This is a genomic window from Erwinia sp. E_sp_B01_1, from assembly GCF_036865545.1.
Taxonomy (GTDB): domain Bacteria; phylum Pseudomonadota; class Gammaproteobacteria; order Enterobacterales; family Enterobacteriaceae; genus Erwinia.
This window is the reverse complement of sequence record NZ_CP142208.1, coordinates 746,180-1,207,552: the sequence shown is the minus strand read 5'-3', so window position 1 is coordinate 1,207,552 and position 461,373 is coordinate 746,180. Positions and strand designations below refer to the sequence as shown.

At 54.2% G+C, this 461,373-nt stretch carries 417 protein-coding genes, 5 tRNA genes, 4 rRNA genes, 1 other RNA gene, 11 pseudogenes, 1 riboswitch and 2 other annotated features (1 of these 441 running past the window's edge); of the genes and pseudogenes, 188 read left to right on the top strand and 250 right to left on the bottom strand.

Features of this window, described 5'->3' with window-relative positions; all coding sequences use genetic code 11:
- The 3 genes from purE to VRC33_RS05755 form a co-directional block, all read left to right on the top strand.
- A protein-coding gene (gene purE / locus VRC33_RS05765; RefSeq protein WP_338561771.1) for a 5-(carboxyamino)imidazole ribonucleotide mutase crosses the window boundary here: on the top strand, nt 1-12 show its 3' portion. Its footprint begins 498 nt before the window's first position; 12 of the gene's 510 nt are visible here — the last part of the coding sequence; its start codon lies beyond the left edge, outside the window; the stop codon is at nt 10-12.
- On the top strand, nt 9-1,079 hold the full coding sequence (purK, locus tag VRC33_RS05760; RefSeq protein WP_338561769.1) for a 5-(carboxyamino)imidazole ribonucleotide synthase: 1,071 nt from the start codon (nt 9-11) through the stop codon (nt 1,077-1,079). The genes purE and purK overlap by 4 nt, the downstream gene beginning before the upstream one ends.
- Nucleotides 1,080-1,509: 430 nt before the next feature.
- The gene (locus VRC33_RS05755; protein WP_338561767.1) at nt 1,510-2,253 is read left to right on the top strand and encodes a LuxR family transcriptional regulator; all 744 of its coding nucleotides are present in this window, start codon (nt 1,510-1,512) and stop codon (nt 2,251-2,253) included.
- Here the strand turns inward: VRC33_RS05755 and VRC33_RS05750 are convergent.
- The 3 genes and pseudogenes from VRC33_RS05750 to ybbA all read right to left on the bottom strand — a co-directional run bounded on the left by VRC33_RS05750 (nt 2,215) and on the right by ybbA (nt 6,137).
- Nucleotides 2,215-2,874 (bottom strand): acyl-homoserine-lactone synthase, encoded by a 660-nt coding sequence (locus VRC33_RS05750; RefSeq protein WP_338561765.1) that lies wholly within the window; start codon nt 2,872-2,874, stop codon nt 2,215-2,217. The two genes, VRC33_RS05755 and VRC33_RS05750, sit on opposite strands and share 39 nt — an antisense overlap.
- A gap of 164 nt (nt 2,875-3,038) precedes the next feature.
- Nucleotides 3,039-5,455: pseudogene (gene ybbP, locus VRC33_RS05745) on the bottom strand (putative ABC transporter permease subunit YbbP).
- Nucleotides 5,452-6,137: pseudogene (gene ybbA / locus VRC33_RS05740) on the bottom strand (putative ABC transporter ATP-binding protein YbbA). The pseudogenes ybbP and ybbA overlap by 4 nt, the downstream one beginning before the upstream one ends.
- Between ybbA and tesA the strand changes: the two are divergent.
- The 5 genes from tesA to VRC33_RS05715 all read left to right on the top strand — a co-directional run bounded on the left by tesA (nt 6,108) and on the right by VRC33_RS05715 (nt 9,947).
- Entirely contained in the window at nt 6,108-6,731 is a 624-nt protein-coding gene (gene tesA, locus VRC33_RS05735; protein WP_338561763.1) for a multifunctional acyl-CoA thioesterase I/protease I/lysophospholipase L1, read from the top strand. The pseudogene ybbA and the gene tesA sit on opposite strands and share 30 nt — an antisense overlap.
- Before the next feature lie 31 nt (nt 6,732-6,762).
- Nucleotides 6,763-7,536: an SDR family oxidoreductase gene (locus VRC33_RS05730; RefSeq protein ID WP_338561761.1), complete on the top strand. Its 774-nt coding sequence runs from the start codon at nt 6,763-6,765 to the stop codon at nt 7,534-7,536.
- Nucleotides 7,537-7,613: 77 nt separating this feature from the next.
- The gene (locus VRC33_RS05725; RefSeq protein ID WP_338561759.1) at nt 7,614-8,471 is read left to right on the top strand and encodes a co-chaperone YbbN; all 858 of its coding nucleotides are present in this window, start codon (nt 7,614-7,616) and stop codon (nt 8,469-8,471) included.
- 94 nt (nt 8,472-8,565) lie between these two features.
- The gene (locus tag VRC33_RS05720) at nt 8,566-9,480 is read left to right on the top strand and encodes an SPFH domain-containing protein (protein ID WP_338561756.1); all 915 of its coding nucleotides are present in this window, start codon (nt 8,566-8,568) and stop codon (nt 9,478-9,480) included.
- Nucleotides 9,480-9,947, top strand: coding sequence for an NfeD family protein (locus VRC33_RS05715; RefSeq protein ID WP_338561754.1), 468 nt, complete (start codon nt 9,480-9,482; stop codon nt 9,945-9,947). Before VRC33_RS05720 ends, VRC33_RS05715 begins: the two co-directional genes overlap by 1 nt.
- On the opposite strand, the gene VRC33_RS05710 is transcribed toward VRC33_RS05715, so the two are convergent.
- Entirely contained in the window at nt 9,916-11,109 is a 1,194-nt protein-coding gene (locus VRC33_RS05710; RefSeq protein WP_338564088.1) for a signal peptide prediction, read from the bottom strand. The genes VRC33_RS05715 and VRC33_RS05710 overlap by 32 nt on opposite strands.
- A 169-nt stretch (nt 11,110-11,278) precedes the next feature.
- On the opposite strand from VRC33_RS05710, the gene VRC33_RS05705 reads away from it, so the two are divergent.
- On the top strand, nt 11,279-12,280 hold the full coding sequence (locus VRC33_RS05705; RefSeq protein WP_338561752.1) for a GntR family transcriptional regulator: 1,002 nt from the start codon (nt 11,279-11,281) through the stop codon (nt 12,278-12,280).
- 87 nt (nt 12,281-12,367) lie between these two features.
- Here VRC33_RS05705 and cueR read toward each other — a convergent pair whose 3' ends face one another.
- Entirely contained in the window at nt 12,368-12,781 is a 414-nt protein-coding gene (gene cueR, locus VRC33_RS05700; protein WP_338561750.1) for a Cu(I)-responsive transcriptional regulator, read from the bottom strand.
- Between the two features lie 405 nt (nt 12,782-13,186).
- Here cueR and copA point away from each other — a divergent pair, with 405 nt between their 5' ends.
- From copA to ybaK, 3 genes are all read left to right on the top strand, one after another.
- Complete coding sequence (gene copA, locus VRC33_RS05695) at nt 13,187-15,697, top strand: copper-exporting P-type ATPase CopA (RefSeq protein ID WP_338561748.1); 2,511 nt, start codon at nt 13,187-13,189, stop codon at nt 15,695-15,697.
- A gap of 82 nt (nt 15,698-15,779) precedes the next feature.
- Nucleotides 15,780-16,616 (top strand): TraB/GumN family protein, encoded by an 837-nt coding sequence (locus tag VRC33_RS05690; protein WP_338561746.1) that lies wholly within the window; start codon nt 15,780-15,782, stop codon nt 16,614-16,616.
- Between the two features lie 134 nt (nt 16,617-16,750).
- A complete protein-coding gene (ybaK, locus tag VRC33_RS05685; RefSeq protein ID WP_338561744.1) occupies nt 16,751-17,230 on the top strand; it encodes a Cys-tRNA(Pro)/Cys-tRNA(Cys) deacylase YbaK in 480 nt (159 codons plus the stop codon).
- 78 nt (nt 17,231-17,308) lie between these two features.
- Here ybaK and VRC33_RS05680 read toward each other — a convergent pair whose 3' ends face one another.
- The gene (locus VRC33_RS05680; RefSeq protein WP_338561742.1) at nt 17,309-18,178 is read right to left on the bottom strand and encodes a LysR family transcriptional regulator; all 870 of its coding nucleotides are present in this window, start codon (nt 18,176-18,178) and stop codon (nt 17,309-17,311) included.
- Between the two features lie 85 nt (nt 18,179-18,263).
- On the opposite strand from VRC33_RS05680, the gene VRC33_RS05675 reads away from it, so the two are divergent.
- Nucleotides 18,264-18,695 carry a multidrug/biocide efflux PACE transporter gene (locus VRC33_RS05675; RefSeq protein ID WP_338561740.1) on the top strand — a complete coding sequence of 144 codons (432 nt, stop codon included), beginning with the start codon at nt 18,264-18,266 and terminating at the stop codon, nt 18,693-18,695.
- A 125-nt stretch (nt 18,696-18,820) separates the two neighbouring features.
- On the opposite strand, the gene ushA is transcribed toward VRC33_RS05675, so the two are convergent.
- Nucleotides 18,821-20,569: a bifunctional UDP-sugar hydrolase/5'-nucleotidase UshA gene (ushA, locus tag VRC33_RS05670; RefSeq protein WP_338561738.1), complete on the bottom strand. Its 1,749-nt coding sequence runs from the start codon at nt 20,567-20,569 to the stop codon at nt 18,821-18,823.
- 219 nt (nt 20,570-20,788) lie between these two features.
- Here ushA and VRC33_RS05665 point away from each other — a divergent pair, with 219 nt between their 5' ends.
- Together VRC33_RS05665 and ybaL are read left to right on the top strand one after the other, a co-directional pair.
- Nucleotides 20,789-21,991, top strand: a complete 1,203-nt coding sequence (locus tag VRC33_RS05665) for an MFS transporter (RefSeq protein ID WP_338561736.1) — start codon at nt 20,789-20,791, stop codon at nt 21,989-21,991.
- Nucleotides 21,992-22,209: 218 nt separating this feature from the next.
- A complete protein-coding gene (ybaL, locus tag VRC33_RS05660) occupies nt 22,210-23,892 on the top strand; it encodes a YbaL family putative K(+) efflux transporter (protein ID WP_338561734.1) in 1,683 nt (560 codons plus the stop codon).
- A gap of 62 nt (nt 23,893-23,954) precedes the next feature.
- Here ybaL and VRC33_RS05655 read toward each other — a convergent pair whose 3' ends face one another.
- The 7 genes from VRC33_RS05655 to VRC33_RS05625 all read right to left on the bottom strand — a co-directional run bounded on the left by VRC33_RS05655 (nt 23,955) and on the right by VRC33_RS05625 (nt 30,004).
- The gene (locus VRC33_RS05655) at nt 23,955-25,259 is read right to left on the bottom strand and encodes an inosine/guanosine kinase (RefSeq protein WP_338561732.1); all 1,305 of its coding nucleotides are present in this window, start codon (nt 25,257-25,259) and stop codon (nt 23,955-23,957) included.
- Nucleotides 25,260-25,263: 4 nt separating this feature from the next.
- Nucleotides 25,264-26,223: a ferrochelatase gene (hemH, locus tag VRC33_RS05650; protein ID WP_338561730.1), complete on the bottom strand. Its 960-nt coding sequence runs from the start codon at nt 26,221-26,223 to the stop codon at nt 25,264-25,266.
- 114 nt (nt 26,224-26,337) lie between these two features.
- The gene (gene adk, locus VRC33_RS05645) at nt 26,338-26,982 is read right to left on the bottom strand and encodes an adenylate kinase (RefSeq protein WP_338561728.1); all 645 of its coding nucleotides are present in this window, start codon (nt 26,980-26,982) and stop codon (nt 26,338-26,340) included.
- Nucleotides 26,983-27,074: 92 nt separating this feature from the next.
- The gene (locus VRC33_RS05640; protein WP_338567547.1) at nt 27,075-27,980 is read right to left on the bottom strand and encodes a DMT family transporter; all 906 of its coding nucleotides are present in this window, start codon (nt 27,978-27,980) and stop codon (nt 27,075-27,077) included.
- Nucleotides 27,965-28,840 carry a DUF6024 family protein gene (locus VRC33_RS05635; protein WP_338561726.1) on the bottom strand — a complete coding sequence of 292 codons (876 nt, stop codon included), beginning with the start codon at nt 28,838-28,840 and terminating at the stop codon, nt 27,965-27,967. Before VRC33_RS05635 ends, VRC33_RS05640 begins: the two co-directional genes overlap by 16 nt.
- On the bottom strand, nt 28,840-29,238 hold the full coding sequence (locus VRC33_RS05630; RefSeq protein WP_338561724.1) for an NUDIX domain-containing protein: 399 nt from the start codon (nt 29,236-29,238) through the stop codon (nt 28,840-28,842). The genes VRC33_RS05635 and VRC33_RS05630 overlap by 1 nt, the downstream gene beginning before the upstream one ends.
- Before the next feature lie 55 nt (nt 29,239-29,293).
- Complete coding sequence (locus VRC33_RS05625; RefSeq protein ID WP_338561722.1) at nt 29,294-30,004, bottom strand: hypothetical protein; 711 nt, start codon at nt 30,002-30,004, stop codon at nt 29,294-29,296.
- Nucleotides 30,005-30,207: 203 nt separating this feature from the next.
- Here VRC33_RS05625 and VRC33_RS05620 point away from each other — a divergent pair, with 203 nt between their 5' ends.
- Nucleotides 30,208-31,083 (top strand): LysR substrate-binding domain-containing protein, encoded by an 876-nt coding sequence (locus VRC33_RS05620; protein ID WP_338567545.1) that lies wholly within the window; start codon nt 30,208-30,210, stop codon nt 31,081-31,083.
- Nucleotides 31,084-31,171: 88 nt separating this feature from the next.
- On the opposite strand, the gene htpG is transcribed toward VRC33_RS05620, so the two are convergent.
- The 6 genes from htpG to VRC33_RS05590 form a co-directional block, all read right to left on the bottom strand.
- Nucleotides 31,172-33,046, bottom strand: a complete 1,875-nt coding sequence (htpG, locus tag VRC33_RS05615; protein ID WP_338561720.1) for a molecular chaperone HtpG — start codon at nt 33,044-33,046, stop codon at nt 31,172-31,174.
- Nucleotides 33,047-33,144: 98 nt separating this feature from the next.
- Nucleotides 33,145-33,750 (bottom strand): recombination mediator RecR, encoded by a 606-nt coding sequence (gene recR / locus VRC33_RS05610; protein ID WP_338561718.1) that lies wholly within the window; start codon nt 33,748-33,750, stop codon nt 33,145-33,147.
- Nucleotides 33,750-34,079 carry a YbaB/EbfC family nucleoid-associated protein gene (locus VRC33_RS05605; protein WP_338564085.1) on the bottom strand — a complete coding sequence of 110 codons (330 nt, stop codon included), beginning with the start codon at nt 34,077-34,079 and terminating at the stop codon, nt 33,750-33,752. The genes recR and VRC33_RS05605 overlap by 1 nt, the downstream gene beginning before the upstream one ends.
- Before the next feature lie 52 nt (nt 34,080-34,131).
- A complete protein-coding gene (gene dnaX / locus VRC33_RS05600; RefSeq protein ID WP_338564082.1) occupies nt 34,132-36,066 on the bottom strand; it encodes a DNA polymerase III subunit gamma/tau in 1,935 nt (644 codons plus the stop codon).
- Nucleotides 34,729-34,790 (bottom strand) — a sequence feature (DnaX frameshifting element). It overlaps the preceding gene by 62 nt.
- An 81-nt stretch (nt 36,067-36,147) precedes the next feature.
- Nucleotides 36,148-36,699, bottom strand: a complete 552-nt coding sequence (gene apt / locus VRC33_RS05595) for an adenine phosphoribosyltransferase (RefSeq protein ID WP_338561716.1) — start codon at nt 36,697-36,699, stop codon at nt 36,148-36,150.
- Between the two features lie 158 nt (nt 36,700-36,857).
- On the bottom strand, nt 36,858-37,235 hold the full coding sequence (locus VRC33_RS05590) for a DUF454 family protein (RefSeq protein WP_338561714.1): 378 nt from the start codon (nt 37,233-37,235) through the stop codon (nt 36,858-36,860).
- Between the two features lie 60 nt (nt 37,236-37,295).
- Between VRC33_RS05590 and VRC33_RS05585 the strand changes: the two genes are divergently transcribed.
- The 3 genes and pseudogenes from VRC33_RS05585 to rsmS all read left to right on the top strand — a co-directional run bounded on the left by VRC33_RS05585 (nt 37,296) and on the right by rsmS (nt 38,312).
- On the top strand, nt 37,296-37,826 hold the full coding sequence (locus VRC33_RS05585; protein WP_338561712.1) for a primosomal replication protein: 531 nt from the start codon (nt 37,296-37,298) through the stop codon (nt 37,824-37,826).
- Between the two features lie 63 nt (nt 37,827-37,889).
- Nucleotides 37,890-38,134: pseudogene (locus VRC33_RS05580) on the top strand (hypothetical protein).
- 28 nt (nt 38,135-38,162) lie between these two features.
- On the top strand, nt 38,163-38,312 hold the full coding sequence (rsmS, locus tag VRC33_RS05575) for a pleiotropic regulatory protein RsmS (protein WP_338561708.1): 150 nt from the start codon (nt 38,163-38,165) through the stop codon (nt 38,310-38,312).
- A gap of 157 nt (nt 38,313-38,469) precedes the next feature.
- Here rsmS and acrR read toward each other — a convergent pair whose 3' ends face one another.
- Nucleotides 38,470-39,111, bottom strand: coding sequence for a multidrug efflux transporter transcriptional repressor AcrR (gene acrR / locus VRC33_RS05570; protein WP_338564080.1), 642 nt, complete (start codon nt 39,109-39,111; stop codon nt 38,470-38,472).
- Between the two features lie 140 nt (nt 39,112-39,251).
- On the opposite strand from acrR, the gene VRC33_RS05565 reads away from it, so the two are divergent.
- The 4 genes and pseudogenes from VRC33_RS05565 (at nt 39,252) to ykgO (ending at nt 44,262) form a co-directional block, all read left to right on the top strand.
- Entirely contained in the window at nt 39,252-40,436 is a 1,185-nt protein-coding gene (locus VRC33_RS05565) for an efflux RND transporter periplasmic adaptor subunit (protein WP_338561706.1), read from the top strand.
- A 17-nt stretch (nt 40,437-40,453) separates the two neighbouring features.
- Nucleotides 40,454-43,605: pseudogene (gene acrB / locus VRC33_RS05560) on the top strand (multidrug efflux RND transporter permease subunit AcrB).
- A gap of 249 nt (nt 43,606-43,854) precedes the next feature.
- Nucleotides 43,855-44,112, top strand: a complete 258-nt coding sequence (locus tag VRC33_RS05555; RefSeq protein ID WP_338561704.1) for a type B 50S ribosomal protein L31 — start codon at nt 43,855-43,857, stop codon at nt 44,110-44,112.
- Between the two features lie 9 nt (nt 44,113-44,121).
- Nucleotides 44,122-44,262, top strand: a complete 141-nt coding sequence (gene ykgO, locus VRC33_RS05550; RefSeq protein ID WP_013201062.1) for a type B 50S ribosomal protein L36 — start codon at nt 44,122-44,124, stop codon at nt 44,260-44,262.
- Between the two features lie 152 nt (nt 44,263-44,414).
- Here ykgO and VRC33_RS05545 read toward each other — a convergent pair whose 3' ends face one another.
- From VRC33_RS05545 to VRC33_RS05530, 4 genes are read right to left on the bottom strand one after another with little or no spacing between them, the layout of a single operon-like run.
- Complete coding sequence (locus VRC33_RS05545) at nt 44,415-45,293, bottom strand: metal ABC transporter substrate-binding protein (RefSeq protein ID WP_338561701.1); 879 nt, start codon at nt 45,291-45,293, stop codon at nt 44,415-44,417.
- Nucleotides 45,290-46,156, bottom strand: coding sequence for a metal ABC transporter permease (locus tag VRC33_RS05540; protein ID WP_338564077.1), 867 nt, complete (start codon nt 46,154-46,156; stop codon nt 45,290-45,292). Before VRC33_RS05540 ends, VRC33_RS05545 begins: the two co-directional genes overlap by 4 nt.
- Nucleotides 46,157-46,158: 2 nt before the next feature.
- Nucleotides 46,159-46,800, bottom strand: coding sequence for an ATP-binding cassette domain-containing protein (locus tag VRC33_RS05535; RefSeq protein ID WP_338561698.1), 642 nt, complete (start codon nt 46,798-46,800; stop codon nt 46,159-46,161).
- Nucleotides 46,801-46,844: 44 nt separating this feature from the next.
- On the bottom strand, nt 46,845-46,970 hold the full coding sequence (locus VRC33_RS05530) for a hypothetical protein (RefSeq protein WP_338561695.1): 126 nt from the start codon (nt 46,968-46,970) through the stop codon (nt 46,845-46,847).
- A 291-nt stretch (nt 46,971-47,261) separates the two neighbouring features.
- Between VRC33_RS05530 and VRC33_RS05525 the strand changes: the two genes are divergently transcribed.
- The 3 genes from VRC33_RS05525 to VRC33_RS05515 all read left to right on the top strand — a co-directional run bounded on the left by VRC33_RS05525 (nt 47,262) and on the right by VRC33_RS05515 (nt 48,387).
- Nucleotides 47,262-47,615, top strand: a complete 354-nt coding sequence (locus tag VRC33_RS05525) for a hypothetical protein (RefSeq protein ID WP_338561693.1) — start codon at nt 47,262-47,264, stop codon at nt 47,613-47,615.
- 143 nt (nt 47,616-47,758) lie between these two features.
- Nucleotides 47,759-48,139 (top strand): Hha toxicity modulator TomB, encoded by a 381-nt coding sequence (gene tomB, locus VRC33_RS05520; protein WP_338561691.1) that lies wholly within the window; start codon nt 47,759-47,761, stop codon nt 48,137-48,139.
- Between the two features lie 29 nt (nt 48,140-48,168).
- Nucleotides 48,169-48,387 (top strand): HHA domain-containing protein, encoded by a 219-nt coding sequence (locus VRC33_RS05515; RefSeq protein WP_034889649.1) that lies wholly within the window; start codon nt 48,169-48,171, stop codon nt 48,385-48,387.
- A gap of 92 nt (nt 48,388-48,479) precedes the next feature.
- On the opposite strand, the gene ffs is transcribed toward VRC33_RS05515, so the two are convergent.
- Nucleotides 48,480-48,576, bottom strand: an RNA gene (gene ffs, locus VRC33_RS05510) — signal recognition particle sRNA small type.
- Between the two features lie 109 nt (nt 48,577-48,685).
- On the opposite strand from ffs, the gene VRC33_RS05505 reads away from it, so the two are divergent.
- Complete coding sequence (locus VRC33_RS05505; protein ID WP_338561686.1) at nt 48,686-48,994, top strand: MGMT family protein; 309 nt, start codon at nt 48,686-48,688, stop codon at nt 48,992-48,994.
- 24 nt (nt 48,995-49,018) lie between these two features.
- Here the strand turns inward: VRC33_RS05505 and VRC33_RS05500 are convergent, their stop codons facing one another.
- Nucleotides 49,019-49,576 carry a YbaY family lipoprotein gene (locus tag VRC33_RS05500; protein ID WP_338561683.1) on the bottom strand — a complete coding sequence of 186 codons (558 nt, stop codon included), beginning with the start codon at nt 49,574-49,576 and terminating at the stop codon, nt 49,019-49,021.
- Nucleotides 49,577-49,798: 222 nt separating this feature from the next.
- On the opposite strand from VRC33_RS05500, the gene tesB reads away from it, so the two are divergent.
- Nucleotides 49,799-50,665 carry an acyl-CoA thioesterase II gene (gene tesB / locus VRC33_RS05495; protein WP_338561680.1) on the top strand — a complete coding sequence of 289 codons (867 nt, stop codon included), beginning with the start codon at nt 49,799-49,801 and terminating at the stop codon, nt 50,663-50,665.
- A gap of 76 nt (nt 50,666-50,741) precedes the next feature.
- Here tesB and amtB read toward each other — a convergent pair whose 3' ends face one another.
- From amtB to VRC33_RS05470, 5 genes are all read right to left on the bottom strand, one after another.
- Nucleotides 50,742-52,046 (bottom strand): ammonium transporter AmtB, encoded by a 1,305-nt coding sequence (gene amtB / locus VRC33_RS05490; protein ID WP_338564074.1) that lies wholly within the window; start codon nt 52,044-52,046, stop codon nt 50,742-50,744.
- 20 nt (nt 52,047-52,066) lie between these two features.
- Complete coding sequence (glnK, locus tag VRC33_RS05485) at nt 52,067-52,405, bottom strand: P-II family nitrogen regulator (protein ID WP_007886947.1); 339 nt, start codon at nt 52,403-52,405, stop codon at nt 52,067-52,069.
- A gap of 271 nt (nt 52,406-52,676) precedes the next feature.
- Nucleotides 52,677-54,440: a SmdB family multidrug efflux ABC transporter permease/ATP-binding protein gene (locus VRC33_RS05480; protein ID WP_338561677.1), complete on the bottom strand. Its 1,764-nt coding sequence runs from the start codon at nt 54,438-54,440 to the stop codon at nt 52,677-52,679.
- On the bottom strand, nt 54,433-56,202 hold the full coding sequence (locus tag VRC33_RS05475; protein WP_338561675.1) for a SmdA family multidrug ABC transporter permease/ATP-binding protein: 1,770 nt from the start codon (nt 56,200-56,202) through the stop codon (nt 54,433-54,435). The genes VRC33_RS05480 and VRC33_RS05475 overlap by 8 nt, the downstream gene beginning before the upstream one ends.
- Nucleotides 56,203-56,251: 49 nt before the next feature.
- Nucleotides 56,252-56,710 carry an Lrp/AsnC family transcriptional regulator gene (locus VRC33_RS05470; RefSeq protein WP_338561673.1) on the bottom strand — a complete coding sequence of 153 codons (459 nt, stop codon included), beginning with the start codon at nt 56,708-56,710 and terminating at the stop codon, nt 56,252-56,254.
- Between the two features lie 112 nt (nt 56,711-56,822).
- On the opposite strand from VRC33_RS05470, the gene VRC33_RS05465 reads away from it, so the two are divergent.
- Nucleotides 56,823-57,857 (top strand): PLP-dependent cysteine synthase family protein, encoded by a 1,035-nt coding sequence (locus VRC33_RS05465; RefSeq protein WP_338561671.1) that lies wholly within the window; start codon nt 56,823-56,825, stop codon nt 57,855-57,857.
- Nucleotides 57,858-57,928: 71 nt separating this feature from the next.
- Here the strand turns inward: VRC33_RS05465 and cof are convergent, their stop codons facing one another.
- Nucleotides 57,929-58,750 (bottom strand): HMP-PP phosphatase, encoded by an 822-nt coding sequence (gene cof, locus VRC33_RS05460; RefSeq protein ID WP_338561668.1) that lies wholly within the window; start codon nt 58,748-58,750, stop codon nt 57,929-57,931.
- A gap of 196 nt (nt 58,751-58,946) precedes the next feature.
- On the opposite strand from cof, the gene queC reads away from it, so the two are divergent.
- Nucleotides 58,947-59,642 (top strand): 7-cyano-7-deazaguanine synthase QueC, encoded by a 696-nt coding sequence (gene queC / locus VRC33_RS05455; protein WP_338561666.1) that lies wholly within the window; start codon nt 58,947-58,949, stop codon nt 59,640-59,642.
- Here queC and VRC33_RS05450 read toward each other — a convergent pair.
- The 9 genes from VRC33_RS05450 to bolA all read right to left on the bottom strand — a co-directional run bounded on the left by VRC33_RS05450 (nt 59,634) and on the right by bolA (nt 70,039).
- Nucleotides 59,634-60,035 (bottom strand): YbgC/FadM family acyl-CoA thioesterase, encoded by a 402-nt coding sequence (locus VRC33_RS05450; RefSeq protein ID WP_338561664.1) that lies wholly within the window; start codon nt 60,033-60,035, stop codon nt 59,634-59,636. The two genes, queC and VRC33_RS05450, sit on opposite strands and share 9 nt — an antisense overlap.
- 109 nt (nt 60,036-60,144) lie before the next feature.
- Nucleotides 60,145-60,477, bottom strand: coding sequence for a helix-hairpin-helix domain-containing protein (locus VRC33_RS05445; RefSeq protein ID WP_338561662.1), 333 nt, complete (start codon nt 60,475-60,477; stop codon nt 60,145-60,147).
- A 139-nt stretch (nt 60,478-60,616) separates the two neighbouring features.
- Nucleotides 60,617-62,488 carry a peptidylprolyl isomerase gene (gene ppiD / locus VRC33_RS05440; RefSeq protein ID WP_338561660.1) on the bottom strand — a complete coding sequence of 624 codons (1,872 nt, stop codon included), beginning with the start codon at nt 62,486-62,488 and terminating at the stop codon, nt 60,617-60,619.
- A gap of 241 nt (nt 62,489-62,729) precedes the next feature.
- Complete coding sequence (hupB, locus tag VRC33_RS05435) at nt 62,730-63,002, bottom strand: nucleoid-associated protein HU-beta (protein ID WP_338561658.1); 273 nt, start codon at nt 63,000-63,002, stop codon at nt 62,730-62,732.
- A gap of 199 nt (nt 63,003-63,201) precedes the next feature.
- Entirely contained in the window at nt 63,202-65,556 is a 2,355-nt protein-coding gene (lon, locus tag VRC33_RS05430) for an endopeptidase La (protein ID WP_338561656.1), read from the bottom strand.
- Between the two features lie 191 nt (nt 65,557-65,747).
- Nucleotides 65,748-67,022: an ATP-dependent protease ATP-binding subunit ClpX gene (clpX, locus tag VRC33_RS05425; RefSeq protein WP_338561654.1), complete on the bottom strand. Its 1,275-nt coding sequence runs from the start codon at nt 67,020-67,022 to the stop codon at nt 65,748-65,750.
- 119 nt (nt 67,023-67,141) lie between these two features.
- The gene (gene clpP / locus VRC33_RS05420) at nt 67,142-67,765 is read right to left on the bottom strand and encodes an ATP-dependent Clp endopeptidase proteolytic subunit ClpP (protein WP_024967267.1); all 624 of its coding nucleotides are present in this window, start codon (nt 67,763-67,765) and stop codon (nt 67,142-67,144) included.
- Nucleotides 67,766-68,101: 336 nt separating this feature from the next.
- A complete protein-coding gene (gene tig, locus VRC33_RS05415; RefSeq protein WP_338561650.1) occupies nt 68,102-69,406 on the bottom strand; it encodes a trigger factor in 1,305 nt (434 codons plus the stop codon).
- A 318-nt stretch (nt 69,407-69,724) separates the two neighbouring features.
- Complete coding sequence (gene bolA, locus VRC33_RS05410; protein ID WP_338561649.1) at nt 69,725-70,039, bottom strand: transcriptional regulator BolA; 315 nt, start codon at nt 70,037-70,039, stop codon at nt 69,725-69,727.
- A gap of 300 nt (nt 70,040-70,339) precedes the next feature.
- Here bolA and VRC33_RS05405 point away from each other — a divergent pair, with 300 nt between their 5' ends.
- The 10 genes from VRC33_RS05405 (at nt 70,340) to VRC33_RS05360 (ending at nt 81,556) form a co-directional block, all read left to right on the top strand.
- Entirely contained in the window at nt 70,340-70,918 is a 579-nt protein-coding gene (locus tag VRC33_RS05405; protein ID WP_338561648.1) for a lipoprotein, read from the top strand.
- A 48-nt stretch (nt 70,919-70,966) separates the two neighbouring features.
- Nucleotides 70,967-72,445, top strand: coding sequence for a muropeptide MFS transporter AmpG (ampG, locus tag VRC33_RS05400; RefSeq protein WP_338561647.1), 1,479 nt, complete (start codon nt 70,967-70,969; stop codon nt 72,443-72,445).
- A 524-nt stretch (nt 72,446-72,969) separates the two neighbouring features.
- On the top strand, nt 72,970-73,896 hold the full coding sequence (gene cyoA / locus VRC33_RS05395; RefSeq protein WP_338561645.1) for a cytochrome o ubiquinol oxidase subunit II: 927 nt from the start codon (nt 72,970-72,972) through the stop codon (nt 73,894-73,896).
- A 4-nt stretch (nt 73,897-73,900) separates the two neighbouring features.
- Complete coding sequence (gene cyoB, locus VRC33_RS05390; protein ID WP_338561642.1) at nt 73,901-75,892, top strand: cytochrome o ubiquinol oxidase subunit I; 1,992 nt, start codon at nt 73,901-73,903, stop codon at nt 75,890-75,892.
- Nucleotides 75,882-76,496 (top strand): cytochrome o ubiquinol oxidase subunit III, encoded by a 615-nt coding sequence (locus VRC33_RS05385; protein WP_306207447.1) that lies wholly within the window; start codon nt 75,882-75,884, stop codon nt 76,494-76,496. Before cyoB ends, VRC33_RS05385 begins: the two co-directional genes overlap by 11 nt.
- Nucleotides 76,496-76,825, top strand: a complete 330-nt coding sequence (locus tag VRC33_RS05380) for a cytochrome o ubiquinol oxidase subunit IV (RefSeq protein WP_338561637.1) — start codon at nt 76,496-76,498, stop codon at nt 76,823-76,825. The genes VRC33_RS05385 and VRC33_RS05380 overlap by 1 nt, the downstream gene beginning before the upstream one ends.
- A 13-nt stretch (nt 76,826-76,838) precedes the next feature.
- On the top strand, nt 76,839-77,726 hold the full coding sequence (gene cyoE, locus VRC33_RS05375; protein ID WP_338564072.1) for a heme o synthase: 888 nt from the start codon (nt 76,839-76,841) through the stop codon (nt 77,724-77,726).
- Nucleotides 77,727-77,853: 127 nt separating this feature from the next.
- Nucleotides 77,854-79,218 (top strand): MFS transporter, encoded by a 1,365-nt coding sequence (locus VRC33_RS05370; RefSeq protein ID WP_338561635.1) that lies wholly within the window; start codon nt 77,854-77,856, stop codon nt 79,216-79,218.
- 389 nt (nt 79,219-79,607) lie between these two features.
- Nucleotides 79,608-80,933, top strand: coding sequence for a heme anaerobic degradation radical SAM methyltransferase ChuW/HutW (gene hutW, locus VRC33_RS05365; protein ID WP_338561632.1), 1,326 nt, complete (start codon nt 79,608-79,610; stop codon nt 80,931-80,933).
- On the top strand, nt 80,933-81,556 hold the full coding sequence (locus tag VRC33_RS05360) for an NAD(P)H-binding protein (protein WP_338561630.1): 624 nt from the start codon (nt 80,933-80,935) through the stop codon (nt 81,554-81,556). The genes hutW and VRC33_RS05360 overlap by 1 nt, the downstream gene beginning before the upstream one ends.
- A gap of 36 nt (nt 81,557-81,592) precedes the next feature.
- Here the strand turns inward: VRC33_RS05360 and VRC33_RS05355 are convergent, their stop codons facing one another.
- Nucleotides 81,593-82,084, bottom strand: a complete 492-nt coding sequence (locus VRC33_RS05355) for a YajQ family cyclic di-GMP-binding protein (RefSeq protein WP_338561628.1) — start codon at nt 82,082-82,084, stop codon at nt 81,593-81,595.
- Between the two features lie 162 nt (nt 82,085-82,246).
- Here VRC33_RS05355 and panE point away from each other — a divergent pair, with 162 nt between their 5' ends.
- Together panE and yajL are read left to right on the top strand one after the other, a co-directional pair.
- Nucleotides 82,247-83,167 (top strand): 2-dehydropantoate 2-reductase, encoded by a 921-nt coding sequence (panE, locus tag VRC33_RS05350; RefSeq protein ID WP_338561626.1) that lies wholly within the window; start codon nt 82,247-82,249, stop codon nt 83,165-83,167.
- Entirely contained in the window at nt 83,121-83,726 is a 606-nt protein-coding gene (yajL, locus tag VRC33_RS05345) for a protein deglycase YajL (protein WP_338561623.1), read from the top strand. Before panE ends, yajL begins: the two co-directional genes overlap by 47 nt.
- A gap of 84 nt (nt 83,727-83,810) precedes the next feature.
- Here yajL and thiI read toward each other — a convergent pair whose 3' ends face one another.
- Entirely contained in the window at nt 83,811-85,259 is a 1,449-nt protein-coding gene (gene thiI, locus VRC33_RS05340) for a tRNA uracil 4-sulfurtransferase ThiI (RefSeq protein WP_338561621.1), read from the bottom strand.
- A 218-nt stretch (nt 85,260-85,477) separates the two neighbouring features.
- Here thiI and xseB point away from each other — a divergent pair, with 218 nt between their 5' ends.
- The 4 genes from xseB to VRC33_RS05320 all read left to right on the top strand — a co-directional run bounded on the left by xseB (nt 85,478) and on the right by VRC33_RS05320 (nt 89,575).
- Complete coding sequence (gene xseB / locus VRC33_RS05335) at nt 85,478-85,720, top strand: exodeoxyribonuclease VII small subunit (protein ID WP_338564068.1); 243 nt, start codon at nt 85,478-85,480, stop codon at nt 85,718-85,720.
- Nucleotides 85,720-86,619 (top strand): (2E,6E)-farnesyl diphosphate synthase, encoded by a 900-nt coding sequence (gene ispA / locus VRC33_RS05330; RefSeq protein ID WP_338561618.1) that lies wholly within the window; start codon nt 85,720-85,722, stop codon nt 86,617-86,619. Before xseB ends, ispA begins: the two co-directional genes overlap by 1 nt.
- Nucleotides 86,620-86,638: 19 nt before the next feature.
- The gene (dxs, locus tag VRC33_RS05325; RefSeq protein WP_338561616.1) at nt 86,639-88,504 is read left to right on the top strand and encodes a 1-deoxy-D-xylulose-5-phosphate synthase; all 1,866 of its coding nucleotides are present in this window, start codon (nt 86,639-86,641) and stop codon (nt 88,502-88,504) included.
- A gap of 96 nt (nt 88,505-88,600) precedes the next feature.
- Entirely contained in the window at nt 88,601-89,575 is a 975-nt protein-coding gene (locus VRC33_RS05320) for an aldo/keto reductase (protein WP_338561613.1), read from the top strand.
- A gap of 91 nt (nt 89,576-89,666) precedes the next feature.
- Here the strand turns inward: VRC33_RS05320 and pgpA are convergent, their stop codons facing one another.
- The 6 genes from pgpA to nrdR all read right to left on the bottom strand — a co-directional run bounded on the left by pgpA (nt 89,667) and on the right by nrdR (nt 93,811).
- Nucleotides 89,667-90,173 (bottom strand): phosphatidylglycerophosphatase A, encoded by a 507-nt coding sequence (gene pgpA, locus VRC33_RS05315; protein WP_338561611.1) that lies wholly within the window; start codon nt 90,171-90,173, stop codon nt 89,667-89,669.
- Entirely contained in the window at nt 90,151-91,128 is a 978-nt protein-coding gene (thiL, locus tag VRC33_RS05310; protein WP_338561608.1) for a thiamine-phosphate kinase, read from the bottom strand. The genes pgpA and thiL overlap by 23 nt, the downstream gene beginning before the upstream one ends.
- A 54-nt stretch (nt 91,129-91,182) precedes the next feature.
- A complete protein-coding gene (gene nusB / locus VRC33_RS05305; protein ID WP_338561606.1) occupies nt 91,183-91,602 on the bottom strand; it encodes a transcription antitermination factor NusB in 420 nt (139 codons plus the stop codon).
- 16 nt (nt 91,603-91,618) lie between these two features.
- A complete protein-coding gene (ribE, locus tag VRC33_RS05300) occupies nt 91,619-92,089 on the bottom strand; it encodes a 6,7-dimethyl-8-ribityllumazine synthase (RefSeq protein ID WP_067705215.1) in 471 nt (156 codons plus the stop codon).
- 168 nt (nt 92,090-92,257) lie between these two features.
- The gene (gene ribD / locus VRC33_RS05295; RefSeq protein WP_338561602.1) at nt 92,258-93,358 is read right to left on the bottom strand and encodes a bifunctional diaminohydroxyphosphoribosylaminopyrimidine deaminase/5-amino-6-(5-phosphoribosylamino)uracil reductase RibD; all 1,101 of its coding nucleotides are present in this window, start codon (nt 93,356-93,358) and stop codon (nt 92,258-92,260) included.
- 3 nt (nt 93,359-93,361) lie between these two features.
- On the bottom strand, nt 93,362-93,811 hold the full coding sequence (gene nrdR, locus VRC33_RS05290) for a transcriptional regulator NrdR (protein ID WP_338561601.1): 450 nt from the start codon (nt 93,809-93,811) through the stop codon (nt 93,362-93,364).
- Nucleotides 93,812-94,012: 201 nt separating this feature from the next.
- Between nrdR and lysM the strand changes: the two genes are divergently transcribed.
- Nucleotides 94,013-94,453: a peptidoglycan-binding protein LysM gene (gene lysM / locus VRC33_RS05285; protein ID WP_338561599.1), complete on the top strand. Its 441-nt coding sequence runs from the start codon at nt 94,013-94,015 to the stop codon at nt 94,451-94,453.
- Between the two features lie 22 nt (nt 94,454-94,475).
- Nucleotides 94,476-95,039, top strand: a complete 564-nt coding sequence (locus VRC33_RS05280) for a DUF3251 domain-containing protein (protein ID WP_338561598.1) — start codon at nt 94,476-94,478, stop codon at nt 95,037-95,039.
- A 38-nt stretch (nt 95,040-95,077) separates the two neighbouring features.
- Here VRC33_RS05280 and secF read toward each other — a convergent pair whose 3' ends face one another.
- The 5 genes from secF to queA all read right to left on the bottom strand — a co-directional run bounded on the left by secF (nt 95,078) and on the right by queA (nt 100,574).
- Nucleotides 95,078-96,046, bottom strand: coding sequence for a protein translocase subunit SecF (gene secF / locus VRC33_RS05275; protein ID WP_338561596.1), 969 nt, complete (start codon nt 96,044-96,046; stop codon nt 95,078-95,080).
- Nucleotides 96,047-96,056: 10 nt separating this feature from the next.
- Entirely contained in the window at nt 96,057-97,904 is a 1,848-nt protein-coding gene (secD, locus tag VRC33_RS05270) for a protein translocase subunit SecD (protein WP_338561594.1), read from the bottom strand.
- A gap of 27 nt (nt 97,905-97,931) precedes the next feature.
- The gene (gene yajC / locus VRC33_RS05265) at nt 97,932-98,264 is read right to left on the bottom strand and encodes a preprotein translocase subunit YajC (protein ID WP_338561592.1); all 333 of its coding nucleotides are present in this window, start codon (nt 98,262-98,264) and stop codon (nt 97,932-97,934) included.
- A 24-nt stretch (nt 98,265-98,288) separates the two neighbouring features.
- Nucleotides 98,289-99,413, bottom strand: coding sequence for a tRNA guanosine(34) transglycosylase Tgt (tgt, locus tag VRC33_RS05260; RefSeq protein WP_338561590.1), 1,125 nt, complete (start codon nt 99,411-99,413; stop codon nt 98,289-98,291).
- Nucleotides 99,414-99,491: 78 nt separating this feature from the next.
- On the bottom strand, nt 99,492-100,574 hold the full coding sequence (gene queA / locus VRC33_RS05255; protein WP_338564063.1) for a tRNA preQ1(34) S-adenosylmethionine ribosyltransferase-isomerase QueA: 1,083 nt from the start codon (nt 100,572-100,574) through the stop codon (nt 99,492-99,494).
- A gap of 88 nt (nt 100,575-100,662) precedes the next feature.
- On the opposite strand from queA, the gene VRC33_RS05250 reads away from it, so the two are divergent.
- The 4 genes from VRC33_RS05250 (at nt 100,663) to VRC33_RS05235 (ending at nt 105,662) form a co-directional block, all read left to right on the top strand.
- The gene (locus VRC33_RS05250; protein WP_338561588.1) at nt 100,663-101,244 is read left to right on the top strand and encodes an ACP phosphodiesterase; all 582 of its coding nucleotides are present in this window, start codon (nt 100,663-100,665) and stop codon (nt 101,242-101,244) included.
- A 194-nt stretch (nt 101,245-101,438) separates the two neighbouring features.
- A complete protein-coding gene (locus VRC33_RS05245) occupies nt 101,439-102,041 on the top strand; it encodes a peroxiredoxin C (protein WP_318789891.1) in 603 nt (200 codons plus the stop codon).
- A 332-nt stretch (nt 102,042-102,373) separates the two neighbouring features.
- A complete protein-coding gene (locus VRC33_RS05240) occupies nt 102,374-104,320 on the top strand; it encodes an acyltransferase family protein (RefSeq protein WP_338561584.1) in 1,947 nt (648 codons plus the stop codon).
- A 91-nt stretch (nt 104,321-104,411) separates the two neighbouring features.
- Nucleotides 104,412-105,662 (top strand): histidine-type phosphatase, encoded by a 1,251-nt coding sequence (locus tag VRC33_RS05235; protein ID WP_338561581.1) that lies wholly within the window; start codon nt 104,412-104,414, stop codon nt 105,660-105,662.
- A 95-nt stretch (nt 105,663-105,757) separates the two neighbouring features.
- Here VRC33_RS05235 and proY read toward each other — a convergent pair whose 3' ends face one another.
- The 6 genes from proY to phoB all read right to left on the bottom strand — a co-directional run bounded on the left by proY (nt 105,758) and on the right by phoB (nt 113,729).
- Nucleotides 105,758-107,113: a proline-specific permease ProY gene (gene proY, locus VRC33_RS05230; RefSeq protein ID WP_338561579.1), complete on the bottom strand. Its 1,356-nt coding sequence runs from the start codon at nt 107,111-107,113 to the stop codon at nt 105,758-105,760.
- 67 nt (nt 107,114-107,180) lie between these two features.
- Nucleotides 107,181-108,503, bottom strand: coding sequence for a branched-chain amino acid transporter carrier protein BrnQ (gene brnQ, locus VRC33_RS05225; protein WP_338576925.1), 1,323 nt, complete (start codon nt 108,501-108,503; stop codon nt 107,181-107,183).
- 406 nt (nt 108,504-108,909) lie between these two features.
- The gene (locus VRC33_RS05220) at nt 108,910-110,013 is read right to left on the bottom strand and encodes a cobalamin-independent methionine synthase II family protein (protein ID WP_338561577.1); all 1,104 of its coding nucleotides are present in this window, start codon (nt 110,011-110,013) and stop codon (nt 108,910-108,912) included.
- A gap of 744 nt (nt 110,014-110,757) precedes the next feature.
- The gene (locus VRC33_RS05215; RefSeq protein ID WP_338561575.1) at nt 110,758-111,684 is read right to left on the bottom strand and encodes a PstS family phosphate ABC transporter substrate-binding protein; all 927 of its coding nucleotides are present in this window, start codon (nt 111,682-111,684) and stop codon (nt 110,758-110,760) included.
- Between the two features lie 18 nt (nt 111,685-111,702).
- Nucleotides 111,703-113,016, bottom strand: coding sequence for a phosphate regulon sensor histidine kinase PhoR (phoR, locus tag VRC33_RS05210; RefSeq protein ID WP_338561573.1), 1,314 nt, complete (start codon nt 113,014-113,016; stop codon nt 111,703-111,705).
- A 23-nt stretch (nt 113,017-113,039) separates the two neighbouring features.
- Nucleotides 113,040-113,729, bottom strand: a complete 690-nt coding sequence (gene phoB, locus VRC33_RS05205) for a phosphate response regulator transcription factor PhoB (RefSeq protein ID WP_338561570.1) — start codon at nt 113,727-113,729, stop codon at nt 113,040-113,042.
- 200 nt (nt 113,730-113,929) lie between these two features.
- Here phoB and sbcD point away from each other — a divergent pair, with 200 nt between their 5' ends.
- Together sbcD and VRC33_RS05195 are read left to right on the top strand one after the other, a co-directional pair.
- Nucleotides 113,930-115,153, top strand: a complete 1,224-nt coding sequence (gene sbcD, locus VRC33_RS05200) for an exonuclease subunit SbcD (RefSeq protein WP_338561568.1) — start codon at nt 113,930-113,932, stop codon at nt 115,151-115,153.
- Nucleotides 115,150-118,824, top strand: coding sequence for an AAA family ATPase (locus VRC33_RS05195; RefSeq protein WP_338561566.1), 3,675 nt, complete (start codon nt 115,150-115,152; stop codon nt 118,822-118,824). Before sbcD ends, VRC33_RS05195 begins: the two co-directional genes overlap by 4 nt.
- Before the next feature lie 94 nt (nt 118,825-118,918).
- Here the strand turns inward: VRC33_RS05195 and VRC33_RS05190 are convergent, their stop codons facing one another.
- The 3 genes from VRC33_RS05190 to VRC33_RS05180 are packed head-to-tail and all read right to left on the bottom strand — an operon-like array spanning nt 118,919 to nt 120,606.
- Nucleotides 118,919-119,560: a DUF799 domain-containing protein gene (locus VRC33_RS05190; RefSeq protein WP_338561563.1), complete on the bottom strand. Its 642-nt coding sequence runs from the start codon at nt 119,558-119,560 to the stop codon at nt 118,919-118,921.
- Entirely contained in the window at nt 119,560-119,913 is a 354-nt protein-coding gene (locus tag VRC33_RS05185) for a DUF4810 domain-containing protein (protein WP_338561560.1), read from the bottom strand. Before VRC33_RS05185 ends, VRC33_RS05190 begins: the two co-directional genes overlap by 1 nt.
- 15 nt (nt 119,914-119,928) lie before the next feature.
- On the bottom strand, nt 119,929-120,606 hold the full coding sequence (locus VRC33_RS05180; RefSeq protein ID WP_338561558.1) for a CsgG/HfaB family protein: 678 nt from the start codon (nt 120,604-120,606) through the stop codon (nt 119,929-119,931).
- A 360-nt stretch (nt 120,607-120,966) separates the two neighbouring features.
- Between VRC33_RS05180 and VRC33_RS05175 the strand changes: the two genes are divergently transcribed.
- Entirely contained in the window at nt 120,967-121,356 is a 390-nt protein-coding gene (locus VRC33_RS05175) for a cell envelope integrity TolA C-terminal domain-containing protein (RefSeq protein ID WP_338561556.1), read from the top strand.
- 4 nt (nt 121,357-121,360) lie between these two features.
- On the opposite strand, the gene VRC33_RS05170 is transcribed toward VRC33_RS05175, so the two are convergent.
- A complete protein-coding gene (locus VRC33_RS05170; RefSeq protein ID WP_338564060.1) occupies nt 121,361-122,398 on the bottom strand; it encodes an AraC family transcriptional regulator in 1,038 nt (345 codons plus the stop codon).
- A 169-nt stretch (nt 122,399-122,567) separates the two neighbouring features.
- Nucleotides 122,568-123,572, bottom strand: coding sequence for a phosphotransferase (locus VRC33_RS05165; protein ID WP_338561553.1), 1,005 nt, complete (start codon nt 123,570-123,572; stop codon nt 122,568-122,570).
- A gap of 239 nt (nt 123,573-123,811) precedes the next feature.
- Between VRC33_RS05165 and eat the strand changes: the two genes are divergently transcribed.
- Nucleotides 123,812-125,176: an ethanolamine permease gene (gene eat, locus VRC33_RS05160; protein ID WP_338561550.1), complete on the top strand. Its 1,365-nt coding sequence runs from the start codon at nt 123,812-123,814 to the stop codon at nt 125,174-125,176.
- A 47-nt stretch (nt 125,177-125,223) separates the two neighbouring features.
- Here eat and mak read toward each other — a convergent pair whose 3' ends face one another.
- Nucleotides 125,224-126,129 (bottom strand): fructokinase, encoded by a 906-nt coding sequence (mak, locus tag VRC33_RS05155; RefSeq protein WP_338561548.1) that lies wholly within the window; start codon nt 126,127-126,129, stop codon nt 125,224-125,226.
- 144 nt (nt 126,130-126,273) lie between these two features.
- Here mak and rdgC point away from each other — a divergent pair, with 144 nt between their 5' ends.
- On the top strand, nt 126,274-127,185 hold the full coding sequence (gene rdgC, locus VRC33_RS05150; protein ID WP_338561546.1) for a recombination-associated protein RdgC: 912 nt from the start codon (nt 126,274-126,276) through the stop codon (nt 127,183-127,185).
- A gap of 82 nt (nt 127,186-127,267) precedes the next feature.
- Here rdgC and ppnP read toward each other — a convergent pair whose 3' ends face one another.
- The 4 genes from ppnP to aroL form a co-directional block, all read right to left on the bottom strand.
- Nucleotides 127,268-127,558 (bottom strand): pyrimidine/purine nucleoside phosphorylase, encoded by a 291-nt coding sequence (ppnP, locus tag VRC33_RS05145; RefSeq protein WP_338561544.1) that lies wholly within the window; start codon nt 127,556-127,558, stop codon nt 127,268-127,270.
- A 60-nt stretch (nt 127,559-127,618) separates the two neighbouring features.
- The gene (locus VRC33_RS05140; RefSeq protein WP_338564057.1) at nt 127,619-128,296 is read right to left on the bottom strand and encodes an AroM family protein; all 678 of its coding nucleotides are present in this window, start codon (nt 128,294-128,296) and stop codon (nt 127,619-127,621) included.
- A gap of 304 nt (nt 128,297-128,600) precedes the next feature.
- The gene (locus VRC33_RS05135; RefSeq protein WP_338561542.1) at nt 128,601-128,792 is read right to left on the bottom strand and encodes a YaiA family protein; all 192 of its coding nucleotides are present in this window, start codon (nt 128,790-128,792) and stop codon (nt 128,601-128,603) included.
- A 212-nt stretch (nt 128,793-129,004) separates the two neighbouring features.
- A complete protein-coding gene (gene aroL / locus VRC33_RS05130; RefSeq protein ID WP_338561540.1) occupies nt 129,005-129,529 on the bottom strand; it encodes a shikimate kinase AroL in 525 nt (174 codons plus the stop codon).
- A gap of 305 nt (nt 129,530-129,834) precedes the next feature.
- Here aroL and VRC33_RS05125 point away from each other — a divergent pair, with 305 nt between their 5' ends.
- A complete protein-coding gene (locus VRC33_RS05125) occupies nt 129,835-130,521 on the top strand; it encodes a DUF2076 domain-containing protein (protein ID WP_338561538.1) in 687 nt (228 codons plus the stop codon).
- A gap of 166 nt (nt 130,522-130,687) precedes the next feature.
- Here VRC33_RS05125 and VRC33_RS05120 read toward each other — a convergent pair whose 3' ends face one another.
- The 3 genes from VRC33_RS05120 to VRC33_RS05110 are packed head-to-tail and all read right to left on the bottom strand — an operon-like array spanning nt 130,688 to nt 132,130.
- Entirely contained in the window at nt 130,688-131,140 is a 453-nt protein-coding gene (locus tag VRC33_RS05120; RefSeq protein ID WP_338561535.1) for a YaiI/YqxD family protein, read from the bottom strand.
- Between the two features lie 12 nt (nt 131,141-131,152).
- Nucleotides 131,153-131,599: a YetF domain-containing protein gene (locus tag VRC33_RS05115; protein WP_338561533.1), complete on the bottom strand. Its 447-nt coding sequence runs from the start codon at nt 131,597-131,599 to the stop codon at nt 131,153-131,155.
- 15 nt (nt 131,600-131,614) lie between these two features.
- Complete coding sequence (locus VRC33_RS05110; protein ID WP_338561531.1) at nt 131,615-132,130, bottom strand: hypothetical protein; 516 nt, start codon at nt 132,128-132,130, stop codon at nt 131,615-131,617.
- A gap of 115 nt (nt 132,131-132,245) precedes the next feature.
- On the opposite strand from VRC33_RS05110, the gene proC reads away from it, so the two are divergent.
- The gene (gene proC / locus VRC33_RS05105) at nt 132,246-133,055 is read left to right on the top strand and encodes a pyrroline-5-carboxylate reductase (protein ID WP_338561529.1); all 810 of its coding nucleotides are present in this window, start codon (nt 132,246-132,248) and stop codon (nt 133,053-133,055) included.
- A gap of 117 nt (nt 133,056-133,172) precedes the next feature.
- Here proC and VRC33_RS05100 read toward each other — a convergent pair whose 3' ends face one another.
- The 6 genes from VRC33_RS05100 to cspA form a co-directional block, all read right to left on the bottom strand.
- On the bottom strand, nt 133,173-134,702 hold the full coding sequence (locus VRC33_RS05100) for an FAD-dependent oxidoreductase (protein WP_338561527.1): 1,530 nt from the start codon (nt 134,700-134,702) through the stop codon (nt 133,173-133,175).
- 260 nt (nt 134,703-134,962) lie between these two features.
- On the bottom strand, nt 134,963-135,268 hold the full coding sequence (locus VRC33_RS05095; protein WP_338576922.1) for a PsiF family protein: 306 nt from the start codon (nt 135,266-135,268) through the stop codon (nt 134,963-134,965).
- A 144-nt stretch (nt 135,269-135,412) separates the two neighbouring features.
- On the bottom strand, nt 135,413-135,679 hold the full coding sequence (iraP, locus tag VRC33_RS05090) for an anti-adapter protein IraP (protein WP_338561523.1): 267 nt from the start codon (nt 135,677-135,679) through the stop codon (nt 135,413-135,415).
- Nucleotides 135,680-135,906: 227 nt separating this feature from the next.
- Complete coding sequence (locus VRC33_RS05085; protein WP_338561521.1) at nt 135,907-136,065, bottom strand: hypothetical protein; 159 nt, start codon at nt 136,063-136,065, stop codon at nt 135,907-135,909.
- A gap of 168 nt (nt 136,066-136,233) precedes the next feature.
- Entirely contained in the window at nt 136,234-137,442 is a 1,209-nt protein-coding gene (locus VRC33_RS05080; protein ID WP_338561519.1) for a multidrug efflux MFS transporter, read from the bottom strand.
- Nucleotides 137,443-137,739: 297 nt separating this feature from the next.
- Nucleotides 137,740-137,952, bottom strand: coding sequence for an RNA chaperone/antiterminator CspA (gene cspA / locus VRC33_RS05075; RefSeq protein ID WP_013200976.1), 213 nt, complete (start codon nt 137,950-137,952; stop codon nt 137,740-137,742).
- A gap of 755 nt (nt 137,953-138,707) precedes the next feature.
- Here cspA and VRC33_RS05070 point away from each other — a divergent pair.
- Nucleotides 138,708-138,956 (top strand): biofilm development regulator YmgB/AriR family protein, encoded by a 249-nt coding sequence (locus tag VRC33_RS05070; RefSeq protein ID WP_338561509.1) that lies wholly within the window; start codon nt 138,708-138,710, stop codon nt 138,954-138,956.
- A 252-nt stretch (nt 138,957-139,208) separates the two neighbouring features.
- Here VRC33_RS05070 and VRC33_RS05065 read toward each other — a convergent pair whose 3' ends face one another.
- Nucleotides 139,209-139,502, bottom strand: a complete 294-nt coding sequence (locus VRC33_RS05065; protein ID WP_338561507.1) for an I78 family peptidase inhibitor — start codon at nt 139,500-139,502, stop codon at nt 139,209-139,211.
- A gap of 298 nt (nt 139,503-139,800) precedes the next feature.
- Nucleotides 139,801-142,395, bottom strand: a complete 2,595-nt coding sequence (locus VRC33_RS05060; protein WP_338561505.1) for an EAL domain-containing protein — start codon at nt 142,393-142,395, stop codon at nt 139,801-139,803.
- Nucleotides 142,396-142,615: 220 nt separating this feature from the next.
- Here VRC33_RS05060 and VRC33_RS05055 point away from each other — a divergent pair, with 220 nt between their 5' ends.
- The 7 genes from VRC33_RS05055 (at nt 142,616) to VRC33_RS05025 (ending at nt 150,102) form a co-directional block, all read left to right on the top strand.
- A complete protein-coding gene (locus VRC33_RS05055) occupies nt 142,616-143,272 on the top strand; it encodes a CPBP family intramembrane glutamic endopeptidase (protein ID WP_338561502.1) in 657 nt (218 codons plus the stop codon).
- Nucleotides 143,273-143,405: 133 nt separating this feature from the next.
- Nucleotides 143,406-144,974 carry an ABC transporter substrate-binding protein gene (locus VRC33_RS05050; RefSeq protein ID WP_338561500.1) on the top strand — a complete coding sequence of 523 codons (1,569 nt, stop codon included), beginning with the start codon at nt 143,406-143,408 and terminating at the stop codon, nt 144,972-144,974.
- Nucleotides 144,974-146,026, top strand: coding sequence for an ABC transporter permease (locus VRC33_RS05045; RefSeq protein WP_338561498.1), 1,053 nt, complete (start codon nt 144,974-144,976; stop codon nt 146,024-146,026). Before VRC33_RS05050 ends, VRC33_RS05045 begins: the two co-directional genes overlap by 1 nt.
- Nucleotides 146,023-146,883, top strand: coding sequence for an ABC transporter permease (locus tag VRC33_RS05040; protein ID WP_338561495.1), 861 nt, complete (start codon nt 146,023-146,025; stop codon nt 146,881-146,883). The genes VRC33_RS05045 and VRC33_RS05040 overlap by 4 nt, the downstream gene beginning before the upstream one ends.
- Nucleotides 146,843-147,721: an ABC transporter ATP-binding protein gene (locus VRC33_RS05035; RefSeq protein ID WP_338576918.1), complete on the top strand. Its 879-nt coding sequence runs from the start codon at nt 146,843-146,845 to the stop codon at nt 147,719-147,721. The genes VRC33_RS05040 and VRC33_RS05035 overlap by 41 nt, the downstream gene beginning before the upstream one ends.
- Entirely contained in the window at nt 147,714-148,379 is a 666-nt protein-coding gene (locus VRC33_RS05030) for an ABC transporter ATP-binding protein (RefSeq protein ID WP_338561492.1), read from the top strand. Before VRC33_RS05035 ends, VRC33_RS05030 begins: the two co-directional genes overlap by 8 nt.
- Nucleotides 148,380-148,524: 145 nt before the next feature.
- Nucleotides 148,525-150,102: an ABC transporter substrate-binding protein gene (locus VRC33_RS05025; protein WP_338561489.1), complete on the top strand. Its 1,578-nt coding sequence runs from the start codon at nt 148,525-148,527 to the stop codon at nt 150,100-150,102.
- Between the two features lie 31 nt (nt 150,103-150,133).
- Here VRC33_RS05025 and VRC33_RS05020 read toward each other — a convergent pair whose 3' ends face one another.
- Nucleotides 150,134-150,328: a hypothetical protein gene (locus VRC33_RS05020; protein ID WP_338561486.1), complete on the bottom strand. Its 195-nt coding sequence runs from the start codon at nt 150,326-150,328 to the stop codon at nt 150,134-150,136.
- 367 nt (nt 150,329-150,695) lie between these two features.
- Between VRC33_RS05020 and VRC33_RS05015 the strand changes: the two genes are divergently transcribed.
- From VRC33_RS05015 to VRC33_RS05005, 3 genes are all read left to right on the top strand, one after another.
- On the top strand, nt 150,696-150,953 hold the full coding sequence (locus tag VRC33_RS05015; protein WP_338561484.1) for a biofilm/acid-resistance regulator YmgB/AriR: 258 nt from the start codon (nt 150,696-150,698) through the stop codon (nt 150,951-150,953).
- 256 nt (nt 150,954-151,209) lie between these two features.
- A complete protein-coding gene (locus VRC33_RS05010; protein WP_338561482.1) occupies nt 151,210-151,434 on the top strand; it encodes a hypothetical protein in 225 nt (74 codons plus the stop codon).
- 142 nt (nt 151,435-151,576) lie between these two features.
- Nucleotides 151,577-152,563: an acyltransferase family protein gene (locus VRC33_RS05005; RefSeq protein ID WP_338564052.1), complete on the top strand. Its 987-nt coding sequence runs from the start codon at nt 151,577-151,579 to the stop codon at nt 152,561-152,563.
- A 70-nt stretch (nt 152,564-152,633) separates the two neighbouring features.
- On the opposite strand, the gene VRC33_RS05000 is transcribed toward VRC33_RS05005, so the two are convergent.
- Both VRC33_RS05000 and VRC33_RS04995 read right to left on the bottom strand, forming a co-directional pair.
- Nucleotides 152,634-152,864, bottom strand: coding sequence for a hypothetical protein (locus VRC33_RS05000; RefSeq protein WP_338561480.1), 231 nt, complete (start codon nt 152,862-152,864; stop codon nt 152,634-152,636).
- 90 nt (nt 152,865-152,954) lie between these two features.
- A complete protein-coding gene (locus VRC33_RS04995; protein ID WP_338561477.1) occupies nt 152,955-153,542 on the bottom strand; it encodes a methyltransferase in 588 nt (195 codons plus the stop codon).
- 550 nt (nt 153,543-154,092) lie between these two features.
- On the opposite strand from VRC33_RS04995, the gene yjbE reads away from it, so the two are divergent.
- Both yjbE and VRC33_RS04985 read left to right on the top strand, forming a co-directional pair.
- Entirely contained in the window at nt 154,093-154,338 is a 246-nt protein-coding gene (gene yjbE, locus VRC33_RS04990) for an exopolysaccharide production protein YjbE (protein ID WP_338561474.1), read from the top strand.
- Nucleotides 154,339-154,574: 236 nt separating this feature from the next.
- On the top strand, nt 154,575-154,784 hold the full coding sequence (locus tag VRC33_RS04985) for a hypothetical protein (RefSeq protein WP_338561471.1): 210 nt from the start codon (nt 154,575-154,577) through the stop codon (nt 154,782-154,784).
- 34 nt (nt 154,785-154,818) lie between these two features.
- On the opposite strand, the gene iraP (VRC33_RS04980) is transcribed toward VRC33_RS04985, so the two are convergent.
- Entirely contained in the window at nt 154,819-155,115 is a 297-nt protein-coding gene (gene iraP, locus VRC33_RS04980) for an anti-adapter protein IraP (protein WP_338561469.1), read from the bottom strand.
- A gap of 344 nt (nt 155,116-155,459) precedes the next feature.
- Between iraP (VRC33_RS04980) and VRC33_RS04975 the strand changes: the two genes are divergently transcribed.
- The 4 genes from VRC33_RS04975 (at nt 155,460) to VRC33_RS04960 (ending at nt 158,633) form a co-directional block, all read left to right on the top strand.
- Nucleotides 155,460-155,837 (top strand): hypothetical protein, encoded by a 378-nt coding sequence (locus VRC33_RS04975; protein WP_338561467.1) that lies wholly within the window; start codon nt 155,460-155,462, stop codon nt 155,835-155,837.
- Between the two features lie 265 nt (nt 155,838-156,102).
- Complete coding sequence (locus tag VRC33_RS04970; RefSeq protein ID WP_338561465.1) at nt 156,103-157,554, top strand: sugar porter family MFS transporter; 1,452 nt, start codon at nt 156,103-156,105, stop codon at nt 157,552-157,554.
- Between the two features lie 100 nt (nt 157,555-157,654).
- On the top strand, nt 157,655-157,852 hold the full coding sequence (locus VRC33_RS04965) for a hypothetical protein (RefSeq protein ID WP_338561463.1): 198 nt from the start codon (nt 157,655-157,657) through the stop codon (nt 157,850-157,852).
- Between the two features lies 1 nt (nt 157,853).
- Complete coding sequence (locus tag VRC33_RS04960; protein ID WP_338561461.1) at nt 157,854-158,633, top strand: hypothetical protein; 780 nt, start codon at nt 157,854-157,856, stop codon at nt 158,631-158,633.
- A 56-nt stretch (nt 158,634-158,689) separates the two neighbouring features.
- Here the strand turns inward: VRC33_RS04960 and crcB are convergent, their stop codons facing one another.
- Nucleotides 158,690-159,067, bottom strand: a complete 378-nt coding sequence (gene crcB / locus VRC33_RS04955; protein WP_338561459.1) for a fluoride efflux transporter CrcB — start codon at nt 159,065-159,067, stop codon at nt 158,690-158,692.
- A gap of 217 nt (nt 159,068-159,284) precedes the next feature.
- Between crcB and VRC33_RS04950 the strand changes: the two genes are divergently transcribed.
- Nucleotides 159,285-160,295 carry an FUSC family protein gene (locus tag VRC33_RS04950; protein WP_338564708.1) on the top strand — a complete coding sequence of 337 codons (1,011 nt, stop codon included), beginning with the start codon at nt 159,285-159,287 and terminating at the stop codon, nt 160,293-160,295.
- Here VRC33_RS04950 and VRC33_RS04945 read toward each other — a convergent pair.
- The 5 genes from VRC33_RS04945 to proB form a co-directional block, all read right to left on the bottom strand.
- Nucleotides 160,287-160,475: a hypothetical protein gene (locus VRC33_RS04945; protein ID WP_338561455.1), complete on the bottom strand. Its 189-nt coding sequence runs from the start codon at nt 160,473-160,475 to the stop codon at nt 160,287-160,289. The two genes, VRC33_RS04950 and VRC33_RS04945, sit on opposite strands and share 9 nt — an antisense overlap.
- A gap of 186 nt (nt 160,476-160,661) precedes the next feature.
- Nucleotides 160,662-161,984, bottom strand: a complete 1,323-nt coding sequence (locus VRC33_RS04940; RefSeq protein ID WP_338561453.1) for an MFS transporter — start codon at nt 161,982-161,984, stop codon at nt 160,662-160,664.
- A 494-nt stretch (nt 161,985-162,478) separates the two neighbouring features.
- Nucleotides 162,479-163,108 (bottom strand): LysE family translocator, encoded by a 630-nt coding sequence (locus VRC33_RS04935; protein WP_338561450.1) that lies wholly within the window; start codon nt 163,106-163,108, stop codon nt 162,479-162,481.
- A gap of 223 nt (nt 163,109-163,331) precedes the next feature.
- Nucleotides 163,332-164,585 (bottom strand): glutamate-5-semialdehyde dehydrogenase, encoded by a 1,254-nt coding sequence (gene proA / locus VRC33_RS04930; protein WP_338561446.1) that lies wholly within the window; start codon nt 164,583-164,585, stop codon nt 163,332-163,334.
- Between the two features lie 10 nt (nt 164,586-164,595).
- A complete protein-coding gene (gene proB, locus VRC33_RS04925) occupies nt 164,596-165,699 on the bottom strand; it encodes a glutamate 5-kinase (protein WP_338561444.1) in 1,104 nt (367 codons plus the stop codon).
- Nucleotides 165,700-165,941: 242 nt separating this feature from the next.
- On the opposite strand from proB, the gene ompC reads away from it, so the two are divergent.
- Nucleotides 165,942-167,051 carry a porin OmpC gene (ompC, locus tag VRC33_RS04920; RefSeq protein WP_338561442.1) on the top strand — a complete coding sequence of 370 codons (1,110 nt, stop codon included), beginning with the start codon at nt 165,942-165,944 and terminating at the stop codon, nt 167,049-167,051.
- Between the two features lie 97 nt (nt 167,052-167,148).
- Here ompC and crl read toward each other — a convergent pair whose 3' ends face one another.
- The 3 genes from crl to gpt all read right to left on the bottom strand — a co-directional run bounded on the left by crl (nt 167,149) and on the right by gpt (nt 169,498).
- A complete protein-coding gene (crl, locus tag VRC33_RS04915; protein ID WP_338561440.1) occupies nt 167,149-167,550 on the bottom strand; it encodes a sigma factor-binding protein Crl in 402 nt (133 codons plus the stop codon).
- A 121-nt stretch (nt 167,551-167,671) separates the two neighbouring features.
- Nucleotides 167,672-168,922, bottom strand: coding sequence for an esterase FrsA (frsA, locus tag VRC33_RS04910; protein WP_338561438.1), 1,251 nt, complete (start codon nt 168,920-168,922; stop codon nt 167,672-167,674).
- Between the two features lie 117 nt (nt 168,923-169,039).
- Complete coding sequence (gpt, locus tag VRC33_RS04905) at nt 169,040-169,498, bottom strand: xanthine phosphoribosyltransferase (RefSeq protein WP_338561436.1); 459 nt, start codon at nt 169,496-169,498, stop codon at nt 169,040-169,042.
- A 250-nt stretch (nt 169,499-169,748) separates the two neighbouring features.
- On the opposite strand from gpt, the gene pepD reads away from it, so the two are divergent.
- Complete coding sequence (gene pepD, locus VRC33_RS04900) at nt 169,749-171,206, top strand: beta-Ala-His dipeptidase (protein ID WP_338561433.1); 1,458 nt, start codon at nt 169,749-169,751, stop codon at nt 171,204-171,206.
- Between the two features lie 100 nt (nt 171,207-171,306).
- Here the strand turns inward: pepD and dinB are convergent, their stop codons facing one another.
- Entirely contained in the window at nt 171,307-172,362 is a 1,056-nt protein-coding gene (gene dinB, locus VRC33_RS04895; protein ID WP_338561431.1) for a DNA polymerase IV, read from the bottom strand.
- Nucleotides 172,363-172,602: 240 nt separating this feature from the next.
- Between dinB and dpaA the strand changes: the two genes are divergently transcribed.
- Entirely contained in the window at nt 172,603-173,343 is a 741-nt protein-coding gene (gene dpaA / locus VRC33_RS04890; RefSeq protein ID WP_338561429.1) for a peptidoglycan meso-diaminopimelic acid protein amidase, read from the top strand.
- Here the strand turns inward: dpaA and VRC33_RS04885 are convergent.
- Both VRC33_RS04885 and lpcA read right to left on the bottom strand, forming a co-directional pair.
- Nucleotides 173,314-174,081: a class II glutamine amidotransferase gene (locus tag VRC33_RS04885; protein WP_338561428.1), complete on the bottom strand. Its 768-nt coding sequence runs from the start codon at nt 174,079-174,081 to the stop codon at nt 173,314-173,316. The two genes, dpaA and VRC33_RS04885, sit on opposite strands and share 30 nt — an antisense overlap.
- 43 nt (nt 174,082-174,124) lie before the next feature.
- Complete coding sequence (lpcA, locus tag VRC33_RS04880) at nt 174,125-174,703, bottom strand: D-sedoheptulose 7-phosphate isomerase (protein WP_338561427.1); 579 nt, start codon at nt 174,701-174,703, stop codon at nt 174,125-174,127.
- Nucleotides 174,704-174,918: 215 nt separating this feature from the next.
- On the opposite strand from lpcA, the gene fadE reads away from it, so the two are divergent.
- Nucleotides 174,919-177,387 (top strand): acyl-CoA dehydrogenase FadE, encoded by a 2,469-nt coding sequence (gene fadE / locus VRC33_RS04875; protein WP_338561425.1) that lies wholly within the window; start codon nt 174,919-174,921, stop codon nt 177,385-177,387.
- A gap of 156 nt (nt 177,388-177,543) precedes the next feature.
- Here the strand turns inward: fadE and mtnK are convergent, their stop codons facing one another.
- Nucleotides 177,544-178,743 carry an S-methyl-5-thioribose kinase gene (gene mtnK / locus VRC33_RS04870; protein WP_338561422.1) on the bottom strand — a complete coding sequence of 400 codons (1,200 nt, stop codon included), beginning with the start codon at nt 178,741-178,743 and terminating at the stop codon, nt 177,544-177,546.
- Between the two features lie 151 nt (nt 178,744-178,894).
- On the opposite strand from mtnK, the pseudogene mtnA reads away from it, so the two are divergent.
- Nucleotides 178,895-179,919: pseudogene (gene mtnA, locus VRC33_RS04865) on the top strand (S-methyl-5-thioribose-1-phosphate isomerase).
- Between the two features lie 124 nt (nt 179,920-180,043).
- On the opposite strand, the gene VRC33_RS04860 reads toward mtnA, so the two are convergent.
- Genes VRC33_RS04860 through VRC33_RS04850 form a run of 3 tightly spaced genes read right to left on the bottom strand, consistent with a single transcriptional unit; the run spans nt 180,044 to nt 181,883 of the window.
- On the bottom strand, nt 180,044-180,586 hold the full coding sequence (locus VRC33_RS04860) for an acireductone dioxygenase (RefSeq protein WP_338561418.1): 543 nt from the start codon (nt 180,584-180,586) through the stop codon (nt 180,044-180,046).
- Entirely contained in the window at nt 180,583-181,272 is a 690-nt protein-coding gene (gene mtnC / locus VRC33_RS04855) for an acireductone synthase (protein ID WP_338561415.1), read from the bottom strand. Before mtnC ends, VRC33_RS04860 begins: the two co-directional genes overlap by 4 nt.
- Nucleotides 181,269-181,883, bottom strand: coding sequence for a methylthioribulose 1-phosphate dehydratase (locus VRC33_RS04850; RefSeq protein ID WP_338561413.1), 615 nt, complete (start codon nt 181,881-181,883; stop codon nt 181,269-181,271). Before VRC33_RS04850 ends, mtnC begins: the two co-directional genes overlap by 4 nt.
- 148 nt (nt 181,884-182,031) lie before the next feature.
- Between VRC33_RS04850 and VRC33_RS04845 the strand changes: the two genes are divergently transcribed.
- Together VRC33_RS04845 and VRC33_RS04840 are read left to right on the top strand one after the other, a co-directional pair.
- Nucleotides 182,032-183,192: a pyridoxal phosphate-dependent aminotransferase gene (locus tag VRC33_RS04845; RefSeq protein ID WP_338561410.1), complete on the top strand. Its 1,161-nt coding sequence runs from the start codon at nt 182,032-182,034 to the stop codon at nt 183,190-183,192.
- A complete protein-coding gene (locus tag VRC33_RS04840) occupies nt 183,180-183,947 on the top strand; it encodes an amidohydrolase (RefSeq protein ID WP_338561408.1) in 768 nt (255 codons plus the stop codon). The genes VRC33_RS04845 and VRC33_RS04840 overlap by 13 nt, the downstream gene beginning before the upstream one ends.
- On the opposite strand, the gene VRC33_RS04835 is transcribed toward VRC33_RS04840, so the two are convergent.
- From VRC33_RS04835 to hpxU, 10 genes are all read right to left on the bottom strand, one after another.
- Entirely contained in the window at nt 183,937-185,262 is a 1,326-nt protein-coding gene (locus VRC33_RS04835; RefSeq protein ID WP_338564049.1) for a nucleobase:cation symporter-2 family protein, read from the bottom strand. The two genes, VRC33_RS04840 and VRC33_RS04835, sit on opposite strands and share 11 nt — an antisense overlap.
- A 107-nt stretch (nt 185,263-185,369) precedes the next feature.
- Nucleotides 185,370-185,705 carry a hydroxyisourate hydrolase gene (gene uraH, locus VRC33_RS04830; protein ID WP_338561407.1) on the bottom strand — a complete coding sequence of 112 codons (336 nt, stop codon included), beginning with the start codon at nt 185,703-185,705 and terminating at the stop codon, nt 185,370-185,372.
- Nucleotides 185,702-186,196 (bottom strand): 2-oxo-4-hydroxy-4-carboxy-5-ureidoimidazoline decarboxylase, encoded by a 495-nt coding sequence (gene uraD, locus VRC33_RS04825; RefSeq protein ID WP_338561405.1) that lies wholly within the window; start codon nt 186,194-186,196, stop codon nt 185,702-185,704. Before uraD ends, uraH begins: the two co-directional genes overlap by 4 nt.
- 60 nt (nt 186,197-186,256) lie before the next feature.
- A complete protein-coding gene (gene hpxK, locus VRC33_RS04820) occupies nt 186,257-187,549 on the bottom strand; it encodes an allantoate amidohydrolase (protein WP_338561403.1) in 1,293 nt (430 codons plus the stop codon).
- The gene (locus VRC33_RS04815) at nt 187,549-188,787 is read right to left on the bottom strand and encodes an alanine--glyoxylate aminotransferase family protein (RefSeq protein ID WP_338561402.1); all 1,239 of its coding nucleotides are present in this window, start codon (nt 188,785-188,787) and stop codon (nt 187,549-187,551) included. The genes hpxK and VRC33_RS04815 overlap by 1 nt, the downstream gene beginning before the upstream one ends.
- A 26-nt stretch (nt 188,788-188,813) precedes the next feature.
- Nucleotides 188,814-189,551 carry an amino acid ABC transporter ATP-binding protein gene (locus VRC33_RS04810; RefSeq protein WP_338567523.1) on the bottom strand — a complete coding sequence of 246 codons (738 nt, stop codon included), beginning with the start codon at nt 189,549-189,551 and terminating at the stop codon, nt 188,814-188,816.
- Entirely contained in the window at nt 189,532-190,188 is a 657-nt protein-coding gene (locus VRC33_RS04805) for an amino acid ABC transporter permease (RefSeq protein WP_338561400.1), read from the bottom strand. The genes VRC33_RS04810 and VRC33_RS04805 overlap by 20 nt, the downstream gene beginning before the upstream one ends.
- Nucleotides 190,185-190,853, bottom strand: a complete 669-nt coding sequence (locus tag VRC33_RS04800; RefSeq protein WP_338561398.1) for an amino acid ABC transporter permease — start codon at nt 190,851-190,853, stop codon at nt 190,185-190,187. The genes VRC33_RS04805 and VRC33_RS04800 overlap by 4 nt, the downstream gene beginning before the upstream one ends.
- 10 nt (nt 190,854-190,863) lie before the next feature.
- Nucleotides 190,864-191,649, bottom strand: a complete 786-nt coding sequence (locus VRC33_RS04795) for a transporter substrate-binding domain-containing protein (protein ID WP_338561394.1) — start codon at nt 191,647-191,649, stop codon at nt 190,864-190,866.
- A 306-nt stretch (nt 191,650-191,955) separates the two neighbouring features.
- Nucleotides 191,956-192,795, bottom strand: coding sequence for a MurR/RpiR family transcriptional regulator HpxU (gene hpxU / locus VRC33_RS04790; protein ID WP_338561391.1), 840 nt, complete (start codon nt 192,793-192,795; stop codon nt 191,956-191,958).
- Nucleotides 192,796-193,002: 207 nt separating this feature from the next.
- Here hpxU and VRC33_RS04785 point away from each other — a divergent pair.
- From VRC33_RS04785 to hpxZ, 4 genes and pseudogenes are all read left to right on the top strand, one after another.
- A pseudogene (locus tag VRC33_RS04785) lies at nt 193,003-194,588 on the top strand (gamma-glutamyltransferase).
- A 12-nt stretch (nt 194,589-194,600) separates the two neighbouring features.
- Nucleotides 194,601-194,786, top strand: coding sequence for an oxalurate catabolism protein HpxX (hpxX, locus tag VRC33_RS04780; RefSeq protein WP_338561389.1), 186 nt, complete (start codon nt 194,601-194,603; stop codon nt 194,784-194,786).
- The gene (locus tag VRC33_RS04775; protein WP_338561387.1) at nt 194,783-196,180 is read left to right on the top strand and encodes an AtzE family amidohydrolase; all 1,398 of its coding nucleotides are present in this window, start codon (nt 194,783-194,785) and stop codon (nt 196,178-196,180) included. The genes hpxX and VRC33_RS04775 overlap by 4 nt, the downstream gene beginning before the upstream one ends.
- Before the next feature lie 2 nt (nt 196,181-196,182).
- Nucleotides 196,183-196,566 carry an oxalurate catabolism protein HpxZ gene (hpxZ, locus tag VRC33_RS04770; RefSeq protein ID WP_338561385.1) on the top strand — a complete coding sequence of 128 codons (384 nt, stop codon included), beginning with the start codon at nt 196,183-196,185 and terminating at the stop codon, nt 196,564-196,566.
- 153 nt (nt 196,567-196,719) lie between these two features.
- Here the strand turns inward: hpxZ and VRC33_RS04765 are convergent, their stop codons facing one another.
- The 9 genes from VRC33_RS04765 to VRC33_RS04725 all read right to left on the bottom strand — a co-directional run bounded on the left by VRC33_RS04765 (nt 196,720) and on the right by VRC33_RS04725 (nt 204,804).
- Nucleotides 196,720-198,297: a PRD domain-containing protein gene (locus tag VRC33_RS04765; protein WP_338561383.1), complete on the bottom strand. Its 1,578-nt coding sequence runs from the start codon at nt 198,295-198,297 to the stop codon at nt 196,720-196,722.
- A 40-nt stretch (nt 198,298-198,337) separates the two neighbouring features.
- Entirely contained in the window at nt 198,338-199,405 is a 1,068-nt protein-coding gene (gene ulaG / locus VRC33_RS04760) for an L-ascorbate 6-phosphate lactonase (protein WP_338576915.1), read from the bottom strand.
- Nucleotides 199,406-199,421: 16 nt separating this feature from the next.
- Entirely contained in the window at nt 199,422-200,051 is a 630-nt protein-coding gene (locus VRC33_RS04755; RefSeq protein WP_338561381.1) for an orotidine 5'-phosphate decarboxylase / HUMPS family protein, read from the bottom strand.
- Between the two features lie 13 nt (nt 200,052-200,064).
- Nucleotides 200,065-201,366, bottom strand: a complete 1,302-nt coding sequence (locus tag VRC33_RS04750; RefSeq protein WP_338564704.1) for a PTS ascorbate transporter subunit IIC — start codon at nt 201,364-201,366, stop codon at nt 200,065-200,067.
- Between the two features lie 21 nt (nt 201,367-201,387).
- On the bottom strand, nt 201,388-201,669 hold the full coding sequence (locus VRC33_RS04745) for a PTS sugar transporter subunit IIB (RefSeq protein WP_338561379.1): 282 nt from the start codon (nt 201,667-201,669) through the stop codon (nt 201,388-201,390).
- A gap of 3 nt (nt 201,670-201,672) precedes the next feature.
- The gene (locus VRC33_RS04740; protein ID WP_338561377.1) at nt 201,673-202,128 is read right to left on the bottom strand and encodes a PTS sugar transporter subunit IIA; all 456 of its coding nucleotides are present in this window, start codon (nt 202,126-202,128) and stop codon (nt 201,673-201,675) included.
- Between the two features lie 234 nt (nt 202,129-202,362).
- Nucleotides 202,363-203,265, bottom strand: coding sequence for an allantoinase PuuE (gene puuE, locus VRC33_RS04735; RefSeq protein WP_338564048.1), 903 nt, complete (start codon nt 203,263-203,265; stop codon nt 202,363-202,365).
- A gap of 82 nt (nt 203,266-203,347) precedes the next feature.
- A complete protein-coding gene (gene hpxA, locus VRC33_RS04730; RefSeq protein WP_338561375.1) occupies nt 203,348-204,088 on the bottom strand; it encodes an allantoin racemase in 741 nt (246 codons plus the stop codon).
- On the bottom strand, nt 204,085-204,804 hold the full coding sequence (locus VRC33_RS04725; protein WP_338561372.1) for a GntR family transcriptional regulator: 720 nt from the start codon (nt 204,802-204,804) through the stop codon (nt 204,085-204,087). The genes hpxA and VRC33_RS04725 overlap by 4 nt, the downstream gene beginning before the upstream one ends.
- A gap of 145 nt (nt 204,805-204,949) precedes the next feature.
- Here VRC33_RS04725 and VRC33_RS04720 point away from each other — a divergent pair, with 145 nt between their 5' ends.
- Nucleotides 204,950-206,443 (top strand): NCS1 family nucleobase:cation symporter-1, encoded by a 1,494-nt coding sequence (locus tag VRC33_RS04720; protein WP_338561370.1) that lies wholly within the window; start codon nt 204,950-204,952, stop codon nt 206,441-206,443.
- A 139-nt stretch (nt 206,444-206,582) separates the two neighbouring features.
- Here the strand turns inward: VRC33_RS04720 and VRC33_RS04715 are convergent.
- Both VRC33_RS04715 and dnaQ read right to left on the bottom strand, forming a co-directional pair.
- Nucleotides 206,583-206,659 (bottom strand) — tRNA-Asp (locus VRC33_RS04715).
- A 134-nt stretch (nt 206,660-206,793) separates the two neighbouring features.
- On the bottom strand, nt 206,794-207,525 hold the full coding sequence (gene dnaQ / locus VRC33_RS04710; RefSeq protein WP_338561367.1) for a DNA polymerase III subunit epsilon: 732 nt from the start codon (nt 207,523-207,525) through the stop codon (nt 206,794-206,796).
- Between dnaQ and rnhA the strand changes: the two are divergent.
- Nucleotides 207,518-208,044 (top strand): annotated as a pseudogene (gene rnhA, locus VRC33_RS04705) (ribonuclease HI). The gene dnaQ and the pseudogene rnhA sit on opposite strands and share 8 nt — an antisense overlap.
- On the opposite strand, the gene VRC33_RS04700 reads toward rnhA, so the two are convergent.
- Nucleotides 208,026-208,766: a class I SAM-dependent methyltransferase gene (locus tag VRC33_RS04700; protein ID WP_338576912.1), complete on the bottom strand. Its 741-nt coding sequence runs from the start codon at nt 208,764-208,766 to the stop codon at nt 208,026-208,028. The pseudogene rnhA and the gene VRC33_RS04700 overlap by 19 nt on opposite strands.
- 44 nt (nt 208,767-208,810) lie before the next feature.
- On the opposite strand from VRC33_RS04700, the gene gloB reads away from it, so the two are divergent.
- Together gloB and mltD are read left to right on the top strand one after the other, a co-directional pair.
- Entirely contained in the window at nt 208,811-209,566 is a 756-nt protein-coding gene (gene gloB / locus VRC33_RS04695) for a hydroxyacylglutathione hydrolase (protein ID WP_338577000.1), read from the top strand.
- A 70-nt stretch (nt 209,567-209,636) separates the two neighbouring features.
- Nucleotides 209,637-211,019, top strand: a complete 1,383-nt coding sequence (mltD, locus tag VRC33_RS04690) for a murein transglycosylase D (protein ID WP_338561365.1) — start codon at nt 209,637-209,639, stop codon at nt 211,017-211,019.
- A 314-nt stretch (nt 211,020-211,333) separates the two neighbouring features.
- On the opposite strand, the gene VRC33_RS04685 is transcribed toward mltD, so the two are convergent.
- Together VRC33_RS04685 and VRC33_RS04680 are read right to left on the bottom strand one after the other, a co-directional pair.
- Nucleotides 211,334-212,098 carry a methyltransferase domain-containing protein gene (locus VRC33_RS04685; protein ID WP_338561364.1) on the bottom strand — a complete coding sequence of 255 codons (765 nt, stop codon included), beginning with the start codon at nt 212,096-212,098 and terminating at the stop codon, nt 211,334-211,336.
- A 79-nt stretch (nt 212,099-212,177) separates the two neighbouring features.
- Nucleotides 212,178-212,981, bottom strand: a complete 804-nt coding sequence (locus VRC33_RS04680; RefSeq protein WP_338561362.1) for an endonuclease/exonuclease/phosphatase family protein — start codon at nt 212,979-212,981, stop codon at nt 212,178-212,180.
- 214 nt (nt 212,982-213,195) lie between these two features.
- Here VRC33_RS04680 and yafC point away from each other — a divergent pair, with 214 nt between their 5' ends.
- Nucleotides 213,196-214,101, top strand: coding sequence for a DNA-binding transcriptional regulator YafC (gene yafC / locus VRC33_RS04675; protein WP_338561360.1), 906 nt, complete (start codon nt 213,196-213,198; stop codon nt 214,099-214,101).
- Nucleotides 214,102-214,119: 18 nt separating this feature from the next.
- On the opposite strand, the gene VRC33_RS04670 is transcribed toward yafC, so the two are convergent.
- On the bottom strand, nt 214,120-214,983 hold the full coding sequence (locus tag VRC33_RS04670; protein ID WP_338561358.1) for a helix-turn-helix domain-containing protein: 864 nt from the start codon (nt 214,981-214,983) through the stop codon (nt 214,120-214,122).
- Between the two features lie 163 nt (nt 214,984-215,146).
- On the opposite strand from VRC33_RS04670, the gene VRC33_RS04665 reads away from it, so the two are divergent.
- Genes VRC33_RS04665 through VRC33_RS04645 form a run of 5 tightly spaced genes read left to right on the top strand, consistent with a single transcriptional unit; the run spans nt 215,147 to nt 219,539 of the window.
- On the top strand, nt 215,147-216,427 hold the full coding sequence (locus tag VRC33_RS04665; RefSeq protein ID WP_338561356.1) for a PTS sugar transporter subunit IIC: 1,281 nt from the start codon (nt 215,147-215,149) through the stop codon (nt 216,425-216,427).
- A 34-nt stretch (nt 216,428-216,461) separates the two neighbouring features.
- Complete coding sequence (locus VRC33_RS04660) at nt 216,462-217,427, top strand: N(4)-(beta-N-acetylglucosaminyl)-L-asparaginase (RefSeq protein ID WP_338561354.1); 966 nt, start codon at nt 216,462-216,464, stop codon at nt 217,425-217,427.
- Complete coding sequence (locus VRC33_RS04655) at nt 217,420-218,904, top strand: leucyl aminopeptidase family protein (RefSeq protein WP_338564047.1); 1,485 nt, start codon at nt 217,420-217,422, stop codon at nt 218,902-218,904. Before VRC33_RS04660 ends, VRC33_RS04655 begins: the two co-directional genes overlap by 8 nt.
- A complete protein-coding gene (locus tag VRC33_RS04650) occupies nt 218,879-219,190 on the top strand; it encodes a PTS sugar transporter subunit IIB (protein WP_338561352.1) in 312 nt (103 codons plus the stop codon). Before VRC33_RS04655 ends, VRC33_RS04650 begins: the two co-directional genes overlap by 26 nt.
- Before the next feature lies 1 nt (nt 219,191).
- Nucleotides 219,192-219,539, top strand: coding sequence for a PTS lactose/cellobiose transporter subunit IIA (locus VRC33_RS04645; RefSeq protein WP_338561350.1), 348 nt, complete (start codon nt 219,192-219,194; stop codon nt 219,537-219,539).
- A 91-nt stretch (nt 219,540-219,630) separates the two neighbouring features.
- On the opposite strand, the gene VRC33_RS04640 is transcribed toward VRC33_RS04645, so the two are convergent.
- From VRC33_RS04640 to gmhB, 9 genes are all read right to left on the bottom strand, one after another.
- Nucleotides 219,631-219,707 (bottom strand) — tRNA-Asp (locus VRC33_RS04640).
- A gap of 121 nt (nt 219,708-219,828) precedes the next feature.
- Nucleotides 219,829-219,944: ribosomal RNA gene (gene rrf / locus VRC33_RS04635) — 5S ribosomal RNA — on the bottom strand.
- 31 nt (nt 219,945-219,975) lie between these two features.
- A tRNA-Thr gene (locus VRC33_RS04630) sits at nt 219,976-220,051 on the bottom strand.
- Between the two features lie 54 nt (nt 220,052-220,105).
- Nucleotides 220,106-220,221, bottom strand: a 5S ribosomal RNA gene (gene rrf / locus VRC33_RS04625).
- Between the two features lie 114 nt (nt 220,222-220,335).
- Nucleotides 220,336-223,242, bottom strand: a 23S ribosomal RNA gene (locus VRC33_RS04620).
- Nucleotides 223,243-223,444: 202 nt separating this feature from the next.
- Nucleotides 223,445-223,520: transfer RNA gene (locus VRC33_RS04615), tRNA-Ala, on the bottom strand.
- A 175-nt stretch (nt 223,521-223,695) separates the two neighbouring features.
- Nucleotides 223,696-223,772: transfer RNA gene (locus VRC33_RS04610), tRNA-Ile, on the bottom strand.
- A gap of 75 nt (nt 223,773-223,847) precedes the next feature.
- A 16S ribosomal RNA gene (locus tag VRC33_RS04605) occupies nt 223,848-225,390 on the bottom strand.
- The 16S, 23S and 5S rRNA genes sit together here with 4 tRNA genes alongside, the layout of an rRNA operon.
- 408 nt (nt 225,391-225,798) lie before the next feature.
- Nucleotides 225,799-226,359 carry a D-glycero-beta-D-manno-heptose 1,7-bisphosphate 7-phosphatase gene (gene gmhB / locus VRC33_RS04600; protein WP_338561347.1) on the bottom strand — a complete coding sequence of 187 codons (561 nt, stop codon included), beginning with the start codon at nt 226,357-226,359 and terminating at the stop codon, nt 225,799-225,801.
- A 179-nt stretch (nt 226,360-226,538) separates the two neighbouring features.
- Here gmhB and metN point away from each other — a divergent pair, with 179 nt between their 5' ends.
- The 6 genes from metN (at nt 226,539) to proS (ending at nt 232,144) form a co-directional block, all read left to right on the top strand.
- Nucleotides 226,539-227,570 (top strand): methionine ABC transporter ATP-binding protein MetN, encoded by a 1,032-nt coding sequence (metN, locus tag VRC33_RS04595; protein WP_338561344.1) that lies wholly within the window; start codon nt 226,539-226,541, stop codon nt 227,568-227,570.
- Nucleotides 227,563-228,216: a methionine ABC transporter permease MetI gene (locus VRC33_RS04590; protein WP_338561342.1), complete on the top strand. Its 654-nt coding sequence runs from the start codon at nt 227,563-227,565 to the stop codon at nt 228,214-228,216. Before metN ends, VRC33_RS04590 begins: the two co-directional genes overlap by 8 nt.
- A gap of 32 nt (nt 228,217-228,248) precedes the next feature.
- Entirely contained in the window at nt 228,249-229,064 is an 816-nt protein-coding gene (locus VRC33_RS04585) for a MetQ/NlpA family lipoprotein (RefSeq protein ID WP_338561340.1), read from the top strand.
- 142 nt (nt 229,065-229,206) lie between these two features.
- Nucleotides 229,207-229,611: an Rcs stress response system protein RcsF gene (gene rcsF, locus VRC33_RS04580; RefSeq protein WP_338561338.1), complete on the top strand. Its 405-nt coding sequence runs from the start codon at nt 229,207-229,209 to the stop codon at nt 229,609-229,611.
- Nucleotides 229,608-230,315: a tRNA (N6-threonylcarbamoyladenosine(37)-N6)-methyltransferase TrmO gene (tsaA, locus tag VRC33_RS04575; protein WP_338561336.1), complete on the top strand. Its 708-nt coding sequence runs from the start codon at nt 229,608-229,610 to the stop codon at nt 230,313-230,315. The genes rcsF and tsaA overlap by 4 nt, the downstream gene beginning before the upstream one ends.
- Nucleotides 230,316-230,425: 110 nt before the next feature.
- On the top strand, nt 230,426-232,144 hold the full coding sequence (gene proS, locus VRC33_RS04570; protein ID WP_338561333.1) for a proline--tRNA ligase: 1,719 nt from the start codon (nt 230,426-230,428) through the stop codon (nt 232,142-232,144).
- Nucleotides 232,145-232,191: 47 nt separating this feature from the next.
- Here the strand turns inward: proS and VRC33_RS04565 are convergent, their stop codons facing one another.
- Genes VRC33_RS04565 through VRC33_RS04555 form a run of 3 tightly spaced genes read right to left on the bottom strand, consistent with a single transcriptional unit; the run spans nt 232,192 to nt 233,590 of the window.
- A complete protein-coding gene (locus VRC33_RS04565) occupies nt 232,192-232,590 on the bottom strand; it encodes a copper resistance protein NlpE N-terminal domain-containing protein (RefSeq protein WP_338561330.1) in 399 nt (132 codons plus the stop codon).
- 29 nt (nt 232,591-232,619) lie between these two features.
- Nucleotides 232,620-233,039, bottom strand: a complete 420-nt coding sequence (gene arfB, locus VRC33_RS04560) for an alternative ribosome rescue aminoacyl-tRNA hydrolase ArfB (protein ID WP_338561328.1) — start codon at nt 233,037-233,039, stop codon at nt 232,620-232,622.
- Nucleotides 233,036-233,590, bottom strand: a complete 555-nt coding sequence (locus VRC33_RS04555) for a YaeQ family protein (protein ID WP_338561325.1) — start codon at nt 233,588-233,590, stop codon at nt 233,036-233,038. The genes arfB and VRC33_RS04555 overlap by 4 nt, the downstream gene beginning before the upstream one ends.
- Before the next feature lie 122 nt (nt 233,591-233,712).
- Between VRC33_RS04555 and VRC33_RS04550 the strand changes: the two genes are divergently transcribed.
- Both VRC33_RS04550 and rof read left to right on the top strand, forming a co-directional pair.
- Nucleotides 233,713-233,913: a YaeP family protein gene (locus VRC33_RS04550; RefSeq protein WP_034890070.1), complete on the top strand. Its 201-nt coding sequence runs from the start codon at nt 233,713-233,715 to the stop codon at nt 233,911-233,913.
- Nucleotides 233,900-234,163 (top strand): Rho-binding antiterminator, encoded by a 264-nt coding sequence (gene rof, locus VRC33_RS04545; RefSeq protein ID WP_338561317.1) that lies wholly within the window; start codon nt 233,900-233,902, stop codon nt 234,161-234,163. The genes VRC33_RS04550 and rof overlap by 14 nt, the downstream gene beginning before the upstream one ends.
- A gap of 37 nt (nt 234,164-234,200) precedes the next feature.
- On the opposite strand, the gene VRC33_RS04540 is transcribed toward rof, so the two are convergent.
- The 21 genes from VRC33_RS04540 to rpsB all read right to left on the bottom strand — a co-directional run bounded on the left by VRC33_RS04540 (nt 234,201) and on the right by rpsB (nt 258,281).
- Nucleotides 234,201-234,512: a cytochrome c gene (locus VRC33_RS04540; RefSeq protein ID WP_338561315.1), complete on the bottom strand. Its 312-nt coding sequence runs from the start codon at nt 234,510-234,512 to the stop codon at nt 234,201-234,203.
- Nucleotides 234,509-235,807: a tRNA lysidine(34) synthetase TilS gene (gene tilS, locus VRC33_RS04535; RefSeq protein WP_338561313.1), complete on the bottom strand. Its 1,299-nt coding sequence runs from the start codon at nt 235,805-235,807 to the stop codon at nt 234,509-234,511. Before tilS ends, VRC33_RS04540 begins: the two co-directional genes overlap by 4 nt.
- 61 nt (nt 235,808-235,868) lie before the next feature.
- Nucleotides 235,869-236,258 (bottom strand): VOC family protein, encoded by a 390-nt coding sequence (locus tag VRC33_RS04530; RefSeq protein ID WP_338561311.1) that lies wholly within the window; start codon nt 236,256-236,258, stop codon nt 235,869-235,871.
- Nucleotides 236,259-236,334: 76 nt separating this feature from the next.
- The gene (locus VRC33_RS04525) at nt 236,335-238,482 is read right to left on the bottom strand and encodes a lysine decarboxylase LdcC (RefSeq protein ID WP_338561309.1); all 2,148 of its coding nucleotides are present in this window, start codon (nt 238,480-238,482) and stop codon (nt 236,335-236,337) included.
- 169 nt (nt 238,483-238,651) lie between these two features.
- Nucleotides 238,652-239,611 carry an acetyl-CoA carboxylase carboxyl transferase subunit alpha gene (gene accA / locus VRC33_RS04520; protein ID WP_338561306.1) on the bottom strand — a complete coding sequence of 320 codons (960 nt, stop codon included), beginning with the start codon at nt 239,609-239,611 and terminating at the stop codon, nt 238,652-238,654.
- Between the two features lie 12 nt (nt 239,612-239,623).
- Entirely contained in the window at nt 239,624-243,106 is a 3,483-nt protein-coding gene (dnaE, locus tag VRC33_RS04515; protein WP_338561304.1) for a DNA polymerase III subunit alpha, read from the bottom strand.
- Nucleotides 243,107-243,138: 32 nt separating this feature from the next.
- On the bottom strand, nt 243,139-243,759 hold the full coding sequence (gene rnhB / locus VRC33_RS04510; RefSeq protein ID WP_338561302.1) for a ribonuclease HII: 621 nt from the start codon (nt 243,757-243,759) through the stop codon (nt 243,139-243,141).
- Nucleotides 243,756-244,901, bottom strand: a complete 1,146-nt coding sequence (gene lpxB / locus VRC33_RS04505) for a lipid-A-disaccharide synthase (RefSeq protein WP_338561300.1) — start codon at nt 244,899-244,901, stop codon at nt 243,756-243,758. The genes rnhB and lpxB overlap by 4 nt, the downstream gene beginning before the upstream one ends.
- 3 nt (nt 244,902-244,904) lie before the next feature.
- Nucleotides 244,905-245,693, bottom strand: a complete 789-nt coding sequence (gene lpxA / locus VRC33_RS04500; protein ID WP_338561298.1) for an acyl-ACP--UDP-N-acetylglucosamine O-acyltransferase — start codon at nt 245,691-245,693, stop codon at nt 244,905-244,907.
- 3 nt (nt 245,694-245,696) lie between these two features.
- Nucleotides 245,697-246,152 carry a 3-hydroxyacyl-ACP dehydratase FabZ gene (gene fabZ, locus VRC33_RS04495; RefSeq protein ID WP_338561296.1) on the bottom strand — a complete coding sequence of 152 codons (456 nt, stop codon included), beginning with the start codon at nt 246,150-246,152 and terminating at the stop codon, nt 245,697-245,699.
- A 167-nt stretch (nt 246,153-246,319) separates the two neighbouring features.
- A complete protein-coding gene (lpxD, locus tag VRC33_RS04490) occupies nt 246,320-247,342 on the bottom strand; it encodes a UDP-3-O-(3-hydroxymyristoyl)glucosamine N-acyltransferase (protein WP_338561294.1) in 1,023 nt (340 codons plus the stop codon).
- A gap of 3 nt (nt 247,343-247,345) precedes the next feature.
- Nucleotides 247,346-247,843 (bottom strand): molecular chaperone Skp, encoded by a 498-nt coding sequence (gene skp, locus VRC33_RS04485; RefSeq protein ID WP_338561292.1) that lies wholly within the window; start codon nt 247,841-247,843, stop codon nt 247,346-247,348.
- 118 nt (nt 247,844-247,961) lie between these two features.
- Nucleotides 247,962-250,364, bottom strand: a complete 2,403-nt coding sequence (gene bamA / locus VRC33_RS04480) for an outer membrane protein assembly factor BamA (protein ID WP_338561290.1) — start codon at nt 250,362-250,364, stop codon at nt 247,962-247,964.
- 55 nt (nt 250,365-250,419) lie between these two features.
- Complete coding sequence (rseP, locus tag VRC33_RS04475; RefSeq protein WP_338561288.1) at nt 250,420-251,769, bottom strand: sigma E protease regulator RseP; 1,350 nt, start codon at nt 251,767-251,769, stop codon at nt 250,420-250,422.
- A gap of 8 nt (nt 251,770-251,777) precedes the next feature.
- Complete coding sequence (cdsA, locus tag VRC33_RS04470; RefSeq protein ID WP_338561286.1) at nt 251,778-252,635, bottom strand: phosphatidate cytidylyltransferase; 858 nt, start codon at nt 252,633-252,635, stop codon at nt 251,778-251,780.
- Between the two features lie 18 nt (nt 252,636-252,653).
- The gene (gene ispU / locus VRC33_RS04465) at nt 252,654-253,406 is read right to left on the bottom strand and encodes a (2E,6E)-farnesyl-diphosphate-specific ditrans,polycis-undecaprenyl-diphosphate synthase (protein WP_338561284.1); all 753 of its coding nucleotides are present in this window, start codon (nt 253,404-253,406) and stop codon (nt 252,654-252,656) included.
- Between the two features lie 189 nt (nt 253,407-253,595).
- Nucleotides 253,596-254,798, bottom strand: a complete 1,203-nt coding sequence (gene ispC / locus VRC33_RS04460; protein ID WP_338561282.1) for a 1-deoxy-D-xylulose-5-phosphate reductoisomerase — start codon at nt 254,796-254,798, stop codon at nt 253,596-253,598.
- 137 nt (nt 254,799-254,935) lie between these two features.
- On the bottom strand, nt 254,936-255,493 hold the full coding sequence (gene frr, locus VRC33_RS04455) for a ribosome recycling factor (protein WP_338561280.1): 558 nt from the start codon (nt 255,491-255,493) through the stop codon (nt 254,936-254,938).
- A 134-nt stretch (nt 255,494-255,627) separates the two neighbouring features.
- The gene (gene pyrH / locus VRC33_RS04450) at nt 255,628-256,353 is read right to left on the bottom strand and encodes a UMP kinase (RefSeq protein ID WP_013200846.1); all 726 of its coding nucleotides are present in this window, start codon (nt 256,351-256,353) and stop codon (nt 255,628-255,630) included.
- A 154-nt stretch (nt 256,354-256,507) separates the two neighbouring features.
- Nucleotides 256,508-257,359, bottom strand: coding sequence for a translation elongation factor Ts (gene tsf / locus VRC33_RS04445; RefSeq protein ID WP_338561270.1), 852 nt, complete (start codon nt 257,357-257,359; stop codon nt 256,508-256,510).
- A gap of 196 nt (nt 257,360-257,555) precedes the next feature.
- Entirely contained in the window at nt 257,556-258,281 is a 726-nt protein-coding gene (gene rpsB, locus VRC33_RS04440) for a 30S ribosomal protein S2 (protein ID WP_157032673.1), read from the bottom strand.
- 331 nt (nt 258,282-258,612) lie between these two features.
- On the opposite strand from rpsB, the gene map reads away from it, so the two are divergent.
- The 4 genes from map to VRC33_RS04420 all read left to right on the top strand — a co-directional run bounded on the left by map (nt 258,613) and on the right by VRC33_RS04420 (nt 263,839).
- Nucleotides 258,613-259,407 carry a type I methionyl aminopeptidase gene (gene map, locus VRC33_RS04435; protein ID WP_338561264.1) on the top strand — a complete coding sequence of 265 codons (795 nt, stop codon included), beginning with the start codon at nt 258,613-258,615 and terminating at the stop codon, nt 259,405-259,407.
- 122 nt (nt 259,408-259,529) lie between these two features.
- Entirely contained in the window at nt 259,530-262,175 is a 2,646-nt protein-coding gene (gene glnD, locus VRC33_RS04430) for a bifunctional uridylyltransferase/uridylyl-removing protein GlnD (RefSeq protein ID WP_338561261.1), read from the top strand.
- A 109-nt stretch (nt 262,176-262,284) separates the two neighbouring features.
- A complete protein-coding gene (dapD, locus tag VRC33_RS04425) occupies nt 262,285-263,109 on the top strand; it encodes a 2,3,4,5-tetrahydropyridine-2,6-dicarboxylate N-succinyltransferase (protein WP_338561259.1) in 825 nt (274 codons plus the stop codon).
- 337 nt (nt 263,110-263,446) lie between these two features.
- The gene (locus VRC33_RS04420) at nt 263,447-263,839 is read left to right on the top strand and encodes a DUF3461 family protein (protein ID WP_338561256.1); all 393 of its coding nucleotides are present in this window, start codon (nt 263,447-263,449) and stop codon (nt 263,837-263,839) included.
- 109 nt (nt 263,840-263,948) lie between these two features.
- Here the strand turns inward: VRC33_RS04420 and VRC33_RS04415 are convergent, their stop codons facing one another.
- The 3 genes from VRC33_RS04415 to dgt all read right to left on the bottom strand — a co-directional run bounded on the left by VRC33_RS04415 (nt 263,949) and on the right by dgt (nt 268,389).
- Nucleotides 263,949-265,106 carry a CdaR family transcriptional regulator gene (locus tag VRC33_RS04415; RefSeq protein ID WP_338561254.1) on the bottom strand — a complete coding sequence of 386 codons (1,158 nt, stop codon included), beginning with the start codon at nt 265,104-265,106 and terminating at the stop codon, nt 263,949-263,951.
- A gap of 180 nt (nt 265,107-265,286) precedes the next feature.
- Nucleotides 265,287-266,738, bottom strand: a complete 1,452-nt coding sequence (degP, locus tag VRC33_RS04410) for a serine endoprotease DegP (protein ID WP_338561252.1) — start codon at nt 266,736-266,738, stop codon at nt 265,287-265,289.
- A 145-nt stretch (nt 266,739-266,883) separates the two neighbouring features.
- Complete coding sequence (gene dgt, locus VRC33_RS04405; protein WP_338561250.1) at nt 266,884-268,389, bottom strand: dGTPase; 1,506 nt, start codon at nt 268,387-268,389, stop codon at nt 266,884-266,886.
- 122 nt (nt 268,390-268,511) lie between these two features.
- Here dgt and mtnN point away from each other — a divergent pair, with 122 nt between their 5' ends.
- The 3 genes from mtnN to VRC33_RS04390 all read left to right on the top strand — a co-directional run bounded on the left by mtnN (nt 268,512) and on the right by VRC33_RS04390 (nt 270,394).
- On the top strand, nt 268,512-269,210 hold the full coding sequence (gene mtnN / locus VRC33_RS04400) for a 5'-methylthioadenosine/S-adenosylhomocysteine nucleosidase (RefSeq protein ID WP_338564044.1): 699 nt from the start codon (nt 268,512-268,514) through the stop codon (nt 269,208-269,210).
- On the top strand, nt 269,203-269,994 hold the full coding sequence (gene btuF, locus VRC33_RS04395) for a vitamin B12 ABC transporter substrate-binding protein BtuF (protein WP_338561248.1): 792 nt from the start codon (nt 269,203-269,205) through the stop codon (nt 269,992-269,994). The genes mtnN and btuF overlap by 8 nt, the downstream gene beginning before the upstream one ends.
- 145 nt (nt 269,995-270,139) lie before the next feature.
- Complete coding sequence (locus tag VRC33_RS04390) at nt 270,140-270,394, top strand: hypothetical protein (RefSeq protein WP_338561245.1); 255 nt, start codon at nt 270,140-270,142, stop codon at nt 270,392-270,394.
- A gap of 38 nt (nt 270,395-270,432) precedes the next feature.
- On the opposite strand, the gene erpA is transcribed toward VRC33_RS04390, so the two are convergent.
- Complete coding sequence (erpA, locus tag VRC33_RS04385) at nt 270,433-270,777, bottom strand: iron-sulfur cluster insertion protein ErpA (protein WP_318788876.1); 345 nt, start codon at nt 270,775-270,777, stop codon at nt 270,433-270,435.
- An 89-nt stretch (nt 270,778-270,866) separates the two neighbouring features.
- Nucleotides 270,867-272,306 carry a H(+)/Cl(-) exchange transporter ClcA gene (gene clcA / locus VRC33_RS04380; protein ID WP_338561239.1) on the bottom strand — a complete coding sequence of 480 codons (1,440 nt, stop codon included), beginning with the start codon at nt 272,304-272,306 and terminating at the stop codon, nt 270,867-270,869.
- 171 nt (nt 272,307-272,477) lie between these two features.
- Between clcA and hemL the strand changes: the two genes are divergently transcribed.
- Nucleotides 272,478-273,761 (top strand): glutamate-1-semialdehyde 2,1-aminomutase, encoded by a 1,284-nt coding sequence (gene hemL, locus VRC33_RS04375; RefSeq protein ID WP_338561236.1) that lies wholly within the window; start codon nt 272,478-272,480, stop codon nt 273,759-273,761.
- Between the two features lie 171 nt (nt 273,762-273,932).
- On the opposite strand, the gene fhuB is transcribed toward hemL, so the two are convergent.
- From fhuB to hrpB, 6 genes are all read right to left on the bottom strand, one after another.
- Nucleotides 273,933-275,912 carry a Fe(3+)-hydroxamate ABC transporter permease FhuB gene (gene fhuB / locus VRC33_RS04370; protein ID WP_338561234.1) on the bottom strand — a complete coding sequence of 660 codons (1,980 nt, stop codon included), beginning with the start codon at nt 275,910-275,912 and terminating at the stop codon, nt 273,933-273,935.
- Nucleotides 275,909-276,790: a Fe(3+)-hydroxamate ABC transporter substrate-binding protein FhuD gene (gene fhuD, locus VRC33_RS04365; RefSeq protein ID WP_338561232.1), complete on the bottom strand. Its 882-nt coding sequence runs from the start codon at nt 276,788-276,790 to the stop codon at nt 275,909-275,911. The genes fhuB and fhuD overlap by 4 nt, the downstream gene beginning before the upstream one ends.
- A 15-nt stretch (nt 276,791-276,805) precedes the next feature.
- Nucleotides 276,806-277,600: a Fe3+-hydroxamate ABC transporter ATP-binding protein FhuC gene (fhuC, locus tag VRC33_RS04360; RefSeq protein WP_338561230.1), complete on the bottom strand. Its 795-nt coding sequence runs from the start codon at nt 277,598-277,600 to the stop codon at nt 276,806-276,808.
- Between the two features lie 48 nt (nt 277,601-277,648).
- The gene (gene fhuA, locus VRC33_RS04355) at nt 277,649-279,877 is read right to left on the bottom strand and encodes a ferrichrome porin FhuA (protein ID WP_338561228.1); all 2,229 of its coding nucleotides are present in this window, start codon (nt 279,875-279,877) and stop codon (nt 277,649-277,651) included.
- Between the two features lie 325 nt (nt 279,878-280,202).
- Complete coding sequence (gene mrcB / locus VRC33_RS04350) at nt 280,203-282,740, bottom strand: bifunctional glycosyl transferase/transpeptidase (protein WP_338561225.1); 2,538 nt, start codon at nt 282,738-282,740, stop codon at nt 280,203-280,205.
- A 94-nt stretch (nt 282,741-282,834) separates the two neighbouring features.
- Nucleotides 282,835-285,297: an ATP-dependent helicase HrpB gene (hrpB, locus tag VRC33_RS04345; protein ID WP_338576907.1), complete on the bottom strand. Its 2,463-nt coding sequence runs from the start codon at nt 285,295-285,297 to the stop codon at nt 282,835-282,837.
- 56 nt (nt 285,298-285,353) lie between these two features.
- On the opposite strand from hrpB, the gene thpR reads away from it, so the two are divergent.
- The 9 genes from thpR to panD all read left to right on the top strand — a co-directional run bounded on the left by thpR (nt 285,354) and on the right by panD (nt 292,305).
- The gene (gene thpR / locus VRC33_RS04340) at nt 285,354-285,893 is read left to right on the top strand and encodes an RNA 2',3'-cyclic phosphodiesterase (RefSeq protein WP_338561223.1); all 540 of its coding nucleotides are present in this window, start codon (nt 285,354-285,356) and stop codon (nt 285,891-285,893) included.
- Nucleotides 285,890-286,594, top strand: a complete 705-nt coding sequence (gene sfsA / locus VRC33_RS04335; protein WP_338561221.1) for a DNA/RNA nuclease SfsA — start codon at nt 285,890-285,892, stop codon at nt 286,592-286,594. Before thpR ends, sfsA begins: the two co-directional genes overlap by 4 nt.
- A 180-nt stretch (nt 286,595-286,774) precedes the next feature.
- On the top strand, nt 286,775-287,230 hold the full coding sequence (gene dksA, locus VRC33_RS04330; protein WP_034937242.1) for an RNA polymerase-binding protein DksA: 456 nt from the start codon (nt 286,775-286,777) through the stop codon (nt 287,228-287,230).
- Nucleotides 287,231-287,292: 62 nt separating this feature from the next.
- Complete coding sequence (gene gluQRS / locus VRC33_RS04325; RefSeq protein ID WP_338567516.1) at nt 287,293-288,198, top strand: tRNA glutamyl-Q(34) synthetase GluQRS; 906 nt, start codon at nt 287,293-287,295, stop codon at nt 288,196-288,198.
- A gap of 51 nt (nt 288,199-288,249) precedes the next feature.
- On the top strand, nt 288,250-289,668 hold the full coding sequence (gene pcnB, locus VRC33_RS04320) for a polynucleotide adenylyltransferase PcnB (protein WP_338564041.1): 1,419 nt from the start codon (nt 288,250-288,252) through the stop codon (nt 289,666-289,668).
- On the top strand, nt 289,665-290,144 hold the full coding sequence (gene folK, locus VRC33_RS04315) for a 2-amino-4-hydroxy-6-hydroxymethyldihydropteridine diphosphokinase (protein ID WP_338561214.1): 480 nt from the start codon (nt 289,665-289,667) through the stop codon (nt 290,142-290,144). Before pcnB ends, folK begins: the two co-directional genes overlap by 4 nt.
- A gap of 60 nt (nt 290,145-290,204) precedes the next feature.
- Complete coding sequence (gene panB / locus VRC33_RS04310) at nt 290,205-290,999, top strand: 3-methyl-2-oxobutanoate hydroxymethyltransferase (protein ID WP_338561212.1); 795 nt, start codon at nt 290,205-290,207, stop codon at nt 290,997-290,999.
- A gap of 15 nt (nt 291,000-291,014) precedes the next feature.
- The gene (panC, locus tag VRC33_RS04305; RefSeq protein ID WP_338561210.1) at nt 291,015-291,869 is read left to right on the top strand and encodes a pantoate--beta-alanine ligase; all 855 of its coding nucleotides are present in this window, start codon (nt 291,015-291,017) and stop codon (nt 291,867-291,869) included.
- A 55-nt stretch (nt 291,870-291,924) separates the two neighbouring features.
- Nucleotides 291,925-292,305, top strand: a complete 381-nt coding sequence (gene panD / locus VRC33_RS04300; RefSeq protein ID WP_338561207.1) for an aspartate 1-decarboxylase — start codon at nt 291,925-291,927, stop codon at nt 292,303-292,305.
- A gap of 94 nt (nt 292,306-292,399) precedes the next feature.
- Here the strand turns inward: panD and VRC33_RS04295 are convergent, their stop codons facing one another.
- The 3 genes from VRC33_RS04295 to VRC33_RS04285 form a co-directional block, all read right to left on the bottom strand.
- A complete protein-coding gene (locus VRC33_RS04295; RefSeq protein WP_338561204.1) occupies nt 292,400-293,413 on the bottom strand; it encodes an acyltransferase in 1,014 nt (337 codons plus the stop codon).
- Nucleotides 293,414-293,833: 420 nt separating this feature from the next.
- The gene (locus VRC33_RS04290) at nt 293,834-294,604 is read right to left on the bottom strand and encodes an ABC transporter permease (RefSeq protein ID WP_338561202.1); all 771 of its coding nucleotides are present in this window, start codon (nt 294,602-294,604) and stop codon (nt 293,834-293,836) included.
- Nucleotides 294,601-295,527 (bottom strand): ABC transporter ATP-binding protein, encoded by a 927-nt coding sequence (locus tag VRC33_RS04285; protein WP_338561200.1) that lies wholly within the window; start codon nt 295,525-295,527, stop codon nt 294,601-294,603. Before VRC33_RS04285 ends, VRC33_RS04290 begins: the two co-directional genes overlap by 4 nt.
- Before the next feature lie 106 nt (nt 295,528-295,633).
- On the opposite strand from VRC33_RS04285, the gene can reads away from it, so the two are divergent.
- Nucleotides 295,634-296,296, top strand: a complete 663-nt coding sequence (gene can, locus VRC33_RS04280; RefSeq protein ID WP_338561198.1) for a carbonate dehydratase — start codon at nt 295,634-295,636, stop codon at nt 296,294-296,296.
- 66 nt (nt 296,297-296,362) lie between these two features.
- Here the strand turns inward: can and hpt are convergent, their stop codons facing one another.
- The gene (gene hpt, locus VRC33_RS04275) at nt 296,363-296,908 is read right to left on the bottom strand and encodes a hypoxanthine phosphoribosyltransferase (RefSeq protein ID WP_338561195.1); all 546 of its coding nucleotides are present in this window, start codon (nt 296,906-296,908) and stop codon (nt 296,363-296,365) included.
- Between the two features lie 256 nt (nt 296,909-297,164).
- Between hpt and VRC33_RS04270 the strand changes: the two genes are divergently transcribed.
- Nucleotides 297,165-298,448 carry a cystathionine gamma-synthase family protein gene (locus VRC33_RS04270; protein WP_338561193.1) on the top strand — a complete coding sequence of 428 codons (1,284 nt, stop codon included), beginning with the start codon at nt 297,165-297,167 and terminating at the stop codon, nt 298,446-298,448.
- On the opposite strand, the gene VRC33_RS04265 is transcribed toward VRC33_RS04270, so the two are convergent.
- The 3 genes from VRC33_RS04265 to cueO all read right to left on the bottom strand — a co-directional run bounded on the left by VRC33_RS04265 (nt 298,445) and on the right by cueO (nt 303,406).
- Entirely contained in the window at nt 298,445-299,413 is a 969-nt protein-coding gene (locus VRC33_RS04265; RefSeq protein ID WP_338561191.1) for a glycosyltransferase, read from the bottom strand. The genes VRC33_RS04270 and VRC33_RS04265 overlap by 4 nt on opposite strands.
- Nucleotides 299,414-299,895: 482 nt before the next feature.
- Complete coding sequence (locus tag VRC33_RS04260) at nt 299,896-301,284, bottom strand: cytosine permease (protein WP_338561189.1); 1,389 nt, start codon at nt 301,282-301,284, stop codon at nt 299,896-299,898.
- Nucleotides 301,285-301,714: 430 nt separating this feature from the next.
- Nucleotides 301,715-303,406 (bottom strand): multicopper oxidase CueO, encoded by a 1,692-nt coding sequence (gene cueO / locus VRC33_RS04255; RefSeq protein ID WP_338561187.1) that lies wholly within the window; start codon nt 303,404-303,406, stop codon nt 301,715-301,717.
- A 187-nt stretch (nt 303,407-303,593) separates the two neighbouring features.
- Here cueO and VRC33_RS04250 point away from each other — a divergent pair, with 187 nt between their 5' ends.
- From VRC33_RS04250 to speD, 3 genes are all read left to right on the top strand, one after another.
- On the top strand, nt 303,594-303,941 hold the full coding sequence (locus VRC33_RS04250) for a YacC family pilotin-like protein (RefSeq protein WP_338561185.1): 348 nt from the start codon (nt 303,594-303,596) through the stop codon (nt 303,939-303,941).
- Nucleotides 303,942-304,050: 109 nt separating this feature from the next.
- A complete protein-coding gene (speE, locus tag VRC33_RS04245) occupies nt 304,051-304,908 on the top strand; it encodes a polyamine aminopropyltransferase (protein ID WP_338561183.1) in 858 nt (285 codons plus the stop codon).
- 25 nt (nt 304,909-304,933) lie between these two features.
- On the top strand, nt 304,934-305,743 hold the full coding sequence (gene speD / locus VRC33_RS04240; protein WP_338561180.1) for an adenosylmethionine decarboxylase: 810 nt from the start codon (nt 304,934-304,936) through the stop codon (nt 305,741-305,743).
- Nucleotides 305,744-305,874: 131 nt separating this feature from the next.
- Here speD and VRC33_RS04235 read toward each other — a convergent pair whose 3' ends face one another.
- The 3 genes from VRC33_RS04235 to VRC33_RS04225 are packed head-to-tail and all read right to left on the bottom strand — an operon-like array spanning nt 305,875 to nt 308,992.
- On the bottom strand, nt 305,875-306,639 hold the full coding sequence (locus VRC33_RS04235) for a DeoR/GlpR family DNA-binding transcription regulator (protein WP_338561177.1): 765 nt from the start codon (nt 306,637-306,639) through the stop codon (nt 305,875-305,877).
- A gap of 6 nt (nt 306,640-306,645) precedes the next feature.
- A complete protein-coding gene (locus tag VRC33_RS04230; protein ID WP_338561174.1) occupies nt 306,646-307,626 on the bottom strand; it encodes a D-threonate 4-phosphate dehydrogenase in 981 nt (326 codons plus the stop codon).
- Nucleotides 307,619-308,992: a four-carbon acid sugar kinase family protein gene (locus VRC33_RS04225; RefSeq protein ID WP_338561172.1), complete on the bottom strand. Its 1,374-nt coding sequence runs from the start codon at nt 308,990-308,992 to the stop codon at nt 307,619-307,621. Before VRC33_RS04225 ends, VRC33_RS04230 begins: the two co-directional genes overlap by 8 nt.
- A gap of 197 nt (nt 308,993-309,189) precedes the next feature.
- On the opposite strand from VRC33_RS04225, the gene VRC33_RS04220 reads away from it, so the two are divergent.
- From VRC33_RS04220 to VRC33_RS04190, 7 genes are all read left to right on the top strand, one after another.
- Nucleotides 309,190-310,338 (top strand): iron-containing alcohol dehydrogenase, encoded by a 1,149-nt coding sequence (locus VRC33_RS04220; RefSeq protein WP_338561170.1) that lies wholly within the window; start codon nt 309,190-309,192, stop codon nt 310,336-310,338.
- Nucleotides 310,339-310,355: 17 nt separating this feature from the next.
- Nucleotides 310,356-311,240, top strand: coding sequence for a dihydrodipicolinate synthase family protein (locus VRC33_RS04215; protein ID WP_338561167.1), 885 nt, complete (start codon nt 310,356-310,358; stop codon nt 311,238-311,240).
- Between the two features lie 53 nt (nt 311,241-311,293).
- Nucleotides 311,294-312,244 carry a phosphoglycerate dehydrogenase gene (locus VRC33_RS04210; RefSeq protein WP_338561164.1) on the top strand — a complete coding sequence of 317 codons (951 nt, stop codon included), beginning with the start codon at nt 311,294-311,296 and terminating at the stop codon, nt 312,242-312,244.
- 83 nt (nt 312,245-312,327) lie between these two features.
- Nucleotides 312,328-313,647 carry an MFS transporter gene (locus VRC33_RS04205; protein ID WP_338561162.1) on the top strand — a complete coding sequence of 440 codons (1,320 nt, stop codon included), beginning with the start codon at nt 312,328-312,330 and terminating at the stop codon, nt 313,645-313,647.
- Between the two features lie 94 nt (nt 313,648-313,741).
- Nucleotides 313,742-315,052: an MFS transporter gene (locus VRC33_RS04200; protein ID WP_338561159.1), complete on the top strand. Its 1,311-nt coding sequence runs from the start codon at nt 313,742-313,744 to the stop codon at nt 315,050-315,052.
- Nucleotides 315,053-315,063: 11 nt separating this feature from the next.
- Nucleotides 315,064-316,113: a cyclase family protein gene (locus VRC33_RS04195; protein ID WP_338561157.1), complete on the top strand. Its 1,050-nt coding sequence runs from the start codon at nt 315,064-315,066 to the stop codon at nt 316,111-316,113.
- Between the two features lie 77 nt (nt 316,114-316,190).
- Nucleotides 316,191-317,540 carry an Nramp family divalent metal transporter gene (locus VRC33_RS04190; RefSeq protein ID WP_338561155.1) on the top strand — a complete coding sequence of 450 codons (1,350 nt, stop codon included), beginning with the start codon at nt 316,191-316,193 and terminating at the stop codon, nt 317,538-317,540.
- 43 nt (nt 317,541-317,583) lie between these two features.
- Here the strand turns inward: VRC33_RS04190 and yacL are convergent, their stop codons facing one another.
- Complete coding sequence (yacL, locus tag VRC33_RS04185; RefSeq protein ID WP_338561152.1) at nt 317,584-317,946, bottom strand: protein YacL; 363 nt, start codon at nt 317,944-317,946, stop codon at nt 317,584-317,586.
- Between the two features lie 214 nt (nt 317,947-318,160).
- Here yacL and VRC33_RS04180 point away from each other — a divergent pair, with 214 nt between their 5' ends.
- The 8 genes from VRC33_RS04180 to VRC33_RS04145 all read left to right on the top strand — a co-directional run bounded on the left by VRC33_RS04180 (nt 318,161) and on the right by VRC33_RS04145 (nt 327,214).
- Complete coding sequence (locus tag VRC33_RS04180; protein WP_338561150.1) at nt 318,161-319,078, top strand: LysR family transcriptional regulator; 918 nt, start codon at nt 318,161-318,163, stop codon at nt 319,076-319,078.
- Between the two features lie 137 nt (nt 319,079-319,215).
- Complete coding sequence (locus VRC33_RS04175) at nt 319,216-320,643, top strand: M20 family metallopeptidase (RefSeq protein ID WP_338561148.1); 1,428 nt, start codon at nt 319,216-319,218, stop codon at nt 320,641-320,643.
- Nucleotides 320,644-320,671: 28 nt separating this feature from the next.
- On the top strand, nt 320,672-322,267 hold the full coding sequence (locus tag VRC33_RS04170) for an ABC transporter substrate-binding protein (RefSeq protein WP_338561146.1): 1,596 nt from the start codon (nt 320,672-320,674) through the stop codon (nt 322,265-322,267).
- Between the two features lie 11 nt (nt 322,268-322,278).
- Nucleotides 322,279-323,343, top strand: a complete 1,065-nt coding sequence (locus VRC33_RS04165; RefSeq protein ID WP_338561144.1) for an ABC transporter permease — start codon at nt 322,279-322,281, stop codon at nt 323,341-323,343.
- 104 nt (nt 323,344-323,447) lie between these two features.
- Nucleotides 323,448-324,275 carry an ABC transporter permease gene (locus VRC33_RS04160; protein WP_338564038.1) on the top strand — a complete coding sequence of 276 codons (828 nt, stop codon included), beginning with the start codon at nt 323,448-323,450 and terminating at the stop codon, nt 324,273-324,275.
- Nucleotides 324,268-325,134 (top strand): ABC transporter ATP-binding protein, encoded by an 867-nt coding sequence (locus VRC33_RS04155; protein WP_338561142.1) that lies wholly within the window; start codon nt 324,268-324,270, stop codon nt 325,132-325,134. The genes VRC33_RS04160 and VRC33_RS04155 overlap by 8 nt, the downstream gene beginning before the upstream one ends.
- Entirely contained in the window at nt 325,131-325,889 is a 759-nt protein-coding gene (locus VRC33_RS04150) for an ABC transporter ATP-binding protein (protein WP_338561138.1), read from the top strand. Before VRC33_RS04155 ends, VRC33_RS04150 begins: the two co-directional genes overlap by 4 nt.
- A gap of 17 nt (nt 325,890-325,906) precedes the next feature.
- Complete coding sequence (locus VRC33_RS04145) at nt 325,907-327,214, top strand: MmgE/PrpD family protein (RefSeq protein WP_338561136.1); 1,308 nt, start codon at nt 325,907-325,909, stop codon at nt 327,212-327,214.
- 216 nt (nt 327,215-327,430) lie between these two features.
- Here VRC33_RS04145 and acnB read toward each other — a convergent pair whose 3' ends face one another.
- The 7 genes from acnB to pdhR form a co-directional block, all read right to left on the bottom strand.
- A complete protein-coding gene (gene acnB / locus VRC33_RS04140) occupies nt 327,431-330,028 on the bottom strand; it encodes a bifunctional aconitate hydratase 2/2-methylisocitrate dehydratase (RefSeq protein WP_338561133.1) in 2,598 nt (865 codons plus the stop codon).
- 390 nt (nt 330,029-330,418) lie between these two features.
- Nucleotides 330,419-330,769 (bottom strand): glycosyl transferase family 1, encoded by a 351-nt coding sequence (locus tag VRC33_RS04135; protein ID WP_338561130.1) that lies wholly within the window; start codon nt 330,767-330,769, stop codon nt 330,419-330,421.
- 4 nt (nt 330,770-330,773) lie between these two features.
- The gene (locus VRC33_RS04130) at nt 330,774-331,055 is read right to left on the bottom strand and encodes a DUF6516 family protein (protein ID WP_338561128.1); all 282 of its coding nucleotides are present in this window, start codon (nt 331,053-331,055) and stop codon (nt 330,774-330,776) included.
- A 152-nt stretch (nt 331,056-331,207) separates the two neighbouring features.
- Nucleotides 331,208-332,632 carry a dihydrolipoyl dehydrogenase gene (gene lpdA, locus VRC33_RS04125; protein WP_338564035.1) on the bottom strand — a complete coding sequence of 475 codons (1,425 nt, stop codon included), beginning with the start codon at nt 332,630-332,632 and terminating at the stop codon, nt 331,208-331,210.
- A gap of 182 nt (nt 332,633-332,814) precedes the next feature.
- Nucleotides 332,815-334,704 carry a pyruvate dehydrogenase complex dihydrolipoyllysine-residue acetyltransferase gene (aceF, locus tag VRC33_RS04120; RefSeq protein WP_338561126.1) on the bottom strand — a complete coding sequence of 630 codons (1,890 nt, stop codon included), beginning with the start codon at nt 334,702-334,704 and terminating at the stop codon, nt 332,815-332,817.
- A 12-nt stretch (nt 334,705-334,716) separates the two neighbouring features.
- Nucleotides 334,717-337,380 carry a pyruvate dehydrogenase (acetyl-transferring), homodimeric type gene (aceE, locus tag VRC33_RS04115; protein ID WP_338561123.1) on the bottom strand — a complete coding sequence of 888 codons (2,664 nt, stop codon included), beginning with the start codon at nt 337,378-337,380 and terminating at the stop codon, nt 334,717-334,719.
- Nucleotides 337,381-337,520: 140 nt separating this feature from the next.
- Entirely contained in the window at nt 337,521-338,285 is a 765-nt protein-coding gene (gene pdhR / locus VRC33_RS04110; RefSeq protein WP_338564032.1) for a pyruvate dehydrogenase complex transcriptional repressor PdhR, read from the bottom strand.
- 507 nt (nt 338,286-338,792) lie between these two features.
- Between pdhR and aroP the strand changes: the two genes are divergently transcribed.
- The 3 genes from aroP to VRC33_RS04095 all read left to right on the top strand — a co-directional run bounded on the left by aroP (nt 338,793) and on the right by VRC33_RS04095 (nt 342,783).
- Nucleotides 338,793-340,148: an aromatic amino acid transporter AroP gene (gene aroP / locus VRC33_RS04105; RefSeq protein WP_338561121.1), complete on the top strand. Its 1,356-nt coding sequence runs from the start codon at nt 338,793-338,795 to the stop codon at nt 340,146-340,148.
- A gap of 251 nt (nt 340,149-340,399) precedes the next feature.
- Nucleotides 340,400-341,806, top strand: coding sequence for an MFS transporter (locus VRC33_RS04100; RefSeq protein WP_338561119.1), 1,407 nt, complete (start codon nt 340,400-340,402; stop codon nt 341,804-341,806).
- Entirely contained in the window at nt 341,806-342,783 is a 978-nt protein-coding gene (locus VRC33_RS04095; protein ID WP_338561116.1) for a family 43 glycosylhydrolase, read from the top strand. The genes VRC33_RS04100 and VRC33_RS04095 overlap by 1 nt, the downstream gene beginning before the upstream one ends.
- Here the strand turns inward: VRC33_RS04095 and ampE are convergent.
- Both ampE and ampD read right to left on the bottom strand, forming a co-directional pair.
- Nucleotides 342,757-343,610, bottom strand: a pseudogene (ampE, locus tag VRC33_RS04090) (beta-lactamase regulator AmpE). The gene VRC33_RS04095 and the pseudogene ampE sit on opposite strands and share 27 nt — an antisense overlap.
- Nucleotides 343,611-343,615: 5 nt before the next feature.
- A complete protein-coding gene (ampD, locus tag VRC33_RS04085) occupies nt 343,616-344,179 on the bottom strand; it encodes a 1,6-anhydro-N-acetylmuramyl-L-alanine amidase AmpD (RefSeq protein WP_338561114.1) in 564 nt (187 codons plus the stop codon).
- Between the two features lie 229 nt (nt 344,180-344,408).
- Between ampD and nadC the strand changes: the two genes are divergently transcribed.
- The 4 genes from nadC to hofC all read left to right on the top strand — a co-directional run bounded on the left by nadC (nt 344,409) and on the right by hofC (nt 348,543).
- Entirely contained in the window at nt 344,409-345,299 is an 891-nt protein-coding gene (gene nadC, locus VRC33_RS04080) for a carboxylating nicotinate-nucleotide diphosphorylase (protein WP_338561111.1), read from the top strand.
- A gap of 199 nt (nt 345,300-345,498) precedes the next feature.
- Nucleotides 345,499-345,951, top strand: a complete 453-nt coding sequence (gene ppdD, locus VRC33_RS04075; RefSeq protein ID WP_338561108.1) for a prepilin peptidase-dependent pilin — start codon at nt 345,499-345,501, stop codon at nt 345,949-345,951.
- Nucleotides 345,951-347,351 (top strand): type II secretion system protein GspE, encoded by a 1,401-nt coding sequence (gspE, locus tag VRC33_RS04070; RefSeq protein ID WP_338564029.1) that lies wholly within the window; start codon nt 345,951-345,953, stop codon nt 347,349-347,351. The genes ppdD and gspE overlap by 1 nt, the downstream gene beginning before the upstream one ends.
- Nucleotides 347,344-348,543, top strand: coding sequence for a protein transport protein HofC (gene hofC / locus VRC33_RS04065; protein WP_338561104.1), 1,200 nt, complete (start codon nt 347,344-347,346; stop codon nt 348,541-348,543). Before gspE ends, hofC begins: the two co-directional genes overlap by 8 nt.
- A gap of 111 nt (nt 348,544-348,654) precedes the next feature.
- On the opposite strand, the gene VRC33_RS04060 is transcribed toward hofC, so the two are convergent.
- A complete protein-coding gene (locus tag VRC33_RS04060) occupies nt 348,655-349,695 on the bottom strand; it encodes a GMP reductase (RefSeq protein WP_338561101.1) in 1,041 nt (346 codons plus the stop codon).
- Between the two features lie 238 nt (nt 349,696-349,933).
- Here VRC33_RS04060 and coaE point away from each other — a divergent pair, with 238 nt between their 5' ends.
- Genes coaE through yacG form a run of 3 tightly spaced genes read left to right on the top strand, consistent with a single transcriptional unit; the run spans nt 349,934 to nt 351,514 of the window.
- Nucleotides 349,934-350,545: a dephospho-CoA kinase gene (gene coaE / locus VRC33_RS04055; RefSeq protein ID WP_338561097.1), complete on the top strand. Its 612-nt coding sequence runs from the start codon at nt 349,934-349,936 to the stop codon at nt 350,543-350,545.
- A 4-nt stretch (nt 350,546-350,549) separates the two neighbouring features.
- A complete protein-coding gene (zapD, locus tag VRC33_RS04050) occupies nt 350,550-351,293 on the top strand; it encodes a cell division protein ZapD (RefSeq protein WP_338561095.1) in 744 nt (247 codons plus the stop codon).
- Nucleotides 351,294-351,304: 11 nt separating this feature from the next.
- The gene (gene yacG / locus VRC33_RS04045; RefSeq protein ID WP_338561092.1) at nt 351,305-351,514 is read left to right on the top strand and encodes a DNA gyrase inhibitor YacG; all 210 of its coding nucleotides are present in this window, start codon (nt 351,305-351,307) and stop codon (nt 351,512-351,514) included.
- Between the two features lie 32 nt (nt 351,515-351,546).
- Here the strand turns inward: yacG and mutT are convergent, their stop codons facing one another.
- From mutT to secM, 3 genes are all read right to left on the bottom strand, one after another.
- Entirely contained in the window at nt 351,547-351,942 is a 396-nt protein-coding gene (gene mutT, locus VRC33_RS04040) for an 8-oxo-dGTP diphosphatase MutT (protein ID WP_338561090.1), read from the bottom strand.
- 120 nt (nt 351,943-352,062) lie between these two features.
- Nucleotides 352,063-354,768, bottom strand: coding sequence for a preprotein translocase subunit SecA (secA, locus tag VRC33_RS04035; protein ID WP_338576905.1), 2,706 nt, complete (start codon nt 354,766-354,768; stop codon nt 352,063-352,065).
- A 67-nt stretch (nt 354,769-354,835) separates the two neighbouring features.
- Complete coding sequence (secM, locus tag VRC33_RS04030) at nt 354,836-355,336, bottom strand: secA translation cis-regulator SecM (RefSeq protein ID WP_338561088.1); 501 nt, start codon at nt 355,334-355,336, stop codon at nt 354,836-354,838.
- A 20-nt stretch (nt 355,337-355,356) separates the two neighbouring features.
- On the opposite strand from secM, the gene VRC33_RS04025 reads away from it, so the two are divergent.
- A complete protein-coding gene (locus tag VRC33_RS04025) occupies nt 355,357-355,872 on the top strand; it encodes a DciA family protein (protein ID WP_338561086.1) in 516 nt (171 codons plus the stop codon).
- A 7-nt stretch (nt 355,873-355,879) separates the two neighbouring features.
- Here the strand turns inward: VRC33_RS04025 and lpxC are convergent, their stop codons facing one another.
- The 19 genes and pseudogenes from lpxC to ilvI all read right to left on the bottom strand — a co-directional run bounded on the left by lpxC (nt 355,880) and on the right by ilvI (nt 377,646).
- Nucleotides 355,880-356,797, bottom strand: a complete 918-nt coding sequence (gene lpxC, locus VRC33_RS04020) for a UDP-3-O-acyl-N-acetylglucosamine deacetylase (protein WP_338561084.1) — start codon at nt 356,795-356,797, stop codon at nt 355,880-355,882.
- A 101-nt stretch (nt 356,798-356,898) separates the two neighbouring features.
- The gene (gene ftsZ / locus VRC33_RS04015; RefSeq protein ID WP_338561082.1) at nt 356,899-358,056 is read right to left on the bottom strand and encodes a cell division protein FtsZ; all 1,158 of its coding nucleotides are present in this window, start codon (nt 358,054-358,056) and stop codon (nt 356,899-356,901) included.
- A 71-nt stretch (nt 358,057-358,127) separates the two neighbouring features.
- Nucleotides 358,128-359,384 carry a cell division protein FtsA gene (ftsA, locus tag VRC33_RS04010; RefSeq protein ID WP_338561080.1) on the bottom strand — a complete coding sequence of 419 codons (1,257 nt, stop codon included), beginning with the start codon at nt 359,382-359,384 and terminating at the stop codon, nt 358,128-358,130.
- Complete coding sequence (ftsQ, locus tag VRC33_RS04005; RefSeq protein WP_338561078.1) at nt 359,381-360,220, bottom strand: cell division protein FtsQ; 840 nt, start codon at nt 360,218-360,220, stop codon at nt 359,381-359,383. The genes ftsA and ftsQ overlap by 4 nt, the downstream gene beginning before the upstream one ends.
- A 1-nt stretch (nt 360,221) precedes the next feature.
- A complete protein-coding gene (locus VRC33_RS04000; protein ID WP_338561076.1) occupies nt 360,222-361,142 on the bottom strand; it encodes a D-alanine--D-alanine ligase in 921 nt (306 codons plus the stop codon).
- Complete coding sequence (murC, locus tag VRC33_RS03995; RefSeq protein WP_338561074.1) at nt 361,135-362,610, bottom strand: UDP-N-acetylmuramate--L-alanine ligase; 1,476 nt, start codon at nt 362,608-362,610, stop codon at nt 361,135-361,137. Before murC ends, VRC33_RS04000 begins: the two co-directional genes overlap by 8 nt.
- 68 nt (nt 362,611-362,678) lie before the next feature.
- Complete coding sequence (gene murG, locus VRC33_RS03990) at nt 362,679-363,737, bottom strand: undecaprenyldiphospho-muramoylpentapeptide beta-N-acetylglucosaminyltransferase (RefSeq protein ID WP_338561071.1); 1,059 nt, start codon at nt 363,735-363,737, stop codon at nt 362,679-362,681.
- On the bottom strand, nt 363,734-364,948 hold the full coding sequence (ftsW, locus tag VRC33_RS03985; protein WP_338561068.1) for a cell division protein FtsW: 1,215 nt from the start codon (nt 364,946-364,948) through the stop codon (nt 363,734-363,736). Before ftsW ends, murG begins: the two co-directional genes overlap by 4 nt.
- Nucleotides 364,948-366,264 carry a UDP-N-acetylmuramoyl-L-alanine--D-glutamate ligase gene (gene murD, locus VRC33_RS03980; protein WP_338561066.1) on the bottom strand — a complete coding sequence of 439 codons (1,317 nt, stop codon included), beginning with the start codon at nt 366,262-366,264 and terminating at the stop codon, nt 364,948-364,950. Before murD ends, ftsW begins: the two co-directional genes overlap by 1 nt.
- 2 nt (nt 366,265-366,266) lie before the next feature.
- On the bottom strand, nt 366,267-367,349 hold the full coding sequence (mraY, locus tag VRC33_RS03975) for a phospho-N-acetylmuramoyl-pentapeptide-transferase (RefSeq protein ID WP_338561064.1): 1,083 nt from the start codon (nt 367,347-367,349) through the stop codon (nt 366,267-366,269).
- Nucleotides 367,343-368,704 carry a UDP-N-acetylmuramoyl-tripeptide--D-alanyl-D-alanine ligase gene (murF, locus tag VRC33_RS03970; RefSeq protein WP_338561062.1) on the bottom strand — a complete coding sequence of 454 codons (1,362 nt, stop codon included), beginning with the start codon at nt 368,702-368,704 and terminating at the stop codon, nt 367,343-367,345. Before murF ends, mraY begins: the two co-directional genes overlap by 7 nt.
- A complete protein-coding gene (murE, locus tag VRC33_RS03965; protein WP_338561060.1) occupies nt 368,701-370,188 on the bottom strand; it encodes a UDP-N-acetylmuramoyl-L-alanyl-D-glutamate--2,6-diaminopimelate ligase in 1,488 nt (495 codons plus the stop codon). Before murE ends, murF begins: the two co-directional genes overlap by 4 nt.
- Nucleotides 370,175-371,947 (bottom strand): peptidoglycan glycosyltransferase FtsI, encoded by a 1,773-nt coding sequence (locus tag VRC33_RS03960; RefSeq protein WP_338561057.1) that lies wholly within the window; start codon nt 371,945-371,947, stop codon nt 370,175-370,177. Before VRC33_RS03960 ends, murE begins: the two co-directional genes overlap by 14 nt.
- An 8-nt stretch (nt 371,948-371,955) precedes the next feature.
- The gene (gene ftsL, locus VRC33_RS03955) at nt 371,956-372,276 is read right to left on the bottom strand and encodes a cell division protein FtsL (protein ID WP_338561054.1); all 321 of its coding nucleotides are present in this window, start codon (nt 372,274-372,276) and stop codon (nt 371,956-371,958) included.
- Nucleotides 372,273-373,213, bottom strand: a pseudogene (rsmH, locus tag VRC33_RS03950) (16S rRNA (cytosine(1402)-N(4))-methyltransferase RsmH). The gene ftsL and the pseudogene rsmH overlap by 4 nt, the downstream one beginning before the upstream one ends.
- A gap of 2 nt (nt 373,214-373,215) precedes the next feature.
- Complete coding sequence (gene mraZ, locus VRC33_RS03945) at nt 373,216-373,674, bottom strand: division/cell wall cluster transcriptional repressor MraZ (protein WP_338561052.1); 459 nt, start codon at nt 373,672-373,674, stop codon at nt 373,216-373,218.
- Nucleotides 373,675-374,220: 546 nt separating this feature from the next.
- Nucleotides 374,221-375,231 carry a catabolite repressor/activator gene (gene cra / locus VRC33_RS03940; protein WP_338561050.1) on the bottom strand — a complete coding sequence of 337 codons (1,011 nt, stop codon included), beginning with the start codon at nt 375,229-375,231 and terminating at the stop codon, nt 374,221-374,223.
- Between the two features lie 196 nt (nt 375,232-375,427).
- The gene (ilvN, locus tag VRC33_RS03935) at nt 375,428-375,919 is read right to left on the bottom strand and encodes an acetolactate synthase small subunit (RefSeq protein ID WP_338561048.1); all 492 of its coding nucleotides are present in this window, start codon (nt 375,917-375,919) and stop codon (nt 375,428-375,430) included.
- Between the two features lie 2 nt (nt 375,920-375,921).
- Nucleotides 375,922-377,646, bottom strand: coding sequence for an acetolactate synthase 3 large subunit (gene ilvI / locus VRC33_RS03930; protein WP_338561046.1), 1,725 nt, complete (start codon nt 377,644-377,646; stop codon nt 375,922-375,924).
- 913 nt (nt 377,647-378,559) lie between these two features.
- On the opposite strand from ilvI, the gene leuA reads away from it, so the two are divergent.
- The 4 genes from leuA to leuD are packed head-to-tail and all read left to right on the top strand — an operon-like array spanning nt 378,560 to nt 383,234.
- The gene (gene leuA, locus VRC33_RS03925; RefSeq protein WP_338576902.1) at nt 378,560-380,128 is read left to right on the top strand and encodes a 2-isopropylmalate synthase; all 1,569 of its coding nucleotides are present in this window, start codon (nt 378,560-378,562) and stop codon (nt 380,126-380,128) included.
- Between the two features lie 2 nt (nt 380,129-380,130).
- Nucleotides 380,131-381,219 carry a 3-isopropylmalate dehydrogenase gene (gene leuB, locus VRC33_RS03920; protein ID WP_338564027.1) on the top strand — a complete coding sequence of 363 codons (1,089 nt, stop codon included), beginning with the start codon at nt 380,131-380,133 and terminating at the stop codon, nt 381,217-381,219.
- A 2-nt stretch (nt 381,220-381,221) separates the two neighbouring features.
- Nucleotides 381,222-382,619: a 3-isopropylmalate dehydratase large subunit gene (gene leuC / locus VRC33_RS03915; RefSeq protein ID WP_338561044.1), complete on the top strand. Its 1,398-nt coding sequence runs from the start codon at nt 381,222-381,224 to the stop codon at nt 382,617-382,619.
- A gap of 9 nt (nt 382,620-382,628) precedes the next feature.
- The gene (gene leuD, locus VRC33_RS03910; protein ID WP_338561042.1) at nt 382,629-383,234 is read left to right on the top strand and encodes a 3-isopropylmalate dehydratase small subunit; all 606 of its coding nucleotides are present in this window, start codon (nt 382,629-382,631) and stop codon (nt 383,232-383,234) included.
- Between the two features lie 64 nt (nt 383,235-383,298).
- On the opposite strand, the gene VRC33_RS03905 is transcribed toward leuD, so the two are convergent.
- Complete coding sequence (locus tag VRC33_RS03905) at nt 383,299-384,477, bottom strand: sugar efflux transporter (RefSeq protein WP_338561040.1); 1,179 nt, start codon at nt 384,475-384,477, stop codon at nt 383,299-383,301.
- Here VRC33_RS03905 and VRC33_RS03900 point away from each other — a divergent pair.
- The 5 genes from VRC33_RS03900 (at nt 384,476) to thiQ (ending at nt 389,830) form a co-directional block, all read left to right on the top strand.
- Nucleotides 384,476-384,715: a hypothetical protein gene (locus VRC33_RS03900; protein WP_338561038.1), complete on the top strand. Its 240-nt coding sequence runs from the start codon at nt 384,476-384,478 to the stop codon at nt 384,713-384,715. The two genes, VRC33_RS03905 and VRC33_RS03900, sit on opposite strands and share 2 nt — an antisense overlap.
- Before the next feature lie 13 nt (nt 384,716-384,728).
- Nucleotides 384,729-386,390, top strand: a complete 1,662-nt coding sequence (gene sgrR / locus VRC33_RS03895; RefSeq protein ID WP_338561033.1) for an HTH-type transcriptional regulator SgrR — start codon at nt 384,729-384,731, stop codon at nt 386,388-386,390.
- Nucleotides 386,391-386,425: 35 nt separating this feature from the next.
- Nucleotides 386,426-386,532, top strand: a riboswitch (TPP riboswitch).
- A gap of 40 nt (nt 386,533-386,572) precedes the next feature.
- Nucleotides 386,573-387,559, top strand: coding sequence for a thiamine ABC transporter substrate binding subunit (gene thiB, locus VRC33_RS03890; protein ID WP_338561031.1), 987 nt, complete (start codon nt 386,573-386,575; stop codon nt 387,557-387,559).
- Complete coding sequence (gene thiP, locus VRC33_RS03885) at nt 387,535-389,145, top strand: thiamine/thiamine pyrophosphate ABC transporter permease ThiP (protein ID WP_338561029.1); 1,611 nt, start codon at nt 387,535-387,537, stop codon at nt 389,143-389,145. The genes thiB and thiP overlap by 25 nt, the downstream gene beginning before the upstream one ends.
- Nucleotides 389,129-389,830, top strand: a complete 702-nt coding sequence (thiQ, locus tag VRC33_RS03880) for a thiamine ABC transporter ATP-binding protein ThiQ (RefSeq protein WP_338561027.1) — start codon at nt 389,129-389,131, stop codon at nt 389,828-389,830. Before thiP ends, thiQ begins: the two co-directional genes overlap by 17 nt.
- Here the strand turns inward: thiQ and VRC33_RS03875 are convergent.
- Nucleotides 389,817-390,584, bottom strand: coding sequence for a DedA family protein (locus tag VRC33_RS03875; protein WP_338561025.1), 768 nt, complete (start codon nt 390,582-390,584; stop codon nt 389,817-389,819). The two genes, thiQ and VRC33_RS03875, sit on opposite strands and share 14 nt — an antisense overlap.
- Nucleotides 390,585-390,746: 162 nt before the next feature.
- Between VRC33_RS03875 and polB the strand changes: the two genes are divergently transcribed.
- The 3 genes from polB (at nt 390,747) to rluA (ending at nt 396,841) form a co-directional block, all read left to right on the top strand.
- Nucleotides 390,747-393,107, top strand: a complete 2,361-nt coding sequence (gene polB, locus VRC33_RS03870; RefSeq protein WP_338561023.1) for a DNA polymerase II — start codon at nt 390,747-390,749, stop codon at nt 393,105-393,107.
- Nucleotides 393,108-393,238: 131 nt separating this feature from the next.
- On the top strand, nt 393,239-396,145 hold the full coding sequence (gene rapA / locus VRC33_RS03865) for an RNA polymerase-associated protein RapA (RefSeq protein ID WP_338561021.1): 2,907 nt from the start codon (nt 393,239-393,241) through the stop codon (nt 396,143-396,145).
- A gap of 42 nt (nt 396,146-396,187) precedes the next feature.
- The gene (rluA, locus tag VRC33_RS03860; RefSeq protein WP_338561019.1) at nt 396,188-396,841 is read left to right on the top strand and encodes a bifunctional tRNA pseudouridine(32) synthase/23S rRNA pseudouridine(746) synthase RluA; all 654 of its coding nucleotides are present in this window, start codon (nt 396,188-396,190) and stop codon (nt 396,839-396,841) included.
- 239 nt (nt 396,842-397,080) lie between these two features.
- Here the strand turns inward: rluA and djlA are convergent, their stop codons facing one another.
- Nucleotides 397,081-397,905 carry a co-chaperone DjlA gene (djlA, locus tag VRC33_RS03855; protein ID WP_338567511.1) on the bottom strand — a complete coding sequence of 275 codons (825 nt, stop codon included), beginning with the start codon at nt 397,903-397,905 and terminating at the stop codon, nt 397,081-397,083.
- Nucleotides 397,906-398,097: 192 nt separating this feature from the next.
- On the opposite strand from djlA, the gene lptD reads away from it, so the two are divergent.
- From lptD to apaH, 6 genes and pseudogenes are all read left to right on the top strand, one after another.
- Entirely contained in the window at nt 398,098-400,476 is a 2,379-nt protein-coding gene (gene lptD, locus VRC33_RS03850; RefSeq protein WP_338564025.1) for an LPS assembly protein LptD, read from the top strand.
- A 54-nt stretch (nt 400,477-400,530) separates the two neighbouring features.
- Nucleotides 400,531-401,826, top strand: coding sequence for a peptidylprolyl isomerase SurA (gene surA, locus VRC33_RS03845; RefSeq protein ID WP_338561017.1), 1,296 nt, complete (start codon nt 400,531-400,533; stop codon nt 401,824-401,826).
- The gene (gene pdxA / locus VRC33_RS03840) at nt 401,816-402,808 is read left to right on the top strand and encodes a 4-hydroxythreonine-4-phosphate dehydrogenase PdxA (protein ID WP_338561015.1); all 993 of its coding nucleotides are present in this window, start codon (nt 401,816-401,818) and stop codon (nt 402,806-402,808) included. The genes surA and pdxA overlap by 11 nt, the downstream gene beginning before the upstream one ends.
- Nucleotides 402,801-403,628, top strand: a complete 828-nt coding sequence (gene rsmA, locus VRC33_RS03835; protein WP_338561013.1) for a 16S rRNA (adenine(1518)-N(6)/adenine(1519)-N(6))-dimethyltransferase RsmA — start codon at nt 402,801-402,803, stop codon at nt 403,626-403,628. The genes pdxA and rsmA overlap by 8 nt, the downstream gene beginning before the upstream one ends.
- The gene (gene apaG, locus VRC33_RS03830) at nt 403,628-404,005 is read left to right on the top strand and encodes a Co2+/Mg2+ efflux protein ApaG (RefSeq protein ID WP_338561011.1); all 378 of its coding nucleotides are present in this window, start codon (nt 403,628-403,630) and stop codon (nt 404,003-404,005) included. The genes rsmA and apaG overlap by 1 nt, the downstream gene beginning before the upstream one ends.
- Before the next feature lie 84 nt (nt 404,006-404,089).
- Nucleotides 404,090-404,919: pseudogene (gene apaH / locus VRC33_RS03825) on the top strand (bis(5'-nucleosyl)-tetraphosphatase (symmetrical) ApaH).
- Nucleotides 404,920-404,952: 33 nt separating this feature from the next.
- Here the strand turns inward: apaH and folA are convergent.
- Complete coding sequence (gene folA, locus VRC33_RS03820; RefSeq protein ID WP_338561009.1) at nt 404,953-405,432, bottom strand: type 3 dihydrofolate reductase; 480 nt, start codon at nt 405,430-405,432, stop codon at nt 404,953-404,955.
- A 190-nt stretch (nt 405,433-405,622) separates the two neighbouring features.
- On the opposite strand from folA, the gene VRC33_RS03815 reads away from it, so the two are divergent.
- Nucleotides 405,623-406,237, top strand: a complete 615-nt coding sequence (locus VRC33_RS03815) for a LysE family translocator (protein ID WP_338561007.1) — start codon at nt 405,623-405,625, stop codon at nt 406,235-406,237.
- A gap of 115 nt (nt 406,238-406,352) precedes the next feature.
- On the opposite strand, the gene VRC33_RS03810 is transcribed toward VRC33_RS03815, so the two are convergent.
- From VRC33_RS03810 to ribF, 10 genes and pseudogenes are all read right to left on the bottom strand, one after another.
- On the bottom strand, nt 406,353-407,093 hold the full coding sequence (locus VRC33_RS03810; RefSeq protein WP_338561005.1) for a phosphatase PAP2 family protein: 741 nt from the start codon (nt 407,091-407,093) through the stop codon (nt 406,353-406,355).
- Nucleotides 407,094-407,302: 209 nt separating this feature from the next.
- Nucleotides 407,303-410,527: a carbamoyl-phosphate synthase large subunit gene (gene carB, locus VRC33_RS03805; protein ID WP_338561003.1), complete on the bottom strand. Its 3,225-nt coding sequence runs from the start codon at nt 410,525-410,527 to the stop codon at nt 407,303-407,305.
- Nucleotides 410,528-410,541: 14 nt separating this feature from the next.
- The gene (gene carA / locus VRC33_RS03800) at nt 410,542-411,687 is read right to left on the bottom strand and encodes a glutamine-hydrolyzing carbamoyl-phosphate synthase small subunit (RefSeq protein ID WP_338561001.1); all 1,146 of its coding nucleotides are present in this window, start codon (nt 411,685-411,687) and stop codon (nt 410,542-410,544) included.
- Nucleotides 411,688-412,155: 468 nt separating this feature from the next.
- On the bottom strand, nt 412,156-412,977 hold the full coding sequence (dapB, locus tag VRC33_RS03795) for a 4-hydroxy-tetrahydrodipicolinate reductase (RefSeq protein ID WP_338560999.1): 822 nt from the start codon (nt 412,975-412,977) through the stop codon (nt 412,156-412,158).
- A gap of 703 nt (nt 412,978-413,680) precedes the next feature.
- Entirely contained in the window at nt 413,681-413,830 is a 150-nt protein-coding gene (locus VRC33_RS03790) for a hypothetical protein (protein ID WP_338560997.1), read from the bottom strand.
- Nucleotides 413,831-413,834: 4 nt separating this feature from the next.
- Entirely contained in the window at nt 413,835-414,788 is a 954-nt protein-coding gene (gene ispH / locus VRC33_RS03785) for a 4-hydroxy-3-methylbut-2-enyl diphosphate reductase (protein WP_338560995.1), read from the bottom strand.
- Nucleotides 414,769-415,239, bottom strand: a complete 471-nt coding sequence (fkpB, locus tag VRC33_RS03780; RefSeq protein WP_338560993.1) for an FKBP-type peptidyl-prolyl cis-trans isomerase — start codon at nt 415,237-415,239, stop codon at nt 414,769-414,771. Before fkpB ends, ispH begins: the two co-directional genes overlap by 20 nt.
- A 9-nt stretch (nt 415,240-415,248) precedes the next feature.
- Nucleotides 415,249-415,749 (bottom strand): signal peptidase II, encoded by a 501-nt coding sequence (lspA, locus tag VRC33_RS03775; RefSeq protein WP_338560990.1) that lies wholly within the window; start codon nt 415,747-415,749, stop codon nt 415,249-415,251.
- Nucleotides 415,749-418,564: pseudogene (ileS, locus tag VRC33_RS03770) on the bottom strand (isoleucine--tRNA ligase). Before ileS ends, lspA begins: the two are co-directional and overlap by 1 nt.
- 30 nt (nt 418,565-418,594) lie before the next feature.
- A complete protein-coding gene (gene ribF / locus VRC33_RS03765; RefSeq protein WP_338567509.1) occupies nt 418,595-419,533 on the bottom strand; it encodes a bifunctional riboflavin kinase/FAD synthetase in 939 nt (312 codons plus the stop codon).
- 316 nt (nt 419,534-419,849) lie between these two features.
- Here ribF and rpsT point away from each other — a divergent pair, with 316 nt between their 5' ends.
- Nucleotides 419,850-420,113, top strand: a complete 264-nt coding sequence (rpsT, locus tag VRC33_RS03760) for a 30S ribosomal protein S20 (RefSeq protein WP_338560983.1) — start codon at nt 419,850-419,852, stop codon at nt 420,111-420,113.
- Between the two features lie 64 nt (nt 420,114-420,177).
- Here the strand turns inward: rpsT and nhaR are convergent, their stop codons facing one another.
- From nhaR to VRC33_RS03735, 5 genes are all read right to left on the bottom strand, one after another.
- A complete protein-coding gene (gene nhaR, locus VRC33_RS03755; protein WP_338560981.1) occupies nt 420,178-421,065 on the bottom strand; it encodes a transcriptional activator NhaR in 888 nt (295 codons plus the stop codon).
- A gap of 57 nt (nt 421,066-421,122) precedes the next feature.
- Nucleotides 421,123-422,283 carry a Na+/H+ antiporter NhaA gene (gene nhaA / locus VRC33_RS03750; protein ID WP_338560978.1) on the bottom strand — a complete coding sequence of 387 codons (1,161 nt, stop codon included), beginning with the start codon at nt 422,281-422,283 and terminating at the stop codon, nt 421,123-421,125.
- A 467-nt stretch (nt 422,284-422,750) separates the two neighbouring features.
- On the bottom strand, nt 422,751-423,890 hold the full coding sequence (gene dnaJ / locus VRC33_RS03745; protein WP_338560976.1) for a molecular chaperone DnaJ: 1,140 nt from the start codon (nt 423,888-423,890) through the stop codon (nt 422,751-422,753).
- Between the two features lie 109 nt (nt 423,891-423,999).
- The gene (gene dnaK, locus VRC33_RS03740; protein WP_338560974.1) at nt 424,000-425,916 is read right to left on the bottom strand and encodes a molecular chaperone DnaK; all 1,917 of its coding nucleotides are present in this window, start codon (nt 425,914-425,916) and stop codon (nt 424,000-424,002) included.
- Between the two features lie 62 nt (nt 425,917-425,978).
- Entirely contained in the window at nt 425,979-426,134 is a 156-nt protein-coding gene (locus VRC33_RS03735) for a hypothetical protein (protein ID WP_338576898.1), read from the bottom strand.
- A gap of 107 nt (nt 426,135-426,241) precedes the next feature.
- On the opposite strand from VRC33_RS03735, the gene satP reads away from it, so the two are divergent.
- Complete coding sequence (gene satP / locus VRC33_RS03730) at nt 426,242-426,814, top strand: acetate uptake transporter (protein WP_338560972.1); 573 nt, start codon at nt 426,242-426,244, stop codon at nt 426,812-426,814.
- 52 nt (nt 426,815-426,866) lie between these two features.
- Here satP and VRC33_RS03725 read toward each other — a convergent pair whose 3' ends face one another.
- From VRC33_RS03725 to tal, 3 genes are all read right to left on the bottom strand, one after another.
- Nucleotides 426,867-428,174 carry an MFS transporter gene (locus VRC33_RS03725; protein WP_338560969.1) on the bottom strand — a complete coding sequence of 436 codons (1,308 nt, stop codon included), beginning with the start codon at nt 428,172-428,174 and terminating at the stop codon, nt 426,867-426,869.
- Nucleotides 428,175-428,300: 126 nt separating this feature from the next.
- Nucleotides 428,301-428,888 carry a molybdopterin adenylyltransferase gene (gene mog / locus VRC33_RS03720; protein WP_338560967.1) on the bottom strand — a complete coding sequence of 196 codons (588 nt, stop codon included), beginning with the start codon at nt 428,886-428,888 and terminating at the stop codon, nt 428,301-428,303.
- A gap of 136 nt (nt 428,889-429,024) precedes the next feature.
- Nucleotides 429,025-429,978: a transaldolase gene (gene tal / locus VRC33_RS03715; protein ID WP_338560964.1), complete on the bottom strand. Its 954-nt coding sequence runs from the start codon at nt 429,976-429,978 to the stop codon at nt 429,025-429,027.
- A gap of 255 nt (nt 429,979-430,233) precedes the next feature.
- Here tal and yaaA point away from each other — a divergent pair, with 255 nt between their 5' ends.
- The 4 genes from yaaA to VRC33_RS03695 all read left to right on the top strand — a co-directional run bounded on the left by yaaA (nt 430,234) and on the right by VRC33_RS03695 (nt 433,793).
- Complete coding sequence (gene yaaA / locus VRC33_RS03710) at nt 430,234-431,010, top strand: peroxide stress protein YaaA (RefSeq protein ID WP_338560962.1); 777 nt, start codon at nt 430,234-430,236, stop codon at nt 431,008-431,010.
- A 156-nt stretch (nt 431,011-431,166) separates the two neighbouring features.
- Nucleotides 431,167-432,177 (top strand): type III secretion system chaperone, encoded by a 1,011-nt coding sequence (locus VRC33_RS03705; RefSeq protein WP_338560959.1) that lies wholly within the window; start codon nt 431,167-431,169, stop codon nt 432,175-432,177.
- A 15-nt stretch (nt 432,178-432,192) separates the two neighbouring features.
- Nucleotides 432,193-432,465, top strand: coding sequence for a hypothetical protein (locus VRC33_RS03700; RefSeq protein ID WP_338560957.1), 273 nt, complete (start codon nt 432,193-432,195; stop codon nt 432,463-432,465).
- A gap of 14 nt (nt 432,466-432,479) precedes the next feature.
- Nucleotides 432,480-433,793, top strand: a complete 1,314-nt coding sequence (locus tag VRC33_RS03695) for a hypothetical protein (protein ID WP_338560955.1) — start codon at nt 432,480-432,482, stop codon at nt 433,791-433,793.
- A 61-nt stretch (nt 433,794-433,854) separates the two neighbouring features.
- Here the strand turns inward: VRC33_RS03695 and thrC are convergent, their stop codons facing one another.
- The 4 genes from thrC to VRC33_RS03675 form a co-directional block, all read right to left on the bottom strand.
- Nucleotides 433,855-435,141 (bottom strand): threonine synthase, encoded by a 1,287-nt coding sequence (gene thrC, locus VRC33_RS03690; protein ID WP_338560953.1) that lies wholly within the window; start codon nt 435,139-435,141, stop codon nt 433,855-433,857.
- 3 nt (nt 435,142-435,144) lie between these two features.
- Nucleotides 435,145-436,074: a homoserine kinase gene (gene thrB, locus VRC33_RS03685; RefSeq protein ID WP_338560951.1), complete on the bottom strand. Its 930-nt coding sequence runs from the start codon at nt 436,072-436,074 to the stop codon at nt 435,145-435,147.
- 2 nt (nt 436,075-436,076) lie between these two features.
- Nucleotides 436,077-438,539 carry a bifunctional aspartate kinase/homoserine dehydrogenase I gene (thrA, locus tag VRC33_RS03680; protein WP_338560949.1) on the bottom strand — a complete coding sequence of 821 codons (2,463 nt, stop codon included), beginning with the start codon at nt 438,537-438,539 and terminating at the stop codon, nt 436,077-436,079.
- 25 nt (nt 438,540-438,564) lie between these two features.
- Nucleotides 438,565-438,687 (bottom strand) — a sequence feature (Thr leader region).
- Between the two features lie 217 nt (nt 438,688-438,904).
- Nucleotides 438,905-439,585 carry a tRNA/rRNA methyltransferase gene (locus VRC33_RS03675; RefSeq protein WP_338576895.1) on the bottom strand — a complete coding sequence of 227 codons (681 nt, stop codon included), beginning with the start codon at nt 439,583-439,585 and terminating at the stop codon, nt 438,905-438,907.
- Nucleotides 439,586-440,182: 597 nt separating this feature from the next.
- Between VRC33_RS03675 and arcA the strand changes: the two genes are divergently transcribed.
- Nucleotides 440,183-440,899: a two-component system response regulator ArcA gene (gene arcA, locus VRC33_RS03670; RefSeq protein WP_338560945.1), complete on the top strand. Its 717-nt coding sequence runs from the start codon at nt 440,183-440,185 to the stop codon at nt 440,897-440,899.
- 57 nt (nt 440,900-440,956) lie between these two features.
- Here the strand turns inward: arcA and creA are convergent, their stop codons facing one another.
- Complete coding sequence (creA, locus tag VRC33_RS03665; protein ID WP_338560942.1) at nt 440,957-441,427, bottom strand: protein CreA; 471 nt, start codon at nt 441,425-441,427, stop codon at nt 440,957-440,959.
- 191 nt (nt 441,428-441,618) lie between these two features.
- Between creA and robA the strand changes: the two genes are divergently transcribed.
- Nucleotides 441,619-442,503 carry an MDR efflux pump AcrAB transcriptional activator RobA gene (gene robA, locus VRC33_RS03660; protein ID WP_338560940.1) on the top strand — a complete coding sequence of 295 codons (885 nt, stop codon included), beginning with the start codon at nt 441,619-441,621 and terminating at the stop codon, nt 442,501-442,503.
- Nucleotides 442,504-442,640: 137 nt separating this feature from the next.
- Here the strand turns inward: robA and gpmB are convergent, their stop codons facing one another.
- The gene (gene gpmB / locus VRC33_RS03655) at nt 442,641-443,288 is read right to left on the bottom strand and encodes a 2,3-diphosphoglycerate-dependent phosphoglycerate mutase GpmB (RefSeq protein ID WP_338560938.1); all 648 of its coding nucleotides are present in this window, start codon (nt 443,286-443,288) and stop codon (nt 442,641-442,643) included.
- A gap of 50 nt (nt 443,289-443,338) precedes the next feature.
- Here gpmB and yjjX point away from each other — a divergent pair, with 50 nt between their 5' ends.
- The gene (gene yjjX / locus VRC33_RS03650) at nt 443,339-443,896 is read left to right on the top strand and encodes an inosine/xanthosine triphosphatase (RefSeq protein WP_338560936.1); all 558 of its coding nucleotides are present in this window, start codon (nt 443,339-443,341) and stop codon (nt 443,894-443,896) included.
- Here yjjX and trpR read toward each other — a convergent pair.
- Nucleotides 443,870-444,199, bottom strand: coding sequence for a trp operon repressor (trpR, locus tag VRC33_RS03645; RefSeq protein WP_338560934.1), 330 nt, complete (start codon nt 444,197-444,199; stop codon nt 443,870-443,872). The genes yjjX and trpR overlap by 27 nt on opposite strands.
- A gap of 53 nt (nt 444,200-444,252) precedes the next feature.
- A complete protein-coding gene (gene sltY, locus VRC33_RS03640; RefSeq protein ID WP_338560932.1) occupies nt 444,253-446,175 on the bottom strand; it encodes a murein transglycosylase in 1,923 nt (640 codons plus the stop codon).
- Nucleotides 446,176-446,456: 281 nt separating this feature from the next.
- On the opposite strand from sltY, the gene VRC33_RS03635 reads away from it, so the two are divergent.
- Complete coding sequence (locus VRC33_RS03635) at nt 446,457-447,089, top strand: response regulator (protein ID WP_338560930.1); 633 nt, start codon at nt 446,457-446,459, stop codon at nt 447,087-447,089.
- Between the two features lie 16 nt (nt 447,090-447,105).
- On the opposite strand, the gene VRC33_RS03630 is transcribed toward VRC33_RS03635, so the two are convergent.
- The 5 genes from VRC33_RS03630 to VRC33_RS03610 are packed head-to-tail and all read right to left on the bottom strand — an operon-like array spanning nt 447,106 to nt 454,341.
- A complete protein-coding gene (locus tag VRC33_RS03630; protein ID WP_338576893.1) occupies nt 447,106-452,682 on the bottom strand; it encodes an AAA family ATPase in 5,577 nt (1,858 codons plus the stop codon).
- Complete coding sequence (locus VRC33_RS03625) at nt 452,679-453,044, bottom strand: response regulator (RefSeq protein ID WP_338560928.1); 366 nt, start codon at nt 453,042-453,044, stop codon at nt 452,679-452,681. The genes VRC33_RS03630 and VRC33_RS03625 overlap by 4 nt, the downstream gene beginning before the upstream one ends.
- 46 nt (nt 453,045-453,090) lie before the next feature.
- Complete coding sequence (locus VRC33_RS03620) at nt 453,091-453,345, bottom strand: XapX domain-containing protein (RefSeq protein WP_338564023.1); 255 nt, start codon at nt 453,343-453,345, stop codon at nt 453,091-453,093.
- A 2-nt stretch (nt 453,346-453,347) separates the two neighbouring features.
- Nucleotides 453,348-453,593 carry a DUF1427 family protein gene (locus tag VRC33_RS03615; RefSeq protein ID WP_338560926.1) on the bottom strand — a complete coding sequence of 82 codons (246 nt, stop codon included), beginning with the start codon at nt 453,591-453,593 and terminating at the stop codon, nt 453,348-453,350.
- A gap of 55 nt (nt 453,594-453,648) precedes the next feature.
- Nucleotides 453,649-454,341, bottom strand: coding sequence for a hydrolase (locus tag VRC33_RS03610; RefSeq protein ID WP_338560924.1), 693 nt, complete (start codon nt 454,339-454,341; stop codon nt 453,649-453,651).
- Nucleotides 454,342-454,589: 248 nt separating this feature from the next.
- Here VRC33_RS03610 and VRC33_RS03605 point away from each other — a divergent pair, with 248 nt between their 5' ends.
- From VRC33_RS03605 to VRC33_RS03590, 4 genes are read left to right on the top strand one after another with little or no spacing between them, the layout of a single operon-like run.
- The gene (locus VRC33_RS03605; protein ID WP_338560922.1) at nt 454,590-456,461 is read left to right on the top strand and encodes an amidohydrolase; all 1,872 of its coding nucleotides are present in this window, start codon (nt 454,590-454,592) and stop codon (nt 456,459-456,461) included.
- 2 nt (nt 456,462-456,463) lie between these two features.
- Nucleotides 456,464-456,895: a DoxX family protein gene (locus VRC33_RS03600; RefSeq protein WP_338560920.1), complete on the top strand. Its 432-nt coding sequence runs from the start codon at nt 456,464-456,466 to the stop codon at nt 456,893-456,895.
- Entirely contained in the window at nt 456,879-458,507 is a 1,629-nt protein-coding gene (locus tag VRC33_RS03595) for an MFS transporter (protein ID WP_338560918.1), read from the top strand. The genes VRC33_RS03600 and VRC33_RS03595 overlap by 17 nt, the downstream gene beginning before the upstream one ends.
- 43 nt (nt 458,508-458,550) lie before the next feature.
- Nucleotides 458,551-459,372, top strand: coding sequence for an alpha/beta hydrolase (locus VRC33_RS03590; protein WP_338560916.1), 822 nt, complete (start codon nt 458,551-458,553; stop codon nt 459,370-459,372).
- A 75-nt stretch (nt 459,373-459,447) separates the two neighbouring features.
- On the opposite strand, the gene VRC33_RS03585 is transcribed toward VRC33_RS03590, so the two are convergent.
- Nucleotides 459,448-460,173, bottom strand: coding sequence for a pirin family protein (locus VRC33_RS03585; protein ID WP_338560914.1), 726 nt, complete (start codon nt 460,171-460,173; stop codon nt 459,448-459,450).
- A gap of 128 nt (nt 460,174-460,301) precedes the next feature.
- On the opposite strand from VRC33_RS03585, the gene VRC33_RS03580 reads away from it, so the two are divergent.
- Nucleotides 460,302-461,189: a LysR family transcriptional regulator gene (locus tag VRC33_RS03580; RefSeq protein ID WP_338560912.1), complete on the top strand. Its 888-nt coding sequence runs from the start codon at nt 460,302-460,304 to the stop codon at nt 461,187-461,189.
- The last annotated feature ends 184 nt before the right edge of the window (nt 461,190-461,373 follow it).

Sequence of the window (461,373 nt, the reverse complement as noted above, 5' to 3'; positions counted from 1 at the left end):
GAGGAAGCATGAAGCCGGTTTGCGTATTAGGAAATGGTCAGCTTGGCCGCATGCTGCGCCAGGCCGGTGAGCCGCTGGGCATTGCCGTCTACCCTGTCGGACTGGATGCCGACCCCGAAGCACTGCCTGTTCAGCAAAGCGTGATCACCGCTGAAATTGAGCGCTGGCCGGAAACGGCTCTGACGCGCGAGCTGGCAACCCACAGCGCCTTTGTGAACCGCGATATCTTTCCCCGCCTGGCCGATCGTTTGACACAAAAGCAGCTGCTGGACCAGCTTGGTCTTGCTACCGCGCCGTGGCAGCTGCTGGCGGATGCCGCAGAGTGGCCTCAGGTGTTCTCAGATCTGGGCGAACTGGCTATCGTCAAGCGCCGCACGGGCGGTTACGACGGCCGTGGTCAGTGGCGCCTGCGGGCGAATGAAACAGATGCTCTGCCTGCCGACTGCTACGGTGAGTGCATTGTTGAGCAGGGCATTAACTTTTCTGGAGAAGTTTCTCTGGTTGGCGCCCGTGCCCATGACGGCAGCACTGTATTTTATCCCCTGACGCACAACCTCCATCAGGATGGCATTTTACGCACCAGCGTGGTGTTGCCTGAGCCAGACGCCGCTCTGCAAAAGCAGGCCGAATCGATGCTCTCAGCCATTATGCATGAGCTGAAGTATGTCGGTGTTATGGCGATGGAGTGCTTTGTGGTACCGGAAGGCCTGCTGATTAATGAACTGGCTCCCCGGGTGCACAACAGCGGCCACTGGACGCAGAACGGGGCTTCGATCAGCCAGTTCGAGCTGCATCTGCGCGCTATTCTGGATTTGCCACTGCCCCGGCCTGTGGTCAGCACCCCTTCAGTAATGGTTAACCTGATTGGGACGGCGGTAAACCTGGACTGGCTTAATGAGCCGCTGGTGCATCTGCACTGGTATGAGAAAGAAGTGCGGCCAGGGCGCAAAGTTGGCCACCTTAACCTCTCTGATGTCAGTAAAACGTCATTGCAGGCGGCCCTTAAGGCGCTGGTCCCGCAATTGCCTGCGGACTATGCCAGCGGCATTGCCTGGGCAGTGGAAAAACTGGACGTTTAAGGCAGGCAACCCGCGATAAACAGTTACTGCTGCCACTCGCGGGTGAAAAAGAACAGTGCTTAACTGTACTTAAGTATGGCTACCATTAATGATTCAAACATCGTATTGTATTGGCGAACCAAAAAAATAAATATAGTTAATTATTAGTACTTTAGATTTTATTTTGCCAACACCAAGGGAACCAGTACCAAACCGAAGAGTTTAAAATGGTAAATTAAATTCACCTTTAAAACTGTTCAGGCGCGATCTGGTTCACCCTTACCCCCTGCCTTTCCAGCCTGCGATCCTTGTTTTCTTCCCTGTTACCTTTCCTTTCTCTTTTGATGCTTTTCACACCGTTGCTCTGCCCTGTAGGGTTAGCCGGTAGATTAAATTTATGTTAAAGTCTCTGATTCACGATGGAAGCACTATTTCCCAGGGAGATAATGACATGGCTAAGTTATTTTTTGATAATCAAGCTATTAACACGTCAATCAAGGATTATCTGGAACGTAAACTGGTCCAGTTCAACAACATCAAATACGCCTACGCCATCATGAGCAAAAGGAATCCGGCGGATTTCTCGATTATCTCAAACCGTCCGGAGTGGTTTAAAGTCTATATCGATAACAATTTCCAGTTCATCGATCCGGTATTAATTACCGCGCTTTACCGACTGACCCCCTTTTCCTGGGATGAAAACCTGATGCTGAATCAGGGCGTGAAAGTGCCAAAATTATTTGATATGGCACGTAATCACGACATCATTAACGGCTACACCTTTGTATTGCATGACCATAATAATAATCTGGTGGTGCTCTCTCTGATGTTAGATAAACACTGCGACGATAATATCGAAGAGTTAATTCATAATAACAGAAGCAAGCTTCAGATGTTATTGATTACGGCTCATGAAAAACTGTCACAGCTTTATCAGGAGCTGGCAAGAAAAGCCGACTTCAATGAGATGAATACCCGCGAGATATTTTCCAACCGCGAAAATGAAATTATTTACTGGGCCAGCGTAGGTAAATCTTACCAGGAAATTGCGTTGATTCTGGGCATTAAATTGACCACTGTGAAATATCACATGGGCAATGCGGTGAAGAAATTAGGCGTGTCCAACGCTAAACACGCCATCCGACTGGGTATTGAGCTAAACCTTATCCGTCCGGTGCAGCCTGACGGGGAATGAGAGCGGCCAGCTGTTCAGCCGGCACGTTAAGGCGGGAACCTTTGCTTTTACCAGCGCCATCAGCGTTTGCTGGTTCCCTTTATCAACGGGCATAAATATCAGATAAATATTTTCGTCTTTTTCAGACAGACTCTGTTCCACTACCGAAATTCCCCAGCCGGATTTTTTGAAAATCAGATACATCGGATGGCTGACGATGGCATAGATTCCCTCATATCCATAATGTCTGGCATAGTTAATCATGGAAAGAAACAGCAAAGCGCTGACAGGCTGCTGACGAAGCTCCAGCGCCTGAACACGATCCTTGTCAATAAAAAGGCGGCTGGCTTCCACATAATTCCCCTGAGGCAGCTCCACATTTTTAAACCAGGATTTGAAGGTGCCGGTAATCATATTCGGATATTTGATATTTATGAATCGCAGGCTGCAGATACAGACTTCCTGATAAATGCCAAAAATATAGGTCGTTCTGGGATTATCATATTCATCCGACTCCATATTGTTCTCAGCATTTACCAGCCAGTTGAGCCGGTCTTTAAAAACTTTCTTTCTTAGAGTAAAGAGTTCTCTGGATTTCAGTTCAGACAGGAAACTGTAATTCACATCAAGCAGGTGCAACATACTTACTCCATCCTTAGCCAGAAATTACGTTAATAGTACCTCTAACGTTGACCGCCCACAAAGCACTATCCGGTGCGGCAGTGCACCCGACTGCACGGAGGTTATGCTGTAGTAGTGTCATTAATCATGATGAAAATAGCAGGCCGGCAGCTACCGGCCTCTGTTTATGCGGCGTTGTAGCCCCGGAAAAGGGCTTTACCTTTTAATAAACGAACCCCAAGCCAGCCGCCACACAGGGAAAGCAAAACGGCACCGGTTAAGGGCAGAATAATCCATAGCAGGTAGTCCGGCTCCCAGGGGAAGTCGAAGACTTTACGTTGCAGGCCCCATAACGCGGCTTCTGCCCCGATGGCCGCGGCAATACCTGAAACGGCGCCCAGTAATGCAAACTCACACCACAGGGTTCCACGCAGCAGTTTTTTACTCGCTCCCAGCGTGCGGTAAACCACCAGCTCCTGCCTGCGCTGACGCATGCCAACCTGGATTTGCGCCAGCAGCAGCAGCACACCACAGGCGGTCACCAGGATCACCATGATTTCCAGCGCCTGGCTCACCTGCGCCAGCACCTGCCCAATCTGACGCAGAATGCTGCCGATATCCAGCAGGCTCAACGTCGGGAACTGTCGGTTAAGCTGTGCCAGCAGCGGATTGTTGCCCTCCAGCCTGAAGCTGGTAAGCCAGGTTTGTGGCTGATCTACCAGCGCGCCACGCGGGAAGATAAAGAAGAAATTCGGCTTCAGGCTCTCCCAGTCGACTTTACGCAGGCTGGTAATTTTGGCGGTGAAATCCTGGGTATCCCCGGTGAACGTCAGGGTGTCGCCCAGTTTCACCTTAAGCCGGCCTGCCAGCTCCTCTTCCATCGACACTTCCCCCTGCTTCGGCGGCCAGCTTCCAGCCGTCAGAGGGTTGTGATCCGGCAACTGCTCCTGCCAGGTCAGATTCAGTTCGCGGTTCAGGGAACCATCCAGCGCCGGATCGGCAGGTTGATGATTGATGCCGGTGAGCCTGACTCTGGCGATCGGATAGAAGGTCTGTGGCACCACCTTATGCTGCTCAAGAAAGGTTTTTACCTGTGGAACCTGCTCCTGGGTCATATTGAGCAGGAAATAGTTTGGGCTGCCAGGGGGAGCTGCTGCTGCCAGCGATCCAGCAGATCGCCGCGCATCACCAGAAGCAATGCCAGCAGCATAAATGACAGAGAGAAGGCCGCCAGCTGGCTGAGCGTGGTCCAGGGCTGCCTTAACAGGCGATTAATGGCCAGCCGGAACGCCAGATTGCGCACGCTAAACCGGCGAAGCAGTATCAGACCGCCCCAGCCAATTGCACCTAACAGCGCCGACAACAGGACAATACCGCCCACCAGTGCCCAGAGCAGTTTGCTGCCACCGACCAGCGCGGCCAGCAGCGCAATGACCACCAGAGCCATCGCCGGAAGGTAGAATTTCAGCGGCCAGACGTTGGCGACAGCATCCCGCCGCAATACACGCAAAGGCTGAGTAGCCAGCAGTAAGCGATAGGGACGCATGCCCACCAGCAGCGAGATGATAAAGAGTGAGCCAATCGCCCACAGCCACGGCCAGCCGCTGGCCGGAGGCAATTCGCCGGGCAGAACCGGCTTGAGCATCTGAAGTAAAATTACTTCAAAGCCCATGCCAATTGCTCCGCCGCACACCGCCGCCAGTAGCAGCACAGCCAGCCACTGCCCGACAATCAGTTTTCTCAGCGCTGCCCGGTTAGCCCCCAGGGTTTTCAACACCGCGACCAGATCATAACGACTGCGGCAGTAGTGATTCATCGCTACGGCAACCGCCGCTATGGCCAGCATCAGCGTCAGCAGAGCCGAAAGCAGCAGGAACTGTTGCGCCCGCTGCATGGATTTCCCCAGCGCATCTTCTGAATTTTCCACGCTTATCCAGCGCTGCTCGGGTTTGATATTGGCCTCGATAAAACGGTCATACTGACTTAATTGCTGCGGCGTACCGGCGAATTTATAGCGCCAGGTCACGCGACTTCCTGGCTGGATGGCCCCGGTTTTACCAAGGTCGGCCAGATTCATTAACAGTCTGGGAGCCGTCTGGAAAGGATTGAAGCCCGCGTCCGGCTCTTGTACCACCTCGCCTGCAATGCGCAGCGTGGTATCACCCACATCCAGATTTCCGCCTGCTTTCAGGTTAAGCAGGGCCAGCAAACGCGGCGCAGCCAGTACGGTACCGGCAGCCGGTTTCAATCCCGCAGGCTCCGTAGCCAGCTTGCCAAACATCGGATAGAGATCGTCCACCGCTTTGACGGAGGCGAGCTGCGGCGTATCAGAAGCAAAAGTCATGGTCATAAAAGTGAGCTGACGCCCAACCTGTAATCCCTGTTTTCTTGCCTCATCCAGCCACGCCTGCGGCACTTCGCGCGAGCTTTGCAGCGTGCGGTCGCCCGCCATAAAATCGCGGCTTTGCTGGGTTAATCCCTTTTCCATCCTGTCGCTGAGCGAGCCCAGTGCCAGAACGCAGGCCACGGCCAGCGTCAAAGCCAGCCAGACAATCAGCAGCGAAGGCGATTTCCACTCACGCCAGAACCAGCGCCAGATCATGCTTCCTCCCACAGCTTGCCGTCACGCACGCGCAGCCGCCGGTCACAGCGTGCGGCCAGTTGCTCATCGTGGGTCACAAGGATCAGCGTGGTGGCAAAATCACGGTTGAGGGAGAACAGCAGATCGGCAATGCGGTCGCCCGTTTTGCGGTCAAGGTTGCCCGTGGGTTCATCAGCAAACAGCAGTGCCGGACGGCCATTGAAGGCTCTCGCCAGCGCCACACGCTGCTGCTCGCCGCCCGAAAGCTGAGAAGGCAGATGCGTCAGACGTTCGGCCAGGCCAAGCTGCGCCAGCAGGGCCTGAGCCTGTTCCCGACTGTGGCGATCGCTCTCCCCCTCAGCAACGCTGGCAGTTGCACGTTCTCAAGCGCATTCAGCGTTGGCACCAGCATAAATGACTGGAAAACGAAGCCAACGCTCTTTGCTCTTAGTCCGGCTCGTTGCTCTTCATCCATCGAGTGCAGCGGCGAGCCCAACAGAAAGACCTCGCCTTCAGAACCATCATCCAGCCCGGCCAGAATACCCAGCAGAGTGGATTTGCCGGAACCGGACTCACCAATCAGCGCAATGGTTTCAGCCGGTTTGACAACCAGCTCAACTCCGGTAAGGATGGAAAGCTGATGCTCACCCTGACCGACGGACTTACTAAGACGATGAACTTCAAGAATGTTTTCCGCTGGCATTACCCGTTCCTGTTATTATTGGCCCTGATGACGCTCCGCGCGACGGCGGCCGACACCCTGCTGGTGCTCGGCGACAGCTTAAGTGCCGGTTACCAGATGTCTGCAACCACCGCGTGGCCTGCGTTACTCAATGATAAGTGGCAGAAAACGCCTGCCATTGTTAACGGTAGCATAAGCGGCGACACTGCCACGCAGGGGCTGGCGCGCCTGCCCTCGTTGCTGAAACAGCATCAGCCTCGCTGGGTACTGATCGAGCTGGGAGGCAATGACGGTTTACGGGGCTTCCCGCCGAAGAATATCGAGCAGGATCTCAGTAAAATTATTGCTCAGGTTAAAGCTGCCGATGCGCAGCCGTTACTGATGCAAATCCGTCTGCCGGCCAACTATGGCCGCCGCTATACCGAATCTTTTAGTGAAATTTACCCGAAGCTGGCAAAAGAATTTTCCATCCCGCTGGTGCCCTTTTTCATGGAGCAGGTCTATCTGAAGCCTGAATGGATGCAGCAGGATGGCATCCATCCTAATCCTGATGCCCAGCCGTTTATTGCCGGGTTGATGGCCAAAGAGCTGGCTCCACTAGTTAAGCATGAGTAACAGGGTTTGCAGACGGTTAACAGGTAAAGTTATGCAAAAAATCATAGTAATAACCGGCTGTTCCAGCGGTATTGGTCTGGTGGCCGCCAACGATTTATTGCGCCGTGGCTACCGGATTTTTGCCGCCTGTCGTAAGCCGGAAGATGTGCAGCGGATGAACGATCTTGGGTTTACGGGGATTGAACTGGATCTCAACGACAGCCAGAGCGTGGAGCGTGCCGCCGCTGAAATACTTATCCTGAGCGACAACCGTATCTTTGGTCTGTTTAACAATGGTGGCTATGGCGTTTATGGCCCGCTGGAGTCGATTACGCGCCAGCAGATGGAGCAGCAGTTCGCCACCAATCTCTTTGGCACTCACCAGCTCACCACCCTTCTGCTTCCGGCACTGCGCGCCAGTGGATCGGCGCGAATTGTGAATACCAGCTCCGTAATGGGGCTGATTTCCACCCCTGGCCGGGGTGCCTACGCGGCCAGTAAGTATGCACTTGAAGCCTGGTCAGATGCGCTGCGAATGGAGTTACACGGCAGCGGCATCCGGGTCAGCCTGATTGAACCTGGCCCGATAAAAACCCGCTTCACCGATAATGTCCGTCAGGCGCAAGAGGATAAGCCGGTAAAAAATCCCGGGATTGCGGCCCGCTTCACGCTCCCTCCCGAGGCAATTTTGCCCAAACTGCGCCATGCTTTTGAGAGCAATCATCCACGCCTGCGATATCCGGTGACGCTGGTCGCCCATGCGATGACGCTGTTACGGCGTTTACTGCCGGGCTGGATGCTGGATCGCATTTTGCGCGGGAAATAAGCGGAAAGCGCGGATAAGCCTTGAAGCCCCGCCCTGCGCCCCAATAAAGTAATAAACCCTGGATAAGAGACGAATTCATGTCACCACAAGCTGCAATTGTTACGATCAACGAAACCAACCTGCAACAGACGCTTGAGCAGTCAATGCAGGTGCCGGTGCTGTTCTACTTCTGGTCTGCCCGCAGCCAGCACTGCCAGGAGCTGACGCCGGTTCTGGAGCGTCTGGCTCAGGAATATGCCGGACAGTTTATTCTGGCTGAGTTAGATTGCGATGCCGAGCCTGCGGTTGCCCAGCAGTTTGGGCTGCGCTCAATTCCTACCGTTTACCTGTTCCAGAACGGTCAACCGGTAGATGGCTTCCAGGGCCCCCAGCCGGAAGAGGCGATCCGCACCCTGCTTGAAAAAGTGCTGCCGAAGCAGGAAGAGCTGAAAGCGCAGGAAGGTATGCAGTTGATGGAAGAAGGCAAAGTGCTGGAGGCCCTTCCCCTGCTGAAAGAGGCGTGGCAGTTAAGCAATCAGAACAGCGAAATGGGCTTCCTGCTGGCTGAAGCACTGATTGCGCTGAATCGCAGCGACGAGGCAGAAGCCGTGCTGGATGTGGTGCCGTTGCAGGACAAAGATACCCGTTACCAGGGCCTGAGGGCGCAGATCGATCTGCTTAAGCAGGCTGCAGACACCCCGGAGATCCAGCATCTGCAGCAGCAGATTGAAGCCGATCCGGAAAATGCAGAACTGGCGACCAAGCTGGCGCTTCAACTGCATCAGGTAGGCCGTAATGAGGAAGCGCTAGAACTGCTTTTTGGTCATTTGAAGAAAGATTTAGCTGCCGCCGACGGCCAGGCGCGTAAAATGCTGCAGGAGATCCTGGCCGCGCTGGGAACAGGTGATGCGCTGGCGGCAAAATACCGTCGTCAGCTTTATTCCCTGCTTTACTGATTTTCCCCTGATTGCCGGCCCGCTGTGAGGGCGGCTGAGCGATAACGGGAGTGGGCCGAATGAGTCGGCCCTGTAACAACAATCCGGAGGTTATATGCTTACTGTTATTCCCGTTATTATTGTTCTGGCCCTGATCGTTGTCTGGGCAGGCATTAAAATCGTTCCTCAGGGCTATCAGTGGACGGTGGAGCGGTTTGGCCGCTATACCAAAACGCTGCAACCCGGCCTCAATCTTCTGGTGCCTTTTATGGATCGTGTTGGTCGTAAGATCAACATGATGGAACAGGTGCTGGATATTCCCTCGCAGGAAATCATCTCTAAAGACAATGCCAGCGTCACCATTGATGCCGTCTGTTTTACGCAGGTGGTGGACGCCCCGCGTGCCGCCTATGAGGTCAGCAACCTTCATCTGGCCATCATCAACCTGACGATGACCAACATGCGTACCGTACTGGGTTCAATGGAGCTGGATGAGATGCTTTCCCAGCGCGATAACATCAACACCCGCCTGCTGCGGATTGTGGATGAAGCCACCAACCCCTGGGGCGTCAAAATTACCCGTATTGAAATCCGCGACGTGCGCCCGCCAGCGGAACTGATCGCTTCAATGAATGCACAGATGAAAGCCGAGCGCACCAAGCGCGCCGATATTCTTGAAGCTGAAGGGGTTCGCCAGGCTGCTATTCTGCGTGCTGAGGGGGACAAACAGTCGCAGATCCTCAAGGCAGAGGGAGAACGTCAGTCAGCCTTTTTGCAGGCCGAAGCGCGCGAACGTAGCGCGGAAGCTGAAGCCCGTGCCACCCGGATGGTATCTGAAGCGATCGCCGCTGGCGACATTCAGGCCATTAACTACTTTGTTGCCCAAAAATACACCGACGCCCTGCAGAAAATTGGTACCTCAAACAGCAGCAAAATCGTGATGGTTCCGCTGGAAGCCAGCAGTCTGATGGGGTCTGTTGCCGGGATAGCCGAGCTGCTTGGGGAGTCCAAAAAAGGCCGGGGTGCATAATGTTAGCCGAACTGATCTTCAAACCCTGGTGGCTCTGGCTCTCGCTGGGCGGTATTCTGCTGGCTGCCGAAATGCTTGGCGCCAGCGGCTATCTGCTGTGGAGCGGCATCGCAGCTTTGCTGGTCAGTCTGCTGGTGTGGCTGGTGCCGTTACCCTGGGAGTGGCAGGGGATCAGCTTTGCGCTGCTGACCGTGCTTTCCGCCCTGGGATGGTATCGCTGGCTGAAAGCACGGGAGCGTACGCAACCCACCTCTTCGCTCAATCAGCGAGGTATCCAGCTGATTGGACGGGAACTGACGCTGGATGAACCCCTGGTCGATGGTTTCGGCCATGTGCGAATTGGTGACAGCGGCTGGCGCGTACAGGCCGCCGAAGATTTTCCGGCAGGCACCCCGGTCACGGTGGTAGCCGTGGAAGGGGTAACGCTGAAAGTCATCAGGCGCGCAGGGCGTCCTGCCAGCGTCTGACCAGGTAGTTATGCTCATCCATCACCGAGTTCCAGACACCAATATGACTCATCCGTTGTTCGTAACTGCCGCCATCGCGGACCTCACCTTTGGCGATCAACGGATTTCCTGCCGCATCAGGCAAAATTTCACTGGCGGCTTTACCGCCGTACCAGAAATCCCACTCTGCCGGGTAAAGATGCGCACGCGTACGCTCAGGATTGGAGATGTAATAACCCTGACGGGCCATAATTGCACCAGCCCAGCCCGACTGCCACCAGTTGAGATAGGCATAAGCAGCATCTTTGATTTTTCCGGTGGCGCATCGGGAGAGTGACAGGCCGCCGTACCAGGCGCGGTAGCCTTCCAGCGGGGTTGCCATCTTATAACCTCTCTGGCGGAAATGATGACGGAAATAGGCAGGCGCCCACAAACTCTGCACCCCGACCTGTTGATTTTCAATCAGCTCGCAGGCTTCATCCTGCGTCGACCAGAAAGCCGCAAAGTGCCCCTGACGGCGTAAGCGTGCCAGCACTGTCGTTAAATTGTCGATCTCTTCAAGGGTTAAATTGCCCGGATTGGCAAACTCGCCCAGACCTGCTCCCTGCACAGCCAGCACCGCATCCAGCGCGCCTATTGCCGCATCATCCTGCAGAGCGGCCTGCCCCGAAAACGCCGGATGCAGCAACCAGCCCCAGCTTTCAGCTTGCCCTTTTAATGCCGCTGGTAACCGGTCTGGATGGTAAGCAAAGCTGTCCGCATTGTGCGTCAGCGGCAGCATGCTGATCTGACCGGTAGGCTGGCCCCCAAGACTGCCATCATGCTGCACATAGAGACGGTTGACCGGCACGCTACCGTCACCCAGTTTCCCTCCGGGGATCAGCGTACCCTGTTTTGGCAGGGCGTTGATCTCATCCCAGTAGCGCAGTCTGACAATGTCCAGCGGCTGGATAGCCCTTGCAGGCCAGACAAAATCAATATTGTGGAACCACTGGTCGTAGAGATCGTAGCTTTCAGGCTGCATCACCGCAATGCGCTGAGCGTCTCCCACACTGCGTAACAGATACTCTATTTTTATCCCCAGATCCTGCTCTGCCCGCAGGCGAAGCTGCTCCAGCAGGGTCACGGAGGTGCCCAGCACCCGCAGGGTAATCTGGTTTGTCGCCACGGCTGCGGAGTTCATCAGAAGATTCATTTTTAATCCCTATAAACGGCTTTCTGTTCGCAGTATCGAGCGGATACGGCAGTGTAATAGCATCAACAGGTGGACGGCAAAGCCAGCCTGGTTAATTTTATCATCCGGGCAATGTGACATAATAGACACTTCTTCGGCGGGAAAGTGGGATAGAAGGATGGTCACTGACAGCACAAAGGTTGAGGCAAAAGCCCCGGCACGCTACGAAACGATCCGCGAGGTGCTGGAAGATGCCATCATTGCCCGCAAAGTACCGCATGGGCTGGTATTGCTGGAAGGCCCACTGGCACAGCTTTTTGGCACCAGTCGCGTGCCGGTTCGTAAAGCGTTAAGCCTGCTGCACGATCGGGGGCTGATCACCCGTTTTGAAGGGCGCGGTTTTATTGTGGCCGGGCCAAATGAAGAGGTTGAGCCCCATCGGATTGCCCTGAGCCGCAGCCTGCTGGGGTTGGATCAGGAGCGTGAGCTGGTGGATACCCGTAGCACCGGCGAAAAGGTGCTGCACAGTCTGCAACAGGCCCTCTCAACCTGCATGGTATTTGGTCATTATCAGCTGAATGAAGCCCAGGCCGCGGAGTTCTGTAACGTCAGTCGTAACAGCATCCGCGAAAGTCTGATGCGCCTGCGGGACAAAGGTCTGGTCGAAAAAGAGCCCTATTCCCACTGGCTGGCTGGCCCGCTGACGGCCAGAGAGATCGGCGATCGCTATGAAATCCGGGCCAGCCTGGAGGCCACGGCCTTACGTAAAGCCGCACCTCATCTGCCGCGGCAACAGATTCTGGCGAATCTTCAGCGTCTGGATCAGGCGAGTGGCAAACGGATCGGTCCGGCTGAACTGGAGCAGATTGAAGACGATCTTCACCTCTACTGTCTGGAGCCTGCAGGCAACCGGACGATGATGGAGATCCTGCGACAGAACCAGTCACCCTTTATCGTCATGCGCATTTTTTATGAGATGCTGGCGATCCCAATAGACGACGCGATCGTCAGTGAGCACCGGCTGGTCTACGAGAGATTGCTGGAAGGAAACTGGGATCTGGCTGCAATGGCGCTGCGGGAACATCTGGAGCGTTCGCGGATCCGCACGCTGCAAAAACTCAAGGTGCTTTCAGTGTTACCGGTGCCCGAACTGCCGCCTTATCTGCTGCGGCTGAGTTAAATCCGCCATTATTTTCCCGCATTATTGGGCGCTGTTTCCCGGCATGATACGTGCCTCCTGCCAGAACACCGGAAAAGGATTGCTCTCCTACTCAGAGGATTTAGTCGTGTGACAACAGCCAGCCAGATCGTTGATGATCGGGCAGTCAGCGCCGTTATCGCCAGGGCAACTTGCCGCCAGTGCCAGAAGACGATCGCGCATCTGATTCAGTTCCCTGATGTGCGACTCTATTTCCGCCACCTTATCCAGCGTCCTGGCTTTAACATCGGCGCTGTGGCGCTGCGGATTGTTAAACAGCATCACCATTTCGCGGCACTCTTCCAGCGTAAACCCCACCTGCCGGGATTGGCGCAGCAGCGTCAGCTCTTCGATATGCCGGGCTGTGTAACTGCGGTAGCCGTTCTCACTGCGTAACGGCGCAGTGACCAGCCCTTTCTCTTCATAAAACCGGATGGCTTTACTGGTCAGCCCGGTTTTTTTAGCCACATCGCTGATATTCATCTCTGCTTCCTGACCTTCCCCGTGATGGAGAGTTGATGTATGTATAATCAGTTTATTTTAACGGTAAAATCAGAATCAGCACTTAAGCAGGCATACGATCATAAATTAAAGAATATCGAATCTTTTGACTACAGCCTTCTCAACATGAACCAACGCCGGATCGAAGAAATCAATCTTATAAATGCCAGCCTGGCCGCTTAAATCCACAGGGGCAGGTCGATATCCGGCTCCTTCTCCAGACAAAGGTAGAATTTAAGGTGACGGGCACTCAGTCACAGCAGGCGATAAAAGGTTACGGAACAGGCATGAGAATCATTCCTTGACCTTCCCCTTGATGGAAGGTTTAACCTTTACTACTACTGTTAAACCCCTTCCGGGTGAAACGGGTAATAAGGAGTGAAAAGCATGACCCAGACAACAAGATTAACGCTGGACGGCCTGTCCTGCGGACACTGCGTAAAAAGAGTCAGAGAGACGCTGGAACAGCGTGCCGATGTCGAACAGGCAGAAGTCTCCCTTACTGAAGCCACCGTCAGCGGAAGCGCTGAAGCCAGTGAACTGATTGCCGCCGTGGAACAGGCTGGTTATCACGCCACGCTGGCAGAGGATAACGCACACCCAAAGGCTGAACCGCTGACAGAATCAGAATCCCAGCCGGAAGCGCTGACAGCGGAAACTCATCAGCTTCCGGCGCAGCAGGCGGAAAGCTTCCACCTGCTGATTGACGGCATGAGCTGCGCAAGCTGCGTCAGCCGCGTGCAGACGGCATTGCAGAAAGTGGGTGGTGTCAGCCAGGCTCGCGTCAATCTGGCAGAGCGTAGCGCTTTGGTGATGGGCGATGCCGCTCCCGATGCCCTGATCGCCGCCGTGAAACAAGCTGGATATGGTGCGGAAATTATTGAAGATGAAGGCGAACGCCGCGAAAAGCAGCAGCAAACGGCTCGTGAGGCCGTGCGGCGTTTTCGCTGGCAGGCAATTCTTGCCCTGACGCTCGGGATCCCGCTGATGCTGTGGGGCATGGTTGGCGACAATATGATGCTGACCGACAACAACCGGCCGGGCTGGCTGATCGTCGGCCTGGTGACTTTGCTGGTCATGATTGTTGCTGGCGGCCACTTCTACCGCAGTGCCGGACGCAGCCTGATGAAAGGCACGGCTACCATGGATACGCTGGTGGCGCTGGGAACGGCTGCCGCCTGGCTCTATTCGATGGCGGTCACTCTCTGGCCGGAGGCTTTCCCTCATGAGGCCCGTCATCTTTATTACGAAGCCAGTGCGATGATTATCGGCCTGATCAACCTGGGCCATATGCTGGAGCAGCGTGCCCGTCAGCGCTCCTCGAAAGCGCTGGAAAAACTGCTGGATCTCACTCCTCCCTCCGCCAGGGTAGTGACAGACGGGGGCGAGAAAGTCCTGCCGCTGAGTGAGGTTCATCCCGGTATGACCCTGCGTCTGACCACCGGCGATCGGGTGCCGGTGGATGGCAGACTCACTCAGGGTGAAGCCTGGCTGGATGAAGCAATGCTGACCGGTGAAGCCATGCCACAACAGAAAACGGTGGGTGACGAGATCCACGCCGGTACGGTACTTCAGGATGGTAGCGTGCTATTTACTGCCGGCGCCGTGGGGAAAAACACCACCCTTTCCCGCATTATTTCCAGCGTTCGTCAGGCGCAGAGCAGCAAGCCGGAAATCGGCAAGCTGGCCGACAGAATTTCAGCCGTCTTTGTGCCCGCCGTGGTCGCTGTAGCCCTGCTGAGTGCCGCTGTCTGGTACTTCTTCGGCCCTGCTCCGCACGGAGTGTATATGCTGGTCATTGCCACTACGGTGCTGATTATCGCCTGTCCCTGTGCACTGGGTCTGGCTACGCCGATGTCGATCATCTCAGGCGTGGGCCGTGCAGCAGAAGCTGGCGTGCTGGTGCGGGATGCGGACGCACTGCAGCGTGCCAGCACCCTCACCACCCTGGTGTTTGATAAAACCGGTACCCTGACCGAAGGTACCCCGCGCGTGGTGGATATCACTCTCTGCAATGGGGCAGATGAGCATCAGGTTCTGACCTGGGCGGCGGCGCTGGAGCAGGGTTCTTCACATCCGCTGGCCCGCGCCTTACTCGAAAAAGCCGGTGAGCAGCAGCTGCCTGACTGTGAGCAATTCCGTACCCTGTCGGGGCTGGGGGTGAGCGGTAAAGTCGGGGGTAGCGAACTGTGGCTGGGTAACAGCGCCCTGATGGCACAGCAGAATATCGCTACGGAAAACCTCAGCGAACAGATAACCCGGCAGGCTGCAAAAGGCATCACGCCCGTGTTACTGGCGGCAGAAGGGAAAATTGTCGCCCTGTTTTCTCTTCGCGATCCATTAAGAGCCGAAAGTGTCTCAGCGCTGAAACGCCTGCGTAACCAGGGCTACCAGCTGGTGATGCTGACCGGAGATAATGAGATCACCGCCAGGGCCATCGCTCAGGAAGCGGGTCTGGATCAGGTTATTGCTGGCGTGCTGCCGGAAGGAAAAGCCACTGCCATCCGTGAACTGCAACAGCAGGGGAACATCGTGGCGATGGTGGGTGACGGAATCAACGATGCGCCTGCGCTGGCCCAGGCGGATGTGGGCATTGCGATGGGCTCCGGCAGCGATGTGGCGATTGAAACCGCCGGCATTACGCTGATGCGCCACGACCTGAATGCCGTGGTGGATGCCCTGGCAATCGCCAAAGCCACGCTGCGCAATATGAAGCAGAACCTGCTGGGAGCCTTTGTTTACAACGTTATTGGGATCCCCATCGCGGCGGGTGTTCTTTATCCACTGACGGGGACGCTACTCAGTCCGGTTGTGGCCGGGGCTGCCATGGCATTATCCTCAATCACCGTAGTCAGTAATGCCAATCGTCTGATCCGCTACCAGCCACCTGCGGAGTGATGCAAGGCAGAATGCGCCTTTTCACCCTGTTACTCAGGCAGTTAAACCGTTAGCATGGTTTCAAACTGATAAGGCGGAAAGTATGGGAAAACTAATGCAGGGGGTGGCAGCACTTTGGCGGAAAGTGATGCCAGTACGCTACGCCTATCCGGCACAGGATGTGACGGCGGGACAAAGTCAGCTGCACCTGGTAGGCAGTATTCATATGGGTACGCCGACGATGATGCCGCTGCCCGCCCCCCTTCAGGCCCAGCTTGAGAAGGCTGATGCGCTGATTGTTGAGGCGGATATCACCGTCAACACCTCACCGTTCAGCGAAAGTGAACTCTGTCTGCCATTGGCCGAACGTCTGACGCCAGAGGAGATGACTCAGCTTACTCGTCTCTGCGAGGAAGTGGCCATCAGCCCGGAAGCCATAGATACGCTCCCCGCCTGGCAGGTTGCGCTGATGCTTCAGGCTCAGCAGGCTCAGCGTCTGGGGCTGCGGGCAGACTATGGCATCGACTTTCAGTTGCTTAAGGCGGCCAGGGCGCTGCAGAAACCCGTGATAGAGCTGGAAGGCCCGGAAACCCAGCTGGCCCTGTTAAAAGCGCTGCCGGATAACGGCCTGACGCTGTTACAGGACACGCTGATCCACTGGCACACCAATGCCAGACTGTTGCAGACTATGATTGGCTGGTGGCTGGAAAGCCCGCCCGGAGAGAAGCAAACCGCTCTGCCCAGCACTTTTAACAGCGCTTTAAATGATGTGCTGATGCTTCAGAGAAATCAGCGCTGGTCACACACATTGCAGGCGCTGCCAAAAGGCCGTTACGTGGTGGCCGTTGGAGCATTGCATCTGTATGGCGAAGGCAACCTGCCCGACTTGCTGAAAAAAGATAAAAAAAAGGCCAATATCTCTATCGGCCCGTCAAAGTAGTATTTTTTATGATTTTAGTTATCCGGCAGCAATCAGGTTGCTTGCGGGGAGCAGATTGTCGCCTAAAGCCTGGAATTTAGCCACTATTTTCGAACATAAAACGGTCCACCGGATTGTAGTCTCTGGAGAGAATAATGACCCCAGCCGTAAAACTACTGGAAAAACAGAAGGTCAGCTTTCAACTGCACGCCTATGAGCATGACAGCAATGATACCCATTTTGGTGACGAGGCCGTACGTAAGCTAAATCAGGATGCGGAGAAGGTTTATAAAACCTTGCTGGTGGCGCTAAACGGTGACGAAAAGTCGCTGGCTGTTGCCGTCACGCCCGTGGCAAGCCAGCTGGATCTCAAGAACGTGGCGAAGGCGCTGGGTGCCAAAAAAGTGGAGATGGCCGATCCGCAGATTGCTCAGCGTACCACCGGTTATCTGCTTGGCGGGATCAGTCCACTGGGGCAAAAGAAGCGTCTGCCTACCGTGGTGGACAGTCTGGCACAGCAGTTTCCGACCATTTTTGTCTCGGGCGGTAAGCGTGGGCTGGAAATAGAGCTTTCTCCTCAGGATTTGGCCCAGTTGCTAAACGCCCGGTTTGCGGATATCGCCCGGCGGGAGTAACAGCACTCCGGTGACTTCACGATCAAGACTCAGAACTGCGATCGTGGCCTGAATGCATCGCGGGTCTTCAGGCAGCTCTTAACCGGCTGTCTGCGCCAGCAGCTGGTCGATCATCCAGCGGCCTGCCGGCCCGGGTGGCGAGCGGCGGGACCAGGCCACATCCACAGAGATTTTTTGCGGCCAGCCGCTCACCGGCAGCTGACGTAATACCTGATGACCAAATTGCTCCACCAGCCAGTGTGGCAAAATTGTCCAGCCAAATCCCTGCTCCGCCATCTCAAGTAACAGCAGATAAGAGGGCGCTGACCAGATCCCTTTTCCCGCCTGATAGCGATCGTTATCGGTCCAGGTATTCAGGCAAAGCTGACGGACGTGTTTCAGTTCCGCTTCACTTACCGTCGATTGCTGCGCCAGCGGATGATCCTGATGAATGTAGATCGCCATCTGCGCTTCAACCTGCAGGCGTGCGGTGGCGATCTCCTCCGGATAGTCTCTTTGTACGCGGATCACCCCGATATGTGCCCTTCCCGCCTGCAAAAGGTCGATGACGTCGGCATCTTCGGCAATCATGCACTCAAATTCAATTTCCGGGTAACGCGCATCCAGACGTTTAAGCAGCGACTCATGATAGTCCGCCTGCCAGAAATCGGAAATCGCCAGGCTCAGGCAGGGTTCCGTCGCGCCAGCCAGCCGCACGGCCAGTTCATCCAGTTGTGAACTGGCCTGCAAAATTTCCCGCACCTGAGCCAGCGCCCGACGCCCATTTTCCGTAAGTACCGGTGTGCGGGCATCCCGGCTGAACAGCTGAAAACCCAGATCGGTTTCAAGATTGGCCACGGCGGTACTGATGGTGGACTGACTTTTACGCAAAGCCCGCGCTGCCGCTGAGAAAGAACCACTCTCTACGGTCTGCACAAATGCCTGCAAGGATTCTGGCGAGTAGCGCAATGAAGTATCGCTTTTATAGATGGATAATCATTTTATCTTAGCAAAGAAAGCGGAGAAAATAGTGCGCAATCATTAAGGAGCCTGTATGCGTACCAGAACACTGAAAGAACGTTTTTTACATGCCGCAGGATTTGAGGTGCTGGCAATCCTGCTGGTTTCCCCTCTCGCCGCCTGGATTATGGAGAAGCCACTGTTTCAGATGGGTGCATTAGCCGTGATGCTCTCCACCGTGGCGATGGGCTGGAATATCCTTTATAACGCCGGTTTTGATCGACTGGTCCCGCCCACTGTGAAACGCGGGTTACCGCTGCGCATCCTTCATGCGCTGGGTTTTGAGGGCGGATTTATCCTGATAGGCCTGCCGATTGCGGCCTGGATGCTGGGCACCGGCCTCTGGCAGGCATTTTTACTGGAAGTCGCTTTCTTCCTGTTCTTCCTGCCCTATACGGTGGCCTATAACTGGATATACGATACTCTCCGCGAGAAGGTGATCCAGCGCAGGCAGTGTCAGGCTTAACCGGCTTCAGGCGTAAAAAAAACGGCACCCTGAATGGCGTGCCGTTTTTTATTGCCGCTTCGCGGGCTCAGGATAGTCTCCGCCAGAGCCAGCGCATCGCCCTCTCCGGTTGGTATCCGCCAGAGTCAGCGCATTGCCGTCTCTATTTTAGGCATTCGCCAGATTTTTGGTCTGGCGGGTTTCCCCTCTGCGGGAACAGCTTTTGCCTCTTCAGGCGTTTTTTTCTGATAAACCACTTCCCCTTTCGGAGCGAACGCCGCGGCATCCAGCGGTGAATGACTCTGGATATACTGCTTCAACACCTCCGCATCGACAAAACCGGTATTCACGTAGCTGGGCAGTTGATTGACCGGCGGATAACCATCGCCGCCTGTGGCGTTGAAGCTAAGCGTGGCCATACGGTAGATTTTATCCGCCTGCAGAGGTTCGCCCTTTATTTTGACCTCACTGACACCGGTGCCGTCTGCGATCAGGCTGACATTGGCAAATTGCGCATAGGCTCCTGAATCCACCTGCTTATTGGCTACCACCGCCAGGTATTTTTCAACCTCGCTGCCTTTCATCTCCACATAGGTCAGCGTGTTGCCAAACGGCTGAACCTTAAGCACGTCTTTATAAGTAATGGTGCCCGACTCAATCGAATCCCTCACGCCGCCGCCGCTCATCACTGCAAAATCCGCTTTGGTGCGTTCCATCTGCGAGGCGAGGATTACCCGGGAGAGGTTAGTCTGCACAAAGCGAACTTTACTGCGGTCGCCTTCAAGATCGCCCTTCACGCTGCCGATTTTCACTCCCAGCTGCGCTTCTCCTTTTTTCTGGAAAGGCGTCAGTAACTTCATCATCGCCGGATTTTTGGCGATCTCCTGGGTGTAGTTCACCCAGCTGGTGCTGCCGTCAGCATTTTTGATTTTCTTGCGCAGGTTGATCGGCACCAGTTCGTAATGTTCCAGGGTGAGTTTGCCGTTCAGGAAAGAGAAATCAGCGCGGCCAATGTATTTGCCCCACTCATGCGCCTGCACAATCCAGGTACCATTTTGCCTGTCGGGCTGGCACGGCGTGCCGGGCACATAGTCCGCCTGTTTGACGTTCTCTTTTGCCATGCAAACCGGATCCTGCGAATGGCCGCCAACAATCATATCCAGATAGCCTGCGGGCAGCTCCCGTGCCATCTCCACATCGCCAGGCGCGTTGGAGCCATGATTGCCGTTGTCATAGTGCCCCATATGCGTGGCGGCAATGATCACATCCGGTTTTTCATTTTTACGCAGCTCTTCCACCACCGCTTTAGCTTCGGTAGCGGGTTTGCGGAATTCCATGTCGGTGAAATATTCCGGATTGCCAATTTTTGCCGTGTCGTCCGTTGTCAGGCCAATCACCGCAATTTTGAGCCCGACACGGTTAAACAGCGCATAAGGTTGGAACAGGCGCTTGCCGGTGCTTTTCTGATAAATATTGGCGGAGAGCAGCGGGAATTTGGCCCACTTTTGCTGCTGACGCAGGACGGAAAGCGGGTTATCAAACTCATGATTTCCGATAGCCATTGCATCATAACCCACCAGATTCATGCCCCTGAAGTCGGGTTCGGCGTCCTGCAGATCGGATTCGGGCACGCCGGTATTAATGTCGCCCCCGGAAAGGATCAGCACCTGGCCACCATGCGCCTGCACGTCAAAGCGGATTTGGTCCATCATCGTTTTCTGCGCAGCCAGGCCGTATTCGTCATGCTCGTTGGGCCAGAAGTGGCCGTGATGGTCGTTAGTGTGCAGTACAGTGAATTTATATACCCGGTCTTTTTCATAGGCCTGCGCTAATAACGGCGCAGTCAGTAATACCAGGGCCAGAACGGGCAACAACTTTTTCTTAAATAAAAGCACAACGAATCTCCTTGTTATAAACCGGTACCGCCGCTTAGCGTAAAGTCATTGTCATAACTATCAGTGGTTATGTCATTTTTTTGTGACTATTTGTCGATTATGCCGCAGGATAATCAGGGGCGGTAATCATGATCGCTTATCACGACCCTTTATTACCAGCCAGAACTCGCAAAAACGACTCTCTGCTTTTTAATCATGTCTGAACATACAGGTTTTATAATGGCAAGCGAACGTACTCTCTCTTCCCCCTCTGTTCCCGCCAGGCGGACGGCATTTGGTATTCTTGGCGCCATCAGCGTGGCTCATCTGTTAAACGATATGATCCAGTCGCTGATTCTGGCCATCTATCCCCTGTTGCAGAGCGAGTTCACCCTGAGTTTTGTGCAGGTAGGCCTGATTACCCTGACGTTTCAGGTGACCGCTTCCCTGCTTCAGCCGGTGATTGGCTACTATACCGATAAACATCCGCAGCCCTGGTCACTGCCGATCGGCATGGGCTTTACGCTTGGCGGGCTGATCCTGCTGGCCGTTGCCACCAACTTCCCCACTATTCTGGTGGCGGCAGCCTTAGTGGGCACCGGCTCTTCGGTGTTCCATCCGGAATCTTCCCGCGTGGCGCGAATGGCCTCCGGCGGGCGTCATGGTCTGGCCCAGTCGCTGTTCCAGGTGGGCGGCAATTTTGGCAGCTCGCTTGGGCCGTTGCTGGCCGCGCTGATTATTGCGCCTTATGGACGGGGCAATGTCGCCTGGTTTACGCTGGCCGCACTGCTGGCCATTGTGGTGCTTTTGCAAATCAGCCGCTGGTATCAGAACCAGCATCGGGTGGCGAAAAACAGCGCCGCGCCAAAAGAGGTGACCCTACTTCCCCGCCGTAAAGTGGCGTTTGCCATCTCCATTTTGCTGGTGCTGATTTTCTCAAAATATTTTTACCTCACCAGCCTCAGCAGTTACTACACCTTCTATCTGATGCAGAAATTTGGCCTCTCGGTGCAGAATGCGCAGTTCCATCTCTTTGCCTTCCTGTTTGCCGTGGCGGCAGGCACGGTGATTGGCGGGCCGGTTGGCGATAAAGTTGGCCGCAAACGGGTCATCTGGGTGTCGATTCTGGGTGTGGCACCTTTTACCCTGCTGCTTCCCCACGCCTCGCTGTGGTGGACCGGCGTCCTTTCGGTGATTATTGGCTTCGTCCTGGCCTCGGCTTTCTCTGCCATTCTGGTGTATGCCCAGGAACTGATGCCGGGCCGTATCGGGATGGTATCGGGCCTGTTCTTTGGCTTTGCCTTTGGGATGGGAGGGCTTGGGGCCGCCGTTTTAGGCGTGGTTGCCGATCACAGCAGCATAAATACTGTTTATCAAATCTGTGCTTACCTGCCACTTCTGGGCATTCTGACCATATTCCTGCCTGACAACCGGGCGAAATAACCGTTAACGGCGTGGATTTCTGCGATCTGCGCCGCTTCTTTCCTGCAACGAATCAAGCCTGGGGCCTGATAACTGCGGGAAATCACGCTTACACATCACTTTCCCTCACTCCCTGCTTTTTAATGCTGTTATAACCAGATATATCAAGCGCACTTATTAAATATGCCATACACTTAAAACTTACAACCGGACACATTTGTATACATAAGGAGAGAGGCATGCACCATACCACACCGCTTATCACCACCATTGTAGGAGGCCTGGTTCTCGCCTTCCTCTTTGGTATGCTGGCTAACCGCCTGCGAATTTCTCCTCTTGTCGGCTATCTGTTAGCCGGTGTGCTGGCCGGCCCTTTTACGCCGGGCTTTGTGGCTGATACTAACCTTGCCCCTGAGCTTGCCGAACTCGGCGTTATCCTGCTGATGTTTGGCGTGGGGCTGCATTTCTCCCTGAAAGATTTAATGGCGGTGAAGGCGATCGCTATCCCCGGTGCCATTGCCCAGATAGCGGTAGCAACGCTGTTGGGTATGGCGCTCTCCTGGGCGATGGGCTGGCCGTGGTTAACCGGCCTGGTGTTTGGTCTCTGTCTTTCAACGGCCAGTACGGTGGTGCTGCTGCGTGCGTTGGAAGAGCGACAGTTAATTGACAGTCAGCGCGGGCAGATCGCCATCGGCTGGCTGATTGTGGAAGATCTGGTGATGGTACTGGCGCTGGTGCTGCTGCCCGCCATTGCCGGTATGTTCGAAGAAGGCAACGCCAGCATCAGTATGGTGCTGCTGGATCTGCTGATTACCATCGGCAAGGTGGTGGCCTTTATGGTGCTGATGATGGTCGTGGGTCGCCGCGCGGTGCCGTGGATCCTTGCCCGCAGTGCGGCAACCGGCTCTCGCGAGCTTTTTACGCTCTCCGTTCTGGCGCTGGCGCTGGGGATTGCCTTTGGCGCGGTCGAATTCTTTGATGTTTCCTTTGCGCTGGGCGCATTCTTTGCCGGGATGGTCCTGAACGAGTCTGAACTCAGCCACCGTGCCGCTCACGACACCCTCCCACTGCGGGATGCCTTCGCCGTGTTGTTCTTTGTCTCGGTTGGGATGCTGTTCGATCCGATGATTCTGATCTCGCAACCGCTGGCAGTGCTGGGCGTGCTGGCCATTATTGTGCTGGGCAAATCTCTGGCAGCGCTGCTGCTGGTCAGGCTGTTTGGCCACTCGCTTCGCACTGCCCTGACCATTTCGGTCAGCCTGGCGCAGATTGGTGAATTCGCCTTTATCCTCGCCGGACTGGGCATCTCACTTAACCTGCTCTCCGGTGAAGGACGCAATCTGGTGCTGGCGGGGGCGATCCTGTCGATTATGCTCAACCCGATTTTGTTTGCGTTGCTGCAGGGCTATCTCGACAAGTCAGAACCCCTGGATAATCAGATTCTGGAAGAAGCCACTGAGGAAGAGACGCAGATCCCGGTCGATCTCTGTAATCATGCCATTGTGGTTGGCTTTGGCCGGGTAGGCAGCCTGCTGGGCAGGAAGCTGATTGAAGAAGGCATTCCGATTGTGGTGGTCGAGAACAGCCGGCCCAGAGTGGAAGCGCTGCGCGAACAGGGGATCAGCGCGGTGCTGGGCAACGCGGCCCGTGCTGACACCATGGATTTAGCCCGTCTCGACTGTGCCCGCTGGCTGCTGCTGACTATCCCTAACGGCTATGAAGCCGGGGAAATTGTCACTGCTGCGCGGATCAAAAGGCCCAATATCGAAATTATTGCGCGGGCGCATTATGACGATGAAGTGGATTATATTACCGAACGCGGTGCGGATCAGGTGGTAATGGGGGAGAGAGAAATCGCGAACAGTATGCTGACGCTGATGCACACTAACCTCAGTGAGCCATCAGGACAGTGCCCAATCTGAAACCCGGCGGTGCCCTGAGTCAGGGGGCACCGCCAGCATTTACCCTTCCCGCCAGAGCTTTTCTAACGTTCCCAGTATGACTCTTCCAGGCTGTCTTCCCGCTCCGGCAGGCCGCGCGTTAAGCGAGGCGAATGCTGATTCAGTACCTGATAACTTACCCGGTTGGCATATTTGCAGACCTGCGCCAGCGAAGAGTAAGTCAGATAGCTGCGACCATGCTTGCTGGAGTTAGGCACATTAAGACGGTGATAGTTGTTAGCCGTGATATCGTGCAGCATCGCCGCCAGCGCACCATCCCCTGCCCCGTTGGTGTTCATGATTTTCTCCGGTCCGCCCATATAAGGCGCAATATGCGAGAAAATACGCAAGGGTTGCTGGCAATCCTGATGCCGCATGGCGCGGCTGAATTCATACTGGTTAAATTCAGGGATCGCGCCTGGCAACAGAGGGTGCTGAGTCACCCGCTTACCCGCCTCTTCCGTAAACCCGGCCATAAACAGGCCATGCGGGCCAGCCGTACACAGCACCAGATCCACCCAGTCCAGCGCCATGTTGGAGGCCTGTAACGGATCGCTTAAGCCGGTCAGCGCTTCAGCTTCATCCTCATTCATTGCCAGAATAGAGACATGTTCCTGCAGGAATTCGCGCCAGAAAGAGGGGTTATCGCCAATCACATATTTGGTGCCCAGAGTAAGCACCACCGGAACATTATGCTTTTTAGCAAAGCTGATGGCCTGCATGGTGGCTTCCGGCATAGGTTCACCGGGCGCGCAGCGTACCAGATAAGACGTTAAAACCAGCGCGGAAGCACCGGCAATGACCTCTTCCGGGATGCTCTCTTTCTTAAGCTGGTTCATCTTGCCCGGACTGATGGCAAAGGTTCGTTCGCCATGCTCACCAATCAGGGTGAAGCAGCGGCCAATCGCCCCGTCCACACCCTGCAGGTAATTCAGATCTGTCCGGCTGGAGGTGTTGCAGAGATAACGGTAGGCGTAGCTGCCAATCTGCACGTTGCTGCACATCACGCCCAGCAGCACTGAACGGTCATCCGCCAGCACCGAATAGTTGTGCAGGGTATTGCCGATAGTGCCACCGGCAAACTGATGCGTAATCAAATTCTCCCTGACCAACTCGGCATAAAGCTGCTCGGCCACATCATCCGCTATGACCAGGGAATGTCCGCTGCTGAGGCCGTAGCGGGCAATGAAGTCATCGTCTACTTTGGCTTCAATATCCACCAGCGTCTGATCGATGCCGACAATCCAGCTTCCGGTGTTCTCCTGCTCGGGCTGCGCCTGTTGCAGCAGCGGATCCCGGGCGCTGACCGGGAAATAGTGTTTTGATTTACGCTTACCGGGAAATTTCATCTGACTATCTCCGCCCGTTGACCAGATCAACCATCATGTCGATGTGCAGTTCATCATCGTTGAGCGCCGGAATATACTCAAATTTAGTGCCGCCAGCGTGCATAAAGAACTCACAGTTCTGCTCGCTGATCTCTTCCAGCGTTTCAAGACAGTCAGCAGAGAATCCCGGGCTCATGATCTGCACATGTTTGATGCCTTTAGCCGGTAGCGACTTCATGGTTTCGTCGGTATAAGGCGTCAGCCAGGGTTCGCGGCCAAAGCGGGACTGGAAAGTCAGCATCGCTGTCTGGTCAGTGAGGCCCAGCGAGGCTTTCAGCGCTTCACCGGTATCATAGCAGCGCTGCGGATAGTCATCGCCTTCATCGGCAAAACGTTGCGGAATGCCGTGGAACGACATCACCAGCAGATCCGGCTTACCATGTCTGGCAAAAGAGCGCTCTACCGAGTCTTTCAGCGCCGCAATATAGGCCGGGTGTTCCGCATAATCGCGGATGAAATCTACAGAAGGCAGGCTTCTGTAGCCGGCGAAAACGCTGGTGATCCCATCCCAGACCGCCGCCACGGTGGAACAGGAGAACTGCGGATAAAGTGGCAGAACTATCAGGCGGGTTACACCCTGAGCCATCAGGCTGTCCAGCGCGCTTTTTAAACTGGGGTTGCCATAGCTCATGCCCAGCTCCACCGGCATATCCAGCCGTGCTGCCAGCGCATCACGCTGCCGTTTGCTGTAGACCATCAGGGGGGAACCTTCGTCCATCCACACGGAAGCATAGAGCTTTGCCACGCGTGGAGAACGGATTGGCAGGATTGCGCCATTGAGGATCGGCCACCACAGCCAGCGCGGCGTATCCACTACGCGGGGATCGCTGAGAAATTGTTTCAGGTAGCGTTTAACAGCAGGCGTGGTGGGCGCGTCAGGCGTACCTAAGTTCACCAACAGGACGCCGGGTTTATCTTGCCGCATTGTTATTCCTTATCTGGGCATCAGGAGATGAAAACGAGACTTATTCTAGCGGAAAATTGCGGGGGGAAAACCAATTGCTGTAACAGGGGCCAGACATGGCCTGGCCCCAGAATGTTAACCGAGGATTTTAGCCAGTTCAGCACTGACTTCAGGCACTTTACGGGTGCCATCGATTTTGTGATACGCGGTATTACCGGCTTCAGCTTCTTTGCTGTAGTAAGCAATCAGCGGAGCAGTCATCTGATGATACTCAACCAGGCGCTTGCGCACGGTCTCTTCCTGATCGTCTTTACGGGTGGTCAGCTCTTCGCCGGTCACGTCGTCTTTGCCTTCCACTTTTGGTGGGTTGAAGGTGACGTGGTACACACGGCCAGACGGCGCATGAACACGGCGACCTACGATACGCTCAACGATCAGTTCGTCAGGCACGGCAAATTCCAGCACGTTGTCGACTTTGATCCCCGCTTCCTTCATGGCATCAGCCTGAGGAATAGTGCGTGGGAAACCGTCCAGCAGGAAGCCATTACGGCAGTCTTCCTGAGCGATACGCTCTTTGACCAGCGCAATAACCAGTTCGTCGGTAACCAGCTTACCGGCGTCCATGATCTCTTTGGCTTGTTTACCCAGTTCGCTGCCAGCTTTAACCGCTGCACGCAACATGTCGCCCGTGGAGATTTGCGGAATACCGTATTTCTCCATAATGAACTGAGCCTGAGTCCCCTTACCTGCACCCGGTGCACCGAGCAGAATAATACGCATTGCGTAAATCCCCTTGCGAATCGCTTAAATGATCTATTTATCCAGGGCAAGAACATACCATCATGGCCCTTTATCCACAAGGAACTGCGCGGTTATCCTGCATCGGCATAACGGGCATGGGCAATCTGGCGCCGCGCGTAGAGAGTCTGGGCTATCACCGCCGTGACGATCACCGCACCACCGACAACTGCCTGAATTGCAGGCATTTCATCCATGAACAGCGCCATCCATAACGGAGCAAGTGCGGTTTCCAGCAGCAGAAACAGACCGGCATTCGCAGCAGAGACATATCGGGTCGATAAGGTGATCAAACCCATAGCCAGCGGCATGATCAACGCCCCTTCGGCCAGCGACCAGCCATATTGCTCAAGGGTCAATGTTTTCAGACTAGCACCCAATTCCGGCCCCATCCACAGAGCAATCAAAATGGAAGCAAGTAACCCGCCGAGCGAGGGTAATCCCAGCGTGCCCCCTTTGACCCGCGAGGTGAAAATAAAGGCCAGCGCCATAGAAACCGCGGTGCCCAGCGCATAGGCATTAGCGACAGCATGACTGCCCTCAGTGCGGCCGGACATCACGATAATCACGCCAACAATGCCGGCTAATGCGGCGATCATCACGCTACGATCGCTTTTGATGCTGAAAAACAGGCGTGAAAGCAGTGCGGAGATAAACGGCGTTGAGGAGATAATCACCAGCACCGTAGCGACATTTCCGCGGTTCAGCGCGTTGACGAAACAGGCTGAAGAGATGCAGAAAAACAGCGTCGACAGCACATTGTCACGGGTCAGCCAGGGCTGACCAATGGTGCTGCGGCTTTTGCCCCACATCGCCCAGACCAGCATGCAGATCGCCCACATAAAACAGCCACGCAGCGCGACGATCGTCCATGAATCCGGAATGTTCATCAGCCGGATGAAGACGGAATCCGTGCTGAGGATTATCCCCCCCAGAATGCCAATCAGATTGCCGGGATTCTGTTTCATTGTCGCTCCCATAATTGCATAAGATTTTGTTCAACCAGGGTGGTGGTATCAACCGGCTTTTTCCCGTCGCCTCTGGCCCAGCAGGAAAAACGCAGGGTGTTTGAATGCGGGAAGTAACTGGCTCCGGCCGCTTTCACCTTCTGCTGCAGCGCTTCGCTCAACGGCGGCACGGTGAAGCAACTGAACGGCAGGGTCGGTTCGCTGATGGAGGTGAAATCCATGCCACCGATATCTTTCATCTCCACCCGCATGACCTGCGCCACGTTATAAGGCTGCCAACTTTCGCTGCGGATATTGCTCAGGGCTTCCTCAAGCGGTTTTGAAGAGGCCGTAGACTCTTCAAACAGGCGAAGTTCGCTGCGCATCAGGGTACTGAAGTCCTCCGGACGCAGTGCAATGATCGCCAGTCCAACGGTCAGTGAAGCGTGTTTGTGCATCGGCGCCACGAAGATTGAACTGTCCCCGATCAGGCTGCCGTGAAGGTTGGTTGCAAAGCTGTGCGAGGCATCCACTACCCCTTTTCCTTTGCAATCTTTCAGGCTGTTAACCGTGCCGGTGTAAGGGTTAACGTGGGTGATGATCGGCACATTGCCCGGCCCCGTAAACTGCGAAGCAGGATGATGAAACAGTTCGCTGACCGGCTGGTAATGGGCGTGTTTAGCCAGGCACAGGGTAGTTTCCTGCTTATGGAACAGATGCGAAAGAATAACCAACCCCACCCGCACTGACTGGACAAAGAAAATATCGTAATCCTGCAGCTTATAGAGGCGGGACAGCTCTTCCCTTAATTCATCTCTCTGCATACGCGCTCGCTTATAAAATTGATCGCCATGAATTTTCTGTAACTGGGGTGATAATGAAGATGCATCCATTAGTTGATCAACTCTTGCTGATAAAGCAGTGGCATAACGTTATCGCGGAAGATCGATCCCACCGCGATTTCACAAGGTGGCCTGCGGTAATTGACCCAGGCAATTTCTTCGATTTCTGAACCTGCTCGGGGTTGCCCTGCAATCTCAACGTGATATACGTGATTCTCGATTGCCAGTGCCTCAAACTCTGCCAGGCCATGAAACAGGCCAAAAGGCCGGAAAGTTTTAATTTGCACACCCAGCTCTTCCTGAAGTTCACGCTTCAGGCAGGTCAGATGATCTTCCCCCGCCAGCGGTTTTCCGCCCGGTGAAATAAAAGTTGCGGTGCCGCGCTTACGCGTCAGCAGCAGAGAACGCTGAAAAATGATAATGGCCGCACATTTAACGATGATTTTCATTTCAGGCTCCATAAAAGGACGTAACCCGGGGGTTACGTCGCATGACGGTACCGCCTCAGGCGGCAGCGCTGGTGGTTTTACCCAGTATTGGCGTGGCCAGGGTTTCGCCTGAAAGGAAACGCACAATGTTAAGAGCCAGCGGGGTTTTATCTTTCAGGTAAGAGAGGATCACTTCATCACTGGGCGTGGAGAAGCTGTCAGCGAAGATGCTGATCCCTTCCAGTGATTTTGTGGAAATCCCGAGCTGCAGCAGGCGATATTTCACGTCATCCGCTGACTGAGCGAATTCATAGATTGGCGACTGATAGTTGATATCAAACTGCGCCATCATCTCCATCAAAAACGACTTCGCTACCTGCCGCTGCTCCGGGAACTCCATCTGATAATGGGTAATGCCGTCATTGATTGTATTGATGTCATTGCGACGGCAAAAATCCACAAGGTGGGCATGAATGGCTAACTTCTCCCCCAGCAGAACCAGATTCTTGCGGTACTTCAGGATATCTTCTTCCAGATGCTCAATAGCTATAGAGCGGAAGGCACCGCTGATATCGGCTACGGTGTGGTCGACAACCAGGTCACCAAACCGGTTTTTCAGCTCATCCACACGGTGCGATAAAATGCCACGATGAAGTGAACATCCACTGTTTCCTGACCAGAGGTGTACAGGAATACCCTGTAACATGAGATAACACGCTGCCAGCGTGCTGTCCCGTCCACCGGTAAACATTACAAGCTGTGTTTTTACGGAATGCTGATTTGTCATTTTCCTTTCCTTCACGTCGCTGTTGAATGTAATCGTGGGCTGAATCAGTGAGAAATGGCGCTGTACGGTATTTGACTTAAACGTCCGTCGCTTCGCTGTAGAGCAAGCCAGTCCATTGACGAACTCAGATTAGGCAAAAGAGACTGGACTTTAAAATGATATAAACAGACACTTCCTGTTAGTTTTTCTAACAGGGTAGAACGATGTCGGGACTTCCTTCGCTACGCGCCCTGCGCTATTTCCACCTGGCCGCACTGCATCAGAATTTCAGTCTGGCGGCGCAGTCGCTGAACGTGACCCACAGTGCGGTGAGTCATCAAATCAAGTTACTGGAAGAGTGGCTGGGTAAGCCGCTGTTTCTGCGGGCCAATGGCCGTGTGCAATTGACGTCCGATGGTGAGCGGCTGAAGGTGTGCTGTATGCAGGTTTTTAGTGAGATAGAGACGACCTGCGAAAAAATTCGCGCCAGAAATCATCACAGCCTGACTGTCTCCTGTGCGCCGAGCTTTCTGGCGCAATGGTTGATCCCAAGGATCAGTCGTTTTACTGAACGCTATAAAGATATTGCGCTGACCTTCCAGACACATGTGGATATTGAGCGGGTACGAAACGAGCAGTCGGACGTATTAATACTGAGCCATGAACAGCCGATGCAGGCTGATATTGCTGCCACTCTGATTACCGTGGATTACATAGGCCCGGTATGTGCGCCCTCTTTCAGTAACCGTTTTACCTATGAGACAGACTTTTCTACGCTGCCGCTGCTTCATGCTGACACCAAGCTTCATGCCTGGGCTGAGTGGGCGAAAAAAACTGGCGCACGGGGCGATTTCTGGGCCGGGAAACATTTCGATAATCTGACGCTGGCTATTCAGGCAGCCAGGAACGGGCTGGGGATTATTATGACGCCGCAGATTCTGGTGAAGAAAGAAATTCAGGAGAGGACACTGATAGCGCCCCTGGGGTTTGCTGAGGTGGACAGGGCGACATGGATGATGGTGAAGGCTTCACGCAGGGAAGAGAGGGAAATTGATGTTTTTCGCCGCTGGCTGCTGGAAGAGGCGGCGATGGCAGGTTGATGCGGATGGGGCAAACGGCAAAAAAAACAGCTGCCCTCCAGAGGGACAGCTGTTTATGTCTATTCAGCACTTCAAACTGCGGAGCTGATTATCCCAGCAAAAGCTGGTTCATACGGCGGATGAACAGGTTAGGATCTTCCAGCGTTCCACGCTCTGCAAACATCGCCTGATCCAGCAGCAGCTCTACCCACTCGGCAAAGTGAGCCTCATCATGCGTATCAGCAGCACGCTTCACCAGCGCATGATCCGGGTTGAGTTCAAACAGATACTTCACTTCCGGCACGGCCTGACCTGCAGCAGCAAACAGCTTCGCCATCTGGGTGCTCATGTCGTTGGCTTCGGTGGTGACGATAGCTGGCGTGTCGGTCAGTCGGTGCGTCAGACGCACTTCTTTCACCCGATCGCCCAGTAAAGTTTTCACTCGCTCAACAAACGGCTCCAGCGCTTTTTCTGCTTCTTTCTGCTCTTCGGTTTCTTCGTCAGCCAGCTTGCTCAGCGCTTCGTCATCCTTGCTCACTGACTGGAATGGCTTGCCGTCGAACTCGGTGAGGTAGCTCATCATCCACTCATCGATACGATCGGAGAGCAGCAGCACTTCAATGCCTTTTTTGCGGAACAGCTCCAGATGCGGGCTGCTCTTCGCGGCGGCATAGCTGTCGGCGGTGATGTAGTAAATCTTCTCCTGACCTTCCACCATGCGTGTCAGGTAGTCTTCCAGCGAGACAGTCTGTGCGGAACCTTCGCTGCTGGTGCTGGCGAAACGGAGCAGCTTAGCGATGGTTTCAGCATTGCTGGTATCTTCAGCCGGGCCTTCTTTCAGGACCAGACCAAACTGCTGCCAGAACTTCTGATATTGCTCTTCATCATCCTTCGCCACTTTCTCCAGCATCTGCAACGCACGTTTGCTCAACGCATTGCGCAGCGTCTGGGTGATGCGGCTGTCCTGCAGAATTTCACGCGAGACGTTCAGCGGCAAATCGCTGGAATCTATCAGCCCACGAACGAAACGCAGGTAGTTAGGCATAAACTGTTCAGCGTCATCCATGATAAACACGCGCTGTACGTAGAGTTTCAGCCCGTGTTTATGGTCACGGTTCCACATATCAAACGGAGCCTGAGACGGGATGTACAGCAGGCTGGTGTACTCCTGCTTGCCTTCCACACGGTTGTGGCTCCAGGTCAGCGGATCGGCATAGTCATGAGAAACATGCTTGTAGAACTCTTTGTACTCTTCTTCGCTGATGTCGGACTTGTTACGCGTCCACAGCGCCTGGGCTTTGTTGATCTTTTCCCAGCTGGTGGTGTTCTCTTCTTCGTTGTGGCTTTCGATCTCCACAGGCAGGGCAATGTGATCGGAGTATTTGCTGATGATGCTGCGCACACGCCAGGCATCCAGAAACTCATCTTCACCTTCGCGCAGGTGCAGGGTGATTTCGGTTCCACGATCTTCTTTGGTGATGTCGGCGATGGTGTACTCGCCCTCACCCTGAGATTCCCAGAACACGCCTTCATCTGCCGTTACACCGGCTGCACGGGTGCGTACAGAAACCTTGTCTGCCACGATAAAGGCAGAGTAGAAGCCCACACCAAACTGACCGATCAGCTGGCTGTCTTTAGCCTGATCGGAACCCAGAGATTCCAGGAAAGATTTGGTACCGGATTTGGCGATGGTGCCCAGGTTTTCAATGACTTCATCACGCGTCATGCCGATGCCGTTATCGCTCAGCGTGAGGGTGCGATTTTCCTTATCAACGGAAACCCGCACGCGTAAGTCGCCATCGCCCTGATAAAGATCCGGGGTGGACAGAGCGCGAAAACGCAGTTTGTCCGCCGCATCAGAGGCGTTGGAGATCAGCTCACGCAGGAAGATTTCTTTGTTTGAATAGAGGGAATGGATCATCAGGTGCAGAAGCTGTTTTACCTCTGACTGGAAGCCACGCGTCTCTTGTCCTTTCATGGTCATTGCTACCTCAACTAGTGGAGATGGAAATACGTTGAGATGTAGAGTGGGGGCATTAACAGAGATTTCAAGCGGGCACGACGGATCGTGCCGCTAATTGGCTAGAATCTAATCTTATGGCGGCCTGCCAGAGAGTGCGACAGCGTGGTGCCATCGACCATTTCCAGCTCACCACCAACGGGTACACCATGCGCAATACGGCTGGCTTCTACGCCATACTGTCCGCACATTGCAGCGATGTAGTTGGCCGTTGCCTCCCCTTCCACCGTGGGGTTGGTGGCCAGGATCACTTCCTGAACAGACTCTTTTTCCAGCCGCTGCTCCAGCCGATCAAGGCCGATGTCATTGGGACCAATGCCATCGAGCGGTGAAAGGTGACCCATCAGCACAAAGTAGCGACCGGCAAACTGCCCGGTTTGCTCAATGGCATGAATGTCCGCCGGGCTTTCCACCACGCAAATCAGCCCGGTTTGCTGACGACGCGGGTTAGCGCAGATGGTGCAGATTTCCTGCTCGGTAAAGGTCCGGCAGTCGGCACAGTGGCCGATTTCTGACATGGCACGCGTCAGAGCCTGAGCCAGACGCATGCCGCCGCTGCGGTCACGCTGTAACAGCTGAAAAGCCATACGCTGGGCCGATTTTGGCCCAACGCCTGGCAGACAGCGCAGCGACTCCATCAAACTTTCAAGGAGCGGGCTGGTCTGCATCAGAACGGCATCTTGAAGCCAGGTGGCAGCTGCATACCGTTAGAAACGCCAGCCATCTTCTCTTTCTGCGCTTCTGCGATGCGGCGGGCAGCATCGTTAAATGCCGCAGCGACCAGATCTTCCAGCATATCTTTATCATCTTCCAGCAGGCTTGGATCCACCTCAACACGACGGCAGTTGTGCGCGCCGTTGATGGTGACTTTTACCAGACCTGCGCCTGATTCGCCGGTCACTTCCAGGGCTGCGATCTCTTCCTGAGCCTGAGCCATTTTTTCCTGCATCTGCTGGGCCTGTTTCATCAGGTTGCCCATTCCGCCTTTTCCAAACATAGTTTTCTCTCTCAGATCGGGCCGCATTCCACCGGGGCGGTCATGCAGCGTTTCAAACGGGGCGAATACTCTCTTCATCCAGGTCCGCGTCAAAAAAACGACGCAGCGTCTGAATATGAGTATCCGCGATAATGGACTGACGCGCCTGCGCCAGTTTCTCTTCGTAAATCGCCTGACGCCATTCCAGCGGCGTTAACACCGATGGATTATCATCTTCTACCAGTGTCAATTCAACCGGTTGACCTGCTGCCGCGCTTAATGCCTCGCTCAACACTTTCTGCGCTGATGGAGAGTTAAGGTGGCGCTGGCTGGAGCGAAGATGCAGGCAAATGCCGCTCTCCGTCTCCTCTTTCCACGCGTTCAGCGCCAGTTGCTGTACCAGTTTAGGCAGCGTCAGCGTGGCAATCTCTGCTGCCCATGCATCCCGCAGCAAAGATTCAGAGGTCAGCCTCGCCATCAGTTCCGGCGTTTTTTCATGCTCAAGCGCGTTGCGCAAAGCCTTAGGGGTGGCTAAGGGTTCTGGCTCCGCCTCGCTCACCGTCTGCGCCTTCCAGCGATAGGCCTCTTTTTTTACCGGGGCTGCGGGTTCAGCGGCAGCCTGCCGCTTCTGGCCACGCCCGGTAACTGAAGCCAGCCGCTCCAGTGCCGAACTTGCCGGCCGCGCATTTTGCGCCGCCGGCTCATCCTTTTTTGGTTTGGTCGCTCCCTGCTGGCGCATCAACTGCGTTCGCGCCTGCAGTAACTGACTGGTGGTATCGGGCAAATTCCCCGGAGGGGGCGCTTCCTGCACGGTATGGGCAGGCGTGCCCGCTGTCGGAGGAACCGCCGGAGCGGGCTGTGAGACAGCGGGCGGCACCTGCGGCGTCATTGCCGGACGGGCAACCGGCTCAGCAATCACCTGTTTCGGGTGAAAGGCCAGCGCGCGCAACAGCGTCATCTCAACGCCCATACGCCGATCGGGTGCCAGCGGCAACTCTTTGCGGCCCACCAGCATCGTCTGATAATAAAGTTGGACATCTGCTGGCGGTAACACTCGTGCCAGTTCGCGCAGGCGGTGCTCAACGGCGGCATAGTCATCGCCCAGCGCGGAGGGCAGCAGCTGGATCATTGCCACCCGGTGCAGCAGGGTCAGCATTTCAACCAGCAGCGCTTCCCACTCAACGCCGCGAGAGGCAGCCTGATTCAGCAGCGCCATCACCTGCTCGCCTTCCGCATTGACCAGCGCTTCAATCAGCGCCAGCGGCTGCTCATCATCCAGCGTGCCGAGCATGGCGTTGACCGTTTCAGTGGTCACCTGCCCCTGCCCCATCGCAATGGCCTGGTCGGTGAGGCTCAGCGCATCGCGCATGCTGCCATCCGCTGCGCGTGCCAGCAGTTGCAGCGATCGCGCTTCGGCGTCAATTTTCTCTTCGTGCAGCACGTGCTCAAGCTGGCCGCGGATCTGTTCAACATCCAGGGCTTTCAGATGAAATTGCAGGCAGCGCGACAGAATGGTCACCGGCAGCTTCTGCGGATCGGTAGTTGCCAGCAGGAATTTCACGTGCTCAGGAGGCTCTTCCAGCGTTTTTAACAGCGCATTAAAGCTGTGACGCGAGAGCATATGCACTTCATCAATAAGGTAAACTTTGAAGCGGCCACGCGCTGGTGCGTACTGCACGTTGTCCAGCAGATCGCGCGTGTCTTCCACTTTGGTACGGGAGGCGGCATCAATCTCAATCAGATCGACAAAACGCCCCTGCTCAATTTCACGACAGTTATCACACTGACCGCACGGGGTAGCCGTAATGCCCGTTTCGCAATTCAGTCCTTTCGCCAACAGGCGGGCAATGGTGGTCTTTCCCACACCTCGGGTGCCGGAAAACAGATAAGCGTGATGGATGCGGCCGAGCGACAGGCCATTAGCCAGCGCTGTCAGGACATGCTCCTGACCGACGACATCAGTAAACGCTTGTGGACGCCACTTGCGGGCCAGTACCTGATAGCTCATTAATTCGCGGGATGTGTTGAGTGAACCGGAGGGTAATGCTAACACAGCCCCACCTTTACGGCGAGGCTGAACGTTGGGGGTTTAGTGCCCTGGGAAGTTAACGAGGCTGAAGGACTCGATGCCCTGCGCCTTCAGGCGGGCTTCACCGCTGAGGTCGAACAGATTGATAATAAAGGCGGCATCTTTTACTTCGCCTCCGGCACGGCGGATCAGCTTAACGGTAGCTTCAATCGTGCCGCCGGTCGCTAACAGATCGTCCACCACCAGCACGATATCGCCTTCGCCGATAGCGTCGCAGTGCAGTTCGAGCTTATCGGTGCCGTACTCCAGCTCGTAAGATTCGGAAAAGGTTTTGCGGGGCAGTTTGCCCGGCTTACGCACGGGAACAAAACCTACACCCAGCCCTAAAGCCACGGGTGCGCCAAATAAAAATCCACGGGCTTCGGTGCCAACGACTTTGGTGATGCCCCTGTCACGATAACGTTCAACCAGCAGCTTAATACTTAGCGCATAGGCTTCGGGGTCTTCCAGCAGGCTGGTCACGTCACGGAACAAAATACCCGGCTTCGGGTAGTCCGGAATGCTTTTGATACTGTTTTTAAGGAATTCAAGCTGCTGCGCAGTCGCGGTCATAGTGTTATGCCTGGTAAATACAAATCTGACTCGCGCAGCTTCATCAGCGCTGACGACCTGTGTCGCAGAGCAAAAAGGGAAACGTCAGGGGGAAGCCACGCACGAAAACGACCAAATCTATGCAAACCTTCGGGCAATTGCAACCATAGTCCGCAAAATTACCGCTTTTCTTGCCCGTCCCCGACTACCGGTAAACGTAGCATAAAGATCAGCAGAACAGTGAGCAGGCAGACTAACATCACCCGCACCCAGAGGATCTTCACCAGCCATAAAGAGAAGGCAAAGGTAATCAGGGTAAACACCACCATACGTCCTTTGGTCCTGGGTGGCAGCGCGCGATGCTGTTGCCAGTGGCGTAAATAAGGTCCAAACAGCGAACGGTGCAGCAGCCAGTGATGGAAACGGGGAGAAGAGCGGGCAAAACACCAGGCCGCAAGCAGCAGAAAGGGTGTGGTGGGCAACAGCGGTAAAATCACCCCCAGCGTTGCTAACCCCATCGCTAACCAGCCAATAATCAGTAGAATGATACGTTGCATTGTCTGAGTCCTTTCCCTTTCAGACGATAATCCTGGCACGCCTTGACTGGAGACCACAAGATGAAAAGTGCCCTGTTGCTTCAGCAACTGGAAGCAAAGCTGGAACAGCTGGCCGAAGCGGTGGCCCCCCACAGCAATAAACGCACGCCAAAGGCGCGTTTCGATGCCCAACTGTTCCATACCCACACCACCCGGTTGGGGGATTATCTTCTGGAGATCCGCCAGAATCTGGGGCTGCTAAAACAGAGCGTTGCAGACCAGCGGCCCGAGCGCGTCGCCTGGATGGCCGAGCGCGTGGTGCTTCAGATCACTGCATTACAGCGCGAACTGGCGACGCTTACCCTGCGCAAGGGCGAAGTGGTAGCCGAACCGGTCAGCGAGAATCTTTATGAGAAGCTGGCGAAACATCAGGATTATGAGCGGCGCCTGAGGGCGATGATAGCCGACCGTGAAAGCCAGTTAGCCAGGTGTGAAACGCTGGTGCAGCAGCAAAACCTTCAGCGTGAGATTGCCGCTCAGGAAGGCCGGCTTCAGCGCTGTTTGCAGGCTACAAAACGCATCGAACGCGCAATTGAAAAACGTGAACCTTAGCGTCAGCCAGGTTTACCCGGTTTTAACGTATATACTTGGATAAATTTTTGGCTGGAGATACGTATGGGGCTTCTCTCGTGGATAGTCATCGGTTTGCTGACAGGTTTCCTGACCCGGCGTTTTTTCCGGGCCGGCCCGGCGGCCTGATCCCGACGCTGGTACTGGCTGTAGTGGGTGCGTTGATAGGGGGCTATATCAGCGTCTTCTTCAGTTATGGCACCCTGGCGGAAATGGAACCCAGAGCCATGCTGATCGCTCTGGCCGGTGCGCTCATTATGGTACTGTTGATCAAAAAACTGCGGATCTGATGGTGTCGGGATCTGTAAGGAGCAGAGAATGTCGCTTGAAAACGCCCCGGAAGAAGTAAAGCTGGCGGTCGATCTGATTATGTTGCTGGAAGAGAACAATATTGCGCCGCAGACGGTGCTTGCCGCGCTGGCTATAGTGCAGAGAGATTTCGAATCTAAAGTGGCAAAACAGCCGTAAGGTTTTGTCTCTGACGGCAGCTCAGGTCTGAATGCGATTCGGGGATGTGAGGCTGGTCAGTGACCGGCGCATTACCCGGTTTTGCTGTTTACCAGGGTGATGCGCATTGCTGAGTTTTGAGGGTAAGTCAGCTTCTGCGCAATACCGGGTTTGATTGCTAACCAGCGGAGGTGCGTAACGTACGGCTGTGCTGCAACATATCGATCAGCACCTCAACCAGTTGCGGCGCATCAGCCACCAGATCAAAGCTTTCGGGCATAAACAGCCAGTTCTCCATGATGCCGGTAATATAGGCGCGCATCACAACGGCTGTACGGCGGGTTTCGAGTTCAGCAGGTAACTGACCCGCTTCAATACACTGGCGCAGAACATCTTCAATCTTCTCGTAACATTCCAGGTACAGAGTCTGCTGCATCATCTGCAAGGTGGTCATTTCGCCCACAAATTCGCATTTATGGAAAATAATTTCCATAAGAGCACGTCTGCGCTGGTCCCGGGCCGTGGCCACAAGGACATAGGTCACCATGGCACGCATGACAGAGAGTGGATCAGAAGGGTATTTTAATTGATACTCAACCTCTAAGTCTTCCAGTCCGGATTCGGACTGTGCCCAGATTTCATTGAGCAAGTCAGTTTTGTTTTTGAAATGCCAGTAAATTGCACCACGCGTCACCCCTGCCGCAGCCGCGATATCAGCCAGTGACGTTTTGGAAACGCCGTGTTCGGAAAACCTTTCAATTGCTGCGTCAATTATATGATTTCGCGTTTCTAGCGCCTGCTGTTTGGTTTTTCGTGCCATAGGATGATTTTTACAAAAAGGTGGACTTACATACATTTGCGAATGTATGTAACATAGCACGACCATAATTTAAACGCAGCAATGGGTTTATGGGTTTGTGATCCATTGAACAATCGATATCGGACACTCGAGGTTTATTTATGAACAAAAACAGAGGGTTAACGCCTCTGGCGGCCATTCTGATGCTTTCAGGAAGCTTAGCGCTGACAGGATGTGACAATAAAGAAGAGCAACAGGCCGGACAACAACAGGCACCCGAAGTGGGTGTATTGACGCTGAAAAATGCTCCACTGAAAATCACGACCGATCTTCCGGGTCGCACCTCGTCATTTCGCGTTGCTGAAGTTCGCCCCCAGGTTTCGGGCATTATTTTAAAACGTAATTTCGTGGAAGGCAGCGATATCAAGGCGGGGGAATCACTGTATCAGATCGATCCCGCGACCTATCAGGCTGCGTATGACAGTGCCAAAGGCGATTTAGCTCAGGCAGTGGCAAATGCTCAGATTGCCGCTGTAACCGTAAAACGTTACAAGCCGCTGTTGGGCACTAAGTACATCAGTCAGCAGGATTACGATCAGGCTATGGCCACGCAAAGCCAGACGGCTGCTGCCGTTCAGGCTTCTAAAGCCAATGTCGAAACAGCCCGCATTAATCTGGCTTACACCAAAGTGACCTCCCCTATCAGTGGCCGTATTGGTAAATCTTCCGTTACGGAAGGTGCGCTGGTTCAGAGCGCTCAGACTACTGCACTGGCTACGGTACAACAGCTTGATCCTATCTATGTCGATGTGACTCAGTCCAGCGAAGACTTTATGCGTCTGCGCGATGAGCTGAACTCCGGTAAGCTGCAACAGGCTAATGGTAAAGCTCAGGTCAAACTACTGTTACAAAATGGTAGCGAATACGCTCAGGGCGGAACATTAGAATTCTCTGATGTCACCGTGGATGAGACCACCGGCTCGATCACGCTGCGTGCGGTGTTCCCTAACCCGGATCACACTTTGTTGCCCGGCATGTTTGTTCGTGCCCGTCTTGAAGAGGGAACCAACCCCAGCGCTCTGTTAGTGCCACAGCAGGCGGTAACCCGCACGCCAACTGGCCAGGCAACAGCGATGGTGGTGGGCGCGGATAACAAAGTAGAAGTTCGCACTCTGACCACAGACCAGGCTGTTGGCGACAAATGGCTGGTGACTGGCGGTCTGAAAGAGGGCGAAAAAGTCATTACCACGGGTCTTCAGCGTGCTAAAGCGGGAGCGCAGGTTACTCCGCAGGAAGTGAGTCCGGACCAGGCTAAAAATGCAGGGTCTGAACAACCGAAGTCTTAAACAGGAGCCACTGATACATGGCTAAGTTCTTTATCGATCGCCCCATTTTTGCGTGGGTTATCGCCATCATCATTATGCTGGCGGGTGTGCTTTCGATTCTAAAGCTGCCGATTGAGCAATATCCTAATGTTGCGCCACCGGCCGTGCAGATTCGTGCCACCTACCCGGGTGCCGATGCGAAAACGCTGCAGGACTCCGTCACGCAGGTTATTGAACAAAACATGAATGGTATCGATGGCCTGATGTATATGTCATCGAACAGCGATTCATCTGGTACTTTACAGTTAACGCTGACTTTCGAGTCAGGAACTGACCCGGATATCGCGCAGGTTCAGGTGCAGAACAAACTGCAGCTGGCCACGCCATTACTGCCTCAGGAAGTGCAGCAACAGGGGATTCAGGTTCAGAAATCCTCCAGCAGCTTCCTGATGGTAGCCGGTTTTGTTAGCCAGGACGGCAGCATGACCCAGAATGACATCTCAGACTATGTCGCCTCGAATATCAAAGATCCTATCAGCCGTACGCTTGGCGTGGGTGATACCCAGATATTTGGTGCTCAGTATGCGATGCGCATCTGGATGGATCCGCACAAGCTGAATAATTATCAACTGACCCCGGTTGATGTTATCAGCGCCATTGACAGTCAGAACTCACAGGTTGCGGCAGGTCAGTTAGGGGTTCCCCTCCGGTACCGGGGCAGCAGCTTAATGCCTCGATTATTGCGCAAACGCGTCTGACTTCTACCGATGAATTTGGCAAAATTTTGCTGAAGGTTAATTCGGACGGCTCACGGGTAACCCTGAAAGATGTGGCGAAGATTGAACTCGGCGGTGAAAACTACGAGATCATTGCGCGCTACAACGGCAAACCTGCTTCCGGTATCGGTATCAAGCTGGCAACCGGTGCCAACGCACTGGACACGGCCGCAGCGGTTAAAGCGGAGCTGGCTAAGCTGGAGCCGTTCTTCCCGTCAGGGATGGAAACCGTTTACCCGTATGACACTACACCTTTTGTAAAAATCTCCATCAATGAAGTGGTAAAAACCCTGATTGAGGCGATCGTACTGGTGTTCCTGGTCATGTATCTGTTCCTGCAAAACTTCCGTGCCACCCTGATCCCAACGATTGCGGTTCCGGTAGTGCTGCTCGGGACTTTTGCCATCATCAACGCGTTTGGCTATTCGATAAACACGCTGACGATGTTCGGGATGGTGCTGGCGATAGGTCTGCTGGTGGATGATGCCATCGTGGTGGTGGAAAACGTCGAGAGGGTGATGGCCGAAGAGGGTCTCCCACCGAAAGAAGCCACCCGTAAGTCGATGGATCAGATTCAGGGCGCCCTGGTAGGTATTGCTCTGGTTCTGTCTGCGGTATTTATCCCGATGGCCTTCTTTGGGGGATCAACCGGCGTTATTTATCGTCAGTTCTCCATCACTATCGTTTCGGCAATGGTGCTTTCGGTTATCGTGGCGTTGATCCTGACGCCTGCGCTCTGCGCGACCATGCTTAAGCCGATTAAAAAAGGCGATCACGGCAAGACTACCGGTTTCTTCGGCTGGTTTAACCGCATGTTCGACAAGAGCACCAACCACTATACCGACAGCGTTGGTCACATTATCCGTAGCACAGGCCGCTATCTGCTGATTTATCTGCTGATTGTGGTTGGCATGGCGTACCTGTTTGTCAAACTGCCCTCCTCCTTCCTGCCGGAAGAAGATCAGGGGCTGTTGCTGGCACAGGCTCAGCTGCCTGCTGGTGCAACTCAGGGTCGTACCCAGAAGGTGCTGGACCAGGTAACGGATTACTTCCTGACAAAAGAGAAAGATAACGTTAAGTCGGTGTTTACCGTTAACGGCTTTGGCTTTGCAGGACGTGGTCAGAACACCGGTATCGCCTTCGTCAGCCTTAAGCCCTGGGACGAACGTTCAGGTTCTGAGAACAAGGTAGAGGGGATTGCGGGTCGGGCTATGCAGGCATTCGGCGCCATCAAAGATGCGATGGTCATTCCGTTTAACCTGCCAGCCATTATCGAGTTGGGTAACGCCACCGGCTTCGACTTTGAGCTGATTGACCAGGCTAACCTGGGACATGATGCCCTGACGCAGGCACGTAACCAGCTGCTTGGCATGGTTGCCAAACATCCGGATGTGCTTGCCGGCGTGCGGCCTAACGGTCTGGAAGATACTCCACAGTACAAGCTGATGATCGATCAGGAGAAAGCAGAAGCTCTCGGCGTCTCTATCTCTGACATCAATACCACGCTGGGTGCTTCCTGGGGCGGCTCCTACGTCAACGACTTCATCGACCGCGGTCGTGTGAAGAAGGTGTACGTAATGGGCGAAGCCACCTCCCGTATGTTGCCGGACGATATCAATAAATGGTACGTGCGCAATGCTACTGGTGAGATGGTGCCGTTCTCCGCGTTCTCTACGGCTAAATGGCAATATGGTTCACCGCGTCTGGAGCGCTATAACGGTCTGCCTTCAATGGAAATTCTGGGACAGGCGGTACCTGGCAAAAGCTCGGGTGAAGCGATGGACCTGATGGAAGAGTTGGCCTCTAAGCTGCCGCAGGGCATAGGGTATGACTGGACGGGCATGTCCTATCAGGAACGTCTGTCTGGTAACCAGGCACCGGCACTCTACGCTATCTCGCTGATTGTGGTGTTCCTCTGCCTTGCCGCGTTGTACGAGAGCTGGTCGATTCCGTTCTCGGTCATGCTTGTGGTACCGCTGGGGGTGATAGGCGCTCTGATCTTTACCACCGTTCGTGGCCTCAGTAATGACGTTTACTTTGTGGTGGGCCTGCTGACAACCATTGGCTTGTCGGCGAAGAACGCGATATTAATCGTGGAATTCGCCAAAGATCTGATGGAAAAAGAGGGCAAGGGTCTGGTTGAGTCGACGCTGGAAGCGGTTCGTATGCGTCTTCGTCCAATCCTGATGACCTCGCTGGCCTTTATCCTTGGCGTATTGCCGCTGACTATCAGTACCGGTGCAGGTTCCGGTGCGCAGAATGCGGTAGGTACAGGGGTTATGGGCGGCATGGTGACCGCAACGATTCTGGCGATCTTCTTCGTTCCTGTGTTCTTTGTGGTGGTTCGCCGTCGCTTTGGTAAGAACAAAGAAGAGATTGAACAGGGTCATCCTGAAGAGCATCATCAGCACTGATTCGTGAGTTGATGTTATGAGAGGTCGCTAAGGCGGCCTCTTTTTTTGCCTGTATCGCCCCCCTGTTCCTTCTTTGTCATCCTTCTGAGCGGCATTACTGCCCTCTCCCGCTTTATGCAGAAACTTAAGCCACCCGCCTTTTACTGCGATGACGATTGCCTGGACTTTAAAGTGATTACAGTTGCAATCCGGCACGGCCGCGCGCATAATTATTGTTATGTTATAACATTCATTATTCAGTGGGGATTTATGAGAAAAGGTATTCATCCGGCCTACCGTACAGTGGCCTTTCATGACACCAGTGCAGACACTTATTTCACCGTGGGATCGACAATCAAAACCGATCGCACCGTAGAACTGGACGGCAAAGTGCTGCCATACGTACCGCTGGACGTCTCGTCCGCGTCTCATGCGTATTACACCGGCAAGCAGAAAGAGTTTGCTAAAGAAGGCAGCGCACACCGCTTTAATCAGCGCTTTGGCCGTTTCTTCACCTCGTCGAAATAAGGGTTGGTTATGCAGGTTTTAAGCTCTCTGGCTTCTGCCAAAAAACGCCACAAAGATTGCAAAGTTGTCCGCCGCCATGGCCGCGTTTACGTCATCTGCAAAAGTAATCCGCGCTTTAAAGCCGTGCAGGGTGGCAAGAAGAAACGCTGACGGTGCAGCCATTCAAAGCCGCAAACCTGAGCCGGTGTGACGGACAAAACAGTTGAATAAGCTGATACGATTTGCGCGAAAAGCGGGCCATTTAAAACGGCCCGCTTTTTTTATCCCTTAAGTAAAGAGAGGGCCGGCTGGCCCTCTTTTGATTACTTCATACTGGCAACCATCACCTCTACGTTATGTTTGAAAGCAGCTGTATAGGTATCCGCTGCACCGCCCTTTTTAGTCAGCGCTTCCGGATAAAGTTCGCCGCCCGGTTGCGCACCGGAGGCAGAGGCGATCTGTTTAACGAGGCGGGGATCGGTCTGGTTTTCGATGAAGTAGCTGTGGATGTGACTGGTTTTGAGCTGGGTTATCAGCCCGGCCACATCAGAGGCACTGGCTTCAGACTCGGTTGAAAAGCCCACTGGCGACATAAAGCTGACGCCGTAGCGCTGACCAAAATAGCCGAAAGCATCATGGCTGGTCAGGACTTTTCTTTTCCCCTGCGGAATGGCAGCAAAACTCTCTGCCGCCCAGCTATCCAGTTTGTTCAGCTGGCTGATATAGGCTGAACCACGCTGACGAAAATAAGCCTCGTCCTGCGGATCGGCGGCGATCAGCGCATTCATCACGTTGGTCGCATAGACAACTCCATTTTTCATGCTGTTCCAGGCATGGGGATCGGTAATCGATTTGCCGTCCTCCTCCATCGTTCGGGTTTCAATTCCCTGTGAAGAGACAATAACTTTCCCTTTATATTCCGAAGCGGAAATAAGTCGATCCATCCACCCTTCCAGACCCAGTCCGCTCACGAACACCACATCCGCTTTCGCCAGAGCCTGGCTATCCTGGGGAGTGGGCTCAAAGCTGTGCGGATCGCCATCCGGCCCTACCAGACTTTTGACCTTCACATGATCGCCACCCACCTCTTTGACAATATCGGCCAGCACGGAAAAACTGGCTACGGTATCCACCGTTTTCGCCATTGCCATTGGGGTCAGCATTATCCCCGCCAGAGCCAGCGCAACAGGTAACTTCTTCATACTTTCTCCTTACCAACTGAAAACGGGCGCGGACAGAAAATTCCGCCGCAGGGCCCCACTAAAATTGAGATAAAAAACAGCATCGCGGCGCTCAACACCACCGCCGGACCGGCAGGCAGCGAGAGGTAAAAGGAGGCGATTAATCCGCTGAAGCTCGCCAGCAGCGCCAGCACCATAGCGGCGGCAATCATGCCAGGCAGTGCTTTTCCCCAGAAACGGGCTGCGGCGGCAGGCAACATCATCAAGCCGACACACATCAGTGTCCCCAACACCTGAAAACCTGCCACAAGGTTAGTGACGACCAGCACCAGGAAAATGCCATGCACCAGGGGAGCAACCCAGCGATTTTGCGCGCGTAAAAAGCCGGGATCGAAGGCGTCAATAACCAGAGGACGGTAAATCAGAGCCAGAATCAGCAGGGAAACAGCTGCAATAGCGCTGACCAGCAGGATTGAAGGGTTATCCACGGCTAACAAAGAACCGAAGAGAACGTGCAACAGGTCAACGCTGGAACCGCGTAACGAGACGAGAGTGACGCCAAGAGCCAGGGAGCCCAGGTAAAAACCGGCAAAACTGGCATCTTCCCGCAGCGGGGTATAACGACTGACCGCACCAGAAAGTAAGGCGACGGAAAGCCCGGCAATGATCCCGCCGGTCCCCATCGCCACCAGCGATAAGCCGGAGATCAGATAGCCGATAGCCGCGCCGGGTAGCACGGCATGAGAAAGCGCATCGCCAACCAGACTCATTCTGCGGAGTAATAAAAAGACGCCAAGCGGCGTGGCGCTGAGAGAAAGGGCAATACAGGCCACCAGCGCACGACGCATAAAGCCAAACTCAATGAAAGGATGAAGCAGAGCCAGCATTATGAGGCTCCCTGAGCAGGATTAAAGTTCACCCGAGTGACGCTCGATCCTGTCCCTGACCATTCAGCATGGCTGCTTTTGAGACGCACAGTTTGAGGGAAATATTTCTCCACCCTGGCCATATCGTGCAGTACCACAATCAGCGTGCAGCCCGCCTGATGGCGCGCCTGCAACAACTGCAACAGCAGGTCCGTTGTCTGGTCATCGACGCCGGCAAAAGGCTCATCCAGCATCAGCAATGTGGCATCCTGAACCAGAAGACGGGCAAAAAGAACGCGCTGCAGTTGCCCGCCTGAGAGGGTGCCCGGCTGTGCAGTAGCAAAATTTTCCATACCAACTTCTTCCAGCGCTCGCATCACTGCCAGACGCATTTTTTTGTTAACAGCGCCAAACCAGCCACATTTTTCCCAACACCCCATTGCCACCAGGTCAAAAACATTAACTGGAAAGGTTTTCTCTATTTCTGACTGCTGGGGTAGCCAGGCAAGGCTGGCCCGTGGCCGGGAGAAGTTTACTGAACCGCTTACCGGACGCAATAATCCAGACAGAGTCTTAAGCAGCGTTGATTTACCAGAGCCATTTGCTCCGATCAGCGCCGTCATGGTCCCCGGCGCAAATTCCCCCTCAAGAAGGGGTGTCACTGCCCTTCCCTGATAGCCAACTCTTAACTGGTTAAGGGTAATCATCAGGCCAGTGCCCAGTCAGTTAAGATCATCAGCACCGTTACCACAGCGGCGGAAAGCAGCAGACGTACTGAGGCAGACTGGGTTAAGAGGGTACCGTAACGGAGTAAAGCTGAAACAGAAGACATCAGAAATTGCCATTATTATGTTATAACATAACAATAGCATACAATCTCTTTACCGCTTTACGTAATACAAAGTGTATCTAATTATTACTTCCTGTCCGGAACTGTCAGTCCCTATGTAATATAAAGTTTTTTCAACTTCCCCACTTTTAAAGTCGCAGAAATTCACTTTCTCTACTAAGATAATTAATAGCTAAATCATTGAGATAGTTACTTAACTATCCCGAAGGCTTGATTATTGCCTGCCTCTGACCAATTATGTCTATAAGTATTAATTAACTCTGTGGAGGAAAAATGCGCAAAGCGATACCCTTCATTTATACTGATAAAGAAGCAGACCTGTTTCGGTTAACGGAAAACCTTCAGCGGATTATTCCCAAAATAGAACAGGAGCTGACGGGGTCATTGTTTTGGTATTCACAAAACGCGCAATATGTTCCCGACAGCCTTAAAATTATTTCTGTAGAATGTTCAGGTGAATCGCGATATAAGATGAGATACAGCTTTCGCTGGAACGTATTCAACGCCTGTCTCGATATAGATGCAGACCAGACCATCACTGAATCGGTCAATTTTGAATGGATACCTGGTGAACTGATTTTTGATTTCGTTGACAACGATCAGACTACCGTGGCAGATGAATTGTAATATTGCGTAATAGCCCCGCAAATAGTGCTTTATTACGTTATATTTATTTATAAGTTTGGTTAAGAATTAATATCGCTTCCTGGCACACTACTCGCTTAAAGCCCGCGCTGACGGCATCAATACTCGCTATGGAGGGGAAAAAGATGGACGAATACTCACCAAAAAGGCATGATATCGCCCAGCTGAAATTCTTGTGTGAAAATTTGTACGACGAAAGCCTGGCCACCTTAGGTGACAGCCACCATGGCTGGGTCAACGATCCTACTTCCGCAGTCAATTTACAACTCAATGACCTGATTGAGCATATTGCTGCCTTCACCATGAATTACAAAATTAAACACATCGAAGACAGTGACCTGATTAGTCAGATAGATGAATATCTCGATGATACGTTTATGCTCTTCAGTAATTACGGCATTAATGTTCAGGATTTACAGCGCTGGCAAAAATCAGCAAAGCGTCTGTTTAACATTTTTGCAGAGGAATGCGCTCTTGTTCCTTTACCGGCGAGCCATTCATTTTAGCAACCCTTTATTTTTCCTACGGTTTAACAATGACAGATAAACTTCTTACTAAAACTGATTATCTGATGCGTTTAAGACGTTGTCGGTCAATCGACACCCTTGAGCGCGTAATCGAAAAAAACAAATACGAATTATCTGATAATGAGCTGGCTGTATTTTATTCTGCAGCGGATCATCGTCTGGCTGAACTGACCATGAATAAGCTTTACGATAAAATCCCGGTTTCGGTCTGGAAATTCGTTCGCTAAAGTATTTCTCAGAACTGAGTCGCAATTTAATTAAAGGCTGGATTTTACAAAGGAAGGTGGGGCTGGCATACAAGGGCAGAATTGGGTGGGGGCCCTGCCAGCTACATCCCGGCACACGCGTCACCTGCTGCGGCTGCTTCCTTCCGGATCTGACCGAGTTCACAAGTTAGCATTGCGGGAGAACCAACCGGGCCCCCATTGAGTGCTCCATCAGATGGAGCGAGGGCATTATCAATCAAGCCCCAGGCAATTGCAACCCTGCGCCTTTTGACCGTTGCTTTCTTGTTCAGGGAGAACAATGGAACACCCCGATTTTAAACAACGCATTTTTCATATAGTTGCTGCTATTCCCAGGGGCAAAGTCACCACCTATGGCGACATTGCCCGTCTTGCTGGTTCCCCCAGAGCTGCCCGTCAGGTGGGAGGCGTTTTAAAACGCCTGCCTGCAGGCAGTAAGCTTCCCTGGCACAGAGTAATAAACAGACTCGGTGAAATTTCCCTGACCGGTGACGATCTTGATCGTCAGCGTCATGCATTGCTGAATGAAGGCGTTGAAGTTAGCGCAGAGGGCAAAGTAGCGCTGAAAAAATATCGCTGGGAAGGCTAACCGCCCCACAGAGGGGCGGTGATTTTACAATGAAGTAGGTGCAGGAACTGCCCCGGAAGGCGTCATCTGCGTTGGAGAAGTTGAAGGCACCGTTGTCGCCGCTCCGCTTTGCGTTGGCATCGCCATTGAAGGAACCGGGACCAGTATCAACTCCTGCTTGTTCCCGCCATTATTGATAACCGGTTTAACCGTATCGGTAATAAACATCATTTTGTCTTTTACGGTGATAGCTGCACTCAGCAGGATCCTTGCATTGGGCTGAATATCCGCTGGATTGTAAGGCAGGATAAAGTTGAAAGGCGCCTGCTTACCATCGGTTCTCACTACCCGCTGTGAGATGACTTTTGAAGGTGCATCAGCCAGTGAAGCATCAGATAACGTGACCGTCAGCACTGCATCAGGCGGCAGCGCCACACGCTGGCGAATATAGATCGATCCACTGACGTTAGGCTGGCGAAGCGTTGCCTGCTCACCTGCCACCTGTGAAGCCAGCGTCGCCGTGGGCACATCTTTGCCTTTATCAGCACATCCGGAAAGTACCACCGCCAGCGCGGCGCCCGTTAACATTGGCCAGACTTTCATTGATGTATTCTCCTTATGATCAATGCAGAAGTTGATGTTTCAGTTAGCCCAAAGAACAGTCATTCACTGCTCTGTTAACTTTAATTCTGGCACAAGTTACTGATATTTTCCTGGAAGTGCCCTCTCCTCTCTTTATCTCTGAAGATAATTGTCACGCCCCGTTGACGGTAACTGGTCGGATCTCGCAAACTGTGAGCTAGTTGATCACTGAGGATTGCCGCTATGAGTCAGGCCCTGCAAAACCTGTTAAATCTGTTGAACCTGGAAAAGCTGGAAGAAGGCCTGTTTCGTGGCCAGAGTGAAGATCTTGGCTTACGCCAGGTCTTCGGTGGGCAGGTGGTAGGCCAGGCACTCTATGCTGCCAAACAAACGGTGCCCGCAGACCGTATTATTCACTCTTTTCACAGCTATTTCCTGCGCCCTGGCGACAGTCAGAAAGCGATTATCTATGATGTGGAAACGCTGCGTGATGGTCAGAGTTTCAGCGCCAGAAGAGTCAGCGCAGTCCAGAATGGTCATCCTATTTTCTATATGACGGCCTCTTTTCAGGCCCCGGAAAGCGGCTTTGAGCACCAGAAAACGATGCCTGACGTGCCCGGCCCGGATGCGCTGCCCAGTGAAGGCGATCTCGCCCATAAGCTGGCGCATTTCATCCCTGAAAAAGCGCGTGAGAAATTTCTCTCTGAGAAGCCGTTTGAAATAAGACCCGTAAAGTTTCACAACCCGCTCCAGGGCCATGTTGATGAACCTGTGCGGCATGTCTGGATCCGCGCTAACGGCGGCATGCCGCAGGACAAACGTATTCACCAGTACCTGCTGGGTTACGCCTCTGATTTCAATTTCCTGCCTGTTGCACTCCAGCCGCATGGGAAAGGTTTTCTTGAGCCCGGTATGCAGGTTGCCACCATCGATCACTCAATGTGGTTCCACCGCCCGTTCAGTCTTAATCAGTGGCTGCTGTACAGCGTTGAGAGCACCTCAGCATCCAGCGCCAGAGGCTTTGTTCGCGGGGAGTTTTATAATCAGCAGGGTACGCTGGTGGCTTCAACGGTGCAGGAAGGGGTGATAAGAGTGCGTGGGCCCAGATAGCAGAAGCAGGAACGGCTCCCGAAGGAGCCGTTTTGATTTTTAGTTATTTTAGCGCACTACTTTTCCTGCATCAGTTTTACTGGTTGTAAGCATTTTCGCCGTGGCTGTTCACATCCAGACCTTCACGTTCCTGATCTTCCGGAACACGCAGACCTACAGTCATGTCAGCAATTTTAAAGGCGGCGAAGGCAACCACACCCGTCCAGACGATAGTCACACCCACGCTGAACAGCTGGATCCATACCTGATGCCCCATGGTCACCCCTTCTGCATAACCCACGCCACCCAGTGAAGAGGAAGCGAAGACGCCGGTCAGGATGCAGCCTACGATACCGCAGACGCCGTGCACACCGAACACATCACAAGGGTCATCAACACGCAGCCATTTCTTCAGGGTAGAAACGCCCCACAGACCAGCCAGCCCGCCCACGATACCGATAACCAGCGCACCCCCCACACCAACGTAACCACAGGCTGGGGTGATAGCCACCAGACCCGCAATCGCACCAGAGCAGACGCCCAACAGGGAAGGTTTACCGCGCAGCGCCCACTCACCGAAGGTCCAGCTCAACATCGCACCCGCGGTAGCCATGACAGTATTAATGAAAGCCAGGGCAGCGATTTCGTTAGCAGCGCCGGCAGAACCCGCATTGAAGCCAAACCAGCCCACATACAGGATCGCGGTACCGGTAAAGACCATCGGCAGGTTATGAGGTTTAAACGCTTCTTTGCCAAAGCCTGCACGTTTGCCGACCAGGTAAGCGCCGACCAGCCCCGCCACAGCGGCGTTAATGTGCACTACAGTTCCGCCCGCGAAGTCCAGCGCGCCGTCCTGTGCCAGCAGCCCGCCTGACCAGACCATATGTGCAATCGGCAGGTAGGAGAAGGTCAGCCAGATGGCTACGAAAATCAGTACCGCAGAGAAACGGATACGTTCTGCGATAGCACCCACAATCAGACCCACGGTGATACAGGCAAATGAGGCCTGGAAAGAGACGTGGATATACTGATAGAAGGTGCCAACCAGTGCCGTCAGCTGGATGTTTTTCAACATCGCCATGCTGAAGCCACCGAAGAAAGCGTTACCTTCACTGAAGGCCAGAGAGTAACCGTAAATCATCCACAGCACGCAGACCATGGCGAAAGTGACGGAAACCTGAGTCAGCATGGAAAGGACGTTTTTGGCGCGGATTAAGCCGCCGTAAAACAGGGCAATACCCGGCAAGGTCATGAACAGCACCAGCGCGGTACAGATCATCATAAAAGCGTTGTCGGCTTTATCTGCCACCGCTGGGGCAGCTGCCATCGCAAGCGAAGGTAACAGTGCCAGACTGGCGAGGCCGAACAGAGCGAATTTTTTCTTCATTTTATCCCATCCCATCACAATACTTAGCCCCGAAATTACAGTGCTGCTTCGTCAGTTTCGCCGGTGCGAATACGGATGACCCGCTGCAGCTCCGCCACAAAAATTTTACCGTCACCAATTTTGCCTGTGTAGGCCGCTTTGCTGATGACATCGACCACTTCATCGAGTTGATCATCGGCAATCGCAATGTCTATTTTTACTTTTGGCAGGAAGTTCACGCTGTACTCAGCACCGCGATAAAGTTCTGCATGCCCCTTCTGGCGACCAAAACCCTTAACTTCGGTAACGGTCAGCCCCTGAATACCGATAGAGGACAGTGCTTCACGCACGTCTTCCAGCTTAAATGGTTTGATTACCACGGTAACCAGCTTCATACGATCCCCTCCAGGTATTGAAAACGGTTGTTTCGCCCGACACGGAATGAGTAAAGCAAAGGCTGTGCCATAAATTAAAAATTGGCATTTTTCAGACGATTAGTCAGTCCGGCCCTGAGTTCTTCTCTGTGGGCTGCATGATAAGCATAAAAGTAAACCGGACTTCAGGCAGAAAAAACGCACCATAAAGGTGCGTTGCGCGTTAAATTTGTGCAGAACAGGCTTTCAGAGAAAAATATCGCCTGCTAATGGTGCAGCGAAGCGGTGAGTTTTACACAGCATCGCCCGCTTCCAGTTCATCCCCTGCCTGCTGTAATTGATACATCTGCCAGTAGCGGCCCTGTTTTTCCAGCAGCGCCTGATGGGTTCCCTGTTCAACAGCACGGCCACGGTGCAGAACCAGGATGGTATCGGCATCGGTGATAGTAGAAAGCCGGTGAGCAATGACCACCAGCGTGGTTTGCTCCCGCACTGCTTTCAACGCCTTCTGAACGGCCTGTTCGGTGCCGGAGTCAATATTGGCCGTGGCCTCATCCAGTATCAGGATTTGCGGCGAGGCTACCAGCACTCGGGCCATTGCCAACAGCTGCTTCTGTCCAACGGACAGAGTGTTCCCCTGCTCACCCAGACGAGTATGGATCCCTTCAGAGAGGCTTCGCGCCAGATCGGCAAGCTGTACCCTTTCCAGCACCTGCCAGACGGTCTCCTCGCTGATATCACGGCCCAGGGTGACATTGGCGAAGAAGGTATCGGCCAGTACCACCGGATCCTGCTGAACCATCGCCACCCCATGGCGTAATACGCCGTGACTCAGAGTACTGAGAGGTCTGCCATCGAGGTTGATCTCCCCCTGCTGCAACGGATAGTAGCCCATTAACAGGTTCGCCAGCGTGCTCTTGCCGCTCCCGGTATGCCCGACCAGCGCGACAAAGTTCCGCGACGGCACCTCAAGGTTGATGTCGCTCAACACGTTGCGATCGTCCCGATAGGCAAACGTCAGGTCTCTGACCTCAATCCGGCCTGAGGCCAGCGGCTGGACATCGCTGCCGTAATGTTGTCGGGGCGCATCTATCAACTCAAAAATACGCTCACCCGCCACCACGGCCTGTTGCAGCATCGATTGCTGGGTGGTGAGCTCAATCAGCGGTTCGTTTAACCGGCCAAGATAATTGATAAAGGCATAGAGCACGCCCACCTCAATACTCCCGGCAGAAGAGAAGCCGAACAGCATCATCAGGCCGCAGAGGATCAGGGCTGAAAACAAGCTCAGCAGCGGACGCAGCAGGAAACCATCCAGCTTCAGGGTTTCCATTCTTGCCAGATAGTGTGAGCGACTGGCTTCACCCATCCGCTCGCCAAAACGAGCCTGCTGGCGAAACTGCTGGATCACGCTCATGCCATTAATCACTTCATTGAAGCCATTGTTGATATCGGCCAGATAGCTGCGTACACGTCGTACAATCGGCGTGCTGTAACGCTGATAAATCAGCATTACCGTCAGTACGGCAGGGAAGATGGTGATCGCCACCAGCGCCATGCGCCAGTCCAGGCTGAACATCGCCACCAGCATTGCTCCAATCAGTGCCGCACTGCGCAGCACTGTCGCCACTACGGTGACATATAAATCGCGGACGACCTCAGTATCATTGGTTACGCGAGAAATGATCTGCCCTACCGGCTGGGTATCAAAGGCACTCAGCGGCTGACGCAGCGCGGCATCCATAACATCCATACGCAGTTGCTGGACCACGCCCACCGCGGCCTGATTGAATAACAGGGCCTGCCAGTAATGCAGTGCCGCCGCCAGAATTTGCAGCAGAATAAAACTCACCGCCAGCCCGGCCACCAGCCCCAGCGGCATATACTGTTTCGCTACCATATTATCGATAAAGTAGCTGACAAGGATTGGCCCCATCACCTCTGCCCCGGCAGCTATCCACAGCAGTAGCACGGCCAGCCCAAGGGATTTGCGCCAGGGTGAACCATAACTCAGCAGGCGTTTCAGGGTTGGCCAGAGTTGCGTGAGATTAGCCATGTGGGACACCCTTTTCGCTCTCTTCTTCATCCAGTGCAGCCTCAAGCTGCTGATAACGATACATATCCTGATACCATCCGGCTTCAGCGGCGAGCTGTTCATGCCGCCCACGTTGGGTGACTCCCCCTTTCTGCAACACCAGAATCTCACTGGCTTCGGTCAGGGCGGATAAACGGTGCGCGCTGATAATTACCGTTCTTCCCTGCCCCCACTGCCGCAGGTTGTGCAGGATTTGGTATTCGGTACGTCCATCCACCGCAGAGAGCGCATCATCTAGGATCAGGATTTCAGCATCCAGCAGCAGCGCGCGGGCAATGGAGATCCTCTGCTTCTGTCCCCCTGAAAGCATCACGCCGCGCTCGCCCACTTCGGTCTCATAACCTTTTGGCAGCCGCAGAATATCGTCATGCACATTAGCCAGTTTTGCTGCCTGCTCAATATCGCCCTGCCTGGCGCCTGGTCGCCCAAGTGCAATGTTGTTTGCCACGGTATCGGAGAACAGGAAAGGAGTCTGGCTTACTACCGCCAGCCGGCTGCGCCAACTGTCCAGCCGCAGTTGCGTGAGGGGGATCCCCTGGTAGCGGATATCGCCCTGGGCAATATCGAAATGCCGCTGAATAAGGCTGAGCAGCGTGCTTTTGCCGGAGCCGGTGGGGCCGCAAAGCCCCAGCATCTGCCCCGGTCTGAGGTTAACGTTTACCTGTCTGAGTGACGGATAGCGGGCGCCCGGATAACAGAATTCACGAATGGCGACCTGTAACGGCCCCCGTTCTTCAGGCAGGGTTTTAGTGCCATCTGCCACCGCGGGTGCTTCTGATAACAGCGAGCGGATACGGCTCCATGCCGCACTGCCACGTTCAACAATGTTGAACATCCAGGCCAGCGCCAGCATCGGCCAGATCATCAGGCCAAGATACATGACAAAGCTGGTCAACTGGCCCAGGGTCATCTGATTATGCCAGACCAGCCAGCTGCCACCGCCGATCGCCAGCAGGTTGGACATGCCGATAGCGATATAGATAGTGGGGTCGAATCGGGCATCCACTCTTGCCACCCGCAGGTTTTTCTTGCCGGTATCTCTGGCGATGTCGGCAAACTGGCCAGACTGGTGGTCCTCCAGGCCAAAAGCTTTAATCATCCGGATGCTGGTTAAGCTTTCCTGAGTCTGATCATTCAGCGAGGAAAAGGCCGCCTGTGCCAGCTTGAAACGGTTATGCAGCTGATCGCCATAACGTTTTATTACCAGTGCCATGATCGGCATGGGCAGCAGCGCCAGCAGGGTCAGCTGCCAGCTAATCTGCGTGCTCATCACAAACAGCACCACCAGTCCCATAACCAGCGAGTCCACCAGCGTCAGCACGCCTTCACCCGCGGCAAACACCACGCGGTCAACATCATTGGTGGCACGGGCAATCAGATCACCCGTACGGTGACGAAGATAGAATTCGGGATGCTGGCGACTTAGCTGGCGATAGAAGTCCTGCCTCAGCTCCACCGCCAGTTGATAAGAGGCACCAAACAGCAGCACACGCCAGACATACCGCAGCAAATAAACGACCACGGCGGTGATCAGCATTACGCCAAGCCACATCATCAGCCGCGAGTGACTCATCTGCTGGTGGGAGACGCCATCCACAATCATGCCCACGATTTTAGGGGGCAACAGCTGCAGAATGGCGATAACGATCAGCAGGGCTACCGCCCCAAGATAACGTCGCCACTCTCGAATAAAGTACCAGCTTAATTGGCTAAACAGTCGCACAGAAAACGTCCCGGTTAAGATTGAGCAGGGTAAAGAGCAGCGCCCTTCCCTATTTCAGCGGCAGCGCCGTGGTGTATTTTATCTCTTCCATCGCAAAGCTTGAGGTGACATCCAGTAAACCTGGAACACTGTTCACTAAACTTTTATAGAAAGCATCATAAGTTTTCATATCGGCAACCTGAATTCGCAGCAGATAGTCATATTCACCCGCCATACGGTAACACCCCATCACTTCCGGCATCGCCTGCACCACTTCGACAAACTGTTGATACCAGTGGCTACTGTGCTGCTGAGTTTTGATCATCATAAACGCCGTGAGTGACAGATCGAGTTTTTCCGCATTAAGCAGCGCAACCCGGCCGCGAATATAGCCTTCATCTTCCAGCCTTTTCAACCGTTTCCAGCAGGGCGTGGTGGTGAGATGCACAGCATCAGCCATTGCCTGTAGCGATATCGTGCAATCCTGCTGCAGGAGCGTCAGCAGCTTAAGGTCTGTTTTATCTGTCATTCCCTATTCCCGGAGAAAAATATTCTCTTTACAGGTCATTATACAGCAAAGAGAGTAAACCTTTTTTCCGCTTAATGCCGTACTCTTAAGGAAATTTTGCCGGGGAAGAAGTATGACAGATTCATGGGTTTCACACGCTGTTCAGGAGATTAACGCGGATATTCAACGCTCTGCGGATACACATCTGATCCGTCTGCCGTTGGCCGCCTACCCTGGTATCTGGCTCTATCTCAAAGACGAAAGTACCCATCCCAGCGGCAGTCTCAAGCACCGCCTGGCACGCTCGCTGTTTTTGTACGGGCTTTGCAATGGCTGGATAAAAGAAGGCACGCCGATAATTGAGGCATCCTCGGGCAGCACTGCCGTTTCCGAAGCCTATTTTGCCCGTATGCTCGGTCTGCCATTTATTGCTGTCATGCCCGCCAGCACCGCAAAACGAAAATCAGAACAGATCGCCTTTTATGGCGGGCGCTGCCATTTCGTTGAGGATCCCTGCCAGATGTATGCTGAATCTGAACGGCTGGCAAAAGAGCTGAACGGCCATTTTATGGATCAGTTCACCTATGCTGAGCGGGCAACCGACTGGCGTGGGAATAATAATATCGCCGACAGTATTTTTCAGCAGATGAAAAACGAGCCATTCCCGATCCCCGACAGCATCGTTATGAGCGCCGGAACCGGCGGGACTTCAGCAACTATCGGACGCTACCTGCGTTATCAGGGCCATCCTACCCGTCTGGCCGTGGTGGATCCTGAAAACTCCGTGTTCTTCGACTACTGGTACAAGCGGGATAAAACACTGCGCACTATCCAGAGCGGTAAAATAGAAGGGATTGGTCGCCCCCGTGTTGAGCCCTCATTTATCGCAGACGTGGTGGATGAGGTGATCCGCGTTCCGGATGCGGCCAGCATTGCCACTATGCTGTGGCTGGAGAAACAACTGGGACGTAAGCCCGGCGCCTCGACTGGCACCAATGTCTGGGGCGCGTTGCAGCTGGCAGAAAGGATGGCGCAGGAAAAACGAACCGGGGCGATTGTGACTCTGCTCTGTGACAGCGGGGAACGCTACCCCGACAGCTATTACAACCCGGAATGGGTAAAAGAGCATATCGGAGATATCAGGCCGTGGCAGCAAATGCTGGATTAAAAAGCCGGACTTCACTGTCCGGCATGCTGTAATGAAGTTCAGTTCATCAGGACCGCCCGGTATTATCAACCTCAATATTCGGGGGAATAGATGAGGTCTGGGGTCGTAAGCCAGTGGTTCAGGTAATGTGACACACCCTGTGTTTCGCAGTGTCCGATTACCGGTAAATGTGGCAGTACCGATTTAAGCTGGCTCATCGCATTACCCATAATAAAACCGCGCCCCACGGTTTCCAGCATCTCGCGATCGTTCATCGCATCGCCAAACGCCATACAGTCAGCCAGGGTAAAGCCAAGCGCAGCTGAGAGTGAGCCCAGCGCCACGCCTTTATTACAGCCAGGCGGCAGAACTTCCAGGCAATTCCGGGCTGAGAAACAGAGGTGGGCACGCTCGCCCAGCGCTGCGCTCAACGCTTCCTGCAGCTTGCAGAGTTCATCGTGCTCAGCAATAAAACAGATTTTCGTCACTTTATGTGCCGGCAGACGCTTCAGGTCAGCCAGCTGATAGCGAAAACCGCTCATCAGATGAGCCTGCAGGATTTGCGGAAGATCGTGTTGAGTTAACCATCCGTCGTCGTTAAAGACATGCAAACTGGCGGTGGTATCCCAGCTTGTGTGGATGACTTCTTCAGCCACTTCCGGGGAGAGGTCGCTGGATGACAGCAGAATTCCCTGCCGATCGTGGACACGGGTACCATTGCCGGAGATTAAATAAGCCTTCAGCTTAAAGTCGGCAATCAGCGGCTGCATCTCCAGCCAGTGACGACCGGTAGCAAAAGTCAGTAATACCCCCTTCTCTTCCAGCGCCCGCAGCGCGGTCAGGGTTCTTTCGCCTAACTGATGATTTGGCATCAGCAAGGTCCCATCCATATCAAACGCCGCCAGCCGGGCCATCTTCACTCCAGTGTCTGTTTTTTCATCGGATTCAGAGTATCGCCTGGTATTTGCGGAACTGATAGTGAATACATGCGAAAAACGGTTTGATTTTTCCCGCGCCGGGTTCGCCCCGGCTATCATTCCCTGAGCAGCACTACCCTTCTTTTGCCTCAGGCAGTACCATATGGCGCATCGGATAATTAAGGTGAAAAGAATGAAACGTGCAGTAGTGGTTTTCAGCGGCGGACAGGATTCAACCACCTGTCTGATTCAGGCACTGAAACAGTATGACGAGGTGCATTGCATCACTTTCGATTACGGCCAGCGCCATCGTGAGGAGATTGAGATTGCCCGGGATCTTTCGCTTTCACTGGGTGCCCGCGCACATAAAGTGCTGGACGTGACCATGCTCAGTGAACTGGCCGTCAGCAGCCTGACCAGAGATAACATTCCGGTACCGGCTTACGATCCTGAAGCCACAGGTCTGCCGAGCACTTTTGTGCCAGGCCGCAATATTCTGTTTCTGACGCTGGCTTCGGTTTATGCTTATCAGGTCGAAGCGGAGGCGGTGATCACGGGCGTATGCGAAACAGATTTCTCAGGTTATCCGGACTGCCGCGATGAATTTGTCAAAGCTCTGAACCAGGCCGTCACGCTGGGAATGGCCCGTGAAGTTCGCTTTGAAACGCCGCTGATGTGGCTGAATAAGGCGGAAACCTGGGCGCTGGCCGATTACTGGCAGCAGCTGCCCCTGGTACGCAATGAAACCCTGACCTGTTACAACGGAATAAAAGGCGATGGCTGCGGCGAGTGTGCTGCCTGCCATCTTCGCGCCAATGGCCTGAACCAGTACCAGGCCGACAGCAGCGCGATCATGGCTGAGATGAAGCTGAAAACAGGCTTACGCTGACAGCATCTCTTCCATCCTTCTTTTCAGCTCTCCCTCCATCGGCTGCGCCTTTTGCGTGCGCAGATCGATGCAGGCAAAAGTCAGCGTGGCGTCTGCTACGGCTTCGCCCAGAGGTGCCAGCGTCACCGTCTGACCTATAACGCCACTTTTCCCGCCCAGCTGCACCAGCTTGCTTTGAATATTCAACACATCCCCCATGACCGCCGGACGGCGATAATTAATGTTGATATTGACCACGACAAACGCCAGGTGATTTTCCTGCAGCCAGCTGAACGACTTCAGCCCTTCAAGCCATTCCCAACGGGCTTCCTCAAGGAATTCAAGATAGCGGGCATTGTTAACGTGCTGATAAACATCCAGATGATAGCCACGGACTTTAATGGTGGTAAACATAATAACGCTGCCCCTTAATCAACAGAGGTCACACCAACTGGTATGACCTCTACAGATTAGCAGCGGAAGCTGCCGCACTCTGAACAATGCGTTAAACTCGCGAGAGATGTCACAATTTCAGCCGTGACAGGTTTCTCTCAACCAGCGCATTCCCCATCCCGGGAACCTCTTTCAACTGCTCAATGGCGGTAAAATCGCCATACTGCTCCCGGTAGCTCACAATGGCTTCGGCTTTTTTAATCCCCACGCCGTTCAGCGCTGCCGCCAGTTCCCCAGCGCTGGCCTGATTGAGGCTGACTTTCTCAGACGCAGAGGCCGTGCTTTCAGTCAGGGTCTCAGCAGGTGCTGCCGCGGTCGTTTCTGTTGCTTGTACCGGCATCACTATCATTGCGCCAGCACTTATCATCATTGCCAGCCCTACTGCTTTAAGTCTGTTGTGCATGCTGTATTCCTCCATGTGTTTGACAGCATGCCTACCCTACAGCGGCAAAAACGAAGTCACAAAGGGTGGAATTCAGAAATGGAAAAGGCCGCGAAAGCGGCCTTTTGATTTGCAAATCGTTGCAGGAATTTTGCGAGGCTTACTGGGCCTGCGCAGCTGCACCGTATTTGATTTTTGCTTCTTTACGCAGGTTGCTGAGCAGCGCTTCGAAGGCGATTTGCGCATTATTCTGCGTCACACCCTGAACCATCGCGTTCTTCTGTGCATCCGGCATGGCTCCGCTGCGAACTTCATCCAGCGCCAGCAGCAGCACGTTACCTTCGCCATCTTCACTGACCGCGTAAGAAGGCTTGCCCTTCTCTGGCTGGCTCATGGTGAAAGCAGCCTGGGAAGCAGCATCCTGACCATTGCGGGTCAGTGTTTTCTGGTTGCTGAAGCTCAGGTTAGCCGCTTTCATCGCCTGCTCGCCTTTGCCTGCTTTGAGATCGGCCAGCAGTTTGTCAGCCTGAGCTTTGGCTTCTTTCTGCGCTTTCTGAGTTTTCAGAGAGTCAGTAATCTCAGCCGTCACCTGATCAAGCGGTTTAACTGCTTCAGGTTTGTGCTCGCTAACGCGCAGGACGAAAGCACGATCGCCCTCTACGGTAATGATGTCGGAGTTGTTGCCAGGGGCACCATTCTCACCGACCAGATCGCCGCTAAAGATTGCCTGCTCTACCTGCTTAAAGTTCAGCTCGGCAGGCGGGTTTTCGTGACTGAACCAGCCAGTTTCCACCGCCTTGACGCCTGCAACCTGCTCGGCACCAGCCAGAGATTCATTGTCATTACTCGCTGCATCACTGACTTTCTGCTGCAGTTTGTAATAAGCATCGATCGCTTTTTCCTGCTTCACTTTTGCGGCAAGGTCATCATGTACGGCAGAAAGTGGCTTAATTTGCTGCGCCTGAACATCATCCAGACGGGCAACCAGGAAGCCTACTGAAGATTTGATCACCCCAGAAAGCTGACCTTTCTCTTTCAGGCCTGCAGATTTCAGTTCGTCAGGCGTGGTAGCTGGCTCCAGCCAGCCCATGTCGCCACCTTTACGGGCAGAGATTGGGTCAACAGATTTCTCTTTTGCCAGCGCAGCAAAGTCACCGCCCTTTTTCAACGCGTCCAGTACGGCCTGAGCATCCGCTTCCGATTTGGTCTGGATGATGCTGTAACGGGTGCGCTGAGGCTGGGTATATTCAGCCTGATGTTGATCGTACCAGCTCTGAATTTCACTCTCGCTGGCGGTTTCCTGCAGAGAAGCAGCATCCAGCTTAATGTAGCTGACGCGGAACTGCTCAGGAGACATAAAGCTGTTTTTGTTCTGCTCGTAGTAGTTTTTGATCTCTTCCGGGCTGACCGTCTGCTTAGCCGTCAGCGCCGCGACGTTGATGGTCGCTTCACGTACCAGACGTTCCTGAGAAACCAGTGCCGCCAGAGCATCCGTTTCACCCGTCAGCATAAAGTCCGTTCCGGTGATGGAAGCGATCAACTGCTGGGTGGTCAACTGCTTACGCAGGGCCTCAGCATAACTGTCGGCAGAAAAGCCCATCTGATTGATCAGGCCAAGGTATTTGGCATTATCGAATTTACCGTTGGTCTGGAAGGCGGGCTGGCTGAAAATGGCCTGCTTGATTTGATCGTCGCTGATAGCCAGACCCAACTCTTTGGCATAACCGGTCAGTAAAGTTTCATCGACCAGTTGAGACAGGGCCTGCTGGCGGATCTGCTGAAGGTAAGCCGGATTACCAGCCAGCTGAGAGAACTGCTCACCTAACTGCTGCTGCTGACGGGAACGTTCATTAGAAAATGCGTTCTCGAGCTGCGCGCGGCTGATTTCCTGTCCGTTAACTTTGGCAGCATAGTCTCCGTTACCGCCGGTCAGGTAACCACCCACGCCGGTCAGTACGAAAGAAAGAATGATCAAAGCCAATATAATTTTGAGCACGACATTATTCGAAGCCGCGCGTAAATTGTCCATCATGGTGTGACAACACTCCGCTGTAGTGTGAATGTAAACCTTTGCGCTTTCGTCCCGCATCCCGGGGACGCTCCACGCCGCTGCGTAGCAAACCGCACGCCACTATGACAACCGCAAAAAGCAAATGTCATGAAAACATAAAAAAAGGCACATCAGAATGCTGATGTGCCCCGTATGGTACATGAGAACGCCTGGACAATCCTCACTCCACCGAAGAAATTGCAGCGGTGGAAGCATACCGCCATTAGTTAACGGCGTCTTTCAGCGCTTTGCCAGCACGGAAGCCAGGCACTTTGCCTGCAGGAATGGTGATCTCTTTGCCGGTCTGTGGGTTACGACCAGTGCGCTCTGAGCGCTCACGCACGGAGAAGGTGCCGAAGCCTACCAGCGCTACTTCGTCGCCCTCTTTCAGTGAATCGGACACTGAACTCATGAAAGCATCTACTACACGTCCCGCTGCTGCTTTAGAAATGTCAGCGCTTGCAGCAATTTTGTCGATCAACTGTGACTTATTCACTCAATAATCCTCTCTTTTATTATTCACTTCATAAGCAGGTTTCCCACCTGTTACGAAAGCGTATCAATTATCTGGATTTAATTATGCTACGCCTGATACGGCCTCGCCGTCACTGGCTTAACAGCTCTCTAAATTAGCGGCACAAAAAAAAGCTGGCAAGTCCCAATTTGCCTGCCAGCGTTCTTTTTGTTTCAGGTCACTATTTTGCGGTCGCTACCTGCATGCCATAAGGAGCATTTTGCAGAGCAAGCGTCAGCACTTCCTCGATGCGCTTCACCGGATGGATATCCAGATCGGCGATAACGTTGTCCGGAATCTCTTCCAGATCGCGTTTGTTTTCATCAGGAATAAGCACCGTTTTGATACCACCACGGTGTGCTGCCAGCAGTTTTTCTTTCAGACCGCCGATAGGCAGAACCTGACCACGCAGCGTAATCTCTCCGGTCATGGCAACATCTGCACGAACCGGGTTACCGGTCAGGCAGGAAACCAGAGCGGTACACATGGCGATACCGGCGCTTGGACCATCCTTCGGCGTTGCCCCTTCAGGTACGTGAACGTGAATATCACGCTTCTCGTAGAAGTCCCCGTTGATGCCCAGCTTCTCGGCACGCGCACGGACTACGGTCAGTGCTGCCTGAATGGATTCCTGCATGACTTCACCCAGTGAACCGGTATAGGTCAACTTGCCTTTACCAGGCACACAGGCGGTTTCAATGGTCAGCAGGTCGCCACCCACTTCAGTCCAGGCCAGCCCCGTTACCTGACCTACACGGTTTTCATTTTCCGCACGGCCATAGTCGTAACGCTGTACGCCCAGGAAATCTTTCAGGTTGTCGGCATTGATCAAAATATGCTTAACGGATTTATCCATCAGCAGGGTTTTCACCGCCTTACGGCACAGCTTGGACAATTCACGCTCAAGGCTACGCACGCCCGCTTCACGGGTGTAGTAACGGATAATGCTGACAATAGCACTGTCATCAACCGTGATTTCATTGCTCTTCAGCGCGTTACGTTCAATCTGTTTCGACAGCAGGTGCTGTTTGGCAATGTTCAGTTTCTCATCTTCGGTATAACCCGAGAGACGAATCACCTCCATACGGTCCAGCAGCGGCGCAGGGATATTCATGGAGTTAGACGTTGCCACAAACATCACGTCGGAGAGATCGTAATCAACTTCCAGGTAATGGTCGTTAAAAGCAATGTTCTGCTCCGGATCCAGCACCTCAAGCAGTGCTGAAGCTGGATCGCCCCGCATGTCAGAAGACATTTTGTCGATTTCATCCAGCAGGAAAAGCGGGTTTTTGACCCCTACTTTTGCCATTTTCTGGATCAGTTTGCCCGGCATTGAACCAATATAGGTACGGCGGTGACCACGAATTTCCGCTTCATCGCGCACGCCACCCAGCGCCATACGGACATACTTACGGCCCGTTGCCTTAGCAATAGACTGGCCAAGCGAAGTTTTACCCACACCAGGAGGCCCAACCAGACACAGGATCGGCCCTTTGATTTTGCTGACACGACTCTGTACTGCCAAATACTCAAGGATGCGGTCTTTCACACGTTCCAGACCGAAGTGATCGGTATCCAGCGTTTCCTGAGCTTTGACCAGGTCTTTTTTAACCTTGCTGCGCGCATTCCACGGAACCTGCACCATCCAGTCGATATAGCCACGCACTACGGTTGCTTCCGCAGACATCGGTGACATCATCTTCAGCTTCTGCAGTTCAGCTTCCGTTTTGTCACGCGCCTCTTTCGGCATTTTTGCCGCATCGATTTTGCGTTTCAGCGCTTCATTTTCATCAGGCGCATCGTCCATTTCGCCAAGTTCTTTCTGAATCGCCTTCATCTGCTCGTTCAGATAGTACTCGCGCTGGCTTTTTTCCATCTGCTTTTTAACGCGATTGCGGATACGTTTTTCCACCTGGAGCAGATCAATCTCTGACTCCATCATCGCCATCAGATACTCCAGACGTTCATTCACGTCTGACATTTCCAGCACCGACTGTTTGTCAGCCAGCTTCAGCGGCATATGCGCTGCCACCGTATCGGCCAGACGTGCAGCATCTTCAATGCTGTTCAGTGAGGTCAGCACTTCCGGTGGGATTTTCTTGTTCAGTTTGATATAGCCTTCAAACTGATTAATCGCGGTGCGCACCAGCACTTCCTGCTCGCGCTCATCGATTTCAGGTGATGCCAGGTATTCAGCCTGGGCTGTGAAGTGATCGCCATTATCAGCAAGCGTGGTGATATGCGCACGTTGCAGGCCTTCTACCAGCACTTTTACCGTACCGTCTGGCAGTTTCAGCATTTGCAAAATAGAGGCTACGGTCCCTACAGAAAAGAGATCGTTAATGCCAGGCTCATCCGTTGAAGCTTCTTTCTGAGCGACCAGCATGATTTTTTTATCATGGTCCATGGCGGCTTCAAGGCAGCGAATAGATTTTTCACGGCCGACAAACAACGGAATTACCATGTGCGGATAAACCACTACGTCACGCAACGGCAACACAGGGATTTCAATGCGTTCAGAACGCTCAGGATTCATAGAGCTCTCTCTTAGTTTAATTTCCGCCAGGGTGATGGGAACCGCAACAGACAACTAAAGTGCAGTTTTACCCACAGGTAGTTGAGTATATGGGGATGAATATAAGACATTCAATGTTATCTGCGAGAGAAAAGCAAAAGGGGGAATAAATTCCCCCTTTTTAAGATAACTGACTGGAATTGTGTGGTTATTTATTCACCAGATGCCTGTTGAGCATCCTGTTTTCCATAAATCAGCAAGGGTTCGCTTTGCCCGTCAATGACTGAATCGTCAATGACCACTTTTTCCACATCGTCCAGTGAAGGAAGATCGTACATGGTGTTCAGCAGCGCGCCTTCCACAATAGATCGCAGGCCACGGGCACCTGTTTTACGTGACATCGCTTTTTTGGCAATCGCCGTCAGGGCTTCGTCGCGGAATTCCAGATCCACACCTTCAAGATTAAACAGCGCCTGATACTGCTTGGTCAGGGCGTTTTTCGGCTCGCGCAGGATCTGAATCAGCGCTTCTTCACTCAATTCGTTCAGCGTTGCCACGACCGGCAGACGGCCGATAAATTCAGGGATCAGGCCGAATTTAATCAAATCTTCCGGTTCAACCTGCTCAAGCAGCTGACCTTCGGTCGCTTTTTCAGCTTTACCCTTCACGGTGGCACCAAAGCCAATACCCGATCCGGTTTCAACACGCTGAGAGATAACCTTGTCCAGCCCGGCAAAAGCACCACCACAGATAAACAGGATTTTGGAAGTATCAACCTGCAGGAATTCCTGCTGGGGATGCTTACGTCCGCCCTGAGGAGGCACGGCCGCCACGGTCCCTTCAATCAGCTTAAGCAGCGCCTGCTGTACGCCTTCGCCCGACACGTCACGGGTGATTGATGGATTATCGGATTTGCGGGAAATTTTATCAATTTCATCGATATAAACGATGCCGCGCTGCGCTTTCTGCACATCATAATCACATTTCTGCAGCAGCTTCTGAATGATGTTCTCGACGTCTTCACCCACGTAACCCGCTTCGGTCAGGGTGGTGGCATCAGCCATGGTGAACGGCACATCCAGCAGGCGGGCAAGGGTTTCAGCCAGCAGTGTTTTACCACTCCCGGTTGGACCAATCAGCAAAATGTTACTTTTGCCCAGCTCGATGCCATTGCTGGTGTCGCCATTACGCAGGCGTTTGTAGTGATTATAGACCGCTACGGCCAGCACTTTCTTCGCCCGTTCCTGGCCGATAACGTAATCGTCGAGGTGATGGCGGATTTCATGCGGCGTCGGCAGTGCGCTGCGTTCACGGTGTGGCGCAACCTCTTTGATCTCTTCGCGAATAATGTCGTTGCATAGATCAACACATTCATCGCAGACATACACTGACGGGCCGGCAATCAGCTTGCGCACTTCATGCTGGCTTTTGCCGCAAAAAGAGCAGTACAGCAGCTTTCCTGAACCGTCTTTGCGCTTATCTGTCATCAGTTAACCTCTTCTGTTATCTTCGTCCGCACTCTGTTGCGGCGATGATGCCGCCTTGCGGCACCCTCATTCGTTGCTCCAGCCCATCCTTAACTATAGACGACGGATGGGCATCAGGCTTATGTGCGATGCGTAAGAATTGAATCGACCAGCCCATACTCTACAGCTTCGCTCGCTGACAGGAAACGGTCACGTTCCGTGTCTCTCTCTATTTCTTCAAGCGTTTTGCCCGTATGTTCAGCCATCAGTTCATTCATGCGCTGCTTCACTTTCAGAATCTCACGCGCATGGATTTCAATATCCGTCGCCTGACCCTGATAACCACCCAGCGGCTGGTGGATCATTACGCGGGAGTTCGGCAGGCAGTAACGCTTGCCTTTAGCACCAGCGGTCAGCAGAAACGCACCCATAGAGCACGCCTGGCCCATACAGATAGTGCTGACATCCGGCTTGATGAACTTCATGGTGTCGTAGATCGACATCCCTGCGGTAATCACGCCGCCAGGAGAGTTAATATAAAGGTGGATATCTTTTTCCGGGTTCTCAGCTTCCAGAAACAGCATCTGAGCGACGATCAGGTTCGCCATATGATCTTCAACCTGACCGGTCAGGAAGATAATGCGCTCTTTTAGCAGGCGAGAAAAAATGTCGTAAGAACGCTCTCCGCGAGAGGTTTGTTCGACCACCATCGGCACCAAAGCCATATGAGGTGCAGTTTGTTCACGTTCGCCACTGTATGACATTACCGTCTCCTGGATAAATTTCTTTTGGCAACACTCCGTACCAATTCTACTTGAGAGCGATCCGGAACACTATGTTTCCATTACTTTCCCCATACGCAGGGGAACAATCAAGACCAGACTCAGTACGCCATAAATCCTATCTGGGGATGCTGCCCCGCTGATTCAAGCATAACAACGTTTTTCGCAACTGCTAACCAGGAAAAGTAGCATAGTTGATATTTTGCCGGTTTACTGAGCGAATAGACGACAAATGGCACATCCGGGCAACCGATAAAAAGCAAAAAGCCCGCGGTCATCACAACCGCGGGCTTTTATTTATCTTTCAGAATCAGATAATCAGGCCGGTTGGGTCTGGTTCATCAGTTCCTGGAAGTTAGTGGCTTTTTCGGTCACTTTAGCTTTTTCCAGTACGGCTTCCACCGCCTGTTCTTCCAGAGCAACGTTACGCATGTTGTTCATCAGCTCATTGTTTTTGCTGTAGAACTCAACCACTTCTGATGGATCTTCATAAGCAGAAGCCATCTCTTCGATCAGCACTTTTACACGATCTTCGTCAGCTTTCAGCTCATGTGTGCGAATCACTTCGCCCAGCAGCAGACCGACAACAACGCGACGCTTAGCCTGCTCTTCAAACAGTTCACGAGGCAGCTCAAAAGCCTGCTTCTCGTTACCGCCAAAGCGCTGTGCAGCCTGGCGACGCAGCACGTCGATTTCGCCATCGATCAGCGCCACTGGCACCTCGATGTCGTTAGCGCTGACCAGACCGTCGATAGCCTGAGTCTTAACACGGTTACGCACTGCGCCTTTCAGCTCGCGCTCCATGTTTTTACGCACTTCGGTACGCAGACCTGCAACAGAGCCATCTTCAACGCCAAAACGCTTGATGAACTCTTCAGTGAATTCTGGCAGCTCACGCTCTTCCACTTTCTTCAGGACGATTTCAAACTTCGCTGCTTTCCCTTTCAGGGTTTCAGCGTGGTAATCTTCCGGGAAGTTTACGTCGATGGTGAAAGTTTCGCCGGCTTTATGGCCAACAACACCCTCTTCAAAACCTGGGATCATACGACCCTGGCCCATCGCCAGTACGAAGTCAGACGCTTTGCCGCCTTCGAACTCTTCACCGTCTACTGAACCGGAGAAGTCGAGGGTTGCGCGGTCTTCAGCTTCTGCTGCACGGTCGGTTTCTTTCCAGGTGGCCTGCTGCTTGCGCAGGGTATCCAGCATGGTGTCAACGTCTGCATCAGTCACTTCAACAACCGGTTTTTCAACTTCGATTGCGTCCAGACCTTTCAGCTCAACTTCCGGGTAAACTTCAAATTCAACGGTGAAAGTGAAGTCTTCGCCCATTTTGTATTCGCCTGGCACATAGTTTGGCGCGCCAGCCGGATTGATCTTCTCTTTGATGATCGCGTCAACGAAATTGCGCTGCATCATTTCGCCCAGAACGTCCTGGCGAACGGAAGCACCGTAGCGCTGTGCCACGACAGTCATCGGCACTTTCCCTTTGCGGAAACCGTCGATACGTACCTTTTTAGATACGCTGACCAGCTCACTTTTCACCGCATTCTCGATCACATCTTTATCAACGGTAATCGTAACGCGACGGCCCAGACCCTGAGTTGTTTCTACTGAAGCTTGCATCTTATTACCTCAAAAAATCACGTGCTCGGTCAACTTCAGCCCTCCCTGCTTCATAAGAATCAGGGTAGAGACTAAGAACCGGGACGGCTTCTGATGCCAGAACCACAATCCCTGTTACCAGAAGCGTCCCGAAGACATTCCGGAAAAATAGACGCAGCATTATAGCGGCAACGTTAAAGCGAGTCGAGGCTACACAAGCCCGACAGAGGGCTAACTTCACTGCTTTTGCCGGATAAAGGATAAAAAAGTGGGCCAGGCCGCAATTTTCCCCAGAAATGACAAAGCGGCCCGCAGGCCGCTTCAGATGAAAATACCCTGTCAGGCCAGCATGCCGGCTCCACGACAGTTTGGAGAACTGGGAACAGTATCCTGTAATCCTTCCCATTCCTTGACGGTGTAAGTATGTAAAGCCAGCGCATGAACGCTTCCAGCCAGTTCATCAGCGAGCGCACTATAAATAGTGCGATGACGCATCAGGAAACGCTGGTTAATAAAGTTGTCACTGACAATGACCACTTTAAAATGACTTTCTGCACCCGCAGGGACGTTATGACGGTAACTTTCGTCATGCACTTCCAGATGAACAGGTGTAAACGCCGTTCTTAGCTTTTCTTCTATTTGTTCGCGGATCATACCTGGACTCCTCTACGACAGTGAGCTCTGCCCCATCCCTTTAAATATTAGCTGGTTTTTTTTCGTTTCCGACCTGTGGCGATAAAAATACCCTGGCCTTAATCTCTGCTACTGTGCATTTTCACGGAGAAAGCTGCAACCTGTCTCTCTCAAACCGGCCAGGGCTACGGCGTTCATCATGCGCTGAAAAATTGCAAGGCGATGAATTTACGCGCTATCAGGGCTTCCCCTTGTTACAGGCAATGTTATGATGGCGGCAGTTTTGTCAGCACTACACCCTTTGTCATCGAGAAAATAAGCATGTTAAAAAAATTATTATTCCCTCTGCTGGCCGTGTTTATTCTGGCTGGCTGTGCAAGCAACAGCAACACACTCAACGTTTCACCAAAAATTCAGTTGCCACAACAGGATCCAAGCCTGACCGGCATCACCGTCAGTATTAACGGTGCCGACCAACGTAGCGATCAGGCCCTGGCAAAGGTGACCCGCGATAACCAGCTCGTCACGCTTACCCCTTCGCGCGACCTGCGTTTCCTGCTGCAGGAAGTGCTGGAGAAGCAAATGGGTGCACGCGGTTACATGATTGGCCCGAACGGCGCAGTTGATCTGCAGATCATCGTTAATAATCTCTATGCAGATGTCACCCAGGGTAACGTGCGTTACAGCATTACGACCAAGGCAGACATCTCTATTATTGCCACCGCGAAAAACGGCAATAAGCAGATCAAAAACTATCGCCAGACTTACAGTGTTGAAGGAGCCTTCACCGCTAACAACACCAAAATCACCAATGCTGTTAACTCCACCCTCAGCGATGTGATTTCTGATATGGCTCAGGACACCAGCATCCACGAGTTTATCAAGCAAAACGCCCGTTAATTCGCCTGTGCCCGCCGGGATCCTGGCGGGCTTTGTTGTAAGGTTTGTATGCCCAGCCACTACCTCCAGATTTTTACTCAACGTAACGCCGCCCTGCTTCTGATCCTCGGCTTTGCTTCCGGTCTGCCACTGGCACTGACCTCCGGCACGTTGCAGGCCTGGATGGCGGTGGAAAACGTCGATATTAAAACGATAGGCTTTTTCTCTCTGGTAGGGCAGGCCTACGTCTTCAAATTCCTCTGGTCACCGTTGATGGACCGCTACACGCCCTCTTTTTTAGGACGACGTCGTGGCTGGTTACTGGTGACGCAACTGCTGTTGATAGTTGGCATAGCCCTGATGGGCTTTATGAATCCTGCAAGGGATCTGACCCTGCTGGCTGCACTGGCGGTACTGGTAGCATTTTGCTCAGCCTCTCAGGATATTGTTTTCGACGCCTGGAAAACGGACGTGCTTCCCGCAGAGGAGCGCGGTAGCGGTGCAGCCATCAGCGTGCTGGGTTACCGTCTGGCAATGCTGGTATCTGGCGGTCTGGCGCTCTGGCTTGCTGACCGATTTTTGGGATGGCAGGCCATCTGGTGGCTGATGGCCGCAATGATGGTGCCTGCTGTGATTGCCACGCTGCTGGCGAAAGAGCCCGCCGACCCGGTCGCCCGCCCCCACACTCTGGAAGAAGCCGTCATCGCCCCGTTACGGGACTTTTTCAACCGTAACAATGCCTGGCTGATCCTCTCTCTTATTGTCCTTTATAAACTGGGTGATGCGTTTGCCGCGAGCCTGACCACCATCTTCCTGATACGTGGCGTTGGCTTTGATGCGGGCGACGTGGGCCTGGTCAATAAGACCCTCGGTCTGATAGCCACTATCATTGGCGCATTGTATGGCGGCGTACTGATGCAGCGCCTGAGCCTGTTTCGCGCGCTGATGATATTCGGGATTTTGCAGGCGGTGTCCAATCTCGGCTATTGGGTATTGGCAGTGACGGACAAGCACCTCTACAGCATGGCGGCAGCGGTGTTTGTAGAAAACCTTTGTGGTGGGATGGGCACGGCGGCTTTTGTCGCGCTGTTAATGACGCTGTGCAATAAATCTTTCTCGGCCACTCAGTTTGCCCTGCTCTCTGCACTATCCGCTGTAGGGCGTGTGTATGTAGGCCCGGTTGCCGGATGGTTTGTGGAGAGTTGGGGATGGCCGACATTTTACGCCTTCTCCGTATTTGCCGCCCTGCCCGGTCTGTTCCTGCTGGCAGGATGCCGCCAGACGCTGGAATATGCTCAAAAGCATCAGTCATTTTTACCCCGCAACCGCTATCAGTCTGGCTACCGCTGGGCACTTCGGGCGTTAAAACTGGGCGCGGGATTGGTCGTTGTGGGGATGCTTCTGCTGGCAATGCGCGCAATGAACCTGCCAGATGCGGGAGCAATCATTAGCATTCTGTTAGAATCCGGCGTGTTTTTTGCACTTATTGGGATAGTCACTGGCAGCCTGTTGGACTACCTGGCACAGCGCCACGTTTTGTTAGAATAGCGACCCCGGACTTAAGCTTTGAACAGGTATTGCCGGTTCACTCTCACACAAACATTTAACAAAATCGGGGGTGTTGCTGCACGTTAATGCGGCAACAGCGGCGGTTAAATCGCCGAATTTTAACAACCCTTTCTTCGTCACATATCTGTCCGATCCGTTATTTCCTGAAAGGTTTTCATCTTTACACTTCCAATAAAAGAAATATTAAAAACCGGTGCGTGACTATTATTGTATAAATTAAATCATGTAAATGATGCGTACATGTTAAAATATTGAGTACCAATTTCGCTGTTTATAGCAGAGCCCGCCTTAAATGCGAGGTTATCATTGGTTTTTGTTATATTAGAGCCAAACCCTTGCTCTCATTCATAATTTGTCACCGTCAGCAACATCTGTGACAGTGTTTGCAAAAGGTGTCAACACGGCGCTGACACAAGATGTTGCTGGTTTACAGTACTGAAACGTTCCCGTAAAATGCCGCCACACTTAAACGACAATAGAGCCCTTGTCATTGAGGTCGTTAAATGAGACTCAGTAAATACAATAAAAGTTTGGGGATTTTGTCATTAATAGCAGGCACTTTATTGTTAAGTGGCTGTGATAGTGCGTTATTGAATCCCAAAGGACAGGTTGCACTGGAGCAACGTTCGCTAATCCTGACAGCCTTCGGCTTGATGATGATCGTCGTAATTCCTGCAGTCCTGATGGCCGTGGTGTTCGCCTGGAAATATCGGGCATCCAATACCAATGCAAAATACAGCCCTAACTGGTCACACTCTAATAAAGTGGAAGCCGTAGTCTGGACTGTTCCCATTTTGATTATTATCTTCCTTGGCGTCCTGACGTGGAAATCTACTCACGCGCTGGAACCAGGCAAGCCTCTGGCATCCGATGTGAAGCCGGTTGAGATTGATGTGGTTGCACTGGACTGGAAGTGGCTGTTCATTTACCCGGAACAGGGTATTGCAACAGTTAACCAGATCGCGTTCCCGGCTAATACGCCTGTGAGCTTTAAGATCACTTCTAACTCCGTTATGAACTCCTTCTTCATTCCTACCCTCGGTAGCCAGATTTACGCTATGGCGGGCATGCAGACCAAACTGCATCTGATTGCGAATGAACCTGGTACCTTTGATGGGATCTCCTCCAACTTCAGCGGTCGCGGCTTCTCCGGTATGAAGTTCAAAGCTATCGCCACACCTGACACTGCAACATTTGATCAGTGGGTAGCGAAAGCCAAAGAATCTTCAAACACGCTGACGACAATGGATGACTTCGAGAAACTGGCAGCGCCAAGCGAAAACCATCCGGTTGAGTTCTTCTCTACGGCAAATCCTGAACTGTTCAAGCAGGTGATTGGCAAGTTCAAGATGAACCACGGGAAAATGGACATGTCAGGACACGAAGGCATGGACATGAGCGATACCCCTAAAGCGGGAGCCGAGGAATAATACGATGTTGGGAAAATTAACCCTTGATGCAGTACCGTATCACGAACCTATTATCGTGATTACGGTCGCCGCCATCATTCTTGGTGGCCTGGCAGTCGCCGGAGCAATCACTTATTTCGGTAAGTGGCAATACCTGTGGTCAGAATGGCTGACGTCTGTTGACCACAAAAAACTCGGTATCATGTATATCATCGTGGCTTTCGTCATGTTACTGCGCGGCTTTGCCGATGCGGTGATGATGCGTAGCCAGCAGGTACTGGCTTCGGCCGGCGAGGCAGGATTCTTACCGCCTCATCACTACGACCAGATCTTCACCGCCCACGGCGTGATCATGATCTTCTTCGTAGCGATGCCGTTTGTTATCGGTCTGATGAACATTGCTGTTCCTTTACAGATTGGTGCACGCGATGTGGCCTTCCCGTTCCTGAACAACCTGAGCTTCTGGTTCACGGCTGTGGGTGTGGTACTGGTTAACCTGTCACTGGGTGTGGGCGAATTTGCTCAGACTGGCTGGCTGGCTTATCCGCCGCTCTCCGGTGCGGAATACAGTCCTGGGGTCGGTGTCGACTACTGGATATGGAGTCTGCAGCTGTCAGGGATTGGTACGACATTAACAGGTATTAACTTCTTCGTTACTATCCTGAGAATGCGTGCGCCTGGCATGACCATGTTCAAAATGCCTGTATTTACCTGGGCTTCCCTGTGTACCAACGTGCTGATCATTGTCTCCTTCCCGGTTCTGACCGTGACGCTGGCATTGCTGACCCTGGATCGCTATCTGGGCTTCCATTTCTTCACCAATGAAATGGGCGGCAACATGATGATGTACGTCAACCTGATTTGGGTTTGGGGACATCCGGAAGTGTATATCCTGGTTCTGCCGGTCTTCGGTGTCTTCTCCGAAGTGGTGGCAACCTTCTCTAAAAAGCGCCTGTTTGGTTACACCTCACTGGTTTGGGCAACGATTGTTATCACCATCCTGTCCTTCGTAGTGTGGCTGCACCACTTCTTCACCATGGGCGCCGGTGCGAACGTTAACGCCTTCTTCGGCATCATGACGATGGTTATCGCCATCCCGACCGGGGTTAAAATCTTCAACTGGTTGTTCACCATGTATCAGGGCCGCATTCAGATGCACTCTGCTATGTTGTGGACCGTTGGCTTCCTGGTCACCTTCTCTGTAGGTGGTATGACCGGTGTTCTGCTGGCGGTACCAGGTGCTGACTTCGTGCTGCACAACAGTCTGTTCCTGATTGCTCACTTCCATAACGTAATTATTGGTGGTGTGGTGTTCGGTTGCTTTGCTGGTGTGACTTACTGGTTCCCTAAAGCGTTCGGCTTCTGCCTGAATGAAAAATGGGGTATCCGCGCCTTCTGGTTCTGGATTATCGGTTTCTTCGTTGCCTTTATGCCGCTGTATGCACTGGGCTTCATGGGGATGACCCGTCGTCTGAGCCAGGACATCGATCCACAGTTCCACCCACTGCTGGTTGTTGCAGCCTTTGGTGCTGCGCTGATCGCTTGTGGTGTGCTGTGCCAAATCACTCAGTTCTGGGTTTCAGTACGTGACCGTGAGCAGCTGCGTGATGTGACCGGCGATCCGTGGGGCGGCCGTACGCTGGAGTGGGCAACCTCTTCACCACCACCGTTCTATAACTTTGCTGAAGTGCCTGTCATTCACGAGCGCGATGCGTTCTGGGAAATGAAAGAAAAAGGCGAAGCTTACAAACAGCCTGCTAAGTACGAAGAGATCCACATGCCGAAGAACAGCGGCGCTGGTGTGGTGATCGGTGCATTCAGCCTGGTGTTTGGTTTCGCGGCTATCTGGCACATCTGGTGGCTGGTAGGTGTGGCGTTCCTCGGTATGATCTTAACCTGGATCATCAAGAGCTTTGACGAAGACGTGGATTACTACGTTCCCGTTGCCGAGATCGAAAAAATCGAGAATCAGCACTTTGACGAAATTAGCAAAGCAGGTCTGAAAAATGTCGACTGAAACTCTGACTAAGCACCACGACGCCCATGCGGAGCATGGGCATCACGATGCAGGAGCCAATAAACTTTTTGGCTTCTGGATCTACCTGATGAGCGACTGCATTATCTTCGCAACGTTGTTTGCGACCTATGCAGTAATGGTCAACAGCACCGCTGGCGGCCCGGCAGGTAAAGATATCTTTGAGTTACCCTTTGTTCTGGGTGAAACAGCACTGCTGCTGTTCAGCTCAATCACTTACGGGTTTGCCGTCATCAGCATGGAAAAAGGCACCAAATCAACCGTATTAGGTTGGCTGGCGCTGACGTTCCTGTTGGGTGCAGGCTTCATCTCAATGGAAATCTATGAGTTCCATCATCTGATCACTGAAGGCTTCGGTCCGCAGCGCAGTGGTTTCCTTTCAGCCTTCTTTACGCTGGTAGGAACTCACGGTCTGCACGTAACTTCCGGTTTGATCTGGATGCTGGTGCTGATGTATCAGGTCGCCACTAAAGGTCTGACCTCTACAAACCATACGCGTGTGATGTGTCTGAGCATGTTCTGGCACTTCCTGGACGTTGTCTGGATTTGTGTATTCACCATCGTTTATCTGCTGGGGGCCATGTAATGAGCAAGACATTAAGCGATCATGGTACCTCGCACGGTAGCGTGAAGACTTACATGATCGGCTTTATTCTGTCGATCATTCTGACTGCCATTCCTTTCTGGATGGTCATGAGCGGCGGCGCGTCTAAGGGAACTATCCTGACCGTTGTCATCGTGGCTGCAGTCATCCAGGTGCTGGTGCATCTTTACTACTTCCTGCACCTCAGCACCTCTACCGATCAACGTTGGAATCTGGTGGCAATTGTCTTCTCTGCCGTCATCATTCTGATAGTTGTAGTGGGCTCTATATGGATTATGTGGAACCTCAATTACAACATGATGGTCCACTAAAGAGCTGCCCGTGATGATTAAGCAATACCTGCAAGTAACGAAACCAGGAATTATTTTCGGAAATCTAATTTCTGTAATCGGGGGATTCCTGCTGGCCTCTAAAGGCAGCATCGACTATGCCCTGTTTCTCTCCACCTTAGTCGGCGTTTCGCTGGTGGTCGCATCGGGTTGTGTTTATAACAACTTTATCGACCGTGACATCGACATAAAAATGGAGAGGACCAGAAATCGAGTGCTGGTTAAAGGCCTCATTTCTCCGACAGTCTCTCTGGTTTATGCAACCGTTCTGGGTATTGCTGGATTCGCGTTGCTGTATTTCGGAGCTAACCCGCTGGCCATGTGGCTGGCGGTGATGGGCTTTGTGGTTTATGTCGGCGTTTACAGCCTGTACATGAAGCGCAAGTCTGTGTATGGCACGTTGATTGGTAGTCTTTCTGGCGCAGCGCCGCCGGTGATTGGCTACTGTGCTGTGACGAACCAGTTTGATGCTGGCGCGTTGATCCTGCTGGCTATCTTTAGCCTGTGGCAGATGCCGCACTCCTATGCGATTGCCATCTTCCGCTTTAAAGATTACCAGGCAGCGAATATCCCGGTTCTGCCGGTGGTAAAAGGCATCTCCGTGGCAAAAAATCATATTACGCTTTATATCCTGGCGTTTATGATTGCCACCCTGATGCTGACGCTGGGCGGGTATGCGGGCTACAAATATCTGGTTGTGGCCGCAGCGGTTAGCGTGTGGTGGTTAGGCATGGCGCTGTCGGGCTATAAGACGCAGAACGATCGCGTCTGGGCTCGTAAGCTGTTTGTCTTCTCCATCGTCGCCATTACGGCACTGAGCGTGATGATGTCGGTCGATTTTATGGCTCCGGCCTCTAAAGACCTGCTGACAATGGTCAGGTAGCACAGACCCCATCAAAAAGGGCGCGATTATCGCGCCCTTTCTTTTTGTTACCACTTAGCAAGAAGTATCATTTTACCCGCCCTGCCCTGCCGCCTAAAATACGTCGACCAGATAAACTGAGGTAGTAATGAACGATAATAAAATGACTCCGGTCGAGCTGCGTGCGACATGGGGTTTGGGGACGGTATTCTCCCTGCGCATGTTGGGAATGTTTATGGTGTTACCCGTCCTGACGACATATGGCATGGCATTACAGGGAGCAAGTGAAGCACTGATTGGACTCGCCATTGGCATCTACGGTTTTACGCAAGCCGTTTTCCAGATCCCTTTCGGGTTATTGTCGGACCGTATTGGCCGCAAGCCGTTGATCGTAGGTGGATTACTGATATTTGTTCTCGGGAGTGTCATTGCTGCAAGCACCACTTCCATCTGGGGGGTGATTCTGGGGCGTGCCCTGCAGGGATCCGGCGCTATCGCTGCCGCAGTGATGGCGCTGCTTTCAGATTTGACCCGTGAACAGAACCGCACCAAGGCCATGGCCTTTATCGGCATCAGTTTTGGCGTCACCTTTGCCATTGCTATGGTGCTTGGCCCGATTATTACTCATGCGCTGGGCCTGCATGCCCTGTTCTGGATGATTGCCATTCTGGCCAGTTGCGGCATTGTGATTACGCTGCTGGTGGTGCCTTCCACGCCAAACCATATCCTGAACCGCGAGTCAGGCATGGTGAAGGGGTCGATTAAGGATGTGCTGGCAAACAGCCGTCTGGTTAAGCTGAACTTCGGTATTCTTTGTCTGCATGTGCTGTTGATGTCGAGCTTTGTGGCGTTGCCGGGCGAGTTCGAGCGCGCTGGTTTCCCTGCGGAGCAGCACTGGAAAGTCTACCTGGTGACGATGTTGATTGCCTTCTGCGGGGTGATCCCTTTCATTATTTATGCCGAAGTAAAACGACGCATGAAGCGGGTTTTTGTCTGCTGTGTGGCGCTGATGCTGATTGCTGAGATTGTGCTGTGGGGAGCGGGAAGCAATTTCTGGACGCTGGTCGTTGGCGTGCAGCTGTTCTTTATCGGCTTTAATCTGATGGAAGCGATTCTGCCTTCGCTGGTCAGTAAAGAGTCGCCTCCGGGCTATAAAGGCACGGCGATGGGGCTTTATTCCACCAGCCAGTTTATTGGCGTAGCCATTGGCGGCAGCATGGGGGGCTGGGTATTCGGTCATTTCGATGCGCAGTCTGTGTTCCTTGTTGGCACGCTGGTCGCCGCTGTCTGGCTGATAGTGAGCTGTACGATGAAGGAGCCGCCTTATGTCAGCAGTCTGCGCATTGTGTTGAATGATGCGGCGCTGGAGCAGAAGTCGCTGGAGCAGCGTATTCGTGCTCAGCCTGGCGTTGCCGCAGTCTTTATTGTGCCGGAAGAGAAAACTGCCTACGTGAAGATTGACAGTAAAGTGACTAACCGCGTGGAGCTTGAGGCGTTGGTAGCCAGCTGCTAAGTGCTGAACCGATATCTGTTTTGGGAACATGGTGCCGAGTTTGGAATTCTAAAACCAGCGTAAGCTACAGGAACATGGGCCGCTCATAAAGACGCAAAAAACGTCATCCATGACAGCTCGGCTCGCGCCGTCCATGGCGCGAGACGCTTTATAATCGGCCCATGTTCCCTCCGCATTAATTTCTGAGTTGCTGGTAAGTAAGATCCTGAATGTGTTACGCGTTAATTTCTGAGTTGCTGGTAAGTAAGATCCTGAATGTGTTACGCATTAATTTCTCCTTGCCCTCCCTTTTTTGATTTGAATCATTCCCGCCTCACTTAGCGTTGCCAAATGATAATGATTATCTTTTAATAACCCTCTTTCTTCGCCCTGCCCCATGGAAGAGGTTTATGCAGATGGATTTTTCCCCCTGGTTCGCGATGCCTGGCTTTCCCGCTTTTGCAGAGCGACGCGCCGCTATGCCCTGGCGTAATACCCTACCTTTACCTGCCGGTGAGATTCAGTCCGCCTGGCAAAGCTTGCTGCTTAAGCCTCTGCCACCCTGTAAAAGGCTGCTGTATGTGCATGTGCCTTTCTGCGCCACACATTGCACCTTTTGCGGGTTTTATCAGAATAAATTTCAGCCGGATGAAGCAGAAAAATACGTGGGTTATTTACTGCGCGAAATCGAAATGGAGGCCGACAGTACATTGCATCAGTCCGCGCCGATCCATGCTGTTTATTTTGGTGGAGGCACGCCAACGGCACTTTCTGCGCAAGGTCTGTACCGGGTTATCAGCCTGCTGCGGGAAAGGCTGCCGCTGGCTCCGGATTGTGAGATAACCATTGAAGGTCGAGTCCTCAATTTCGATAATGCGCGGATTGATGCCTGTCTGGATGCAGGGGCGAACCGTTTTTCAATCGGCATTCAGACTTTTGACACGCGTATCCGGAAAAAGATGGCGCGCACCTCGGACCGACGGCAGTCAGTGACTTTTCTTGAAAATTTGTGCCGGCGCGATCGCGCTGCTGTCGTCTGCGATCTAATATTTGGCCTGCCCGACCAGACAGCCAGTCACTGGCAGAAGGATCTGGAGAGGGTCAGGGATATCGGTCTTGATGGTGTGGATCTTTATGCCCTGAATTTGCTTCCCACCACGCCACTGGCAAAAGCCGTTGCGAACGATCGCGCGAGCGTGCCGGATGTGAGCCAGCGGCGTGAGCTTTATCTTCAGGGTGCCGCGCTTCTGGCCGGGTATGGCTGGCGTCAGCTCAGTAACAGCCACTGGGCCAGAACCACGCGGGAGCGGAATCTGTACAATCTGCTGATCAAACAGGGAGCAGACTGCCTTGCGCTGGGATCCGGTGCTGGCGGCAATCTCAACGGTCAGGCTTATATGCTGGATCGCCGGCTGGAGAGTTACTACCTCACGCTGGATAGCGGTAATAAGCCCATCGCCATGATGACACCCCCTGCGCAAAGCCCGCATCAGTGGCGACACAAGTTACAGGGCGGCATTGAAACGGGTCGCGTGGATCTGCATGCACTAACCGCACAGGCTTCGCTGCTCCAGCCACTGGTCGATCAGTGGTATCACTCTGGCCTGCTGACAGACACAGGGCTGTGCCTGCATCTGACCGACAATGGACGCTTCTGGGCGAATAACCTGATGCAGTCGCTGTCAGAAATTCTGCTGCAACTCTCTTCCTCTCAATCATTAAAAGGAGATCGATAATGGCAACATGGCTGGTTTTTGGCGGCGCGAAAGGCACGGGTGCGCAGCTTATTGAGTATGCAATCCAACACCAGCAGCCCGTAGTGGCCGTGATGCGAAAGCAGGAAGATGCTGACAGGATGGCGGCTCAGCAGGTGCAGACTTTTGTCGGTGATGCCTGTGAAGTTGAGCTGGTTATGCGGGCCTGTAAAGCCGCAGGCAAAGAAGCGGTAATCATCTCCACAATGGGAGGCGCTCAGGATTATTCTGCGCACCGTAACGTTATCGATTGTGCGGAGAAAGCGGGGATCCGCCAGATGCTGATGGTGACGTCACTGGGATGTGGCGACACCTGGCCAGCCCTTTCCGACAGAGCGAAACGCGCTTTCGGTCAGGCCGTCAGAGAGAAATCTCTGGCGGAAAGCTGGCTGCAGACCAGCAGCCTTGCCTGGTGCATCATCAGGCCGGGCGGCCTGCTAAACGGCGAGGCTACAGGTCAGGGGCAACTGGTGCAAAACGCTGAAGTCCACGGTCTTATCAGACGGGCGGATGTGGTACTGGCGATTGCCAGCCTGCTCGCCCACCCGCTAAATCAGCAGATCTACAGCCTGACCGAGCCGGGTTTAACGCCACAGACGGTTTAGGGCAGGAAACAGGGCGAAATTCGTCGCCCTGTTCACTCAGTCGCGGAAGTTTTTGAACTGGAATGGCTGACCCAGATCGCCACCGCGTACCAGCGCCATTGCACCCTGCAGATCGTCACGGGATTTGCCAGTCACACGTATTTCTTCGCCCTGAATCTGCGTCTGGACTTTGATCTTGCTGTCTTTAATCAGCTTAATCAGCTTTTTCGCCACGTCCGCAGGAATGCCTTTTTTCATTTTGGCTTCCACGCTCCAGCTTTTGCCGCTGTGCTCAATCTCTTCCGGAACTTCCAGTGCCGCGCCTTCAATGCCACGCTTTAACAGCTTTTCGCGGATGATATCCACCAGCTGTTTGACCTGGAAGTCAGATTCGCTCAACACTTTGATCGATTCGTTTTTTTCATTCAGCTCATAGCTGGCCGTGACGTTACGGAAATCGAAACGGGTCGACAGTTCGCGGTTAGCATTTTCCACCGCATTGCGGACTTCCTGCATGTCGATTTCAGAAACGATATCGAAAGATGGCATGATGTATTCTCCTGGTTCTAAAGTGACATGCATAATACCCACTTAGGGCCGGTAAAAAAACCATCGGCGTAGAAAGCTATAATAAGGTTAACAAACCTGCCGGGCGCCTGTCAGGGTCGGGAGCAAGGTTGAACTAACGCAACCCGTACGCGGGGAGGACGCATGAAGATTACCGTACTGGGATGCGGTGCACTGGGGCAAATCTGGTTAGCTGCCCTTGAAGCTCAGGGCCATGAAGTTCAGGGCTGGCTGCGGGTGCCGCAGCCATTCTGTTCTGTGAACGTCATCGATCTGAGCGGCACAACAATCAACAAAACCTGTATCGCCAACGATCCAAAGTTCCTCGCCGACAGCGATCTGCTGCTGGTGACCCTTAAAGCCTGGCAGGTTTCTGAGGCGGTAAAGAACCTGCAATTTATTTTGCGTGATGACTGCCCGATCCTGCTGCTGCATAACGGCATGGGCACGCTTGATGAATTAAGAGCGCTGCATCAGCCGCTGCTCAGGGGTATCACGACTCACGCCGCAAAACGCGATGGCACGGTGATTATTCATGTGGCGGCGGGCATCACGCATATCGGCCCAACCTCTTCTGACGCAGCCGCGCTCAGCGAGATCGCTGAAGTGCTACAGCAGGCGCTTCCGGACGTTGCCTGGCATAACAATGTGGCTTCCGCCGCATGGCAAAAGCTGGCGGTAAACTGCGTGATTAATCCGCTGACCGTACAATATGACTGTCCCAACGGGGAGTTGCTCAATCATCTGCCGGAAGTGACGGCGTTATGTAATGAATTAGCGGTGGTGATGGAGCGCGAAGGCCAGCACACCTCCCGTGAGGGTCTGCTGGATTACGTGCTGGATGTCATTAATACCACCTCGGCCAATACTTCATCCATGCTGCAGGATATCCGCGCCCAACGGCGAACGGAGATAGATTATATTACGGGTTACGTTATCCGTCGGGCGCGGGCACAAGGCCTGGCTACGCCTGAAAACAGCCGTCTCTATGAATTAATAAAGCGAAAGGAACAAGATTATGAGCGTGAACGCATCGGTGCTGGTTTGCCTGGCACCTGGCAGTGAGGAAACAGAAGCGGTCACTACCATTGATTTGCTGGTACGGGGTGGCCTGGCCGTCACCACCGCCAGCGTAACGGATGACGGCAGTACAGAAATCCGTTGCTCGCGCGGCGTCAGGCTGCTGGCCGATGCCCCGCTGGTTGAAGTGGCGGACAATGATTTTGCCGCTATTGTTTTACCGGGCGGGCTGAAGGGCGCAGAGGCATTGCGGGACAGCCCGCTGCTGGTTGAAACGGTGCGCCAGTTCCATCTTTCCGGCCGGATTGTTGCGGCAATTTGTGCCGCAGCCGGAACGGTACTGGTCCCGCATAATCTGTTCCCGGTAGGGAATATGACCGGATTTCCGGGATTAAAAGAGACCATCCCTGAAGAGAAATGGATGGACAAGCGTGTGGTCTGGGATCCGCGCGTCAATCTTTTGACCAGCCAGGGACCGGGCACCGCCATCGATTTCGCCCTGAAACTGATAGATCTGATCGTGGGCAAAGACAAAGCCCATGAGGTGGCCAGCCAGCTGGTGTTGGCAGCCGGAATTTATGACTATCGCGAATGGATTGAGTAAGCCGGGGAGATGATTGATGCCAGCGGGCGGCTGCCCGCTGGCAGGGTCACACCGGTTGATTACCGGCGCGCACCTGTTGGAAAATCAGGGACGGTAAACCTTCACATTTTTAAAGCCCTGCTCATGCAGGTAGAGCGCCTGCAGGCGGCTCATCACCCCACGCTCACAGTAGAGCAGCCAGGTTTTACTCTGATCCAGATTGCCAAACTGCGTGCTGAGTTTATAGAACGGCAGGGTTTTCACCTCCACATTCTCCAGCTCCAGTGGGCGATCGTCCTGCTCATCTGCAGAGCGGATATCCAGCACCACATCTTCCGGGCCAAAAGAGACCACGGTTTCGACTTCCACCACTTCCTGCTGAGTCTCTTCAGCAATCTGACGGATATCCACGTTAGTCGCCTCAGCCACCATTTTATCGAGGATGGCAAAGTCAAAGTTCTGCTCTTCCGCTTCGATTTTCGCTTTCACTGCTTTCACAGTGGGGCTTTTCGAAATCACACCGCAATATTCCGGCATGGTACGGGCAAAATCTTCGGTACCAATCTGGCGTGCCAGATTAATGATGTGCTCTTTATCGTGAGAAATCAGCGGACGCAGGATCAGCGTGTCACTGGCGTTATCGATCAGACGCAGGTTAGTCAGCGTCTGGCTGGAGACCTGGCCCAGCGCTTCACCGGTGACCAGCGCCTGCACATCATAACGTTCAGCGATTTTAGAAGCCGCGCGCACCATCATTCGCTTGAGCACCACGCCCATCTGGCCATCTTCCACTTTCTCCAGAATCTCACCGACTACCGGCTCGAAATTGATCGCCACAAAGCGCACTTTGTGTGAGCGGCCAAAACGATTCCAGAGATAGTGAGCCACCTGACGAACGCCAATCTCATGCGCGGCACCGCCGAGATTAAAGAAACAGTAGTGAACTTTACAGCCGCGACGCATCAGCATATAGCTGGACACGCCGGAGTCGAAACCGCCAGAAATCAGCGACAGGACATCTTCCTGCGTGCCGATTGGGTAGCCACCGATGCCCTCATGGCGACCGGTCACCAGCAGAAGGCGGTCATCTTCAATTTCGAGATTTACCGTAACCTGAGGGTGGTTCAGCTTCACCTGAGCCGTGGCGATATGCTGGTTCAGCCCGCCTCCGACATAGCGCTCAACATCCTGGGAGCTGAAGTCATGCTTGCCACGGCGCTTCACACGCACGGCAAAAGTTTTCCCTTCAAGACGCTCACGGTTGAGCTCCAGCGCCTGCTCAAAGATATTGTGCATATCGGTCCAGGCACGATCTTCAACTTCCAGTACGTGATGGATACCAGGAATACGCTGCAGGCCCTCAACGATCGCTGAACGCTTGCTTTCGTCTTTTGAACGCACTTCGATATGGTCCCAGTGACGCACCACGGCCAGCGTCTCATCGCTGTCCTTAAGCACGTTACGGATGTTCGTCGTCAGGATTTTAATAAAACGCAGGCGAACAGACTGACTTTTGATGGTAATTTCGGGGAATAACTTAATGATAAACTTCATGGCGGCATGGGTTCGTTAAGCAATTAAGTGCTAATATGAAAGGCACTTAACTGGTAAAATCATCGTATTGCAAAGCTGCCTCAGGCCCTTTACATCCAGAGCCTGAGTGTATCACATCCGTCCGGTGGCCGCGTTACCGGCATCATTATTTTGCTAATCATTTCCAGTCGGCTACCATGAGCGACTTCACGGAAAAAAACACTGAGCAGAACGTCATTATGCCTAAAAAAGCCGAACAGCCAGTCAGCTTCGAAACATCGCTACAGCAGCTGGAGCAGATTGTTTCCCGTCTTGAAAGTGGCGATCTGCCGCTGGAAGAGGCGCTCAACGAATTTGAACGCGGTGTCCAGCTCGCCAGAACGGGCCAGCAAAAACTGCAGGCTGCTGAACAGCGCGTGCAGATCCTGTTGAGCGACGATAAGCAAGCCGACCTGCAGCCTTTCACCCCGGAAAATGACTGATGGATTTTAGTGCCTTACTGGATGCGCATCATGCGCGGGTGAATCAGGCTTTACACCGTTTTATCGCTCCACTGCCGTTTCAGAATTCCCCGCTGGTGAATGCCATGGAATATGGGGCATTATTGGGCGGTAAGCGCCTGCGCCCTTTTCTTGTGTATGCCACCGGCGAAATGCTGCACGCTGACAGCGCAGCCCTTGATGCGCCAGCCGCAGCCGTTGAATGTATTCACGCCTATTCACTGATCCACGACGATCTGCCCGCGATGGATGATGACAGCCTGCGCCGGGGTCAGCCTACCTGCCACATTAAATTTGGTGAGGATACGGCTATTCTGGCCGGTGATGCGTTGCAAACGCTGGCGTTCTCCATCCTGGCAGATACGCCAATGCCGGGCGTCACGGCAGAATCGCGCGTGGCGATGATTTCAGAACTGGCCCAGGCCAGTGGTGTGGCGGGTATGTGTGGCGGACAGGCACTGGATCTGGCCGCTGAAGGCCAGCAGGTTAATCTGGCTGCACTGGAGCAGATCCACCGCCACAAAACCGGCGCGTTAATCCGCTCAGCGGTGCGCCTCGGGGCGCTGGCTGCCGGTGAACAAGGCCGTGCAGCGCTTCCGGCTCTGGATCGCTATGCCAGTGCGATTGGGCTGGCGTTTCAGGTGCAGGACGATATTCTGGATGTGGTCGGTGACACGGCCATCATTGGCAAGCGGCAGGGAGCCGATCAGGATCTTGGAAAAAGTACTTACCCGGCATTGATGGGACTCGAAGGTGCACGGGCCAAAGCGCGGGACCTCTATGAGGAATCACTCAGCGCATTAGAAACCCTTGCAGCGCACTCTTATACAACAACATCACTACAAGCGCTGGCAAGTTACATCATTAAACGCAATAAATAACTTCCACAATGAGTCTCTGATGAGTTTTGATACTGCAAAATATCCGACGCTGGCGCTGGCCAGTTCGGTACAAGAATTACGTTCGCTGCCGAAAGAGAGCCTGCCAAAACTCTGTGACGAGCTACGCCAGTATTTACTCGACAGCGTCAGCCGTTCCAGCGGCCACTTTGCCTCCGGGCTGGGCGTGGTGGAACTGACCGTCGCGCTGCATTATGTCTACAACACGCCGTTTGATCATCTGGTGTGGGATGTTGGCCATCAGGCCTATCCACACAAGATCCTGACCGGACGACGCGATCGCATCGGTACCATCCGGCAGAAAAACGGTCTGCACCCTTTCCCGTGGCGTGATGAAAGTGAATATGATGTGCTGAACGTGGGCCACTCTTCTACTTCAATCAGTGCCGGTCTGGGCATGGCCGTTGCCGCCGAAAAAGAGGGCAAAGGCCGCCGCACCGCCTGTGTGATTGGCGACGGGGCGATCACCGCCGGAATGGCATTTGAAGCCATGAACCATGCAGGCGATATCAAATCCGATCTGCTGGTCATTCTGAACGACAACGAAATGTCGATTTCAGAGAACGTCGGCGCGCTGAATAATCGTCTGGCTCAGATTCTGTCTGGCAAAACTTATGCACGCCTGCGTGAAGGCAGCAAAAAGGTGCTGGGCGGGCTCCCTCCGATTAAAGAGCTGGTCAGACGCACCGAAGAACATCTCAAAGGGATGGTGGTGCCGGGCACGCTGTTTGAAGAGCTGGGCTTTAACTATATTGGCCCGGTTGACGGCCATGATGTGCTGACGCTGGTGCAGACGCTGAAAAATATGCGCGATCTCAAAGGTCCGCAGTTCCTGCATATCATGACCAAAAAGGGTAAAGGCTACGCACCTGCGGAAAAAGATCCGATTAGCTGGCACGCGGTGCCTAAGTTCGATCCCGCCAGCGGTCTGTTGCCGAAAGCCGTTGAAGGACTGCCGGGCTACTCCAAAATCTTTGGCCAGTGGCTGAGCGAAACCGCCGCAGATGATAACAGGCTGATGGCCGTGACGCCTGCCATGCGTGAAGGCTCCGGCATGGTGAGTTTCTCCCGCGATTATCCGGCGCAATATTTTGATGTGGCGATCGCCGAGCAGCACGCGGTGACGTTTGCTGCGGGCCTGGCCATTGGCGGTTACAAGCCGGTAGTGGCTATCTATTCTACCTTCCTGCAGCGCGCCTACGATCAGCTTATCCACGATGTGGCTATTCAGAAGCTGCCGGTCCTGTTTGCCATTGATCGTGGCGGCATCGTCGGGGCCGACGGCCAGACGCACCAGGGGGCATTTGATATCTCCTTCCTGCGCTGTATCCCGAACATGGTGATCATGACGCCAAGCGACGAAAATGAATGCCGCCAGATGCTCTATACCGGCTACCACTACTCGCAGGGGCCAAGCGCTGTTCGCTATCCCCGTGGGACAGGAACCGGTGCCGAGCTGAAACCTTTATCGTCCCTGCCGTTAGGCAAAGGCATGATGAAGCGCGAAGGCGAAAAGCTGGCGATCCTGAACTTTGGTACGCTGCTGCCTGAAGCGACGGCGGTTGCTGAATCGCTGAATGCCACGCTGGTCGATATGCGTTTTGTGAAACCTCTGGATGAGTCGCTGATTATCGAGCTGGCCGCCAGCCATGAAGCGCTGATCACGCTGGAAGAAGGCGCAATCAAAGGCGGCGCGGGAAGCGGCGTGATTGAGCTGCTGATGGCGAAACGCGTGCTGGTTCCGGTACTGAACATTGGCCTGCCGGATGAATTTATCCCGCAGGGAACTCAGGATGAGATCCGCCATGATTATCAGCTGGATGCAGAAGGAATTGAGCAGCAAATCAGCCGCTGGCTGGCGCAGTAACACCGCACAATGCTCCCCGTCCGGGGAGCTTTTCTCCTGCTATGCTTATTCAGATCTTAATCGGCTAAAGCCGTTCACTGACTGGCAGGAGCTTGCATGAAAACCACCAAACTGGGGACAACTGACCTCACCGTTTCCCGACTTTGTCTGGGCTGTATGACCTTCGGCCAACCCGATCGTGGCAACCACGCGTGGACACTCCCCGAAGAGAGCAGCCGTCCCCTGATCAAACAGGCGCTGGATGCGGGCATTAATTTCTTTGATACCGCTAACAGCTATTCCGACGGCAGCAGCGAAGAGATCGTGGGTCGCGCGCTGAAGGATTACGCCCGTCGCGATGAGATTGTGGTCGCCACTAAAGTCTATTTCCCCATGAGCAACCTTTCCGCTGGCCTGTCCCGCGCCAATATCATGCAATCCATAGATGACAGCCTGGGCCGTCTGGGCATGGATCACGTTGACCTGCTGCAAATCCACCGCTGGGATTACAACACCCCGCTGGAAGAGACGCTGGAAGCCCTGCACGATGTGGTAAAATCCGGTAAAGCACGTTATATCGGCGCATCATCCATGTTTGCCTGGCAGTTTGCCAAAGCGCTTTATACTGCTGACCAGCATGGCTGGACGCGTTTTGTCAGCATGCAGGATCAGTACAACCTGATCCAGCGTGAAGAAGAGCGTGAGATGCACCCCTTATGCCAGGCTGAAAACATCGCCGTACTGCCCTGGAGCCCGCTGGCAAGGGGTCGCCTGACCCGTCCCTGGGGCGAGACCACTGCCCGTTCGGTGTCGGATGAGTTTGGCAGCACGCTTTATAACAAAACGGAAGAGAACGACGGTGCGATAGCGGCCCGTGTTGCAGCTCTGGCGGAAGATAAAGGCGTCAGCCGTGCCCAGATTGCGCTGGCCTGGATGCTGGCTAAACCGGCCGTCACTGCGCCAATCATTGGGGCTTCAAGGGCTGAACAGCTGGACGACCTGGTGAAAGCTGTGGACGTTGAGCTGACGAAGGAAGAGCTTATTGAACTGGAAAGCGCCTATCAGCCGCACAATGTGGTGGGATTTGAGTAATAAAAATCAGCGGGTGTTATAGCAAGCTCCCCTGCCAGTAAAGGAGGGTATCAGCAATATCAAAGGGCGACCCTTGTCGCCCTTCTCAGCATTACAGCGCCAGATGGTGCCCGACGTAGTACAGGATGCCCGCAGAGAGTATCCCGGCGATGATATCGTCGACCATAATCCCCATGCCACCGTGCACATTGCGATCGAACCAGCGGATTGGCCACGGCTTCCAGATATCCAGAATACGGAAGATCACAAATCCGGCCAGCACCCATTGCCAGCTGTTAACCGGAACAGCCATCAGCGCGATCCACATGCCGATAAACTCATCCCAGACGATACTGCCGTGATCGTGCACGCCCATATCTTTTGCCGTACGGTGGCAAAGATAGACGCCGATGCAGATACCAAACATCACCACCAGGGAGTAAATATCCTGCGGCAGGTAGGTCATCAGACACCAGAACGGGATGGCTGCCAGCGAGCCCACGGTTCCCGGCATCCAGGGGAATAAGCCGCTGCCAAAGCCGGTAGCCAGCAAATGCCAGGGATTGCTCATTTTCAGGCGGCTTTTTGCCACATCTTTATCGCGCGTCAAAATGGTCAAATCCTTTCATTTTGTGCTGCACCGGCTTGCCGTCCTGTAACAGGATCAGCCCTTCGGACTGCGGCGCCATCTGGCCAATACAGGTAAAAGGCACGCCATAATGGCCCAGCGCCACATCCAGTGCGCCACGATTGATCTCGGGCACGGTAAAGCAGAGTTCATAATCTTCACCGCCGGTGAGCGCCCAGCGGATAGCCTGTTCCGGCTCGAAGTGCAGCTTCATCACTTCAGAGAGGGGCAAGGCATCCAGATTCAGACGCGCACCGCAGTCGCTGGCTTTAAGAATATGGCCCAAATCGGAAATCAACCCGTCTGACAGATCGATAGCGGCGCTGGCCAAATCACGCAGTGCCTGACCCTGCAGGATACGGGGCATCGGGCGCAGATGCCGTTTGATCAGCATCTCATGGGCCACCGGATCGTTGATCTTCACCCGGTGCTGCAACAGCGCCAGCCCGGCGGCACTGTCACCCAGCGCCCCCGTGACATAGATCCAGTCTCCGGGGCGGGCACCTGAACGTTTCAGCGCCCTACCCTGCGGCACCAGGCCGTGGATCCCCAGCGTCATACTTAGCGGCCCACGGGTGGTATCACCGCCTACCAGCTGCATATCGTAGTAATCCAGCAGCTCGAAAAGACTGTCACTGAAAGCTTTCAGCCACGTTTCATCGATCGAGGGCAGCGTTAATGCCAGCGTCAGCCAGGCCGGATCGGCTCCCATTGCAGCGAGATCGCTGAGATTGACCGCCAGCGCTTTGTAACCCAGATCGGCAGGATGAATGTCACGCAGGAAGTGGACGCCTTCCACCAGCGTATCGGTACTGATAGCCAGGGTCTGTTTTTCAGACAGCGTGAGTAATGCGCAGTCGTCGCCGATGCCCTTTTCCACATCGCGACGGGAGCTTGTCACGCGATCAAAATAGCGCGTAATAAGTTCAAATTCGCCACAGGCCATACAATGCATTCCGGGAATAAAAATAAAGAAGGCCGGATAACCGGCCTGGATGAATTACTTCTTGTTGGGGCGAATATAAGGAGCGGCTTTATCCAGCACGCCGTTGACAAACTTATGGCTGTCTTCAGCGCCGAACACTTTTGCCAGCTCAATGCCCTCGTTGATGGCTACCTTGTAGGGAACATCGGCACGCTTGCTCAGCTCAAACAACGAAATGCGCAGGATCGCCTTTTCTACCTGACCCAGCTCTTCAAGCTGGCGCGACAGGTAGGGCTTCATCAGGCCATCGAGGTATGCGCTGTTGGTTGCAACGCCGCTCAGCAGCTCACGGAAGTAGCTGATATCAACGTCTTTGACGTCTTGCTCCGCCAGAAACTGGTATTCGACATCAGCGATGTCGTTTTTAGACAACTGCCAGGAGTAAAGCGCCTGGACAGCACATTCACGGGCGCGGCGACGAGCAGCAGGTTTCACGAAATTCCCCTTTAAATCAGGCTTTGATGGCTTTCAATACGTTAATCATTTCAAGTGCGGTCAGGGCAGCTTCTGCGCCTTTATTACCCGCTTTGGTGCCGGCGCGCTCGATGGCCTGCTCAATGTTTTCTGTGGTGAGAACACCGAAAGCCACTGGAATATCGCTGTTCATAGCCACGCTGGCCAGGCCAGAGCTGGCTTCACCAGCCACATATTCAAAGTGGGCAGTCCCGCCACGAATAACGGTTCCGAGGGCGACAACGGCATCATGCTTGCCAGCGTTAGCCAGCGCACGAGCGGTCATTGGCATTTCATAGGCGCCCGGTACCCAGACCACGGTGATGTTTTCATCTTTCACCTGGCCGATGCGTTTCAGCGCATCAAGGGCACCGCTCAGCAGGCTGTCGTTGATAAAGTTGTTGAAGCGCGCAATGACAATGGCAACACGCGCATCAGGAGTAGCAACAGCAGCTTCAATAACGTTCATAATCTTCCTTTCAGGGTTCAGTTATGGCCCCGCAGGGGGGCGGATTCTATCATACTCTTTCAGGGTCTGCTCCGCTTTTAAACAGCCCTGTTTATTAGCTGGAAATGCAGCCGGGTTAGCGGCATTTGCTGGCAACCAGCGCAGTGCCGGTTGACGCTGAACGTAAATTCAGGCCGTCAGGGTCAGACGCAAATCTGGCCCCACCTGACGAATATCGCTGAAAGCAAAGGCAGGTGCGTCAGCAAGATGTGCTAAGCCGGGCAAATGGCACAAACCGCGTGCTCCGTCGCCCAGCAGTTTCGGTGCCATATACACAATCAGCTCATCCACCACGCCTGCGGCAAGCAGCGCACCGGCAAGCTTAGCCCCTGCTTCCACCCAGACAGTATTGATCTGCCGGCGGCCCAGTAACATCATCAGCGACACCAGGTCGGTTTGCCCGTTGTGACGGGGCACGGTGAACTGCTGAACATTGTCCGGCCAGCTAAGGCTGTCTGCCTGCTGGCGTGCCAGCCAGGTTTCACCGGGCTGAGCGATCAGACGGTGTTCCGGAGTGAGTTGATTATGACTGTCAATCACCACCCGCACCGGCTGACGCAAAGTGTCCAGCGCATAGTTCGTCTGAATCTCCTGCGGCAGTTCCTGCCAGCGAACGGTCAGAGAGGGATTGTCAGCAAGCACCGTGGCGCTGGTGCTGAGAATGGCAGAGCTTTCTGCACGCAGGCGCTGCACATCACGACGGGCTTCCGGGGAAGTGATCCACTGGCTCTCACCACTGGCCATTGCCGTGCGCCCATCCAGGGAAGCCCCCATTTTCAACTGTACCCAGGGGAATCCGGTGCGCATACGCTTGAGAAAGCCTCTGTTGATCGCTTCGGCTTCCTGCATCATCAGCCCGTGAGTAACCTCTATCCCCGCCTGCTGCAAACGATATAATCCTCGCCCGGCGACTTCAGGATTGGGATCCTGCATTGCAGCCACCACCCGACTAACCCCTGCAGCTATCAGCGCGTCGCAGCATGGCGGCGTGCGTCCGTGATGGCTACAGGGTTCAAGGGTGACATACGCAGTGGCTCCTTTGGCCTTCTCCCCTGCCATGCGCAACGCATGAACTTCTGCGTGCGGCTCTCCGGCGCGGAAATGATAGCCTTCCCCTACTAACTCCCCGCGGCGGACGATCACGCAGCCCACATTCGGGTTTGGTGTGGTGGTAAAACGGCCACGGCGGGCAAGCTCAAGTGCCCGCGCCATCCAGATTTCATCTTGCATGGATCAGTCCTGTAACCGGGCGATCTCTTCGCCAAACTCACGAATATCTTCGAAGCTGCGATAGACCGAAGCAAAGCGAATATAAGCGACTTTATCCAGTTTTTTCAGCTCGTCCATCACCAGGTTGCCAATCATCTTGCTTGGCACTTCACGTTCACCGGTGGAGCGCAGCTGACTTTTGATATGGCTGATGGCGTTTTCCACATCGTCAGAACTCACTGGCCGCTTCTCCAGCGCCTTCATCAGACCGCTGCTGAGCTTGTCTTCGTTAAAAGGTTCGCGGACTTCATTGCTTTTCACCACGCGCGGCATCACCAGTTCAGCCACTTCAAAGGTGGTGAAACGCTCATGGCAGAGCAGACACTGGCGACGACGGCGCACCGAAGTCCCTTCCCCGACAAGGCGGGAGTCGATCACTTTGGTGTCGACAGCTGAACAGAACGGGCAATGCATGATGCTTCCTGATAATCCTGGAAATTGGCTGCTAGTGTAGCGCGAAGTGCCCGCTAACAAAATAACGGCTTAGCCATTTCCTGGCTATGGCCGCCGCCCGCTCCCTCCTGCCCTTTAAAGTTGACGTGCCGATTTACCGTCTATAATAACCCTGCTGAAAAGCGTAAATTTTTCTCTTATCGACTATTAACCGGAGGATATATGGGATTGTTTAACTTCGTTAAAGAAGCAGGCGAAAAATTATGGGACTCGGTCACCGGCGGAGACGATCAGTCGAAAAAGCTGAAAGAGCACATCGATAAGCTGGGTTTGCCAGGCAGCGACAAGGTAGATGTAAAGGTCGGTGAAGATGGCAAGGCCAGTATCAGTGGTGATGCTATTTCGCAGGAGCTGAAAGAAAAAATCCTGATCGCTGCCGGTAACGTAGCCGGTATCACCGCCGTGGATGACAACGTCAAAGTAGCGCAACCTGCCACCGAAGCCACATTTTACACCGTGAAGTCTGGCGACACGCTGAGCGCCATCTCCAAACATGTGTATGGCGATGCCAGCAAATACAATAAGATCTTTGAAGCTAATAAGCCGATGCTCTCCCATCCGGATAAAATCTATCCGGGACAGACATTGCGCATTCCTGAATAAACACGGCAAGGAGCACGTGGGCATGGTGAAGAGTAAATCTCTGGTGATGATAACGGCGCTGATGCTGGCAGGTTGTGCAGCACCAAAGCCGCAACCGGAGCTGAACAAGTTACATAATCAGGTGGGGAAACTGAACACCGAGATGCGTCAACTGACTCAGCAGGCTTCCAGTCTTGAGCAGCAGAACATGCTCAACAGCACCTCCGATCAGGGGGCCTGGTTACTGCCAGCCACCCATACAGCGGTAGTGCTGAAAAGCCAGATTGGGGATATGCGTCTTTCTCTGAGCCATATCGAAAGTGAAGCCAACGGCACACGGGCGATCCTGCATTTTCGTGCCGCCGGAGAAAATACCCTGCCCGCCTTTACGGCACGGATTGAGTGGGGCGAAATGGATCCCACCACCGGTAAACCTTTACAGGCAGACAGTCAGAGCCAGGCCATCAGCGTTGCGGATTCTTTACTGCCGCGCAGTGAAGTCACTGTTCCTCTGCGCCTGAGTAATATCGCGCCTGAGCAGCTGGGTTATCTGCGCGTACATGATGTTGTGCCGCAGACGGCCTCACCGCCTGCCGCCACGCCATAAAAAAAGGCCGCTTTCGCGGCCTTTTTCATTTATTCAGCTTAAGGCAGAATCGAAGGCTGATCGGCGCCCTCTTTTTCCACTTTTTGCTGCAGCATATGTTCGCGTTTCATTCCCAGTTTCAGCGCCAGCGCTGAAGCCACGTAGATAGACGAAATGGTACCGATTGAGACACCAATCAGCATGGTCAGCGAGAAGCCTTCCAGCAGTGCGCCACCGAAAATAAACAGCATCAGTACCACCACCAGCGTAGTAGCCGAGGTCATGATGGTTCGGCTTAGCGTCTGGGTCAGTGAGACGTTGACGATATCGTAAGGGGTGCCGCGACGGATCTTGCGGAAGTTCTCACGAATACGGTCCGAGACCACGATGCTGTCGTTCAGCGAGTAACCAATTACCGACATCAGTGAGGCGATGATGGTCAGATCTATCTCTATATGGAACAGAGAGAGGATCCCCATGGTAATGATGACGTCGTGCGCCAGTGCCAGTACGGCCCCTAACGCCAGCCGCCACTCAAAACGGAAGCCGACGTACACCAGAATCGCAATCAGCGCTACCAGCAGCGCCATGCCACCAGCCTGCGCCAGATCGCTACCCACGCTTGGCCCGACGAATTCGATACGCTTAACCGTGGCATTCTGCTGGCTGGCCTGGTTAATGGTGGTCACCACCTTGTTACCCAGATCCTGCCCTACTGCGCCGTCATTGGGAGACAAACGCACCAGCACGTCACGGCTGCTGCCGAAGTTTTGAATCTGAGGATCAACAAAGCCAGACTTCTCCAGCGCACCGCGCAGGCTGTCCAGATCCGCTGGTTTCTCCAGTGTGATTTCAATAACGGTACCACCGGTGAAATCCAGCCCCCAGTTGAACCCTTTCACGCCCATCACCAGAAAAGAGGCGATCAGCAGTAAACCTGAAAGGGTAAAGGCCAGTTTGTCCCAGCGCATAAAGTCATGAACTTTACGCCCGTAGTTTAGTTGTTCAACGCTATAGTCCTGTGCCACAACGCACTCCTCAGATAGACAGCTTGGTGATGCGTTTGCCGCCGTACAACAGGTTGACGATGGCACGGGTACCGACAATGGCGGTAAACATAGAAGTCATCACGCCGATGGCGGTCGTAATGGCGAAGCCTTTGATCGACCCGGTACCCACCGCATAAAGAATAATCGCGGTGATCAACGTGGTGACGTTGGCATCAACGATACTGGAGAACGCGCCTTTATAGCCCTCATGGATAGCCTGTTGAATGGACCGGCCATTCTTTATCTCTTCCTTGATACGTTCATTAATCAGCACGTTAGCATCTACCGCAACCGCCAGCGTCAGTACGATACCGGCAATACCCGGCATCGTCAGCGTGGCGCCAGGCAGCAGCGACATGATACCGACAATCAGTACCAGGTTGGCGACCAGCGCAGTAGTGGCGATCACACCGAACTTACGGTAGTAAACCACCATAAAGACGATAGAGGCGATCAGGCCCCACAGGCAGGCTTCCAGACCCTGGGTGATGTTCTGCTGACCCATAGTTGGACCAATAGTCCGCTCTTCAACAATCTGAATCGGCGCAATCAACGCACCGGCACGCAGCAGCAGTGAAAGCTGGCGGGCTTCGTTCGGGTTGTTGATACCGGTGATACGGAAGCTGTTACCCAGTCGGGACTGGATATTCGCCACGTTGATAACCTCTTCCTGCTTCGCAAGGATCGACCGGCCATTGGCATCTTTCTTACCGCTGTCTTTGTATTCCACAAACAGCGTTGCCATCGGCTTACCGATATTATCCTTAGTGAAGTTGGACATGATGTTGCCACCGGCGCTGTCCAGCGAGATGTTTACCTGGGCCTGGTTGTACTCATCCTGGCTCGACGTGGAGTCAGTGATGTGGTCACCGGTCAGGATCACTCGCTTGTACAGGGTAACCGGCTGGCCATCACGCATGTTCTTCACTTCAGAATCACCAGGGACACGGCCATTAGCCGCAGCGGTTGGATCAACAGAGGTGTTAACCAGACGGAATTCCAGGGTCGCAGTAGCGCCCAGAATCTCTTTCGCACGGGCAGTGTCCTGAATACCAGGCAACTCAACCACAATGCGATCGGATCCCTGACGCTGCACCAGTGGCTCAGCAACGCCCAGCTGGTTTACACGATTACGCAGGATAGTGATGTTCTGCTGCACCGCATATTCGCGGGCTTCACGCAGACGATCGTCAGTCATCACCGCCCGCAGGAGATTGCTCCCCGAAGTGCTGATCACCAGGTCACGATGGCGACCCGTCAGGTAACTGACGGCATCATCACGCGCTGCAGCATCACGGAAACGAATTTCCAGACCGTAGTTGTCGGTCTTGCGAACGTTGGTATAAGGAATGTTTTTGTCGCGCAGATCGCTTCTGAGGTTATCAATGTTCTGCTCCTGGAGTTTACCCAGAGCAGTATCCATATCGACTTCCATCAGGAAGTGCACGCCGCCACGCAAATCAAGACCGAGTTTCATCGGCTCGGCGGCCAGCATGCTCAGCCAGGTTGGGGTGGCTGGGGCAAGGTTAAGCGCCACGACGTAATCTTCGCCGAGCACCTGGGTAATGGCATCACGGGCGCGCAGTTGCACATCACCGTTAGCAAAACGCGCCATAATGGCGCCATTTTCCAGCGCAATAGATTTGCTCTGGATATTGTCCTGTTTCAGGGCATTTTGGATCTGAACCAGCGTCTGCTCACTGGCGGCGCTTCCGCGCGCACCAGTGATCTGAACAGCCGGATCCTCACCATAAAGGTTGGGAAGTGCATACAACAGGCCGCCGATTAACACGACGATCAGCATGATGTACTTCCACAAAGGATAACGGTTTAACACGGCAGTTCCCTTAGGGAAAACAAAAAATTAAAGCGCCTTCATCGTACCTTTCGGCAGAACGGCAGCCACAAAATCACGTTTAACGACAACTTCCGTAGTCTCGTTCAGCGCGATGGCAACATAACCGGTATCACTCACTTTAGTGACACGGCCAACCAGACCGCCGGTGGTCAGCACTTCATCACCTTTGGAAATGGAATCCATCAGTTTTTTATGCTCTTTACCGCGTTTCTGCTGTGGACGCAGGATCATGAAGTAGAAAATCAGACCAAACACCACCAGCATGATAACCAGTGAATACGGGCTTCCCTGAGACGGCGCGCCTGCTGCTGCTACAGCGTCAGAAATGAACAAGCTCATTAAATTTCCCTCATTGTTTAATTATCAGACGTTTAACGGTGGAACCGCTGTGCCCGTCCGGTCATAGAATTCAGTCACGAAGTGCTCTAATTTACCTTCTTCGATAGCCTGGCGTAAACCTGCCATCAAACGCTGGTAATAGCGCAGGTTATGGATGGTATTCAGACGTGCACCCAGTATTTCGTTACAACGGTCCAGATGATGCAAGTAGGCACGGCTGTAATTGCGACAGGTGTAGCAATCACACTCCGAATCCAGCGTTGCGGTGTCATCTTTGTATTTCGCGTTACGAATTTTCACCACGCCGTCGGTCACAAACAGATGACCATTACGGGCGTTGCGGGTTGGCATTACGCAGTCAAACATATCGATGCCGCGACGCACGCCTTCCACCAAATCCTGTGGCTTGCCGACGCCCATCAGGTAACGAGGTTTGTCTTCCGGGATCTGTGGGCAGACGTGCTCCAGAATACGGTGCATATCTTCTTTAGGCTCACCGACCGCCAGGCCGCCCACAGCGTAACCATCAAAGCCAATATCTACCAGCCCTTTTACCGAGACATCTCGTAAATCTTCGTAAACCCCGCCCTGGATTATGCCGAAAAGCGCATTTTTATTCTCAAGAGAATCAAAGCGATCGCGACTACGCTGTGCCCAGCGCAGTGACATCTCCATTGAGCGCTTAGCGTAATCCCAGTCGGCAGGATATGGCGTACATTCATCAAAGATCATCACGATATCAGAGCCGAGATCGTTCTGGATCTCCATAGACTTTTCCGGATCCAGGAAGATCGCATCCCCATTTATAGGGTTACGGAAATGCACCCCAGCTTCCGTGATCTTGCGGATATCGCCCAGGCTGAACACCTGGAAGCCGCCGGAGTCGGTGAGGATCGGCCCTTTCCAGTTCATAAAGTCATGCAGGTCGCCGTGCAGCTTCATGATCTCCTGGCCGGGACGCAGCCATAAATGGAAGGTGTTGCCCAAAATAATCTGAGCGCCGGTCTCTTCTACTTCTTCCGGCGTCATGCCTTTTACGGTGCCGTAAGTGCCCACAGGCATAAATGCCGGGGTTTCAACCACGCCGCGATCAAAGATCAGACGGCCACGGCGCGCGCGCCCATCAGTAGTATCTAATTCGAACTTCACATTGCCTCCACCAGAGAAACAGTCTGATGTTAAGTGTTAACAGCCGCCCGTGGCGGCTGCGTAGGGAGTATGCCAACCTCAGGTCGGCGACGGTTCGCCCACCTGCTCATTCATCGCCTGCGGGTTGCGGGTGATAAACATCGCATCGCCATAGCTGAAGAAGCGGTACTGCTCTGCCACTGCCTGCTGGTAAGCCCGCATGGTGTTGCGATAGCCGGCAAAGGCCGAGACCAGCATAATCAGCGTGGATTCAGGCAGGTGGAAGTTAGTGACCAGCGCATCAATAACCTGATACTGGTAGCCGGGGAAAATGAAAATTTTGGTGTCATCAAAGAAGGGGGCAATCAGGGCATCCTGCGCTGCCTGAGCCGCGCTTTCCAGCGAACGGACTGAGGTGGTGCCGACGGCAACAACGCGATTACCCCGGGCTTTACACGCCAGCACGGCATCCACCACTTCCTGTGGCACTTCAGCGTATTCAGCGTGCATGATGTGATCTTCAATGCTGTCGACCCTCACCGGCTGGAAGGTCCCCGCGCCCACGTGCAGGGTGACAAACGCCGTCTCCACCCCTTTCTCGCGCAGGGCGGCCAGCAGAGGCTCATCAAAGTGCAGGCCGGCTGTAGGTGCGGCCACCGCGCCGGGACGTTCGCTGTAGACAGTCTGATACAGCTCGCGATCGGACTCTTCATCAGGACGGTCGATATAGGGAGGCAGCGGCATGTGCCCCACGGCTTCCAGGATATCCAGCACCGCTCGCTCATCCTCAAACTTCAGTTCGAAAAGCGCGTCATGACGGGCGACCATAGTGGCCTTAACGCTTTCGTCATCCCCCAGCAGCAATTCTGCACCCGGCTTTGGTGCTTTCGAGGCGCGCACATGGGCCAGAACACGGTGCTCATCCAGCATCCGCTCGACCAGCACTTCAATTTTTCCACCGCTGACTTTACGGCCAAAAATACGAGCAGGAATTACCCGCGTATTGTTGAATACCAGCAGATCGCCGGGATTAAGCTTGTCCAGCAAATCGGTGAAAACGCCATGTGACAACTCACCATCCGGCCCGTTAAGGGAGAGAAGGCGACATCCGCTGCGCTGGGCCTGCGGATAGTGGGCGATCAAAGATTCGGGCAACTCAAAGGAAAAATCGGCAACGCGCATGGTCATTCACTGTCTGGGAAATCAGGGCGCACATTCTAGCTGATAACCGCTCATATCTAAACAACTCCCCGCACGATATACTCCCCCCATGAACTTTCTTGCTCACCTTCACCTGGCCTCACTGGCCGACAGCTCTCTTCTCGGTAACCTGATGGCCGATTTTGTGCGTGGCAACCCGCATAATGACTGGCCTGAGTCCGTTGCTGAGGGGATCCTGCATCATCGCCGTATTGATGTGATGACCGATTCACTGCCCGAGGTCCGCGCCGCCCGTGAGTTTTTCCGCGTTGAAACCCGGCGCGTATCCCCGATTACGCTCGACGTGGTGTGGGATCATTTTCTGTCACGCCACTGGGATAAAATCGTCCCGGAAATTTCTTTGCCAGCTTTTTTGGCTAATGCGAAATCTGTGATCGAGCCTGAATTACCCTCGACACCAGAGCGTTTCCAGAATCTTAACCGTTACTTATGGACTCAGCGCTGGATGGAACGTTATGCAGAGGCGGATTATCTGCAAAACGTGTTAAGCGGGATGGCCAGTCGTCGCCCGCGCCTGGCCGCGCTGGAAAATTCATGGCAGGATTTTAGTGATAACTATGAACAGTTTAACGCTTTTTTCTGGCAGTTTTATCCGGTGATGATGGAAAAAGCCGCCCGCAAAGCCCTGTAGCCTGATGCAAAGTGCATAACCCTTGCCCTTTTGCTGAAAAAGTCTATTGTATGGGACTGCTTTAGTAATTCACCTGTTTTGATAGGTTACACCTATCAGAATAATCGGCGTTTAGCGCTGGTACCTTCACAGGCGTCGCTTTTATACTGCAGGCGTTTTGTTTTCTTAATCTAACTACCTTTACAGGAGTGAATATGGTCCTGGTAACTCGTCAAGCCCCTGATTTTACTGCCGCAGCCGTGCTGGGCAACGGTGAAATCGTTGAAAACTTCAACTTCAAAAAACACACCGCTGGTAAAGCTACCGTTGTGTTCTTCTGGCCAATGGACTTCACCTTCGTTTGTCCTTCTGAACTGATTGCCTTCGACAAGCGTTACGAAGAGTTCCAGAAGCGCGGCGTGGAAGTGGTCGGCGTTTCCTTCGATTCTGAGTTTGTGCATAACGCATGGCGCAAAACTCCAATCGAAAAAGGCGGCATCGGCGAAGTGAAATATGCCATGGTTGCTGATATCAAGCGTGAAGTGCAGAAAGCTTACGGTATTGAGCATCCGGACGCAGGCGTTGCTCTGCGTGGTTCATTCCTGATCGACAAAGCCGGTGTGGTTCGCCACCAGGTTGTTAACGACCTGCCACTGGGCCGTAACGTTGATGAAATGCTGCGTATGGTTGACGCGCTGCAGTTCCACGAAGAGCACGGCGAAGTGTGCCCGGCTCAGTGGGAAAAAGGAAAAGAAGGTATGGGCGCGTCTCCAGACGGCGTTGCTAAATACCTGTCCGAGAACGCGGCTAAGCTGTAATAGCTTTCCCGTTCCTGAAAGGCTCGCTAAGGCGGGCCTTTTTTATTGCTTTCATATCAAGCCTTGCTATCCCTCCAGCCACCTCTTTAATTCATTTATTTCTTTATTAATCCCTGTTAAACCCAGAATAAAATTTTTATATTCTTTGAGATTCGTCTCTGAGATTTTTCTATTTTTTACCTCGCATATAGCCACTCTTATCCGGCATCGTTACTCTGTAAAATCAGCCAGCCTCAGCAAGGTCACTGCTCTTACCCTGCCGTGCCAGCTGGACTCATGGGTCAGATTTTTTCCTTTCAACACCAATGTTGAGCTTTGTGGAAAGATTAAACATGGTTAACGTGCTTGCGTATCGCAGAGATATTGATGGCCTGAGGGCCCTTGCCATCCTGCTGGTGGTTCTGTTCCATTCCGGAGTGGGAGCATTAAGCGGAGGGTTTATTGGTGTGGATGTTTTCTTCGTGATCTCCGGATTTTTGATTGGCAGTATTATTTCGCGTGAAATAAGCCAGCACCGGTTCTCCTTTCAGCAATTTTATATCCGACGGATACGTCGTATTGCGCCCGCGCTATTCTTTATGCTGTTCTGCATTACGGCACTCAGCTATAACCTTCTCTCTCCGCTGGAGTTCCGCGATCTGGCGAAATATGTCACCTCAGTCCTGCTGTTCGTTCCCAATATCATGCTGATGAAAGGCATCGATTATTTTAATCCTGATGCCGATCTCAACCCCATGCTGATGACCTGGTCGCTGGGAATAGAGGAGCAATTCTATTTTGTCCTTCCTGCGTTGCTGCTGCTGGCCCACAAGCTGCGCTTCTCGCCCAAAGTGGCGATCGCCGTGCTGAGTCTGGCCTCACTGGTAGCGGGTATCGTTATTACCCCCCTCAACACCAGTAACGCATTTTATCTGCTGCATACCCGTGCCTGGGAACTGGGTGCGGGCGTCCTGCTGGCCCTGTACCGTAGCCAGCCCGTTACCGGGACAAAGAGCCTGCCGCTGACGCTGGCCGGTTTGGTGCTGATCCTGGTCCCGGTATTTACGCTGGATAAAGAGAGCGCCTTTCCCGGCTATCTGGCTTTGATGCCGGTCGGCGGAGCCGTGCTGTTGATGCTGACCCACAACGGGATTCACCGGCGGCTGCTGGAGAATCCCGTGATGGTCTTTATAGGTAAAGTCTCCTACTCCTGGTACCTGTGGCACTGGCCTTTACTGAGCCTGGCGAGGATCAGTACAGATGATCCTCTGACGGTAGTACAGGGACTGACGATCAGTGCGGGCGCGCTGTTAATCGCCACTTTCTCCTGGTATTTTGTGGAAAAACCCTTCCGTCGCCCCGCCCAGCCAGGGCAGCGAATTATTACTGTCTACACGCTGATGTGCGGGGTAGGTATTTTAACCTTTACCTCAATCTATCTGACCGGCGGGTTGAAATATCGGGTCAGCGAGCAGGTCAATAACGGCGAGTTCTACAAGATCGAGGCACAAACCAATCCCTGCCTGCTAACCTATGGCCCTAACCTGCCGTCAACCAACAGCCTGTGCATGCCAGTAACGGCCGTACCCGCCGTTGCGCTGGTGGGAGACAGCCACGCAGCCGCCCTGAGATCGGCTGTTGAGCACTATGCTTCAGCAAAGCAGAAGCCTCTGTTTGAACTGACCAAATCATCCTGTCCGTTTTTAGTGGGTGCCAGCCGTTATATGAGCGAGCAGCCTGCTCAGGGCGAGCAGTGCTCGGCGTTTAATCAGGCGGTCATGAAAACCCTGCTCAGTGATAAAGTCGATGAAGTGGTGATTACCGCCTACTGGTCCGCCGGATTATCGCTGACACCCGGCTATGGCTACCGCTCCCTTGATGGAAAAGTCACCGACAATTATCAGGCTCTTGATGCGGGGATTGGCAATGCGGTAACGCAATTACTGGCCGCCAATAAAAAAGTCACCCTGATTGAAGATGCGCCGGGGCTGGATATCGATCCTCTGCGCTTTAACAACAGCCAGCACATCCCGTTGCGGAAAACCCTCAACGGCTGGCTCAGTAACAGCTCGCAGCCCCAAAAAACCACAGACCGGACTCTGCGCTTCCATCTGACTGAAGATAAAATCAACTCTCTGCTGGACGCTTATGCCCAGAAAGGGGTCAAGGTTATCCGGTTGAAAGATAACTTATGCACGCTGCAAGGCTGTCTGATTGCCAGTAAAGGGTTGCCGCTTTATTACGATACGCACCATCTGACCGATCTGGGCAGCACCATTGCGCTGGGCAATAATTTATAGGCTCAAACACGCCAGGCGCGGTGGTTTCATTGCCCCGACGATTAGGTTACTGTCTGTGGCGATGAAAACTTCTGATGCCCCAGGGCGCTCAATGAGCCGCCTCCTTATCCTGCTGTTGAGCCTCTTCAGCCTGAGTCTGCAGGCTGAAGAGGCTCACTACAGGCTGGAAAAAGTGGTGGAGGTCAGCCGACATGGCGTCCGCCCACCCACCCCTGGCGATCGTAAGTTGATTGAAGTTGGCTCGGGGCGCAACTGGCCAGCCTGGCAGACTGAAGACGGCCATCTGACCGGCCAGGGTGAAGCTGCGGTTATACTGAAAGCCCGTTATGAAGTTCAGCGCTACCGTGCGCTTGGCCTGCTTCCGGCTGGCTGCCCTGCCTCTGGTGATGTTTATATTCGGTCCAGCACGTTGCAACGCACCCAGGCTACCGCAAATGCATACTCTTCAGCGGCTTTTCCCGGCTGTGACGTACCTGTAGAGACGCTGAAAAACAGGGATGTGCTCTTCTCATTCCCCAGCCATAAAGCCAGCGAAGCGGAAAAAGCCCGCAACAGACAGGAAGCGCTCACCGCGCTGGGAGGCGATCTGCAGCAGGCACAACAGCGTCTGCAACCCCAAATTTCCCTCCTCAAAAACGCTGTCTGTGAGAAGGATCGTCCCTGCCCTGCTTTCGAACAGCCGTGGGTTTTAAAGAGCTGGTCCAACGGTGGATTAGCAATCGTTGGACTGGACACGCTGGCCGCGATGGCAGAAACGATCCGGCTCGCCTGGAGTGAAAATCAGCCGCTGGATAAGGTCGCCTTTGGCCATGCCGACAGCGCGGCTGATGTGGGTAAACTGATGCCGCTGCTGACGGCGAAGTATGACTTCACCAATGACCTGCCTTCAGCCGCCCGTCGGGGAGGCTCAGTGTTGATGGGGCAAATCGCCAAGGCCATGAAGCCGGGAAAACAGCAGGATGCCCCACCTGACGTTCGCTGGCTGCTCTATGTCGCCAGCGATATCAATATCTCTTACCTGCGTACCCTGCTCAACTTCACATGGCAACAGGGCGATTATCCCCGGGGAAATATCCCGCCCGGTGGCAGCCTTGTTTTCGAACGCTGGCAGGATACACAGAGCCGGCAACGCTATCTCCGCATCTATTTTCAGTCGCAAAGCCTGGATCAAATCCGGCACCTTACGCCATTAAGTGCCGATAATCCGTTGATGATCGCTGAGTGGCACTTTCCCGGCTGTAAAAATACCCCTGCAGGCACGCTTTGCCTTTATGACTCTTCACTGGAGCATATCAGCGAGAATATCGACCACTCATGGCTTGAGCCTGTAAGTTATCCCTGATGCACCGTGGGGTTCGGTGAGGGTAATAATTACGAAACGGCGCTCTGGTGCGCTGTTGAAAACAAAAAGGCCGGATTTCTCCGGCCTTTTTGCAGTTATACGGTGACTTTTTTCCGCACGAAGAGCCAGCTGACCAGCAGCAGCACTATCCAGCCTACTCCCACGTACAGCGATATCCGGGTATCCGGGAAGTAACCAATCAGGCCGATAATAAAGGCCAGGAACAGAATCCCAACCAGGGCGGTAAAGATGCCGCCCGGCATAGCAAACTTCAGCGCTTTAGCCTGCTCTTTGCTCAGCGTCCGGCGGAAACCAATCTGAGCAAACAGGATCATTATCCACACCCAGACGGTGGCAAAAGTGGCCAGTGAGGCAATCACCAGGAAGACTTTTTCCGGCATCAGATAGTTCAGGTAGACCGCTATCAACATCGCGGCCATCATCACCAGCACGGTGACCCACGGAATACCACGGCGTGAGACAGTGCCAAACATTTTAGGGGCATGTCCCTGCTCTGCCATGCCGTGCAGCATGCGGCCAACGCCAAATACATCGCTGTTAATCGCCGATAACGACGCGGTAATCACCACAAAGTTCAGAATAGCGGCAGCCGCAGCAATGCCCATATGCTGGAAGGTCAGCACAAAAGGACTGCCGTTGGTGCCGACCTGATTCCAGGGGAAGATCGACATGATGACGAACAGCGTCCCCACGTAGAACACCAGAATACGCAGCGGAACGGTATTAATAGCCTTGGGAATAGATGTCTCAGGATCTTTTGCTTCGCCCGCGGTAATCCCGATGATTTCAATGCCGCCGTAGGCAAACATCACAATCTGCAATGACAGCACCATGCCGATCACGCCGTGGGCAAAGAAGCCGCCGTTGGTCCAGAGGTTATGGATGCCGGTCGCCTGGCCCCCGTTGCCGATGCCCCAGAAGATAATGCCAATCCCGGCGACAATCATGATGATGATGGTCGCGACTTTAAACAGAGAGAGCCAGAACTCGACTTCGCCGAACACCTTTACCGTGGCCATATTGATGGCGCCGATAATCAGCACCACGCTCAGTACCCAGATCCAGTGCGGCACATCCGGGAACCAGACGCCCATATAGATCCCGAAGGCGGTGACGTCGGCTATGGCGACAATCAGGATTTCAAAACAGTAGGTCCAGCCGGTGATGTAACCTGCCAGCGGGCCAAGGTAGTCCTGGGCATAGCGAGAGAAGGAGCTGGCCTGAGGGTTGTTGACGGACATTTCGCCCAGCGCGCGCATGATGATATAAGCAATAGCGCCGCCGATAATATAGGCCAGAATCACGCTCGGACCGGCCATCTTCATCGCATCAGCCGAACCGTAGAACAGCCCGGTGCCGATTGCTGACCCCAATGCCATAAAACGAATGTGGCGGGTACTCAGTCCCTTTTTGAGCGTATTTTTTGTCATCTTTCTACTTCTGTTATCACTCTGTGAACATCCCCTGCGGCAAGGCCGCCGGGGACGAATTCATCACTTATTGCTGGTGTGCATTAACCTGCTGACGAGCTGCTACGCGATCGTAAACCGCAACCAGAATCAGCATTGCTACCGACGGTGGCAGCCAGGCAAGGCCCTGCTCTGCCAGCGGCAGATTCTGCGCGAAGGCAGGTATCGCCTCTTTCCAGCTGGTAGTTTTAACCGCATCCACAATGCCGAACAGCAGGCTGACCAGCATGGTCGGCGCGATGATACGACTGCTTTTTTTCCACCAGTTCAGCGTGAAGCTCAGCAGGATCAGCACGATACAAGGCGGATAAATGGCGGTCAGAACCGGAATAGAAATCTCAATCAGATGGCTCAGACCGAGATTTGAGACCAGCATGGAGAACAGGCCCAGGATAAACACCAGCTGGCGATAGCTCAGCGGCAGATACTGCTCGAAGAACTCTGCGCAGGCACAGGTCAGGCCCACAGCCGTAACCATACAGGCAACGAAGATCAGCAAGGCGAGGAAGCTGCTGCCCATGCCGCCAAAGGTTTGCTGAACATAGGCGTGAAGAATAGCAGCGCCATTGGCGTTCTGATCAACGATAGAGGCGCTGTCTGAACCCAGTTTGAACAGTGCCAGATAAACCAGCGTCAGGCCAACACCCGCGATCAGACCTGCCATTACGGTGTATCGGGTCAGCAGTTTCGCTTCGCTGACGCCACGCGAGCGTGCAGCATTAACAATCACAATCCCGAACACCAGCGCACCCAGGGTATCCATCGTCAGATAGCCGTTTACGAAGCCACTGGAGAAGGCCGCATGCTGATAGGCTTCGGTAGCCAGCGCCAGGCCGCCCGCAGGCCAGATCAACGCGGCAATACCCAACACGGCCAGCGCGACAATTTTCAGCGGCGCAAGGAAATGTCCCACGGTATCCAGCAGTTTGCCGGGATAAAGAGAGATGCCAATAACCAGCGAGAAGTACACGAGGCTGTAGATAAACAGCGGCAGTGCGCCGTCACCCGTTAGCGGCGCAATGCCGACTTCAAAGGAGACTGTCGCGGTGCGCGGCGTGGCGAACAGGGGGCCTACTGCGAGATAGCACACCGTTGCCAGCACGATACCGGCCGCTTTACCAATGGGTGAACTCAGCGCGTCAATGCCGCCGCCAACGCGTGCAAGCGCGATAACGGTGATGACTGGCAGACCCACAGCGGTGATCAGGAAGCCCAGTGCGGCAATCCATACGTGTTCACCAGATTGAATACCCACCATCGGCGGGAAGATGATATTGCCAGCGCCCACAAACAGGGCAAAGGTCATAAACCCCAGCGCCAGGATATCTTTGGAAGTTAATCGATTAGTCATAAGCAGAAAATTAGCCCGTACCGGTGTTAAGTGAAGTCGTGATGTCAGCTTCATCACCCTGTGTGCTCTAAAAACGCTAATAATTCAAACCGATACAGGTCATTATTCTGTCCTGAGGTCGCTCTGGCAGCGGATTTGCGCTGATTTTAATTTTACTACAGGGGGATAATGTAAAAACGGCGCTAAGTAAACCGTTTATAGCGGAGAAAGGCAAGGCAGGATCGGAAAAGCAGAAGGATATGTTGTAAAAAAAGTAGCAACCAGCTTATCACTTCAGTTATTGGCCTGGATGCCTTACATGATTTGTATTCTTTTTGCCCGAAGCGGGGTTATTTTCTGCATGAATCGGGACTGGGATGCACAAAAGGCGCGAATTATCGCGCCTTTTACACAGTCTGATGCAGCCTTACCAGACTTCTTTAGCGATATCGACCACCAGCCGGAGCTTGGCCCACTGCTGCTCTTCGGTCAGGCTGTTGCCCTCTTCTGTTGAAGCAAAGCCACACTGAGGGCTCAGACAGATCTGATCGAGGCTGACATACTGAGACGCTTCAGCAATACGCTTTTTCACCGTTTCCGGGTTTTCCAGCTCACCGTTTTTCGTGGTAATCAGCCCCAGAACCACCTGCTGTTTACCTGGCTTCACAAAACGCAGTGGCTCAAAGCCGCCGGAACGTTCGTTGTCATACTCCAGGAAGAAGGCATCAATGTTAACGGTGCCAAACAGGATTTCAGCTACCGGCTCGTAACCGCCTTCAGAGATCCAGGTCGAACGGAAGTTGCCACGGCAGACATGCAGACCAATGGTCAGATCCTCCGGTTTACCTTCGATCGCTTTATTCAGCACCTGAGCATAGATGTGTGCCAGCTCTTCCGGATCGTCACCCCGTTCGCGGATCTGACTCTTCTGATCTTCGGAACAGAGATAGGCCCATACGGTGTCGTCCAGTTGCAGATAACGGCAGCCGGCGTCATAAAACGCCTGGATCGCATCGCGGTAAGTCTGCGCCAGATCGTCAAAATAGGCATTCAGATCGGGATAGACGTTGGCATCAATGGCTTTACGGCCCCCGCGAAAATGCAGCACGCTTGGGCTGGGGATGGTCATCTTAGCCACGGCATCACCGCTGATGCTTTGCAGATAGCGGAAATCTTCCAGCATGGGGTGATGACCAAAGCCGAGTTTGCCGGTCACGCGAATGCTGTGAGCTTTCGTCTGTACGCCATTAAACTGGATCCCCTGTTCGGATTCATAGCGCTCCACCCCTTCCAGACCATCGAAGAAATCGAAGTGCCACCATGCCCGACGGAATTCCCCATCGGTAACAACTTTCAGCCCACAGGCACGCTGCTGAGTGACCACATCACGAATGGCTTCATCTTCAATACGACGCAGCGCGACAGCATCGATCTTACCGGCCTGAAACTCTTCGCGGGCCTGTTTGATGGCCGCAGGACGCAGATAGCTGCCCACGACTTCGGCACGATACTGAGAGGTTTGTTGTTGCATGTTGTGTCACTCCTGGCACGCGCATGGGCGCATAATTTACCGGTGAAATTATCACGATTCGTTATTCTTAGACTTCTGGATGTCTAAATGTCCAGACGTAAGAGTGTCATGAGCGGGATTCAGGTGCAAACGAGGAAAATTCATCAGACATGAAGAAATTTCATGATCGAAAAAAGGCCGGGTCGGTAATTTACCCGGCCTTTGATCCAGTTGTGTCAGCCAGAACGGCTTTCACTCACTTGCGTTTCGCAAGGATTATTTCGAGAATCTGCAACATCACATGCATTATCTTCAGAACTATCAGGATGATAGCGAGAATAATCACTGTGGCATTTCTCCTGCAAGGAGAGTGCCGCACGCAGCTTATGCCTTCAGGTTCAACCCTCACCGCGCGCATCAATGTGAACAGATACAAGCAGCACTCAGGGTGGAGGCAAACAGGACAGCACCACCTGTTTCCTGCCGGGCGAAATTCTGATGCAGTGTGACAACTGCTAGGGCCACCCCGGAATATCCGAACACCTGTATATATTAACAGTAGTTTGACCACTAATGAAGCAGGAATCGTCTGTTTTGTGATCTCTTGACGGTAACACAATCCGTGATAAAATCGATCCCGTGAACAGATGCAAGCAGCACGTTCCGTCGCAGCACCAACTGCTACCGGAATGAAAAAAGCCCGATGTGATGTCGGGCTTTTTTACGTCTGAAACTTCTGTGCGTTTATGTCCTGAGTTCTGCCGCTTATCTGGCTCCGATCAGCTCCCGGGCCTGATTAACCTGCTTTTCAGATAAGGGAAGATAGCCTGCCTGTGTCACCTGCGCCTGTCCCTGAACGGATAAAACATGATGAAGAAACGCGGCGGTCAGCGGCTCCAGCGGCTTGCCTGGCGTTTTGTTGACATACAGGTACAAAAGGCGGGAATAGGGATAGCGGCCGCTGCGGATATTGTCGGGATCGGGTGGAATGACCTCACCATCCGCCAGGGAAACGGGCAGCGTTTTCACGCCGCTGAGGTGGATCCCCATGCTGGCATAGCCAATAGCATTGAGTGTGCCGGCCACCGCCTGAACTACCGCTGCTGAACCGGGATATTCGCCCACATCATTACGAAAATCCCCGTTACACAACGCCTGCTGTTTGAAAAACCCCCAGGTACCCGAAGCCGAATTGCGGCCAAACCGCTGTATCGGACGTGCGGCCCAGCCGGGTTCTTTGAGCTGTAAATCTCCCCAGCTTCGGACATCTGCAAGGGCTCCACAACGCCGGGTCACAGAGAAGATCGCATCGAGTTGCCGGGTATCCAGCTTCTGCAGCGGGTTATCCTGATTCACCACCACCACCAGCGCATCCATCGCTACCGGCACTGCCAGCGGTGGGTAACCGTAGCTCGCTTCAAAAAGTTGCCGTTCCACTGCCTGCATCGGGCGGCTCATCGCGCCCACCTGAGCAGCACCCGCAGCCAGCGCAGTTGGCGCAGTAGAGGAACCGGCGGCCTGCACCTGCACATTCACGCCAGGATATTGCCGGTTAAAACTCTCTCCCCATAACGTCATCAACGTTCCCAGCGTATCTGAGCCCACGCTGGTCAGGTTGCCGGCCAGCATGCCCTCTTTGGCGTGAGCCATCAGGCTGAAACAGGCCAGGGCAATCAGAAACAGCTTTTTCATCTCGGGTATCCGGTTCGGTCAGCGAACCGCATTTTGAGACAATTCACCGCTGACAATCAACCTCGACGGTAAAGAGAAGCTGAAACAGGTTTCCACACCAGGCCGGCTGGTGATATCAAGCCGGGTGTTATGGTGGCTCAGCGCATGCTTCACAATGGCCAGTCCCAGCCCACTTCCGCCCGTCTGGCGCGAGCGGGCTTTGTCCACGCGATAGAAGCGCTCGGTCAGGCGCGGAATATGCTCTGCGGCAATGCCTGGCCCGTTATCTTTTACCCTGAACTGCGCTCCAAGCGGGGTTTTCTGCCAGCTGATATCAATGCGGGTGCCCGGTGGCGTGTGATTGACCGAGTTATACACCAGATTGGAGATGGCACTGCGAAGCTGCTCATCGTTGCCATACACCTGCAAACCCGGCTCGGTGGTGAAGTGGATGTCGTGCCTGCCCTGGCTCAGGGTTTCTGCCTCCCGTTGCAATACCCTCAGCATCATCGGAACATCCACTTTTTCCTGAAGATCCAGCGCAGGCGCTGCTTCAATACGGGAGAGCGTCAGCAACTGCTTCACCAGCCCATCCATCCGGCGGGTCTGTTCCTGCATGGTATGCAGCGCTTTATCACGCAGTGGCCCCTCCATGACCGAGTCGTTCATCATCTCCAGATAGCCCTGCAGCACCGTCAACGGCGTGCGTAATTCATGGCTGACGTTGGCGAAGAAGTTACGGCGGGCGCCTTCCAGCTGGTGCATCTGCGTGACATCCCTGGCCACCAGCAGCCACTGCCCTTCTGAATAGGGCATCACGCGAAATTCCAGATGACGATGGCTGTTAAGCACCAGCGTCAGTGGCCGTGAAAAGTCGCGCTGACGTAAGTAGCGGGTAAATTCGGGATAGCGCAGCAGGTTAAGGATGTTCTGTCCGTTATCTTCCGGCCAGCGCAGCCCAAGCATCTGCTGGGCGAGGCCATTACACCAGAAAATGGTGCCCTCTTCCGTGGTCAGCACAACGGCATCGGGTAAGGATTCTGCGCCACTGCGAAATCGCTTGATCAGATGCCCCAGCTCACGCCGACGGCGGCGATTTCTCGCCTGCATCTGATACAGGCCATAAAACAGCGGCTCCCAGCTACCACGCCCGGCCGGAGGCGTCATGCTGCGGTCAATCCACAGCCAGTGGGATAAACGGAGTAAGTTAGCGAAATGCCAGCCCAAAACGGCCAGCACGGAAACCAGCAGGAGCCAGGGCAGATAGCCCACCAGAAGCCCCAGGATCAGGGCTGGCAGTGAGGCAAGTATCAGCTCAAACAACAATCTCTTCCAGGAGAGGCGTTCCAACACGGTAAAGACTCCAGTGCGAACGATCAGTAACGTGCAGAGAAACGATAACCTGTTCCGCGAACCGTCTGCACCATGCGATCGTGCCCGGTCAGTTCCAGCGCCTTACGCAGGCGGCGAATATGAACGTCAACGGTACGATCTTCGACGTACACGTTAGTGCCCCATACGTGATTAAGCAACTGCTCGCGGCTGTAAACACGTTCAGGGTGAGTCATAAAGAAGTGCAGCAATTTATATTCAGTTGGGCCCATCTCCAGCGGTTGGGTATCCGACATTACCCGGTGCGAGGAGGGATCAAGACTCAGCCCCTGAATTTCGATAACGTCTTCCACCGCCATCGGAGAGATGCGGCGCATCACGGCTTTGATACGCGCCACCAGCTCTTTAGGGGAGAAAGGCTTGGTAATATAGTCGTCAGCGCCCACTTCCAGCCCGCGGACGCGATCTTCTTCTTCGCCACGCGCGGTCAGCATCATGACCGGAATTTCACGGGTCATCGCTTCGCGCTTCAAATGCTTGATGAACTGAATGCCTGAGCCGCCGGGCAGCATCCAGTCAAGCAGGATCAAATCAGGCCAGGGTTCGATAAGCAAATTGACCGCACTGTCATAATCTTCCGCTTCTATGGGTTGATAGTCATTTTGCTCCAGAACGAAACACAACATCTCACGGATTGGGGCTTCATCTTCGACTACCAGAATGCGCTTTGCCATTGTTGCTCCTGCTACTGTGACGGAATGTCACTGGATTTGCGGCGTCATTATGCGTCAGTTTTATGACAGTTTTATGAAAAAAGCACGGCCTGTCCCGAGGTTTCATAACAGTTTTATTAAGGGTCGCTGAGATTGGGTCTGGGGTTTTACGCTGTGCTGTTTATAATCGTCGACTCTGCCTCGCGCCTTAAAGGGATCCCATGCGAATTATTCATACCTCCGACTGGCATCTGGGCCAATTCTTCTACACAAAAAGCCGCGCGCCGGAGCATCAGGCTTTTACAGACTGGCTGCTGGAGCAGGCTGTGGCACATCACGTGGATGCCATCATTGTTGCGGGTGACATCTTCGATACGGGATCCCCGCCCAGTTACGCGCGCGAGTTGTATAACCGTTTTGTGGTCAATCTCCAGCAGACCGGCTGCCAGCTGGTGGTGCTCGGTGGCAACCACGATTCAGTAGCCACGCTTAATGAATCCCGTGAGCTGCTCGCCTGCCTGAACACCCGAGTGATCGCCTCTGCCAGTGATGATATCAGCCAGCAGGTGCTGCTGCTGAATAAGCGTGATGGAGAACCCGGCGCGCTGCTCTGCGCTATCCCTTTTCTTCGTCCCCGCGATATCACCACCAGCCAGGCTGGCCAGTCTGGCCGTGACAAGCAGCAAAGCCTGCTGACAGCCATAACCCAGCATTACCAGCGCTGCTGGCAGGCGGCGCGGGAGATGCGGGAAAAACTCAACCTGACGCTGCCCATTATCGCCACCGGCCATCTGACCACCGTCGGCGTGACCAAAAGCGATGCGGTGCGGGATATTTATATTGGCACGCTGGACGCCTTCCCGGCGCAGGCATTTCCGCCAGCCGATTATATTGCACTGGGGCATATTCATCGTGCGCAACGTATCGGTGGCACGGAACATATCCGCTACAGCGGTTCGCCCATCCCGCTGAGTTTTGACGAGCTGGGCAAAGAGAAAAGCGTGTTCCTGGTGGATTTTGCCGATGGCAAGCTCATCCAGGTTGAGCCGCTGGCGATCCCCCTTTTCCAGCCGATGCAGATGATCAAAGGGGCGCTGGAAGAGATTGAGCAGCAGCTCGCAGCTATCCCTGCCCGTGATGATGGCAAAGTGGTCTGGCTGGATATCGAGATTTCCACCCAGTCATGGCTGAATGATCTGCAGCGACGCATTCAGGAACTGACTCAGGCTCTGCCGGTGGAAGTGGTGCTGCTTCGCCGCAGTCGGGAGCAGCGCGAAAAGGCTATAGATCGCCACAATAATGAGACCTTAAGTGAGCTCAGCGCCCAGGAAGTCTTCAGTCGCCGCCTGGCGCTGGTCGAGAACGAAAAGCCGGAAAGGCAGGCCCGGGCCACTGAACTGTTTAACCTGACGCTGGCAGAGATTGATGATGAGGCGCAAGCATGAAAATCCTGACGCTGAGGTTTAAAAACCTTAACTCGCTGAAGGGCGAATGGAAGATTGATTTTACCGCTGAGCCTTTTGCCAGCAACGGGTTGTTTGCCATCACCGGGCCAACGGGCGCGGGGAAAACCACCCTGCTGGATGCTATCTGTCTGGCGCTTTACCATGAAACATCGCGGCTGGGGAAACTCTCGCAGTCGCAGAACGATCTGATGACGCGTGACACTTCGGAGTGCCTGGCGGAAGTGGAGTTTGAAGTAAAAGGCGTCGCCTGGCGTGCCTTCTGGAGCCAGAACCGCGCCCGCGGTGCCGCCGATGGCAATCTTCAGGCACCACGGGTTGAGCTGGCGCGCTGTGATGACAATAAAATCGTGGCGGACAAGGTCAAGGACAAGCTGGATATGCTGACCACCCTGACCGGCCTGGATTTCGAACGCTTTACTAAATCCATGATGCTGTCGCAGGGGCAGTTTGCCGCTTTCCTGAATGCCGATGCCAACAGCCGTGCCGAGTTGCTGGAAGAGTTAACCGGCACGGAAATTTACGGGCGACTTTCCGCCAACGTCTTTGAACGCCATAAAAATGCCAAAGTGGCGCTGGACACGTTGCGCGCCCAGGCAGGCGGAATGGCGTTGCTGGAAAGCGGGCAGCTTCAGCAGCTTACAGCCCAGCTGGAGCAGCTGACAGAAGAAGAGCAGGCACTTACTTCACGCCATCAGCGCCAGCAAGTTTTACTGCACTGGCAGCAGCAGCATCAGCTGGCCTCGCAGGCTGTTACTGCCGCCGAAGCGGATTATCAGCAGGCAGAAACGGCCTGGCAAAAGGACCAGCCACAACTGGAGCGCCTGACGCTGGCGGAACCGGCGGAAAAACTGCGTCCGGTCTGGCAACAGCGCAACCAGTATCAGCAGGATTTGCAGCAGCTGAAAACGCAGCTTCTGCAACTTACACAGAAAAAATCCGCTACCGGACAGGCGCTTGATGAAATCACTCAGCAGCTCAAAGCCGCTGAAGATGCCCGACAGCAACATGAATCCCATCGCCAGCAGCAGGAGATGCTGATTACTGAGACGGTGCTGCCGCTGGATAACCGTATTACTTCGCTGACGCAGCAGAATGCGCAGCTGGCTAAAGAAGTGAGTGAGTACCAACATTCGTTGCATAGCCGTCAGCAATCCCTGCATGAGAATCAGCAGTTGCAGGCCAGCAAGCAGACAGAACAACAGCGGCACAGAGAATGGCAACAGGATAATCCTCATGTGGCTCGCTGGGGCGAATCCCTGCCCTTATGGCGCATGCGCTTTGAACAGCAGCAGCAAAACGAGCGGGCACTGAGCGCCCGAAAAACCCGCGCCGGGGAACAGAGAAACAGCGTTGAGCAACTGACGCAACAGCTCAGCCAGCTTGAACAGCAGGCCCGGCCACAGCAGGCGCTGCTGGATGAGGCGCAGAGGCTCTGCACGGAAGCGGAGAAAGGTCTCGCTCAGCATCTGCAGCAGCACTCTGAACAGCAGCTACAGGCTTCACTGACCCAACTGAGCCAGCACCGCCCACACCGGCAAAAGCTGGCTCTGCTCTCATCACAGTGGCACCAGTTGCAGATCCGCGCTGAACGGCAACAGGCCGCGCAGCAGCAGGGGCAGAAACAGCAGCAGGAAACTGAACAGCAGCTGGAGACATTACGCGCCAGCTGGAAAGAGAAGTATCAGCATCAACAGGATCTGGAAAAACGCTGCGAGCTTGAACAGCGGATTGCCGGACTGGAACAGCATCGTGCCCAACTTAAAGCTGGCGATCCCTGCCCGCTCTGCGGCTCCTGCGAACACCCCGCCATTGCTGATTATCAGGCGCTGGAACCTTCAGAAAACCAGCAACGCCTGCTGGTGCTGAGAAACGAGGTTGAGAAACTTAAAGATCTGGGCACCGCCAGGCGCGAACAGCTGAAAAATCTTCAGGCGCAGGCAGAGAAAGATTGTCAGGCGCAGGAGGAACTCCAGCGTGAGGCAGCCCAGCTACGCAGCCAGTGGCTGGCAACGGCGGAAACCCTGGCGATCGCACTGATGCCAGAAGATACCCAGCTAACTCAGGCGTGGCTGGCTGAACAGGAGCAGATGGAAACCGCTCTGCAGGCTCAATTGCTCAGCCTGCAACAAAGCGCCCGCCTGCTACAGCAGCATAAAGATACGCTGAGCCAGCGGCAGAACGAACTTGTTGCCCTGCAGCAGCAGCAACAGCTGGCAGGCCAGCAACGTCAGGCTGCCCTTCAGGCCAGTGAAGAGCAGGAAAAGCTGCTGGCGCAGGAGCAACAGGCCGTAGAGCAACAACGCGAATCGCTGCGCACTTCACTGGCCGAATCGGGCCTGATACCGCCGCAACAGGGTGAACATGAAAGCTGGCTCGCCAGCCGGGAAAGCGAGTGGCAACAATGGGAGAAAGCGGAGCAGGCGCTAACTGACTTACTGCCACAACTCACCGCTCTGGCAACCCAACAGCAGGCGCTGAACCACGAAATAACCAGCGAGCAAACCCGTGTTAACAGCCTGGAACAGCGCCTTAAAGCTGAACAGGATTCGCTGGCGGAGTTGAAACAGCGTCGTCAGTCGTTGTTTGGCGATCGGCACACAGCCGGGGTACAGCAACAGCTTCGTGCCCAGTCACAGCAGCATAGTGACCGGTGTCAGACCTGCCAGCAGCAGTGGCAGGCGGGGCAAAGCCAGTTAAATACACTGACCGGACAGCATAACTCACTATCTGAGCAGTCAGATGCGCTAATCCTGCGCCTTGAACAGGCTCAGCAGGCGGTTAGCGAGGCGCTGGCGGCCAGTCACTTCAGGGATGAAGAGGCCTTTACCACCGCCCTGCTGGATGAAGAACAGACGCAGCGACTCAGGCTGCTGCAAAAACAGCATGAACAGCGCCGCCAGCAAACGGCGGTGCTCCTGCAGCAGGCCCGGAAGACGCTGGAGAGTCATCAGCAGCAAAAGCCGGAAGACCTGCCGGAAGAAACGCAGGGATTAGCGGAGGTTGTTGCTTCGCTTTCAGATCGGCTAAGAGAAAACGCCCGCCAGCAGGGAGAAACGCGGCAGCAACTGACCAGCGATGCCCTGCGCCGTCAGCAGCAGCAAGCGTTGCTGGCGCAAATCGGCCAAAACGAGCAGGACGTCGAAGACTGGGGCTATCTGAATCAGCTTATAGGCTCACGTGAGGGGGATAAATTCCGTAAATTTGCTCAGGGTCTGACGCTGGATCATCTGGTCTGGCTGGCCAATAACCAGCTGAACCGGCTACACGGGCGCTATCTGTTACAACGAAAATCACAGGAAGCGCTGGAGTTGCAGGTCGTGGATACCTGGCAGGCCGATTCACTGCGTGATACCCGCACCCTTTCCGGCGGCGAAAGTTTCCTGGTCAGCCTCGCGCTGGCGCTGGCGCTTTCCGATCTGGTCAGCCACAAGACCCGCATTGAATCGCTGTTCCTGGATGAAGGGTTTGGCACGCTGGATGCCGATACGCTGGACAGCGCTCTGGATGCCCTGGATGCCCTGAACGCCAGTGGCAAAACGATTGGCGTGATCAGCCATGTGGAAGCGATGAAGGAGCGGATCCCGGTGCAGATTAAAGTGAGGAAAGTGAATGGTCTGGGCTACAGCAAACTGGAGACGCCTCCAGCCTGAAGCGGGCACCATTGAGGCCCCCGGCCAGTCAGAATTTCACTGTCTGGCTCGCGAGCCAGGCGAAAAAGCGGGCGCCATTAAGGCGCCCCGTCAGTTAAAGTTTCGCTGTTTTAGCACGCGGGCCAGGCAGAATGCCGCCGTTGGTGTTTGCCGTCAGTAAACGATTGCTGGTGACAAGGGCAATCTTATGTGACTCATCACTGACGTTGCTGATGACATGTTTCACTGCTGCCGCAACCAGTATGCCAATCACACCCTGATTACCATTACTTTCGTTGTTCGCAGCACTGGCTTTACCACTCCAGATCTCTTTACCGCTGCGTAGATCGACCAGCTTAGCCGTAGCGCTGACCTGGGTAACGCTGTCAACAAGGATAAATTTGGTTCCGTAGTCAGTGATATCGATATAGAGCGCCGCATCAGCGTTGAAAATGCTGCGAAGCTTAGTGGTGCTGACGCTGCGGATATCCGTAGCGTTGGTCAGCCCGTTTTGGTTGAAGGTTTCTTCCACCACGGCAACCGGGAACACGTAATAGCCAGATTCCGCCAGCGGTTGGGTCACCAGGGAAGTAAAGCTGTGGGCCGCATTGATATCCGTGCTGTGATTGTCTGCTGGCAAGACCAGAATAGAGGCCGGTTTGCTTTCACGGAACGCCGAATAGTCGTAAGGCTTTTTGGCACACCCGGTCAGGGCCACGGTGGCGAGTACCGCAACGATAGCTAAGATCTTTTTCATTATTTTTCTCCCTGCTTATTACGCATCAGGAAATCCATGTAGTGAGCGGATTCAGGAAAAGCCGTTTTCTCAGCGGTAAACTGCTGAAAGGCCAAATCAGGATGACCGGTATCTACATACAGCAATCCCAGCTGGGCATGCAAACCAGGCGCGACCAGTTTATTTTTCGCATGCGCCTGCTGAATAACCGCGTTAAGCGTTTCAATCTCTTTTTCTGGGGCCGCTGAGTGCTGGTAATAGCTGTATAACGAAGGCTGATAATCGCCCCAGTAATAGAGGCTGGTTGATTTTCCGGCGCAGGCCGTTAATAGCAGAGCCGTGGCCGCTGCCAGAGTATATTTCACAATACGCATTTTAAATTCCCTCTCTTATTTAGCCGCACGCCATGCGCCGGATTCCAGTCCGCTGACCAGGTGATTCACTGCTTCGCGAACCGCCAGATCCATGACTTTACCATTCAGGGTGGAGTCATAGCTGGCGGTGCCGCCAAAGCCAATTACTTCACGGTTTGAAAGCTTGTATTCGCCAGCACCCTGAACGGAATAGACCACTTCTGAGGTCGCAACATCCACGATATTCAGGTTAACTTTTGCGTAGGCAACCTGCGTTTTGCCCCGGCCAAGAATGCCCCACAGCTGCTGGTCGCCCACTTCTTTACGCCCAAATTCGGTAATATCTCCGGTGACGACATAATCCGCCCCTTTGATCGCCTGAGTGCTACGCTTGTAACCCGCTTCGGCTTTCAGCTCGTCCAGGTTAGCGCGATCCAGCACGGTAAAGCGGCCGGTTTGTTGCAGGTGAGTGATCAGAATGGTTTTGGACTGATTGCCAAGACGATCCACGCCATCCGAGAAGATGCCGTTCATATAAGAGGAGCGATTATCAAATTTGCCTACGGCAATCGGGCTTTTCACGCCCTGATAAGCAGGTTGGGTCGCTGCTGTAACCTGGGGTGCCTCAATGGCCCGCGAGGATTCAGTGGCACAGCCGCTGAGCGCAGCAGAGCTTAATAACGTGAAAGCAACAAGGTGATAATGACGTTTCATTTCTTTTCCATGAATAAAGTAAACAGTAATCCAGCACTGCATTAGCAGAACGATATTTTCAGAATGTCGGTAAAAAGAAGCACAAAGTAAAAGTGCTGAACAGCTAATAACATTCCGAATGCATAATAAAGTTTATACCCGTTATTAATCAATCTGTTTAATAAACAACCTTAAAATGATAATGTTGCTGCTTGTATGCAGGAGGTGAATAATCTGTAAAAGGTTTCAGGATGCTGGAATAATCTGTCAGCCAGAAGCCAACCCTGTAAACTATCGGCAGACATAAGATTATCTTTATTATTTTTGGGGAAAATGATGCGCTCAAAGCTAAGTAAAGCGGGAAAGGCAGGGGGAACCGGCTTGATACTCTTCGTGCTGGCAGCGTGCCAGTCTGTTAATGAGCCGCAGCATCCGAAACTTCCCCCGCCAACGGAACAGGAAATGCAGGCCGCCGCAGAGAAACAATGCGTCACTCCGCAGCCAGGGATCAGTAAGCCGGACTGTCTTTATACGGCAAAATTAGGGTATGGCATTCAGCGCAATTTTTACAACGCCAGTCTGTATGCCGGTCGTGAGTGTACCCTTACCATTCAGTACAATGACAAAGGCCGTTACGAGGTTGTGAGCACTGAAGGGGATGAAGTGCTCTGTAAGAAAGCCTGGGGCGTGGTCAGCAGCGCAGATTATTTACCGCCGCCGCCCGCAAACCTGCCCAAAAAAATGGTGCTGGATTTCAAACCAGAGCGCTGATGGGTTACCCCACCATTGCATCCTGACGCCACTGACGCGGGCTGATGCCAAACCAGCGGCGAAAGGCACGGGAAAAGGCGCTGACTTCGGAATAGCCCAGCAGCAGCGCCATCTCTGAAATCGGCAGCTGACGCTGCTGCAGATAGTGGGTTGCCATCTCGCAGCGTACTTTATCCACCAGCGCGGTAAAGCTGAGATTTTCATCACGCAGACGGCGCTGAAGTGACCAGCTTGAGAGCCCCATTTTCTCGGCGACCTCTTCCAGCACCGGCTCTCCCTTCAGCAAGACCAGATGCACCTGCGCCCGGGCCTGATCGACAATATTCTGCTGCGGCGTTGCGCTGTTCAGACGGCGGATAGCATCCTGCATCACCATCAGTAACATTGGATCGCTGTCGGGCATCGATCGTGCGAGATCGCGTTTGGGGATCACTAAAGAGTTGAAGGGTTGGTCAAAATAGACTGGCGCATCAAAGACTTTACAGTGTTCATGCCACTGAGCAGGCCGTGGATGCTCGAAATGCACCTCGCGCGGGGCCCAGTTTTTCCCCGTCACATGACGGATCAGGTTCATAAACATCCCCAGCGTCAGCTCAGCATCCTGACGACGGCTGAGTATCGCACCGTGGCGAACCTGGTAGTCCAGACGCCAGCAATCCCCTTTATCAACCAGTCGGGTCAGGGTGTCGTGCTGATGGTAAGGGAAGGCGTTCACCACATTCTGCAACGCCTGCTCCAGCGTGGCGGAACATAATCCGACATAGCCAATCAGACCTAATGACTGCGGTTTAAACTGCCTGCCGTAGTGCAAACCGAAGTTATCAAAACCGGAACAGCGTGCCGCCTCTTCCATCACCCGACAATAGTTGATTAAACCTAAGCTCAGGGTCGGGCTGGAGAGCAACTCCGGGTCAATACCGCTGACGCCAAAGATGCGATCCACATCGCCGCCCTTATCACTGATAAAATCACTCAATCCGCTGGCCGCAGCAGCCAGCACGCCGCGGTTGCTGACCGCTGCGGCATTCAGCGCTGTCGCCATCTCAGGCTGCTGGATAAGACCTGTTTCCATTATCATCGCCCCGACTGCAGAAAATATCCTGCTAATGCAGCAATTTTCATACCAGGTCTTAAGCTCTCACCGGAAAACAAGGCCTTAGCAAAGCAGCGACGGAAACAGCGCGCTGATTATGCCCGCTAAAGGTGCAACCTCAGGCACCGACAGGCAGTTCGCTGGTTTCAAGATAGCGGCGGCACAGCCTGACTGAATGATCTGCCCACTGCGGCCCCAGGCTCTGAGCCATTTCGGTTTCCGCATGAGATCCCACCCAGGCCAGCAGCTGGATGCGACGCTGGATCAGCAGCGTTGGCACCCTCGCCATTTCGCTGTCGCTGATGTGCGCCACCTGCTCGTAGCCCCTGATCCAGTGATCCACCCATTCGGCTGCACGGGGATGGTGCTCCACAAAACTGATCGCTGCCGCAAGATCGTGCAGATACCACCCCATGCCGCAGTCATCGAAGTCGATCACCCGCGTTTCACCTTTGTGCAGCAGCAGGTTCGTCAGGCGAAGATCGGCATGGATCAGGCCGTATTTAGAGGCGTCTTTGCCGAAGGTCAGAAGATCGTTACCTACTCTGGCGATCGCTTCTTCCACTACCGGACGATCTTCCCTGCGCAGATTGGGCGCATCACGCCAGTCACCCCAGTGGCTCTGTGGGCTGACCATGGTGTGATGATCCCAGATGATGCGCTGAAAACCGGCTGGCTTTTGCCAGGTTTTGCTGTGCTGATGCAGGCGCGCAGTGATGTGACCCAACTGCTGAAACGCACGCGGATCGACATCGGTGGTGGGCATATCGCCTTCAATCCAGTCAAACAGCACGGCATGGCGCTCGCTGCCGTCTTCCAGTTGCAGGGTTTGCACGGTCTGACCTTCTTTATCCGGCACAGCCTGAGGCACAATGATGCCGGTTTCCCGCAGTGCATCCAGCCAGTGCAGCTCACTTTCGATATCCGCCCGCGCATGGTAGTTGCCGCGATGCAGACGCAGCGCATAACGTTTCCCTCCTGCCTGTAACAGGAAAGTCGCGTTCTCCGAGCGACAAAGCAGGCTCAGCTCGCCCTGTAAGGCTGCCGGATAACGGGCCAGGGTACGTCGGGCGAGATTCAACAGGGCAGTATTATCCAGGTTGTCATATTGCGTGGCAGTCATAGTCAGGCTCCAGAAAAAGTTGGCTGTCGGTTACCCACCGTGGTGATACCAGCATGGCGTCGCCCGCCCTTACCCGCTTGACCGCAGACGACCCTCTTTTGACTGTAGCGTGCATCCGGCACTTTTTTTGCGGGGGAGTTGACCGCAGAGCACAAAATTCCTTATCCCGGCGTCAAGTTTCCCGCCCGGTAGCGACGGCATTATCGACTGACAATAAAATTCATCACGGGGATATCGGTATGACAGCTAAGCTAAAGCCCACTCTGGGCACAATCCATCTGTGGGGCATTGCGGTAGGTCTGGTGATTTCCGGTGAATACTTCGGCTGGAGTTATGGCTGGGGTGTGGCGGGCACGCTGGGGTTCCTGGTGACCACCGCGCTGATCGCCACCATGTACACCTGCTTTATCTTCAGCTTTACCGAACTGACCACGGCGATCCCCCATGCCGGTGGCCCGTTTGCCTATAGCCGCCGCGCGTTCGGCGAGACTGGCGGCCTGATTGCTGGTATGGCTACGCTGATTGAATTCGTTTTCGCTCCACCTGCTATTGCCATGGCGATTGGCGCCTATCTCAACGTGCAGTATCCGGACCTCAACCCGAAATATGCCGCTGTAGGCGCCTATATCGTCTTTATGACGCTGAATATTCTGGGCGTGAAGCTGGCGGCAATGTTCGAGCTGGTGGTCACCGTACTGGCCGTGCTTGAGCTGCTGGTGTTTATGGGCGTGGTGGCACCGGGCTTCAGCGTGGCTAATTTTGCCGCGAACGGCTGGTCAGGCAGCGACAGCTTCGGCCTGCCTGCGGTATCGGGTATTTTCGCCGCTATCCCCTTTGCCATCTGGTTCTTCCTGGCCATTGAAGGGGCCGCGATGGCCGCAGAAGAAGCCAAAGATCCGAAACGCACCATCCCGAAAGCCTATATCTCCGGCATCCTGACGCTGGTGGTGCTGGCAATAGGCGTGATGCTGCTGGCGGGCGGCGCAGGTGACTGGCGCACCCTGTCCGACATCAACGATCCGCTGCCACAGGCCATGAAAATGATTGTGGGTGAGCATTCCGGCTGGATGCATATGCTGGTGTGGATTGGCTTATTTGGTCTGGTGGCCAGCTTCCACGGCATTATCCTGGGCTATTCGCGTCAGTTCTTTGCCCTCTCACGCGCTGGCTATTTGCCCGCTGGCCTGGCTAAGCTTTCACGCTTTCAGACGCCACACCGGGCCATTATCGCTGGGGGCGTGATCGGTATTGCGGCGATTTTCAGCGACAGCTGGATTAATCTGCAGGGCATGACGCTGACCGCCGCGATGATCACTATGGCGGTGTTTGGCGCGATTGTGATGTACCTGATGAGTATGCTGAGCCTGTTCCGCCTGCGTCGTACCGAGCCGGAAATGGAACGCACCTTCCGCGCGCCTGGCTATCCGATTGTTCCGGGTATTGCGCTGGTGCTGGCGCTGGTCTGCCTGATAGCGATGCTGTGGTTTAACCCGGTGATTGGCGCGCTGTTTGTGGCCTTTATGGTAGCCGGATACCTCTACTTCCTGATGACCAAAAATCAGCGGGCCAGCGCCCCCCGCGATGCGATGTTGTTTGGAGAATAAGGGCGGCCGGATGCAAAAAAGGGGCGAAAGCCCCTTTTTTATTGCGTTTACAGTGGCCATAACCAGGCGGCACCGCGCACGCCGCTGGAATCGCCATGCATCGCTTTCAGCACCGGCGTTTCGCACTCGCCGCCAAATACCCACTTCTTCATCAACAGCGGCACCGTCCGGTACAGGCGTTCGTTGTTGCTCATTCCACCGCCCAGCACAATGACCTCTGGGTCGAAAATATTCACAATCTGCGCCAGCGATTTTGCCAGCCGCAGTTCATAGCGGCTCATCGCCAGTTCGGCTACCGGATCCTGCTGCTCAAGCAGGGTAATGATCTCTGCCCCTTTCAGCTCCACGCCGCTGAGCCGGTGGTAATCAATGGCGAAACCGGTGCCGGAGATAAAGGTTTCGATACAGCCCTGCTTGCCGCAGTAGCAGGGAACCTCCTCCCGGTAACGCAACTCGTCTTCATCCATCCACGGCAGGGGATTGTGCCCCCACTCACCCGCGTTGCCGTTACCGCCGCTGTGTGCATGGCCATTCAGCGCCACGCCAGCACCACAGCCGGTGCCGATAATCACCGCAAAAACCGTCTGTTTCCCCGCGGCAGCCCCGTCCACCGCTTCAGAGACTGCCAGGCAATTAGCATCGTTGGCAATCCGCACCTCACGGTTCAGCAATTTATGCAGGTCTTTATCCAACGGCTGACCGTTCAGCCAGGTCGAGTTAGCATTCTTTACCCGTTTAGTGAACGGCGACAGCGTGCCCGGAATGCCAATACCGACGCTTCCCTTCTCGCCTGTCTTCTCTTCGGCCAGGTTTACCAGATCGGCGATAGCCTCCAGCGTTTTCTGGTAGTCGTCGCGTGGTGTTGCCACCCGTTGACGGAACAGCGTGTCGCCGGATTCAGAGAGCGCGATCGCCTCAATTTTCGTTCCACCTAAATCAATACCGATACGCACTTGTTATTCCTCATTATTTAACGGTCTGTGTTCTACCTTAGAAGGCCAGGGGCGGAAAGGCAATGAAACAGCGCCGCCGATTCGCTATCATGCGCGCTGACTTTGATAGAGCGCGCATGACGCGCGCCAGTGAGGGAAAGCATAATGCTGTGGTTTAAGAATTTAATGGTCTATCGTCTGAATCGCGAGATCCCCCTGGCGGTTGAAGAGATGGAAAAACAGCTTGAGGCTTTCTCTTTTACCCCTTGTGGCAGCCAGGATATGGCCAAAACCGGTTGGGTATCACCTATGGGCCCCCGTGGCGATGCGCTGACGCACGTCAATAACGGGCAGATCCTGATTTGCGCGCGTAAAGAAGAGAAGATCCTGCCTTCGCCAGTCATCAAGCAGGCGCTGGAAGCAAAAATCAGCAAGCTGGAAGCTGAGCAGCAGCGGAAGCTGAAAAAGACGGAAAAAGATTCGCTGAAAGATGAAGTGCTGCACAGCCTGCTGCCACGCGCCTTCAGCCGTTTCAGCCAGACCTTCCTGTGGATCGATACCGTCAACAACCTGATCATGGTTGACTGCGCCAGCGCCAAAAAAGCGGAAGATACGCTGGCGCTGCTGCGTAAATGCCTGGGATCGTTGCCGGTGGTTCCCCTGACGCTGGAAAGCCCTATTGAGCTGACCATGACCGAGTGGGTTCGCTCAGGTGAGACGCCTGCCGGTTTTGCCCTGATGGACGAAGCGGAGCTCAAAGCCCTGCTGGAAGAAGGCGGCGTGATCCGCTGTAAAAAGCAGGATCTGGTGTGCGACGAAATCGCTAACCATATCGAAGCCGGAAAACTGGTGACCAAACTGGCTCTGGACTGGCAGGAGCGCGTGCAGTTCCTGCTGTCCGATGATGGTTCACTGAAACGCCTGAAGTTTGCTGACACGCTGCGTGAGCAGAACGATGATATCGACAGGGATGATGTTCAGGCACGCTTTGATGCGGACTTTATTCTGATGACCAGCGAACTGGCTGCGCTGGTCAGCAACACGGTAGAAGCCCTGGGCGGCGAAGCTCAGCGTTAATTTCCTCATCAGCATAAAAAAGGCCCGGCGGGTTATCGCCGGGCCTTTCACAGGAAACCCGAAGGGGGGATTTCCGACAGAATTAATCTTTCAGATAGCGGCAAAGGTAAGAAGAAGGCTCTGCCACCTGGAGGTGAAACTCGCTGTGGGCAGGCACGTTGAACACCTGGCCCGGCTCGTAATGTTTCCACTCCACTTCACCTGGCAACAACACTTTCAGCGTTCCGCTGACCACGGTCATCTCTTCCGCCTGGCCTGTGCCAAACGTATATTCGCCTTCCGCCATCACGCCCACGCTGGCGCGCCCGGTACTGGCACTCTCGAAACCAATTGATTTCACTTTTCCGTCGAAGTACTCACTGACGTTGAGCATATAAGCATCCTTAAAATCAGAGACAAAGGTAACAGTGTAAAAGTGCCGAGAGTTTCTCGTTTACACAAGCAGTTCCGCTGCCAGTCTGGCTATCAGCACGTTGGACAGCAGCACGGGGATTCCCAACAATTTCTGTAAAAAATCACGATGCCGCTGATGATATCCCAGGCAATCCAGCACCACGACATCTGCGCCCTGCTCCTGTAACAGCAGCGCCGCATCAATCAGTTGATCATCGCTGGTATGCCAGGGGCTGGCGACCGCAAAGTGAGGCTTCTGCGCCAGTTTTTGCCATTTATAAGCCTGCTCCGCAATATACTCCTCTCTTGCCACCACAATGCCTACCTGATGCCCGCCGGTAATTGCATCCACCAGCGGCGGCAAAATACGGTAAGGCTCCAGCAGGATGGCGCTGTCAGTGAACAGATTTTTATACTGTCCGCTGCACAACATCAGGATAGTCTCGTAGCCCTGACGTTCAAGTTCGACAATCTGTTTTTGCAGCGCCTCTTCCACTTTAGCGGCGGAGAGCACGACGTGCGTGCCGTCCTCCAGACGGGTCATCACCACTTTTTCAGCGCCGACTGAGGAGTAAAGACGTTCGATCTCCCGTGTTGAAAGCCCGTCCAGAAGTCCGATATGGGTGATATTTTCTTCGGGAAGATGTTCCCGCAGAAGCGGAAGGAGATCGCTGCGTGTTCCCCTGCCAAGGGTAAGTGTTGCCAGTAAATGTTTCATCGTTTTACTTTCCGCATCATTCGCTTTGTCAGCGAGATTTATTCCGTGATTTTCACCGGTGTCACTACCAGTTTGCACGGATACAGAAAGCATAGCAGCTGTCCCTGAAGGGGACCGGGGCTGCACGGATGAAAGGGTACTTTTAAGAAAATCTGTCAAGAGTCAGTCCAGTTCGGGCTAAGGATGGGCAAAATTTATTGTATTTGAATCAATGCTCACAGGCTAAAAGCAACATAAGGGGATGGCTCACCGGGGTCAAGCTTTTCTCGCGGGGAAAGTCACTGGCATCCTTGCCAGCAGGGGATCACTCTTTATCTTTGTCTTCATAACGCTCTTTAGCGTCCTGAGCTTCCTGTTCCGTTTCGTGCTCGCTTATCAGGGTGTCAGGCCTTGGATGGTCGGCACGGAGTTCATACCAGGTCACGGTCTTGTCAGTGGACCCTTTTTCAATCGCTACAACACGTGCTTCACGCGGATACGGCGGTTTACCTGCCATAAAAATTCCCTCCTGTAAGACGGGTTATTTTGCCCGGTAAGAAATGTACGGGCAGCCTGGTGATGCACTAAGTATAGACAAAGTCAGGTAAAACTCAGGGAGAAGGCGAGAAATCTTAGCGGAGAGGCGGCAAACGCGGGGCTGAGCAGACTGGAAAACTAAGGGAAAGCAGAGAGAGGGCCAGGCGGATTAGCTGGCCCCTGCGGCAGAACTCAGCTGGCGCGGGCCAGCGAGAGTAGCGCAATAATCTCTTCAACCACTTTTTCCGGACGCTGCATCGCATTGATCACGTAGTGCGCAGTCTGCTGATAAAGGGCGTCGCGGGCGGCAAGCACTTCAACCATTTCATCCGCTATCGGACGGCCTGTCAGCGTGGGGCGTTGATCCTCTTCAGGATAAGCCTCAAGACGGGAGGCCAGCACTGCGGCATCGGCTTTGAGATAGATAACCCGACCATTTTCACGCATAAAGGCACGGTTTTCTGCTGCCAGCACCATGCCGCCTCCGGTGGCAACCACCGTGGCGGGAGCCGTCACGGCTTTCAGGGAGTGTGTTTCACGCTGACGGAACCCTTCCCAGCCTTCGGCAGACACGATATCAGCGACGGTTCGCTGCGTGGTGAGCTGAAGATGGCGATCGGTGTCACTGAAGGCATAACCTGAAGCCACAGCCAGCGCCTGGCCCACGGTGGTTTTCCCACAGCCGCGCGCGCCGATCAGGTAAAGGGGTAACGACATAACAGGCACTTCCTCAGCCTGTCGTCGTGGTCAGCACCCGCGTCGACAGACAGATAATGGTTAACTTTGCGACGCATCATACCGATAATTACCTTCTGCGACCAGTAGTCAATTTTTCTTTACACCCTGAGGGGTGGGATTGCGGGTTAAGCAATTGAATTATAACTGATAACTACCTGTATCATTTTATTTACAGTGAATAATAACCTGCGCTGATATCCGCAACATTTCCTTACCCGAAGGCCGTTTACTTTCCCCGGCGTGGCCCCAATATAGTCCTTATCGCCCGTTACGGAGGATTACTTATGCAGAGCGAAGAACAAAGATTAATTGAAAGCCTGTTTGGCCGTTTGAAACAGGCTGAAACTCAGTCAGGCCCGCGTGATGCGGCCGCAGAAAAGTTGATCCAGCAGCAGCTACAGCAACAACCGGGCGCGCCTTACTATATGGCGCAGTCGATTCTGATTCAGGAAGCGGCGTTAAAGCAACTCAACAACCGGGTGAGTGAACTGGAAGCCCGGCTGGCTCAGCAGCAACAGCCCCAGCAGAGCAGCGGCGGTTTTCTCTCCGGCCTGTTTGGCGGTGGAAATCAGCGTCAGCAGCCGCCTGCTCAGCCTCAGCAATCCCCGTGGAACAGCGCGCCCCAGCAGCAACAGCCGGGCTACGCGCCAGCACCTGCTCAGGCTGCAGCGCCTTCAGCCACTCGTGGCTTCCTGGGCGGTGCGTTGCAGACGGCGGTAGGTGTGGCAGGCGGTGTAGTCATGGCCGATATGCTGACCAGCATGTTCCACCATTCGCAGCCGGAAGAGATCGTCAATATTATCAATGAGCCCGCGATGCCGCAGGAGAACTTTGATAATAATCTGGACACCTTTAACGGTAATGATGGCCAGAATGCCGGCTTCCAGCAGGAGAACGGCAACGATTACAGTGATTTTGGCAGCGATGGCTTCGATAACGACAGCTTTGGTGATGACGACAGCTTCCTCTGATCAGCAGAGAGCAGGCTTAAAGCTGCGTGACGTTAACGGAACACTTCCCCTCCGGTAAACAGGCTGGCTGTGTCGTGCCCCTTAAATGCTAAAAAGCGCGATGGCCGGTCTACCCTGCCCTCGCGCCTCGCCTGTTCAGCCCGCTGTTCTGTTCAAAAGGGGATGCTTATTTCTTGCGCTGGCTTTGCAGCCACTTATCCAGCTCATTGGCAAACTGCTGACGGTCGCGCTGATTCAGCACGGCAGGGCCACCAGTTTGTACGCCACTGGCACGCATCGTATCCATAAAGTCTCGGATATTCAGTCTCTGGCGAATGGTATCGTCACTGTAACGTTCACCGCGCGGATTCAGCGCGACTGCGCCCTTCTCCATCACTTCCGCCGCCAGCGGAATATCCGCCGTAACGACCAGATCGCCCACTCCGGCACGACGAACAATTTCGTTGTCCGCCACATCAAAGCCAGCGGCGACGCGCAGCGTGGTAATAAACCGGGAAGGCGGCACGCTCAGCGGCTGATTCGCCACCAGCGTAACCTGCATCTGCTCACGGTCGGCAGCACGGTAAAGCACTTCTTTGATCACTTTCGGGCACGCATCGGCATCCACCCAGATTGGCATCGCCATTTCCTTTTAATTTGAGACTGGAATGATAGAGATCTTGCCGTTCTTTTCGAGAATGGCAAATTTAATCTGATCCAGACGCTCCAGCCCTGCTGTACTGCGCGCAGAATTCATAATGTCATCCTGAGATATTCCCGCCCGGCGCGCTCTTTCCGGCAGCATCCGGCCATTTTCCACCAGAATCAGTGAGGTGCCGTCAATCAACATATCCAGGCGGGGAAAGCGGGACTTCAGCATGCCAAACAGGATATCCACTACGATCAGCGTAATGATGGTCAGCGAAGCACCGGTAACGGAAAAATCATTGCCTAACAGCGCCTGTTGTGTGGCTTCACTGATGATCAGCAGCAGGATCAGATCAAATGAGGTCATTTCCAGCAATGTGCGCCTTCCGGCCACTTTCAGCACCACCATCAGCAACAGATACATACTGACAGCACGTAATACTGTTTCCATTCCAGACTCCTGCGATTAAGGGTAGATCCATTGGGTAAAGTGCACGCTGGTCGTGTCATCAAGGCTGACCGTCACCGGATAACGGCCAAACTCCATCGCCTGAGATCCTATCCACACCGTAGCCCCATCGTGAAAGCTTTCGGACTGGTAAGTCAGTTCCAGGGTGTTGTTATGGCTGATAGCCTGCAAAGGCTGGGGTTGCAGAGACTGGATCTGAAAATTCTCCATCTCTTCACCGTTGAGTTTCAGCGTAAAGCGGCCCTGCTGCGGTTTCACGCGGATGGTCATGGCGACATCACTGTCGCGCAGGCCAAAACGTTCATACTCAACCCTTAGCGTCCCGTCCGAAGAGGTGGCGATGCCATCACTGAGAAAACCTTTTGAAAACAATCCGCAGGCTCCCAAAATCACCAGTATAAACAGGCAGGCAATGCCAATACGCTGAATGCGCCACTCGGTGCGCTGCCAGTACATATGTTCCTGGATGGGATAACGGCGACTTCGTTCTTCATCTTTTTGTTCAGTATCCATATTGCAGTCCTGGCCAGCCGATTACCGTTGCTTAAGCGTAGCCGAAGCTGAATTAAGGTGGGGAATGACGTAAGCTAGACCGGGACGAAAACTGAATGAAACAGGGAGCACTACGATGGAGAAGAAAATCGGCTTCATTGGCTGCGGCAATATGTCTAAAGCCATCATCGGCGGACTGGTGTCAGCCGGTCAGGTCAAACCCGAAAATATCTGGGTATACGACCATAAGCCAGCCACCAATGAGGCGATGCAGAAGCAGTACGGCATCACCCCCGCAGCCAGTGCGGAAGAAGTGGCTAAGCAGGCAGATATTCTGTTTGGTGCGGTCAAGCCTGCCGTCATTCTGAATGTGTTGAGAGAGATCTCAGGCAGCCTGAATAAAGAGACGGTGGTAGTGTCTATTGCCGCAGGCGTGACGCTGGACGCTCTGGCTACCGTATTAGGACACGATCGCAAACTGGTGCGTGTGATGCCTAATACGCCCGCGCTGGTCAAGGAAGGCATGACTTCAGTCACCCCTAACGTGCTGGTGACAAAAGAAGAAGCCGACGAGATCGTCGCCATCTTTAACGGCTTTGGCAAAGCGGCACTGGTTCCGGAATATATGATCCATGCCGTGGTGGGCGTCAGCGGTTCCGCGCCCGCTTATGTATTCATGTTTATCGAAGCGATGGCGGATGCTGCGGTGCTGGGCGGTATGCCGCGCGCGCAGGCCTATCAGTTTGCAGCACAGGCTGTGAAAGGGTCTGCTCAGATGGTGCTGGAAACCGGTAAACACCCTGGCGAACTGAAAGATATGGTCTGTTCACCGGGTGGCACCACTATTGAAGCGGTGAAAGTGCTGGAGGAAAAAGGCTTCCGCGCCGCAGTGATGGAGGCTATGCAGCAGTGTATGGCGAAATCCGAGCGGATGAGCAAAAGCTGACGGCAGAGGGGGAGACCTGTTCTCCCCCCAGACGGCTCACGAACCCTGAGCGATGGGAGCCTGCACTGAGTCAATAATTTCAGGGAGAGAAATATTCTCCCCCTTTTTACTCTCCCGTTAACTCAGCGCTTCTTTCGCTAATGCAGCCGCTTCCTGCATCGTCATGGGCTCCTGCATTCTCAACACCAGATCGGCCGTGAAAGTATAGAGTCCACAGGAGGCTACTGCGGCAAGCTGCCCTTTCTGCCCGTACAATGCGACAAACTTCTGCTCCTTTAGCGAGCCGTAAAGCTGATAGTCATCCCACTCTTCTGCATGGCCTAAATACTCATAACGGGTGCCGAACTGCGCTGTCCAGAAGAAGGGAACCCGGTCAAATTCATCCTTCAGCCCCAACATATTTTTCGCCGCCACCCGGCCCTGCTGCTGTGCTACGCGGTAGTGCTCAATTCTCATCTCACCGGCGGGGGTTGGGAAGGTGGCGATATCTCCGGCTCCCCAGACATTGCTGGCCACTTCCAGCGTTGCGCTGGTGGTCAGGCTGCCATCTTCATTAAGCGGAATATCGTGAATAAAGGAGGTGCCTGGCGCCACGCCGGTGGCCAGCAGCACGCTGTCAGCCGGAATGACTTTTCCACTTTTAAGCTCAACGGCACTGACATGACCACCGTCCGCTTTGAGTTCAGCAACGTCCCCCTCAATGAACTCCACGCCCTGCTCTTCATGTAAGTCACGGAAATAGCGAGCAATCTCTTCGCCAAACTGCGCTTTGAATGGCAGTGGATTACGTGCAATCACCTGAACTTTAATATCACGGGATCGTAAAGCCGAAGCCAGTTCCATGCCGATAAAACTGTTTCCGATTATCACCAGCTGTTTGCTGCTATCCACCTCGTTCAACAGCGTATCGGCCTGCTCAATACTGCGCAGAACATGCACGCCGGACAGCGCTTTGCCTTCCAGATCCGGGCGTTGTGGAATGCCGCCGCTCGCGATCAACAGCTTGTCATAATTCAGCGTCGATCCATCGGCAAAATGGAGCTGCTGCTGCCTGGTGTCCAGCCGTTCCACATCTGCCTGCTTGCGTTCAGCATAGGGCGAAAAATCGTCCTTCAGCAGCGGCGGAACTTCGCTGATTTTCATCTTCCCGGCAGGCACGAATTTTGTTAACACAGTACGATCGTAGGGGGCTTCACTTTCTCTGTCCACCAGCACTAACTTACCTCTGAAGCCCTCCCGGCGTAATGTCCATGCCGCCGCCGCGCCCGCGGCGCCCGTGCCCAGGATCACAAAGACCGGCTCCTGCTGGTCGGCTGAAAAGGCGTAAAGAGGTGGCAGAGGGTCGGGATCCACCTGCACCATGCCGTTCTCAATCCTGACCGGGTAACGGGTTAAATCGCTCAGGGCTAAAGGCTCACAGACGCTGCCGTCACTGATATCGAAATTGGCCTTATGCCACGGACAAACCAGCCGGCCTTTGAGAATGGCGCCCTGCTCCAGCGGCGCGCCTGAATGGGGGCATTTTCCCTGAAACGCTTTCACCGTTTCCTGTTCACGAATCAAAATAATACCGGTTTCACCCACCGGCACTCTGACAGGCTTAAGTTCGGGTAGATCCTGTAGCACAATGGCATTCTGATAGCTCACGACAGCGCTCCTTTCATTATTATGTTTTTACATTGCAGACTGATAAGCCTGGCATTTACAGGGGAATTGTCGGAATGAAAGCCGTTAAAGCAGCCTGATATTGTGATAACTTACTGTTTAATATGCTGAATAATTTTTTAATAAAGTATGAACGAAGCACTACGGGGAGGGCCAGCACGGGGGAGCGTCACAGAATGGTGGGAATAACAGCAGGGATAAAGCGTCAAAGGAAAGCGGGCCCGATCAAGGCCCACAGGGTCTCAGCTTTTTTTCAGGCAACTGCTCATAAAGGTTTTACGTTCATCCCCTTTCAGCATTTTATCGCCAGCTTGGGTATTACAGGTTTTCATTTTCATTTGTTGCGGCGACATGTTGCCCATGCTGTTCTCTTTCTTAAGGCAACTGCTCATAAACGTTTTGCGTTCATCGCCTTTTAACGCTTTATCTCCTGCCTGTTGATTACACAGGGTCATTTTTTGCTGCTGGGCGATTTTTTCTGCTGCACCGGCGTAGCTACAGGCCAGCAGCGAGAGCATGCCCGCCGCGATCAGATATTTCAGCTTCATCTCTGTTTTACCCCTCATTGTTGACCAGCCAGTTAAGTCTGGCAGGTATTCCGGGGCGGATAAGAGAATTAAGTGAAATTACGGGCGGTATCGCACTGTTGAGTTATTTAGCTTCTCACTGCACCCGTTGCGGGCCAGATAAGATTACTGGCGGGGATGAAGCAGCAGTCGCTGAATATAATTCTCCAGCATAACGGTGTCCTGGGGATTAATAGTATCGGCACTGTTAGCCGTGGCCGTGTCCATTGCAGTGGTAATGCTTTCTGAGATTTGCTGAAGCTGAGCACTGTCCAGTTTTCTCAACAGGGCGGTAACCACAATTTCCAGCGCCTCAACCTGAGCCACTAATTCTTTGGACTCTTCTTCTTTTTCTGCCAGTCTGACCAGCAGCTCTGCAATGAGATTTTTCATGGTGAGCGTCTCAAAAATATAAAGCAAGACGTTAGCATTGAGCCTAAAAAAGAAAACAGATAATTACCCTGTATTAATGCTACTTACGCAGGAAGAGTGATTAACTATTCACATTTGTGAAACGCCGCAAATTTTTGATTTAGCGAAACGTTTTGCTCTCCTCTTTGTGACTAAAGAGGCAGAAAGAGTGAAAACCAGAGGCAGCTTGCCTCTGGTTTATCAGGCCGTTAGCCGTGGCCCTGAGAGAAGCCGCCGCGTGGCCCGCCGCCACCGCCATGACCGCCGCCACCACCCCAACCCCCACCGCCACCCGGAGGCGGGAACAGACATCCACTCAGGGCGGTTACCAGCGCAATGACGCTTACTACTTTAATCAATCGACTCATCGTTATCTCCTCTTGGTAACGTTGGCGCTGATAGTAAGCGGCGAGACGCGGCCCCACAATGCAGAATCCTCCGGTTCAGGGCCGTTTTTACCGCTGGTCACCACGCTTAACGATTTCCTGTCGGAACCCCTTCAAAACGCTTAATCATCGGTCTGATTCAGGCGAGCATCAGCCCTGTTCAGCCTTCGGCCGTTTCCGGTTACGCCAGCTGATAATCAGTTGAAAGGTGTTTATCAGCACCACCACTGCGGTGGCGGCAAATACCCAGCGGAAACCGCCGATGGCCGACACGCCAGAACCAATCAGGGGGCCCACCACATTGCCCAGATACATAAATGACTGGTTATAGCCGAAGATCCTTCCGGTGACTCTGTCGCTGGAATAGCGTAACAACAGGGTCTGAACCGCTGGCATCATTGCCCCTTCAGCAAACCCCAGAAGAAAGCGCAAAACGCCAAGCTGGAAAGCGCTGCCAGCCCAGGACATCGCCATAAACAGCACGAAAGTCAGTATCAGCGCGGTAATCAAAATGCGTTCAGCCCCGATACGATCGCCCAGCTTACCCAGCTTCGGCGCCGACATCAGGGCAGAAACACCTGGAATTGCTGCCACCACACCGCTGATAAAAGCAATATTCTGCACATCCGGTTCCAGCTCACGGACAAACAGCGTCAGAATCGGGCTGATGGAGCCGTTACAGAGCTGGATAACCAGCGTCGTTAAAAACAGGCTGATAATCAGGCCGGGGTTTGCTAACGAACGGAATACCATGCTGCCGGTCAGATTATCCTCTTTCTTCACGCGCGTCTGAGCACCCTCTTTAATCAAAAACAGGGTGATCAGAAAACTGGTCATCAGCAAAGCGGAGGTAATCAGGAAAACAGCACGCAGCCCGACCCAGTCAGCGAGGAAGCCTCCCATCAGGGGCCCCATAATCACCCCGCAGATTTGGGCGGTGCTGACCATACTCATTGCCCACCCGCTGCGTTCCCGCGGCACCTGAGTAGCCACCAGCGCCATAGCGTTAGGAATATAGCCTGAGGTTAGCCCCATCAGGGCGCGTAGCAGGAAAAGTTGCCAGACATCGGTGACAAAAGCCTGTAGAAAAATGACCACGCCCATGCCCAGCGAAGCACGCAGCAGCATCAGCTTGCGCCCTTTACGATCGGCCAGGCTGCCCCACATCGGCGAAACGATGGCGGAAACCATAAAAGTGACGCTGAAGATTAACCCGGACCAGAGCGTTAACGAGCTGGGATCGGTTACCCCTAATTGCTCTACATAGAGCGGCAGAAAAGGAATGATCTGACTGATGGCGAGGCCGGTAAAGAGGCAGCCGAACCAGACTGAGATGAGGTTAACCTTCCAGGATTCCATCTTGCTGTAAACAGGGCCTTATGGCTGAAGTGCGAAACCAAAGTGTAACAAGGAGGTTTTAGCGATGAGTGGCAAATCAGGGGATAGCATCAACTTTGAAGTTTTACGCTGCACTGGGGGTGAAAACTGCAGGAGAGAGGGGCTGTCACTGACCGTTGATCCGGCAAAGGCAGTGTTTCTGACTACCAGGGTGAGGCGATGACAGACGCAAAAAACCCGCCATAAGGCGGGTTTTTCGTATTCTCGCTGGGGCTGCCTGAACAAAGTTCCGCTGCGTACCGGCGAAAAGTTCTCTAATTACAGAGCAGTTACGTTAGCAGCTGCTGGGCCTTTCTGGCCGTTTTCGATAGAGAACTCAACTTTCTGACCTTCTTCCAGCGTCTTGAAGCCGCCGTTCTGGATTGCAGAGAAGTGTACGAATACGTCTTTGCTGCCGTCGGTTGGGGAGATGAAGCCGAAACCTTTCTCAGCGTTGAACCATTTTACTAAACCAGTCATTTTGTTAGACATTTGTCTTTCCTTCAATAAGTATTAAGCCGCAAAGGGCACGGGGTTTGTCAACAGGGTGGACTTATGAGGCACTTAAGAAGGAAGTCAGGAAGAGATATCAGAGATAACCTTTTACTGAAAACTGCTTTACTAAAATTGCTCGCATACGTTGTCTGTTTCAAAACCGACGGTGCATTTACTCATAACAGGAGGGGCAGCACAAGCCCCACCCACAAAAAAAACCAAACTATTTTATAATCAATTGATTTAAATGATAAATTTCAACATCGCTGCAAGGCAAGCCTTTGCTATTAACAACATTGCTCAATAGTGATTACATTTTGTTCACTAACTGCTGGTTTTTCCTGCTGAGAATTTCGCTCTCAGCCAGCCATCTGGCTACTTAAAGGCGCTGATTAGAGCGTGGATATTCTGGCTGTACTTCGTGAATGCATTATTTAATAAGAGGGGCCGGGCTGAAAGGCGCCACTTTAAACCTCATCCATGATTTGCTGACCTTTCTCAATCGCGTTTAAATCCGCGAAAACAGTGCTTTTCTGCTGCCTTTCAGCAAAGCGAAAAGCAGAATGAAAATTATTTCTGATTGTTACTGGAATTCCTCCACGCGCCATCTAGAGTAATTAAAATCCCCGCCTGTCTATTTTCCAGGCTAAGTGGCTATTTGCCGTTCTGGTAAATTAGAGCGTCTCAAAAAACTATTTCCGATCTTATCGGTCAGCCGTCGGCAATCGATAACGCTTCTCTGGAGGTTAAGGATGGGACATTACTCACCCAGCGCAGGTCGCGCTATTACTGACTATTTTAACAGCCCCGCTTTTCACGCGCCAAAAGAGAGTGAATTACTGGCGGCGATTATGACCGAGTTAATGCGTAGCGGCAGGCCCACCAACAGCAAGGTGATTATCGCCACGGTTATCGCCAAACTGGAAGGAGAGGTCGATGAAGCTCTGCTGCAGGGTTACCGAAATCTGCTGACGCAATTACTGGAAGAAAAAGAGACATGATGTCAGCCGTCAGCTAAAACGCCCCAACCAGAACTGCGCTTTTCCTGCGTCTGGGGAGAAAGTGCGCAATAAATAATATCCCCGCTTCAACTTCCCTTTCGTCACTATCGCGAACAGCCAGTCGCTGAACTTCAGACAAAAAAAACCCGCACAAGGCGGGAAGAGACGAGCATTGCATGTTTCACAGTGACCGGCAGATCACTTTTATAACCCCGTACCTTACAGAGAAGTTATTGCAATCTGGTGACAAGGTTATCCGCAATAGGCACGAGTAATATTGCCCTGCGCATCACCCATAAAGTTCAGGCGGTTCAGATTGAAATCCATAGTGACCGCAGAATTGTACGGGATTGCCCGGACGGGATGGTCAAAACGCGCGTTGTCTACAGAGGACATCGGCTTGCCGACGTACTGCTGATAGTGAGAAGCGCCACACCTGTCCATCTCAGGATCCACCGGGGCGGAAGCGCCCCCATTTTTTGTCGCCGTCTGGCATCCGGATAGCGTAACCAGCGCGGTGATAATGGCAATTCCATAGAGTTTCATCACTTTTCTCCTGTGCATGTATCTTTGGTAACTCAGAGAAAGCCTACCAGACCCACGCACAGGATGATAATCGCATTTCGCCTCCGGGCCGGTTTCTGTGATCGCTGCCGAAAGGGCACAAACTGCGGCTTTTATCACCCGCAACTGGCACTATAATTTAAGAGGAATCTTAGTATGGAGGTGCTTATGGAACTGGTGGTGTTTGTGCTGTTTGCCGTCGTTATGACGATCGTAGCGGTACGTGTCCGCTAACTGAAAAAGCCCGTTTCCACGGGCTTTTTTATCTTCTCTCTGGCGCTTATTCCGGCTTCAGAGGCTCATTCAACAGCAGCCGGAACCGCTCAACCGGCATCGGTCGGCCAAGGTAATATCCCTGCCCTTCCTCACAGGCAATAGCCTGCAATTCCTGCAACTGCTCGCGGGTTTCAATTCCTTCCGCAGTCACGGTCAGCGAGAAAGCCTTGCCCAGGCCAATAATCCCTTCCACGATGGACAATGCCTGGGGCGAGTGCGGGAAGCCGTTCATATAAGAGCGATCCATCTTCATCCCATCGAAGGGGAACGTTTTCAGGTAACCCAGCGAGGAACAGCCAGCCCCAAAGTCATCTACCGTCAGCCGGACGCCGAGAAGTTTAAGCGCCTGCATCACTTTCAGCGCACTCTGCGGATTTTCCAGCGTAATATTTTCGGTAATTTCCAGCTCCAGCCGTCCGGCAGGCAGCCCGCTGTTGTTCAGGGCCGCAGCCACCCGGCTCGGTAGCAGGCCGCTGCGGAACTCAACCGGTGAAATATTCACTGAAACATACATAGGTTCAGGCCAGCTCATCGCATCAGAACAGGCGCGGTTCAGTACCCAGGTACTGATATCAATAATCAGCCCGGTCTCTTCCGCCAGAGGAATAAACCTGTCCGGCATAATCAAACCGGTCGGTGGATGCTCCCAGCGGAGCAGCGCTTCGGCCCCTTCCACCTGGCCTTTTTGCAGGTCATAGCGCGGCTGATAGAAGAGCCGCAGCTCGTCCCCGACAATGGCTTTGCGCAGATTCCTTTCCATCTCACGCCGGTGTATCAGCTGCTCAGCCATTTCCGGCGTATACCAGGTCCAGCGGTTTCGCCCTTCATGTTTGGATTTATACAGCGCTATATCTGCCAGTCTCAGCAATTCATCGGCCTGCATCGCATCTTTCGGTGCCAGGGCGATCCCCAGGCTTGCGCCGATAAAGGCATCGTGCTGACCCAGGCTGAAGGGACGGCGGATCTCCTGCAGGAGTTCGCGACAACAGGCCGATATCTCCTCTTCCCCGGCCAGCCCGGAGACGATCAGGATAAATTCATCGCCCCCCTGCCGTGAGACCAGATCCCCGGCTTTCAGGACGCTTCTGAGACGATGGGAAACTTCATTCAACACGCAGTCCCCCGCGGCATGGCCCCAGGTGTCGTTGATCGGCTTGAAGTTATCAAGATCCAGACTGATCAAAACCAGAGGACGCTCCAGTGTAGGCTGTGCCTGAAGCCGGCTTAACAGGAATTCACTCATGTATAACCGGTTAGGCAGCCCGGTCAACGCGTCATGCTGGGAGAGATAATGGATTTTCGCCTGGGCTTCAACCTCCAGCGTAATATCGGACACCGTGCCACGATAGCCGATAATTTGCCCATTCCGGGTAACGGGATTCGCTATCAGGCTACAGATTCTGGTCGCCCCTAATGCGGTAACGGAATAGCAGCGCAGCGCGTGCCGCAATCCATCTGCACGCTGCTGAAATATCCAGTCAGAAACCCTCTGGTCATCATGCCGCAACACTTCATCAATGGATTTCCCCAGCAGATGCGCGACGTCAAAATGCGTCACCGCAGCAAACCGCTGCGAGAGATAGGTCAGGATCCCCTGCGCATTGGTTTCCCAAATCCAGTCCGAGGCGGTTTCAGCCACATCGCGGAAACGGGACTCACTGGCAGCCAGTTCGCGCTGGCTTTGAATCAGCTGCGTGAAACGCTCATCAGACAGCACAGCATTATTCATCGCCTGCTTAATTACCCTGCGCGCCGCCAGCCCGATAATGATCGCCACGCCAAACAGCATAGGCAGCAGGAAAAATAACAGATTGCCGCCGGGCTGCAATGAGTCCCAGCGGATCACAATCGGTGAATCATCCGGCACATCTTCGTTCAGCAACGGGGATTTAAAAGCATCTTCGGCACCGTTGGGGATGCGGGCATTCTCCACGCCAACGCTGATGCCAAAGGCCTTCAGCTTCTCCGGCGTGAAAAGATTCACAAATACCATCACCGACGGTGGGCCAGGCATGGTCCCCAGTCCGGGGACTTTTCCGGTTGAAATAGGGGCGGCGGCAACGATAGCCGGCGTAGAACCAATCATCGCGTTCTGCGTCATGCCACTTTCGTCACCGGCCAGCGCTCTGGCGTGCTTGATCAGGGGAACGGCGTGGATCCCCAGCCAGCTTTCCAGGGGTAAGTCGGAGAGTTTGCCGTTAATGACCGCATAACGGGTGCGGCCCTCGCCATCCACCACAAACACCCCTTCATAGTGGTATTCGCTGTAAAGACCGGGGCCGAAATTTTGCTGATCGAAAGCCCAGACGGAATCCACAGTCAGATGCAGACGATTCCAGGCCTCGCCCCAAAAAGCATAATCCCGGATGTCGGTCAGGATGCTCTGGCGGCTGTCTTTCCAGGCATTGTGCAGCAGAAAGGATTCCTGTCTGATCGAGTCCTGATTCTGTCGCCAGGCAATCCCGATGACCATCAGCATCGCCATCAGCATCACGAAACTCAGCAACAGGGATAAAGAGATCAGTATCCTTCGGGTAAAAAAGGTTGTTTTGTGGCCCTCAGCGGCAGGCAGTGGGCTGGCTACAGGTGGAAATCTCATACAGTGGGGACCTTGTCAGGCATTCATTCAAAACGTCCCTGTGGTTCAGTGCCTGTGCGGCATAAAAATCTCTGGTCCTCTCGTCCTCCGGACGCGATCGTCAAAGCACTATCGGCCTGGGAAGCGAACTATTTAGGGTGTTTTTGCAGGAATGCTGCACGCTCGACAGGTAATGTAGTGCTTGTTACCATCCGCTGATCCCTGAGCGAGAGACGTTACGATGAATAATCATGCTGACAGAGTGACCTGCACGCTGCTGTGTGCGGGGATGTGTCTTGTCTGGTACAGCATTACTGTGATGGTCAGCGCGCTGCCGGGTTATCCGACACTGCGGGCAAATGGCCTGTTGATGCCGCTGCTTTGTGCGCTGGAGTTTTCCGCTCTGGTACCGCTCTATCTCTGGTATGGGCGACGCTACAGCAATATCCCTTTCGGTAATGTGAAGCTCCGTCAGGTGCTGGTGTTCGGCCTGCTGCTGCTGGGTCTGATTGTTTCGCAATCCTTTTACCTGCAACAGGAGAGCTGGACCAGCGGCCAGTTTGGCGGAGGTAAAAGCACCATCCTGCTCTTCTCGCTGGCCGTGGTACTGCTCGCCCCGGTGTTTGAGGAGATTCTGTTTCGGGGGTTTATCCTGCAGGGGCTCCTGCTCTGGGCGCCCCGACAGCGTTTCGCCTGCGCGCTGTTAACCTCAATCAGTTTTGCAGCTATGCATACGCAATATGCTCACCTCCAGACGCTCATCGCCCTTATCGCCCTCTCGCTGCTACTCTGTTATGCAAGGCTGTTGTCAGGTGGCCTCAGACTGCCAGTCTTACTGCATATGCTGAATAACCTGATCGGCGTCTCCCCCTGGCTCTGGCTGGCTGTAACGCAATGACCTGCATTCCACAGGTTTTATAACCATATTGTCAGCTTTATAACTTTTTCGTCTATCGATAGCGGATAATCTACTATTTGTCGTACCGGCTGCTCATTTACACTCGCGGTCAATTAACAGGTAAGGAAGCGTCATGAAAACTTTAGTTCCTTCAATAATCGCCCTCGCGCTGGCCGGTTCTTTTACCGCCCACGCTGCCACGCCACCGGATACGCTGGTGATTGCCCAGTCTATCGATGATGCCAGCAGCTTCGACCCGGCTGAGGGTTTTGAACTGACCTCGGTGCAGGCGTTTACCAACCTGTATCAGCGTCTGGTCCAGTCCGACCCACAGAACCCGACCGATCTGAAACCGACGCTTGCTGCCTCCTGGCAGCCAGGCAGCGATAACCGCAGCCTGACTTTCACCCTGCGTGATGGGGCAAAGTTTGCTTCAGGCAATGCCGTACGCCCGGAAGATGTGATCTTCTCGCTGAGCCGCGTGGTGAAGCTGAACCTCGATCCCTCTTTCATCCTGACGCAACTGGGCTGGGACAAAGAGAATGTCGACGGGCAGCTTAAGAAGATTGATGACACCCATGTGCAGATCAGCTGGACGGCTGATGTCAGCCCGACTTACGTATTGAGCCTGCTCGCCGCGCCGGTTTCCTCGATTGTTGATGAAAAAACCGCCATGGCCAACGCCAAAAACGGTGACTTCGGCAATAAATGGCTGGCGATTAACTCCGCTGGCAGCGGCCCGTACCAGATCCGCAAATATATTCCACATGAAGTGGTGCTGCTCTCCGCTAACCCGACCTCTCCGGGTGGCGCGCCCAAACTGAAAAATGTACTGATCAAAAACGTGCCTGAACCGGCTGCCCGCCGTCTGCTGCTGGAGCAGGGAGACGCGGATATTGCCCGTAATCTGGGTGCCGATCAGATGGCCGCGCTGAAAAACAAAGCTGGCGTGAAGCCGATGGCGATCCCGATGGCTTCGTTGTATTACATGCAATTTAATATTGAAGCGAATCCTGTGCTGAAAAATCCGGCGCTGTGGGAAGCTTCGCGCTACCTGTTCGACTACCACGGGATTGCCGACGATTTGCTGAAAGGCCAGTTCCAGGTTCATCAGGCGTTCCTGCCGGAAGGTTTCCTGGGTGCGCTGAACGACAATCCTTACCGCTACGATCCGGAGAAGGCGAAAGCCATTCTGAAAAAAGCCGGTCTGACTAACGTCAGCTTCAAGCTGAGCGTCAGCAACCAGCCTCCTTACCTGGATATTGCTCAGGCTTTACAGGCCAGCTTCGCCAAAGGCGGCATCAAAGTTGAATTGATCCCCGGTCTGAGCAGCGAAGTTGCCACTTCGGTGAAAGCGCACAAATATGAAGCCACGCTGAACGCCTGGGGAGCGGACTATTTTGATCCCAACACCAACGCCGCAGCCTTTGCCTATAACCCGGAAGACGGCAGCAAAACGCTGGCATGGCGTTCAAACTGGCATATTCCAGAGCTGAATAAGCAGACGCTGGCCGCCACCGCTGAAAGTGATAAAGCCAAACGTGTGGAGCTCTATCAGAACATGCAGCGTGAGGTTCAGAAGAACTCGCCTTACGTGGTCGGTTTGCAGGCGCGTAACCTGATTGCGCTGCGCGATAACCTGAAAGGATATGTCCAGGGAATTAACCCGGATATGGTTTACTACAGCCAGGTCAGTAAGTAATGACGGTTTCTGTTGCTCAAGCCGGGTCAGCCCGGCTTTTTTGGTTACGAAGTAGCCGCCTGCTCATCGGGATAGCGTCACTCGCGGTGACGCTGCTCGGCCTGCTGGCCTTCACCTTTATGCTCTCGCATCTTTCGCCTGTGGATCCGGTTTTGCAGATTGCAGGCGATCACGCCAGTGAGTCCACCTATGCCCAGGTCCGCCACGATTTGGGGCTGGATCAGTCGCTGCCCGTGCAGTTCTGGCAATATCTGGTGCACCTGGCGCACGGCGATTTGGGTATCTCCCGGCTGACGAATCAATCCGTTACTGGCGATCTGTTGCGCACCTTCCCGGCGACCATTGAGCTGGCGACCTGCGCGATGATTTTTGGTGCGGTAGCGGGCATTGCGCTGGCGCTGCTGGCGGCCTGGAAACCCGGTAGCGTGCTGGATAACCTCGCCCGCCTGCTCTCCCTGCTGGGCTATTCAGTGCCGGTGTTCTGGCTGGGCCTGCTGGGGCTGCTGCTGTTTTATGCCGTGCTCCACTGGTCGGCAGGGCCGGGACGGCTGGATGATATCTGGGTCTATACCCTGGAACCTAAAACCGGGCTGGTGCTGGTCGATAGCTGGCTCTCTGGCGATCCTGAGATGTTTCGTAATGCCATTGCGCATCTCTGGTTACCCGTGGTGGTGCTGGGCCTGCTGGCGATGGCCGGAATTACGCGCCTGCTGCGTGCGGCGCTGCTGGAAGAGAGCAGCAAAGAGTACGTCACCCTGGCGCGAGCCAAAGGGGCCAGCCGGGGGCGGATCCTTCTGCTTCATGTCTTCCCTAACGTGCGCGGCACGCTGATTACCGTGCTGGCGCTCTCTTATGCCACGCTGCTTGAAGGGTCGGTACTGACCGAAACGGTCTTCGCCTGGCCGGGCGTGGGACGTTATATGACGACCGCCCTGTTTGCTTCCGATACGCCTGCCATTCTGGGGTCAACGCTGCTGATTGGCGGCTGCTTTATCACCCTGAATGCCCTGGCGGATGCTTTAACCTGGCTCACCGATCCGAGAACCCGATGACGCAAAATCTCACCGACCTCGACAGCGCCGCTGCTCCGCGCCGTCGCCTTCCCCGTATGACATCGCTGGCCATTGGCGGCACGCTGGTGGCGATTCTGCTGCTGGCGGCGCTGCTTGCCCCCCTGCTGGCCCCGTTTGATCCTAATGCCCAGACCATGTCTGCCCGGCTGCTGCCGCCTTCTGCTGCACACTGGTTTGGCACCGACGGTTTTGGCCGCGACCTGCTTTCCCGCGTGATCTACGGCGCACGCCCTACCCTGCTGCTGGTTTCATTGATCCTGGTGCTGACTATTCCTGTAGGAATGCTGATCGGGATTTGTGCGGGCTACGTGGGCGGCTGGACTGAACGCGTGCTGATGCGGATTACCGATATTTTCCTGTCGCTGCCTAACCTGGTCATTGCGCTGGCGCTGGTCGCCATGCTTGGCCCAGGCCTGATGAATGGCGCGCTGGCGCTGGCGCTGACCAGCTGGCCACCCTTTGCGCGGCAGGCCCGTGCTGAAACGCTGGCGCTGCGCCGCAGTGATTATCTGGCCGCTGCCCGGATGCAGGGCATCAACGGCCTGCGCCTGATGTTCGGCCATATTCTGCCGCTTTGCCTGCCAAGTGCCGTGGTGCGCGCGGCGCTGAGCCTCGGAGGGATCATTCTTTCCGCTGCCGGTCTTGGCTTCCTGGGGATGGGCGTACAGCCGCCGACCGCAGAGTGGGGATCGATGGTCGCTGAAGGCAGTAAAGTGATTTTCGACCAGTGGTGGGTAGCCGCCGCCCCCGGTGGTGCGATCCTGTTTGCCAGCCTGGCATTTAATCTGACGGGCGATGGCCTGCGTGACCGACTGGATACCCGAAATGGCAACTGAATCTCCCCCTCTTATCCTTGCGGACAATCTGAGGATTGCCAGCGCTACCGGCACCCCACTGGTGAAGAATATCAGCTTCACGCTGGGACGTGAGCGCGTGGCGCTGGTAGGCGAATCCGGCTCCGGCAAGTCCCTCACTGCCCGTAGCCTGATGGGCCTGCTTGCGCCGGGCCTGCAAATTCAGGCCTCAACGCTTAACGTCGCGGGTGAAAATGCCCTGACGCTGAGCGAACGCCGCTGGAGCCAGCTCCGTGGCAGCAAACTGGCCATGGTGATGCAGGATCCCAAATATGCCCTGAATCCCATGCGTACCATTGGCTGGCAGGTCGCTGAGCCGCTGAAACTGCACACCCGTCTCAGCCGGGCGGAGATCAGTGAAAAAGTGTGCGAGATGCTCGATGCGGTGGGTCTGCCCGACCCTAAGCAACTGATGCAGCGCTATCCTCACCAGCTTTCAGGCGGCATGGGCCAGCGGGTGATGCTGGCGATTGCCTTGATTGCCGATCCGCAGTGCCTGATTGCGGATGAGCCTACTTCCGCTCTTGATCACGCCATGCGCGATCAGGTGCTGGCGCTGATCCGTCGCCTTGTTGAGCAACGCAATATGGGGCTGCTGTTAATCAGCCACGATTTGCAGCAGGTTTCCGAGCATTGCGAAAGGGTGATGGTGATGTATCAGGGTGAAATCCTGGATACGCTGCCTGCGGCAGATCTGCCAAGGGCAACCCATCCCTATACCAGCACATTGTGGTCATGCCGCCCGAGCAAGGCGACGCAGGGCCAGCCTTTACCGGTTCTGGACCGTGCGGCACTGGAGGCCTGGCGTGAACATGATTGAACTGAAAAACCTCAGCGTTTCCCACCGTCAGGGCTATGAGCAGCGCACCGTAGTCCACAACGTTGAATTGCAGGTAAAAGGCGGTGAATGCTTCGGTCTGGTCGGCCCTTCCGGCTGTGGGAAGTCTTCGTTGCTGTGGGTCATGGCGGGTCTGAATCCCAACTGGCAGGGCGAGATGTCGCTGGCCAACCATCCGGTGCAGCCAGGCAAGCCGTTCACCGGGCAACTTCGTCGTGACGTGCAGATGGTCTTCCAGGATCCCTACGCCTCTCTGCACCCGCGGCACAGGCTGCGCCGTACCCTGGCCGAGCCGTTGAAAATGCTGAAAGTGCCGGACATTAACGATCGTATCGATCGGGGATTCCGCCATGTGGGTTTGGATCCGGCAATGGCCGATCGCTATCCTCATCAGCTTTCCGGGGGGCAGCGTCAGCGTGTGGCCATCGTGCGTGCCCTGCTGCTGGAACCCAAAATTCTGCTGCTGGATGAACCCACTTCTGCACTGGATATGTCCGTGCAGGCGGAGATCCTTAACCTGCTGAACAGTCTGAAACAGCAGGATAACCTGACGATGGTGCTGGTCAGTCACGATCCCGACGTGATCGATCATATGTGCGATCGTGCAGTACGAATGGATCGTGGGGTGATCGTCAGTTAACCCTGGTCTGGCTGGCCTGTACGGGTCAGCCATTCCCGGCAAATCGCGCTTTTGTTATTAACAGCTAAGCCTTGCCGGAATCGGCATTTCCTCCCCGTCACATTATCCCTATAGTCCTGATATCTCTCCTTTTCCAGGACAAATCATGTTCAAAACTCTGCCCTTTTCTGTTGCCATAGCCCTGGGACTGTCGGCACCCGCTTTGGCTGCCACCCCAGCCGATACCCTGATCGTCGCCATCCCTCTTGATGGCATCATCAGCTTTGATCCGGCAGAAAGCTTTGAAACCGTCAGCACCAGCAGTCTGCTTAACGTTTACCAGAAGCTGGTGGACTCTGACCGGAATGACCCACGCAAGCTGGTGCCACAGTTGGCCACGCAATGGCAGCCTGGCAGTAGCGACCACAGCCTGTTGTTTACGCTTAAAGAGGGGGCAAAATTTGCCAGCGGTAATCCGTTGACGGCAGAGGACGTTATTTATTCTTTAACGCGGGGCGTCAGGCTGAACAAAACACCGGCATTTATTCTCAATGAGTTCGGCTGGACGCCGGAAAATATTGACCAGCAATTTACCCGTCACGGCAATAACCAGCTGGAGATCCGCTGGACCTCAGCCATCGGGCGGGATCTGGCCTTACGCCTGCTGAGCGCGCCCGTGACGTCAATTGTTGACAGTAAACTGGCTGAACAACATGCCAGCAAAGGCGACTTTGGCAACGGCTGGCTTCGCACTCACTCTGCGGGCAGCGCCGCCTACAGCATCAAAAATTATGTTCCTCAACAGGCGCTGGTGCTGGAACAAAACCCTAATGCCGCCACTGCGCCAAAGCTCAAACGTATTATTTTAAAAGGCGTGTCGGACCCCGGTTCACGTCGCCTGTTGTTAGAGCAGGGTGATGCAGATGTAGCTTATGAACTGGGTTCCGATCAGTTTGATGCCCTGAAGAAAGTCTCTTCTGTCCGCGTAGCCAGTTTCCCTTCCAGCCTGATCTATTATCTGGGCTTCAATACTCAGGACAAAAACCAGCCTGCTTTGGGCAATCCTGCCCTGTGGGAGGCCGCGCGCTGGCTGGTTGATTACAACAGCATTTCGAAAGATCTGCTCAAGGGACAGTACCAGGTTCATCAGGCTTTCTTACCCAACGGATTCGATGGCGCGCTGGACAATCAGCCCTTCCATTACGATCTGGCTAAAGCCAAAGCGATACTGGCTAAAGGGGGCATTCAGCCCGGCACCTCGTTCGCCTTAACCATTGTTAATCAGCCGCCTTATACCGATGTGGCTCAGGCTCTTCAGGCCAGCTTTGCCAAAGCGGATATTCAGATAGCGATTAAACCGGTGGCGGAAGCAGAACTGTGGGGCAAAATGCGCAGCAGAAACTTCCAGTCGATCTTTATCTACTGGGGTGCGGATTACATCGATCCCAATACCAATGCCAGCACCTTCGCTTATAACGTGCAGGGCGGCCCTAAAACTCTGGCCTGGCGGGTAGGCTGGGCGATCCCGAAACTCAGCGAGCAGACCAGAGCAGCAGCGGCAGAAAGCGATGTGAAAACCCGCAACGCCCTGTACAGGCAATTGCAGACGGAAATTCAGCAGGATTCCCCTTACGTAGTAACGCTACAGGGACAGAAACTGGTGGGACTGCGTAAAAACGTTGAAGGGGCACAGCAGGGAATTGGCGGCAGCATGCTCTATTACGATCAGGTCAGCAAACTGTGAGGAACGGGCGGCGATAACACCGCCCAGGCAGTCATGAGATAGCAGAATCAGAGCTGTGTTTATGCTTATCGGATTCGAAATGCGTTTTGAACTGCTCATAGATCGAGATCATGTTGGCAGCATCGCCCTGCATCGGGCTAAGCTTACCAGCACGAACCAGCTCGATTACCAACTGTAAGGCAGCCTGCTTTGGGCTGCTGGCGGGATGGGAAATTTCAGTTGTCATTAGGGCTTCCATGAAAAAGGGGGCGAAAAGATAATTTTAACAAGTTTCCCTGAAGCTGGTTAAATTTTTCCGGTGATTATGCCCCTCTTGGGGTGCTTTTTAAGAAATTTTACTCAGTGAATGACGGCGGACGCATTTCCCTGGAAAAAGCTGTACAACTTTCAAAATAAACTTGTACAAGTTTTAAAAACCGTCTACCTTTCTAAGCTGTAATGAATGATGCATTTGCAGGCCTCAGGAAGTGATAGTGGGTTTCCCACTTCCTGAGGCAATTTTTTGTTCAAAAATCATTAAAAACTATCCAACGAAAATCACGCATATTACCTGCATCCTGCCGCTGTCCCGGCGGGCAAACTGGAGATAAAGAATGCACACGGCAATACAGTCCCCGCATGCGTTAACCGATTATTTCGAAGCTGAAATGCTTGAAGCTAAAAGTGAAGTGGCTATTCTGGGCTCAGTGATTGTTGAAATCCTGCACAGCGGCGTGCCAGTCACCAATAAAGCGATCATCGCGCAACTGTTAAAGCGTCTGGAATCCACCAGCGATATCGTTACGCTGGATCTGTATCGCCATGTGCTGGAGATGGTAGTCCATCAGACGGAAGACGATCTGATTAGCTGATCATCAAAGTGAAGAGCCGGGGCTGGCGGATCGCCCCGCCTCTTTTAGTTCATTTCTCCATACGGCTCACACTCTTTTTACTACAACCAGTCAGAATAAGAATACTCTGCTGGTCTCCCCTCAGGCTTCATCCGATATTGCCAGCAGACGCTTGTCTTAAGCCCCGCATCACCTGCGAGGTTTTTTATTACTGGCCCTTTGTAACCCTCAGGGACCGCAGTATGGCATTCATGTTTACCTAACCTGGCCCTCTTATATGAACAGAATAATCACAATAATGACCCTGTCGCTGACGCTGTTCAGCACTCTTCAGGTTCTGGCCGAACCCGTTACCCTGACGCTGTCTCAGGAACAGGATGGAGGAGAAGCGGGACGCGCCTGCCTCTATATTCATCAGGGCAAAGCGGAATACCGGCTTGTTCAGCCAAAAGAGCGCTGCCCTTCCACCGTGACGGTAGAGGCACAGCAGAGCCAGACCTGACCCCGCTTTTTTCTTGTCGGAAATACGTCGGCGTGAAGGAAATATGTTACCTTTTAGGCTGATGGCAATAATCTGAGTAAGAGTCAGATTAGGCTTTTTGACAAGGACTCAAGTAGTGAAGACGATCAATATTAAGCTGCTCATGCTGCTGGCAACATTCTTTGTGATTTTGTTGCACACCGCGGCTATTCCTTTTTCACATTTTCATATGGGTTGGTCCGTCTCGGTAATGTATGAGACGCTTGGGCGCATTGCTTTCCCGCTTTATCTGTTGATTGCAGGCTACGTTTCGCTGAATAAAGATGAGTCGCTGCTCAGCACGCTGAAAACCCGGGTGCTGGATCTGGTCATTCCGCTGATCGCCTGGTCTGTCATCTATCTGATCTACTCAAACTTCATTATCAATACCAAAGCACCAGTGAGCCTGCTGGAGCTACTCAGCACCCCGGCCTATCCCCATATGTGGTTTATCTACACCATGATCCTGCTGTATCTGGTGACGCCGCTGCTGAATACGTTCATCACTTATGGCAGCCGGCAGCGGGTTCTCTATACCCTGACCATATGGTTTGTGCTGGCATCGGTCTATATGCTGCTGGATAACACCAAAGCCAATCTGCTGGAAAACCGTGTACTCTCCGCCCCCAGTAATATTGATATGGTGGTCTACCTCTCCGGCTTTTATATTATTGGCGGCGTTGTACGTCGCTTTGAAATCACGCCAAAAGTAACAATTTCAGCGATCGTTTTTGTCCTTTCAGCGGTATTAACGGCGGTAATGACCTACTCTCTGTCTCTGGCCATCGCGTCCCCTAATACCGTATTCCTGTTCTACTCGGCGCCAACGCTGGTAGTGGTATCACTGGCCTGCTTCTTTATGCTACTGAACGCCTGTTTCCGCTATAACAGATCGGTAATAAAGGCACTCCGGGTGCTGTCACGGCTCAGTCTGGGGATCTTCTTCGTTCATGCGATGGTGCTGGAAGGTTTGGTGAAATTGCTGAATATGAATTTTGTCGGATACAGTTCAATCCTGACCATCCCCCTGGTAGCATTGCTCTGTTTTGCTCTCTCAGCGGGCATTATCTGGCTACTGCGGCTCATTCCCTATGTGCGACGCATCACCTGAGAGAAACAAAAACGGCCACTCATCATGAGGGCCGTTTTTCCGGCGGCTACGGGCCGGGTGCCACGGGCCTTCAGTAGGCTGCTGAGGCAAACCTGTGTGGCTGGTTGATTGCCTTACGCGCAATCCAGTAAAGTAATACCCGCTCTTCATCTTCATCCTGATCGGCCATGGCTAACAGCTTGAGAGCCAGCGTGGCTTTGGTCACGGGCTGCCCTGTGATACTGAGGTCAACCACAGCTTTACCGATGATAGTGCACACTTCTTCATCACTTGAGGGTGTCAGATCGTTTTCAGTACTCATTCTCTCCTCCTGTTATGGGTAAACAATAAGCCTGGCAGACTGCCCGGAGATTGCCATCCCTGCGTCATAATCACTTCACAAAACTGTGTGTCAGTCCGTGGCAAGGTCAGCGGGTGGCAGATTATCCAGGGAATGGCATCTGTAAACCCAGGCGGGCGGCAGATTAAAGAGCACGCGACGGCGGTTCCAGGCAAAGTATTGGGAAATCAGCGGTTCAGAGAGAGAAGTGTACTGGAACTGCACAAAAACCCCTTCGGGGCTGAGTAAGGCAGCGGCACGTTCAAGGATACCGTGGCGGACATTTTTCGGCAGCGACAGCAGCGGCAGGCCGGAAAAAATGGCGTCATATTCTCCACACAGCGTTTCGGCAGAGGCGCCTGTTACCTGAAGCCTGGGGTCATCAATCGCGGCCAGCCTGGCATGAAACCGGTTGTTGGTTTCAAAAGCCAGTAGCTCAGCATCAGGTCGCATCCTTGTCAGTAAATGACGCGTTAAGACGCCGTCCCCTGCTCCCAGTTCAGCAATGCGCTCACACTTGTTCCAGTCAACGGCATCAGACATGGATTTACACAGTGACAGTGAGGAGGGAGCGATGGTGCCCGTTTTCCGTGGATCGGCGATGAATTCCTGCAGGTAACCCGTTTTATCTTTGATATAGGAAAACGCGGATAACAGCATAGTTGAGCCCCTGGCTGAAAAAAGTCCTTTCAGTAGGCCACAACAAACTTACAGAGTTCTTAAAACCTTTCAGGCTGAGTGAAAACTAAGACTAATCGCATAAATAAATGCGCTCTGTTGTTCTTCTGTTTATATTTAGCAACAGCTAAAAATATCATCACACACTCATATTACCGCCTGAGAATTTGGCTTAAGATAATTACCCAGCCGGAAGGCAAAAATCAGCACCGGTATTTATTCTGAAAACAGGTGCAGAAATAAAGGTTAGCCCGGACCGGATTTACAGCCATTTTTAGCTGCTTATTTCAGGCAGGCGCTACCGGGTATTTTTGCGAAAAATCTGTATTTCAAACACCCCTTCCCCCACTCCCGCGGCATTATTGATAGCCCGCTGAAATATAATGATTTTTTTACATTTATTTCAATGGCCCTGTTTCAGTCACAGGGTTATCAGACGGGCTCTTTTTTCGTCTCTGGCAGCCCTGTCAAACCCGGAGTTTTAAAATTATGCTCTGAGCCACTGTCAAAAACTTCCTGAGGTCTGCTGAAAATGAAAAATATAACTTCGCTTGCTCTGTTTATGATGATGATGGCCAGCGCCAGCGTTTCTGCCGCCCCGGCCACAGGCGCCGCGGCAGGAAGTGAAGCAACAGCCATGTCTGACGGTAACTCTAATGCTATAGGGATTGGTGCTGTAGGCGCTCTGCTGGGTGTGGCTCTGGCCACCATGGGTGGCGGCGGTGACGGATCAAATTCCGGCACTCCAACCACAACCACCAATACTAATGCACACTGATTTCTTTACGTGCCTGGCGTGATAATGTCTGGCAAAGAAATCCGGCAGTGAGAATGTACAGGCCTGACCTTGTGGAAAGGCCTTGTTTAACGCTCTGTTTCCCTCATATCCGCTAAAGACCGCCGCCTTTTCTTACCTGTAAAGCTCAGGCAATAATGCCGGATACGCTGAAAAAGCCCGCCGTCTCGCTCATAGCCTATACTTACCTTTGGGTCTGTTTTTCAAAGGAGTGAGCTATGTTAATTGGCTTCGTATTACTTGTCAGCGCCTGTGGCTATGATGCATGCGACGCACTCCCCGTGTCTGAGCACATTTTTCCCACTCAGGTCGCCTGTGAGCAAATGGCTGAGCGCATTCATCAGCGCCGGCCTGACGCCGTGCTGCTCTGTGGTGAGGTGCATCGTGATCAGGGTACGGTGATAACAAAAGTGAACGGGGAGCAATAGTCTTACGTGGGCGGCTTCCGGACAGGACCGGTCATCAGCCCGTCTCTTCGGTACCTGATTTTTCATCCACAAAGCGGGTCACCGCCAGCAGACGATTGACATGGGTCAGTAACAGATCAATATCCGACTGCAAAAAGCCTTTTCCTGATGAAGAAGCGGCAACGATGGCATTCTGAATGTTTTCAGCAATATCTGACGCACCTTCTTTCCCTACGGTCAGCAGCAGAGCCGCTATCAGCAATGACTGCGCCTCAACTTGTGCGGTCAACTCCTTCGAATCCACATCGATTTTTGCTATCTTCATCAAAATATCAATGACCAACTGTTTCATAACCTGCTCCTGAAATGATTTGCCCCTGAAATTACCATCACCACGGGTAGTTAGTAAACAGGATTAGAATTTTTGAATCACATCAAAATACAACCACCGATTCCTTTACTGACGGGGATTCAGCAAGTTAACAATCTTCCTTACATCTGTTTCACTGCAAATTTTCTGAAAAGAGCCCATTACTCTGGTAAAAGGGCCGATTTAGGCTAGATTAAATCAACCCCGGATTGTGTTTCCGGTGGTGAAGTCCCCTTATTTCAATACAAAGATAACGTTGTTATTCCGTCCTGCTTTACAGGGCGACTTTGATTACTTACACAGAAAAACGGAGAGGTTAATCCGTCATGGATAAAAAACATTTTTATGAACGCCTGACGCGCTGGCAGCACTTGCGTTTCAATGATGTGGTGTTGCGCGAACGTTCCGATACACCGGCCTGGAACAAAAAGTACGAAGTTTATATTCAGGATAAAACCAAATCGTCCGCTCAACTTTATATCCGGACGACCCAACCCAATGAAGATATGACGTTAGTGATGGAAGAGTATTTGCAGTGGCTGCGTGAGTATAACGGCAGTGAAATCGCCGTCAGCGCCCCTGTTGACTCAACGGCTGGCACTCGTAATAAGCTTAAAGAGAGTTGCCGGGGAGTCAGCGGAAATCATCAGCCAAGACAGCACAGTTTCAATCCAGCAGTAAGACATATCAGAAGCCTGTCGTAACAGCTAAAGGCTGCCAGTTTTAACGGCAGCCTGTTTCTTTTCCGTTAACCGGATTTATCCTGCCCTGCTCCGTCAAAGGCCAAAAGCTGGCCATTTTACGTACAATTCACCTCCCCTCCCTCTGCGATATGGCCTTTATGGCTGCTAACAGCACATTTTTTTTGTGTTTTCCCTACCAAAATCGCATTCCTGGATTAGATTAAAGTGTCATGTGATCCCGATCACATGCAGAACATAATAATATCGCTTTTCCAGGGAGTAACTTGTGACTGAAACATCGAACAACGGCCCTTCGGGCGCGGCATCAAAAGCGCTGCAATCAACCGAGCCGCTGGTAAAAGTAATTGCGTTTATAGCCACGCTGGGTGGCCTGCTTTTTGGCTATGACACCGGCGTAATTGCTGGCGCACTTCTGTTTATGAAGCACGATCTGCATCTGACGTCTTTGACTACCGGCATGGTCACCAGCTTCCTGATCCTGGGGTCAGCGATTGGGGCAATATGCGCCGGTCGGGTAGCAGACCGGTTTGGCCGTAAAAAAGTTATCCTGGTGATGGCGGTGGTCTTTATGTGTGGCTCGCTGGGCTGCGCTATGGCACCCAACGTGGTGCTGATGATCACCTTCCGCTTCATTCTGGGACTGGCCGTTGGCGGCGCTGCAGCCATTGTGCCCATCTACATCGCAGAAATTGTTCCGGCTAACCGTCGCTGGCAGTTTGTGACGCTGCAGGAGCTGATGATTGTTTCTGGCCAGCTGATTGCCTACACCAGTAATGCGGCAATCAACGAAGTCTGGGGCGGAGAAACCACCTGGCGCTGGATGCTGGGCGTTGCCTGTGTGCCTGCGGTGATCCTGTGGGTAGGGATGCTATTCCTGCCCGATACGCCGCGCTGGTACGCCATGCACGGACGTTATCGTGAAGCACGCGACGTGCTTGAACGCACCCGCCAGTCACGCATGGTTGAAAAAGAGATGGGGGAAATCCGCAAATCTATGGATTCCAAAAGCCAGAAAAATGCCCGTCGTCAGAAGACCATATCGGTCTGGATGAAACGACTGGTGGCGCTGGGGATTGGTATTGCCATGCTGCAACAACTTTCCGGCGTTAATACCATCATGTTTTATGCGCCAACCATGCTCCAGGCTACCGGTCTGGGGACCAATGCCTCACTGCTGGCAACCATTGCCAACGGCGTTATTTCCGTACTGATGACCTTCGTGGGGATTATGCTGCTGAGCCGCTTTGGCCGCCGCCCGTTGTTACTGGTTGGGCAGATTGGCTGTACCTGTACGCTGCTGGCTATCGGTCTGGTAACCTGGCTGATGCCGGAGACCGTTCAGGGTCAGCCTGACGTGTTGCGCAGCTATCTGGTGCTGGCCGGGATGCTGATTTTCCTCTGTTTCCAGCAGGGTGCTCTTTCCCCGGTGACCTGGCTGCTGCTTTCGGAAATTTTCCCGATGCGCATCCGCGGCATGGCCAACGGCATCTCAGTCTTCGCGATGCAGATGACCAATTTCTCGATTGCCTTTATGTTCCCTATCCTGCTGGAGGCCTTCGGCCTGACCACCTGCTTCTTTGCTTTTGCGGCTGTGGGTGTGGCTGGCGGCATCTTTGCGATTATCTTTGCCCCAGAAACCCAGGGTAAAACGCTGGAACAGATAGAGAAACATTTCAAGAAACATCTGCAGGATGAGCCTCAGCAATCCGCCAGCTAAAAACCCGTGCCAGGGACGGCACGCCTGTTTCACACTAATCTGATAGAGAAAATCCCATTCAGTGACCAGGCTTAAGGTCCCGGATTGAAAAAGGATCGTCATGTTCAAATTTTTGTGTTCCCTGTTTTCCAGCCCAGAGTCACTCCTTCAGGTGATGAGCCAGAATGATATCGAAGAGTCGATTGAAGAAGGCGAACGTATCCTGATTGATGAGGACGGCGGCGCTACCGTCAATATTCACAGTCCGGAAGTGCAGGAAGATTTCGCCCGTCACATCAACATACTGAAGAGAGCCTGAAATGGGAACGGCAATATTTATGGTGCTGATGGTTTGCGGCTACTGGTATACCAGCCGCGACCTCTCGACCCGATTTAAAGTTAAACGCTCCTTTGGCTGGGATGTCTATTTTCTCGTTGCGCTTTATGGCTGTATCTTCGTCCTTCAGGGGGTGATAGCCACAGGCATCATCTGGCTGGTGCTGTTTGCGGTCTCTGCCATCCTTAATGCCATGCCGCAGTTAAATGAAGGGCTACACCACCACTGGCAAATGGAGTTTATGAACTGGAGCTTCCTGGGGATCCAGGCACCTGTGGTGATTATGCTGGCCTTTGCCGTGACCTTTTGTATCTACCGTTCTAACTGGTCTGGCAGTGCCCGCCTGAGCACAAACGGGCGAAAATCCCTCTATAAGGAACTGACCCGCGCCAACGGCGTTGAAGGGATCCTCTTCCAGTGTATGGAGGAAGGTGAGCTGGCATGGATAACCCTCAAATCCCGCCGCATCTATATCGGTATGATCCATACCGCATCCTATGAAACCGTCTCTACTTCAAATGTGGTATTGATCCCGATGCTCAGCGGTTACCGGGATGGCAAGACGCTCAACCTCTGCGTCGAACACAACTACAGCAAATGGTATGACGAGCATGGGATCACGCTGGATTCAAAACCTAAATCCGCCATGGCCTTTCGTAAAGTGATTATGCTGGATCAGATTGAGAGCCTGTCACTGTTTGATGCGGCCAGCGCCAGTGCGCTGGCGCTTGAGCCGGAAAAACCGTCAATAGTGACCGAATAACCGGCGTAACGGACCAGCGTACCCCGGCAGGTATTCCTGCGGGGGAGGCTTCTGCATCACAAAACCAGTGAGATAAGCCAGAAACCGGCGAAGGTCATCAGCAGGGAGCCAGTGACGTGGGTAAGGGCTGAGGTCATTGCCCACAGGTAATTACCGGACTGCATCAGCGTGACGATTTCCAGCGAAAACGTGGAGAAGGTGGTTAAACCGCCACAAAACCCGGTGACAATCAGCAGCTTCCAGGCCGGGTCCAGCTCCGGATTGCGCAGAAAATACGCCATCGCAGCCCCAATAATAAAGCCACCCACCAGATTCACCGTCAGCGTGCCGGGCGGCAGGCTGGGGAAAAGCGCATTCAGGCGCACGGATAACAGCCAGCGGAGTATGCTGCCCGCCGATCCGCCGATAGCGATGGCAATTAATGACTTGATCATAATTTCCTCTGTGAACACCCTTATTCTGGGGCGCCAGCCTACTCAGCACTGCCGTTTTTTGCAAGCGGACAGGCGTGAGGTTAAGGATGTGGGCAGCGGGTGCTCAGTGGCGTACGCCAGCAATTTTTATAAGATATCCTTTTGATATCTCAGCTTAACACTCAACTTACGGAGATGCTGTTCAACCATGCGCCTTACTCCCGTCATCAGGCACGACATGTTACTCGGCCTCTGCTGCCTGCCGGCCATTATTGTTGTCTTTCTTGCCGGATTTCCCCTGAATCAGGTCCCTGCGGCCAGCGTGATGGCCAGCGGGGCCCTGACGCTGGCATTTGGCGCCAATAAAACCTGGGGCGACTCTTCTTTCTCCTTACTGCTGACCACCTGCGTCGGCCTGGCGTTCTCCTCATGGCTGGGCTGCCTGACCGGGAACGTTACGCCGGTCTATATTGCAGGTGCGATGCTGTATGCCGGTCTCTATGTGTCGCTGGCCAACGTCGACAACAGTGCCTGGTGGATGGTACTGCAATGGTCGATTGCTTACCTGGTGTCAGGGTACTATGCCGGTTCGCTGGAACATGCGGCAGATCGGGCAGCGTTAACTGGCGCTGGCGGCCTGCTACAGATGGTTTTTTTATACCTGGTTTTCCGGCGTTTTCCGTTTCACCGCAAGGATGCCAGCCCCCGTTCATGGCTGATGTTCTTTCGCGTCACGCTGCGTAAGTACAAGCATAAAATCCACCTGCAATGGTCGGTATTTTATGCGCTGCTGACCATGTGTCTGGCGCTGACGACGGTGGAGTTCTTTCAGATGAAAAATGGCTACTGGGCGGGAATGACGCTGCTGTTTTGTCTGAGGAATAACTATAAAGATACTTTTTCGCGGGTGCAGGCGAGGGTATTGGGAACGCTGATGGGCAGTATCCTGGCAGCGACGCTGATCGACTACTGGCATACCCCACTGTTCCTTGTGTGTGGTTTTATTCTCAGCGGCTATATCGCGTTTACCTTCTCCTATTCGCTGATCTCCAAATCCTATTTCGTCTTCACCTTTTTTGTCACGCTGATGGTGGTGTTTATGCTTTCAAGCCTGGGGATATCACAAACAGGGGTGGCAACACATCGACTGGAAGCCACCGCTCTGGGAGGGGCCTTCGCCCTCTTCGCTATCCTGATGACCCGCCTGTTTACCCGTCGGCAAATCGTCAGGAATTCTTCGTCAGGCTGAATTCACAGGCCCCACGGTGCCTTTTGCTTTGTCGTAAAAAAGGGTGAGTTCTTCACCCTCCTCCCCCGTTTCCTCATAAAGCAGCGATACAATAAAATTTTTTTGAAGACGGTTTAACTGCCAACCGGCCAGCGGATCCTTGAGTCCTTTGTTCTGCTCTTCTTCACGTCGTTCCGTCATGTCCCTGTGCTCCACAGCCAAATCAGAGACCAAAAAACAATGCAGCCGATGATTATTGCAAGCCAGACTTTTCCTCTGCCAGACATATGATCCCTCATAATGCTTAATCTGCGGTTAGGTGATAAGCAGTATAAACAATCACGAGGGGTGATCAACTTTCAGAAAAATCCCTGGTACCAGTTTTTATTAATGAAGAGGAGCGGGACCGTCTTCATCTTCTCCATCATCGTTTTCCGTAACGTCCTCATCAGTGTCGATCATCGCTGCCTGAATATCTTCTTCGGTGAGGGTCGGATTAAGGGCGGCAACCAGGGGTGAACTGGTCAGGCTGTCCGGCAGCGGCACATGGGGTATAGGGGCTTCGGTAACGATCTGCGGAATGCGGTTAGCAAACCAGCTGATCCCGGCAATGACCACGCCACAAAGGCAGAAGAAGACATACAGCATATTCCCCCCCAGCGGCTGCATGATTGCGCCGGTAACCAGCGGGCCGATACAGGCTCCCACGCCATACGCCATCAGCAGACAGGCCGTAAGCGATACCCGGCGTTCCGGAGCCACGCTGTCATTAGCCATGGCGACAATCAGCGGATAGAGCGAAAACTGCATCATGCTGGTTATAAAGGCGGCGACCATTACCCACAGAAAAGTCACAGGCAGGGGCAAGGTTAACGGCAGAGCGGCCAGCGTATAAAGTATTGCGGTACAGAGCAGCAAGCGCCCCCGATCGATACGGTCCGAAAGCCAGCTTAACGGAAACTGTGAAATCAGCCCGGCGAAAATAGTGATGGCCATAAACAGGCCGGTTTGTTTCGTCGTAAAGCCCAGTTGGCTGGTATAGACCGGCGCCATGCCGTAAAACGCGCCGACCGCCATCCCGGTTGCCAGGGTGATCAGCAGGATTTTGGGGATCGCGTGGAAGAAATACCCCAGTTCCATGGGCGCGGGCGTCATGGGGTGCGGATTAGTGCGGGTCGTCAGGGCCATCGGCACCAGACAAAGCGCATAGCACAGCGCAACGATTAACAGGCTTGAGCTACCGGACCCCACCTGAGTCATCAGGATGATTTGTCCCGCTGAGAGCCCCAGATAGGTTGCCACCATGTAGAAGCCGAAGATCAGGCCTCGCTGGCCCGTTTCAGCGCCGTCATTCAGCCAGCTTTCCAGCACCATATACTGGCACATCATGCACAGCCCGATGATCAGACGCAGGAAGATCCACATCGGCAGGTAGTCAGTCAGGCCATGCCCCAACACGGAAGCGGTAATAATCCCGGCACAGGAGACATAAGCGCGGATATGCCCCACACGGGCAATCAGGTTGTGTCCGACTTTGCCGCCCAGCACCAGCCCAAAATAGTGGGCCGCGGTGATGGCACCAATCAGACCGCCGCTGACGTTTTCGTGAGCCAGACGCAATGACACATAGGTGGTAAGCAGGCCAGAGCCGAGCAGCATCAACAGCGTGGTGGTATACAGCGGTAAAAAAGTGCCGAGGACTTTTTTCATAACGGCTCCCTGTCGCAATCGTTCCGGAAAACACAACCTGAGCCGTCAACAGTAGACGTTAATTCGTGACACAGGCAAGTCAGTTGGCGATCTTGCGGAGGATTCCCACTTTCGGGCCGCTGTCGGCGCCATAATGCGCCAGCGCCTTAATCTTCGGGCAAAACACGGCAAACTAGTGATTTGGGATGCATCTACGAGCGTTGTTACGAATAATTACTCAACGCCACTAACTCAACATAAGCATGGAGTAAATAGGAAAAAGGAGAATTCTCCCTAAAGTTTCTCCGCCGTGAACCGATGTAATAGAAACTTAACCTAAACCCTTATCGACTATCATGTTCATTATTAAGCCCGTTGAACTTGTATTACTTTCCGTGACTCTGGTGTATTGCTTCACCATGTCCTCCTGGTTCTGGTAGCCGGAAAGCATCACTGGGGCAGACGAAAAGCATCTCTGAGCTACAGATTCTCTTTTGCTCCTGCTGTTTCTCAGGCTACCTGCGCCCATCAAGTACCATTCTTAACGCCAGCCCGGCCAGGACAGTGCCCATCAGCCAGCGCTGGATTTTCTGCCAGGTTGGGCGCTGTGCCAGGAAAGTGGCAATGGCTCCGGCGGCGAAGATAATCATGCCGTTGACCAGCATACTGGTGACGATCTGGGTAAGACCCAGCGTCAGTGACTGAGCAAGCACATGCCCCTGTTCTGGCCTGATAAACTGCGGCAGCAGCGAAAGGTAGATGACGGCAGTTTTGGGGTTCAACAGGTTAGTGAGCAGCCCCATAGTGAAGAGTTTTCGTGAGCTGTCAGGTGGCAAATCGCGAACCTGAAAAGGGGATTTCCCACCAAATACCGCCTGCCATGCCATGTAAAGCAGATAGCAGGCCCCGGCAATACGCAGTGCATCATAGGCGAGAGGCACCGCCATGATCAGAGCGGTAATACCTAACGCCGCACAGACCATATAGAACATAAAGCCCAGCGCCACGCCGGTCAGCGAGATATAGCCCGCTTTGCGCCCCTGACACAATGAGCGGGAAATCAGGTAAATCATGTTGGGGCCAGGCGTAAGGACCAGACCAAGGGCGATAGCGGCAAAGGGAAGGAGCTGCGAGAGAGTGACCATGGGATATCCTTATGACGTTGAGCAGTGAGGAACCGACAACTTCTCCCTGGGACTTTCCCCGGCCACCTCCCTGTAGCCCGGATTGATGTAGCCCGGTAAGCGGGCATGACTGCACGCTAAAATCTCAATCCACTTTGCCAGCCAGCAACTCAATCAGGCAACCAATTTCTGACCAGCCAGTCGGTCAGCAAATCAGCTGCTCAACCAGTCAGCCAGCAACTCTTTAGCTGCGTACCGTATCATTGCCAAACGCTACCCACTTATAGGTGGTCAGCGCTTCCAGGCCCATCGGGCCACGGGCATGAAGTTTCTGCGTGCTGACGGCCACTTCGGCACCCAGCCCAAACTGGCCGCCATCAGTGAAGCGGGTGCTGGCATTGACATAGACCGCCGAGGAGTCGACTTCATTGACGAAGCGATCTGAGTTATGGATGCTGCGGGTCAGGATGGCATCAGAGTGCTGGGTGCCGTATTCACGAATATGGGCGATGCCCTGATCCAGGTCATCCACCACTTTGACGTTCATATCCAGCGCCAGCCACTCATCACGATACTGCGCGTCGGTGACTTCACTGACTTCCGCCGGGCCTTGTTTCAACAACGGCAGCGAGCGCGGATCGGCATGCAATTTGATGCCCTCTTCCGCCATGCGCTGGCTTAATACCGGCAGGAAGCTTTCAGCAATGCCTGCATGCACCAGCAGGGTTTCCAGTGAGTTACAGGCACTTGGGCGCTGTTTCTTGGCGTTGACGATGACGTTCATCGCTGCTTCTGGTTCTATGTCCTGGTCAACAAAAATATGACAGACGCCAATGCCGCCGGTGATCACCGGAATGGTCGACTGTTCACGGCAGAGCTTATGCAGGCCAGCCCCGCCACGAGGGATCAGCATATCGACATACCGATCCAGCTTCAGCAGCTGATTCACCAGCTCACGATCCGGGCTTTCAATCGCCTGCACCGCGCCGGCTGGTAAGCCGTGTTCTTTCAGAGCGCCCTGAATGACGCGCACGGTAGCGCCGTTAGTACGGTAAGTTTCTTTACCGCCGCGCAGGATCACCGCATTGCCGGTTTTCAGGCACAGGCTGGCAACATCCACCGTCACGTTTGGACGCGCTTCATAGATGACGCCCACCACGCCCAGCGGCACCCGACGACGCTCAATGCGCAGGCCGTTATCCAGCTGGCCGCCATCCATCACCACGCCCACCGGATCGGCCAGACGACATACCTGACGCACATCATCGGCAATGCCTTTTAACCTGGCCGGGTTGAGCATCAGGCGATCCAGCAGCGCTTCGCTGAGGCCGTTCTGACGCGCATCGGCCAGATCCCGTTCGTTAGCCGACAGAATCTCCGCGCTCTGCGCTTCAAGACGGTCGGCAATGGTCATCAGGACCTGATTTTTTTGTACGGTGGAAAGCACCGACAGCTGGTAAGACGCGGCTTTCGCGGCTTTGCCCATTTCTTCAAGCATCACCTGCTCCTTAACTGACGATCATATCGTCGCGGTGAACGGCCACCGGACCATATTCGTAACCGAGAATATCGCTGATCTGCTGGGAATGGTGCCCGGCTATCATCCGCATCGCATCACTATTGTAGCGGCAAACCCCGTGCGCAACATCGCGCCCCTGCAGGCTGCGAATGCGGATCACTTCGCCGCGTGAAAAGTTGCCGGTAACTTCGCGGATCCCTTTTGGCAGCAGCGAGCTGCCGCGCTCCAGGATGGCGGAAAGCGCCCCGTCATCAACGGTGATTTCACCGGCCGGCGGTGCGCCGAAGATCCAGCGTTTGCGGTTCTCCAGCGGCGTTTCCAGCGCATGAAAGCGGGTGCCGACCGGCTTGCTGTCAATCACATCGCCAATCACGCCCGCGCGGCTTCCGGCGGCAATGATGGTGTCGATACCAGCGCGACAGGCAACGTCAGCCGCCTGTAATTTGGTGGCCATACCGCCAGTTCCCAGCCCGGACACGCTGTCACCGGCCAGCGACCGCAGCGCATCATCAATACTGTGAACATTGCTGATGAGCTCGGCCTGCGGATTGTTGCGCGGATCGGCGGTAAAAAGCCCTGGCTGATCGGTCAGCAGCAGCAGCTTATCAGCCCCGGCCAGGATCGCGGCCAGCGCCGACAAATTGTCGTTATCGCCCACTTTGATCTCAGCAGTAGCCACCGCATCGTTTTCGTTGATCACCGGCACAATGTGGTTATCCAGCAGCGCGCGCAGGGTATCCCGCGCGTTGAGGAAACGTTCGCGGTCTTCCAGATCGGCGCGGGTTAACAGCATCTGGCCAATATGGATGCCATAGATAGAGAACAGCTGCTCCCAAAGCTGAATCAACCGGCTCTGCCCCACCGCAGCCAGCAGCTGCTTTGAGGCGATGGTCGGTGGCAGTTCCGGGTAGCCAAGGTGCTCACGTCCGGCGGCCATAGCGCCTGAGGTGACGATCACAATCCGGTGGCCTGCCGCATGAAGCTGCGCGCACTGGCGCACCAACTCGACAATATGTGCCCGGTTCAGCCGACGCGATCCGCCGGTTAATACGCTGGTCCCCAGTTTTATCACCAGGGTCTGGCTGCTGCTCATTATTTCCTGCCATTAGGTAAAAATTATGTCGAAGTGACTTTTTAACAGGTGTGGTGCTGGAAGCCAACAGGCGCGGGTGCAAAAGGCGCAAAATCCCCGACAATCGGGTAGACCATTAGTTCACCGATAACAAGAAATGTGTATGAATGTAATAAAACTTTAATATTTTCAGGGTAAAACGTTCCTGCCTTCAGAGGAATCTTAAGGCCAAACAATTTTACTCATTCGGGATTGATAGCAAAATGAAGAAAAGCGCACTGGCAATCTTAACCGCCGCACTGGCTCTGTCCACCGCTGCTCAGGCCGCAGAAGTTTATAATAAAGACGGCAACAAGTTGGATCTGTATGGCAAAATTAAAGGCCTGCACTATTTCAGCGACAGCGACGGCAGCAACGGTGACAAGTCATACATGCGTATGGGCTTTAAAGGTCAGACGCAGATCAACGACCTGATGACCGGTTACGGTCAGTGGGAATATCAGTTCAATACTAATAACTCTGAAAGCACTGATGCCAACACCGGAAACAAAACCCGTCTGGGCTTTGCTGGTCTGAAATTTGGTGATTACGGCTCCTTCGATTATGGCCGTAACTACGGCGTACTTTATGATGTGGAAGCCTGGACCGATATGTTCCCTGAGTTCGGCGGTGACGGCACGGCGCGTAGCGATAACTTTATGACTGCGCGTACAACGGGTGTTGCCACTTACCGTAACAGCAATTTCTTTGGCCTGGTGGATGGTCTGAAGTTTGCATTGCAGTATCAGGGTAAAAATGATGACAGCACTGGCCGTACTACCGCCTCACGCGGTAACGGCGACGGTTACGGTATTTCAGCGGTCTATGCGCTGGCCGATACCGGCGTCAGCGTCAGCGGTGCTTACACCAGCTCAGACCGTACCAATGCACAGCAGGCACAGGCCTGGGGAACAGGCGATAAAGCTGACTCCTGGGGCGCAGGTCTGAAATATGACGCCAACAGCCTTTACCTGGCTGCTATCTATACCGAAACCCGCAATATGACGCCAATCAGCGGTACGGCTGTCATTAATAACGTGACCACTACCGTAGCGGGTGCGGCGAATAAAGCACAGAACATTGAACTGGTAGCACAGTATCAGTTCGACTTCGGCCTGCGTCCTTCCCTGGGCTATGTGCAGACCAAAGGCAAAGATATCGAAGGACTGGGGGATGTTGACCTGGTGAAATACATTGATGTGGGCGCGACGTACTACTTCAATAAGAACATGAATACTTATGTTGATTACAAAATCAACCAGCTGGATGATGACAACCGCCTGGGTCTGAACAACGATGACGTTGTGGCTGTAGGTCTGGTTTACCAGTTCTGAATTTGAATACCGCAGGGATGCGGTGGTACCACCCTCGTTATGTGTCTTAATCAAAGGCTGGCAGATGCCAGCCTTTTTTTATTCGTTGAGCGTCGCTTCAGGCGGTCAGTTTGACCGGTTCATCGGCAAAGTCTGCGGCTGGCTTCAGCCCCAGATTCATCTCTTCCAGCAGGGCTTTCAGCCGCACGTGAAAATTACGCAATGTCTCTTCGAGCCGTTCGTTATTCTCTTTTCCTTTGATGGTGGAGGGCTTCCAGTTGCCTTCTTTATCGAACAGACCAAAGTGGTACTCATAGGTGAAATGGTCGCTCTGAGCTTCCAGCTCCATCCACCAGCCCCAGAATTCACGCAGCTCCGGAGAGGGCTTTACATTGACGCAGACAGCCAGGCAGTCAAAGAAAAAACGCTCTTCCTCACATTTAGCTTCGCGGATATAAGGACCCAGAGATCCAAAGCGCTTCATTAAGCGGCTCTTGGGATGCCCACTTGGTAACGCCATCGTTAACCCTCCTTTATTGCACCTGATGATGTATTCCCTTCGATATCCATCTGCACTGACTTTCAGCCAGACCGCATGATGAAACCTGATGGGTAAAGCAAACCGGTTGAATAACAGTTACTCACCTCTGTAACCGCTTCGCCAGCCAGTCGACAATATCACGTAATGCCTTATCAAAGTTGAGTAATGCAGGAGAGAGTGCGATCGGCATCAATTTTCCATCCGCAGAGGAGTTCACTATCAGCTTCGACTCTTCTTCCGGGCTGAAGGGATCTTTTGGCCAGTAGCCCGAGAGCATCGGCGTTGGACAGCGTCGCCCCAGCAGGCCCTGCATTTTCAATGAATAGCGATTCAACTCAACGCGTAGCGCAGAGTCAGAAGCGGTAGCCATACCCAGCCGGCTTGCGAGCACATCCATATACATTTCAGGTACGCGATCCTGAGTGGCTTTGTCACACAGCAGGCTGTGAACCACCGGCCCCAGACAGGCGACGGCCCGCAGGCGCGGCGCTTCCAGATATGCCAGCCTTACCGCCACGTTCGCCCCAAAGCGGAACCCAAAAGCCCCGACGCGCGTGTGATCCACCCAGGGGACATTCTCCAGCTGACGCAGCACATGCTGGTGGAGGAAGCTGGCATCCTGGGTCAGCTTCCATTTGGCGGAGAACCCCACGGAAGGCATATCAATAGTCAGCATCGCGATGCCACGGGGTGCAAGATAATCGTGGAACAGACGATAGTGGTCAGTCTGCAGAGAATCCAGGCTGCCACAGACCAGCACCGTAGGATAAGGAGCCTTTACGTCCGGCGGCATATGCAGGAAGCCAAAAATCGGGCTGCCCCCGGGAATGGCAAACTCCAGCTCTTTTAACTCCCCGGAAAGACGCGGCGTGGCCTCTTCATAAGCCCGGTTCGCCAACAGTTGCGCCTGCTCAGCCAGCTCGTCGCCTTTCAGATGCGGATACCCGGCCAGGCCATACAGATTGGCGGCGTGCAGCCAGCACTGGCCGGCCTCTTCATCCGTTGCGGCCTCACCCGCTTTCTGCTGCCATAAAGCGGCCTGCTTCGCCCATTCATAAACCCAGTTGCCACTGCGGTAGCCAATCACCGTATCCAGCAATTTATCATCGGTATGCTCAACGCGGCTGACGGCGATTCGTGCCAGCACTTCGCTGATCTCCTGCGGTGGCAGCCCACGCCATGTCCAGAGCAGGCGGTTGATCATCCTGTACCAGCCAGCATGGCTCTCTCCCTCCAGCGCCGAATGGATGGGCAGAGGTTTATGATGGTGAAGACGGCGCACCAGCGATGAGGTTTCAGGATGCTTGAAACGAGGTTTAAACAGTTCTTCGCTGAGATTTTTAGGTGACATGGCGTGACGTTCCTCCAGCACGGGGCATGGGAAGAGTCTATCGCAGCCCGCCCCGCCGCGCTAACCGTAAAAACAACAACGCCCGGCATAACCGGGCGTTGCTTTGATGTGCGTCAATCAGCCTTTTACAATCGGCGGGATATAAACCACACCCATATCCCACGGCTGTTCGATCCAGGTATTCTGCGGAATATCCACCACATAATCATCCACCAGCGGACGACCGGCTGGCTTGGCAAAAATGGTGACGAAGTGGGCTTTAGGATACATGTCGCGGATAGCCTGAGCAGTACCACCAGTGTCCACAAGATCGTCGATCACAATAAAGCCTTCACCATCCCCTTCTGCACGTTTAAGCACGGTCATTTCACGCTGGTTGTCATGATCGTAGCTGGAGATGCACACGGTATCGACATAGCGGATGCAGAGCTCACGAGCCAGCAGAGAAGCAGGGACCAGACCACCGCGGCTGACCGCGATAATGCCTTTCCACTGTTCAACAGGAAGCAGGCGCTGGGCCAGTTTACGGGCATGAATTTGCAGCATGTCCCAGGTGACGACGTATTTTTCGCTCATAAAGGTGTCCCGACCAATGGTATTGGCTTAAAAATGTACAATGGGAGAGGTTGCGCGGAATTATAGAGATCTGAGCGGCTAAAAACCAGCGCCGATGGGCTTTTTTACTGGAGCGAAGTAAGCATCGCTGAAGAATCGATGATATTCTTTGCCCATCACGTCAGAGAGTCTGACGGGACTCATCCACTCGCTCAATATGCTCGCCATCCCCGGCCCTGCTGGCAGGTGGCGATGACACAGGAGATTTATCGTGTCTGAATTGTCTCAACTCTCTCCCCAGCCTCTGTGGGATATTTTTGCCAAAATTTGTTCTATTCCGCACCCCTCTTATCATGAAGAAGCGCTGGCAGAACACATTCTGTCCTGGGCAAAAGAGCAGGGCTTTGCAACTGACCGGGATGCAGTGGGCAACATTCTGATCCGCAAACCCGCCACGCCGGGTCTGGAAAATCTTAAACCCGTCGCGTTACAGGCGCACCTGGACATGGTGCCGCAGAAAAACAACGATACGGTGCATGACTTCACCAAAGATCCAATTCAGCCGTGGGTTGATGGCGAGTGGGTGAAAGCTCGCGGCACCACGCTGGGCGCAGATAATGGGATAGGTATGGCTTCCGCGCTGGCGGTGCTGGCCGATAAAAGCGTTGAGCACGGCCCGCTGGAAGTGCTGCTGACCATGACGGAAGAGACCGGCATGGTGGGCGCATTCGGGCTGCAGCCAGACTGGTTACAGGCCGATATCCTGATCAACACCGACTCTGAAGAAGAGGGTGAGATCTACATGGGGTGTGCAGGCGGCATCGATTTCACCTCCACGCTGGCTCTGACCCGTGAAGCGGTACCTGCAGGTTACGAGCCGCTTAAGCTGACGCTGAAAGGGTTGAAAGGCGGCCACTCCGGCTGTGATATCCACGTCGGTCTGGGCAACGCCAACAAACTGCTGGCCCGCTTCCTGTTTGCCCATGCTAAAGCCCTGGATCTGCGCCTGGTAGATTTCACCGGCGGTACGCTGCGTAATGCGATCCCTCGTGAAGCCGTAGCTACCCTGGCGGTGCCAGCGGAGAAAGTGGACGAGCTGAAAAGCGCGGCGCTGGGCTATCTGGAAACCCTGCAGAACGAACTGAGCCTGAAAGAGAAGAACATTAACCTGGTGGTGGAAAATGTAGCTGCGGGTGCGCAGGCTCTGACAACCTCAAGCCGCGATACTTTTATCGCCCTGCTGAACAGTACGCCAAACGGCGTTATTCGTAACTCTGACGTCATGAAAGGCGTGGTGGAAACCTCACTGAACGTCGGTGTGGTCTCCATGAAGGAAGATGAAGCGAAGATCAACTGTCTGATCCGTTCACTGATCGACAGCGGTAAAGCGTCCGTGGTGGAAATGCTGACCGCATTAAGCGACCTGGCCGGGGCAAAAAGCCTGGCAAAAGGTGACTACCCTGGCTGGCAGCCGGATGCTTCTTCTCCGGTAATGGCGCTGGTGGGTGAAACCTATAAAAAGCTGTTTGGTAAAACCCCGAACATTCAGGTGATCCACGCGGGTCTGGAGTGTGGTCTGTTCAAAAAGCCCTATCCTGAAATGGATATGGTCTCTATCGGACCGACCATCACCGGGCCACACTCTCCGGATGAGCAGGTACATATCGAAAGCGTTGGCCTGTACTGGAAACTGCTGACAGCGCTGCTTAAAGCTATTCCGGCTAAGTAAGACGACAGGGGCGGACATTCAGCCGGGTAACTGGCAGGCTGTCCGCCCTGATTTCAGCGGCTTATTGCGGATGCCTCTCTCCCCTGCCAGTATTAACAGCTTACAGGCCCAGCAGCAGCTGCCTTTCCAGTTGCGGATTCAGTAAGGTGACATGCAGCCCCACCAGCCTGACTCCCCGTCCGTCCCGCCGTTCTTCCCAGGTTTTTCTCGCTACAGCGATCAGGTCTTCTTTATTCAGCTCCGGCCAGACGTGCTCCTGAGTGGTTTGCTGAAAATCATTGAATTTCAGCTTCACCCCCTGTCGTGCTATTTGCCGGTCGGGTTTGATTTTGGTCAGACGCCGTTCCAGCTCCTCAAAGAGATAGTCGATGATCTCCAGACAGGCTTCCCAGCTGTGAATATCTTCCGAGAGCGTGCGTTCCACCCCCAGCGATTTGCGTAACCGCTCGGTCACCACTTCCCGCTCATCAATGCCGTTCGAACGTTCCCAAATCACCCGGCCAAATTTTCCGAAGCGCTTAAGCAAGGCGGCCAGATCGGTTTTTTGCACGTCCGCACAGGTATAGAGGCCCATCTCTTCGAGTTTTTTTGCCGTGACCTTGCCCACACCGGGGATTTTTGCCAGAGGAAGCGTCAGTAAGAACTGCGGCAGCGTGTCGGGCGTAATCACAAACTGACCATCCGGCTTATTTAAATCCGAGGCTATTTTTGCCACGAATTTAACTGGAGCAATGCCGGCAGAAGCAGTGAGATTCAGTTCGCGGGAGATGGTCTGGCGGATTTCACGGGCCATCAGCGTGGCCGAGCCGTGACAATGCGGACTGTCAGTGACATCCAGATAGGCTTCATCAAGCGAGAGGGGTTCAATCAGGCTGGTGTAACGCGAGAAGATTTCACGAATATGGCCACTGGCTTCTTTATACGCCTCGAAGCGGCCAGGCACCACTTTCAGGTGCGGGCAAAGCTTCAGCGCCATTGCCGTAGACATGGCGCTGTGAACGCCAAATTTGCGGGCGGGATAGTTAGCGGTGCTGATCACCCCTCGCTTCAGATGGCTGCCGCCGATGGCGATCGGGATATCGCGCAGACTGGGATCGTCGCGCATTTCCACTGCTGCGAAAAAGCAGTCCATATCAACGTGAATGATCTTTCGCATATCCCCCCCGGATGCACTGGATAAGTATACAGTCAATTAAACCGAATTCAATATGCGTTTTTGCACGCAAAGCGCAGCGGCAAGGGGCTGCCGGGAGTTTTCTTTCCGGATTTATTGCCTGTCCACTTGATAAAAAAATAGACAATGCTAATGTGGCGCTGCGATAGCGGATAATTCCGGGATTGCAAGTAACAGCGTCTTTTGACGCAGCATCCACCCCTCTTTTTCAAGGGCACCAGAATGGGCAAAATCGCACTCCTGTTTGCGATGTTTTTACTGCCAGCCGTCGTCTTCGCCAGCGTACCTACCACTCCGGTACTTCCGCTCGCGCCGGTAAGCAAAGAGTTAAAGAAACAGTTACTCGGCACCCCCGTGTATATCCAGATCTTTAAAGAAGAACGTACGCTTGAACTTTATGGCAAGATCGGTAACGACTACCGTCTGCTGGACAGCTACCGCATCTGTAATTTTTCAGGTGGCTTAGGGCCTAAACGTCGTCAGGGCGATTTCAAAAGTCCGGAAGGATTTTACAGCGTGGGCCTTTCCCAGCTGAAGCCTGACAGCCGTTTCTATCGTGCTATCAACGTCGGTTTTCCTAACGAATACGATCGCCAGCAGGGTTATGAAGGCAAATACCTGATGATCCACGGCAGCTGCGTGTCGATTGGCTGCTATGCGATGACCGATACCTATATCGAAGAGATTTATCACTATGTGGAAGCCGCGCTGCGTAACGGCCAGTCACGCGTGGAAGTCAGTATTTATCCGTTCCGCATGACCGACAGCAATCTGCAGCGTCATCGCAACTCGGTTTATTACAGCTTCTGGCAGCAACTGCAGCCAGGCTATGCGCAGTTTGTGCAGAACCGGCTGCCTCCGTCGGTCATTGTCAACGACGGGCATTACGTGCTGAACAATCCTGGTTCCCTGATCGGCACGCCAGCACCCGGATCAGCGCTCGCGCTCACCGAGACAAAATAGCGCCCAGTCACCTGGTTCAATCTTGTTCCAGGTTTCATTGCCCGTCAGGGGCTGGGTGGCGATCACCGTGACCACGTCGTTCGGCGTGGTCTGCTTCTGAAAATCAATCTCAACGTCCTGATCCAGCAGCGTGGCTTTGCCAAACGGGGCCCGGCGGGTGATCCAGAACAGATTGGTGGAGCAGAACGCCATCAGATAGCGCCCGTCCGACAGCAGCATATTGAATACCCCTTTCTCACGCAGTTCCGCCGCCAGTTCAGCAATATAACGAAACACCGCAGGCCAGTTACCCGGCGTGCGGGGATAGCGCGTGGTGAGCTTGTGCAGCAGCCAGCAAAATGCCTGTTCACTGTCCGTTTCACCAACGGGGCGGAACTGCCCGGTGTCCATGCCACGATAGCCTTTCAACTGTCCGTTATGCGCGTAAGTCCAGTTACGTCCCCATACCTCACGGGTAAAGGGATGCGTATTTTCCAGCGACACTTCCCCCCGGTTGGCCTGACGGATATGCGCCACCACCGAACAGGACTTGATAGGGTAATCCTGCACCAGCCGCGCTATCGGTGAGTTAAAACTCGGCTGAGGATCTTTAAATGTGCGGCAGCCTTTGCCTTCATAAAAGGTGATGCCCCAACCGTCCTTGTGCGGACCGGTCCCGCCTCCGCGCTGCACCAGCCCGGTAAAGCTAAAACAGATATCCGTTGGGACATTCGCGCTCATCCCGAGCAATTCGCACATAGAAAATCCTCACGTAGCGGCCAGCCGCAGCTGACCAGAAAGATTATTTAGCCATCTCTTTTTCGATCAGCAGGATCAGGATGTGGATCACTTTGATGTGGATCTCCTGAATACGATCGGCATAGCCAAAGTGCGGCACGCGAATCTCCACATCGGCCATGCCATCCATTTTGCCGCCATCTTTCCCGGTCAGGGTAATCACTTTCATTCCCTGCGCACGGGCAGCTTCAACAGCTTTAATCACATTGGCAGAATTACCGGAAGTGGAGATGCCAAACAGCACATCTCCGGCTTTGCCCACCGCTTCCAGGTAGCGTGAGAAAACAAAATCGTAGCCGAAATCATTGCTGACGCAGGAGAGATGACTGACGTCAGAGATAGCGATAGCCGGGTAGCCCGGACGGTTTTCACGGTAGCGCCCGGTCAGCTCTTCGGCAAAATGCATGGCGTCACAGTGGGAGCCGCCGTTACCGCAGGAAAGCACTTTCCCACCCGCCTTAAACGAATCGGCCAGCAACACGGCAGCACGCTGGATGGCGTGGATGTTGGCGTCATCACTGAGAAATTTAGTCAGCGTATCCGCGGCTTCGTTGAGTTCCGCACGAATGATGTCCTGATACATAGGGGAGTCCTTTTAGGGTGAGGTTTTTTGCCAGTTTACCAAGTTGGGAGAGGAGCGAAAAGCGCCCCGCTGCATGAGGGGGTGCTTTGACTTTTGGTGCGGCCACTTTGTGAGCCAGGTTGTAGTTATTATGTAAACAGATTGCTAAGCCAGGGGTTCTCCATTACACCTGTAATCAACAGGTCAGACCTCTTACTACTTACGGAGCAACAGTCATGATGGTTCTCAGTATCCTGGCCACGATCGCCCTGATCGGCGCCCTCTTTTATCACCGCGTAAACCTGCTGCTGAGCAGTGTGATTTTGCTCGCATGGACAGTGGCATGGGCAGTCGCGCAGGTCTGGACGCCGTGGCTGTTGATCCCGCTGGCGATGATTTTATTGCCTTTCAACCTGCTGCCGTTGCGCCGCGCGATGTTTTCAAAACCGATGCTGCATACCTTCCAGAAAGTCATGCCGCCGATGTCACGCACCGAAAAAGAGGCGATTGAGGCCGGCACGACCTGGTGGGAAGGCGATCTGTTCCGGGGCACGCCGGACTGGCAGAAATTGCATAACTATCCGCAACCCCGACTGACCGGAGAGGAACAGGCGTTTCTGGACGGCCCGGTAGAAGAAGCCTGCCGCATGGCGAATGATTTCCAGATCACCCATGAGATGGCGGATCTGCCGCCAGAACTCTGGGCCTATCTGAAAGAACAGCGTTTCTTCGCGATGATCATTAAAAAAGAGTATGGCGGGCTGGCTTTCTCAGCTTATGCGCAGGCTCGTGTCCTGCAGAAACTGGCGGGAGTATCGGGCATTCTGGCGATCACCGTAGGCGTGCCCAATTCACTCGGCCCTGGCGAGCTGTTGCAGCATTACGGCACGGATAAGCAGAAAGATCACTATCTGCCCCGGCTGGCGCGCGGTCAGGAGATCCCCTGCTTTGCCCTGACCAGCCCCGAGGCGGGCTCTGATGCCGGTGCCATTCCGGATACCGGCGTGGTCTGCATGGGTAACTGGCAGGGTCAGCAGGTGCTGGGGATGCGGTTAACCTGGAACAAACGCTATATCACCCTGGCGCCCGTCGCGACCGTGCTGGGGCTGGCGTTTAAGCTTTCCGATCCGGAACATCTGCTGGGCGAAACGGAAGAGTTGGGCATCACCTGTGCGCTGATTCCAACCGACACGGCTGGCGTGGAGATTGGCACCCGTCACTTCCCGCTGAACGTGCCGTTCCAGAACGGTCCCACACGCGGTAACGCTATTTTCGTGCCGATCGACTACATCATTGGCGGCCCTGAAATGGCCGGTCAGGGCTGGCGGATGCTGGTGGAATGCCTCTCCGTTGGACGGGGAATTACCCTGCCCTCTAACTCTACCGGCAGCCTGAAAAGCATCGCTCTGGCGATTGGTGCCTATGCCCATATTCGTCGCCAGTTCCGTCTGCCTATTGGTAAAATGGAGGGTATCGAAGAGCCTCTGGCGCGTATCGCCGGCAACGCGTACGTGATGGATGCCGCAGCCACGCTGATCACTTCCGGCATTATGCTGGGTGAAAAGCCGGCGGTGCTTTCCGCTATTGTTAAATACCACTGTACCCACCGTGGGCAGCGCGCGATTGTCGATGCAATGGATATCGCAGGCGGTAAGGGCATTATGCTGGGTAAAAGCAACTTCCTTGCCCGGGCCTATCAGGGCGCACCTATTGCGATTACCGTTGAAGGCGCAAACATCCTGACCCGCAGCATGATTATCTTTGGCCAGGGGGCCATTCGCTGCCATCCCTACGTGCTGGATGAGATGGCTGCCGCGCAGAACAACGATGTTCCCGCTTTCGATAAAGCCCTGTTCAGCCATGTCGGGCACGTAGGGAGTAATAAGATGCGCAGCCTGTGGCTGGGACTGACAGGTGGCCTCACCAGCCCGTCACCGACCCGAGATGCCACACGCCGCTACTATCAGCATCTGAATCGCCTTAGCGCTAACATGGCTTTGCTGTCGGATATCTCCATGTCGGTGCTGGGCGGCAGCCTGAAACGTCGCGAGCGAATTTCTGCCCGTCTGGGCGATGTGTTGAGCCAGCTTTACCTCGCCTCTGCGACGCTGAAACGTTACGACGATGAAGGCCGTCAGGAAGCTGACCTGCCGCTGGTGCACTGGGGGGTTCAGGATGCCCTGAACCAGGCCGAAACTGCTATCGACGACCTGTTACGTAATTTCCCTAATCGTCTGGTTGCCGCCGTTCTGCGGATAACGATTTTCCCCGTCGGGCGTCATTGCCGTGCTCCTTCAGACCGCCTGGATCATAAGCTGGCGAGGATGCTGCAAACCCCTTCGGCAACCCGTACCCGGCTGGGCCGCGGGATGTATCTTACTCCGGGCGAGCATAACCCTGCCGGACAGCTTGAAGAAGCGCTGGCAGATGTGATGGCTGCCGAAGTCATTCACGATCGCCTCTGCAAACAGCATAAAAAACATTACTCCTTTACCCGTCTGGATCAGCTGGCAAAACAGGGCTTACAGGAGAAATGGATCAACGAGGAGGAAGCCGCCATCCTGACCCGTGCGGAAGCCAGTCGCCTGCGTTCGATCAATGTGGATGAGTTTGATCCTGAGGAGCTGGCCACTAAGCCGGTAAAGAGAGCAGAGCCGGAGCAGAAGCCGGAGAGTGAGCAACAGCGGAAGACAGAAGCAGCTTAACTGAACGGGCCGTCCATGGCCCGTGATGCTTTGCTCAAGGCACAGGCTCCCATCGCTTCAGCATTTGTGAGCAGTCTTAGAAAAGACGGAGTCATCTCACGCCTTTTGGTAAGCAGCACTTCACCCTTTTAGTATGAGGCTGACAGGGTTTCAGGCTCAGCCGTTCTGCCGCACGCGCGCAATCAGCGCGTCGCTGTTTTCAATATGGTCGGCAGCCAGGATCAGGGTGCGGCCCAGGGTAATCGCCTGACGCACGCATTCAATACGCATAGCGTTATCCGCAATGTTTTTAATATCAGCAACCTGAGACATGCCCACCGTGCGGCGAATCACTTCCACGCCACAATAGCCCAGCGTGTCCTGCCAGATTTTCTTCAGGAACTCAGCGGCATAGCCCGGATAGGCCAGCGCACGGTCCTGAGATTTCTCAGCCGCCAGCGCCAGGAAACCTTCCGCAAAACTCTGCCAGGTCGCCCCAACATCACGCAGACGTTTTTCACGTGCGTCTGCCGCTTCACGCGGGGCAAGCAGACCCGGTAACGCGCAGTAGTTCACCAGCAGGTTACCCAGCGCGCTGCCCACATCAAAACCGATCGGGCCGTAGTAACCAAACTCCGCATCAATCACTTTCAGGCTGCCTTCTGCCACAAAAATGGAGCCGCTGTGCACATCACCGTGCAACAGAGCCTCGGCATTAGAGAGGAAGCGATGCTTCAGCCCCGCTACCTTCAGACGCAGTTCATCATCATTACGCAGGGTGGCAACCAGCGGCTCAAGCGCACGCGGATAGCCGTTACGTTCATGCACTTCATAAGGTTCATTGAAGAACAGCTCTTCGGTGATGTCACAGAGTTCAGGATTAGTGAAGCGGATAACATCGGCTTTTTTCTGATGAGGGTGCTGATAAAAATCTGAGGTGTGGAACAGCGTCTGTGCCAGATATTCCCCCAGTTGAGAAGCCGCCTGTGGGTAATCAACGCCTTTAACCTGCTCACCGCGCCAGATAGCGTGGCTGGAGAGATCTTCCATCACCATCACCGCCAGAACCGGATCGTAATGCAGGATTTTTACGGTGTGCTGAGGGCAATATTTGCCGTGAATTTGCAGCACTTCCGCCTCTATACGGGCACGATCCAGCGTTAACGGCCAGGATTCGCCGACGCAACGCACATAGGGCAGCGCCTGTTTGACGATCACCCGGCTTGCGCCCCGATCGTCGAAGATCTTGAAGACCAGGTTCAGGTTACCGTCGCCAATTTCCTGCGACTCTACCAGACTGGCTGGATTTTCAACGCCACCAAACTGGCGGGCATATTCCACGGCATCCGCTGCGGTGAAGGTACGGTATTGTGACATTGTCTGACCCTCTTCAAAACGTTCCGGTCCGCCAGGCACGCGATTCGCTTTATGGCGCGATTTTGTTGCGTATAAGCCGTGCAGACGTCTATACATCCGTTCAGCATGTTGGCACAATATGCCCTTATTACGCAACCAGGATTTAACCTTCATGCAGACACTCAGCACAACCAGCTTACAAGTTCGTGATAATCAGCTCTGGATCCTCGACCAGCAGGCGCTGCCGCAGAAAAAACCTGGTGCCCGACGCCCGGCGTTACCGATTTGGTTGACCATATCAAAGCGTTGAGAGTCCGGGGCGCGCCGCTGATTGGCCTCTCTGCCAGCCTGCTGCTGGCCCTGCTGGCTGAGAAAGGGCTGTCAAAACCCGAGCTGGCTGAGGCGCTGGAAGTGCTGCGGGCATCCCGTCCCACCGCCGTTAATCTGATGAATAATCTGGATCGGATGAAGCTGGCGCTGGTCCAGGATAACTTTGTCACCGCGCTGACGTTTGAAGCGTTGCGCCTGGTGGAAGAAGATAAAGCGCTGTGCGATAACATCGCGACGGCGGGCGCGAAGCTGATCAAGCCGGGCAGCCGTCTGCTGACCCACTGTAATACGGGTGGCCTGGCTACTGCTGGTGTCGGCACCGCGCTGGGGGTGATTTCCCGCGGCTGGCAGGAAGGCAAGGTGGAAAATGTCTGGGTTGATGAAACCCGCCCGCTGTTGCAGGGTGGCCGTCTTACCGCCTGGGAACTTGGCGAGCTGGGCGTCCCTTATCGCCTGATTTGTGACAGCATGGCTGCCAGCCTGATGGCACAGAAGCAGGTGGATGCGATTTGGGTCGGTGCCGATCGTATTGCGGCTAACGGCGACGTGGCAAACAAGATTGGCACTTACAGCCTGGCCGTACTGGCACAGTATCACGGTATTCCTTTCTACGTGGCCGCCCCGCATACCACGCTGGATCCAGCCTGTCCGGACGGCAGCGCAATCCCGATAGAGCAGCGTGCCGCCAGTGAAGTCACCGGCGTTTCGGGCAGCTTTGGCGACGTACAGTGGGCACCTGAAAATGCGCAAGTTTATAACCCTGCGTTTGACGTTACGCCAGCGTCGCTGATTAGCGGTTGGGTGCTGGACACCGGCGTGGTCACGCCTGCACAGGTTGAAGCAGGCATTTTCCAGCCGGCCCGATAATCTGAGAATGACCCTTTGCCGCCCACCAGGGACGGCAAAGGTTTCGCCAGGCCACGCTGAATGTCCTGTTACTGGCTCGTGACCGGTATCAGCGTTTTAAAACGTCTCCCGGTATCAGGAAGCGCTAAGGCAGACGGGGATAGGCATCCGCGATGGTATCGCCGGTGAAATTGGCGATCCAACCTTCCTGATTATCGAAAATCCGGATGGCGGTGAAATGCGGCGAAGAGCCCATATCAAACCAGTGCGGCGTGCCGGCCGGAACGGAAATCAGATCGTTCTTCTCACACAGAATCTGATAGATGTGCCCATCCAGGTGCAGGCAGAACAGCCCCGCCCCTTCAACAAAGAAACGCACTTCATCTTCTCCATGCGTATGTTCGGAAAGGAACTTGCCGCGTAAAACTTCTTTTTGGGGATTATCCGCACGCATGCTGATCACATCCCAGCTCTGATAGCCTTTTTCCGCCACCAGCTTATCTATGGCGTGCTGATAAGCATTGATCACCTTCTCAGGCTCCGGGTTTTCACCCAGATCGCGATCCGCTTCCCAGCGCTCGAAACGCACTTCTTTCGCATTCAGTCTCTGGCGGATCTCTTCAGCATCTGTGCTGTGCCACACCGGGGTGGTCGCTTCGCTGTCGGTAAAAATTGTCAGTGCACTCATGAGGAAAACAGCTCCAGGTTGATCTGATCAAAACGGTTAACCTGACGATGGCGGCTTTGGGCATCCGCTTCGTCACGCAGTAACTGCACGGTGTTCCAGCCCGCTTCCCTTGCGGCGTCCAGCTCCTGGTGTATGTCTGATAAAAACAGCAGCTCGTGGGCTGGCAGACCGACCTCTGCCGCAATATTGCGGTAGGATTGCACTTCGCGCTTGGCCCCTACATGGGTGTCAAAATAGCCGCTGAATAAGGTAGAGATATCACCCTCATCGCTGTAGCCAAATAACAATTTCTGCGCTGCCACGGAGCCGGAGGAATAAACATAGAGATCAACACCCTGCTGCCGCCACTTTTCTAAGGCGGGCAAAACGTCCGGGTAGAGATGACCGGTAAAACTGCCGCTGACGTAGCCGTCATGCCAGATCATCCCCTGTAAGGCTTTCAGCGAGGTGGACTTGCGGTCTTCATCCATAAACCCGAACAGCACGGTGATCAAATCTTCTACCCTGGCCTGCGGTTGAGCAATCTCTTCACGCAGCTCGTTTAACGTCTGGGCGACATCTTCGCGGTGCTGGAAAGCAGCCACAAAGGCAGCCAGGTTCTCACGTGCATAAGGGAACAGCACGTTGTGAACAAAGCGAATATCGCTGGTGGTACCTTCTATATCGGTGATAATCGCGCGGATCATTTGGCCTCCAGCACACGACGTTGTAATTCACACTGGAACAGAAATTCCAGCCCCTCAAGATGCCGGCGGGCTTCAGCCACATCTTTTCCCCAGCAGGTCAGCCCGTGCCCCCGCAGCAAAAAACCATAACGCAGCGGCGTGGTTTCAGCAAACGCGGCAATGCGCAGGGCAAGAGCATCAATATCCTGATCGTTATCGAAAAGCGCAACCGGCACGGCGTCAAGATGCGAAGTCTGCCCGGAGAGGGTTTTCTGCATTTCATAACCCTGCAGCACTACTGCGGTTCCTTTCTCAACCCTTGAAAGCACCGTGGCGTTAACCGTATGCGTATGCAGCACAGCACCCGCCTGCGGGAACAGGCGATAGATTAGCGTGTGCAGCCCGGTCTCCGCCGAGGGTTTACGCCCTGAGGGCACCCGGTTTGAGGCGATCTCCACCTGGATAAAGTCTTCACGCGTCAGCGCACCTTTGTCCTTTCCTGACTCGCTCAGCAGACAATATTCGCTGTCCTGACGCACTGACATGTTACCGCCGGTAGCCGGTGCCCACCCTCTTGCCCCGACCCAGTGACAGGCTGCCACCAACTGATCCAACTGTGGAGAGCTGCTCATACCTTTCCTTATTTAGCCGCAAACGCGGGGGATTTAAACGCTTTTAGACGTCTAAGCGTCTTGATTGCCAAATAGTAGCATCAGGGCTATAGTGGCAGCAATACAGGGCTAACACATCATAAAAACCGTTCTTCAAGGGTTATCATTCATGAGTCAGACTCCGCTAATTCCCGAAAGCAAATTGCCTGCTTCAGGCACCACCATTTTCACCCAAATGAGCGCGCTGGCAGCACAGCACAACGCCATCAATCTCTCCCAGGGCTTTCCTGATTTCGACGGCCCGGACTACCTGAAAGAGCGTCTGGCGCATCACGTCAGCCTGGGGGCCAATCAGTATGCGCCGATGACAGGCGTGCAACCCCTGCGCGACGCCATTGCGGTGAAAACGGCTGAACTTTACGGTTATAAACCTGACAGCAACAGCGAAGTAACGGTGACATCCGGCGCAACGGAAGCGCTGTATGCGGCGATTACTGCACTGGTTCGTCCCGGCGATGAAGTGATCTGTTTTGACCCCAGCTATGACAGCTATGCCCCGGCGGTGACGCTTGCGGGTGGGGTGATGAAGCGTATCGCCCTTCAGCCTCCGGCATTCCGCGTTGACTGGCAGGCGTTTACCGATCTGCTCTCCGACCGTACCCGTCTGGTGATCCTGAACACCCCGCACAATCCTTCTGCTACTGTCTGGCAGAAAAGCGATTTTGCCTCGCTGTGGCAGGCGATTAAAGCGCAGGAAACCTATGTGCTGAGCGATGAAGTGTATGAGCACATCTGTTTTGATCAACAGGGACATGCCAGCGTGCTGGCCCATGAGCAACTGCGTGAGCGGGCAATCGCCGTCTCCTCTTTTGGTAAAACTTTTCATATGACCGGCTGGAAAGTGGGTTACTGCGTGGCACCTGCGGCCTTAACGGCTGAAGTGCGTAAGGTGCATCAGTACCTGACTTTCTCGGTGAATACCCCGGCGCAACTGGCGCTAGCCGATATGCTTAAGAACGAACCTGGGCATTATCGTGAGCTGCCGGACTTCTATCGTGCGCGCCGCAATCGTTTTGTGCAGGCCTTATCGAAAAGTCGTCTGGAAGTGCTGCCCTGCGAAGGCACCTATTTCCTGCTGGCAGATTACAGCGCCATCTCCGATATGAACGACGTGGATTTCTGCCAGTGGCTGACCAAAGAAGTGGGCGTGGCGGCCATTCCGCTGTCGGTGTTCTGTGCCGATCCTTTCCCTCATAAACTGATCCGCCTGTGCTTCGCCAAACAGGAAGCCACGCTGGACGCTGCTGCGGAGCTCCTGTGTCAACTTTAAACCTCACCGTTTTACAGCAGCCGCTGGTCTGGATGGATGGCGAAGCCAACCTGGCTTTCTTTGATACCCTGCTGGCCGATCTGCACGATAAAGACCTGATTATTCTGCCTGAGATGTTCACTACCGGCTTTGCGATGGAAGCGGCGAAAAGCTCGCTGCCGCAGGCTCGGGTAGTGGAGTGGCTACATGAAAAAGCCAGAGCCACTAAAGCGATGGTGGGCGGCAGCGCGGCTATTCAGACAGCAAAGGGCGCGGTAAACCGTTTTTTGCTGGTGGAACCCGAAGGCAAAGTTCACAGCTACGACAAGCGTCACCTGTTCCGTATGGCAGATGAACATCACCACTACCTGGCAGGCGATCGCCGCGAGATTATCGAGTGGCGCGGCTGGCGCATTCTGCCGCAGGTTTGTTATGACCTGCGCTTCCCGGTGTTTTCCCGCAACAACAATGATTACGACCTGGCGCTCTATGTTGCCAACTGGCCTGCTGCCCGTGCCGGTCACTGGCAGGCCCTGCTGCTGGCCCGTGCCATTGAGAACCAGGCCTACATCGCCGGATGTAACCGCGTGGGCAGCGACGGCAATCAGCATCAGTACAGCGGCGACAGCCGGATTATCAGCCCGCAGGGTGAGATCATGGCCGCCGGTGAAGCCCATCAGCCTGCGATCCTGACTGCGGAGCTGTCGCTGGAAAATCTGCGTGAATACCGTGAGAAATTCCCGGCCTGGCGCGATGCAGACGCCTTCAGTTTTTAATCGCGGGCTGCGCGGCTACAGCCTGGTTTGCCGTGCGGTTAAACACAATATTCAGCGTCACTGAGACCAGACAGGCGGCGCTGATCCCGGAGTGGAAGATAGTGCGCACCCAGCCGGGGAACTGATCATAAAACGAAGGCATAACGATCGGGATCATGCCAAAGGCAATTGAGGTGGCTACAATCACCAGATTCATATTGTCTTTGTAATCCACCTTTGCCAGCGTGCGGATGCCGCTGGCTGCTACCGTTCCGAACAGCACCACACCTGCCCCACCAAGCACCGGCATGGGCACGGCAGCCACCATTCTTCCCAGCACCGGTAAACAGCCCAGCACGACCAGGATCACCCCGCCCGCAGCCACCACATAACGACTTTTTATGCCGGTGATAGCCACCAGCCCGATGTTTTGTGCAAAAGCACTTTGCGGAAAAGAGTTGAACAGCGGGGCCAGCGCGCTGGTCAACATGTCGGCCCGCAGGCCTTTTGCAATGCGTTTGCCATCCACGTCGGTGCCGACAATTTCGCCAATGGCTATCAGTCCCGCTGTGGTTTCGGTCAGCAATACCAGCACTATCAGCGTCATCGACAGTATGGCTGCCAGATCAAATACCGGCATACCAAAGGTCAGTACGCCAGGCAGCGCAACCATTTCCCCCTGCATCACCTGGGAGAAATGCGTGGCGCCATTAAAGAGAGCGAACAGGGTGCCCAGCACCATCGCCAGCAGCACCGCCAGGCGTTTAATCGCACCATTCCCCAGGCGATTCAATAAAAGCACCAGCCCCAGCGTCATCGCAGCCAGCCCGATATTTGACGTTGATCCCCAGCCAGGCACGGTGGGATTTCCGCCCATCGCCCAGCGGGCAGCTACCGGCATCAGTGACAGGCCAATAACCGTGATAACGGTGCCGGTGACCACCGGAGGAAAGAAGCGAATGATATGGGCAAACAGTGGCGCAATCAGCAGACCGATCAGGGACGAAGCGATTACCGCGCCAAACACCACCGGCAGACCGCCCCCGCTGGTGACCAGCGCCACCATCGTCGCCACACCGGCAAAGGAAACGCCCTGCACCAGCGGCAGGCGTGAACCGAAGCCCGGCACCCCCAACGCTTGCAGCAGGGTGGCAAAGCCACTGACAAAGAGTGCAGCAGTGACCAGCATCCCCAGCTGCGCGCCGTGCAGACCGGCAGCAGAGCCAATAATCAGCGGGGGGGCGATAATCCCACCGTACATGGTAAGGACGTGCTGCAATCCCCAGGCAAAGGTTTTCCCTGCCGGATAACGCGTATCTTCTGGCCTGACGCTCATGAGTTCACCCTTCATTGCTATCCCACAGGCGTGGGCGTGGTACCAAGATGAGAAGTAAGATATCGCCTTCAGGCTGCGGCTAACGCGGCTGAAGAGGAGAGGCGATATCAGCTACCCCGGTAAGTGGACCAGGACCAGGGAGAGATAAGAAATGGCAAATGGTAATGACTCTCTGCCTCTGGAAGGCGGAAGTCGATTTGCGCAGTGACATATAACGCCTCACGCTGCGAGGCAGCAAAGTAGTCGCCGAGTTGCGCAATCAGACGATAGCGACCGGCACCCAGCCCGGCTGGCGTCAGATCTTTGATACGGCCATCCGCATCCGTGCGGCCTTCCGCCAGCAGGGTCCAGCCCTGGCCACGCTCCTGTTCCAGAGCGATCGCCACGCCGACGGCGGGTTTACCCCATGCAGTATCCAGAACGTGTGTGGTAATAGTGCTCACAGAAAGGCCTCCTTAAGGCGTAACAGCGTAATTTCACGCAGCTGGTTCAGTGCTTCCTGCTGCTCCGGTTGGGGATCGTTATTCAGTCTCCGCTGCAACTCAGCCAGCATCTCTTCACCACTGCGCCCTTTCGCCCGGATCAGAAATACCCGGCCAAAGCGCTGCTCGTAAGCGGCATTACCCGCCCTCAGCGCCTGTTTCAGGTCATCATCCTGCGCATTAACGCTGGACTGTTCGTTACGGGAAAGTTCAGCCTCTTTGCCGTTGCCGCCAGCTTTTTCACCGATGCGGGGATGGGCAGACAGCGCCTGATTCAACGCCTGCCCGTCCCAGCTTCGCGCCAGCTCGTCACCGCTCTTCAGCAAGGCTTCCAGGGTGGCGAAAGGCCTGGCCGCAACCAGTTCCCTTGCCCATTCAGGGATCGCCACACAGTGAGCGATCTGCCTGTTCGCCTCCTGCTCCGGGGCGTCGTTAAACTGTTCCAGCGTCATCACAACCTCCTGAAAATTTTCTACCGTTTACAGGGATTTGCCTGTCTGATTCCGGCTTATTTATTCGTCCATCAGCGGCAAGTGGTGATGGCCCCCTGATACAGCCAGATCCCATACAGCCTGAGTCCAGGCCTGAACAGCCAGCGCGACATCTTTTTCCTGTACGGCTTCTGCAGGATGGTGGCTGATGCCACGGTCACAGCGCACAAACAGCATGCCAACAGGCCAGCGCCCGGCCATGGCGATGGCATCATGCCCCGCCCCGCTCGGCAGTGAGAGGCTACGCCCCTGCACTCCGGTCACAGCACGGCTTAAGGCCGCCTGCAAACCTTCATCACAGCGCGTCGCAGGGATTTGATAATACTCGTCAGCGCTGAAGGTCAGCCCACGGCGCAGCGCAATGGCTTCGCCCTGAGTCAGCAGGCTGGAAAGCAGTTCCGCCAGCGGCTTATCCTCCGGCCCCCGGATATCCAGCGTCAGGGCCACTTCACCGGGAATAACGTTTACCGCACCAGGCGAACATTGCAGCGTACCAACCGTTGCCACCAGGTCGTGACTCTGTTCCGGCGTGGTCTGCTCAATGTAAACCATCCATTCGGCGGCGGCGGCCAGCGCATCTTTGCGGTGCGTCATTGGCACCGTGCCGGCGTGCCCCGCTTCCCCCACAAACTGGCAGTTGAGACGACGCGCACCATTGATGGCCGTGACCACGCCCAGCGCCAGATCTTCCTGTTCCAGACAGGGACCCTGCTCAATATGCAGTTCCAGATAGGCGACGATGTCACTGACTTTGCGCGCGGCATGGTGAACGGCCCCGCTATCCAGTCCACAATCTGCCATCGCCTGAGCGACGGTAATGCTGTTGCCATCGGGATGCGTCAGCCAACTCTCAGGCCAGGTGCCGGTCAGGCCACGGCTGCCCAGCAAAGTAATGCCAAAGCGCGTGCCCTCTTCATCGCCAAAACCTACAATCTCAATTGCCAGCGGTAAACGCTGTTGCTGGAGATGCAACGCCTGTACGGTTTCAATGGCGGTCAGCACGCCCAGCATGCCGTCATACCGGCCAGCATTGCGTACCGTATCCAGATGTGACCCCAACAGCAGCGCCGGGGCTCCCGCTTCCAGCCCTTCATAGCGGCCACAGATATTGCCCACGCTGTCCTGCCAGACCCGCATTCCGGCAGCCCGCATCCATTCCCCCACCAGCGTATTAGCCTGCATATGCTCAGGTGAGAGATAGACGCGCGTAAGGCAGCCCGGCGTTTCACTGATCTCTGCCAGACGATCGCAACGCGCCATCACTCTGGCGGCAGCCTGCGCCGCACTTGAGGCACTCATCAGGCCGTCGTTCATCAGTGGCTCCCGTTGGCGTAATGATCCCAGGCTGACTGCATCGCGGCTCCCTGGGTGGTGTTGTAGCCCAGGTAGTTGAGCACCGACTCCAGCGCGCTGAGGGTCTGCATCACACAGTCTTTACGGGCGTTGTATCCCATAGTGCCGATACGCCACACTTTGCCATGCAGCGGGCCGAACGAGGTGCCGATTTCAATGCCAAAATCTTCCAGCATCAGCTTGCGTACCTGGTCGCCATTAACACCCTGAGGAATAACCACGCCCAGCACGTTGTTCATTTTATGTTTGAGGTTGCCAAAGGTATCCAGGCCCATGCCCTGGATGCCTTTCAGCAGCGCATCGCCATGCAGCTTATGCCGGGCAATGCCGTTATCCAGCCCTTCCTGAAGGATCAGCCGTGCACACTCGCGCGCGCCAAACAGCGCACTGGTCGCTTCGGTGTGGTGATTAAGGCGCTCCGGCCCCCAGTAATCCATGATCATCCCGAGATCGAAGTAGTTCGAGTAGATCATCTCATCATCGCCATCCTGATGCGCCGCCGTGCGGATGCCCTCTTCCACGCATTTGCGTTTACGGATCACCGCTTCCATCTGCGGGCTGAGGGTAACAGGCGAAGTACCGGAAGGGCCGCCGAGGCACTTTTGCATCCCGGCTGATACGGCATCGAGCCCCCAGGCATCGGTTTCCAGCGCGTTACCGGCAAACGAGGCGGTGGCATCGGTATAGAACAGCACGCCATACTTTTTGCAGATGCCGCCCAGCTCTTCCAGCGGTTGCAGCATGGTGGTGGAGGTATCGCCCTGCACCGTCAGCAACAGACGTGGGCGGACCTTTTTGATCGCATCTTCTACCTGATCCGGCGTGAAAACTTCACCCCAGGGCACTTCAATGGTGTGCACTTCCGCACGGCAACGACGGGCAATTTCACACAGCAGATGACCAAAACGGCCAAACACCGGCACCAGCACTTTATCGCCGGGACGGATCGCCGACAGCAGGATCGCTTCGATCCCGGCGCGTGAGGTGCCGTCGATCAGCATCGTCCACTTATTTTCCGTGCGGAAAACGCCGCGATAAAGCGCCATCACTTCATTCATATAGTGCGTCATTGCCGGATCGTACTGGCCCAGCAGCTGGCTGGACATCGCCCGTAATACGCGCGGATCGGCGTTGATCGGTCCCGGCCCCATCAGCAAACGCTGTGGCGGGTTAATCTGAGGGTACTTTGATAAATCCATCTGCTCTTTCCTTCTCTGATGTGCGCTTAGCTCAGGCCACGCACCGACGAGATAAATTGTTTGAGTTCCTGGGTTTGTGGGCTGGCGAACAGGGTTTTACTGTCGCCCTGCTCCCACACGCGGCCCTGATGCATAAAGACCACGCGGTCGCCGACTTCCCGGGCGAAGTTCATTTCATGGGTGACCAGAATCAGCGTCATCCCCTCTTTTGCCAGTTGCTCCAGCACCTTCAACACTTCCCCCACCAGCTCCGGATCCAGCGCCGAGGTGATTTCATCGCACAGCAGGACTTTCGGGCTCATCGCCAGCGCACGGGCAATCGCCACTCGTTGCTGCTGGCCGCCAGAAAGGTTGGCGGGGAAATAGTCCATCCGGTCGCCAAGCCCGACTTTTTCCAGCATCTGCGCCGCCAGCGAACGGCACTCTGCCTCGCTTTTTTTCAACACCCGACGTGGCGCCAGCATGACGTTTTCCAGCGCGGTCATATGCGGGAACAGGTTGAAGTTCTGAAACACCATGCCGACGGAGCGGCTGATTTCACGCGCCTGTGAATCACGGTTGGTGACGGTCATACCGCCCAGCTTGATACTGCCTTCCTGATAGCCTTCCAGCCCGTTCATACAGCGCAGCAGGGTACTTTTCCCCGAGCCGCTGCGGCCAATGATTGAGATCACCTCACCCATGTCCACGTCGAGATCCACCCCTTTCAGAACGTGGTTCTCGCCGTAATATTTTTGCACCTGATTAATGGTGATGAGCGGCATTAAATTTCTTCTCCAGGTACTGGCTGTAGCGGGACAGCGGATAACAGATCAGGAAGTAGCCCAGCGCCACCAGCCCGAAAACTTTAAAGGGTTGATAGGTCACGTTGTTCAGGATGGTGCCGGCCTTGGTCAGCTCGACAAAGCCGATAATCGAAGCCAGCGCCGTGCCCTTGACCACCTGAACGGCAAAGCCCACGGTCGGCGCGATGCCAATCCGCAGCGCCTGCGGCAACACCACCCGGAACAGAGTCTGACCGAAATTCAGGCCGAGACAGCGTGAGGCTTCCCACTGCCCTTTTGGCAGGGCAAGAATGCTGCCGTGCCAGATATCCACCAAAAAAGCGCTGGTGTAAAAGGTCAGTGCCAGCGAGGCGGCGGTCCACGGCGAAACATCAATGCCAAACAGCGCCACGCCAAAGAAGGCCAGAAACAGCTGCATCAGCAGCGGCGTGCCCTGAAACAGTTCGATGTAGCCCCGGATCAGACGCATCGGCCAGCGGCGACGGGTCAGCCGCACCATTACCAACGGCAGCGCCACCAGGGTGCCGCCGAAAAAGGCGGTCAGGGAAAGCAAAATTGTCCAGCGGGCAGCCAGCAGCAGATTGCGCAGGATATCCCAGTCGGTGAAGGTACTCATCCAGGCGCACTCCCCAACCATTTACGTCCGGCAGCCAGCAACAGCTGACGCATAACAACCGACAACGCCAGGTAGATCAGCGTGGTCACAAGATAAACTTCAAAACTCAAAAAGGTGCGCGACTGGATCAGGTTGGCGGAAAACGTCAGCTCTTCATACGAGACCTGCGACACCACCGACGATCCGAGCATCACGATAATGCACTGGCTGACCAGCGCCGGATAAATCCGCTTCAGTGACGGCGGCAGGACGATGCGTAAAAAAGTCTGCGTGCGGCTCAATCCCAGCACGCGTCCGGCTTCCCACTGCCCTTTCGGCGTCACCTGAATCCCCGCCCGGATAATTTCAGTGCTGTATGCGCCCAGGTTAATCAGCATTGCCAGCAATGCCGCTTCCCCGGCGGTGAGTTTCAGGCCAAGGTTTGGCAGGCCAAACACGATAAAAAACAGCTGCACCACAAACGGCGTATTGCGGATTAACTCCACATAACAGCCCCACAGGCGGCTAAGCAGCGAAGGCTTACCGCTGCGCAGTGCGGCGCCCAGGATCCCCAGCGCCACGCCACCCACGGTAGCCAGCACGGTCAGCTGGATGGTCACCCACAGGCCGGAGAGCAGTTCCGGCCAGTAAGGCCACAGCGCAGGAAAGTTGAGTTGCCCAATCATCGTGCTGCCCTTATGCGCCCAGGTCGGCTGGCAGCGGCGCTTTCAGCCACTGTTCAGAGAGACCGTTCAGGGTTTTGTCCTGCACAGCCTGCTCAATCAGCGCATCCACTTTTGTCTTTAAGGCCGGCTCATCTTTGCGCATGCCGATAAAGCACGGGGAATCTTTCAGCATGAATTTCGCCACCGGGGCTTTTTCCGCGTTCTGACGGGCGATAGCCGCCACCACCAGGTTACCCGTCGCCACGTACTCCACCTGACCAGAAAGGTAAGCAGAGAGCGTGGTATTGTTATCTTCATAACGTTTCAACTGGGCATCCTTAGGTGCCACATCACTCAGCACCATATCTTCTACTGCGCCACGAGTAACACCGATGGATTTGCCACTCAGCGCCGCAGCATCCTTCAGCTGGACATCTTTGGGGCCAAATACTCCCAGGAAGAACGGCGCATAGGCACGGCTGAAGGCGATGACTTTCTCACGCTCTGGATTTTTACCCAGGCTGGAGATCACCAGGTCCACTTTATCGGTTTGCAGATAAGGCACGCGGTTGGCGCTGGTCACCGGCACCAGCTGCAACTTAAGTTTCATCTGTTTCGCCAGGTACTTCGCCATATCGATGTCATAGCCCTGAGGCTGAAGATCGGTGCCTACTGAACCAAACGGCGGAAAGTCCTGCGGCACGGCAACGCGAAGAACGCCACGCTTTTCAATGTTCTGTAACTGATCGGCCATAGCATGAGTCACCTGCGATAACATCAGTACCGCGCCTGCCATTGCCAGTAATGCTCTTTTCATTAGGTGTTCCCCGAATAATTAAACATGAAACGAAAGATTCTTGAAGAAGTTATTTGCAACTAATGTGCCAGCGAAGACAAAAGGCGTGGAAAATTTTCTCAGGAAGAGGGAGCCTGAATAAAGCAGGCATCAGCGGGCAGGAAAAAGGGAGTTGTAGCGCAAGGTTAACTGTTCTGACAGTCAGATACTGTCAGACAATTGTTGGCTATTCAGTGAGGAAATTGTTCGGCAGAACGTCCAAAACAGCGTAATACCGGCATAATAAAGTTGCCCTGAAAAAAGGCAAAGCACCAAACTGGTGCCCCATCAGCGTTGTTCCAGCTCATCCAGCTGGCTGTAAAGGTCGGCAATCTGATGAATGCGCTGACGTCCTTCACTCAGTAATTCATGCAGCACCGCGTTGGCTAAAAGATTGATCAGGCTGTTGGCCGAGGCATAACTGTCAAAGGCGGAAACGCTGTCCAGCGGCGCGCAAAGTTGCCAGCGGGCCAGCGCAACGATCGCCTGCGCCTGGGGTTCGCACATCACCAGCGTGGGGATGCCATCCTGCTGCAATTGTTGCAGTAAGGGCTTGATAATGCGGGGACGACGACGGAATGCCAGCACCACGACCATATCTTCCGGCGTCACTTCCACCAGCTCTTCAGAGAGCGTCTGGCCAGGCTGCGGCAGCACCTGAACGTTACCTCTGGCCTGCAAAAGCTGCTGGCGGAAATGCAGCGCCACCGGATAAGCATTGCGCAGCCCGATGATGAATACCCGCTTGCTGCTGGCGAGCTGGCGGACCACCTCGCCAAACTGCGTGGCATCCAGACCGTTTACCCACTGGGTCAGGTTCGCCATCTCCTGCTTGTAATGGCGGGCCAGTAACGTGTTGCCCTGTACCGCATCACGGTTATCGGTCAGCGGCATTCCGCTTTGCCGCAGGGTGCGCAACTCATCGCGCATGTCTTTGTATTTTTCATAGCCGAGACGCTTGAACAGGCGGCTCACGGTCGCCTTGGAAACACCGCTAAGCCGTGCCAGCTCAGCGCTGTTGTAGCTGATCAAATCGTCAAAGTGATCGAAAACAAAATCGCCCACCCGCTGCTCCTGAGGAGAAAGTTGCGGGTAGTGACTTCTGAGACGTTCATCGAGCTGCTTCATGGCGTTGACCTTGTAACTTTTGTTTCAGAGAATCTGACATATACAAATAACGTGCCTGTTAAGGAAAACATTTTGCCGTCAGCCAGCAAATTTGTCTCTTTCTTCCGGTAAAAACGACCGCTTCAGGCATTAACCGTGGTTAACCTGACAAACTGGAACAGCTCTTGCTTCAGTAAGTTCTCTGTAACCCTAAAAAAAGAGAGTGGAATGATTCAGAGTAATATCGCCCCCCTCGGCATGGCCGTGGCCCCTCACCATCTGGCGAGTGAGAGCGCGCTGGCCATCTTACGCGATGGCGGCAATGCCATTGAGGCGATGGTAGCCGCAGCGGCGACGATTGCCGTGGTCTATCCCCATATGAACGGGCTGGGAGGCGATGGCTTCTGGCTGATTGTCCCACCCCAGGGTGACCCCATTGCCATTGATGCCAGCGGAGCAGCGGGATCGCTGGCCGTACCCGGCTTCTATCAGGGAGAGGCTACTATCCCTCACCGTGGCCCTAAGGCTGCGTTAACTGTCGCGGGAACCGTCAGCGGCTGGGCCGAAGCGCTGGCCATCTCTGCTGAACTGGGCGGAACGCCAACGCCGGTTTCCAGATTACTTGCTGATGCTATTCGCTATGCCGCTGACGGTATACCGGTTACGCAATCACAGGCTTCCGCCACGGCGAGCAAATATCATGAACTGGCGAATCAGCCTGGTTTTGCCCCGACATTTCTACCCGATGGTGAAGTGCCCAGGGCTGGCAGCCGTTTTACCCAGCCGGATCTGGCAAATACCCTGAGCCTGCTGACGGAAGATGGGCTGGAGAGCTTCTATCGCGGCCCGCTGGCCAGCAAACTCGCCAGTGAGATGTCGCGACTGGGAATGCCAGTGACCCTGGAAGATTTAAATAATCACCGTGCGAAACGCCGCACGCCGCTGCGCATTCAGCATGAGTATGGCGAGGTCTATAACATGACGCCGCCCACCCAGGGCCTGGTTTCCCTGGCCATTCTCGGTATTACCGATCGGTTGAAGATGGCCGAAGCCGATGAAACGCAGACGGTACACCGCATCGTTGAAGCGACCAAACTTGCCTTCAGCCTGCGCGATCGCTACATCACCGATCCCCTGCACATGCGCGAAGAGATGCAAACGCTGCTGGATTCTGATGTGCTGGCCGACATGGCTGCAAAAATTGATGACCAGCAGGCCGCGCCCTGGGGAACGGGTAAAGGCCCCGGCGACACGGTGTGGATGGGCGTCATGGACAGCAGCGGGCTGGCCGTCTCCTTTATTCAAAGCATCTACCACGAATTTGGCAGCGGCGTTGTGCTGCCCGATACCGGCATTACCTGGCAAAACCGGGGGCGGCCTTCAGCCTCGATCCCGATCATCTGCTGGCTCTGGTACCGGGGAAACAGCCTTTTCATACCCTTAATCCCGCCGCCGCCCGCCTGAACGATGGCCGGACACTGGTTTACGGCTCAATGGGCGGAGACGGTCAGCCACAAACTCAGGCCGCCATTTTTACCCGTCATGTGGTGCAGGGAATGCCGCTGCAACAGTGCGTCAGCGCCCCTCGCTGGCTGCTGGGCCGCACCTGGGGACAGGCTTCAGATTCGCTGAAGCTGGAGAGCCGGTTTTCCGACGAAACCTTTGCCCAACTTCGCGCGCTGGGTCATGAGGTTGAAGCCCTGCCGGACTACAGCGAGGCCGTGGGCCACGCCGGAGCCATTGTCCGGCACACCAACGGCATGCTCGAAGGAGCATGGGATCCCAGAAGCAACGGCAGCGCTGCCGGTTTTTAACAGGAGAAAATCATGAAGCAACATTCAGACTGGGCAAACTATGTGGCACAAATGGAGCAGATTCTGGGCGTGCCCCTGGATGATGAACGCCGTGCCGAACTGCTGGTACAGTTTACCCGTATTGCCGGAATGGCCGGGCCGTTGATGGCTTTCCCTCTTGACGATCGTCTGGAAGTGGCAGGAGTGTACAAAGCATGAATCCCGCCTCTTTACCCATTAGTGAACTGCAAAGCGCCCTTGCCAAAGGCGAGTTCAGCGCCCGCGAAATCGCCCGGCAGACGCTGGACAACATTGAACAGCTGAACCCGGCGATCAACGCCTGGACTCAGGTGACGCAGGACCGCATGCTGAATGAGGCGGCCCGGATCGATCGCCTGCGCAAAGAGGGGCACACGCTGCCCCCGCTGGCCGCCGTGCCTTATGCGGTAAAAAATCTGTTTGATGTTGCCGGTCATCCCACGCTGGCCGGAGCCAGTTTATTCAGCGACCGTCCGCTGGCGAAGCAGGACGGCTGGGCGGTAAACAAACTGGCTGAATCCGGTGCCCTGCTGTCAGGGATGCTGAATATGGATGCCTACGCTTACGGCTTCACCACCGAAAACAGCCACTATGGCGCGACGAGAAACCCCCGCGATCTGCAACGTATTGCCGGAGGTTCCTCGGGCGGTTCAGCCGCTGCCGTGGCCGCTGGCCTGGTGAACTTCTCCCTGGGAACAGATACCAACGGTTCAATCCGCGTGCCTGCCTCACTGTGTGGCATCTTTGGTCTGAAACCGACGTTTGGCCGCCTCTCCCGCAGCGGCAGCCATCCCTTTGTCGCCAGCCTGGATCACATTGGCCCTTTTGCCCGCAGCACAGAAGATCTGGCGATAGTGTACGACGCCCTGCAGGGGCGCGATCCGCAGGACAGCTTCCAGGCTGAAAAAGCGATTCATCCCGCGCACCGGTTGCTGGAGCACGGGCTGGATAACCTGCGCTTTGGCGTGCTGGGCGGCTATTTTCAGACCTGGTGCAATGACGATGCCCGTGCCGCCGTCGCAGTTGCCGCTAAGGCGCTGAATGCTCAGGATGAAGTGCTGTTTCCCGAAACCGAACTGGCCCGCACTTCCGCCTTTATTATTACTGCTGCCGAAGGTGGCAATGCTTACCTGCCCGCGCTCCGAAACTCACCGGAACGCTTTGAACCGCTGTCTCGCGAACGTCTGCTGGCCGGGGCGATGATCCCTTCAGCCTGGTATGTGCAGGCTCAGCGCTTCCGTCACCATTTCAAACAGCAGGTGCTGCCGTTGTTTGATCGGTTCGATGTGCTGATTGCTCCAGCCACCCCGTCCAGTGCCACCCTGATCGGTCAGGAAACGATGCAGATCAACGGTACCGATTTGCCGATTCGCGCCAGTATGGGAATGCTGACGCAGCCGATCTCCTTCCTCGGCCTGCCGGTGACTACGGTGCCGCTACAGACACCTGGCGGTTTGCCGATGGGTTTACAGCTGATTGCCGCGCCGTTTAAAGAAGAAGCCTGCCTGCGCGCAGCATGGGCGCTGGAAAAAATGGGCATTGCCAAAGCCGCGCCCGCTAACCTGAGTGCCTGAATATGAAAAGTGAATATATCGATCGCCCGGCTATTCTGGCTGAAGTCACTGCCGCCTTTTATCGCTATGAACAGGCCCTGGTCAGCAACGACACTGTGGTGCTGGACGAGCTGTTCTGGCACGACGCCAGGACAGTGCGTCTTGGCGCCGGTGAAAACCTTTATGGTATTGAGGAGATCCGCGCCTTTCGGGCTTCCCGCCCTTCCAGAGGGCTGGATCGTGATTTACGCCATACGGTGATCACCACCTTTGGGGAAGATTACGCCGTGTGCAGCACGGAGTTCACCCGCGAAGGGACCGATAAAATCGGCCGCCAGCAGCAGACATGGGTAAAAATGCCCTGCGGCTGGCGTATCGTCGCCGCTCAGGTCAGCGTTATGAGCTGAGAAAAACCACCGGGCCGGGCGGATATCACTGCATTTCACTGGTATCGGTTGATGGCTGGCATCACTGCACTCACCGATGACAGTTCAGGCTTCGCTGGTGGCGGATATCACTGCACTCACCGATGACAGTTCAGGCTTCGCTGGTGGCGGGTATTAATGAAGCTCACTGGCGGCGCCTGCCTCTGTCTGCAACAGGCGGCTGGCTCCGGCGTCCCCGCCGTTGATCTCGTTAAACCTTTCCAGCAGCTGGCGGATCAGTGATTTTTCATGAGCCGCCAGCATATGCTGTACCCGGATAACGGTAACGCCAGGAAACTCTTCAGCCGGTAAGGCTACCGTGGAAACTATCAGGCGCGAGCCAGAGGCTAAGCCCTCCAGCTGACTGACCGAAGCGTGCCGGATAGCCAGCGGAACCACCGTCAGATTACGCAACTGGTTTTCCAGCATCGCCGTAGAAGAGAGCCCACCCTCAGTAACCAGAATCAGCGACTGCTCGCGGGTTTCCTTGCGTTTATCCAGCCAGGCCGCAAAACCTATTGCCACATAGCTCAGTTCATCATCATTAAATTCCACCTGATAAGCCGATTCCAGCGTGCAGATAACCTGCCGGCAGAGTCGAAAAATCAGCGGATAGTGCTGCATCACTTCCTGACGCAGAACATTTTCACTGGGAATATGAAACAGGCAGCGGTGTAACGCAGGGCCAAGGTGGGCAAATAACCGGCTGACCAGCTGGGAAACGTCAGTAAAGGCGATCCCCGACAGGGCCTGAAAGTCGTTAATCAACCGGTGAATACTGGCGATTAACTCACGGTCAGCCTTGCCGGTAGCCGGAGGACGGTTGAGGCTTTTACTGATGGCAAGCAGGAGGGTGAAGAACAGGGTATTACCTGCTGAAGGCTCCCGCCCTGTTTCTTCGGTAAGGAGCGCATTTACCAGGGCAGCAGCCTCACACTCTGGCCGGCTGCGCAAAAAGTTTAACTGGGCGTCACTGAAGGGGATCAGCGGCTCCTGCTGACAGGGCAGCATACAAAACAGCAACAGTTTATGCAGCAGCCGGCGATCTTTGTCGGTGAAGCCGCGTTTCAGATGCTGCTCTGCCTGCACTATGGCCCGGTCTGCCGCTTGCGGGGCCGTGCTGGCACAGCCTCCCTGTTCAGCCAGCCGGGTCAGGATCAGCTGGCTTATGCGCATTTCTGCCTGTGCATCCCCATATTTCAGGGTCCGCTGCAGCATCTGTAACACACAAAGTCTTAACGCTAACACCTCCCCTTTGAGCTGATAGCCACCTTTTTTACTGGCAAGCAGCGTAATGCCGTAACCGGCTTGCAGTTGCTGTTTAAGCAGCTGAATGTCGGCCAGCGTGGTATTGCGGCTGACCCTGTTCAACTGGCAAAGATGGCGGTTGTACTGCGGTAAGTGGCTGGTCGCCAGCGAGAGCAGAAGATGGTCACGCCGCTCCCCTGCCTGCAGTTTGTACTCTGCGCCAGAGAGAGTGGCCAGCCGGTTAAGGACCGCCTCCGCTTCACCTTTCGCCAGCATCAGCCCCTTGCGGGGATCTTTACTCAGTGGCGAAAAGTGGTGCTGGCTCAGCCAGTCATTGATTTTCCCCCAGCGGTAATAGAAATGACGTAAAGGAAGTCCGGTACGCTGACAGAGGCCTTTGACCGTCAGTCCTGGCTCGGTCGCGACCTCCTTGAGAAGGATGACGGCAACGTGGTCAATTTGCATAAACTCTCCCTGAGTTGCCGCTTGCGTCCTGCCCTGCCCTCTAAAGGAAAGAGGGGAAAGGCAGGTCGGTGTCGGCAGTGAAAATATCCGTAAAGCCGCGAGGATGCTGATACACCCGCCGGTTTTTGTCCTGCGGATAAACAAACTTGCCGCCTGGCTGCCAGATAAATGGCACAAATTTGTATTGCAGACGATCGCGACGCATCGCATATAACGTCATGATTTCCTGACAATCGGCCAGCATATTGCTCCAGATGTCGTGATGCACCGGGATCACCACTTCAGTGCGCAACGCTTCCGCCATACGCAGGATGTCAACTGCGGTCATTTTATCCGTGATGCCCACCGGATTTTCACCAAAAGAACCCAGCGCAATATCAATTCTGTGCTCTTTGCCGTGCCTTGCGTACATATTGGAGTAGTGGGAGTCGCCCGAATGATAGATATTTCCCCCCGGCGTTTTAATCAGATAGCTCACCGAGCGCAGATCCATATCCGGGATCTGGCTTCCCTCATCGGCCAGCGCGCGCGGGGGATCGGTGATCAGAATGGTTCGATCGCAGGACTCCACTACCACTATCTCAACATCCTTAATTTTGATGACATCACCTGGCCTGATGAGCCTGCATCGACTCTCTGGCACCCCCCACTTTGTCCAGAGATCCACACAGGCTTGCGGCCCGATAAAGGGCACATTTTTATCGCAATTTTGCAGCACAGCCGCCGCTACGTTGATGTCGATATGATCGGCGTGATAGTGGGTTGCCAGCACCGCGTCGATCTCGCGGATGGCAAAAGGATCCAGCACAAAGGGCGTATTCCGCAGATTGGGCTGTGCAATGCGCGCGCCGCTCATGCGGGCCATCTGGTGGCTGGGCGGCATGGCAGGCAAATCTTTGCGCCGCTTGCCGCTGCCACACCAGAAATCGATGCTCAGGTTGGCTCCTCCGGGGGTTTTGACCCACAGCCCCACACAGCCCAGCCACCACATTGCCACCGAGCCTGCCGCCACCTGCTCTGCCGCGATTTCGTCATTGAGCCAGCATCCCCATTCCGGAAAAGTGTTGAGGATCCAGCTTTCACGGGTAATTTCATTGACCTTGTTCATTGTGATCTCCTTGTGCTCAGGCTGAGCAGGCACCCTGTTTAAAGGCACTGGCCGCTTCAGCATAATCCGTGGCCTTGAGGATCGCGCCGCCTACAATGATGATATCGGGATCCAGCCGATCCCGGATCGGGCCGAGGGTCCTTAAGGAAATCCCTCCCGCCAGCGATAGGGATAATCCTGTTTCGCGCCTGATCTCAGTAAATTCGCTGAAGGCCAGTGAGAGATCGTCTCCACAATCTGCATTTTTATGTACGCACAGCCTTTGCGCGCCCAGCGCCCTGAGTTCGAACGCACGACGCACCGGATCCACTACCGATTGCAGATCGAACACTACCTGAGCTCCGTTCTCTTCAGCTATGGCAAGCACCTTGCGCACGGCTGTATCACTGGCTACGGCCAGCATCGAATAATAGTCGGGCTTACACTGCGCCATCAGCGTGGCTTCCCGCTCTGGCCCGTCGATGATCTTCATATCCAGAAACAGCGGCTTGCAGGTAATGCTGCGGATTTCCTCTACAATTGCTATCCCGCTGCGTTTCAGTAGTGAAGTGCCTACTTCAATGATGTCGACATAGGGGCTGGCCTCCCGCAATACCGTTAACGCTTCCCGCGGATCCAGCAAATCCAGCGCCAGTTGAATTTTCATCTTTCTTTCCTTGTTAAGGCATCAGGCCCAGTGCCAGGCCGAGGTATTTCAGCAGGGTTAAAACAGGTAGCCAGATCAGGGCGAAATCGATGTTGGAGAACATCAGCCCGGATCCATACAGCGAGCCCATTAACGGATAGAGCGGAATAATGCCGGCATGAGCGATCGCACTGGTGATCAGTCCGGCAGCCAGCGCACCTTTATAGCCCCCATATTTGTTACCAAAGACGCCCATAGCACAGCCATCAAAAAACATAATGATCGGGCTGGGGAAGACGATCAGCGGGCTGTTAAAGGCGATGGTTGCCGCCATCACCAGCAGTGCTCCTACTACCGAGGCGATAAACCCCAGCATTGCGCCGGTTGGGGAGTAGGGAAAGAGGGCCGGGCAATCCAGCGCAGGAACTGCATCGGGTAGCAGACGGTCGGAGATCCCTTTGAAGGCAGGGACCACGGAGCCGATAAACATCCGCACTCCTACCAGCAGGATCACCACGCCAGCGGTAAACGTCAGTCCCTGCATAAACAGCCAGACCAGCCAGTGGCTGCTGCCGCTCAATGTGGTGATCCCTTCCCGGCCCACTGCCAGACCAATGCCCATAAAGATTACCGGCATCAGAAACGCCAGCGAAATCGTGTTATCCCGAAACATGGAGAGAAAACCGGGAAGCTTAAGCTCCTCGGCATCCTGAGCAGGAGTGCCCACCAGCCGGGCCACCCTGGAGGCGAGCCAGGCCCCGGCCTGTTGATGATGTCCCAGCGTCAGGTCATCACCGATAAAATGCTGGCCAAGTTTGCGGGTGATGCCCGGCGTCAGCGTCCAGTACAGCGCACAAAGAACGGCACCGGTGAGCAGTAAGGGTATCCCACCAATCCCCAGTGCGCCCGGCAGCGACAGCATCATAAAGGTGGCCAGGAAAAGTTGCATATGTACCGTGAGGTAGACATTTTTGCAGCACTTCCAGGGGATCAGCCGGATAAAAAGCAGATGGAGAAAAAATCCGATAATAAATGTCAGGGTGACATCATTTGCCAGATTAACCATCGCCACGCCAAAGGCGGCTTCATTGGCCGGTAATACGCCCTGGATACTCAGCCTGGTATTGAGCTGGCTCATTACCGGCCCCAGCGAGCGAAGTAAGGTGCCCGACCCCACGGTGAGGATCAGTAACCCCACGATGGTTTTGACCGTGCCATCGATCGCTTCAGTCATTTTTTTACGTTGCAGTAGTAGACCCGTTAAGGCGACCAGCCCTAAAAAGAGCGGCGCTTTATCCAGGATTTGATAAATAATAAATCCGATAACGTCTTTCATTATTTCCTGCTCCAGAAGTTTTTATAATCCCTTTTCCCTGAGGTAGTCAGCGAGGCTTTTTTCTATTTCCACTTTCCGGACAAAATTCGTTAATACCAGCGTTGAGGCCTGCAATTCTTCTGGCATTGTTACCGCTAATTCGCGGGTTGTGACATAGAGATCGGCTTTCACACTGCGGATACTTCCCAGGTCACAGGTCTCCACCTCTGCTGTGACGCCGATATTTTTCAGCACCTGTTCAATGTTTATTTTAGCGATAACGCTTGAACCCAGTCCCATGCCACATACACAGACAATTTTCATTTTTCACTCTCCCTTTTGCGTTTTATTTATAGCCAGACAGATTTTCTCAGCGTCATCGCACTGTTTTAAAAAATTGAGGTTATTTTCGTCATCAAGAAAGCTCACCAGCTGGGCCAGTAACGCCAGGTGAGAAGTTTTATCCGGCGCACACAGGGCTATGACCAGCCACACCGGATCGTTTTCTTCATGACCAAAGGCAACCGGCGTGGATAAGGTGATAAGGCTGAGCCCTGCAGTGAGAACGCTGGCGCTGGGGCGGGCGTGCGCCAGGGCAATTCCCGGAGCCACCACGATATAGGGGCCAAACTCCTCCACTACCCTCAGCATTTCATCGGTATAAGCAGGCAGACTGCATTTTCCAGCCACCAGTAATTCACCTGCGCTAATCACTGCTTCACGCCACTCTGTACTGTCGTTCTGCAAGCGGATATGGGTTAAAGGAATGATTTCGTTATTCACTGATTGGCTCCTGCCAGATAGTCCATGCGCTATCCTGAAGCCAAATGCCTGAAATGAAAAAACCAAAGATTGAAATAATCAGAAGTAAAAACTGGACTCTGGGAGAGTGAATAGCAGGAATTATGCGAGGGTAATCACAAAGCAGTAGCGGGGGGATCTTTTCACTGCGAAGCCCGTTCCATTATTTACCCCGCTTTTAAATAACCCGGACGGAAATATTCCGCCCGGTTTAGTTTAGTCCTGCGGAGCCGGATGGGTTTTCACCCAGTGTTCCGCAATCTGCTGACGGGTACAAATCCAGACCTTGTCATGCTGCTGAATATAATCCAGGAAGCGTTGCAGCGCTCTGAACCGGCCAGGACGCCCCAGCAGACGGCAGTGCATGCCAATCGACAGCATTTTTGGTGAGGACTCGCCCTCTTCGTACAGCACATCGAAACTGTCTTTCAGATAGGTATAGAACTGCTCTGCGGTGTTGAAGCCCTGCGGCGTGGCGAACCGCATGTCATTGGTTTCAAGGGTATAGGGAATAATCAGATGCGATTTAACCGTGCCGTCCTGACAGGTGACCGGCGTCCAGAACGGCAGATCGTCACCGTAATAGTCACTGTCATAGGTAAATCCGCCCTGCTCCACTACCAGCCTGCGGGTGTTGGGGCTGTCGCGGCCGGTGTACCAGCCGGTAGGCGCTTTGCCAAACAAATCGGTGAGCGTGTCCACCGCCTGCTGCATATGCTGGCGTTCCGCTTTGGGATCCATCGACTGATAGTGGATCCAGCGCCAGCCGTGGCTGACCACATCATAGTTGGCCGTTTTGATCGCTTCGACAATTTCAGGATGACGCGCCAGCGCCATCGCCACGCCAAAGACCGACAGCGGCAGGTCACGTTTCTGAAATTCATGATGGATGCGCCAGAACCCGGCACGGGAGCCGTACTCATACAGTGAATCCATCGACATATGCCGCTCAGGATAACTCGCCGCGCCAATAATATCCGAGAGGAACTGTTCGGATCCGGCATCCCCGTGCAGCACGTTGTTTTCCGCGCCCTCTTCATAGTTAAGCACGAACTGCACGGCAATCCGCGCCTCACCCGGCCAGGCCGCGTGCGGAGGATTCCCTGCATAGCCTCGCAGATCGCGGGGATAATTTTTATTAAAGCTGTACTCTTTTTTTCTTGCGGCTCAGTCATAAGTAGAGTCCTTACGTCGGGACGGCTCAGTTAAGGCAGGCAAACTGACCCGACAGGGGTTTTCTTACAGGATAGTCCAAATCGCCATGTTTACTGGTCGACAGACCCAGCGTCACCAACGACTCCACCATTTTTACTGCGGCGCCAACGCCGTCAATCACCGGGATACCCAGCTCCAGCGTCAGCTCACGCGCCAGGCTGGCCATGCCGCCGCAGCCAAGCACAATGGCACCACTTCCATCCTGCCGCTTCGCCTGGATACAGCCCTGACGCACTTTTTCCTGCGCCAGACCGGTGCCATCCTCCAGCGCCAGTACCGGCAAATCGATCGCATGCAGGGCGGCACAATGTTGTTCAAAGCCATACTGACGGAGCAGGTGCCGGGCAATGATCACCGTGCGTGGCAGAGTAGTGACGATGGAGAATCGCGTGGCCACCATGGTCGCCATATGCATGGCGGCTTCGGCAATGCCAATCACCGGCCCCTGAGCCAGTTCACGCGCGGCGAGCAGGCCGGGATCGCCAAAGCAGGCAATCACATGGCCGCTTACCCCCTGCTCCCGCCCCGCTTTAATTTGTTCCAGCACGCCAATCGCCGCTATCGCCTCGTCAAAATGCCCCTCAATGGACTGCACACCTTGTGACGGGCAGACCGCAAGGATTTCGGTGCCAACTCCGGCAACCGCACGCGCCGCAGCGCCAATGGTTTCCGTCATTGCCAGGCTGGTATTAGGGTTAATGACCTGGATGATCTGTCTTTCCTTCATGCTTTGGCTCCGTAGCCAGCAAATAAGCTGGCGAAGTCTGGCAACGTCTCTCCACTGCGTTCGAAAAGCAGGCTGTTCACAATATGATCGAAATGTTGCTGCAGTGAGTCAGAGAGTGGCTTCAGCGCTTTTTTACGCAGCAGTTCTATAAGCCGGTCGTGATGGTCACAGCGGCACCCCTGCTGCCAGGGTGCGCCATAGGCTGCAATGACCAGTGAAGATCGCTGGGTCAACCGCGTGACCATTTCAGTCAGTACCTGATTACCGGAAATGGCCTGAAGTTGAATATGAAAAGCGGCCGAAAGTCGGATTGCCGCTGAACCGTCGTGATCGACATGCGCCTGCTGCTCCTGACGGGTCAGCGCCTCGAGCGCCACCAGATGAGTGGACTGGCAGTGCGCCAGCACCGCGGGCAGATTGGCACATTCGATCAGCGCCCGGGTGCGGAAGATGTCCTGTGCTTCCCCGACGGAGGGAGTGGCAACCTGCGCACCACGTTTGGGCGTCAGCACAATCATTTGCACTGCGGCGAGGCGTTGCAGCACTTTGCGGATGCCGGTGCGGCTGATGCCAAAAACCTCTGCCAGCGCTTCTTCGGGCAGTTTGCTGCCGGGGGGTAACTGGTGTTCCACAATCGCCGACATCAGCGCCTGGTAGATAGGTTCATCCTTGTCATTCAAGTCAGAGGCCGTTTTCAGGCCGGTTTCACTCTTCATTACCTGCTCCGGTAAACATCAATTCCGTAATTAATCGTACACATCATTTTAATATTTTGTATACAAGAAAAGGATTCTGGCCTGGATCCTGCAATGTCCTGTGCAGACCAGTTTGCGTTTAGTTATCTTCAGAGGAGCAGGTTTCATGCCAAATAGTCAGAATGTCACTACGGCGTCGGCGGTTGAGGCCCACGCAAATTACAGCCCACGGCTCTGTAACGAGGATCTGGCGCCTACCCGCGACCAGAACTGGAGCTGGTATAATATTTTCTCTTTCTGGATGTCGGATGTGCACAGTATGGGCGGCTATGTGGTAGCCGCCAGCTTCTTCACCCTTGGACTGGCCAGCTGGCAGGTGTTGCTTTGTCTGCTGGTCGGCATCTGTATTGTGCAGATTTGTGCCAACCTGGTGGCTAAGCCCAGCCAGATGGCAGGTGTGCCCTACGCGGTAATCTGTCGGCAGGCGTTCGGTGTCTTCGGGGCCAATATCCCGGCGGTTATCCGTGGCCTGATCGCTTTCGCCTGGTACGGTATTCAGACTTACCTGGCGGCGAATGCCCTGATGCTGGTTTCACTGAAGTTCTGGCCTTCGCTGGCACCGATGACCGAATCATCCTGGCTGGGTCTGTCGCTGCTTGGCTGGATCTGTTTTGGCATCATGTGGCTGGCTCAGGCGATGGTGTTCTGGCATGGCATGAGCGCGATCAAACGCTTTATTGATGTCGCCGGGCCTGCTGTGTATGTGGTGATGGTGGCGCTGGCGGGCTGGATTGTGTACAAGACCGGCTTTGAGGGTATCTCACTGACGCTGGCCAGCAAGCAGCTCACTGCCGGTGAGCAGAGCTGGCAGATGATAACTGCTACTGCGCTGGTGGTTTCCTACTTCTCCGGCCCGCTGCTGAACTTTGGTGATTTCTCGCGCTATGGAAAAAGCATGGGGGAAATACGCCGTGGCAACCGCTGGGGATTACCGTTCAACTTCCTGCTGTTCTCGGTTGTTACCGTGGTCATTGTTTCCGGCACGCAAACTTTGTTCGGCCATATGATTACCGATCCCATTGAAACCGTCAGTCGTGTGGGTAGCGATCTTGCCGTAGCCATCGGCCTGCTGACGATGATCACCGCCACCATCGGCATTAATATCGTGGCGAATTTTGTTTCACCGGCTTTTGACTTCTCTAACTGCTCGCCACAGAAAATCAGCTTCCGCACCGGTGGCATGATCGCAGCGGTAGGTTCAGTGTTGTTAACGCCCTGGAATCTGTTCCAGTCACCTGAACTGATCCATTACACGCTGGATGTGCTGGGCGCGTTTATCGGACCTTTGTTTGGCATTCTTCTGTGTGATTTCTACCTGATTAAACGCAGCCAGATCTCGGTGGACGATCTGTTTGATGACACGCCAAAAGGCAAATACTGGTATCGCGGCGGGTTTAATCCCAAAGCTATCGTGGCGCTGGTGCCTTCAGTACTGATTGGTTTGACGATCAGTTTCATTCCTTCACTGCATGAAGTCGCGAACTTCAGCTGGTTTATTGGCGTGGCGCTGTCGGCCAGCTTCTACCGCTGGATTGCACGTGAAGATCGCGTTGCCAGCATTCAGGGCTATAGCGGGAAAGTGGCGGTACAGAAACGTTGATGTTGGGTCAGAGAGGCAGGAATGCGGCTTTTTGACCGGTGTCGGGAAATGAGAGAGGTTTGGACGGCAGGCAAGCCGCTTTAGTGGCTCTGAAACGACGAAAGCCTGATTCATTACTGAATCAGGCTTTCTGGATACTTGGCGGAACGGACGGGGCTCGAACCCGCGACCCCCTGCGTGACAGGCAGGTATTCTAACCAACTGAACTACCGCTCCGCGCTTTGTTCCCCGTCGGGAACGAGGCGGATATTACGGGGAGGCCCCTGTCACGTCAATGCTTTTTATGCGGTTTCAGTATCGACTGCATGTTTTTTCACCTTCACTGCCTGATTACCGCGCATTTCCTGCCTTCAGTCTCGCCAGAGGCAACTGCCGCCCTTCTTCATCACCAGATCAAGCCGTTCTTCATGGGCGGTCACCTCCGCTTCGCTGGCCACCAGCACGCGTAAACCTGATGCCGGGCGGGTAATCCGGGAAATGGTGTCCCCGTTGCTCTGCTGCTGGTCCCCTTCCATGGAAAACGTCAGCGATGTCTGTCCGCCGGTCATCGCCAGGAACACTTCCGCCAGAATTTCGGAGTCCAGCAGTGCGCCGTGAAGGGTTCGTTTGGTGTTGTCTATTTCGTAACGTGAGCAGAGCGCATCAAGGCTGTTACGTTTGCCGGGAAACATTTTCCGCGCCATCGCCAGGCTGTCAGTAATTCGACAGAAGGTTTCGGTCTTTGGAATGTTGCGTTGCAGCTTTGAGAACTCATAGTCCATAAAGCCGATATCAAAGGAAGCGTTATGGATAACCAGTTCCGCACCGTCGATATAGGCCATAAACTCATCGGCTATCTCAGCGAAGGTGGGTTTGTCCGCCAGAAACTCATCGGCGATACCGTGAACGCCGAACGCTTCAGGATCAACCAGACGATCGGGTTTCAGATAAACGTGGAAGTTATTGCCGGTCAGACGACGGTTCACTACCTCAACGGCACCGATTTCAATGATGCGATGCCCTTCATAGTGCACCCCGATCATGTTCATACCGGTGGTTTCAGTATCGAGAACGATCTGACGCGTTGTATTTGCTGTGCTCATAGGACCCGTTTATGTCAGACTTGGCGTTTTTCAGCAGGGAGTCTACCAGAGATGACTAAGCAGGTAGAAATTTTCACCGACGGTTCTTGCCTTGGCAACCCCGGACCGGGCGGCTATGGCGCCATCTTACGCTATGGCGATCACGAAAAAACCTTCAGCGCGGGTTATTTTTTAACCACCAATAACCGCATGGAAATGATGGCTGCCATCGTCGCTCTTGAGGCACTTAAGCAGCAGTGTGAAGTGGTAATCAGCACTGACAGCCAGTATGTCCGTCAGGGTATTACCAGCTGGATCCATAACTGGAAAAAGCGCGGCTGGAAAACAGCAGATAAAAAGCCGGTTAAAAATGTCGACCTGTGGAAAAGACTGGATACGGCCCTGAGCCACCATAAAATTCAGTGGGAATGGGTCAAAGGGCACGCGGGCCATGTTGAGAATGAGCGCTGCGATGAACTGGCCCGGGCGGCAGCTGGCAGCCCGGCGTTTGAAGATATCGGTTATAAATCCGAACCCTGATGTTTTTGCCGTGAACGGAACTGGCTGGTCGCCCCGACCGCCTGGCTTAGCCTTCTCTTCGCGGCAGCCTTTTTGGCCGAATTCATAATTAACGGGAAAGTCCGCTTGCGGGCGACAATAATGCTCAGGCAACCCAGTGCCGGGAAATGTGTGCTGATTACCTTACCGCCCTGCCGGTTCCACGGCACAACCTGAAACCGCGTCCGCTGCACCACTTCATAATTCAACAGATTCAGCCAGTCCATCAGGCGCATCTGGGTAAACATCCGGCTGTTCCAGGGAACACGCCGGTGCAGTCCGGGGATGATTTTCCCTACGCCCAGCACGCTAAAAGGATTAAACCCGCTGATAATGATCCAGCCATCGTCTATCAGCACCCGATCCACTTCCCGCAGAATACGGTGCGGATCGCTGCTCCAGGCCAGACAATGGGCCAGAAGACAGGCATCAACGGATTTGGATTCAAAAGGCAGACTCTTTGGGTCGGCCATGACATGGAGCTGCTCGCCGCTTAATCCTACATTGACCTGATGCGAAATTGCGCATTTCTCCGTGTCGATTTCAGCGCTGAGATGCCCTACCTTCAGCAGGTGGAAACCGTACATTTTGGCCAGGCAAGGCTGCAGGTGCTTGCTGAGAGCATCGCGGTAAAACTCCCCCCAGGGGATCTCTGCCCAGGTCTCTGGCACATGACGAATTTGGCGTGTTTTAGCGGGCTTCATGCTTTACCATCTTCTTTCCATTTCGGCCAATCAAAGAGGCGATGATGAATCTTACCAGCATTCCGGCACTTCAGGATAACTACATCTGGACATTAAATAATGATCAAGGCCAGTGTCTGATAGTCGACCCTGGCGAGGCCGCTCCGGTTCTGGCTGCACTGGAAAAAAACCAGTGGCAACCCGTCGCAATCCTGCTTACTCACCATCACCATGACCATGTCGGTGGCGTACAAGAGCTGGTGGCAAAATACCCCCAGGTCGTGGTGTACGGCCCACATGAAACGCTGAATAAGGGCGCAACAGAGTTGGTGGTTGAAGGTGACAAAATCACGGTACTGGGCTGCGAATTCAGTGTGATTTATACGCCTGGCCATACTTTAGGACATATCTCATATTTCAGTTCGCCTTACCTTTTCTGTGGCGATACTCTGTTTTCTGGCGGCTGCGGGCGACTATTTGAAGGCACTCCTGAACAAATGTTTGAGTCTTTTCAAAAGCTTAATAAATTACCCAGCGATACGCTGGTTTGTTGCGCCCATGAATATACATTATCTAATTTGACCTTTGCTCAGGCCATTTTACCGCAGGATACTGAGATAGCGCGCTATTACCGCGAAATTAAGGAGTTACGCGCAAAAAACGGGGTTTCGTTGCCTACAAAACTGGATTTTGAGCGTAAGATAAATGTTTTCTTAAGAACACAAGAGCATGAATTGCAAAGAATTATTGGACATGAAACATCTCCACAACATGAGTGGCAAGTATTTGCAACTCTACGCGAGAAGAAAGACCATTTTTGATTTTTCTGGTTGTGTTGCTATGGGCGAGCACGTATAGTTGCTCGTCTTTTAAGCGAAGAATGACACACACATGAAGGCTAAAGCGATATTACTCGCCTCGGTCTTGCTGGTGGGTTGCCAGGCGTCAAAGCATGACACCAACCTCCCTGAACAGCATGCACAGAGTTTGTCTTCGGCAGGTCAGAGTGAAAGTGAGCGAGACACAGATCGGTTGTTATCACCGCGTTGGCAGGATGATGGAACCACCAGCCTTACGCAGGATCAGGATTTGTGGAAACTCATCAGTACCGAGCTGAAGATGAAGGTTCCGGAAAATGCCCGGATACGCGAACAAAAACAAAAATATTTAAGAAACAAGAGCTATCTCCACGATGTAACATTACGGGCAGAGCCGTATATGTACTGGATTGTCGAGCAGATTAAGAAACGTAAGATGCCGATGGAACTGGTACTACTACCCATAGTGGAGAGCGCTTTTGACCCCCATGCGACCTCAGCCGCCAATGCCGCAGGCATCTGGCAGATTGTACCGCAGACGGGGCGAAACTACGGTCTGAAGCAGAACCAGTGGTATGACGGACGTCGCGATGTTGTGGCTTCCACCAAGGTTGCGCTGGACATGATGGAACGTCTGAACAAGATGTTTGACGGTGACTGGTTACTGACCATCGCCGCCTATAACAGCGGTGAAGGACGCGTCCTGAAAGCGGTAAAATCCAACAGAGCCCGCGGGAAACCAACGGATTTCTGGAGCTTATCTCTGCCACGCGAAACCACGGTCTACGTGCCGAAAATGTTGGCTTTGGGTGATATCCTGAAGAACAACAAGCGTTACGGCTTACGTTTGCCGGCGCCAAATGAAACGCGTGCTCTGGCACGGGTTGAAGTGGGCCAGCAGATTGAGCTGACGCAGGCGGCAGAAATGTCAGGCATGTCACTGAGCAAGCTGAAAAGTTTTAACGCGGGTTACAAGCGCGGCACTACGGCACCGAAAGGTGGTCCTCAGTACATTATGGTACCGAAGTCGAACGTAGCGAAGTTGCGTAACTCACTGGCGACAGGCGATATAGCTGCCGTTCAGCCAACAGCACTGGCTGAGAATACGACAAACGGTGCTTACAAGGTTCGCAATGGCGATACCCTGTCAGGCATTGCTAAACGTCTGAATGTGTCGGTTAAAGACCTGCAGCGCGCCAATAACCTGCGTGGTGCAAGTATCAGACCGGGACAGACCCTGAGCACGGGCGGTGGCGGCAGCGCGACCAAACTGGCCGATAATGGCAACAGCATCACCTATAAAGTTCGTAAAGGTGATTCTCTGGCCAGCATTGCTAAAGGGCACGGTGTGAACATCAAGGATGTGCAGCGCTGGAATACCAGCGGTTCACAGAACCTGCAGCCTGGCGATAAGCTGACGCTGTTTGTGGACAACACCTCATCGCCGGAAAGTTAAATTTTCTGACCGATAAAAAGCCAGTCTCCGGACTGGCTTTTTTTATGTCTGCTTTTCTCTCCACCCAATGATAGCGGAAAGAGAACTTTGGGTTTGCTATCGGTGTGCACCATACCGGTTTTCCACTGTGGCAGTTAATCTGCCCAATCCTGATGGCCGCTATTCTGGCGTTTGCGACCTGGCGTGCGGCAATTCTGTTTATTCCGCTGACTGACCTGGTCATCCTGAAAGCTCAGAAGACTATCAGCACGCTCACAAAGCATCAGGGCAATTGCACGGGTGGAGTAACAGCCCCTTGCGGGGCTGTCGGGGGATTAAGGCTTGCGGGCTTCGATAAAAATGGTATCGGTGCTGAAACTGCCATCCGGTTGCTGCGCATAATAGCGCTGGACTTCTTCCGGTGCGGAATGCTGGTAGGCGCGGATGGCTTCCGCCATCACCGCTGGTGTACGCATACGCTCGATCCAACTGCCAAACTCCAGATCCAGTCTGTCGTGGCTGACGGCGCTGATAGCCAGTCCGGCTTCGGTAAACATCGTCAGCCATTCGCCAGGGTTGTAGTCACGTACGTGGGAAGTATCCCTCAGAGCTTCGACAGTCTGTAACCAGATATCCAGTACGGGGTTGCCCGGCGCGTTCACATCCATAAATATCGCTTTGCCGCCCGGCTTAAGGACGCGTTTAACTTCACGCAGCGCACGCCCAACGTCATGCCAGTGGTGAGCGGAGTAACGGCTGATAACAATATCAAAGCTCTCGTTCTCAAACGGCAGATATTCAGCATACCCCTGCTGTGTGGAGAGATGCTGGTAACCGCGTTGTTCTGCGGCTTCCGCTACCACAGCCAGCATTTTCGCCGACAGATCGTAAGCCACTACGCGGCTGACATGCTCCGCTGCAATATAGCTGGCATGTCCACCACCACATCCTAAATCAAGGACAACGGCATCCTTTTCCTCAGAGAGTCTCTCACCCAGCCGCACTAAATCGCGGCCGCTGGCATGCACAGCACTGCTCAGGTAGGCACTGGCCTGGTCACCAAACTGTTTGTCGACGTTATCATGATGATGCGTTGCCATATCTCTGTTCCTTACTTATTTTTTGAGTTATGGGCAGATTGGTGTGACGACCTGCCCGTGACGGCAGGCCGAACATTCCCTAAAGAAGCGCAGGCTTGCCGGGATGGAATTCAACGAGTAGCGGATTGTGGTCGGAGGCACGGGTTACCAGCACGGAGGCCTGAGCCACGTCCATGCCGCGATAAAAAACGAAATCTAAAGGACGACCAAAGGCTTTGCGCCGGTGGTCATCCGTAAAGGTCACTTCTTCCAGCCCCATATCGCGGGCGAAAGTGTATAAGGCGTTAATACGCTGACGGCTCCAGGCGTTGAAATCCCCGGCCATAATGACCGGCCCCTGATGGTGGATAATCTGCTCGCCAATCGGGCCTAACTGCTTGCTGTAGACATCAATCCCCAGGCTGAAGTTAACAGCGTGAATATTCACCACCATCAACATTTCGCTGTTGGGTAAGGGATAGGCCGTAACCAGAGCAGACTTTGCCAGCCGCAGTAACGGCTCGCGTTCCCGCAAGGGGCAACAGTAGACAGCATGGGCTGATGCCAGAGTCATTACGCCTGAGGGATGCTGGGGCAGAACAAATGCGGGAACCTGATCGGCAGCCAGATAATTGCTGGTAGCAAAACGCACCAGTTCCGGCGTGGTTTGAGCCTCCTGTAACAACACCAGATGGGCATCTTTACCAAAATTCTGCAGTACCGAAAGCCAGTCCGCGCGCTGCTGTTTAAAAATGTTCCACACCAGCACCCGCAGGGTGGCCCCGGTGGTCAGGGGCGCTCCGGGCGGCAAGGCTTTGCCGACGTGCAGCATGGCACCAGGCGGAAAAATGCGCTCCGCTGGTTGTCCTGCTACATATCTCATGGCATACGTCTTTTTTCGCACTCTACCGCCCGGTTGCAATAACTTCTGAATAAATAACAGCGTCATTCAGTTATAGGGGCTTTACTGGTTACTTTCAATCGGATCGGACTGATATCCGGTAAACAAATATAACCAGGCCGTTGGGTTTCATCCTATAGATGGCGCTGACTACCCCCCCATGCTTAAATAACAAAAAGATGTAAAATCTCAAAATAATTTTGCTCCAGGAGCAATAATGAAGGCGAACTCAGAAGAACTGGCGATTTTTGTTGCGGTGGTAGAGTGCAGCAGTTTCAGTCGGGCAGCAGCAAAGCTTGGACTGGCTAATTCTGCGGTCAGTCGTGCCGTTAAAAAACTGGAGAATAAACTCGGGGTAGGTTTGCTTATCCGCACCACACGCCATGTAAAGCTGACCCAGGAAGGAGAAAATTATTTCCGTCGGGTGCAGGCATTGTTGCAGGAGATGGCCGCGGCAGAGAACGAGTTGATAGAGAGCCGACTGAAACCCCAGGGTTTGCTGCGTATTGATGCAGCCACGCCGGTCGTCCTGCATATGCTTGTCCCTTTGATTTCTGAGTTCCGGATGCGCTATCCGGAGATGTCGCTGTCGCTGGTCTCCTCAGAGAATTTTATTAACCTGATTGAGCGAAAGGTCGACATCGCAATCCGCGTGGGAGACCTGGCAGACTCCAGTATGAAGGCACGCAAACTCATCACCAGCTATCGAAAAATCCTGGCTTCGCCAGAGTGGCTGACACGCCACGGCACGCCTCAAACGGTGGAGGATCTGGCGCAACATTGCTGCATCGGCTTCAACGATCTCCCCCTCCTTAACCGCTGGCCACTGGCCCTGAGTGATGGACGGATGCTGGAGATCACTCCGGAACTTACCTCAAACAGTGGCGAAACGCAGCGCCAGCTTTGCCTGCAGGGGAATGGAATTGCCTGCTTATCAGATTTTATGATCGATGAAGATCTCAGGCGTGGGGATCTGGTACAGATTCTGGTCAAGGAGACCCTGAAAGTGGCTATGCCGATCAACGCGGTCTATTACAGTGACAGCGCGGTCAGTAATCGCCTTCGCAGTTTTATCGATTTTGTCAGCGCAAAACTGGGCCATAAGTCCGTGACTTCTGAGTAAGTCCGCTCTGCCGTTTTATCAGCCTTTCAGAGCGTTATGCCAGAATGCCTCCGGCGTCAGCCCTCCCAGTTTTTTCTGCGTCCAGCTGACATTATGAGTGGCACACAACAGTTGCAGCAGGGCATCCAGCGACTTATCTGTCGCCACCGGCAGCAAATCAGCTAAAGGGGTGTCGAGCCGTAACGTCACATCGGTTTGCCGATCGGGCCGTTGCAGCAGTTGCGTACCTTGCTCTGTGCACCATTGCTGCAAAGGAGAGGCCCGATCTCCGGCATCACCAAACAATTTTTTATTTTCAGTCTCAATAAGGTGTATCTCACCCGGGCAGTGCGGCTGTATCGCCTGCAACCAGTTGACCACCAGCATGGGCGATGCGCCGGCAAAAGCACGCGCATTCAGCCAGCCGCTCAGCTTTTCTTCAGCCCACAGAATATGCTGCTCCCCACCCTCTTCAGCCAGCAGGCTGACACGCTGGTAATGCACCGAGAGCCTGCCCGGTCGCTCCCCGGCCTTAAGCGCCTTTCTTCCCCGCAGAGGAGCCCTGTTACGCTCAGTTGCGCCACGCAGATAACGATCCAGCCCGGCGCGGGAGATCGGCTGCTGCATCCCCTCATTTACCACGTTCAATAGCTCATCAAGCGGTATCTGAAAATTTAGTCTCAGCCAGTTAATTACTGAGGCCTGTTGATCCGTTAACGCTTTACGCACCTTGTCTGGGGTGGTGTGACGATCGGCGACGTCCTGCCGCTTCCGCCAGCGCCGGACGGTAGGCACTGAGATGCCCAGCTCTTGTGCCAACTCACGATCGCTTTTAGCAGATTGCTGGATATACCGTCGTATCCGCGGGGTGGTTGTGGCATTGGCATGTAGCTTAATTTCCATAGTCTTCTCCGTCATATCGGTGATCTTATGATAACTAATCTTGTGAGATATTTTTTATATTAGCGCCACACTGTGAACTGTTTCACCTTTCCTGGTTCCCCCTTACCTGATAATCCAGCACGCAATGGAGTCACTTTTTCAATAAGGACATTTGGAGTTCAGTATGAACAGATTTCCTGGATTTCTTGAAGCAAAGCTTATGCCCCTGGCAGCCAGAGCCGCACAGCAGCGCCATCTTTGTGCCATTCGCGGAGCCTACGTCTCATTTATGCCGTTCATCATCGTCGGGTCGATCCTGCTGGTGATCTCTTCTTTCCCCAACCAAAGCTACCAACAGTTTATGGCCGGGCTGTTTGGCAACAGCTGGAGCAACATTGTTGAGATTCCGTTTAACGCGGTGTTTTCAACCATGTCCCTGTTCGTTTGTTTCCTCACGGCCTACCGTCTGGCTGAACACTATGAGGAAGATCGGGTTTCCTGCGGCATCCTGGCGCTGGTCTGTTTTCTGATCCTCACCCCTTTTATCAAGGTAGAAGCGCTGGGAATGACCGCCATTCCGACGGAGTGGATTGGCAGTAAAGGGCTGTTTGTGGCGATGATCGGCTCGCTGTTGTGGACCGAATTATTCTGCTTTCTCAAGCGGCGCAAGTGGGTGCTCAGCATGCCGGAAGGCGTGCCTCCTGCCGTACAGGAATCTTTTGCTGCGCTGATTCCGTCACTGTTGGTGATCGTACTCATGCTGACAATCCGAATTCTGTTTGAACACACAAGTTATCAGACCATCCATCAGTTTATTTATGATGTGGTTGCCACACCCGTGCGCCATTTCGGGACTTCCTACGTGGGTGCATTGCTGACCGTGATGAGTATTACCCTGCTGTGGTCGGTTGGTATTAATTCCGGCTCAATGGTTAACGGCATAATCCGTCCCCTGTGGATGGAGAATCAGACCGACAACATTGCCGCGATTCAGGCTGGCGTCACGCCCCCACACATTGTGACAGAGCAGTTTTTTGACATGATCTGGATGGGCGGTGCCGGAGCCACGCTCTCATTAGTGATTGCCATGCTGTTCTTCGCCCGCAGTAAGAGCATACGTGAAGTAGGTCGTCTCGGCGCTGGCGCTTCGCTGTTTAATATCAATGAACCCATTCTGTTTGGTCTGCCGATCATCATGAACCCGGTCATGCTTATCCCCTTCAATCTGGTGCCCGTGGTGCTGACGACCGTGCAATACGGAGCAATGAAGCTGGGCGCAGTGGCGGTGACAACCGGCGTCTTTATCCCCTGGACGCTACCACCGGTGATTAGCGGCTTTATCGTCACTGGCCATCTCAGCGGCAGCCTGATGCAAATCGTCAATCTGCTGATTGGCGCTCTGCTCTATCTGCCCTTTTTACGCATTGTTGATAAGCAGTATCGCGCAGCAGAAACACAGCAATAGCCGCAACCCTGCGGGTAACAACAAGGAGAATGCGATGTGGGGAATGATTGCAACCTGGCGTATGGCGCTTGAAGGGGTCACCCACGCCAGCGAAAAGCTCAGTCAGGGAGCAAGTGCTGCCCGGAGCGTGGTTGATGCGGTGGCGGAAGTGGAGGATTTCCCGTTTTACAAATCGGTCGGCTACGGCGGATTGCCCACCGAAAATGGCGAGGTGGAACTGGATGCGGCTTTTATGGACGGTGACACGCTGGCCTTTGGGGCCGTGGGGAATCTGATGGATATCGCCAATCCGGTGAAGGTGGCGCAGGCCTTGAGTCGCGAACGCTTCAACAGCGTTTTGGTCGGTACAGGAGCACGCGAGTGGGCGCTCAGCCAGGGTTTCACCGGAAAACCTATGCTCACCGACCGCGCAGGGCAGCATTACCGCAAACGCTGCCGCGAGACTATTGATAAGGGGCTTAGCCCCTACGATGGTCATGACACCGTAGGCATCATCGCTCTGGATCGGCAGGGCTCAATGAGCGTGGCAACGTCTACCAGTGGGTTGTTTATGAAGCGCCGGGGTCGGCTGGGGGATTCGCCAATCATAGGGTCGGGATTCTATTGTGACAGCCAGACCGGCTCCGCTACGGCTACAGGTGTGGGTGAAGACCTGATGAAAGGCTGCACCAGTTATGAGATTGTGCGCCGCCTTCAGCAGGGAATGTCACCTCAGCAGGCTGCGGACTCGGTAGTGTTCGAACTCGAAGACAAACTGATGAGCCGTTTTGGTCGGGTGGGCGATTTATCGGTGGTATGCATGAATACGCAGGGCGAGTTTGGCGCTGCAACCAACATCAAAACCTTCTCCTTTGTCGTGGCCACCGCCCTTCTTCCCGCTACCGTATTTCTTGCTGAGCGGCATGACGGACAAACCTTTTACTCACCGGCCAGTGAACAATGGCTGGTGGATTATGCACAGCGTATTCGCGCCCCTGTGGAGGAGAACCATGATGATTAGCTATCAGCCAATCGATAAGTTACCTGAGCTGGATCTCAACACTCATATCATCAGCTACGCCAGCAGTCCGATGATGTCATTACCGGTTAACGCCGGTTTGTTGCAGGCGCTGCGGAGTACGGCCCTGAAAGATCCAGCGGATTGTGCTTACGGTTGCGATCCGGTTGGCCGTATTACTCTTCTCCCTGATTCGTTCTGGCAGGATACCAAAATCCGTTCACTGACGAATGCTCTACGCCCGTTACTGCGGGATTCAACCTGCACACGTCTTATTGTGGATTGCAGCCTGTTTGATCGGGACACTTCCGGCCTGAATACGCTGCTGCATTTTCTTTTTAACCTGGATTATCAGCTAAGCGATCTTGGCCTGAAAACCAGCGAACCTGCATCGCGTATCGACCAGATGGTTTTTTATTCCCTGCCTCATCAACTGAGCGGACTGCAGGCCCGATTGTTTCAGGTGGCAGCTACAGCAAAAGGGATGATGGCAGCACGTCGCCTGGCCGACTTGCCAGGTGAACACTGTACGCCGGTGTTTTTTGTCGATGAAGTCAGGCGTCTGATTGCCCCTTACCCGGCGCTCACCTGCGAAGTTTTGGATGAAACACAGATTGCCGCACAGGGGTTGGGCCTGCTGGAGGCGGTGGGAAAAGGGGCCTGTAATCCTCCCCGTCTGATGATCGTCCATTATCTGGGGGCTCAGAGCGCTCCTTTTGCAGCATATGCAGGCAAAGGGATCACTTTTGATACCGGCGGCCTGTGGCTGAAAAATGGCGAGGGCATGTACACCATGAAGTATGACATGTGCGGCGCGGCCAATGTTTTCGGCCTGCTGCTGGCCGTTGCCGAAATGAAATTACCCGTACAGCTGGTTGGCGTGCTGGCCCTGGCCGAAAATATGGTGGGCCCGGCAGCAATGCGTCCCGGCGATGTCGCAACCAGCTACAGTGGGCTGACTGTTGAAATCAATAATACCGATGCCGAGGGACGGCTGGTGCTGGCTGATGCTCTCGCCTGGGCAGCCAGACTTCGTAACAGTGAGGGCCATCCGCCCGAATACATCATAGACCTCGCCACGCTTACCGGGGCGGTGGTCAAAGCGCTGGGTTACGATCTCAGCGGCCTGATGACTGAGAACGAGTCGCTTCGCAGTGCGCTTACTCAGGCCGGGTGCCAAAGTGGCGATCCTGTCTGGTCGTTGCCTCTGGATAGCCGCTTCAGTAAACAGGCGGAAAGCCACATCGCCGATCTCTGTAATACCCCGACTAATAATGCCGCCATAGCTTCCTCGGCAGCCTGGTTTTTGAGTCGCTTTTGTCCTGATGCTATCCCCTGGGCACATCTGGATATAAGCGGCACCGCACTGTGGCGTGAAAGTGGCCGAAGCGTGGCCACAGGGCGTCCAATCCCCCTTTTGATCCAGCATCTGCTGGGTCGCCTGGAGCAATATAATGAAAAAGATCCTTCTACTTTGTGATTTGGGAATGTCGACCAGCCTGATGGTGAAAAAAATGCAGGAGGCCGCAAAAGCACGCGGGACTGATGCTGAGATCTGTGCCCGCTCTGTCCGTGATTATAAGACCATAGTGCATGAATATGACGTTGCTCTGCTGGGGCCACAGGTCAGGTATAAACTTGCCGAGTGTGAAAAGATCGCCATTGAGCATAACAGGAAGATCGCCTGTATCGACATGATGGCTTACGGCACCCTCAAAGGGGACAGAGTACTGGATCAGGCGCTTGCCCTGATAAACGAGGCTTGATATGGATCTTGAAAATGAAGTGATGGCGTTAATTACGCATGCCGGCCATGCCCGAAGCCTGATTTTTCAGGCAATTCGCTATGCGCGTGAAGAGGATAATTATTTGCTGGCAGAAGAGTCTATGCAGCAGGCCCAGGAGGCCTTATCCGGTGCTCACCTTGTGCAGACCAGACTGATTGAAGCGGATGAAGGAAGTGGAAAAATTCCGGTTTATCTGGTCATGGTTCATGCCCAGGATCATCTGATGAACGCCATAATGCTGTTGGAGATGGGGCGCGAAATCATCGCGCTGCATAAAAAGTTAGAGGGAGTGAATCTCTCAAACAATGCCCTGCTTCACTCTCATTAAGCGGGCTGAGGTAAGAAAAGTTCGGGAAATTGTACTGATTTTCAGCAACAAAAAAGCCCTGAGTCAGATGACTCAGGGCTTCATGTTTAAGTGGCGGAACGGACGGGGCTCGAACCCGCGACCCCCTGCGTGACAGGCAGGTATTCTAACCAACTGAACTACCGCTCCACCGATTCTGTACTGAATGCAGACAATGTCTGTATCAGGTGTTACTTTCACCTTTCATGTCACCTGAAAGGCTCTGAAGTTGCGAACAGTGTTATCACTTTTCTACAGCTTCTAATTTGATGCCTGGCAGTTCCCTACTCTCGCATGGGGAGACCCCACACTACCATCGGCGCTACGGCGTTTCACTTCTGAGTTCGGCATGGGGTCAGGTGGGACCACCGCGCTAAAGCCGCCAGGCAAATTCTTTTACGTACTTACGTTTTATTACTGGTGCTGATACCCAGAGTCGAACTGGGGACCTCACCCTTACCAAGGGTGCGCTCTACCAACTGAGCCATATCAGCACGCTTATTTCTTACAGAAAATGGACACTACACATTGACTGTTTATAAATTGATGCCTGGCAGTTCCCTACTCTCGCATGGGGAGACCCCACACTACCATCGGCGCTACGGCGTTTCACTTCTGAGTTCGGCATGGGGTCAGGTGGGACCACCGCGCTAAAGCCGCCAGGCAAATTCTGTTGTTCACGCCGCCCTCGCAGGCCACGTAAATCAATCCGTTATCGAACAGGCTGAAAATCTCTTTTTCGTCTCTCAGACGCCCACCAGAACGCTTCTGGTGTTGTAAGGTTAAGCCTCACGGGTCATTAGTACCGGTTAGCTCAACGCATCGCTGCGCTTACACACCCGGCCTATCAACGTCGTAGTCTTCAACGTCCCTTCAGGGGTCTCAAGGACCCAGGGAAGATTCATCTCGAGGCAAGTTTCGCGCTTAGATGCTTTCAGCGCTTATCTTTTCCGCACTTAGCTACCGGGCAATGCCATTGGCATGACAACCCGAACACCAGTGGTGCGTTCACTCCGGTCCTCTCGTACTAGGAGCAACCCCTCTCAATCTTCCAGCGCCCACGGCAGATAGGGACCGAACTGTCTCACGACGTTCTAAACCCAGCTCGCGTACCACTTTAAACGGCGAACAGCCGTACCCTTGGGACCTACTTCAGCCCCAGGATGTGATGAGCCGACATCGAGGTGCCAAACACCGCCGTCGATATGAACTCTTGGGCGGTATCAGCCTGTTATCCCCGGAGTACCTTTTATCCGTTGAGCGATGGCCCTTCCATTCAGAACCACCGGATCACTATGACCTGCTTTCGCACCTGCTCGAGCCGTCACTCTCGCAGTCAAGCTAGCTTATGCCATTGCACTAACCTCACGATGTCCGACCGTGATTAGCTAACCTTCGTGCTCCTCCGTTACTCTTTAGGAGGAGACCGCCCCAGTCAAACTACCCACCAGACACTGTCCCCACGCCAGATTATGGCGCCAGGTTAGAACATCAAACGTTAAAGGGTGGTATTTCAAGGTTGGCTCCACGCAGACTGGCGTCCACGCTTCAAAGCCTCCCACCTATCCTACACATCAAGGCTCAATGTTCAGTGTCAAGCTGTAGTAAAGGTTCACGGGGTCTTTCCGTCTTGCCGCGGGTACACTGCATCTTCACAGCGAGTTCAATTTCACTGAGTCTCGGGTGGAGACAGCCTGGCCATCATTACGCCATTCGTGCAGGTCGGAACTTACCCGACAAGGAATTTCGCTACCTTAGGACCGTTATAGTTACGGCCGCCGTTTACCGGGGCTTCGATCAAGAGCTTCTCCTTGCGGATAACCCCATCAATTAACCTTCCGGCACCGGGCAGGCGTCACACCGTATACGTCCACTTTCGTGTTTGCACAGTGCTGTGTTTTTAATAAACAGTTGCAGCCAGCTGGTATCTTCGACTGGCTTCAGCTCCGGGAGCAAGTCCCATCACCTACGCGCCAGCGTGCCTTCTCCCGAAGTTACGGCACCATTTTGCCTAGTTCCTTCACCCGAGTTCTCTCAAGCGCCTTGGTATTCTCTACCTGACCACCTGTGTCGGTTTGGGGTACGATTCTGTGTTACCTGATGCTTAGAGGCTTTTCCTGGAAGCAGGGCATTTGTTGCTTCAGCACCGTAGTGCCTCGTCATCACGCCTCAGCCTTAAAGAGTTCCGGATTTGCCTGGAACTCAAGCCTACACGCTTAAACCGGGACAACCGTCGCCCGGCCAACATAGCCTTCTCCGTCCCCCCTTCGCAGTAACACCGAGTACAGGAATATTAACCTGTTTCCCATCGACTACGCCTTTCGGCCTCGCCTTAGGGGTCGACTCACCCTGCCCCGATTAACGTTGGACAGGAACCCTTGGTCTTCCGGCGAGCGGGCTTTTCACCCGCTTTATCGTTACTTATGTCAGCATTCGCACTTCTGATACCTCCAGCAGACCTCACAGTCCACCTTCGACGGCTTACAGAACGCTCCCCTACCCAACAACGCTTACGCGTCGCTGCCGCAGCTTCGGTGCATGGTTTAGCCCCGTTACATCTTCCGCGCAGGCCGACTCGACCAGTGAGCTATTACGCTTTCTTTAAATGATGGCTGCTTCTAAGCCAACATCCTGGCTGTCTGTGCCTTCCCACATCGTTTCCCACTTAACCATGACTTTGGGACCTTAGCTGGCGGTCTGGGTTGTTTCCCTCTTCACGACGGACGTTAGCACCCGCCGTGTGTCTCCCGTGATAACATTCTCCGGTATTCGCAGTTTGCATCGGGTTGGTAAGCCGGGATGGCCCCCTAGCCGAAACAGTGCTCTACCCCCGGAGATGAGTTCACGAGGCGCTACCTAAATAGCTTTCGGGGAGAACCAGCTATCTCCCGGTTTGATTGGCCTTTCACCCCCAGCCACAAGTCATCCGCTAATTTTTCAACATTAGTCGGTTCGGTCCTCCAGTTAGTGTTACCCAACCTTCAACCTGCCCATGGCTAGATCACCGGGTTTCGGGTCTATACCCTGCAACTTAACGCCCAGTTAAGACTCGGTTTCCCTGCGGCTCCCCTATACGGTTAACCTTGCTACAGAATATAAGTCGCTGACCCATTATACAAAAGGTACGCAGTCACACCACGAAGGTGCTCCCACTGCTTGTACGTACACGGTTTCAGGTTCTGTTTCACTCCCCTCGCCGGGGTTCTTTTCGCCTTTCCCTCACGGTACTGGTTCACTATCGGTCAGTCAGGAGTATTTAGCCTTGGAGGATGGTCCCCCCATATTCAGACAGGATGTCACGTGTCCCGCCCTACTCATCGAACTCACAGTAAGTGCATCTTCGTGTACGGGAGTATCACCCTGTACCCTGCGACTTTCCAGACGCTTCCACTGATGCACAAACTGATTCAGGTTCTGGGCTGTTCCCCGTTCGCTCGCCGCTACTGGGGGAATCTCGGTTGATTTCTTTTCCTCTGGGTACTTAGATGTTTCAGTTCCCCAGGTTCGCCTTGCATGGCTATGTATTCACCATGCAATGATGCACCAAAGTGCACCGGGTTTCCCCATTCGGGTATCGTCGGTTATTACGGTTCATATCACCTTACCGACGCTTATCGCAGATTAGCACGCCCTTCATCGCCTCTGACTGCCTAGGCATCCACCGTGTACGCTTAGTCACTTAACCTCACAACCCACAAGCGTCCCGGAGGACACGAGCTGTTGCGAGCATTTGAGAGACTCGACCGCGTCGTAAATTTCATTCTTATTACGGAGAATGAAAACGACGCGTCGTTTCAATTTTCAGCTTGTTCCGGATTGTTAAAGAGCATAATACTTCGCAGCACACCGTTGCCGGTACGCTCTGAAGTATTTTTTAGTGAACTGTATGGTGGAGCTAAGCGGGATCGAACCGCTGACCTCCTGCGTGCAAGGCAGGCGCTCTCCCAGCTGAGCTATAGCCCCATACAGTTACTGCAGAGACCATCTACTACCAGGAGTCCGTTTTCGCTCTGACACGAAAACGTCATTACATCCTTATATAAATAGAAGGATGTAATTTCCACTCAGGCAAGGCATGCGGAAGGGAAGTTTACCTTTCGTAAACGACCGCGCGCATAACGCCGCATGAGATGAAATTTGGTAGGCCTGAGTGGACTTGAACCACCGACCTCACCCTTATCAGGGGTGCGCTCTAACCACCTGAGCTACAAGCCTGTAGAGGTTTTTTTCTGCTCGTTACTTTTTCATCAGACAATCTGTGTGGACACTACGCGGGAAAGTATCTTCAGGTAAGGAGGTGATCCAACCGCAGGTTCCCCTACGGTTACCTTGTTACGACTTCACCCCAGTCATGAATCACAAAGTGGTAAGCGCCCTCCCGAAGGTTAAGCTACCTACTTCTTTTGCAACCCACTCCCATGGTGTGACGGGCGGTGTGTACAAGGCCCGGGAACGTATTCACCGTAGCATTCTGATCTACGATTACTAGCGATTCCGACTTCACGGAGTCGAGTTGCAGACTCCGATCCGGACTACGACGCACTTTATGAGGTCCGCTTGCTCTCGCGAGGTCGCTTCTCTTTGTATGCGCCATTGTAGCACGTGTGTAGCCCTGGCCGTAAGGGCCATGATGACTTGACGTCATCCCCACCTTCCTCCGGTTTGTCACCGGCAGTCTCCTTTGAGTTCCCGACATTACTCGCTGGCAACAAAGGATAAGGGTTGCGCTCGTTGCGGGACTTAACCCAACATTTCACAACACGAGCTGACGACAGCCATGCAGCACCTGTCTCACGGTTCCCGAAGGCACTAAGGCATCTCTGCCGAATTCCGTGGATGTCAAGGCCAGGTAAGGTTCTTCGCGTTGCATCGAATTAAACCACATGCTCCACCGCTTGTGCGGGCCCCCGTCAATTCATTTGAGTTTTAACCTTGCGGCCGTACTCCCCAGGCGGTCGACTTAACGCGTTAGCTCCGGAAGCCACGCCTCAAGGGCACAACCTCCAAGTCGACATCGTTTACGGCGTGGACTACCAGGGTATCTAATCCTGTTTGCTCCCCACGCTTTCGCACCTGAGCGTCAGTCTTTGTCCAGGGGGCCGCCTTCGCCACCGGTATTCCTCCAGATCTCTACGCATTTCACCGCTACACCTGGAATTCTACCCCCCTCTACAAGACTCTAGCCTGCCAGTTTCAAATGCAGTTCCCAGGTTAAGCCCGGGGATTTCACATCTGACTTGACAGACCGCCTGCGTGCGCTTTACGCCCAGTAATTCCGATTAACGCTTGCACCCTCCGTATTACCGCGGCTGCTGGCACGGAGTTAGCCGGTGCTTCTTTTGCGGGTAACGTCAATCAACAAGGTTATTAACCTTATTGCCTTCCTCCCCGCTGAAAGTACTTTACAACCCGAAGGCCTTCTTCATACACGCGGCATGGCTGCATCAGGCTTGCGCCCATTGTGCAATATTCCCCACTGCTGCCTCCCGTAGGAGTCTGGACCGTGTCTCAGTTCCAGTGTGGCTGGTCATCCTCTCAGACCAGCTAGGGATCGTCGCCTAGGTGAGCCATTACCCCACCTACTAGCTAATCCCATCTGGGCACATCCGATGGCGTGAGGCCCGAAGGTCCCCCACTTTGGTCCGAAGACGTTATGCGGTATTAGCTACCGTTTCCAGTAGTTATCCCCCTCCATCAGGCAGTTTCCCAGACATTACTCACCCGTCCGCCACTCGTCACCCGAAGAGCAAGCTCTTCTGTGCTACCGTTCGACTTGCATGTGTTAGGCCTGCCGCCAGCGTTCAATCTGAGCCATGATCAAACTCTTCAATTAAAAGTTCGATTTGCTGCAACAAGTGCAGCGATGCTCAAGTGTAAAACGTCATAATGAATTTCATTATGTGTTCACTCTTAAGGCTTGATATTTTTTGCGTCCAAAGACGCTGATATCAATCCTGCGAGTGCCCACACAGATTGTCTGATAAATTGTTAAAGAGCGGTGCGGTAAGCGCCGTGGCGACTTACTGCGAGGTGGCGTATACTACGCTATCCTCCTTCAGAGTCAACGTCTTTTTCAGAAGTTTTTCTCCGGCGGTTCAGCTTCCTGAACCTCTCAACCCGGTGACTGTTAAGCCGTTGTTCCGTGTCGATGGAGGCGCATTATAGGGATGCGCCGCGGGAAGGCAAGTACAAATCTGAACTTTTTAATCGTTCGCTGAAAGTTCACACAGAACGCTGCTTTTTACCTCTGTTTGATACGTGCAGGCAGGTCTGCAAGGCTGTTAATCACCCAATCCGCTGCATTTTCACCCTCTTCCGTTACAGGCTTTCCGCTGCGAACTAATACCTTTATTCCCACACCCGCTGCTTTACCTGCCAGCATGTCATCAATTTTATCGCCAACCATATAAGAAGCAGCCATATCGATGTTCAACTCTTGCTGTGCTGACAGCAACATGCCGGGTTGAGGCTTACGGCAATCACACTGCTGGCGATACTCTTCTATTACTGCCTCCGGATGGTGAGGACAGAAGTAGATGCCATCCAGGTCAACTTCACGATCGGCCAGCGACCAGTCCATCCATTCGGTCAGCTGCATAAAGGTATCCTCAGTAAAGAGGCCCCGGGCGATACCTGACTGGTTGGTTACCATTACCAGCGCATAGCCCATTTTCTTCAGTTCCTGCATCGCTTCTATAGCGCCATCGATAAACTGGAAGTTGTCGATCTCATGAACGTACCCTTTATCCACATTCATGGTGCCATCGCGATCGAGAAATATTGCGGGGATTTTGTTTGCCACGTAGAAACTCCTGCTACTAATGTTGCCGTAGAGTATCGCATGATTGCGCTTCAGGTGAGAATCGCAGATTGAATGACTTTGATTGATTTAGACGTCTGGATGCCTTACCATCCACTCGCATTTCGCCCGAGGGCGATGCACTAAATACACGCCACGGATAACTGCACTACGATAATAAAATGATAAAACTTAACTCTATTACCAAAGTGTTCCAGCAGGGCACACGCACTATTACAGCGCTGTCTGATGTCAGCCTGCACGTGCCTGCCGGACAGATTTATGGCGTTATTGGCGCATCGGGAGCGGGGAAAAGTACCTTGATCCGCTGCGTCAATTTGCTTGAGCGTCCGTCATCCGGCACAGTGCTGGTCGATAATCAGGATCTTACCAGCCTTTCTGACAGCCAGCTGACCCAGGCTCGCCGCCAGATCGGCATGATTTTTCAGCACTTCAATTTGATGAATTCCCGCACCGTGGCCGGCAACGTTGCACTGCCACTGGAGTTGGGCAAGCTTTCGCGCAATGACATTAATGCACGCGTGAAGGAGTTGCTGGAACTGGTCGGTCTGGCCGATAAACAGGATTCCTGGCCTGCTAACCTCTCTGGCGGACAGAAACAGCGTGTGGCTATTGCCCGTGCTCTGGCAACCAATCCAAAAGTGCTGCTGTGCGATGAAGCCACCAGCGCCCTTGACCCGGCCACCACCCGTTCCATTCTTGAGCTGCTGAAAGACATCAACCGTCGTCTGGGCATCACCATTTTGTTGATCACCCATGAAATGGATGTGGTGAAACGCATTTGCGATCAGGTCGCGGTGATCAGTAATGGTGAGCTGATTGAGAAGGACAAAGTCAGTGAAGTGTTCTCTCATCCCAAAACCCCGCTGGCGCAGCAATTCATTCAGTCGACGCTGCATCTGGATATTCCGGAAGACTACAGCCTTCGCCTGTCCGCCGAGAGCAAACCAGACAGCGTACCTTTATTACGTCTGGAGTTTACCGGCAAGTCCGTGGATGCACCGCTACTGTCAGAGTCTGCCCGTCGCTTTACGGTGAATAACAATATTATCAGTGCCCAGATGGATTACGCGGGCGGCGTGAAGTTCGGCATTATGCTGACTGAAATGCATGGCACAGAAGCCGACACTCAGGCGGCAATTGCTTTCCTGAAAGAGCATCATGTAAAGGTTGAGGTATTAGGTTATGTCTGAGGCGATGATCCTTCTTCTCTGCCGGGGTGTCTGGGAGACGCTGGTGATGACCTTTGTCTCCGGCTTCTTCGGCTTTGTTATTGGCCTGCCCCTTGGCGTGCTGCTGTATGTCACCCGTCCGGGGCAGATTATTGAAAGCCGTTCGCTGTATCGTTCACTCTCTGCGGTGGTCAATATCTTCCGTGCGATCCCCTTCATTATTCTGCTGGTATGGATGATTCCGTTCACCCGCATGATTGTGGGAACTTCAATTGGTCTTCAGGCGGCCATTGTGCCACTGACCATTGGCGCCGCACCTTTTATTGCCCGTATGGTTGAGAACACCCTGCTTGAACTGCCCGGCGGGCTGATTGAAGCTTCCCGCGCGATGGGTGCCACACCGTTACAAATCGTGAAAAAAGTGCTGCTGCCCGAAGCGATGCCCGGATTAATCAATGCGGCAACCATCACCCTGATTACCCTCGTCGGCTACTCAGCAATGGGTGGTGCTGTAGGGGCCGGAGGTTTGGGCCAGATCGGTATTCAGTACGGTTATATCGGTTATAACGCTACAGTGATGAATACGGTATTAGTGTTGTTAGTTGTTTTAGTGTATTTGATTCAGTTCTGTGGCGACCGCATTGCACGTGCAGTCACACACAAATAAACAACAGTTCGATTAGATTAAGGAAAAGGGATATGTCTTTTAACTTTAAAACATTTGCCGCTGTGGGCGCGCTGATTGGTACCCTGGCGCTGGTTGGTTGCGATCAGCAAGAGAAAGATCCAAACCATATTAAAGTCGGTGTGATCGTAGGTGCCGAGCAGCAGGTTGCTGAAGTGGCCAAACAGGTTGCTAAAGATAAATACGGTCTGGATGTTGAGCTGGTCACCTTCAACGATTACGTGTTACCGAACGAAGCGCTGAGCAAAGGCGATATCGACGTCAATGCTTTCCAGCACAAGCCTTATCTGGATCAGCAGATCAAAGATCGTGGCTATAAGCTGACTTCCGTAGGCAACACCTTTGTTTACCCAATCGCGGGCTATTCAAAGAAAATCAAATCGCTGGATGAGTTGCAGAACGGCGCTCAGGTAGCTATTCCTAACGATCCTACTAACCTGGGTCGTTCACTGCTGCTGCTGCAGAAAGTGGGTCTGATCAAACTGAAAGAAGGCACCGGCCTGCTGCCAACCTCTCTGGATGTGGTCGAGAACCCGAAAAACATCAAGCTGGTTGAGCTGGAAGCGCCACAGCTGCCACGTTCACTGGACGATCAGCAGATCGCTCTGGCAGTGATCAACACCACTTACGCCAGCCAGATTAACCTGACTCCGGCAAAAGATGGCATCTTCGTGGAAGACAAAGATTCACCTTATGTGAACATGATTGTTGCACGCGAAGATAACAAAGACGCGGAAAACGTGAAGAAATTCGTTCAGGCTTACCAGTCTGACGAAGTCAACGAAGCCGCTAACAAGATTTTCAACGGCGGCGCCGTTAAAGGCTGGTAATTGCAGCGGCGGTGATTACCGCCCCTGATGCCTTTCACTACCTGAAGCGGGCTTTTGCCCGCTTTTTGCCTTCTTAAGCGCTTGTTATTTCCCCGAAGGCTTGTTTCAATAACGCCACTTTTTTATGACATGAGGATTTCCCATGCGTGTTTTACCGCTCTGTTTGTTAGCCCTTTCGCTGACAGGGTGTTCGCTGCTGCACAAGCCCTATAAGCCTGTCGAACCCTTTCCGCAGAAGACACAAACTCAGCCAGAACGCAGCAAACCTCAGCCACGACCTGCGCCGGTGAAACTCTATACCGATGCCAGCGACCTGGTCAGTAAACCTTTCCGCGATTTGGGTGAAGTGTATGGTGATGACTGTCAGGCCAGCGCCCAAAGTTCTCCCCCAAATCTGAACACCGCCCGCAAAAGAATGCAGATCCGTGCTTCCTCTATGAAAGCCAATGCGGTTCTGGTTCACCAGTGTGAAATCGTCAGTAATGCGCAGGGCTGTTACCGCCAGGCCATTTGTCAGGGTTCAGCGCTGAAAGTCTCCGATCAATGAGTGCATTTTCCTTCCAGCAAATCGGCACGATCCACTCCCCCTGGAAGGAGAAGTTTGCCGTTCCCCGTCAGCCGGGCCTGATTCAGGATGGTGGCGGAGAACTTCATCTTCACGCCCCTTATAATCAGCCCGAGGCCGTTCGTGGGCTGGAAGCCTTCAGCCATCTTTGGGTGCTGTTTATCTTCCATCAGACGATGGAAGGTGGCTGGCGTCCAACCGTGCGCCCTCCCCGCCTGGGTGGCAACGCCAGAATGGGCGTCTTCGCCACCCGTTCCACCTTCCGGCCTAACCCTGTTGGCATGTCGTTAGTTGAACTGAAAGGGATTCGTACGGAGAAAGGTGGCGTGGTGCTGGAGTTGGGCAGCCTGGATCTGGTGGATGGCACCCCGGTAGTGGATATTAAACCTTATCTGCCCTTTGCCGAATCCGTTGCGGATGCCCGGGCAGGCTTTGCACAACAGGCACCTGTTGCGACCATGCCCGTGACGTTCTCCCCGCTGGCGCAGCAACAGCTCGCCCACTCCTTCGTGGAATACCCGCATCTTGAACGCTTTATTACCCAGGTTCTGGCGCAGGATCCCCGTCCTGCTTACCGTAAAGGTGAGGAGCCGGAACGTGAATACGCTGCCTGGCTGCTGGATTTCAACGTCCGCTGGTGCGTAAATGCCGCAGGAACCCAGGTGATTGCCCTGGATCGCCGTTAATTTATCTTCCTGCATCTTTTGAGTCTTCGGACACGCTGTTACACTAGCCGCCAGAATTTTTTGGCTCTGCTTACTTCGATTAGCCTTCCGCTTAACTGGAATCGTAACTCATGCGTACTACTCAATATCTGCTCTCCACCCAAAAGGAGACGCCTGCCGACGCTGAAGTGATCAGCCACCAGCTGATGCTGCGTGCCGGGATGATCCGCAAGCTGGCCTCCGGTTTATACACCTGGTTGCCGACCGGTCTGCGCGTACTGAAAAAAGTTGAAAACATCGTGCGTGAAGAGATGAACAACGCCGGTGCTATTGAGATTTCTATGCCGGTGGTTCAGCCTGCCGATTTGTGGCAGGAAAGCGGACGCTGGGAGCAATATGGCCCGGAGCTGCTGCGCTTCGTTGACCGTGGCGATCGTCCTTTTGTGCTTGGCCCGACGCATGAAGAAGTGGTTACCGATCTGATCCGTAATGAACTGAGCTCATACAAGCAGCTGCCGCTGAATGTGTTTCAGATCCAGACCAAATTCCGTGACGAAGTCCGTCCCCGCTTTGGGGTGATGCGCTCGCGTGAGTTCATCATGAAAGATGCTTACTCTTTCCATGCCTCGCAGGAGTCTTTGCAGGCGACCTACGATGATATGTACCGTGCCTACAGCCAGAGCTTTAAACGCATGGGGCTGGATTTCCGCGCCGTTCAGGCGGATACCGGCTCTATCGGCGGCAGCGCCTCGCATGAATTCCAGGTGCTGGCTGAGAGCGGCGAAGATGATGTGATTTTCTCCACAGAGTCCGACTACGCGGCCAACATTGAGTTCGCTGAAGCTGTCGCGCCTGCTGGCGGCCGTGCAGATGCGAAACAGGTGATGCAGGAAATTGACACGCCGGACGCAAAAACCATTGCCGCGCTGGTAGAACAGTTCAACCTGCCGATTGAAAAAACCGTCAAAACTCTGATGGTTAAAGCGACCAAAGAGAGCGGTCATGCGCTGATTGCCCTGCTGGTACGCGGCGATCATGAGCTGAATGAGATCAAAGCGGAGAAAGTCGATCTGGTGGCAACGCCGCTGACCTTCGCCACTGAAGAAGAGATCCGCGCTATCGTTGGCGCTGGTCCCGGCTCGCTGGGCCCTGTTGGTCTGTCAATGCCGATCGTGATTGACCGTACAGTCGCGGTGATGAGCGACTTCAGCGCTGGCGCAAACGTGGATGGTAAGCACTTCACCGGCATCAACTGGCAGCGCGATTTACCGCTTCCACGCGTGGAAGATATCCGTAACGTGGTGGAAGGCGATGCCAGCCCGGACGGTAAAGGGACTTTGCAGATTAAGCGCGGCATTGAAGTTGGTCATATTTTCCAGCTGGGCACCAAGTACTCAGAAGCGATGAAAGCTTCCGTTCAGGGTGAAGATGGCCGCAATCAGGTACTGACCATGGGCTGTTACGGTATTGGTATCACCCGTATCGTCGCCGCTGCGATTGAACAGAACCATGACGACCGTGGCATTATCTGGCCAGCGGCGCTTGCTCCGTTCCAGGTTGCTATTCTGCCGATGAATATGCACAAATCTTTCCGCGTGAAAGAGCTGGCGGAGGAGCTTTATGGCCAGCTGCGCGCGAAAGGCATTGATGTGATCCTTGACGATCGTAAAGAGCGTCCGGGCGTGATGTTTGCAGATATGGAATTGATCGGCGTACCGCACACTATTGTTATCGGCGACCGTAACCTGGACAGCGAAGAGGTTGAGTACAAATCCCGTCGTGAAGGTGAAAAGCGCATAATTAAAACCGGCGAAATCCTTGATTTCCTGGTCAGCGAAATCAACGCCTGATGAACTGACAGGGCGGGGGATTCACTTCTCCGCCCTGCTTTTCAGCATCAGGATTTTACCGGTGCCAGCCGGTAACTGTTAGCCGATTCAACAGGATTCCCGTGGGTATCCATCATCTCCAGCCCGTTGTCCAGCGGACGGAAATAACGTTTTTCTCCCCGATCGGAAATCAGCACCAGCTTCTCTGCCGTTCTCGTCCATGTTCCCTGCTGGTTAATCTGAACATTGTCCGACCCCAGATAGTGCTCTTGCAGACTGTAACGTCCGCCCTGTTGCAGGGACAATGAAACCTGAATAGCTTCGCAATCCGCACAGGGGATTACGCCCTGAAACTGCTGTGCCATAGTCTCTGGCGTTTGCGCGGCGGAAACCGACTCGTGATTTTGACAGCCTAAAAGTGACCCAAAAAAGAACGTCACAAACAGGGCTACTACAATTTTTTTCACCTTGTCTCTCCTGCTTCAGCCTCAGGCAATTAATCAGTACCGCGCATTTTACCGCGCAGCGACTTAGTGGTGGCTTTGCGCGCCTTTCCCTCTAACCGGCGTTTTTTGGAGGCCAGTGTGGGGCGTGTTGCCCGTCGTGCTTTCTCGACAACGGTCAGTTCCTGAATCAGATTCTCCAGTCGCTTAAGTGCGGCTTCCCGGTTCATCTCCTGACTGCGGTACTCCTGAGCCTTGATGATCACCACGCCTTCCGGCGTGATCAGATGGTGGCTGACTGCCATCAGGCGCTCTTTATAAAATTCCGGCAAGCTGGAAGCCGGAATATCAAAGCGCAGATGTATTGCGGTCGAACTTTTATTTACATTCTGTCCGCCGTTTCCCTGGGCCCTGATAGCGGTCAGTTCCAGCTCGCTGTCGGGAATGGTGACGTTACGTGACAGAATAATCATACCAGTTTGCCGTTAATCAACCAGTCGGTGAAACGTAGCTCAAGATGGTTCTGCTCGTCGGAAAGCCAGATAGTGCCATCCTGAATCGTCGCCTGCAACGTCATCGAGCGTGATGCCAGAAGCGTTAACGCTTTCAGCTGCTCATCATCCAGAAAACGCACGGTCAGGTTATCCTGCTGGGCCAGCTTGCTCTGGTTTTGCTGCCACCAGACCTGCGCGGCCCGCCCGTTATAGGTGTATAAGTATACGCTGGCTGAGCGATTACAGGCTCTTTTCACCCTTCTCTCTTCCGGCAGGCCCAGCTCAACCCAGACTTCAATCCCGTTATGGTCGTTCATCAGCCAGATCTCTGGCTCATCTTCTGCACTTAAGCCCCGGGTAAAAAGCAGCCGCTCATGGGCGTTCACCAGCCAGGCTAACAGCCGCAGCATCAGCCGCTCTTCCGTTTCTGACGGATGGCGGGCCAGCGTAAGGTTACTGTCGAGAAAAACATTTCTGTCCATATCTGCAACGTTAACCGTCGCTTTATAAATTGTCGCTTTAAGTGCCATGGGGTTCCTTATCGTAATGGGCTATTGTAACCCGTTGACACAGCAAATCACTCGCCGTCAGGCTGATTTCACGCAAAAGCCTGTGTTATAGTCGTTAAAGAGCAACCCTGAGTGAGGTGTCCATGCAAAAATATTGTGAATTAGTTCGCCGCAAGTACGCTGAAATTGGCAGCGGCGATCTGGGATATGTGCCAGACGCATTAGGTTGCGTTTTAAAGGCACTTGATGAGGTAGCGGCAAATCCTGAGCTACACTCTTCCATCAGGGAACAGGCAGCTTTTGCTGCTGCAAACTTATTGGTGAGCGATTATGTTGACGAATGAAGCCTACAAACCGATAAACTGCGACGATTACGACCAACTGGAACTCGCCTGCCAGAACAGCTGGATGCTGGCCCTGGAACTGAAAGATGGTGAAAAACTCAATGCCAAAGCCACTGATATGGTGTCACGTAAAAACGTTGAATATCTGGCTATCGATCTTTCGGGCGAAATTCGTGAACTGCGGCTGGACCATATCGCCAGCTACAGTCATCCGGAACTGGGCACCGTAGTGGTCAGCGAATCTGATTAATCCCCCGGGCGGAATCCTTTCCGCCCCAGCCTCCTCTTCAGGGTTTCAGCGAGGCATAATACGCAGCCAAATCGTCAATATCCCCCGCACTAAGTCCCGAAACAAACGCCTTCATCACTTCCGCCTGTCCGCCATTTCGCTCACCTTTTTGATAAGCCTGTAACGCATGGCTCAGGTAGGCTGCATTTTGCCCGGCCAGATGAGGATAAAGTGGAACGTTCGCTTTCCCCGCCGTACCATGACAGGCCTGGCAGCGGCTGGCCTTCTGCTGGCCTGCCTGAATATTGCCGTCAGCCAGGCAGGGTAAACCAAAAGCGAGAAGTGCCAGGGTTAACGCTGTTTTTTTCATTGCGCTTGTATCCAGTTCAGGTGCCAGCAGGGCTGGTTTTCCGGATTACCTTCCCGGGTCACAAACTGCCCTGCTGCGGCGATCAAAGTCTCGCCATAAAAAAGTAAGGGTGTACGTTCTCTCAGCCAGGGAGGGATGCCCCTCTCCTGCCAGATTTTTTTCAGGGGCCGGCTACCTGCCCGCTCAAGAATATGGAATTTGCCTTTTGCCTGAAACCGCACGCTGACCGCTTCTCCAGGCAGGGGAGCACGCACCTGAATGCCCTGCTCATCCCATCGCAGACAGCCCAGCCCTTCAGGCAGAGCTAGGGTTGTTTCAGCCAGCGGCCAGTTCAGGATCACCCCGGCCACCGGCTCGCTCAGCGCCAGCCAGTAAAGTCGGTCACGAAAACGCCGTACTTCATGATTTCCCAGGCGCATGCGGGGGTCGGCATCTTCACGGCTACAGGCCACTTCCTGCCAGATACGTTGTAAAGACTCTCTGGAGGGCATCAGCCCCTGCTGCAGAGCAATCCAGCGCCTGAGCAGTGCTGCCCGGCGAACCTCACTCATCGCCAGTAACGGACGCCATGACAGCCCGCCCGCCTCGCCCACCAGTTCGCTGAGTGACTCCGCCAGTAACTCATCCAGCAGCTGTTCCTGCTCACCACATAACTGGGCGCTGCGGGCTACCGCGCGGCCAAAGTGCGGCCAGCGGGTAACCAGCGTGGGGATCACTGCCTGACGAAGAAAATTACGATCAAATCGGGTGTCCTGATTGCTCTCATCTTCTATCCAGCACAGCGCATGCTCCTCAGCCCAGGATTCCAGATTCTGGCGCGTTTGAGACAACAGCGGGCGTAACAGCCTGTGGCTTCCTAACAGGCTCTGTAACGGCATGGCAGCCAGCCCGGCAGGCCCACTGCCACGCTTAAGCGCCAGCAACAGCGTTTCACACTGATCGTCCTGATGCTGAGCGGTGAGCAGGCATTCGCCAGACCGCAACTGTTCAGAAAAAGCCTGATAGCGGGCCTTACGGGCTGCGGCTTCAATCCCTTTGTCTTTCTCCAGCGTGACTCGCACCACATCCAGCTCGACCTTCCAGCTCTGGCACTGCTGGCGGCAATGTTCAACCCAGCCATCCGCCAGGGGGCTCAGGCCATGATGAATGTGGATTGCACGAAGATGAAGGTCGGGCTGTTGTTGACGTAGCCTCACCAGCTGGTGCAGCAGGACGGTTGAATCCAGCCCGCCACTGAACCCCACCAGCAGATGCTGATGTCCGGCGAGGTGCTGAGCAAGTGCATGAAGTGACATGAAAATTCCGTTTGGGCGCTGGCGACCCGGTCAGGGCTGACCGGGTCAGTATGGCCCTATATTACGCCTGATAAAGCTCCAGCGGCAAACCATCCGGATCCGGGAAGAAGGTATAACGCTTGTCCGTCAATGGATCGACGCGGACAGGTTCGCAAACTACGCCGTGCCTTTCCAGGTGCTGTTTAGCCGCCTCAATATCCTCCACCGTGAAGGCCAGATGACGAAGGCCGCAGGCTTCAGGCTGAGTAGGCCGCGTGGGAACAGAGGGGAAGGAGAACAGCTCTATGGTGTATTCGCCGTTCAGGGCCAGGTCCCCTTTCCAGGAATCACGCGCCTCACGGTACACCTCGCCCATCAGGGTAAAGCCCAGAATATCGCAGTAAAAGGCCTTACTCACCTGATACTGGCTGGCGATAATAGCGATATGGTGAACCTGCTTGATACCTAACATAATAACTCCTTGATCGTGGCTTCTGTGCCCTACCCTACGCAAGCTCCTGCCTGCCGACAAGGGCACAATTCTGGAATCATTTGCCCGGCGTTTTCAACACGCGCACCAGATACTCACCCTCTTCCGTCAGCTTCGCACCGTGGATATCGGTTTCAAAACCGGGGTAATGTTTACCGATAGTGCAGAGCATCAGCAGAAAATCGAGTACCGCCCTGCTCTCCTCGGTAATCATTTCACCCGGCATGACCACCGGAACACCCGGCGGATAAGGCAGGATCATATTGGCAGAGATGCGTCCGACGAGCTTACCGATCTCCACCGTTTCGATATTGCCCTTCACCTGCTGCTGAAACATCTGATGTGGCGTCATTTTCATTTCGGGCAGCGTGTCAAAGGCCTGCAACATCAAACGTGGAAGATCATGATCGCGGATCAGCGTGTGGATCCCCTGAGCCAGATCCTGGATCCGCATATTCCGGTAGAAGTCAGGATCCTCAGCATAAAGATCCGGCAGCATGTTTTTGACCCGCAGATTAAGATCGTAGGCTCGTTTGAATTCAGTCAGCCCACGTAACACACTCATTGCTTTGGTTTTATCTATGCCGATACTGAACAGGAATAACAGATTGTACGGGCCGGTTTTTTCCACCACTACGCCGCGCTCGTCCAGATATTTTGCCACCAGCGCCGCCGGGATGCCCTCTTCGGACATCATTCCCTGTTCGCTCATGCCGGGCGTCAGAATAGTAACTTTGATCGGATCCAGATACATATGATCGGCATCCGCATCCAAAAAGCCATGCCACTCCTCTTCACCGGGTTGGATCGCCCAGCATTCTGGCTCATCGACCCCCTCCGGCTGCCAGATATCGAAGAACCATCCTTCAGACTCTTCACGCAGCCGCTGCACTTCACGACGAAAATGCAGGGCCCGCTCCACCGAACGGTTGATCAGCCGCCTGCCGGGATTCCCCCTGAGCATTGCCGCAGCCGTCTCAATCGAAGCGACAATGGCATAATTAGGCGAAGTGGTGGTATGCATCATATAGGCTTCGTTGAACGTCTGTTCGTCGTAGTCGCCTTTGATATGAATTAACGAAGCCTGGGAGAAAGCCGCCAGCAGTTTGTGCGTCGACTGGGTTTCGTAGATCACTTTCCCCGGCGTGCGTTCACCGCTCATGCCGCTGAGCCCCTGATAGATGGGATGGAAATTGGTGTAGGGCACCCAGGCAGAATCGAAATGAATCGACGGGACGTCCAGCGTCTCTTTAATGTATTGCGTGTTATACAGCAGGCCATCATAGGTAGAGTTGGTAATTACCGCATGGACCGGCCAGGTTGCCCGTTCGGTCTGAGCGACTTTCAGCGCAATGCTCTCTTTAGTGAACTCTCTCTTCGGGATGCCGCCAAGAATGCCCAGCGCATTACGGGTGGGCTTCAGCCAGATGGGAATGATGTCACTCATCATTAGCAAATGGGTCAGCGATTTGTGACAGTTACGGTCAATCAGTACCGTGCTGCCTGCTGCTGCGGCATACATTCCGACAATTTTATTGGAGGTGGAGGTGCCGTTGGTGACCATGTAGCTCTGCTCGGCGCCAAAGGTGCGGGCCACGTACTCTTCGGCTTCCAGATGCGGGCCGGTATGATCAAGCAGCGATCCCAGTTCAGTAACGGAAATTGAGATATCCGCTTTCAGCGTGTTGGCGCCGAAGAAGTCATAAAACAGCGTGCCTACCGGGCTTTTCTGGAAAGCCGTACCGGCCATATGGCCTGGCGTACAGAAGGTGTATTTGCCCTCTTTCACGTAAGTGAACAGCGCTTTGGTCAACGGCGGCGTAATGGTATCAATGTATTCGTTGGTGTACTGGCGAATGCGCTCAGCGATCTCCTCTGACGCGCCCAAACCATATTCAAAGAACCAGATAGCCATGCGCATTTCATTGATGCTCACGTCCATAGTGGAGTGAGTGTTGATAAAAGCGTAGAGCGGCAGATACTCGTTCAGCAATTGGATCTCGCTGCACAAATCCATGCTGTACTCATCCCAGTCAAAGACCACGCCGCAAATTCGGGGATTGTGTTCAATCAGCTTGAGCAGGTCGTTGGCATCTTTGGGATAGATGGTCTGGAATCCCTGGGTTTTCAGCGATCCGTCCAGCTCACGGATGGGTTCATCTTTATAGAATGCGTTATGCGGTCCCATGATCGCGATGATATTCAAACTTACCTCCTGGTATTAATACTGCTGGGGGTAAGCATAGCGAAGATGACGCCGGGGATGGGGAAAAATTCAGGGGCATAAAAAAAGCGGGTTCCGACGCCAGGCTGCCGGAAGATTACTCTCCACAACAGTCAGGGTCCGGAACCCGCCTTTGCGAGCCGGTCAGCTATCAGGCGTAGCCGTAGTTCATCAGACGCTGGTAACGACGGTCCAGCAGCTCTTCTTTACTCAGTACATCCAGATCGGCTAAATCAGCCAGCAGCTGGGCTTTCAGTGAGGCACCAATTGCCAGCGGGTTGCGGTGTGCACCACCCAGTGGTTCAGGGATCACTGTATCGATCAGCTTCAGCTCTTTCAGACGAGGCGCCACAATGCCCATCGCTTCTGCAGCCAGTGGCGCTTTGTCCGCGCTTTTCCACAGAATTGACGCACAGCCTTCCGGTGAAATCACCGAATAGGTGCTGTACTGCAGCATATTTACTTTGTCGCCCACGCCGATGGCCAGCGCACCACCGGAACCGCCTTCACCGATGACGGTGCAGATAACCGGCACTGTCAGGCCAGACATCTCACGCAGGTTGCGTGCGATAGCCTCAGACTGACCGCGTTCTTCTGCACCCACACCCGGGTAAGCACCTGGCGTGTCGATAAAGGTGATGATCGGCATATTGAAACGCTCGGCCATCTCCATCAGACGCAGCGCCTTACGGTAGCCTTCTGGTGCCGGCATGCCGAAGTTACGACGAATTTTCTCTTTGGTTTCGCGGCCTTTCTGATGACCAATGATCATCACCGGGCGACCTTCCAGACGAGCGATACCGCCAACAATGGCTTTATCATCCGCATAGGCGCGATCGCCAGCCAGCTCGTCAAAATCAGTAAATACGTTGCGGACATAGTCCAGCGTATAAGGACGCAAAGGGTGACGCGCCAGCTGCGCGATCTGCCATGCACCTAAATCGGAGAAGATCTTGCGAGTCAGCTCTACGCTTTTTTCACGCAGACGTTGAACTTCTTCATCCAGATTAATATCCAGTTTTTCATCCTGACGGCCAACCGACTTGAGCGAATCAATTTTCGCTTCAAGTTCTGCGATTGGCTGTTCGAAATCCAGGTAATTAAGACTCATAATATTCCTGTTTTAGTCAAACTCCAGTTCCACCTGCTCCGACCCTATCAGCGAACGTAGCTCATTGAGCAAACGATCGCTGGGTGACACGCGCCATGCTGCGCCAAAGCGCAACTTCGCCCGTGCATCCTCTCTCTGGTAATAGAGATGTACCGGAATAGTCCCCGAACGATAAGGTTCCAGGGATTGACGGAGACGGTTTAAAAGCTGGTCATCAATTTGCCTGTCCGTCAGCGAGATAGCAAGCCCGCGTGCATATTTTTCACGGGCTTCATCAATGTCCATCACATCGCGGGCGGTCATTTTGAGCCCCCCACTGAAGTCATCGAAGCTGACCTGTCCGCTGACGATCAGGATACGGTCTTTTTCCAGCAGATGCTGGAACTTCTCAAGTGCATCGGTAAACAGCATCACTTCCAGACGACCAGAGCGATCGTCCAGCGTACAGATGCCGATACGGTTACCGCGTTTTGTTACCATTACGCGGGCCGCCACCACCAGACCAACAGCCATGGTCATTTTGCCACGGTCAGTTGGATGCATGTCTTTAAGGCGCGTTCCCCCAACGTAGCGCTCGATCTCTTTCAGATACTGATTGATCGGGTGCCCGGTTAAGTAAAGCCCCAGAGTTTCTCTTTCGCCATCCAGCTGAATCTGTTCAGGCCAGGGCTTGATATCTGCATAAGATTTTTCGATGTGTGCCGGCTCTTCTGCCAGCACACCGAACATATCAGCCTGGCCGGTAGCTTCCGCTTTGGCATGCTGATCGGCTGCTTTCAGCGCTTCAGGCAATGCGCTCATCAGCGCTGCACGGTGCGGGCCAAGGCGATCAAACGCCCCGGACATCACCAGTTTTTCCAGCACCCGCTTATTCAGCTTTTTGGTGTCTGTGCGCGCACAGAGATCAAACAGCTCCCGGAAATAGCCGTCTTCATTACGTGCTTCAATAATCGCTTCAATCGGGCCTTCGCCGACGCCTTTGATCGCGCCGATGCCGTAAACGATCTCACCCTCATCGTTAACGTGGAACTGGTACAGGCCAGAGTTGATATCTGGCGGCAACACTTTCAGCCCCATGCGCCAGCATTCGTCGACCAGCCCCACCACCTTCTCGGTGTTGTCCATATCGGCGGTCATTACCGCGGCCATAAATTCCGCCGGGTAGTGCGCTTTCAGCCACAGTGTCTGATAAGAGACCAGCGCATAGGCGGCGGAGTGGGATTTGTTAAAACCGTAGCCGGCAAATTTCTCCACCAGGTCAAAGATTTTAATCGCCAGCTCACCATCAATGCCACGCGACTTAGCGCCATCCTCAAACCCGCCGCGCTGCTTGGCCATCTCGACCGGGTTCTTTTTACCCATCGCACGACGCAGCATATCCGCACCGCCAAGGCTGTAACCCGCCAGCACCTGGGCAATCTGCATTACCTGTTCCTGATACAGGATGATGCCATAGGTCGGCTCCAGCACCGGCTTCAGGGATTCGTGCTGCCATTCGATGTCCGGATAGGAAATCGCTTCACGTCCGTGCTTACGGTCAATAAAGTTATCTACCATGCCAGATTGCAGCGGGCCAGGACGGAACAGGGCCACCAGCGCGATCATATCCTCGAAGCAGTCTGGCTTCAGGCGTTTAATCAGATCTTTCATGCCGCGGGATTCAAGCTGGAACACCGCCGTGGTCTCCGAGCGCTGCAGCATATCGAAACTTTTTTTATCTTCAAGCGGTATCGCGGCGATATCTATCGGCGGTTCGCCCTGCTTCTCACGACGGGCGTTGATCATCTCCAGCGCCCAGTCGATGATGGTCAGCGTACGCAGGCCGAGGAAGTCGAACTTCACCAGACCGGCATATTCCACATCATTTTTGTCGAACTGCGTGACCGGATAGTTGCCATTCTCATCGCAATAAAGCGGTGCGAAGTCGGTAATCTGGGTTGGCGCGATCACCACGCCCCCGGCATGCTTACCGGCATTACGCGTGACGCCTTCCAGTTTCCGCGCCATATCGATCAGCGCTTTCACTTCTTCGTCAGCTTCGTAAATTTCCGGAAGCTGGGGTTCTGCCGCAAAGGCTTTCTCCAGCGTCATGCCTGGATCGGGCGGGATCAGTTTAGAGATGCGATCGACAAAACCATAAGGGTGGCCCAGCACGCGACCCACGTCACGAATAACCGCTTTAGCCGCCATGGTACCGAAGGTGATAATCTGCGATACCGCTTTACGGCCATACATCTCGGCCACATGCTCAATCACCAGATCGCGCTTTTCCATGCAGAAGTCGACGTCGAAGTCAGGCATCGAAACACGTTCCGGGTTGAGGAAACGTTCAAACAGCAGATCGAATTCCAGCGGATCAAGGTCGGTAATTTTCAGCGCGTAAGCCACCAGCGATCCCGCACCGGAGCCACGACCCGGCCCTACCGGCACGTCGTTATCCTTCGACCACTGGATAAATTCCATTACGATCAGGAAGTAACCCGGGAACCCCATCTGGTTGATAACGCCCAGTTCGAGTTCAAGGCGATCGTCATATTCAGGCCGCTTCTCTGCCCGTACAGCGGGATCGGGAAAGAGAAACTCCAGACGTTCTTCCAGTCCTTCGCGGGATTTCATCACCAGGAAATCTTCGGTGCTCATCTCCCCCGTAGGAAACTGCGGCAGGAAATATTCGCCCAGCCGGATAGTCACGTTACAACGCTTAGCAATCTCTACGCTGTTAGCCAGCGCTTCGGGAATGTCCGAGAACAGCTCGCACATCTCTTCTTCGGTGCGCAGGTATTGCTGAGGACTGTAGTTTCGGGGTCTTTTAGGGTCGTCGAGGGTAAAACCATCGTGAATTGAGACGCGGATTTCATGTGCATCAAAGTCCCCTTCTTCAAGGAAACAGACTTCATTGGTTGCCACCACCGGAATACCGTGTTTTATCGCCAGCTCAACCCCGGCGTGTACCCAGGTCTCTTCATCAGGGCGGCCGGTGCGGATCAGTTCAAGATAGTAGCATTCGGGAAAATGCAGCTGATAAAACGCCAGACACTCTTCTACCTGGGCATGATTGCCGCGCAGTAACATCTGGCCGACATCGCCCCGGCGTCCACCGGAAATCAGGATCAACCCTTCCCTGAGTTCAATCAGCCAGTCACGATCGATAATCGGTCCGGCGGCGCCATAGCCACGCTGATAGGCTCTGGAGATCAACAATGTCAGATTCTGATAACCCACATTGTTGGCAGCAAGCACGGTGAGCTGGGCCAGATCATCGCCCATCGCTTCGCTGCTGACTTTAAAATCCGCCCCGATAATCGGCTTTACGCCCTGACCGTGAGCGCCACCATAGAATTTTACCAGGCCGCACAGGTTGAGATAGTCGGTGATCCCGATGGCCGGCATGCCCAGCGAGGCAGCTTTTTTCACCAGCGGCACAGTTTTGGCTAATCCATCAACCATGGAGTAGTCACTGTGAACGCGTAAATGAATAAAACGAGGTTCGGCCATATTGGATCCCACTTAAGACTCAGGGGTGAAAATTAGAGAAGCCCGGCTGATGCCGCTATTTCAGCATCCAGTATCGCATTACGCACCGGTGCAAAACTGCGACGGTGATGCGGCGTTACGCCATGAAGTGATAATTTTTCCATGTGCAGCGCCGTTGGATACCCTTTGTGCTGCGCGAATCCATACTGCGGGAACAGCAGGTCCAGGTCAGCCATCTCCCGATCGCGCGTTACTTTGGCAATAATAGACGCGGCGCTGATTTCCCGCACCAGGCTGTCACCCTTTACCACCGCCTGAGAAGGCATGGCCAGGGCCGGGCAACGGTTGCCATCAATCAGCACAAAATCAGGCGTGATATGCAGGCCAGCGACGGCACGCTGCATGGCCAGCATGGTAGCATGCAGAATATTGAGCTGGTCGATCTCTTCCGGCTCTGCGCGACCCAGGCTCCAGCTTAACGCCTTCTCTTTGATCTCTTCACATAACGCCAGCCGGCGTTTCTCTGAAAGCTTTTTGGAATCGGCCAGACCGGCAATGGGCCTGGCAGGATCGAGGATTACCGCAGCGGTCACTACCGCCCCAACCAGCGGACCACGTCCTACTTCGTCCACGCCTGCAATGCAGGCGGCAACAGGATAGATAAAATCGCTCACGGGCAGAGTTCCAGTACGGCCGCCGCGGCCTGCTCGTCGGCATTCCAGCGGATTTGATGATGAAGTTCTGTAAAGGTCGCCAGCAGGCGATCGCGGGTTTCGCCCCGGGCAAGCAGAGGCTCCAGTGCCGCAGCCAGCAGATCCGGCTGACATTCATCCTGCAGCAGCTCTTTTACCAGCTCGCGGCCTGCCAGTAAATTAGGCAGCGAAACGTAGTCCGTTTTTACCAGACGCTTAGCCAGCCAGAAGGTAAAGGGCTTCATGCGGTAACCCACGACCATCGGGCATTTTGCCAGCATGCATTCCAGCGCCGCCGTTCCCGATGCCAGCAGAGCCGCATCGCTGGCAACCATCGCCTGACGCCCTTTGCCATCCAGCAGATGCATGGGCAGATCGGGGGCAACCTCAGCTTTGATTCTTTCAAACTGTTCGCGACGGCGCGGGTTAACCAGCGGCACCACTATTTCGAGGTCGGGCCATTTCTGCCGCAGCAGCATGGCCGTTTTCAGGAAGTCAGCACTCAGCATTTCAACTTCCGCATTGCGGCTGCCGGGCAGTAAAGCCAGGCAAGGCGTTCCCTCAGCAATCCCGAGTTCCAGACGCGCTGCACGCTTGTCCGGCTCGATCGGCATCGCATCCGCCATGGTATGACCGATAAAGCGACAGGGAACATTGAAACGGTCGTAAAAGGCTTTTTCAAACGGCAAAAAGGCCAGCACCAGATCGGTGTTACGGCCTATTTTAAATACGCGTTTCTGACGCCAGGCCCACACAGAAGGGCTGACGTAATGAATAGTGCGAATGCCCCGCTGCTTGAGACGCCCCTCAAGGGTGATATTAAAATCAGGCGCGTCAATGCCTACAAAGACATCAGGGTTCAGTTCGGTAAACCGCCGGGTCAAATCCTTACGGATTTTCAGCAGACGTGGCAAACGTTCCACCACTTCTACTATCCCCATTACCGCCAGCTCTTCCATTTCATACCAGGCTTCACACCCTTCAGCCTGCATCAGCGGCCCGGCCACGCCCACAAAGCGGGTATCCGGATGCTTTTCCTTCAGCGCACGGATCAGACCGGCACCAAGAATATCGCCGGAGGTTTCTCCGGCGACAAGGGCAATCGTTAAGGGATGCTTTGGCATGAGTTAACGAATCAGACCTCGCGTGGAGCGAGTAAAGAAATCATAGAATGGCTGAACTTCCGGGTGCTCACGGGCAATTTCAGCGATTTCAGGCTTCGCCTCTTCCAGCGTTTTACCGCTGCGATAAAGGATCTTATACGCATTGCGGATTGCGTGCAGGGCATCTTTACTGTAGCCACGACGCTGCAGGCCAACCAGGTTGATACCAAACGGCGTGGCGTGATTACCCTGAGCAATGACGAACGGCGGCACATCCTGAGCTACGCCAGAACAGCCACCGACCATCACATGTGCACCAATGATGCAGAACTGATGAACGGCTGTCATCCCACCGATAATGGCAAAGTCATCCACAATCACGTGGCCACCCAGGGTTGCGTTGTTGGCGAGGATACAGCGGTCGCCAATAATGCAGTCATGGGCGATATGCGCATTTACCATCAACAGATTATCGCTACCCACTTTGGTCAGGCCATCGGCCTGAGAGGTCCCACGGTGAATGGTTACGCTCTCACGAATACTGTTGCGATCGCCAACCTCAACACGGGTAGGCTCACCAGCGTATTTCAGATCCTGGTTAGCTTCACCAATGGTGGCGAACTGGTAAATAGTATTGTCTTTGCCAATACGGGTGTGACCATTGACCACCACATGAGATTTCAGGACGGTGCCTTCACCAATCTCAACGTCAGCCCCGATAAAACAGAACGGGCCGATGTGGACGCGAGCGCCAATAATGGCGCCCTCTTCAATGACGGAACTTGGATGGATTACAGCAGTTTCATCAATCACTGATTACGCCTCCCGGCTGCGGGCACACATCATTGTTGCTTCGCAGACAATTTTACCGTCTACGGTCGCCACGCCTTTAAAGCGCGTCAGACCACGGCGGGTTTTTTCGAAGGTTACTTCCATGATCATCTGATCGCCTGGCACTACAGGACGCTTAAAGCGGGCGTCGTCAATCCCGGCGAAATAGTAGAGCTCGCCCGGTTCCAGTTTACCGACGCTTTTAAACGCCAGAATCCCGGTTGCCTGCGCCATGGCTTCTAAAATCAGTACGCCTGGAAAAATCGGTTTACCAGGGAAATGGCCCTGGAAAAACGGTTCGTTGACCGATACGTTCTTCACCGCACGCAGGAACTTGTGCTCTTCAAACTCCAGTACGCGGTCGACCAGCAGAAACGGATAGCGGTGCGGCAGCAGTTCAATAATCTCTTCAATCTTCAGAGTATGAGTTTCAGTAGTCAAAATACTCTTCCTGTCCTAAAATTCTGATGGCATCAATAACACGGCCTGCAAAGATCCTAAGATCGTCCGCAGGCCGCAAATCAGTTTCCGTGCGCAAGCCTTCCCTGCTTAGCTTTCTAATTCTACCCTGACGGGTATGAAGGCTGGTCAAGGCGCTGGTATGACGTTCAGTCTTTGTCGACTTTACGCTCGATAGCTTTTAAGCGTTTGCTTATTTCATCGATATTCATCACCAACGCGGCCGTTTTGCGCCAGGTTTTGTTGGGTTGCAACGGAATCCCGGAAGAGTATACCCCAGGTTCGGTGATTGGTCTCATGACCATTCCCATTCCGGTAACCGTAACTTTGTCACAAATTTCCATGTGACCGTTGATTACGCTTGCACCGCCAATCATGCAGTAGCGGCCAATTTTCAGGCTGCCGGCCATGATGACGCCTCCCGCAACCGCGGTATTGTCGCCAATCACAACGTTATGTGCAATCTGGCACTGGTTATCAATGATAACACCATTCCCGATCTGAGTGTTATCCAACGCACCGCGATCGATGGTGGTGCAGGCGCCAATTTCCACGCGGTCGCCGATGATTACCGTACCCAACTGAGGGATTTTCACCCAGTTGCCACGATCGTTAGCGTAACCAAAGCCATCAGCACCAATGACCGTGCCGGACTGGATCAGGCAGCGCTCACCGATCTGAATTTCATGATAGACAGAGACGTTGGCCCATAAACGGGTTCCGGCTCCGATGCGGGTATTTTTCCCGACGAAACAACCGGCACCAATGACGACGTTATCACCCAGCTCTACGCCGGATTCGATAACAGCATTTGCACCGACAGAAATATTCTGACCCAGCTTAGCGCTGGAATCGATCACCGCGCTGGGCGCGATATCTTTAGCGGGCTGTGGGGTACTGTCCAGAATCTGCGCCATGCGGGCATAGGTCAGATAAGGATCTTTCACCACCAGGGCGGCGCCCTGTGCGCAGTCCAGATCCGCTGCCAACAGCACCACGGCCGAAGCCTTGCAGGTACTGAGCTGATCGCGGTAACGACTGTTAGCAAGAAAAGTGATTTGACCGGATTGGGCGGATTGCATAGAAGCAATGCCGGAGATGACGATATCGCCATCTCCGTGCAAATCTGCATCCAACTGCTGGGCTAAATCAGCCAGTCGAATAGATGACATTGATTATTTAACCTGTTTCAGAACATCAGCAGTGATGTCTTTAGATTTAGCTGAGTAGGCAACAGCATTAGCATCAACAACGACGTCGTAACCTTCATCATCAGCCACTTTCTGCACAGCATCCTGAATACGGCTCAGGATTTTGTTACGCTCTTCAGCCTGACGACGGCGGTTGTCCTGCTCAAAAGCCTGAGCTTTGCTTGAGAAGGCTTCACGCTGCGCCATAACGTCTTTTTCCATGCGGCTGCGCTCGCTGGCCTTCATGGTAGAGCCGTCACGCTGAAGACGCTGCATTTTAGTTTGCAGATCGCGCTCCATACCCTGCAGTTCGGTTGCACGGCCTTTGAACTCATTTTCAAGCTGTTTCGCAACTGTCGCACGCGCCGGTAACTGTTGGAAAATGCTGGAAACGTTCACCACTGCAATTTTATCTGCAGCCTGAGCACCGGCGGAAACCGCCAGAGCAAGAGAGAGGCCTGCGGCACACAACAACTTTTTCACTATAAACTCCTTACCATCAACGTTTGTGTCTTCGACACATGTGTTGCGCGTTCAGGCAATCCGAAGATTGCCTTAAAACGGCGCGATACTCACTTACACGCTTCCTTGCTGAACCGTGTTACCAGGTTTTACCAATGTTAAACTGGAACTGTTCGGCCTTATCTCCATCATACTTTTTGAACGGCTGGGCGTAAGAGAACACCAGTGGCCCCAGTGGAGACATCCACTGCAGTGCCAGACCAGCCGACATACGGATGTTGCCCGGTTCGCTGTAATCCGGAATACCCGCGTCACGAGTGGCGGTAGTGTTTTCCCAGTTGGTATCCCATACGGTACCGGCATCCACAAACAGCGAAGTGCGGACCGAGTTGGCATACTTCTCGCTCAGGAACGGCGTAGGGGTAATCAGCTCTGCACTGGCCGTTGCCATAGCATTACCGCCCACTGCGTCATTGGAATCACACAGAGTACCGGTAGAACAGGTGCTGGAACCATTATTGTAGTAAGCCGCTTTAGGACCGATGGTGTTCGAACGGAAACCACGTACGGTGCTTGAACCACCGGCATAGAAGTTCTCGTAGAAAGGCAGCTCTTTGCCGCTCAGACCATCGCCGTAACCGACTTTACCGCGACCCAACAGAACCCAGGTACGATCCTGATTCAGCGGAACATACTGCTGAGTATCCAGCGTCGCTTTATAGAAGGCGTTATCAGAACCAGGGATGGTCACTTTACCGTTCAGGTTGGTACGGTTACCGGACGTTGGGAAGAATCCGCGGTCCAGGTTGTTGTATGTCCAGCCATAGTTGAAAGTGAAGTCATCGGCAGCATAATCAGCATCGCTGGTCAGCCCCGGGTTCTGGCCCACGGAGTCGAGGTAACGGAACATCGCCACCTGCGGCTGCATATTGGACAGGTCGTTGTGCACGTAACCCAGACCAACACGCAAAGTGTTATTTTCGTTGACCGGGAAGCCTAACGTACCGTCTAAGCCGTAGCTTTTGTTGGTGTAGTCAGACAGGTCAGCGTCATCAGCTTTAAAGTCGTTATAGAACACACGACCGCCAAGGCTCACACCGTCAACCGTAAAGTATGGGTCGGTCAGTGAGAATTCAGCGTAGGTCTGATAATCATTCTTGGTACCGCTGATACCTACGGTATTACCGGTACCCAGCCAGTTTTCCTGCGTTACGCCAACCTGGAAGCTTACGCCACTTTCCGTGCCGTAACCCACGCCGAAGTTGAAGGTACCGGTGTTGCGCTCTTTCACCTTGTACACCACATCGACTTCGTCCGGGGAACCTGGCACGCGCTGCGTATCGGTATCCACCGTCTCAAAGTAACCGGTACGGTTCAGACGCTCTTTCCCCTGCTCAACCAGGTCACTGCCCAGCCATGCACCTTCCATCTGACGCATTTCACGGCGCAGAACGGAATCTTTAGAGGTGTCGTTACCTTCGAAGCGAACTTTACGCACGTAGTAACGGTTGCCCGCATCTACGTTGACGTGCAGCTTAACGGTTTTATCAGCATCATTGATTTCTGGCTGTGTCGCCACGCGTGGATAAGCGTAGCCATAACGGCCCAGCATCTTTTTGATGTCATCTTCCATTTTGGTCACTTTGGCGCCGTTATACAGCTCGCCTGGCTTGATCTTAGTCAGCGCTTCTACTTCCGCTGAGTGACCTGCCATGCTGCCGTTAACCACTACGCCTGAAAGCTTGTACTGATCGCCTTCGGTGATGTTGATGGTGATGTAAATGCCTTTCTTGTCCGGCGTCAGGCTGACCTGAGTCGAATCAATATTGAAGCGGGCATAGCCACGATCGAGATAGAAGCTGCGCAGGGTTTCAAGGTCACCCGCCAGTTTTTGCTTCTGGTATTTACGATCGCCTACCACGTTCCACCACGGCACTTCGTCGCGCAGCTGGAAGCGGGAAATCAGCTCATCAGATGAGAAGGCTTTGTTGCCCACTACGTTGATTTGCTGAATTTTGGCTGAGACGCCTTCGGTAAAGACCAGCTTCAGGTCAACACGGTTACGTGGCAGTGGCGTGACTACCGCCTTCACGCTGGCGCTGTATTTACCCACGCTGTAGTAGAAATCCTCGAGCCCTTTCTCAATAGTTGAGATAGTGGTGCGGTCAAGGGATTCACCCACGCGCACGCCAGATGCTTCCAGATTCTGCTTCAGCATATCCTCTTTCACCGCTTTGTTACCGGAGAAAGTGATGCTGGCAATGGTTGGGCGCTCTTTGACCTGAACGATCAGCGTATCGCCGTCGCGCAGGACCTGTACGTCTTCGAAGTTCCCGGTCGCGAAGAGAGCACGGATAGTACTACTGATATCATCATCGGAGACGGTGTCTCCCACGCGGACAGGCATACTCAGCAATGCCGCGCCGACGGCGACTCGCTGCAGGCCTTCGAAATGAATATCTTTCACTACGAAGCCGTCTGCCGCGTATACGGTAGCGCTGCTAAACAGCAGCGACGCTATGAGCAACTTTTTCATCGCCATCGTTGTTATGCATTCTTCCTAACTGGTTCTCGTGCGTAGCTTGCCGGTTGGCAGACTAAAGACGCGAGAAATCATTGAATAGTGCAAGCCCCATTAACAACACCAGCAAAATAGAGCCAATGCGATAACTGAAGTCCTGAACTCGCTCAGACACCGGCCCACCTTTGATCTTTTCGATCGCCAGGAACAGCAAATGCCCACCATCTAATACCGGCAACGGGAACAGATTGATAATCCCGAGGTTCACGCTGATCAAAGCCAGGAACATCAGGTAGTAGATCAAACCATATTCCGCCGACATCCCAGCACCCTGGGCGATTGAAATCGGCCCGCTGAGATTGTTTAACTTCACTTCGCCGACAATCAGTTTGCCCAGCATGTTAACCGTGAGTTTCATCAGCTGCCAGGTTTTGGCACTGGCCTCACCGACGGCTGCAAACGGACCATACTGGCGCACCGTTTTATATTCATCCGGCAGAGGAACAATACGCGGGATAACCCCGGCAAATCCTTCTGCTTTGCTGCCTGGCTTCACGTCTGGCGTTAAGGTTAACCCGACAGTATTACCCTGCCGCTCAACTTCAACCGCCAGCGCGGTACCCGGATTATCGCGAACCAGCGTGACAAAACGCTGCCACTGGTCCAACGGTTGACCATCGACTTTAACGATCCTGTCGCCTGCTTGCAAACCGGCCTTGCTTGCTGCCGAGTTGGCCTGCACTTCTGCCAGCACCGTTTCAATCTGCGGCCCACGCGGTTGCATACCGAGCGATACCACCGGATCCTGCTTGTCCGGTTCGAAATGCCAGTTACGCAGATCAAGCCGTTTTTCACTGACCTGGGTGGAACCAAAGGGCGCCACGCTCAACGTAGTTTGCTGGTCGCCAATTTTGGACACCAGCGCCATACGCACAGCATCCCAGTCAGGCGTTTCGATACCATCGACGGCTTTAAGTTCCATCCCAGGCGTAATTTGAGCCTCCGCCGCCTGCGAACCGCTTACTATTTCGCCAACTACCGGGCGAACGCCAGGAACGCCGATGATAAACACCAGCCAGTAAGCGAAAATGGCAAACAGGAAATTTGCGATCGGCCCGGCACTGATAATTGCCGCACGCTGCAGGACGGTTTTGTTATTAAAGGATTGATGGCGGAGTTCTGGCGGCACGCTTTCAACACGCTCGTCGAGCATCTTGACGTAGCCACCTAAGGGGATCAGAGCAATAACGTATTCCGTTCCCTGCTTGTCGCGACGACGCCAGAGCGCCTTACCGAATCCCACAGAGAATCGTTCAACTTTGACACCACAGCGACGGGCCACCCAAAAGTGGCCAAACTCGTGCACGGTAATCAACACACCCAGCGCAACGACAAATGCGCCCAGGCTCCAGAGAATGCTCAGCATAAGGTCCCTTATAGCGTCCCGAAAACCAGCAATAACAGGCAGGCAAAGACCGGAACTGCCGCCGTCAGGCTGTCGATACGGTCAAGGATCCCTCCGTGACCCGGGATGAGATTGCCGCTGTCTTTGATGCCAGCTTCACGTTTGAACATACTCTCGGTTAAGTCACCCAGCACTGAGGCCAGTGCGGCTACAAGCGAGCAGACTAAAAGCGTAACCGGAGAGATAGTTAACGGAGCCCAAAGGCCAAACAGCCAGGCAATCAGCGCGGAGGTCAGCAAGCCGCCAAAGAACCCTTCCCAGGTTTTGCCGGGAGAGACCTTAGGGGAAAGCTTATGTTTGCCAAACAGACGGCCAAACATATAAGCCCCTGAATCGGCGCCCCAGACCAGTAACATCACGTACAGCAGCCACCAGGCACCGGCAAAATGGTCGGTATCATAGTGATACTGGCGTAATGTCAGCATGCCCCAGAAGAAAGGCACGATGGTCAGAATACCAAACAGCAGGCGAAGGAGTTTTGAGCCGCGCCAGAAAGAGGCGGAGCCGGGATAGGTCAGCACCATCACCAGCGCCACTACCCACCAACAGAGGGCCGCCCATAGCGAGCCGGCAACCTGAGGCAAGTGCACAGAGTGCTGATACGCTGGCAGAGTGAACATCATAAAGGCGAGAAGCAGCCCACACAGGACCGCCAGCCAGATGCGTTGCGTACGTGACGCGAAGCCTGCGAACTGCCCCCACTCCCAGGCGGCCAGCATACAGACCACCAGGGTGACGACAGCAAACCCAGGCGGCGGCAGCAGAAAAAGCGCTGCAATCACAATCGGGATAAGTATAAACGCGGTAATCAGGCGAGACTTCAGCAAAGATTACCCCCAGTGCGCTCAGGCGCCGCCGGGTGCTGCACCGCCAAAGCGACGCTCTCGTTGTGCAAACGCATTCAGTGCACCTTCAAAGACTTGTTCATCAAAATCAGGCCAGAGAACATCGGTAAAAAAGAACTCTGCATAGGCAACCTGCCACAGCAAGAAGTTACTGATTCGATGCTCTCCCCCTGTCCTTATTACCAGATCCACGGGAGCCAGTTCATTGAGGCAGAGATGTTGATTGAGGGTTTCTTCCTCTATCTGATCAGGACGGATAAGACCTTCCTGAACCTGCTCTGCTATTTTTCTGACGCCATGAATAATATCCCAACGTCCGCCATAATTCGCGGCAATGTTGAGAGTTAGTCCATTATTTTGCTGAGTAAGTTCCTCGGCGCGGCGAATGCGCTCCTGCAGACGGGCACTGAAACGGCCAATATCGCCAATAATCCGCAGACGGACATTATGCTTGTGCAGACTTTTCACTTCGCTGTCGAGTGCCCAGATGAATAACTCCATCAACGCCATGACTTCCTGAGGCGGACGGTTCCAGTTCTCACTGCTGAAAGCATACAAAGTCAGCGCATCCAGCTTCTGACTGACAGCAAAACTCACCGACCGACGAACGGACTTTACACCGGCTTTATGGCCCGAGATGCGCAGCTTGCCACGGTTTTTGGCCCAGCGGCCATTGCCATCCATGATGATGGCTACGTGACGGGGGTTTTCCCCTTGCAGGTCATCGCTTTGTAGTTGATTTTCGGACGACATAACGCGTAATTATTTCCTTTAATCAGAAATACAACGGCTTCTGAAAATATCTTACCCGCTCGACGCAAAAAAGCCGTGTCTCCCACGGCCAGCATTACCGCTTCATCGCAACGAGCTACTCAATTAGCGGGCGAAGACTATACCATCTCCGCCTGCGCCCCACAAATGGCGGCACGCTACCTGGTTGAATTACCGGGCTTCACTGAAGCGTGATAACAGAGTTTGAGCCTGTTCCCGTGCCTGCCTGTCGATCTCAAGCACGGCTTCAACGCTGTCCGGTTCCGCGCAGGATAGCGCTTCCAGTACGGCCAGATTCACGGCGGCAATGTCAGTAAACCGGATTTGGGAATCCAGAAACGCCGCCACCGCAATTTCATTGGCTGCATTTAATGTTGTGGTCGCGGCCTGCCCGGCTGAACAGGCGTCAATGGCGAGTTTCAGGCAGGGGTAGCGTGCATAATCTGGCTCGGCAAAGGTCATCGCTCCCATGCGGGTAAAGTCCAGTGGCGTTGCCCCTGAAGGCACTCGCTGCGGCCAGGCCATCACGTGAGCGATGGGCGTACGCATATCCGGAGACCCCAGTTGAGCCAGCACACTCCCATCGCGATAGCGCACCATAGAGTGGATAACCGACTGCGGATGCAGAATGACTTCCATTTGGGCGTCAGTCGCATTAAACAGCCAGCGGGCTTCGATATATTCCAAACCTTTATTCATCATGGTGGCAGAATCAACGGAGATTTTACGCCCCATTGACCAGTTCGGATGCGCACAAGCCTGGTCGGGAGTCATGCCCCCAAGCAGGTTCAATGGCGTGTCACGAAAAGGGCCACCCGATCCCGTAAGAATAATGCTGTCAATGCCATTATCTTCCAGAGAAGCGTATCCTAACTGCTGCTGGAGGGAAGCAGGCAAACTCTGAAAAATGGCGTTATGCTCGCTGTCCACGGGAAGTAACTGAGCTTTTGACGCGCTGACGGCCTCCAGGAAAAGCTGGCCGCAGGTGACAAGTGACTCTTTATTGGCAAGAAGCACCTGTTTACCGGCGCGAATTGCGGCGAGCGTAGGCATTAATCCTGCTGCACCCACAATTGCCGCCATCACCTGATCGACATCGTCCAGCGCGGCGAGATCGCAGGCGGCCTGCTCACCGCTCAGCACTTCAGTCGCCACATTAAGGCTTTTCAGACGAAGTCGCAGTGCCGCCGCCGACTTTTCATCCGACATTGAGGCATAGGCGGGACGGAAAGCCAGACACTGTTCAGCCATCAGCTCAACGTTGTGGCCTGCAACCAGCGCTTTAATGGCGAACAGATGCGGATTGGCGCGGACCACCGCCAGCGTGCTGGTGCCGATGGAGCCTGTTGAACCGAGGATCGTCAATTGCTTCATGGAGTTGCTCTGCGTAATTACCGGCGACTCAGGCTTATACAGCCCGATCGTCAGCCAGGAGAATAAATGCAAAACGCCGTAAGACTAACCACTCATAAGAACGGCAATCTGTACGGCGTGATCGGATCAGGATGAACTCAGAAGTCCATCAGCTCCGCTTCTTTTTCTGCCAGCGAAGTATCAACTTTCTTGATAAAGACGTCGGTCATTTTCTGGATTTCATCTTGTGAACGACGCTCTTCGTCTTCACTGATCTCTTTGTCTTTCAGCAAAGCTTTCACTTTGTCGTTAGCATCACGGCGAACGTTACGCACGGAGACACGACCCTGTTCAGCTTCACCACGCACCACTTTGATCAGGTCTTTACGACGCTCTTCAGTCAGCGCTGGCAGAGGCACACGGATGTCGGTACCCGCTGAACTTGGGTTAAGCCCCAGGTCAGAGGTCATGATGGCTTTCTCAACAGCAGCACTGATAGAACGGTCAAACACGTTGATTTTCAGTGTGCGTGAGTCTTCCACTGTAACGCTGGCCAGCTGGCGCAGAGGGGTGGAAGAACCGTAGTAGTCGACCATGATGCCGTCGAGAATGCTCGGCGATGCACGGCCAGTACGGATTTTGCTGATATGGCTTTTGAACGCTTCCACGCATTTGTCCATGCGCGCTTCAGCATCTTTTTTGATTTCGTTAATCACGTTGGAACCCTTGGATTCTGGTTACCAGGCAGGCTCTGTAAACAGAGCCCGTTTCAAAATAGTCGGTGGTTCTGATTGTAGCGCGCAAAGCGCCACAGAGGCAGAATATACCTTATTTTACGCAGTGACTGATATTATTGCGTAATCAGGGTACCTTCTTTTTCACCCATTACCACACGGCGCAGTGCGCCAGGCTTGTTCATGTTGAACACACGAATTGGCAGTTTGTGGTCACGAGCCAGCGTAAACGCGGCCAGATCCATCACTTTCAGCTCTTTATCCAGCACGTCAGTGTAGCTGATCTGATCGTACAGGGTCGCATCCGGATTTTTCACCGGATCGGCTGAATAGACGCCATCCACTTTAGTCGCTTTCAGCACAACATCGGCTTCGATTTCGATACCGCGCAGGCAAGCAGCGGAATCGGTAGTGAAGAAGGGATTACCGGTACCGGCGGAGAAGATCACCACACGGTTGTTACGTAACAGGCTGATGGCTTCTGCCCAGCTGTAATTATCGCAAACGCCATTCAGCGGGATCGCGGACATCAGGCGGGCGTTCACATAGGCACGATGCAGAGCATCACGCATTGCCAGACCGTTCATCACGGTCGCCAGCATGCCCATATGGTCGCCAACGACACGATTCATTCCAGCCTGCGCCAGACCAGCGCCACGGAACAGATTGCCACCACCGATAACCACACCCACCTGAATGCCCAGTTCTACCAGCTCTTTAACTTCCTGAGCCATACGATCCAGTACGCTTGCATCAATACCGAAGCCTTCGGCACCTTGCAGTGCTTCGCCACTGAGTTTAAGCAGGATACGTTGATATACAGGTTTTGCATTGGTCGCCATGGTGTTTTTTCCTGGATGGTTTGGTCGATATGAGGAGTCAAATCTGATCTATCATCCTCTTAGCACCGGAGAAATGCTATTGGGATGAGACTGAAAATGGGTGGTGCTAAAGCCAGACAAAAAAGAACCGCCGGATGGCGGTTCTTTTCAAGCATTAAGACTGCTTGGACATCGCGGCAACTTCTGCTGCGAAATCGGTCTCAGCTTTCTCAATACCCTCACCCACTTCGAAGCGGATGAAGTTAACAACGTCAGCGTTTTTCTCTTTCAGCAACTGACCCACAGTTTTTGATGGGTCAATAACGAAAGGCTGGCCAGTCAGAGAAACTTCACCGGTGAATTTCTTCATACGGCCTTCAACCATTTTCTCTGCGATCTCTTTCGGCTTACCAGACTGCATAGCGATGTCCAGCTGAACCTGGAACTCTTTCTCTACAACTTCAGCAGAAACATCTTCTGGCTTAACGAATTCTGGCTTGCTTGCAGCAACGTGCATTGCCAGCTGCTTAACCAGCTCTTCGTCAGCACCGGTAGCAGAAATCAGAACACCGATGCGGGCACCGTGCAGGTAGCTACCCAGAACTTCGCCTTCCAGTACGGAGATGCGACGAATGTTGATGTTTTCACCGATTTTAGCAACCAGTGCAACACGCTCTTCTTCGAACTGGGCTTTCAGCACTTCAACGTCAGTGATTTTGCCGGCAACAGCAGCATCCAGCACTTTGTCAGCGAACGCCTGGAAACCACCATCTTTAGCAACGAAGTCAGTCTGGCAGTTAACTTCCAGAATCACACCGTAGTTGCCTTCGATTTTGGTTTTGATCACGCCGTCAGCAGCAACGTTGCCTGCTTTCTTGGCAGCTTTGATCGCGCCAGATTTACGCATATTCTCGATCGCCAGCTCGATGTCGCCGTCGGCTTCGGTCAGTGCTTTTTTGCAATCCATCATGCCAGCGGCAGTACGCTCGCGCAGTTCTTTTACCAGAGCAGCGGTAATAGCAGCCATTCTATAATCCTCGGTTAGCGTGCATCGGTCAGCGAAAGCCTTGAGGTTCGCTACAGATGCCTGGTCTCGGGAGAAACATTCTGCCCCGCCGTTTATGACAAGCGGCAAAGCGAATTCGAATAAAATAAAGGGGCCAATGCAGGCCCCTTACAGATTAACATCTGATGTCTAAGGGCTCTCTGAGGAGCGATCCTTATTACTCAGCTTCGGCGAAGGTTTCTTCAGCCTGCTGAGCCAGATCCTGTGAGCGACCTTCACGCACAGTGGTAGCCACTGCGGTCAGGTACAGGCTTACAGCACGGATTGCATCGTCATTACCAGGAATGATGAAGTCAACGCCGTCTGGATCAGAGTTGGTATCAACGATAGCAAAGACCGGGATACCCAGGTTGTTTGCTTCTTTGATAGCGATGTGTTCGTGGTCAGCGTCAACAACGAACAGTGCGTCAGGCAGGCCGCCCATATCTTTGATACCGCCCAGGCTGTTTTCCAGCTTGGCCAGTTCGCGAGTACGCATCAGCGCTTCTTTCTTGGTCAGTTTATCGAAGGTACCGTCCTGAGACTGGATTTCCAGGTCTTTCAGACGTTTGATGGACTGACGAACGGTTTTCCAGTTAGTCAGCATGCCACCCAACCAGCGATGGTTTACGAAGAACTGGTCACAGCTCAGCGCAGACTCTTTTACCGCTTCGCTTGCAGCGCGCTTAGTACCGACCATCAGGATCTTTCCTTTACGGGAAGCGATCTTGTTCAGTTCAGCCAGAGCTTCGTTGAACATTGGTACGGTTTTTTCAAGGTTGATGATGTGAACTTTGTTACGAGCGCCGAAGATGAATGGCTTCATTTTCGGGTTCCAGTAACGGGTCTGGTGACCGAAGTGTACACCGGCCTTGAGCATGTCGCGCATGGAAACAGTTGCCATGATTACCTCTATAGAATGATTTGGGGTTAAGCCTCCATGTATCCCATACAACCGACCCGTCAGGCTGCTTGCGCAGGCTTTAAGGCACCCCGGAGTATGTGTCGATACATGTGTGTTATTTACACATAATGAGATTTATGCGTTTCCCTGAGAAAACTCCTCACAGAGAATCGTCGGCGCGCTTTATACCACAATGGCGCCCGTGAAGCCAATAATTGTTGCCCATTGCTGCTCTGCTACAAACTGCAATTGGCAGAGCAAAGGTGGGCTGCTACCATTGCTGCACTTCCTTTATTATTGTCGAAAATAGCGACAACTGCGGACAAAATTAATGGCAATTACAATCAAAACCCCTGAAGAAATCGAAAAAATGCGCGTGGCTGGCCGTCTGGCCGCTGAAGTGCTGGAAATGATCGAAGAGCATGTGAAACCCGGCATCAGCACTGGCGAACTGGATCGTATTTGTAACGATTACATCGTGAACACGCAAAAAGCGGTCTCTGCCAGCCTGGGCTATCACGGCTTTCCTAAATCAGTCTGTATCTCGATTAATGAAGTGGTCTGTCACGGCATTCCCAGCGATGAGCGCATCCTGAAAGAGGGCGATATCGTCAATATCGACGTGACCGTCATTAAAGACGAGTATCACGGTGACACCTCTAAAATGTTTATCGTTGGTAAGCCGACCATCCAGGGAGAACGTCTGTGCCGTGTGACTCAGGAGAGCCTCTACCTGGCGCTGAAGATGGTGAAGCCGGGTATTCGCCTGCGCACCATTGGCCGTGAGATCCAGAAGTTTGTTGAAGCTCAGGACTTCTCTGTGGTCCGTGAATATTGCGGTCACGGTATCGGTAAAGGGTTCCACGAAGAGCCACAGGTTCTGCACTATGATGCCGATGATGGTGGCGTGGTGTTGCAGGCGGGCATGGCTTTTACCATTGAGCCTATGGTTAACGCCGGAGATTACCGTATTCGCAGCATGAAAGATGGCTGGACAGTGAAAACCAAAGATCGCAGCTTATCCGCCCAGTATGAGCACACCATCGTAGTGACCGAAAACGGCTGCGAAATTATGACGCTGCGCAAAGATGACACTATCCCTGCCGTTCTGACCCACGAAGGGTAAGAGGCAGCGAAAGAAAAAACCGGCTCCGGCCGGTTTTTTTTGATCTCAGGCCAGTGCTGGCGCTATTGTCGCTAATGATCTTTTCACTTCCGACTCGCAGAGCATTAAGCAGGAGCACTGGCGTGACCAAAACATTAAAGGATTACAGGCAGTCTGGCTCCCCCGCTCACTGGGAAGATGCGCAGCTGACCAGGGAATCCCTGAAGCAACACCTTGAGCAGTTTCATCACTTGCTGGCCAGGGCATTCGATGCCGGTGAAGATGTCGAAGCCCTGATCGATGCCCGTACGCTGTTTATCGATCGTCTGTTAAGGCGCCTGTGGCGCTTTTATGACTTTCCGGAAAAGGAGGGGATCGCCCTGGTAGCCGTGGGTGGCTACGGGCGGGGTGAACTGCATCCACTCTCCGATATTGATGTGCTGATCCTCAGCCGTAGCCCCCTTTCTGACCAGGATGCCCAGCGTACCAGCGAACTGCTGACGCTGATGTGGGATCTGAAGCTGGAAGTGGGACACAGCGTGCGGACGCTGGAAGAGTGTCTGCTGGAAGGGTTATCAGATCTGACCGTAGCCACCAACCTGATTGAATCGCGTATGCTCACCGGCGATGTGGCGCTTTTTCTGGAGTTGCAAAAGAACGTCTTCAGCGACGGGTTCTGGCCTTCCGATCGGTTTTTCGCGGCCAAAATTGAGGAGCAACAGGAGCGCCATCTGCGCTACCACGGCACCAGCTACAACCTTGAGCCGGATATCAAAAGCAGCCCCGGCGGCCTTCGGGATATTCACACTCTGCTGTGGGTTGCCCGCCGTCATTTTGGTGCCACCTCGATGGATGAAATGGTGGGTTTTGGCTTCCTGACTGAAGTTGAACGTAACGAACTGAATGAATGCCAGACTTTCCTCTGGCGCATCCGCTTCGCCCTGCATCTTACCCTGCCCCGCTATGACAACCGTCTGCTGTTTGACCGTCAGCTCACCGTCGCCCAGCGTCTGAACTATCAGGGTGAAGGGAATGAGCCGGTTGAACGGATGATGAAAGATTTCTATCGCGTGACCCGTCGCATCAGCGAGCTGAACCATATGCTGCTTCAGCTGTTCGATGAGGCGATTCTGGCGCTGGGTGAAGATGAGAAACCGCGGGCAATTGACGAAGAGTTCCAGCTACGCGGTTCGCTGATTGATTTGATCGATGAGTCACTCTTTTCCCGTGAGCCGGAAGCGATCATGCGGATGTTCTACACCATGGTGCGCACGCAAAAAATCACCGGTATCTACTCCACAACGCTGCGGCAGCTTCGCCATGCGCGGCGTCACCTGAAGCAGCCGCTCTGCACCATTCCGGAAGCTCGCCGGTTGTTCCTGGCCATTTTGCGCCATCCGGGCGCTGTCAGCCGGGCGCTGGTGCCCATGCACCGGCATAGCGTGCTAATGGCTTATATGCCGCAATGGGGCAACATCGTCGGACAGATGCAGTTTGATCTGTTCCATGCCTATACCGTTGATGAGCACACCATCCGTGTATTGCAAAAGCTGGAAAGCTTCGCCAGTGAAATTACCCGCCCCCGTCATCCACTTTGCGTGGAGATCTGGCCGCGTCTGCCGCAGGTTGAACTGCTGCTGATGGCAGCGCTGTTTCATGACATTGCTAAAGGCCGCAATGGCGATCACTCCATTCTGGGCGCACAGGATGCGCTGGAATTTGCTGAGCTGCATGGTCTGAACTCCCGCGAGACCCAGCTGGTTGCCTGGCTGGTTCGCCATCATTTACTGATGTCGGTGACGGCCCAGCGTCGTGATATCCAGGATCCCACTGAAATCCAGCAGTTTGCTGAGGTGATGCAAAACGAGAACCGGTTACGCTACCTGGTTTGCCTTACGGTCGCCGATATTTGTGCCACCAATGAAAACTTGTGGAACAGCTGGAAGCAAAGCCTGCTGCGGGAGCTCTTCTTTGCCACCGAGAAACAGTTGCGCCGGGGAATGGAAAACAGCCCGGACCTGCGGGAAAGGGTGCGTCACCATCGTTTGCAGGCGCTGGCGCTGTTACGCATGGACAACATCGACGAAGAGACTTTGCACAATATCTGGGGACGCTGCCGGGCGGATTATTTTCTGCGCCACACGCCAAACCAGCTTGCCTGGCATGCCCGTCATCTGATGAACCACGATCTGACCCAACCGCTGGTGCTGGTCAGTCCACAGGCGACGCGGGGCGGCACGGAGATTTTTATCTGGAGCCCCGATCGTCCCTACCTGTTTGCCACCGTGGCGGGCGAACTGGACCGTCGCAACCTTAGCGTGCATGACGCGCAGATTTTTACCAGCCGCGACGGCATGGCTATGGATACCTTTATCGTTCTTGAACCGGATGGCAGTCCGCTGGCAGCGGATCGCCACGAAATGATCCGTTATGCCCTTGAACAGGCCATTGGCCAGACAAGCTGGCAGTCTCCACGTACCCGGCGCCAGTCTGCCCGGCTTAAACATTTCAGCGTGGAAACCGAGGCAAAGTTTTTACCCACCCATACCGACCGCCGCACTTACATGGAGCTGATTGCCCTGGACCAGCCAGGGCTGCTTGCCAGGGTTGGGGAAGTCTTTGCCGATCTGGGTGTCTCTCTGCATGGAGCACGCATCAGCACCATTGGCGAACGGGTGGAGGATTTGTTTATCCTGGCCAACAGTGAGCGACGTGCCCTTAGTCCGGAATTACGCGAAGTGTTACAACAACGGTTGACAGAGGCCCTTAATCCAAACGATAAAGTGTGACCCAGATTTAATTTTTAACACGCCAGGTGAGGTTGAGTGTCGGGACGCGTGCCGTTTTTAGCGCCCGTACTCCCTGCACCGGGAACATGTTTTGACACAGGAAGAACTAATGCAACAATTACAGAATGTTATTGAAAGCGCTTTCGAGCGTCGCGCGGAAATCACTCCGGCTAACGCAGACACCGTTACCCGCGAAGCGGTAAATCAGGTAATCAGCCTGCTGGACAGCGGTGCCCTGCGCGTTGCTGAAAAGATCGACGGCCAGTGGGTCACGCACCAGTGGCTTAAGAAAGCCGTGCTGCTCTCTTTCCGCATCAATGACAATCAGGTGATTGACGGTGCAGAAAGCCGTTTCTACGACAAAGTTCCGATGAAATTCGCCAACTATGATGAAGCGCGCTTCAAAAAAGAAGGCTTCCGCGTGGTGCCACCTGCCGCCGTGCGCCAGGGTGCCTACATCGCCCGTAACACCGTGCTGATGCCTTCATACGTCAACATCGGTGCCTATGTTGATGAAGGTTCGATGGTTGATACCTGGGCCACAGTGGGGTCCTGCGCTCAGATTGGTAAAAACGTTCACCTGTCTGGTGGCGTGGGTATCGGTGGCGTGCTTGAGCCGCTGCAGGCCAATCCAACCATCATCGAAGACAACTGCTTTATCGGCGCACGTTCAGAAGTGGTTGAAGGCGTGATCGTGGAAGAAGGCGCGGTGATCTCTATGGGCGTTTACCTGGGCCAGAGCACCAAAATCTACGATCGTGAAACTGGCGAAGTGACCTATGGTCGCGTACCAGCAGGTTCTGTAGTTGTTTCCGGTAACCTGCCTTCTAAGGATGGGAGTTACAGTCTCTACTGTGCGGTTATCGTGAAGAAAGTTGACGCTAAAACCCGCGCAAAAGTGGGCATCAACGAACTGCTGCGCACCATCGACTAATCTCTATCGGGCCACTTCCTGTGGCCCGTAATTTTTTCTTTACACTTCGCCTGCTAATTACCTGTTTCGCGCATCGAAATAACGGATGCTATTGCGCAACATCTGAGCGATAATCCGCGCCGTTGATTTAATCCCTTAACCATTATCGTGACCCGGACTGCTATTTTAGCGACTTTATTATCGCTGGAGTACGGATGAGCGAGCTAAGTGAAGACAAGGCGTAAGCGCGCAGCCAGCACTCTGGACAGCTCAGTCCAGGATCCTGGCGGGCACTGCATAACGCAGTATTCACGACGCGCAGCCGGAACGACGACGACTTCACTTAGGAACAAAACTTATGTATGACAATCTGAAAGGCCTTGGTATTTCCTCTCCTGATGACATTGACCGTTACAGTCTGCGTCAGGAAGCCAGCAACGACATCCTGAAAATCTACTTCCGCAAAGATAAAGGTGAATTCTTCGCCAAGAGCGTGAAATTCAAATACCCACGTCAGCGTAAAACTGTGGTTGCCGATAACGCCAGCCAGGGTTACAAAGAGATTCAGGAGATCAGTCCTAACCTGCGTTATGTGATTGATGAACTGGACCAGATTTGCCAGCGTGACCAGGTTGAAGTGGATCTGAAACGCAAAATTCTGGAAGACCTGCGCCATCTGGAGCATGTGGTTTCCAACAAGATTAACGAGATTGAATCCGATCTTGAAAAGCTGACCCGTAGCAGCCGCTAATAACTGGTCATCTGTATTGCAGGGGGAGTGAAAACTTCGCCCCTTTTTTATTGAGGCTGCTTTAACCCTCTCAAGACCCTTTCCCCCTCTTCCTGTCAGTCCCCCCGGCCTAAGGCTGCTCATCCAGTTGTAATGCGACATACAGTAATAACCTGTCGTCGAAATTACTCAGATTTAATCCGGTGAGTTCAGAAATGCGGTTAAGCCGGTACTCCAGCGTATTACGATGAATATAGAGCGCTTTAGCCGTGGCAGAAGGCTGTACGTTATTGCTGAACCAGGAGATCAATGTCCTGCGTAACAGTCCGTTGTTATCCATCGACTTCAGTTTTGCCAGCGGGCGTGAAAGCTCATTGGCCTGCCAGCCACCCCGCAGGCTGTCCAGCAAGACGGGCAGCATCAAATCCTGGTAGAAGTAACTTCTCTGCTCCGGCATACGCTGCTTGCCTACCACCATCGTGGTTTGGGCTGTCCGGTAAGATCTTGCGATGCCACCAGGGCCGGTGAAGAAATTTCCTAACGCGATGCGCATCCGCAGATGGCCACTCTCTTTCATTCTGGATTGCAGCAACTCCACCCTTTTGCGGTGGTCGTCCGCATCATAGCGTCCATGAGCGTTAAAGGCGGGTTTCAGCACTACCATCTCCGTCAGCGAAACGATAGCAATCAGATTATCCCGCTCCGGCGTGGTCAGCAGCGTCTGTAACTGCTGCAGCTCGGACATCGCACTGTCCACCCCTAACTGACCGCTGTCTACCTCCACCACGGCCACCACTCTGGGCTGATTGAGATCGATCCGCAGGCGCTGCGCCCACTCCACCAGCGCGGGTGACAGCGTGTCGCTGCGGATCAGGTTCAGTACCAGCTCTTCACGCAGACGGCTGTCCTGCGCCAGCATATGCAACAGGCGCGCCTGCTCCAGCATCATTTCGGCGGTCATACAAACCAGCTCACCATAATGCCGCAGCGTTTCTGGTTCCCCGGTAAGCCCTATGACGCCGACAATGTCGCCATCAATGCGCATTGGCAGATTAATACCCGGACGGACACCATGAAGATGTTTAGCCACGCCTTCATCAATGTCCACGACCCTGGCCTGAGAGAGCGCCAGTAAAGCCCCTTCGTGCATTTCACCAATACGTTCCCGATCGCCGCTGCCGATAATCCGGCCGCGCGCATCCATCACGTTGACATTGCTGTCAATAATTTGCATCGTGCGGGCAACGATTTCCTGTGCCAGACGGGCATCCAGATGGTAGGTAGCCATTTACCACTCCTGAAAAACATCATTCTGCCAGCATACCTTTGGCATCAGGGTGAAACATTGTGCATCTGCACTAAGCGGCGTGCGGGCTGCGAAAATTGCGGGGAGTATCACAAAGAGAGGGGTGACTGGCGGGGAAAAAGCGGGATAAGTGCCGACGGCGAGCGCCGGCACCTTAAGAAATTACTGCATCAACAGATAGAGTGAGCTGTCACCACGCTGAATATTCAGCGCCAGCACAGAAGGTTTGCTGTCCAGGATTTTACGCAGCTCACCCAGGTTAGCTACCGCCTGCTGGTTGACGCCAAGGATCACATCATCCTTCTTCAGGCCAATGCGGGCCGCCGCAGAACCAGGCTTCACTGTGTCCACCTTGACGCCCTTCACCCCTTTCACTTCGTAGTTACTCAGGTCTGCGCCTTCAATACCGGTGTAGATAGTGGCAGACTCAACTTTGTTCTGGGTACTTTGCTGCAACTCAACGTTCACCGTCAGCGGCTTACCGTCACGAATCAAACCAAGGGACATTTTGGTGCCTACCGGAAGCGAACCAATCTGAGCACGCAGCGCGGCAAAGCTGGAAATTTGCTTACCGTTGATCGAAGTCACCACGTCACCAGCCTTCACGCCCGCTTTCGCCGCCGAAGAGTTTGCCAGTACCTGGCTGACGAACGCGCCACGCTGTGCATCCACCTTCATGGCTTTCGCCAGTTCGGAGTTCAGCTCGGTGCCCATGATGCCCAGTTCGCCACGTTTCACCTGGCCATATTCGACCATCTGCGCCGTCAGGTTTTTCACCATGGTGCTCGGGATAGCGAAGCCGATACCGATATTACCGCCGTCCGGTGCCAGGATGGCGGTGTTAATCCCGATCAGCTCACCATTCAGGTTCACCAGCGCACCGCCGGAGTTACCCCGGTTAATTGCCGCATCGGTCTGGATAAAGTTTTCGTAATTTTCCACGTTCAGACCGCTACGGCCCAGAGCAGAAACAATCCCTGAGGTTACTGTCTCACCCAGACCATAAGGGTTACCGATAGCCACGGTGTAATCACCCACGCGCAGGTCATCAGAATCTGCAATCTTGATAGCCGTCAGATTTTTCGCGTCATTCAGCTGAATCAATGCAATGTCTGAACGCGGATCTTTTCCGATAACTTTCGCATCATATTTGCGGCCATCACTCAGCTGAACCTGAATTTTCGTCGCGTTATCCACCACATGATTGTTGGTAACGACATAACCTTTAGCGGCATCAATCACCACACCAGAGCCCAGCGCGCGGAATTTCTCCTGCTGAGTATTGGCTCCGCCCTGATCCTGATCCTGACCCTGGCCCTGTCCACCGCCGCCCTGACACATCGGTGAGCTCTGGAAAGGCGAACCGTCCTGGCAGAACGGCGAGTTATCGCCAAAGAACTGCTGGAACTGCTGGGGCATCCGTGGCGTTTTAACGGTGGTGCTGCCTTCGACATTGATGCTGACGACGGAAGGCATCACTTTTTCCAACATCGGTGCCAGGCTTGGAAGCTGCTGGCTGGAAGAAGAAGCGGATTCTGCTGCCGTTGCAGTGAGCGGGGTCATCGCCATTCCCAGGCTAAGAGCCAACGCGCTAGCTAAAAGTGTTTTTTTCATGCGTCTGTTTCTCTGTGAGTCCAATTATGCAACCATTGCTGTGGTCGTGATGATGAGAGTGAATTTTTACCCCTTAGTTCATGAAAAAGTTTATGTTAAAGGTAAAAATTTATTCCCACTCTTTACATTTCATACAGCCTTAATGTTATTCCACCGCCATCAGGCGACGGTACTCGTCCCATGCATAAAGATCCGTCATACCGCTGACGTAATCCTGCAGCATTCTCGCCCGATAATAATATTCCCAAATGGCGATATCTCCTGCCCGATTATCCAGCCTGGCCATTGCCTCACTATAAGCGAGACGGAATCGGGTAGAGAGTTTATGAAATAGTCGCGTTTCAATCGGATAACCTTTTAAGTAATCCTTTTCCACCAGCTCCGCAAACTCCTGCTGAGTCAGCATCAGTAAAGGATGATAAATATCCAACAATCCCTTAATGACCCGGTAACCCTGAAGCTCCAGCTGCTCTACGTCGGGGTGGTTAAATACATGACGAAAGGCCACTTTTTTAAAAGTTTCCAGCAGCAGGCTCTGTGAACTGCCATCTTCCAACAGCGCTTCATTGAATTTTCCGTCAAAAACATCCGGTAAATTATCAATAAACCGGCCGGCGGCATGGGGAACAAGTCGGGCAACCGTATTCACTCTTAAATACATAAAGAATTGATCTTCACTACTGCGGCTGGTCTGAGAACTTCTGGATTTATCCAGCGCGTTAGTCACAACCACGCTGAACAGATCGCCAGGTTGATGATTTGGCCAGAGCGCGAATAAATGTTCATAAAGTCGCTCAACGGTAAAAATGTTTTTTTCCACCGCATCTTCAAGGTCAGCAACACAATAGGAAATATCATCTGCGGCTTCCATGATATAGGTCAGAGGAAAGCGGCAGTGCGGCTGAAGATCCAGTTCTTTACGTAATCGCGCAACGTATTCTGCTTCTGCCAGATAATATCCCGGTTTCTTCATCAGATAATCACGGTGCGGGGGGATTTTTCCCCTGTGCCAGGCGGGCCGGGTATATTTTAAAATACAGCCGACCTGCGCCCAGGTCAGGTTCATTCTCAACAGCGAATGCACCATGCGAATGGCCTGAGCGTTACCCTCGAACTCCGATAAATCCTGACGAATCTTTGCACGAAGATCGTTGAAGCCATCATTTTCAAAACGCAGGACGTGCGGCTCGCAGCGATCGCTCCGTGCTTCTTCCGGCAGATAGTGAGTATCGAGACGCTGACGGAACCAGTCATTGATTGCGGATTCGCCAAAATGACCAAAAGGCGGATTGCCAATATCGTGCATCAGGCAGGCCATCTCGACAATGCTTTCAAACGGGCCGGTTAGCTGAGCCAGACCGTAGTTCTCCAGCAGATTCTGCTCCTTGAGCCGGGTCAACACCTCTTTGGCGATGTAACGCCCAACCTGCTGCACTTCCAGCGAATGGGTCAGTCTGGACCGCACTGCGGCATTGCGTTCAAGTGGAAAGACCTGCGTTTTCTGTTGCAGACGCCGGATAGCGGCAGAGTTGATAATGCGCCCGCGATCGCTCTCAAAAATACGCAGAATTTCATGCTCGTCTTTCAGTCCCTGCTGCGGACGATAACGACGCTGATAATTGATCTTTTTCCTGAAGTCGATTTCGGTCATGCCTGCTTCCCATTGTCCGGCACCTGATTCATGCCTGCGTTACGGATTATGTCCCTCATCCTGCCATGATAGACTATGCGCCGAAAGGACAGATGACTTCCACAACAATAGCGAGTATCCCTATGAAAGCAGGCATTATTGGTGCAATGGAGCAGGAAGTAACCCTGCTGCGTGACAAAATTGAAAACCGTCAGACACTGACGCTGGCAGGCTGCGAAATCTACACCGGCACGCTGAATGGCGTTGAAGTTGCGCTGCTGAAGTCGGGCATTGGAAAAGTTTCCGCCGCGCTGGGGACCACCCTGCTGCTTCAGCTTTGCAAACCAGATTTCATAATCAACACCGGTTCGGCTGGTGGTCTGGCGCCTTCGCTGACAGTAGGCGATATCCTGGTATCCGACGAAGTGCGCTATCACGATGCCGATGTTACGGCATTTGGTTATGAGCCAGGCCAGATGGCAGGTTGCCCGGCCGCTTTCAAGGCCGATGCGGCGCTGATCGAAGCGGCAGAAGCCAGTATCGCCCAGCTCGGCCTGCACGCTGTTCGCGGCCTGGTGGTGAGCGGTGATGCCTTTATCAATGGTGCAGAGCCTCTGGCACGCATCCGTTCCACCTTCCCGCAGGCTGCCGGTGTGGAGATGGAAGCCACGGCGATTGCCCATGTCTGCCATCAGTTTGCCGTGCCTTTTGTGGTGGTCCGTGCCATCTCCGACGTGGCCGACAAAGAATCTCACCTGAGCTTTGATGAGTTCCTGGTGGTGGCAGCGAAGCAATCCTCCCTGCTGGTTGAAACCCTGCTGACCAGGCTCTCCCGTGGCTAAGCGAGGCCTCGCCTTTCTGCTGCTGCTGTGCTCTTTGGGCGCTGCGGCTGCGGCGCCAAGAGTGATCACGCTGGCACCGAGCCTGACAGAGCTGGCCTTTGCAGCAGGCATCACGCCTGTCGGGGTCAGTGCTTATTCCGATTATCCGGCCGACGCCACCCGCATTGAGCAGGTGGCCAACTGGCAGGGGATCAATACCGAACGCATTCTCGCCCTTAAGCCTGATGTGGTGCTGGCATGGCGCGAGGGAAATCCTCAGCGCCAGGTCGATCAACTCAGCGCCTTCGGTATTGATGTCGTCTGGATCAATCCGACCACTGTCGATCAGATTGCGGCCAGTTTACGGCAGCTAAAAGCCTGGAGTCCTCAACCGGAAAAAGCTGAACGCGCCGCTGAAACCCTTATCCATCAGCAGGAGTCTCTGCGCAGCCGCTACTCGGCGCTGCCCACAAAGCGGGTTTTTCTACAGTTTGGCCAGCAGCCGCTGTTTACCGCTTCCGGCAATACGCTTCAGAATGCGATTCTGCAACTCTGCGCCGGTGAGAACATTTTTGCCGACAGCCGCGTGGCCTGGCCGCAGGTGAGCCGTGAACAGGTATTGATGCGCGCACCCGCCGTCATAGTGGCAGGAGGAGAAAGAAACCGCATTCCGGCGATCCAGGCCTGGTGGCATCCACAGTTAGAGGTGCCGGTGATCATGCTAAATGATGACTGGTTTAGCCGGCCGGGACCCCGTATTATGCTGGCAGCTCAACAATTGTGCAGCCAGTTGCACCCCGGTTGATGCTCTGAAACCTTAAAACCGCACAAAGCCGGTTAAAGTTTCGGCAGAAATTGTCGTTAATAAAATAACGAGGCGGCGAAATATTTTATTCTCGCTGCCCGATTTTGGGCTGATGCCCGGATTTTTACACCAGGAAAGCAAAACAATGAAAGCCGTTTATCTGGCCCTTGGCCTTATGATGGCTGGTCATGCCTGTGCGGCGTCTATAACGGGCAGCATTGGGGTCAAACTGACCATTTACTCGCAATGTCACATTGACGGGCAAAGCACCACACCAGCAAACTTACCCGCAGTAAACTGTGGCCAGCAGGAATCGGCCCAGCCAAAAGTCACTGAATCGGTAATTTCACAGGATAGTGAACGCCGCACTGTGGCGAAGTTAGTCACGGTAGAATGGTAAGAACGAACCCCGGCGACGGACGTGCCGGGGCAACTGCATCAGATGCTGAACGAAGAGCCACAGCCACAGGTGGTTTTGGCGTTGGGATTGGTGACGATAAACCGTGAGCCTTCCAGCCCTTCAGTGTAATCCACCGCGCCGCCGACCAGATACTGCAGGCTCATCGGATCCACAACCAGCGCTACGCCAGCCTTCTCGATGGTCATATCGCCGTCGTTTACCTTATCATCAAAGGTAAACCCGTACTGGAAACCACTGCAGCCGCCACCGGTGATATAAACACGCAGTTTCAGGTCAGGGTTCTCTTCGTCTGAAATCAGATTTTTGACTTTACTGGCCGCTGCTTCAGTAAACTGCAGGGGCAGAGCTATATCGTCACTCATTTAATACTCCAGTATGCATTCAGGCGGTTGCCTGCCAGGTCATAAATCGACCATCTCTCGCACCATTATCTTATACACAAGTATAGCAATCAAGTATCCGCCGTTTTCATGTCGGCCTGCGTGGCACTCTGTGCTGCCACTTTCTCATCATCTCTTTGCTGTTGTTTAGCCAGCGTACGCGCCAGCAGCGATGAATAGAGCGGTTTGCCGCCAAGAAACTGTGCCAGTAATGTTGCGCCAAGACAGGTAATAATCATCGGCAGAATAAGCTGATAATTGTCGGTCATTTCCAAAACAAGCACGATCCCGGTCAGCGGTGCCCTGACTGAGGCGGCAAAAAGCGCGCCCATTCCGGCAATGGCAAAAGTGCCCGCTTCCAGATGATAAGCAGGAAACAGTGAGGCGCTCGCCATGCCAAACGCCGTGCCCAACAGGGTTCCCAGCGCCAGCATCGGAGCAAAAATACCGCCAGGTGCACCGGATCCGAAGCACAGCAGCGTGGTAACGACGCGGGTAATGAAGATAAACAGCAGCATGCCAACCGTGTAATTCCCGGCAGCGGCAATCGGGATCAGATTAAATCCGCCGCCTGCCGCTTCTGGCTCAATAACGCCCAGCACGCCACACACGCCACCCAGTACACCGCCAATAATCAGGATTTTGCGCAGATTCCCGCCGTGCAGCCGTTGAAACATATCCTGGGTTTTGAAGATAAGCGTATTGAACAGCACGCCAACCACGCCAAACAGCATGCCCAGCAGCAGATAAAGCCAGAGGGTGTTGACCGGCGCAGTAGCCAGTTTCCCCACTTCAATGACCGCTCCTTCTCCGTTGAAGATACGGAAAACAATGCTCGACATGATCACGCCAATAAACACGGCTTTCACCGAAATCACGCTGTACCGAAATTGCAGCCGCATCTCTTCAATAATAAACAGGATACCGGCCAGCGGCGCATTGAACGCGGCGGAAAGCCCGGCGGCGGCCCCGGTTGCCAGCAGGGAATGGCGGGCTTCAGTGCTTTTCATCCGGAAGATATCCAGCACCATCCGGCCTATATTGCCGCCAAGCTGCACGGTTGGCCCTTCACGCCCCAGCACCATCCCGGCCCCCAAAGCGCCCATTCCATCGACAAATTTTACCGGGATCACCCGCCACCAGCGGACAGGACGTAGCTCTTCCAGCGCCCCTTCAATTTCAGGAATGCCCGAACCGGAAGCCTCCGGGGCAAAACGCCTGACGAGGTAATACCCCACCATAGCCAGTAACCCGGAAAGAATAAATGCCAGAGGAAAGACCAGTATCCAGTGCTTATCCACCGTTGCCAGCATCGACAGTCGCTGAGCAGTAACCGCATTGACCGCTTTTTCAAAGGCAACGCCGACAAGACCTGCCAGCGTCCCCACGACACCCGCGACAATCAGTACCGCTACGGGCGTCTTATCGCCCCGCAGGATCAACCGGAGGAAATCCCCACGCCGGGCCGGGACAGTGTTCAGTTGCTCAGTAGAGGACGTTGGTTCGTTCATACCCTGTTCATTATTTAGTAAAGATAAGTCAATATCTTACCCTGCTCAGCAGCGATGTCCCGGGAAAATTTCCTTTCTATTCGTGTCAAAAGCCCGACTTACCTTTTAACCCTGCCCCATGTTCCCTTAGAATGGCCGGGTTTTTCTAAATGAATTCTCAGGAGCGGAAGCATGAGTAAGTCTGAAAACCTGTATGCTCAGGCACAGCAATATATCCCCGGTGGCGTAAACTCCCCGGTGCGCGCCTTTAGCGGCGTTGGCGGTGTACCGCTCTTTATCGAACGTGCTGATGGCGCCTACTTATACGATGCCGACGGCAAAGCGTATGTCGACTACGTTGGCTCCTGGGGGCCGATGGTGCTGGGTCATAACCACCCTGCCATCCGCAATGCGGTGATTGAGGCCGCTGAACGCGGTCTGAGCTTTGGCGCGCCTACCGAGATGGAAGTCAAAATGGCGCAGCTGGTCACCACGCTGGTGCCAACCATGGATATGGTCCGTATGGTCAACTCAGGCACCGAAGCCACCATGAGCGCAATTCGCCTGGCACGTGGCTTCACCCATCGTGACAAGATCATTAAGTTTGAAGGCTGCTATCACGGTCATGCCGACTGCCTGCTGGTTAAAGCGGGTTCCGGTGCACTGACGCTGGGCCAGCCTGACTCTCCGGGCGTTCCGGCAGATTTCGCTAAACATACCCTGACCTGCACGTACAACGACCTCGACTCTGTGCGGGCGGCCTTCGAACAGTATCCGCACGAGATTGCCTGTATTATCGTTGAGCCGGTCGCAGGCAACATGAACTGCATTCCACCGCATGACGATTTCCTGCCTGGTCTGCGTGCGCTGTGTGATGAGTTCGGCGCGCTGTTTATCATTGATGAAGTGATGACCGGCTTCCGTGTCGCACTGGCCGGGGCTCAGGCGCATTACGGCGTGAAGCCCGATCTGACCTGTCTGGGCAAAATCATCGGCGGCGGTATGCCTGTGGGTGCATTTGGTGGCCGTCGTGACGTGATGGAAGCGCTGGCACCAACCGGCCCTGTTTACCAGGCGGGTACGCTCTCAGGTAACCCTATTGCTATGGCCGCCGGTTTTGCCTGCCTGAGCGAGATTGCCAAACCCGGCAGCCACGACAAGCTGACAGCGCTGACAACCCAACTGGCTGAAGGTCTGCTGGCCGCGGCGAAAGAGACTGGCATTCCCCTGGTGGTGAATCACGTTGGGGGGATGTTCGGGATCTTCTTCACCTCAGCAGCATCCGTGAGCAGTTATCAGGATGTGTCCGGGTGCGACGTGGAACGCTTTAAAAAGTTCTTCCACCTGATGCTGGAAGAGGGAATTTACCTGGCCCCTTCTGCCTTTGAGGCTGGCTTTATGTCTCTGGCCCACAGCGAGCAGGACATTGACAACACCATTGCCGCTGCGCGTCGTAGCTTTGCTAAGCTGGCCTGAAAGCGGAGTGATGGCATAGCCAGTTAGCCAGGCGTCACGAAACAATAAATCTGCATAAAAAACGCCTGATGATTCACTCATCAGGCGTTTTTTTCAGGCTGCCCTGATTAACGTTCCGGGCTGAAAGCTCAGCGTTTCTGCAACGATAACCTCAGTGCAAACTGAGCGTGCTTACACCTTCCGCAGCAGATAAACGAAGTAAGGTGCGCCGATAAAGGTAGCCAGCAGCCCCGCCGGGATCTGATTCGGGAAAGCTACCATCCGGCCACACCAGTCTGCTAACGCCATCAGCAGACCGCCCATCAAAGCCGCCATAATCAGTTGCGGCATCGCACGACGGAAGCCAAGCATGCGAACAATATGCGGGGCCATCAACCCAATAAAGCTTAAAGGACCGATGGTCAGCGTAGCCGCAGCCGTGAGTGCAGCAGCCAGCAGCAACAGGGCAAAGCGGGAGGGTTTTAATGCCACCCCCAGCGAACGCGCCGTTTCCCCGCCCAGTGGCAGCACTGTCAGCCAGCGGCGGCAAAACGGTACCAGCGCCAGCAGAACTACGGTGATGATTACTGTCCGCCACGCCTGAGCGGCATCAATGCTGTAAGTCGATCCTGAAAGCCAGGTCATCAGGTTCGCCATACGCGGATCGCCACTGGCCAGCAGCATCAACAGCAGGGTGGCAAAGGCCGTACTCAGTGCCATCCCGGCCAGTAACATACGTTCAGGCGAGAATCCCCCTCTGCCCCCCACCACGGTGATGATGAACAGGGTCACTGCCGCCCCGATGCTGCCGGCAGGTAACAGCCAGCCAAACGCATCACCCGGCACCAGGAACAGCATAATTACTACCCCAAAAGCCGCCCCGGAACTGATTCCCAGCACTTCCGGGCTCGCCATGGGGTTACCGGTAAGACGTTGTACAATGCAGCCAGCAACGCCAAGGATCATGCCGGTAGCAATCGCCGCGACCAGGCGAGGCAACCGCCAGGGAACAAGCTGGCTGAAGAGATCGCCTGACACCCAGCTCCAGCCCTGGGCATCGCGCCCAAGACTCAGTGCAATCACAGACATCACCAGCAGTGCCACACCACCGGCAATGGCCCATCCCCACACATGATGACGCTCTACCGGCACATGATCGCCCTGGTTCATCGCAGGAGGGACGGCGGCAGTACGCAGTCGGGGCAGTAACCACAGCAGCAACGGCGAACCGATAATGGCCGTTGCCGTGCCGGTAGACACTTCCCGCCAGTTATCGGTCAGCCAGATCACCACCTGATCCGCCAGCCATAACAGCAGCATGCCGATCAAGGGGGCCAGCAGCAGACGGCTGAGCAGACGCCGCGCACCCAGCATTTTTGCCAGCAGCGGCGAGAACAGACCGATAAACCCGATAATGCCCGCCGCATTCACCAGTTGGGCGCTGAGCACGATAGCCAGCGCCAGTACCAGCAGACGGGCAGCCGACAAGGCCAGCCCCAGATTGCGGGCCACGCCATCATCCAGCCCCATCAGCTTCATGGGCCGTAAAAGCATCAGTGACAATACAAACCCTGCCAGCAGTTTTGGCCAGATAAAGCTGACGCCATGCCAGTCCATCTGGTTCAGGGTGCCGGTGCTCCACAGAAACATGCTTTGCAGACGCTCATGATTAAACAGGCCAAGCACCTGATTTACCGCGCCGCAATAAAGTGACATTACCAGACCCGCCAGGATCAGGGTCACAGGCGAGAGACGTTTCCCCCAGGCGATGCCAAAGACAATCAGCCCCACCGCAATAGCCCCCACCATCGAGGCAATTTGCTGAGTAAAAAGATCGCCAGGCAGGCTCCAGAGCGTGACGATCGTCAGTCCCAGCTGCGCACCTGAAGCCACGCCCAGCGTTGCCGGCTCGGCCAGAGGATTACGCAATACTTGCTGAAACAGCAGCCCTACCAGCCCCAGTCCCGCGCCCACCAGCAGAGAGAGCGTCAGGCGTGGCAGCAGGCTGTAATGAAACACCATCTGGTCAACATTATCGGGATTCGCCGCCACGAGCGTTTCACGCCATTGCGAAACCGGAAGATGATGGCTGAAGTTAATCCAGGTCAGGCCAAGAGCGGCAAGCAGCAGTAATGACAGTAAAATAACAGGGAAACGGGAGACGGTTTTCATGCTGCCTCCAGCGCGTGATCTAACAGGCGGCAGAAGCGCATGGCCGACAGTGTTCCACCGTAAAACCACACCTGAGGCACCCGACGGAACCGGTTTTCACGCACAAAAGGCATGGATTTCCACAGCGGTGTCGAGGTCACATTTTGCATGATCTTTTCGTCGCCATGATCGAAACAGACCACGTCCACATCACGGATCGAGGCCAGCCGCTCGATACCCACCAGCGTACTTCCCCAGTAGGTGGTCTCGCCGTGCCAGGCATTCACCAGGCCAATCTCTTCCATCACTTCCAGGAACAGGCTGCCTTTGCCAAACACCATCACATGGCTGGTATCCAGCACGGAGATCAGTAACAACGGGCGTTGTACCCTGGCGGCCTGGCGTGCTTTCGCCTGCGCGATAAACGCATCAAATTCAGCAAGATGATGTTGAGCCTGAGGCATCCTTCCAATTCTTTCGGCGAGTTGCAGAAGGGATTTACGGGCTACAGTCAGGGGCTTGCCGCTGTCATCACTGAAAGGGAACCCCATGCCTGGGGCGATTTTATTGATGGTGTCAACGGAAGGGCCATAGCCGGAGGAGTAAACAATCAGCGAGGGCTTCATCTGGATCATCAACTCCAGATTAGGTTCAGTGCGCAGCCCGACATCAACGGTGGTGTCTGACAGTTTGGGCTCCCCCACCCACAGATCGTAATTATACAGGTCAGCGGCACCAAGGGGAGAAATGCCCAACGCCAGCAGCATTTCAGTAGGTCGCCACTCCAGGCTGATAATGCGCTGAATATCGACTGGTGAGGCTGCCCGGGCATGCCAGGCAGGCAGTAAAGGCGCAAGTGCCATCGCCATCAATAAACGGCGGCGGTAATAATCCGGCATGGGAACATCCATCTGTCAGTAAACAAAACTCACCGGCGCACCGCCATTAGGGTGAGGCAATATCCCCATCGGGATACCATAAATTTCATCAAGCACGCTGGCCTGCATGATTGCCGCAGCATCGCCCTGGGCAATCATTCCGCCACCGCGCAGCGCCACCAGATGATCACAGTAACGGGAAGCCATATTGATATCATGCAGCACCGCGATAACTGTCAGACCACGCTCGCGGCTCAGACGCTGGATCAGCGCCAGCACCTCCACCTGATGGGCAATGTCCAGGGCGGAGGTAGGTTCATCCAGCAGCAGGCAGCGACTGTTCTGCGCCACCAGCATCGCTATCCATGCACGCTGGCGCTCGCCACCGGAGAGGCTGTCGACCAGGCGTAAAGCAAACGGCTTGAGGCCAACCAGCGAGATAGCTTCTTCCACCCGCTCACGATCTTCTGCGCCATAGCGCCCCAGCGCGCCGTGCCAGGGATAGCGACCCATTGACACCAGCTCCCGCACCGTCATCCCTTCGGCAGGGGGAAGTTGCTGCGGCAGATAAGCCACTTCACGCGCGAAAGCTTTACTTTGCCAGTCGGCAATCGCCTTGCCATTCAGATGCACCTGACCCTCAGAGGCCGCCTGATGCCTGCCCAGTAGTTTCAGTAGCGTCGATTTTCCGGAGCCATTGTGACCAATCAGTCCACAGACTTTCCCGGCGGGAAAGGTCAGGGACAGCGGCTGCAATAACGTCCTGCCCGGTACGGTAAACGAGGCATTATCAAGTGAGAAGGTGGTTTCTGTAGTATGCGGAGGAGACATAGCGATCTTCTGATTGGTGGGCGCGGCGAACCGCGCCCGATTTAAAGATTAGAAACGGAAAGTGGCGGTACCAACCACCTGACGGCCTGCGCCCCAGAAGCACCCGTAGGTTGCGAAGCAGCTGGCCACGTATTCACGATCCAACAGGTTATTCACGTTAATCGCCAGGCTTGAACCGTACAGACCAAACCGCCCCAGGTCATACTTCACCACGGCATCCATCACCGCAGCACTGCCAACCTTGAAGGTGTTAGCCGGATCGCCATAGCTGGAACCCACGAAGCGTCCACCCGCACCCAGGGTCAGGCCGCTGATGGCGCCGTTGTTGAAGGTGTAATCTCCCCACAGTGAAGCCATATGTTTTGGCACCTGTGGCGGCGTGGTGCCCTTCAGGGTGGTGTCTTTGGTGTATTCCGCTTCAGTGTAGGTATAAGACGCGGTCATATTGATGTTCTGGGTCAGCGCTGCTTTGCTTTCCAGTTCAACACCACGGGCGCGGATCTCACCTGACGGAACCTGATTCAATGCATTAGTCGGGTCAGTCGTGAGGTTATTGGTTTTGGTCAGCTGATAAACCGCACCGGTGACCACTATTGGCCGGTCTTTCGGCACGTATTTCACACCGGCTTCATATTGCTCACCTTTTGAAGGGGCATAAGCAACGCGCGGCTGGCTGAACAGGCTGAAGGCATTAGGCTCAAACGACTGGCTGTAGCTGAAGTAAGGGGTAATACCGTTATCGAACAGATAATTCACACCACCACGCCAGGTGAACTGACGATCCTTACGTTCGATATAACCGTTGTCACTGCGCACGGTAGTGGCCTGAGTTGACCAGTCGTAACGACCGCCCAGGGTAAAGACCCATTTATCCCACTCGGCCTGATCCTGAAGGTAAATCCCCGTCTGTTTAGATTCGTTCATCTGGTAAGGCGCTGCGCTCCCAAAATCGAAGTCGCTCATGCCTGGCAGGTTATTCAGATCCAGTGACGGAGCATAACCATACGACGCGAAGATATCGTTACGCATGCGGGAATAATCCACGCCGGTTAACAGGGTATGATCCATGTTTCCCGTCGCGAATTTGCTCTCCAGCTGGGTATCCACGCTGAAGTTTTGCAGGCGTTCATGATCAACAATGGTACCGCGGCCGAGATTATGCGACCGCTGTTCTGGCGTCAGAGCCTGACAGAAGGAATTGAAACCGTTCATGGAGTTATTGCACAACCCAGTGCCGTATACGCTCTGCTGAGCGGTTTTCATCTCTGCGTAACGCAGATTCTGACGCACGGTGAAAGTGTCATTGAAACCATGTTCAAACGTATAGCCGACCATCTTCTGGTTGCGGCTGTAAGTATTATTGCTGGCCCCTTCATTGAAGCTGGATGAAAGGTGTCCGCCATTCGGCAATGGTTCAACGGTCCCTTCTTTCGGCAACCAGCCGTAGTAGCCGGTTTCAGGTTCGTTCTGGAAATAGGAGAGGAAGGTAAAATTGGTCTTGTCGTCAGGGCGCCAGGTGAAAGAAGGCGCGATGGCATAACGCTGGCTTTCTGCATTGGTCTGCTGCTCGTTGGCAGAGCGGGCCAGACCGGTCAGGCGATAAGAGAACTCCCCGTCATCATCCAGCGCATCGCTGAAGTCAAAACCGGTTTGCATCAGATTGTCAGTGCCCATCTTGAACTGGATTTCGCGTAGCGGTTCCGTAGTCGGACGCTTGCTGACCATGGAGATGATACCGCCAGGACTGCTTTTCCCGTACAGAACCGATGTGGGGCCGCGCATCAGCTCAACACGCTCCAGCATATAAGGATCGATTACCGCATCATTATAAAAATCGCCCTGCAACTTCTGCCCGTCCAGATAGTTATTCTGGTTGAGGCCACGTGAAGAAAATCCGCGAATTACCACGAAGTCATAGGTATTGGAGGCACCACGACTGCTGATCGTTACGCCCGGCGTATAGCCCAGCGCCTGTTTAACAGAGGTAAACTGATGGGTATCCATCTCCTGGCGGGTCACGATCGAGACAGACTGCGGATTTTTTTCGATCGGGGTATCTGTTTTTGTACCGGTAGCACTGTGTTTAGCTGCGATAGTGGGGGCGGGTCCCCATGCGCTTTCCTGAGGTGCCGCGCTGTTTGCACTGGCATCAACGGTAATTGTTTCTTCACCAGCGGCAAAAGCTGAAGAAGAGAGAGTCATTGCAACAAGGATCGCCAGCCGACGCTTTGAGGTATTCACTGGCAAAGGAAAACGATCAAAAGACAAAGTAGTCATTTCACATTTCTCTGAATGAGATGATTAGAATGTAAACCTAAACGAGAATTATTATTATAACGATTGGATAATATGCGAAAGAATGGCGCTTCTGCAAGCGGAAATCCCGCGCCGGCTGGCCATCTGGCGCAGGAATAACCCGATGTAAAGTGTGGGAAATAAAGATGCCATCAGCTTGTTGCTGACAAGGATGATTTTGTTACTGTGCTGATCTTTGCCGCTGGATCCTTATTCTCACGGCAGAGATAAAAAAAGCCGGCTCATCAGAGCCGGCTTTTATACGGAAAAATCACTTTATGCTTTAAACAGCCTGAATCAATGTCCGTTACTTACCAAACATATCCTTGATCCAGCCTGCCACACCATCACTGTCTTTCTGCTCGTTCTGCTGTGGCTGTGGCTGCTGCTGAATTTCCTGTTGCTGCTGCTGTTGCAGTTGTTGCTGCTGCTGTTGCTGAACCTGCATCTGCTGCTGACAAAGCGCATCAGCATCGGTGGTCCAGACCGGCAAAGTCCGCCAGCTGCTGCTGCCCGTCCCGCAGACAAAGTTACCGGCAGAATCCACACTCATCGGCGCGATATCTTCCGGCGGAGTAGGCATCAGCGGCATCGGAGCCTGATTGTCCAGATAGCGACGGTAGATCTGCATTGCCCCGCTGGCACCATAAAGTTTGGTCGGCTGATTATTATCCCGACCGACCCAGGTGATAGCCACTTCTTTGCCATCCACACCGGCAAACCAGCTGTCGACCAGGTTGTTGGTGGTCCCTGTTTTACCGGCCAGATGCGCCTTAGGATAGCGTGCTCCCAACGCGCGGGCGGTGCCGTGATCGGCCACCTGCTGCATGGTGTACAACGTCAGGTAAGCGGCCTGAGCAGGAACGGCGCGCTCCGCCTGCGGGAAGCTCTGATACAGCACCGTGCCGTCTTCAGCAATCACCGAACGTAACGCTGAAAGAGGTGCCCGGTTACCCCCGCTGGCGATGGTCTGGAAGGCCTGCGCCACTTCAACCGGCGTCAGGTTCAGCGCGCCCAACAGCATCGCGGGAACTGGCTGAAGCTGATCTTTATTTACGCCCAGTTTGCTCCAGGTATCCACTACCTGTGGCAGTCCCAGCGTCATACCCAGGTTAACCGTTGGCACGTTCATTGAGTTAGTCAGCGCGTCCACCAGCATCACCTGACCGCTGAAACGTTTATCATCGTTCTGCGGTTTCCAGACCTGACCGTTCGGCTGTTTCAGCGCAATCGGGTTATCCGCAATCCAGGTGTTGAGACGATATTTGTCCGGCTGGCTCAGCGCGGTGAGATAGGTCGCAGGTTTTGCCAGAGAACCTATGGATCGACGGGCCTGCAATGCGCGGTTATAACCGGCAAACTGTGGATCGGCACCGCCCACCATGGCGCGGACTTCCCCACTGAAGCGGTCAACGACAACCATCGCCGTTTCCAGATCCTTCAGACCACGCTGTTTACGCAGGGTCGGAATGCCATCTTCAACGGATTTCTCGGCTGCATCCTGCGAAACAGAATCCAGCGTGGTGAAAATTTTCACACCAGAGAGATCTTTAACTTTATCGCCAAGCTTAGCCTGCAACTCGTTCCGCACCATCTGCATAAATGCAGGCTGTGGGGTGATCACTCCGCCCTTGGGCTGTACGCCCAGCGGACGTGCGCTGAGCATGTCGTACAGCTCCTGGTCGATCACCTGCTGCTGCTGCAACAGACGCAGCACCAGGTTACGACGTTCCAGAGAGAGTTTCGGGTTACGCCACGGGTTATAAAGTGAGGCCCCTTTCACCATGCCGACCAGCAGCGCCTGCTGATCCAGGCTCAGTTCATCAACCGGACGGCCAAAGTAGTAGAGGCTCGCCAGCGGGAAGCCGCGAATCTGATCGTTGCCTGCCTGCCCCAGATAGACTTCGTTCAGGTAGAGTTCCAGGATGCGATCTTTGCTGTAACGCGCATCCATGATCAGCGCCATATAGGCTTCATTAGCTTTACGCCACAGGGAGCGTTTGTTGGTCAGGAACAGGTTTTTCACCAGCTGCTGAGTCAGCGTACTGCCGCCCTGCACTGCTCTTCCGGCGGTAATGTTGGCAAGAAACGCACGGCCAATCGAATAAAGACTGATGCCGTCATGCTGATAGAAATGACGGTCTTCCGTCGCTACGAGAGTATCCACCAGCAGATCGGGGAAACCAGCACGAGGGACAAACAAACGCTGCTCGCCGTTTGGCGATTGCAGCATGGTGATCAGGCGCGGATCGAGACGGAAGAAGCCAAAATCACGGCCGCTGTCGAGGTTTTTGATCTCGCTCAGGGTGTCATCGCTAAAGCTCAGGCGGGCACGAATTTGCCCCTCTTTGCTGTCCGGGAAATCAAAAGGACGGCGGATCATCTCAATGCTGTTGGCCTGCACGGTAAATTCGCCAGGACGGGTCATCTTCGTCACTTCACGATACTGCGTGCCCTCAAGCAGAGCGATCATCTCTTTCTTGTTATAGGACATGCCCGGCTCAAGGTTGACCATACGGCCATACACTGTTGCCGGTAGCTGCCAGACTTTGCCATCGATACGGCTGCGGATCTGCGCATCGAGATAAACCCCATACACCACCATCACCACGATAAAGATCAGTAATAATTTAATGAGCAGGCTCAGCCAGCCTCTTTTCTTGCCTGGCGGACGCCCTTTCCCTTTACGTGGCACCGGTACTACCTCCTCGTTATCGTGGTCATCGTCCTGAATATCTTCAAAATCATCGTGCTCATCTTCCCTGCGGCGACCCCGGCCCGCCACTTTGCGCGGGGGTTTAGGGTTTTTTCCTTTGCGCCCAATGGGTTCGCGATCGTCTGACATGCGTTTCTTTTCTCCAGGAACTGCCGTCGGCAGGGCCGACTACTTTGTTCTTACTCAGTTAGCTTCGGAACGGGAACCTTCTGAAAGATATCACTCAGGAAGGCGCTGAATATTTTTTGGTGCGCCGGGTTGGCAGCGCAGTCGCCGGATCGTCCGGCCATGAGTGCTTTGGATAGCGTCCTTTCATCTCTTTCTGCACTTCGCGGTAAGCGCCCTGCCAGAACCCGGCCAGATCGCGGGTAATTTGCAGAGGCCGCTGTGCGGGTGAAAGCAACTCAAGGACCAGAGGGACGCGCCCACCCGCCACCGCGGGGTTTTTCGCTTCGCCGAACATCTCCTGCAGGCGAACCGCCAGCGCCGGGGGCTTTTCATCATCATAACGGATGGGGAGCCGGCTTCCGGTCGGCACAGTGTAATGAGTTGGCAGCACAGTATCCAGTTGCTGACGCTGTGACCATGTGAGCAATTGTAATAAAGCGCTGACAGCATCAAGCTGTTTCAGGCCTCTGGCATCGCGCACGCCGCTCATGGCGGGTAACAGCCACTTCTCCAGCGACGCCAGCAAATCGGCTTCAGCGGCTGAGGGCCACGACTCTTCCGGGAGCCACTGTTGAGCACAAACCAGACGGATACGCAGCTGTTCTGCCTGCGGCGTCCAGTTAAGCACCTCCAGCCCTTTGGTGCGGATCCACCGCAGCATCGCCGGATGCAGCTCCGCCTCATCAGGTTTGTTCAGCGGCTGAGATTTGATCACCAGCTCGCCAATCTGTTCACGCCGCCACGCCCTTAATGTCCCCCGCTCCTGATCCCATTCCACTTCTGTGCGTTGCTCAGAGAGCTGAGGGCACTGCCTGGTTAACTCCCCGATGTCGGCTGGTAAAGCCTGGAGAATACGCGCATCTGGTTGCGCACTGCCCTGAATCAATGCCGGAACAATCAGCCACTCATAGCGGGTCAGCGCTTCTTCACTCTCCAGCATTGCCCCCATGCCGTTAGCCAGTTGATAGCGGCCTTCAGCCCCCCGGCGGCGTGCAATCCTGTCGGGGAAAGCGCCCGCCAGCAACGGAGCAATCAGTTCACTGTCGGCCACGCCTCCCGTCACCTTCAGCCGCTTTTGCAACTGCATGGCACGCTTTTGCCAGTTTGGCTGACGGCGATGGAAACTGTCCCGCAGATCGCTGCTGCCCCGTGCCGGTTCCTCCAGCATCGCCACCAGCAGTGCTGCTGTCGCCACAGCATCGGCCTCCTGACCGGCACCGATCAGCATCGCAGCAAAACGCGGCTCGCTGCCCAGGCTGGCCATATGCCTTCCTTTAGCGGTCAGCATACCTGCATTGTCGACAGCGCCCAGCCGCAACAGCAACTGTTTTGCCTGCCGGAGATTATGCTCCGGTGGCGTGTCCAGCCACGTCAACTGGCTGACGTCGCGGCATCCCCACAGCAGTAAATCCAGCCACAGTGAGGCCAAATCACTGTGCAGGATCTCCGCCTCCGCATGACTGGTTGCGCGTTCGGCCTGATCTTTAGCGGTGAGATGCAGGCAGATACCCGGCTCAAGACGGCCCGCCCGCCCGGCTCTCTGCGTCATGGAAGCCTGGCTGACGCGCTGCGTAATCAGCCGGGTCAGGCCGGTGCGGGTGTCAAATAATCCGGTTCTTTCCAGCGCCGCATCCACCACCAGCCGGATACCTTCAATCGTCAGGCTGGTCTCGGCAATATTGGTTGCCAGCACCACCTTACGTCGGCCTGGGGCTGCGGGGAGAATAGCCTTGCGCTGTTCTGTCAGCGGCAACGCGCCATATAAAGGACAGAGATCGATATCGCTGCCGATCATCGCGGCAAGTTGAGTTTGCACCCGCTGAATCTCGCCAACGCCGGGCAGGAACAACAGCAGGGAGCCGCTCTCTTCACGCAGAAGCTGGCTGACCTGCCGGGCCACGGCTTCATCAAAGCGATAATTTGTGGCTAAAGAGGCGTAACGTCGTTCAACCGGGAAAGAGCGTCCTTCGGAGCAAATCACCGGCGCATCTGGCAATAAAGCCTGCAACCGCTGGTTGTCCAGCGTGGCGGACATCAGCAGAATTTTAAGGTCATCCCGCAGCCCCTGCTGCACATCCAGCAGCAATGCCAGCGCCAGATCGGCCTGCAAACTGCGTTCGTGGAATTCATCCAGGATCACCAGCGAGACGCCCTCCAGCATGGGATCCTGTTGCAGCATGCGCGTCAGTATCCCTTCAGTCACCACTTCCAGCCGGGTTGCCGGTCCGACTCGGCTTTCTGAACGCATGCGATAACCAACGGTTTCACCCGGCTGCTGACCAAGCAGCTCCGCCAGCCGTTGCGCGACATTACGGGCCGCCAGACGCCGCGGCTCCAGTAAAAGAATGCGGCCCTGGAAATCAGGCTGTTGCAAAATTTGCAACGGAAGCCAGGTAGACTTACCTGCGCCGGTAGGTGCCGCCAGCAGCACCTGCTTTGATCCCCGCAGGGCTGACAGCAGGTCAGGCAACACTACGCTTACCGGTAATGAACTCACGTTTTTGCTCCAGAACATCATGGTCTTAACAGGACAGGCATTGTAGCATCCCTGTTTCTGGAAAACCGGAGAGCACCATGAGTGAGCATAAAAGGCTTTTCTTCGGCATCAGTTTGCCGGAAGAGAGCAGGCAGAGCGTCATTCAGTGGCGGGCAGCCACCTTTCCTGAAGCAGCCGGACGTCCGGTAGCCTCGGGAAATTTGCATCTGACGCTGGCGTTCCTCGGCGATATCAGCGAAGAAAAAGCGCGGGCCCTGAAACAGCTTGCAGGGCGAATCCAACAGCGTGCTTTCACACTGACCCTGGATGATGCCGGCCACTGGCCCCGTTCTGGCGTGGTCTGGCTGGGGCCAAAACAGGCGCCTCGCGGGCTGTTACAGCTGGCTGAGCTGTTGCGATCGCAGGCCGCCCGAAGTGGCTGCTATCAAAGTCCCCTGCCTTTTCATCCGCATGTCACATTACTGCGTAACGCTACGCAGCCGGTCTCGTTACCGCCGAGGAATTTCCGCTGGCAGTTTCGTGTTGAGCGCTTTGCGCTGTTTCAGTCCCTTTACGCCAGGGGCAGTACGCGTTATCAGCAGCTTGCAGACTGGGCACTTTTACAGGAAACACCATGAAGTTTATGCCTGCGCTGCATCCGGCAACGCTGATTAAGCGTTACAAACGTTTTCTGGCCGATGTAATCACGCCAGAAGGCGAAACGCTGACCATTCATTGTGCCAATACCGGGGCAATGACCGGCTGTGCTACCCCTGGCGACACCGTGTGGTACTCCACGTCAGACAGTCTGACGCGAAAATACCCGCACAGCTGGGAGCTTACGCAAACGCAGCAGGGCGACTGGATTTGTGTGAATACCTTACGGGCCAACAGCTTAGTTAAAGAGGCGTTTTCCCTGGGAGTGATTCCAGAATTTTCCGGTTACAGCGATATACGCGCTGAGGTCAAATACGGCGCAGAAAAAAGCCGCATCGACTTTCTGTTGCAGGCGGATGACCGGGTAAACTGCTATATTGAAGTCAAATCCGTGACGCTGTTACAGCAAGGAAAAGGGTATTTTCCGGATGCGGTAACCGAACGGGGCCAAAAACACCTTCGCGAACTGGCGAAGATTTCTGAAAATGGCGAACGTGCGGTTCTGTTTTTTGCCGTTCTGCACTCGGGGATTGAGGACGTTTCCCCGGCGCGCCATATAGACGCACGTTACGCAGAACTACTGGCACAGGCTCAGCAGAGCGGGGTTGAAGTGCTTTGCTACAAAGCGCAGTTATCCCCGGATGAAATGTTATTGAAAAAGCCTTTGGTTGTGGAGTTGTAAAGTAAGGCGCAATTTGCTGTTATAAGCGAGCCCGTAGGGGCGCCCAAATACGCTTTTACTCACAGGCTTGTCAAGGCATGTTCAGGAATAATTGCCAACCTTGATCGCTTCTGCTATTTATAGCGACCTGTTTTTATCCCCACTGGGGATCGATAGTGCGTGTTATCCAGGAGAAACAACATGCAAGAAGGGCAAACCCGTAAAACCTCGTCCCTGAGTATTCTCGCCATCGCTGGGGTGGAGCCATACCAAGAGAAGCCGGGCGAAGAGTACATGAATGAAGCCCAGCTGGAGCATTTCAAGAAGATCCTTGAAGCCTGGCGTAACCAGCTTCGGGATGAAGTTGATCGCACGGTATCTCATATGCAAGATGAAGCCGCCAACTTCCCCGATCCGGTTGACCGCGCTGCACAGGAAGAGGAATTTAGCCTTGAACTGCGTAACCGCGACCGCGAGCGCAAGCTGATCAAGAAGATCGAGAAGACGCTGAAGAAAGTGGAAGATGACGATTTCGGCTACTGCGAGTCCTGTGGCGTTGAAATCGGTATCCGTCGCCTTGAAGCACGTCCTACCGCCGATCTTTGCATCGACTGTAAAACGCTGGCGGAAATCCGCGAAAAACAAATGGCCGGTTAATGGTCATTGGATTGTGCAGTGAGGCAGGTCAACAACCCGCTTCACTGCCGGTCTCTACTACGATGTCATCTTCTTATATTGGGCGTTTTGCCCCCTCCCCCTCTGGCGTTTTGCATTTTGGCTCCCTGATTGCTGCTTTGGGCAGTTTTCTGCAGGCCCGTGCCCGGCATGGAAAATGGCTGGTGCGTATCGAGGATATCGATCCCCCTCGTGAAGTGTCAGGAGCCGCTAAGCATATCCTTCAGCAGCTTGAACAGCATGGTCTTGCATGGGACGGCGACGTGCTGTGGCAATCGGCACGACATCAGGCCTACCGTGATGCCCTGCTCTGGCTTAAAGATCGCGGCCACAGCTATTACTGTACCTGCACGCGAAGCCGTATCCAGCAGCTGGGGGGATTTTACGATGGTCACTGCCGGAACAGACAGATTGGCCCGGAAAATGCAGCAGTACGCTTACGAGTAGACCAGCCTGTTCAGCGTTTTCAGGATGCTCTACGGGGTGAAGTGAGTGCGAACCCCGGACTGGCCGCCGAAGATTTCATTATTCATCGCCGGGATGGGCTGTTTGCCTATAACCTGGCGGTAGTGGTTGACGATCGTTATCAGGGCATTACGGAAGTGGTCAGGGGCGCGGATCTGATTGAGCCAACGGTCAGACAGATTGCCCTTTTTAAGCAATTCGGCTGGCCTGTCCCGGCTTATCTCCATTTACCGCTGGTGATGGGGCCCGACGGCAATAAGCTGTCAAAACAGAACCATGCTGCCCCCTTGCCCACCGGGGATGCACGCCCTGCCATAGTGCAGGCATTACATTTTCTGGGTCAGCCGGTCAGTGAAGGCTGGCAGGATCGGTCGCTGTCTGCGTTAATACAGCAGGCCATTATTCACTGGGATGTGGCTAAAATCCCGCGTCAGGACGCCCTGCAGAAAGATGAGCATTCTCAAACGGGCTTCACTGAGCTATGATTAGCCGCTGTTTTTTATCGCTAAGCGTAAATGTCACTATCGAGGTGTCCCATTTTTACCCGAGTTGCTAATTTTTGCCGAAAAGTTTTGAGTCGCGAAGACGAGGCGCCCGCAGAGGTCGGTGAAGTGCATCAGATGATCATCACTCCTCGCGATCGTCATAATATCTCGCGTAAAGACATCAGTGAAAATGCCCTCAAGGTGTTGTATCGCCTGAATAAAGCCGGTTACGAAGCCTATCTGGTAGGCGGGGGTGTCCGCGACTTACTGCTGGGTAAAAAACCGAAAGATTTTGATGTCACCACCAACGCCACGCCGGAGCAGATGCGTAAACTGTTCCGTAACTGCCGTCTGGTTGGCCGTCGCTTCCGTCTGGCGCACGTCATGTTTGGCCCGGAAATTATCGAGGTTGCCACCTTCCGTGGACATCACGAAGCCGAACAAATCGTTGAGGATCGTAACAGTTCCCAGCGTGGCCAGAACGGGATGCTGCTGCGCGACAATATTTTCGGCACCCTCGAAGACGATGCCCAGCGCCGCGATCTCACCATCAACAGCCTTTATTACAGCGTGGCGGACTTCACCGTGCGCGATCATGTTGGCGGTCTGAACGACCTCCAGCAGGGCATCGTACGCCTGATTGGCGATCCGGAAACGCGCTACCGTGAAGATCCGGTGCGGATGCTGCGTGTGGTTCGCTTCGCGGCCAAGCTGGATATGTCAGTTGCAGCTGAAACGGCTGAGCCGATCCCGCGTCTTGCTACGCTGCTGCATGACATCCCGCCTGCCCGTCTGTTTGAAGAGACCCTCAAGCTGCTCCAGGCTGGCTACGGATACAGCACCTATCTGCAACTGCGTGAATATCAACTGTTCCAGCCGCTGTTCCCCACCATCAGCCGTTACTTTACGGAAAAAGGTGACAGCAATATGGAGCGGATGATCGTTCAGGTGCTGAAAAACACCGATCATCGCATTCACAATGATATGCGCGTCAATCCGGCCTTCCTGTTCTCAGCAATGTTCTGGTATCCGCAGCTTGAAGCGGCGCAGAAAATTGCTCAGGAGAGCGGTCTGGCTTACTACGATGCTTTTGCTCTGGCGATGAATGACGTGCTGGATGAAGCCTGCCGTTCGCTGGCCATTCCAAAACGCATTACCACGCTGGTTCGCGATATCTGGCAGCTGCAGCTTCGCCTCTCCCGCCGGCATGGCAAACGTGCGTGGAAGCTGATGGAGCATCCTAAATTCCGCGCCGCCTATGACCTGCTGGCCCTGCGTGCGGAAGTGGAAAATAATCAGGAATTGTTGAAGCTGACCGCCTGGTGGAACGACTTCCAGGTTTCTGCGCCCCCGCAGCAGAAAACGATGCTGAACACCTTAGGTGACGATCCGGTTCCACGCCGCCGCACCCGCCGCCCGCGCAAGCGCGTTCCCGGCCCACGCCGTGATGGTAGCAACAGCAACGCATGACCCGCGTTTATCTCGCGTTAGGCAGCAATCTTGCCAATCCATTGCATCAGGTGCAGGCCGCACTTGATGCAATGGCTGCTATCCCGCAGACCACGCTGGTAGCCACCTCTTCGTTTTACCGCACGCCGCCTTATGGCCCGCCCGACCAGCCCGATTATCTCAACGCTGCCGTAGCGCTGGAAACCACACTAACGCCGGAAGCCTTACTGGATCAGACTCAGCGCATTGAGCTTGAACAGGGTCGCGTACGGAAAGATCATCGCTGGGGGCCGCGCACGCTGGATCTCGATATCATGCTGTTTGGCGATCTTACGCTGAACACGCCACGCCTGATCGTTCCCCATTACGACATCGCCAATCGCGCTTTTATGCTGGTTCCCTTGCTGGACATCGCCCCGGCCATCACCTTCCCTGACGGAACCCCGGCGGCTGAGATGCTCGCCCGCCTGGATGCGAGTGCCATTCAGCGCTGGTAGTGCAAACCCCCTTCCCTTCCATTAAGATACGCCCATCAGAACACGCTTACAGAGGTTGCGATGAAACCGACAACGGTCTCTACCCTTCGCCAGTGGAAAAAGAGCGGGCGGAAATTTGCTTCGATTACCGCCTATGATTTCAGCTTTGCCCGCCTGTTCGCCGATGAGGGCATCCAGGTGATGCTGGTGGGCGATTCACTGGGCATGGTGGTTCAGGGGCATGATTCCACCCTGCCTGTAACCCTGGCAGACATTGTTTACCACACTCAGACGGTTCGCCGTGGCGCGCCCTCTGCGATGCTGCTCTCCGATCTGCCATTTATGACTTACGCCACCCCAGAGCAAACCTTTGACAGTGCGGCACAACTGATGCGTGCCGGAGCCAACATGGTCAAACTGGAAGGCGGAAAGTGGCTGGCGGAAACGGTGAAACAGTTAACCGAACGTGCAGTGCCTGTGTGTGGGCATCTGGGTCTGACGCCGCAGTCCGTGAACATCTTCGGCGGCTACAAGGTTCAGGGCCGGGACAGCGAAGCCGCAGAGCTGCTGCTGGCCGATGCGCTGGCGCTGGAAGCGGCAGGTGCCCAAATGATGGTGCTGGAATGCGTGCCTGTTGCGCTGGCGGAGCGAATTACTCAGGCACTGGCCATCCCGGTGATTGGGATTGGTGCGGGCAATGTTACCGATGGTCAGATTCTGGTCATGCACGATGCATTCGGCATTACCGGCGGCCACATCCCCAAATTTGCGAAAAATTTCCTCACGGAAACGGGCGATATTCGCGCCGCCGTCAGGCAGTATGTTGCGGAAGTCGAAGCGGGTAGTTACCCGGCCGAAGAACACAGTTTTCACTAATACAGGAGAAGGTCTGTGCTGATTATTGAAACCCTGCCAATGCTGCGTCGTGAGATACGTCGCTGGCGGCAGGACGGAAAACGTATTGCGCTGGTTCCTACCATGGGCAACCTGCATGACGGGCATATGACGCTGGTGGATGAAGCCCGCGAGCAGGCGGACATTGTGGTGGTGTCGATCTTTGTTAATCCGATGCAGTTTGAACGCCCGGATGACCTGGCTCGTTACCCCCGCACCCTGCAGGAAGATTGCGAAAAGTTGAACCGTCGCAAAGTCGATCTGGTCTTTTCACCGGCACCGGGGGATGTTTACCCGAAAGGCCTGAGCGAGCAGACCTTTGTCGATGTTCCTGGCCTTTCCAGCCTGCTTGAAGGCGCCAGCCGCCCCGGACATTTCCGCGGCGTGTCGACTATCGTCAGCAAGCTCTTTAACCTCGTTCAGCCGGACATGGCCTTCTTCGGCGAGAAGGACTACCAGCAGCTGGCGCTGATCCGCAAAATGGTGGCGGACATGGGCTATGATATCAGCATCATCGGCGTGCCCACCGTCCGGGCTAAAGATGGCCTGGCGCTGAGTTCACGCAATGGCTATCTCACCGCTGAAGAACGCAAGCTTGCGCCAGTGCTGAGCAAGGTGATGAACAACATGGCTGAGCGACTCTCCAACGGTGAGCGCCATGTGGATGAGATTGTGGCCGATGCCAATGCGGCACTCTCTGTTAAGGGACTACAGCCCGATGGTCTGGCGATTTGCGATGCCGACACGCTGTTGCCGCTTAACGTGGACAGCCAGCGCGCCGTGATCCTCATGGCTGCCTGGCTGGGTAAAGCGAGATTGATTGATAATCAGCAAGTTGATCTGACGCAGTAATCCTTCACGCTCAGGAAATTCTGGGCTGTTTTTTTCCGGGAAAGGTAACAAGGTTATGAACCGTACTATGCTGCAGGGCAAGCTTCACCGGGTTAAAGTGACCCAGGCGGATCTCAATTATGAAGGTTCCTGCGCCATCGATCAGGATTTCCTCGACGCTTCCGGCATTCTGCAATATGAAGCGATCGACATCTATAACGTCAACAACGGCCAGCGTTTTTCCACCTATGCCATTGCGGCAGAGCGCGGATCTAAAATCATCTCCGTGAACGGTGCAGCGGCTCGCTGCGCCTGCGAAGGCGATCTTTTGATTATCTGTTCTTACGTCGAAATGCCGGATGCCCAGGCGCGGGAATGGCAGCCAAAAGTGGCCTACTTTGAAGGCGACAATCAGATGAAACGTCTGGCAAAAGCGGTTCCTGTTCAGGTTGCCTGACCGGCATTGCTTCAGATACGAAAAAGGGCCGATTATATCGGCCCTTTTTTATTGCTGGCTTAAAGGCGCTGTTGTCAGCCCTTCATTTCCAGAATTACTGCGCCATAACCGGACTTTTTGACGAAGGTTTCTTCATCGTAAACAGGAAGTTCAGCATGCCACGCTTGCGTAACAAGCAGATAGTAAGCGGAAGCAGCAGAGCGCACAGGAAAGCCGCAATAAATTTGAGGTCATTCATATAAACATTGTCGCTGGTAAATTTCACCGCTTTGGCAAAGACCTGAATAGCCAGGTAATGTGAGAGATAAAAGACGATGGAATTCACCCCAACGAAATGTACCAGCTTCACATTAGTATGCAGCGCTACAAAGATAAATAGCGGAATTGAGCAGAGTGCCAGCGGAGCAAGGAACTGCCACGAAATCTTCTCATCCAGCATAAAATTCAGCGCAGACAGGGCGATAAAGCACAGCAGCGACGGCAGCAGTACAGAAGCCTTGCCGATCGCTGACGGAATATCCATCTGCCGGCGCACCAGTAAGTCCCCAAGGTAAAAGAACGGGAACAGGTAGAACGCACGGTTGATGTGGCCATTATCAAAACTTGAGAAGACGCTACCCTCAGGAATTTCCGGGATAACATAGCTGAGAATCAAGGCAGCCGGGATAACAATATAGAAAGGAATTTTACGAACCAGTGGCACGACCAGGAAGAAAATAAATAACGAGTGCAGGAACCAGGTTATATCTCCGCCGCCGCTTAAGTGCGAAACAATAATATTGGCCGGAGACTGAGGATTGTTAGAAACTGAATTAAATAGCAGTTTAAGACCACCATAAATTCCAACCCAGATAATGAAAGGGTAGAGGATGCTTTTTACTTTATTTTTATAAAAGAGGTTTAATCCTCTTTTTAATCCACTTTCTACAAAAAGTCCGGAAACAAAGAACATCAGGCCAAGCCTGACAGGTTCCAGCAGATGGTTTACAACACTGGTCACTGCGGTAAGATGCCCGGCATTGCCGTTCACAGCAATGGTGCTGTGCAAAAAAATAACGGCGAGCACGCTCATCCCACGCAGGTTATCAACCCACGTTAGTCTGTTCATCTGATTATCCCATGCCAAAAATTAAAAGAGTAAAAACGATCCCCCGGTCGGGAAAGATATATTTATAACCCCGGATATATACAGGTTCCGACCGGGAGAAATCATTATACACATCCCTAAATCTTAGGAAATAGCTCAGGACTCTGTAAGGATATAATTAAGATTTAACTTAATTTAAATAAGGATCCCGCGCAAATTTCTAAGAGAAATCCTATTAATAAATGGGTTTAAGTAAATCTGATATTTAGGAAAAGGGATGAAGATTTTAAAAGAGTGGCCAGTCAGACGTAGCCTGAAGTTAAACCTGGCAGGTTAGTGGTGAGTGTTTTTAAAGGGTTAGAGAGCATGAAGCGATAAGGCAGAGCGGGTGGAAGATGGCTAAAGCCATCCCTCCCATTACGAGAGGGATTTCGGGAAGCGTTACGTCCGCAGACCTCTGCCGCGCTGGATAAGCATCCAGACGAGCAGGTAAAACACCACTATAAAGGCGACCAGCACCGTCAGGGTGAACACCAGGGGAACGTCAGAGATGCCCAGGAAGCCGTAACGGAAGCCGCTGATCATATAAACGATCGGGTTCAGTTTGGAGACCATCTGCCAGACCGGTGGCAACAGCGTCAGCGAGTAAAAAACCCCACCGAGATAGGTTAACGGCGTCAGCACAAAAGTGGGGATCAGGCTGATGTCATCAAACGTCCGGGCAAAAACAGCATTCAGTAAACCCGCCAGTGAGAACAGGATCGCCGTCAACAGCAGCGTAACAGCGACCATCAGCCAGGAGTGAACATGGAAAGGCACGAAGAACAATGAAATTGCCGTGACCAGCACACCAACGCAGACGCCACGCGCCACGCCGCCGCCAACATAACCCGCAATGATCACATGGGTCGGCACCGGTGCCACCAGCAGTTCTTCAATGTTGCGCTGGAACTTGGCGCTGAAGAATGAAGAAGCCACGTTGGCATAGGCATTGGTGATCACCGCCATCATGATCAGACCGGGCACGATAAACTGCATATAAGAGAAGCCATGCATCTCGCCAATGCGCGAACCAATCAGGTTGCCGAAAATGATGAAGTACAACGTCATGGTGATCACCGGCGGCACCAGCGTCTGGATCCAGATTCTGGCGAAACGATTGATCTCTTTGCCCCAGATACTCTTCAGGGCGACCCAGTATAAATGTGTCATGCTTTCTCTCCTTTGCGACCGTTTACCAGGTCTACAAACAGCTCCTCAAGGCGGTTAGCCTTGTTGCGCATACTCAATACCTGTACACCCTGATGGCTGAGCTGCCTGAACACGCTGTTCAGACCCTGCTCACGCAGCACTTCCACTTCCAGCGTTGAGGTATCAACCAGGCGATACTGGAACCCTTCAAGCTGCGGCAGCGGGCTTTTTGGCGCAAGGTCGAGGATAAAAGTTTCGGATTTGAGCTTGGATAGCAGCCCTTTCATCGAGGTGTTTTCTACCAGCTCACCGTGCTGAATAATGCCAATATTGCGGCAAAGCATTTCAGCTTCTTCCAGATAGTGCGTGGTCAGAATAATGGTGGTGCCTTTGGCATTCAGATCCTGCAGGAAGGTCCACATCGAGCGGCGCAGCTCAATATCCACACCCGCCGTTGGCTCATCCAGAATCAGCAGTTTTGGCTCATGCATCAAGGCACGGGCGATCATCAGACGGCGCTTCATCCCGCCTGAGAGCATGCGGGCGCGTTCATTCCGCTTTTCCCACAGATCCAGCTGCTTCAGATATTTTTCAGCGCGTTTAACCGCTTCTGCTTTCTCAACGCCATACAAGCCGGCCTGAGCAACCACAATTTGCATCACGGTTTCAAACTGGTTGAAGTTAAATTCCTGTGGAACCAACCCTAGCTGGCGTTTGGCATTGACCACGTCCTGCTGAAGATCGTAGCCAAAGACGCGCACCTTACCGGTGGTTTTATTAACCAGCGAGCTGATAATGCCGATGGTGGTTGATTTACCGGCCCCGTTCGGGCCAAGTAGCGCGTAGAAGTCACCGGCTTCCACATTAAGATCAATTCCCTTGAGGGCCTGAACGCCGCCAGCATAGGTTTTGGTCAGTTTTTCAAGTTCCAGTGCATAAGTCATAGGTAAAAGAGTGCCCTGTTTTGTGTGGTTGTATGTTAACCGTTTTAAAACACGTCCCGTTGGCCTATATTGTTGCCACGCATTTTGAGTATTGGCCGACACAACTATGAAAGATATTGATACTCTGATCAGCAATAACCGCGAGTGGTCCAGACTGCTGAGAGAGGAAGATCCTGGCTTTTTTGAGCGCCTTGCTCTGGCACAAAAACCCCGTTTTCTCTGGATTGGCTGCTCTGACAGTCGTGTGCCTGCGGAACGTCTGACCGGCCTCGATCCCGGGGAACTTTTCGTTCACCGTAACGTGGCCAATCTCGTCATCCACACGGATTTAAACTGCCTCTCCGTAGTGCAGTACGCTGTTGAAGTGTTGGAAGTGGAACACATCATCATTTGCGGTCACTATGGCTGTGGTGGCGTGCAGGCTGCTGTAGAGAATCCGGAGCTTGGCCTGATTGACAACTGGCTGCTGCATATCCGCGATCTGTGGTACAAGCATAGTTCGTTACTGGGTGAACTGCCGCCAGAAAAGCGCTTCGACAAACTGTGTGAAATCAACGTGATTGAGCAGGTGTATAACCTGGGCCACTCGACCATCATGCAGTCTGCCTGGAAACGCGGTCAGAAGGTGACTGTCCACGGCTGGGTTTACGGAATTCAGGATGGCTATCTGCGGGATCTGGAAGTGACCGCGACTAACCGTGAAATCCTGGAGCAGCGCTACCGGCACGGTATTGCCAATCTGCTCAACGACCTGGAAAGCCCCAACTAAAGGCGACGCATCATATAACAGGCCGGAAAGTCCGGCCTTAGTCGTTTGTGCTGTGAATCGCCCCGTTTATCCTGCCTGTTCGTCCAGCATAACCACTTTGCCAACATAGGGCAGATGGCGATAGCGCTGAGCATAATCAATGCCATACCCCACCACAAACTCATCAGGGATGGTGAAGCCCACGTACTCCACGGGCACTTCCACTTCACGGCGTTCCGGCTTATCCAGCAGCGTACAAATCGCCAGAGATTTCGGCTGACGCAGGCTCAGAATTTCCCGCACTTTACTCAGCGTATTGCCCGAATCGATGATGTCCTCAACGATCAGGACATCTTTGCCGCGAATATCTTCATCCAGATCTTTCAGGATTTTGACATCCCGGGTGGTGGACATGCCGCTGCCATAGCTGGAAGCCGTCATAAAATCGACTTCATGTGACACCTCAATTTTACGGCACAGATCCGCCATAAACATAAAGGAGCCACGCAGCAGGCCAACCAGCACCATGTCGCTGCCGCTGTCGCGGTACTGTTCGGTAATCTGCTGGCCCAGCTCAGCAATACGTTCAGCGATCTCAGTCTCGGAGATCATCACTTCTACGGTATGTTTCATAACTTTTTGTCGATCTTGATGGCTTAAAGTAAGCAGCGAAGTCTACCACATCTCTGCCTGATATTTCCCGTTGTTGCGCAAGTCAGATCGCTGAGCCGCATACAGACGTACAGACTTCCATAGAGTCATTATGCGATATTTAATCATGCAAAATGTTTTAACCATAGAACGATAATTCATTTATAAGCCGTGTTGTGCGGGTGATAACCTAAGCTGAATTTACCCCCTTCAGCATGCCCTGACGGCAGGAGACAGCATGGCCTCTCATCCTTCTAAAAAAACGCATATTGGCAATCGTGAACTACAACCTGAAACGCAGATGCTCAACTACGGTTACGACCCCGGGCTGTCAGAAGGCGCGGTAAAACCGCCGGTTTTTCTGACCTCTACCTTTGTATTTAAAACCGCTGAAGAAGGGCGTGACTTTTTTGACTATGTCTCCGGCCGTAAAGAGCCGCCCGCAGGCGAAGGCAATGGCCTGGTCTATTCCCGTTTCAATCACCCTAACAGCGAAATTGTTGAAGACCGGCTCGCAATTTATGAACGGACCGAAAGTGCTGCGCTGTTCTCTTCAGGGATGTCGGCCATCTCCACCGCGCTTCTGACCTTTGCCGAACCGGGTGACGCCATACTTCACTCACAGCCCCTGTATGGCGGTACTGAAACTCTGCTAAGCAAAACATTCAGCAGGCTGAAGATCACTGCGGTGGGATTTTCTGATGGACTGAACGAAGCCACTGTTCAGGCAGCAGCCAGTGAGGCGATGAAGCAAGGGCGCCTGTCCGTGATCCTGATTGAATCCCCTGCTAACCCCACTAACAGCCTGGTCGATATCGCCCTGATTAAACGCGTAGCGGATGTTATTGAGAAACAGCAACAGCATCGCCCCATTATTGCCTGCGATAATACGTTGCTGGGGCCGGTCTTTCAGCGCCCGATTGAGCATGGTGCCGATCTGTCGCTCTATTCGCTGACCAAGTACGTTGGAGGGCATTCAGATCTGATTGCCGGGGCAGTGATGGGGAGCAAAAAGCTCGTTAAGCAGATTAAGGCCCTGCGCAGTGCGATAGGTACCCAGCTTGACCCTCATTCCAGTTGGATGATTGGGCGATCGCTGGAAACGCTGGCGCTGAGAATGGAGCGGGCCAATGATAATGCAGAGGCCGTTGCCGCATTTCTGCGGGGACACGCGAAGATTGAGAAGCTGCATGCTTTATCGCTCCTTGAGGCTGACTCGCCAGAGGGGCAGACATTTGCCAGACAATGCAGCGGTGCCGGTTCTACTTTTTCATTTGATGTGGTGGGCGGTCAGGCAGCCGCCTTCAGGCTGTTAAACACGCTGCAACTGTTCAAGCTGGCCGTCAGCCTGGGCGGTACAGAATCCCTGGCGAGCCATCCAGCCAGCACCACGCATTCCGGCGTGCCTGCTGATGTCCGTGCGCGAATTGGCATCAGCGAAGCAACCGTGCGTGTCTCAATCGGCATTGAGAACAGAGAAGATCTGATTGAGGATTTAAGACTGGCGCTTGCGGCTCTTTAACTGGCCGTTTTGCTGCGTAATTTTTTTGCAATGAACTGAAACGTTGAAACAGACAGCCAGTAGGCTGCCGGGATTAGGCGTTTCTTCATCAACAATTTTTTTGCATAGTGGAAGGATTCAAAAGCTTTTTTTGGCATCTCGAAGGGCACATCTTTCCACGGAGATTTTTTATACATATCAATGTATTTCTTGTTGTAGCCAGACTCTTCAATCGACACGCTCCAGGGCTTCGTCTGACCGGCGTAATGAATGAAAATCGGCGCCTTATTGGTACTTTTATTCTTGGGAATGAAGTTAAACTCCGGCCCCATAAAATAGACCTCATTGTCCAGAATGATGTTCAGGCAGTCCTGGTCCGGAAAGGTGTATTTTTTATCTTTGATTTTGACGAAAAACTGCTCTGTTACCTGATGATCGACCCAGGCCTGGGTATTGATTAGCATCACGCCCGAATTGAAATAGCGCTTTTCTTTGCTCAATCCCAGATATGACAGGTACTCAGAATTCATCCCCTTATCCTGCACTGCCGCAATGGTATAGTCAGCCATGTTGATTTCTGACAAGGGTGAGAGGCTGCCATCACAGACAATATCGCAGTCCAGATACAGTAGCTGGCTGACTTCCTGATGCAGGATATTTGAAGCCACGATCCGATAGTAAATTGATTTAGGATAAAAATCATAAACCTGTAATCCGTCAAAGACATTGTTATTCAGCAGATAAACTATCACGCTGACGTTGGGATGACGGGTAAAGAAAGATGCCGGAAAGAGATCGTTATACTCATCGGTAAAAAGATGAAAGGTGATATTCAGTGCCGGGTTTTTATCAATGATCGAGAAAATGCACACGCCACAATAAGTCAGGTAACGTTTATCCGTAGTAAAGAGGATATGAATATCTGCATCAATAAATCCGCCTGCCGTATAAGCAATTTTTTCTTTTACCAGGTCATGAGCATTCATCTGATTGGTCAGCTTTTGTAACAATGAGATAATTCAACTTATTGCCGGGTTTGAATGGAGTCAAGAGAATACCAGGCCATCGGGAAGGCTTTTAACGTTGCATATAGGATAAATCGCAGCTAATCCCGGCCATTAATTCAGGCTGGCATGACTTATTAACTTTATTCAGCGCACTGACGTAAAAGAATAAAAGCAATATCAACAAACAGTTAAGTGGAGAATTAATCCCATTTTTAACTTTATATTCATCAGTTTATTCTTAACCATTAATACATGGTCTTAATTAAAATAATAAAATAACTCTGAGTTAATTAGGAATTTTCACCCTGCCTTTAAGCCCGGTCAGGCTCACACGCTGACTGCGAAACCACGCAGCACCGGATAAAAAAGGGCAGTATTTACTCATACTGCCCTGCACTTTACGGTGAAGCTAAGGTTAAAACCGGGGAAAGAAAACATTTACCCGGCAATCGGACTCTCCTCTACGCAGGTTTCGGCGCGGGATGAACCACTGGCTGGTGGAAAAGCGGGTAGGCAATGCTGGTCACAACCAGACTGATAATCCACGAAATATCCACATCAGGAATTAAGTTGGCACAGGGACCCGAGAAGAAAGCATTTTCAACAAAAGGTATCTGTACAATAATCCCACTGAAATAGATCAGCACAGCCCGGGTATTGAGCAATCCATAGCGTCCGCCGTTGGCACTGAATATGGCGGGAATATCATAGGTTTTTTTATTGATATAATAGAAATCAATCAGATTTATAACGCTCCACGGAATTAATACGGAGATCAACGCCCTGATGAGATTAATAAAGAACGAGACGAAATTATCTGATGCGGCAAGGGCAACCATAATACAGGCGATGAGCACTACTGATGAAAATATGACCCGTCCTGCTGCGCCGGGCGTCCATTTGGGTTTGAACGTCTGCACGCCAGTAATCAGCGCCAGCACCGCACCATAAAGATTCATGGAGTTATGGCAGATGATGTTAATCAGAAACAGCACCATCAGTATCGGCCCTAACCAGCCGGTTGCGGCACGTACTGACGCCATCGCATCACTGCCCTGTGGGGCAATATTCACCGCCATCATACCAAACACAAAAGCCAGGATCGTTCCGCCACAGGCGCCAAGCCAGGTTGAGAGAAAGGGTTTTGCCGTTCCAACTTTTGCTGGAAGATAACGCGAATAGTCGGAGGTGTAAGGGGAAAAACTGATTTGCCACACCGCACCTATACAGAAGGTACCGAACCATCCGGCGGCACTGAAAGATCCGCGCTGCCAGAAATCCTGCGGCAGAGGCTGATTCAGCATTAATACCAGCCCGGTAATCAGGGCGATCCCCATGACCCAGGCACCCACTTTGTTAATTTTATGGATGAAGTGATAGCCAACCATGCCAATCAAGGTTGCGGTGATCCCCCCGATAACAGTCGCGATATTCACCGGGATAACAGGGATAACGTTATTAATTACCTGTCCTGAAAGGGAGATATTCGATATAAAAAAGCCCAGATAGATGACTGAAGTAAAGCTGATTACCAGCAGTGAGCCATAGCGACCAAACTGCGCGCGACTTTGTACCATCTGTGGGATACCCACTTTTGGTCCCTGCGCGGAAGTCAGGGCTAAAAATATCCCACCAAAAAGATGGCCGGCTATAATAGCGGTCAGGGCTGAAAGAATATTCAGGTGAAAGGTTTGCGTTGCGATTGCCCCGGTAACAATCGCCAGCGGCGCAATATTTGTACAAAACCATAAGGTAAACAGGCTCCGGGGTTTTCCATGTCGCTCTGATTCCGGCACATAGTCCACAGACTTATTTTCGATAATCGGACTATTCCGTATTTTAGTAGTCACTCGACCCTCCAGCGATGGAAATAGGGGGAGGATGTTAACGCAATTTAATTATTATAGCAAAAATGCCCTGGTCCTTCGGGAGGAAATGGAAAGGGTTAGCTTATATTTTTAAATATGTCGCTCTGATTTCTAATACAAATTATTTCAATTTCATCGCCCTATATTGGGCTACTTAAGCTACGTATTAAAACTATTTATCATTACTCTGTTTTTTAAAAAATCAGGACGGGCAATCAGGAGATTTATCGCCACGCTGCCTGAACGTTAGCCAGAATTTCATCTGTAAATCTGCTGCAAAATGTCCTACTGCACGCTGGCTAAAATAGCCACATCCCGGCGGCGATCGCTCGCCGCATCTTCCAACTAACTGAAAAATGGGAAAAAGGGTATTAATACTTTATCGTTTATAAACCCTGTTATTAGTAAGTGATTATTCGCTTACCGTAAATCCAAGCATCATGCCGGTATCTTCATGTTCCAGCAGATGACAGTGCGCCATATAGGCCTGATCTTTGCTGGCGGTGTGATTAAAGCGTACCAGCACCTCACTGCGCCATCCTTCCACACGGACGATATCTTTCCAGCCGCTGCGGTGTGCGGCAGGCGGTTTGCCATTCTCTGAGAGGATGCGGAACTGCGTGCCGTGAATATGGAACGGATGCAGCATTTCATCGCCTTCGCCAGAGATAGTCCACTTCTCCACGACGCCACGCTTAACGTCAAAAGAGGGAGTGCTCATATCAAACGGCATGCCGTTGATCTTATTGCCACTATGGAAATCGTAAGCCGCGGATTTATTCCCCTCTGACATTGCGCCGTGGTCCATCCCCGCCATATTGCCGCCATCGCCTGACATTTGACTGGCGTCCATCCCCGCCATTTTACTGTGATCGCTGCCCTGCATCTGGCTGTGATCCCCGCCCTGCATGGAATTCTGGCTCCCTCCCCCATCACCATCATTATCATGGGCATCACCACTCATCCCCGCCATAGCGGCATGGCCATACTTTTCCATTAGCGCCAGCATGCCGCGGCGGTCGAGTTCGGGATCCATGGTCAGCTGCAGCCAGCGCTCTTTAATGCCCTGCTGAGCAGGAAGTTCAGGGATCTCAACCAGCTTATCGGGCAATGAGCCGCTGGCGAGAATTTGCAGAGGAACAATATGCAGCACCGGCAGAGGTTGATTAAAGGGGCTAAGGGTCATGCCCATCTGGCGAACCGGCAGGGTCTGCAAATCAAACTCTTTGCCGTCGCGGGTATCCACCATGATTTCGAACCGTTCACCGGGCATCATCGGCAGTTCGCTTAGTTGCACGGGTTCAGCCAACAGGCCGCCATCGCTGGCAATGACATACATTGGACGGCGATCGCTGGTAGTCAGATTAAGGGTACGCGCGTTACAGCCGTTCAGCATCCGCAGGCGCAGCCAGCCCCGCGGCACGGCATGCTGCGGATAAATCGCCCCGTTGGTCAGCATAGTGTTGCCAAACCAGCCCACGGCGGCGCTCATCATATCCAGCTCATACTCAATTTTGCTGCCGTCGCCGCTCAGCCTTTTGTCCTGCAGGATCACCGGGATATCATCCACACCCCAGATTTTGGGCAACAGTAACTTTTCTCCTGCGATGTCTTTCACGATGACCAATCCTGCCAGCCCCTGCGAAACCTGATAACCGGTTCTGCCATGCAGATGGGGGTGGAACCAGCAGGTTGCTGAAGGTTGATCGGGAGTAAAGGTCAGGCTGCGACTCTCCCCTGGCGCAATAACAGCCTGGGGACCGCCGTCGACCTCACCGGGAATTTCCAGACCATGCCAGTGTACCGTCGTCGCTTCGGGCAGCGTATTACGCACGTTCAGCGTCACAGGCTTGCCACGCTCCAGTTGGATCGCCGGGCCGAGCAGATCGCCATTGTATCCCCAGGTTGGCACAGTTTTGCCCTGCCAGACCGTTTTCCCGGTGCGGGCGGTGATGTTCATTACTCCACGCGGATCCGGCGTCAGCAGACTGGGGATCGGCAATTCCGGACGGCGTTCGGCAGCCATCAGGGAGGTGCTCCACAGTGGCAGCGCGCTGGCGGCACCCATAGCGGCGGTTAGCTTAATAAAATCACGACGTTGCATTATTCCAACCCGGTTTTTGCAGGGAATTCTTGCCTGGCAGCATAAACCCTCCCCTACCGGGAAGGTCAAGCTTTGCCGCTTTTTGCCGAAAAAAATGCCTGAAGAGCGACTTTTCTGCCGCAAAATAGTCTGAACCCTGATAATAACTGTGCTAACGTCAGTCTATTACAATCGGTTGAGATCAATTATGAAGAAAAGCATCAAGGCTCTGTTGTTACTGAGTCTCTTTGGCTTCTCGTCGACAAGTTTTGCCCTTAGCGAGTCAGAAGCAGAAGACCTGGCCGATTTGACGGCTGTCTTCGTCTACCTGAAAAATGACTGCGGTTATCAGGATCTTCCCGACGGCCAGATTCGCCGCGCGCTGGTCTTTTTTGCGCAGCAGAATCACTGGGATTTGGCGAATTACAGCAGCTTTAACATGAAAGCTCTCGGTGAAGAGAGTTATCGTGACTTAAGCGGTATTGCCGTCCCTAATGACACCAAATGTAAATCACTGGCTCGTGATTCCCTCAGCCTGCTCGCTTACGTGAAGTAACCCCCTTTTATGCCGTTTCCTGCTGATGATTTGACCGTGCAACCACGGTCAGAGTTAGCTATCATGTCGCGCCCATTTTTGCGGCTGTTATGCGGAGGAGAGCCCCACCATGACCGAAAATGAAATGTGGTATGAAACGCTTCATGCCGGGTTTGGACAGTACTTTTCTGTCGATAACGTTCTGTACCGTGACAAGACCGGCCATCAGGATCTGGTCATCTTTGAAAATGCCGCGTTTGGTCGCGTTATGGCGCTGGACGGTGTGGTACAAACCACCGAGCGCGATGAGTTCATTTATCATGAGATGATGACGCACGTTCCGCTGCTGGCGCATGGCGCGGCAAAACGCGTACTGATTATCGGCGGTGGTGACGGGGCGATGCTGCGTGAAGTCAGCCGTCATAAGACTATTGAACAGATCACCATGGTGGAAATTGATGCCGGCGTGGTGACCTTCTGCAAACAGTACCTGCCGAACCACAGTGCGGGCGCTTATGAAGATCCACGTTTCAAACTGGTAATTGATGATGGCGTAAACTTCGTCCGTCAGTGCCAGGAAAAGTTCGATGTGATCATCTCTGACTGCACCGATCCTGTCGGGCCAGGCGAGAGCCTGTTTACTTCAGAATTCTATGAAGGATGCCGCAACTGCCTTAATGAGAATGGCATCTTCGTGGCGCAGAATGGGGTTTGTTTCCTGCAGCAGGATGAGGCGCTCAACAGCCATCGCAAGCTGGGCCATTATTTTGACGATGTCAGTTTCTATCAGGCTGCCATCCCAACTTATTACGGTGGCATCATGACGTTTGCCTGGGCGAGTGATAATCCAGCCCTGCGTCAGCTTGATACGGCCACCATACAGGCGCGTTTCGCAGCGGCCAACCTGAGCTGCCGCTACTATAATCCGGCTATCCACACTGGCAGCTTTGCCCTGCCACAATATTTGTTGAATGCTCTGGCCGACTGACCGGGCATTTAAGGGGGTGAATGAATTGCAAAAGCTGAAACTACATGGCTTCAACAACCTGACAAAGAGCCTGAGTTTTTGTATCTACGATATCTGTTACGCCAACACAGATGCAGAGCGTGACGGATACATTGCGTACATTGATGAGCAGTATAATGCTAACCGCCTGACGGAGATCCTCAGCGAAACCTGTTCGATCATCGGCGCTAACGTGCTGAATATTGCCCGTCAGGATTACGAACCGCAGGGTGCCAGCGTGACCATTCTGGTCAGTGAAGAGCCGGTTGATCCCAAAGATATTGATACTTCAGAACATCCTGGCCCGTTGCCCAATTCGGTGGTGGCGCATCTGGATAAAAGCCATATCTGCGTGCATACCTACCCGGAGAGCCATCCGGAAGGCGGCCTTTGCACCTTCCGCGCGGATATTGAAGTCTCAACCTGTGGCGTAATTTCCCCGCTGAAGGCGTTGAATTATTTAATACACCAGCTGGAATCTGACATTGTCACCATCGACTATCGCGTGCGCGGCTTTACCCGTGACGTGAACGGGGTGAAACATTATATCGACCATCAGATCAATTCAATTCAGAACTTTATGTCTGAAGATATGAAATCGATGTATGACATGATGGATGTGAACGTCTATCAGGAGAATATGTTTCATACCAAGATGCTGCTGAAAGAGTTCGATCTGAAACACTATCTTTTCAACACCAGACCGGAAGACCTGACGCCGCAGGAACACAAGCGGATCACCGATTTGCTGTGGAAAGAGATGCGTGAGATTTACTACGGGCGCAACATTCCGGCCGTGGGTTCAAAAACGCTGTAAAAGAAGCAGAGTGCTAAAAAAGCGGGTTACCTGGTGGTCGCCCGCTTTTTTATTAACAGAACAGACGAAAATCGGAAGGTACTTTTTAGTGCCCGGAAGCAGAAACGGCTCTGTCTGTTCATCTGTAACCTTCAGGACCGGGTCAGCGTCAGCGTGAATGACTGCTCTTTCAGGTCGTCCTGTCCTTCCTGACTGAGACGCGCGTCAGTAATGATATCGGTAAGGTTGTGCAGCGGTGAAACGCAAAACAGTGACCACGAGCCGTATTTACTGCTGTCTGCCAGCAGAACACGGCGCCGCGCATTGGCCAGCAGATCCTCTTTTAACCCGGCTTTCTCTTCCGTCGGCGTGGTGATGCCCTTTTCCAGGCTCCACGAGTTACAGCTGACAAAAGCCACGTCCGGATAGATATTCCTCAGCAGCCGGCGGCCATGATCGCCAATGCAGGACTGGCTGGAATCATCAATGCGCCCCCCGATAATCGTCACTTCAATCTGTTTAAATTCAGAGAGAAACAGCGCGATATGCAAATCTGAAGTGATCACCCGCAGCGGCAGATGCGTGAGCTGGCGGGCCAGCTCCAGCATCGTAGTACCGGCATCCAGTACCACCGAATCCCCTGACTTCACCAGGCTGGCCGCAGCCTGAGCAATGGCCTGTTTCTCGGCCAGATTGCGCTGCATTTTTTCCAGCGTGGTCGGCTGATTAGGGATAAACCGGTTCAGGGTGACACCGCCGTGCGTCCGGCTGATGACCCCTTCCTGATCGAGCTTAATGAGATCCCGCCGGATGGTTGCTGGCGACGCAGAAATTGCGGCCACCAGCTGATCGACGGTGACCAGATTATGGCTTTTCAGATAGTCCATAATCTGATCGAGGCGACTTTGTCCCTTCATATGTCCTTATGCGAGCTGCATCGCTAGCTTTATGGAAATCGCCATGCTCTCAGACTTCGCTTTACCTGTCCAGGCAATATCAAAAGCGGTTCCGTGGTCTGCCGAAGTCCTGATAAACGGCAGTCCCGCGGTGATATTTACCCCATCATAGAAGCCCATAAGCTTCAGCGGAATGTGTCCCTGATCGTGATACATCGCCACAACCATATCGTACTGGCCTTCATAACATTGCAGGAAAACCGTGTCTGGCGGGCAGGGTCCAGCCACGTTCAGGCCCTGAGCTTTCATCGCCTCAACCGAAGGGCCGACGATGGTGATCTCTTCATCGCCAAACAGACCATTTTCACCGGCATGCGGGTTAACCCCGGCTACTGCAATGCGTGGATTTTTAAAACCAACACGTTTCAGGAAGGTATCCGCCATGCCAATTACCGTCTCCACACGTTCGCAGTTCAGAGTATCCAGGAACTTACGCAGCGCAATATGGGTGGTAACGTGGATCACTTTCAGGCGATCGGTATAGAGCACCATCGCGTAGTCTTTGCTGTCAGTCAGCTGCGCCAGCAATTCAGTATGGCCAGGGTAAATATGACCGGCAGAATGCAGCGCTTCTTTATTCAGCGGTGCCGTGGCAATGGCCTGCACCTCGCCTGCCATCGCCAGTCCGGTTGCCCGCCTGACACAGCGGTAAGCAAGATCGCCCGCTGCAACCTGTACCACGCCTGCTTTCAGCGCTTCAGGATCGGCCAGAGGCTCATCGATGATATTGATTATTCCCGGCGCGAAGTGCGCATCGGCCACGTTATCCAGCACGCGAAGCTCTGCCTGTGGGGTGATCCCCATCGCCATAATCCGGCGTAACGTGCTGGCGCATCCCACCACCACTGCGGGCGCGCCAGACAGTTCGCCCTCTGCCAGTGATTTGATGATAATTTCCGGGCCAATTCCCGCCGGATCGCCCATGGTAACCGCAATAATTTTACTCACTCGCCTTCTCCTCAATAAAACGAAAAACTTCTACCAGGGTGGTTTCATCACCAAAACCGCCAGCCTTGGTGAGCACCAGCAGGTCATTTTTACTTTTCAACAGGTGGCCGTATGGCACGCAGCCTGCCACCTGCCCGACAATTCTGAAGCCTTCAGCGCCTAACCCTTTTGCCACGGCAATCGCCACATCCCCGCCGGAAAGATAGAGTGCGGAAGGGGTCATCCCGCTGACCACATCCCGCGTCAGGCTGGCCAGAAAAGCACAAATCTTTTCGCCAAGCTGCTGACGGCTGAGGCCATTGCGGACACATAATCCCTGAATGGCCCGCCGCTGGCTCTCATGCTGGCAGGTCCGGATCACGCAGTGTTGTCCTTGTTGCAGTGCGGTTATCGCGCTTTGACGCCACAGAGGTGCATCACGCCAGCCGGTAAAAAGCTGTTCAATATCCACATCCACCAGCGTCACGGCGTGGTGCTTTTGCAATTCACTCAACTGCCGATGGGCAATTTCACTCATCGATCCCACTACCGCCAGTACCGGGCTGGTGCCAGGAGATAAGGAAGTCCGTACTGCGTTGTCGTTTTCCGCCGGGGCAGCAAAAGGGGAGGTCGCCGGACCAGCACTGACGCCGCCAGGGCAGGTCCCCTCTCCCTGGATCTCTGCTGCCAGCGCATCACTCAGCCCGGAAGCACCGGCCAGCAGGGGCCGCTGAGATAAAGCTGCGGCGGCCCGCATAATGCGGCGTAAATCTTCATCACACTCTGCATCGATCGCAATCAACCGGTTGCCCTGCTCTATCGCCGCCTGAAGCTCGTCATTAAGCGAGCGGCCGCGAACGCTTGATAAAGGAATAAGCGTGGAAGGCAGCGTGCTTTGCTCCCCAAGCCGTGCCTGGACGCTTGCGTGGTGCACAGGTGTTTTTGGATCGCTGGCAAACTCTGTCTCAGTGAGCAGAACCCCATGAACAAAGCAGTTGCCGCCCAGGGTTGTCCGGCCAGAAGCAGGAAAGGCAGGTACCACCAGCGCGACAGCAGCCCCGCTCGCCCGTAAAGCCGCTTCAATTTCCGCGCCGGGATTGCCCCGCAGCGTGGAGTCCATTTTCTTAAAGATCCAGCCATCACGGGCTACATCTGCCCAGCGCTCAACCGCCACTTTGGTTCTTCTGGCTGCCTCTGCCGGGCTGGCTGCTCTGCTGTCGGTACTGACCACCCACACATCAGCACCTTGGCTTTGCGCCTGCGCTTCCACGTCAAACAGCACGTTGACCCGCGCTCCGGCTGATGCCAGCCCGCTACCGGCATCGTTAGCACCGGTAAAGTCATCTGCGATAACCAGCACGGGGGTAGTCCACTGAAAGCGCGACATCTTATCTCCTGCACGTCGTACGGGCCTGCTGCCCTTTTGATAATGATTATATTCAATCATGATTGATTATATGTGAGCAAGATCAAATTAATCGAAATCAATTTATCTTATAAAATTAGGCAGCACTCGCTCAGACAGGCGAGTAAATGACGAATTACAATCACCCGCTGACAGCGGGCAGAGACAGGGTAAGGCGAATGAATATTAACAGCACGATCATCAGTGGTTATCAGACCCTTAATGATATTGGTTATCTGCTTGAGAACCGGCAGCACGTCCTGCTGGTCACCGACAAGAACATCGCGGGGATCCCGGCGGTGCAGGCGCTGATCGGGCAGATCGGCGAAAAAGTGGCGACGGTGAAGATGGTCGATTCTGTACCTCCTGAGCCAAGCCAGCATGATGTGGCTGCCATTCTGGCCACGCTGGAGACCCGGGGTGTCGATCTGGTGATTGGCATCGGCGGCGGCAGCGTGCTGGATGTTGCCAAACTGCTGTCGGTGTTGTGTGTGGAGCAGGCTCCCACGCTTGAAGCGCTGCTGAACGGTGAAAAACCGCAGACCCGTACCGCCTCTTTACTGATCCCAACGACCGCAGGCACCGGTTCCGAAGCCACGCCTAACGCGATTCTGGCCATCCCCGAGAAGGAGACTAAGGTCGGGATTATCTCCCCGGTGATGCTGCCGGATTATGTGGTACTGGCACCGGAGCTGACGACCAGTATGCCGGCGCATATCGCCTCGTCCACCGGCATTGATGCGCTCTGCCATCTGATTGAGTGCTTCACCGCCACGGTCTCTAATCCGGTCAGTGATAACTACGCACTGATTGGCCTGAAGAAATTATTTACCAGCCTGGAAACAGCGGTTGCCGAGCCAACCAATCTGGCCGCACGTCTGGATATGCTGTGGGCTTCTTATTATGGCGGTGCCGCTATTGCTCATGCCGGAACGCACCTGGTCCATGCCATGTCCTATCCGCTGGGCGGCAAATATCACATTCCCCACGGCGTGGCGAATGCCATCTTGCTGGCGCCCTGTATGCGCTTTGTGCGTCCGGCCGCCGTCACCAAATTTGCACAGGTTTATGACCTGCTGCCGGAGGCTGATGACGCACTCACCGAAGAAGAGAAATCCGTGGCGCTGGTCGACTACTTCTCCGCGCTGGTTAAGCGTCTGAAGCTGCCTGCCAGCCTGGATGAGCTGGGGATCAATGCCGATCACCTGCCCTACCTGGTTGAAGCCGCACTGGATGTGCAGCGCCTGATGAAAAATGTTCCTGCCCCGGTCAGCGCCGGTGACGTCCGTGACGTCTACCTGACGCTGTTCCCGGCCCAGAATCACTGACAGATTACGAGGAAATCATGAGCAAAAAAATTACCGGCGTGCTGACCGCCATCGTCACCCCTTTCACCGCTGAAGGTGATTACAACGAACCGGCCATGCGCGCGCAAATCCAGCGCCAGCTTGCTGCGGGTAACGGCATCTTTTGTGGTGGCACCAACGGCGAATTTTTCGTGCTGAACGAGCAGGAAAAACTGGCCGTGACCAAAACCTGCGTCGAAGAAGTGGCCGGCAAAGCCTTTGTGGTAGCGCATGTGGGTGAAATCTCCACCCGTGAAACCATCCGCCTGGGCAAACAGGTTGCCGCACTGGGCGTGGATGCCGTTTCGGTGATCACCCCATACTTTGTGCCACTGAAGCAGGAAGAGCTGATCGCGCATTACGAAGCGGTAGCGGATGCGCTGGATGTCCCGGTGTTCCTATACAACATTCCTGCCCGCACCGGCAACACCCTGGAGCCGGAAACCGTCCGCAAACTGGCTGCTCACCCGAACATTATCGGCATCAAAGACAGTGCGGGCAGCTATGAAAGCCTCAGCGGTTTCCTGAAGGCGGCGGAAGGAATGGATAATTTCGACGTGCTGAACGGGCCGGATTCGCTGATTCATCAGGGATTTGTTGATGGCTGCTCTGCCTGTATCTCAGGGCTGGCGAACGTGGCACCCAAAGAGATTAATGCTATCTGGGCGCGCTTCCACGCCGGGGACATTGAAGGCTCCCGCAAGGCACAGGAAAACGTTACCGGCCTGCGTACCGACCTCTACAGCGTGGCGTTCTCACCGGCTGCGGTGAAAAAAGCCGTGGCGCTGATGGGCCATGACGTCGGTGAAAGCCGTTATGCCGTGCGCTTCAGCGCAGAACAAGAGCAGCGCATTCGCCAGATTGTTAATCAGTACACCCAATAATTTTTTTGCGGCGGCACCCCGGTGCTGCCTGCGTTAACATCAGGATAACCGTAATGAAAGTGATTTGTACTTCGCCCTCATTTGCTAAATACGATGACCAGCCGGTTCGGGATCTTCAGGCGCAGGGATTCGAGCTGATAACCCTGCCTGCGGATGCGCCGCTGAGCGCCCTGGCACCCCATCTGGCTGACACCGTGGCAATGATTGTGGCTTTCACCGACGTTAATGAAGCCCTGCTGGAGCGTGCGCCCCGGCTGAAAATTATCTGCAAGCACGGTGTCGGCGTCGACAATATCGACCTGTCAGCCAGCCAGGCCAGAGGCATCTATGTGACCAACGTCCCGGATGCCAACAAGCATGCGGTTGCTGACTTTGCTTTTGCTCTGATCCTCAATGCGGCCCGGCAGGTAACCACCGCCGCGATTGAAACCCGTGCCGGTCACTGGCCGCGTATTTTTGCCACCGATGTCTACGGTAAAACCCTGGGCATTATCGGGCTGGGCAACATTGGCAAGCAGGTTGCCCTGCGTGCCAGCGGTTTCAATATGCGGGTACTGGCCTTTGATTTTTATCCCGACCAGAAATTCGCGGCTGAACATAACGTTCAGTTCGTCTCGCTGGATCAACTGACCGCAGAGAGTGATTTTATCACGCTGCACACGCCGCTGACCGATGAAACCCGCAATCTGTTTGATGCCACCCGCCTGCGCAATATGAAGAAATCCGCCTTTCTGTTTAATGTCTCACGCGGTGGTGTGGTCAGTGAAAGCGATCTCTATCAGGCGCTGGCCGACAACGTTATCGCCGGGGCAGCGGCAGATGTGTTCGATCATGAACCGCTGACTGAACATCCGCTGTTTACGCTGAACAATTTTATTCCAACCTCACATATCGCGGGTTATACCGACGGCGCCATCAGCGCGATTGGTGAGCGCTGTGTGCAGCAGATTATTCAGTGCATCAGGCAGCAACGACCCCCTGCTAACATCATGAATTCGCTCTGAAACATCTGGGGCGCTGTTCCCGCCCCGCCCAATAAGCCGAACGATGAGTCGGCCAATAACAACCTCTGTACCGGGCTATCACTATGAATAATCATGCAGGAAACACCCGTATTCGCTGGTGGATTGCAGGGCTGATGTGGCTGGCTATCGCCATAAACTACATCGACCGTACTGTACTCTCCGCGGCAGCACCGCATCTGATTGATGAGCTGAGTCTGGATCCGGAAATGATGGGCTTTATCATGGCCGCGTTTTTCTGGTCATATTCGCTGCTGCAGATCCCGGCTGGCTGGTTTGCCGATCGTTACGGTCAGAAAAAAGGGCTGGGATTAGCCGTCGCCTGGTGGTCGATTGCCACCTCCATGATGGGTCTGGCTACCGGCTTCAAATCTTTGCTCGCGCTGCGTCTGGCATTGGGCGTGGGTGAAGCGGCAGCCTACCCCAGCAACGCCGGTATCACCGCGCGCTGGTTTCCGGATAAAGAGCGCGCCACCGTCTCCGGCCTGTTCGACAGCGCATCCAAGTTTGGCGGTGCCGTGGCGATGCCGCTGATCGTCTGGATGATCTATATGGTGGACTGGCGACTGACCTTCCTGATCATCGGAGCCGTTGGGTTGTTCTGGGTGATCGCCTGGTACTTTATCTATTCGGAAAATCCGGAAGATCATAAAAGCATCAGCCCACAGGAAGTGCGCCTTATCCGCGAGGGCCAGGCCCGTCAACACGGTGATAAAAGCGTCAAACCGATGAAGTGGTACAGGCTGCTGCGCTACCGCAATATCTGGGCGATGTGTATCGGCTTCTTCACCATCAACTACACCTCTTACTTCTTTATCACCTGGTTACCGACCTATCTGGTGAAAGAGAAAGGCATGGACTTCATCAAAATGGGGATGATTGCCGCCCTGCCTCTGCTTTGCGGCATGGTGATTGAAGTGCTGGCTGGCTGGGCTTCCGACCGGATAGTGCACAAGAAAATTCTCTCACTAACGGCAACCCGTAAGCTGTTTCTGACTATCGGCCTGCTGATGGCCCTGTGTATTGGTTTTGCTCCCTTCACCGACTCGGTATTTATGACGGTACTGCTGCTCTGTATTGCCAAATCTGGCACCACGGTGGCGGCTTCACAGGTCTGGGCCTTGCCGGGTGATGTGGCACCAAAAAACAGCGTCTCTATCGTGGCTGGTCTGCAAAATACCGTTTCCAATATGGGGGGTGCCGTGGGCCCGATTGTCACAGGTGCCATCGTAGCGGCTACCGGGTCCTTTACCTGGGCGCTGGTCTTCTCCGCCGCACTGGTGGTAGTTGGTATCGTGAATTATCTGTTCCTGCTGGGCAAAGTCGAACCTATTCAGGATGAAGAACCCTCCCCGTCACATCAGGTGTCGCCAGGGCGAGCCTGACCCTACGGCCTGCGAACAGCGCACACCCCGACAATGGGGTGTGCCAGGCCACCTTTATCTAAAACAATAAAAATAATCTGCACCGGAGCCGATCATGTCGATTAATTCTCATGAGAATGCTGTTATTGATAAGGCAAGTGAAAAAAAATCCCCGGGGAAAATGCGGTTTGTGGTCCTCACCGTGCTTTCTGTCGGAATTGCCATTAACTATATCGATCGCGCGGCAATGAGCGTGGCGATCCCCTTTATGTCCCAGGATCTTCATCTCTCCAGCACGGATACTGGTCTGCTGCTCTCCGCATTTTTCTGGAGTTATGTTTTGTTTCAACTGCCAGGCGGCTGGCTGGTTGATAAATTTGGCCCCAGAATCACCTTTGCCTTCAGCAGCCTGGGTTGGGGCCTTGCCACGGTAGCCTGCGGGCTGGCTAACGGGTTGGCATCGCTGGTGGGATTCCGGTTTGTACTGGGGGCCGTGGAAGCCCCCTGCTATCCTGCCAGTTCATCGACGGTCACCCGCTGGTTCCCCCGTCAGGAACGCAGTTTCGCCGCCGCGACCTTTAATAACGGCAGTAAGATTGGCGGCACGCTGGCCATTCCGATTATCTCTTTCCTGATCGCGCTGGTTGGCTGGCGAATGACCTTTGTGATCTCCGGCGCGATAGCCATGTTCTGGGCGGCTGGCTGGTATTACTGGTATCGCGATCCGCGGGATCATAAAACCGTTACGGCGGCTGAGGTGGCGTTTATCGAAGCCAATCAGGATGCCGATACCGGGGCGCCAATGAGCGTGCGCCAGCTGTTAGGCCAGCGTACCGTGCAGGCTATGATGGCCGGATTTTTCTGTATTAATTTCGTTTCTTACTTCTTCTTCACCTGGTTCCCAACCTATCTGGTGGAGACCTTCCATCTTTCGCTGATGAAGTTCGGCCTGCTGGGCATGCTGCCAGGTGTGGCTGCCATTATCGGTGGCTGGTGTGGCGGCCTGCTCTCTGATGGTCTGGTTAAACGCGGTGTCTCGCTGACGACCGCCAGAAAAATCCCGCTGGTGGGCGGTATGCTTGGCAGCGCAGTGATTGGCCTGGCGGCCTTCTCTCCGACTGTTACCCTGGCACTTTGCGCCCTCTGCTTTGCCAACTTTGCGGCAACTTTTGCCTCGGCCGCCCTGTGGGCGCTGCCCTCTGACGTGGCCCCTAACCGTGCCAACGTTGCCACCATCGGCGGTATTCAGAATATGGCAGCCAATCTCGCGGGTATCATCTCGCCGATCCTGATTGGCGTAGTGATGCAGTTTACCCATTCCTTTGTTATCCCGCTGGTACTGGCCGGGATTGTAGGGCTGGCCGGTGCGCTGATTTATGCCTTCTGGCTGCCTTCGGTGAAACCCATGCAGCTTAATCAAGCTTAAGGACGTGACTTATGACCCTTTCACCACGCTGGATACGGCGACCGGACCACTCAACCTGGGGCGATTTCGGCCCGGACGATCAGCTGGGACGCCTCAATCTGCTGACCGCAGAAAAAGTGAAAGAAGGTATTGCGGAAGTGCAGACCGGGCAGACGTTCTGCCTGAGCCTGCCGCTGGATCTGCCGGGTGGCACCGGCATGAATCCGCGTCGCCCTGCGCCAAAACTGGCAGCCACACGCCGGGGTGAAAACGCCAATATGACCTATCCCCTGTCACGGGATGATAACCGTCTCACAGACATCATCTGTGACGATACGGTCACGCTGGCTTTGCAGTACTCCACGCAGTGGGACAGCCTGGCACATATGGGACAGTGGTTTGATGTGCAGGGCAAGGGTAAGCCGGAGATGGTGTTCTACAACGGTTACCGGGCAGGCATCGATATCATCGGCGAAACGGACTACAGCGGAGGCTGTGGCTGTTCACAAGGCAGCCACCTGGGCGCAAAAGCGTTAGGGATTGAAAACATGGCAAAGCACGGCATTCAGGGTCGTGCAGTAATGATTGATATCAAAAAGCATTTTGGTATTGAGCGCTTTGCTTTCGGCTTTAAGCACCTGATGCAAATCATGGAAGAGGATCGTATTACCATACGTCAGGGCGATCTGGTCTGCTTTCGCACCGGGATGGATGAAGCCATTATCCACATGGCAGGAACTCCGGATATGAGCTGGCTCAACAGCCATTTTGCCGGGCTGGACGGTAGCGATCCTGCCCTGCGACAGTGGGTGGAAGAGAGCGGCGTAGTGGCGCTGATCGCGGACAATCCGGCCGTAGAAATCCTGCCCGCCCGCCCGCTAAACGACGATTTTTACCCCTCTCATCCACTGCATGACCTGTGCCTGTTCCGGCTCGGCGTCTATCTGGGCGAGCTGTGGCATATGAGCGAACTGGCTGACTGGCTGAGCAGACATCAGCGCCACGCCTTTTTGCTGACCGCGCCGCCATTAAGGTTGCCGGGTGCGGTCGGCTCACCGGCCACACCGATAGCTACCGTATAAAAGCATCCCCTAACCCTACCCAGGCGCGAGAAAGAACCAGCAGGTCGCCGCGCTTTTATGCATTGTGAGGCATCACTATGAGTAGCACATCGCAACAGGACGTCGATATCCCTCAGGCCGATCATAAACTTCCCTCAACCGTGCGGGGTTATGTCCGCAGCTTCGGTCCCGGACTGGTGCTGGCCATGACTTTCCTGGGAACGGGCGACCTGGTCGCCTCGACCGTGGCCGGGGCTAATTACGGTTATGACCTGCTCTGGACGCTGGTGATCGCGCTGCTGGCCCGTGGCTTTATGATCTCCTACATCGCCAAATACACCCTGATGAACCGCTTTGGCGACAATGACATCGTTCAGGGATATAAGCGTGTGTGGCGGGGTTTTCCGCTGTTCTTCGGCATCCTGATAGCCATTGTCGCGCTGGTGGTGCAGATGAGTTTTCTGCGTGCCGGGGCGGTGGGACTTTATCAGCTGTTTAACAAGGCAGGCGGTGAAAACTGGGGGGTCTTTCTCTGGAGTCTGGTAATTGTGGCGATGACCCTGCTGATGATGGTCACCCGCAATCAGTATCGCCATCTGGAGACGCTGGCTCGCATAGCCTCGGTGATTATGATTGGCTCATTCCTCTATGCGATGTACAAGGTGGGCCATTTTGATTTCAGCGGTTTCCTGCGCGGCCTGACGTTTGGTCTGCCGGAGAATGCCGGACCGTTTTTTGCGGTGTTTATAGCCGTCTCTACCATTGGGGCAATTGGCGGCTCCACCAGCAATCTGCTTTACCCTGGCTTTATGCGTGATAAAGGGTGGGTAGGCCCCAAATACCGCAGGCTTCAGCAACTTGATTTGCTGTTCGGGATGCTGCCAATGCTGGTGATCAACGTCCTGTTCTGGAGCGTTGCCGCTGAGGTGGTTCACGGGTCGGGCAATACCATCGCTGATGAAAACGATTTATCCGCCATGATGGCTTCCGTAGTGGGGCCTGTCGGCCCTTATCTGCTGTGGACCTGTATTTTTCTCGCCAGCTTCACCAGTTTTCCTTCCCAGTCACGGGGCTTCTGTTCACTGATTTTCAGCTGCGTACATCATGCCGGAAAGCTGAATGAGCGCTATGCCACACCCGACGACAATCCGTGGTTCAAGCGGGTGCAGATTGGGGTGTATATCATTTTGCCGATTATCGTCACCATGCCGGGTGCGCCAGACCTGGTGATGCTGAATATTCTGGGGACCAGCGTGGCCACCTCGCTGGTGCTGCCACCGCTATTGATTGGGTTGTTCATTATGACCAGCCGGAAACGCTATATGCTGGAGGGCCAGGCAAACCGCCTGTGGGAGCAGGCGCTGCTGGGGGTAATTTCCCTGATTGGGATTTGGTCTACCTTTGAGATTGTGCGTAACTTCTTCCGGCAGATTGCGCACATTTTCTGAAGCATCGCTTAATGATTCGGGCGCTGGCAACAGCGCCTGACCGTTACCGGCCCTGTAAAAACTCGCGGTAGGCCGCAATCACCGCGAGGAAATCCTCCACGCCGCAGAAGCACAGGCTCTCTTCGTCGTAGTGGCTCATGCCCTCTTCCATCTCATCGCCTTCCACGCTCATCAGATTAGCGCGGACAATGACCTCTTCCTCATCAAGCCACAGCGTGTATTCATGCCCAATCCGCTGCCACTGGCGCTCACTGCCTTTGACTTCAAGCACTGCGGCTTCCACTTCATCCAGCAGGGCAAGGTTGCCCTCCACCTCTTCATTAAACCAGTGACCCACGGCCTCATGCCCCATCGACATCCGCACTTTCACCCCACCGGTGACGTCACGCAAAAACTCATATTCCATGGTGCTGTCCTCTTACCTGCCTGACCTGTAATGCACTGATTAAGTGCATTTTCCGCGCACTGCGCGCTTTTTATGAGGGATAACCCGCATTATCGCAGCCTGCGCGGCGAAAAACAGCGGTTTAAGGGCCATTTTTACAGTATGGCGCGTTTATTGCCTGATCACCCCGTCAGTTGAAAATGCCTTCCCCTTTCGTCCACAATGAGGCTCTGCGATGGAATTGAAATGGTTCGAAGATTTCCTGAGTGTTGCACGCTGCTGTACGTTTACCCGCGCCGCTGATGAACGGCATATTACTCAATCTGCTCTCAGCCGCCGCATCCGGCAACTGGAAGAGTGGCTGGGTGTTCCCCTGTTCGATCGTAAAACTTACCCTGTAACCTTAACGCCCGAGGGCCAGGCCTTCCTGATCACCGCCAGCGACACGGTTTTTGCCATGGGGCACCTGCGCGGTGAATTGCACCAGCGCTATGAGAAGCGCACCTCTGTGCTGCGGTTTGCCATGTTAAATACCCTGTCACTGACCTTTTTCCCCGACTGGATCGAACAGATCAAACAGCATCATGAGTTGGGCTATATCAGGCTGTGCGATCAAAAACCGTCGTTCGTCGAGCATATTGCCCAGTTAAGATCCGATGAAACCGACTTTTTGCTGACCTACGCCCATGACTCTGTGGCCTTGATCCAGCAGTTGAAAAACTACCCCATGTTGCAGTTAGGTAAAGAACGCGCCATTGCCGTCTGTCGTCCTGACAGCGACGGCAAACCTCTGTATCCCATTGGCGTCAGCCAGGATCCGATCCCCTTTCTCAGCTACGGTCATCACTCTTTCTTTGCTCATGCGCTGGCAAAGTCGGAACCGATCCGATCCCTGCCGCTGGTACCGATCTATGAAAACGGTATGTCGATCAATCTCAAAGCCATGACCATGGCCGGCAGCGGCGTGGCCTGGCTGCCCGAGAGCCTGCTAAAAAGCGAACTGGAAAGCGGTGCGCTGGTCAGGGCTGGCACCGCACGCTGGGATATGCCGCTGGATATTCGTCTTTACCGCCAGCCTGTTTTACGGGCCGCCTCAGCGGAGACTTTCTGGCAAAGCGCGCTGGCCTGCGAGAAAACCCCTTCTGCGGCCTGACGCACAGAAACTATGCAATTCTGGAATGGGGCAGGCAAATTGCTCATTGGTAATAAGCCGCCCCTCTCTTGCATGCTGAAACCAGCCCGGTCAAGCCGGATCGGTTTCTTACCCGCACATCTTCTCTGGGGACAACCATGCAAAATAAAGAGTCAGTCTGGAAGCTGGTGGATCAACACCGTGCCGAATTCTGCGATCTAAGCGATCGTGTCTGGGGCATGCCTGAGATCTGCTATACCGAATACCGCTCGGTGGCGGAACACACGGCGATGCTGAAACAGCAGGGTTTTCGGGTTACCGAAAATGTGGCTGAGATCCCGACAGCCGTGATGGGCGAAGCTGGAGAAGGTGGCCCGATTATCGCCATTCTCGGCGAGTATGATGCACTGCCTGGTTTGAGCCAGGAATCCGGCGTGGCTTACCCCTCCCCTTTGCCTGGCAATGGTCAGGGCCACGGGTGTGGGCACAATCTTCTGGGTTCGGCAGCCATGCTGGCCGCTACCGCGCTGAAAGAGTGGCTGGCCGAAACCGGTCTGCCTGGTCGCGTAAGATATTATGGTTGTCCGGCAGAGGAAGGCGGCGCGGCTAAATCCTTTATGGCTCGGGCTGGCGCCTTTGATGGTGTGGATGTAGCCATTACCTGGCATCCCAGCGGTCATCATGAAGTTGCCAAAGCCCTCTCACTGGCTAATACCCGGATGGATTTCTTCTTTACCGGTCGCGCTTCTCATGCCGCCGCATCGCCCCATTTAGGGCGCAGCGCGCTGGATGGCGTTGAGCTGATGAATGTTGGCGTCCAGTACCTGCGTGAGCATGTACCTCAGGATTCCCGCATTCACTATGCGATGCTGGATTCCGGTGGAATTGCTCCCAACGTGGTACAGGCAAAAGCTGCCGTTCGCTATGCCATCCGCTCCCGCGATGTGCACGCCATGTTTGAATTAAACGAACGCGTGAAGCGCGTAGCCGAAGGTGCGGCGTTGATGACCGACACTAAAGTCGACATCAGCATCATGAGCGCCGTCTCTAACCTGCTCGGCAACCGTCCTCTGGAAGAGGCGATGCAGCGTAATTTTGAGGCGCTGGGCACCGTCCAGTTCGACCAGGCGGACCTGGCTTTTGCCGCTGAAATCCAGTCCACGCTGAGTGCAGAAGAGATCGCCAGCGATTACCGCAAAGCGGGTGTAAAACCGGCCAATCCCAAACCGCTCAGCGACTTTATTATCCCGCTGGATACCCACGGCGAAACCATGATCGGCTCCACCGATGTTGGCGATGTCAGTTGGGTTATCCCTACCGTACAGGCGCATGTGCCTACTATGGCCCTGGGCACACCAGGCCACTCCTGGCAGCTTACCGCACAGGGCAAAATGCCTGCGGCTCACAAAGGCCTGACGCACGTTGCCAAAATCATGGCCGCCACCGCCATCGACGTGCTCACCGACAAAGTGCTGCTGGCCCAGGTAAAAAAAGCCCACTTTGAGCAAACCAGTGAAACCCCTTACCACTGCCCTATCCCTGCCGGGGTTAACCCGCCGATCCAGCCGCGACCGGACACGCTGTAATTTTTGCTTACTCTCTGGGAGTCATTTGATGTCAAAAATAAACAAGCTTACCGCCGCCTTGCTGGTTACGGGCTGTGTTGGCACGGCCGCTCAGGCCGCTACTCCGCCAGATTCGCTGGTGATGGCCTGGAATATTGATGCGATCAGCACCTGGGATCCTGCGCAGATTGGCGAGGTGGTCACCAACGAGATCGTGATGAACACCTGCGATACGCTGGCCTCTTTCGATACCAAAGATGAGATGAAAGTTGTCCCTGAGCTGGCAAAAAGTTGGGACGTCTCTGAAGACCGCAAGCAAATTACTTTCCACCTGCAACCCAACCTCAAGTTTGCCGATGGCTCCCCTGCTACCGCGGCTGACATGGCCTGGTCGTTGCAGCGCGTAGTGAAACTTGGCTACGGCAATGCCGCCACGCTTAAAGAGTATGGCTTCAGCAAAGAGAACGTCGATCAAACAATCACCGCGCCGGATGCCACCACGCTGATCATGAAATTTGATAAAGCCTATCCCACCAACCTGGTGTTACAGGCGATAGCCGCAAACAATGTTGCCACCCTGCTTGACCGTAAACTGCTTGAGAAACAGGCCGTGGGTGACGATTTGGGCCACAAATATCTCTCCACGCATACCGCCTGCGTAGGCCCTTACCAGCTGATGAGGTGGAATGCAGGCGAAGGCGTTGTCCTGCAGGCAACGGCAAATTACTGGGGAACGCAGCCGGTTCTGAAACGTATTCTGATCCGTCACGTTGCGGAAACCGGTACGCAGCGTCTGCTGCTGACTCAGGGGGATGTGGATATCGCCCGCGATCTTTCGGCTGACGATCTGAAAACGCTGGATCAGGGCGGTAAGGTCAGGGTCGAAAAAGTCCTGAAACCGCAGCTGTTCTTCTGGACCTTCAACAATGAAGATCCGATTTTCAAAAATGAAAAAGTCCGTCTGGCGATGCGTTACCTGATCGATTACGACGGGCTGGGTAAAAGCGTGATGCCTTATCTTGGCGTGCCGCGTGCCAGCTTTGCCCAACAGGGGGCTTTCGGTGCGCTGGATGCCAAAGAGGGCCAACCTTTTAAACTCGATCTGGTGAAAGCCAAACAGTTGCTGACCGAAGCGGGCTATCCCGATGGCTTCTCAGCTTCGGTGATTTTTGGCACGCTGCCCCACTCTGCACCCATCGCGCAGAGCATTCAGCAGAACGCTGCGAAAGTGGGCGTGAAACTGTCGCTGGAACGCATGGCCAATGCCCAGTTGTTCAGCCGTGCCCGTGGCCGCGAATTCCAGAGCGCAATGATGGCCTGGCAGACATCCGTGCCTGATGCTTACGGCAACGCTTCCCGTCTGGTTTATAACCCCGATAACCGCAAAGAGGCACGCGCCACCCAGTATCCGAGCTGGCGTGCGGCTTATTACGACGAGACGATGAACAAAGCCGTCAATGCTGCCCTGCTGGAGCCTGACGACGACAAACGCATCGCGATGTATGCCGATTTACAGCGTGAACAGATGCAGAAAGGACCGATGGCGATCATGTTCCAGATGTACAACTCCGCCGGTATCAGTCCTGCGGTGAAAAACTGGACCTGGAACGGTTTCCGCGTGTGGTATGGCGCTGCATCGAAATAAAGGGGGCGGATATGTCGCAGGTCTTAGCTGAAATCACAGGCCCCTCGCCTTTCTTCAGGGCAGGGAAGCGAGTGCTGAAAGGCACATTCTCCATTTTCTGCACGCTGCTGGGGCTGGCGGCACTGACCTTCTTTATTGGCCGCTTGCTGCCCATCGATCCTGTGGTGGCAGTGATTGGCGACAACGCCAGTCAGGAAGCCTATGACCAGATGTTCCACCAGTTAGGGCTGGACCAGCCGCTGTGGAAACAGTTTATCGACTATCTCTGGCAGCTGGCGCATCTGGATTTTGGCACGGCGCTGACCACCAGCCAGCCGGTTGCGCAGGATATCGCCCGCGTCTTCCCCGCCACGCTTGAGCTGGCTACCGTGGCGGCAGTCATGGGCGTCGGGCTGGGCATTCCGGCAGGCGTGTTGTCTGCGATGTACCGCAACTCGTGGTTTGATCATCTGATCCGCTTTGTGGGTTTGCTGAGTTATTCCACACCGCACTTCTGGCTCGGCCTGATGGGCTTACTGCTGTTCTATGCCTCACTGGGCTGGACTGGCGGACCCGGTCGGATTGATTTTATGTATGAGTTTGACCTGAAACCCGTTACCGGTTTCTGGTTGATTGACAGCGCCCTGAGCGGCAACTGGGCGGTATTTAAAAACGTTTTCGGCCATATCATCCTTCCCGCCTCGATTCTGGGCCTGAGTTCACTGGCTTATATCAGCCGGATGGTGCGCAGTTTCATGATCGATCAGCTTTCTCAAGAGTACATCATCACTGCGAGGGTGAAGGGACTGTCCTGGGCGCGCTGCGTCTGGATCCACGCTTTACGAAATATCGCCGTACCCACGCTGACCGTGGTCGCCCTCTCCTGGGCCTGGCTGCTGGAAGGGGCGGTACTCACTGAAACTGTGTTTGCCTGGCCCGGTTTTGGTCGTTACCTGACTAACGCCCTTCTCGCCGGCGATATGAATGCGGTAGTGGGCTGCACCCTGCTTACCGGTGCCATTTTCGTGGCGCTTAATCTGCTGTGCGACCTGCTTTACCGTCTTTTCGATCCACGTACCCGTCAGGAGGATCAATGACCGATTCCATCGATAAATTGCAGTCCACAGGGGCGAGACCTGGCCTGCGAAGCTGGCTGAGTGCTCCGGTGCCCGGCTCCCCTTTCCAGGCCCGGATGCAGCAGATGTGGATCCAGTGGCGGCGGTTTTGTGCCAACCACTCTGCGCTGTTTGGTTTGCTGGTGTTACTGATTATCGCCTTTGCCGCATTGTTTGCCCCCTGGCTGAGCACTCACGATATCTTCACGCAGGATTTAGCTCATCGCCTGCAACCCCCCAGCGCCAGCTTCTGGCTGGGCACCGACGAGCTGGGGCGGGATATCTACAGCCGCCTGTTGCACGGTGCCAGAATCACCCTCTATATCGCCTGCCTGACGGCGGTAATCATTACCCCACTCGGCTTACTGATCGGCACCAGTGCGGGTTATCTTGGCGGCTGGGTGGATACCGTTCTGATGCGGCTGGTGGATATTTTTCTGGCCTTCCCCAGCCTGATCCTGGCGCTGGCTTTCGTGGCGGCCCTGGGGCCGGGGATTGAAAATGCCATCATCGCCATTTCGCTCTCTTCCTGGCCACCCATTGCCCGTCTTGCCCGCGCTGAAACCTTGTCGATCCGTAAGATGGATTACATAGCGGCCGTGCGTCTTCAGGGGGCCAGTTCATTACACATTATTCTCCGCCACGTCATTCCGATGTGCCTTCCTTCGGTGGTGGTCCGCGTCACGCTGAATATGGCAGCCATCATCCTTACCGCCGCAGGACTCGGTTTTCTGGGACTGGGTGCACAGGCGCCCAGCCCGGAATGGGGCGCGATGCTGGCCTCGGGCCGCGAATTTATGCTGAACAATGGGTTGATCGCCGCGATCCCTGGTTTAGCCATCCTTTTCACCAGTCTGGCCTTCAACCTGCTTGGCGATGGCCTGCGTGACGTAATGGATCTTCGCCATGACTGATACCCTGCTGCAGGTTAAAAACCTGAATATCATCTTCAAAGGCGCGCATGAAGATCATCATGCGGTACGCGATGTCTCTTTCAGCGTGGGCCGTGAGAAACTGGCCATCGTGGGCGAATCGGGTTCGGGAAAATCGCAGACCTGTCGCGCCCTGCTGAAACTTACCCCGAAGATCGGCAGGATCAGCGCCGACATGATGCAGTTTGCCGGTATCGATCTGTTACATGCCAGCGAACGGCAGATGCGCACTATCCGGGGCAACCGGATTTCGATGATCCTTCAGGATCCGAAGTTTTCGCTGAATCCGCTGATGCGTATCGGCGACCAAATCTCTGAGGCTTATCGTCTGCACAGTAAAGCCTCAAAAACGGAAGCCAAAGCCAGAGCGCTGGCGATGCTGGAGTCGGTGCATATCCGCGAAGTGGAGAAGGTTTACGCCCTCTATCCTCATGAAATTTCAGGCGGGATGGGCCAGCGAGTGATGATTGCCATGATGCTGATCCCCGAGCCGGATTTGATTATTGCCGATGAGCCGACCTCCGCGCTGGATGTCACGGTGCGTCAGCAGGTGCTGAGCATTCTTGATGAGTTGCTGACCAGACGAAATACCGGCCTGCTGTTTATCACCCACGATCTCAATCTGGTGTCGCGCTTTTGCGACCGCGTACTGGTGATGTACGCCGGGCGGATTGTCGAGGAGATTGCCGCCGATCGGCTGCATGAAGCGCAGCATCCCTATACTCAGGCGCTGCTCGCCAGCCAGCCCCGGCTGCACCATCCGGTGGAGATGCTGAGCGTGCCAACGCGCGATCCCGCCTGGCTTCAGGGGCCAACCTTTCGTCACGGAGTCGCCTTATGATCCCCACTCAGCAACGCAGTATTGAAACGCTGGATCTGACCATCGCCTTTGGTCAGGGAACCCAGCGCCGCCGCGTGGTGGATCGGGTCAGCTTTATGCTGGAAGCGGGAGGATCTTACGGGCTGATTGGCGAATCGGGCTGTGGGAAATCCACCATTTTACGGGCGCTGGCCGGGCTGAATCACGATTATCAGGGCGCGATCCTGTTCGATAACAAAGAGCAGCATCCCGTGCGTGATAAGCCCTTTTATCGCCAGGTGCAGATGGTTTTTCAGGATCCTTATGCCTCTTTGCATCCCCGCAAGATGGTTTACAACGCCCTGCTGGAACCGCTGAAACTGCACGGCCTTGATCGCCCTGAAGAGCGGATCAGCGAAGTGCTGAACGCGGTCGGGCTCAGTGATGCTTTTCGCTATCGCTATCCTCATCAGCTTTCCGGGGGCCAGCGCCAGCGAGTGGCGATTGCCCGTGCGCTGATTATGGAGCCTTCAGTGTTGCTACTGGATGAACCTACCTCTGCGCTGGATGTTTCGGTGCAGGCTGAGATCCTCAACCTGCTTGCAACCATGCGCCAGCAACGCCAGCTCACTTATCTGATGGTGACGCATGACCTGGCGGTGGTGACGCATCTCTGCCAGCGCATCGGCATTATGCATCAGGGAAAAATGCTGGAAGAGCTGAGTGCCGATCAGGTCCGTAATGGCAACGCCCGCGAAGCCTATACACAGCGCTTTCTGGCCGCCAGTGAAGCCTGAACTTTGGAGTGGTATTTATGACTGTCATTGAATCTATTGCTGCGTGGTGCGCTCGCGAGCCACGCTTCAGCGCTGATGCGCATCGTCTCGCACGGGAAGCTATCAGCGATACCCTGGCCTGTCTGTATGCCGGGCAGGATGACTTCTCCACCTTAGCTGTTAAGCAGGCCTGGGCGGGTTATGAAAAGCCGCCTGCAGCCATAGTGGCCCTGATCAATGCCACCGCAGCCCATGCCATCGATTACGACGACAACTTTGGGCCTGGCATGAGCCATGCTTCTGCGGTGCTGGTGCCCGCCCTGCTGGCGGTAGCGCTGGAAGAGAATGCCAGCGGAGAAGCGCTGGTGAAAGCCTATCTGATTGGCCTTCAGGCACAGGCATTTGTCGGCGAGATGGTCAGTTCATCTCATTATACGGCGGGCTGGCATGGCACCTCGACCATTGGCTGCATTGGTACAGCGGCTGGCGTTGCCTGGCTCAAAGGGCTGGATCAGGCGGGGATCGCCAGAACATTGTCCATCGCCGTGAGTCTGGCAGGCGGCGTCAAAGGCCAGTTTGGTACGCCGCTGAAACCTTTTCATGCCGGCATGGCTGCCCGCAATGCGGTCGAGGCGGCCAACCTTGCGGCCACAGGTATGAGTGGCAGGCTGGATATTCTGGAAGGGGAAATGGGGTTTTATGAGCTCTTTGCCGGGTCGGGGCGCTGGCAGGATAAAGCCGGACGCTGGCTTACCGACCCGCACCACATTATTGAAACCACCGGCGTGATGCCGAAAAAATATCCCTGCTGCGGCTCCACGCATCGCGTGCTGGATGTGATTGCCGATTTGCAGAGCAGCAATGATTTCTCAGTAAAAGATGTGGAGTCGGTGAGCTGTAAGGTGGGCATATCAAACTTCAGAAATCTGGCCTATACCGTACCAGAAGATGAGATGCAGGCCCGGTTTTCGATGAATTATTGCGTCACCCGGATGCTGGAAGCGGGAACGTTGAGCGTGGCAGATTTTAAACCTGAGCAGGTTAAGATTCAGGCCCGTCATCCCTTAATGTCACGTATCACCATGAAAAGCTGGCGGCCAGAGGAAGAGGCACAGGCTGCCAGTCTCCCTCATCTGGTAACGCTGACGTTTAAGGATGGCCGCACCTTACATCACCAGCGGCTTAGTGCCAGAGGCTCGCTGGATGAACCTTTCAGTCATCAGGATCGCCAGCAAAAATTCGCCGACTGCTGCGCGCAGTTGTCCGGTGCCGGAGAAATTTATCAGCGGCTTGATAAGCTGGAAGAAGAAACAGAGCTGACATTTTTGCGCCAGATGCTGGTTTAGCGCCGGAAGAGGAAACGACTTCAGAGTTTATGTGGGAGCGGCTGGTTTAACTAAGAAGGATCGATTGGGGATTTCTGCGGGTCATATTGGCGCAGATCTGCAAAAAGGTCTGGAATGGATGTTCGCAGGACAGGCGAGTCTGGGAGGTTTTCAACATTGTTGGGAACAGGCTGATGAAGCATTCAAAAAGGGAGGCTGGTCAGCCTCCCTTTTCATTTATACCGCGGTCTGGAAAATCACGCCGTCGGCTTTTTCAGTGTACTGAGCCAGCTGATCGAAGTTCAGATAACGGTAGGTATCCACCGCTGTCTTATCGACCTGTGACATAAACTGCTGATATTCGTCCGGGGTAGGCAGTTTGCCTAACAGGGACGCTACCGCAGCCAGTTCGGCTGAAGCCAGGAACACGTTGGCACCGGTGCCAAGACGGTTCGGGAAGTTACGGGTAGAGGTGGAAACCACCGTCGCACCGTCTGCCACACGCGCCTGGTTACCCATGCACAGTGAACATCCCGGGATCTCGATACGCGCACCGCTCTTACCAAAGACGCTGTAGTAGCCCTCTTCTGTCAGCTGTGCCGCATCCATCTTGGTTGGCGGAGCTACCCACAGACGGGTAGGCAACTGGCCTTTGTGGCTGTCCAGCAGCTTACCAGCCGCACGGAAGTGGCCGATGTTAGTCATACAGGAGCCGATAAAGACTTCATCAATCTTCTCGCCCTGCACGTCAGACAGCAGACGCGCGTCATCAGGATCGTTCGGTGCACACAGGATTGGCTCCTTGATGTCCGCCAGATCGATCTCAATAACTGCCGCGTACTCTGCATCCGCATCGCCTTCCAGCAGATTCGGTTCAGCCAGCCATTTTTCCATGCCCTGGATGCGACGTTCCAGCGTACGACGGTCGCCGTAGCCTTCAGAGATCATCCACTTCAGCAGCACGATGTTGGAGTTCAGGTACTCAATGATCGGTGCCTGGCCCAGCTTGATGGTACAGCCCGCAGCGGAACGTTCGGCAGAGGCGTCAGAAAGCTCAAACGCCTGCTCCACTTTCAGCTCTGGCAGACCTTCAATTTCCAGGATGCGGCCGGAGAAGATGTTTTTCTTGCCCTTCTTCTCAACGGTCAGCAAGCCTTGCTTGATAGCGTACAGCGGGATGGCATGAACCAGATCGCGCAGGGTGATGCCCGGTTCCATTTTCCCTTTGAAACGCACCAGCACAGACTCAGGCATATCCAGCGGCATTACGCCGGTAGCGGCAGCAAAAGCCACCAGGCCCGAACCTGCCGGGAAAGAGATCCCGATCGGGAAACGAGTATGGGAGTCACCGCCTGTGCCCACGGTATCCGGCAGCAGCATACGGTTCAGCCAGCTGTGGATAATGCCGTCGCCCGGACGCAGCGAGACGCCGCCACGGTTCATAATGAAGTCTGGCAGCGTGTGGTGTGTAGACACATCAACAGGCTTAGGATACGCCGCTGTGTGGCAGAAGGACTGCATCACCAGGTCGGCAGAGAAGCCCAGACACGCCAGGTCTTTCAGTTCATCACGGGTCATTGGACCGGTGGTGTCCTGTGAACCTACAGAAGTCATTTTAGGTTCGCAGTAAGCGCCCGGACGGACACCTTCGGTGCCACAGGCACGGCCAACCATTTTCTGCGCCAGCGAGTAGCCGCGAGTGCTCACCGCCACATCTTTCGCCTGGCGGAACACGTCACTGTGCGGCAGGCCCAGCGCTTCACGCGCTTTGGTGGTCAGGCCACGGCCGATGATCAGCGGAATACGTCCGCCTGCACGGACTTCGTCCAGCAGCACTTCGGTTTTCAGTGCGAACGTTGCCAGTACTTCACCGGTTTCGTGATTCTTCACTTCACCTTTGTACGGGTAGATGTCAATCACATCGCCCATGTTCAGGTTAGCCACATCGACTTCGATCGGCAGTGCGCCTGCATCTTCCATGGTGTTGAAGAAGATTGGGGCAATGTTGCTGCCCAGCACCACGCCGCCACCTTTTTTGTTTGGCACAAACGGCAGGTCGTCACCCATAAACCACAGCACCGAGTTGGTGGCGGATTTACGGGATGAGCCGGTTCCTACAACGTCGCCCACATAGGCAAGCGGATAGCCTTTGGCCTGCAGGGCTTCGAGCTGCCTGATCGGGCCTACATTACCGGCGTCATCAGGTTCAATGCCTTCACGGGCATTCTTCAGCATCGCCAGCGCGTGCAGAGGAATATCAGGGCGTGACCAGGCATCCGGTGCCGGAGAGAGGTCATCGGTGTTAGTTTCGCCGGTGACTTTGAAGACGGTAACGGTAATTTTTTCTGCCAGCTCGGGACGTGACAGGTACCATTCGGCATCAGCCCAGGATTTCAGGATCTGTTGGGCATGAGGGTTACCCGCTTTGGCTTTTTCTTCCACATCGTAGAAGCTGTCAAACATCAGCAGGGTATGGGACAGGGCTTTTGCCGCGATCGGGGCCAGCTTCTCATCGTCGAGCGCATCGATCAGCGGATGAATGTTGTAGCCGCCCTGCATGGTGCCCAGCAGTTCCACAGCTTTCTCAGGAGTAACCAGAGGAGAGGTCGCTTCGCCTTTAGCGACAGCAGCCAGGAAGCCAGCTTTCACGTAAGCCGCTTCGTCCACGCCAGGTGGGACTCGATTGATTAACAGATCAGACAGGAATTCTTCTTCACCCGCTGGCGGGTTTTTCAGCAGTTCAACCAGCGCGGCCATTTGGGAAGCATCTATCGGTTTAGGAACGATCCCTTCGGCTGCACGCTCGGCAACGTGCTTACGGTATTCTTCTAGCACGACGTTCTCCTCGCTCACATTGTAATGGCATTCCGGACGCCCACAGGTTGACAGCGTATGAGTTGCGTTTTTTCTGTAGGGTATAGCGCCCGGTTCCGCGAGGGGCAGCATAGCAGGATTTCGCTTGCATGTTAATCTGTTTACAAAAAAGCAACATTATAGTGCCGCTAATTGTGCCTTTATTTGCAGGCCAGGCAATACCATAACCCAGGGCTATGGCCGATGCCGTCAGGGATGAAAGGAAGTTATTACCCACAGTAAAATTAGGAATTACTCTTAGAAGACTTTTGTGATTGCAACAGCATAATGGTCCTGGAGCGAAAGGTAATTTGGTTTGGAAGATTCGTGCAGGCCGTTAAATTATGTTAATAAAGTGTCTCAGCAAGGTGGTCAGGCCGCTTTATTGTACAGAGTGAAATCGAAATGAATGGCCTCGTAAGGGAATAAACAGCCTGCATCTGTCTTATCGATAATTCCACATTTAATCAGTGCAGTGACATCAGTGTGCACGGCTTTGACATCACGGTTAATCAACCCGGCAATCGCTCTGAACGTCAGTTCTCCGGCGCCTGTCATTGCATTCAGAATCGCCATTTTCTTTGGCGTTAACGTCTTATGCAGCTCATCAAATGTCAGGAAAGAGATAACGTTCCCTTCGGCTGCTTTTTCACCTTTCAACGCTGCAAGTGTCGATCTCTTCACCTCTTCCAACGAGGCAATTCTGATAGTTACCGTAGTCATTGTATTACCCCCTGAGTTTTTCAACATCGTTAAAGAAATCGTTAATCAGTGCTTCAATAGTGGTGAAATCGGTTTTTATTTCGCTCTCGCCACGATGTTTATGATCTCCTTTTCCTCGCTCGTTGTCGTAACGCATCAGGCAAAGTTCATTAACAATATAGGCAAAACTGTATTTATACCTGTGAAGGCTACCTGCAACAGCTGGATCTACTTCCCAAATAACAAGCGTGATAAAAGAGTTTTCATCCAGTATCACTCTTTCCCTTCTGAACAACTGCGCGCCCATGACGTTAAGCCTCCCTGCTTTCTTGTTGTAAAAAATAACAACACGACACTATGTTGTCAATTACCCCAACAAACAGTGAAGCTTGCAATCGCCACCATCAGGCAAAAAAAACGGCCCCCATTTGGGAGCCGTGATGCAAACCGGTCAGCGACTTACTTCTTCTTCGCTTTCGGGTTTGGCAGGTCGGTGATGCTGCCTTCAAACATCTCAGCAGCCAGACCCACGGATTCATGCAGCGTTGGGTGAGCATGAATGGTCAGCGCGATATCTTCGGCATCACAACCCATCTCAATAGCCAGACCGATCTCACCCAGCAGCTCGCCGCCGTTGGTGCCGACAATCGCTCCACCGATGACACGGTGAGTTTCTTTGTCAAAGATCAGTTTGGTCATGCCGTCTGCACAATCAGAAGCGATAGCACGGCCTGATGCCGCCCAAGGGAAGGTCGCTGTTTCGTAGCTGATGCCCTTCTCTTTGGCTTCTTTCTCGGTCAGACCTACCCAGGCAACTTCTGGCTCAGTATAGGCAATCGATGGGATCACTTTCGGATCGAAGTAGTGCTTCTTACCGGAGATGACTTCGGCTGCCACGTGGCCTTCATGAACACCTTTGTGCGCCAGCATTGGCTGACCGACGATATCGCCGATAGCGTAGATGTGCGGTACGTTGGTACGCATTTGTTTGTCGACGCGGATAAAACCACGGTCGTCGACTTCCACGCCAGCCTGACCTGCGTCCAGACCTTTACCGTTAGGAACGCGGCCAATTGCCACCAGCACAGCATCATAACGCTGCGGTTCGGCAGGTGCTTTTTTGCCTTCCATTGAAACGTAAATGCCATCGTCTTTTGCTTCAACGGCGGTCACTTTGGTTTCCAGCATCAGGTTGAACTGCTTACTGATGCGTTTGGTGAAGACCTTCACCACGTCTTTGTCGGCTGCCGGAATAACCTGGTCAAACATTTCAACCACGTCAATCTGTGAACCCAGCGCGTGATACACGGTCGCCATTTCCAGACCGATAATACCGCCACCCATGACCAGCAGACGCTCAGGAACTTCTTTCAGCTCCAGTGCATCGGTGGAATCCCATACGCGGGGATCTTCATGAGGGATAAACGGCAGCTGAATCGGACGTGAACCAGCGGCAATAATAGCGTTGTCGAAGTTGATGGTAGTGGCACCATTCTCACCTTCAACCACCAGCGTGTTAGCACCGGTGAATTTACCCAGACCAGTGACCACTTTAACTTTGCGGCCTTTCGCCATGCCAGACAGACCGCCGGTCAGCTGGTTGATGACTTTTTCTTTCCAGGCACGAATTTTGTTGATATCGGTCTGCGGCTTACCGAACACGATACCGTGCTCTTCCAGGGCTTTAGCTTCTTCAATCACTTTCGCGACGTGCAGCAGCGCTTTGGAAGGGATACAACCCACGTTCAGACAAACCCCACCGAGGGTGCTGAAACGCTCAACGATGACGGTCTCCAGACCTAAATCGGCTGCGCGGAAGGCTGCAGAGTAACCTGCAGGACCAGCCCCAAGTACCACGACCTGAGTTTTAATTTCTGTACTCATCATGACCTCTTAGTTAACCGCTGGGATATTCATTCATCCACCGGTACATTTACACCGCAAGAGTTTACAGAATTGTTAACAGACTGCAAACCGCTTGATGCGAAACGCTTTCAACTACCTTGTCGACTCAGATTCTTGAAAGTCGGCTATGAGAAGGCCGGCAAAAGCCGGCCTTGTTTTGTTTACATCACCAGACGGCGGATATCAGCCATGAGGGTTGCGATGTAAGCGGCAAAGCGCGCACCCGCTGCGCCATCGATCACCCGGTGATCGAAGGAGAGCGACAGAGGCAGCATCAGGCGAGGAACGAACTCTTTGCCGTTCCAGACCGGTTCCATCGACGATTTAGAGACGCCGAGGATAGCCACTTCCGGTGCGTTGACGATGGGGGTAAAGGCTGTACCGCCAATGCCGCCAAGGCTGGAGATAGTGAAGCAACCGCCCTGCATATCGCTGGCCGTCAGCTTACCGTCACGCGCTTTCTTCGAAATCACCGACAGCTCATTCGACAGCTCAATAATGCCTTTCTTATTGACGTCTTTGAACACCGGAACCACCAGACCGTTTGGCGTATCTACCGCCACACCGATGTTGATGTATTTCTTCAGCGTCAGCTTCTGCCCATCTTCAGACAGTGAGCTGTTGAAACGTGGGAACTCTTCCAGCGCTTTGGCAGCCGCCTTCATGATGAACACCAGCGGGGTGATCTTCAGATCCAGTTTCTTCTTAGCCGCTTCGTCGTTCTGCTGCTTACGGAAGTTTTCCACTTCGGTGATGTCAGCTTTGTCGTGCTGGGTAACGTGAGGGATCACGATCCAGTTACGGCTCAGGTTAGCACCAGAAATTTTCTGAATGCGGCCCAGCTCGACTTCTTCAATCTCACCGAACTTGCTGAAGTCCACTTTCGGCCATGGCAGCATGCCAGGCATTCCGCCACCGGCAGCCGCCGCTGGCGCAGACTCGGCACGCTTAACCGCATCCTTAACGTAAGACTGAACGTCTTCTTTCAGAATACGGCCTTTGCGACCGGTGCCTTTGACCTTCGACAGATTCACGCCAAACTCACGGGCCAGACGACGGATAACCGGCGTGGCGTGCACATAAGCGTCGTTTTCTGCGAATTCGCCTTTGGCTTCAGCTTTAGCCGGTGCAGGTGCCGCTTCGGCCTGTTTAGCCGGAGCCGCCGCTTCTTCTTTTTTCGCAGCCGGAGCAGCAGCTGGCGCAGCGCCCTCAACTTCGAAGACCATCAGCGGAGAACCGGTTTTCACTTTATCGCCGGCAGAGACTTTGATCTCTTTAACGGTGCCTGCGAACGGTGCAGGGACTTCCATAGAAGCTTTATCGCCTTCCACGGTGATCAGTGACTGCTCGGCAGTGACTTTATCGCCCACTTTCACCATGATTTCGGTGACTTCAACTTCGTCGCCGCCGATGTCCGGCACTTCAACGTCTTTCACGCCAGCAGCAACAGGGGCAGAAGCCGCCTCTTCTTTCACTTCTGGTTTCGCTTCAGCCGGAGCGGAGCCTGAACCCGCGGTTTCGAAGATCATGATCATCGAGCCGGTGCTGACTTTATCGCCAGTAGCAATTTTGATCTCTTTCACGGTACCCGCGAAAGGTGCAGGCACTTCCATAGAGGCTTTGTCGCCTTCCACGGTGATCAGAGACTGCTCAGCTTCAACCTTGTCGCCCACTTTTACCAGGATCTCGGTGACTTCAACTTCATCAGAACCGATATCAGGAACGTTTACGTCCTTGCTCTCAGCCTGTGCAGCCGCCGCAGGTTTAGCTTCTTCTTTTTTCTCTTCAGCCGGTGCAGGGGCCGCTTCCGCAGCGCCTTCGGCAGATTCGAAGATCATCATCAGCTTGCCGGTTTCCACTTTATCGCCGGTAGAAATTTTGATCTCTTTCACCACACCAGCCTGTGGGGAAGGCACTTCCATGGAGGCTTTATCGCCTTCCACGGTGATCAGCGACTGTTCAGCTTCAACTTTATCGCCTACCTTCACCAGAATTTCGGTGACTTCCACTTCATCTGCACCGATATCCGGCACGTTAATTTCGATAGCCATTACTCTTACCTCTTATGCCAGACGCGGGTTGACTTTATCGGCATCGATATTGAATTTGGTGATCGCTTCCGCCACCACTTTCTTATCGATTTCGCCGCGTTTAGCCAGTTCACCCAGAGCCGCAACCACCACATAGGACGCATCCACTTCGAAGTGGTGACGCAGATTTTCACGGCTGTCAGAACGACCGAAACCATCGGTGCCCAGTACGCGGTAGTCGCTGGCTGGCATGAAGGTCCGGATCTGCTCGGCAAACAGTTTCATGTAGTCAGTTGACGCCACGGCCGGTGCATCACTCATGATCTGAGCAACATAAGGCACACGAGGCTCTTCTGTTGGGTGCAGCATGTTCCAGCGCTCACAATCCTGGCCATCACGCGCCAGCTCAGTGAAGGAGGTTACGCTGTAAACGTCAGAACCCACGCCGTAATCTTCGGAGAGGATCTTAGCCGCTTCACGTACGTGACGCAGGATAGAACCTGAACCCAGCAGCTGAACCTTGCCTTTGCTGCCTTCTACCGTATCCAGCTTGTAGATACCCTTACGGATACCCTCTTCCGCACCCTGCGGCATCGCAGGCATGTGGTAGTTTTCGTTCAGCGTGGTGATGTAGTAGTAGATGTTTTCCTGCGCTTCACCGTACATACGTACCAGACCGTCATGCATGATGACTGCCACTTCGTAGGCATAGGCTGGATCGTAAGAGATACAGTTAGGGATAGTCAGAGACTGAATATGGCTGTGGCCATCTTCGTGCTGCAAACCTTCACCGTTCAGGGTGGTACGGCCAGAGGTGCCGCCAACCAGGAAGCCACGAGCCTGCTGATCGCCTGCTGCCCAGCACAGGTCACCGATACGCTGGAAACCGAACATGGAGTAGTAGATGTAGAACGGGATCATTGGCAGGTTGTTGGTGCTGTAAGACGTTGCCGCCGCCAGCCATGAAGCGCCTGCGCCCAGTTCGTTGATCCCTTCCTGCAGGATCTGACCTTTTTCGTCTTCTTTGTAGTAAGCAACCTGCTCGCGGTCCTGCGGGGTGTACTGCTGACCGTTAGGGCTGTAAATACCAATCTGACGGAACAGACCTTCCATCCCGAAGGTACGGGCTTCATCGGCGATGATTGGCACCAGACGATCTTTGATCGACGGGTTCTTCAGCATCACGTTCAGGGCACGCACAAAGGCGATAGTGGTGGAGATCTCTTTGTTCTGCTCGTCCAGCAGCTGACGGAAGTCTTCCAGCGCTGGCATTTCCAGCTTCTCGCTGAAGTTTGGCTGGCGGGTTGGCAGGTAGCCACCCAGCTTCTCACGCTGGCCGTGCAGGTATTTGTACTCTTCAGACTCTTTGTCGAAGGTCACATACGGCATTTTTTCGATGTTGGCATCGTCAACCGGCACGTTGAAACGATCACGGATATAGCGCACGCCATCCATGTTCATTTTCTTCACCTGGTGAGCGATGTTTTTGCCTTCAGCGGTTTCGCCCATACCATAGCCTTTGATGGTATGTGCCAGAATAACCACAGGTTTCCCTTTGGTATCCTGCGCTTTTTTCAGTGCCGCGTAGACTTTCTTAGGATCGTGGCCGCCACGGTTCAGTGACCAAATCTCGTCGTCGGTCATATCTTTGACCAGGGCTGCGGTCTCCGGATATTTCCCGAAGAAGTGCTCACGCACATACGCGCCGTCGCGGGATTTGAAGGTCTGGTAGTCACCGTCAACGGTTTCGTTCATCAGCTGAACCAGTTTGCCGCTGGTATCTTTACGCAGCAGTTCGTCCCAGCGTCCGCCCCAGATAACTTTGATCACTTCCCAACCGGCGCCAGCAAAGATGCCGTCCAGTTCGTTGATGATTTTACCGTTACCGGTGACCGGGCCATCAAGGCGCTGCAGGTTACAGTTGATGATGAAGACCAGGTTGTCCAGCTTCTCACGGGTAGCGATAGTGATCGCACCCTTGGATTCCGGCTCATCCATTTCACCGTCGCCCAGGAAGGCATACACGGTTTGCGCCGCGGTGTCTTTCAGACCACGATGCTCAAGGTACTTCAGGAATTTAGCCTGATAGATCGCACCGATTGGACCCAGACCCATTGATACAGTCGGGAACTGCCAGAAATCAGGCATCAGTTTCGGGTGCGGGTAAGACGACAGACCTTTACCGTGCACTTCCTGACGGAAGTTGTTCAGCTGGTCTTCGGTCAGGCGGCCTTCAAGGAAAGCACGCGCGTAAACGCCAGGAGAGATGTGGCCCTGGAAGTAGACCAGATCGCCGCCATCTTTTTCGCTGCGCGCACGGAAGAAGTGGTTGAAGCACACTTCATAAATCGTCGCGGAAGACTGGAAGGAGGACATGTGACCACCCAGCTCCAGATCTTTCTTCGAGGCACGCAGAACGGTCATGATGGCGTTCCAGCGGATCGCGGAACGGATACGACGTTCAAGAGAGGTGTTGCCGGGGTAATCCGGTTCATCTTCCACGGCAATAGAGTTGACGTAGTTGCGGGCGCTGACGCCTGCTGCAACCTTCACGCCACCTTTACGTGCTTCACTCATGACCTGATCGATCAGGAACTGCGCACGCTCAACACCTTCTTCACGGATGACCGATTCGATCGCCTGTAGCCAGTCGCGGGTTTCGATCGGATCCACGTCATTGTGTAAACGTTCTGACATGGGGGTATTCCTTATCTGTGTCTAATACGTTGAATTGTCTGGAGCCTGTCCCGCTGTGCTCTGCGGTAAAGCACAGTGAGACAGGCTCGTCGTTTATACCCAGCCAGTGGCTGGGTATAGGTCCGCGTTATGTATACGCGTTAGTCCTTACGTTGCTGTAATCGTCGTAAGGAGCGCTCTCGGCGACTCTGCTCCCGACTTCTGTCCAGCAATATTTCCTCGATAAACGCCAGGTGACGGTGTGAGGCTTCACGGGCCTTTTCAGGTTCGCGTGCCACAATCGCCTCGAAGATACTGGCGCGGTGACCGCTCACTTTCGCCAGCATTTCGCGGCGGGAGTAGAGCAATTCAAAATTCTGGCGGACGTTCTGTTTCAGCATCGGCCCCATACTCCGGAGCAAGTGTAGCAGTACCACATTATGGGCCGCTTCTGTGACGGCAATCTGATACTGCATCACCGCATCCGCTTCTGCGTCCAGATCGCCGCTCTCCTGAGCGGTCTGGATCTGCACGTGGCAATGGCGAATGCGCTCTAAATCTTCATCGGTTCCCCGTAAGGCAGCGTAATAGGCTGCAATCCCTTCCAGAGCGTGGCGAGTTTCCAGCAGATCAAACTGGGATTCGGGATGACCGGCCAGCAGTTCTACCAGCGGGTCGCTGAGACTTTGCCACAGGCTGGTTTGCACGAAGGTGCCCCCGCCCTGACGGCGAAGCAGCAAGCCTTTGGCTTCCAGACGCTGGATAGCTTCACGCAGAGAAGGACGGGAGACATCAAACTGTTTAGCCAGTTCACGTTCAGGGAGCAGCTTTTCACCCGGACGCAGGGTCCCTTCCATAATCAGGGACTCGAGCTGTTGCTCAATAGCATCGGATAGCTTTGGTTGGCGGATTTTGCTGTAGGCCATCATCCCTTCTTCTGCCTTGTGCCGGAGTAAATTGGTAATACCAATTGCAAAAAGGTGCCCGTAAAGTAACAAAGTATTCACCTCATGTCCATATGGCAACCTGTGGAAATCGGACGCTGGTCTCGTTTACCTATAAAGGGTTAGCGGCAAAAAAACGGCGTAAAAACCCCCTTTTCCAAATGTTAAATTTTTTAACTTTTCTGAATTTCCACAAGCCCTTAGTGCACAAAAAACCCGCTTTCCATAAGGGAAAGCTATTCGTCTTTTGAGGCCATTTATGACAGAAACATGAAATGTGATTTAACGAGGAATTTTTAAGCATTCTTCCGCACAAAAAGAGAAAGCGAGTGCAATGGTGGTCGCTTATCACTATTCTTGTCGCGAAGGTAGCCGTACCCCCTTTTTCGTGCCTCTGGCACTGTACATTTTTCAATACGTTACCTGTAAGAACTGACTTACAAAGGCCGGTCCTTTGCTAAGCATAATAACGACATCACGAGGTTTTCTATGGAACAACAGCAGGGCGAAACGCTGAAGAGAGGGTTGAAAAACCGTCATATTCAGTTAATCGCGTTGGGCGGCGCCGTGGGCACGGGCCTGTTTCTCGGCATCGCCGATACCATCCGCATGGCTGGTCCCTCAGTGTTACTGGGTTATGCCATCGGGGGCTTTATTGCTTTCCTGATCATGCGCCAGCTGGGTGAGATGGTCGTGGAAGAGCCGGTTGCCGGTTCATTCAGCCACTTTGCCTATAAATACTGGGGCAATTTTGCCGGTTTCGCCTCTGGCTGGAACTACTGGATCCTCTACGTGCTGGTGGCAATGGCGGAGCTGACTGCCGTCGGCAAATACATTCAGTACTGGTATCCCGAAATCCCGACCTGGGTTTCAGCTGCCGTGTTCTTCGTGGTGATCAACGCCATTAACCTGACTAACGTAAAAGTCTACGGTGAGATGGAGTTCTGGTTCTCCATTATTAAAGTGGCTGCGGTAGTGGGGATGATCCTGTTCGGCTGCTGGCTGCTGTTTGGCGGCCATGCAGGGCCTGAAGCTAAATTCTCTAACCTGTGGGACAGAGGGGGATTCTTCCCTAACGGCATCTCCGGAATGGTGATGGCGATGGCGGTAATCATGTTCTCCTTCGGCGGCCTTGAGCTGGTCGGGATTACCGCTGCGGAAGCTGACGACCCGGAAAAAAGCATTCCTAAAGCAACCAATCAGGTGCTGTACCGCATTTTGATTTTCTATATTGGCTCGCTGACGGTGCTGCTTTCCCTCTATCCGTGGACCAAAGTGATTGGCGGAGCCAGCCCGTTCGTGATGATTTTCCACGAATTAGGTGACAGCCTGGTGGCAAACGCGCTGAACGTGGTGATCCTGACGGCAGCGCTGTCGGTCTACAACAGCTGCGTATACTGCAACAGCCGGATGCTGTTCGGACTGGCGCAGCAGGGCAACGGCCCTAAAGCCTTGTTGAAAGTGGATTCGCGCGGTGTGCCGGTCATAGCTATCGGTATTTCAGCCGCGGCCACCGCGCTCTGCGTGCTGATTAACTACCTGATGCCTGGTGAAGCTTTTGGCCTGTTGATGGCGCTGGTGGTTTCGGCGCTGGTGATCAACTGGGCGATGATAAGCCTTGCTCACCTGAAGTTCCGTCGTAAAAAGGATCAGCAGGGAGTGCAGACCCGCTTTAAGGCGCTGTTCTATCCGGTGGGTAACTGGATCTGCCTGCTGTTCCTGGTAGGCATTCTGGTGATTATGGCGATGACGCCAGGCATGGCGATCTCCGTATGGCTGATCCCGGTCTGGATAGCCATTCTGGGTGTTGGCTATATGTTGAAATCCCGCGCGCAGAAAGCGTAGCAGTAAGGGGGCACTCCGGTGTCCCCCTGCTTTTTTGAGCCAAAACGTTTGCATTCACACTCTCCCGCCAGGCTAATCAACAGCCCACCTTAACTTTCCCTCCAGCCGCCGCCGCTCATTACCACAACTGTTAACCCTCTCACACTTTCTCTCCGACAGCTATTTTATCCATACCTGCGACGCTTTCAGCCAGCGCGGATTTCACCTAAGCCATTAATATTGCTCTTCATGATTACGGTGAGGGTAACTCCATGAAGGGCGAAAGGCTTTCGATCAAAGAGAAAATTGGATATGGCATGGGCGATGCGGGCTGCAATATGATCGGCGGCGCCATCATGCTTTTCCTTAATTATTTCTACACAGATGTGTTCGGTCTGGCTCCGGCGCTGGTCGGGGTGCTGCTGCTGTCGGTAAGGGTACTGGATGCCATAACCGATCCCATAATGGGTGCGATTGCCGACCGGACGCAAAGCCGCTGGGGTCGTTTTCGTCCCTGGCTGCTGTGGATTTCGCTGCCCTATGTGCTGTTCAGCGTATTGATGTTCACCACGCCTGACTGGAGTTATGAAAACAAGGTGATTTACGCCTTCGTCACCTATTTCCTGATGTCGCTGACCTATACCGCAATCAACATTCCCTACTGTTCTCTGGGGGGCGTCATCACTAACGATCCAGGCGAGCGCGTTTCCTGCCAGTCTTACCGCTTTGTCATGGTGGGGATCGCCACGCTGATTTTGTCTCTGACTCTGTTACCGATGGCGGAGTGGTTTGGCGGGGAAAATAAAGCGCGTGGTTATCAGATGGCCATGAGCGTGCTGGCTTTTATTGGCCTGTGCATGTTTCTGTTCTGCTTTGCTACTGTTCGCGAACGCATCCGTCCGGCAGTACCGAGTAATGACGATATCAAAGCTAATCTGAAAGAAGTGTGGAAAAACGATCAGTGGGTACGCATCCTGCTGCTGACCTTCTGTAATGTCCTCCCTGGCTTTATTCGCATGGCCGCTACGCTCTATTACGTTACCTGGGTAATGGGCCAGTCGACCCACTTCGCCACGCTGTTTATCAGCCTGGGGGTCATTGGCATGATGATCGGCAGCACCCTGGCAAAAGTCCTGACCGACCGCTGGTGCAAACTCAAGGTCTTTTTCTGGACCAATATCGCTCTGGCCATTTTTTCCTGCGGTTTCTGGTTCCTCGACCCCCATGCTACCGTTTTGGTGGTAGTGATGTACTTCGTACTGAATATTCTGCATCAGATCCCTTCCCCGCTGCACTGGTCGCTGATGGCCGATGTGGATGACTATGGCGAATGGAAAACCGGCAAACGGATCACCGGTATCAGCTTTTCCGGCAACCTGTTTTTCCTCAAGGTCGGTCTGGCGGTAGCTGGCGCAATGGTGGGTTTCCTGCTCTCCTTCTACGGCTATGATGCGGGTGCAAAGGCGCAATCGCCTGACGCCGTCAACGGCATTGTTCTGCTGTTTACCGTTATTCCGGGCATCGGCTATCTGATTACCGCAGGCGTGGTTCGTTTGCTGAAGGTGGATCGCAACATGATGCAGCAAATTCAGCAGGACCTTGAGAAACGTCGCCTTAATTTTAAAGAGCTGACTGACTATAACGACACCCAATCCCCTGTTAAACCGGTGAATACCTGATGACTTCTTCAACCTGGCAGAACCCGCTGATTGAACAGCGCGCAGATCCTTTTATCCTTTTTGAACAGGGTCGCTACTACTTCATTGCTTCCGTGCCGGAGTATGACCGGCTGGAGATCCGCTGTGCCTCCACGCTGGCGGCACTCGCTGAAGCCAGGCCTGTAGTGGTGTGGCGAAAACCTGCAGCCGGCGAGATGAGTGCCCTGATATGGGCACCAGAACTGCACAGAATTGACGGTATCTGGGTAATTTACTTCGCCGCAGCACCCAGTCAGGCAATCAAAGAGGGATTGTTTCAACACAGAATGTTCGCGCTGGCCTGCACCAGCGAAGATCCTCTGACAGGCGAATGGCGGGAGTGCGGACAAATAACTACGCCGATCGACAGCTTTGCGCTGGATGCGACTCACTTCGTGCATCAGGGGAAAAACTGGTATTTGTGGGCGCAGAAAGACCCGGAAATCGCCGGTAATTCCAACCTCTATCTGGCAGAACTTGAGACTCCCTGGGCAATAAAAGGCCCGCCGGTGATGATTAGCCGTCCTGAGTTTGACTGGGAATGCAGAGGCTTCAGCGTTAATGAAGGCCCCGCCGTCATTCGTCAGGGCAAGCGGCTCTTCGTCAGCTATTCTGCCAGCGCTACCGATGAAAATTACTGTATGGGCCTGCTGTGGATTGATATTGAAGCCGACCCGCTGAACAGCGCTAACTGGCATAAAGCTCCCGCGCCGGTTTTCACCACCAGCTACGAAAATCGCCAGTATGGACCAGGCCATAACAGCTTTACGGTGTCAGAAACGGGGGAAGATGTGCTGGTCTATCATGCGAGGAATTACACGGAGATTGAAGGCGATCCGCTGTATGACCCGAACCGGCATACGCGAATCAAAACCTTTAGCTGGGATGCGGAAGGATGGCCAGAATTTGGCCACCCTCCCGCCGATACGGACTCAGACCAGCGTGCCGTAAATGGTTAGCAGCGCGACCACCACAACTATCACCAGCGAAACTTTCTTCGCCAGCGCTACGGCCACTCGTGGGGTCTGCACTTTATCAAGGTGCGGATCCCTCGCCAGTGAAAACTGGGCAAGACGGGTCAGCACTTGATACTGCGGGGTATGCCGGTCACTCAGTGAGGCAAACCAGGCGGGTAAAGCCCGCTCGCCATGCCCCAGCAACGCATAAGCCACGCCCGCCAGGCGAACCGGCAGCCAGTCGACCACGTGGAGAATGGCATCAACACCGGACTGCGAGCGTTGCAAAGTGGAATGATGACGTGCCAGCCAGGATTGCCAGGCACGCAGGAAGGCATAGCCCACCAGCAACACCGGCCCCCAGGGGCCCCCACGACAAACCAGAACAGCGGCGCAAGATAAAAACGGAAGTTAATCCACAGCAGCGCATTCTGCAGTTCACACAGATACTCCCGCTCGTTGCACTCTACCGGAATGCCGTGGATCAGCGTCAGCTCTTCGGCCATCGCCGTATGGGCATCGGTATCGTTATGGCTCGCCGCCTTGAGATAAGCGTGGTAATGCAGCCGGACCGAACCGGCACCGATACACAACAGGCCGACCGCAATCCAGAACAGCAGCTGCGGCAAGCCAAAAAACAACCCTTTCAGCGCCATAAGGCAGAGAGTCATAACTGCCATTGCCAGCAGCATCATCAGCAGGGTGCGGAACAGCGAGAAGCGGTGCCTGCCACGGAACAGCGGAGCAAGGTGGTGATCCAGCTGCCAGTGTTCACCCATTTTAAACAGGCGTTCCCAGCCCAGAACCAACAACAAACTAAAAAGCGTCATGCCTGTTACTCCTGTGCAGGGGCGCCCGGATCGGTCAGCGCTTCCCGAAATGTTGCCCAGTCAAACGCCGGGCCCGGATCGGTTTTACGATCGGGGGCAATATCGCTGTGCCCGGTAATATGTTGAGCAATCTGCGGGTAATGATCGATAAGCAGCCTGGTGACCTGCTGCAGGGCCTGATATTGCGCACAGGTATAGGGCAAGCTGTCCGTGCCTTCCAGCTCAATGCCTATCGAGAAATCGTTACAGGCTTCACGCCCCTGATAAGTCGACACGCCTGCGTGCCAGGCACGAAGATGAAAAGGAACATACTGGATAATCTCGCCATCACGGCGGATCAGGCAGTGAGCAGAGACTCTCAGATGGGCGATCTCTGCAAAAAAAGGATGCGCTTCGGGATCCAGATTTCCAGTAAACAACGCATCAATCCAGGGACCACCGAACTCTCCCGGCGGCAGGCTGATGTTGTGGATCACCAATAGTGATGGCGTTTCATTGTCCGGACGCTCGTTGAAATGGGGCGAGGGAACCCGCTTCACTCCAGAGATCCAGCCCGCTTGCAACTGCATGCCCTGCTCTCCTTTTATAACAATTTCATCAGAGTAGCATGATTCTTTTTTAGAAAACTAAACTTATCCCGCGCAGCAGCAGCCCTGAGGATATTCCTGCCAGTAAGGATCCTGGATGCTCTCTTTGCCATCCCTAAACCTGGATGCCCGGACGCAGCGCTGGCTGGCAAGCCGCCGTCAAACAGGCTAGCATGGTCAGACTCTTTATCCGACCTTTCGGAGTTCGATCATGACTACCCGCCGCTACGATCCGGACAGCCGCCGCGCGGCTCTGCTGGCTCGTATTGAGGATGATATCCCCCCAGGCGTTGCGCAGGCTCTGCGTGAGGATCTGGGGGGCGAAGTGGATCCCTGCCAGGACATTACCGCCAGCCTGCTTCCGGCTGAGGCCAGGTCGCATGCCGTAGTCATTACCCGCGAACCGGGTATTTTCTGCGGTAAACGTTGGGTTGAAGAGGTCTTTATTCAGTTGGGTAACAAAACCCAAATCCTCTGGCATGTTGAAGATGGCGATAAAATCGTTGCCGATCAGCCTCTGTTTGAGATTACCGGCCCCTCAGCCCTGATCCTGACCGCTGAAAGAACCGCGCTGAATTTTGTGCAGACCCTTTCCGGCGTGGCGACAGAAGTCAGCCATTACGTGGCGATCCTGCAAGGCACCCGCACTCAGCTGCTGGATACCCGTAAAACGGTGCCGGGTCTGAGAACGGCACTGAAGTATGCGGTATTGTGTGGGGGTGGCGCTAATCATCGCCTGGGGCTTTCTGACGCCTTTTTGATCAAGGAAAACCATATCATCGCTACCGGCTCGATCCGTGATGCGGTGGAAAAAGCCTTCTGGTTACACCCGGATGTGCCTGTTGAGGTGGAAGTTGAATCTCTGGATGAACTGACCCAGGCGCTTGATGCTGGTGCGGATATCATCATGCTGGACAATTTCAGCGTGGACCAGATGCGTGAGGCCGTAAAGGTCAGCGATGGCCGTGCGCTGCTTGAGGTCTCAGGCAATGTTACCGACGAAACCTTGCGGACTTTTGCCGAAACCGGGGTGGATTATATCTCCGTGGGCGCGCTGACCAAGCATGTCCGCGCGCTGGATCTCTCGATGCGGTTTAAGTAATCCCTTGAAGTTTCTCCCACGCCAGCCACAGCGGTGGCGTGGGATGCCCCATTCTGCGGTCTCCCTTCCAGAAATGTTGCCAGCCTCTGAAACAAAGAAATCTTCTTTTCGGTCCGTGCCGCGCTTGCCCCTTTTGCCTGTGGCTCCCTGACCTGCATGGCGCTACCTTGCCCTCCTTTACATCACAAGGAGGTACGCTATGAAGCAGCAGCAAGGATTTACCCTGATTGAGTTGATGATCGTGATCGCTATCATCGCCATTTTGAGCGCCATTGGCCTGCCCGCTTATCAGAGCTATCTGCAGAAGGCTGCCCTGACGGATATGTTACAAACCGCCCTTCCCTATAAAACCGCGGTAGATCTCTGTGCCATTGAACGGGGCAGTACAGGAGATTGCAGCGAGGGAAGCAACGGCATTCCGCAGGGGAAAGGGTCGCGCTATGTCGCCTCTGTCAGCGTAAAAGCGGGTGTGATATCGCTTACCGGACAGGAAAGTTTAAGCGGCCTGAACGTCGCCATGTCCCCAACCTGGGAGGGTAACCAGGGGCGTATTGGCTGGCAACGAACCTGCACCAGCTCACAGGTAAGCCTGAAAGAAACCTGCCAGACTGTTTTTCGCTTTGAGGATACCCGCAGCGAGGTGGCAGAGTGATCGCTTCGACTCCCCCCAGATCTGTAGAAGCGCTGTGCCAGCGCTATCAGGCCGTGATTCTCTCCTGCACACCAGAGCGTCTGCATCTCGCTATGGCTGACACGCCCGACAGCAAACTGATCGAAACGCTGCGCTTTGCCACACAGCGCAACATTGAAGTTGAATGCTGGCCACAGGCCCGGCTCGATCGGTTCAGGCAGGACCAGCATCAAGTCACGACTGAAGAACTTTCTTCTGGTGAAGTTCAGAGAGAAACCGCACCGGAGAAGATCCAATACCTTTTGCAGCTGGCTCTGCAGCGGCGGGCTTCAGACATCCATATCGAACCTCAGGTGGCTTCTTTACGGGTCCGGTTTCGTGTCGATGGCGTGCTGCAAACGGTTCCGGGTAGCGAGCAGGATAACGCTGCGGCTCTGCTTGCCCGCCTGAAAATTCTGGCCAGTCTTGATATTACCGAGCGGCGGACGCCGCAGGATGGCCAGTTTACGCTGCAGCTTGAGGGCAAACCGGCCTCCTTCAGGCTTTCGACCCTGCCCACCCACTACGGGGAAAAGGCGGTGATCCGTCTGCTGCAAAGCGAACCCCAGGCCATAGCGCTTGAAAAGCTGGGTATGCCAGCCGCCTCACTGAAGCTTTATCGTCAGGCACTGGCCCGCCCACAGGGGCTGATCCTGGTTACCGGCCCTACAGGCAGCGGTAAAACCTTCACCCTTTACAGCGGGCTGAGCTCACTCAACCATCCCCAGCGCAACCTGTGCAGCGTGGAAGACCCGATCGAAATTCCGCTGCCGGGCATTAACCAGACCCAGATCCATCCCAGGGCGGGCCTGGACTTCAACCTGGTGCTGAGATCGCTGCTGCGTCAGGATCCGGATATCATTATGCTGGGCGAAATCCGCGATCGGGAAACGGCTGAAACAGCCATAAAAGCAGCCCAGACCGGACACCTGGTGTTGTCCACGTTACACACCAACTCCACTACTGAAACGCTGACGCGTCTGGGACAGATCGGTATCCCTGGCTATCTGCTGGCTTCAGCGCTGAAGCTGATTATTGCTCAACGCCTGGTTCGTCGCCTCTGTCCGCACTGCCGGGAGCCGGGAGAAGCCATCGCTCATTTTCCTCCGGCTATCTGGCCCGGCACAGTGCAGAACTGGCGGGCGCCAGGCTGTCCGCACTGCTATTCAGGCTTTTATGGCCGGCTGGCGCTTTTTGAAGTGCTTCCGGTCTCCGCCAGGCTGCAAAATGCCATCGCTGCTGACAGTTCGCCAGAAAATCTTGCGGCCATTGCCCGGCAGCAGGGAAGAAACTCGTTGTTCGTTGAAGGACTACACTGCGTCAACCGTGGCGAGACCACGCTTGAAGAGCTGAACCGTATTGTGGGAAGCAGCGATGAGTAACCTTCTTCTGTTCCGGTGGCAGGCAATGAACAATCAGGGACAGCTTCAACAGGGTGCGTTTTTTTGCCAGCACCAGCTTGAAGTGATGGACAGGCTGATGGCGCAAGGCATGATGCCGTTATCGCTCTCTAAGGGCAGGCGCTACCGCAGTAGAGAGTGGCAGTGGCAGCAGAAAGTGGCCCTGTTTCGTCAACTGGCTACCCTGCTGAAAGCGGGGATGACCCTGACGGCCAGCCTCAATCTGATCGGTGAAGAGCACGAAAGCGCTGGCTGGCAGGCACTGCTGAGCCAGCTCCACCACAGCGTAGCGGAAGGCACGCCTTTTTCGGAAGCGCTGGCCCGGTGGCCCGACGTTTTCCCACCCTTGTATTCTGCCCTGATGTCTGTAGGAGAGTTAACCGGGCGCATTGATGAGTGCTGCCTTCAGCTTGCCAGCCAGCAGGAACGTCAGCAACAGCTACAAAAAAAGGTGATGAAAGCTTTGCGTTATCCCCTGTTTATTCTGGCGCTGGCATTGGTTGTCAGCACAGGGATGCTGGTCTTTGTTCTGCCGGAATTTATATCGGTCTATCAGGCATTTGATGCCCCCCTGCCCACCTTTACAGCGGCTGTGGTGACGCTGTCAGAGTGGCTTCAGCACTATGGCGGACTGCTTTTTCTCCTGCTTGCTGGAGCGGGTTTTGCCTGGCGCTGGCAAACCAAACGCTCCTTTGCCTGGCAGAGACGGGAGCAACGTTGGCTACTTTCCCTGCCTTTAATGGGCAAGCTTTATAAGGGAGGATTGCTAAGCCGGATATTTATGACGCTGGCGTTGACTCAGCAGGCGGGCCTGACGCTGTTACAAAGCCTTGAGGCGGTTGAAAAAACGCTGCCTGCACTGCTCTGGCGGGAGGCAATCCAGGCATTGCAACAGCATATTGCTGCCGGGCATCCCTTCCACCACGCGCTTAAGCGCCACAGACTGTTTACACCGCTATGCTGTCAGCTGATAAAAGTGGGTGAGGAGTCGGGTTCACTGGATACTATGCTTCGCCGGCTTGGGGAGGTACATGAAGAGATGACCAATGAGTTAGCGGATAGTCTGGCGTCAGCGCTGGAACCCATGATGATGGTTGTTACCGGATTACTGGTGGGAACGCTGGTGGTCGCCATGTATCTGCCCATTTTCAATCTGGGGAAGGCACTGGGATAAATTTTGCAAACTGATGAAGGGACAGGTTGCCTGCCGTGGCTATTGGTACCGGTCCTGCCCGGTTAATCAGTTAGAAAGCCCACCGTCCGGGTGACGATGGGCTTGCGCTGATTAGCGGTTAAAGACGCGGTTTTCCTGCTCGGCCACACGAATAAACGTGGTGCGTTTGGTCAGCTCTTTCAGGCGTTCTGCACCGACATAGGTACAGGCGGAACGCAGGCCGCCCAAAATATCGCGCGCCGTATGTTCAACTGGCCCACGGACAGGAAGCTTAACGGTTTTGCCCTCTGCGGCGCGGTAACCGGCTACCCCACCAACATGTCGTTTCATCGCGGACTCAGAACTCATACCGTAAAACAGCATAAACTCCTCACCATTTTCTTCGACCACTGTACCTTCACATTCATCATGCGCGGCAAGCATTCCGCCGAGCATCACAAAATCGGCACCGCCGCCGAACGCCTTGGCGACGTCGCCCGGCACGGAACAGCCCCCATCACTGACGATCTGCCCGCCCAGCCCATGAGCGGCATCGGCACATTCGATCACCGCAGAGAGCTGAGGGTAGCCTACGCCGGTTTTTACCCTGGTGGTGCAGACCGAGCCGGGGCCAATACCCACCTTCACGATGTCGGCACCAGACAGGATGAGTTCTTCAACCATCTCTCCGGTCACCACGTTGCCAGCGCAGATGGTTTTATCAGGGCAGGCTTCGCGGGCACGTTGCAGAAACTCCACAAAATGTTCTGAATACCCATTGGCTACGTCGATACAGATGAAGTTCAGGGCAGGAGAAAGTGCCAGAATCTCTTTCATTTTAATGAAGTCAGCATCCGAGGTACCGGTAGAAACCATCACATGTCTCAGCACGCTTTCCGGCACGCGGGCGATAAACTGCCGCCATTGCTCAACGCTGTAATGTTTGTGTACTGCGGTAAGCACATCGAAAGAGGCCAGCGCTTCGGCCATGGTAAAGGTACCCACGGTATCCATATTGGCGGCAATGATCGGTACGCCTGACCAGGCAACACCGGAGTGTTTAAAGGTAAACTGACGGGTAAGTTCAACCTGAGACCGGCTTTTCAGCGTTGAACGCTTTGGCCGGATAAGCACATCTTTAAAGCCTAATTTGATATCTACTTCAATACGCATGATAGGTTTCCTGGTTGATGGCGCAATAGTTAGCAGGTGCCAGCTCCAGTGACGCTATCATACGCACTAAAATCGCCGGGGCAAGAGTGCGAAAACAGGTTTATTTACGCTACACTCAGGTAAATTTATCCGCTATTCGCTCTTGTGATCCGTGCCTCATTTTTTAAGCCCGTAGACGACCCGTCAAATCGACGCGATACCGACGGCACTCACATCAGAGCCATGAGATATGGGGCTTATGCGTTATACTGTTGCGCTGACCGGAGGGATCGGCAGCGGAAAAACCACCATCGCGAATGCCTTCGCAGAGAGAGGCGTGAATATCGTCGATGCTGATGTCATTGCCCGTCAGGTCGTTGAACCAGGCCAGCCTGCTCTTGACGCTATCCGCGAGAAATTTGGCGGACGCATCCTGCAGGGTGACGGCACGCTCGATCGTAAAGCATTGCGTCAGCACATTTTCACTTCGGGTGAAGATAAAGCCTGGCTTAATGCCCTGCTGCATCCCCTTATTCAGGCCGAAACACGCCGTCAGCTCGCGCAGACAGACTCCGTATGGTGTTTGTGGGTGGTACCGCTGCTGGTGGAGAATAATCTACAGCACCTGGCGAACCGGGTGCTGGTCGTCGATGTGGATCGTGAGACCCAGCTAAGACGCACCCTGACCAGGGATGGCATCAGCCGCGAACAGGCGGAAAATATTCTGGCCGCCCAGGCAACACGCGAGCAGCGACTGGCCGTGGCGGACGACATTATTGATAACGGCGGGCCACCAGAGTCAGTGGCCGCGCGCGTAGCCCTGCTGGACCAGCACTATCGTCAGCTGGCCGGGGCCATTGACCAGGATTAAAAGCATGAGTACAACCGTTTTATTTGAATATCCGCTGAATGAAAAGATGCGGACCTGGCTGCGAATTGAATTTTTAACTCAACAGATTGAAAGCAGCAGCACCATCACCGACTCACTGAGCGCGCTGACCTTTTTCCGCAACGCGGCAGAACTGCTGGATGTGTTTGAACGGGGTGAGCTGCGTACTGAGATAGTGAAAGAGCTGGAAAAACAGCAGCAGAAACTCCGTGCCTGGGAAGAGGTGCCTGGTGTCGATATGGACGTTGTGCACACCCTGCGCGATCGCCTGAAGGCCTGCTCCAGTACGCTGATGGCGGCGCCACGGATGGGCCAGTTAATGCGTGAAGATCGGCTGATTGGTCTGGTCCGTCAGCGTTTGAGTATTCCCGGCGGCTGTTGCAGTTTCGATCTCCCTACGTTGCATATCTGGCTGCACATTGAGCAGGAGCAGCGTGATGCTCAGGTGAAAGTCTGGATGGATTCATTAACGCCAATACGCGATGCGCTGACCCTGCTTCTCGATTTGATCCGTCAGTCCGGCGTGTTCCGCCGCCAGACCAGCCTGAACGGCTTTTTCCAGGATAACGCCGAAGGCGCTGAATTGCTTCGCCTGCAGCTGTCGCTGGACGACTCTCTCTACCCGCAGGTTTCCGGACACAAGAGCCGCTATGCTATTCGTTTTCTGCCGTTAGACAGTGAACGTGGTGAAGTACCGGCCCGCCTGGATTTTGAACTTGCCTGTTGCTAAGGTTTTACCTGATGAATAAAGATGATGTGATAACAGTAAACTGTCCCCAGTGCGCTAAAGAAGTGATCTGGGATGAGCTCAGCCCGTGGCGCCCCTTTTGCAGTAAGCGTTGCCAGCTGATTGATTTAGGTGAGTGGGCGGCAGAAGAGAAACGTATTGCCAGCCGTGGCGATCTTTCCGACAGTGACGAGTGGAGCGAGCTGGATCCTCACCGGGATTAAAAAAACTCCCGCCTCAAGGGGCGGGAAGGTTTTTACAGCACTTCTGCTAACAGTTGCTGAACGATTTTCGCATTAGCGGGAGGGAACTCTTCAGCGACTAACTCATGCTGAGGGACCCAGCGTTGAGGTTGACCTTCGCGACCCCAGGGTTCTCCCTGCCAGCGGTCAACGATAAAGAAGTGCAAAGTCACGTGGAAGTTGCTGTCGACATGCTCACCCCTGCCCCAAGGCACAGCGTGCTCAACCTCAATACCTGTTTCCTCATGCAGCTCGCGCTTTAGCGCCTGCTCTGCTGTTTCACCCGCCTCAATCTTGCCGCCCGGAAACTCCCACATATTCGCCATATGTGAGCTGGCCGACCGTTGCGCCAGAAAAATGTTCCGATCCTGGTCGCGGATAATGCCCACTGCCACCTGCAACTGCTTCATTGATGTTCACTCTGAAATCCTGACATCCCGCCACTATTCCAGTCCTCGCCGGCAATGGCAAGGCAGATAAAAAAAAGGGCCGGAGAATCTCTCCGGCCCTTTATCAGTCACTGCCTGCCGTTACGCCAGACGCCCGTGACATTGTTTGAATTTTTTTCCAGAACCGCAGGGGCAGGGATCGTTACGTCCTACTTTTCGCTCGCCTGTCTGATCCGCCAGAGCAATAGCCGCTTCGGTTTCGGTATCCACATGGCTCAACTGCTGTTGCTGTGCCAGACGCTCGGACTCCTCACGACGCTGCTCTTCCATCGCTTCCACTTCTTCAGGCATACGTACCTGCACTTTGCACAGGGTGCTGATCACTTCATATTTCAGTGATTCCAGCATGGCGGCAAACATGGCGAAGGATTCACGCTTGTATTCCTGCTTGGGATCTTTCTGCGCATATCCACGCAGGTGAATACCCTGACGCAGGTAATCCATAGCGGCCAGATGCTCTTTCCACAATGAGTCCAGCGTTTGCAGCATCACGCCCTTCTCAAAGTTGCGCATCATCTCAACGCCAACCACTTCTTCTTTACGCTGATACTGCTCTTTAGCCTGCTCCATGATACGTTCACGCAGCGTTTCTTCGTGCAATTCTGGCTCTTTATCCAGCCACTCAGCGATCGGCATATCCAGGTCGAAATCGTTTTTCAGACGCTCTTCCAGACCGGCAACATCCCACATCTCTTCCAGAGACTGAGGTGGAATATAGGTATCAATGGTGGTTTTAAATACGTCGTCACGGATGCTGCTGATGGTTTCAGAGACGTCGGACACATCCAGCAGTTCGTTACGCTGGGTATAGATAGCGCGACGCTGGTCATTAGCCACATCATCGTATTCCAGCAGCTGCTTACGAATATCAAAGTTGCGGCTTTCCACTTTGCGCTGTGCGTTAGCAATCGCCTTGGTCACCCACGGGTGCTCAATCGCTTCACCAGGCTTCATACCCAGTTTACGCATCATGTTAGAGACGCGATCGGAGGCGAAGATACGCATCAGGGCATCTTCCATCGACAGATAGAAGCGGGATGAACCGTTGTCACCCTGACGTCCGGAACGACCACGAAGCTGGTTATCAATACGACGGGATTCATGACGCTCTGTACCAATGATGTGCAGACCACCTGAAGCCAGAACCGCATCATGACGGATTTTCCAGGCACTCTTGATGGCATCAATCTGCTCAGCGGTTGGGTCTTCAATCTGGGCAATCTCTGCCTGCCAGCTTCCGCCCAGCACGATATCGGTACCACGACCGGCCATGTTAGTCGCGATGGTTACAGCAGCGGGCTGTCCTGCCTGTGCAACGATGTCTGCTTCACGGGCGTGGAATTTGGCGTTCAGAACTTCATGCTTAATTCCGGCAGCGGACAATCTTTCAGAGACCACTTCGGATTTTTCAATCGAGATAGTCCCCACCAGCACTGGCTGACCGTTGGCGGTACGTTCACGGATATCTTCGATGATCGCATCGATCTTTTCGCTCTCGCTCATGTAAACCAGATCCGCATGATCCTTACGCACCATTGGACGGTTAGTAGGCACCACGATGGTTTCCAGCTTATAGATAGAGCTGAATTCGAACGCTTCAGTATCTGCAGTACCGGTCATGCCGGCGAGTTTGTTGTAGAGACGGAAGTAGTTCTGGAAGGTAATGGAAGCCAGCGTCTGGTTTTCATTCTGAATTTCCACGCCTTCTTTCGCTTCCACAGCCTGATGCAAACCATCAGACCAGCGACGTCCCTGCATGGTACGACCGGTATGTTCATCCACGATGATCACTTCGCCATCTTTTACGATGTAGTCGACGTCGCGGGTAAACAGCACGTGGGAACGCAGCGCAGCCGTCACGTGGTGCATCATCATGATGTTACCCGGTGAGTACAGTGACTCGCCTTCGTCCATAATGCCTTCGCTAACCATCAGCTCTTCGATAGCAACCAGGCCACGCTCGGTCAGGTGAACCTGACGGGCTTTTTCATCCACGGAGAAGTGACCTTCACCCTGGAAGGTGTCGGAATCTTCTTTTTCCTGACGGATCAGGCTTGGGATGATTTTGTTGACTTTGATATAGAGTTCAGAGCTGTCTTCCGCAGGACCAGAGATGATCAGCGGTGTACGGGCTTCATCGATCAGGATGGAGTCAACCTCATCCACCAGCGCGTAGTTCAGCTTACGCTGGACGCGATCTTCAGGGCTGAAAGCCATGTTGTCACGCAGGTAGTCAAAACCATATTCGTTGTTGGTGCCGTAGGTAATGTCAGCAGCATAGGCTTCGCGCTTGGCTGGAGAAGGCATACCTGGCAGGTTGATACCAATGCTCAGTCCAAGGAATTCGAACAGACCGCGGTTGTTTTCAGCATCACGTTGAGCCAAATAGTCATTCACGGTAACCACGTGAACACCTTTGCCGCTTAGCGCATTCAGATAGGCAGGCAGCGTTGCAGTCAGGGTTTTACCTTCACCTGTACGCATCTCAGCGATACAACGATCGTTCAGTACCATCCCGCCCAGCAGCTGTACATCAAAGTGACGCATACCAAACACACGCTTACTGGCTTCACGCACGGTAGCAAAGGCTTCCGGAATAAGGTTTTCCAGCACTTCGCCTTTCTCAAGGCGGGCGCGAAACTCACCCGTTTTAGCTTTCAGTTCCTCATCGGAAAGCTTTTCGAAATCCGGCTCCATCTTGTTGATTAGCTCGACGGATTTGCGCATGCGGCGCAGCGTACGGTCGTTACTGCTACCAAAAACTTTGGTTAATAATTTGATTAACATAGTAAATACTTTCTCTCAGTCACCAGACGTGGTGAAGCACTTAATTAGAATGGGTTTGATTACTTAGTCAGGCGAGAGAAGCAGGCCCGGCACGAATACCGCGGACCTGAGCCAGCCACAGGCCAGTCTGATGACGGGCTTTTGCTGCGGGTTGACGCGATGCCGTTTGACGGACAATAGCTGGCGGTCTGGCCTCGTGCGTTAGCAGGGCGTTAAGCGTATCCAGCAGCGCCAGTTTCTGCACTTCAAGCGGTAAAACCTGCTCTGCGGTGGGAAGACTGGCGGGCTTCAGCGAGAAAGAGAGATGGCGGATTACGGTACGAATGGCATGCTGATGCCAGTAATCCACGTTAAAATTAGATCGGCGGGTGCTTTCCTGAAGCAGTGCGAGGCTGTCGAAACGTACCCCACTGCTGATATTCAGGCTTCGCGAGGCGGTTTCTGGTAAGGTTGTGCGGTCGCTGGCAGCGTGAGGCAGGCCAAGACCAGCCGCGACCATCCCCAACAGGAGATGCGGCCAGAAATAACGTCTGCCAAATTGTCGCCAACGATTTAGAATACCGATCACTGTTTCCGCCGGAGCCTGCTATGCGTGATAGTCGCCCGCAATCAATTGAAAATTTATTCGAAGCTACCGAAGGCCAGGGCATGCTGCAGTCAATTCAGCAGCGCGCCATAGCGCTTAATAAACTGAATCGTGCCGTGCAGGGAATTCTTCCCGCCCAGATGCATCCCTGGTGCCGCGTGGCAAATTTCCGCCAGGGCATTCTGGTGCTCGAAACCGCTAATGCCAGTTGGATGATGCGCTTACGCTATGAACAATCCAGTCTGCTGTCAGCTTTACGAGCGCAAATATTACCATCATTGACGGCAATCGACATCACCATTAATCCCACGCTGGCCGCAATTGGTCAGGAAAACGTGCAAAAAAGCGGCAGTCAGTCAGAAGAAAAGGAAAATTCGCCGGGGCGTCAGTTAAGTGAACAAAGTGCGGAGATACTGCGAAGTGTGGCGAGCCGTAGCCCTGAAAAATTGAAGAGAATAATAGAACGACTGGCCTCGCTGGCCGGAGAGAGTACCAGCTCAACCAGTCGTAATAAGTAGTTCTGACTTACGCCAGAACCAGGTTTGGCGCCCTGAAGGTGACCGGCAATTCGGCTTCATCTTCAAAGGTTGCCCATTCCCAGGCTTCCTGCTTAGCCAACACCGCCTGCAGCAGCTTGTTGTTTAACGCGTGGCCACCTTTGAATGCGGTAAACGCACCAATGATGTTATGCCCACACATGAACAAATCGCCGATTGCATCCAGCATTTTGTGACGCACGAACTCGTCTTCAAAGCGTAAACCGTCTTCGTTCAATACGCGGTAGTCATCCACCACGATTGCACAATCGAAACTGCCACCCAGGCAGAGACCACGGGACTGCAACGCTTCGATATCACGCATGAAGCCGAAGGTGCGGGCGCGGCTGAGCTGACGGGCAAAGGCTTCAGCAGAAAAATCCATGCTGTAGCGTTGCGAACTGGCGTCGATAGCCGGGTGTTTAAAGTCGATAGTGAAATCCAACGTAAACCCGTTATGCGGTCTCAGTTCAGCCCATTTGTCACCATCTTCAACCCGGACAGGCTGTTTGATGCGGACAAACTTCTTCGCGCTGTTCAGTTCTTCAATGCCTGCGTCCATCAGCAGATAGATAAAGGGGGCGGCGCTGCCATCCATAATAGGAATTTCAGGCGCGTTCACTTCCACCACAATATTATCAATCCCCAGACCCGCTAAGGCGGCGTTCAGGTGTTCGACTGTCGAAATACGCACGTCATGCTCGTTGACCAGGCAAGTACAGAGCATGGTATCACGCACGGATTTGGCATCAGCCGGGAAATCAACCGGAGGATTCAAGTCAGTGCGGCGATAGATGACCCCGGTATTAGCCGGCGCAGGGCGTAACGTCAGCGTGACTTTCTTGCCGGTATGTAAACCGACACCAGTCGTCTGAACAATACGTTTTAATGTCCGTTGTTTGATCATCGCATTATCTCGCAAAATTACTCATCCGACCGCCAGTATAACTTACTGACGGGCGAACATTTTAGCACAAAGAGCGGAGATTCCTAATTCTCAGGAAATTCTTAATCCGCCTGCTTACGCAGGAAGGCCGGAATATCCAGATAGTCAGGCTCTTTGTTCGTTGGCTGGCCCTGATCGTTGACCACTTTAGCCGCAGGTTTCTGCTCCTGAGGTAAAGGCGCCATACCGTGCTGCTGGTAGCGGTGATCCATCACTGGCTGAGTCTGCTGCTGTTTGTTGGTTACCAGGGTGATTTCTGGACGTTTGTCCATACCAATACCGGTGGCAACAACGGTCACACGCAGTTCGTCGTTCATTTCCGGGTCCAGCGAGGTACCGATAACTACGGTCGCATTGTCGGAAGCAAACGCACGGATGGTGTTACCCACAGTTTCAAACTCATCCAGACGCAGGTCGAAGCCAGCCGTGATGTTAACCAGCACGCCACGAGCCCCTGAAAGGTCGATATCTTCCAGCAGTGGGCTGGAAATCGCCATTTCAGCCGCTTCTTCTGCGCGGTCTTCACCACAGGCCACGCCTGAACCCATCATCGCGTAGCCCATTTCGGACATCACGGTGCGCACGTCAGCAAAGTCGACGTTCATCAGGCCAGGACGGGTAATCAGTTCTGCAATACCCTGTACCGCGCCTTTCAGCACGTCGTTGGCTGCGCCGAACGCGTCCAGCAGAGAGATGCCACGGCCAAGCACTTTCAGCAGCTTGTCGTTTGGAATAGTGATCAAAGAGTCGACATGCTTGGAGAGCTCAGCAATACCCTGCTCGGCAAACGCCATGCGCTTTTTGCCTTCGAAATTGAAAGGCTTGGTTACCACAGCAACCGTCAGGATACCTAAATCTTTTGCCACTTCAGCCACAACTGGCGCAGCACCGGTACCGGTACCGCCGCCCATGCCGGCAGCAATAAACACCATGTCTGCACCTTCCAGTGCCTGACGCAGTGCTTCACGGTCTTCTTCAGCAGAGTTACGACCCACTTCCGGATTTGCACCAGCACCTAAACCTTTGGTGATGCCGTTACCAATCTGGATAGTCTGGCCAACTGCGGTTTTACGCAACGCCTGAGCGTCGGTGTTTACCGCGAAAAACTCCACGCCTTCGATGCGTTCGCGCACCATATGCTCAACAGCATTGCCGCCGCCGCCGCCGACGCCGATGACTTTAATCACCGCGTCATTTGTTAATTCCATTGGTTCAAACATAATTTCTCTCCGTTATGTGCCGGTCGCCTGGAGATCATAAATAAGTCTAGCATGATCCCCTTTACTCAAAATTAAAACTCTTTTCTCAGCCAGCTGTTGATTCGTTTGAACCAGTTGCCCACTGAGGCTCTTTTTTCTACATCAGCCTCACCGTTAAGGTGTGACTCTTTTCCGTAGTGCAGCAAGCCAACCGCTGTTGAGTAGTACGGCTCCTGCGCATAATCCGTTAATCCGGTAATGTTCAGCGGCTGGCCAATACGTACCTGCGTGTGGAAAACACGCTGGGCACAAGCCGCCAATCCTTCAATCTGTGCCGCGCCGCCGGTCAGGACGATACCTGCCGCCAGGTGATGCTTCACGCCCTGCTGACGCAGCTGTTCCTGCAGGTGCAGAATCTCGTCATTGACCAGATTCAGCAGCTCGGTATAACGAGGCTCAATAACTTCAGCCAGTGTCTGACGTTGCAGGCTTCGCGGAGGTCGTCCTCCCACGCTTGGAACTTCGACGTTCTCATCTTTTCCGACGATCGAACCCAGCGCACAGCCATGACGAACTTTAATCGCTTCAGCATCCGTTGGAGGCGTCCCGAAGGCATAAGCGATATCGCTGGTCACCACGTTGCCAGCATAAGGGATCACCTTGGTGTGGCGCAGTGCGCCCCCAGTGTAGACCGCAATGTCCATTGTGCCACCGCCGACGTCCACAACGCAGACACCCAGCTCACGTTCATCTTCCGTCAGCACGGCAAAACTTGATGCCAGACCGGCGAAAATCAATTGGTCAACTTTCAGGCCACAACGTTCAACAGCTTTGACAATGTTTTTAGCCATATCGTTGTGACAGGTGATCAAATGTACCTTTGCCTGCATCCGCACGCCGGACAGGCCAACCGGATTTTTGATCCCTTCCTGATAGTCGATCGCATATTCCTGCGGGATAACATGGAGGATGCGGTGTTCATCACGAACACGGACGGATTTTGCGGTGTGTACCACGTTCTCCACATCTTCCTGGGTCACTTCCTCTTCGGAAATAGGAACCATCCCTATTTCGTTCTGGCAACTGATGTGTTTTCCCGATAATGCAAGGTAGACCGAGGAAATCTGGCAGTCAGCCATCAGTTCTGCCTGATCGATGGCGCGCTGAACGCACTTCACCACCGATTCCAGATCGTTCACACCGCCTTTATCCATCCCACGGGATGGGCAACTGCCCACACCAATGATGTTGACCATGCCATCGGGCAGAATTTCCCCTACCAAAGCGGCAACCTTCGCGGTGCCAATCTCGAGTCCAACTACCAGTTTTCTGTCCGTCGACTTGATCATTGTTGTTTAACCTGTGCCTGATTCTGTTGCTGATTACTGTCGGAGGTCTTAATTTCTGCCGGTGCCCATCCTACTGCCGCGCCAGAGTCGTACCGCAAATCCACGTAACTGATACGCTTGTTTTCTGCCTGCGCCTGCTGTTGCAACGTGGGATAGAGCTGGGTGAAACGTTTTAGCCGTTTCATATCTTCGTTGCGTCCCAGTTCCAGACGAACATCATCGCTCAATACCAGTTGCCAGGAGCGCCTGGCGGTCATCGACGCCACCTTCAATTTAAATTTGCTGGCCGCCAGTAAGTCGCTCATCTGGTGATAACCGGCCAGGACCTCTTTTTCGTTGCCTTCCGGACCATACAACATCGGCATCTCTTGTTTGCCAATGTGATTGGCCGGCACGGTGAATGATTTCCCATCTGCATCAACCATATGCAGATCGTTCCAGCGTGCAACAGGCACATACTCTACCAGGTGAATTTTCAGTTCATCGGGCCACTGTTTACGTACGCTGACCTGCTGGATCCACGGCAGACGTTCAATCTGCTGTTGGATAACGTCAACGTCCTGCGACATAAACGTGCCCGGTTCGCCCAGGGAGAGGATAGCCTGTCGGATATCATCATCGGTGGTGTAGTGCGTCTGCCCGGTCACTACCAGCTTCGAGAGCGGCAGCCTTGAGGCATCATTCATCCACTTCACCACCACAAAACCCCCGGCGAGCATCACACCAAGCACCATCATCAGAAAGACGATGCCCGCCAGGCGTGAACCATTGCTGCGCCCGGTACGCGCTTTTTCCTGCGCTTCACGGTTTCGGACATTCAGAGCGGCCTGTGACATATCAGTCGGCCAGCTCCAGAATGCGCGCTACCAGCTGTGAGAAGCTCATACCCGCTTGCTTACCCGCCATTGGGACCAGGCTGTGGCCCGTCATACCAGGGGAGGTGTTCACTTCCAGCAGATAGAACTGGCCGTCACCGCCCATCATGACATCGACGCGTCCCCAGCCACTGCATCCAAGGGCGCGCCAGGCTTTGATAACGATCTCACTGAGTTCAGCTTCCTGCTCTGCGGTCAGACCGCTTGGGCAGAAATATTCCGTCTCATCAGAAAAGTATTTTGCTTCGTAGTCATAAAACTCAGAAACGGTCTGAATGCGAATCGAAGGCAGTATTTCGTCGCCAACTACCGCTACGGTGTACTCCGGGCCACTGAGGAAGGCTTCTACCAGCACTTCGTCATCATGACGGAAAGCTTCGGTCAACGCCGCCTGAAGCGAGCCCGCTTCGTTAACACGGCTGATGCCTACGCTGGAGCCTTCGCTGCTGGGTTTGACAAACACAGGCAGACCCAGCGCCACAATTTTTGCTTCCGTTTCGGCACTCAAGCCCTGGTCCATCTCCAGACGGGTGACAGCCACATAGGGAGATATCGGCAGGCCACACCCCTGCCACAGAAGTTTTGTGCGAAGCTTGTCCATAGTGATGGCGGAAGCCATCACGCCGCTGCCGGTATAAGGAATGGATAAAAACTCCAGCACCCCTTGCAGCGTACCGTCTTCACCACCGCGACCATGCAGGGCGATAAAGGCTTTATCAAAGCCTTCATCTTTCAGGCGCATGACCGGAAAATCACGTATATCAACAGCATGCGCGTCAATACCGGCTTCAATCAGCCCGGCCAGCACGGCATTACCAGACATCAGTGACACTTCGCGCTCCGCTGAGGTACCACCCAGCAATACGGCTACTTTCTCAGCCATGATGATCCCCTTCTTTATTCAGCGGTTGTAACTTTTGTTCTGACAGCGTGCGGGCGATACGCCCTACGTTCCCTGCGCCCTGGACGAGAATTAAATCGTTGCCAGAGAGCTTGGGCGCCAGCATATCCAGTACAGCGTCGTGGTCGGAGACCAGAATGGGATCGACTTTGCCACGTCCCCGGATAGTCCGGCAGAGTGAACGGCTGTCTGCTCCCGGAATCGCCGTTTCGCCAGCGGAGTAAACATCCAGCATCAGCAGAACATCCACCTGCGACAACACGTTTGCGAAGTCGTCATAGAGATCGCGGGTTCGGGTGTAGCGATGCGGCTGGAAAATCATCACCAGCTGCTTGTCCGGCCAGCCTGCACGAGCGGCTTTAATGGTGGCATCCACTTCCGTTGGGTGATGGCCATAGTCATCTACCAGCAATGCGGAGCCCTGCGTACCATCCACCTTTTTCACCGGGTACTCGCCCAGGAAGTCAAAACGACGTCCCGTTCCCTGGAAGCTTTCAAGCGCGCTCAGGATCTCTTCATCCTCAACGCCCTCTTCCGTAGCCACCGCTACCGCGGCTGCTGCATTAAGGGCGTTATGGCGGCCAGGCGCGTTCAGGGTGACATGCATCAGCGGCTTATCATGGCGTGCCAGGGTGAAGTGCCCCTGAGCGCCATGCTGCTCGTAGCTTGCAATCCGCACATCGGCGTCTTCGCTGAAGCCATAAGTGGTGATTTGACGCCCCACGCGCGGGATCAAGTCACGGATCACCACATCATCAACACAGAGCACCGCACGGCCATAAAACGGCAGATTGTGCAGGAAGTTGATAAATGTCTGCTTCAGGTTTTCGAAATCGCCCTGGTAGGTGTCCATATGGTCGGCTTCGATGTTGGTGACAATCGCCACCATCGGCTGAAGATGCAGGAACGAGGCATCGCTCTCATCCGCTTCAGCAATCAGATAACGGCTGCTGCCCAGACGTGCATGGGTACCTGCCGCTTTAACCAGCCCGCCATTAACGAAAGTTGGATCCAGTCCACCTTCTGCATAAATACTTGAGAGCATTGCGGTGGTGGTGGTTTTCCCGTGGGTACCCGCTACGGCGATACCGTGGCGGAAACGCATCAGTTCAGCCAGCATTTCTGCACGGCGAATAACCGGGATACGCGCTTCACGCGCGGCAATAATCTCAGGGTTATCCTGGGATACCGCAGTGGAAACCACCACTACGCTTACGTCAGCAACGTTCTCAGGGCGATGGTTAAAATAGATGGTCGCACCAAGCTTGCTCAGATGTTGGGTTACCGCATTGGGTGCCAGATCTGAACCGCTGATTTCATAGCCTTCGTTGGCCAACACTTCGGCAATACCGCCCATGCCAGCACCGCCGATGCCGACAAAGTGGATGTGCCGGACGCGACGCATCTCGGGCACGATAGTACGCAGTTTTGCCAGTTGTTGTGTATTCATCTCTTCTGCCTGTCAGTACCCGTAAGTACCTGGTTGCGGGTCGATCGTTATCGGCCCTGAAAATTCTTTTACAGCGCAGCCTTGCTGACTTCCGCCGCTACGCGATCGGTTGCATCCGGGATCGCCACTGCACGAGCTTTTGCTGCCATTTGCAGTAAAGTTGGGCGATCCCAGCGGGTCAGCGTCTCTGCCACTACGTCCGCAGTAAACTGCGGCTGCTCATAAATTTTGGCCGCGCCCGCTTTTTCCAGCGGCAGCGCATTCCAGTATTGCTGGCGATCTTTATGCTGAAACGGCACAAAAATTGCCGGTAAACCTGCGGCAGCAACTTCACTTACGGTCAGTGCGCCTGAACGACAAACCACCACATCAGCCCAGGCATAAGCCGCAGCCATATCACTAATAAATTCGGTCACTTTGTGCTGCGTCTGACTGACCTGGGCATAGGCCTGGTTTACCTCTTCCAGTGCGCCCTTCCCTACCTGATGCCAGAGGGTGATCGCCTCACCAAGTTTTGCAGCAACCTGAGGCATCGTCTGGTTCAGTACGCGAGCCCCCTGGCTTCCACCAATGACCAGCACGCGAATGGGGCCGCTACGGTCAGCCAGACGCTGTTCCGGTAAAGGCAGGGCCAGTACATCTGTTCTTACCGGGTTTCCCACCACTTCCGCATCGGGGAAGGCACCCGGAAATGCCTGCATCACCTTTTTGGCAATCTTTGCCAGCCACTTGTTGGTCAGCCCGGCAATACCGTTCTGCTCATGCAGCACCACCGGAATGCCACAACTCCAGGCCGCCAGGCCACCCGGGCCTGAAACGTAACCGCCCATACCCAACACCACATCTGGCTTCCAGGCTTTCATAATCGCTCTGGCCTGACGAACTGCGTTGAAAATACGCAGTGGCGCGGTCAGTTGCGCGCGGAGGCCTTTGCCCCGCAGCCCGGTGATGCGGATAAAATCGATGTCGATGCCATGTTCAGGAACCAGGTCGGCTTCCATCCGGTCTGCGGTACCTAACCAGCGAACCTGCCAGCCCTGAGCCATAAGATGGTGTGCAACCGCCAGCCCGGGGAAGACGTGCCCACCGGTGCCGCCAGCCATCACCATCAGTCGCTTCCCTTTCATCGACTACCTCGCGTAAACGCCTGCGCTTTTGCCAGACGTGTTTCATAATCAATACGTAACAAAAATACGATAGCGGTCGACATAATGATCAGACTCGAACCACCGTAACTGATCAGGGGCAGCGTCAGACCTTTGGTCGGCAGCATACCCGCTGCGGCGCCCACATTGACCAGCGCCTGGAAGCTAAACCACACGCCGATTGAGCAGCCCAGGAAGCCCGCAAAACGCTGGTCGAGCTCAAGCGCACGACGGCCAATGGACATCGCGCGAAAAGCGACGAAGAATACCATTAACAGGGCTAAAACCACACCGATATAACCCAGCTCCTCACCAATGATCGAGAAGATAAAGTCGGTGTGTGCCTCGGGTAAATATTCCAGTTTCTGCACGGAGTTGCCTAACCCCTGGCCCCAAAACTCACCGCGGCCAAACGCCATCAGGGACTGGGTTAACTGGTAGCCACTGCCGAAGGGATCTTCCCACGGGTTCCAGAAAGAGGTCACACGGCGCATACGATAAGGTTCAGCAACAATCAGCAAACACACAGCGAAGATGCCGGAGCCGATAATGGCCAGGAACTGCCAGAGCTTGGCACCCGCCAGGAACAGCATCGCCAGCGTGGTGACAAACAGCACCACCACGGTTCCCAGGTCAGGCTGAGCCAGCAGCAGCACGGCCAGCACCACCATCACGCCCATCGGCTTACAGAATCCCCAAAAGTTGTTACGTACCTCATCAACCTTGCGCACCAGGTAGCTTGCCAGGTAACAGAACAGGGAGAGCTTCGAAAGCTCAGCAGGCTGAATACGTAATGGCCCCAGCGCAATCCAGCGGGATGCACCGTTAACCGAACTCCCCACAACCAGTACAATCAGCAGCATGGCTACCGTCACCATCAGCATGATATTGCTGTAGCGCTGCCAGAAAGCCATCGGCACCCGCAAAGTGACCAGTGCCATGCCGAGCGCCAGCACAATATAGAAGGCGTCACGCTTGGCAAAGTAGAACGGGTCATCAGACAAACGCTGGCCCACCGGCATGGATGCCGAGGTCACCATCACAAATCCCACGATTGCCAGGCCGATGGTCAGCCAAAACAGCGTGCGATCATAAAGAACCATTGAGCTTTCGTCGCTCTCACGTGGGCCCATCACCCACTCTTTCAGACGATTCGCGATACCGCCAGCAAGGTTTATACCAGGAATATGCATCAGCCCAGCTCCTTCGCCAGTTGCGTAAACGCGTCACCGCGCTGCTCAAAGTTTTTAAACTGGTCCAGGCTGGCACAGGCCGGTGAGAGCAAAACCATGTCGCCTGGCTTAACCTGGCTGGCAATCTGCGTCATCGCTTCTGCCAGCGTTTCGGTCCGTACCGCAATATCCGGGCGCAGCGCAGCAAGAGCTTCCCCGTCCTGGCCGAAGCAGTAAGTACGGATGTTGTCACCCTGCAGATAACGCGTCAGCGGGCTGAAATCCGCCGACTTACCGTCACCGCCCAGCAGCAGCCACAAGGTGCCCTGCACCTGAAGACCGTTTAATGCGGCCTCTGTGCTGCCGACATTGGTCGCTTTGGAGTCATTGATCCAGCGCACGCCGTTCCGATCCAGCGCGATCTGGAAGCGATGTGCCAGACCGGTAAAGGTGGTTAAGGTTTGCAGGCTGGAAGCCAGAGGGATGTTAACCGCTTCAGCCAGCGCCAGTGCCGCAAGAGCGTTAGTGAAATTGTGCTGGCCTACCAGCGTCATTTCGCTGGTCTTCAGCACATTTTCGCCGCGCACATTCAGCCAGCTTTCGCCGGACTGCGTGCTGAGATGATAATCACCGGCATCCACGCCAAAGCTGATGCAGCGGGGATCCACGCCACGCAGTGGCAGGGTCAGTGTGTCATCGGCATTCACCACGCAGACTGCGGCCTGTTCATACACGCGCAGCTTTGCTGCCCGGTATTGCTGCATTCCCAGCGGATAGCGATCCATATGATCTTCAGTGACGTTCAGCACCGTGGCCGCTGCCGCTTTCAGGCTGCTGGTGGTCTCAAGCTGGAAACTGGAGAGTTCAAGCACATACAATTCAGCCGCTTGCTCAAGCAGCATCAGTGCCGGAAGACCAATGTTGCCGCCAACGCCAACCTGCAAGCCCGCTGCCCTGGCCATCTCGCCTACCAGCGTGGTCACCGTGCTTTTGCCGTTGGAGCCGGTGATGGCTACCACCGGTGCCTGAGCCTCACGACAAAACAGTTCGATGTCGCCAACAATTTCAACGCCCGCTGCAGCGGCTTCGCTCAGGAACGGATGCGCCAGCGCCATACCGGGGCTGGCCACAATCAGGTCAGCATCCAGCAGCCAGCTTTCATTCAGCGACCCCAGCCAGCGCTCAACGCTTTCAGGCAATTTATCCAGGCCTGGCGGGGAGACACGGGTATCCATCACGCGGGGCGTAACGCCGCGCGCTAAAAAGAAATCAACACAGGAGAGTCCGGTAAGGCCCAATCCGATGATGACGACTTTTTTACCCTGATAGTCAGCCATTATTACCGCACCTTCAGCGTTGCCAGGCCAATCAGCACCAGCATCAGAGAAATAATCCAGAAGCGCACGATCACGCGCGGTTCCGGCCAGCCTTTAAGTTCGTAATGGTGATGAATTGGCGCCATACGGAAAATGCGCTGACCGCGTAATTTAAACGAGCCAACCTGCAGGATCACCGAGAGCGTCTCAACAACGAACACGCCGCCCATAATCACCAGCAGGAACTCCTGACGCAGCAGCACAGCGATAGTCCCAAGCGCGCCGCCCAGAGCCAGTGAACCCACATCACCCATAAAGACCTGAGCCGGGTAAGTGTTGAACCACAGGAAGCCAAGACCCGCGCCCACGATAGCGGTACAGACAATCACCAGCTCACCGGCGTGACGCAGATAAGGGATATGCAGATATTCGGCAAACTTAACGTTACCGGTAGCCCAGGCCACCAGCGCAAAGCCTGCAGCCACAAACACCGTTGGCATAATCGCCAGACCATCCAGACCATCGGTCAGGTTCACAGCGTTGCCCGTGCCTACAATCACGAAGTAGGCCAGCACCACGTAGAACAAGCCCAGCTGTGGCATAACATCTTTGAAGAAAGGCACGACCAGCTCAGTAGCTGGCGTGCCTTTGCCGGCGATGTATAACGCAAAGGCGACGCCCAGCGAGATCACCGACATCCAGAAATACTTCCAGCGGGCGATCAGGCCTTTGGTATCTTTACGCACAACTTTGCGGTAATCGTCGACAAAACCGATGATGCCAAAGCCCACCAGCACTACCAGCACGCACCAGACATAAGGGTTTGACGGATAGGCCCACATCAGCACCGACACGGTGATTGAAAACAGGATCATCACGCCGCCCATAGTTGGCGTACCGCGTTTGCTGAAATGGGATTCAGGGCCGTCGTTACGAACGACCTGACCAAAAGACATTTCCTGCAGACGGGCGATCATACGCGGCCCCATCCACAGTGAGATAAACAGGGCGGTCAGCAGGCTGACAATGGCGCGAAACGTCAGATAGGAAAAGACGTTAAAGCCAGAATAAAAAGTGACCAGATGCTCGGCCAGCCAGACTAACATGTTCCATTCTCCTGTAAGCTCTGTACTACCTGCTCCATGGCGGCACTACGTGAACCTTTAACTAAAATCGTGATAACAGGATGCTCAGTAAGCAGTGCCTGAAGACGGGCCGTGACAGCAGCCTTATCGGTAAGATGTTCGCCCACTCCGCTGGCCTCGCTGATTAACCTGCTCAGCGTTCCTGTGCTCAGTACTTTATCAATGCCGGCCAGACGAGCGGCCTCGCCCACTTCGCGATGGCACTCCTGCGCCTCATCGCCCAGCTCTGCCATATCGCCCACGACCATGACTCTGTAGCCCGGCATTTCTGACAGCACCTGAGCAGCAGCGGTCATGGAACCTACGTTCGCGTTATAGCTGTCATCCAGCAGCAGTTTGTTTTCAGCCAGCAGCACCGGGAAAAGTCTCCCCGGGACCGCTTTAAGATGAGTTAACCCTTTCTGGATAGCGCTTAGTGGCGCCTCAACCGACAATGCCAGTGCGGCCGCAGCCAGGGCATTCGCGATGTTGTGACGCCCCGGCAGAGGCAGATGGATTGCCACGCTGCCCGCCGGGGTGATCATCATGAAGTCCGTGCCGGTGCTGGTAACTTTAATGTCAGTAGCAGTGAAGTTGCTGTCCGCCTGGGGATCAGAGGAGAAACGCCAGACCTTTTTGCTGTGCAGAACCTGCTGCCAGTGTGGCCAGTCATTGCTGTCCGCGTTCAGGATTGCCGTGCCGTTAACCGGCAGGCCCTGGAAAATTTCACCTTTAGCTTTTGCCACGCCAGCCAGCGAACCAAAACCTTCCAGATGGGCTGCCGCCAGATTGTTTACCAGCGCAGTTTCGGGACGGGTGATATCCGTGGTCCAGGCGATTTCACCCTGATGATTGGCGCCCAGTTCAATGACCGCATAGCGGTGTTGCTCCGTAAGACGCAGCAGGGTCAGCGGCACACCAATGTCATTATTCAGGTTGCCTGCGGTGTAGAGCGTTTCGCCACATTCACGAAGAATGGCAGCCGTCATCTCCTTCACCGACGTTTTACCGGAGGAGCCTGTCAGGGCAACCACACGGGCAGAAGCGTGTTGACGCACCCAGCCAGCCAGCTGACCCAGGGCAATGCGGGTATCTGCCACCACCACCTGGGGAACGGCAACAGGTAAGTGCTTACTCACTAATAAAGCTGCCGAACCGGCTGTTAACGCATCAGCGACAAAATCATGGGCGTCAAAACGCTCACCCTTCAGGGCAACAAACAGGCAGCCAGCAGTGGCTTTACGCGTATCCGTGGTGACTTCTGCGATGGAGAGATCGCCACCAAAGAGTTTGCCGCCGGTGATTTCGGCCAGGGTTTTCAGGGATAAGGCGATCATGCCAGCACCCCCAGCAAACGGGCAACCGTGGTGCGGTCTGAGTAATCCAGACGGCGGTTGCCGATAATTTGATAGTCTTCGTGGCCTTTGCCTGCGACCAGAACGATGTCCCCTTCCTGCGCCTGCATCACGGTGTTAGTAACCGCCTGTGCACGCCCCGGTACTACGCGTGCGCGGCCCGCATCAAGAAGCCCGCTCAGCACATCCTCAACAATGGCAGCAGGATCTTCACTGCGCGGATTGTCATCGGTGATCACCACCACGTCTGAAAACTGTTCAGCAATAGCGCCCATTAGTGGGCGCTTACCTTTATCGCGATCGCCGCCGCAGCCGAAGACACACCACAGTTTGCCTTTGCAGTGCAGACGGGCAGCCTGCAATGCTTTTTCCAGCGCATCTGGCGTATGAGCATAATCCACCACTACGGCAGGTTTGCCTGGGGCACTGAATACTTCCATACGGCCGGTTACGGGCTGGAGCTGATTACCCGTGGCGATCAGCGAAGCCAGAGGATAGCCCAGCGCCAGTAAGGTTCCCAGCGCTACCAGCAGGTTGCTGACGTTGAATGCGCCCATCAGGCGACTCTCGATTTCGCCCTCACCCCAACTGGATTCAAAACGGACGCTGGCGCCATTATCGTGATAATCCACCTGAGTCGCTTTCAGCCAGCGCCCACGGCATTCGGGCTGAAGATTATTCTCCATCGTCACCGCAACCGCATCTGGCAGCTTCTGTAGCCAGCGACGGCCAACCTCATCATCGGCGTTCACAATTGCCTGGCCGACCATATGCTCGGAAAATAACAGCCATTTCGCGGCTTCATAGCGCGTCATATCACCGTGGTAATCCAGATGGTCACGGCTCAGGTTGGTAAAGGCAGCGGCCGCAAAGGGCAGGGCCGCCACACGGTGCTGAATCAGACCGTGAGAAGAAATTTCCATCGCCGCAAGGGTCGCGCCCTCTTCTACCAGCGAGTTCAGCGTTTGCTGAATTTCAACGGCAGAACCCGTGGTATTGTCTGTGGGCACCAGTTGACCATAAAGGCCATTGCCTACGGTTCCCATCACTGCGCCGGTTTCCCCCAGCAGCTGGCCCCATTGCGCCAGCAACTGGGTGGTGGTGGTTTTACCGTTGGTCCCGGTCACCCCAATCAGCCTGAGTTTTTCGCCAGGCTGCTGATAGAAACGGCCAGCCAGCGCAGAGAGACGCTGGGAAAGCTGTGCCAGATAGATAACGGGCACACCGTGTTTCCCGACGATCTGACCATCTTCAGCTTCGCCTTCTGCGTCAGCAATGACTGCCGCTACGCCCTGGGCGATAGCTTGTGAAATAAAGTGGCGGCCATCAACTGCATGACCTTTAATGGCGACAAACAGATCGCCGGACGCCGCGACGCGGCTGTCCAGAATCATTTCACGTAACGCCCGTTCAGGTGCACCAGGCACCCACGGGGCCAGTAAGTCGCGCAGGCTACGATCGGTCACTGGATCCCTCTCTTCTGTTTTCTACCATCTCGCTTTTGTCACCCTGGCTTGGGGGAAGCGCATCAGGTTCGATGTTCATGGTGCGTAATACACCGCCCATAATGGCGCCAAACACCGGCGCAGAAACTGCACCGCCGTAATATTTACCGGCCTGAGGATCGTTGATAACCACCACCAGGGCAAAACGGGGACGGCTTGCAGGTGCCACACCTGCGGTATAAGCAATGTATTTATTGACGTAACGTCCATCCGGACCGACTTTCTTCGCGGTACCGGTTTTGATTGCAATGCGGTATCCCTTGATGGCGGCTTTCACCCCACCGCCACCGGGCAGAGCCACGCTCTCCATCATGTGCATTACGGTGCGAACCAGCTCTTCAGGGAACACACGCTGACCCGAAACGGGCGGATCAACTTTGGTGATCGACAGCGGGCGATAAACGCCGTAGCTGCCAACCGTTGCATAGACACGCGCTAACTGTAACGGCGTTACCATCAGCCCGTAGCCGAAAGAGAAGGTGGCCCTCTCTATGTCAGACCACCGTTGTTTTTGAGGATATAAGCCACTGCTTTCTCCGACCAACCCCAAATTGGTCGCCTTTCCCAGTCCAAAGCGTGCGTAAGTATCTACTAACGCTGAGGATGGCATCGCTAACGCCAGCTTTGAAACACCGACGTTACTCGATTTCTGCAGAACCCCGGTCAGGGTCAGCTCGTTGTATCGCGCCACATCTTTGATTTCGTGACCATTTACGCGATACGGAACGGTATTCAGCACGCTATTTTCTTTCACCACGCCGTGTTGCAGCGCGGTCATCACCACCATCGGCTTAACGGTTGAGCCAGGTTCGAAAATGTCGGTGATAGCGCGGTTACGCATGACATCTTTGGTGGTACCGCTGAGATTGTTTGGGTTATAGGCCGGGCTGTTAGCCATCGCCAACACTTCGCCGGTATTGACATCAACCAGCACCGCCGTGCCTGATTCAGCTTTATTGAAAGCCACTGCATTGTTGAGTTCCCGGTAGACCAGGGCCTGCAAGCGCTCATCAATACTCAAAGCCAGATTGTGGGCTGCACGACTGTCCACGGAAGAGATATCTTCAATGACCCGGCCATGACGATCTTTACGGACTGTTCGCTCACCAGGCTGGCCGGTCAGCCATTTATCAAAGCTTTTTTCAACCCCTTCAATGCCCTGGCCATCAATATTGGTAAAACCAATCAAATGCGAAGTGACCTGACCTGCCGGGTAATAGCGGCGGGATTCTTCACGCAGGAAAATGCCGGGTAGTTTGAGTTTTTTGATGTAGTCGCCGATTGCCGGATTCACCTGACGGGCAAGGTAGACAAAACGCCCTTTTGGATTGGCATTGATTCTGGCCGCCAGCTGGTCAAGCGGAATAGAGAGGGCATCAGAGAGGGCTTTCCAGCGGCTGTCGAGCGTGATGCCGCCTTTATCATGGAGTTCTTTCGGATCGGCCCAGATGGCGTTAACCGGTACGCTCACCGCTAAAGGTCGCCCCGCGCGGTCGGTAATCATACCTCGCGCCGTAGGCACTGCCTGCACGCGAAGAGAACGCATATCCCCTTCCCGTACCAGCTTGTCGGGGTTGATAACCTGAAGATAAGCCACCCGCGAGAGCAGCCCAACCAGCGCGAGTAAAATACAGCCGCACAGCAACGCAAAACGCCAGCTGACAAAGCTGGCCTGATCTTCACTGCGTTTTAACTTCAGCGTCTTGCTTGCGGGTTTCATTCAGTCTCTTAAGGTTGAACCACAATGTTTTCCTGCGATGGATCGACATGCTGCATTTGCAGTTTTTCGGTTGCCGTCCTTTCGACCCGGCTATGGTCGCCCAGGGCATTCTCTTCAAGGATCAGGTTGCGCCATTCAATGTCCAGCGCATCCCGTTCCAGTACTAACTGTTCACGCTGAGCGGTGAGCAGGCGCGTTTTATGCGCGGTGGTCACCACCAGTACGGCTGAAATCAGCACGGCGACGGCCAGAATTAACGGGATTTTACCGTGGCGAAGAAGATCGCCGCCGATCACACCCGGTAAACTGTGCCGTTCGTTGCCAATCATGAGGCCGTCCTCTCAGCGATACGTAATACAGAGCTGCGTGCTCGGGGATTTTCGCCCACTTCCCGATCGCCGGGCATCATCTTGCCCAGTGCTTTCAGGTGGCGACCGCCAAGCTTGCTCAGCTGCGCTTCGGTCATCGGGATGCCAGCCGGAACCTGTGGACCACGGCTCTGCTCGCGCATAAAGCGTTTTACGATACGGTCTTCAAGCGAATGGAAACTTATCACTGATAAACGGCCTTCCGGTGCCAGCGCACTGAGCGCGCCTTTCAGCGCCTGTTCAATCTCTTCCAGTTCGCTGTTCACCCAGATACGGATCGCCTGAAAACTGCGGGTCGCAGGGTGCTTGAATTTGTCTTTCACCGGTGTCGCAGCGTAGATCACATCTGCCAGCTCTTTGGTTCGGGTCATCGGCTGCTCGCGGTTGCGTTCAACGATGGCTCGTGCAATGCGTTTGGCAAAACGCTCCTCACCAAAGGTCTTGAGTACAAAGGCGATATCGCTCTCTTCAGCCTGAAGCAGCCATTGCGAGGCGGATAACCCCTGGTGGGATCCATGCGCATATCCAGCGGGCCATCGCGCATAAATGAAAATCCGCGTTCGGCATCATCCAGCTGTGGCGATGAGACGCCAAGATCCAGCAGAATGCCGTCGATCTTGCCGGTAAGACCGCGCTCTTCGGCGTAGTCAGCCAGCGCTGAAAAAGGGCCATGAATAATGGTAAAGCGTGGATCTGTAATCTCTGCGGCAGCGGCAATCGCTTGTGGATCACGATCGATGGCGTAAAGATGCCCTTTCTCTCCCAACTGAGAGAGGATCAGGCGTGAATGTCCACCCCTGCCAAAGGTGCCATCAAGATAGATGCCGTCCGGTTTGATGTTGAGGCCATTGACCGCTTCATCTAACAGCACCGTGGTATGTTTGAAATTTTCCTGCATAGCTATAATGACAAATCCTGCAAACGCTCAGATAAGGGTTCCTGAGTCGACTGCTCTGCGTCAATATCCTCCCTGACTTGTTGATACCAGGTCTGTTCATCCCACAGCTCAAACTTGTTGAACTGTCCAACCAGCATCACTTCTTTGGTCAGGTTCGCGTGCTGACGTAGCGTGGTCGCTATCAGCAGACGGCCTGCATTATCCATCTGGCATTCGCTGGCATGCCCCAGCAACAGACGCTGTACGCGTCGTTCTGCAGGATTCATGCTCGATAATCGTGCCAGTTTACGTTCAATAATTTCCCATTCGGGCAGGGTATAAAGCAGCAGGCATGTCTGGTGGAGGTCAATGGTACAGACCATTTGCCCCTGAGATTCCCCAATCAGCATTTCGCGATAACGCGTAGGTACGGCGAGCCGTCCCTTGCTGTCGAGATTGACTAACGTTGCTCCACGGAACATGCCAGCCTCACCCCCCAAATACCTTTGTTCACCACTTTAAACCACAAATTCCCACCGACGGAGTTTACGGAGCGGAGGAAAACATTGTCAAGCGACGCCGGAGGCCAAAAGGGATTATTTATGGGCCGGTTAAAACCTGGAAGGAGTTAAAAAGAACGCGGTGAGGTCAGGAATTCAAAAATAAACTAATGAATAGCGTCAGAAAATTTTGCTTCAAAATTACATCGCTCAAAAATATGCCAATTTTAAGCGCTGAGATCTGCGCCCCGATCCCGGCAGCCTCAGGGGCATTTTAGGGTATTTCCTAACATATTGACATCGCAGTCGCGCCAGGCCTGAGCTACCCGTTTTGCCTGGCAAGGTAAATTTTTAATTATCATGAAAATTCAGCAAATGATAAGAGCGGCGATGTTTTGCCTTTACTTTTATTTACGTGAAAAAGAAGTAATGAAGCATCGGCGATTTACCTGCGGCTGGTTTTTAGCAAAAACCTTGAATTCGATCAAAAAGAAAAAAGGCAGCAGGCTGCCTTTTTATGTGGAAATGTTAACTGACTTTACGACTCAATCTGCCGCGTCGATATAGATTGCGACGGATTCTTGTTAATCCCGGCTTGGGTTTGCGGGGTTCATCCAGGCTGGCAAGCACCAGCTCCAGTACCCGTTCTGCCACATCCCGGTGACGCTGCCCCACGGCCAGTACCGGACAATCCAGGAAATCCAGCAGCTCATGGTCGCCAAAGGTGGCGATAGCTAAATCGCCTGGCAGACGCCCTTCACGCTTCAGCGTGACATCCATCACCCCCTGAAGCAGCCCAAAAGAGGTGGTAAAGAGGGCATCAGGCATTTCATGCGTTTCCAGCCATTTCTCAAACAGGGCCGCTGCTGCAGTCCGTTCAAAACTGTTGGCATAGATATAATCGATTGTCCGCTCATCGTCTTTCCATGCCTGGCGAAAGCCCATTTCACGCAGGAAACTGACCGATAGCTCAGGCAAGGCACCGAGAAACAGGACGGATTCCACCGGCTGCTTACGCAATTCAGCAGCCAGCATCTCCGCATCATCCTGATCGGCGCCGACCACGCTGGTGAAGTGCTCGCGATCTAACGCACGATCCAGTGCAATGATGGGCAAGGGATCGTTGATCCAGCGCTGATAAAAGGGATGTTCAGGCGGCAAAGAGGTGGAGACTATGATTGCATCAACCTGACGCTGAAGAAGGTGTTCCACACAGCGCATTTCGTTATCGGGCTGATCTTCAGAGCAGGCGATCAGCAGCTGGTAGCCACGCTGACGGGCCTGCCGTTCAAGGTAGTTTGCAATGCGCGTGTAGCTGGTATTCTCAAGATCGGGAATAACCAGTCCGATTGAGCGCGTACGTCCTGCCCTGAGCCCGGCCGCCACCGCGTTGGGGTGGTAATTATGCTCGCGCACCACCGCCATGACCTTCTCAACTGTTTTGTCGCTGACACGATACTGCTTTGCTTTGCCGTTGATAACATAGCTGGCAGTTGTGCGCGACACACCGGCCAGGCGCGCAATTTCATCCAGTTTCACAATAACCCCACGCTAGCACCGGGATGGCGCAGAAAATAGCCACATCGCGGCAATGGTTAAGACAATTGCTACATCTAACAGCAGAATAGTTTAGCGAGCAACCGCTTTTAGTTCTGTGCGCCAGCTTTCAGACAAAAAATAAAAAACCCAGCATTACGCTGGGTTAGCAGAAAACAGAGATCGTGACCTGGCGCAATTACCGCATAATGCGATCGCCGCGAGAGACACCCACAATGCCGGAGCGGGCAACTTCCACGATTTCAGCTACCTCACGAACCGTGCTGAGAAACGCATCCAGCTTGTCACTGGTTCCTGCCAGCTGAACCGTATAAAGCGACGGCGTGACGTCTACGATCTGTCCACGGAAAATTTCAGCGCTGCGTTTAACCTCTTCACGGCCATAACCGGTAGCCTGGATTTTCACCAGCATCACTTCGCGCTCAACATACGCCCCCTGCCCCAGTTCGCTGACTCGCAGCACGTCCACCAGCTTATGCAGCTGCTTTTCAATCTGCTCAAGCACCTTCTGATCGCCGACGGTCTGAATAGTCATGCGGGAAAGCGTGGGATCGTCAGTGGGCGCCACCGTCAGGCTTTCAATGTTATAACCACGCTGAGAGAACAAGCCCACCACGCGGGACAATGCGCCGGATTCGTTCTCCAGCAGTACTGATAAAACACGACGCATAATTAAGTCCTCTCCGTTTTGCTAAGCCACATTTCATCCATTCCCCCGCCGCGAATCTGCATAGGGTAGACATGCTCGGTGCCATCAACGTTCACATCGACAAACACCAGACGCCCTTTACCCAACTCTTCCAGTGCCTGGGTCAGTTTGGCTTCCAGCTCTTCCGGGTGACTGATGCCAATCCCGACATGGCCATAAGCTTCGGCAAGGCGCACGAAATCAGGCAGAGACTCCATATAAGACTGGGAGTGACGGCCGGAATAGATCATATCCTGCCACTGTTTCACCATTCCCAGGAACCGGTTGTTCAGGCTTAACACCAGTACCGGCAGATCGTATTGCAGCGCGGTCGACAGCTCCTGGATGTTCATCTGAATACTGCCGTCCCCGGTGACACACACCACGGTCTCTTCCGGCAGGGCAAGTTTGACACCCAGCGCTGCGGGCAGGCCAAAGCCCATAGTGCCCAGCCCGCCGGAGTTGATCCAGCGGCGCGGTTTATCAAACGGGTAGTACAGGGCGGCAAACATCTGGTGCTGGCCGACGTCGGAGGTCACATAGGCCTCACCTTTGGTCAGGCGCCAGATAGTTTCGATAACGGCCTGTGGCTTGATTTTCTCGCTGCCACGATCGAACTCCAGACACTGACGGGAGCGCCACTGGTCAATGCTTTGCCACCAGTCGCGAAGACTGTCAAAGTCCTGGTTTTTTTCACCCTGGCTCAGCAGATCAATCATCTGCGTCAGCACCTGTTTCGCATCGCCAACGATAGGCACATCCGCCGCTACAGTTTTGGATATCGAGGTTGGATCGATATCAATGTGCAGCACGGTGGCATTCGGGCAATATTTTGCGAGGTTGTTTGTGGTGCGGTCGTCAAAGCGCACGCCAACGGCAAAAATCACGTCAGCGTTGTGCATGGTCATATTGGCTTCATAGGTGCCGTGCATTCCAAGCATTCCCACGCTCTGACGGTGCGTACCGGGAAATGCACCCAGGCCCATCAGGGAGCAGGCCACGGGCAGATTCAGGGTTTCAGCAATCTGACGAAGTTCATCATGACATTCGGCATTGATTACGCCGCCTCCGGCATAAATGACCGGTTTTTTTGCGGCCAGCAAGGTTTGCAGCGCGCGTTTAATCTGGCCTTTATGTCCCTGCGTCGTGGGATTGTAGGAGCGCATGCTGACTTCATCCGGCCAGACATAAGGCAGTTTGTTAGCCGGGTTCATCATATCTTTTGGCAGATCGATGACTACCGGGCCAGGGCGACCACTGGCGGCCAGCCAGAACGCTTTCTTCATAATGGTCGGAATCTCTTCCGCCTGCTTCACCATAAAGCTGTGCTTCACGACCGGACGGGAAATCCCGACCATATCGCACTCCTGGAAGGCATCGTATCCGATCAGTGAGGAAGGTACCTGGCCGGAAAGCACCACCAGTGGAATAGAATCCATATAGGCAGTTGCGATGCCGGTGATGGCGTTGGTGGCGCCAGGGCCGGAGGTGACCAGCACCACGCCCACTTCGCCGGTTGAACGGGCATAACCGTCAGCCATATGCACGGCGCCCTGCTCATGACGCACCAGCACATGATCGATACCGCCAACGGTTTGCAGCGCATCATAAATATCAAGCACTGCCCCACCGGGGTAGCCGAATACATGTTTAACGCCCTGATCGATCAACGATCGAACGACCATCTCGGCTCCTGACAACATCTCCATTTTTGCCTCCAGGCTTTAAGGTGCTGATTTATCTTTGCCGCGCCCTCAATCACCTTCATAAAAGCAAGGCGGGCAGATAAGGTCAAAACCTGTGTTTATGCAAAGACGCTGGAATTCATTTCCAGCATCCGGGTACAGGGTGAATCCCTGACTGTTTTTATGCGTTGATGAAATACCATAACCGTAGAAAAGTTGGCAGGCAAACCTCTGACACAGGCTTTTGCATAATAACAGGTACGCAAGGCACTACCCGCTACGGAGACTTATCGACAAATACACTGACTAAACGGCGAAAGAAAAGCGAATTATTCTGGTGAGCAATTCTTTTGCAGTGCGATCGTTTTGTTATTAAAAGGTTCCAGAGCCAAATAGAAGTTCACCTGTTCAAACATCGTGGCTATTTCAGGTTTATCTGCTGCCTGATATTCCTTATAAAAAACAATTATCTGAACACAGGGAAATTATTTCCGCAGGTCATCCATAAGCTTTTCCTATTCATCATGTTGATTAGCCAATCTTTTTTTAAGCATCCGGGCCTGACATCCCCTCAATACCCCGTTGAAAAACAGCCCCTGGCGTTTCACCTTGCCCTTTGTTCTGCAGCCGGTCCCTGCTTCAGAATTATTTTCCTGAGCCTCTTCCCGCTTAACATAATTAACCTGACGGCTTTGGTTGACATCGCCCCCAAAAATCAAGTATCAATAAAGGAACAGCTAATTTATGGGGTCTGATTCAATGATTCGTTCCACTCGCCTACTCGGTCTACTACTAAACGCATCTCCATTGCGCGGTAGACTTGTGGGCGAAGAAATGAATTACTGATTCAGGCTTACAAACTAAAAAACCCGCGCCAATGCGCGGGTTTTTTTATGCCCGTAGCACTGACAAAGTAAACACGACAAGGATTAACCCAATGAGCCAACAAGTTATTATTTTCGATACCACTCTGCGTGATGGCGAACAGGCGTTACAGGCCAGCCTGAGTGTGAAAGAAAAACTGCAGATTGCTCTGGCGCTTGAGCGTATGGGCGTGGACGTGATGGAAGTCGGCTTCCCTATCTCCTCCCCTGGTGACTTTGAATCCGTTCAGACCATTGCCCGTCAGGTTAAGAACAGTCGTGTTTGTGCTCTGGCCCGCTGCGTTGAAAAAGATATTGATGCCGCCTATGAAGCGCTGCGTGTGGCTGAGGCCTACCGCATTCACACCTTCCTGGCGACTTCACCGATGCATATCGCCACCAAATTACGCAGCACCCTGCCGGAAGTGATTGAGCGCGCGGTTACAATGGTAAAACGTGCCCGCAATTACACCAATGACGTCGAATTCTCTTGTGAAGACGGTGGCCGTACCCCGATTGACGATCTGTGCCGCGTGGTGGAAGCCGCTATCAATGCTGGCGCCACCACCATCAATATTCCGGATACGGTCGGTTACACCCTGCCAGAAGAGTACAGCAACATTTTTGCTCAGCTGCGTAACCGCGTGCCTAACATCGATAAAGCTATTCTGTCTGTGCATACCCATGATGACCTGGGCATGGCCACCGGTAATGCGGTAGCTGCCATTCAGGCTGGCGCACGTCAGGTTGAAGGAACGATTAACGGTCTGGGTGAGCGTGCCGGTAACTGTTCACTGGAAGAAGTGATTATGGCGATCAAAACCCGCCATCAGCTGATGAACCTGCATACCAACATCAATCATCACGAAATTTACCGCACCAGCCAGATGGTCAGCCAGATTTGTAATATGCCGATCCCGGCAAATAAAGCCATTGTCGGTACCGGGGCGTTTGCTCACTCTTCTGGTATCCACCAGGACGGCGTGCTGAAAAATCGTGAAAACTACGAAATCATGACCCCGGAATCAATCGGCCTGAATAAAGTGCAGTTGAACCTGACTTCTCGCTCTGGCCGTGCAGCAGTGAAGCACCGCATGGATGAGATGGGTTACAAAGAGAATGACTACAGCCTGGACAATCTGTACGACGCCTTTCTGAAACTGGCCGATAAGAAAGGTCAGGTCTTTGACTACGATCTGGAGGCGCTGGTGTTTATTAACAAGCAAAACGAAGAGCCTGAGTATTTCCACCTGGATTACTTCAGCGTGCAGTCTGGTTCAAGCGTGATGGCTACCGCCTCGGTGAAACTGGCCTGTGGCGAAGAGGTGAAATCTGAAGCGGCAACCGGTAACGGTCCTGTCGATGCGGTCTATCAGGCCATCAACCGTATCACCGAGTTTGATACAGAACTGGTGACCTACCAGCTGACGGCAAAAGGCCAGGGTAAAGATGCGCTGGGTCAGGTTGATATCGTGGTGAATTACAATGGGCGCAAATTCCACGGCGTGGGTCTGGCAACGGATATCGTGGAATCCTCAGCCAAAGCGATGATCAATGCCCTGAATAATATCTGGCGTGCCCGTCAGGTTGAGCAGGAACTGCAGCGTAAATCTCAAACCAAAGATCAAAAGGAAGCGGTGTAATGATGTCAGGGACCTATCATATAGCTGTATTGCCCGGTGACGGAATCGGGCCGGAAGTGATGGCGCAGGCCAGCAAAGTGCTGACCGCCGTTCGTGAGCGCTTTAACATGCGCATCACCACCAGCGAATATGACGTTGGCGGCATCGCCATCGATCGTCACGGTGAACCGCTGCCGCAGGCGACAGTCGTTGGTTGCGAGCAGGCAGACGCGATCCTTTTTGGTTCTGTAGGCGGCCCGAAATGGGAACATTTACCGCCAGCGGAACAGCCAGAGCGTGGGGCATTGCTGCCGCTGCGTAAGCACTTCAAACTTTTCAGCAATCTGCGCCCCGCCAGCCTGCATCAGGAGCTGGAAGCCTTCTGCCCACTGCGCAGCGACATTGCGGCCAAAGGCTTTGATATTCTGGTGGTGCGTGAGCTCACCGGCGGCATCTACTTTGGTCAGCCAAAAGGGCGTGAAGGCAGCGGCCAGCACGAACGGGCTTTCGATACCGAGGTTTATCACCGTTTTGAAATCGAGCGTATCGCACGTATTGCTTTTGAATCCGCGCGTAAACGCCGGAACAAAGTGACCTCGATTGATAAAGCAAATGTGCTGCAATCCTCCATTCTCTGGCGCCAGATAGTGAACGAAGTGGCGAAAGACTATCCGGATGTTGAACTGGCTCATATGTACATTGATAACGCCACCATGCAGTTAATCAAGGAGCCGTCGCAGTTTGACGTGATGCTTTGCTCCAATCTGTTCGGCGATATCCTCTCCGATGAATGTGCAATGATCACCGGTTCAATGGGGATGCTGCCTTCTGCCAGCCTGAACGAGCAGGGTTTCGGCCTGTACGAACCAGCGGGCGGTTCCGCCCCGGATATTGCAGGTAAAAATATTGCCAACCCCATCGCCCAGATCCTGTCGCTGTCACTGCTGTTACGCTTCAGTCTGGATGCCGCAGACGCGGCAGATGCGATTGAGCATGCCATCAGCCGTGCGCTGGCGGAAGGCTACCGCACCGGAGATTTAGCCGGTAACGGTGAGTCCATCAGCACCGAGGAAATGGGTTCGATCATTGCCCGGTTTATTCGCGAAGCCTGAATATGAAAACATTATACGAGAAGCTGTTTGATGCGCATGTGGTGAAAGAATCGCCAGACGAAACCCCGCTGTTGTACATCGACAGGCATCTGGTTCATGAGGTGACCTCGGCGCAGGCCTTTGATGGTCTGCGGGCGCATGGACGCCCGGTACGTCAGCCGTCTAAAACTTTTGCCACTATGGATCACAACGTCTCCACCCAGACGCGTGATATCAATGCCAGCGGCGAGATGGCCCGTATCCAGATGTCGATGCTGATCAAAAACTGTGAAGCTTTTGGCGTACGGTTGTATGACCTGAAACACCCTTTCCAGGGCATCGTGCATGTCATTGGCCCTGAACAGGGACTGTCGCTGCCTGGCATGACCATCGTCTGCGGCGACTCGCACACTTCCACACACGGTGCCTTTGGCGCTCTGGCCTTTGGCATCGGGACTTCAGAGGTGGAACATGTGTTAGCTACCCAGACTCTGAAGCAGTCACGTGCCAAAACCATGAATATTGAAGTCACGGGGCACACGGCACCGGGCATCACGGCTAAAGATATTGCGCTGGCGATTATCGGTAAAACCGGCAGCGGCGGCGGCAATGGTCACGTCGTGGAGTTCTCTGGCCCGGCGGTGGAAGCGTTGAGCATGGAAGGTCGTATGACCCTGTGCAACATGGCGATTGAGTTAGGGGCTAAGGCTGGCCTGGTCGCGCCAGATGACACGACTTTTGACTACGTCAAAGGCCGACAGTTTGCGCCGAAAGAGGCGGCCTGGGATGAAGCCGTCGCTTACTGGCGTACGCTGAAGTCTGACAGCGATGCCCACTTCGATAGAGTGGTGCGGCTGGATGCAGCAGATATTGCCCCGCAGGTAACCTGGGGTACCAATCCCGGCCAGGTGATTGCCGTCAATGAGTGTATTCCCGATCCGGCTTCATTCAGCGATCCGGTGGAGCGGGCTTCCGCTGAAAAAGCGCTGGCGTATATGGATCTTAAGCCCGGCATTAAGCTGACCGACGTCCGGATTGATAAAGTGTTTATTGGCTCCTGCACTAACTCACGTATCGAGGATTTACGGGCCGCGGCAGCAGTGGTGAAAGGTCATACCCTCGCACAAGGTGTTCAGGCCTTTGTGGTGCCTGGCTCCGGGCCGGTAAAAGCGCAGGCTGAAGCTGAAGGGCTGGATAAGATCTTCCTGGATGCCGGTTTTGAGTGGCGTCTTCCCGGTTGCTCTATGTGCCTGGCGATGAACAACGACCGCCTGAACCCTGGCGAACGCTGCGCCTCCACCAGCAACCGCAACTTTGAAGGCCGTCAGGGCCGGGGTGGCCGCACCCATCTCCTGAGTCCGGCCATGGCAGCAGCAGCAGCCGTCGCCGGACATTTTGCCGACATTCGCGAACTGATTTAAGGAGCCGGTATGGCAAAGAAATTTACCCGACACACTGGCATCGCGGTACCGATGGATGCTGCTAACGTAGACACGGATGCGATCATTCCTAAGCAGTTCCTGCAGATGGTCACGCGCACCGGATTCGGCCGCAACCTGTTTTATGACTGGCGTTATACCGATGCCGAAGGCCAGATCCCTAATCCGGAATTTGTGCTGAACAAGCCGGCGTTTCGCGGTGCCAGTATTATGCTGACCCGTGAGAATTTCGGCTGTGGTTCTTCGCGTGAACACGCGCCCTGGGCACTGACCGACTACGGTATTCAGGCGATTATCGGCAGCGATTTTGCCGATATTTTTGCCAACAACTCTTTTAACAACCAGCTTCTGCTGGTGACATTAAGTGAAGCGGAAGTTGAAGAGTTGTTCCAGCTGGTAGCCAGCGAACCTGGCGTCAGTATCACCGTAGATCTGGAGCAGCAGGAAGTGGTGGCAGGTGAAAAACGTTACGCCTTCAGCATTGACGGCTTTCGCCGCCACTGCCTGATCAACGGACTGGATAATATTGGTCTGACGCTACAGCATGATGCTGATATCACCGCGTATGAGCAAAAACAGCCGGCCTTTCTGCGCTGATGATCTTAGAGGGAGGAGGCAACGCTTCCCTCTGCTTTCCCCTTCTTACCGCGCCCGTTTATGCCTAAACGTCTTTGACTTTTGCCGACATCGCCAGCGCCCCCAGTGACAGCACCAGCGCCGCCCAGTAGACGGAGTAATGGCCAAAAGTCTCAGCCAGCGCCCCCTGGACTATGCCCGCCACAATTACGCCGGTTGAAATACTGTTGGTAAACAGCGTGGTTGCAGCACCAGGCCGACCCGGCATCAGATCCTGGAAATAGAGCATGCCAATCCCGGCGACAATACCGATAAAGATCGCATTAAATATCTGTAAAACCAGCAGAGCAGTTTTGGACTGGAACAGCACCAGACCGAGGTAAAATACCGTCCCGGCAGCCACCGCAAACAGCATCATCTTGCGCTTGCCGAAACGCTTAACGTAATGTCCGGCCAGCAGCATAGCCGGAATTTCCAGACCCGCTGCCACCCCCATCAACAGCCCGGCCAGACGATCTGGCAACCCAAGAACGCTGGTGATATACAGCGGCATATCAATGATATACATGGTATTGCAGGTCCACATCAGTAGCGACGCCAGGAACAACAGCCTGACATCCCTGCTCTTCCAGGCACTGACCTGGGTAATCACCACTTCAGGCGACTGCGCCACGCGCGGAACTGAAGGCAGCGCGAACCAGATCAACGCAATACAGACCACAAACAGCCCGGCGGCGATAACAAACATGGTGGTGAAACCGTAATTCAACGCCAGCGCAAAGGAGAGGGGCGGTCCTATAACCCAGGCCAGCGACAATTGCGCCCGCATCACCGAGCTGAACATCACCACTTCCCGCGCGGAGCTGTCGGCATACTCCCTCGCCAGGGCAAATATTTGCGGCATTGAAACGCTGGCCAGCGCGGAAAGCAGCACGCCAAAGGTAATCAGCGTCAGATAGTCGCGATTGAAAGCAAACAGCAGCGCATTGCCGATCGCCATCAGGCAGCAGAACAGGATCAGCATTCGCCGGTCGCCCTGGTTATCCGATCGCTTCGCCAGCAGGATACTGACCGCAATACCGGCGATGGCATTTACGGTGTAAAACAGCCCAACCCAGAAGGGGCGAACAGCAACTTCGCGGGTCAGAAACAGGCTCAACGTTGGCGCCTGAAGGGCACCGGCTACCCCAATCATAAAAGAGACAGCCATAAAGGCGAGATAAACAGGGTTGATACGACGACGGCGTGTGAGAAGCGATTTCATGCCTGATCCTTCAAGGAGAAAGGTCGCCACAGGTGTGGTTCGACAAACAGCAAGCATAGAAGAAAACACGAGCCAGCGAAAAAAGCCAGCAGGACAGGCCCCGCTGGCTGGTGAAAACGCACCATACTCAGAATTGAAAAAGATGACAGAGCGCCATTCAAAGAATGTCTCCCGCTCTTTCATCTACAGTGATTATCATCCTAAAATAAGGCAGAAAAAACAGGCTGATTTTCAATAAGGGTTCCTCTTTTATGTCTTCTGCCCGCTTACAACAGCAGTTTATCCGGCTCTGGCAATGTTGCGAAGGTCAGTCGCAGCACACCACCCTGAACGATCTGGCGGTGCAGTTAAGCTGTTCACGGCGTCATATGCGTAATTTACTCAACGCGATGCAGGAGCAAGGCTGGCTGGAGTGGCGGGCTGAAGCGGGCCGGGGAAGACGTTCCACACTCAATTTCCTTTATACGGGTCTGGCTTTACAGCAGCAGCGGGCTGAGGAGTTACTGGAGCACGATCGCGTGGATCAACTGGTGCAGCTGGTCGGCGATAAAAATACCGTCCGGCAGATGCTTATCTCGCACCTGGGGCGCAGTTTCCGTCAGGGGAAACATATCCTGCGCGTGCTTTACTACCGCTCCCTGCTGAATTTGCTGCCCGGTACCCCGCTCCGGCGGTCAGAAAGCCACCTCGCCCGGCAGATTTTCAGCAGCCTTACGCGGATAAATGAGGAAAACGGGGAAATCGAACCGGATATCGCCCACCACTGGCAGCAGCTCAATCCGCTCCACTGGCGGTTTTATTTACGCCCGGCGATCCATTTCCATCATGGCCGCGAACTGGAGATGGCCGATGTTATCGACTCGCTTCAGCGCCTGACCGCTCAGCCTCTTTACTCGCACCTTGAGCGCATCGACTCCTCTGCTTCCTGGACACTGGATATTCACCTTACGCAGCCCGATCGCTGGCTGCCCTGGCTGTTGGGCAGCGTCAGCGCGATGATCCTGCCGCAGGAGTGGCCACAACTGCCTGATTTCGCCCGTCATCCGGTGGGGACCGGGCCTTATGCGGTGGTGCGCAATCAGCACTCCCAGTTGAAGATCCGGGCTTTCGATGACTATTTTGGCTATCGGGCGCTGATCGATGAGGTGAATATCTGGGTACTACCCGAAATCAGTGAAGAACTGATCATTTCCGGGGTCAAGCTTGAGGGAAACAGCCAGGAAGAGAAGTCGGAAGAGAGCCGGCTTGAAGAGGGTGGCTATTTCCTGCTGTTCGATCAGCGTTCAGAGCGGGGAAGCAATGAGGAAATCCGCCGCTGGGTCAGCAGATTATGCAACCCGATAGCGCTGCTGAACCTGGCAGGCGTCGCCTACCAGCATTACTGGTTCCCGGCTTATGGTCTGCTGCCACGCTGGCATCATCGCCAAACCGTGTCAGCCAGCGAGAAACCCGCAGGACTCACCTCTCTGACCCTGACCTTTTACAAGGATCATATTGAACATCAGGGCATTGCCAATACGCTTCGTCCCCTGCTGGCTGCTGAAGGCGTCGAACTGATCGTCAATCAGGTGGAGTATGATCTCTGGCATCGTGGCGAGGCGGAAAGCGATCTCTGGCTGGGCAGCGCTAACTTTACTCTGCCGCTGGAGTTCTCTCTTTTCGCCCTGCTGTATGAAATTCCTCTGCTCCGCCATTGCGTGCCGCTGGACTGGGAAAAGGACGCGCAGCGCTGGCGTGAAAACACTCTGCCGCTGGCCGACTGGAGTAAGCAGTTGATCACTTCATGCAGCCTGCATCCGCTGTTTCATCACTGGCTGCTGCTGGAAGGCCAGCGCAGTATGCGTGGGATCAGAATGAACACGCTCGGCTGGTTTGACTTCAAATCCGCCTGGTTTTTACCTCCTGAATCATGACGCTTTCGCTACAGCCGGGAAATCACTAGAATAGGCCGTTCTCAACGGGGTGCATTTGCGGTGTGATACGGCAAAGGCTGAGACAGACCCGTCGAACCTGATCCGGATAATGCCGGCGTAGGGATTTGAGAGTGTTTTGCCTACTCAGATCCTTTGCGACTACCCTTTTCAAGGAACGCGAAGTGTTGAAAAAATTATTGCCTCTGCTGATCCTCACCACCCTCCCTGCTTTTGCCGCTAAACCTGTGTTGACGGTCTATACCTACGATTCGTTCTCCGCCGACTGGGGGCCTGGCCCGGCGATCAAGAAAGCCTTCGAAGCCCGTTGCGGATGCGAACTGAAATATGTCGCGCTGGAAGATGGCGTTTCCCTGCTTAACCGTCTGCGGATGGAAGGCAAAAAGAGCAAAGCTGACGTGGTACTGGGGCTGGATAATAATCTGCTGGATGCGGCAGAGAAAACCGGCCTGTTTGCTGAAAGCCAGGTCGACACCAGCAATACCACCGTGCCGGGCGGCTGGAGCAACAAAACCTTTGTCCCTTATGACTACGGCTGGTTCGCCTTCGTTTACGATAAAACCAGACTGCAAAATCCGCCGAAAAGCCTGAAGGAGCTGGTGGAAACCGATCGTCCCATTAAGGTCATCTACGAGGATCCGCGCACCAGCACGCCAGGACTGGGTCTGCTGCTGTGGATGCAGAAAGTCTTTGGCGACCAGACGCCGGAAGCCTGGCAGAAACTGGCGAAGAAAACCGTCACCGTCACCAAAGGATGGAGCGAGGCCTACGGGCTGTTCCTGAAAGGTGAAGGCGATATGGTGCTGAGCTATACCACTTCACCCGCTTATCATCTGATTGAAGAGAAAAAAACTCAGTATGCCGCGGCTGACTTCAGCGAAGGTCACTATCTGCAGGTGGAAGTTGCCGGACAGCTTAAAAGCAGCCAACAGCCGGAACTGGCTGAGAAATTCATGAAATTCATGCTGGATAAGCCCTTCCAGGAGAGTATTCCGACCGGCAACTGGATGTATCCGGTAGTGAAAAGCACGCTGCCAGCCGGGTTCGACACCCTGACCGTTCCGGCTAAAACTCTGCAATACACCCCGCAGGAAGTGGCCAGCCAGCGTAGCCAGTGGATAAGTGCATGGCAACGCGCCCTCAGCCGCTGATTGCTGGCTGGATGGTGCCCGGCGCACTGGCAGCCACGCTGCTGGTCGCCGTGGCGCTGCTGGCCTTCAGTGCGCTGTGGCTGAATGCCCCGCAGATCCAGTGGCTGGATCTCTGGCAGGATGACTATCTCTGGCACGTGCTGCGCTTTTCCTTCTGGCAGGCCTTTCTCTCTGCCGTGCTGGCCGTTGGCCCGGCGATCCCGCTTGCCCGTGCGCTTTACCGGCGACGCTTCCCCGGGCGGGAAACGCTGCTGCGCCTCTGTGCAATGACCCTGGTTTTGCCGGTGCTGGTCGCCGTCTTCGGCATTCTCAGCGTCTATGGACGTACCGGCTGGCTGGCCGCCCTTTGTGCGCTGATCGGCATCCCTTATACCTTCACTCCCTATGGTCTGCAGGGCATTCTGCTGGCCCATGTTTTCTTTAACCTGCCACTGGCGGCACGTCTGTTGCTTCAGGCGCTGGAGCAAATCCCCGGCGAGCAGCGCCAGCTGGCGGCACAGCTTGGCCTGCGCGGCTGGCATCACTTTTCCGTGGTGGAATGGCCCTGGCTACGCCGGCAAATCCTGCCCGCCGGCGCGCTGATTTTTATGCTCTGCTTTGCCAGCTTTGCTACCGTGCTCTCACTGGGCGGCGGCCCGAAAGCCACCACCATCGAGCTGGCCATCTTCCAGGCGCTGAATTTCGATTACGATCCCGGTCGCGCGGCGTTACTGGCGATGATTCAGATGATTTGCTGCCTCGGGCTGGTGATGCTGAGTCAGTGGCTGAGTAAAGCCATCCCCTCCGGTACGGCCAGCATCAATGGCTGGCGCAATCCTGAAGATAGCTGGCAGGCGCGGATCTGGGATGCCTTGCTCATCCTCTGCGCGCTGATTCTGCTGTTGCCGCCGCTGTTAGCTGTGATTGTTGATGGATTCAATCCCGGCCTGGTCAGCGTGCTGCAACAGCCCGCGCTGTGGCAGGCCACCTTCACCTCAGTACGCATTGCGCTGGGTGCAGGCCTGCTCTGTGTGCTTCTGACGATGATGCTGCTGTGGAGTAGCCGTGAACTGCGCCTTCGCCAGCGTCGCTTTCTGGGACAGTCAGTTGAACTCAGTGGGATGCTGATTCTGGCGATGCCGGGAATAGTGCTTGCTACCGGCTTTTTTCTGCTGCTGAACGCCACTGTGGGTCTGCCCGACGCTGCCGATGGTATCGTCATCTTTACCAATGCGCTGATGGCGATTCCCTACGCGATGAAGGTACTGGAAAACCCGTTAAGAGACATCGCTGAACGTTACAACCGGTTGTGTCAGTCGCTGGATATCAGGGGCTGGAACCGGCTGAAGCTGATTGAGTTACGGGCGCTGAAAGGCCCGCTGGCTCAGGCGCTGGCGTTTGCCTGCGTGCTGTCGATTGGGGACTTCGGCGTGGTGGCGCTTTTTGGCAACGAAGATTTCCGCACGCTGCCGTTTTATCTTTACCAACAGATAGGTTCCTACCGCAGTCAGGAAGGGGCCGTCACGGCTCTGCTGTTGCTGCTGCTCTGTTTCCTGCTCTTTACCCTGATCGAAAAACTGCCGGGACGTCATGATAACACTCACTAATTTAACCTGGCTGTATCACCATCTGCCGATGCGCTTCTCGCTGAGCATGCAGGCGGGAGAAAGGCTCGCGATCCTGGGGCCAAGCGGCGCAGGAAAAAGTACCCTGCTGAGCCTGATTGCCGGTTTTCTGGAAAGTAACAGTGGAAGCCTGTTGCTGGAGGGGAAAGAACACAGCCATACGCCGCCCGCTAAAAGGCCGGTCTCTATGCTGTTTCAGGAGAATAACCTCTTCCCTCACCTCACCGTGGCGCAGAACATTGGCCTGGGCTTAAACCCCGGCCTGAAGCTGAATCAGCAGCAGAAGCAGGCATTGCAGGAGATTGCCCGCCGCGTTGGGCTGGAGAGCTGCCTGCAACGCCTGCCAGCCCAACTTTCAGGCGGGCAGCGACAGCGTGCTGCTCTCGCTCGCTGCCTGGTACGCCAGCAGCCCCTGCTGCTTCTGGATGAGCCTTTTTCGGCGCTGGATCCTGCGCTGCGTAAAGAGATGCTCCAGCTGGTGGATGAAGTCTGTCAGGAGCGTAATATCACCCTGCTGATGGTCTCGCACAGTATTGAAGATGCCGCGCGGATAGCGCCACGCAGCATGCTGATTGTTGACGGCAGGGTTTACTGGGATGGCAGCACGGACAAGCTGCTGAAAGGCGAAGTGGCTGAGGCCGCCGTGCTCGGCATCAGCGTCCGATAAATACCTGCGACAATAACTGGCGGAATATCGGCATCATCGGATGGAATTGCAGGGCAACAAAGCTGGCGACGGCAATCCCCATCATCAGCGGAGCCAGCCAGCGCAGGCGGCTCAGTGGCAGAAAAGCCGAAGCCCAGTCGGACTGCTTTTTAGCACGAAGCCAGCGCCAGCACAGCCAGACGCCCAGCCATACCACCAGCGCAACCGCCAGCAACAGCCATTTAAACATGCTGCTGTTGGCATCTTTTGGCACATCAATCGCCACGCCGGCCAGAATTCCCGGCAACAGGTAGAGCGGCGGCCAGAGCACGCAGCCAATAATGTTGGGTGGAATAAACTTCTTTACCGGCAGTTCAAGCATACCGGCCACCAGCGGGATCAGCGGACGCGTTGGCCCAACAAAGCGTCCGACAATAATGGTGAACATGCTGTGCTGATGCAGGGCATGCTCGGTTTTATCCATCAGCCCCTGATGTTTTTTGATAAACGACCACCGGTGCAGCGGCCCTTTGAAATGCCAGCCGATCAGATAGGAGATCCAGTCGCCCACCAGACAGCCCACCGTTCCGGCCAGCCAGGCGGGATACAATCCGATCTGCCCGCTGCCAATCAGGGCACCAAATGAAGCCATCAGCACGGTGCCCGGAAGCAACAGGCCGACCAGCGCCAGAGATTCGAAAAAGGTGATCAGCCCAACAGCCAGCAAGGACCAGGCAAGTGATTGCGTTATAAGGTGTTGCAGCCAGGCTTCCATACTTTCCACACTTTTATATGATTAAGGTCGGATTGTCCTGAGACACCCGTGATCCGTCAAGGCCTGTTTTGTATGGAAGCCTGTCAGCCTCGCAGCACCCTCTAAGCACTGTATAAATAAACATGCTATAATTGGTTATTGATCCAGCGACAAGGCTTTCAGGTGAACGACGCACGCGCAGGCTTTCTGCTTACACGCCACTGGCGGGACACGCCTTCAGGGACTGAAGTGGTACTTTGGCTGGCTACAGACAGTGGCCCGCAAAGAGTGGTGCTGCCACCGCAGGAGTCCGTGGCCTTTATTCCACAGGAGTATCAGGCCCAGGCTGAAGCGCTGCTGAAACAGGAGCGTAATATCCGCTTTGCACCTCTGGAGCTGAAAGATTTTCGCCAGCGGCCAGTGGTGGGGCTCTATTGCCGACAGTATCGTCAGCTACAAAAGCTGGAGAAGCTGCTGCGAGAAAACGGCGTGATGGTTTATGAAGCCGATGTGCGGCCACCGGATCGCTTTCTGATGGAGCGGTTTATCACCTCCCCCGTGTGGTTCAGCGGCCAGCCGCAGGGTAACAGCCTGGTCAACGCCCGTTTAAAACCCCATCCCGATTACCGCCCTCCTCTGAAGTGGGTCTCGCTGGATATTGAAACCACCCGCCACGGCGAATTGTACTGCATCGGACTTGAAGGATGCGGCCGCCGGGATGTCTATATGTTAGGCCCGGAAAATGCCGATGCCAGCAAGCTGGATTTCAATCTGGAGTATGTCTCCAGCCGGCCACAGCTGATGGAAAAGCTCAACGAGTGGTTCCTGCAACACGACCCTGATGTACTGATTGGCTGGCACGTAGTGCAGTTCGATCTTCGCGTACTGCAAAAACACGCCGATCGTTACGGCATTCCCCTGCGGCTTGGCCGCAATAATGAGCCGCTGGAGTGGCGTGAACACGGCTTCAAGCCTGGCGTCTTCTTTGCCCAGGCCACCGGCAGATTGCTGATCGACGGTATCGAAGCGCTGAAATCCGCCTTCTGGAATTTTGACTCTTTCAGCCTGGAAGCCGTTTCGCGGGAATTACTGGGCGAAGGCAAAGCGATCAATAATCCCTGGGACAGAATGCAGGAAATCGAGCAGCGCTTTGCGGAAGATAAACCGGCCCTCGCGCTCTACAACCTGAAAGACTGTGAGCTGGTAACGCGCATTTTCCAGCACACTCAGCTGATGCCGTTCCTGCTGGAACGCTCCTCGGTAAACGGCTTGCCGGTGGATCGTCATGGCGGTTCAGTGGCGGCTTTCGGTCATCTCTATCTTCCCCGTATGCACCGCGCCGGTTTTGTCGCGCCAGGTCTGGGCGAGGTGGCACCGGAGGCAAGCCCTGGCGGCTACGTGATGGATTCCCGCCCTGGCCTGTATGACTCGGTACTGGTGCTGGATTACAAAAGCCTCTATCCCTCTATCATCCGGACTTTTCTGATCGACCCTGTCGGACTGGTTGAAGGTCTGGCACATCCCGATGATAAGGAGTCGGTCAGCGGCTTTAAAGGCGCACGCTTCTCCCGCACCACCCATTGTCTGCCGGAGATTGTGAACCAAATCTGGCAGGGGCGTGAGGCGGCCAAAAAACAGGGCAACAAACCGCTTTCTCAGGCGCTGAAAATTATCATGAATGCCTTTTATGGCGTGCTGGGCACCAGCGCCTGCCGCTTTTTCGATCCCCGCCTTGCTTCCTCAATCACCCTTCGCGGCCATGAAATTATGCGCCAGACCAAAGAGCTGGTAGAAGCCGAAGGTTATGACGTGATTTATGGCGACACGGACTCCACCTTTGTCTGGCTGAAAACACCCCATGATCAGCAGGCAGCCGCGGCGATTGGCCAGCATCTGGTGCAAAAGGTCAATGCCTGGTGGCGTCAGCATCTTGAGCAGGAGTATGGGCTGGAAAGCGCGCTGGAGCTGGAGTTTGAAACCCATTTCAGCCGCTTCCTGATGCCGACCATTCGCGGGGCCGAACAGGGCAGCAAGAAACGCTATGCCGGCCTGATCGTCGAAGGCGACACGGAGCGCATGGTGTTTAAAGGGCTGGAGACGGTCCGCACCGACTGGACGCCGCTGGCACAGGATTTCCAGCAGGAGCTCTACCGCCGGATTTTCAAGAAATTGCCCTACCAGGATTACATCAGGGAAACGGTACGCCAGCTACTTGATGGCGAGCTGGACGATCGGCTGATCTATAAAAAGCGATTGCGCCGTCCCCTGAATGATTATCAACGTAACGTGCCGCCCCACGTGCGTGCCGCCAGGCTGGCCGATGAGCAGAACGAGAAACTTGGCCGCCCTCTGCAGTATCAAAATGGCGGTAAAATTCGCTATGTCATGGCGACGTCCGGACCGGAACCGCTGGAAGCCAGGATCACCCCGCTGGATTACGATCACTACCTTACGCGACAGCTTCAACCGGTAGCTGAGGGAATATTGCCTTTCCTGCAGGATGACTTTGCTACACTGGTAACAGGTCAGTTGGGTCTTTTTTGACAGGTGACGAACGCATCACCTTCCAGTACCATAGCATCCCTCCTGAATCAGAATTTTTGTGCCGGGCACTGAGTGCCGGGCCGCCGAGCTATTGCCTGCTATAACCTCTAAGAGAATCGAGCCGAATATCTATGCCTTTTACACTTGGTCAACGCTGGATCAGCGATACGGAAAGCGAATTGGGATTGGGCACTATCGTCGCGGTGGACACGCGCATGGTGACTGTGCTTTTCCCCGCCACCGGCGAAAACCGTCTTTATGCCAGAAATGATTCTCCTATCACCCGCGTAATGTTTAACCCGGGCGACACCATTACCAGTCATGAAGGCTGGCAGCTTGAAGTGGAAGACGTCTCCACCGAAAACGGCCTGATGACCTATACGGGTACCCGCCTTGATACCGGCGAAACTGACGTGGTAATGCGCGAAGTGATGCTCGACAGCAAGCTGGTGTTCAGCAAGCCTCAGGATCGCCTGTTTGCCGGCCAGCTTGACCGTATGGATCGCTTCGCCCTGCGTTTTCGCGCGCGCAAGTACCAGAGCGAACAATACCGTTTGGCGATCAGCGGCCTGCGCGGCATGCGCACCAGCCTGATCCCTCACCAACTGCATATCGCCCATGATGTGGGTCGCCGTCACGCTCCCCGCGTTTTACTGGCCGATGAAGTGGGCCTGGGTAAAACCATTGAAGCCGGGATGATTATTCATCAGCAACTGCTGGCAGGCCGTGCCGAGCGCGTGCTGATCGTGGTGCCTGAAACACTGCAGCACCAGTGGCTGGTTGAGATGCTGCGCCGCTTTAACCTGCGCTTCGCGCTGTTTGATGATGAGCGTTATGCGCAGGCACAGCTCGACAGCGACAATGCGTTTGAAACCGAACAGCTGGTGATCTGCTCCCTCGACTTCGTACGCCGTAATAAACTGCGTCTGGAGATGATGGCTGATGCCTCATGGGATCTGCTGATTGTTGATGAAGCTCACCACCTGGCCTGGGATGAGGGTCAGCCAAGTCGTGAGTATCAGGTTATTGAGCAGCTGGCCGAAAACATCCCTGGCGTACTGCTGTTAACAGCAACGCCGGAACAGCTGGGGATGGAGAGCCACTTTGCGCGTCTGCGCCTGCTGGATCCGGATCGTTTCCATGACTTTGCCGCCTTTGTTGAAGAGCAGCAGCATTTCCGTCCGATTGCGGATGCCGTAACTGGCCTGCTGGCTGATAAATCTATCAGCCAGGATGAGATGAACATGCTGAGCGATCTGGTGGGCGAGCAGGACATTGAACCTCTGCTGCAAACCGCCAACAGCGATCGCGAAGGCAAGCTGGACGCGCGCCAGGAACTGATCAGCATGCTGATGGATCGCCACGGCACCAGCCGCGTTCTGTTCCGTAACACCCGTAACGGTGTGAAAGGCTTCCCGAAACGTGAACTGCATCAGATCCGTTTGCCTCTGCCAACGCAGTATCATACGGCGATCAAAGTCTCCGGCATCATGAGCGCGCGTAAATCCGTTGATGAACGCGCACGCGATATGCTTTATCCGGAACAGATTTATCAGGAATTTGAAGGCGACAGCGGCACCTGGTGGAACTTTGATCCCCGCGTGGAGTGGCTGATGGGCTTCCTGACCAGCCACCGCGATCAAAAAGTGCTGGTGATCTGTGCCAAAGCAGCGACCGCGTTGCAACTGGAACAGGTTCTGCGTGAGCGGGAAGGGATCCGCGCGGCGGTATTCCATGAAGGTCTGTCAATTATCGAACGCGACCGCGCATCTGCCTGGTTTGCTTCTGAAGACGACGGTGCTCAGGTGCTGCTCTGTTCCGAAATCGGTTCCGAAGGCCGTAACTTCCAGTTTGCCAACCAGATGGTAATGTTCGATCTGCCGTTTAACCCGGACCTGCTGGAGCAGCGTATTGGTCGTCTGGATCGTATCGGTCAGGCGCACGACATCCAGATCCATGTGCCTTACCTGGAAAAAACCGCTCAGTCGGTGCTGGTGCAGTGGTATCACGAAGGACTGGACGCGTTTGAGCACACCTGCCCGACTGGTCGCACCATATATGACAAAGCTTACACCCAGCTGATCGAATACCTGGCTTCACCAGAAAATACCGAAGGGCTGGAAACCTTTATCGCCGACTGCCGTAAGCAGCATAACGCGCTGAAAATCCAGCTTGAACAGGGCCGCGATCGTCTTCTTGAGCTGAACTCCAACGGTGGCGAAAAAGCCCAGGCGCTGGCAGAGAAGATTGGCGAGCAGGATAACGATATTGAACTGGTGAACTTTGCGCTCAACCTGTTTGATATCGTCGGGATTAACCAGGAAGATCGCAGCGACAATCTGATTGTCCTGACCCCTGGCGATCACATGCTGGTACCGGATTTCCCTGGTCTGCCGGAAGATGGCTGCACCATCACCTTCGATCGGGGCCAGGCGCTTTCCCGTGAAGATGCCCAGTATGTGACGTGGGAGCATCCGATCATCCGTAACGGACTGGATTTGATCCTCTCTGGCGACACCGGAAGCTGCGCGCTGTCACTGCTGAAAAACAAAGCCCTGCCGGTGGGCACCCTGCTGGTTGAGCTGATCTACGTGGTGGAGGCTCAGGCGCCTAAGCATCTGCAACTGACCCGCTTCCTGCCGCCTACTCCGGTGCGGATGCTGGTGGATCGCAAGGGTACCAATCTTGCCGCTAAGGTCGAGTTTGAGAGCTTCAACCGTCAGTTAAATGCCGTCAACCGCCATACTGGCAGCAAACTGGTGAATGCGGTGCAGCAGGATGTGCATGCGATCCTGAAGCTGGCAGAGGATGAAGCGGCGGCACAGGCCAGGGAGGTGATCGACGTTGCCCGTCAGGAAGCCGATGAAAAACTCAGTGCAGAACTGTCACGCCTGGAAGCTTTAAGCGCCGTTAACCCGAACATCCGTCAGGATGAAATTGACGCGCTGGAGAGTAATCGTGAACAGGTTCTGTCAGCGCTGAACGAAGCTGGCTGGCGTCTCGACGCGCTGCGCCTGATTGTCGTAACGCATCAGTAACTCAACATGGGGCGGCGTGAGCCGCCCCTGACAGGCAACAAGATGGAACCCTATAACCCACCGCAGGATCCCTGGCTCCATATCCTTTATCAGGATGAGCACATTATCGTGGTCAATAAACCCAGTGGGCTGCTCTCTGTCCCCGGGCGACCCGAAGAGCATAAAGACAGTGTGATGACCCGAATCCAGCGCGATTTCCCTGCTGCGGAGTCGGTCCACCGTCTGGATATGGCCACCAGCGGCGTGATGGTGGTGGCGTTAACCAAAGCCGCAGAGCGGGAGCTTAAGCGCCAGTTCCGCGAGCGGGAACCGCAAAAAACCTATATCGCGCGGGTCTGGGGACATCCTGAACAGGAAAAGGGCCTGGTGGATCTTCCGCTGATTTGCGACTGGCCCAACAGGCCGAAGCAGAAAGTCTGCTTTGAAACGGGGAAGTCAGCGCAGACTGAATATCTGGTGCTGGAGTATGAAGCAGATAACAGCGCTCGCGTGCAGTTAAAACCTATTACCGGACGTTCACACCAGTTAAGGGTGCATATGCTGGCGCTGGGCCATCCGATTCTGGGCGATAACTTTTATGCTCACGACGCAGCGAAAGCTATGGCACCGCGCCTGCAACTGCATGCCGAGATGCTTACTGTCACCCACCCGCACTACCAGACGCCCATGACCTTCCGGCAACCTGCCGATTTTTAACGTAAAAAAGGGACGAAATGATTCGTCCCTTTTAGCTTGTTGACCCGGTGCAGGCTCAGGGAGCATATGCCTCTCACAAAGACGCAAAAAGCGCCATCCCTGCCAGCTCAGCACGGGCCGTCCATGGCCCGTGATGCTTTGTTCAAGGCATATGCTCCCATCGCTTCGGGTTCGCCAGCAATATTCATCTTCTGCTGTAGCGGAATAACGCCCTTGCAGACGTCAGCCGCGCAGTGCGATCACTTAAAGCCTTTCTCATTCTTAATCAGGTCCCAGGCAGCCTGGATTTCCTGCGCTTTCTGCTTGGCCATTTCCATCATCTGGGGTGGCAAGCCTTTAGCCACCAGCTTGTCCGGATGGTGCTCGCTCATCAGTTTGCGATAGGCGCGTTTGATGGTGGTGGCATCATCGCTGCTTTTCACTCCCAGAACGCTACAGGCATCTTCCAGCGTAGGACCGCGGCGCGCCTGGCCAAAGCCCCCCTGCGAACCCGCGCTCCCCTGATACTGACCGCCGCCAAACTGCTGGCCGCCTTCCATCATTCGCAGGAACTGATCGAACTGCGCATGAGAAATGCCCAACTCTTCCGCAATAACGTAGAGGACCTGCCGCTCTTTTGGATGCAGGGAACCATCCGCAAACGCCGCCTGTATCTGAATCTCCAGAAACATTCTGATCAGGTCAAAACGACCAAAGCAGGCGCTACGCAGCTCACGCAGCTTGCTGCGTAAAGGATAGTCACCCTCTTTGCCTTCACGGAAAGCACGCTGAGCCGAAGTTCTGGCTTCGCCATGCAGCTGCATACGATCCATCAGCATTGAAGCCATCTGAATATCGGCATTGGTGACACGGCCTTTTGACTTGGTCAGATGACCCATCACCTGAAAGGTGGTACGGAAAAAGAGCGTCTGCCTGGTCTGCTGATTGGCAAAATAGCCCTGTCCCTGAACGGAACGCGCTTTATCGATCAGATGACCTATCAGCAGGCCAAACGCTATGCCCCAAAAGCCGGTGCCGCTCAACAAACCGAGCACAAGGCCAATTACTTTTCCCCAATAGCGCATATACTCCTCATTTCGCCATGCTCAAGGCTAAAAATTGCATTATCATACCTGTCATTTATCTCAGAGCCTAACGGCAACGCGGTCAAACATCAGAAGAAACCCTTTCACTTTCGCTCTGGCAATATGAAAGATGAAGGGTATAACACTAGCGCAACGCAGTTGAGTACGTTAGTCTCTGAACCGTTTGTCGGCATGATGCCTGCTATCACGGAATTTTCGATACCGCGTATGAAAAAACGATTACCTACTTTGCTGGCCACGCTTATCGGCACAGCGCTTTACAGCCAGCAGGGTCTGGCCGACGACCTCGCATCACAGTGTATGCTGGGTGTGCCAAGCTACGATCGTCCTCTGGTGCAGGGAAAAAATACCAATGACCTGCCGGTAACGATCAATGCAGATAAGGCCAAAGGCAATTACCCGGACAATGCTGTCTTCACCGGCAATGTCGATATCCAGCAGGGTAACAGCCGTATGCTCTCTGACGAGGTTCAGCTGCATCAGAAACAGCAGCCGGGTCAGACGACGCCTGTGCGTACCGTGGATGCGTTAGGTAATGTGCACTATGACGACAATCAGGTCATCCTGAAAGGTCCGAAAGCCTGGTCAAACCTGAACACCAAAGATACCAACGTCTGGGACGGTGAGTACCAGATGGTAGGCCGCCAGGGGCGCGGTACTGGCGATCAGATGAAACTGCGCGGCCAGAATCGCTATACCATTCTTGAAAATGGGACCTTCACTTCCTGTCTGCCCGGCAATAACAGCTGGAGCGTTGCAGGAACCGAAGTGATCGAAGACCGTGAAGAGCAGGTTGCAGAAATCTGGAACGCCCGCTTTAAAATCGGTTCGGTGCCGGTGCTGTACAGCCCCTATCTGCAACTGCCCATTGGCGACCGTCGTCGTTCAGGCTTCCTGATCCCAAATGCCAAATATGGCAGTTCCAACGGTTTTGAGTTCTTACTGCCCTATTACTGGAACATTGCACCTCAGGCCGATGCCACCATTACGCCTCACTATATGAGTGAACGTGGACTGCAGTGGCAGAATGAATTCCGTTATCTGTCCAAAGCCGGTGCCGGCCTGATGGAATTTGATTACCTGCCGGGTGACGATCAGTACGACAAAGATCACCCTGCTGATAAAGATACCAACCGCTGGTTGTTCTACTGGAAGCACTCAGGTGTGTATGACCAGAACTGGCGCTTCAACATTGATTACACCAAGGTCAGCGATCCTTACTACTTTACCGATCTGGATTCTACCTACGGTAACTCGACCGACGGCTACGTCACGCAAAAATTCAGTATCGGCTATGCCGAGAAAAACTGGGATGCCACGCTGTCGACCAAGCAGTTCCAGATCTTCTCCACCAACGCCTCACGTGATGTTTACCGTGCTGAGCCGCAGTTCGACTTTAACTACTACCAGAATGACGTTGGCCCGTTTGATACGCATCTCTATGCTCAGGCGGTAAAATTTACCAATGTTAATGAACAGTATCCGGATGCGACCCGTCTGCACCTGGAACCGACCATTAACCTGCCGATGTCAAACGGTTGGGGAAGCCTGAATACCGAAGCCAAATTGCTGGCTACGCATTATCAGCAGGATGATATTGAATACTGGAACAGCCTGAGCAGCAGCAGGGACAACCAGCTGAAGAGCAGCGTGAACCGCGTGATGCCGCAGTTCAAGGTTGATGGCAAGATGGTGTTTGACCGCGATATGGACTGGTCTCAGGGCTACACGCAGACGCTGGAACCGCGCATGCAGTACCTCTACATCCCTTATCGCGATCAGAGCGATATCCGCGCTTATGACTCCACGCTGCTGCAAAGTGACTACACTGGTCTGTTCCGCGACCGCACCTACAGTGGTCTGGATCGCATCGCTTCAGCGAACCAGGTAACCAGCGGCGTCACCACGCGAATTTTTGATAACGATCTGGTTGAACGTTTTAACGCTTCTGTAGGTCAAATCTACTCGTTTACTCCATCTCGTACCGGTCTGGAAGATGTGGATAGCGACGATCGTGGCAGCCTGGTGTGGGCCGGTGATACCTATTACAGGATCAGCGACCGCTGGAGCACCCGGGGTGGCATCCAGTATGACACACGCCTTGATAATATTTCGCAGGGCAATGCCGTACTGGAATACCGCCGTGATGCCGACCGTATGGTGCAGCTGAACTACCGCTATACCAGCCCGGAATATATTGAGCAGACGTTAACCCGGATCAGAAACCCAGGCTATCAGGATGGGATTTCGCAGGCAGGTGTGACGGCAAGCTGGCCGATTGCCGACGCCTGGTCGGTGGTAGGCGCATGGTATTACGATACCAAAGCAAAACAGCCTGCCGATCAGCTGCTTGGTGTGCAGTACAGTTCCTGCTGCTACGCCATCCGTCTGGGTTACGAACGCAAAATCACCAGTTGGGAAGACGACCAGAGTAAGTACGACAATAAAATTTCGTTCAACATTGAGCTACGTGGCCTGAGTCCTTCTTATAGCCTCGGCACCGGTCAAATGCTGCGTCAGGGCATTCTGCCTTATCAGCGCTCTTTCTGATGTTGTGATTATGTTTATGCAAACCCGCAGTGCGGATAGAAGAATGGAAAAAGTATGAAGAACTGGAGAATGCTGATCCTTGGTGCAGCGCTGACGGCCAACACCGCGTTTGCAGCCCCGCAAGTTGTTGATAAAGTCGCCGCTGTGGTAAATAACGGCGTGGTTTTAGAGAGTGATGTCGACGGGATGTTGCGGTCGGTTAAAGGTCAGGCACAGCAGGCTGGTCAACAGCTTCCCGATGACAAAACGCTGCGTCATCAGATTGTTGAACGCCTGGTGATGGACAATATCCTGCTGCAAATGGCTAAACAGGGCGGCGTGCAGATTACTGACGCTCAGCTGGATCAGGCAATTGGCAATATCGCGGCTCAGAACAAAATGTCTGCCGATCAGTTACGTAGCCGTCTGGCCTATGACGGCATGAACTACGGCACTTATCGCGAGCAGATCCGTAAAGAGATGACCATTGCTGAAGTGCGTAACAATGAAGTGCGTCGTCGCGTCACTATTCTGCCTCAGGAAGTGGACTCACTCTCTAAGCAGGTTGCCTCACAAAACAATGCCAGCACGGAACTGAACCTCAGCCACATTCTTCTGCCACTGCCAGAAAACCCGACTCAGCAACAGGTTGATGACCAGGAAATCCTGGCGAAGCAGCTGGTAAGTCAGGGCAAAAACGGCGCTGACTTTGGCAAGCTGGCGATCACCTATTCTGCAGATCCTCAGGCGCTGAAAGGCGGCAACATGGGTTGGGGTAAAATTCAGGAACTGCCCTCTCTGTTCGCTCAGGCCCTGGTCACCGCGAAGAAAGGCGATATCATCGGTCCCATTCGTTCAGGCGTAGGTTTCCACATCCTGAAGGTCAACGATGTGCGCGGCGACAGCCAGAACATTTCGGTAACCGAAGTGCATGCCCGTCATATTCTGCTTAAGCCTTCACCGGTAATGACTGATGAGCAGGCGCGTCAGAAACTGGAGCAGGTTTCAGCTGAAATCAACAGCGGAAAAACCACCTTTGCTGAAGCGGCTAAACAGCTTTCTCAGGATCCTGGCTCTGCAAATCAGGGCGGCGATCTGGGCTGGAGTTCTCCGGAGATGTATGACCCGGCCTTCCGTGATGCGCTGATGAAAATGAAAAAAGGCCAGCTCAGCACGCCGGTTCACTCCTCCTTCGGCTGGCACCTGATTCAGTTGCTGGACACCCGTCAGGTGGACAAAACTGATGCGGCGCAGAAAGAGCGTGCTTACCGTTTGCTGTTCAACCGTAAGTTTGCAGAAGAAGCACAGACCTGGATGCAGGAGCAACGTGCTTCAGCCTACGTGAAAATTTTGGATCCTAATGCTCAGTAACGTACGCGTTGTGATCACTCCCGGCGAACCTGCCGGGATTGGTCCCGATGTCACCCTTCAACTGGCCCATCGCGACTGGCCAGTTGAACTGGTGGTGTGTGCCGATCCAGCTTTGCTGCGCGAGCGTGCGGCAAAGCTGGGTTTACCCCTGACGCTGAGAGAGTACCAGCCCGGCGTGGCAGCCCGGCCGCAAACTGCGGGCACCCTTACCGTGCTGCCCGTGGCCACTCCGGAGCCGGTCAGAGCCGGAGAGCTCTGTGTGGCAAACAGCCATTACGTGCTGGAAACCCTGGCCCGTGCCTGCGATGGCTGCCTGAACGGCGAATTCGCCGCGTTGATTACCGGCCCGGTCCATAAGGGCGTGATCAACGATGCGGGCATTCCCTTCAGCGGGCATACCGAATTCTTTGCAGAGCGTGCCCAGTGCGAGCGTGTTGTCATGATGCTGGCGACAGAAGAGCTGCGCGTTGCTCTGGCTACCACGCACCTGCCGCTGAAAGCGGTGTCTGATGCTATTACCCGCGAAAGCCTGCACGAAGTAATCGGCATTCTGCATGCCGACCTGAAAAGTAAGTTCGGTCTGGCTTCTCCGCATATTTTCGTCTGCGGTCTGAATCCTCATGCGGGCGAAGGTGGGCACATGGGACGGGAAGAGATTGATGTGATCATCCCGGCGCTGAACGAACTCCGTCAGCAGGGCATGCAACTGACCGGCCCTTTACCGGCTGATACCCTGTTCCAGCCTAAATATTTACAGCATGCCGATGCTGTCCTGGCGATGTATCACGACCAGGGTTTACCGGTGCTAAAATATCAGGGATTCGGGCGTGCGGTGAATATCACCCTCGGCCTGCCCTTTATCCGTACCTCCGTTGACCACGGCACCGCCCTTGAACTGGCTGGTCTGGGTAACGCTGATGCGGGCAGCTTTGTTACGGCGCTTAACCTCGCCATCACCATGATCAAGAGCAGTAATGAATAATCGCGTTCACCAGGGCCACTTCGCCCGCAAACGTTTCGGACAGAACTTCCTTAACGATAAGTACATCATCGACAGCATTGTTTCCGCTATTCACCCGCAAAAAGGTGAGGTTGTAGTGGAAATTGGTCCCGGCCTGGCCGCGTTAACCGAACCGGTTGGCGAGCGTCTGGACGCCATGACGGTGATTGAAATTGACCGCGATCTGGCGGCCCGTCTGCAGACGCACCCGTTTCTGGGTCCCAAGCTGACCATTTTCCAGCAGGATGCCATGACCTTTGATTTCGCAGAGTATGCCCGCGAAAAAGGTCAGTCATTGCGCGTGTTTGGTAACCTGCCTTACAACATCTCCACGCCGTTGATGTTCCACCTTTTCAGCTATACTAACTCAATCAAAGATATGCACTTCATGCTGCAGAAAGAGGTGGTAAACCGGCTGGTGGCAGGTCCGGGCAGCAAGGCCTATGGCCGTCTGACCGTTATGGCGCAATATTTCTGCCAGGTTATCCCGGTGCTTGAAGTGCCGCCAGAATCTTTTACCCCACCGCCAAAAGTGGAGTCAGCCGTGGTGCGTTTGATGCCGCATGCTAACATCCCTAATCCGGTGCAGGATTTACGTGTTCTCAGCAGGATCACTACAGAAGCCTTTGGTAAGCGTCGCAAAACGCTGCGCAACAGCCTGGGGCATCTGTTCACGCTTGAGACACTGCAGGAGTTGAACATCGACCCGACCCTACGGGCGGAAAACATCTCTGTGGCGCAATATTGCCAGTTAGCCAACTGGCTTTCTGCGCATCCCCAGACGCAGGAGAACCAGAACTGATGAGCGATACGCCCCGTGTTTGTGTCCATGTACAGAGTGCTTTTATCCCTTCGCAATCTGTGCCTGAAGAAGAACGTTATGTTTTTGCTTATACCGTCACAATACGCAATCTGGGGCGTGCCGCCGTTCAACTGCTGGGCCGTTACTGGCTGATTACCAATGGTAATGGGCGTGAAACTGAAGTTCAGGGAGAAGGTGTGGTGGGTGAACAGCCGCATATCGAACCCGGCAACGAGTTTCAGTACACCAGCGGTGCCGTTCTCGAAACCCCAATGGGTACCATGCAGGGCCATTACATAATGATCGACAGTGAAGGCGAAACCTTTCAGGTCGACATCCCGGTGTTCAGGCTGGCCATCCCCAGCCATATCCATTAATTTATCTGATTACGCAGACAGTGCCTGAAGCTTTCAGGCATAGCGGTGATTGCCGCGTCTGTCGCCTTTGCCTGGGAAGGTTACATGAGCACATATCTGATCGGTGACATCCACGGATGCTACGATGAACTTCACTCTCTGCTGCAACAGGTTGATTTCGATCCGGTGCAGGACACCCTCTGGCTGACAGGCGATCTCGTCGCACGCGGGCCAGGTTCTCTTGATGTTCTGCGCTATGTTCGATCGCTGGGTGAGTGTGTGCGTCTGGTTCTGGGCAATCACGACCTGCACCTTCTGGCTGTCTTCGCCGGCATCAGTCGCAATAAACCCAAGGATCGCCTCACCCCTTTGCTGGAAGCAGAGGATGCGGATGAGCTGATCAACTGGCTGCGGCGCCAGCCCTTGCTGCAGGTTGATGAAGAGAAGAAGCTGGTGATGGCGCACGCCGGGATCACCCCTCAATGGGATATTGAGACGGCAAAAATGTGTGCCCGTGAAGTTGAAGCGGTGTTATCGAGCGATACTTATCCGCTGTTCATTGATGCCATGTACGGAGATATGCCGAATAACTGGTCACCGGAACTCACTGGTCTCGCCCGTTTACGCTTCAGTACCAATGCGCTTACGCGGATGCGTTTCTGTTTCCCTAACGGGCAGCTGGATATGATCTGCAAAGATACGCCAGAAACGGCGCCTCCGCCGCTGAAACCCTGGTTCACTATACCGGGGCCGGTCGCCAGCGATTACACCATAGTCTTTGGTCACTGGGCTTCGCTGGAAGGTAAAGGCACGCCGGAAGGCATTATCGGGCTGGATACGGGATGCTGCTGGGGGGAAACCTGACGATGCTGCGCTGGGAGGACAAGGCGTGGTTCGTGCAGCCTTCCAACCGTGAAAGAGCACTGGAAGCGTAAAAGAGAACAGGGCGATATCGCCCTGTTTTTTTATCAGCGACGGTCGAGAATTTCGAAACAGTAGCTGTGGGTATTTTTTTCATCCGCATCATGGAATTCACTGAAGGTCGATTGCCACTCTTCCGGTTCGAAATCCGGAAAAACGGTATCGCCAACCACTTCAGCGTCAATATGCGTCAGGTAGAGACGGTCAGCACGCGGTAACAGCTGCTCGTAGATACGGCCACCGCCGATCACCATGATCTCTTCAACCTCACCGGCTGCCTGCAAGGCTTCTTCCACCGAGGTCACCCAGGTTGCTCCTTCTGCATCGCCAGGGTTGCTGCTGATGACAATATTCTTTCTTCCCGGCAGCGGGCGCCCTATGGACTCCCAGGTACGGCGTCCCATAATCACAGGTTTGTTCAACGTGTGACGTTTAAACCAGGCCAAATCGGCTGGCAGGTGCCACGGCATGGCATTATCCATACCAATAACACGGTCGGCCGCCATGGCCGCAATCAGGCTTATCATTTTAGAAACTCAGCAAGGTGTAAAATTGGCGCCATCATACGTAAAGGTGAAACTTTCGTCGATACCCCTTCCTCCGGTTTTGCGTAAAGGTTTTACAGGGTAACGATTGCGTTGTATTTACGCTGGCTGATAGCTGTAAAATGCCGCGAACGTGCTAGAATTCGCGCCTCATTTGCTACAGGATGCCACCATGTTAGAAACCAGCTTGATTATCTTCACAATTGCGGCGCTGGGAATGCTTTCACCCGGTCCCGATTTCTTTCTGATTATCAAGAATGCTGCCCGTTATCCCCGCACTGCCGCGATGTTTACCGCGCTGGGGGTTAACTGTGCCGTGGCGACACACATGGCTTATTGCGTGGCTGGTCTGGCTGTAGTGATTACCACCACCCCGTGGCTGTTTATGCTGCTGAAATATGTCGGAGCCGCGTACCTGATCTTTATTGGTGTTCAGGCGTTGCTGTCACGGGGCGGCAGTAAAATGGATCTCAGTAATGTGACACCGGAAACCACCTCACTGAAAAAGGCATTTCTTCAGGGATACCTGTGCAATTTGTTGAATCCGAAAGCGACGCTGTTTTTCCTGTCGATGTTTACTCAGGTGCTCAACGTGAATTCAGGCCTGGGCGAAAAAGTCTGGTACGCCGGCATCATCCTCGCCCTCTCTTCAGTCTGGTGGCCATTGCTGATCATTATTATTCAGAGCGCTCCGGTACGTCGTGGACTGGCTAAAGCGCAAAAGCTGATTGATAAACTGCTGGGCGGCGTACTGATCGCGCTGGGTATTAAAGTCGCACTTTCCTGATCCTACTTACGCTCTATTCTCTGCCATGCCGGAATAAATCGGGCATGGCTTTCTGATTGTCAGAAAATCACGGATACCGGACCTCCCCTGCACCGGAGCTGTCCGGTTGGGCCTGTCAGGAAGCTTCTGAGATCCGCTTAAACTCCTCTTTGGCTTTTTGTAACTGTTCGGTAAATGTCGCATCGGCATGCAGACGAGCCACTACGGCGGAAGCTACGATACGGGCAGCGGTGACATCACTCTGCCAGTGATAACCACAAATCACCCTGCTCTGCCCCATCTCATACCCACGATTGAGAATGATGCCCTGGCGACTGACATTGATCTCTGCCAGTACCAGCGCTGTTGCCCAGCCGATAGTGGTATGCCCGGAAGGATAAGAGCCGTTCTTCGACAGCGTGCTCTCTTCATCTGAACGGCAGGTCGGTTCGTTGTAGAAGGCGAAAGGCCGCACGCGCATATAGTGATTTTTGGCTGACCGGGTGGCCAGATCGCCAGCATCCTCACGCATTTTCATCACCAGCCTGTAAATTTCCGGTGTTTTCTCTTTATTGATGCTGATTCCAAAAGCCTGAGAAAATGCCTCTGCCACACCGTCGCCTGCCACATGCGCATCACTCCACGCCTGCTTGCCCCTTGGGGTATTCCGCAGCATTTTGCCCACATCGTACTGTGCTTTGTCATTGAGGAAATCAATGCTGTCCATAGCTGGCGGCGGCGGAAGCATCGAAAGACTGTCCACTACCTGCCCTTCTTTCAAAAAGTAAGCGTCAGGCTGAGAGGTGACATCTTTAGCCGCAAAAGCCATTTGTACGGAAGCAGCACAAATCAGTGTGGCAAGGAGGAGTTTTTTCATGGGGGTCCCTGATTAAATTTAGGGGCATCGATGCCCGGAATGAAGGTCGAAGCAGAGCGAAGGGAATGATAAGGGAGTGAGACCAGCAACACCTTTAGCAGCATCACATAAATGACATTTTTGTGACAATTGTAACTAACTTTACATTTCAGTCGGATCGGGCAAAAAAATCCCCGCCGGGGCGAGGATTTTATCGTGCTGATTAAGGCTTAGCCTGCGATCTGCGCATGCATTTCCTGAACGGAAATCACCTGATCGGTAGCGTTCGCGCTCAGAGAGGTGGTGGTAGCGAAACCACCGTTCAGCGTGGTGTCGTAATGCACCTTGTACTGCAGAGCGCTGCGGCGAATCAGTTTAGAATCCTCAATCGCCTGACGCCCTGCGGTGGTGTTAACGATGTAAGCATACTCACCGTTTTTCAGGCGGTCCTGGATATGAGGACGGCCTTCATGCACCTTGTTGACGCGACGGACAGTAATGCCGGCATCCGCCAGCACTTTCGCCGTGCCGCTGGTAGCATCAAGCTCAAAGCCCAGCTCCAGCAGTTTCGCGGCCAGGGCAACAATGCGTTTCTTATCGCCTTCACGCACCGACAGCAATGCGCGTCCCGAGTGCTTCATGTTGCTCTGCGCACCCAGCATCGCCTTGGAGAAGGCTTCTGCAAAGCTACGACCAACGCCCATGACTTCACCGGTAGAACGCATTTCAGGGCCGAGAATGGGGTCAACACCCTGGAATTTGTTGAACGGCAGCACCACTTCCTTCACGGAGTAGTAAGGTGGGATAACTTCTTCCGTTACGCCCTGCTGCGTCAGCGTTTTACCTGCCATCACGCGGGCAGCCACTTTCGCCAGAGGTACGCCAGTAGCTTTGGAAACGAAGGGTACGGTACGGGCAGCGCGTGGGTTAACCTCAATCAGGTAAACCTCGTTGTCCTTCACTGCAAACTGGACGTTCATCAGGCCGCGAACGTCCAGTTCAAAGGCCAGCTTCTCTACCTGCTGACGCATCACGTCCTGAATCTCTTTGCTCAGCGTGTAGGCTGGCAGAGAACAGGCGGAGTCACCAGAGTGAACGCCAGCCTGCTCAATGTGCTCCATGATGCCGCCAATCATCACGCGCTCGCCGTCACAAATCGCATCCACATCCACTTCCACTGCATCATCAAGGAAGCGATCCAGCAGCACGGGTGCATCGTTGGATACCGCAACCGCATTCTGGAAGTAACGCTTCAGGTCGATTTCGTCGTAAACGATTTCCATGGCACGTCCGCCCAGCACATAAGAAGGACGTACCACCAGTGGATAGCCAATCAGTGCCGCTTTCTCAACCGCCATATCTATCGCGGTTACGGTGGCGTTCGCAGGCTGTTTCAGGCCCAGACGATCAACCGCCTGCTGGAAACGCTCACGGTCTTCTGCACGGTCGATGGCATCCGGACTGGTACCGATAATTGGCACACCTGCGGCTTCCAGCTCACGAGCCAGTTTCAGTGGAGTCTGACCACCGTACTGAACGATCACGCCTTTTGGCTTCTCGATACGCACGATTTCCAGCACGTCTTCCAGCGTTACCGGCTCAAAGTAGAGGCGGTCGGAAGTGTCATAATCTGTAGACACGGTTTCCGGGTTACAGTTGACCATAATGGTCTCGTACCCATCTTCACGCAGCGCCAGAGAAGCATGTACGCAGCAGTAGTCGAATTCGATGCCCTGGCCAATACGGTTTGGACCGCCACCCAGCACCATGATTTTTTCACGGTCGCTGTTTGGATTAGATTCGCACTCTTCTTCATACGTTGAGTACATGTACGCGGTATCGGTAGAGAATTCCGCCGCACAGGTATCCACACGTTTGTAAACCGGATGCAGGTTGTACTGCTCACGCAGTTTACGCACTTCAGATTCTGCCACACCAGCCAGCGCTGACAGGCGCGCATCGGCAAAGCCTTTACGCTTCAGCGTGCGCAGGAAGTCAGCGGTCAGGCCGTTAACGCCCTCTTTGGCCACCTGCTCTTCCAGCTGGATAAGCTCTTCAATCTGCACCAGGAACCAGCGGTCAATGTTGGTCAGTGCGAAGATATCTTCCACAGACATACCGGCACGGAATGCATCGGCCACGTACCAGATGCGGTCTGAACCGGCATCTTTCAGTTCACGACGGATTAAGGTCATGGCTTCCGGATCGTTGCGATCCACTTTCGGGTCAAATCCGTGCGCGCCCACTTCCAGACCACGCAACGCTTTTTGCATGGACTCCTGCAGCGTGCGGCCAATCGCCATCACTTCGCCGACAGATTTCATCTGCGTAGTCAGACGGTCGTTAGCGCCGGCAAATTTCTCGAAGTTGAAGCGAGGAATTTTTGTCACAACGTAGTCGATAGAAGGTTCGAACGAAGCCGGGGTAAGGCCACCGGTGATGTCGTTCATCAGCTCATCGAGGGTGTAACCCACTGCCAGTTTTGCGGCGATTTTGGCAATCGGGAAACCGGTCGCTTTGGAAGCCAGCGCGGAAGAGCGTGACACACGCGGGTTCATTTCGATGATGATCAGACGGCCATTTTCCGGGTTTACCGAGAACTGGACGTTTGAACCGCCGGTTTCCACGCCAATTTCACGCAGTACCGCCATCGAGGCGTTACGCATGATTTGATATTCTTTGTCGGTCAGCGTCTGGGCAGGTGCTACGGTGATGGAGTCACCGGTGTGAATGCCCATCGCATCGAAGTTTTCAATTGAGCAGACGATGATGCAGTTGTCGTTTTTATCACGCACCACTTCCATCTCGTACTCTTTCCAGCCAATCAGCGATTCATCAATCAGCAGCTCATTGGTAGGAGAAAGATCCAGACCGCGTTCGCAAATCTCTTCGAACTCTTCACGGTTATAGGCGATGCCGCCACCCGAACCGCCCATGGTAAAGGAAGGACGGATGATGCATGGGAAGCCAACGTCAGCAGCAACTGCCAGCGCTTCTTCCATGGTGTGGGCGATGCCTGAGCGGGCCGTCTCCAGACCAATTTTCTTCATTGCCACGTCAAAGCGGCGACGATCTTCTGCTTTATCAATCGCATCCGCAGTGGCACCAATCATGGTGACGCCGAACTCTTCCAGAACGCCCTGACGTTCCAGTTCCAGCGCACAGTTCAGCGCGGTCTGGCCGCCCATGGTTGGCAGTACAGCATCCGGACGCTCTTTCTCAATGATTTTGCGCACCACTTCCCAGTGGATTGGCTCAATGTAAGTCGCATCGGCCATTTCCGGATCGGTCATGATAGTGGCTGGGTTAGAGTTCACCAGAATGACGCGGTAACCCTCTTCACGCAGGGCTTTACAAGCCTGTGCGCCAGAGTAATCGAATTCGCAGGCCTGGCCGATAACAATCGGACCAGCACCAAGGATCAGGATACTTTTTATGTCGGTACGTTTTGGCATTTTCTCGCTCCTGATTATTTCGCGGTAGAACGGTAGGCTTCGATCAGTTCGATAAAGTGATCGAACAGTGGCGCGGCATCATGCGGGCCCGGGCTGGCTTCAGGGTGGCCCTGGAAGCTGAACGCCGCTTTATCGGTGCGGTGAATACCCTGGACCGTTTTATCAAACAGCGAGGTATGCGTTACCCGCAGGTTGGCCGGTAAGTCATTTTCATCCACTGCAAAGCCGTGGTTCTGCGCGGTAATCATTACCGTGCTGTTGTCATGATCCTTAACCGGATGGTTACCACCATGGTGGCCCAGTTTCATCTTGACGGTTTTCGCGCCGCTGGCCAGAGCCAGTAACTGGTGACCCAGACAGATGCCGAAGACCGGCACGTCAGTTTCCAGGAAAGATTGGATGGCAGCGATAGCGTAATCACAAGGCTCTGGATCGCCAGGGCCGTTAGAAAGGAAGATGCCATCCGGGTTCATTTTCAGCACTTCTTCTGCTGGCGTCTGAGCAGGCACCACAGTCAGGCGGCAGCCACGGTCAACCAGCATACGCAGGATGTTGAGTTTTACCCCATAGTCATAAGCCACCACGTGGAAAGGCAGATCTTCTGCTTTCTTAGCGTCCGGCAATCCATCCAGAGTCCAGCTGCCCTGCAGCCAGCTATAGGTTTCGCTGGTGCTCACTTCTTTCGCCAGATCCATACCTTTCAGACCCGGGAAGGCTTTAGCCTTTTGCAGAGCCAGCTGCGCATCTGGCGCATCGCCAGCAATGATGCAGCCGTTCTGTGCCCCTTTTTCGCGCAGCAGACGGGTCAGCTTACGCGTATCGATATCGGCAATAGCGACAATGTTCTGGCGCGCCAGGTATTCAGACAGCCCTTCTTCATTACGGAAGTTGCTGGCAATCAGCGGCAGGTCACGAATAACCAGACCCTGAGCGTGTACCTGAGTGGATTCTGCGTCAGCGGCATTAGTGCCGACATTGCCGATATGGGGATAAGTAAGGGTAACAATCTGGCGGGAATAGGAAGGATCAGTGAGGATTTCTTGATAACCGGTCATCGACGTGTTGAAAACTACTTCCCCCACTGCCGATCCTGTTGCCCCGATGGCCCGACCGTGGAATTGGGTTCCGTCTTCCAGAACCAATAGCGCTGACTTAATCAAAACATCCTCCGAAGAATAAACAGTCACATTATTTGCATATTAATTCATGTTAACCCCATAAATCAATGCAAAAACCGCCTGTCTGTTCGATTTTTGGCAAATTGCGCGCATTCTAATGATAGCCCACCCTATTGTCTACCCCGCACGCCAGTTTTTCATGTGTTTTTACTCCACTGATGGGCAAATCGGATGATTTACCCTAAAAAATACAGCTATCCCGGCTATAAAACCGTTTGCCTGAGGGTATATGCATAGAAAAAGTTAAACAGGAGGGAAAAAGTGGACCAAATGGTCAAAATTAGTAATTTCAGAAGCCTAAAAGATGAGATAAGTTATGAAAAAACAGGTTTTACAAAAAATAATGACCCTAAGCAACATTTATATTAAATAAAAAAGGGCAATAATACTATTGCCCATCCAATCAGAAAGTTATGATTGAAATAACCACATCACGATGGTGCACAACACTTATAAATCGTCCAGATTAAGCACGCTTCTCATATCATAAAGACCTGCTTTACGTGAGCTTAACCAACTTGCCGCACGAACTGCGCCTTTAGCGAAGGTCATACGGCTTGAAGCCTTGTGAGTAATCTCTACGCGCTCGCCAATATCTGCAAACATTGCAGTATGTTCTCCGACGATATCTCCAGCGCGTACGGTGGCAAAACCGATGGTTTGAGCCTTTCTTTCGCCGGTATGACCCTCACGGGCATAGACCGCGTGCTCGTTTAAATCCCAGTCCATTGCATCAGCAATCGCTTCACCCATAGCCAGTGCGGTACCAGAAGGCGCATCCACTTTGTGACGATGATGAGCCTCAACAATTTCGATATCGGCATATTCGCCCATTACCTTCGCAGCTTTTTCCAGAAGCTTAAGCACCAGATTGACGCCCACGCTGAAGTTAGCGGCAACCACGATAGCAATTTCCTGTGACGCTTCTTTAATAACAGCTTTAGCCGAGTCATCCAGACCGGTGGTGCCGATGACGATTGCTTTCTGATGCTGGCGGCAGAAATCGAGATAAGCCAGCGTGCCTTCAGGACGGGTAAAGTCGATCAGCACGTCGAAGTCGTTTACTACAGACTCCAGGTTGTCGCTTACCTTAACACCCAGCGTACCTGTTCCCGCCAGTTCACCAGCATCAATGCCAGTCAGTGAAGAGCCTTCACGCACCAGCGCAGCCCCAAGACATACGCCTTCCGCCTCATGTGCTGCCTGAATTAACTGACGCCCCATGCGTCCTGCGGCGCCAACAATAGCAAGGCGGATTTGTGCATTGTTCATAATGAATCCCTGTAGAAAGTCTGTGCATGCAAAGCGCAGACAGATTAACTACGCGTTAACGCCTGCGCCACAATAAAAACACCATGATTAGAATTTTACGCCAGGCGGCCAGTATTATCAGTAAAACAAATTTCGTCAGGGAGTTGATGGAAGCAAAACCAATAAGGTGGCAAGGCGTCACCAGGTGCGTGTTATCCGGCTTAAGGGCAAAACCGGTTCAGTGGCAAGGCGTTACCAGGTGCGTGTTATCCGGGCTTGAGGGCAAAACCGGTTCAGGGGCAAGGCGTCACCAGGTGCGTGTTATCCGGGCTTGAGGGCAAAACCGGTTCAGGAGCAAGGCGTCACCAGGTGCGCGTTATCCGGGCTTGAGGGCAAAACCGGTTCAGTGGCAAGGCGTCACCAGGTGCGCGTTATCCGGGTTTGAGGGCAAAACCGGTTCAGTGGCAAGGCGTCACCCTGGAGCACCTTATCTGAGACGCCGTGAATCCGTCCATGGAGGCTTGGCAGCCGCATCCATGCGGCTGACACTCAGCTAAGGTGCTCCAGGTTGCCACCCACAATGTTCGGTGATGTTAGTGAGCTGAGGGGATACACAAGGCAAAACCAGGAAAACCAGGAAAACCAGGAAAACCAGGAAAACCAGGAAAACCAGGAAAACCATTGAGCACAGTTTGGTTTTTTTTGCAACAGGCCACGCTATTGCTTATGGGGAAGGGAGAGTGGGATGATAAGCAAAGCGTCCCGGCACATGGACGTGCCGGGCCGAGCTGTCATGGATGACGTTTTTTGCGTCTTTGTGTTCAACCCACTCTCCCTGACCTTGTCGCCCGAACTGGCGGGCAACAAGAAACACGCCGTTATTCCACCTGACGGACGTCGACGCGCAGCTCTTTCGGCACTTCAAAAACGATGTTTTCTTCCCGGCCAATCAATTCAATGGCTGCTTCACCACCCAGCTCCCGCAGGCGCTGGATCACTTCCTGCACCAGAATATCAGGTGCGGATGCCCCAGCAGTCACGCCTACACAACTCACGCCTTTGATCCACTCTTCCTGAATATCTTCAGCCGAATCGATCAGTCGGGCCAGCTTACCGGCCCGCTGTGCCAGTTCTGCCAGACGGTTAGAGTTGGATGAATTTCGTGAACCCACCACCAACACCACATCGGCGTCTTGAGCCAACGTGCGCACTGCTTCCTGACGATTAGTCGTGGCGTAGCAAATATCATCTTTGCGTGGCCCGATAATCTTCGGAAAACGATCGCGCAAGGCATCGATCACTTCGTAAGTATCATCCACCGACAGCGTCGTCTGGGTCATAAAGCTCAGGTTGTTCTCATCCTTAACCTGAAGCTTATAAACATCTTCCGGCGCCTCAACCAGATACATGCCCCCTTTCGGGTTACTGTACTGCCCCATAGTGCCTTCCACTTCCGGATGACCGGCATGACCAATCAGAATGGCTTCGGTACCTTTACGGCTGGCGCGCGCTACTTCCATATGCACCTTAGTGACCAGCGGACAGGTCGCATCAAACAGCATAGTCAGATCGCGCGCTTTGGCTTCTGCCCTTACCGCCTGTGACACACCGTGCGCTGAGAAAATCAGGATAGAGCCATCCGGCACCTCCGCGATATCCTCAATAAAGATCGCTCCGCGCTCACGCAGGCTGTTGACGACATAGCGGTTATGCACCACTTCATGACGCACGTAAATTGGCGCGCCATACATCTCCAGCGCGCGCTCTACAATGCTGATAGCACGATCTACGCCAGCACAAAAACCGCGGGGATTAGCCAACAGAATTTGCATTTTTCGCCTCCAGCGCCGGATCGATTTCCAGCACTTCAACATCAAAATGGATAGTCTGCCCGGCCAGTGGATGGTTGAAATCTACGGTAATAGAATCACCTGAGATTTCGCGGATCACACCCGGCATTTCGTTACCATCCCTGCCGCTGAACAGCATGATGGCACCGAGTTCAGGCTCGCCTGCTGCGGTAAAATCGCGGCGCGAAAAGTACTGAATCAAATCAGGGCTACTCTGGCCAAAGGCATCATCTGCCGTCAGAGAGAAGGCTTTTTTATCGCCCACTTTCAGACCCAGCAACTGGGATTCCAGCCCTTCAGACAGGCTGCCATCCCCCAGGCTGAACAGCGCTGGTTTGCCATTGTTACGCGTGGATTCCGCCGTTGAGCCATCTTCCAGCTTCAAGGTGAAATGCACCAGCACCGCGCTCTCACGCTGTACAGAATCAGTCATGCCCTGCCCTTAGCTCTTAGCCTGTTTGCTGGCCGGGCTGAAAAAGCCCTCCAGCACGATCAGTGCGGCACCGATACAGATGCCACAGTCCGCGATATTGAAAGTGGCAAAATGCCAGTCGCCTACATAGAAGTCGATAAAGTCGACCACAAATCCATGATACGCGCGGTCAAACAGGTTGCCCAACGCGCCACCAACAATCAGCGCGTAAGCAATATTGTTTAATTTATTGCTGGCGGCGGTGCGGTACATCATCACCAGCAGCACCACCACAATTGCGACAGCAATACCGGCAAAGAACCAACGTTGCCAGCCGCCTTTGTCAGCCAGGAAGCTGAATGCCGCCCCGTAATTATGCGCATAGAAGAAGTTGAAAAATGGCATTACTGACATCGATTCATGCAACATCAGCGTGTTCATAATCCACTGCTTGCTGGCAAAATCGATGGCAATCACCACCAGAATCAGCCAGGCCCAGCGTAAACCGGTCGAGAAGATAGGTTTACTCATCAGGCAAACTTACGCTGTTCGCCAGCGCCCGCAATGTTGGTGACACAGCGTCCACACACGTCCGGATGCTCCACACTCTGACCAATGTCAGTGGTGTAGTGCCAGCAACGTGGGCATTTCTCACCTTCTGCTTTATGCAGGGCAATTTTCAGACCTTTGACCAGCTCACTCTGCTGCGCCTCTTCCGTAGCCAGGGCATAATCCGCCACTTGTGCGCCGGAGGTCAGCAGCACAAAGCGCAGCTCATCACTCAGGCTGGTCAGCTTATCAGCCAGCTCTTTATCGGCATACAGCGTTACGGTGGCTTCCAGCGATCCGCCAACACGCTTATCTGCACGCGCCTGCTCGATCACCTTGTTCACTTCGCCACGCACTTTCAGCAGCTCAGCCCAGTAGCTGTCGTTCATCGGCTCGCTGTCTGCCAGACCAAACAGGCCGTCGAACCACTCACCGGTGAACACATATTTCTCACGCTTGCCTGGCAGTTCGTTCCAGATCTCATCAGCGGTAAACGACATGATCGGCGCCATCCAGCGTACCAGCGCTTCTGCGATGTAATAGAGCGCGGTCTGGCAGCTACGACGCGCTAAACCATCGGCTTTAGCGGTGTACTGACGATCTTTGATGATATCCAGGTAGAATGACCCCATCTCGATGGAGCAGAACTGCATCAGACGCTGCACCACTTCATGGAAGTCATAGCTTTCGTAGGAAGCAATGATATCTTCCTGCGCGGCTTTCGCACGGCCCACCGCCCAGCGATCCAGCACCACCATCTCTTCTGGTTTAACGCTGTCGGTTTCCGGATTGAAGCCGTTCAGGTTAGCCAGCAGGAAGCGGGCGGTGTTACGGATACGCCGGTAGGAGTCAGCAGAGCGCTTCAGGATCTCGTCCGACACGGCCATCTCACCCGAGTAATCGGTTGAAGCAACCCACAGACGCAGGATATCGCCGCCCAGCTTGTTCATCACGTCCTGAGGCGAAACGGTGTTACCGATCGACTTCGACATCTTGCGGCCCTGACCATCCACGGTGAAACCGTGAGTCAGTACCTGACGGTAAGGCGCTTTGCCTTTCATCGCCGTTGAAATCATCAGCGAGGACATAAACCAACCGCGGTGCTGATCCGAGCCTTCCAGATACAGATCCGGAGAGTGACCTTCGAATTCAGAACGGGCATCAACCACGGAATAGCTGGTAGAGCCAGAGTCAAACCACACGTCCAGCGTATCGGGAACTTTGACGTAGTTTTCCGCGTCTGCACCCATCAGCTCTTTAGCGTCCAGATCCCACCAGGCCTGAATCCCGTTCTGCTCAACAAGCTGCGCCACTTTTTCCATCAGCTCAAGGCTGTCCGGGTGCAGTTGCTCAGTCTCTTTATGCACAAACAGCGCCATCGGCACGCCCCAGGTACGCTGGCGGGAGATACACCAGTCAGGACGGGTAGCGACCATAGATTCGATACGCGCCTGGCCCCAGTCCGGGATCCACTGCACGCCTTTGATCTCTTTAAGTGACTGCGCCCGAAGACCTTTCTGATCCATGCTGATAAACCACTGAGGGGTTGCACGGAAGATGATCGGGGTTTTGTGACGCCAGCAGTGTGGGTAGCTGTGCAGCAGTTTTTCTACATGCAGCAGACCGTCTTTTTCACGCAGGATCTCGACGATCATGTCGTTGGCTTTAAAGACGTTTACGCCATCCAGCGTTGGGTAAGTACCTGGCAGGAAGCGACCATCGGGACCAACCGGGTTAGCGGTTTCCAGGCCATATTTCTGACCGATCACATAGTCATCCGGACCGTGGCCTGGTGCGGTATGCACAGCACCAGTACCGGCTTCCAGGGTGACATGCTCGCCCAGGACCACAGGAGAAAGCTGTTCGAGGAACGGATGTTTGAAAGGTTGCAGCTCAAGCTCTGCACCCTTCACCTCGCCCAGAACCTGCCAGTCAGCGATACCCACGCGCTTCATCACGCTTTCAACCAGGTCTTTTGCCAGGATCAGCGCACGGCCATCAATCTGCACCAGCGCATACTCCAGCTCAGGATGCAGGGAGATAGCGCGGTTTGCAGGCATGGTCCACGGCGTGGTAGTCCAGATCACCAGAGAGATCGGACCTTCCACTTTTTCAGCACCAAATTTGGCACGAACAACGTCCGCATCCACGGCATTGAACATCACGTCGATGGACGGAGAAGTTTTGTCGTAATACTCCACTTCGGCTTCTGCCAGCGCAGAGCGGCAATCCATACACCAGTGCACCGGCTTGGCGCCTTTGTGCAGGTGACCGTTACCGATGATTTTACCGAGCGCGCGAATGATGTTGGCTTCGGTTTTGAAATTCATGGTCAGGTACGGACGATCCCAGTCACCCAGCACGCCCAGACGGATGAAGTCCTTTTTCTGGCCTTCAACCTGCTCCGCCGCGTATTCACGGCAGGCAGCACGGAATTCGGCCGCGGTGACTTTCTCACCTGGCTTGCCAATCATCTGCTCAACTTTGTGCTCGATAGGCAAACCGTGGCAGTCCCAGCCTGGCACATAAGGCGAGTCGAAGCCCGCCAGCCCTTTGGACTTAACGATAATGTCTTTCAGAATCTTGTTAACTGAGTGACCGATATGAATGCTGCCGTTCGCGTACGGAGGGCCGTCATGCAGGATAAAGGTTTTTTCCCTTTTTTGGCTTCGCGGATGATGCCGTAGAGGTTGTCATCATACCAACGTTGCAGCATTCCCGGTTCGCGTTTGGCCAGATCGCCACGCATCGGGAACCCCGTTTCCGGCAAATTCAGGGTAGATTTATAGTCACTCATCAGATTCTCGATTCCGTATTTCGGTTCTGTTTAAACCGGTGTTTTCAGCCCAAAAAACGTTCGGGCGCTCACCACATCTTTAGCAATTTGCTCTTTCAGCGCGTCAAGCGAAGCAAAACGCTGCTCATTACGAATTTTTTCACAGAGCACCACGTCTATATGGCGTCCGTACAGGTCTATTGCAACGTCCAGCAGGTGAACTTCCAGCTGCTGACGGATCCCGGCTACTGTCGGGCGGGTACCAATGTTGGCCACGCCAGGGAGCGGTTTTTCACCCAGACCCTGCACTTTCACGGCATATACCCCTTTAACCGGCGCAGCAAAGCGTCTTAACGGCACATTGGCAGTGGGGAAACCTAGCGTGCGGCCAAGCGCATCACCATGCACCACGCGGCCTGAAATGCTGAAGGGATGTCCCAGAAGTGAGGCTGCCAGCGGCAAATCATCTTCTGCCAGTGCCTGGCGTACCGCAGTGCTGCTGATACGTTTGCCTTCATCACAGAAGGTCTGGGTGCTGATGACATCAAAGCCATATTCCACACCCGCATTCTGTAATAACAGGAAATCTCCCTGGCGACCAGCGCCAAACCGGAAGTCATCGCCAACCGCCAGGAATTTCACATCAAGCTTGTCGACCAGCAAATCGGTGACAAAACTTTGCGCGGTCAGCGCGGCGAACCGGCGATCGAAGCGCACGCACAACACCGCATCAACACCTGCTTCACTGAGATAACGCACTTTATCGCGAAGGCGCGTTAGACGGACCGGGGCTTTGTCTGCCGCAAACAGCTCAAGCGGTTGCGGTTCAAAGATCATTACCATCACCGGCAGATTGCGCCGGCGCCCTTCTTCACACAGTCGGGCCAGCAACGCCTGATGGCCGCGATGCACACCATCGAAATTGCCGATGGTAAGTACGCAGCCGCGATGCTGCTCCCTGAGGTTATGTATGCCGCGGATAAACTTCATGGCTGGCTCAAATTTGTGGAAATCGGCGGATTATACCAAGTACTGTCAGGAAGGTTAACCCGCGAATGCGGCTTTCCCCTTTTTAATCGCCGCATTTTCTGTGGCAAACTGCGCCTGCGCCTGGCAATAGCATTTATCTTGTGAATAAGCTGTATTCATGTGGATGAAGCTGGTAGAATCTTGCGCCATCGAAACGTAACCAAGTGTCGTTTTTTTAGCGACGCTTATTTGCACAAATCCATTGACAACCATGGGCTAAAGAGGCATATTCCTCGGCCTTTGAATTGTCCTCATAGAACTATTTGGGAGTTGGACCTTGGCTAATATCAAATCAGCTAAGAAACGCGCAGTAACGTCTGAGAAGCGTCGTAAGCACAACGCTAGCCGTCGTTCAATGTTGCGTACTTTTATCAAGAAAGTTTACGCAGCAATCGCTACTGGCGACAAAGCAGCTGCGCAGAATGCATTTAACGAAATGCAACCAATTGTGGACCGTCAGGCAGCTAAAGGCCTGATCCACAAGAACAAAGCTGCACGCCATAAAGCAAATTTGGTTGCACAGATCAACAAACTGGCTTAATCGCCACGCTGTTAATCGGCTTTGATAAAGAAACCGGCTCTGCCGGTTTTTTTATGTCTGCAATTCAGGAAAACAGCCCGGAAAAATCCTTGTGGCAAATTCGCTGCACGGCTGGATGCTGAATCATACGCTCAGCAAAAATTACGTGATACTCTTCCCCCACGCTCTCCACCCTGCCCAATTCAACAATGCCTTTTTCATGGTAAACGTCTTCTGCGTAGCGGGATGGCGCAACAAAAATAGCGTTATGGCTCGCGCCAAAAGCTTTCATCAATGCCGCATCGTCAAACTCACCCAAAATATCGACTTCCAGCCCCTGCGTCTGGAACCAGTTCAGCAACTTTCGGCCCAGCATAGAGCGACGGCCAGGTATCAGTAATTTCCTTTGCTCCAGGCAGGCTGGGAAAGGCAGATCAGGCAGTGGCGTCTGACACCAGAAGCTGATACCACACTCGCCCAGCTTTACCGAGAACAGCCCTTCCTGTTGCGTGGAATCTATCGGACAATCAGAAAGGATCATATCCAGCTTGTGCTGACTAAGTTGCTCCAGCAGCATCTCATGCGTCGATTCAAAACAGCGCAGATGAATTTTTTCATCCTCTACCACCGCCGTTTGCAACACCTCACTCACCAGACGCTTGGAGAGTACATCAGCCACGCCAACATCAAACAGCAGGCTCGCCTCCTTACGGTAGTTCACGATATCCAGCATCTCCTGACTGAGGAGAAACATTTTGTCTGCATAGCGGAAAACCAGCTGCCCCAGCTCTGAGGGCACCAGCCCTCTTCCCTGCCGTTTAAATAACTTACCCTGCAGACGGTCTTCCAGGGCTTTGATCTGCCCGGTAATGGTCTGTGGCGTGAGATTCAGTGCCTCTGCTGCCCCAACCACCGACCCGGCTTTACAAACCTGCCAGAAGTAGTAGAGATGATTGAAGTTAATGTGAGACATATGCTCCTCCCTGATGACGTCATTAATGCCGGCCAGCACACGCTGGCCGAACCCGCGTTACCTGAGTTTGATCCGCAGCAGCGTGTAACCCACTATCGCGGAAATAATTGAGCCGGTCAGGATGCCAAGTTTTGCCAGCGTCACCATCTCCTCATGGGTGGCATCAAAAGCCAGCGAGGCGATAAAGATCGACATGGTAAAACCAATGCCGCACAACACGCCAATAGCAGCAATATCCTGCATCCTCGTCCCTTCAGGAAGGGCAGCCAGACGCAGTTTAACGGCCAGCCAGCAAATCAGGGTAATGCCCAGCGGCTTACCGATGAACAGCCCCAGAATGATGCCAAGCGGCACTGAGGTGAATAACCCATCAAGAGATACCCCTGTTAATGAGACACCGGCATTGGCAAAAGCGAACAGAGGCAGGATTAGCCAGCTGACCCAGGGAGCAAGACCGTGGGCCAGGTGTACTGCCGGAGAGTGGCCGTTCTCTTTTTTCAACGGAACAAAGAAGCCCACGATGACCCCGGCCACAGTGGCATGGATACCCGATTTCAGCACGGCCACCCACAGCACCATTCCGACCAGCATATAGAGCGGAATATTCCGCACCCCTGCCCGGTTCAGCAACGCAAGCACCACAATCGCGCCTGCGGCCACGCCAAGCGAAGCCAGAGACAAATCCTGGGTATAGAAGAAGGCGATAATCAGAATGGCCCCGAGGTCATCGATCACTGCCAGCGCCATCAGGAACATTTTCAGCGCCGGTGGCACACGGCTGCCTAACAGGGCAAGGATGCCCAGGGCAAAAGCAATATCTGTGGCGGTTGGGATAGCCCAGCCGTGGATAGCCAGGGGATCGTTATGATTCAGCGCGGCATAGATCAGGCCCGGGGCCAGCATGCCACCGACGGCAGCAATCAAGGGGAACATGGCCCGCTCACGTGTGGCCAGAGAGCCGGAGATCAGCTCGTGCTTCACTTCCAGGCCAATCATCAGGAAGAACAGCGCCATCAGCGCATCGTTGATCCATAAAAGCAGGTTTTTGCTGATATCCAGACTGCCGAAACGAAACTCAACCGGCATGGATAAAATCGACTGATAAGCCTGCTGTGTCCCGGCATTATTAGCCAGAAACATGGCGACCGCTGCGGCGATGATCAATACCACCCCGCCAGTGGCTTCATTTTTCAAAAGACGCTTGATTACGGCTCTCATCGGGCAATCCTTTAATAAAGTGATGAAGAAAAGTAAGACAAGCATACGCGTTTTAACTGCTCGTCAAAAACAGTTTATACCCACGAATGAGACAAGTATTTCCGAGTTATCTCGCTATCAGGCCACTTTGATAGTGGGCCTTACTTACGAGTTATCCGGAACTGGAAAGCTTCCATTATGAACCTGTACTTTGACCGAAGCCTGAAATGTGTGTGGCTGACTGAAGCCTCTGCTGTAAATAAATCAGCTGCAGAAGTGAGCAGTGGAGAAATAGAGCAGTCAGTAATAGAGCAGTGAGAAAGAGGGAACTGGAGAAGTGGAAAAGTAGAAAAGTAGAAAAGTAGAAAAGTAGAAAAGTAGAAAAGTAGAAAAGTAGAAAAGTAAGAAGTATGCACTGAAGAAGTAAAGCAAAAAGCTCCCTGCCTGAGCAGAGAGCTTTTATGTCTGACGGGTTAAACCGATAAGATTTAGCGGGTCAGGTCGTCAAAGAATTTCTTCACGCCGTCGAAGAAACTCTTTGAGCGCGGGCTGTTTTTCTCTCCGCTTGGGCCACCAAAGCTCTCTTCCAGCTCACGCAACAGGGTTTTCTGCTTGTCGCTGAGGCTGACAGGAGTTTCGACCACCACACGGCACAGCAGATCGCCCTGCGCGCCACCACGGACAGACTTAACACCTCTACCGCGCATACGGAACAGTTTGCCCGTCTGCGTTTCAGCAGGCACTTTCAGCTTCACGCGGCCATCCAGCGTGGGGACTTCGATCTCGCCACCCAGGGCAGCCATAGCAAAGTTGATTGGCACTTCGCAGTACAGGTTGTTCTCTTCACGTTCGAAGATTGGGTGCTTACGCACGGATACCTGTACATAGAGATCGCCTGCTGGCGCGCCATGCTCACCTGCTTCACCTTCACCGGTCAGACGGATACGGTCGCCAGTGTCGACACCCGCCGGGATTTTCACCGACAGGGTTTTGGATTTTTCTACGCGGCCATGTCCATGACAGGCATTGCAGGGATCTTTAATTATCGAGCCACGACCGTGACAGGTAGGACATGCCTGCTGTACGGTGAAGAAGCCCTGACGCATCTGAACCTGGCCCTGACCATGACAGGTCGAACAGGTTTGCGGTTTAGTGCCGGGTTTGGCACCGCTACCGTCACAGACCTCACACTCTTCCAGCGTGGGAATGCGGATCTCTTTGGACACGCCGCGGACAGCTTCTTCAAGCGTCAGCTCCATGTTGTAGCGCAAATCGGCACCGCGCGCAGCACGCTGCTGACGGCGTCCTCCGCCAAAGATATCGCCGAACACGTCGCCAAAGATATCACTGAAATCGGCACCGCCGCCGCCAAATCCGCCGCCGCCGCCGCCCATTCCGCCCTGTTCAAAAGCGGCATGGCCGTACTGATCGTAAGCCGCACGTTTCTGCGCATCGGTCAGAATTTCGTACGCTTCCTTCACTTCTTTAAATTTGGCTTCGGATTCTTTATCACCTGGATTACGGTCAGGGTGGAATTTCATCGCCAGGCGTTTGTAGGCCTTTTTGATTTCACGCTCATCCGCAGAATTGGAAACGCCTAAAATCTCGTAATAGTCTTTCTTCGCCATTCTGGTGGTCCTGCCCTTAACATGCGCGCACGGGCGTGGAGAAACTCCGACGCCCGTGCTGGTTATCATCAGTGGCCCTTTTTGGGCCACCGTGCCCGCTCAAGGGCGATTATTTTTTGTTGTCTTTTACTTCTTCAAATTCAGCGTCAACAACGTCGTCTTCTTTCTTAGCGGAAGCATCACCGGCATCACCTGCACCGCCAGCGGCCTGCTGCTGCTGTGCGAACTCCATCAGTTTGCTGGAAACTTCCATCAGCGCCTGCATTTTCGCTTCGATTTCGGCTTTATCTTCGCCTTTCAGAGCGGTGTTCAGCTCGGTCAGGGCAGCTTCAATCGGTGCCTTGTCGTCTGCTGGCAGTTTATCACCGGCTTCGTCCAGCTGCTTACGGGTGCTGTGCGACAGATGATCGGCCTGGTTACGAACCTGGACCAGCTCTTCAAATTTACGGTCAGCATCTGCATTAGCTTCAGCATCACGAACCATTTTTTCGATTTCATCGTCGTTCAGACCAGAAGAAGCCTTGATGGTGATCTTCTGCTCTTTACCGCTGTTTTTGTCTTTAGCTGACACGTGCAGGATACCATCAGCATCGATATCGAAGGTGACTTCGATCTGCGGCATGCCGCGCGGTGCAGAGGAGATCCCGTCCAGGTTGAACTGGCCAAGAGATTTGTTATCAGCAGCACGTTTACGCTCACCCTGCACCACGTGAATGGTTACCGCAGACTGGTTGTCTTCCGCCGTTGAGAACACCTGGCTGTGTTTGGTTGGGATAGTGGTGTTCTTGCTGATCAGCGAAGTCATCACGCCGCCCATGGTTTCGATACCCAGAGACAGAGGCGTCACATCCAGCAACAGAACATCTTTCACTTCACCAGCCAGCACGCCGCCCTGAACCGCAGCACCTACAGCTACCGCTTCATCCGGGTTCACGTCTTTGCGTGGCTCTTTACCAAAGAACTCAGCCACTTTGGACTGAACCATAGGCATACGAGTCTGACCGCCCACCAGGATAACGTCATTGATGTCTGAAACAGACAGACCGGCATCCTGCAGCGCCACTTTCAGTGGATCGATAGAGCGGGCCACCAGATCTTCAACCAGAGATTCCAGCTTCGCACGGGTCACTTTGATGTTCAGGTGCTTAGGACCCGTTGCATCAGCAGTGATGTACGGCAGGTTGACGTCGGTCTGCTGGGCAGAAGAAAGCTCAATTTTTGCTTTCTCTGCGGCTTCTTTCAGACGCTGCATTGCCAGCGGATCGTTGTGCAGATCGATGCCAGAATCTTTCTTAAATTCAGCCACCAGATAGTTGATCATGCGGCTGTCGAAGTCTTCACCACCCAGGTGGGTATCACCGTTGGTAGCCAGAACTTCAAACGTTTTTTCGCCATCAACTTCATCGATTTCGATGATGGAGATATCGAAAGTACCGCCGCCCAGGTCATAAACCGCGATAGTACGGTTACCCTGACCTTTGTCCATACCGTATGCCAGTGCAGCAGCGGTAGGTTCGTTGATAATACGTTTTACGTCCAGACCTGCGATACGGCCGGCATCTTTAGTCGCCTGACGCTGCGCATCGTTAAAGTAAGCTGGAACTGTGATAACCGCTTCAGTTACTGGCTCGCCCAGGTAATCTTCTGCCGTTTTCTTCATTTTCTTCAGCACTTCTGCAGAAATCTGCGGCGGTGCCATTTTCTGGCCTTTCACATCGATCCAGGCGTCACCGTTGTCAGAACCGGCAATTTTGTAAGGCATGATTTTGATATCACGCTGAACTTCTTCATCCTGGAAGCGACGGCCAATCAGGCGCTTAATCGCAAACAGGGTATTCTGTGGGTTGGTCACGGCCTGACGCTTAGCCGGTGAACCGACCAGAATCTCGCCATCCTGGGTGTAAGCAATAATGGAAGGGGTGGTGCGATCGCCTTCCGCATTCTCAAGTACACGCGCTTTGCCGCCATCCATAATAGCGACACAAGAGTTAGTCGTACCCAGGTCAATACCAATAATTTTACCCATCTACACATCTCCCACTTAAATTCATGTCAAATCAGTTTATGAACACTTAATGCGGGCTTTTTTTACCGTTTCAACTGCCGGTGCCGCGCTTTTTTTCCAGGTTCATAACCTTGGATGCCAACTAAGATGGGGCCATCCAGGGCGGCATCAAGGGGCAGAGGTAAAAAAATTTCGTTTTTTCTCCCCTCCAGATCAAGGTTTGCCTGTTGGCGGATCATTATGATGCCGCGCGCACTGAAAAAATGGGTCACTTTCTCCGCACTATCAGCGCCAGTTATTCATTCACTTCACGCTTTTCGTTACTTTTTAAGATACCAGAGGACTTATGCACACCAATAAGCTGGCGAATCCTGGCCCTCTTGGCCTGATGGGTTTTGGCATGACCACCGTCTTGTTGAACCTGCACAACGCAGGTTTTTTCCCTCTCAACTCTGCCATCGTCAGTATGGGGATATTCTTTGGCGGACTGGCTCAGATTCTGGCTGGCCTGCTGGAATATAAAAAAGGCAATACGTTTGGCCTGACTGCCTTTACCGCTTATGGCTGCTTCTGGCTGAGTCTTGTAGGGATTTGGCTGCTGCCACGCGCTGGTCTGGCCGAACCCACTGATGCGGCCGTTGTTGGCATCTGGCTGGCACTTTGGGGAATATTTACCTTGTTTATGTTCGTGGGGACGTTGCGCTCCAGCCGTGTCTTACAGTTTGTGTTTGCCAGCCTGACGCTGCTGTTTGCCCTGCTGGCCATCGGCAATATCACCGGTAACCGGTCGGTACTGATGTTCGCAGGTTTTGAGGGCATACTCTGCGGGGCCAGCGCGATGTATCTGGCGATGGCAGAAGTGATTAATGAACAGTCAGGGCGCAATGTCATGCCTGGATGCGAAATGAAGCAGGCGTAATGCCCTTTCAGGAAGTGATAAGCCCTGCCGTTAAAAACCGCAGGGCTTTTTTTTAGCCGTAAGTTCTGGCCTGGTCGACCGGAGCGGTACGATTCAAATCGCGCTTAAGATAGATGCCTACAAGAAGGCCGATTGCAGACAACGCGAGCACATAATAAGCGGGTGCCAGCGGCGTGATGGCCATAATCAGGGTCACGAAAATCGGGGTTAACCCACCGAAAATGGCATAAGCGACGTTGTAGGAGAAAGCGATACCAGTAAAGCGCACTTCTGCAGGGAAGGCCCGTACCATAACAAAAGGCACTGCCCCCACCACACCCACGCTCAAACCGACCAGCGCATAACAGGGGAAAAGCATCTCTGGATGTTCGCCCACTGTGCGATAAAACACCCAGCTGCACACTGCCAGCAGCAGGCTGCCGACAATCAGTGTCTTGCTGGCGCCGAAGCGGTCGGCGGCAAAGCCAGAACAGATGCACCCGACCAGTAACATCACCGTAGCCAGGCTGTTGGCCTGAAGCGCCTGCGCGGTAGCAATACCGAACTGCTTTTGCAGCAGGGTTGGCGTCATCAGGATCACCACTACAATTCCCGCTGATAACAGCCAGGTGAGCAACATGCTCACGGCCACTTCTTTTTTATGATTCAGCACCACGGATTTCAGTGGCAATTCAGCCGCCAGGGCTTTACGTGCCTGGAGTTCAACGAAGATCGGTGTTTCTTTTAACCAACGACGTAAATACAGGGCAATAAAACCAAAAACGCCGCCCAGCAGGAAAGGAATGCGCCAGGCGCCCTCCACAATTCCCTGCACACCAAATACCGTATTGATCAGGGTAGCGACAACCGATCCCAGCAGAATGCCCGCAGTCAAACCTGCCGTCAGCGTTCCGCAGGCAAAACCAATGCGTTTTTCCGGTACGTGTTCCGCGACGAACACCCAGGCTCCCGGCACTTCTCCCCCAATGGCCGCGCCCTGCAGAATGCGCAACAGCAATAGCAGGATTGGGGCCGCAATGCCCAGCGTGGCATAGGTTGGCAACAGGCCCATCGCCAGCGTAGGCAGGGCCATCAGCAGAATACTCAGGCTGAACATCTTCTTACGGCCCTGGCTGTCACCAAAATGGGCCATGATAAGGCCACCCAGCGGACGAGCCAGATAACCGGCGGCAAAAATAGCAAAGGTCTGCACCTGGCGCAGCCAGTCTGGAATATCCGGAGGGAAAAACAGATCGCCAATGACGGCAGCAAAGAAGACAAAAATAATGAAGTCGTAGAATTCCAGCGCGCCACCCAGTGCGGCCAGAGAGAGGGTCTTATAATCCTGCCGGTTTAAGCGACGTGCGTTATCGGAAAGCATAATTATTCAGGCATATCCAGAAGTAGAAGAAAAAAGTATGGTCACGATTGTAAAGCTAACCGTACTATACCGTTCAATTCTCGCTACACCAGCGCAGCTGGATCTTATGCCTGAATTACGCCATTTTTAGCCGTTTGTCTCGCGTCGGGCACTTTTAGGACGAAAAGCTGCTACAACCGCCTCATGCGTCTCAACATAGGGCCCTTCCAGCAGTTGAATGCAGTAAGGCACGCTGGCAAAAATCCCGTGGACCCTGGTCTTTCCTTCAGCATCCTTCAGCCCTTCCAGCGTTTCCTTGATCGACTTAGGCTGACCGGGAAGATTGATAATCAGGGACTGTTTACGGATAACGCCCATCTGACGGGAAAGTATGGCCGTAGGCACAAAGTTCAGGCTGATTTGCCGCATCTGTTCGCCAAAGCCGGGCATCTCACGATCGGCGATCGCCAGCGTGGCCTCAGGTGTGACGTCACGTCTGGCGGGACCGGTTCCTCCGGTGGTCAACACCAGATGACAGAAGCGTTCATCTACCAGCTCACAAATCGTCTGTTCAATCATCGGCTGCTCATCCGGCACCAGCCGCTTTTCAATTTCAAACGGGGTGGCCAGCGCCTGAGAAAGCCAGGCTTCCAGCGCGGGCAGCCCCAGATCCTGATAGATGCCATTGGCAGCGCGATCGGAAACCGAAATCAATCCTATGCGTAGTGTATTCATCGTGTCGTCACTGTTATTACGGCCACGGGAAAGCGCGGACGCGAAGAGTAAAGGGGAAAAGAGGAGGATAAACCATTACAAAGCGGGATGTACAGCGGGGTAAAGCGTGGCCGGATCGCCGGCCACGTTCAACAATTTACAGCAGTTCGGCAATCATCTTATCAAGTTTGCCCTGATCCAGAGCAAAGTTGCGGATGCCCTGAGCCAGTTTATCAACCGCCATCGGATCCTGGTTATGTTCCCAGAAGAACTCAGATTCGGTCATTTTGGCCGGACGAGCTTTCACTTCGCCAGTGTAGGAGAGTTTACGCTCCAGGGTACCTTCGCTTTCCGCCAGCTCTTTCAGCAGGTTAGGTGAGATTGTCAGGCGGTCGCAGCCTGCCAGTTCGATGATCTCACCTACGTTACGGAAGCTTGCACCCATCACTACGGTTTCGTAGCCATGCTGCTTGTAGTATTCGTAGATTTCGGTCACTGAAACAACGCCCGGATCTTCGTTAGCTGCGTACTCTTTCTTGTCGGTGTTCGCTTTGTACCAGTCAAGAATACGGCCAACAAATGGCGAAATCAGGTAGACGCCAGCTTCGGCACAGGCACGCGCCTGCGCGAAGGAGAACAGCAGCGTCAGGTTACAGTTGATGCCTTCTTTTTCCAGCTGCTCAGCGGCACGAATGCCCTGCCAGGTGGAAGCCAGTTTGATCAGGATGCGGTCGTTGCTGATGCCGGCATCGTTATAGAGTTTGATCAGCGCGCGGGCTTTGTTGATGCTGCCTTCGGTATCGTAAGAGAGACGGGCATCCACTTCAGTAGAAATGCGGCCAGGGACCAGCTTAAGGATTTCCAGACCGATGTTTACAGCCAGCTTGTCCGCAGCATAATTCACCTGCTCTTCTTTATCGCTGGTCTGATCGCGTGCCCAGGTCACCGCTTCATCGATCAGTTTGCGGTATTCAGGGATCTGCGCGGCGCTCAGGATCAGGGAAGGGTTGGTGGTAGCATCCTGCGGCTTGTACAGCTTCATCGCTGCAATGTCACCGGTATCGGCAACAACGGTAGTGAGTTGACGCAGGGAAGTCAGTTTGTCCGTCATAGTTGTCATTCTCATCAGAGTAGAGTTATCGGGTTCTTGAAAATGTCTGTCACGGATAATATCACGCGAAACCGCCCTTGCAAGGTAAGGTTTCCCACAGGCCACTCAGTGCTAAATTGGCAGAGAATACCCCTGTAAACCGCCGGGAATCACTGTGATCAATGGCAGCAATTGCTCCTTTCATCGCACTTTTTTGCTAAAGTAAGCGCGCTCAAACTTTTGCCCACTGTGGCGTATTAACACAAGGACTCAGGCATGTTGATGGTTATTTCTCCAGCCAAGACGCTGGACTACGAAAGCCCGTTGGCAACCCAACGCTTTACTCAACCTGCATTGCTGGATGATTCCCAAAAACTGATTGAGATTGCCCGCCAGCTCACGCCAGGGCAGATCGCTTCATTGATGAAAATCAGCGACAAACTGGCCGGGCTGAACGCTAACCGTTTCCACGACTGGCACCCGCCTTTTACGCCGGACAACGCCCGTCAGGCTATTTTGGCGTTTAAAGGCGATGTCTACACCGGCCTGCAGGCGGAGACGTTTAAAGAGCAGGATTTTGATTTTGCCCAGCAGCACCTGCGCATGCTTTCCGGCCTTTATGGCCTGCTGCGTCCGCTGGATTTGATGCAGCCCTACCGCCTGGAGATGGGCATCAGGCTGGAGAACCCGGCAGGCAAAGACCTCTACACCTTCTGGGGGGATAAGCTGACCCAGGCGCTGAATGCTGCCCTGGCTGAACAGGGTGACGATGTCCTGATCAATCTGGCCTCGGATGAGTATTTCAAAGCGGTTAAGCCTGCAAAAATTGCCGGGCGCATCATCAAACCTGTATTCCTCGATGAGAAAAACGGCAAATTCAAGATCATCAGTTTCTATGCCAAAAAAGCCCGTGGCCTGATGAGCCGCTATATTATCGAACAGCGGCTGACCAAACCGGCCCAGTTGATGAAATTCGATACTGATGGCTACTTTTACGTGGCTGAAGAGAGTTCTGATACGGAATTCGTCTTTAAGCGTCGTGAGAATCCATAACTTTAAGCAATAATTGCCCCGGCTTTCTCTCTCCGATCGCCGGGTTGCCCTTTTCTCTGCCCTTCAGCCATAGCCTTTTGTTATAAATCCCCCTGTCACAGAACCTTCACCGGACTTTGCCCACTCAATGCCTGTTCAGTTATGGGGGAGCGAAGTATGGACCAGCAGGCGTTACAAAAAGCTGTCAGCGATCGGGTTTGGCAGGCCACCAGACAACAGGATCGGCCGGGAAAATTTCAGGGGCTGCAAAATCCCATGCCGGAGTCGGCTCATGCCTGGCTCCGTTCTGCTGCCACACAGTTCGGTGCGGACGAGCATCAGCAGGAGGAATTTGCCACCACGGGCCTGCTGGCCCTGGACGCTTTGCACGTCATCATGATTTGTCAGAGTGAAGAGCCCGTACCTCTGTGGCTGGCTTTTGGCTGTCTGGCTGCGCCCGATGCACTGCACCCGGAAGTATGGCGGGAAGCTCTGCTGAGGATAAATGATGTGGCTATGGCGATGAACGGCATCAGCCTCTCGACAGAGGAAAACGGCACCACCATGCTCACCAGGCGTTTATCCCCGGACGGGGTTGGCTCCCCGGATGAACTGGCTGCAGTAATGAATGATTTCAACTCGCTGTCATCCAGTCTGGTGGATTTGACCCTCGCTCTGGGGCAGCAGCATTTTCAGGAAACCAGCGCAGGACAGGAAGTGCCCCCGATTCCTGAATGGGTGGCAGACTGGCAGCAAAAAACGGCCTCACGCACCGATGTGCTAGCCCGGCAGGCCATTCAAACAGAATGGCACTACCCTCTGATCCGTGAAGCGCTGTCGCATCTCAGGCTCTCTGGCGACCAGGCACTTCTCGAAGGCTGCTTCTGTCAGTTACGTTTTCCTGAACGCCTCATGGCCATTACTGCGGATGGCGATCGTCGCCACCTTCTTATCTCCACCCCGCTTGATCTTGATACCACGCCAGGTGCCGGCCAGCTTCACTACCTACAGGCCAATGGTGAGCTTTATGTTCTGACGAATTGCTCACTCTCCCTGTGTGGCGAAACGATAAACCTGGTCAGCCGCTGGGATACTCAGGGGCTGAATGGCGAAGATTTTGCCAGCTGGCTGGCTGATTTTATGACGCTCAGCGTTGCATTCGATCGTCGCCATCAAACCGCGACCTGACCCGGAGGAAGAATCATGAGTCATTCTATTCAGTCCCATCCTCAGCCTGTTCCCCTGACCACTGTGGGTGACCGGGGCGATATCGAAAGCGGGCCAGTACCGGACACCGGACCTGGCCGGGCGGCAAGGGCAGGAACCAGCGCGGCTGCGTTTTTCTCTTCTGTAGCAGAAGGGGCCGGCGCGCTGGCCGGGAAAGGGTCAACTGCGGCCTGGGGTGGATTAAAAACCGGAGGCAAAGCGACCTGGGGAGGCATGAAGACGGCCGGAAACGCGACCTGGGGGGAGTAAAAACCGGCGGTAACATGGCATTAAGTGGCGGCAAAACGGTGGGTAATGCAGGCTGGAACGGCGCAAAAATTGTCGGGAAGGCGAGCTGGAATGAAACCAAAAACAGCGCCGTGTCGCTGGGGAAATTCACCGCCGGGCCGCTGCAAAATAAAGCCTGGGGCGCGCTGGGCGGCCATGCTTTACAGCAGGCGATTACCTGCGGGCTGCCCACGATGATGCGTGAAGAGGCCTTCATCGAAGCTTACAACCTGCTTTTGCCCCATCTGGCGGAGAAGCACCCCGCCGCTGCCGTAGGCATTCAGGTTGCCGTGTCACTGGCAAACGTGGCAGCGCATCTCCATCTTCGTGAACCCAGGCTGGAGCGGGATCCGCAAAACAATCAGGTTGCGGTTCGCGGCCAGTTTGGTCTCAGTCCGGGCCAGGCCGATGTAATGCGGCGGGACAAGCCTGAAGAGTGGAATCGCCTCACGCAACAAAATCAAACCGACTCTAAGCGCGTCACCGGTCAGCAGGTCATGGCTGAGCTGCTGAATATCGGTCTGTCCGTGGCAGGCACCCAGACCGGTAACCCGGGGCTGACTGCGCGGGTGCTCAGTACCCAGCTTCGCAATATGATTTACGCGGGTGCCCGTGAATCCCTGCAGGCTACAGGCAGCATGGTAGCCTCGCGCGATGGCAAAGCCAGCCACGGGGTGAACGATGACAGTATGAGCACTAATGGGGCCTGGTATACGCTGAATACCCTGGCGATGGGCATGCTGCAGGATGGGCTGATCCAGAAAGCGCTGCCGAAGGGCTATACCGTCTCCGGGCCGGAGATCCGCGATGCTGGTGGACAACGTCTCACCGGAAAAGAGCTGCATGAAATGGGGGCGATTGTTTCAGCCCTGCGTTCGGCCTGCAACACGGTGATCGAAACCGGGGATGCATTCCTGGGCAAACATTATGATGCCAAACAGGTGGGTGATTCGCAGAAGTTCTCGCCTTCCCTGCCGATGAAAGATTATGGCCGCCTGCTGGATCACTCCATTGCCAGGCTGAGCTGGAATAACTTTGCCACGGGCAGTACGGTAGCCGCTCAACAAATTATGGGGGCGATCACCAAAGGAAATATGTCACCGCTGCTCTCCAGCCTGTTTAACAATGCCGGGACTGCCGCCGCGTTTGGTCTGACCTATAAGATGGTGAACCAGATCTATCAGTCGCACAGTAAGGTCCGTGGCGCGGTAGCGGCAGCGCCCACGCCAGCGCCGGCCAACGCGACGGCTTCAGGTTCAGGGGGAAATACTCAGCAGGCGATAACCGGAGGAACGGACAATAACGTTTAGCGGATAAAGAAACGGCCCGCTATGGGCCGTTGTTCTGTGATGCGATTAACCGAGCGTGACGTTATTTCGTCAGCAGGAACTCGCGCAGACCGGCAAAATCAGCCGCCATCTTATGGGAGAGCAGCGGCAGGTTAGCCCGCTCGGCCAGCGCCTCTGGCACCGGGATCTTGCGGTCGAGGATCTCTTCCACACTCTCAATGAATTTGGCCGGGTGCGCCGTGCCCAGGAACAGACCGAACTCCCCTTCCTGTAACTGATCGCGCAGCATACGGTAAGCAATCGCTGCGTGTGGCTCAGAGATATACCCTAAATCCGCCAGTTCACGCATCGTGGCTCTGGTGGTTTCATCATCCACCGCGCCATAGCCCAGGTCATTCAGACGCCAGGTTTTACGGCGGAAGATCTCTTCCACACGCGGCCAGTTGTTCGGCTGGCTGACGTCCATCGCATTCGACAAGGTGGCTACCGTAGCGTTAGGCAGCCACTCGCCGCCCACCAGGAAACGGGGAACGGTATCGTTGGCATTGGTCGCCGCGATAAAGCGCTTCACCGGCAGGCCCAGAGATTTTGCCAGCAGGCCGGCAGTGAGATCGCCAAAGTTACCGCTTGGAACAGAGATCACCAGCTGGTTGCGCTTCTCCTGTGGCAGCTGTGCTACCGCTTCGAAGTAGTAGCAAATCTGCGCCAGCAGGCGGCTGATGTTGATGGAGTTTGCCGAGTTAAGGCCAATGGCTTTTTTCAGCTCTTCATCATCAAACGCCTGCTTAACCAGCGACTGACAGGCATCAAAATCGCCGTCGATGGCGATAGTCTGGATGTTGCCGCCCAGGGTGCAGAAGAGTTTCTCCTGCAGCGGACTGATTTTGCCCTGCGGATAGAGGATCACCACACGGACGTTTTCCATCCCGTAGAAGGCGTGTGCTACTGCCGCTCCTGTGTCGCCGGAAGTGGCAGTAAGAATAGTAATTTTCTCCCCGGGATCGCTGACGCAGGAGAGCATCTGGGCCATAAACCGGCCGCCGAAGTCTTTAAACGCCAGCGTCGGGCCGTGGAACAGCTCAAGTGCAGCGATATCGTCAGTGACTTTCTGCACCGGAGCCGGGAAGGTAAAGGCGTTTTTCAGCCGCTCCTGCAACAGAGTAGACGGAATTTCATCACCGATAAAAGCGGAGAGGATTTTGCTACTGCGGGTAACGAAATCCATTGCCAGCATCTCGTCGATGTCGGTCAGTTCAAACTCCGGCAGCTCCAGCGGAAAGAACAGCCCCTGCTGCTTGCCCAGACCCTGTTTTACGGCCTGTGAGAAGCTTACCTGCTCGTTATGATCCTTAAGATTATACAGTTTCATGCGTTATCCCAGTTTACGTGCGCCTGCCGTGTCTACACGGCAGATATGAACGAAGCCTTCATCATTTTGCAGATAGTGCTGGCTGAGCCAGTCTGCCATACGCTGTGCGGTATCGGCCTGATTACAGACGGCAAACAGCGTCGGGCCGGAACCCGAGATGCCACAGGCCAGCGCGCCAATGTCCTGCGCCGCCTGACGGGCTTCTGCAAACCCCGGTAAAAGTTTGGTGCGGTAAGGCTCGGCAATCACATCGCGCATCAGCTTTGCCGCCAGCTCCGGTTGCTGCGTGTGGCAGGCGTGAATAAACCCACCCAGATAGCGACCGTGCTTAATAATGTCTTCTTTACGATACTGCGCGGGCAAAATGGCCCGCGCTTCGGCGGTGGAAACCTTAATACCTGGATAGGCCATCACCCACAGCCACTCCTCAAAGCCTGGCACCTGCTGGCTGATAATCCCATTTTCTTCGAGCATCAGCTGGATGCCGCCAAGGAAGCAGGGAGCCACGTTATCATAATGCACGCTGCCAGAAATACGCCCTTCCAGCTCGCCCATCAGCGCCAGCAACGCTGTGTCATTCAGAGGCTTACCGCAGTGTTCGTTCATCGCCATCAGGCCAGCGACTACGGAACAGGCGCTGGAGCCGAGGCCGGATCCGATCGGCATATTTTTTTCCAGCGTCATGGCTACCGGCACGCGCTTGCCAATCGCTTCACAGAAACGGTCCCAGCACTGCCAGACAATGTTTTCCTGAGGATTCGCTGGCAGCTTGCTGACAAAGCGGCCTTCCGTGCGCAGGCTGAATTCGCTGGCCGCTTCCACGGTCACACAGTCACCCAGCAGGGACCCATCTACCGGAGAAACCGCCGCACCCAGCACGTCAAAGCCCACGCTGACGTTGCCAATTGAGGCAGGCGCATAAATCTTAACCATTCTTAAACTCCCAACTTCCATGACAAGGTGCGTAACAGATCGGCAAATACGCCTGCTGCTGTCACATCATTTCCGGCGCCATACCCCCGAAGAACCAGCGGGATTGGCTGATAATAGCGGCTGTAGAAGGCCAGGGCATTCTCGCCATTTTTCACTTTATACAGCGGATCGTTACCGTCCACGGCATCAATTTTTACCCGGCAGCGACCGCCTTCTTCGATAGCCCCGACAAAGCGCAGCACTTTGCCCTCTTCGGTGGCTCGCGACACGCGGGTGGCAAAAGCATCATCCAGTTCCGGCAGACGTGCCATAAAGGTTTCCACATCCGGAATAGCTGTGAACGCTTCCGGCAGCACCGCTTCAATCTCAATGTCGCTGAGTTCCAGCTGATAGCCTGCCTCACGGGCGAGGATCAGCAGCTTGCGCGCCACATCCATCCCCGACAAATCGTCACGGGGATCTGGCTCGGTAAAGCCCATGTCACGGGCGGTTTTTGTGGCGGCGGAAAGCGACACGCCTTCATCCAGTTGGCCGAAGATATAAGAGAGTGAACCGGAAAGGATCCCGGAGAAGCGCAGCAGCTCATCCCCGGCATTCAGCAGGTTCTGAAGATTCTCAATCACCGGCAGACCAGCACCCACATTGGTGTCGTACAGGAACTTACGGCGCGATTTCGCCGCTGCCGCACGCATCTGCTGATAGTAATTCCAGGATGAGGTGTTGGCCTTTTTATTCGGGGTGACCACGTGGAATCCTTCCGCCAGGAAGTCCGCATACTGATCGGCCACGGCCTGGCTGGAGGTGCAATCAACAATCACCGGGTTGAGCAGGTGATACTCTTTCACCAGACGGATCAGGCGGCCCAGGTTAAACGGCTCTTTCGCCTCCTGCAACGACGCCTTCCAGTTCTCCAGCGGGATACCGTGCACGTTGGTCAACAGCGCTTTAGAGTTGGCGATGCCGCAGACCCGCAAATCGATATGCTTGTTCTTAAGCCATGCCTGCTGACGATGTAACTGCTCGATCAGTGCCGCCCCTACACCGCCTACGCCGATAACGAAAACTTCGATAACCTGATCGGTGGCAAACAGCATCTGATGCACCACACGCACGCCGGTAGTGGCATCATCGTTATCCACCACCACAGAGATGGAGCGTTCGGAAGAACCCTGAGCGATGGCGACGATATTGATGTTCGCCCTTGCCAGCGCCGAGAAGAACTTCGCGGAGATGCCACGCAGCGTGCGCATCCCGTCACCCACCACAGAGATCACCGCCAGATTTTCCATCACGTCCAGCGGTTCAAGCAGGCCATCTTTCAGCTCAAGATAAAACTCTTCTTCCAGCACGCGACGGGAACGTGCCTGGTCGCTTTGGGGCACACAGAAGCTGATGCTGTATTCCGAAGAGGATTGGGTGATCAGCACTACCGAAATGCCGCTGCGGGACATCGCCGCGAAAACTCTCGCCGCCATGCCAATCATCCCTTTCATCCCAGGTCCGGAGACGTTGAACATCGCCATATTGTTCAGGTTGGTGATGCCTTTTACCGGATTATCATCATCAGAACTGTCGCCGCCAATTAAGGTGCCTGGTGCCTGAGGGTTGGCGGTATTTTTGATCAGGCAGGGGATCTGGAACTGGGCAATGGGAGTGATGGTGCGGGGATGAAGCACTTTGGCACCAAAGTAGGAGAGCTCCATCGCTTCCTGATAGGACATCGATTTCAGCAGGCGTGCATCCGGCACCTGGCGTGGGTCACATGTGTAGACGCCATCAACATCGGTCCAGATCTCACAGCAGTCAGCACGCAAGCAGGCTGCCAGCACTGCCGCTGAGTAGTCAGAGCCATTACGCCCCAGCACCACCAGCTCGCCTTTATCATTGCCCGCGGTGAACCCCGCCATCAGCACCATATTTTCCGCAGGAATTTTACTGGCGACGATACGGCGGGTGGATTCAGGAATATCAACGGTAGATTCCAGATAATGGCCTACCGCCAAAAGTTTCTCTACCGGGTCGATGACGCTGACGCCATGACCGCGCGCCAGCAACAGCGCTTCCATGATGGCAATGGAGAGCTTCTCGCCACGACAGATAATGGCCGCGTTAACGCTGTCCGGGCACTGGCCCAGCAGGCCAATCCCGTGCAGGATCTGCTTAAGCTGAGCGAACTCCTGATCGACGACGGTTTTCAGTTTGTCATACTGGAAGCCAGGCTGTGCTTCAGCCAGCCCCTGCAGCAGCGAGGCAAAAATATGTTCGGCATCACTGAGGTTTGGCAACGCATCCTGGCCGCTGATGGTTTTTTCAATCATCGCCACCAGATGGTTAGTGATCTTCGCTGGCGCGGACAACACGGTAGCAACCTGTCCCTGCTTAGCATTGCTCTCAAGAATATCTGCCACGCGTAAGAAGCGTTCCGCATTGGCTACTGAGGTTCCACCGAATTTCAGCACTCGCATTATCAAACTCTCCTGAATTTTTGCCGAAAAAAAAGCCCGCACTGTTGAGGTGCGGGCTTATTTTTGATTTGTTCCTGTATGCGTCAGCCCGCACCGTTACCTGAGGTAATGGTGGTGGTAATAATGATTGTTGTCATCAGGCTGTGAATACGCATTTTAGATTTTTCGTCTGTCTGTTTATCAATTTTGTCCACCTCCAGAAGTAAAGCAATCGCCTGGTTGTGTCAATTTTTTTATCCGGCGATGCCGTCAGGCTCCGTGGGCCAGCCTCGGGGAAATTGACTGAAAAACAGATCCAATCTTTCAGCATCAGAAAAAATGGCAGTAAGAGTCACTGCCGGACCCTCACTAATCAGTTTTTTTATCTATAAGTTTTTTTCTACATCGTGCAGCAGCCGATGAAGCATTGCGCTGTCGCGCTGTTCCAGCAGCCCGATACGCTGAGACAACCAGTCAACCAGCTTACGATCGTCACTGACCTCGAGACTCGTCAGCAGGCGATCTACCCGCAGACGCAGCGCCGCTAACTGGGGCACATCCGCTGGCAGCTCTTTCGTGGCGCTAACCTGACGTAGAGCAGAAAGCTGATAGCAATAGACCATGACTGCCTGCCCCAGATTCAGTGAGGGGTAATCTGCCGCCATCGGGATGCCGGTCAGGACATCGACCAGCTCCAGCTCTTCATTCGTCAGTCCTGTGTCTTCACGGCCAAACACCAGCGCGGCGCTGCTGACCCATTGCTGCTTCTCTTCTAACAGCGTCTGAACCTGCTGGGGCGTGGCGTAATAGCGGAATTTTGCCCGGCTACGCGCAGTAGTGGCAATGCTGAAATCGATATCAGCCAGCGCTTCGGCCAGCGAATTCCAGTGGCTGGCATTATCCAGAATCTCACCGGCACCGTGGGCCACCCAACGCGCTGCGGGTTCCAGATGGGCCTGGCTGCTGACGATACGCAGCTCATCAAATCCCATGGTTTTCATCGCGCGGGCTGCAGCCCCTACATTTTCTGGCCGGCGGGGCGAAACGAGTATTAATGGAAAACGCATAACTACCTTAATAATGGTTACAGGATCCGGAAGCACCGGTTCCGCTTATAAAAATTACGCATCACAGCAACTAATACATAACATTTCTGGTCTGCGATCGGGTCGGCCATACACAAATTATATGACCTCTTTACGCCGAATACCCTAATAAAAACAATTATCAAGCTATAAACCTATAGACTTCAACCAATTACGAAATGTTAAATTTTGCCCTGGTCATGCTTCCCTTTCCGGCGATATTACAGGCAAAAACGGGCTGAATGTGAGCTAAGCTGGCATTCTGGGAAGAGTTTTTCACAAAACTGTTAACGTGCTACAATTGGTTTGATATAAGTCAACTTAGCGTTGTTTATTACATTCTGGCCAGGACTTGTGCTGTTATATTGCTGTTAATGCGGATAAGATATATCCCCATTTTAAGCGTCCAGGGACAGGGTGCACCTACTAATTTGCAGGATGCGCAGCCTGGTCTTTGATGGCTAAAGAACATATTCTGTACAGCTGTAGCTTTGCACCGGATCGTCCCCCTGAGTGTCGGATCCTGTCACAGCTGTATGCCCTGATTCAATTTTGTTGGCAATTTTAGGTAGCGAACACATGCAGACCCCGCACATACTTATCGTTGAAGACGAATTAGTTACTCGCAATACTCTCAAAAGTATTTTTGAGGCCGAAGGCTACATGGTTTATGAAGCTACGGATGGTGCAGAAATGCACCATATTCTGACCGAGAACGACATCAACCTGGTGATCATGGATATTAACCTGCCAGGTAAAAATGGACTGTTGCTGGCGCGCGAGCTTCGCGAGCAGGCCAATGTAGCCCTGATGTTCCTGACCGGAAGGGATAACGAAGTCGATAAAATTCTGGGCCTGGAAATCGGTGCAGATGATTACATCACCAAACCGTTCAACCCGCGTGAGCTGACTATTCGCGCACGTAATCTGCTTTCCCGTACCATGAATCTTGCGCCGCACAGTGAAGAGCGCAAGCTGGTAGAAAGCTACAAGTTCAACGGTTGGGAACTGGATATCAACAGCCGCTCTCTGGTCAGCCCGCAGGGTGAGCAGTATAAATTGCCACGCAGTGAGTTCCGCGCCATGCTCCATTTCTGCGAGAACCCGGGCAAGATCCAGACACGTGCCGACTTGCTGAAAAAGATGACAGGCCGTGAGCTTAAGCCACACGACCGCACCGTTGATGTCACTATCCGTCGTATTCGTAAACACTTCGAATCCACGCCGGATACGCCTGAAATCATCGCCACTATTCATGGCGAAGGTTACCGTTTCTGTGGTGACCTGCAGGAATAACTGCTGTTCAGGTTTACTGAAAAGGGCCGGATTTCCGGCCCTTTTCTATGCAGCGGACTATTTCCACGGCATAATAGGCACGGCGCTCAGGGCGTTTTTAGGTGAACCATCCACGACTTTATCGGAATAGCTCAGATAAATTAACGCATGACGTTTTTGATCGTAAAAACGCACCACCTGCAGCTTTTTAAAGATCAGTGACGTGCGCTGCCGAAAGACCACCTCGCCTTCTGCCTTGCCTTTAGCTACTTTCTCGCTAAGCTCAACCGGGCCGACCTGTTGACAGGAGATGGCTGCATCGGAGGTGTCTTCAGCCAGCCCCAGTCCACCTTTAATGCCCCCGGTTTTGGCGCGACTGAGATAACAGGTGACATTTTTGACGTCGGGGTCGTCGAAGGCTTCGACAACGATCTTATGGTCAGGTCCAAACATCTTAAACACCGTGTCTACTGAGCCCACCTGCTCGGCATGGGCGGATACAGATGCCAACACTACCGAAGTGACTATTAACAATTTTTTCATTGTCATAACGTTACCATTGCTTAGAAAATAGATGACATTGTAAGGTAAATCTCTTCTGGCCTTCGCCGCATGGTAACACCTCCCCTTGCATGATGCGCATCAGCACAGGGTATTTGTCTGTTAAATGACTGAATGCGTAACATAAACCAGTAATGGATGTTTTCCCTGCACTAAATTTAACCAGGTAAGGACGATTTATGGATCAAGCCGGTATCATTCGCGATTTGCTTGTCTGGCTTGAAAGCCATCTTGATCAGCCGCTGTCTCTGGACAATGTGGCTACCAAGGCGGGCTATTCAAAATGGCATCTGCAAAGAATGTTTAAGGAAGTCACCGGTCATGCGATTGGTGCCTATATCCGTGCCCGCCGCCTGTCCAAGGCTGCCGTGGCGCTTCGCCTGACCAGCCGCCCTATTCTGGACATTGCTTTACAGTACCGTTTTGACTCACAGCAGACGTTTACCCGCGCCTTTAAGAAACAGTTCAACCAGACGCCTGCTTATTATCGCCGCGCATCGGACTGGAACTCTTACGGCCTGCGTCCGCCCATTCGTCTGGACGACTACACCCTGCCAGAACCGATCTACGTCACGCTACCGGAAACCGTGCTGGTTGGGCAAACGCAGAGCTACAGCTGCACGCTGGAGCAGATCTCCAGCGCGCGTGATGAAATGCGTCTCCATTTCTGGCGGCAGTTCCTGATCGAGACTGACACCATCCCTCCCGTGCTTTATGGGCTCCATCAGTCACGCCCGAGCATGGAAAAAGATGATGAGCAGGAGATTCTGTACACCACGGCAGTGCCTTCAGACCAGCTTTCACAGCCGATGCAATCGACGCAGACCGTGCTGCTGGAAGCGGGAGAATATGTTCAGTTTACCTATGAAGGCCCGCGTACCAGCCTCCAGGAATTTATCCTGCTGGTGTATGGCACCTGTATGCCCGGACTGCAGCTAACCCGCCGTCATGGCCAGGATATTGAGCGTTTCTATACCCACGGTGGTAAGAAGCGTCAGGAGCCTCCGATGGATATCCGCTGTGAATATTTAATCCCTATCCGCAGCCCGGCATCAGCGGCCTGAATCCTCTGTAACAGCAGCTGAACCGCAAAGCGCGGTCAGCTGCTAAGAAAGGGGCGACTGGTAATCAGAACCGGAAGAGTCAGAAATCGTCTGACGTATTCGGGCCTGACCTTCGCCCCTTTTGCTGCGCACAACACTCAGCGTTGCAGTTCGTCCAGCGCAGGCTGATCAAGATGCGACACGTCACCGGCGGTTTCCACCACCCAGCCCTCGGCCAGCCAGGCACTCTGCTGGTGGTCGATACGGGAAATTGAACAGTTACGCAGACGCAAACGTCGTTCAGCATGGGCAGGCAAGCCCAGTAATGTGCTGACCAGCACCCCCAGCGCCATGCCGTGGCTGACAATCAGCGGACGGCTGCCTTCAGGCAGATCCAGACAGGCATTCAGCGCTTTATGCATTCTTTCCGCCATCTCGGTCATCGACTCCCCCTGAGGGATGCGTCCGTTTTCGGTGCCGTCGACCAGCGTTTTTCGCCAGCTTTCTTCCTCTGCTGTCAGCTCATCCAGCGGACGTTGCTCCAGCACGCCCATGTTCAGCTCACGCAGGCGTGGATCCAGCTTAACTCTGCAACCACAGGCATCGGCAATGATCTCTGCGGTGCGTTGGGTGCGGCCCAGATCGCTGGCGATAACATGGGTAATACCCAAATGTTTCACCCGCTCCCCCACCTGGTGTGCCTGCTGCTCTCCTTTTTTCGTCAGCGCGCTGTCTGACTGTCCCTGAATGCGTCGTGCTGCATTCCAAAGCGTTTCTCCGTGGCGAACAAGATAGACCTGTAACATGCGATTTTCCGTTATACTGCGACAAATTTGCCTGAAGGGTTCAACCAATTATGTACCATGTTGTCGCTGCCACCATTAATCCCGCCAAAATTAAGGCAATTTCTCAAGCGTTCAGCGATGTGTTCGGAGAGGGATCCTGCCATATTGAAGGTGTTGAGGTCGACAGCGGCGTGGCGGCACAGCCCATTACAAACCTTGAAACGAGAACTGGCGCACGTCAGCGCGTGATGAATGCGCGACAGGTCCGGCCAGAAGCCGACTTTTGGGTAGCGATTGAAGCGGGTATTGAAGAAGAGAGCGCGTTCGCCTGGATGGTGATTGAAAACCGCAAATTGCGCGGCGAATCGCGATCTGCCAGCTTTACCCTGCCAGCCATCGTGATGAAAGGCATCCACGAAGGACGTGAACTGGGTGAAGAGATGTCCAGACTCACCGGCATTGAAAACATCAAACATAAAGGCGGAGCGATTGGTGCCTTTACCGCAGGGCTGCTGACCCGGACCAGCGTTTACCATCAGGCCCTTGTGCTGGCCCTCTGCCCGTTCCACAATGACATCTACCAGATGAAGTCTGGCGAAGAGTCAGATCTTATCCGATCCGGTCAGTAACTGCGCCTCCAGCCAGGCTTTCAGCGCTGGCGGCGCGCTTTTCAGACTGTTTGATCCCCGGGTGATGGTGGCAATGCCGACGCCGAGATCGTTTTTCAATTCACGCTGGCTCAGTTCACCACGCATCAGTTCTTCGATAATGCGCAGACGGGTGCCCAGGGCTTCCCGCTCGTCAGGCGTCATCATCAGTTGCAGCAGTGGCAGATGCAGTCCATTGCCAAAAGCACGTTGCAGCAGCGTTACAAAACGCTGCCACTCTTCGTTGTGCGGTTCCATGGTAACGGGAACAGAAGATTCGTTCATGAGTGGCCCATACTATTTAACTAGTACAGTAGCATAGCACAGGCCCTGCCGGATCAGTAGCGCCGTTGCCACTCCCCGTCGGCCAGAATCTTGTCTGACTTATCCATGAAATGGCGATAATAGGCGTCATATGCCAACACGTTTTTCACATAGCCCCGGGTTTCCGAGAAGGGAATGGTCTCGATAAAGGCCACCGCATCAAGTCTTCCTGCGCTGTTACCCAGCCAGGTTTTCACCCTGGAAGGACCGGCATTATAGGCCGCCGAGGAGAAGATCCGGTTCTGTCCAAACTGCTGGTATACCGACTCCAGATATTGCGTACCGATCTGGATATTGGTCTCCGCATCAAGTAACTGGCTGCTGTTACTGTAGCCCGGCAGGCTGTACACCTTCACGGTATGCAGCGCCGTAGCGGGCATAACCTGCATCAGGCCGGACGCCCCAACCGGCGAGCGGGCTTTGGGGTTCCAGGCGCTTTCCTGGCGCGCAATGGCCATGGCATAGCTGACCGGGATCGCTTTGCCATCGGTGTAACGCTGGAATTGATCCTGGTAAGCCAGCGGGAAACGCTCCTGGAGACTGTTCCATAATTTGCCGGTAATGGTCGCCTGCACGCTCAGCACCCACCAGTTTTGCTGATAAGCGTAGCGTGCCAGCTGCTGTTGCTGGCTGCTGGTTTTGCTGGCAACCAGATAGCTCCACTCAGTCCGGGCCAGATTATCCATGCCCCAGTACATCAGTTCCCGCACGCGCGAGATCTCCGCGCCCTGCGTCATGCTGCTTTCCGGCTCCGGGGCTTTATCAATTTGCAGGGGATAATCTTCGCCCAACCGCTGCGCGGCCACCATCGGATAGAAACCACGCTCCTGCATCAGCGAGTGCAGGATCTTCTCCGCTTCCTCTTTACGCCCCTTCTCCAGCAGCAGATCGGCCTGCCAGTATTGCCACTCATCTTTTTGTTTCGCTTCAACAGGTAAACGGGCAATCCAGGTATTCATGCCCCGGCGGTCATTATTGCCCAGGGACATTCTGACCCGGCGTTCAATCAGGGAAGTTGATTCGCTGCGCATCACTACGTCGTCGCGCCAGCGGGCCTGGTCAGAGGTGATATCATTCCCCATCAGTCGCCACGCTACCGCCTCTTTCAACTCCTGCTCCTGCCGGTCACTCATTTTTTGCGCGCTGACCAGCGAGGAGATCATCGCACGGGCATTTTCTGCATCCTCACGCGCCACGCGGGCAAAGGCCAGCGACGTTGCCTGCCGGGTGAAATCCGTAGGACCCACAGCACGGGCAAAGGTCACCACGGTTTGAGGATCGTTTTGCAGATCCATCACCGCGTTAGCCATAGTCTGATAATCTTCCGGCAGCTGTTTGGCCAGGAAATTCACCAGATTAGTATTCCCCTCTTTCATCGCCAGGCGAATTCGCTCGAGGGTAGTGATCGGTGTTTGCTCTCCGGCGGCCTGCCAGACGCTGAACAGCTTATCGCAGGTCGTGGGCAGTGACGTGCCCCGCAACCAGATTGACTTCGCTCCCTCCCAGGCGACCTGCTCCTGGCCGGTGGCCCATTTGGCGTAATACCAGTTACAGCGGGCCGAAACAGGCTTGGGTTCCGTGGGGCTGAACACCAGCAGTCCACGCCAGTCCTGGCGTCGGGCCAGCTCATTGACGAAGCGTGAAGAGAGAGAACGCACGGGGGGCAAGGTAGGATACTGTTGGATAAAGGCGTTTACAGCCAGCCCCGTTTCCTGATCGAGATGCTGTGCCAGCTCGCGATATTCAAGATAGGGATAAAGAGGATAGTCACGCAACGTGGGCATCAACTGCGCCACGGTATCCATCTGGTTGTTATCCCAGGCCTGCTTAATCTGCAAATAACGACTGCGCTGAGCCTCCAGAGAATCGGCATGAGCCATCCCGGTGACCACAGTTAAACAGGCGCCTGCTATCCAAAACTTCCACTTGTCCGCCATGACTTTCCCCACGTTTACGCCTCTCTTTATCCTGATCACACCCAAATAACTCCCTTCATGCTAACCAGGCTTTCACCGTTCTGCTAAAAAAAATCGCCTGAACCGGGCTGCAATTAATCTTAATACGCCAGTAACACGATGATAATGATAATTATTATGATAATATCAGCCCTCATCCCGTAGATGGCACGCCCTCATCACAGCCAGGAAAAATTGCACTGCTTGTAGTAGTTTTAATAAATCCCTTCCTGCGCTATTGGTGAGTAGATAAAGAGAGCCTTATGAACCCCACAGTTTATGTAGTTGATGATGATGAGTCGGTCACCACCGCACTGACTAACTTACTCAGCTCGCAAAATTATGCCGTCTGCTCTTTCTCTTCTTCTGAGGCTTTTCTGGCACAGGCAGATTATCCCGCGCCCAGTTGTTTGATCGTGGATATCAATATGCCAGGGCCGGATGGATTTGAAGTCTCGCGCAGGATAACGGAACGGGGCTATACCCTGCCCACCATATTCCTGACCGGGTTTGGCACCATTCCCGTGACGGTCAGGGCGATGAAATCCGGAGCCTGTGAATTCCTGACCAAACCGGTGGATCCGGATAGTTTGCTGGACGCGGTGGCTGAGGCAGTGACTCTGTCAGCAGCCAACCGGGACTCTTCGGATGAAAAGCGGCTGCTGACCGAACGCCACCACTCCCTGACCCCAAGGGAGAGTGAAGTGATGCTTCTGGCTGTCAGCGGCTTGCAGAATAAACAGATCGCCGCTGAGATGGGGATAAGTGAAATCACTGCCAAGGTGCATAAACGGCGGGTGATGGAAAAAATGCAGGTCCGTTCGCTCTCCGATCTGGTCAGGGCTGCGGAGCGCCTCAATATTGCCAGCACGCTGAGCCGCCAGCGCCCCGCTTAATAAGGGCTGAACATGCTCAGCCCTGAGGTTCGGCAGGCAACGTAAACCAGAAGCAGCTGCCGCCCCTGTCCCGGTTCTCAGCCTTCAGAACGCCACCATGCTTTTTGATAATCTCATGGCAGATGGTAAGCCCCATGCCCATCCCCTCTTTTTTTGTGGTGTAGAAAGAGTCAAAGAGGCGTCTGGAAACCTCCTCTGACAGGCCCTGTCCGGTATCTGAGACTTCAAAGCGAATCACGTTTTTTTCCGGATTTGAGGAAGAGAGAGTAAGCGTTCGTACCTTTTGCTCACTTTCAGTCATTGCCTCAATGGCGTTAACGACCAGATTTAACAGAACCTGTTGGATCTGCACCCGGTCGCAGTAAATCAGGTCGTTCGTCGCGCGCAGACTGAGTTCAAGAGACATCCATTTACGTTCAATCTCCATCCTGGAAAGCGATAAAATATCTCTGGCGATCAGATGAAGGCCGGTCGTCGCAAATTCAGAAACGTGATTACGCGTCAGGGACTGCAACCCGCGAATAATATCGCCAGCCCGTTTTCCTTCATTGAGAATTTCATTCAGGCTGAAGCAGGCGTTTTCCAGATGCAGGGGATCGCGTTTCAGCCAGCGCAGGCTGGCTCCGGCATTCGCCACTATCGACATCAGCGGCTGATTGATTTCATGCGCAATAGAGGCGGTTAACTGCCCCACCGTCGTGGCCCTGGAGACGCGCGCAAGATCGGCCTGGGCCAGCCGCACAGCATCTTCCGAAAGCCGCTGCGCGGTAGTATCCGACAGGGTGCCAAAATACTCCTTTACCTCAGCCCAGCTATCCACCGGCTCACCAATTCCTTTGATGTAGCGGCACTCTCCATCGGGCCTGAGAATACGAAACTCAGCCTGCATACTGATGCCATTGCGCACGCTGTCCGCTACCAGTTCGCTGATGCACGGACGATCGTCCGGATGAACACGCGTTAAAAAATTGGCCATGGAAAGGCTTTTTTGCTGTTCAGGCAGGCCAAGGATCCGGGTGTACTCTTCCGAAACCAGCATGATGTCCTGCTCAAGATTCCAGTGCCAGGTGCCGGTGTGGCTTATTTTTTCTCCCAGCATCAGCGAGGTCTGGCTGGCGCGAAGCTGTTTTTCCACCCGCCGCCGCTGAATGTTCTCTTCCAGCACTTCACTATAGAGCCGGGCTGTTTCCAGTGAGATAGCCGCCTGAGCACCGATAATAGAGATGATTTTTGAGTGCTCCGCTGTAAACACATCCGGCATCAGACGATTTTCCAGATAGAGCACCCCGACCATCCGCGCCTGTTTAAACATAGGGACACACATCACCGCCGCGCCGGAAGCAACGAGGTAGGGATCCTGACTGAACGGACTGAAAACGTCAGGCTTACCGGTACGGATCTCCTGCCCGGTGCGGATCACAGCGGAGAGGACAGAAAGAGGAAGATCGGTGGCTACCGGCGTGTGCTGCAGGATCCTGACACGGGTCCCGTCCACGGTGATCGATGCCTTCGCCTCGATCTCCGGCACGCTTCCATCCAACAGGCGGATCAGTAAGCAGTGCTGCGCCCCGGCTCTTTCCAGCATCATCATCATCAGGGTGTTGATCAGGCGCTCAAGGTTGATCTCCTCGGTCAGCGCCTGAACGGCGGTAATCACATTTTGCAGATCGTTGACCGCCTCGTTCTGGTCAAAGGTCACCGTAGTAAAATGCGACGCCTGGAGTGCTGAAATCAGATGGGGGTGCTGTAACTCAAACTGCCGGACTTTGGCACCCGCTCCCCATCGTTCCCAGGCATTGAGTGCTCCCCGGAGATAGGCTTCTGCCGCAACGTTCAACCCACAGGAAGCGGCAAAACGGGCAGCCAGTTCATGAGCCAGCCCGTTGATATGATCGAAACGGCCTTCTCTCGACAGGCTGACAGCCCGCTCATACTGTTCCGCCGCCAGGGCGGTATGGCGATTAAGCCGGTGAATTTCAGCGCTCAGCAGCGCTTCTTTATCCGCAAAGGTCCTTGAATTCTCCGTAGCCCAGGTGGCTATCTTGTCGAAGTGGCGGGAGATTTTAAGCTGCAGATCGCAGGTATAACTCTCCGGCTCAAGCTGCAAAGTTGCGGACAAGGCACTGTACAGATGAAAATCGAGCATATGAATATGGCCGGGAATGGAGCCCGTAAAAGGTTCAGCCTGGGAGAAACAGTGGCTGGCGCAGCGGTACTCCCCGGAGAAAAAGTGCGCCATCCCCCGGTACAACCAGTGCCAGAACTGCATCAGATACAGGGGCTCACTGCCTCTTTCTGCCTGAACTCTCTGCAGTACGGCAGGGGCAAAATCCTTGCCAGTAAGTACGCCTTCTCTCGCCGTCCTCAGAAACAGCACAAACTCACGCTGCATCTGCATAATCACTTCCACATCGCTGTACTGGGCTTTGCGTACATAGGCGAGCCCACGCTCAATGGTGGTCAGAATGCCGTCGAGATGATCGCCACGGGTCAGGTAATTCATGGTCTGATGGCGCAGCGCAAGGCAGGCTGAAGTGCGATCGCCGTTGGCGACGGCTTCGTTAAACGTCGCTTTGGCGCAGTCAATGGCCCAGGTCACCGGCATGGTCCAGATGCTGACCTGATCCAGAGGTAACAAGGTGCGGGCCTTAAAACTGGTGAAATCGTGCCGGTAAACCAGCTCCCGCGCCAGCAGCGTGCTGGCATAACCCCGGCTGTATTCGTTGTAATGATCGCCGCACAGCACGCCATACCAGGAGAGCGCCAGGGTGGAGGCACCGGTGATGCCGTGATCCATAGTCAGATGCAGCATTTTACAGATGATCATAAAGTGCAGGCGGGGGCTGACAAAAGCGGCAAAGATACTGGCGCTGGCCATCAGATTCATCACCGCTTCCGTCTCGCGGCTGGCCATCAGCGGCAGCGGTCTGAAGCGGGCGTAGGGATTTTTGCCTACCTGTGCCTTGAGTTTAATTCTTGCCGCATCACATTCGGCTTTGTCGGGATGGCGGTTGAGATGGATACCGAAGCGCGCCAGCCAGGCAATGGCGGTTTCCAGCGCAAGCTGGCTGTGAGATTGCCGCATATGAATTTCTGCCATCAGGCAGGCGGCAACGGCTTTGTCCGTGAGTTCACCCGGGGCACTCACCAGCTTTTTACACAGCGCCAGTGCAGTGGTCAGATTGCCATTCAGGAATTCACATTCAGCCTCTTCAAGCAGGAAGACGAAATCCTCATGCGGCGCGAGACAGGGTGTAACCCCCCTCGCAGTCTGCAGGAAACGCAGAGCAGAAACAGAATCTCCGGTGTTTTTTGCCCGTCGTGCGGCCCGCAGGATCAGATCGCGCCAGGTGGCCGAGTCCAGCTCAATCAGCTGGGTCTCCTTAATAGAGGCGATATGATGAACCGCCCTGAACAGCGCATCATTACTGCCTTCAACAACGGCCAGCTCACTGAGCCGGTTGGCTACCCGCAAATGCAGACGATCCTTTTCCCCGGCGGCGAGCAGGCTGAACGCCGCCTCATGGATGCGATCGTGGGTAAAAGCGTAGCCGGTGGTCGTCAGCGCGATCAGCTGTGTTGTCACCGCCGGAAGCAGGCGGGTGACGATCTTTTCGACAGGCAGGTGCAGAACTTTGCTCAGTAACAGCAGTTCCCCCGAGCCTCCCACGCAGGCGATTTTACCTAACAGCCTGCGGGTGGTCACCGGGATCGTCTCCATCTGCTGGAGCACCCTGTCCGCCACGTTTTCGGTGTAGTGACAGGCGTTCAGCGCCTCCCGATCCCAGGTCCATTTCATCTGATGGTGATGATGAGTGATCAGCCCGTCCTGCACAGCCTGGCGGAAAAAAGCCTGAGTAAAGAGAGGATTGCCCGCCGTTTTATTATGGATAAGCTGGGACAACTCCTCCGTGACCGGGGTACGCACCTGAAATATCTCTGCCAGCCAGCGTCCCAGCGTTTTCACTGAAAGGGGTTCAGGGGTTATCTCAACAACTCGGGTGGCGGAACGCCGGAGTTTATCCAGTTGGGCCCCTGTCGCCGGACAGGGCAAAGAGGCGAAATCCCGGTGGGTCACCACCAGCATCAGGGGAATATCCTCACTGAAGCTCAACAGATTTTGCAGCAGATGCAGACTGGCCTGGTCCGCCCAGTGAATGTCATCAATCAGCATCACGAAAGGTCTGCCGGGATTGGTAAAAGCCTGCACCAGACGGCAAATCATATTGCTGAACTGGTTTCTGGCATCCTGTGAATGAGCATCGGGGAGCTGGGCATTCTGCGATAACAACACGCCAAGCTCAGGCAAAAAATGTACGGCCAGCCCCACATACTCCCCCAGCAGGCGGGTGATGTGGCTCTTCCAGCGTTCAACCTCTCCGGCTGAGAGCCCCAGCAGGTGGAGCACCACCATGCGAAAGGCCGTGGTAAAAAGGGCATAAGGCAAAACCGGGGAGTGCTGGTCAGCTTTGACGACCGTTAGCAGCATTTTCTTTTGCTGCAACCTCCTGATGCTGGTGGCAATCATTGAGGATTTTCCCGTGCCAGGCGCGCCACCAATCACTACCAGACAGGGTGAGCCGCTTTTATTCACCTCGTCACAGATCGCCACGATCTGTTCAGCCTGGGGATGGCTGGCGAAGGGCATGGGTGAGGCGAGTCCTTTTCGCTGAGTATCCTGCAATCCAGGCGTGAAGGTGTTGATATTGCCTTCTGCCGTCAGCGTGGAATGACAGCGGCGAAGATCGGCAAGCAGCCCTTCTGCCGTCTGATAACGGTGCTCAGGAGATTTTGCCAGTAAACGTAAGATCACCGCTGAAAGCACTGCAGGCACATCCGGCCTGATCGAATGCGGCGGTTGCGGTTCTGAAGCAACGTGATAGTGCACCCACTCCGCATGGCCGCTGTCTACAGTACCAAAGGGCAGTGTGCCGGTCAGCAATTCATAAAGCACCATGCCAAGGCTGTAGAGATCGCTGAGGAAAGAGACAGAATGGGAAGTCCGCGTGGTGTGCTCAGGAGACATATAAGCCAGCGTCCCGCCCGAGGCAGATAAACCCGTTTTGATCTGCGTCTCAGTGCTCAGGGAAGCAAGGCCAAATCCGCCCAGACGATAGGTCCCGTCTTCATTCAGGATAAAATTCGCGGGTTTGATATCGCCGTGGATAATGCCCTGCTGATGCATTTTGCTCAGACTATGGCAAAGCGAAATGGCGCTGGTTAAAAAATCGGCCAGCGACTGTGGCGTGAGACGGAGAAAATCGGCCAGCGTCCGGCAGGAAAACAGCGGATACATCAGCGCATAACGGCCATGATAATGCGTCGAGCCCACCGGCTTAAGCGCCCACTGTGGCGAAAGTTTATCGCTCAGCAGCCACTCATTTTTCAGTAGCTGCGTGGCCTGAAAAGTGGTCTGCTCATCCGGAGCCGTTGCCAGGATAAAGGTGTCACCGGAAGGGGTATGCCGGCAGAGAAACCAGGCGAAATTGCTTTCGTGCACCAGGGCCGTGAAGGAGAACTCATCCGTGAGTGAAAGTCCCTCTTCACCAACGGTTTGAAAAACAGCAGGTAACAGGCTCACGGCATCTCTCACGAGGAAAACTCCCGGCGAATATGATCGAATAATGTATCAATTTCGATGGGTTTAGGTAAAAAAGCAAGTGCGCCAAGACTGATTGCATACCACAGCATATTTTCATCGCCATCCCCGGAGATAATAATGCCCGGCGGATCCTCCAGTCTCAGGGTCAGCGCCTTAAAAAGCTCGAAACCACTCATCCCTTTCAGACGCACATCGATGATAAACATTGCGGCCCCCTGTAAGGCGCGCTCATCCTCTAACAGGGCTTCTGCGGATTCAAATTCCTGCGTGGTGTATCCTTCAGAATGCAGTAAGTTGCAGAGACCACGACGAACGGATTGTTCATCATCCACAATGACTATGCACTGAGACATATCCTTTTATCCTTTGTCGTGGCTCTTTCGAGACCGGGAGCATTCCCTATGGCGTCTTCTCCCCTGCCGGAGGCGGAGTGCCGCTGATTTTAGGCACGCATTCATGGCGGAACCAGGCCAGATTGACGGGTTCCCGTTTAATCAGTCGTTTCACCAGAGGCACCAGTTGCTCGCCCACCAGCATGCCGAACAGACCCAGCAGGGCAATCACAGGCGGTGCAGGGGCTTCAACCCGGATCGCCACATAAATCGCGCCCGCCAGCATGCCCATAATCAGTGAAATAACATAGGCTTTTAGCATCATTAACTCCCGGCCCGTAGGGGCAATGGTCTGGTCAGTGGAAGCTCAGCAGACGTGTCAGAAGAGAGGGTTTGCGCGGTACTTTTTACTTCTTTTTGCACAAATTGCGCCGCGACCTGACCACCAATCACCATCCCTAACAGTCCTACCAAAGCTACGGCCGGAGGCGCGGGAGAACGAACCTTAAGTATTGCGTAGAGCAGGCCGATGAACACGCCTGCACCCAGAGAAATGAATAAAGGACTCATAATTCATCCTGTAGAAGGCAGAGGCCAGCCCAAAGGGCTGGCCTGCAGAGACCGGTTAACGTACCGGTGCGGCAACAGGTGCCAGGGTACGGTGTTCACTCTTCTGACGTGAAGGCGCTTTGTGCACCATGGTATAGGCATAATCAACGCCGATGCCGTAAGCACCTGAGTGCTCTTTAGCAATATCCATCACCGCGTTGTAGGTCTCTTTGTTCGCCCAGTCACGCTGCCACTCCAGCATCACCTGCTGCCAGGTCACAGGGATCACACCCGCCTGAATCATGCGCTGCATAGCGTAATCATGAGCTTCTTTAGTGGTGCCGCCTGAGGCATCTGCCACCATATAAATTTCGTAGTCGCCTTCCAGCATGGCGCACAGGGCGAAGCTGTTGTTGCAGACTTCAGTCCACAGACCGGAAACCACCACTTTTTTCTTACCGTTGGCAGCCAGCGCATCACGCACTTTCTGGTCATCCCAGGAGTTCATTGAAGTGCGCTCCAGGATGTCTTTACCAGGAAACACATCCAGCAGTTCCGGGTAGGTGTGACCAGAGAAGCTTTCAGTTTCCACGGTAGTGATGATGGTAGGAATGTTGAAGACTTTCGCTACTTTCGCCAGCGCCACGGTGTTGTTTTTCAGCACCTGGCGATCGATAGACTGCACGCCAAAGGCCATCTGTGGCTGCTGGTCGATGAAGATCATCTGGCTGTTATGCGGGGTCAGTACTTCAAGTTTTGAATTAGTCATGAATGTGCCCAATGAGGTTTAAGTGACGGAAGTTGTCAGAGCGGAGTGTATGGCGCTTTTTTCAACCGCACTATTATCTCTGCGTATAACTATACGTCTGTATAGGTATCCCTTTGTATAACTAGACGCTCTGCTGAAACCCTCCTCATAATCCGCAACTGTTGGTGCTCTGCTTTACCTGCAGCGGCCCCTTCCCACGTACTGCGACCTTCAACTCGCGTACAGACATCTTTGGTTCAGGAGGACTTATGGTATTGCCAGGTAAAGCGGATCTCATTTTAACTAACGGCAAATTTCACACTGTGGATCGGCAGAACCCGATTGCAGAAGCCGTGGCTATCAGTGACGGCAAATTTCTGGAAGTGGGCAGCGTGGCTGAGGTGATGCAGTTCCACACTGAAGGCACCAAAATCATCGATCTGAAAGGGCACACTGCGGTTCCCGGCCTCAACGACTCGCACCTGCACCTGATTCGTGGGGGGCTGAACTACAACCTGGAGCTGCGCTGGGAAGGCGTGCCTTCGCTGGCCGATGCGTTGCGGATGTTAAAAGAACAGGCGTTGCGCACCCCTTCACCGCAGTGGGTCCGCGTGGTGGGTGGCTGGACCGAGTTCCAGTTTGCCGAACGTCGTATGCCTACGCTTGATGAGATCAATGAAGCAGCGCCGGACACGCCGGTCTTTATTCTGCACCTCTACGATCGTGCTCTGCTGAACCGCGCCGCGCTGAAAGTGGTGGGCTACACCAAAGAGACGCCAAATCCTCCGGGCGGCGAAATTCAGCGTGACAGCAACGGCAACCCTACCGGCATGCTGATTGCCCGCCCTAACGCGATGATCCTCTACTCCACGCTGGCCAAAGGGCCGACGCTGCCACTGGAACAGCAGGTCAACTCCACCCGTCAGTTTATGCGCGAACTGAACCGTCTGGGCCTGACCAGCGCCATTGATGCGGGCGGCGGCTTCCAGAACTATCCGGAAGATTACGAAGTGATTGCCGAACTGCATGAGAAAAAGCAGATGACGCTGCGCATCGCCTATAACCTGTTCACCCAGAAGCCAGGGCATGAACTTGAAGACTTTGAAAAATGGACCGACATGCTGACGCCGGGCCAGGGCACTGACTACTTCCGTCACAACGGCGCGGGCGAAATGCTGGTGTTCTCCGCCGCAGACTTTGAAGATTTCCTAGAACCGCGCCCGGACCTCGCGCCGGGAATGGAAGACGAACTTGAGCGCGTGGTCCGTCATCTTGTTGAACACCGCTGGCCTTTCCGCCTGCATGCCACCTATGACGAATCGATTAGCCGTATGCTCGATGTGTTTGAAAAAGTGAACCGGGATATCCCGTTCAACGGCCTGCACTGGTTCTTCGACCATGCCGAAACCGTGACGCAGAAAAATATCGACCGCATTAAAGAGCTGGGCGGCGGCATTGCAGTTCAGCACCGTATGGCGTTCCAGGGCGAATATTTTGCCGAGCGTTACGGCATTGAAGCCACCCGCCATACGCCACCTGTTGCCCGTATGCTGGAAACCGGCGTGCCGGTTGGTCTGGGTACGGATGCCACACGTGTTGCCAGCTATAACCCCTGGACTGCGCTTTACTGGCTGGTCTCCGGTCGTACCGTGGGCGGTATGCAGATGTATGACGTCAACGCCCGTCTGGATCGTGAAACGGCGCTGATGCTGTGGACTCAGGGCAGTGCCTGGTTCTCCAGCGAGCAGGGAAAAAAAGGCCAGATCAAAGCGGGTCAGCTGGCGGATATGGCGGTGCTGAGCAAAGATTTCTTCAGCGTGCCGGAAGAAGAGATCAAAGGCATTGAATCCGTGCTGACCGTAGTGGATGGCAACGTGGTCTATGCCGCAGGCTCCTTTACTTCAGAAGCACCGCCTTCTATCCCCGTGCTGCCAGACTGGTCGCCAGTGGTCAAGGTGCCGGGCCATTACCGCAGCGCCCCGCCAGCGGCCCGCACCGGGATGATGCCTGCCGCGCACCATTGCAGCGGCCCGTGCGGCGTGCACAGCCACTCGCATGATGTTGCCCGTGGCGCCAACATTCCGGTGTCGGAAGATAATGCTTTCTGGGGCGCGCTGGGCTGCAGCTGCTTCGCGTTTTAACCATGAGGCACTCTTCTGCTCTCCATAACCCGTCCCGGATCGATCCGGGGCTGTTTTTCCTGCGGCTGACCGGCAGTTTGCTGCTGCTCTTTGTGCATGGATTGCCTAAAATTTTTCATTTCAGTGAGGAGCTGACGCGCATAGAAGATCCCTTCGGCCTGGGCCCGTACATGAGCCTGTTGCCCGCGATCTTCGCCGAAGTTATCTGCCCGATATTTATCATTCTGGGCATCGGTACCCGCCTGGCCTGCCTGCCCATTATCGGCGTGCTGCTGGTGGCGATGCTGTTTGTGCATCCTGGCTGGTCAGTGGCCGAAGGGCAGTTTGGCTGGCTGCTGCTGATTATCTTCACCACGCTTGCTATCACTGGCCCTGGAAAATGGCGGGTGGCTGCAGGCGGACAACGGGAGGTTCGCTTTGGCGCAGGTCAATGATATTCAGGACGTCGCTCATGACGTCGGGGAAGAGCACCCCGCAGCCAGCACCTCCCCCTGGGCACCCCTGAAACAGCCGGTATTCCGTATGCTGTGGCTGGCGACGGTGGTTTCCAACATCGGTTCATGGATGAACGATGTGGGGGTCAACTGGACCATGCTGACGCTGAGCACCGATCCGCTGGCGGTGGCGATGGTCCAGGCCGCCGCCAGTCTGCCGATGTTCCTGTTCGCGCTGCCTTCTGGCGTGCTTGCTGACATTGTCGATCGCCGTAAATACCTGCTGTTTTCACAGCTGTGGGTCTTTATTGCCGCTGCCCTGCTCACCGTACTCTCCTTTACCGGGCACGTTACGCCTGCGGTATTACTGATCGCTGCCTTCTTCCTCAGCGCAGGCGCGGCGATGAGCTCGCCGCCTTTCCAGGCCATAGTGCCGGATCTGGTGGATAAGCCGTCGCTGGGACCGGCCATTGCGCTGAACTCGCTGGGCATTAACATCAGTCGCGCCATCGGCCCGGCTCTGGGCGGGTTAATCCTCTCCCTGGTCGGTCCCTGGATGGTGTTTATGCTCAATGCGCTGTCAGTGCTGGGCGTGGCCTTTGTGCTCTGGCGCTGGAAAGCTGAACCGGGCGTGCAGCGTTTGCCGCCCGAGCATTTCTTTCCGGCTGTGCGGGCAGGGATCCGTTACGTTCACGCGGCACCGGTACTGCGCAATGTGCTGATGCGCACGGTAGCCTTCTTCGTGTTCGGCAGTGCTGGCTGGGCATTGTTGCCACTGGTGGCACGTCGCGAACTCGGCCTTGGCCCCGGCGGTTACGGCATTATGCTGGCCTGCATCGGCGTGGGTGCCATCACCGGCGCCGTAATGCTGCCGCGTTTGCGTAAACAGTTCAGCGCCGATCGTCTGATGGTGCTTGCCAGCGTGATGTTTGCGCTGACCATGCTGGCGCTGGCTTATGTCCGCCATTTCTGGTTGCTCAACGCCTGTGAATTCTTCACCGGCTTCGCCTGGATAGCGGTGCTTTCCACGCTAAACCTGGGTGCACAACGCAGTGCGGCCAAATGGGTGAAAGCCCGTGCGCTGGCGGTTTATCTCACGGTGTTTTTCGGTTCAATGACCGTTGGCAGCGCTATTTGGGGACAACTGGCCTCTCACTTAAGCATCTCGGTTTCGCTGTGCGTGGCGGCCGCAGGCATGATCCTGGCGAGCAGTACCGTGTTGCGCTGGCGACTCGATCAGGATCCGGATCTTAATCTGGACAGCGCCATTGAAGATGACATTGCGCCGCGTCCAGAGATTCGCCACGAACGCGGGCCGGTGATGATCAGCTATGAGTACCAGATCAACGCCGCTGATGCGCATGATTTTACGGTCTGCATGCAGGATATGCGCCGGGTAAGACGCCGGGGTGGCGCTTTCGCCTGGTCACTTTACGAAGACATCCTGCAGCCTGGCATCTTCGTTGAAACTTTTGTGGTGGGTTCCTGGATGGAGCATTTGCGTCAAAAAGAGCGCTACACGCAAAACGACCGCAAGATCCAGAACCGGGTTTATGGCTATCACCAGGGAGATAACCTTCCTGAAGTTCGTTATCTGGTGGCACCGGTTTAACCGGCGCGCCCTCTTTCACTCCTGACATATTGAGGTAACTACCATGAGCACCTTTACAGCAGCTGACGGCACAGAGATCTACTACAAAGACTGGGGGTCAGGTAAACCCGTACTGTTCAGCCACGGCTGGCCGCTGGATGCCGATATGTGGGACAGCCAGATGAATTTCCTCGCCGAGCGTGGCTACCGTGCCATTGCCTTTGACCGTCGTGGATTTGGCCGTTCAGATCAGCCCTGGACCGGCTATGACTACGACACTTTTGCCTCTGACATTAACGATCTGATCGCCCAACTGGATCTGCGTGAAGTAACGCTGGTGGGCTTCTCAATGGGCGGCGGTGATGTGGCTCGCTACATTGGTCAGTACGGCACTGAACGTGTTGCCGGCCTGGTGCTGCTGGGTGCGGTGACGCCGATCTTTGGCAAGGCTGATGATTACGCTGAGGGCGTGGATCGCTCGGTGTTTGCCGGAATTAAAGAGGGATTGCGTAAAGATCGTGCCCAGTTTATCAGCGATTTCTCCACGCCATTCTATGGCCTGAATGCCGGTCAGACTGTCTCCGAAGGCGCACTGGCTCAGACGCTGAATATCGCGCTTCTGGCGTCGCTTAAAGGCACGCTGGATTGCGTCACCGCTTTCTCTGAAACGGATTTCCGTCAGGACATGGGTAAAATCACCGTGCCAACCCTGGTGATCCACGGCAGCAACGATCAGGTTGTGCCATTTGAAACCACCGGCAAGGTAGCGGCGGAGATGATCAAAGGCGCAGAGCTGAAAGTGTATGACAATGCCCCTCACGGCTTTGCCGTCACCCATCAGGATCGGCTGAATGACGATCTGCTGGCCTTCCTGCAGGCGCATTAATTTTTAATGATGCTGTAAAACGCAAAACGGCCACCCTGGGGTGGCCGTTTTTATAGCGCTAAGCAAGTCTGGCGCTTATCGGGTCTGGTGGTTCACTTCCACCGGACGCAGGTCGAATACCAGCACTTCTGCGTCATCGCCTTCGCTGAAGGTCAGGGTTTTCTCATCCCGTACTCGGGCACCATCACCCTCTTTGAATTTCACGCCGTTCACCGTGATGCTGCCCCGCGCCACCTGAATATAGGCGTATCGGTCATCATCCAGCGTCAGGGTCTGCTGCTCGTCACCGTCGAACAGCCCGGCGTAGATTTTCATGTCCTGACGCACTTTAAGCGCGTTGTTTGCGCCATCAGGCGAAACAATCAACCGCAGATTGCCGCGTTTTTCTGCTTCGGTAACCGACACCTGCTGATAACCTGGAGGGGTATTTTTTTCAGCCGGAATGATCCAGATTTGCAGGAAGTGCACGCCCTCGGTACTGGAGTGGTTAAACTCACTGTGCGTCACGCCGCTGCCGGCACTCATCAACTGCACATCGCCTGGGACAATCACCGATCCGGTGCCCATGGAGTCTTTATGCTCCAGTGCGCCCTGAAGCACGTAGGAGATGATCTCCATGTTGCTGTGTGGGTGAGCACCGAAGCCACGCGCTTTAGCGACACGGTCATCGTTGATCACCAGCAGATCTGAAAATCCAACCTGTTTTGGATCCCAGTAGTTGGCGAAAGAAAACGTATGATGAGACTTCAACCAACCGTGATCGCCTACTCCGCGCTGTTCTGACAAACGTTGTTCAATCATGATCTGCTCCTGGTCTCTGTTATGTGGCTGGAGGGCGGCTGCCCTTCCGATGAGTTAAGATTACAGGTAAACTCATTTGCCTGGCTATGGACTGTAAAGGCAATTACTGTCACGTTTTGGTGGACAATATGCAGATAGAAGATCTCAGGATATATGGCGCAGTGATCGACTGCGGCAGCTTTACGGCCGCTGCCGATCGGCTGATGTTGTCAAAGCAGTACGTCAGCCGCCGCATGGCCGCGCTGGAAGCCTCACTGGGTGCCCGGCTGCTGATCCGTAATACCCGCAAACTCTCGGTCACCGATGCCGGACGCCTGTTCGCGCAGCATGCCCGACGTATTCTTGATGAGATTGAAGAAGCCGAACTGGCGGTGTCAGAACGCCGTCAGGAACTGCAAGGCTCTTTCCGTATCAGCATGCCGATGTCGTTTGGCATGAGCCATCTCTCCCCGTTAATTGCCGAATTTCTGACGCTGCATCCCGCCGTGCAATTCCAGGTAGAGCTGGCGGACCGCTATGTGGATGTGATTGGCGAAGGCTTTGATATGGCTATCCGTATTGGCAGCCTGGACGACTCGACGCTGATAGCCCGACGGCTGGGCAAGCTGGAACGTCTGATCTGTTGCAGCCCGTCCTATCTGGAACGGTTCCCTGCCCCTGTCACGCCAGAACAGCTGACCGAACACGCCTGCCTGCGTTTTGGTCGCGAGGGACAAACCGGCTGGGAGCTGAAGGTAGCAGGGAAACGAAAAGTGATGGCGGTGAACGGCCCGGTACACAGTAATAATGGCGAAGTGCTGCTGGATGCAGCCGTTGCCGGGCTGGGGCTGGTGCATTTACCGGAATTTATTGTCGGCAAGGCGCTGAAACGCGGCGAGCTGGTCAGGGTGCTGGATGACTACCTTCCCCCGCCGCTGATCCTGAATGCTGTGTATCCTCAACACCGTCAACGCAGTGAGGTAAACAGGGTGTTTCTGGAGTTTTTGCAGGAGAAACTTACTCCGGTTACAGCATGATATAAGAGATGCTGCCAGCTGATGATAAGGTATAAAAGGCTCTGATGGGATGACCAGCATGCTGAATCCTGAGCGCGTAACTAATCTTTAAATAAATCCGTTAGCTTTATCTGCCACATAACCTTATCTCCCTGATAAGGAATTACTTATAAATAGTTTATATCGTCAACGCGTCACCCTACTC

Coding starts and splice junctions, on each gene's coding strand:
- purK (WP_338561769.1), top strand. CDS start 9: ATGAAGCCGGTTTGCGTATTAGGAAATGGTCAGCTTGGCCGCATGCTG.
- VRC33_RS05755 (WP_338561767.1), top strand. CDS start 1,510: ATGGCTAAGTTATTTTTTGATAATCAAGCTATTAACACGTCAATCAAG.
- VRC33_RS05750 (WP_338561765.1), bottom strand. CDS start 2,874: ATGTTGCACCTGCTTGATGTGAATTACAGTTTCCTGTCTGAACTGAAA.
- tesA (WP_338561763.1), top strand. CDS start 6,108: ATGAACTTCAAGAATGTTTTCCGCTGGCATTACCCGTTCCTGTTATTA.
- VRC33_RS05730 (WP_338561761.1), top strand. CDS start 6,763: ATGCAAAAAATCATAGTAATAACCGGCTGTTCCAGCGGTATTGGTCTG.
- VRC33_RS05725 (WP_338561759.1), top strand. CDS start 7,614: ATGTCACCACAAGCTGCAATTGTTACGATCAACGAAACCAACCTGCAA.
- VRC33_RS05720 (WP_338561756.1), top strand. CDS start 8,566: ATGCTTACTGTTATTCCCGTTATTATTGTTCTGGCCCTGATCGTTGTC.
- VRC33_RS05715 (WP_338561754.1), top strand. CDS start 9,480: ATGTTAGCCGAACTGATCTTCAAACCCTGGTGGCTCTGGCTCTCGCTG.
- VRC33_RS05710 (WP_338564088.1), bottom strand. CDS start 11,109: ATGAACTCCGCAGCCGTGGCGACAAACCAGATTACCCTGCGGGTGCTG.
- VRC33_RS05705 (WP_338561752.1), top strand. CDS start 11,279: ATGGTCACTGACAGCACAAAGGTTGAGGCAAAAGCCCCGGCACGCTAC.
- cueR (WP_338561750.1), bottom strand. CDS start 12,781: ATGAATATCAGCGATGTGGCTAAAAAAACCGGGCTGACCAGTAAAGCC.
- copA (WP_338561748.1), top strand. CDS start 13,187: ATGACCCAGACAACAAGATTAACGCTGGACGGCCTGTCCTGCGGACAC.
- VRC33_RS05690 (WP_338561746.1), top strand. CDS start 15,780: ATGGGAAAACTAATGCAGGGGGTGGCAGCACTTTGGCGGAAAGTGATG.
- ybaK (WP_338561744.1), top strand. CDS start 16,751: ATGACCCCAGCCGTAAAACTACTGGAAAAACAGAAGGTCAGCTTTCAA.
- VRC33_RS05675 (WP_338561740.1), top strand. CDS start 18,264: ATGCGTACCAGAACACTGAAAGAACGTTTTTTACATGCCGCAGGATTT.
- VRC33_RS05665 (WP_338561736.1), top strand. CDS start 20,789: ATGGCAAGCGAACGTACTCTCTCTTCCCCCTCTGTTCCCGCCAGGCGG.
- ybaL (WP_338561734.1), top strand. CDS start 22,210: ATGCACCATACCACACCGCTTATCACCACCATTGTAGGAGGCCTGGTT.
- VRC33_RS05655 (WP_338561732.1), bottom strand. CDS start 25,259: ATGAAATTTCCCGGTAAGCGTAAATCAAAACACTATTTCCCGGTCAGC.
- hemH (WP_338561730.1), bottom strand. CDS start 26,223: ATGCGGCAAGATAAACCCGGCGTCCTGTTGGTGAACTTAGGTACGCCT.
- adk (WP_338561728.1), bottom strand. CDS start 26,982: ATGCGTATTATTCTGCTCGGTGCACCGGGTGCAGGTAAGGGGACTCAG.
- VRC33_RS05640 (WP_338567547.1), bottom strand. CDS start 27,980: ATGGGAGCGACAATGAAACAGAATCCCGGCAATCTGATTGGCATTCTG.
- VRC33_RS05635 (WP_338561726.1), bottom strand. CDS start 28,840: ATGGATGCATCTTCATTATCACCCCAGTTACAGAAAATTCATGGCGAT.
- VRC33_RS05630 (WP_338561724.1), bottom strand. CDS start 29,238: ATGAAAATCATCGTTAAATGTGCGGCCATTATCATTTTTCAGCGTTCT.
- VRC33_RS05625 (WP_338561722.1), bottom strand. CDS start 30,004: ATGACAAATCAGCATTCCGTAAAAACACAGCTTGTAATGTTTACCGGT.
- VRC33_RS05620 (WP_338567545.1), top strand. CDS start 30,208: ATGTCGGGACTTCCTTCGCTACGCGCCCTGCGCTATTTCCACCTGGCC.
- htpG (WP_338561720.1), bottom strand. CDS start 33,046: ATGACCATGAAAGGACAAGAGACGCGTGGCTTCCAGTCAGAGGTAAAA.
- recR (WP_338561718.1), bottom strand. CDS start 33,750: ATGCAGACCAGCCCGCTCCTTGAAAGTTTGATGGAGTCGCTGCGCTGT.
- VRC33_RS05605 (WP_338564085.1), bottom strand. CDS start 34,079: ATGTTTGGAAAAGGCGGAATGGGCAACCTGATGAAACAGGCCCAGCAG.
- dnaX (WP_338564082.1), bottom strand. CDS start 36,066: ATGAGCTATCAGGTACTGGCCCGCAAGTGGCGTCCACAAGCGTTTACT.
- apt (WP_338561716.1), bottom strand. CDS start 36,699: ATGACCGCGACTGCGCAGCAGCTTGAATTCCTTAAAAACAGTATCAAA.
- VRC33_RS05590 (WP_338561714.1), bottom strand. CDS start 37,235: ATGCAACGTATCATTCTACTGATTATTGGCTGGTTAGCGATGGGGTTA.
- VRC33_RS05585 (WP_338561712.1), top strand. CDS start 37,296: ATGAAAAGTGCCCTGTTGCTTCAGCAACTGGAAGCAAAGCTGGAACAG.
- rsmS (WP_338561708.1), top strand. CDS start 38,163: ATGTCGCTTGAAAACGCCCCGGAAGAAGTAAAGCTGGCGGTCGATCTG.
- acrR (WP_338564080.1), bottom strand. CDS start 39,111: ATGGCACGAAAAACCAAACAGCAGGCGCTAGAAACGCGAAATCATATA.
- VRC33_RS05565 (WP_338561706.1), top strand. CDS start 39,252: ATGAACAAAAACAGAGGGTTAACGCCTCTGGCGGCCATTCTGATGCTT.
- VRC33_RS05555 (WP_338561704.1), top strand. CDS start 43,855: ATGAGAAAAGGTATTCATCCGGCCTACCGTACAGTGGCCTTTCATGAC.
- ykgO (WP_013201062.1), top strand. CDS start 44,122: ATGCAGGTTTTAAGCTCTCTGGCTTCTGCCAAAAAACGCCACAAAGAT.
- VRC33_RS05545 (WP_338561701.1), bottom strand. CDS start 45,293: ATGAAGAAGTTACCTGTTGCGCTGGCTCTGGCGGGGATAATGCTGACC.
- VRC33_RS05530 (WP_338561695.1), bottom strand. CDS start 46,970: ATGTCTTCTGTTTCAGCTTTACTCCGTTACGGTACCCTCTTAACCCAG.
- VRC33_RS05525 (WP_338561693.1), top strand. CDS start 47,262: ATGCGCAAAGCGATACCCTTCATTTATACTGATAAAGAAGCAGACCTG.
- tomB (WP_338561691.1), top strand. CDS start 47,759: ATGGACGAATACTCACCAAAAAGGCATGATATCGCCCAGCTGAAATTC.
- VRC33_RS05515 (WP_034889649.1), top strand. CDS start 48,169: ATGACAGATAAACTTCTTACTAAAACTGATTATCTGATGCGTTTAAGA.
- VRC33_RS05505 (WP_338561686.1), top strand. CDS start 48,686: ATGGAACACCCCGATTTTAAACAACGCATTTTTCATATAGTTGCTGCT.
- VRC33_RS05500 (WP_338561683.1), bottom strand. CDS start 49,576: ATGAAAGTCTGGCCAATGTTAACGGGCGCCGCGCTGGCGGTGGTACTT.
- tesB (WP_338561680.1), top strand. CDS start 49,799: ATGAGTCAGGCCCTGCAAAACCTGTTAAATCTGTTGAACCTGGAAAAG.
- amtB (WP_338564074.1), bottom strand. CDS start 52,046: ATGGGATGGGATAAAATGAAGAAAAAATTCGCTCTGTTCGGCCTCGCC.
- glnK (WP_007886947.1), bottom strand. CDS start 52,405: ATGAAGCTGGTTACCGTGGTAATCAAACCATTTAAGCTGGAAGACGTG.
- VRC33_RS05480 (WP_338561677.1), bottom strand. CDS start 54,440: ATGGCTAATCTCACGCAACTCTGGCCAACCCTGAAACGCCTGCTGAGT.
- VRC33_RS05470 (WP_338561673.1), bottom strand. CDS start 56,710: ATGACAGATAAAACAGACCTTAAGCTGCTGACGCTCCTGCAGCAGGAT.
- VRC33_RS05465 (WP_338561671.1), top strand. CDS start 56,823: ATGACAGATTCATGGGTTTCACACGCTGTTCAGGAGATTAACGCGGAT.
- cof (WP_338561668.1), bottom strand. CDS start 58,750: ATGGCCCGGCTGGCGGCGTTTGATATGGATGGGACCTTGCTGATGCCA.
- queC (WP_338561666.1), top strand. CDS start 58,947: ATGAAACGTGCAGTAGTGGTTTTCAGCGGCGGACAGGATTCAACCACC.
- VRC33_RS05450 (WP_338561664.1), bottom strand. CDS start 60,035: ATGTTTACCACCATTAAAGTCCGTGGCTATCATCTGGATGTTTATCAG.
- VRC33_RS05445 (WP_338561662.1), bottom strand. CDS start 60,477: ATGCACAACAGACTTAAAGCAGTAGGGCTGGCAATGATGATAAGTGCT.
- ppiD (WP_338561660.1), bottom strand. CDS start 62,488: ATGATGGACAATTTACGCGCGGCTTCGAATAATGTCGTGCTCAAAATT.
- lon (WP_338561656.1), bottom strand. CDS start 65,556: ATGAATCCTGAGCGTTCTGAACGCATTGAAATCCCTGTGTTGCCGTTG.
- clpX (WP_338561654.1), bottom strand. CDS start 67,022: ATGACAGATAAGCGCAAAGACGGTTCAGGAAAGCTGCTGTACTGCTCT.
- clpP (WP_024967267.1), bottom strand. CDS start 67,765: ATGTCATACAGTGGCGAACGTGAACAAACTGCACCTCATATGGCTTTG.
- tig (WP_338561650.1), bottom strand. CDS start 69,406: ATGCAAGCTTCAGTAGAAACAACTCAGGGTCTGGGCCGTCGCGTTACG.
- bolA (WP_338561649.1), bottom strand. CDS start 70,039: ATGATCCGCGAACAAATAGAAGAAAAGCTAAGAACGGCGTTTACACCT.
- VRC33_RS05405 (WP_338561648.1), top strand. CDS start 70,340: ATGTTAAAAAAATTATTATTCCCTCTGCTGGCCGTGTTTATTCTGGCT.
- ampG (WP_338561647.1), top strand. CDS start 70,967: ATGCCCAGCCACTACCTCCAGATTTTTACTCAACGTAACGCCGCCCTG.
- cyoA (WP_338561645.1), top strand. CDS start 72,970: ATGAGACTCAGTAAATACAATAAAAGTTTGGGGATTTTGTCATTAATA.
- cyoB (WP_338561642.1), top strand. CDS start 73,901: ATGTTGGGAAAATTAACCCTTGATGCAGTACCGTATCACGAACCTATT.
- VRC33_RS05385 (WP_306207447.1), top strand. CDS start 75,882: ATGTCGACTGAAACTCTGACTAAGCACCACGACGCCCATGCGGAGCAT.
- VRC33_RS05380 (WP_338561637.1), top strand. CDS start 76,496: ATGAGCAAGACATTAAGCGATCATGGTACCTCGCACGGTAGCGTGAAG.
- cyoE (WP_338564072.1), top strand. CDS start 76,839: ATGATTAAGCAATACCTGCAAGTAACGAAACCAGGAATTATTTTCGGA.
- VRC33_RS05370 (WP_338561635.1), top strand. CDS start 77,854: ATGAACGATAATAAAATGACTCCGGTCGAGCTGCGTGCGACATGGGGT.
- hutW (WP_338561632.1), top strand. CDS start 79,608: ATGCAGATGGATTTTTCCCCCTGGTTCGCGATGCCTGGCTTTCCCGCT.
- VRC33_RS05360 (WP_338561630.1), top strand. CDS start 80,933: ATGGCAACATGGCTGGTTTTTGGCGGCGCGAAAGGCACGGGTGCGCAG.
- VRC33_RS05355 (WP_338561628.1), bottom strand. CDS start 82,084: ATGCCATCTTTCGATATCGTTTCTGAAATCGACATGCAGGAAGTCCGC.
- panE (WP_338561626.1), top strand. CDS start 82,247: ATGAAGATTACCGTACTGGGATGCGGTGCACTGGGGCAAATCTGGTTA.
- yajL (WP_338561623.1), top strand. CDS start 83,121: ATGAGCGTGAACGCATCGGTGCTGGTTTGCCTGGCACCTGGCAGTGAG.
- thiI (WP_338561621.1), bottom strand. CDS start 85,259: ATGAAGTTTATCATTAAGTTATTCCCCGAAATTACCATCAAAAGTCAG.
- xseB (WP_338564068.1), top strand. CDS start 85,478: ATGCCTAAAAAAGCCGAACAGCCAGTCAGCTTCGAAACATCGCTACAG.
- ispA (WP_338561618.1), top strand. CDS start 85,720: ATGGATTTTAGTGCCTTACTGGATGCGCATCATGCGCGGGTGAATCAG.
- dxs (WP_338561616.1), top strand. CDS start 86,639: ATGAGTTTTGATACTGCAAAATATCCGACGCTGGCGCTGGCCAGTTCG.
- VRC33_RS05320 (WP_338561613.1), top strand. CDS start 88,601: ATGAAAACCACCAAACTGGGGACAACTGACCTCACCGTTTCCCGACTT.
- thiL (WP_338561608.1), bottom strand. CDS start 91,128: ATGGCCTGTGGCGAATTTGAACTTATTACGCGCTATTTTGATCGCGTG.
- ribE (WP_067705215.1), bottom strand. CDS start 92,089: ATGAACGTTATTGAAGCTGCTGTTGCTACTCCTGATGCGCGTGTTGCC.
- ribD (WP_338561602.1), bottom strand. CDS start 93,358: ATGCAAGATGAAATCTGGATGGCGCGGGCACTTGAGCTTGCCCGCCGT.
- nrdR (WP_338561601.1), bottom strand. CDS start 93,811: ATGCATTGCCCGTTCTGTTCAGCTGTCGACACCAAAGTGATCGACTCC.
- lysM (WP_338561599.1), top strand. CDS start 94,013: ATGGGATTGTTTAACTTCGTTAAAGAAGCAGGCGAAAAATTATGGGAC.
- VRC33_RS05280 (WP_338561598.1), top strand. CDS start 94,476: ATGGTGAAGAGTAAATCTCTGGTGATGATAACGGCGCTGATGCTGGCA.
- yajC (WP_338561592.1), bottom strand. CDS start 98,264: ATGAGCTTGTTCATTTCTGACGCTGTAGCAGCAGCAGGCGCGCCGTCT.
- queA (WP_338564063.1), bottom strand. CDS start 100,574: ATGCGCGTTGCCGATTTTTCCTTTGAGTTGCCCGAATCTTTGATCGCC.
- VRC33_RS05250 (WP_338561588.1), top strand. CDS start 100,663: ATGAACTTTCTTGCTCACCTTCACCTGGCCTCACTGGCCGACAGCTCT.
- VRC33_RS05245 (WP_318789891.1), top strand. CDS start 101,439: ATGGTCCTGGTAACTCGTCAAGCCCCTGATTTTACTGCCGCAGCCGTG.
- VRC33_RS05240 (WP_338561584.1), top strand. CDS start 102,374: ATGGTTAACGTGCTTGCGTATCGCAGAGATATTGATGGCCTGAGGGCC.
- VRC33_RS05235 (WP_338561581.1), top strand. CDS start 104,412: ATGAGCCGCCTCCTTATCCTGCTGTTGAGCCTCTTCAGCCTGAGTCTG.
- proY (WP_338561579.1), bottom strand. CDS start 107,113: ATGACAAAAAATACGCTCAAAAAGGGACTGAGTACCCGCCACATTCGT.
- brnQ (WP_338576925.1), bottom strand. CDS start 108,503: ATGACTAATCGATTAACTTCCAAAGATATCCTGGCGCTGGGGTTTATG.
- VRC33_RS05220 (WP_338561577.1), bottom strand. CDS start 110,013: ATGCAACAACAAACCTCTCAGTATCGTGCCGAAGTCGTGGGCAGCTAT.
- VRC33_RS05215 (WP_338561575.1), bottom strand. CDS start 111,684: ATGAAAAAGCTGTTTCTGATTGCCCTGGCCTGTTTCAGCCTGATGGCT.
- phoB (WP_338561570.1), bottom strand. CDS start 113,729: ATGGCAAAGCGCATTCTGGTAGTCGAAGATGAAGCCCCAATCCGTGAG.
- sbcD (WP_338561568.1), top strand. CDS start 113,930: ATGCGAATTATTCATACCTCCGACTGGCATCTGGGCCAATTCTTCTAC.
- VRC33_RS05195 (WP_338561566.1), top strand. CDS start 115,150: ATGAAAATCCTGACGCTGAGGTTTAAAAACCTTAACTCGCTGAAGGGC.
- VRC33_RS05190 (WP_338561563.1), bottom strand. CDS start 119,560: ATGAAAAAGATCTTAGCTATCGTTGCGGTACTCGCCACCGTGGCCCTG.
- VRC33_RS05185 (WP_338561560.1), bottom strand. CDS start 119,913: ATGCGTATTGTGAAATATACTCTGGCAGCGGCCACGGCTCTGCTATTA.
- VRC33_RS05180 (WP_338561558.1), bottom strand. CDS start 120,606: ATGAAACGTCATTATCACCTTGTTGCTTTCACGTTATTAAGCTCTGCT.
- VRC33_RS05170 (WP_338564060.1), bottom strand. CDS start 122,398: ATGGCGACAGCGCTGAATGCCGCAGCGGTCAGCAACCGCGGCGTGCTG.
- VRC33_RS05165 (WP_338561553.1), bottom strand. CDS start 123,572: ATGACTGCCACGCAATATGACAACCTGGATAATACTGCCCTGTTGAAT.
- eat (WP_338561550.1), top strand. CDS start 123,812: ATGACAGCTAAGCTAAAGCCCACTCTGGGCACAATCCATCTGTGGGGC.
- rdgC (WP_338561546.1), top strand. CDS start 126,274: ATGCTGTGGTTTAAGAATTTAATGGTCTATCGTCTGAATCGCGAGATC.
- ppnP (WP_338561544.1), bottom strand. CDS start 127,558: ATGCTCAACGTCAGTGAGTACTTCGACGGAAAAGTGAAATCAATTGGT.
- VRC33_RS05140 (WP_338564057.1), bottom strand. CDS start 128,296: ATGAAACATTTACTGGCAACACTTACCCTTGGCAGGGGAACACGCAGC.
- VRC33_RS05135 (WP_338561542.1), bottom strand. CDS start 128,792: ATGGCAGGTAAACCGCCGTATCCGCGTGAAGCACGTGTTGTAGCGATT.
- aroL (WP_338561540.1), bottom strand. CDS start 129,529: ATGTCGTTACCCCTTTACCTGATCGGCGCGCGCGGCTGTGGGAAAACC.
- VRC33_RS05125 (WP_338561538.1), top strand. CDS start 129,835: ATGCAGAGCGAAGAACAAAGATTAATTGAAAGCCTGTTTGGCCGTTTG.
- VRC33_RS05120 (WP_338561535.1), bottom strand. CDS start 131,140: ATGCCAATCTGGGTGGATGCCGATGCGTGCCCGAAAGTGATCAAAGAA.
- VRC33_RS05115 (WP_338561533.1), bottom strand. CDS start 131,599: ATGGAAACAGTATTACGTGCTGTCAGTATGTATCTGTTGCTGATGGTG.
- VRC33_RS05110 (WP_338561531.1), bottom strand. CDS start 132,130: ATGGATACTGAACAAAAAGATGAAGAACGAAGTCGCCGTTATCCCATC.
- proC (WP_338561529.1), top strand. CDS start 132,246: ATGGAGAAGAAAATCGGCTTCATTGGCTGCGGCAATATGTCTAAAGCC.
- VRC33_RS05095 (WP_338576922.1), bottom strand. CDS start 135,268: ATGAAGCTGAAATATCTGATCGCGGCGGGCATGCTCTCGCTGCTGGCC.
- iraP (WP_338561523.1), bottom strand. CDS start 135,679: ATGAAAAATCTCATTGCAGAGCTGCTGGTCAGACTGGCAGAAAAAGAA.
- VRC33_RS05085 (WP_338561521.1), bottom strand. CDS start 136,065: ATGAGTCGATTGATTAAAGTAGTAAGCGTCATTGCGCTGGTAACCGCC.
- VRC33_RS05080 (WP_338561519.1), bottom strand. CDS start 137,442: ATGGAATCCTGGAAGGTTAACCTCATCTCAGTCTGGTTCGGCTGCCTC.
- cspA (WP_013200976.1), bottom strand. CDS start 137,952: ATGTCTAACAAAATGACTGGTTTAGTAAAATGGTTCAACGCTGAGAAA.
- VRC33_RS05070 (WP_338561509.1), top strand. CDS start 138,708: ATGGGACATTACTCACCCAGCGCAGGTCGCGCTATTACTGACTATTTT.
- VRC33_RS05065 (WP_338561507.1), bottom strand. CDS start 139,502: ATGAAACTCTATGGAATTGCCATTATCACCGCGCTGGTTACGCTATCC.
- VRC33_RS05060 (WP_338561505.1), bottom strand. CDS start 142,395: ATGAGATTTCCACCTGTAGCCAGCCCACTGCCTGCCGCTGAGGGCCAC.
- VRC33_RS05055 (WP_338561502.1), top strand. CDS start 142,616: ATGAATAATCATGCTGACAGAGTGACCTGCACGCTGCTGTGTGCGGGG.
- VRC33_RS05050 (WP_338561500.1), top strand. CDS start 143,406: ATGAAAACTTTAGTTCCTTCAATAATCGCCCTCGCGCTGGCCGGTTCT.
- VRC33_RS05045 (WP_338561498.1), top strand. CDS start 144,974: ATGACGGTTTCTGTTGCTCAAGCCGGGTCAGCCCGGCTTTTTTGGTTA.
- VRC33_RS05040 (WP_338561495.1), top strand. CDS start 146,023: ATGACGCAAAATCTCACCGACCTCGACAGCGCCGCTGCTCCGCGCCGT.
- VRC33_RS05035 (WP_338576918.1), top strand. CDS start 146,843: ATGGCCTGCGTGACCGACTGGATACCCGAAATGGCAACTGAATCTCCC.
- VRC33_RS05030 (WP_338561492.1), top strand. CDS start 147,714: ATGATTGAACTGAAAAACCTCAGCGTTTCCCACCGTCAGGGCTATGAG.
- VRC33_RS05025 (WP_338561489.1), top strand. CDS start 148,525: ATGTTCAAAACTCTGCCCTTTTCTGTTGCCATAGCCCTGGGACTGTCG.
- VRC33_RS05020 (WP_338561486.1), bottom strand. CDS start 150,328: ATGACAACTGAAATTTCCCATCCCGCCAGCAGCCCAAAGCAGGCTGCC.
- VRC33_RS05015 (WP_338561484.1), top strand. CDS start 150,696: ATGCACACGGCAATACAGTCCCCGCATGCGTTAACCGATTATTTCGAA.
- VRC33_RS05010 (WP_338561482.1), top strand. CDS start 151,210: ATGAACAGAATAATCACAATAATGACCCTGTCGCTGACGCTGTTCAGC.
- VRC33_RS05005 (WP_338564052.1), top strand. CDS start 151,577: ATGCTGCTGGCAACATTCTTTGTGATTTTGTTGCACACCGCGGCTATT.
- VRC33_RS05000 (WP_338561480.1), bottom strand. CDS start 152,864: ATGAGTACTGAAAACGATCTGACACCCTCAAGTGATGAAGAAGTGTGC.
- VRC33_RS04995 (WP_338561477.1), bottom strand. CDS start 153,542: ATGCTGTTATCCGCGTTTTCCTATATCAAAGATAAAACGGGTTACCTG.
- yjbE (WP_338561474.1), top strand. CDS start 154,093: ATGAAAAATATAACTTCGCTTGCTCTGTTTATGATGATGATGGCCAGC.
- VRC33_RS04985 (WP_338561471.1), top strand. CDS start 154,575: ATGTTAATTGGCTTCGTATTACTTGTCAGCGCCTGTGGCTATGATGCA.
- iraP (WP_338561469.1), bottom strand. CDS start 155,115: ATGAAACAGTTGGTCATTGATATTTTGATGAAGATAGCAAAAATCGAT.
- VRC33_RS04975 (WP_338561467.1), top strand. CDS start 155,460: ATGGATAAAAAACATTTTTATGAACGCCTGACGCGCTGGCAGCACTTG.
- VRC33_RS04965 (WP_338561463.1), top strand. CDS start 157,655: ATGTTCAAATTTTTGTGTTCCCTGTTTTCCAGCCCAGAGTCACTCCTT.
- VRC33_RS04960 (WP_338561461.1), top strand. CDS start 157,854: ATGGGAACGGCAATATTTATGGTGCTGATGGTTTGCGGCTACTGGTAT.
- crcB (WP_338561459.1), bottom strand. CDS start 159,067: ATGATCAAGTCATTAATTGCCATCGCTATCGGCGGATCGGCGGGCAGC.
- VRC33_RS04950 (WP_338564708.1), top strand. CDS start 159,285: ATGTTACTCGGCCTCTGCTGCCTGCCGGCCATTATTGTTGTCTTTCTT.
- VRC33_RS04945 (WP_338561455.1), bottom strand. CDS start 160,475: ATGACGGAACGACGTGAAGAAGAGCAGAACAAAGGACTCAAGGATCCG.
- VRC33_RS04940 (WP_338561453.1), bottom strand. CDS start 161,984: ATGAAAAAAGTCCTCGGCACTTTTTTACCGCTGTATACCACCACGCTG.
- VRC33_RS04935 (WP_338561450.1), bottom strand. CDS start 163,108: ATGGTCACTCTCTCGCAGCTCCTTCCCTTTGCCGCTATCGCCCTTGGT.
- proA (WP_338561446.1), bottom strand. CDS start 164,585: ATGCTTGAAGAAATGGGCAAAGCCGCGAAAGCCGCGTCTTACCAGCTG.
- proB (WP_338561444.1), bottom strand. CDS start 165,699: ATGAGCAGCAGCCAGACCCTGGTGATAAAACTGGGGACCAGCGTATTA.
- ompC (WP_338561442.1), top strand. CDS start 165,942: ATGAAGAAAAGCGCACTGGCAATCTTAACCGCCGCACTGGCTCTGTCC.
- crl (WP_338561440.1), bottom strand. CDS start 167,550: ATGGCGTTACCAAGTGGGCATCCCAAGAGCCGCTTAATGAAGCGCTTT.
- frsA (WP_338561438.1), bottom strand. CDS start 168,922: ATGTCACCTAAAAATCTCAGCGAAGAACTGTTTAAACCTCGTTTCAAG.
- gpt (WP_338561436.1), bottom strand. CDS start 169,498: ATGAGCGAAAAATACGTCGTCACCTGGGACATGCTGCAAATTCATGCC.
- dinB (WP_338561431.1), bottom strand. CDS start 172,362: ATGCGAAAGATCATTCACGTTGATATGGACTGCTTTTTCGCAGCAGTG.
- dpaA (WP_338561429.1), top strand. CDS start 172,603: ATGGGCAAAATCGCACTCCTGTTTGCGATGTTTTTACTGCCAGCCGTC.
- VRC33_RS04885 (WP_338561428.1), bottom strand. CDS start 174,081: ATGTGCGAATTGCTCGGGATGAGCGCGAATGTCCCAACGGATATCTGT.
- lpcA (WP_338561427.1), bottom strand. CDS start 174,703: ATGTATCAGGACATCATTCGTGCGGAACTCAACGAAGCCGCGGATACG.
- fadE (WP_338561425.1), top strand. CDS start 174,919: ATGATGGTTCTCAGTATCCTGGCCACGATCGCCCTGATCGGCGCCCTC.
- mtnK (WP_338561422.1), bottom strand. CDS start 178,743: ATGTCACAATACCGTACCTTCACCGCAGCGGATGCCGTGGAATATGCC.
- VRC33_RS04860 (WP_338561418.1), bottom strand. CDS start 180,586: ATGAGTGCACTGACAATTTTTACCGACAGCGAAGCGACCACCCCGGTG.
- mtnC (WP_338561415.1), bottom strand. CDS start 181,272: ATGATCCGCGCGATTATCACCGATATAGAAGGTACCACCAGCGATATT.
- VRC33_RS04850 (WP_338561413.1), bottom strand. CDS start 181,883: ATGAGCAGCTCTCCACAGTTGGATCAGTTGGTGGCAGCCTGTCACTGG.
- VRC33_RS04845 (WP_338561410.1), top strand. CDS start 182,032: ATGAGTCAGACTCCGCTAATTCCCGAAAGCAAATTGCCTGCTTCAGGC.
- VRC33_RS04835 (WP_338564049.1), bottom strand. CDS start 185,262: ATGAGCGTCAGGCCAGAAGATACGCGTTATCCGGCAGGGAAAACCTTT.
- uraD (WP_338561405.1), bottom strand. CDS start 186,196: ATGACGCTGGAACAGTTTAACGACGCCCCGGAGCAGGAGGCGAACAGG.
- hpxK (WP_338561403.1), bottom strand. CDS start 187,549: ATGAACGACGGCCTGATGAGTGCCTCAAGTGCGGCGCAGGCTGCCGCC.
- VRC33_RS04815 (WP_338561402.1), bottom strand. CDS start 188,787: ATGGATTTATCAAAGTACCCTCAGATTAACCCGCCACAGCGTTTGCTG.
- VRC33_RS04810 (WP_338567523.1), bottom strand. CDS start 189,551: ATGCCGCTCATCACCATTAATCAGGTGCAAAAATATTACGGCGAGAAC.
- VRC33_RS04805 (WP_338561400.1), bottom strand. CDS start 190,188: ATGAGTACCTTCACCGACTGGGATATCCTGCGCAATCTGCTGCTGGCT.
- VRC33_RS04800 (WP_338561398.1), bottom strand. CDS start 190,853: ATGATTGGGCAACTCAACTTTCCTGCGCTGTGGCCTTACTGGCCGGAA.
- VRC33_RS04795 (WP_338561394.1), bottom strand. CDS start 191,649: ATGAAAAGAGCATTACTGGCAATGGCAGGCGCGGTACTGATGTTATCG.
- hpxU (WP_338561391.1), bottom strand. CDS start 192,795: ATGAAGCAGCTCGATGAACGTCTCAGAAGTCACTACCCGCAACTTTCT.
- hpxX (WP_338561389.1), top strand. CDS start 194,601: ATGAAGCAACATTCAGACTGGGCAAACTATGTGGCACAAATGGAGCAG.
- VRC33_RS04775 (WP_338561387.1), top strand. CDS start 194,783: ATGAATCCCGCCTCTTTACCCATTAGTGAACTGCAAAGCGCCCTTGCC.
- hpxZ (WP_338561385.1), top strand. CDS start 196,183: ATGAAAAGTGAATATATCGATCGCCCGGCTATTCTGGCTGAAGTCACT.
- VRC33_RS04765 (WP_338561383.1), bottom strand. CDS start 198,297: ATGCAAATTGACCACGTTGCCGTCATCCTTCTCAAGGAGGTCGCGACC.
- ulaG (WP_338576915.1), bottom strand. CDS start 199,405: ATGAACAAGGTCAATGAAATTACCCGTGAAAGCTGGATCCTCAACACT.
- VRC33_RS04755 (WP_338561381.1), bottom strand. CDS start 200,051: ATGAAAATTCAACTGGCGCTGGATTTGCTGGATCCGCGGGAAGCGTTA.
- VRC33_RS04750 (WP_338564704.1), bottom strand. CDS start 201,366: ATGAAAGACGTTATCGGATTTATTATTTATCAAATCCTGGATAAAGCG.
- VRC33_RS04745 (WP_338561379.1), bottom strand. CDS start 201,669: ATGAAAATTGTCTGTGTATGTGGCATGGGACTGGGTTCAAGCGTTATC.
- hpxA (WP_338561375.1), bottom strand. CDS start 204,088: ATGAAGGAAAGACAGATCATCCAGGTCATTAACCCTAATACCAGCCTG.
- VRC33_RS04725 (WP_338561372.1), bottom strand. CDS start 204,804: ATGAAGAGTGAAACCGGCCTGAAAACGGCCTCTGACTTGAATGACAAG.
- VRC33_RS04720 (WP_338561370.1), top strand. CDS start 204,950: ATGCCAAATAGTCAGAATGTCACTACGGCGTCGGCGGTTGAGGCCCAC.
- dnaQ (WP_338561367.1), bottom strand. CDS start 207,525: ATGAGCACAGCAAATACAACGCGTCAGATCGTTCTCGATACTGAAACC.
- VRC33_RS04700 (WP_338576912.1), bottom strand. CDS start 208,766: ATGAAGCCCGCTAAAACACGCCAAATTCGTCATGTGCCAGAGACCTGG.
- gloB (WP_338577000.1), top strand. CDS start 208,811: ATGAATCTTACCAGCATTCCGGCACTTCAGGATAACTACATCTGGACA.
- mltD (WP_338561365.1), top strand. CDS start 209,637: ATGAAGGCTAAAGCGATATTACTCGCCTCGGTCTTGCTGGTGGGTTGC.
- VRC33_RS04685 (WP_338561364.1), bottom strand. CDS start 212,098: ATGGCAACGCATCATCATGATAACGTCGACAAACAGTTTGGTGACCAG.
- yafC (WP_338561360.1), top strand. CDS start 213,196: ATGAAGGCGAACTCAGAAGAACTGGCGATTTTTGTTGCGGTGGTAGAG.
- VRC33_RS04670 (WP_338561358.1), bottom strand. CDS start 214,983: ATGGAAATTAAGCTACATGCCAATGCCACAACCACCCCGCGGATACGA.
- VRC33_RS04665 (WP_338561356.1), top strand. CDS start 215,147: ATGAACAGATTTCCTGGATTTCTTGAAGCAAAGCTTATGCCCCTGGCA.
- VRC33_RS04660 (WP_338561354.1), top strand. CDS start 216,462: ATGTGGGGAATGATTGCAACCTGGCGTATGGCGCTTGAAGGGGTCACC.
- VRC33_RS04655 (WP_338564047.1), top strand. CDS start 217,420: ATGATTAGCTATCAGCCAATCGATAAGTTACCTGAGCTGGATCTCAAC.
- VRC33_RS04650 (WP_338561352.1), top strand. CDS start 218,879: ATGAAAAAGATCCTTCTACTTTGTGATTTGGGAATGTCGACCAGCCTG.
- VRC33_RS04645 (WP_338561350.1), top strand. CDS start 219,192: ATGGATCTTGAAAATGAAGTGATGGCGTTAATTACGCATGCCGGCCAT.
- metN (WP_338561344.1), top strand. CDS start 226,539: ATGATAAAACTTAACTCTATTACCAAAGTGTTCCAGCAGGGCACACGC.
- VRC33_RS04590 (WP_338561342.1), top strand. CDS start 227,563: ATGTCTGAGGCGATGATCCTTCTTCTCTGCCGGGGTGTCTGGGAGACG.
- VRC33_RS04585 (WP_338561340.1), top strand. CDS start 228,249: ATGTCTTTTAACTTTAAAACATTTGCCGCTGTGGGCGCGCTGATTGGT.
- rcsF (WP_338561338.1), top strand. CDS start 229,207: ATGCGTGTTTTACCGCTCTGTTTGTTAGCCCTTTCGCTGACAGGGTGT.
- tsaA (WP_338561336.1), top strand. CDS start 229,608: ATGAGTGCATTTTCCTTCCAGCAAATCGGCACGATCCACTCCCCCTGG.
- proS (WP_338561333.1), top strand. CDS start 230,426: ATGCGTACTACTCAATATCTGCTCTCCACCCAAAAGGAGACGCCTGCC.
- arfB (WP_338561328.1), bottom strand. CDS start 233,039: ATGATTATTCTGTCACGTAACGTCACCATTCCCGACAGCGAGCTGGAA.
- VRC33_RS04555 (WP_338561325.1), bottom strand. CDS start 233,590: ATGGCACTTAAAGCGACAATTTATAAAGCGACGGTTAACGTTGCAGAT.
- VRC33_RS04550 (WP_034890070.1), top strand. CDS start 233,713: ATGCAAAAATATTGTGAATTAGTTCGCCGCAAGTACGCTGAAATTGGC.
- rof (WP_338561317.1), top strand. CDS start 233,900: ATGTTGACGAATGAAGCCTACAAACCGATAAACTGCGACGATTACGAC.
- VRC33_RS04540 (WP_338561315.1), bottom strand. CDS start 234,512: ATGAAAAAAACAGCGTTAACCCTGGCACTTCTCGCTTTTGGTTTACCC.
- tilS (WP_338561313.1), bottom strand. CDS start 235,807: ATGTCACTTCATGCACTTGCTCAGCACCTCGCCGGACATCAGCATCTG.
- VRC33_RS04530 (WP_338561311.1), bottom strand. CDS start 236,258: ATGTTAGGTATCAAGCAGGTTCACCATATCGCTATTATCGCCAGCCAG.
- accA (WP_338561306.1), bottom strand. CDS start 239,611: ATGAGTCTTAATTACCTGGATTTCGAACAGCCAATCGCAGAACTTGAA.
- dnaE (WP_338561304.1), bottom strand. CDS start 243,106: ATGGCCGAACCTCGTTTTATTCATTTACGCGTTCACAGTGACTACTCC.
- lpxB (WP_338561300.1), bottom strand. CDS start 244,901: ATGCCAAAGCATCCCTTAACGATTGCCCTTGTCGCCGGAGAAACCTCC.
- lpxD (WP_338561294.1), bottom strand. CDS start 247,342: ATGTCATCTATTCGACTGGCTGATTTAGCCCAGCAGTTGGATGCAGAT.
- bamA (WP_338561290.1), bottom strand. CDS start 250,364: ATGGCGATGAAAAAGTTGCTCATAGCGTCGCTGCTGTTTAGCAGCGCT.
- rseP (WP_338561288.1), bottom strand. CDS start 251,769: ATGCTGAGCATTCTCTGGAGCCTGGGCGCATTTGTCGTTGCGCTGGGT.
- ispU (WP_338561284.1), bottom strand. CDS start 253,406: ATGTCGTCCGAAAATCAACTACAAAGCGATGACCTGCAAGGGGAAAAC.
- ispC (WP_338561282.1), bottom strand. CDS start 254,798: ATGAAGCAATTGACGATCCTCGGTTCAACAGGCTCCATCGGCACCAGC.
- pyrH (WP_013200846.1), bottom strand. CDS start 256,353: ATGGCGACCAATGCAAAACCTGTATATCAACGTATCCTGCTTAAACTC.
- tsf (WP_338561270.1), bottom strand. CDS start 257,359: ATGGCTGCTATTACCGCTGCTCTGGTAAAAGAACTGCGCGAGCGTACT.
- rpsB (WP_157032673.1), bottom strand. CDS start 258,281: ATGGCAACTGTTTCCATGCGCGACATGCTCAAGGCCGGTGTACACTTC.
- map (WP_338561264.1), top strand. CDS start 258,613: ATGGCAATTACAATCAAAACCCCTGAAGAAATCGAAAAAATGCGCGTG.
- dapD (WP_338561259.1), top strand. CDS start 262,285: ATGCAACAATTACAGAATGTTATTGAAAGCGCTTTCGAGCGTCGCGCG.
- VRC33_RS04420 (WP_338561256.1), top strand. CDS start 263,447: ATGTATGACAATCTGAAAGGCCTTGGTATTTCCTCTCCTGATGACATT.
- VRC33_RS04415 (WP_338561254.1), bottom strand. CDS start 265,106: ATGGCTACCTACCATCTGGATGCCCGTCTGGCACAGGAAATCGTTGCC.
- degP (WP_338561252.1), bottom strand. CDS start 266,738: ATGAAAAAAACACTTTTAGCTAGCGCGTTGGCTCTTAGCCTGGGAATG.
- dgt (WP_338561250.1), bottom strand. CDS start 268,389: ATGACCGAAATCGACTTCAGGAAAAAGATCAATTATCAGCGTCGTTAT.
- mtnN (WP_338564044.1), top strand. CDS start 268,512: ATGAAAGCAGGCATTATTGGTGCAATGGAGCAGGAAGTAACCCTGCTG.
- VRC33_RS04390 (WP_338561245.1), top strand. CDS start 270,140: ATGAAAGCCGTTTATCTGGCCCTTGGCCTTATGATGGCTGGTCATGCC.
- erpA (WP_318788876.1), bottom strand. CDS start 270,777: ATGAGTGACGATATAGCTCTGCCCCTGCAGTTTACTGAAGCAGCGGCC.
- clcA (WP_338561239.1), bottom strand. CDS start 272,306: ATGAACGAACCAACGTCCTCTACTGAGCAACTGAACACTGTCCCGGCC.
- hemL (WP_338561236.1), top strand. CDS start 272,478: ATGAGTAAGTCTGAAAACCTGTATGCTCAGGCACAGCAATATATCCCC.
- fhuB (WP_338561234.1), bottom strand. CDS start 275,912: ATGAAAACCGTCTCCCGTTTCCCTGTTATTTTACTGTCATTACTGCTG.
- fhuD (WP_338561232.1), bottom strand. CDS start 276,790: ATGCCGGATTATTACCGCCGCCGTTTATTGATGGCGATGGCACTTGCG.
- fhuC (WP_338561230.1), bottom strand. CDS start 277,600: ATGTCTCCTCCGCATACTACAGAAACCACCTTCTCACTTGATAATGCC.
- fhuA (WP_338561228.1), bottom strand. CDS start 279,877: ATGACTACTTTGTCTTTTGATCGTTTTCCTTTGCCAGTGAATACCTCA.
- mrcB (WP_338561225.1), bottom strand. CDS start 282,740: ATGTCAGACGATCGCGAACCCATTGGGCGCAAAGGAAAAAACCCTAAA.
- hrpB (WP_338576907.1), bottom strand. CDS start 285,297: ATGATGTTCTGGAGCAAAAACGTGAGTTCATTACCGGTAAGCGTAGTG.
- thpR (WP_338561223.1), top strand. CDS start 285,354: ATGAGTGAGCATAAAAGGCTTTTCTTCGGCATCAGTTTGCCGGAAGAG.
- sfsA (WP_338561221.1), top strand. CDS start 285,890: ATGAAGTTTATGCCTGCGCTGCATCCGGCAACGCTGATTAAGCGTTAC.
- dksA (WP_034937242.1), top strand. CDS start 286,775: ATGCAAGAAGGGCAAACCCGTAAAACCTCGTCCCTGAGTATTCTCGCC.
- gluQRS (WP_338567516.1), top strand. CDS start 287,293: ATGTCATCTTCTTATATTGGGCGTTTTGCCCCCTCCCCCTCTGGCGTT.
- folK (WP_338561214.1), top strand. CDS start 289,665: ATGACCCGCGTTTATCTCGCGTTAGGCAGCAATCTTGCCAATCCATTG.
- panB (WP_338561212.1), top strand. CDS start 290,205: ATGAAACCGACAACGGTCTCTACCCTTCGCCAGTGGAAAAAGAGCGGG.
- panD (WP_338561207.1), top strand. CDS start 291,925: ATGAACCGTACTATGCTGCAGGGCAAGCTTCACCGGGTTAAAGTGACC.
- VRC33_RS04295 (WP_338561204.1), bottom strand. CDS start 293,413: ATGAACAGACTAACGTGGGTTGATAACCTGCGTGGGATGAGCGTGCTC.
- VRC33_RS04290 (WP_338561202.1), bottom strand. CDS start 294,604: ATGACACATTTATACTGGGTCGCCCTGAAGAGTATCTGGGGCAAAGAG.
- VRC33_RS04285 (WP_338561200.1), bottom strand. CDS start 295,527: ATGACTTATGCACTGGAACTTGAAAAACTGACCAAAACCTATGCTGGC.
- can (WP_338561198.1), top strand. CDS start 295,634: ATGAAAGATATTGATACTCTGATCAGCAATAACCGCGAGTGGTCCAGA.
- hpt (WP_338561195.1), bottom strand. CDS start 296,908: ATGAAACATACCGTAGAAGTGATGATCTCCGAGACTGAGATCGCTGAA.
- VRC33_RS04270 (WP_338561193.1), top strand. CDS start 297,165: ATGGCCTCTCATCCTTCTAAAAAAACGCATATTGGCAATCGTGAACTA.
- VRC33_RS04265 (WP_338561191.1), bottom strand. CDS start 299,413: ATGAATGCTCATGACCTGGTAAAAGAAAAAATTGCTTATACGGCAGGC.
- cueO (WP_338561187.1), bottom strand. CDS start 303,406: ATGCAACGTCGTGATTTTATTAAGCTAACCGCCGCTATGGGTGCCGCC.
- VRC33_RS04250 (WP_338561185.1), top strand. CDS start 303,594: ATGAAGAAAAGCATCAAGGCTCTGTTGTTACTGAGTCTCTTTGGCTTC.
- speE (WP_338561183.1), top strand. CDS start 304,051: ATGACCGAAAATGAAATGTGGTATGAAACGCTTCATGCCGGGTTTGGA.
- VRC33_RS04235 (WP_338561177.1), bottom strand. CDS start 306,639: ATGAAGGGACAAAGTCGCCTCGATCAGATTATGGACTATCTGAAAAGC.
- VRC33_RS04225 (WP_338561172.1), bottom strand. CDS start 308,992: ATGTCGCGCTTTCAGTGGACTACCCCCGTGCTGGTTATCGCAGATGAC.
- VRC33_RS04220 (WP_338561170.1), top strand. CDS start 309,190: ATGAATATTAACAGCACGATCATCAGTGGTTATCAGACCCTTAATGAT.
- VRC33_RS04215 (WP_338561167.1), top strand. CDS start 310,356: ATGAGCAAAAAAATTACCGGCGTGCTGACCGCCATCGTCACCCCTTTC.
- VRC33_RS04210 (WP_338561164.1), top strand. CDS start 311,294: ATGAAAGTGATTTGTACTTCGCCCTCATTTGCTAAATACGATGACCAG.
- VRC33_RS04205 (WP_338561162.1), top strand. CDS start 312,328: ATGAATAATCATGCAGGAAACACCCGTATTCGCTGGTGGATTGCAGGG.
- VRC33_RS04200 (WP_338561159.1), top strand. CDS start 313,742: ATGTCGATTAATTCTCATGAGAATGCTGTTATTGATAAGGCAAGTGAA.
- VRC33_RS04195 (WP_338561157.1), top strand. CDS start 315,064: ATGACCCTTTCACCACGCTGGATACGGCGACCGGACCACTCAACCTGG.
- VRC33_RS04190 (WP_338561155.1), top strand. CDS start 316,191: ATGAGTAGCACATCGCAACAGGACGTCGATATCCCTCAGGCCGATCAT.
- yacL (WP_338561152.1), bottom strand. CDS start 317,946: ATGGAATATGAGTTTTTGCGTGACGTCACCGGTGGGGTGAAAGTGCGG.
- VRC33_RS04180 (WP_338561150.1), top strand. CDS start 318,161: ATGGAATTGAAATGGTTCGAAGATTTCCTGAGTGTTGCACGCTGCTGT.
- VRC33_RS04175 (WP_338561148.1), top strand. CDS start 319,216: ATGCAAAATAAAGAGTCAGTCTGGAAGCTGGTGGATCAACACCGTGCC.
- VRC33_RS04170 (WP_338561146.1), top strand. CDS start 320,672: ATGTCAAAAATAAACAAGCTTACCGCCGCCTTGCTGGTTACGGGCTGT.
- VRC33_RS04165 (WP_338561144.1), top strand. CDS start 322,279: ATGTCGCAGGTCTTAGCTGAAATCACAGGCCCCTCGCCTTTCTTCAGG.
- VRC33_RS04160 (WP_338564038.1), top strand. CDS start 323,448: ATGTGGATCCAGTGGCGGCGGTTTTGTGCCAACCACTCTGCGCTGTTT.
- VRC33_RS04155 (WP_338561142.1), top strand. CDS start 324,268: ATGACTGATACCCTGCTGCAGGTTAAAAACCTGAATATCATCTTCAAA.
- VRC33_RS04150 (WP_338561138.1), top strand. CDS start 325,131: ATGATCCCCACTCAGCAACGCAGTATTGAAACGCTGGATCTGACCATC.
- VRC33_RS04145 (WP_338561136.1), top strand. CDS start 325,907: ATGACTGTCATTGAATCTATTGCTGCGTGGTGCGCTCGCGAGCCACGC.
- VRC33_RS04135 (WP_338561130.1), bottom strand. CDS start 330,769: ATGACTACGGTAACTATCAGAATTGCCTCGTTGGAAGAGGTGAAGAGA.
- VRC33_RS04130 (WP_338561128.1), bottom strand. CDS start 331,055: ATGGGCGCGCAGTTGTTCAGAAGGGAAAGAGTGATACTGGATGAAAAC.
- lpdA (WP_338564035.1), bottom strand. CDS start 332,632: ATGAGTACAGAAATTAAAACTCAGGTCGTGGTACTTGGGGCTGGTCCT.
- aceF (WP_338561126.1), bottom strand. CDS start 334,704: ATGGCTATCGAAATTAACGTGCCGGATATCGGTGCAGATGAAGTGGAA.
- aceE (WP_338561123.1), bottom strand. CDS start 337,380: ATGTCAGAACGTTTACACAATGACGTGGATCCGATCGAAACCCGCGAC.
- pdhR (WP_338564032.1), bottom strand. CDS start 338,285: ATGGCCTACAGCAAAATCCGCCAACCAAAGCTATCCGATGCTATTGAG.
- aroP (WP_338561121.1), top strand. CDS start 338,793: ATGGAACAACAGCAGGGCGAAACGCTGAAGAGAGGGTTGAAAAACCGT.
- VRC33_RS04100 (WP_338561119.1), top strand. CDS start 340,400: ATGAAGGGCGAAAGGCTTTCGATCAAAGAGAAAATTGGATATGGCATG.
- VRC33_RS04095 (WP_338561116.1), top strand. CDS start 341,806: ATGACTTCTTCAACCTGGCAGAACCCGCTGATTGAACAGCGCGCAGAT.
- ampD (WP_338561114.1), bottom strand. CDS start 344,179: ATGCAGTTGCAAGCGGGCTGGATCTCTGGAGTGAAGCGGGTTCCCTCG.
- nadC (WP_338561111.1), top strand. CDS start 344,409: ATGACTACCCGCCGCTACGATCCGGACAGCCGCCGCGCGGCTCTGCTG.
- ppdD (WP_338561108.1), top strand. CDS start 345,499: ATGAAGCAGCAGCAAGGATTTACCCTGATTGAGTTGATGATCGTGATC.
- hofC (WP_338561104.1), top strand. CDS start 347,344: ATGAGTAACCTTCTTCTGTTCCGGTGGCAGGCAATGAACAATCAGGGA.
- VRC33_RS04060 (WP_338561101.1), bottom strand. CDS start 349,695: ATGCGTATTGAAGTAGATATCAAATTAGGCTTTAAAGATGTGCTTATC.
- coaE (WP_338561097.1), top strand. CDS start 349,934: ATGCGTTATACTGTTGCGCTGACCGGAGGGATCGGCAGCGGAAAAACC.
- zapD (WP_338561095.1), top strand. CDS start 350,550: ATGAGTACAACCGTTTTATTTGAATATCCGCTGAATGAAAAGATGCGG.
- yacG (WP_338561092.1), top strand. CDS start 351,305: ATGAATAAAGATGATGTGATAACAGTAAACTGTCCCCAGTGCGCTAAA.
- mutT (WP_338561090.1), bottom strand. CDS start 351,942: ATGAAGCAGTTGCAGGTGGCAGTGGGCATTATCCGCGACCAGGATCGG.
- secA (WP_338576905.1), bottom strand. CDS start 354,768: ATGTTAATCAAATTATTAACCAAAGTTTTTGGTAGCAGTAACGACCGT.
- VRC33_RS04025 (WP_338561086.1), top strand. CDS start 355,357: ATGCGTGATAGTCGCCCGCAATCAATTGAAAATTTATTCGAAGCTACC.
- lpxC (WP_338561084.1), bottom strand. CDS start 356,797: ATGATCAAACAACGGACATTAAAACGTATTGTTCAGACGACTGGTGTC.
- ftsZ (WP_338561082.1), bottom strand. CDS start 358,056: ATGTTTGAACCAATGGAATTAACAAATGACGCGGTGATTAAAGTCATC.
- ftsA (WP_338561080.1), bottom strand. CDS start 359,384: ATGATCAAGTCGACGGACAGAAAACTGGTAGTTGGACTCGAGATTGGC.
- ftsQ (WP_338561078.1), bottom strand. CDS start 360,220: ATGTCACAGGCCGCTCTGAATGTCCGAAACCGTGAAGCGCAGGAAAAA.
- VRC33_RS04000 (WP_338561076.1), bottom strand. CDS start 361,142: ATGGCTGAGAAAGTAGCCGTATTGCTGGGTGGTACCTCAGCGGAGCGC.
- murC (WP_338561074.1), bottom strand. CDS start 362,610: ATGAATACACAACAACTGGCAAAACTGCGTACTATCGTGCCCGAGATG.
- murG (WP_338561071.1), bottom strand. CDS start 363,737: ATGAAAGGGAAGCGACTGATGGTGATGGCTGGCGGCACCGGTGGGCAC.
- ftsW (WP_338561068.1), bottom strand. CDS start 364,948: ATGCATATTCCTGGTATAAACCTTGCTGGCGGTATCGCGAATCGTCTG.
- murD (WP_338561066.1), bottom strand. CDS start 366,264: ATGGCTGACTATCAGGGTAAAAAAGTCGTCATCATCGGATTGGGCCTT.
- mraY (WP_338561064.1), bottom strand. CDS start 367,349: ATGTTAGTCTGGCTGGCCGAGCATCTGGTCACTTTTTATTCTGGCTTT.
- murF (WP_338561062.1), bottom strand. CDS start 368,704: ATGATCGCCTTATCCCTGAAAACCCTGGCCGAAATCACCGGCGGCAAA.
- VRC33_RS03960 (WP_338561057.1), bottom strand. CDS start 371,947: ATGAAACCCGCAAGCAAGACGCTGAAGTTAAAACGCAGTGAAGATCAG.
- ftsL (WP_338561054.1), bottom strand. CDS start 372,276: ATGATTGGCAACGAACGGCACAGTTTACCGGGTGTGATCGGCGGCGAT.
- mraZ (WP_338561052.1), bottom strand. CDS start 373,674: ATGTTCCGTGGAGCAACGTTAGTCAATCTCGACAGCAAGGGACGGCTC.
- ilvN (WP_338561048.1), bottom strand. CDS start 375,919: ATGCGTCGTGTTTTATCAGTACTGCTGGAGAACGAATCCGGCGCATTG.
- ilvI (WP_338561046.1), bottom strand. CDS start 377,646: ATGGAGATGTTGTCAGGAGCCGAGATGGTCGTTCGATCGTTGATCGAT.
- leuA (WP_338576902.1), top strand. CDS start 378,560: ATGAGCCAACAAGTTATTATTTTCGATACCACTCTGCGTGATGGCGAA.
- leuB (WP_338564027.1), top strand. CDS start 380,131: ATGTCAGGGACCTATCATATAGCTGTATTGCCCGGTGACGGAATCGGG.
- leuC (WP_338561044.1), top strand. CDS start 381,222: ATGAAAACATTATACGAGAAGCTGTTTGATGCGCATGTGGTGAAAGAA.
- leuD (WP_338561042.1), top strand. CDS start 382,629: ATGGCAAAGAAATTTACCCGACACACTGGCATCGCGGTACCGATGGAT.
- VRC33_RS03900 (WP_338561038.1), top strand. CDS start 384,476: ATGCCTGATCCTTCAAGGAGAAAGGTCGCCACAGGTGTGGTTCGACAA.
- VRC33_RS03905 (WP_338561040.1), bottom strand. CDS start 384,477: ATGAAATCGCTTCTCACACGCCGTCGTCGTATCAACCCTGTTTATCTC.
- sgrR (WP_338561033.1), top strand. CDS start 384,729: ATGTCTTCTGCCCGCTTACAACAGCAGTTTATCCGGCTCTGGCAATGT.
- thiP (WP_338561029.1), top strand. CDS start 387,535: ATGGCAACGCGCCCTCAGCCGCTGATTGCTGGCTGGATGGTGCCCGGC.
- thiQ (WP_338561027.1), top strand. CDS start 389,129: ATGATAACACTCACTAATTTAACCTGGCTGTATCACCATCTGCCGATG.
- VRC33_RS03875 (WP_338561025.1), bottom strand. CDS start 390,584: ATGGAAGCCTGGCTGCAACACCTTATAACGCAATCACTTGCCTGGTCC.
- rapA (WP_338561021.1), top strand. CDS start 393,239: ATGCCTTTTACACTTGGTCAACGCTGGATCAGCGATACGGAAAGCGAA.
- rluA (WP_338561019.1), top strand. CDS start 396,188: ATGGAACCCTATAACCCACCGCAGGATCCCTGGCTCCATATCCTTTAT.
- djlA (WP_338567511.1), bottom strand. CDS start 397,905: ATGCGCTATTGGGGAAAAGTAATTGGCCTTGTGCTCGGTTTGTTGAGC.
- lptD (WP_338564025.1), top strand. CDS start 398,098: ATGATGCCTGCTATCACGGAATTTTCGATACCGCGTATGAAAAAACGA.
- surA (WP_338561017.1), top strand. CDS start 400,531: ATGAAGAACTGGAGAATGCTGATCCTTGGTGCAGCGCTGACGGCCAAC.
- pdxA (WP_338561015.1), top strand. CDS start 401,816: ATGCTCAGTAACGTACGCGTTGTGATCACTCCCGGCGAACCTGCCGGG.
- rsmA (WP_338561013.1), top strand. CDS start 402,801: ATGAATAATCGCGTTCACCAGGGCCACTTCGCCCGCAAACGTTTCGGA.
- apaG (WP_338561011.1), top strand. CDS start 403,628: ATGAGCGATACGCCCCGTGTTTGTGTCCATGTACAGAGTGCTTTTATC.
- folA (WP_338561009.1), bottom strand. CDS start 405,432: ATGATAAGCCTGATTGCGGCCATGGCGGCCGACCGTGTTATTGGTATG.
- VRC33_RS03815 (WP_338561007.1), top strand. CDS start 405,623: ATGTTAGAAACCAGCTTGATTATCTTCACAATTGCGGCGCTGGGAATG.
- VRC33_RS03810 (WP_338561005.1), bottom strand. CDS start 407,093: ATGAAAAAACTCCTCCTTGCCACACTGATTTGTGCTGCTTCCGTACAA.
- carB (WP_338561003.1), bottom strand. CDS start 410,527: ATGCCAAAACGTACCGACATAAAAAGTATCCTGATCCTTGGTGCTGGT.
- dapB (WP_338560999.1), bottom strand. CDS start 412,977: ATGAACAATGCACAAATCCGCCTTGCTATTGTTGGCGCCGCAGGACGC.
- ispH (WP_338560995.1), bottom strand. CDS start 414,788: ATGCAAATTCTGTTGGCTAATCCCCGCGGTTTTTGTGCTGGCGTAGAT.
- fkpB (WP_338560993.1), bottom strand. CDS start 415,239: ATGACTGATTCTGTACAGCGTGAGAGCGCGGTGCTGGTGCATTTCACC.
- lspA (WP_338560990.1), bottom strand. CDS start 415,749: ATGAGTAAACCTATCTTCTCGACCGGTTTACGCTGGGCCTGGCTGATT.
- ribF (WP_338567509.1), bottom strand. CDS start 419,533: ATGAAGTTTATCCGCGGCATACATAACCTCAGGGAGCAGCATCGCGGC.
- nhaR (WP_338560981.1), bottom strand. CDS start 421,065: ATGTCTCACATTAACTTCAATCATCTCTACTACTTCTGGCAGGTTTGT.
- nhaA (WP_338560978.1), bottom strand. CDS start 422,283: ATGAGAGCCGTAATCAAGCGTCTTTTGAAAAATGAAGCCACTGGCGGG.
- dnaJ (WP_338560976.1), bottom strand. CDS start 423,890: ATGGCGAAGAAAGACTATTACGAGATTTTAGGCGTTTCCAATTCTGCG.
- dnaK (WP_338560974.1), bottom strand. CDS start 425,916: ATGGGTAAAATTATTGGTATTGACCTGGGTACGACTAACTCTTGTGTC.
- VRC33_RS03735 (WP_338576898.1), bottom strand. CDS start 426,134: ATGATCCGCCAACAGGCAAACCTTGATCTGGAGGGGAGAAAAAACGAA.
- satP (WP_338560972.1), top strand. CDS start 426,242: ATGCACACCAATAAGCTGGCGAATCCTGGCCCTCTTGGCCTGATGGGT.
- VRC33_RS03725 (WP_338560969.1), bottom strand. CDS start 428,174: ATGCTTTCCGATAACGCACGTCGCTTAAACCGGCAGGATTATAAGACC.
- mog (WP_338560967.1), bottom strand. CDS start 428,888: ATGAATACACTACGCATAGGATTGATTTCGGTTTCCGATCGCGCTGCC.
- tal (WP_338560964.1), bottom strand. CDS start 429,978: ATGACGGACAAACTGACTTCCCTGCGTCAACTCACTACCGTTGTTGCC.
- yaaA (WP_338560962.1), top strand. CDS start 430,234: ATGTTGATGGTTATTTCTCCAGCCAAGACGCTGGACTACGAAAGCCCG.
- VRC33_RS03705 (WP_338560959.1), top strand. CDS start 431,167: ATGGACCAGCAGGCGTTACAAAAAGCTGTCAGCGATCGGGTTTGGCAG.
- VRC33_RS03700 (WP_338560957.1), top strand. CDS start 432,193: ATGAGTCATTCTATTCAGTCCCATCCTCAGCCTGTTCCCCTGACCACT.
- VRC33_RS03695 (WP_338560955.1), top strand. CDS start 432,480: ATGGCATTAAGTGGCGGCAAAACGGTGGGTAATGCAGGCTGGAACGGC.
- thrC (WP_338560953.1), bottom strand. CDS start 435,141: ATGAAACTGTATAATCTTAAGGATCATAACGAGCAGGTAAGCTTCTCA.
- thrB (WP_338560951.1), bottom strand. CDS start 436,074: ATGGTTAAGATTTATGCGCCTGCCTCAATTGGCAACGTCAGCGTGGGC.
- thrA (WP_338560949.1), bottom strand. CDS start 438,539: ATGCGAGTGCTGAAATTCGGTGGAACCTCAGTAGCCAATGCGGAACGC.
- VRC33_RS03675 (WP_338576895.1), bottom strand. CDS start 439,585: ATGCGTTTTCCATTAATACTCGTTTCGCCCCGCCGGCCAGAAAATGTA.
- arcA (WP_338560945.1), top strand. CDS start 440,183: ATGCAGACCCCGCACATACTTATCGTTGAAGACGAATTAGTTACTCGC.
- creA (WP_338560942.1), bottom strand. CDS start 441,427: ATGACAATGAAAAAATTGTTAATAGTCACTTCGGTAGTGTTGGCATCT.
- robA (WP_338560940.1), top strand. CDS start 441,619: ATGGATCAAGCCGGTATCATTCGCGATTTGCTTGTCTGGCTTGAAAGC.
- gpmB (WP_338560938.1), bottom strand. CDS start 443,288: ATGTTACAGGTCTATCTTGTTCGCCACGGAGAAACGCTTTGGAATGCA.
- yjjX (WP_338560936.1), top strand. CDS start 443,339: ATGTACCATGTTGTCGCTGCCACCATTAATCCCGCCAAAATTAAGGCA.
- trpR (WP_338560934.1), bottom strand. CDS start 444,199: ATGAACGAATCTTCTGTTCCCGTTACCATGGAACCGCACAACGAAGAG.
- sltY (WP_338560932.1), bottom strand. CDS start 446,175: ATGGCGGACAAGTGGAAGTTTTGGATAGCAGGCGCCTGTTTAACTGTG.
- VRC33_RS03635 (WP_338560930.1), top strand. CDS start 446,457: ATGAACCCCACAGTTTATGTAGTTGATGATGATGAGTCGGTCACCACC.
- VRC33_RS03625 (WP_338560928.1), bottom strand. CDS start 453,044: ATGTCTCAGTGCATAGTCATTGTGGATGATGAACAATCCGTTCGTCGT.
- VRC33_RS03620 (WP_338564023.1), bottom strand. CDS start 453,345: ATGCTAAAAGCCTATGTTATTTCACTGATTATGGGCATGCTGGCGGGC.
- VRC33_RS03615 (WP_338560926.1), bottom strand. CDS start 453,593: ATGAGTCCTTTATTCATTTCTCTGGGTGCAGGCGTGTTCATCGGCCTG.
- VRC33_RS03610 (WP_338560924.1), bottom strand. CDS start 454,341: ATGACTAATTCAAAACTTGAAGTACTGACCCCGCATAACAGCCAGATG.
- VRC33_RS03605 (WP_338560922.1), top strand. CDS start 454,590: ATGGTATTGCCAGGTAAAGCGGATCTCATTTTAACTAACGGCAAATTT.
- VRC33_RS03600 (WP_338560920.1), top strand. CDS start 456,464: ATGAGGCACTCTTCTGCTCTCCATAACCCGTCCCGGATCGATCCGGGG.
- VRC33_RS03590 (WP_338560916.1), top strand. CDS start 458,551: ATGAGCACCTTTACAGCAGCTGACGGCACAGAGATCTACTACAAAGAC.
- VRC33_RS03585 (WP_338560914.1), bottom strand. CDS start 460,173: ATGATTGAACAACGTTTGTCAGAACAGCGCGGAGTAGGCGATCACGGT.
- VRC33_RS03580 (WP_338560912.1), top strand. CDS start 460,302: ATGCAGATAGAAGATCTCAGGATATATGGCGCAGTGATCGACTGCGGC.